The organism is Adlercreutzia equolifaciens, assembly GCF_029076695.1.
Classification (GTDB): Bacteria; Actinomycetota; Coriobacteriia; order Coriobacteriales; family Eggerthellaceae; genus Adlercreutzia; species Adlercreutzia equolifaciens_A.
In genome coordinates this window covers 575,470-1,036,842 of the sequence record NZ_JARFIK010000001.1, presented here as the reverse complement: position 1 = coordinate 1,036,842, position 461,373 = coordinate 575,470, and the positions used below count along the sequence as shown (strand labels likewise).

Genomic DNA, 461,373 nt, shown 5'->3' with positions numbered 1-461,373 from the left:
AAGCGATACCCTCTCTATCGAAAAGGGCGTCACCCTCGACGGCGGCGGCCACACGCTCACGGTTCACAATCGCGGCCTCTATCTATACGGCGGCGACGACGAGAGCAGCAGCGCCGCCTTCGTGCTGAAAAACCTCACCGTCACGAACCCCGACGCCTACGGACGCGTCGTCTCTGCCCGCGATGGCTACAAGAGCCTGCGCCTTGATAATGTCACGCTCACCGCAACGGGCGCCGGCAACACCCAGGTGCTCACCATCGGCGGCAACACGCCGCAAACTACCCAAGTGACCATCGACAACAGCACGCTGACCGCCTCGAAGGCCGGCTACGGCATCATCACGTTCAACCCCGTCGACCTTACCATCGACCATAGCACCATCAGTGGCTATGGCGCCCTGTACATGAAGGGTCCCGACAGCTCGGCTGGCTCCTCGGGATCGAAGGTCACCATTTCCAACGGCTCGGTGCTCACTAGCAAGGGCATCGCCGGCGACACGAACGTCTTCGGCACCGTGGTGTTCCAAGGCTGCGACAACATTGACGTCAACGTCACCGACTCCACCATCACCACCGAGGCCGACGACGCCGAGCCCGCCACTCCCCAGGCAGCCTTCTTGTATTCAAGCTATCCGAGCCCTGACGGGGCGCCGGCCAAGAACGACAACGTCACCCTGGGCACCGGCACCACCGTCAAGGGTGTGGGCAAGAACAGCATTCTTGCCAATGGCAATGGCCAGACCAGCACCATCAATGCCACGGACGGCACCTATCAGCTGGAAGGCAGCCTCTTCGACCCCACCGCCGATCCTGCCGACCCGGGCGACGGCACGAACCTGGTAGTCACGGGCGGTAGCTGGAACAAGGACGTCGCTCCCTATGCCCCCGAGGGCTACACCGAGCAGCGCACAGGCGGCGACAGCGATGCCCCCTTCACCGTCAGCAAGGTCACGCCGAGCACCGATCCCGATCAGCCCACTACGCCGGACAAGCCGGTAACTCCCGACCAGCCGGTTAACCCTGACCAGCCGGTCAACCCGGGCACCCAGCCCGATCAGCCCGGCACCTCCACCGATCCCAGCACGCCTGATCAGCCCGGTACCTCCACGGATCCCGACACTCCTGGGACGCCTACCGACCCCGACACCCCTGGCACAACGGACACGGGCACCCAGACCGATCCCGACGACGAGCCCACTTCCCCGGACACCCCCGCGGATACCGACGAGCCCGCCGATAACCCCTTCGTCCACAACGGTGGCACCAACATTCATGCCAGCGATGCCGACGATTCCGGTGATGCCGATGCCAACGCCGACGCTTCCACCGACACCGACCAGCCCTCGCACTCCTCGTCGACCACCCGTAGCGCCAGCGGCAGCCGCTACGCTTCCGTGCCTCAGACCGGCGACCCCCTCACCCAAACCATGGTGACCGTGGGCGGTTTGGCCCTGGCCGCGGCTCTGGTAGCCGGCGCCTCGCTTATTCACCGCAAGCGCGCGAACGATTAACCTCCTCTCTTCGCCGCTCTGCGTTTCTTTCCACGGCGCGTCGCTCGTCGACGCGCCGTTTTTGTGCATCTGCCTCGTCTTTTTCTCACCGACGTCCCCATCGCCTCCCCTGCGGCTGCCCTCCTGGCGCTTCTTGCTCCCGAAAAATGTTCTCGCCCTGGGCGACTTTATGGGATACACTGCACTCTTGTCGCCAGATGAGCTATGAGAGGGGTGGTTGATTTTGCGCGAGAATGAAGAGGTTCCCCTCGCGGAACGCGATCTCTTTCCCCCTTCTGCGCCCGAAGGCTCCATCGGGCATCTGCGCAAAAGCAAAATCAGCGCTCTTGGCATCGCCTTCATGCTCTTCTGTCTTGTTTCTGCCGGTGCTTTCGGCATCGAGGAAATCATTCCCGCCGCCGGCCCAGGCCTCACCCTTATCATTCTCATTGTGCTGCCCATCGTTTGGGCGCGTCCCATTAGCCGCCTCGTGGCCGAGGCCAACGCCATCCTTCCCCGGGAGGGCGGCATCTACGCCTGGGCCAAGGAAACCTTCGGGGAATTCTGGGGCTTCCAAGCCGGCTGGTGGACTTCCATGGACACCTACATTTCTTCGGGAGCCTACATTGCCATGGTGGGCGGCTACACCTCGCAGCTGCTCTCGCTGGATGATGCCGGCACGTTCGGCGTGAAGCTTTTGGTGGTGGCCAGCTTTACCGTCATCAATCTGGTCGGCCTTGTCGAAGTGGAGCGCATCAGCTCGTTCTTCTCGGTGCTCATCATCATTGTGTTCGGCATGGCGGCCGTCTTCGGCTTCATGAACTGGCAGACCAATCCCTTCGATCCCGTCTTCGCCATGCCCGAGGCGCCCATGCAGTGCATTGCCGCCTCCATCAGCTTGGGCATTTGGATGTACTGCGGCTACGAGTGCATCGCCGCCATGTCCGGCGAGTACGAGGACTCCTCGCACAACGTGGCCCGCGGGTTCCGCATTGCCCTGCCGCTCATCGCCCTGTCCTACATTCTGCCCACCCTGGCCTGCCTGGCCGCCTACCCGGCCGGTTCCTGGACCCAGTGGGGCATCGATGGGGGCTTCAGCGCCGACGTGCTAGGGTACGGCACCATCTTCTCCATGGTGCTGGGCCATTCCGGCGTAGTATTGTTCCTGGTCATTGCCATTATGAGCCAATGCACTATCTACAATACCTACCTGGCCTCGGGATCTCGCTCGTTCTGGGTGCTCTCCGAGGACAACCTCTTCCCCAAGTTCATTCGCAAGGTGGACAAGGGAGGCCGCAGCCCTTACGTGGGCGTGCTCACCATTGCCATTTCGTCGTTGATCTTCTCACAGTTCGACTTCGTGGCCATCATCGAGATGAACATCGTGTTCATTCTGGCCCGCTATATGTTCCTGGGGTTCATTGTCATGAAGCTGCGCAAGCTATACCCCGTGGCTGAGCGCCCGCGCGACTGCTATTTCATCAAGGGCGGCAAGGTGGGCGTGGTGGTGTACTCGGTGCTGGCCTGCGGCATTGCCACCTTCGCCCTGTGCTTGAGCCCCTTGGGAAATTTCCTGTCCACGGTGCTTTTCCTGGCCTCGGGCGTGGCGGCCTACGTGGTGTTCAAGCGGCTGTACGGCGGTCTGACCGTCGATCATCCCGCAGAGCATCCCGTTGACGAGAGCACGGGTCTGGCCCCTGGCGACGGACGGCGCATCGGATTATTCGTTGTGATTGTGGCAGGGCTTTTCGTGCTGAACCTGCTGATGAACGTGCTGTTCTTCTAGGCCACTTTCACCAGCGAGAGTACCTCGGCGTCGGTTACCTCGGCAAGCAGCGGACGCGGGTTCAGGAAGGCCAGCTCCATGAAGAAGGCCAAGCCCGCCAGGCGCGCACCAGTACGCTCCACCAGCTTCACCATGGCCACCGCGGTGCCGCCCGTGGCAATGAGATCGTCCACAATGAGCACCACATCGTCGGCGGAAAGGGCGTCCTCGTGCAGCTCAAGGGAGTTCGTGCCGTACTCCAACTCGTAGTCCTCGCTAATGGTGGCCCGGGGCAGTTTGCCCGGCTTGCGGGCAGGCACGAAGCCAGCACCCAGCTTGTAGGCTACGGCCGCGCCGAACAGAAAGCCGCGGGCCTCGGCGCCGACCACCTTGGTAATGCCCGCGTCGGCGAAAGCAGCCGCCAGATCATCCACGACGGCGGCGAAAGCCTCGGCGTCGGCCAGCACCGGCGTGATGTCCTTGAACACCACTCCTGGCTCGGGGTAATCAGGGATATCGATAATCAGTTCTTCATAGCGACGGGCCATGGGACATCCTTTCTGTATGGGATTCCATTGTCCCGCAAAGCGGTAAATTACGCCAGGGCAACAAGAAACACGCTACAATAAGCCCCATCACGCCACCCAAGGGAACAGGAGCGTTCATGGAGGAGTTCTTCAAGATCAAGCAGCGCGGCTCATCGGTGCGCACCGAGGTTATCGGCGGTCTGACCACCTTCCTGGCCATGGCCTACATTGTGGCCGTCAACCCCGCCATCTTGGCCGACGCCGGTATTCCCTTCGAGGCGGCCCTCACCGCCACCTGCTTCGGCGCGGCCGTGGCCACCATTGCCATGGGTATCTTCGCCAACCGTCCCATTGCCCTGGCCTCGGGCATGGGCATTAACGCCGTGGTGGCCTACGGCATGTGCGGCTCTTTGGGCATCGACTGGCGCGTGGCCATGGCCGTGGTCATGCTGGAGGGCGTCGTTATCTTGGGACTCGTGCTCGGCGGCTTGCGCAAGGCCGTCATGGACGCCATTCCCCTCGATCTGCGCCAGGCCATCGGCATCGGCATCGGCCTGCTCATCACCTTCATCGGCCTGAAAGGCGCCGGCCTCATCGTTGCCGACGACTCCACCTATATTGCCCTGGGCTCCCTCACCGACCCCACTGCCATTGTGGCCATTGTGGCTTTGGCCTCGGCGGTTATCCTCACCTTCATGCAGGTGCCCGGCGCGTTGCTTATTTCCATTATCGTGGCCGTGGTAGTGGGCCTGCCCCTGGGCGTTACCCCCGTGCCCACATCCTGGAGCCTGGGCCTGGACTTCTCTGCCTTCGCCGCCCCCTTCCAGGAGGTGGACGGCACCATGGCCATCGTGCAGGTTATTTTGCAACCGGCCCTGTGGCTGTTCGTGTTCAGTTTGCTCATGAGCGACTTCTTCGACACGCTGGGTACCGCCGTGGCCATTGCCAAAGAAGGTGACTTCATCGATGAAAATGGCGACGTGAAGGACATCAAGGCCATCCTCACCGTCGACTCCACCGCGGCCATTGTTGGCGGTTTCTTCGGCGCCAGCTCCATCACGTGCTTCCTCGAGTCCGCCTCGGGCGTGGCGGCCGGCGCGCGAACGGGCTTTTCGAACCTCGTCGTAGGTCTGCTGTTCATCATCTGCGCCTTCCTTTCGCCGCTGTTCGGCATGGTTACCGGCGCCGCCACCTGCGGCGCCCTGGTGGTGGTGGGCTTCCTCATCATGTCGGAAGTGGGCTCCATCAACTGGCACACCCCCGAGGTGGCCTTCCCGGCGTTCCTTATCATTGTGGGCATCCCGTTTACGTACTCCATCACCAACGGCATAGGCCTGGGCTTCATCGCCTACGTGCTGCTGATGGTGGCGCGTCGCCAGACCCGCGATATCAAGCCCCTCATGTGGGTGGCCGCCGCCGCCTTCCTGTGCATGTTCCTGTTCGTGTAGCGGGCTCATGGGAAGAATCCTCGCGTCCTTCGTAGAGCCTCTTTGTTACCGCTTGATGCCATTCGCGCAAACCGCTCCCTTGGCAACGCGTCAAAGTCTGCTATAGTGCACCTCATCGATAACCGATAGGAGAAACCTTGTTCAACCAGAAGGCATACGCTTTGAAGGCCACCGCAACGGCGGTGTCCTGCGTTGCTGCGTGGTGGTGGAACAAGCGAATATAGGTCGGATTATCGATAGCTTCCCTGCGCATGCTTAGGGCCCCTCGGTAATCCGAGGGGCCCTTTTTCGTGCCGGGGATGATGCGGCGCGAAGCAGCCAGGGCACCCAAGAAAGCACCGTGGGAATCTGCGATGCCCCTCCCTAACCCGCCGCCCGAGGGCGGCCGCACAGAAAGGACCTGTCATGACCGACACCGCCACCGCGCCCTACCGCCTGTACCTGCGCGAGGACCAGATTCCCACTCAGTGGTACAACCTGCGCGCCGATATGCCCGAGCCGCCCGAGCCCATGCGCTTGCCCAACGGCAAGGTAGCCGAGGCGGGCGACATCGCGCCGGTGTTCTGCGATGCCCTGGTGGCCCAGGAGCTTGACGACGAGACGGCCTACGTTGACATTCCCGAAGGCGTGCGCGAAATGTACAAGGTGTACCGTCCCTCGCCCCTGTGCCGTGCCTACAATTTGGAACGCGCCCTGAACACCCCGGCGAAGATCTACTACAAGTTCGAGGGCAACAACACCTCGGGCTCGCACAAGCTGAATTCGGCCCTGGCCCAGGCCTACTATGCCAAGGAGCAGGACCTGACCAACATCACCACCGAGACCGGCGCCGGCCAGTGGGGCACCGCCCTGTCCGAGGCCGCCGCGCACTACGGCCTTGACCTGGATGTGTTCATGGTGAAGTGCTCCTACAACCAAAAGCCCTTCCGCCGCAACATTATGGAGACCTTCAACGCCACCGTCACCCCCTCGCCTTCCGACACCACCGAGGTGGGGCGCAAGATGCTGGCCGATAACCCCGACTCCACGGGCTCTTTGGGCACCGCCATCTCCGAAGCGGTGGAACGCGCCCTGAACGTGCCCGACAACAAGGGTCGCTACCAGCTGGGCAGCGTGCTCAACCAGGTGTGCCTGCACCAGTCGATCATCGGCCTGGAAAGCTACGCCGCCCTGGAAGAGCTGGGCGAATACCCCGACATCGTCATCGGCTGCGCCGGCGGCGGCAGCAACCTGGCCGGCCTCATTGCCCCCTTCATGCGCGACAAGCTGCGCGGCGAGAAGCCCGACACGCAGTTCATTGCCGTGGAACCGGCCAGCTGCCCCAGCCTGACGCGCGGCCGCTACGCCTATGACTTCGCCGACACGGGCCAAACCTGCCCGCTGTGCAAGATGTACACCCTGGGCAACGGCTTCTTGCCCAGCCCCGATCACGCCGGCGGCCTACGCTACCACGGCATGAGCCCCATCATCTCGAAGCTCAAGCACGACGGCTACCTGGACGCACGCGCCGTGAAGCAGACCGACGTGTTCGCTGCGGCCGAGGAGTTCGCCCGCCTGGAAACCATTCTGCCGGCCCCCGAAAGCGCCCACGCCATCTACGTGGCCATGGAGGAGGCGAAGCGGTGCGCTGAAACCGGCGAGGAGAAAGTGATCCTGTTCGGCCTGACGGGCACCGGCTATTTCGACATGTACGCCTACGACGCCTTCAACAAGGGCGAGATGAGCGACCACATTCCCACGGAAGAGGAGCTGGAGGCCGGCTTCGCCACTATCCCTTCCATTCCCGGCGTCCAGTAAGGAGCATTGCAACAACGGGACACCAATCCCAATGTTTTCGCCCCCAATGCCTTCGCGGTAGGCGACAATAGCCCTACCGCGAAGGCACGACCCCAAGGAGGGCCCATGATCGTTTTGGTAGTGAACGCCGGCAGCTCGTCGCTGAAAAGCCAGCTTATTGAAACCGACGGCAAGGTGGCGCTGATGAAGTGCCTGGCCGAGAAAGTGGGCACGCCCGAAGCGTACATGAACGTGTCCTTCGCCCCCGATTTCCAGAAGGTCACCTACAATGTGGCGAACCTTACCGTGGCGGAATGCCTCGCGAAGCTTCTGGAAGTGCTGGTCGACGACCCCGAGTCCCCCATCAGCGGGCTCAACCAAATCGACGCCATCGGCAACCGCATTGTGGCTGGCGGCGAATACTTCACGAAGTCGGTGGTCATCGACGAGGACGCCCGCGAGAAGTTGACCATCTGCGAAGAGCTGGCCCCGCTGCACAACCCGCCGGCCGACGCCTGCATCGACATGATGCGCGAGCTCATGCCCGACGTTCCCCAAGTAGCCGTATTCGACACCGCCTTCCACGCCACCATGCCCCCGAAGGCCTACATGTACCCGCTGCCGCGCGAGTACTACGACACCTACCGCATCCGCCGCTACGGCGCCCACGGCACCAGCCACCGCTACGCTGCCCAGCAGGCTGCGAACCTCCTTGGGCGCCCTCTGCGCGACTTGGGCCTGATCACCTGCCATCTGGGCAACGGCGGCTCCATCACCGCCGTGAACCATGGCAAGTCCATTGACACCTCCATGGGCTTCACGCCGCTGGAGGGCCTCATGATGGGCACGCGATCGGGCTCCATCGACCCGGCTATTGTCACGTATCTCATGCGCCGCGAGCACAAGTCCTTCGACGAGATGGACGCCATCCTGAACAAGCAGAGCGGCATTTTGGGCGTGTCCGGCGTGTCGGCCGACATGCGCGACGTGCTGGAGGCCGCCGATGCCGGCAACGAACTGGCAGAGCTGGCCATCGATATGTACGTGTACCGCGTGCAGAAAACTATCGGCGGCTACTATGCGGCCATGACGCGCACCGATGCGGTGGTTATGACCGCCGGCATTGGCGAGAACTCCGCCGAGCTGCGCGAGCGCATCTTCTCGGGCCTGGCCCACATGGGCATGATCCTCGACCACGAGCGCAACAACGTGACCGGTCAGATTGGCGTGAACCGCATTGTCTCCATCGACGACTCCCCCATCAAGATTTGCGTCGTCACCACTGATGAGGAAATGCGCATCGCCCGCGAAACCGACAACCTGGTCAGCCAACGGTAGGGAGAAGCCATGACCCAGCCCGACGCCATCCTCATCCCCTGGGACGAAGCAGTCCCCACTGCCTCAGTGTTGGATGTGGCCGCAGTAGTTGCCCTGGAGCAGCGCATCGCGAAAGCAGGTACCCCGCTTTTGGAGCTGATGACCCGGGCGGGACACGCAGTGGCCGAAGCGGCGACTCAGCTACAGCCTTCAGGCGGCGCCGTGGTTGTCCTTGCCGGATCGGGCAACAACGGCGGCGATGGCTGGGTGGCCGCCCAGAACCTGGCAGATCGCGGCTATGCCGTGACCCTGGTAACCAAGCAAGCCGCGCCGAACCTCACAGCCGAGCCGGCGCGCTCGGCGGCTCTTCGCGCACTCGAAGAACCGAAGCGAACGGCTTTTACCATCTTGGAAGACCCCGACCAGACGGCCCTTACCGCCGCCATCGCTCAAGCAGACTTGATCATTGACGCCATCCTGGGCACCGGCTTCGCCCATAGCCAAGTGCGCGCTCCCTACGACATGTGGATTCAGGCGGCCAATGCTGCGCGTGCCAGCGAAGGCGTGCGCATTCTGGCCGTCGATTGCCCCAGCGGCTTGAACGCCCAAACGGGTACCGCGGCCGATCAATGCATCATGGCTGATGCCACTATCACCATGCTCGCCATGAAGCCCGGCCTTCTCGCTCCAGAAGCCGCCGCCAAAACCGGACAGCTTCTCCTAGCGCCCCTTGGGGTGCGCGAGGCCTAATCCAGGTACTCCCGCACATAGCCGTAGCCTTCTTCGTCCAGCTTGTCGGCCGGAACGAAGCGCAAGGCCGAGCCGTTGATGCAGTAGCGCTGGCCACCGGCATCGCTTGGCCCGTCGGGAAACACGTGGCCCAAATGACTGTCGGCCACAGCACTGCGCACCTCCACCCGCGGCATCCCGGGGATGGACCCATCCACGGTCTCGATGATGCTCGACGAGGCAAGCGGACGGGTAAACGACGGCCAACCGCAGCCCGCATCGAACTTGTCATCCGAGCGGAACAGCGGCTCACCGGACACCGCGTCCACATAAATGCCCTTCTCGAACAGCTGATCATAGGGATGGCTGTGGGGCCGATCAGTAGCGGCGTTCTGCGTCACCTCGAACACCTGCGGATCCAGAAGCTCGGCAAGCTGCTCCCTGGCCGGCGCGGCATAGCCCTCCCGCGCGATAGCAAAGTCTGCGGCGTGCTCCGCCACGAAAGCCCGGGCATCGGCCAGATTCACATGGCAGTAACCGAAGGGGTTGCGTCCCAGATAGTCCTGATGGTAGGCCTCCGCGGGAGAGAAGTTCTGCAGGGGGCCGTATTCCACGCGAGGCATTTTTCCCTCCACCCGCGCCAGCGACACCAACGCCGAAACCACCGCCGCTTCGTCGGCGGGATCGACCCAATAGATGCCCGTGCGGTACTGCGTGCCGCAGTCATTGCCCTGGCGATTAAGCGAAAAAGGATCGATAGTGCGCAGATAGGCCTCCAGAAAAAGCGGCAGAGGCAGCGCATCGGCATCATAGGTCACCCGCACCGCTTCCGCCGCGCCGGTCTCGCCGGAGCAAACCTCCTCATAGGTAGGGTCGGCCACTGTGCTGTTCGCATAGCCGACTTCGGTGGCCAAAACTCCTGGCAGCCGCTTCAGATAAGCCTCCGTGCCCCAAAAGCACCCACCAGCCAGGTAAATATCTTGCTTCTCCATGACAGGCTCCTTCCTTGTTGTGCGTCATCCTAGCAAGAACGTCCTCTTTCTTTCGGAACTGCCACCGTTCTGCGACTTTCAAACCACTTCCGCGCCGATCTGCTACGCTTGACGCAAACGCACAATCTCAGAAGGAGACGCCCATGGATGGAAAAGCTATTCACCGCTGCCTGCACGTGCTCGATTTGCAGAGGTCCCTCGATTTCTACGAGCGCGCGCTGGGCATGACCGTCATTCGCCAAATGGGACCTGAAGACGGCTCGTGGTCAAACACCTTTATCGGCAACGAGGATTCGGGGTTCCAGTTGGAACTTACCTGGAATCGCGGACGCACCGAGCCCTATGACAACGGCGGCCGCGATTCGCACCTGGCCTACACGGTGTCGGACTACGACGCCGCCCACGCCCTGCACCAGGCCATGGGCTGCATCTGCCACGAGAATGCCGCCATGGGGCTCTATTTCATCGAAGACCCCGACGGTTGCTGGATTGAGATCTTGCCCGAGAAGCCCGAGTTCGCCGCCCAACCCGGCGTCGATGTGCTGGACGCCATGCGCCGGCGCCGCAGCGTGCGCCGCTATTCCGGCGAGCCTATTCCCGATGCGCTGATGGACCGTATAGTGGAGGCCGCCTTGCTGGCCCCCTCGGGACGCAGCCGCTACCCCTGGGAGATTACCGTCGTGCGCGATCGCACGCGCCTGAACCTCTTGGCCAACTGCCGCGAGCACGGCTCCGACATGCTGGAAGGCGCCGATGCGGCTATCGTCGTGGCGGCCAATCCAGCCCTGTCCGACACCTGGATGGAAGACTGCGCCATCCTCATGGCCAACATGCACCTGGAAGCGGCCGCCAGCGGCGTGGCCAGCTGCTGGATCCAGGTACGCGGCCGCAAGGCCCTCGACGGCCGCCCCTCCCGCGATTTCGTGGCCGAGGCCCTGGGCCTTCCCGCCAATTTGGACGTCGAGGCCATCCTCTCGCTCGGCATGCCCGAGCAGCCGCTGACCCCGCGTACCCCTGCCGAGCGGCTCCGTGACAAAATCCACTACGAATGCTTCGACGACCCCTCGTTCTAACCCCCTCCCCAGAAAGGTTTTCTTATGACTGCCCCCACATCCGCCCCTGACTCTGCCTCCTCCGCCGCCCCGAACATCCTGCTCATCTATACGGGCGGCACCATCGGCATGATCGAGGACGCCCACACCGGCGCGCTCGTGCCCTTCGATCTTAGCCACCTTATGGAGAACGTGCCGAAGATCGGCCGCCTTGGCTACCACATCAGCCACGAGCAGTTCAACCCGCCCATCGATTCGTCCAACATGAACCCGGCGCACTGGAAGGCCCTGGCCACCATGATTGCCGATGCCTACGACACCTATGACGCCTTCGTGGTGCTGCATGGCACCGATACCATGGCCTACACTGCCAGCGCCCTGTCCTTCATGCTGAAGAATCTGGCGAAGCCGGTCATCATCACGGGCAGTCAACTGCCCATCGGTGAGATTCGCGAAGACGGCACCGAGAACCTGATCACTGCCCTGCAGATTGCCGCCGCCCGCGACGCGTCCGGCGCTCCCCGCGTTCAGGAAGTGGCCATTTCCTTTGGGCGGCATCTGTGGCGCGGCAACCGCTCCACCAAGGTTAGCTCCACGAACTTCGGCGCCTTCCGCTCGTTCAACTTCCCGTCCCTGGCCGACATGGATCTGCACATCACCTACCACGACAAGTTCCTGCTGCACCCCGAGCCCAGCGCCGCCTTCAAGCTGGAGGCCGCCATGGACGATGCCGTAGGCGTCATCTGGCTCTATCCCGGCATCACCGAGAACGTCCTGCGCGCGCAGCTGGAAAACGAGCAGGCCAAGGGCTTCGTGCTGCGCACCTTCGGTGCCGGCAATGCCCCAACGGAAAGCTGGTTCACCCGTGCCCTGGCCGATGCCGTGAAGGCGGGCAAACTCATCGTGAACGTCACCCAGTGCCCCGCGGGCGGCGTGGAAGAGAAGCGCTACGCCACCGGCGACGCTCTGGCCCAGGCCGGCGTGGTGTCGGGCTACGACATGACATGCGAAGCGGCCCTCACCAAGATGATGCACCTCTTCGGCCAGGGCCTTGCCGCTGCCGACGTGGCCCAGCAGATGCAGGTTGCCCTCGCCGGGGAGCTGACCCGCCCGTAAACTCTCACCTCCACCGATACGCATTGCGGTAATTGCAAAAAAGGTCACGATTCGTGACCTTTTTGCAATCTCTGGACCAAGTACATGCTGCAAAAGAGAGCCACCCTTTAGAGAAAAGCGAATGGCATTGCCCTCGTCCACAACCGTTTGCAACATGGCAGTGACGACCGTCGTTGCAACAAGCCAACGCACGCGGCCACTTCGATCGACGCCAAACTCCGACTCGGCATGGTCTATCCATGAATCTAACACACCAACACTATGCGGTTCCTTGCCTCGATTTTTCATTTGGGACATTTGGCAGCGAATATCCTGCGGTTTCTCCTTCATCATTCCTTGCCTCCACGAGATCACTCAGCCGCTCCGCATCGAAGCGGCTGATAAGCCCTTGCTTTCTTCCGTTTTCAATGGCCTGATCTAGGAGATAAGACGCAGTTCCCGTTCGCAGACACTGCTCAATGGCGACTGCAAGCCTCACGCAAGGCATGCCCTCCCACCAATCTAAGTCACGACTAGCCAGATCTTCATAGTAGAGCGCGATGTTATCGCCGTCCGACTTTCTGATTCGTCGTCTTTGAGCCACCGTCACACTGATCTTGCTTGGATTGACATCGCATACTCGATACGTTTCCAAGGCAGTCTCATGGCTCAGAGCGGCTTCTTCGCACCCAGTCCACAAAAGCGCAAGCATGAACCGATCGAAGACCGTCGGCTCGTAATACGGCACACGGTACACGCCCCTAACGGGCCTTTCCAGCCGTCCCCGCTTAACCATAGTCGAAAGCGAGGCCCTGCTCACTGAGACATCCAGCGCTTGAGCCACCGACACATAACCGTACTGGCTCATCGCTATCTCACGAAGCCTGTCTATGTCGAACACGCATTCCATCATGTCAATATGTTAACACCATGTGAATATATTGACAATGATGAAGGGACTTGGCACCTACTTCCCAAATCAGGCAACCGTCATGATGGCCTTCGGTGGGCAGCCCGCGGATATAGTTTTACGAATTGGAATGATGTGCTAGCTACGGCGAACATGCTCAAGTCTCCTTCCTGATAGATGCGGATAGAAGACGCTCGGCAGAGACGCTATACCGTACGAAACACGCTGAAACGATGAGCGTTGCAGGGCAGTCTAACATGTTCGCTTGGGGTTAGCCAGAGGGACGTGGAGCGAACTTCGCCGAGCAATCCCTCAAGCAGAAACGCTTACCTTGCGAACGCATCAGCGCGCCGAACCACACCGCGCCATCGGCTGCGTCGGGGAAGATTTGCCGGCATAGCGAAGCGGCCCCGCCTGAAGGCGGGGCCGCTTCTTCGCCTATCGAATCATGCCTTTTGCTATTCGCAGCCTTCGAACTGGGAGTTGTAGAGCTCGGCGTAGAAGCCGTTCTGGGCCAGTAGCTCCTCGTGGGTGCCCTTCTCCACAATGTCGCCGTCGCGGAGTACCAGAATGACACTGGCGCGCTTGATAGTGGACAGGCGATGGGCGATGACGAAGCTGGTGCGGTCGGCCATCAAGTCATCCATGGCATCCTGGATGAGCACTTCGGTGCGGGTGTCCACGTTCGAGGTGGCCTCGTCCAAGATGAGCGCGGGACGATCGGCCAGCACAGCTCGGGCAATGGTGATGAGCTGGCGCTGACCCTGGCTGATATTCGACGCCTCCTCGTTGATGCGGAAGTCGTAGCCGCCGGGCAGCGTGGCAATGAACTCGTCGCAACGCGCCACCCGGGCCGCGCGCTCCACTTCCTCGTCGGTGGCATCGAGACGCCCATAGCGGATGTTCTCGCGGATGGTGCCCTCGAAGAGCCACGAGTCCTGAAGCACCATGGCGAAGTCCTCGCGCAGCTCGCGACGCTCCCAATTACGCACGTCGATGCCCTCCACGCAAATGGAGCCGGCCTGGACGTCGTAGAAGCGCAGCAAAAGCTTCATGAGCGTGGTCTTGCCGGCACCCGTGGGACCGACGATGGCCACGGTGGAACCAGGCTCGACATCGCAGCAGAAGTCCTTGATAACGGGCAGATCGGCATCGTAGCCGAAGCGCACGTGGCTGAAGCTCACGCGCCCCGTGCGAGCCGCGGGCAATTCTGGTGCGGCAGGCTCGCTCTCCTCGGGCGCGGCCAGAAACTCGAAGACGCGCTCGGCGGCGGCGGCCATGGACTGCAGCGTGGTGGACACGTTGGCCAGCTGGGTAATGGGCTGGGTGAAGTTCTGCACATACTGCATGAACGCCGAAATGGTGCCGATGGTGGCAATGCCGGCCACGGTGAGAAGCGAGCCCACCATGACCACGCCCACATAGCCCATGTTGGACACCAGGCGCATGAGCGGCGGCATGAGGCCTGAGAGGAACTGGCTCTTCCAGGCACTTTCGTAAAGCTCGTCGTTCTCCTTCTCAAAACGCTCAACAGCGTCGTCCACCTGGTCGAACACCTGAATGACGTTCTGGCCCGAGAAGTCTTCCTCGACAATGCCGTTCACCACGCCCAGCTGGCTCTGCTGCTTCACGAACCACTTCTGGGAAAGGAGTACGACAATCATGACCACAATGAGTGACACTGGAACCGTAAGCAGGGTGACCAGCGCCAACGGCCACGAGAGAACGAACATCATAATGGTGACGCCGACCACCTGGGTAGCCGAGGTGACGAGCTGCGTGGCGCTTTGGTTGAGCGTTTGGGAAAGCGTGTCCACGTCGTTGGTAATACGCGAGAGCACGTCGCCCTTGGCGTGGTTATCGAAGTACGACAAGGGCACCTTGGCAATTTTGGCAGCGATGCGCCCGCGCAGCTCGAAGCAGAGCTTCTGCGTGACGCCGGTCATGAGGAAGCCCTGGGCCAACTGGGCAGCCGAGGAGGCCAGGTACAGCCCCAAAAGCACCAGGAGCACCCGCCCGATAGCGCCGAAATCGATGGCGCCCGTGCCGTTCACTTGCGCCAGGAGTCCGTCGGAGACCATGGCGATCACCTGACCGAGCACCGCCGGCCCCACCACGTTGAAGGCAATAGCGGCAATGGCGCACAGCACGGCGCCGATAAGCGCCGGCAGGTGCGGACGCAAGAATCCAAGCAGCTGGCGCAAGGTTCCCTTGAAGTCCTTCACCTTGGGGGCAGGCCCGCGCATGGGGCCGCGGCCCATAGGGCCGCCGGGCATACCGCCCGGATGACCCATGGCAGGGCGCGGTGCGTTGGTTGTTTCCGTGCGCGCCATTACGCCTCACCTCCCTTCGATGCCGCATCTTCTTCGGCAATGGTCGCCATCTCCCGTTGCGTTTCGGCCACCAGGGGCGTGCCCTCGATACCCAACTCCTCGGCGGAAAGCTGCGACAGCGCAATCTCGCGATAGGCGTCGCAGGTGCACAGAAGGTCATGGTGGGTGCCGCGCCCCACAATGCGGCCGGCCTCGAGCACCAGGATCTCGTCCGCCTCCATAATGGTAGCCACGCGCTGGGCCACTACCACGACAGCCGCATCACCGGACCCATCGCGCAAAGCGCGGCGCAGCTTGGCATCGGTGGCATAGTCCAAAGCCGAGAAAGCATCGTCGAACACGAGGATTTCCGGCTCAGCCGCCAACGCGCGGGCAATGGAGAGTCGCTGGCGCTGGCCACCGGACACGTTGGCGCCTTTCTGGGCGATGGGCGTGGCGTAACCCTCCGGCTCCTCGTCGATGAACTCGGTCGCCTGAGCCACCTCGGCGGCATGGACCATGCGCGCGTCGTCCATGGCCTCGTCGGCAAACTTGATGTTCGACTCGATGGTGCCCGAGAACAGAAAACCCTGCTGGGGCACGAAACCGATGCGGCTTCGCACGTCGGACACCTCCATGGCGCGCACATCTACGCCGTCGATGAGCACCGAGCCTTCTGTGGCATCGTAGAGTCGCGGGATAAGCTTCACCACGGTGGACTTGCCCGAACCTGTGGACCCAATGAGTCCCAGGGTTTTGCCAGCGGCGGTGGTGAAGCTGATGTCGCTGATGACCGGCCGTTTCGCATCGGGATAGGAGAACGACACGTTGCGGAACTCCACCTGGCCGCGAGGCGCGTCCGAAGCGGGCGTCGCCGGCTCGGCAGGGCTTTCAATGGAGGGTGGACAGTCCAGCACCTCCCACACGCGCTCCGCCGACACCTGGGCGCGGGGCAGCATAACGGCCACCATGCCGAGGATCATGAAGCTCATGACAATCTGCATGGCGTAGGTGATGAAGGCCATCATGGTGCCCACCTGCATGGTGCCCACAGCCACCCCCTGGGTGCCCACCCACACGATAAGCAGCGTGATGAGGTTCATCACCAGCATGATGATAGGCATCATGAAGGCCATAGCGCGGTTCACGAACAGCTGGGTGCGCATGAGGTCAGCCGAGGCGTCGTTGAAGCGATCGACCTCGAAGGCCTCGCGGCCGAAGGCGCGAATGGGCATGAGTCCGTCCAGCATGTCGCGGGAGACCAGATTCAAGCGATCCACCAACGACTGCACAATCTTGAACTTCGGCATGGTCAAGCCGAAGAGCACTCCAAGAGCGGCAAGGATGGCAATAATGGCCACGCCGATGATCCACTCCATGCCGCTGCGCGTGGCCGTTACTTGCAGAAAGGCCACCACGCCCATGATGGGAGCCATCATGATCATGCGCATCATCATGACGGTGACCATCTGTATCTGCTGCAGATCGTTGGTCGTGCGCGTGATAAGCGAGGCCTGGCTGAATTTGCCCACTTCGGCCGGCGAGAAGCTCATGACCCGCCGGAAGAGCTTCTTGCGCGTGTCGCGGGCAATGGAGGCCGCCGTGCGCGCCGCCACAAAGCCCGAGGCGATGGTGGTAACGAGCGTACCCAGGCACAGGGCGAACATAAGGGCGGCCGTGCGCAGCAAGTAGCCGTTCTGAACGTCGGCCAGATTATCGCCCGCAGCCTCCATCTGGGCGCGTTTGGCATCGACGGCCTGCTGCACGGCCAGAGCGTCGCTGGTGTCGCCGTAGGGGGCTACCTCATCGGCCGTCACCTCGATGCCGCCCTGCATAAGTCCCACGTCCACTATGTCGCTCATAAGGTTCGGCAGCGACAGCTCGAGATTGGCCTGGACGACCAGCAAGGCAGCGCACAGAAGGAAAGCGCCAACGTGCCCCTTGAAGAATCGAAAGAGTTTCATCGCGCCTCCTTGCTGCCAGCACCCGGGGCTTCCGCGTTCACGTTCGGAGGAAAGGGCGCGCCTTCCTCCATGATGTCGGCAAGATGACCCAAAATGCGAACGGCGTCCCGGGCATCCTGCGGACCCAATTGGCGAAGAATGGCGGCCGTATGGCTGACCATGGCCTGTTCATGGGCATCGGTGAAAGCGCGACCCTTGTCCGTCAGGGTGACCACCACGCTGCGGGCATCTTGCGGGGCCGGTGCCTTTTCCACATAGCCCTTTGCCTCCAGCGAGCGAACGATATTCGAGACACGGCCCTTGCTCAGCCCCGAGAGCTCGCAGAGCCGCCCCGGGGTGGCCGCTCCACCTTCGTGGCCCAAAAGCGCCAGCACAATAGGCGTGCCCCGGCTCGCATCGCGCAGATCGCTGGGAAACGGCGGCCGCGGGTCGGGATGCGCGCCTTCTTTACAAGCCGCTACCGCGTCGGGCTCGGGACGTCTCCCCTTCCCGCAGCAACGGGGGCCCGGCCCTCCCGGAGGCGGACCGGGATGAGGTCGGCGCAGCCCCGCCATGAGGCGCACCACCTGCCGGGCCAGCCCCTCGTAGTCGACGGCTTCGGCGCCCTGGCCCGTTGCCCGCGAAGCCTCTTCGATACTCTCGCTCATAGGAAACTCGTTTCTACTGGAAACTAACTTGTTCGAGCGAATAGTATCGTATAGAAACTATTCTCGCAACCCCTGTTCGCAATCGGGCAAGAATCGTCACCGTCGCGATACATGAGGTCTAGCAGCGACCCCTCGGAGGAATCCCGCAGCCTGGCCGCAAAGCAAAACGGCTCCCCGCCACTATGCGGGGAGCCGCCCTTCAGCTAAGCGCTTTTTGCAACGCTATCGGCCGTTTACCAGGTGCGCGACGCCATGGCGCGGAACTGCGCCACGGTGGGCACGTGGGAGTTCATGCCACCGTCGACGGTGACCACCTGGCCGGTGAAGTACGCACTCTCGTCGGACCCCAGGTACACGCACATGGCTGCAATATCGTCGGGACAGCCGTAGCGGGTGACCTCGATGTTCGCCAGGAAGATCTCTTTCAGTGCATCGGGCACGCGCGCCTCGTTCTCGGGCGTCACAATAAGGCCCGGGCGCACGCAGTTGCAGCGGATGTTCTCCTTGCCGTACTGCAGCGCGGTGTACTTCGTGAGCATGTCGACGCCGGCCTTGGCGCAAGCGTAGGCCGTCGTGCCCAGGTCGCCCCCACAGGAGGCCATGGAGCCGATGTTCACAATGGAGCCGCCCCCGTTCTGCTGCATGTAAGGCAGAACGGTCTTGATGCAGTAGAAGGTGCTGCGAATGTCGCTGGCGAACACGGCATCCCAGTCCTCCAGGGAAATCTCGTCGACACGACCGTCCTTCAGGGCCATGCCGGCGGCGTTGTTCACCATGATGTCCACCTTGCCCCAGGTTGCCACGGTGTCGGCAATAAGGGCGTCCACGGTCTCGGGCTTCGTAATGTCGAGAAAGTGGAACAGAGCCTCGCCGCCCGCTTCCTTGATGGCGTCGACAACCGCCTGGCCCTTCTCCTCACGGCGGCCGCAGATGACCACCTTTGCGCCCTCGGCCGCGTACATTTTCGCAATACCGATACCAATGCCGCTGGTGGAACCTGTGACGATGGCAACCTTGTCCTTCAAGCGATCCATGGGACCGTCCTTTCTCGCTGTTCCCTCGAGTCCTTCTCGAGCGTAAACGATATAACTTTACCCGAGCTAACACGCCCGTCCGAGACGCGTCCGATCAAGGGGGCCATATGCCACCTCAAGGGCCGATTGCCCCGCACCGGAAACGCGCTCGGCGCTGCTTAGTTTGATACCGCCGTGATGAGCGTGCCCGTCTCGCCGCGCAGCCCCTCGGCCGCATGGCCCAAGGAGGTAATGAGGGCCTGGCCGCCCGGATGGGCCTCGACGAACTTGATGCAGGCCTGCACCTTCGGCAGCATGCTACCGGGCGCGAACTGCCCCTCGTCGCAGTACTGGCGCGCTTCCTCGGTGGTCATGACGTCGATGGGGCGCTGGTCGGGCTTGTTGAAGTTGAGGTATACCTTCTCAACTGCCGTGAGAATGATGAGCATATCGGCGTGGACGCGCCAGGCCAAAATGGCGCTGACCAGGTCTTTGTCGATGACAGCATCCACCGCATGATAGACCCCGTCCTTCATGATCACGGGCACCCCGCCTCCGCCAGCGGCCACGGTCACGCAGCCGTCCTCCATGAGGTCTCGGATAGTCTCCAGCTCCACGATGTCCTGGGGCACGGGGCTCGGCACCATGCGGCGCCAGCCGCGTCCCGCATCCTCCCCCACCTGGCAGCCCGTGGCCTTGGCGAAGGCCTTGGCCTCCGCTTCGGTCATGAAGGCCCCGATGGGCTTCTGGTAATGCTTGAACGCCGGATCGTCGGCGTCCACCACCACATGGGTGGGTACATCGGCCACCGAGCGCATGATGTCCTGGGCCCGAAACTCGTTCATGAGCGCACAGGTAAGCTGCGCGCCGATATAGCCCTGGCTCATGGCGTTGCAATCGGCCAGGGGCATGAAGGGCACCTGGCTGTTCTTGTCCTTGCTGGCCAGCACGAAGGCCTCGTCGATAATGCCCACCTGAGGGCCGTTGCCGTGGGTGACCACCACGTTGATGCCCTCTTTTACCATGTGGGCCAAGTTCTTCGCGGTGCCATCGAGCAGCTTCAGCTGCTGCTCGGGCGTGTCGCCCAGGGCATTGCCGCCCAAAGCCACTACCACGCGCTTGCCGTCCAGTTCCTTCTGAAGCATAGGTGCCTCCTGTTCGTTGACTGCTTCGACCATAGAGCAAAACCCGACAGCGGCAGCGGCACACGGCGCGATCGCTCCTGGATGGTTACCAAAACAGGACTGACCCCCAGAAGCGCCCCGCGCCCTCGTCCCCGCATCCTTCTTCTGGGGGCGAGGGCGCTGGCTTTTCGGTTCCGTTGTATACTGGGGGCCGTCAAATGATCGAGCCCAAGGAGGCGCCCATGGAGCGTATTGCCAGCTTTTGCGTGGACCACAATGTTCTGGAGCCCGGCGTGTACGTATCGCGTAGCGACGCAGACCGCACCACCGGCTGCGTGACCACCACTTTCGATTTGCGCATGACCGCGCCGAATCGCGAACCGGTGATGGACACCGCCGCCGTGCACGCCCTGGAGCATTTGGGGGCCACCTTCCTGCGCAACGACGCCGAATGGGCCGACGACGTCATCTACTTCGGCCCCATGGGCTGCCGCACGGGCTTCTATCTGGTGGTCTTCGGCGAGCACACGCCCGAAGACGTGGCTCCGTTGGTCACGCGCCTGTTCGAGTTCGCCCGCGACTTCGAGGGCGAGATTCCCGGGGCCAAGCCCGAGGAGTGCGGCAATTACCACGACTCCGACCTGGCCCAGGCCCAGTGGTGGGCCCGTCGCTACGTGGCCGACACCCTCAGTCAACTCGACGAGGCCCACACCACCTACCCCGCCCTGTTGAGCTAGGCGCGCCATGACGGTATACGGCATCATCGGCGCCATGGACGTCGAGGTGGAGCTCTTGCGTGCCGCCCTTGTCGATCCTACGGACACCACGGTAGCAGGGCGCTTGTTCACACGCGGGCAGCTGGACGGCGTGCCCTGCGTGGTGGTCCAGTGCGGAGTGGGCATGGTCAACGCTGCCGCCTGCACCCAGGCGCTCATCGACCACTTCGCCGTGGATTGCGTTATCAACACCGGCGTGGCGGGCTCCTTGGACGCCTCCATCGACATTGGCGATGTGGTGGTGGCCACCGACGTGGTGAACTGGGCCATGGACGTGCAGAACCTGGGCTATGCCCCGGGCCAGACCCCGGGCATGGAGCAAACGGCCTTCACCGCCGACCCCGCGCTAGCTGACGCTGCCGTAGCCGCGGCCCAGGCTGAAGGCGTGCGCGCCCACCGCGGACCCATTGCCTCGGCCGACAAGTTCGTGCGCGACGAGGAAGACAAGGTCTTCATCGCCCGTACCTTCAGCGCCCGCTGCTGCGAGATGGAAGGCGCCGCCATCGCCCAGGTGTGCGCGGTAAACCGCCTCCCCTTCGCCATTGTGCGTGCCATCTCGGACAAAGCCGACGGCTCGGTGGCGGTGGACTACCCCATCTTCGAGGCCCAAGCGGCCCGCGATTGCGCTGCCCTGACGCGGCGCATGGTGGGCGCCACTTCCTAGCCTTCTCCCCTTCGATCTACCTCCTTCGCTGCGCCCCGCGTTTACACGCCCATGAGCAACGGCTCGCCCCGCGTCTTTGCCGCAAGGACGCGGGGCTTTCTTTTCTCGCTTTGACGGCGGTAGATTACGAATTCCAAACAATTTTTGCGCTGCGCACTATATAATGGCAGCAATACCGTTCGACCTGCAGGTTTTCTCCTTCAGGGCCGTAGCAAACGACCGTTATCCGGATAGGGGGACTGACCAATGAGCAGTGCCGAAACTCGGCGCCAAACGCGCAACCTTATCATCGCCGCTCTGGTAGCCGTCGCCGTACTGATTGGCTCGCTGTTCCTGTTCACGAACGCGAACACCGATCGCATTGTGGCCCAGAACAGCCAATACCTGGAAAGCTCCAGCGGCCAGACGGCTCGTCGCGTGGACGACGTCTTCACCACCTCGCTGCGCACGGTGCAGACGGCAGCCAGCATCTACGAGAACACGCTGACCAACGGCACCGTCGACCCCCAAGAGGCGGTGAACGTACTCGATCTTTCGCAGTTCGACCACACCTTCTTCATCACCCCCGACGGCATTGCCTACAACCGCGACGGCCGCACTGCCGAGGCCTTCGACCGCTACTACTACACCGCGGGCATTGCCGGGGAAAGCGGCATGTGCTTCATCGACAACGCCATCTTCGACGGCCAGAACGTGGTCGCCTTCTTCGCCCCGGTGCACTACGAGGACCAGGTGGCCGGCGTTATGGTGTCGGTGTATCGCGAGGACACGCTCACTGATCTGATGACGACGCAGTTCTACGGCGACTCCACTCCTACCTACCTGTGCCTGCCTGACGGCACCATCATCTCCCAAGCGCCCGCCACAGAGGACGAGCCCACCAACATCGACGAGGTATTCTCCTCCCACGAGCTGGACGGCATCACCTTGAGCGATCTGGACAGCGACATTGCCAGCGGCAACACGGCCAGCTTCACCTACCGCACCCCCGAGGGCGTAGGCAACACTTATATGATGAAGCTGCCCTCCTACGACTGGGTGCTGGTGCGCTCCTTCCCCGCCTCTATCACCAACGGCATGATCTCCAAGGCCAATATTTCCGGCACCATTGTCATTGCCGGCGTGCTCATTGCCGCCGCCGTGGTGGTAGGCGTGCTCATGGCTCAGGCGCGCCGCAAGAACATCGAGCTTCTGCTGGAGCGCCAGGAAGCCACGCGCATCATCGACGCCTCCACCAACCTGTTCAACAGCCTGGTTTCCGTGGACTTGGTCCACGGCACCTACGAGTACCTCAAGAACGAGGACAACCAGGAGCTGCTACCCTCTCGCGGCACCTACGATCAGCTGTGCGCCTACCTGAAGAGCGTCAGCGCTTCGGATGCCGAGGACAACCAGCTGGTGCTCCTGGATACCGAAGCCGTGAAGGCCGCTCTGGGCCCGGACACCCCCTTCATCCAGCAGGACTGGAAGGTGAACCGTGGCGACGAGGTGCGCTGGCACCAGGTGTCCACCCTGAGCCTGGCCCGCAACGCCGCCGGCGAGCCCACGGACGTGCTGGTCACGGTACAGGACATCACCGACGCGAAGGAACAGGAGATTGCCTCGCGCCAGGCCCTGGAGGACGCCTTCCAGGCCGCCGAGCACGCTTCTCAAGCCAAGAGCGACTTCCTGAACTCCATGTCCCACGACATCCGCACCCCCATGAATTCCATCATGGGCCTCACCGCCATTGCCGGCATGCACGTGAACGATCCGGAGCGCGTACGCGAGTGCCTGGGCAACATCACCTCGGCCAGCAAGCACCTGCTGGGCCTCATCAACGAGGTGCTGGACATGGCGAAGATCGAGTCGGGCACCATCGGCCTGTCCGAAGAGCCCTTCGACCTGCCCGAGTCCATCGAGAACCTCATCACCATCATGAACCCGCAGATTGCGGCGAAGGGCCAGATCCTGGACGTGCAGCTGGTGGACATCAAGCACGAGCACGTCATCGGCGATCCCACGCGCCTGCAGCAGGTGTTCGTGAACATCATGGGCAACTCCATCAAGTTCACCCCCGAAGGGGGCACCATCGGCCTGCGCATCACCGAGCTGCAAAGCCGCATTCCCGGCAGCGGCTGCTACGAGTTCGTGTTCAGCGACACCGGCTGCGGCATGAGCCCCGAGTTCCTGAAGACGGTGTTCGACCCGTTCACCCGCGCCAACGACTCCCGCACCACCAAGGTGGAGGGCACGGGCCTGGGCATGGCCATCGTGAAAAGCGTGGTCACGCTGATGAGCGGCAGCATCGACGTGGCCTCCGTGGAGGGCGAGGGCACCACCTTCACCGTGGTGGTGCACCTGAAGCTGCGCGACGGCGAGCGCGAGGATCTGTCGGATCTCGAGGGCATTCGCGTGCTGGTGGTCGATGATGACGCGGTGGCCTGCGAGGGCGCCTGCATCCTGCTGGACGACATCGGCATGCGCTCGGCCTATGAGCTGTCGGGTCAGGCGGGCATCGATGCCGTGGTCGCCGCCGACACGAGCCAGGACCCCTTCCGCGCCGTCATCCTGGACTGGCGCATGCCCGAGATGAGCGGCCTGGAGGCGGCCAAGCGCATTCGCGAGGTCACCGGCGAGAACGTGCCCATCATCATCCTGTCGGCCTACGACTGGTCCATGATCGAGCAGGAGGCCCGCGAGGTGGGCGTCGACGCCTTCATCTCGAAGCCGCTGTTCCGCAGCCGCCTGGTGCAGGTGATGAAGGAGCTGCTCACCGGCGAGGTGCACACCATCATCGACGAGAAGGCCATGCTCGAGGGGCTCACCTACGAGGGCCGTCGCGTCCTGCTTACTGAGGACAACATGATGGCCGCAGCCATTGCCGAAGAGCTGATCGGCATGACCGGCGCCGCCGTGGAGCACGCCGAGAACGGCAAGCTGGCCCTGGACATGCTGCTCGAGCGCGATCCGGGCTACTACGACATTGTGCTCATGGACATCCAGATGCCGGTCATGAACGGCTACGAAGCCGCCACGGCCATTCGCGCCGAAGCCGGCGGCCGCCCCGATCTGGGCGACATTCCCATCGTGGCCCTTTCCGCCGACGCCTTCGCCGAGGATATCCGCCACGCCCACGCCTCGGGCATGAACGACCACATGTCCAAGCCTTTGGAAATCGAGACCCTGGTGCGCATGCTCCAGAAATGGATGCACTAGCGCGTAGCCATTGACTCGCTACATAGCGACGCCCCCGCCGGCCTCTAGCTGACGGGGGCGTTTTTGTTGGAACGACGCGGAGCCTCCCCTAGCCTAAAGACGCTCCCTGGCGTCCGCGGCCGCGCAGGCAATCGCGCAGGATGAGCAGCAACTTGCGCGTATCGAGCGGCTTGGTCACATGGGCCGTCATGCCGGCCTCGCGGGCGCGGCGCTGTCCCTCTTCGAAGGCGTCGGCCGTGGCGGCAATGATGGGCAGGTCCTTCACGTCGGGACGCGGCAGGGCACGGATGGCCCGCGTAGCGCCGTCGCCGGTCATGCGCGGCATGCGCATGTCCATGATGATCACGTCGTAGTGGCCGATGGCCGTGTCCTCCACGGCCTGCACCGCCTCGTCGCCGTCGCCGGCCATTTCCACAATGAAGCCGTGGTCCAGCAGAATGGCGCCGAGGATCTCGCGCGAGAGCTCGTCGTCGTCGACTACCAACGCGCGGAAGCCCTCGAAACGCAGCAAGCGCACGTCCTCTTCCGGCGCGGCGTCGGCGGCGCGCTCGTGGAACTCCTTGTCCAGCTTCAGCGGCAGGGTGATATCGAACTCGCTTCCCTTCCGCAGTTCGCTCGTCACCTTCACGGTGCCGCCCAGCAGATCGATGAGGTTCTTCGCAATGGTCATGCCCAGGCCCGTGCCCTCTTCGGTGCGCGCCCGGCTGGCGGCATCGCGCTCGAAAGGCATGAAGATGCGCTCGACGAAGGCCGGCGACATGCCGCAGCCCGTGTCGCGCACCACCACGCGGAACATAGCTACTCCGTGAGGCGCCACATCGCCTTCGGTCAGCTCCACCTCCACGCGACCGCCGGCATCGGTGTACTTCAAAGCGTTGCCGATGGTGTTCACCAGAATTTGGTTGATGCGCAGCTGATCGCCCAGCACGCGCGCATCGCGCACGTCATCGGTGCGGACGGTGAAGTCGATATCCTTCTCCAGGGCCTGGCTCGAGAAAACCCCCTGCAAGTCCTCCATAAGCTGCACCACGTCGAGCGGCTGCTCCTTGAGCACTACCCTCCCGCTTTCGATGCGGCTCACGTCCAGAATGTCGTTGATCAGCTCAAGCAAGTGATCGCCCGAGACGATGATCTTCTCCAGACTGTTGCGCACCAGATCCTGCTGGTCAACATGGTCGAGCGCCCGATGGGAGAAGCCCAGGATGGAGTTGAGCGGCGTGCGGAAATCGTGGGAAATGTTGGTCAGGAAGGTGGTCTTGGCCTCGCTGGCATGCTCTGCCAGCGTCAGGGCCGTCTGGAGCGCTTCCTTCTGATCGAGCTGATCCTTCACTTCCTCGTTGATGTTGCGGGCCGCTAGCACCACTTCATCGGTGGTTCCCGAAAGACGCAGCAGACGCAGCTCGATGTACTGCTCTTCACCCTGGTACAAGCGCCGACAGCTGAGCGAGAAATCTGCCTGGTGCTCGTCGAGGAAGGCGCGCACCGATGCGGGACTCAGTCGCGTGCGCACGCTGTAGCGATCAGCCTCGGCAATGTAGTTGTCGCAGTAGTGCTCCAGCCACGCCCGGTAGGAGCGATCATCGCCGATGAGGCTGGCGAAGAATCGCGCCACATCGTTGCGCAGCAGATAAGGGACGATGGTATCGGCCTTGGCGTTGACCAAGTACAGGGCGAAGTACTCCGAGCTGAGGCTCTCGATGATCTCGGAGCGACGCGCGCTTTTCTCCTCCACCTCTTTGAGCAAGGTGATGTCCTCCAGAAAACCCGTGGCGAAGCGCGCCGTGGCCTCGCCGGGCGACATGCTCAAACGGATCCAACGCCCATCTTTCAGCTGCCCTTCGCACAGCATCCGCCCGTGTTCGCTGTTGAAGTTCACGATGCCGTCGTAGACCATCTGGGCCGTGGCCTCGTCGATGAAGGCATCGGCAAAATCGCGCACATCCAAATAGCCCGAGGCCATGCGGCAGCACTCTTGAGCCGGCTCGGTAAGCAGCAGCAAATGCGTGCGCGCCTCGTAGAAGAACATGCCGGCCGACACGCTTTCCAGGGCGGTGTGAGTATGGGTCATCCACGAGGTGATGTCCTGCACCTCGTAGCCGCAATAGCCCCGCACAATGGGGAAAATGGATACATGCTGGAAGGTGCGGTACTCCACCGACACCGTCTCGAACTCGACGGCCTCGTCGTCATAGGCGGCGCGGTAGTAGAACTCGAGCCACGCACGATCGCCGTCGGGCCAAATCTCGTAGACGTTCTTACCGCGCAAATCGGCGGGAGCGGCATCGGCCGTGGCGGCCATGGCGGCATTCAAGTACTCGATGGTAACGTCGGCAGGATTGCCCGCCGCATCCAAGTGAACTTGGGCAATGCCAAAGGGTTGCGTGCTGCGGTCGAAGATCTGCTCGCAGCAGTGTAAGATCTCGTTCATACCCTTTCTCCCTGGTCGAGCCGAACTGCGCATCAAACAGCGCTCAACCTAGACGCGCTGTCGAGAGTGACTTCTATTTTATCGCAACGGCTGACAGACAGACAACGCTTCGCAAACCGAATGCGATCAGCGAAAATTCTGTTGACCGCTCGGTGCCATACTCCTGGTAGCACCAACGGCAAAACCAAGGAGCACCCATGGGCGACAAAGGCAAACGCACCCTGAGCAGCGCCACTGTGTCGCTCATCGTGTTGGTGGCGGTCACGTTCTTCACCGCCCTGTACATGAAGGGCCTCAACAGCGGCATCCCGCTCTATTACGACAGCATCGGCTATTCGGCCACCATTGGCGGCACCTTCGTGGCGGTCTTCACTTTGGCAAGCACGGTCATGCGTCTGGTGGGCGGTCAGGTGACCGATCATTTTCCTCACTACAAGGTGCTGCTGGGCAGCCTAGCCGGCTTGGGGCTCGGCGTGGCCATTCCCGCGCTGTGGGACAACTTCTACGTGGTCATGGGCGCCCGCGTGCTGCAGGGCGCCAGCTTCGCCCTGGCCACCAACGTCATGACCGTGGCCGTCATGGGCTCGGCCTCGAAGAAGCATCTGGGACGGCGCGTGGGCATCAAAGGCGCCGGCACGTCACTGGGCACCATGTTGGGCGCCCTCGTGGCCACCTGGCTTTTGGATAGCGCCGGCTATCAGGGGTTCTATCTGTTCTACGCCGGCTTGATGGTAGTGGCCATCGCCGCCGTGGTTATTCTGCACCGCAGTGAGAAGGCCCGGGCGAAGCGGCTGGGAACGGCAGACGAGGCCGGCCGCAAGAGCGTGGCCGGCGCCGAGGACGAAGGCGCGCGCAAAGCGGCATCCGCCAAGCATGGCGACGCGACCAGCACCGCCGCAGCGCAAACGGCAAGTGCGGCCGCCCTCTCCCGCACCAGCAGCTCCGCAAAGCCCTCGTTCAAGCAGCGAGTGCATGCATTCATCGCCCCTTACCTGTTCCCGCAAGTGGCTCCCTACCTGGCTATTTCCTTTGCGCGACGCGTGCCCAAGGGGCTGTGCATCTCCTTCGTGCTGGTGTTCGCCAAGCACGCCGGCATTGCCATGGGCGCCGCCTTCTTCATTGCCGCCGGCGCCACGACGCTTATCTGCCGTCTGTGCGGAGGGAAGCTCTTCGACAGCAATAAAACCTGGCTTTTGTGGCCGCTGCTTTCCGTGCAGATTATCGGGTTCGCCATCTTGGCGATCGCCCCCTCCTTCGCCACCTTGCTGGTAGCCGCCGTGGGCTACGGCATCTCGGTGGGCACGTCCTCGCCTTTCGTGAAAACCCTTACTGCGAAGGCCACGCCAAAGAAGCACTGGGGCGTGGTGAACGGCGAGGTGTATTTCTTCGGGGACATGGGCAAGGCCACCGGCGCTTTCGTGGGCGGTCTCATCATCGACGCCACCGCCAAAACCCTCCTCCCCGAAATTGCCCTCGGCTTCGCACTGTTCACCAGCGCCGTGACGGGCATTGCTCTCCTTGTCGGCCATCACCTACAAGCCAAGAAAACCGCGTAGGTCACCTTCGACGGTAAGCCGAGCGGCTGCGTAGGCCGCTTGCAGCTGCCGGCCAAACGTGCCGCGGGCCGCGTTCGGTATAATTGCCCTATTGCCACCCACCCCTGGCCGCCCCGCTGAAAGGACACCCATGGCGAAGAGGGTCCTGTTCGCGCTTTTCACCATTGCCTTTGGCGCCTTCGCGGGAGCCTTTGCCTGGGGTTTCTTCTTCCTTATGAACACCGGCATAGCCCTCCTCTGGGAAGCAGCGCCCAACGCGCTGGCGGCCCAGGGGCTGCCAGCGGTTTTCTACCCCCTTGTCTTCTGCACCGTTGGCGGCGTGGTCATCGGGCTTTTCGCGAAAAAGTTCGGGCCTTACCCAGCCGACATGAACACTGTGATGGCCTCGGTGAAGCAGACGGGCCGTTATGAGTACGACCATATGGGCGCCTCGTTTTTCGGAGCCTTGCTGCCGCTGCTGTTTGGCGGCTCCATTGGACCGGAGGCGGGCATGACCGGCGTCATTGCGGGCCTGTGCACCTGGGTGGGCGATCGTCTGCGCTTCGTCGGTGCCGAAATGCGCGAGCTGGCTGAGGCCAGCTGCGCCGCAGTGATTGCCGCCATTTTCGCAACGCCGTTGTTTGGCCTGATGGTACCCGCCGTCGGTGCCGCCGACGACTCGGACGGCCCGCGCCGCATCAGCGAGGTGCGTCTGGACGTGGCCAAGCCGCTGAAGATTGCCGTGTACGTCCTGGCCGTAGCGGGCGCCCTGGGCGCCATGGCCCTGCTGGGGCACTGGTTCGGCGCCAGCGGCGGCCTGCCGCGCTTTTCCGAGATTGCCTTCGGCGCCTCCGAGCTTGCCTGGGCGCTTCCGCTCATGGCCGTCGGCACGGCGGCCGGCTGGCTCTACTTCCCCGCCGGCGCCGCCGCCCGCGCCCTGGCCACGCGCCTGGGAGACCGTCCTGTAGCGAAGGCGGTTATGGCCGGAGCGCTTCTTGGCGCCGTGGGCACGGCGCTGCCCTTCGCCCTGTTTGCTGGAGAGGCCCAAACCGAGCAGCTGGCGCTTATCTGGACCACTGTCAGCGCCGGCATGCTGCTGGCCACGGGCTTTGCCAAGGTCATCGTCACGCAGTTCTGCCTCAACCTGGGGTGGCGCGGCGGCCACTTCTTCCCGCTTATCTTCGCAGGCATTGCCCTTGGCTACGGTCTGGCCACCCTGACGGGCATTGACCCCGTCTTCGCCCTCTGCGCAGTCACAGGCGCGCTCATGGGCGCGGTGATGCGACAGCCCCTTATGACGGCCGTCCTGCTTTTCCTGGTGTTTCCCCTGGCTGGAGCCCCCGTGCTGCTGGTGGCCGCCGCCCTGGGCTCGCTTGTGCCCGTACCGCACCGCTGGCTGGGGAAGTAGCGGCCTTCGTTATCGCTGGGAAACAGGATGCCCGGCCGCCCCGGCGGCTGTCCCCGCTCCCCCTATACTGAAACGCGACACCCCCGAGCGGAAGGACGCGTCATGGACAACGAGCGCTTGAGCACCCAGCTGGTACGGGACGACCGCGTAGTGCGGGAAAACCGCACGGTGCAAGAGAACCGCGTGGTGCGCGAAGATCGGGAACTGACCGTGTGGGAGCCCGTCGAGCGCCCCCTGAAGGAGAAGGCCATCATCGCCGGCATCTTGGCCGCCATCGCCCTGGTATCCCTGATTTTCCTGGCGAATCTTGCCTCTTCCCCCGAAACCTATCAAGGCATTTACACCACCCTGGACGAGAAGAAGCTGAACGTCATGGGCCTGGCAACGACCACCACAGCCGCCTCGGCCGCCATCTCGGCGCTGCCCAACGACACCGGCACCCCCATCGCCGACAAACTGGTGGACTTCAGCTCCTACCTCATGATCATCCTTGCCGTCATTTACCTGGAGAAATTCCTGCTCACCACCTTGGGATTCCTCTCCTTCGGCATTCTCATTCCCGTGGCCTGCGTGCTGTTCGCCGTAGCAGTTTTCCAGCGGCAGGGCACGCTGGTGAAGATCAACCTGCAAAAACTGGGCACCAAGCTGACCGCCTTCGGGCTGGCTTTGTTCCTAGTGGTACCCGTAAGTGTGTGGCTGACGAACAACATCGATGCCACCTACGAGGAATCGCTGGCCGCCTCCAACGCCGCTGCCCAAGAGGCCACCGAGCAGCTGCAGGAAAATACTCAGCAGGAACCCCAGGAAGACCCAGGGCTGCTGGGAGGCATTGCCAACGCCGTGCAGGACGGCATCGACAATCTGACCCAAGGGGCCCAGCAGGCCCTGGACAGCCTGGGCAATCAGCTCAACACCATGATCGACACCATGGCGGTCATGATTGTCACCTCCTGCCTGGTGCCCTTGCTGGTGCTCATCTTGTTCCTGCAGCTGGTGAAGATCATCACCGGGCTGGACTTCGGCGGCGCCACGGCCGTCATGGGCATGGCGCGCACCAAGGGCCGCGCCGTCGCCTCCTCCCTGCGCCGCTCGGGTCAGCGGTAGGGAGAGCTCGCTCACACCGTAAGCCGGCAGCGCGGCCCCTTGCGCTCGATGCGCCAATGGAGGCCCTCGAGGGAATCCTGCAGCGACTCGTCATGGGTTACCAGCAGAAATGCCCCGGGAAACTCCTCCAGCAACGCCCCAAGCGCATCGATGGAGCCCATGTCCAGGTGATTAGTCGGCTCGTCGAGGACCAGCAAGTTCGGGTCCTCGACCAGTTGTTCGGCCAAGAGCAGCTTCTTGAGCTCTCCCGGGCTGATGTCAGCGCCATCGACCAGGCGCTCAGGGTCGGAGTTCAGGCCGCCTACAATAGCCAACACGCGCCCCCGCTCGGCGGGGGCAAGCTGTGCCAGCTTGGCCAGCGCTTCCGTGCGGACAGCGTCGCTTACCTCCTGGGGTACATAGGCTGTCTTCACGCCCTCATGACAACGCGAGAGCAACTGGCGCACCAGCAGGCTTTTACCGTTCCCGTTATCGCCGGTAAGCACCACATGATCGGTGGGACCGATCCACAACTCCGGCACGTCGAGCGCGAAGTCGCCCGCGGACAACGCTCCCGCCTCCTGGTGGATCAGCGTCTTCGCGGATGCCGCTTCGCCATAGGATCGGAACCGACCGGCGTAGCGCTTCTCTACGGTTGCGGCCTGCAGAGCCTCGTCGGCCTTCGCAACACGACCGGCCATGGACGCCGAGAGCTTCGTGGCCACGCCGTCCTTGCCGGACACAATGGCACGTCCGAGCCGCTCACGCCCATCGCTGTCGTGCTTGTCCAGCTTGCGGGCGCTGCGTTTTGCCTGGGCGCGATCGGCCTCCACGCGACGCCGCGCCGCCTCCGCCTCCAAACGCCGCTTCTCACGCTTAGCTTTCTCCCGTTCGCGCAAGGCCGTGCTACGCTCCTGCCCCGCCTGCCCCGCTGCCTGGCTATAGGTGCCAGGGCGCAGCGTGAAGCGGCCACCGGCAAACAGGAGGCACTGCGAGACCAGGGCGTCCAGCAGCGATCGATCATGGGAGATGAGCAGCCCGATGCCCGAAAAGGACGCCAACGCCTCGGTCACCTGACGTCGGGTCGTCGCATCCAGATCGTTGGTGGGCTCGTCCATGACCAGGACATCCGGCCGGCGCCACAGCGCACAGCCTATCTGGATGCGCTTCTGCTGGCCGCCGGAAAGCGTATCGTAGCGCCAGAGCCATTCGTCTTCGATGCCCAGCACGCGCCGCACCTCTTGCGCCTCGCGCCCCCAATCGGCAGCGAAATCCTCGAGCTCGTCAGGCGCTACCGAAGAGTCCTGCTGGCAGTACACCGAGAAAAGCTTCGGCGCCACCGCGCCCCCATCGGGGCGCACCAAGCCGCAGGCCAGCCGTGCGAGCGTGGTTTTGCCGCAGCCGTTGTCTCCCACAATGCCGGTCCAGCCCTGCGGGAACGTGGCCGTCACCGGCCCTACGGCGGGGTTCGATGCGCCGGGATAGGTATAGGTGATGTTGGTAAGATTCAGTTGCATGGCAGTCCTCCTTCGCAGGAGGCCGCGCGGGCACGGGCAAAGGTAGAGTTCACCGTTAACGGCAGCGGGAAAAGCGCCCTTCGCAGGCATACGAGGAAGCTTGTCCATCAGGACGAGAGCGGTACCATCGGCGAACCAGAGAACGCAGCAATGCAGCACCCAGCGCGACCAGGGATGATCGGTCAGAATGAGGGTGCCCTTCAGGGCATTGCTACATCTTCAACGCACTGCACCTTTCTCGAGGCGTCGCTTGCCAAAGGCTCCGCCGAAACATTGCAAGGGCATTGTACCTCAAATGAGGCACGGGGCAAATCTCGTGATTTCGGCTATACGGCTTCAAATTTTGCCGTGTCGTTTATAGCATCCACCCCATAGAGACGCACCTCGCCACCTTCGTCCTCGTGGGCAAAGCCGATGAAGTCCCAGCCGCACTTCTCGTAAAAGCGATCGTGGTCGGTGATGAGGTAGAGCCGCGACCGCCCCAGACGCCCCGCCTCAGCGCGCGCCGCATCCAGCAGGCGTCGCGCCAGATGGCAGCCGCGATAGGACTCCTCCACGTAGAGCGCGCAGAGGTTCGGCGCCAAATCAGGCCGATCGTGAAAGTCGTTCTCAATGATGCCGCAACCCGCTATCACCGGCGCGCCCGGCACCCCGCCGTCGCGCACCACAAACCATTGCGGCACGGTATTAGGGTTCCGCACGCTTTCCGCCATGCTCTCTGCATAGGACTCTTCCGGCACCTCCCATTTACTGGCAAACCAGGCCGCTGCCTGGGGTATCAGCTCGGGGTACTCGGCGATGCGCTCGATAGGGTCCACTTCGCCGCAAGCCTTCAAGCGCATGTGCAGGATGGGGAACGGATCGCCCATGCCGTCAGTCTCGGAGCGGCCGATCACCTGGAAACCCTCATGCTCATAGAAACCGCGTGCTTGGGCGTTCTGCTCGTTGACGTCGAGCCGCGTTGCGCCGTGTTCCTCGACGGCAACGCGAAGGAGACGCGATCCCACCCCCTGGCCGCGCGCGTCCGGATGGATGAATAGCATTTCCACTTCGTCACCCGTAATGCCGCAGAAGCCAACAGGAGACCCTTGGCCATCGCGCGCCACAAGCATGGTTTCCGCGCCGCAAAGCGCATCGGGCACGTAGGCGGCAATGCGCTGAATATCGGCCTCGGTCAGGAAATCATGGGTCGCCCGCACCGAGGCCTCCCACAGGACAAGCAGCGCCGCCGCCTCTTCGGGAAGGTCCCGCAGCGGCACATTCAAACGTTCAATTTGATATACAGATTGCATTCCAGCCCTTTCCTTCGCCGACCCTCTGTCGAAGGCGGCAACGTAGCGCTTTACTCGGCACTTGCGCTACGCCCCATTAACAACCTCTGCCACAACCAGCATCCCCGCGGCACAACTCTAAACAAGATTACGCTTGTCGAGCGCCTCCACAGGATCGACGTTGCGAATGAGCGCAGGGTTCTCGAACAACGCCGTGCAGATAAGCCGCTCTCGGTCCAGGTTGTTTTCAGCGCGCCCCAGCACGTTCTCGTAGAACGCCACAAGGAACGATTCCTCAGGGAAAATTCCCGCGTCAGCGTTGCGGTACATGGCGCGCACTAGCGCATCGCGATAGTAACGGGCGTGCTTCTCGAACGGCTCGTTGGCCACCGTGAAGCCCAGCTGGTTCAGATAAAGCTCCGAGAGCACCGCCACCGCGCACGTGTTTCCTTCAGCAAAAGGATGCACCTGCCAGATAAACGCAATGAAGTGGCAGAACTCCGCTAGCTCGTCTCCCTCGAGGGCGCGGTAGGATTTCGCTTGCTCGGCCGCGAAGGCACCGCGGAGGGCCATATCGTAAGCAAGGGGATCGGCGTACAGCACGCTGTCGCCGTTGAGAATATCCTCCTGCTTCACCATGCGCTCGGTCTTGAACCGACCCGGCTGGTAGACAGCTGGATCAAGGTCTTGAAACAAATAGCGGTGAATTTCCTGCAGCATCTCGGGCGCAAGAGCAAAAGGCGCACTTGCCAGCAACTCGGCAATGCGCTGGGCTACCAAGTCGGCCTCACGCGATGCGCCGTCGCCGTCTTTGGCGCTGGGCGAGACAGCCTGGGGGCCCGATTTCGCTCCCGCTCCTGCCCCATGATAGGCACGCACCAGCTCGCCGGTTGCAGCCAGGTCACGCTTCCCCGCCACGTACTCCCTCGCCACTTTGCGCAGATAGGGAGAAACCTCCAGGCCGTCCACCTGCTGCAACCCGATGGCCACGGCCCAATAATGGCGACGCGCGGCCTCGGATGAGTGTTCGCACGCCGGTTCGTAGTCGAATATGTCCAGCTTCTCGGCGGTCATAGGGGGTATTGTACCGCACACGTCAGCACTCGTTTACGCCAACCCAGAGCACAAACGAACACCAGCAACAAGTTAATGCCCTTGGATTGCCCCACGCACAACCGCACGCACATCTTCGCGATATTCTGGCTTAATCAGATAGTACACGTACGACTCGAGCACGACCTCGAAGGGAATGCCCCGACCCACAATCTTGTAATTCTCAATGCCCGTCTCGCGCCATAGGGCCATCACCTCGTCATCGGTAAAGAACACCGGGTCCCCAGGCTCATGGCGCATGAAGACTTTGAGCTTATCAGCATAGCAATCGTAGGGAGTGAGAGCTCCGTTTACCTGATCAGCGCTGTTATGGAGGTAATGTTCGCGCCGGCGAGGGCAGCCGTGAGAGCAATACTCGTTAACCATAACCTCCGCTTTCGACACATCTTCAATGCCCCCGATAAAAGCGCGATCCTTGTGGAAGTTGTAGTTCAGCACCACCTGGTCGTAACGCTTCGCCATTCGATTGAACTCTTCGGCAGTATCGATCTCGCGCGTAGTAGAGAGCACGCAAGGAAGCCCATAGTTCTTGCTCACATATTCGCCAACGAAGTCAGCGTATACGATGGCCTCAGCGCCATAGCGCTGCGCCAGAGCGAGCATTTCGTTAGCATAAGGATCCTCCAAGTCCTCCTCTCGAACTAGCATGTTCGTGAACGTGAGCCGTAACTTCACGCCCAAGTCGGCAAACGCACGAAAAACCGCTTCCATGTCCTCTGACGAATAGGGCTCACGGACAAAAGCGCGCCCTCCGTTCAGTACGCAGTTCGGGAAGCATCCATAGACGCTGTCAATGACGACATGATCTGCCAGAAGTACAGGATTTTGTCGGGCGATCTGAGCAATGAGCAGGTTCAGATGAAAGCTATCAGCGAAATCGGGCAGCGAGAATCGTATTTTACTTGCAGTCATATTTTACCTCGCCATCGTCGCAGAGGTTTCCGCCGCTGATGCTCGGAACCCTTTTACCGCTTCGCTCGCAGGCTGCCCTCTTGCTTCTTGCCCTAGCCCAGGGTGCCAAAGATATCGCCTCTCCGGGACAGTGCTCCGCGCACAAACCGCAGCGCGTACACTCCGAGAGCGCTTTCCCATGGGGATCGAGAGCCTCCGGGCATACGTGCGTGCACACCTGGCAATCAATGCCTTTACTTCTCAGGCACTTTTCTGTTGCCACGCGCGGCTTGCCGAGAGGAGCCTTAGCGCCCACAAGCGACATCAGAGCCCCTAGGGGGCACAGCACATGGCACCATTTCCGAAACACCACAAGCTCCAGAACCAGCACAAGAGGAAACACAAGCAGCATCCAAGTAGGGTTGTGATCGACGAAGGCAATCCAAAGTGCCACCAAAGTCCCGAATACTAAGCCAATAGGACAGACCAGGCAAAAAATCGGAAACCCGAACACAGCCGACGAGGCCACGGCCCCCGCAAGCACAAAATGGCGGGAGTCGATCTGCACACCGTCACGAGCACCTCCCACCGGTTTGAGGGGACGCGACGAGCCACGACAGGAAGCTGCAAGCCATTGCTTCTCTTCCGCGCTAAGGGGCGCCATGGCCGCAATGGGAGATGCGTCGTTCGCAAATTCAACCGACTCAGGCAATGCGGAGTCGCGAGGAGCATCTCGCGACTCGGAGTCCGCCGAGCCCCCTCGTTTTTCCTTGGGATGAAAAAAGCGGGAAAGGGGAGGTACTGGACATATCCATGAACAAAAGAGACGACCCACCAGCGCTATTACAAGCACCATGCACGCCAACATCAGCAATACCGGGGGAGCCATGAGCTTCTCTGCTGCCAGCGTCTCCAAAGCGCCCAAGGGGCAGAAAGCCGCTACGGCCCCTACCCCTGCCGCGCACAGCGACCCCAGGCCGGGTATGAGAGCGAACCCCAGTATCACTATCAGGAGCACACCCAGACAGACTATGCAGCGCGCTCGTGAAATCTTCTTCCTTGGAGTATGGCGAGGTGTCGTCATCTCAATCCCTCTTCTGAACTCGCTGCCACCGTGCGCACTTCCAATGCTCTTTCGTGACCTGTAAAAGAACCTGCTACATTTACATGACACGCGTCGACGCATCGGCCGCAGCCATTGCAGCGCTCCGCCACCACCGAAGGGCGATCGAGTTCATCGAACTCAAGTGCGTCGTAAGGGCACGCCTCCTTGCACTTCTCGCAGACATTGACATAAGCGAGACATATCGTCGCATCGAGCACAGCGATGCCCAACGCCTGATCTGCAGGGTCAAACCGAGGTGCCAGCGCCTGCGTGGGGCATACCTCCTGACAGAGGCCGCAGAAGTCGCAGAACCCTCGATGAAAATCGAGCTTCGGCGTACGAGCCCCCCGCACGCTCTCCTCCACCGAAACGGGTACGATAATAGATTGAGGACAAACAGTTCGGCAGCGGTCGCACTTCATGCACAATGCCGAAAGTCGACCCTCATCCTGACCGCCCGGAGGACGCAGGAAGTCCTCTTCGGAGGCGAAGGCGACGCCCACCCCTCCTAAGACAAAACATCCGGCCAGCGCCCCTGCGCCGATGCACCAGTCGCGGCGCGTTATATTCACGCCCATTTTGCCGCTCCTTGCTACTCGGTATCGCCCTGGCTGCCTTGCCCCCCGTCGAGCACAGCCGCGCACTCTCCAAGAAGTTCCTCGTCGATACGAACGAAGGCCTTAGTCACCAGCGCTACCCCCCGATAGAAGCGCGTTCTTCCGGACTTGACCACGGCAGCGCACAGATCCCCGATCCAATTAGCGAGATGCTCGGTGCGGAAATTCTGCTGCACCTCCACGCAGCGCCGCGCCTCGGCAACATCGTCAGCCTTCAGCGCGTCGACGCTCTTGGCCGCCATATGGGCCATGAACTCGCACTCGAAGGACAGATGATCCTCTGGCACGTGGAGCGACTCGTCGGGCAGAACGCCTTCTTTAAGCATGACGCGATATACGGCCTGACGCGCCGGCCCCATCAGCAGGCGTTCCTCGCTGGTGTAAACGCTTTCGTAGGGCACACCGCGCTCCTCGTCTTTTGTGGAGCCGGCAGCGAGAAAAATATGGGCGTAGTCAACCGCCAAATCCTCTCGCAGCCCCGAGTGCGGATGACGCAACGCTCGTTCCATCTCCTGCGCACCTTGAGCCAGCTCGGGATCCAGGTCGGCGAAGACGCGATAGTCTTGTTCAGAGAGACTCCGTATCTGATCCATGGAGAGCTCAGTGAAGTAGAGGGAGCCCAACATGCGATAGACCTGAGCACGCAGATTGTTGATCTGCTCAAATTCTTGTAGAGCGACGGACTGGTCCATCGTCTGCCTCCTTAATCTCAAACAGAGCCGCGCCGAGGTGCCACGACTTTTCCCGATGCGCCCAAAACAGCGCACGGCCGACAATCGGACGAGCGCCATGACGGAACGAAGCGGGACGCTGTCGGGAGGGGTAAGCAAGCACCCCGCTTCGCCGTCTTTCGGGAAATGCTAGAAGAACATCATCGAGCTTCCACCCACCGTCCACATGAATGCGCGGAACAGGAGAGCAGCTATGGCGGTCGCCACCACGAAAGCCCAGGCAAATCCACCGACCGATTTGACGCGCCCGAGGATTGCCAGAGCAAGGGCCGCCACTTCGCAGATAAGCGCAACCACCATCGTGACGCTGCCCAATGCAGACCCTCCGACAATCATGGCATAGGCGAACACGCAAACCAAAGCCAACACTGCGGCAACCAGTCCGCATACCGCCGCCTGAGACGCGCCGTTTTCGGCATCAGGGGCAAGAAGCGCCCACCAGAGACCAGCACCCGTCGCCAGAGCTGTGGTGAGATAGCCCACCGGCAGCATGATCGTTGCCCATGCCTCCTGCGCCTCCATAATGTAAGAATGACCGGCCATAAACGAGAGCGCCAGACCGACAATGCCTCCCAGCACGCCAAGCACCTTCGCGGCTGCCTCCAGCTGCCGGCGAGCGCATATCAGGTACACAATGAAACATGCAGCAGCAATACCCACCAACACTGCCTCAATGAAGATACCGCTTGTAGGATGAGCCAGAGCGTTGAGCATGCGATCGGGATGGGCCAGGTGCGTCACGGAGGCCAAGCCACCCACTACCACCAAAACCAACGAGATGAGACCTGCAGCAAAGGTGTCTTTCTTCGACCAATGCACCAGCTCATTGAAACCGATAAACGCAAACAGACAGCCACCAGCACCAGTAAGCCAGGTGAAAAGAACGAGGGACCATTGAATACTCACGACATCACCTACCATTCCTGTTTACTGAGATTGGTGTCATGCCAGTTATCTGCCTCGGGATACCAATCGCCGTTACGCGCAGAAAGAAGATACACCGCTGTAGGCTTATTACCCTTGTCGGCCATCTTGTGGACGGCATCTGGCTTAGCGGCAATAGCTTTCGAAGCGTCGGAGTTCGGATCATCCAGATCGCCGTAGAATCGGCAACCGGAGGCACAGATCGAGACGCAGAACGGCAGCTCTCCCACACTAGTACGCTGAGGGCATAACGTGCATTTCTCCACCACTTTCTCCGCCTTGTTCCACGAACGCACGCCGTAGGGGCAGGCCATCATGCAGTACTTGCAGCCGATGCACTTCTCCTTGTCCACGAGCACGATGTCCGTGTCGGGATCGCGGTAGGAAGCACCCGTGGGGCACACGTGCACGCAGGGGGCGTCTTCGCACTGCTGGCACTGGATCGGTAGGTAGTACTGGGACAGATTGGGATACTCGCCATAAGGTCCGCAGGTCAGCACGCGGTTCCAGCGCTCTCCCAAAGGCAGATCGTTCTCGATTTTGCACCCAATCTCGCATCCCTTGCAATTCAGGCAGTAATCCAAATCTACAACTAGGCAATAATGGCTCATCGCACGTAGCCTCCTCCCGTATTCTCGCTCGGCTGCGGCATCCAGGGCTCGAAGTCCTCGGGGTCGTACCAGACGCCTTCAGGTTTTTCAGCCTTCGTAATTTCCACGCCGATGCCGCGATAGGTCATGGAGCCAACTAAGGGGTTGTAGGGACCCTTGCGACGCGTTAGGACGTTAATGTTACTAGTCGTCCAGCTCTTACGCGCGTCTTTCCCGTCCTCCAGGAACTCGGGGTTCCAGAAGCGCTCCATGTACACACAGTTACGTGCCAGGCCGTCGGTCACCCATGCAACGCCGTAGATACCGTCGCCGATGAGATCTGGATACTCTTCGCAGCGCTGCGACTTGATATTGACCCAGTCACCCGTTTCGATGCCGCGCTCCGCAGCTGCTTCCGGATCGATCCATACTTCGGGCGCCGGATACACCTCACGCAAGAACGGGGCATTGCGCAAGGTGCCGTGATGGAAGTACGGATGACGACCCTGGGAAAGGAACAGCGGATACTTCGCTGCAATATCCGGATCGTCGCTGTCAAGCGGCTCACGATAGGTCGGTAACGGCGTGTAGTCTTCCGAGGCCGGCGGCATATCGCCCCACGGATCGTTTCCTTTGCGTCCAATCCACACGAACACATCGGCGAACAGGTTTTGTTTGCGGGGTAGCTCCTCGATGTCACGGAAGTCGAGGGGCGAGCCGTCGTTGTCCTTCTGGAAGCCGTAATACAGGCCGTCCTCATCCACCGTTTCGTTCTTGTAGTAGTTCTTCTTGTTGGAATCCCACGCCTCTTGCTCGGTGCACTCGCCCCAGAAGCCCAGTTCTGCCGTTTCCTCCCAAGAGAGCTTTCTGCCCGTTTGATTGTCGGTCCAGGAAATATCATCAAGATGTTGGTCAAGCTGCTCGATAGTGTAGTATTCGTCGTCATCGTAAATGAGATGGTAAGCACGCTCATCCTGGTACTTGTCAGCCAGCTTCTTCCACATCGTGCCGTAAATGAAGCGATAGTCGACGTGCTCGAACAGGCGCGTGCATGCGATGGCATAGCCGTGCATGTTGACATGCTCTTTCGACACGTTGTAGGACTGCTCGAGCCACTCGCAGGTGGGCACGATGATATCGGCCATCTCAAAGGTAAACGCCGTGGGATACATATAGCAGTGCATGCAGAAATCCAGATTCTTGGCACCCTCGATCCAGCCTGCAGCACCACCGGTCATGGCCAGTTTGTTGCCGGAGACCTCCATCCAAATCTTTACCGGATACGGGTCGCCTGTCGCCATCGCATCGCTCACCTCGCCGTTGAGGCACTGACCCCAATAGCCGAGGCCCTTATGCTCGACGTAGCCGATGCGTTCATGGGCCGCCTGAGCATCGTAATAAATGAAGGGTTCGGGTAAACCGTCCTCTGCCAAGGGGCGAGGATTGCCCTGGGCATCGAACTCATAGCGATGGGGATTTCCGTCCAAATCGACGTTGGGATTGAAGCGACCGCGCTGCCAGTTGCCCATCTTCGAATAGCAGCCCTTTTCCTGACCGAAGGTGTAACGGGCCTTCTCGCTATCGTACTGTGGGTTCTTAGAGCACGCCGAGCCGGGCTTCCAAGATGAACCCACCAAAATGTTGAGGATGGCGATGGCCATCGACGCTTCGGCCGAATTGTAATACTGATCGAGCGTTACACCGCCGCCCAGAGAGCGGCCCTCGCCAGCATTGCCGAACAGCTCCAGCGCCTCCAGGATTTTATCCTGCGGGGAATGGCATACTTCAGCCGCTCGTTCCGGCGTGAATTCCTCGACGAATTCACGCAAGGCCGTAAAAGCCGTTTTACAGTTAACGGTCGTTCCGTCCTTGAGCTTGACGTCATAGTATCCCTCAAGAGCCGGGTTGTAATCGGCCTCATTCTCGGGGCTCAACGGGAAAGTACGCGTTACCTTCTGGGTCTTCTCGTCGAAATACACATAGGTCTCGCCGTTGGGCGTTTCCACACCCTCCACGTCGCTGGCGCGCAGCAAGGTGAGATTATTGTCGTTGGGATTCACCAAAAACGGGCCGTTCGACCAACGCAAGACGAAATCCTTGTCGTACTTATCGTTGTCGATCAGCCATTTGATCCAAGTGTTCATCATGAACACGTCGGTACCGGCACGCACAGGAAGCCACACGTCAGCGCGAGCAGCATCGGCGGAAAAGCGCGGGTCGACCACAATGACCTTGCTTCCCAGATCGTGCATACGGATAAAATAGCGGCCAAGCTGGGTCGGGCAATGCGATGCCGGGCCAGAGCCCCAAATAACGCCGCAGGGGCACGGGTTGTTGGGGTTGCACATTTCGGTGCCCTGATAGTCGCCAATGCCGGCAGCACGGAAGGGGCCGAGCATCGATTGCTGCACAAACGTACGCGGCATACTGCACTGGGCCGCGCCCGGCTCGAAGGAATTGCCGCCGCCCCAGTAGTACATCAAGCCCAAAGCCTCGGCGAACTTCGGCACGCCGCCACCACCGCATGTGGTGAGCAGACCGTTACGTCCCGTCTTTTCTGCCATGTCGTGCATGGCGTCAGCAGCCATTTCCATAGCTTCGTCCCAGGAGATGCGCTCCCAGGTGTTATCCACTCCACGCTCTCCCACGCGTTTCATGGGATACTTAGTTCGATTCGGATGGTACAAGGCCTGAACGGCGCTCAAGCCTTTTGCGCACATGGAGCCGCGCGTAGCCAAGTCCTCATCGCAGCCGCGCAGGCGTTCAACGACGCCGTTGCGAATAGTCGCGATAACCGCGCAGCCGCGGGGGCACGAATAGCAACTGGTGCGTTGCTCGCGCACCTCATCCTCTTCGGCATAGGCCTTGTCGGTGGGCACCACATTATGCGCCGCCACGCCCACCGTAGTCGCAGCTCCCGCAAGAGCTGCAAGCTTCGTAAAGCTGCGGCGCGTCATAGTGGCTAGTGCCATGTCTCCTCCTTCTCATTACAATTCGTTATTACCGTTATGGCCGAGCCTGCTTCGTTGCCTCAGGCTCGCAGCTCCCCTCTCCTTACGTGCCTCACCTCTCTCTCCAGGCAAGTTTAAGGAGCTTTTGAAAATGGGGTAGTTGGGCTCTGCGCCCGTAAAGATTAGATAGATGCGGAGGCCTGTTGCGCCAGGAAATCCTCTCCGGTCTTCGTCAGCCGCCATGCGCCGTCACTCCACTCAATCGCCCCGGCTCCATCAAGCTTGTGCAGGTATGAGCTGGGCTGACGATTCAGCTTCGTCGCCTCATCAACACCGAGCAGACTTTTGCCCTTGAACGTGTCGTCGATTGCCCCCATACTGCGCGGTTCGCGGAGGAACTCCATAATCTGGATGAACGCCTCCTCGCGCTCGGGGAACGAGGCAAGCAGATTAGCCAAACGCACCGCCGGGCTAAAACCCTCATGGGCCTTATGCCCCACGTCGGTCGTCACCACGCGCCAGTCGTACACGAGCGTGTCCACATCTTCGGGATCGAGCCCTTCCGCAATGGCCTGCTCTTTCGCTTCATCAGTGAGAGGGTGGCCGTCCTCGTCAAGCTCAATTTCCTCCAGAGCACCTGTACGCAGCAGCATGAAAACATAGCGGCGAGGCTCCTGGCGATTGACTTTGAACTCGCTGAACGACGCGCAGAACGGCTCGATTTCCTCATAAGTTTTCTCTTCTGAACAAAACTCGAGCAAGCCGTAAAGAATGTTCCGGAAGGAACTCCGTCGATTCAAACACTCATAGGTGGCAAGAACACGCTCATCAAAACTCATGGAAGCTAACTTCTCGCGATAGTCAGCCAAATGCGGCGCCTGCTCGGGCTGCTCTTCGCGCGTCTCATCCCCTGGCGCACCGCCCTGCAACTCCAGCGATGATCTCGTTCGCTCTTCTTCGATATCAGCGTTCACCTGTCGAGCGGCTCGTTTGCCAAAGCTATCCTGCAACGCTACGTCATCATCAAGCGGGATAATGTTGCCCTCGGCGTCGTAGCGTGGCATGAAGCACGCCACTTCCTCGCTCATCGGCTCGTCCATGAGCACCCTCCTTTTCCACTCCCCTGCATCTCGAAGCGCAGTCGCCGTCGATGGCTTAAGGATCAGGGAATGAAAGGAGTTCGTCATCACCAATAATCTGGATTTGAAAGCACGACGAGATTTTCACCAAAAATTGGTGAAATCAAGAAACACCAGGTGAATTGAGCTACCTTGCCTTTAGGAAGAGCGGATCATTGACCAAGCTATAGCTTCGGAAACTTGCGATCGACAAGGGCGATAAATTCCTCGCGTGAGTGCACGTCTGTCTTGCGATAGATAGATTTCAGATGGGAATAGATAGTATTAACGGAAACGAAAAGAGTGTCGGCCATCTTCTTGGCGCTGTAGTTTTTGAGCGTTAAGCGAGCGACATCCATTTCACGATCAGAAAGCGCGGCCGTCTCCTGCAACTGCGCCAAGACGTTTTCGAAATGAGCAGCCCGGCGTGCTTCGTCAAGCTGCTCATCCGTGAGGTCCTGCAGCGACGGCGCGTCGGCAAAGTCTCCCGCTTCAACCTGCCCACCTTGCTGCCCCGAGCCGGCATCCATCTTCGTCGTGAAGACCCTCACTATAGCTCCAAGAATCAATCCAACCGCCAGAACGGCGATGAGCGCAACAACGACGACACGATCCATGGATTGCGAAAGCATCGTGAGATAGTTTGGCCCATACATAACAACGGCCTGAATAAAACGAGGCACGAGGATTACGGCCACGAGGAAGAATAAAATCGCCGATACCACATCCTGCTTTTGCCTGTGAGCGCTGCGCACAATCAAAAGCCACGTAAAGGTGTTCAGCACCGCATTGGCGCAATGAAGAGGAATAGTGCCCGCTTGTAGTACCTCAGTCGAAACCAGAACAGCGAGCAGCAGGGCAGCAACGAAGCACACCGCCACGACCGAGAAGGCGCCCATGGTAGGTCGATGCTTCCTTCGAGCTGGATAATACAGGGCTGCGATGATGATGGCTATGACGATATCACCGCAAAAGCCCACCCAGCGATAGGGTATGTCGGCATGAAGCTTTGCACTGTTGTTGAAGTAGGCTATCGCCACATTGCAGAGCACCAGCAAAACCAAGCAGGCGACGAACATACTCGATTTCCGGAGGGCAAGCACCGGAAACGCCGAGCGCGGCTCCGGTGTGCGCATTGGAGCATACACAACGCTTAAAACGGCAGACACAACGGGCAGCACCGCAGCCAAGCTGACAACCCGCAAATCAAGTGCGCCATAGACAACGAAATAAGCTGCGGTGAGCGCAAAGGAGAGCATGGCATCGACTAGAACACACTTGTTTTGCTCTGCCGCAAAACACGAGCTCCAGAACGCAAAATGCACGGGTACAAAAAAGGCGACAAGGATCATGCCCACCCCTGCCAGCACCACTCCCGGCACAGTCGAGATGTCCAAAGCCCAAGCCGCGAGAACGCCCAGAGCAGCGCCCAAGCCCGTCACCAGCACGATCCGCCGTTCTGCCTTCACGCTCAGGCGCTTCCTTCCCGACCGACAAGCGGCAATGGCAAGAGCAAGCGAAATAGCTATGACGGCGATGAAGAAAACGACGTTGAGCAGATAAACCGAGGGGTCGTTTTTGTCAGCCGAGCTGAAAGAAATGGGGTACAAAAGACGCTCCATGGCGGGAAGCCACGCCGCACTCATGCCAACCACTATCAGCGCTCTCTGACACACATGCGGCATACTGCAAACCCCACTTCCGCTTTTCCGACCACCTCGCCAACGGGGTCTCATTCTAGCGCAAATTGCCACTCTTGCTTGTAGGCAGCGTGGGCTTTTGCTCGCGAAAAAGCAGCTGAGACGTCGAGACCGCCTGCTCGGCACTCCCAACGTCCGACGTTCGACGCCCACGGCCGTCCACGCCCATGGCGTCCATCCCTGAAGATGCGACAGAGAGCGCCGAGAAGAACCCAGCGCCCCCTGCCGCTGCCCTCGTCGCTAGCGCACGTTGGCATGGATGATGTCGCGCAGGAACTGCGTGGCGCCTTTGCCGCAGGCATCGTCGTAGTAGGCAATGAAGCGCGGATCAGCCAGGTAGCCGTCGGCCAGGGCACGGTGCGCCTCGGGCGTGTAGGCGCCTTCGCCCCAGTGAACGCGAATCCACTGGGCGTGCATCTCGGCGCACATGCGGGCCTCCGGCGACGCGGGATCGCCCGTCGCCATAGCTGCTACCAGGACTTCCTTGATGCGCTGCTCCAGCTCCTCCTTGGCATTCCAGGCCAGCTTGCTCATGGAACGCATGCGCTCGTTGGCCTCGTCGATGACCTCATCGCCGTAGAGAGCCCGCGATTCTTCGCCGTATTCTTCTTCGAAGCGCTCGACCGCTTCTTGCTTCAGTTTCTCAAAGCGCTGCTCGTCGTTCATGTTTTTGAATTCCTCCAGTCCGTTTAAGGCTTGTTGGGTTACTTGGATGGTTTGGGCAAGCTCGGTGGCTTGGCGACGCAACGCCAGCAAGTGACCGCGCAGGTGAGACTCCAGGTCGAAGGTAGGCGTCGCCAGAGCTTCGGCAATGTCAGCCAAGGGAAGCCCGCAAGAGCGCAGCAGCAGGATGTGCTGCAAGCGATGCACCTCTTCGGGGCCGTAGCTGCGGTAGCCGTTGGCGGCACGCTGAGGCACCAGCAGACCGATCTCGTCGTAGTAGCGCAGCGTGCGCACCGAAAGTCCCGCCGCTTTCGCCAGCTGCGACACCGAATAGCGCGACGCAGCGGCCGACGCGGGTGCTGCGGCCGTGGGGGTCGCGGGGGCAGCAGGCGCCTTCGGCGGCACCCCAGGCGACGCACCTGGAGCAATCTTGCCTGCCACGGCCGGCTTCTGCTTTTTCACCATGGGCTCTGCCTCCTACTCACCAAGCTGCAAAGGGAACGTTCCAACTGCCCAGCAGCAGGATAAACCCTTCCGCAGCGGAAAGGTCAAGGGCGACGACGCGGATCTTGGCTCGTGTCTCTTGGCTCCAAGCCCTGGTCTTAAGCGCCCAAGGCCAAGCCAGCTCCCATGACGGAAAGCATAGACGGCCGAAGGGCCGCTGGTCAATTGAAGGGTGTTTTTCATCTGCGGCGCGAAAAGGGGCAACTTTTGGTCAATCGGGAGGCGTTTTTCATCGATTCACTGGTCAAACAGGGCGCGTTTTCCATCGACCTCTCTGACGCCTATCGTTTCCCCGGGTCACGCCGTCGAGACTTGAGGCGCCTTTCAGGGCGTCGCTGCGAAATGATGGAAACCACGGGCTATTTGACCAAAAACCGCCCGTTTTCTAAGCGCGGATGGAAAACAGGCCGAAATTGACCACGCTCTGGTCAACGGGGCAGCCTTTTCCATCACTGCTGTCGTAATTGACCGCCCATGGTCAAAGACGCGGCCTTTTCCATCACCGTTACTGCGAAAACCTCACTTGATGGCCAATCGGGAGGTGTTTTCCATCCCGATCTACTTCCCGGTGCGCTTCTTGCGCATGATGCGAGCGAAGATTACGGACACCACAAACGCTACTGCAAGAATACCCAGGTCAATGTAGAGGGTGTGGGAGAAACCAGCCGCATAGGCCTGGGCTTTCGTGGCGCCAGCGGCCATGAGGCCATCGACGTCGGCGGACATGACGCCCACGAACAGCGCCGAGCCGATGGAGCCGGCTATCTGCACCAAGGTGGAATGGATGGCAGCGCCGTGGGCGTAGATCTCCTTTGGCAGCACCTCCAAATCGGCGGCCTTCAGAGTTGGGAAGACCAGGCCAACCCCGACATAGGCCATCGCGGCGCACACCATCATAGCGACAACCAGCACAGCCGAAGAGGTGAACTCCACCCCAATGAAGCCAACCAGGAGCAGCAGGAATCCGGCGGGCACCAGCGGCCATATGCCGTGCTTGTCCTCGATGCGACCACCCACGAAGCAGCTGCCAGCGTAGCAGAGAATAGGCAGTGCCAGCAGGCATCCGGCAACAAACGCGCTGTAGCCGACGGTGCCCTCCAAGTACAACGGCAGTAGCAGGCTCATAAAGATGGACCCCATGTAGCCCAGCATCATCAGCACCTCGCCACACACGAAGCGGGGATGCTTGAAGGGAGTAAGGTTGAGCAGCGGCGTCTTGATGTGGAACTGGCGCCACGCGAACAACGCCACCACCGCCGCGCCGGCCACCATGATCAGGGCCGAGGGCAGTGGGTTGCGGGACACCTCATTCAGGCCGTAGATGACCGCGCCCAGGCCAACGAAGCTGAGGGCCACGCTCAAAACGTCGATGGTGCGGTCCTCGCGCGGGTAGATGTCGTGCAGGAAGAAGAAGCCCAGCCCCAGGAGAGCCACCGACAGAACCGCTGGGATAAGGAACAGCGACTTCAGCCCGAAGTACGTCAGCATCAGGCCCGCCAGCATCGGGGCGAAAGCCAGCCCCACGCCAATGATGCCGCTGTTGATGGCCAGCATCGTGCCCTTCTTGTTCGCGGGCGAGATAGTCAAAATAACGCTGGTCACCACGGGGAAGAACAGTCCCACGGTGAGCGCCTGCACCAAGCGAGCCACCAGCATCATGGGGAAATTCACCGCGAAGAAGCCCAACAGCGAACCGATGAGCGACGCAGCGTAGCCGAACATCATTACCTTGCGAACACCAAGGCGCTTCAGAAGCGAAGCCGCCATGGTAATGACCGTGGCGGCCACCACGGTGAAGCCGAGCACCATCCAGTTGGCCACGGAAAGGCTGACATGAAAATCGGTGGCCACCTGATCGAGCGCGATGTTCATCAGCGACTGATTGAAAGACGCGAGCAGATTGCTGGCCAGCATCATGATCATCATGATCCACATGGCTCGGCCCGTGGGGATAGCCGGGATGGCAGTGGAACGGGGGCGTGACGCAGGCGCGGCGGCGGCAGGGGCCGAAGACCTCGCAGATTGAGCGAGTTTCGCACTCGCGGCCTGCACGGTGCTTTTAGGTGTACTCAAGAGATCGCCACCTTGGAGAGAGGGACGGACTCGCAGGTCGAGCCCGAGGGTTTACCTTCCTATGGTAGGAAGAAGAACGCCCCGTTTGGCGTCCGCTTAGTGCAGGGTTTACCAGTCGTTTCTTCCTGGCTCGTTCGCCGTTATCTGACAAAAGGACGAGCGTCCCACCCAGCCAGATTCACCGCTCCCAAGCCGCCCTTCTGGTGTAACCTTTTCGGTAAGCACCACGACGCCGGCTGCACCGCCGGCTCACAAAAACGTAAGGAGTTTGCCATGGGAATGTTCGATTTCCTGCGGGGCCCCAGCATTGACGAGGGCGTTCGCGAATACCACGACACCGAGGGGGCGGTGCTGCTGGACGTGCGCACGCCCCAGGAATTCGCCCAGGGCCACGTGCCCGGCAGTGTGAACGTCCCGCTGCAAGAGCTGAACCGCGTTACCGCCGTCGTGCCCGATCCGGCCACGCCGCTGTTCGTCTACTGCCAAAGCGGCGGTCGCAGCGGACAGGCCGTCGGCGCTCTGCAGCGCGCGGGCTACACGACCGTGAAGAACATCGGGGGCATGGGCACGTATACGGGAGAGGTGGAGCGCTCATGAAGGTAGTCATTGTCGGCGGCGTGGCGGGCGGCGCCACGGCCGCGGCCCGTATCCGTCGCCTGGACGAGCAGGCCGAGATTGTGGTGTTCGAGCGCTCGGGCTACATTTCCTACGCCAACTGCGGGCTGCCCTACTACATCGGCGGCGCCATCACCGACCCGGCGGCGCTGACGCTGCAAACGCCGGAAAGCTTCTTCTCGCGCTTTCGCATTGCCATGAACGTACACCACGAGGTGACGGCTATCCATCCCGAGCGCAAAACCGTCTCGGTAACGAACCTGGAAACCGGCGAGCAGTTCGAGGAAAGCTACGACAAGCTGCTGCTGTCCCCGGGAGCGAAGCCGACGCAGCCGAAGGTGCCCGGCGTGGGACTCGACCACGTATTCACCCTGCGCACCGTCGAGGACACCTTCCGCATCAAGGAGTACATCGAGGAGCACCATCCCCGCTCGGCGGTGCTGGCCGGCGGCGGCTTCATCGGCCTGGAACTGGCGGAGAACCTGCGAGAACTGGGCATGGACGTCACCATCGTCCAGCGCCCCAAGCAGCTGATGAACCCCTTCGACCCCGACATGGCCGCGTTCATTCACCACGAGGCGCGCAAGCACGGCATCCAGCTGGCGCTGGGCCACACCGTCGAGGGCTTCGAGGAAGTGGACGGCGGCGTGGACGTGCTGCTGAAGGACGAGCCCGCGCTGCACGCGGACATGGTGGTGCTGGCCATTGGCGTGACTCCCGACACGGCGCTGGCGAAGGAAGCAGGGCTTGATCTGGGCCTCAAGGACAGCATTGTGGTGAACGAGCGGATGGAAACCTCCGCGCCGGACATTTACGCCGTGGGTGACGCCGTGCAGGTGCAGCACGCGGTGACGGGGCTTGACAGCCTCATCTCCCTGGCGGGGCCGGCCAACCGGCAGGGGCGCATTGCCGCCGACAACATCTGCGGCGGCGACAGCCGTTATCGCGGGTCGCTGGGCAGCAGCGTCATCAAGGTGTTCGACCTGACCGCGGCCACCACGGGCATCAACGAGGCCACGGCCCGTAAGGCGGGGCTTGAGGTGGACAAGGTGATCCTCTCCCCCATGAATCACGCCGGCTATTATCCTGGCGGGAAGTCGATGGCCATGAAGGTGGTGTTCGAGAAGGGCACCAACCGCCTGCTGGGCGCGCAGATTGTGGGCTACGACGGTGTGGACAAGCGCATCGACGTGCTGGCCTGCGCTATTCACAACGGCATGCTGGTCACCGATCTGCCCGAGCTGGATCTGGCCTATGCGCCGCCCTACTCGTCGGCCAAGGACCCCGTGAACATGGCCGGCTTCATGGCCGAGAACATCGAAGAGGGCGTACTTGCGCAGTGGTACCTGGAGGATCTGGACTCGCTGCCCCACGACGGCAGCGTCACGTTGCTGGACGTACGCACCCCTGCGGAATACGCCGGCGGCCACATCGACGGCTTCCGCAACATCCCCGTGGACGAGCTGCGCGACAGGCTGGACGAGCTGGAGCCGGGCAAGCCGGTCTACGTCATCTGCCAGAGCGGCCTGCGCAGCTACATTGCCTGCCGCATCCTGGCCGGTCACGGCTTCGAGCCCTACAACTTCGCCGGCGGCTATCGCTACTACGAGGCAGTGACGAGCGACCGAGAGCTGATCGAGGCTGCGACGGCCGGAGCGGGCGCAGGCGCGGGCGCCGCGCTTGACGAGGCAAGCACCCCGTGCGGAGCGAAGGCGTAGCGGCTACAATAGGCGGAAACGCAATACCTGCACTACCTGGAGGCACTTCCCCATGACCGCATCATCGACGACCGCACCGACCGCGACCGAGGCCTTTCCCGGCCTGAGCCCGCTGCGTCGGCGGATTAGCTATGCGCTCATTGTGCTGCTGGGATTCTCGCTGGGCGTGTCCGAGTTCGTGGTCATTGGCATCGAGCCGGAGCTGGCCGAGCACTACCACAGCTCGCTCGCTCAAATCGGTGACCTCATCAGCCTCTTCGCGCTTTCCTACGCCATCGCGACGCCCTCGCTGGCCATTGCGACGGCGCGGTTCCAGCGTTCCCGGCTGCTGGCCATCTACCTGCTTGTCTTCGTGGCGGCCAACTTTGCAGCCATGGTGGCGCCCTCCCTGGGCATCCTGATGGCATCGCGCGTGGTCATGGGCGCGGTGGCGGGGCCGTTGCTGGCCGTGGGTACCACATACGTGTCCGATCTGCTGGGGCCATGGAAGTCCTCCATGGGCATTTCGGTGGTGTACGCCGCGTTCTCCATCGCCTTGGTGCTGGCCACCAGCGCGGGGCGGATGGTGGTGGCTCTGTGGTCGTGGCACGTGGCCCTGGTGGCCGCCTTCGCCTTCTCCGTTATTACTGCCGTGCTGCTGATAACGGTGCTGCCGAAAGAGCGCGGGCGCAAGCGCGAGGGCGCCCTGACCTCGCCGCGCCATCAGGTGGGGCTGCTCAAGGAACGCGCCGTGGTGTTCGGCGTGCTTATTTTCATGTTCGGTGTGGGCGGCGTGTACGCCTTCTACGGGTACGTGACGCCCTATTTGGAGACCGATCTGGGGCTTAACAACGGACAATCGGGCACCGTGCTGCTGACGTTCGGGTGCATCTGCTTCTTCTCGGACCTGCTTTCGGGCTGGCTTGACGGAAAGTTCGGCATGAAATCGTTGCCGCCGGTGTTCGTGGTGCTGACCGCAGCGCTGCTGGGACTGTGGCTTTCGGGGACGAACGTAGCGCCGGCTCTGGTGGCCATGGGCTTTATCGCGCTGCTGATGTACGCGTTTTCCATCCAGGCCATCAGCATGTTCATGGACATCGCCCGCAAGCATCACCCCGGCGCCCTGGTGCTGGCCGCCTCCATCGAGCCCACTTCGTTCAACATAGGCATCGCTTTCGGCACCACCGTGGGAGGCGCGGCCGTGACGAACCTAGGGCTTGGAAGCGTGGGGCTAGTAGGAGCCGCGCTGTCAGCCGTGGCGTTGGTATGCGCCATCCTAGCGCTGCGGGCGTGGAAGCAACGACAACAAGGTTAGTTGCCGTAAAACCTGCTACCATGAACACGTCGTCGGGGTCGTTGCGGACGTAAGCCCAAGGGAGCCATCTGGCTAGCACGAGGCACCCGACCGATAACGACCGACAACGACCGATTTCCAGCGCTAATGCGTCCGGGAATCGGTCGTTCCATCTCCTACTCCCCCTCCACCAACTCTCGAGCATGGGCGATAGCGTCGTCGATGTTGGCTCGGAAGTGCTCCTCGCCCACCAGGTCCACGAAGCCGGCGCGCTGCATGGTGCGCAGCGGCTGCTCGTTCACGTGCGAGAAGATGAGGCGTACCCCGTGGACGGTGCAGTACTCGTACAGGTTCTCCAGGGCGTTCATGCCCGTAGCGTCCAGCGAGGGCACGCCGCGCATGCGGATGATCAGGTACTTCGTGAACTCCTTCACCGAGATGTCGGCAATGCGGTCGGCCATGCCGAAGAACATCGGGCCGTTGATCTCGTACACGCGCACGCTCTTCGGCAGCTCGCGCAAGTGCGTGACCTCGGAATTCTCGTCGCCGTAGTAGCGCCAGCCCTTCACCTCGGTTTCCTCGCTGACCATCTTCATGAACAACACCATGGTGATGAGCATGCCCGCCGCAATGGCAATGACCAGGTCGAACACCACGGTCAACACGAAGGTGAGTACCATGGTGGCCACCGCACCCTTCGATGCCGTCTGGCATAGGTGCACGAAGTTGCGCCAGCCGCACATGTTGTAGGCCACGTACAGCAGAATAGCGGCGATGGTGGGCATGGGAATGAGCGCCGCGTAGGGCATGAGGAACGCGAGCACCGCCACCAGCACCAGCGCATGGACCATGCCCGAGATGGGCGTGCGACCGCCGGCCTTCACGTTGGCGGCCGTACGCGCGATGGCGCCCGTGGCGGGGATGCCGCCAAACAGCACCGAGGCGATGTTGCCGACGCCCTGGGCCACCAGCTCGGTGTTGGCGCGGTGATGCGAGCTGATCATGGAGTCGGCTACCACGCAAGACAGCAGCGACTCGATGGCGGCCAGAATGGCGATGGTGGCGCCGTTGGCAATTTGGCTGCGGAAGAGCTCGAAGCTAAGCTGGGGCATATGGAAGATGGGCAGCGCGCTGTCGATGACGTAGAGGTCGCCGATGGTGAGCACATCCAGGTTGAGCAGGCTCACCAGGGCGATGCCGGCAAGCAGAGCCACCAATGAGCTGGGGATTTTGGTGGTCACGCGCGGGAACAGGAACAGAATGAGCAGGCAGACAACGCCCACAACACACGCCTGCAGGTTGAATGTGGCGAAGTTTGCGCCAAGGGCGGCAATCTTGTCCACGGTTTCTACGGTGGCGGTGCCGGCCGGGTAGGTAAGCCCGAAGAAGTCCTTCAGCTGCCCGATAGTCAACGTGACGGCTATGCCCGCCGTAAACCCGGTGGTGATAGTAAGCGGCACGAACCGAATAACGGCGCCCAGCCGGAAGAAGCCCATGAGAATGAGCAGAATGCCGGCGATGATGGTAGCCGCGATGAGCCCGTCCATGCCATCGGTAGCCACAATGCCCGCCACAATGGTGGCGAAAGCGGCCGTGGGGCCCGAGATTTGCACGCGGCTGCCGCCCAGGAAGGCAATGAGGAAGCCCGCGATGATAGCGGTATAGAGACCCTGCTCCGGCGAGACCCCCGAAGCGATGCCCAGCGCGATGGAAAGCGGGAGGGCGACGACGGCCACCACGATACCAGCGACGATGTCCTTGGGAATTTGCTCCTTAAGCTCCTGCTTGCTGGAGTGCTTGATGATACTGAAGAGGATAGGCTTAATCTTGTCGCGCTGTTGCATGGTCTCGGTTTCTGTCGGGTTGGCGGTTGGGGCGCCTTCGGGCTGCTCGTCGCACGGCGACGCCAGGCCCCGCGATGCGAGGGATGCCAGCGTACTATGTCGAGTTAGGCAAGCGAGAAGACGCGAGGTTGGAGTTTAGCGCGACCACGAGGCCACAACAAGGCAAAGCCCCACGTCATTGGGTGAGTGGCAAGAGGCGCTAAAGAACCCCTCACTATGCCGCCAAAGCTCACAACGGCCAGGGAAGCATCGCGCTGAGCCCGTTTAGCGCGTCAGCGTTTCGTAAAGCAGATATAATAGTCAATTCGAAACCAGAACAGTCCTGCCTTTGAGCAGGTGAAGCAGATGGGCGTGGTGCAAAAACAGATGGGGAAATACAAAGCAATTGATCTGTTTGCTGGCATTGGCGGAATCCGCATGGGCTTCGACAGAGCTTTTGGCGACAGCGTTGAAACCGTCTTCGTTAGCGAGCTTGATGAGCCCGCATGTAAGACATACCGCGCTAATTTTGATGACCCCTTTGATATCGCAGGAGATATCACCAAAATCGATGCATCAGAAGTTCCTGATTTCGATATCTGCTTGGCAGGCTTTCCCTGTCAAGCATTTAGCCTGGCGGGCCGACGCAAAGGATTTGACGACGACTATAGAGGCCGCGCGAGAGGCACACTTTTTTTCGATACTCTTCGAATCTGCGCTGACCGCGAAAATAAGCCCAAGGTGATCTTCTGTGAAAATGTCAAGGGGCTCCCTATCCACGACAAAGGACGCACCCTCAAAACCATCTTAGGCGCTCTTCGAGAAGACGGATATATACCCTTCTATGAGGTACTCAACTCGAAGAACTTCGGAGTTCCTCAAAATAGAGAACGTATCTACATCGTCGCCTTCCGAGAAGACATCGCCCCAGAATCGTTTTCCTTTCCAACGCACGCTGGAAAGGAAAAGGTTATCGCTGATATACTCGAAGATGCCCCTATCAGCCCAAAATACTACCTCTCCGATGTCTACTTAGAAACACTGCGGAGGCACCGGGCGCATCATGAGTCGCTTGGACACGGTTTCGGATACGAAATCAGAGAGCTCGACGGCATTGCAGGAACCATCGTATGTGGAGGCATGGGCAGAGAGAGAAACCTCATTGTCGACCACAGGGAGCATTCGATGGTGCCTGTTACGCGCATCAAAGGGGAGATAAATAAAGAGGATATTCGCAAAATGACCCCACGCGAGTGGGCTCGTCTGCAAGGATTTCCCGACAGCTTCAAGCTAACGCTATCCGACACCCAACTTTACAAGCAGTTCGGCAATTCCGTCACTGTTCCTGTTATTACGGCTATTGCAAAGAGAATCAAGGAGGTCCTGGATGCCTCTGGGAAAAGCGAATAAAGGAGAGTGGAGCGAAGTCTACGCCGCTCTCCGCCTAATAGGCGACGGGAAGATCGAGCTCGCACATAAAGGTGACGGATCAGATCCCAACCATTGGATGGAAGTGGTAGAAGTCATTCGCAAAGAGACGAAAGACAGAATCGTAACCTACGGTCTTGACGAAAACTCTACCGATGTCGTCATAGAAGTCAACGGCTCTCCCGCCGCGGTTCTTCCCGCAACAGACTTTACTAAGGCAGCAGATAGCCTAATGAAGGAAATTAGAGACGGAAAGCGAGCATTTGAGGCATCGCCCGAAGCATTAGCCTTTCTTGATCTGGCTGGAGTTCTAAGCACCAAAGCATCGAGCGGGGAGAAAAACGACATCTTCTTAACCACGCTCGATAAGCGAACAGGGTTAAGACGCAATCAAATCGGTTTCTCCATCAAGTCTCATTTCGGCTCTAATCCGACTCTCTTTAATACAGCTCCAGCGTCAGCCGTTATATATGAGCTCGTTGATTTCGACGACGAAAAGATGAGCAGCATCAACTCAATACTCGATGCTCACGGGCATGTGGCCACCTCTCAAAGATGCGAAGCAATCATTCGGTCGGGCGCCACCCCGGTTTACCATGATTATGTCGTCGCAAAACGCGCCAAGGTCAAAGCATTCAAGGAAAATCTCGAGCTACTTAATCCTCTTCTACCAAACGCAATCGAGTGGATATTAGCGGACCATTTCTTCTCTGGCTCCAAAGATGTAGAGCTCAAAGATGCGGTTCAGCGGCTCATCGAAGCAAACCCTGACAAAATCACTCGACCAGAGGTGAAATACCCTTATATGTTCAAAGCGTTTCTGTACGCCTCGTATTGCAAAATGACCGCTTCAACTTTATGGGATGGGGTAGGCGACGTTAACGGCGGCTACATAGACGTCACCGACGATGGAAAAGTGGTATGTCACTACGCCTTGGAATCCGAGGAGTTTAAGTCCTTTCTGTACGAGTCAGCCTATCTTGATTTTCCAGATACGGGTCCAAAGCACGGAGACTATGCAAAGGTCTATAAGGAAGACGGCAGATATTTCTTCAAACTGAATTTTCAGATTCGCCTTCACTAGAAAGGGAAGACATGGATCTTGACGCTCACGAGATGACCTACGAAGACCTGATGGCTTCGTCAGGATCAGGACATTTCTATGTAGATTTTTACCAACGCGAATATAAGTGGAACGACAAGCAGCCCGACCACAAGCCAGTAATATCATTGCTAAGCGACATCTGGCTTAAATTCCAGCAGGCCTACAGTCCCAACGACATCGAATTCTGTGAGAGTGACGTCGAAAAGTATCCTTGGTACTACCTTAGCTCTGTTTTAACGAATACCGTGGACGGCAAGATCTACATCGTTGATGGCCAGCAAAGACTCACGACTTTGACGGTAGCAGTCATCGCGCTGCTTGCAAACCAAAATCTTACGACGGTCGTGAAAGAGAATCTCGAGAAGCTGATAATTTCCAGCACAACCATGGCCGGCAAGCAGCAGATTCGCATGCAGCTCGAGGACAGAGGAGAGGTGCTGAGAAGCCTTCTGAATCAGCCAAGCAGGGAGGACATCGTCGCTCTTCTCGCGGAGTACGAAGACAACATCTCAGCCAAAAACATCATACAGGCCTATGAGGTTTGCCGCGATTTCTTTGATGAGCATATCGAAGACGAAATCCAATTGGCCTATTTCTGTGTCTACTTGAAGAAACGCCTCTACCTCGTCAAAATCGACATGATGAAAAGCGAAGACGTCGCAATGGCCTTTGAGGTGATCAACGACAGAGGAACAAAGCTTCAAAGCTATGAAATCCTTAAGGGAAAGCTTCTTTCTTTGATTCCCAAGGAAAGCAACAAGGTAGAAATCACCAACTGGGATAGCGCCGTCGTGCCATTGATGACTCTCTACCAGAAAGATAGATCCGATGAATTCTTCGAGAGCTTCTTCCAGGCAAGATATAGCCGGGATCCAGAAAAAGATAGAAAGCAGCTCGCCTCGCACAACTACCACCAAAACATTTTTGTGGCCCCCTATGATGAGTATATCGGACTCACTTGGACGCAAGACGGGATGACGCGGCTCCAAACTGCGCGAAACTTAATTAACCAGCAGATCCCTTACTACTCAACCGTATTTCAGAGTCTGCACAAAACAGCAAGACGCCAGAAAATGGACGAGGAGAGCAACGATCGTTTTATTTGGTTCAACGGGAAAAACGGCTTAGCACAAAATCAGACACAACTCGTCATGTCCGTGCTAAAGCTTGGCGATACCTTGCAAGCAGAGAAAACCACCCTAGTTTCTAAAAAGCTAGATAAGCTTTTCGCACTTTCGAAACTTACAGGCACATATAACTCAAGCGCCTTCTCTCCCCTTTGCAAAAGGCTGTGCATTGTTGTTCGCGAAAGCAGTGATAAATCAATATCCGAGATTGCTCAAACGTGCGACGATTTTATCCTTGAGTTCATTCGGTCTGCCAAAGAAAAAGACGGCTCCCCCGCAAAGGACTCCCCTTTCGATTATATTTCTTGGAATCAATTATCCGCCGACTCACTTGAGACCAGTTTCGTTCGGTATTTCTTCGCCAGAATCGAAAACTACATCGCTCTTGAAGCGAGCCAGACCTGCGACTCTTACGATAAACTGCTAAGCGGGGCTTCATACCATGTTGAGCATATTTTATCCCACGATGAGCATGGCGAAAACGCCAGCAAATTCGCCAGTGAAGACGAGTTCGAGTTCCAACGCGGCTTCTTTGGCGGCATTGGACTGCTTCGCAGCTCAGTCAATTGTTCATCCAACGCGGAGCTTTATCCCCAGAAGCGGCAAACTTACGCGTCGGAAAGCATTTGGCTGCAAACCCTCACGGATGACTTCTATAAATCTAATCCGAAATTCAAAGCCTTCATGGAAAGGCACGATCTTGACTTTAAGCCTTACAGCGAATTTGGCCCAGCTGAAATCCGGAAGCGAACAGAGCTGTTAGCAAAAATGACACGTTTGATTTGGGAATAGCCATTTCCTTGAGCGCGTGGCCTTGGACAGAGATAGCTCAAATACCATGCGCTTTCTATAGCACTATCGACTTTTCTTGTCAGAACAAGAGAATAACTCAGATCGAAACTCACGGAGCCATTGCCAGTGCTCTGCGTTCCGAGACGCAAGCACACCCATCTAGAGCGCGATTGGCAGCTGCGAAACAGCCGCAGCCAACACTTGGGCAAGCATCGAGGGCGTTCTGGCCAAAAAAGCGTTAACGGGCGCCTCTTGCCAGCTTCTGCATTCCCCACCGCAGACAAATTCCCTGGGTTTACCAGAGACGACGCTCTTTCTCGAACACTACGGCAGGCTCTAACATAGCCGCTTTTTCCGAGCACAACATGAATCTATGCGGATTTAAACCATATCGAAAGTCGAGATCGCGCCTCTCCTATATCTAGGTCGCGCCGATGCCAATGCACGAAAGAATTTCTATGCCGCCCGCTCTCGCATCAATGCAGCTAAAATGTCCACTAAATCAAATCGCGTCCGAGTGCTATCGAAGCGCCGGCCGTCCGAAGAGAGCCTTCTCTGTCCCATTCCTCATACTTCATTCGTAATATGCTCGATAAGTCGATCAGAATTGCTTGTCTCATCACTCGTGCGTTCCCGAAGCGCCTCAACTATATCGATCGGCTCCTCTTCGTTTTTCAGATGCCTACCAAGCCCATCAGTATCGATAAAGCTAACACCTTGGCGCTTTAGCCCACGCCACGCACCGTTTAAATAGGCTGGAATTAGAGAAACATCAAGGGCCTCGTAAATGAATAGCCAGTTCTTCTGAAAGTCGTCTTCGTCGTCCGCTAAGCTCACCGCGTGTTCAACAAGCTTGGCTTTCATCTCGTCCACCTTCTTGCGATGCGCATAAACCCATGCGCATACAAGGAGAATGCAATCGCCGGAGGCTATTAAATCATCGTAGCCCTGCGTTCCTCCAAGGTGATCGAGGTCAAAATCAAATTTCAAAGCAAAATAAATCGCATAAGCTGCAGACAAATAATCGCGCTCCCGCAACGACTTTTCATAAAGCAGATTAGAAAAAATCGCGATTCGTTTGGAGGGTACTTTTGCTACGTAAAAGACCTTCTCTTCCATAAAAGGGAGCAAGTAGGGATAGATGTAAGCCAGATGAAGGGCGACATCGCCATAGTGACGTCTCGCCCAATAGTTCATCTCACATCCCGCAAGCATCGAAAAAGCGTACGAGAGAACGGCCCCGTTATCAAACGCTCTCATAATAGAAATTGCAGCGTCCAGGAATCGTGCAAGATCGCTTTTGTCGAGTACAGCTTTGGGTGAGAGCGCCTCCTTCAGCGATCTCACCCAGTCGTCCTCTAATGTTCGGGGCAGCTCTTTAATATCTGTCTTCTTTTGGTTTGTCGAGAGTCCGAAGACAGCAAGCTCCTTCTCGAGATCGAAAACGAAAGCCCGTGCCTTCATTTCGTCATCGACGAAACATTCATAGTCGTCGATATATCGCACGAATCTATATCCTTGATCGAACAGAGCCTTATCGACGTTCGTCAGAATAAGCTCCGCCATTAAGTTCGACGCATGTGGTCCCACCAACAAGCCGTGCGTTTCCCCGTTGGTCGTGTTCGACGCAAGCAAGTCAAGATCGTGAGACCATTTGCACTCCTCACCCCTCCGATTTTTCTTCGCTCTCTCCTTCCCTAAAACTGCCCAATCAAGCGCATGCGTATAGATACTCGGAAAGCATCTGGAAACATCGCACTCAACGACATATCTGCTGCCTATGAGAAGAGCTGGAAGAGGATCTTCTTCGATCTGCCAGCTCTTATAGCTCATTTTGAACAGAGACTTGGTGTTTTTTCTCCTTCTAATATGAATACGACTTATGCGGTACGGATGAAAGGCCGTGTTGTTGACCAAAATCGTCTGGAGTTCTGCCCATTTGTTAGACAAGTGTCGAATAAGGGCTTCATAAGCAAACGGCGATGGAATTCCAAATTCCCTTTTGGCGCTCGTGTTCCTTGTATAGGAAAACGTTATCCAATTGCTAGGCTTTTTCGGACACGTCGGCTCTTGACCCATACAATGCCGAGCAAACGACTTGCTAGAAAACATTGGCGGGAGCTTGTCCGCAAACAGTCCATAGCCAAGTAAGCCCACGTATAAGTCTTCTGGAGATATTTCGTCCATAAAGTCACTATATCTTCGCGGAAAAAAAGGGAACAGGAAGTCTTGGGGAAGCACACGCTTCACGAGATCGCTAATGTTAAACATTGCCCTAGCCCCCTTTGAACGGCCAATCAGCAGCATTCCCATAATACCAGCAGCGACAATTCGAAAGACGCTCCGCGGTCCAGAGGCCACAGTGCGAGTTTCTTCGAACTACTCTTACGCCAAACAGAGACCCGGCGCAAACATCTTTCAGAGCGTCAGTCAACACAGCACGCCCTTATGCAGCAATCGCTACCGGCATGCAACGGTAGCAGACAGACCAGATCAGCCAAAACACCTGACAGAGGCCGTCCTTTTCGCCTCTACCTCGCAGCAATTCGCTCCCCTACACCCGCATCCGCCCAGCAAGAATCTCCTCGTAATCCGCCAGATTCTTCCGAAGCAGACGCGGGATCTCCAGCTGGTAGGGGCAGCGGGTCATACACATCCCGCATTCCGTGCAGTCGTTGATCTTGGCCATCTCGGCCTGCCAGTGCGGCGAGAGCCAGGTCTCGCTGGGAGCGCGGCGCACCATGAGGCTCATGCGAGCGCACTGCTTGATGTCGATGCCCGCCGAGCACGGCGCGCAGTAGCCGCAGCCGCGGCAGAAGTTCCCCGCCAGCGCTTCGCGCTCTGCGGCGTAGAACGCCTCCATCTCGGGCGTCACCGTCGGCGTGTCCTCCATGTACGAGAGCCACTGGTCCAGCTCCTCGGGGCGCTGAATCCCCCAGATGGGAAGCACGCTGGGATACTGGGTCATGAACGCCATAGCCGCGCGCGAGTTGGTGATGAGGCCGCCGGCCAGCCCCTTCATGGCAATGAAGCCGACGTTGTGCCGCGCGCAGCTTTCCACCAGGGCCACATCGCGCTCCGTCGCCAGGTACGAGAAGGGGAACTGGAGCGTCTCGTACAGGCCGCTCTCCGCAATCTCCTCGGCCACGGCGATGAGGTGGGCCGTAATGCCGATATGGCGAATCATCCCCTGGCGCTTCGCCTCCACCAGGCACTCGTGCATGCCCGTGCCGTCGTCGGGTCGGTAGCACTGGGGCACGCAGTGCAGCTGGTATAGGTCCACATAGTCGGTGCCGAGCGTTTCAAGGGAGGTCTCCAGGTCGCGCCAGAAATCATCGGGGCAGCGCGCCATGGTCTTCGTGGCAATGAATACGCTCTCGCGCACGTCGCCCAGCGCCAGCCCCACGCGATGCTCGCTGTTCGAGTAGGCCCGGGCGGTGTCGAAGAAGGTCATGCCCCCGGCATAGGCGTGTCGCAGCAGCTCAACCGCCTCCTCCTCGGAGCAGCGCTGCAAAGGGAGCGCCCCGAACGCATTCTGCGGCGTCGTAATTCCCGTTGCCCCAAGCGTAACTTCGTTCATGGTCTCCCCTTTTCTGATTGCTAGCCCACTAGCCATTAGATCAGTCCATTATACAAAGCGGGCAACGGATAAAATGACAACTCTCTGGCAAAGAGGCACCCTGATTCGAGCGGCCCACAAGCTCGCTTTCCATTTCCCGCTACACTCTTGCGTTCGCGCGACCAAGAGGATTGACTAAGCTGCTTCTTTTACTTCGATGCTGTTTTGCGCAATCGACCTAGACGGACGCAGAGCGTCAGGCGCAAGGTCAACGCTTTTGCCACACGCATAAATTGCGCCCGAAGCTTTTTCGCTGGTTTGAGCACAATAGTAGGCAATGTCCGCAATAAGCCCGAAAACGTCTTCGTCCACCACTGAAGGACTATCGCAGAGCGCAACGCACATAAAGCCAAGCCCGCGCAGCGTCGAAGCAAGTTGATCCAGCGCATCTACCGCATCAAGCTGAGTTTCAATTTCCAAGCCATTTTCTAGCATCATTTATCCTCTCAATTAGCTTCCAACGGATTGGAATGTTAACTACTGTTGCTCTACCAAGTGCACCGTTATTGTCCCAATGAAAAACAACTCTTCACGGACTCAGTTTCAGGACGAAAGATATCCGCAATGCGCTCTCGCCAAAAACCACCATGAGACACAGCGCTGAAGGATATGCGCGCTTCTAGCCAAAACCAAACATAGCTGCTTTGGACTAGACCTATACTTAAGCAACTGACCTTCCTCTCAAGTAACCACTTGCAACAACATGACGCCGGAGCACAGCATGCGAAAACAAATCGAAGCCTTAAACCAAAGGCAACTAAGTTCAAAAAAACCCGTAATAGACAAAGAAAAAATTCATTACGAGTGGGAAGACACGTCGCTACTTCCAATGCTTTGCAAAGGCATACCGCAAATATATCCACGACATGTTTCGAAGGAGAATCAGAAATCTGAAGAAGAAGCGGTGCGCCTAGCAAACGAACTCATCACCGATGTAAACCAAACCTTAAATTATTCAAAGCTTGAAAACAGTTTTGACGCTCTGATCGCCTCGAGCGATGGTTATATCGGCAGTCGCCTGGAAAGCATAAAGTACGCCGTCACCAAAGACGCAAGAGCTCGCAAAGGACTGTTGATATACGGTGAAGGTGGTATCGGAAAGACCTACTTCCTATACGAGCTTGCGCAGGAACTGTCATCAAAAAACGCTTCATACGCTATCGCCTTCAATCAGGAGGGCATCATAAAGCTTAGCGAGCTCGATTTGCCATCTATGATGATGTCGGCCTCAGGCAGCTTCACATTGATCATTGATGCCTGCAACGAGCTTGACGAGAGCGCCTTCGAACATGCGCTCAACCTCATAAGGAAAACCTTGAAAGCGGATCACGCAAACGTGGTAGTGGCCACTCGATCCGGATCACCAACCGCAAGGATGGAGGATCTGCAATCGCTATTGCCAACTTCCCTCGAATTCCAGGGAGTAAATCCAGATCTTGTGTTTTCGGCTCTAGCGGAAAGCGCTGATGAAATCATTGTTCAATTTCAGGACATGCTGTTTTCGAAGAACCCGCGCAATCTCAATGCAATGCTCGCAATGATTCGTAGCTTCCGCTCTAGCAAGGATGGCCTAAACGCCACGGCGCAAAGAACCTCTCTAGTCGAAAGCTGCATCAAGAGTTCTCTTAGCAAGCACCAGTGGACTCAGACAAAGAAGCTGTGCGAATTCCTTCTTGACACAGAAGCAATCGGCCTTTCAAAGAAAGACACAGAGAGCGTTCTGGGCAAAGAAGCGGATGCCTATCTTTCGAGCATGATGGAGCAAGGGTTTCTCGAATGCCATGACTACGGAGGGGGAGAGCTCCGCTACTACTACTCGAGCGAATCTCAAATTAGATACGTAATTGCAAGATGCCTACACAGCGATCTTGATAAGCTCAACAGCCGCGCCCTCGACGAAAATGGACTAATCGACGGCATAGCTAAATTAATTTACAGAAAGAGCTATTCCGCAAGCGATCATGAGCTAATCCAGGTGTCCATAGATAGATACCTCAACCGAGGTCCAAGATTCATCGCGAAATTGCTCGACAGGTTGGAGCAATATGGTCTCATGCCAGAGTGGGAGAAGATTTTTTCTCAAACCATTTTCCCTCTGGAATGGGACTTTAAGGACTTTGCAAACATATGCAAGATGGAACCTGGTTGGGCCTTTCTTCATTTTGGCGGAATCTTAAACACGCCTCTCAACCTGACAAATTACGCGAACGACATCTTCCTGGCAGACAGCACCTTAGTGGATCGCTTCTTCATAGAACATTGGGAGCGCTGGAGCCTGACGCTCATCATATCCAGAATTCAAAACATCTCGGACTTCGTTTCGCACACGAAACGTGTACCAGCTGCTGCCGCACACGAATGGGTATGGTTTTCGATCTGGTGCTCTTTTTCGTCAAATATGAGGCTTCGCGCATTAAGCCAGCGTCTAATGTTCTTCCTTTGCGATTCAAGCGACGACGCCTTGCGCGAAGTAATTGGGGCATGGCGAAGAGTCCAAGATGTGTTTGCAAGAAGAGCAATTGCTAAGACTATTTCCTGTCTGGACAAAGAGACGAAGAGCAGTGCTGACGTCCAGAGATTCGTCGAGAGCATTGTCGGCGACGAAAGCATCTCTGACTCAATTATTATTGCCAGCATTTGCCACGCAACGCAAGACGAGGTCACCCCTATCGACTTTAGTACCAGAAATATTTATCGCGAACTGGAAGGCTCTCAACCGACCGAAAAGGATACAGAGAGCTTTATGCATCAAGCAGATTACATTGATCTAATCCACAAGAACTTTTTCCCTTTTGATGTTTACCAGATGAAAAGGGGGTGCTTAGATTTTCACTATCATGGGAACTTCATTTTGTCCCCTCTAGAGGCAGTGGCATCCTGGAACGACTCGCTACGCAATTTGCTGAACTGTCAGACAGGAGGCGAGTGCGACGGGCAAATAATGCAAGTTGAAGATTTCCAAGAGCTTCTTCCCGTTAAATTCGAAACAGAGCATTTGGATCAGCGACGCCTGCTGGATTGCGTGGTGCTCTTAACAAAACTATGGCTTGAACGTTACGGTGGAAACCTCCAAGATTTACTTGGAGAATTTCGGCCGCTGAATCCTTACCACGAAGCTGAAGCAACTCCCAACATGAAACCCTTTTGTCTAGCTTCGCATGAGCTTCTTGGATCGTTAGCATCGAATTACTTTGTAGATGAAATTGCTCTAGGCAAGACTGGCTCCAAGAGTTGCGGCTTTCGCCAATACGAAGAGCAAGCCTACAACGAGCCTGGAACAATTCATACCTGCACTCCGTCTTCAAACTTCATTACCGAATCGGCAAAATTGAAAATTGAACGCAAAATTGTATCCCCAGAGGCCAAAGAGGACCTATGGTTCGACGACGCACTCGGAGCATTCGGAGAAATTCTGGACTTGCTTAAACCCATTAAGGCCCGTAACGCCTATTGGCAGCCTATTGCGTTTTCGGCTCGGAAGCGAATTTACGAAGGCAGTAAGCTCATGCGCTCCAATGAATTCATTGTATCTATTGCCTTCAATACTGGCAGACATCTCGACAGCTGTCGCGAGGACAGACACTTAACCATTGAGCATGAAACTTTCACAGGCAACATTAAGGACTATGGCAGAGAGGAGGGAGATCTGTGCCTGATCATAGATCCCCCAGACGAGCGCTGCACCATTTCAGAACGCAATCAGATCTTGCTCCCACCCCCGTCATTAATCAGAAAACTAAACCTAGTATTTAGCCCTAGAGATGCGTGTTTCACGGACGAAAAATCGGGAGATGTGATAATTGCCTGCGATGGAGCTCCGGGCAATTACTATCGAGAACCGGTCCACAACCTGATTTTGATTCGGAGTGATAAATACGATGAGCTACTTCAAAGCGAGAATATAGCCTTCTTTGCGTTTAGTGAAAGATACAGCGAAAAAACTGGCTACAGCAACGATTGCGATAGGCATTGGGAATTCCGCGCCGATGGAACAATGGTTGCCAGCTACCCTAACAATGGCAACATTCGGCCTCCAACAACCCCCGAACACTGCAAGGATTGCTACTTCTCCTCTGAACAAAGGAAAACGCGCCGAAACGATAGGGATCTCGAATTTGAAGAACCCGACTGGCTCAAAGAAATGTGGAGCAAGTGCAAGGGGTCGTGCAATTAGCCCCCTACGTACAAGGCACGTTTTCTGTCGCCAAACTTCAGCCATGGGAAGATCCATCCCCCACTCAAAAATCAGGGGCGGCTCGCTCGCCGCATCACTAAACATGCGGTTTGCATCGAGAACGTCAACCATAGTGCAGCTGTTCATATGGCCTTGCATATCACAAGTCAACTTTTCCCAGTCTCTAGTCATAGCGCCCAAAATATCCACCACGCGAAAGATCACCAGACGCGCATTTGTGCACTCAACATCCAAAAGGGCAACCGCCAGAACAGCCTTTTCCGACAAGCCAACTAAGAGCTTGCATCACTTTTTTCGGCTAATTTTACATCTGTGATAAAATTAGCCGAAACACCAGTAAGGAGGCATAATGGAGTACATAAATCGGGATCTAGAAGCCGAGTTCCTTGCTTATGCTAACGAATTTCCCATTGTGCTTCTCACTGGCATGCGCCAATGCGGGAAGTCCACCATGATCGCGCATCTGGCCAAAAACGACCGGCCCTCTGTCACGCTCGATGATCTGCAGGAGAGAGCCCTCGCGCAAAGCGACCCTCAGCTCTTTCTTCAACTACACGAGCCGCCGCTTATTATCGACGAGGTGCAGTACGCCCCGCAGCTCTTTCCTTACCTGAAAATATACGCAGATACCCACCCCGATGATTGCGGCGCTTTCTGGCTAACCGGCTCGCAACCATTTCCGCTCATGAAGCTTGCCGGCGAGTCGCTTGCCGGCCGCGTGGGCATCCTCCATATGCTTCCCCTATCGCAGCACGAGCTCTACGGGTCGGGTCCGCTACTCAAGTTGGACATCAAAATCAGCTCGCTCAAAGAGAAACTATCCGAGCAGACGCCTGCAACGCTACCCCAAGTTTATGGGCGAATCTTCCGCGGATGGATGCCTGCCGTAAACAACGGACGCAGCACGAATGTTGATCATTTTTATCGCAGCTATATGCAAACCTATATCGAGCGCGACGTGCGCGACCTCGACGGCTCTGCTAATGTGCTCGACTTTTCGCGCTTCATGGCCGCCGTCGCCGCCCAAACCGCCCAGCTCCTCAACGTCGAGTCTCTCGCACGCGACGTAGGCATTCCCCGAGCCAAAGCGCAGGAGTGGCTCGGTATCCTGGAGAAATCCGACATCGTATTCTTGTTGCAGCCCTATTCGAACAACGCCATGAAACGGGCCGTTAAGACGCCCAAGCTCTATTTCAACGACACGGGGCTAGCCGCTTGGCTTGGTCGGTGGAGCTCCGCGGAAACCCTCGCTGTCGGCGCCCTGGCTGGGCAGATTTTCGAGAACTACGTGATTAGCGAGATCGTAAAGACACTTACTAACAGCGGCGATGCTGCCAAGCTTTGGTTCTATCGAGATCGCGACGCCAAGGAGATCGATGCGGTCATCGAGCGCGACGGAGCTCTTCATCCCATCGAAATCAAGCGAAGCGCCAACCCGCAGCGCAAAGATATTGGCGCTTTCTCGACCCTGGAAAGATCGACTCTGGAACTAGGAACAGGACTCCTGGTCTGCCTCACCGAGAAGCTCGGCGCTCTCGATGAAAGCTGCCTGACGTTTCCAGCTTGGGGACTTTAAGGGAGGCCGATTCGCGCGCCTTCGGAGAAATTGCCAAGTTACACATTCGCTGCAGGGGCAGTTGGCAATGGATCGCCAACAAATGCTCAGCAGCCCATCATCCTCTGGTACGCGCCGGGGGTTGTGCCGAGGCGCTGCTTGAAAGCGCGGGTCAAATGAGCTTGATCGGCGAAGCCGACTTCTGCTGCCACGGCGGCGGGTTCCACGCCCTCCCGAAGCAGGCGGCACGCGCATTCCACGCGAAGCGATGCCAGGTGCCGCATGGGCGTGATGGAGAAACGACGCTTATAGGCGCGAATGAGGGTGTAAGTGGAAAGCCCCTCCTCAGCCGCAAGGGCGCTAAGGGACGAAGGAGAGGCCAGATGCCCACAGAAGTGGGCCATTGCGCGCTGAGCCGCGTCTTCGTGGAGGCCAGCCGGAAGAGGAGCGTCCCCGCCGTCCTCCGCAGCCTCTTCTTCAACCAGAAACTCGCACAAGCACAACACGGCTTCAGCTATCTGAGTTTCGGTCCCTTTCTCAATGACTCTCAGCACTTCCCGAAAGGCTTCAACAGCCGCAGGACCGCTCGCCTTCGGCCCCGCGAGCCGAGCTCCATCAAGAAGCTCAGCCGCTACCGCAATGCTGTCATAGGCGAACACGCCCCCATCGCTTTGCTCGCAGCCATGAACGTCACCAGGGTTGAATACTACCAGATCGCCGGGCGCGAGCTCAAAAGCGGCCTCATTGCAGACAAGCGAGCGCCGCCCTTCCTCCACAAGCCCAATCACGTAATGCCCGTGGGCATGCGCCGCAAACGGCTGCACCACCCCACAGTACCGCCGCCGCTCCCCTATCCCAGGCAATGGGACAACCACGCATTCAGGCGATTCACATCCTGGTCGGTCCCCCTGTTTTGAATCAAGCACAATCATTCAAGCAGCATACCCCTACTGGCACCTCAAAGATTGAATAGAATTGCGGCTTGCAATGAATCAAGTATGCAAGGCGTACTACTAAGGTTGCGCAAGCGTGGTATCATCCTCACCAGCAAAGCGCCTGAGCGGTGAGTATTTCACTTAAGTCGGGCGCTTTCGTTTTGCGATGACGCACTTCATGTCAGCGCGCTGGAGCCCTAACCCCCATTGGCTTCTTTCTTGCCAGCGCATCCCCTACTCCCACTCTATTGTTGTAGGCCTGAAAGTTCTTACCATAGATGCCCACCATTCCCATACGTGTTAGCAGGAGCGAGAGGCGTCCTGCAGTTACAGTTTCATTTTGAACTCAATGAGATAGAGAATCTCATTCTAAGTAGCGGAACAAATCGCAAGATATCGAAACCAGTACTCTGAACTGGTATTTTACTACAACGAGGTATTCCCCTGAGTACGGGCGATGCCCGCGCCTTTTGGAAAAGCCTGAAATTTACTCCGCTGGAATAGATTGGGGACAAATTTCCGCTCTGAAATACTACGTCTAACCTGCGCTTCCTGAATCTGCTAAGCTCAAAGTGAGTTCAGATTGAGTTCGACCTAGAAACCGATGCGGGGACCCGATAGACAGAGGCTCGCCCGAGATGTCGCGCTGAGCTCAGCTTCCCACTGGGCAAATTGTCCCAGTTGCTCTGATCTGCTCGTTCTCGATGAGAATTGACAGTAAGTATAATATAGTATACACTTCAAGCATACTGAAATTGCTACAAACAGATGAGTTCGAGGAATGGCTAAAGCGCCTGAAAGATACGAATGCGCGAGCGCGCATCAGCGTGCGACTCAGGCGAGTCTCGCTGACAGGGAACTTAGGCGATGCGAAGCCCGTTGGAGACAGCATCTATGAGCTTCGAGTGGATTACGGCCCTGGATACCGGGTGTACTACTCTCAGCGAGGCAAGGAAATCCTTCTCCTTCTGATCGGCGGAGATAAGTCGTCGCAGCAGAAGGATATCGCGAAAGCAAAGAAGATCAACGCGGAGTACGAGTGATGGAAACGAAGATGAAGAAAGCGACCAAATGGGATGCATCTGAATACCTCGCGAGCGAAGAGGACATGGCCGCCTATCTCAACGCTGCCTTGGAAGATGGCGACACTTCCGTAATTGCAGCTGCTCTTGGCGACATCGCTCGCGCAAAGGGCATGACTCAGCTTTCAAAAGAGACCGGGATCACTCGCGATGGTCTTTACAAGGCTCTTTCCCCTACGGGGAATCCATCATTCGATACAGTGCAGAAAGTTGTAAAAGCTTTCGGATTGAAACTGGATGTGGCTACGGTCTAGCTTCAAAATACTATTAATGAATATTTGGAATGAGGATAGATGATTGAGTTATTCGCAAACGTTATCATTCCAGCATTAGCCGCCTTGCTTTCCTTCTTCGGAGCGCTCTTTTCAAAGATTAATCAGCGGAGTCGAATAAGGAGCGATATCGCTATACATAATGAACTCTCTGATCTTGCTGAGAACGACGCTGATCTTTCTAAAACCCTAGAAAGACTAAAGGAGCAGATTAATCGAGAAACCAGCCTCCTTACAGGAGGCGAAGCGCGGTGGTCTCTCTTGCCAAAAGGTATCACTTTTCTTTTGGTAGGAGGTTTGCTGTTTTTTGCACTTGCAAAATTCATTCCAAACCTTAATCTCAGTGATTTCTTATCCCCCTTTCTAGTCTATTTATACTTTTTGATTCTGCTCCTTGGTGCATGGTGCCTGACCAATGGGCTGAAACATATCTATCGCTATATCGGCCTTAAAGCGCATCTAACGCAAGTGCTATATGCGGCAAGGTCGACCCTAAAGGATCTCGAAGAATTAAACATGAGCCTCAACCAGGCAGTCACTCATCAGAACGAGCTTACATCTTCGTTTAGATATATAGCTATCGCACTTGAAGAGCCCTCTGTTAAATCGCATAAACCTGTGATGCTCTATTTTCCTGAAATAGAGAAGAGCGTTTCCGTCTCGCTAGATGGATTAAAGAAACTTGAAAAAGATCTGTCTTCTCAAGATGATGCAGCTAAAAAATTTACTTTAGAAAAAGAATATCTACAGCAGAAAACAGAGGAGGTATTAAAAGAGATATCCTATATCGAAAAGCGTTCCCTGTTCTCGCTATTTCTTAATAGCCTTTCTAAGAAAATCTTGAATCAACAAAAGAAAGCTAACTCCTTAGAAGAAACTCTTCGAGAGAATGAAGATAGCATCTCTTGGTGTCAGGAAGCTGTTAGGGATTCCGTACGTTTACATAGAGATATTAACAATGACTCAAACTCGGAGAATCGAATTGTCATAAAAGACGCTTCTACAAAATTAGTCTTTGATACGTCTAAAGATATTTTTGATTCAGAGCACCTAGATAACTTTTTCGAAGACCTTCGAAACGGTAAGTTCGAAGTCTTCAAAACAAAAGGTAATGACGAAGTTCTTGTTGTGGGAAAAAGAAATACTGAATCTCGCTACCGCGAACATACGACCAGCACGGTTATTGGATTCCTTATTTCGGAAGATGGGCGTTTTCCCGAGTATCTTCGAATCAGCCATGCCCCTTTACGACACACATATTAGCATCCAAGCGTTCAAACCTTTCTTCATGTATAAGTCTCATACTGGCTGATACGCTTCTGCTGCAGAGGAAAGGCCACGGTATGAGCATTTATAGAGACAAATCAGACAATTGCTGGATATCTTCATGTCGATTTAAGGATGCCAATGGTACTCCCAAGATAACGACAAAGCGTGGCTTCGAGACAAAAGAAGAGGCAGGGGAATGGGAGCGGCGTCTCAAATCCGAATCGAGCCTTCGGACACTGACCATTTCTGAGTTCTTCAGAGTCTATGCGCGCGACATCAAACCGACCGTGACTGCTAGCACATGGGAGAAGATTGACGCATTCTGCCGACGATGCCACGCCATGCCTTCTGTAGAAACAATGAAGGATATCCATAGCGGACCTTAGAGGGCGCAAGACGCATCATCCCAAAGACGCGCCTCCCTCTTTTCCCGTAGTGTCGGATCAGCCGATCAGATGGAAGGAGGGATGCGCATTCGATAATCTTCGATAAAATAAATCAGCCAACAGCGAAGTGGTTCGTATTTCATTCTATTCCGATGGGAATAACCAGCTGTCATGAACGGTGGATTTCAGCCTCTCGTGATGACACCCTGATGACGCTCTTAGTTTATGGTTCGCGGTCGAGCAACGCTCTGAACTGGTCAAACGCTTCCGTGTGGGCCACTTGCCCCCTACTCAAACTCAATAGTCGCCGGCGGCTTGCTCGTCACATCGTAGAACACGCGGTTCACTCCCGGGACTTCGGCTACGATGCGGCTGCTCATACGGCCCAGCAGATCGTAGGGGAGCTTCGCCCAGTCGGCGGTCATGGCGTCCGAACTCTCCACGGCGCGCAGGATCACCGGGCGGGCGTAGGTGCGCTCGTCGCCCATGACGCCCACGGTGCGGATGTCGGGCAGCGCGGCGAAGTACTGCCACACGGAATGCTCGCTGTTGCGCTCGCCGGTCTCGACGAAGAGGCGCTCATTGTAGGCATCCAGCTCTTCGCGCACAATCAGGTCAGCGTTCTTCAGGATATCCAACTTCTCGGCCGTCACCTCGCCGATGATGCGGATGGCCAGGCCCGGGCCCGGGAAGGGCTGGCGGTGCACAATGTAGTCGGGCAGCCCCAGCGCCGTGCCCAGCGCGCGCACCTCGTCCTTGAAGAAGTGGTCCAGCGGCTCGATCAGGTCGAAATGCACGCCCTCGGGGAAGGGGATGAGGTTATGGTGGCTCTTGATGGTGCTCGCCTTGCCGCCGGTCTTGCGCGCACCGCTCTCGATGATGTCGGGGTAAATAGTGCCCTGGGCCAGGAATTTCACGGGGCGTCCGTCGTCGGCCAAGTCCTCGGCCACGGCGAAGAATTCCTTCCAGAACTGGGTGCCGATAATGCGGCGCTTCTCCTCGGGGTCGGTCACGCCGCGCAAAAGCTCCAGGTAGCGCTCCTCGGCATGCACATGGATGAAGTCCACGTCGAACTGCTTCGTGAACACCTCTTCCACCTCTTCCGGCTCGCCCTTGCGCAGAAAGCCATGGTTCACGAACACGCAGGTCAGCTGCTTGCCGATGGCCTTGGCGCACAGCGCCGCCACCACCGACGAGTCCACGCCGCCGGAAAGGCCCAGAATGACGCGATCCTCCCCCACTTCCTCGCGAATGGCTGCCACCGAGTCCTCGATAATGGAGTCCATGGTCCAGTCGGGTGTAAGCTCGCACACGTTGAACAGGAAGTTGCGCAGCATGGTCTGACCAAACTCGGTGTGGCGCACCTCGGGGTGGAACTGGGTGGCGTACAGCTTGCGCTCCGGATACTCCATGGAGGCCACGGGGCACACCTCGGTGCGCGAGCTGATGGTGAAGCCCTCGGGCACGCGGCTCACGGCATCGCGATGGCTCATCCACACGGTCTGCTCGCCGGGCGTGCCGTCGAACAGGGCCGACTCACTGGCCCGCGTAATAAGCGCCGGGCCGTACTCGCCCTTCTCGGTGTGGCCCACTTCGCCGCCCAGGGCCACGGCCATGGCCTGCTGACCGTAGCAGAAACCCAGCACCGGAATGCCCAGGGCCAGAATCTCGGGGTCGATGGAGGGGGCGTCTTCCGCGTACACGCTGGCCGGGCCGCCGGACAAAATGATGGCCGCCGGCGCCATAGCGCGCACTTCCGCGGCAGTAATGTCGCAAGGCACAATTTCCGAGTACACGTGCAAATCGCGCACGCGACGGGCGATCAGCTGCCCGTACTGCGCGCCGAAATCGACGACGATGACCTTCTGCTCCGGGGTTGCGGACTCTGCCACGGTTCCTCCTAGGATATCGCTAACGTTTTTCCGAATTCTACACCCAGCCAGCCAGGGGCTTTGTTTCCAATCGTCGAATTCTCGCTAAGCGCACGAGCCCGCTGCGAAACCGCGCCGCTCCGCACCCGCAACGCGCGAGCGGCCGCATGACGCCCTCAACCCGCAACGCCCGCCCGCACGCGCACCTACGCCAGGTACTTCTCCCGGAGCGCCTTCTGCTTGTCGGGACCGAAGTCCAGCCCGCGCTCCAAATACGCATCGAAGGAGCCGTACTCCTTCTCCACCGCCGTCATGGCCGCCTCGTAGTAGTCGGAAAACGCGTAGAACAGCGAGTCCACATCGGCGTCGATGCCCTTCAGCACGTGCAGCTTGTCTCGCACGGCGTCCAGCATGGTCTCGGCCCTATTGCGCACGAACAAGTTCGTGGCCAGATAATCGCGCTTCACGAATTCCTCGGGCACACCCAGGGCGCGCTCCACAATAACCGCCGCCAAACCGGCACGGTCCTTCCCCTCGGTGCAGTGCCACAGGTACGCGCCGCCATTGCCCTCCAACAGCACGTCCATAAACGAGCGGTAGGACTCGCGGCCCTCATCGCCCAGCAGCATCTTGGGGTACAGGCTGCGCACCATCTCGTGCGGTCGCGCCGAATCGGCCGAAAGCGCCTTCAGCTCCTGTGCCAAACCGGCCCCGTGGGTAATGCCCACCGCCTCCATGCTGAAAGCCGGGAAGTCGTAGAACACCACGCCTTCCATCCGCTCCCGCGGATCGGGCTCCTTGCCGCGCTCCACTGCGGTGCGGAAATCCACCACGCCCTCCAGACGATAATCGGCCAACAACGTGGCGATATCCTGTTCGCTGGCCTTATGCAGACACCCCGAGCGCAGCAGCAGCGCCGGTCGAATGCGACGACCGTCCGCGGCGGGCAAGCCGCCCAAATCGCGGGTGTTATGCAGCTTCTCCAGCGGTATGTGGCCGAACTCGTTGAACCCGGGAATAGGCTCGGGCAGCTCAATATGACCCGCTGTTGTTTCCGTATCGTTCTGCTTCGTGCGCTCGTCCATGGAAAGCCCCTTTCGTCGTTTCCCTCATACTAGCGAGAAACCCGCGAAGGCAAGCCCGCGGACCCAAGCCGTCACAGTTCCGTAGCGCGTTGCCGCAGCCCGCTAATGTCGCCCCATCGCGGCGCCGCGCGCCTGGTCCTCCAACGCCTCCGCGCCCGCCTCACTGGTGGCGCCCTCGTCAGCCGGCTTGCCTCGACCCACGCCCGCGCCTTCGGCAATTTCACCATCGAAGAACGTCACGTCGCTCTGATCAGGCATATGATGCTTGTTCGCATATCCCGACAGCATCAGCGTCAACGCGCCGTCGCCGGTAATGTTGCAGGCCGTGCCGAAGCTGTCCTGCAGCGCGAACACCGTCAGCACCAGGGCCGTGCCGGCTCCGTCAAAGCCCAACAACCCCGTGACCAGGCCCAACGACGCCATGACCGTACCGCCCGGCACCCCGGGCGCACCAATGGCGAACACGCCCAGCAACACGCAGAACACCAACATGGTGGGCAGACTGGGCAGCCCGCCGTACAGAATCTGCGACACCACCATGCAGAAGAACACCTCGGTCAGCACCGAGCCGCACAGATGAATGTTGGCGAACAGCGGCACGCCGAAGCTGACCATGTCGCGGCGCAGCGTCTTCGCCTGGCCGGCGCACTCCAGCGCCACGCCCAAGGTAGCCGCCGACGACATGGTGCCCACCGCCGTCAAGTAGGCCGATCCGTAATGCTTCAGCACCTCCCAGGGATTCGTGCGCGAATAGGCGCCCGCCGCCCCGTACAGCACGCCCAGCCAAATGAAGTGTCCCACCAACACAATGGCAATGACCACGATGAACACGGGAAGCTGGCTGGTAACCACCCCCTCGTAGGACAAGGTGGCGAAGGTGCACACAATAAAGAACGGCAGCAGAGGGATGACGATTTTCACCACAATGGTAAGCACCATGCGCTGGAACTCCATCAGCAGCTCGGTGAAGCGGTCGGCCTTCGCCCACACCGCCGCCAGGCCAATCATAAGCGCCAGGGCCAAAGCGCTGGTCACCGACATAATGGCGGGAATTTCCAAGGGGAAGTTGAGATCGGGAATCTCGCGCAGCGGCTCGACGCTTTCCGCCAGGGCCAGATGCGGAATGATGCCGTAGCCCGCCGCCATGGACAGCAGCGCCGCCCCTAACGTAGACACATAGGCCAGCAGCACCGCTACGCCCAAAATGCGCGATACGTTCGATCCAAGCCGCGCAATAGAGGGGGCAATGAACCCGATGATGATCAGCGGCACGCAGAACACAATAATCTGGCGCAGCACATCGCCGATGGTGGCCACCACGCTCATGACGCTTTCCGGGGCCAGCCATCCCAGCACCAAACCGGCGCCTACCGCCACCAGCAGGATGAACGGCAGGCTCGTCACCACGTGTTTTACCACCGCACCGGCGCTGGGGCGCTCTGCCGAAGACGCGACCGACGCAGCAGCCGCGGCTCCCGTCCGATCTGCGGCCCCTTCCGCCGGGACACTCGCATGGGCTCCAGGGCCCTTCGCCCCCGGCGCCTCGTTCTTTCCGTCTCGCTGCATCATCATGGACTCACTTTCCCCCGAGCCCCGATACGCCGCGGAGGCGGCGTGCGGACCTGTCCGCTTCACCACCTCCGACTGCGCATGAAACTTTCCGTGGGGCTCGATTTACTTCACGAAGCTTTCGCCCGCTGTCTCTACCGGACGGGCCGGATCCTTGACCCAGTCGTCCATGCTGCCCTGGTACAGGCGCAGCTGGTCGTAACCCTGGCCAGCCAAAAGCTCGCACGCCATCTTGGCATGAGGGCCGCACTGGCAGTACACGATGGCGGCATCATGCTGGCCAATGCCGTGATCCTGGAACATCTCCGCCAGCTCGGCGCCAGCATCGTCGGTCATCTGCGCCACATCGAGGCGAATATTGACGGCCGTGGGAATGTGACCCGTATCGAAACGCAGGGTCGGGCGGACGTCCACCAGAGGCATCTTGCCAATATGCTCCTCAACGTAGTGGGCATCAACAACTTCATAAGCACTCATAGTTCTTACCTTTCTTCTGAGACCGCACGCGCATGGTGGAAACGCCGGCCCAAAGTCCGGCGTCGTCAAACCAGCCAGCCAAGATAAGCCCGGTCGATCCGTGGCATCGTGCGCGCCTTGCGTTTTTTATCCTACCCCTCCCCTAGGTGAAGAGGACAAACAGTGCCGTAACGCATCGTTACAACTTGGTGCGAAAAGGTCATTGTTCATGCAAAGTATCGCCCACTCAAAAACCCTCCCTCTCCCCCTTGACAGCGCAGTCTCCATGCCTATACTTATGAACAGTTGCTCATATGTTGTAATGTTCATAAGGAGACGCCATGAGCCAACCGACCACTATCGAGCAAGAAGCGGCCGCCGTCGTGCGCGATGCCCAGGCCCAACTTGCCGACTGCCCCTGCGGCTGCAACCGCGATGCCACCGGTCCCCTCTTCGAGGAAATGCCCGACGAGGAGCTGCTGTTCGACGTCGCCGACCTGTTCAAGGCCTTCTCGGATACCACGCGCATCAAGATCTTGTTCGCCCTCATGGGCCGCGACCTCTCTGTCAACGAAATTGCCGAGGCCGTGGGGTGCTCCCAAAGCGCCGTCAGCCATCAGCTGCGCACCTTGAAGCAGGCCCGTCTGGTCCGCGCCGAGCGCGCCGGCAAAAACGTCATCTACGCGCTGTCCGACAACCACGTCTACACCATGCTCGCCCAGGGCATGACCCACGTCTGCGAGTAACCGTTTCGAAATTAACCCCTGCGAGCGAGGCAAACCAAGTCCACGCCCGCCAAGCTGCACCCCAAGGAAAGGACCGATCATGCGAAAGTCATTCAAGCTCGAGAACCTCGACTGCGCCCATTGCGCCTCCATGATGGAAGAGGGCATCAACAAGCTCCCGGGCGTGAACAAGGCCTCCATCTCGTTCATGACCAGCAAGCTGATGATCGACGCGGACGTCGCCAACGCCGACGAGCTGGCCCCCATCCTGGACGCCGCCCAAGAAGTCTGCACCAGCTACGAAAAAGACTGCCGCATCGTCCGCTAGTTTCCCAAGGAGAGAGGCGCTTTTGCGCCAAACCAGAACGCGCCCTCCTGCTGGACCGAGCAGCCGAGGGGCCGGGTGGTGTTCATAAAGCGAGTTCCGCAGCGAACGAAACAGCCCAGTGGGCTGTTTCGCCGAGCGAGGACTGTCTGAGCGACTGAGCACCACCCGGCCCCTCGGCGGACAAGTAAGGAAAGCATTATGAGTCCCAAGCAAAAGCGCCTCTTGACGCGCGTTATCATCGCCTTCGTGCTATTCATCGCCATCGAAGTCGTCAGCTCCGTCGGCGTTCTTCACAACCTGTTCGGCGACCCCGGCGCCATCTACGCTGAGTTCGTTCTCTTCCTCATCCCCTACCTCATAGCCGGCTACGACGTCATCGGCGGCGCCCTGCGCGGCTTGGCCCACGGCCACGCCCTTGATGAGGATTTCCTCATGACCGTCGCCACCTTCGGCGCCTTCGCCCTGGTGTTCTTCCCCGACACCGACCCGCATATGGCCGAGGGTGCAGCGGTTATGCTGTTCTTCCAGGTGGGCGAGCTGTTCCAAAGCTACGCCGTCGGCAAGTCCCGCCAGTCCATCGCCGACATGATGGACATTGCCCCGGAGTTCGCCAACGTCATGGTAGAGGGCAAGCTGGAGCAGGTGGATCCCTTCGAGCTGGCCCCCGACGACGAGCTCATCGTCATGCCCGGCGAGCGCATTCCGCTTGACGGCACCATTGTCGACGGCGACAGCCAGATCGACACCGCCGCTCTGACCGGCGAGTCGGTGCCGCGCATGGCGAAACCCGGCGACGAGGTCATTTCCGGTTGCGTGAACCTTACCGGCAAGTTGGTAGTGCGCGCCAGCAAGGCCTACGAGGACTCCACCGTAAGCCGCATTCTGGAACTGGTGGAGAACGCCGCCGAGAAGAAGGCCCGCACCGAGAACTTCATCACCCGCTTTGCCCGCGTCTACACGCCGGTGGTAGTGGGCGTGGCCGCCCTGCTGGCCATCGTTCCGCCGCTGCTGCTCGGCGGCCAGTGGTCCGACTGGATCCTGCGCGGCCTTACCTTCCTGGTGGTCTCGTGCCCCTGCGCTCTGGTCATCTCGGTGCCCCTGTCGTTCTTCGGCGGCATCGGCGGTGCCTCTCGCCTGGGCATTCTGGTGAAGGGCTCGAACTACCTGGAGACTCTGGCCTCCACCGAGACCGTGGTCTTCGACAAGACCGGCACCCTGACCGACGGTACCTTCGCCGTCACGGAAATTCGCCCGACGGCCGGTATGAGCCCCGACGACCTCATTGCCGTAGCCGCCCTGGCCGAAGCCTATTCCACCCATCCCATCGCTGCTTCCGTGCGTGCCGCCTTCGGACGCGACATCGATCACGACCGCATCGACCGCGTCGAAGAGATCAGCGGCCGCGGCGTGGAGGCCGTCATCGACGGCAAGCAGGTCTTCGTGGGCAACGACAAGCTCATGGCCGACCACGGTATTGCCTTCGACGCTCCCGACGCCGTGGGCACCGTGCTTCACGTAGCCGTGGACGGCCGCTACGCCGGCTACATCATCATTGCCGACACCATCAAGCCCACGGCCGTAGAGGCCATCACCGCGCTGCGCGATGCCGGCGTGCGCAAGACCGTTATGCTCACCGGCGACCGCACCGACGTGGCCCGCGCCGTGGCCGAGAAGCTGGGCATCGGCGAAGTGCGCGCCGAGCTGCTTCCCCAGAACAAGGTGGAAGAAGTGGAGCGTCTGCTGCACGCCACCGAGGAGCAGACCCGCGGCAAGGGCAAGCTGGCCTTTGTGGGCGACGGCATCAACGACGCCCCGGTACTTACCCGCGCCGACATTGGCATCGCCATGGGTGCCATGGGCTCCGACGCCGCCATCGAGGCCGCCGACGTGGTGCTCATGGATGACGACCCGCGCTCCATCGCCCGCGCCATTGGCGTGGCCCGCAAGACCATGGCCATTGTGTGGCAGAACATCGTGTTCGCCTTAGGGATCAAGTTCGCGGTGCTCATCCTGGCTGCCTTCGGCATTGCCAACATGTGGATGGCCGTCTTCGCCGACGTGGGCGTGGCCGTCATCGCCATCCTCAACGCCATGCGCGCCATGAACGTTAAGAAGTAGGCCGCCCTGGCGGCACGGAGCCCCGAAGCGCCCCCGCCCTTCATTTCGCACCCGTTCTCCAGTCATGCCGCGAATACCAACCTCCTAAATCAGCATTTCGGCAACCAGAAGTTCACAGACCCGTCCATAGCCCCCCGAACCAGCGTCGGGGGGCTATGCTTTTATCACGCGATGCAAACGCGCCCAAGCGCGTCCCGGGCGCACGGCCCGGCCGGCAGCGCCAACTGTTGGTTCCCAACCACTATGGAGGTTTGACATGAAAGACGAGAAGGAGACTCAGCGCCTCACCGACGAGAGCATTCACGTAATGGAGGGGTTCGATCCGTCCATTCTTGAGAATGTTACTGCCCCGGTGGTCTCGCTGTACATTCCGGTGCATCATTCCGAGCGCGAAGAGCGCCGCGACGAGTGGGACGCCGACATGTTCAAGGATCTTATGAAGGACGCCGAGCGCACGCTGGCCGAGTCCTACGACAAGGATGCCTACAAGGGCATTGAGAAGCGCGCCAAGTATCTGCTCGACCACGCCGATATGCCGCTGTGGATTCACGCCGGCGAGGGCCTGGGCTTCCTCATGAGCAACGACGCCGTGTACGTGTACAACCTGTTCTTCGCCCCCGAGCCCATGGTGGCCGCCGGCGAGACCTACTTCGTGAAGCCGCTGCTGCGCAACTTCCAGTACGGCACCGAGTACTACGTGCTGGAGCTGGGCAACGACCGCTTCAGCTGGGTGAAGGGCGACCGCACCCACGCCACGCGCCAGGAACTCCCGAAAGAAGTGCACGACTACTTCAGCCAGCTGTTCGCTGACAGCGATGAAACCGAGGCCGACGTGCGCAAGCACGAGGAAGGCGCCCTGGACTTCGTGAGCCTTGAGGGCCACGATTCCCAGTACCACGACCGCAAGAGCCGCAACGAGGTGAAGAAGGAAGACGCCCAGCAGTGGTTCCGCTACGTGAACAAGGCCGTGGACGACTACCTGGTGCGCGACGACACCACCCCCATCATCCTGTGCTGCGATCCCGAGTACGTGAACGAGTTCCGCAAGATTTCCACCCTGCGCCACCTGCTGCCCGTGGGCATCGAGAAGGATCCCGCCGGCTTGAACGGCAAGGAGCTGCTCGAGGAGTCCCTGGCCGTTATGGACGGCATCCGCGATGAGAACATCAAGGAAACCGCCGAGAAGTTCGCCGGCGACAAGGCCCACAACAAGGCCTCGGACGACTGGGACAACATCGGCATGGCCCTGGCCGAGCGTCGCGTGAAGGCCCTGTTCATGGTGAAGGGCAAGGTGCTCCCCGGCGGCTTCGACATCAACACCGGCACCGTCACCTTCGACCCCAACGCCAACCCGGTCGACAACGGCTACATCGATCCGGCCGCGCCCGACATCACCGATGCCTTCGCCAAGGCCGCCCTGCTCCAGGATGCTCACATCTACATTGTCGAGCAGGATCAGATGCCCACCGACCAGCCCATCGCCGCCCTGTACCGCTACGCCGAGTAACGAACCGCGCGCCCAAAGGCTTATACTAAAAGGGAGCTCTTCGGAGCTCCCTTTTTTCGTGTCGAGAAAGCGTGATTCCATGCCCGAAGCATCTCAGAGCACCCCAGCGAAAGCCCCCAAGACGCCCACGTGCCCCGTGCCCGACCCCGCAAGCCTTGCCATCAACCAGCCCGACGTGGCGCTCATCTTCGAGGGCGGCGGCATGCGCAACAGCTACACGGCACCCATGGTGGTAGAGCTTCTGGCCCGCAACCTCAACTTCGGGAAGGTCTACGGCATTTCCGCGGGATCCAGCCATACGGTGAACTACCTGGTGCGCGATCCCGTCCGCGCTCGGGCCTCCTTCGTGGAGCTGGTGCAGTACCCCCGCTTCGGCGGCTGGGGCAGCTTTTTGCGCGGCACTGGCTACTTCAACGGTCCTTACCTCTACGAGGAGCTCATTGAAGCGGCACCGCCCGACGATCCCATGCGCTTCGACTGGAACACCTTCCGCGCCAATCCCGCCGACCTTCACATCGAGGCCATGGACTGGGACACCGGCGAAACCGTTGCCTGGACCAAGGCCGACATGGTGAACGCCCGGGACGTGGGACTCATGGTGCGCGCTTCGTCCACCATGCCCATTTTCATGCCGCCCACTACCGTTGCGGGGCGCACCTACGTTGACGGCGGCATGGGTGACAGCTGGGGCATCCTGCTGAACGCCGCCCGCGCCGACGGCTTCGAGCGCTTCTGCATCATCCGCACGCAGCCCCGCGGCTACCGCAAGAAGCCCATGGGGCGCGGAGCCCAGGCTCTGTTCCGCGCCGCCTTCCGCAAGCATCCCCTCGTGGCCGAGCGCACTATAGCGCGCTGGCAGCCCTACAACCAGCTGTGCGACGAAATCGAGCAGCTCGAGCAATCGGGCGCCGCCTGGGTGTTCTACCCCGACACCATGGAAGTCACCAACAAGACCACCGACTACCAGGCCCTCGTCAAATCCTACGAAACCGGCCAGACCCAAGCCCAGCGCGACATCGACAGCCTGGAGAAATGGCTCGCTAACTAAAAGAACCCCCGCAAAAGCGGGGGTTCTTGCATAACCGTAAAGGTTGGAGAAGTGTTCGCTTGCGCGAATTTACTTCAGGGTCACAGCAGCGCCGGCTTCCTCCAGCTTGCCCTTGATCTCCTCGGCCTTCTCCTTGTTCACGCCCTCGGCGACCGGCTTCGGAGCGCCCTCGACGACCTCCTTGGCCTCCTTCAGGCCCAGGCCGGTGATCTCACGGACAACCTTGATGACGGCGATCTTGTTGTCGCCGAAGCCCTCGAGCACAACGTCGAAGTCGGACTTCTCCTCGGCAGCGCCGCCCTCAGCCGGAGCAGCACCAGCGGCAGCCACGGCCACGGGGGCAGCGGCGGACACGCCGAAGGTCTCCTCGATGTCCTTCACGAGCTCGGAAGCCTCGAGCAGGGACATCTCCTTCAGAGCCTCAAGAATCTCTTCACGGGTAACAGCCATGTTAGTTTCCTTTCAAAGGGGGCCGGCACCTCTTTGCGCCGACCGCAAGTTTTCTTGTTTCTAAGCGACCCGTCTCAGGCCGCGCGAGCTGTTAGGCAGCTTCCTTCTGATCGGCCACGGCCTTGACGACCTGGGCCATGCCACGGGGCACACCGTTGATGCTGGTGGCCAGACCGCGAGCGACACCGGAAATAGCACCGGCGATCTTCGCCATGAGCTCCTCGCGAGAGGGCAGGGACGCGATGGCCTCCACCTCAGTGGCGGAAACGGCAGCGCCTTCCATCAGGCCGCCCTTGATCTCCAGGTTCTCGTTTGCCTTGGCGAAGTTCTTCACCGCCTTGGCGGAAGCAGCCACATCACCGCCGGCGAACACGAAGGCGCTGGGGCCTTCCAGCAGATCGTCCAGCGTGGGCAGCTCGGCCTCGGCCAGGGCCAGGTGAACCAGCGTGTTCTTGTAAACCTTGATGACCGAGCCGGCCTCGCGGATATCGCGACGCAGCTGCTGCATCTCCTTCACGGTCAGACCACGGTAGTCGACCACCCACATGGCGGAAGCGCCGTCGAGATCCTCCTTGATAGCAGCGAGCATCTCTTTGTTCTGAGCATTGGGCATAGGGTACGTACACCTCCTTTTCAAGCACTCGGGTTCCGCCCTTCACGGGTGGGCCGCCTGCCTGAAAAGGAAACGGCCCCCGCCCATAAGACGGAGGCCGCACGAATTCACGGAAGCGAATCTTGTCGACCACCTCGGCGGGCCGCTTGCGCGATTAAACCGGCCGCGTTCCCTTCCGGGACGCCTTCGGTGCCTGCTGTCTTAAGTAGCGGAACAGTTCTGTTCGGTTGCTGCTGATTTGAGCAGCTTGTCTAGTATAGGGCGAAGAACGGCGCCGTCAAGAGGCCGAGGGCACCTCTTCAAAAAATGTCCGCGGACGGCCGGGGTGGCCCTTGGTCGCCCCTTACGCCCGCTGAGCAATCCCCATAACCTCGAAAAGTTCCTTACGGGAGTTGACCCCCACCTTTTCGTAGATATGGCGCGTGTGGGCCTTGAACGTGCCCTCGGCAATGAACAGCTCCTGCTGGATGACGCGCCCGGTCTTTCCCTCGGCCAGCAGCGCCAGCACCTCGGTTTCGCGCGGGCTCAGGCGGTAGGTCTCCGCCAGTTCCTGGACGCGCACGGCCGTCTGCTCCTCTTCTTCCGTGCGCTCCACCAGGCCGCCGGCATCCAGGATGCCCACGCCCCACTTGCTGGCCAGCTCTTTCTCCGAGAACAGCAGCACCGTGGCCGCCAGGATGAGCACGCCCACAATAGCTGTCACGACCACGTTCTCAGTAGCTGCCGGCAGCCCCAAAAGCTCCAGCCCGTCGGTGGCCGCCCCGCCCAGCACCTGGAACAGCTGCTCGGCATTCTTCACCGCCATAAACGCCACAATGGCCACGCCCATGCGCTTGGAGATGTCGTAGAGCAGAAACATGACCAGGAACGACATGAGCGAGAAGCTGATGGAAATAAGCCAGCTGGACGCCGCGCTACCCAGCAGGCTCTCGGCGGGCACCAGCAAAAAGCCGCACACCATGAGCACCACGGGCGAACGGTACAAAAGCCCGATGTTAAAGCGCTTCGAGGCGAAGTACGCCGTCAAGAACAAGACCGCCATCAGCACAAACGTAGAAACCGACGAATGCTGACCGGCCTCAGCCGTCAGCTGGTTGGCGCGCATGCCGTAGGCAAACGCGTACAAGCCGTAGAGCGCGAACAGCTTCCACGGATAGGAGAACTTCGGCACACCGCGCTTGGGACGCTCGGCTGTCGGGACCTGGCCATAGGCGTTCTGCAGGTAGAGCGCCGCCAGCACCGGCAAGAGCACCAGCGCCGCTTGGGCGGCCACGCCCGTCATCGATTGGCAGAAGAACGTGATCACCGTGCCCAGCAGCATGGCCGCGGACAGGAACAAGAAGATGCGCAGCAAGCTGAAGGTGGCCAGCACCTCGGCCGCCAGCAGCAGAAACAGCCCATAGCCCAGACCTGCCGCCAACGACCCGATTATCATCAGCGGCAACGAAAGCGCGGGCAGCCACCACGCTGCCACACAGCACAGCGACGCCACCACCATACCAGCCGCCGAGGCCGCCTTCACCCATCGGTTTTCGTTCAAGGGAATAAATCGCCGAAAGCACAGCACCAGCAAGAGGCTGATGGCAATGTAGGCCGCATCGAACGTGAGGTGCGGATCGAAGCTCCACGGCACCTCCGCCAGCACCGCCGCGTCCGTTCCCGTAAAGGTAAGCGTCGCCCAGGCGCGGGCGCACCCGTAGGCCACAATATAGAGGCGGCCGCCCGCCATCAGCGCACGGCGCTCCGCCGCGCTTTCGCGTTCCCCGAGCACTGCCTCCCCTTCCCCATTGCTTAACAAGAAGTCAATTGTTCAAGGAGTCAATTTTTGCACAAAAGGCCGGCGACCTGCAACGGTCGCCGGCCCGGAGGGAAGGCGCCAAGCCTGGGGAGGGAGCAGCTCGGCGTTCGGGATAGCCTAGAGGCCAGCCACGTAACGGCCCGTGGCAAAGCCGGTGGTGATGGCGCGGCCTACGGACAGGCCCTCGATGTCCATCGGGTAGTTGCTGTTGCCGAAGAACGGGCCAGAGGCGTTGCCCACGGCGAACAGGCCCTCGATCGGCTGCATATCGGCATCGAGGCACTGGAAGTGGTCGTCGCACCACAAGCCGTCCACCAGCGCGTCGATGTTGTTGGCGCCGCGGGGCACCGCGTAGCAGGGAGCCTCGATGGGCACCATGTACTCGTCGCGCTTGCCGAAGTCCTCGTCGCCCTTGCCGGCCCTCACCAGCTCGTTGTAGCGGTTGATGGACTCCACAATGGCCTCGACGGTGTAGTCGTGGGCCCACTGCTCCTGGTCGGCATAGGCAATCATGTTGGCGGCCAGCTCCTCCAGGGTGTCGCCCTTGATCCAAGCCTCGGGATCCACGTTGCGGTAGGCGTTGTGGATGGAGATGTCGGAGAAGTCCTTCCACTCCTCGTAGTGCTCTTCCCAATTCGTGGGCACAATGGAGAAGAACTTCACGGCAGTGGAGTCGGCAAAGTCGACCTCGGCCAGGTACTTGTTGGTGAACTCGTTCAGGTAGCCCATGCGGCAGCAGCCCTCGTCCATGAAGCGCTTGCCGTGACGGTCCAGGAACAGGTAGGGCATCTCGAAGCGCACCTTCGGGCCCTCGCCGTGCACCATCTTAGTATGGGAGGCGGGGCACATCTGAGCGCCGGCCCACAGAGCAGCCTTCAGACCCGTGCCGTTGCGGAAGTCCACGGCCTGATGCAGGCCCTTCGCGTCGGGGGTGAAGAACTCCAGCATCTCGGAGTCGCCCACATAGTCGCCGGCGGCCATGATGACGCCCTTAGCGGCCTTCAGCAGGATGTGCGAGCCGTCGGCCGTCTCGCCGATGGCACCGGCCACGCGACCGTCCTCCACGTACAGCTGCACGCAGGGAGTCTCGAAGAAGATCTCGGCGCCCTCGGCCTGCACGGCATCGCCGATGATGAGCGCGCCCTTCTGGTGGCCCTCGTCATGGAAGTAAGTGTTGGCATGGAAGAACACCTCGTGGCCGTTGCAGTTCACCGTGTAGTCGTAGGGCTGCGACTCGCTGCCGCCCTGAGCGGCCGCCTCGGCCCACCAGGCCAGGGCTTCCTGGGAGTTGCGGGCCCAGGTTTCCACCTGGCCCATGTTGGCGCGATAGTCGCTCTTGTAGTTGATAAAGGAAAGCGCGGCCTTGATACCTGCTTCGCTGGTCTTGGTCAGGTCGATGGAGGCACCCATGTTGCCCGCGGTCTGCACAATGGACAGGCTCTGCAACGCACCGACGGTGGCACCAGCCTCCAGCGCAGCGTGCATGGCGGAAAGGCCCGACTCGCCGGCGCCCACCACTACAACGTCGAACTCATGGGTCTCGGCGAAGTCGGTGATCTCCGCCGGCTTCTGCAGGAAGCTGGGGCCCATATAGGTAGAGCCGTCCTCGGCGGCGACGCTGCCGGTGTTGGCCAGCTTCGGCTGTCCGCAACCGGCCAGCGCGCCGGCAGTGGCGACGCCCATGGCGGCCAGGCCGCCGAACTTGAACAGGTCACGACGAGATACGTTCTTTGCGTTGCTCATGGCAGGTTCCCTTCCCTCTTAAGGATGTTGCGTTGGCTCGCCGCGAGTCGCTCTTTTTGCGTGTCCCGTCGGCGACGACACCCACTATGGCCTGCGGCTCAAAATCCCGCATCGACCAACGAGGAAAAAGAAGTTTAAAGCTTTAAACCACCCTATAAACCTTCCGTTTGAACTGGGAAAACGTAAGTTTGATTTTTAAACCTTCAAGCAATCAAAAAACCTGGCAATCATTCTTCGTTTAACAGCAGCAAGGCGGCAAACGAGCAGAGTACGGACAGCGCCTAGTTGCAGAGTTGGCGGAGCGCCTGACGGCAGATTTCGGGAAGGGGTTCGACAAGCGCAACCTCTGGAATACGAGATCGTTCTATCTAGCTTTTCCGAAAGTGAACGCACTGCGTACACAATTGAGCTGGACACACTACAGGGCGCTTCTCAAGGTAAAAGATCCGGAAGCGCGTATCTGGTACATGAACGAATGCGCCGATGCAAATTGGAGCACGCGTCAACTCGAACGGCAAATAGAAGAAGGCACCCCCGGGGAATGCATCCCAGAATAAACAAACGGGCGACCCCACAGGGTCGCCCGTTTAACTTGCCGAATGATCTCGCCAGCTCTAGGCAGCCTTGTTGCCCTCGGCTGCCCCTGCGGCGGCGTCAGTGGCGGCGTCGCCCTCGGCGGCTGCGGCGGCGTTCTGGGTGTCGGTGCCGTCGGCCACTTGCTCCGGCGTCTGGGCCGCACCGTTGTCCTCTACCACATCGTCTTGGGGCTCGCCCGAGGCGTTCTCGGCAGGCTTGCCATCGGCCCCCAGAATCTCATAGGCCGGGCTCACGTTGGAGCCAGCAGCCTCCACGTAGGTGAAGTTGATGGAGTCGCCCTCCTTGTAGCCCACAATGTCCAGCAGGCCGGGCAACGCAAAGTCGAAGACCGAGCCGTCCTCCCCTTCTACGGTCACGTAGAAGTGCGTGTTGCCGTCGATGACCGCCTGGTTCATGGAGCGGATAGTGCCCTTCACGGTTACCACATCGGTGGCGCCGTCCTCGCCCTCGGCCACCACGCCATTGGTAGCCAGCAGCGCCTCGTAGGCTTTCTGGGTGTCGGCCACCGTGTCGCCCACGGCCACGTTCTGGTAGCGCTGGATGTCGATCATGGCGAACTTCTTCACCAGACCGGCGCCGTCCTTCAGCGCCATGAAGTAGGTGGGCTGGTTCGACACGTTGATCAGCAGCGGGAAGGTGGCGGTGTAGCGCAAGTTCTGCACCTGGCCCTCGGCCGAGTTCATGGCCGAGTCCTCGGTGGCGCCGGACACGCTGTAGAAATGCGATTCCTGGGTGCGCTGGTTCACCAGCACAAAGCCGATAATGGAGTTGTCGGCCGTGGCCGAGGTGACGCCGGTGTAGACCCACACGTCATCGTCCTTGGCCAGGTAGTTGTAGCCCAGAGTGCCGTCGGTACCCGGCGTAGTGCGCACCACGCCCTCCTGGCCCAGGAACGAGTTGAACCAACCGTTGTTGTAAGAGCCCCACCAGTTGTACTGCTGGATAAGCAGCTCGGCCGGGAACACACGGTCCACCCACTCGGGGCAGTCCTCCACAGCCAAATCCTGTGTCTCGCCCGTAGTGGCGTCGCACAGCACCACGCGGCTGATGGTCTGGCCGCCGAAGAGACCGATGGTGAAGTCCTTCACGGGGCAGATCCACCAGGGGTGACCATCATCGTCAATCTCGAAGGATTTCTCGTCGAACATGTAGAAGGGGTACTTCAGCTGCACATGCCGATCGATGTTGCGCACCAGAGGCTCGCTCTGGGAATAGTAGATAGGACTGTCGCCCAACCGCACAATCTCAGCATCCTGAGTGGTCATGTTCACCAGCGCATAGGCCGGAATGCCGCCCTCGCGGTTCGTGAACCACTTGAACAGGTCGGCGTAGTTCAGCGGGCTCACGCGCACCGGCGTACCCTGATAGTTGATCTGCGAGTACAGGCTCGACACCTCGAACTGGCTGACGTACTCGGGAATGGAGCCCATCTCGCGGCTGCCCAGCAAAATGGCCGAGTCGCGATCGATAACGGGAATCTCGTTGTAGTTGACTTCCTTGATGTCCTGAGCAAACTCCAGGGTGTCGGTCTTCAGCACATTGGAGTACTTCTCGGCGTTGCCCGGGAAGATGGCCATGGACATAACCGCGCCGATGGCCACCAGCACCACCACGGCAATGGGAATAAACGAAAGCGCTCGGAAGGTCTTCGCCTTGCCCTCATTCTGGGTAATTTCCTTGGTGCCCGTGCGGTACTGCTTCGACTTCATCCAGAAGAACAGGAACACCGGCAGCAGGATGACGATGAACACGAAGGTCCAGAAGTCCGTCGAATGAATGTTGATAGCCGGATGGAACCACCAATAGGCGCCAGCAATAACCAGCAAGGCCACAATAATAAGCAGCACCAGGGTCTTCTTGCCCGGCAGATGGAAGTCGTTCGCCAGGAACTCGAAGCTCACCGGGCCGTCGCCGTCGCCCGAGCCGCCCTTGCCGCCGTCATGGCCGCTGCCTCCGCCGAAGCCACCAAAGCCACTGAAGGGGAAACCTCCGAAGCCGCCCACGCCGCCACGGGAGCCCGAAGCCCCGCGACCGCCCTGCGAGCCGCCGGCACCGGCGGCCGCCGCGCCCGCTCCCGCAGCCCCCGAGGAAGCCCCATCGGCCCCAGCGCCACCAGCGCCCGAACCCACGTTGTCGGTGTTCATGCCCGACTGCTGAAGCGCCTCCAGCAGGGCATCCAAACCAGATTTTGCCACGTAACTCATCCTCTCTTGATGCGCGTCCGGAGCAATCCCTCGGACGCTCCCGACGGCCGATCGGACGGCTCGGTCCCCGCCACGTCGCACCGTCGAGCGCGGGCCCCTTCGCCCGCTAAAGGTTTCGTGACACCATACCAGAACGGCTCCCTGTCCCCAGGGAGCCGTTAAAGACCCGAAAGAAAAACCGCAAGCGCAGGCGGGCAACATCACCGGCCAAGGGCGCTAAAGGTCGGCACGCCGGACAGCACTCCGCCAGCGGACGGCCGTCAGCCAAACGCCACGCCCATGGCTAGAGAATCGCACGGCCCATCTCGCCCACCACGTCTTCCAGACGCACCTGGGCCTCGGTGTGGGTGCCCATGTCGCGCAAGGTCACCTCGCCGCGAGCCAGCTCGTCGGGACCGAGCACCGCCACGCGGGCCGCTCCCAGCTTGTCGGCCAGTTTGAACTGGCTCTTCAGGCTGCGATGCTGGTGGTCCATCTCGGTGGCGAACCCGGCGTCGCGGCACTCCTGCACCAAGGCGAAGGCGCGAGCGCGCACCGAATCGTCCACGCAGGCCACGAACAGCTCGCAGTGCTGGGCCTTCGGGAACTCGTAGCCTGCCGCTTCCAAGGCCAGCACGCAGCGCTCGAAGCCCAGGGCGAAGCCCAGACCCGGCGTGGGGCGGCCGCCCACTTCCTCGGCCAGCTTGTCGTAGCGCCCACCGCCACCGATGGCATTCTGGGCGCCCATACCGTTGTCCACCTGCACCTCGAACACTGTGCGCGTGTAGTAGTCCAAGCCACGCACCAGGCGATAGTCCTCTTCGTAGGCAATGCCCGCACCGTCCAGCAGCGCCTTCACCGCGCCGTAGTGCTCCAGGCACTCGTCGCACAGGTGATCGGTGATCTTCGGCGCGTTCTCCATAACGGCAGCGCACTGGGGGTTCTTGCAGTCGAAGGCGCGCAGGGGGTTCACCTGGGCGCGTTCGTTGCAGGTGTCGCACAGCTCGTCGGCGTGCTCGTCCATGTAGGCCTTCACCAAGTCGCGGTAAGCGGGACGGCACTGCTCGCAGCCCATGGAGTTCAGCAGCAGGCGCATAGAATCGCGAGGAATGCCGATCTTCTCGTAGAAGCGCATGAGCATGATGATGGCCTCGGCATCGATGGTGGGGTCTTCGGCCCCCAGACATTCGACACCCACCTGATTGAACTGGCGCTGGCGACCCTTTTGCGGACGCTCGGCACGGAACATGGGACCGGCGTACATAAGCTTCGCCGGAGCGGCACCCTGGGGCACCAGGTCGTGCTGCACCACGGCGCGCACGGTGCCAGCCGTGCCCTCGGGACGCAGGCTCAGGCGGCTTTTCGCCTTGGGGGCCTTCCCCTCCTCCACCCAGCGGCGTAAGTTCTCGCCGGAGATGGCGGTGAACATTTCCTTGGACACCACATCGGTGGCCTCGCCGATGCCGCGGACGAACAGCTCGGTCTGCTCGATGATGGGCGTGTCGATGGGCAGGTAGCCGTAGCGCCCGAAAATATCGGCCGCCGTCTGCTTGAAGTAGTTCCAGAACAGCGCCTCGTCAGGCAGAAGATCGCGCGTTCCCTCCGGTGCATTGATGGCCATAACCCGTCCTTTATCTCGTCAAGCGCCCCGCGGCGCCACCATCGGCGCACCGTGGGGCACACCGCCTTCAGTCAAACAAAAAAACGCGCGCCTGCCGCCAAGGCAAGCGCGCGTCTATTGTAGCGCATAAAAGCAGTCGTTAATTCTTGTACGTCTGCGAAACGCTGGAGCCCTTTACATTCCAAATGTAGTTCAAGCCCGTATCGTATTTGCCCTTCTTGGCCACAACATACACGTAGTACTTCTTCTTAGGGCTGAACTTCGCCTTCCCCAGCTTCTTCACCGTGGCCGAAGATTTGGAGGACTTCACCGTGGCAACCTTCTTATAGCCGCTCTTGGCCTTGGTGGACACGTATACCTCATAGCTGGAAGCGCCGCTAATCTTGTTCCAGGTTACCGTCAGCTTGTTGCCAGAAACCTTGGTCTTTTTGGCGTTGAGCATCGGCTGGGTGAACAGATAGGCCTTCTTGGACCAGCCGGACCAGCCCCATTGATCATGCACGCGCATCTGCACGGTATACATGATGTTGTTCTTCACACCGCTTACTTCGTAGGTGTTCCTAATGTACTTGTCAGAACCCTTTTTGAACACCTTGCCGTTGCTAACGCGGCACACCTTGTACTCCACCTTGTCGGCAGCGCTCTGCTTGTTCCAGGTGAAATCCACCTTGTTGATGTAGTGCCACCACTTATCCTGCTTCACGCCCGTCGGCGTGGCAACACGCGAGGCGACGTCACCATAAAGACGCGAAGAGAACTCGTTACCCGAATAGGTGCTCTTGTACGTATAGTCAATCTTTACATTGTACTTCGTACCCGCTTTAAGACCCGGAATCGTAAAGGACGTTTGCGTCACCGGAACTGCTTGAGAATGGTTCGGCTCTTCGTAGCCTTCGCCCCATCTAACGACATAAGACGTCGTCTCGTAGCTGGAGCTGCCCTCGTAAGGATCAGCCCACTCAATAGTTGCCGAGCTAGTCGTCGCGGCCGTCTGATTAATGCCAGCGGCATAGGCCTTTGCGGGCGCCACGGCGGCCCAGGCCACGCACAGCGCCGTTGCCAACGCTGCGGCCAGCAGGACGAACCCTCCCCTCGCCAACTTCTTTGTGCTCTCCATAGCATCCTCCTCGATCAGATCGAATTATTAGTCGATCGCTACATTATAGGGGATGGAAGGAGCCCTTCGATGCACGGGGACACTTTGACGTGGTGTCATTTGTTCTTGCGTCAAGCCATGCCGTAGGCCATCACCCTCATGCCATCGCTAACCGCTATGATCGCTGTCGCACGCGTTGACAAACAGCCCAGGCCAGCACGCCACCGCGCTGTCGGGCGTCTCGACGCCCCGCCTTGCCTCAACGCAAAACGACCCCCGGCGTTTCCGCCGGGGGCCGTCCACAATGCATCTGCATCACCTTCAGGAAGTAAAGCCCGAAAACTTTCTCCTAGTGATGCTGGCAAGCTTGGGAGGGATCCATGATCGGAGCCTCGCCGGCGGCTACGGCCGCGGCGGCGTCGGCCACCACGGGGTGGACGTTGTCGAAGTAGACGGTAATGCCTGCCTGATTGAAGCCCATCAGAGGACGACCGCCCATGCCAGCGGCCACGATGGCGTCCACACCCTCGCCCGCCAGCAGGCCCACGGGGCGCAGGCATCCACCAGACTCGTGGGGCGGATTCTCCACCACGCCAGTTTCCTCGGACACCACGCCATCCTCAATGGTGACGATGGTGAAGCGATCGCAGTGGCCGAAATGGCCGGCGCGCGTGGCCTGAAGACCCGCCTCGCCCATGGTGGGAACAGCCAGTTTGATAGTAGCCATAAGCTTTCCTCTCTCGAAGCATGTATCGCTTCCATTCAACGGGAAATTGCAGGTCGCGTCAAGCGCGGCCACACAAATGGCACCGTCAGGCGGCGCCCCTCCCCTCCAATCAGCCAACATCGTGCGCGCAAAAAAGGGGATGCCCGCAGGCATCCCCTTAGTAGCTTCAGCGCTTTGGACCTACCGCGAAAGCGCTACAGGCGCTCCACAATCAGATCGCCCATGGCCACGGTACCGACAATCTTGTCGGCCGGGGTTTCGGCGTCTTTGATGTCGCCGGTGCGCCAGCCCTCGTCGAGCACCTGGGTCACGGCGCGACGAATGTCGTCGGCGGCCTCGCCCATGTCGAAGCTGTAGCGCAGCATCATTTCCACGGACAGAATCTGCGCCAGCGGATTGGCAATGCCCTGGCCCGCAATGTCCGGCGCGCTGCCGTGGCTGGGCTCGTACAGTGCCACGCCGTCTCCCATGGACGCGCTGGCCAGCATACCCAGCGAGCCTGTGATCTGGGCCGCCTCGTCGGACAGGATGTCGCCGAACATGTTCTCGGTCACCACCACGTCGAAGTCGGCCGGGCGGTTGATCAGCTGCATGGCGGTGTTGTCCACCAACAGGTCCTCCAGCTCCACGTCGGCATAGGCCTCGTCGTGCACGCGGTGCACAATCTCGCGCCACAGACGGCTCGTCTCCAGCACGTTGGCCTTGTCCACGCTGGTCACCTTGTTCTTGCGCTTGCGGGCAATCTCGAAGGCCTGACGGGCAATGCGCTCGATCTCGTACTCCGAGTACTCCAGCGTGTCGTAGGCGCGCTGGCCCTTGGTGCCGTTCGGACCGGCGCCGTCCTCGTCGTAGAAGCGCTCGCGCATACCGAAGTACAAGCCGCCGGTCAGCTCGCGCACAATCATCATGTCCACGCCGTCCACAATCTCGGGCTTCAGCGTGGAAGCGTCGGCCAGGGCGTTGAAGATCTGCACGGGACGCAAGTTCGTGTACAGGCCCAACTCCTTGCGAATACCCAGCAGGCCCTGCTCGGGACGGGGGGCGTTCGGATCAGTGGTGTCCCACTTGGGACCGCCCACGGCCGCCAGCAGCACGGCGTCGGAAGCGCGGGCCGCGTCCAGCGTGGCAGCGGGCAGCGGCTCGCCGGTCTCGTCGATGGCAATGCCGCCGATGAGCGCGTCGGTGTACTCGAAAGCGGTGTCGTACTTCGCGCCCACGGCGTTCAGCACCTTCACGCCTTCGGCAATAATTTCCGGGCCAATGCCGTCGCCGGCCAAAAGGCAAATCTTGTAGGTTGCGGTCATGCTCTTACGCCTCCTCAGCGAACTTCTTCTGCCAACGCTCCACCAGGCCGCCGGCCTCGATAATCTCGGCGATGAACGGCGGGAAGGGCTGTGCGGTGAAGGTCTGGCCCGTCGTCTCGTCGGTGATGACGCCCGCGTCGGCGTCCACGCTCACCACGTCGCCGTTGCTGATGGCGTCCACGGCCTCGGGGCACTCCATAATGGCCAGGCCGGTGTTGATGGCGTTGCGGTAGAAAATACGGGCGAAGCTCTTGGCAATGACCACGTCCACGCCCGCCGCCTTGATGGCAATGGGGGCGTGCTCGCGAGAACTGCCACAGCCGAAGTTCTCGTCGGCCACAATGATGTCGCCGGGCTGCACGTTGTTCACGAACTCCACGTCCAGATCCTCCAGGCAGTGCTTCGCCAGCTCGGCCGGATCGGAGGTGTTCAGATAGCGGGCCGGGATGATGACGTCGGTGTCGATGTCGCGCCCGTAGCGGTGCACGGTTCCTTTGAATTGCATGGGTTCCCTCCTAGTCCAGATCCTCGGGCAGGCCAATGTGGCCCAGCACGGCGGACGCAGCGGCCACGGCCGGCGAGGACAGGTACACCTCGCTGGTGGGATCGCCCATGCGGCCGACGAAGTTGCGGTTGGTGGTGGCAATGGCGCGCTCGCCCGCGGCCAGAATGCCCATGTAGCCGCCCAGGCACGGCCCGCAGGTGGGCGTGGACACGGCGCAGTGAGCGTCGATGAAGATGTCCATAAGCCCCTCGGCGATGCACTGCTGGTACACCTTCTGAGTGGCGGGGATGACAATGCAGCGCACATCCGGGTGCACGGTACGGCCCTTCAGCACCGCTGCGGCCTGGCGCATGTCAGCCAAACGGCCGTTGGTGCAGCTGCCGATGACAGCCTGGTCGATCTTCACGTCGCGGGCCTCGGACACGGGGCGCGTGTTGGAGGGCAGGTGCGGGAAGGCCACGGTCGGCACAATGTCGGCCGCGTCAATCTCGATGACCTGAGCGAATTCCGCATCGTCGTCGGAATAGTACGCGGTATAGGGACGCTCGGCGCGCTCATCCAGGTAGGCACGGGTAATGTCGTCCACCGGGATCAGGCCCGCCTTGCCGCCGGCCTCGATGGCCATGTTGGAGATGGACAGGCGCTCGTCCATGGGCATGGACTCGATAGCGCTGCCCGTGAACTCCATGGCCTTGTACAGCGCACCGTCCACGCCGATCATGCCGATGATATGCAGGATGACGTCCTTGCCCGTCACGCCCGGGGCCAGTTGCCCGTCGATGACGAACTTAATGGTCTCGGGCACCTTGAACCAGGCCTTGCCCGTGGCCATGCCCACGCCCACATCGGTGGAGCCCATGCCCGTGGACAGGGCGCCCAGGGCACCGTAGGTGCAGGTGTGGCTGTCGGCGCCGATGATCAGGTCGCCAGCGCCCACCACGCCCTGCTCGGGCAGCAGGGCGTGCTCAACGCCCATGCAACCCACCTCGTAGTAGTGGGTAATGCCCTGCTCGCGCACGAAATCGCGCACGATCTTGGCCTGCTCGGCACTCTTGATGTCCTTGTTGGGGGTATAGTGATCGGGCACCAGGGCAATTTTCTCGGGGTCGAACACCTTCCCCGTCAGCTCGCGCACCTTGGCAATGGCAATGGGGGCCGTAATGTCGTTGGCCAGCACCAAATCGAGATCACACTCGATCAGCTGCCCCGGCTCAACTTCGTCCAGCCCCGCATGGGCGGCGAGGATCTTCTCCGCCATGGTCATAGGACGGGCCATACGCTCTCCTTCTTCTCGCGGGGTAATGTCTTCTCTCAAACGGACACATTTTAGCACTGCCCCCATGGCAAACAGACGCCCTCCCAGCAAGTAGCCAGCAAAATCGCCGTTTTCGCCATCAACGGCCTCTCAGCACGAAAAACGCCGCCCCGAAGGGCGGCGTCCAGGGAGGGTATGGTCACGCCGAAGCGCAGCGGTGCTACTTCTCAGCCAGCATCTTGCCAACCATGCGGCCGAAGGTGGCACAACGGCCGGCATTGATGCCCGCAGCCAGGTTCGGGTAGGTGCCCGCATAGAAGCTGCCCTGGTCGTTGCCGACCACGTACACGCCCTCGATCACCTTGCCGTCCTTGTCGAAGGGCTGCAGGTCCTCGTTCACCTGAACACCGTCGAGGGTGCACAGGGTCAGGCCGCAGTTTTTCACCGACGCATAGAACGGCGGTGTCTTAATGGCGGATAGGCGGAACGCGTCCTTGCCGAACTCGGGATCCTCACCGTTCTCGTAGTTCTCGGTCTGACGGGCGCAGGTGGCCAGGAAGGTCTCCTTGTCCTCATCGGCAAAACCCAGCTTGTCAGCCAGCTCCTCCAGCGTGTCGGCTTTCACGATGAAGCCGGCCTCCACGAAGGACTCCATCTCGGGCTCAATCCACTCGTCCATCATGCCCGGGAAGGCGTCATGGTCGGAGCCGCCCTCGGGCTGCATGTAAATGGTCGAGCAACCCACAGTATGGAAGATGGGCACGTAGGTCTTCCAATCGCTGTCCCACACCTGATGCCAGTAGCGCTCGGCCTCGGGACGCTTGGAGGTGGCGCCGAATACATAGTCGTAGGGCGCGCTCTCATTGTGGAAGCGAGCGCCATGGGGATCCACGCGCAGGAACGGCTGGCTGGCGAAGAAGAAGTAGCCGTACTCCTCGCCGCCGATCTCATAAGGTGTGGCAATGTCCTGGTCGGCCGTCAGCAGGCAGCGATTGAAGGTAAGGGAGGTGTGCACGGCGTCCATTTGTGCGCCGGCCCACATCAGCGCCTTGATGCCGTCGCCCGTGCAGGAGGGGAAGGCGTCGAACGTCCCCAGGCAGGAGTAGCGCGTCGGCTGAAGGGCCTGGTACATGTCCTGGTTGTAGGCGTAACCGCCCGTGGCCACCACGACGCCCTTGGAGGCGTTGATGCGGATCATGCCGTCCTTGCCCTCGGCATAGACGCCCATCACTTTGCCGTCCTCTACAATCAGAGCGCGCATGGGCGTATCGAAGCGAATATCACAGCCGTCGAACGAGGTGATGTACTTGTCGAAGATCTTCGCCACATCGCCCTCACGAGAAGGATACTCGCCGTTCGTGCCGTGGCCGGTGGGCCAGTCCTTGTAGAAGGTGTCCTTCGGCATGTTCCACTCCAGCTGCACCTCCATGCCGTCTTTGGCAATGAGATCGGCGTACCAATCGATGGCCTCGCCCGAGTTGAGCGCCCACTTGCGATAGAGCGCCGAATGGATCTGACCGTCGGCGTAGCGATCCATGTCGTTCATGATCTCCATGGGGTTGATGTAGCCCTTGTCGCCCACTTCCTGCTGGAAACGGGAATTGACCGCACCCAGAGCCGAGGAGCGAACGGAGTTGCCGGCACCGCTCTTCTCGATGAGCAGCGTCTTGGCACCGTTCTCGGCCGCCGTGGCCGCGGCGAAGTAGCCCGACGTTCCGGCACCGATTACCAGCACCTCGCAGTCCACCGTCTCGACGCAGTCGCCATCAGAGATGGCCGGCGCCTCGCCGAGCCACGCGTCTTCAGCGGCAGCCGTAGTGGCGCCCTCGGCCGCAGCGTTGGCGTCAGGGGCGCTTTCTCCGGCGGGAGCCTTGGGCGAGCAACCGGCCATGGCGCCCACGGCCGCCAAAGAGCCCAGCGCCGCCGCACCCGTCAGAAACGAACGACGAGAGAAAGAAGTTTCATTCGCAGTCATGCAAACCCTCCTTGAATCCTGCCCCTGGGCGAAAGCCGGAGGCGAAGCCAGATCCTTCGCCGCCGTGGCCCCCTGGGGCACCCTCCCTTGCATTTGCAAGGCACGACCCATCTTGGCCGTTCGAAGAGGGCGAAACATCGCCTGAAAGCTGGGTTTCCCCGTTTTTCACCTACAATAGGTGAGGGTGGATGGAGGGCCGTCACCTACAATACTGCCTGGGAAAATAACCCGCGAGAGTCCATGCTCAAACATGGCGGCATGCAGCGGGCCTAGGGGAGGGACTATGACCGAGCATCTTCGGCATCACAGCGCCATGCAAGGCGCCCTTGAGAAACTCGAGGGCGCGTTCAAGCTACGCTACCTCGGCATCGGGTTTATCTGGTCCTGGGTCTATGCCTCCTACAACACCTTTGCCGTGTTCCCCGACCGCTCGGGCGTGTCCATCAACGCCGATGCCTCCTGGCTCGTCTCGGCTATCACGGCCGTCGTCGTGTTCTGGCTTGGCGGCCTGATCGGCGCACGGTTCCAGCAACCCCGCGCACCTCGCCTTGCGATGGCCGCTGCCGTGCTTCTCGCCCTCGGCACCCTCATCTCGGCAGCTCCGGGGCTTTTTGGCAGCGCTGCCGCCGCGCTGGTTATCGTCAGCGGACTCTTGACCGGCTTCGGCTCGGGCGTACTCACGCTACTCTGGGGCCAAGCCTTGGCCGAGCTGGACACGGAGTGCGCCGAACTGGCCATCCCCGCTGCCTCGGTAGTTATGCTCGGCTGCAGCCTGGTTCTTCCCTACCTGCCATCCCTCCTGGGACTCCTTGCCACGACATCGCTTCCCCTTATTTCGGGAGTCTTTCTGCTGCTCACCTATCGCGACCTGGCCATCCTTGCTCCTCTGTCGCTTGACGCGGAAATCTCTGATCATCAGGCTGCGCCCACTCCCGCCTCAACCGCGACCCCCTCGCTGCGCGATGCGCTCGATGCTCCCGCATTCCGAACGTTCGCCCGCATCGCCGTGCTCTTGTTTCTCTCCTACTTCGCTATCGGCAGCTCGGAGGCTCTGCAGACGAACGCCGATGCACCGCTCTTCGCTTTTGGCGTCGACGCGCCGTCCCTTATCGGCTCGGCCTGTGGCGTCCTGCTTTTCGTTGCTTTTCTCTTCTTTGCGGCGCGTCCTACCTTTGATGCACTGTTTCGCCTCATCGCGCCCTTGATCGTCGGCTCCCTGGTACTTTTGCCCTGGGCCGATCTGTGGGCCGTGTTCGTAGGCACTACCTTCACCGCTGTTACTAACACTATTCTCGACGTGGCCGCCATGCTTTTCATCATCACTCTGGCCCACCGTTGGCACGCCAACGCCCTGCTTGGCATCGGCATCACCCAGGGGTCGTTGCATCTGGGCGTGGTGGCGGGCAATGTCTTCGGCGACCAGGCCAGTCGCAGTATGCTCGGCGGCACGCTCGATATCTTCACCATCACCTTGATCATCATTGCCGTGTTCTCGCTTGCGTGGTTGTTCTTCCCCGCCGATCGCCCGAAACGCGGACAGCGCCTAACGGATCGGGCGGCTCAGACCGCCGTTGCATCCAGCGCTGCCTTCGCGCATCAAACGGCAGCGCTTTCGGACACGAACGCACTCGGCACGACGACGGCCGCCGATCTCGTAGCAACGCCGATGCCGCAAGAAGTCGCCAGCCTCGACTTCGCTCCCGAGGCGACCTCGAGCCTTGATGCCACCTGCGCCGCGCTCGCCCAGAGCCATGGCCTCTCGGGACGCGAGACGGAAATTCTCGGCTATCTAGCTCGCGGCCGCTCGCAGCCCTATATTCGCGAAGAGCTGGTGCTTTCGAAGAACACCGTGGCCACCCACGTGAAGCACATCTACCAGAAGCTCAACGTGCACTCCCGCCAAGAGCTCCTCGACCTCATCGAGTCCGCGCGCTAACAAAAAAACGCCGCCCCGAAGGGCGGCGTAGGCGCACATGGTTTGTCAGCCCACCGCAGAAGACGCGCCGTTCTCCCCTACTCCTGCAGGGCGGCGCACAAAGCGTCGAGCAGCGTAATGGCATAGTGCTGAGCGCTGCGCTCCGGACCTGCCTCCAGCCACATGGCACCGGGAAGCAACACCGACAGGCGCGGCCAGGGGGCATCCTGGGCCACATCGATGGCCGATTCCAGGCGCAGCCCCAACGTGCCCTCGTCCTCGTAGGACACCAGCGGCACGCCCACCTCGGCGTCTTCAGCCGAAAGCAGCACATGCACTAGCATCATGGAAGAATCGGGCGCCACCGACAGGCTATCGGCGCTGATGATCTTCGAGGCCGGATTAGTGGCCAGCGACAAATTGGACATGCGCGAGGCTACCGAGCGCGAAAACTCGTCGGTACCGAACAGGCAAACCGCATGGCTCTCCAGCACGTCGGCAGCGCGGGCAAAGCCCAAATGCCGCGTGGCGCCGTGGGTGGCCTCCTTGCCTACCCACGAATGCGCTAAGTTGCGCAAAGCCGCATAGGTGTAGGCGCCGGCAATGCCGTCAGAGGGCAGTCCCAAGTTCAGCTGGAATCGGCGAAGCGCTTCCTCGGTGAAAGCACCGAAAATGGCATCCTGACCGCCGTGGAAAAAGCCCAGCGCGCCCAGCGCCTGTTGCAGCTCCAGCACGTCATGGCCATGGAAGTAGGGCATGCGCAGGTACAGTGTGCGGTCGCCCAAATTGTAAGAGGCATCCACCAGGGCGGCCCACACTTTGTCGGTTACCTCTTCGGATACCGGCAGCGAGGACTCCAGGCAGAACGCCGCCAGGGCCCGCACCGTGGCCTCATCGAAGGTGCCGGTGACGGCCGCCTCGTCCAAATGCCCGATGCGGCACAAGCGCTGCTGCACGTCTTCGACGGCAGCTCCCGTGTCATTGCGTTTGATAGGCTCCATATTACTTCAACCTGTTCACGAACCAGTCGGCCATGGAAAGCAGCAGATCGCGCGAGGGCGACGGCTCGATAGCCTCCACCAGACGCTCCTTGGCGCCCTCGGTAAGCGACGCGGCGTAGGAGCGCGCGTACTCCAATGAGCCCGCCTTCTCCATGAGGTCCACGGCCTCGGCCAGCACCGCCGGATCCTTCTCCTTGGACGACAAGATCTCGACGAGGCGCTCGCGATCGGCCGGCTCGGCGTTCTGCAGCGCATGAACCACCACCAAGGTGCGCTTGCCCTCGGTGATGTCGTTGCGGAAGTCCTTCTTCGTGCTCTCCTCGGTGCCGATGAGGTTGAGCAGGTCGTCCTGAATCTGGAATGCCAGGCCCGTGTCCAAGCCGTAGCTGCGCAGCGCCTCCACCTGCTCGTCGGTGGCGCCGCCCGTAATGGCGCCCACGGCCAGCGGCACCGCACCGGAATAATGGGCGGTCTTGTGAATGGCCATGGTCAGGTAGTCCTCGGGCGTGATGTCATAGCGGCCGTCGCGCGCCCAGCCAATGTCGAGCGCCTGGCCCTCTACGGTGCGGCAGGTCATGGCAATAAGCTCGCCCACAACGCGCACCTTAGTGGCATCATCAAGCAGCGGGTCGCCAATAACCGTGCCATTGACCAGGGAAAGCGCCAAATCGCCCATGTTGATGGCAAGACCCAGCCCCTCGGTCAGATGCAGACACGGCTCACCGCGGCGCAACTCGGCCTCGTCGGCAATGTCGTCGTGAATGAGCGCCGCCGAATGGAAGTGCTCGATGGCCGCCGCCGCCGATAAGGCCCGGGCCGGATCGCCCCCGACGGCCTTGCAAGCTGCCACGCAAATAAGCGGGCGATGGCGTTTGCCGGCGTTCTCGCTATAGTGGAACAGCGGGTCGTACAAATAGCGGTCCATATCGGGATGGCTGCCGCGCGGGATAAACTCGTTGATCAAGACGCCCACGGGGTCGGCGAAGTTGTTCAGATACTCTTCAAAGGTGGCAGGCGCCTCGGATGCGCCCTCGAGAATTTCGTTGATAGTAGTCATAGTGCTTTCTTGCCGCGGGCTTCTGGTCTCTATGGGGTTCATCATACTACCACAGAACCCTGCTGCCCCCGAGACTGCCCAAATCATGGACAAGATTGTAAGGTTGAAGGCATTATCTCCTCCACCGTTTTTCTCTCTCTGAGGGTAGAAATTTTGACGAGAAGTCTATAAAGTAGTAGCTACGAGTTGCGTGGCGCCCACACCCTTGCAACGCACCACGGCCCGCACCTCGTTCAGCGCGTCCATCCAGAAAGGCCATCGTGACTGCTTCGGCAACCCATAGCTTTTTGCCGCAGACCCCCCTCCGGGCCCTGGCCGGCTTCGGGCTGGCTCTCACCTTGTGCCTTCCCCTGTCTCTTGGCGGGGCTCCTGCCGCCGCAGCAGCGGAAACCTCCGCAACCGCCTCTCCCGTACAGGCCGGCGTCGTGGAGGCCATAACTGCTCTCAGTCACCGCGTCGAGCGCCAAAGTCAAACCGTCATCGACGAGAAGGCCCTCGAGTACGCCCGCCGCGCCGATGCCGCCGACGAGCAGCGTCGCCTGGAGGCCCTTAACGCGCGCGGTCAGAGCGCCGCCGAAAAGCAGCAGGCCTCTGCGGCCGCAGCAGCAGCGTCCGCCAAAAAAGCCGCAAAGTCGTCCTCCAAGACTCCCACGTCCGAGACCATCGACGATGGCGCCACGCCCTTGGCCTCGGGCACCGAGGCACCGGCCGCCTCCGCCAAAACCAGCAGCAAGAAAGCAGCCAAGCGCACCAGCACGCTTTTCTTCCGCGACGTGTACGTGCCCTTCATCCAAGGCTCGCCCGACGACATCACCGCACCGGCGCTGACGGCTAGTACCTGGGGCGGCACCGGCGACGTCAACGACGACCAGAACACTTACTTCATCGGGCACAATCCCGGCGTCTTCAACGAAGTCATGAACCTTCAAATCGGCGATGAAATCACCGTATGGGATGCCGCGGGGAAAAAGCGCACCTACTACGTGTTCGACACCCTCACGCTTCCCAACGCCTCGAACTACTACACCTACGAGGCCCGCATCGCCCCCCTCGGCGAAACCATCACTCTGCAAACCTGCTGCGCCGACAACAAGAACGTTCGCTGCGTCATGGCCCGCTAGCTTTTTTCGCCGTTCTTTCATGGTAGAATGCAAAGGCTCGCTGGAAAGCGAGCCTGTTTTTTCAGCATCCGTCCTCGTGATGCACGCTTCGGGGGTGTGGCGGAATTGGCAGACGCAGCGGACTTAAAATCCGCCGACTTCGGTCTTGTGGGTTCGAGTCCCACCGCCCCTACCACGTTTGGGATTTCCATCTTTGTCCCCGTGCTTCGGAAGGCCATCCCGTCTCAACCGGCAGAGCTTCCTCGCGAGGCGTTCCCCGCGCCTCTAAGCCCGGGCAGCCTCCAGAATCATCCCGTTTAAAATGTCCGATTCGCTGACGGTATACGCGGCAGCGTCCGCCAGACGCAGCACTTCTTCCAAGATGATGAACCCGGCCACAATAACGCCGGCACGCTTGGGATCAAGGCCCACGGTACGCTCGCGCTCAGCCGTCGGCAGCGCCGCCAAGCGGTCGGTAATGGCCCGCAGCTGCTCACGCGTGACCACGGCCTTATGAACCCTCGACGAATCATAGACCGCCATTTCCTCGCGGATGCTCACCACGCTCGTGGCTGTTCCAGCCACCGCCACCAAACGCTCGATGGCAAAGCCGCGGGCAGCCAAATCGCCGAAGTACGCAGTCATCTCCTCGCGAATCCACTGACGAGCCGCCGCCATCTGATCGGCCGTGGGCGGATCGCTGTGGAAGAAGCGCTCCGTCACGCGGCGGCAGCCGATGTTGAAGGAATGGGACGCCACGGGCTCGGCGCCGGCGCGCCCGGCCACTACCTCGGTGGAGCCGCCGCCGATGTCCACCACCAGCAAGTTCTCCCCGGGGAAATCGCTTGAAGCGCCGGCGAAGGTAAGGGCCGCCTCGCGCTGTCCAGGAATCACCGTCAGCGTCACCCCGCGCTCGGCCAGAAGCGCCGTAAACTCCTCTGCGTTGGAGGCGTCGCGCGCCGCCGAGGTGGCCATGGCAATCAAACGCCGCACGGGATGCTCGACCGTATCAAACTGCGCCAGCACGGCCAGATAGTCGTCCACCGCCGCCATCACGCGCTCCATGGCCGCCGGCTGCAACCGCCCGGTGGCATCAACGCCAACGCCCAAGTCGGTGATGCGGTATTCCTTGTCCAAGTCGGTCAGCGCGCCATCGCGCACGTCGGCCACCAGCATACGGCAGGTAACCGTACCGATATCGAGAGCCGCGTAGCGGCCGTTCTCGTAGGCCATGGATGCCTCCTTCTGTGCCTTGCCACGGAAAAGGGCCCCGTCAGGGGCCCCAAAAGGTACCGATTAGGCGTCGCCTGCGTCGGCCCCGGCTTTATCTTCCACGCCGAACAGCGGATCGAGCAGCCCCGAATACCACGTGTCAGGCAACGGTATATCTTCGGACACAATATTGCTGCGGAAGGTGGAGGAGTCCTTGGGCTCCAACCCCGATACGCTCACCGCGTGCTCGCCCTCCTTCACCCAGCCGAACTCGGTGCGCGCCCGATCTTCGATGCCGGCATCCGTCTGCAGCGCCGCCACCTGCTGGCTAATGGCCTCGTTGCGCTCCACCACTGCCTGGTACTCGGCGGCCAGACGATCGCGCTCGCGCAGCTCGGTGTAGAACTGCTGGGCCGGCCCGTAGAGCATGGCCACCCCGAAGGCGACGCACAGAGCGCAGGCGCCCAGAACCGTCAGAGGCGCTCGGAAGCGCGAACGCTTCTGCGAGGCAGCGAAGGAGCCCGCACTGCGGCCCCTGCTTCCAGCACCATCCTGCTGCATGCGAGCCGAACGCTTATGGGTGCTGCCCATTTCGCCCTTGTACACGGCAGCCCGCGGACCGCCCTGCGACGCATCGGAGGGCTTGTCCTTCTCATACTGGCGGAAATAGGCCTTGCCCGCGCGCTCCTTGGTCCGGGCTCGGCGGCCTTCGCTCGCCGAAGCGCGCATGCGGCCGAAGAGGCTCTTTTTCTCGAAGCCTTCATCCTCGAAGCGATCCTGCTCCGCACGCCCACGACGGCCATCGGCCGTCATCGAGGACGAGCGATCGGCCGCGCTTCGCCGCGAAGAGGCTCCAAAGGACTCCTGTGTCAGGGCCAGCGCCGGGGATGCACCCCTGCGCATTGATGCCCATCCGCCACTGCGGCTGCCCGCGGCATCACCACGGGTACGCGGCGCACCGGCAGCGCTACCGGACCGCGACGTCCGTCCCGCCGACGACGCCGTCACCCGCGAACGCGTCGAGGACACCTCGTCGAAATCGCCCCTTCCCGCCCCAGCCTGACGCGCACGCGAGGCATCAGGGCGTACCGAAGCGCCACGCCGCTGCACGGTGGACCGACGACGCACTGCGTCGAAGGAGACGATATTCGCCTGAGGTTGCACGGAAAGGTTCCTTTCGCTGCCGTGGTGTGTTTCTAGTGCGTGTAGCGAGCCGAAAGCAAAGGCGGGGCAAACCCCGCTTTATCAAAGGTTGAGGCTTTTTACAAAGGCCTCCCACTTCTCAAAAGAATCATCGCTGATGGCGTGCTCCATCTGGCAAGCCTCCACCTCGGCCACCTCAGGGTCGATGCCCACGGCCTTGGTAAGAAACTGGAAAAGCAGGTGGTGGCGATCGAGCACCGACTGCCCGTAGGCATAGCCGGCGTCGGTCAGGGTGATATCGCCGTAATGGGGCTGCACAGCCAGCTGCTGCTCCTTCAGCGCCGAAACGGCCTTGTTCACCGATGCCTTGGAAACACCCAGCTTGTTGGCCACATCAACCGATCGAACGGGCACAGTGTTCGTGCCGCCCAGCATGACGATGGCCTCAAGGTAGTCCTCATGAGACATGGATGTTTTCACCACGGTACGCTCCTATCCAGATGGTCACTCCATAGTAGCACGTTCCCATGAAAAAACGAGGCTCGGAAACTGAATTCCGAGCCTCGTTTCATAGAGTCTTCGCCGAGCGGCAGGGGCCGTTACCGACCCTTCTCCTTCTCGCAGCAGCAACCCTTCTTGGCCGCCTCGTCCATGGATTTCACCATATCGTCAACGGCCGAGCAGCTGGGACAGCTGTGGCACGAGCCCTCGTCGCAGTCGCCCCCGCAGTCGCACAGACCGCGATGGGTCATGCGCCGGATGGCCAGGACGGCCAGAGCCAAGATGACAATCAGCAGAATGACCGTAGGTACGTTCAAGCCAAGATCTTGCATGGAAACTCCTTAGGCGTTGTTGGTCGCCGTCTCCAGCTGAGCGTTCTTCGGCTTAGCAGCGGGACGGAAGATAAGGAACAGCATGCCCGCGGCCACCACCACGGCCACGGCCGTGAAGGGGTTGAGGGCCACTTCGCCGGTAGCCAAGCCCACGAACTGGTAGATCATCAGACCCACGCACCAGGCGAAGATGCACATGTAGCCCACGGCGGCCCAGGTCCACTTGGCGCTCATCATCTGGCGACGGATGGCGCCGATGGCAGCGAAGCAGGGGGCGCACAGCAGGTTGAAGGCGCAGAAGGCCATGATGGCTGCCGTAGAGCCACCCAGCATGGCGCTGAAGGACACCCACAGGGACGGGTCGGTCTCGCCGATCTCGTCACCCAGGCTCGTGATGATGCCCACCGTGGAAACCACGTTCTCCTTAGCCACCAGGCCGGTGATGGAGGTAACGGCAGACTCCCAGTTGCCAAAGCCCAGCGGCGCGAAGATCCAGGCCAGAGCGTTGCCCAAACCGGCCATGATGGAGTACTGGATGTAGTCGTCCATCTCGGGATCAAGCAGGCCGAACTGGCCGTCGTACACGCCGAAGTTCAGCAGGAACCAAATGACCATCGAGGAGATGAAGATGATGGTACCGGCTTTCACCGCGTAGCTCTTCACGCGCTCCCACATGGACAGCAGCACGTTCTTCACCGTCGGCAGGTGGTACTGCGGCAGCTCCATAATGAAGGGAGCCACCTCGCCGGCGAAGGACTTGAACTTCTTCAGGATAATGCAGGACACAATGATGGCGAACAGGCCCAGGAAGTAGAACAGCGGAGCCACCCACCAGGTAGCCTCGTAGTCACCGCCGGCCAGCGCACCGAAGACCAGGGCGATGATGGGCAGCTTGGCGCCGCAGGGAATCATCGTGGTGGTCATGATGGTCATGCGGCGATCGCGCTCGTTCTCGATGGTCTTCGTGGCCATAACGGCAGGCACGCCGCAGCCCGAGGCAATGAGCATGGGGATGAAGGACTTGCCGGACAGGCCGAAGCGGCGGAACACGCGGTCCATAACGAAGGCGACGCGGGCCATGTAGCCGCAGCCCTCCAAGAAGCCGAGCAGGATGAACAGCACGATCAGCTGCGGAATGAAGCCGAGCACGGCGCCCACACCGGCGATGATGCCGTCAAGGATGAGCGACTGCACCCACGGAGCGGCCCCGATGGACTCGAGCCAGCCGCCCACCACCACGGGAATGCCCACATGGTAGAAGCCGTAATCGGCCGGATCGGGCTCTTCGGCTTCAAGGGCCTGGGCGAAGGCGGCAGAGTCGACAGCCTCGGTAGTGAAGGTGCCATCGTCTTCTTCCACTTCCATCTCGCCCACGACGCCGGCACTGTCGGCGGCGTACATGAAGTTCTCAATGGCCTCTTCATCCTCGGCCGTCGGCTCTTCGGCCTCCAGCGCGGCCGTGAAGCCCTCCACGTCCAGGCCGTCTTCCTCGGCGGCCTCCAGATAGGCATCGATCTGAGCCTGGTAGCCCTCGTACTCCTCCACGTCGCCCTCGTAGGCCTCGGTGTTGGTGTACAGCCAGCCGTCACCGAACAGGCCGTCGTTGGCCCAGTCGGTCACATAGGTGCCCACGGTGGACACCGAGATGAAGTACACGAAGAACATGACCACGATAAAGATCGGGATACCGAGGATACGGTTCGTCACAATGCGGTCGATCTTCTGCGTGGTGGTCATGGCCTTGGGCGACTTCTTCACGCTCTCGGCGCACACGTCGGAGATGGCGTCGTAGCGCTCGTTGGTGATAATGGACTCGACATCGTCGTCCTCGGCGTTCTCCAGCTCGTCGCGCACGGCGGCAATCTTGGACATCTGGGCAGCCGGGAGGTTCAGCTTCTCCTCCGTCATCTGCTCGCCCTCGAGCAGCTTGATGGCATACCAGCGCGCATGGCGGCCGCTGATGGCGGGACCGGCGATGTCGATCACCTTGGCCAGAGCCTCCTCGACCGGCTGGCTGAAGCCCACCTCGGTCGTGGGGGTCACGCCCTTGGCAGCCTCGGCCTGGGCGGTCTCCAGCAGCTTGTCCATGCCGCGGCCCTTCAGCGCCGAGGTCTCCACCACAGGACAGCCCAGGCGGCGGGACAGCTCGGCCACGTTGATGTTGTCGCCGTTCTTCTCCACCAAGTCCATCATGTTCAGGGCGATGACCGTCGGAATGCCCAGGTCGATGATCTGGGTCGTCAGGTACAGGTTACGTTCCAAATTGGTAGCGTCAACCAAGTTGATCACCACGTCGGGCTTGCCGCTCATCAGGTAATCGCGGGTGACGATTTCTTCGGGGGTGTAGGGGGACAGCGAGTACACGCCAGGCAGGTCCGTGATGGTCACGTCCTTGTTGCCGCGATACTTGCCTTCCTTCTTTTCAACGGTCACGCCGGGCCAGTTGCCCACATACTGGTTCGCACCGGTCAGATCGTTGAACATGGTCGTCTTGCCGCAATTGGGGTTGCCGGCAAGGGCGATGTTAATTGCCATGATCAGCCTTTCCTTTTCCATGTTCCTTCTCGGTCAAAGCCTCTCTCAAGACGCCCTCCCAAGCGTCGCTTTGCCAAAAGTTAGTTCAAACTAACTGGTCGGGAGAAAAAATGCGCCGAAGCGCAGAGCCAAACCGCAGCGGATCATCCCGCCTGGCTCGGTCATTCTCAAGCAGCGTGAACTGCTCGAACGCTCATTCCGCTAGGACACCAGCACGTGCTCGGCCTCGTCCTTGCGCAGCGAGAGCTCGAAGCCGCGCACGGTCACTTCGATGGGATCGCCCAGGGGCGCCACCTTGTGCACATGCACTTCGGTGCCCTTGGTCAGGCCCATGTCCATGATGCGACGCTTCACCGCGCCCTCTCCCACCAGGCGACGAACCGTGACGGTATCCCCTACCGGCACATCGCGCAGGGTTTTATCCTCTGCCATGGATTTTTCCTTTCTTTCCTCAGTGAACTTCCGTTCGGAGCCCACCGACCAGCGATCCTGCAGCGACGACACAACACTCAGGCCTATGCCGTCTCGCAACCCGTCTTTGGGACGCGGCGCCCACACGCACGCGCCTCCTTGACAGGCGCGAGGATCTTGGCGGTGTTAAGCGACGATGATCTTAGAGGCCACCGATCGATCGAGAGCCACCTGCGCGCCCTTGATCGCCACAATGAAGTTTCCCGCCTGCTCGGAAACGACGGACACCGACGCACCGGCAACGAACCCAAGGTTCTCCAGGTGGTGATGCACCTCGCCCTTTCCCCGCACCCGGGTAACTTGAGCAGTATCACCGCTTTTCAAAAAGGTCAGCGGCATCGGCTGGCACGACGGGCCCGCGCAGGCCTGGCTGCGGACGCCTTCCATAACCATCGCATTGCTCATAACGACTCCTAACATTGTTAGCTGCATGCAACTGAGTATTGTAAACCAAAGCTAACAGAATGAGTAGCCCCGAGTTAACTTTTTTGGCAAGGGCAGAAAATCGTTGCCGAGCGTCAACGTGCTGTCACAGAGAGCGACAGAGTGTTGCCGCGCCGACGCCAAACGCTGCATGAGCGCCACCAAGCCGGTGCCGAATGCCGCATGAACGCCACCAGGCCGACACCAAACACCGTACGAGCGCTGCTGGGTCGCGTCGAGCACCGCGCCATCGCCCTCTCCCCCGCATCCGTCGGTGGGGTCTTTGTGGGGCGTCGAAAGTGAACCGCGCGCATCATAGTATACTTTCCCCAGCTATTACCGATGAGAAAGATGAGCCATGTCGCACTCCACCGATCGCATCGCCTCGTTCGGCGAGAACCGTTACATCGACACGCGCGGGGCCGGCGAATCCCCCGTTCCCTTCACGCAGGCAGTGGTGAACGGCCTGGCCCAGGGCGGTGGACTCTACGTGCCCCAAGAGCTTCCCTCGCTGACGGTGGAGGACATCGTCGCCCTGGCGGCATTGCCCTACGCACAGCGCGCCGCCGCGGTATACAAGGCCTTCAACATCGACTTACCCGATGAGACCATCGAACAGCTTATGGAACGCGCCTACGGGACGAACTTCGACGACGAGGCCATCTGCCCCATCACGTCTCTGGACGAGAACACGCACATTCTGGAGCTGTGGCATGGCCCCACCAGCGCCTTCAAGGACATGGCTCTGCAGTGCCTGCCGCATTTCTTCGCCGCCAGCGCTGCCGCCTTGCGCGAGCGCGGCGAGGCGCTGCCCAGCTTCATGATCCTGGTGGCCACCTCGGGCGACACGGGCAAGGCGGCCCTCGAGGGCTTCAAGGGCGTCGACGGCGTTTCCATCGGCGTGCTGTTCCCCGACGGAGGCGTCAGCGACATCCAGCGCAAGCAGATGGTCACCACTACGGGCGACAACGTGCAGGTGTGGGCGGTGCGCGGCAACTTCGACGACTGTCAGACCGGCGTTAAAAAGACCTTCTCCGACGAGGCCTATGCCCAAACTCTGCGCGAGGATTACGACATCGCCCTGTCGAGCGCGAACTCCATCAATTGGGGTCGCCTTCTGCCGCAGGTGGTCTACTATATCTCCAGCTACGCCGAACTGGTGGCTCAGGGCAAAATCGAAGCGGGCCAGGAAATCGACGTGTGCGTGCCCACGGGCAATTTCGGCAACATCCTTGCCGCCTGGTACGCGAAGCAGATCGGCGTGCCCATCGACATGCTTCTGTGCGCCAGCAACGACAACCGCGTGCTGACCGACTTCATCAACACGGGCACCTACGACATTTCCGACCGCGAATTCATCCTCACGGCCTCGCCCTCTATGGATATCCTCGTATCTTCCAATCTGGAGCGCCAGCTCTTCGAGCTTACGGGCCGCAACGCCGATGCTATTCGCCAGTGGATGGCCGATCTCAACGAGAAGAAGTGCTTCCGCGTTGACGAGGAAACCTTCCGCGCGGTGCGCGAAAACTTCAGCGCCGACTCCGTGGACAACGCCACCTGCCTTGCCACCATTAAGCAGGTGCTCGACGAGCACAACTACCTGCTCGACCCGCACACCGCGGTCGCCTACACGGCAGCCCAGAACCTGCGCGGAGAAAACCCCGTGCTGGTGGCCTCTACCGCCCACTGGGCCAAGTTCGGCGACAACGTGTATCGCGCACTCCACGGTCTGGCGCCGCATGAGCCCTTGCCCGCCGACGCCGCAAGCCTTACGGGCTGTCAGCTCAACGAGCTTATCGCCACGGAAACAGATAAGCACGACATTCCCGCCGGCCTGGCGAACCTTGATACTATGGAGGTACGCTTCTCCGACGTGATCGACAACAGCGTCGAAGCCATCGAAAAGGCTGCCGCCTCGTTTTTGACGCAGCAGACCAACTAAGTACGTCCATCAATGCGCAAGCGGCCATCGAAGAGGAAACAGCCGCTCGGCAGAACGGAGGGGGACATGGGACAGCTCCAATCACTGAAAATCGGCGTGCGTCTTTCGGTGAAGAACCCGACAACAAGCGATAAATCGGTTTTTGGCCCCGGCATTGCCGCCTTGTGTCAAGGCGTGCGCGAATGCGGTTCGCTCAACGCCGCAGCCAAAAACATGCGCATGGCCTACAGCAAGGCATGGCGCGTCATCAAAGAAGCTGAGGAAACCCTGGGCATGCAGCTGCTCCTGCGCGACGGTGCCCATGGCTCTTCGCTCACCGAGGACGGCAGCAAGCTTCTTGACGCCTATCTGGCCGTAGAGGAGCGCCTCAACGAGGAGGCGCAGCGGCTCTACGAGGAGATGGTCGGATAGCTCAACGCGGGCTCCCCAGATGGCTGGGGCTCATACGCCATTACCCCGCCCTCCCTTCTTCGCACCTCCAATGACAGACGCAGCACCGGCTCCTCGTCTTCACCTGATTCCCCAGCCTCAAGGGGAAACGCCATGAACAGCTCGGGCGAAGGCGAAGGCGACGGTGCCGTCGAGCCTCTCGTCAGGTGCGCCGTTGCCAACACCACCCATTCGCCAAGATCCAACGCGCAAGAATCGCGCACTGCCGTTGAATCCTTCCTCCTGGCGCCTCCTTCAGTGCCATCGGCATCTTCGAACTCGCATAAGCACTTGTAGCAGATTCCCATGTCTTCAAAGAGATACGTCTTGCAGCGAGGGCATTGTTTCACCACGTCCCCCTTTCTGCCCTCATCGAGGGCGCCGTCCCAATCCCAAACTTTCCGCGGTAATCAAGCGACAGGGCCCCACCTCTCCTGCGCGCAGAACGCGCGGATACTCACGACACCCTGGCACCGAGATCACATCTCCCCGCTGAAACCAAGGGCCTGGCTGGGCAAAACGCTCAACGGCCCCAAAGGCTCGGGGGCATCTCAGGCGCGATTTCGGCCGCACCTTGCGATGCACTTCGAGCACCCTTCCCGCTTCGTCGACGAAGAGGATGTCGAGGTTGCGGCGCATTGTAAGCGTGTGCACATCGCGACATCGCGGAAACACCATTACCCTGCGATCAGGAAGACCTCCCGCCAAGCCGCGCAGGCGCCTCCAAGGACTGCGCGCCACACACCAGATCCCCCCAAACGGGGCCCCAGCCCCGTCCTTTACGCGCCAGACACCTGAACGACGACGCTGACTTCCTCTCCAATACCGGCGGTGCTCATCCATAGCCATTGGCAATTGCCCCCTTCCTTAATACCGGTCACCAAACCCTCCGTGCCGCTTTCCATAAGTACCCAACCATGCTCCTCAAGCTCGCTACGCAAGTGAGCCTCAACGTCCGGGGCCAATCCACGCTGAGAGAATCCCACGATGGACCAGGCGTCCTCCGCCATCACGTCATAGACGTTCTCGAGCGAAACCACCTCTTGCGCAAACCACGCCGGTGCTTCTTCTCGATCACGTCGCTTCACTCCTGATGCGGCGCCGAGCCCATCGAAGGGCTCTGTGCCCGGCGTCTCCAGCGCCTTTTCGACAAACGCACGACCGGAAAGCGCCGGTGCCGGCTCCGGCCCCCAGCCCACCGTGGCTGCTACGGGATTCCAAAGCGCTGTCACCACCACGAAGGCTGCCACCAAAAGGCAGGCCCGGCGTAAGCGTCTCGCCTCTACCACCGTGCCTCCTCAAAACAAAATTCCGGGCCGATAAGCATCCACCACCATGTCAACTTCATGATTAAGCGCCGGTAGGGAAACGCCGAACACTTTGCTGCGCAATGACAAGCCAAACAGAGTCGGCCGATAGCTCAAATACCCCCGGTAACGCGTCAGGCCCGGAAAAGCGCCCTCCGGCTCCACACGCACCGACACGTTAGGGTCATCGAGCGCTGCCTCGGTGGCCTCGCGCACGTGCGCCGCTACCACTTGAGCATTCTCACCCGGCCCCGGGGCCGTACCGTACGTGCAAACGCTTTGGCGCACAACCTGATCGAACGTCGTGCACATGCCGAAGAAGGTCAGGGCATTGACAACAATGACCGCCACGAGAATGGCAACGGGAAGCGTCACCACCAGTTCAACGGTCGCCTGACCCTTCCTGTCCGTTAACAATCGAGCGAACCGCGCGTTTCTCCCCGAATGCATCCTCATCCTCCTCTCGCCTAGCTCCACGCCCGCAAGCCACTCAGCGACCCGTTGAGCGATCGCAACAAATCGGTTGCGCGTTCCACCAGTCCCTGCGCGCCCTCAGTTACCGACGGCGGCAACGTCACCGTAATGGGGAACGACAAACCTCCCACGGGAAACTCGATGCGGGCAATTTCTATCTTGCCCGTCCCCAGCCGATCGAAGGCTTCCCGCTGAATGCGGTCTGCCAACGCTACGAAAGGATCCGTCGATGTTGCCGGAAAGGAGCACACGGTGCGCTTGACCGTCTGAAAACGCACGGCAAATTCGCTGCCATCGGCCTCAGCCACCGCGTCGCTGTTAACGAGCACCGGCTTGAGGGGCTCGTCTCGGGCCGGCTCCAAGCCGACATCCTTAATACGGTCGCTAAGGGCATCGGCGGCCCAGGTACCCAATCCCGAGGAGCCGACGAGCGGCAAGCTGTTCAGGGCGTTCTTCACGCCGTCAAGAAGCGCCCGCTGGCCCGAGCTGTATACACTCAGCATGCCAGACCAGCACTGCAGCACCAAACGTCCCGCCCCTGTCAAAATCGATCCATCGCCCTTGAAGCTGTCGAGCAGGTTCCCCACCACCGACGCCTCCTCCGAGGTGTCCTCGATTAACGTTGCCGCAGACAGGGCGGCTCGCGTGCCCAGAGTGGTTTTCGTCGAGACGAAAGTGCTCTCAAAGACGCCCGTCGAGGAACCCTGGGGTGACACTACCAGCGCGATGCACCCCGACGACCCCGGCGGTTCCGCCGTAATTCTCTGAGCAGCAGCACCTTTAAGCGCCTCGAACGCCTTGTCGAGAAGGTTTTTCGCATCAGCCTGAGCCGCTTTCTTGTGCGGCTTCGCCTCTTTGATTGCCTTCTCGTAATCCTCCGCAGCCCGCGCCACGGCATCGTAGTGGTACTCGAACCCATTGTCGATGGACGTTGAGGCGGCGGCCACCGACCCCAGCAGGCTCACCTTGAAGTGGCAGGACGGGCAGGTCTCGAATTCGTAATCGTCATCATCGAGCATCGAGGCCGACCCGTAGCCAATTGCCGGATAGGCATCGGGACAGCCCTCCCAGGCATGCATGGTCCAGCGATCCTCTTCGTCGCTGGAAACCGGATAAACCACCTCTGTGTAAAGAGAAGTCTCCTTCATCTGGTTGGTGTTGCGAGGAAACCGAGGGAAAAACGCCGAGAACCCCTCGGCGTTTTCGCGAACATAGCCCCGAGCAAGCTCGTCGCAGGCGTAGGCGTAAAACCGCTCTCGCAGTGCGGAACGGGCACCATCCTCCACGGAAGGCCCCTCGGGGGCTTCGCTCGCCCATCGTGCCCGGTAATAAGCTCGCGCTCGTTCAAGGGGAACAGCGAACGACCAGGCATCTACCGATTGATAAAGCGGATTTGACGACGCGCCCAATCCGGCCAGATGGGCCGCTCGCTCGTACATGCAATATCTTGGATTATCTCCGCAATCGCGCTCAAACGCCCGCTGCTTTGCAGCATTGGCCTCCTTCGAGCTTTCCTCCGCCTTCGCAGCTGCCTCAGCCAGATCGTCCTGCTTTTCGTCCACCGCCGTCTGCATATCCTCTTCCTTGGCGTTGGCCTTGGAAACAATAGGCTTTCCCTTGGAGGGCACCAGCACCCCCATGGCAAAATAACTGTAGGGGCGCCCCTGCCCATTGGCAGCCGCCACGGCCGCTCCCTGGGCCGCGGCCAGGAACGGAAGGGCCTTCTGGAGCTGATTCAAGCCCTGCGCTGCCCGCTCCGAGAACGTATCGCGCGCCTTGAGCACCTTGGCGCCGATCTCGATGAGCTTGGCACCTACCTCCGCCGTAGGGGGCACGCACAGCGCCACCACCCCCAGCCCATAGCAGGAGATGCCCAGAAGCGACATCGACAGCACCACGCTATCGCACAGGCGCACCGCAAGCATGAACTCGGCCACCTCGTTCTCAGCAGCCAGGGCGGCCGCGTCGGCCACCTCCTGGATTTCGGATGCCTGCGCGTTGACGCGATAAACTTGCGCCGTCGAGAACAGAAGAGAGAGCGCCAGCAGAAGCGAAATGGCCATGCCTGCCGTGGTAAACCCACGTTCATCTCGTATCAAATCGTCAATGGTCATGCAGCCACTCCCCCACTTTCTCGCCCGGGTCAGAGCCTCCAAGAGCGTCCTGGACCCAGTCCGACTTCGTTTCCGCGGTCGCCGAAACTTTTACCTCGAGGCACCCTCGCTCGTTGAGCAAGCCCAGCAGAGCGCTGGCCGTATCGAGCAAAGGGAGCGGCTTCACCTCGGTAGAGATGGAGACACTCACATGCGAGGAGCTGCCGTCGCCTTTGCAGGTAATGCGCCAGGTGCACTCGCGGCCATGCACGTGGAAACAGTCCACCGAGGGGACGGCGCTCAGGCGACGCCTGACGAAAGCCTCGCACGAGCCCTGGGCGTTCGTTTGGGCCGTGGCCAGCAGGCGACAGCCCTCCCACGCCGCCCCCTCCATCACCATGCGGTCGTACAGCACAATGGCGGGTTGCACCAACATCAGCACAAGAATGAACAAGACCGGAAGAGCTATCGCAGCCTCGACCGTCGTTTGCCCCAAGACGCAGCGCGCCTTTTCCGCCATGCGACCACCCATAGCCCCTCCTTTCCTAGTAGCTGAAAATATCAACAACCCAACCGATAAATCCGTGAATATGATGTGATGCCGCCGCAAGCGCATGGTCGACGAACATGCCTTGGGAAAGCCCCTTCCACAGAGCGCCCGCCGCAACAACCATGGCCATGAAGGCCGCCGTCACGACGGCGTACTCCACCGTGGTCTGGCCCGCATCGCTTCCTAGAGGCCATTGATGCCCTCGGTGATTGCCGTCCACAGCGCCTCGATGTTCGGCCGAAACGCCGTGATGGCTATGATGGCGATGACCACAAGAACTCCGACCAGAATTGCATACTCGGTAGTGCCCTGACCTGCTGTGTCTTCCATTTTTGCACGCATGCGCAGGGCATTTGAAGCCATGGCGCTTCTTGCCTTCTTCCTCCATGCGCCCACCGTTTCCATAGCCCGCTTCCATTGATTCATCGTGCCTTCCTCTCTGACGTTTCCGTCCTAAAAACCGCCGGCCAGCTCAAGCAAGACCGGTCCCAACACCAACAGCAGCATCGCCGGCAAGATCAGCATTCCCGTAGGCACCATCATCTTGACGGGCGCCTTGGCCACTTGCTCCTCCTTACGCACCTGGTACCCGCGTCGCGCCTCGCGCGCGGCATCCTCCAGGTTGTCCGCCAGCGTCGATCCGAAGCGCAACGAGCGAATAATGTTCTCCACAATGCGCTCCAGAAGCGGTGAGGCGTAGGAGGCAGCCACATGGCGCAACGCATCGGGGCGCGATGCCAGACCGCGAACCCATTGGCCCTGAGCTCGCGAGAAGGAGTGAGCCAGCAGTGAGTCGAAGTGGCTGACGTACAGATCGAGACCGCGATCAAACGACAGGCCGCTGCGCAATCCAAGCGCCACCACATCGAGCATCTCTGACAAATGCCGCTCCATTTCCTCGGTGCGCTTCTGCGCCCTTCGTCCTACGGCCCACGGCAGCGCCTGCCAGCCAGCCACTACGCCACCCGCCCCTGCCAACATCCCCATTTCCAAGGAAAAGGTCAGGCCTAACACTAGGCCTATGGCCCCTAGACAGAGCGCGAGCCGCACTCGCGCCTCCCACACCACCGCCGAGCTAACGCACCCTTCCAACCCCGCCGCCTCCCATGGCCGCTCGTCGACGGCACGTTTTCGCAACGAAGGAGGCGCAAGCCACTGAAACGACCCGCTCCGCGATCGGCGATCGAGCGAGAGCGCAAAGGCAATGATCTTCGACACCAGGCCATCGCCTTTGCCAGCCATCGCCGCCGGCCCCGATCCTTCTCCCCGCTGCGCCTCTTCTCGAACAGTGCGAAGCAGATGCGCCCGTCGCCGCCATGCGCTATAGCATTGCCAAAGACACCAGCCGCCCACCCCGGCACAGCCAACTGCCAAACAGACAACGAGACCGTCTAACATTCCGTGCACGTCCATCGCCCATCACCCGGCTCCCACGTCGAGCATGCGGTGCACCATCACCACGCCGCCCGTTTGCATGGCCAGCGCCACCGCAAGCAGCACCATGCCCGACAAGCTTGCGAAGAACGGATCCAAGAAACCCGGGCTCATAAACGAGAAGAGGGCAATCAGCACGAAAGGCATGACCGTGACAATGCGCGCCGAGAGCTTCGCCTGGGCGGTCTGCACTTTTAACGACCGGGCAAGCTCTATCTCGCCCTCCACCGACTCGCGGGCCGCATCTAGAACGGGCGCCAAGCTGCCACCCGCCTGATGCTGAACGTCCAGGGCAACAGCCACAAACGCAAGCTCGGGCGCGTCGCTCCGATGTTTGAACAGCGCAAGAGCCTCCGACGCTGTTCCTCCTGTTTCCAGAGTACGTGCCGCCGCCAAAAAGAGCTCGCCCAAGGGACCCTTCATCTCCGTACCGGTCTGCCGCAAGGTTTGCATCAGGGAAAGCCCCGCCTTGAAGCACACGCCAATCGAACGCAAGGCGTCGGGAACCTCGTCACGCAAAGCCGACGCCCTCTTCTCCGCCTGAGTCTTGGCCGCGCTGCACCCCATCACAATGGCGCCCCCGGCGACAGCGGCCCCGAAGACCGGGGATTGCGTCACTACCCAGCCTCCCAAAACGCAACCGATCACAGCGAATATCATCAGGGTCACCAGCGCTACTTGCGTGGTGAGATAGCCATGCAGCTGCAAAGAGGTTTGAACCCATCCCGCATAACGACGGACTCCCTTGATTTGCAGCAGCGCCTCGGCGGCCGGCCGCAGCGGGGCTATGCCGTTGCGAACATGCCAACGAAACGTCGATGGCGACGCCGCCGACGACCCCACACTTAAAAGCACCGAGGCCCGGGCGCGGCGCAAGTGGCGAGCGTACCAATCGCGACCGATCAAATAGCCGGCAACCGCTGAGAACATTACGCCGCCAAGGGCAGCGATAATTGTCGAACCCATTGCCGCACCTCCCCCTCATCGGCCACGCCGCATTCGCTCAGGCCATCGATCCACGGCGGAACGCTCGTCCATTGGCCCTGGTCATCGCCCACACGACGCTGATAATGAGTTTCCAGCACACAGCGCCGCGCTTTAGCGTCGAAGGTCATCGAGGCAATTTCTGCCACGCACCGCGCCCCTCCCGGCAAGCGCGTTGTCTGCACAATCAGGTCAAACGCATTTCCGATCTGCGCTTCAATGGCATCAAGCGGAAGGTCGACCGCAAAGCGCACCATGGTAATCAGGCGATCGATGGCCTCCGAGGGCGAATTGGCGTGCAGAGTTGTCAGCGAGCCGTCGTGACCTGTGTTCATGGCCTGCAGCATGTCAATGGCCTCATCAGAGCGACACTCTCCTACGATGATGCGATCCGGACGCATGCGCAGCGCGTTGATCACCAACTCGCGAATGGTCACCTCTCCCTCGCCTTCGGCATTGCGCCCGCGGGCTTCAAGACGAACCACGTGGGGATGCTCGTCGAATTTCAGCTCCGCCGCATCTTCGATGGTAATGATGCGCTCGCCAGGGGAGATATAGCAGGACAGCGCATTGAGCAGCGTGGTCTTGCCACTGCCCGTGCCGCCGGCCACCGCCAAGCTTTTGCGAGCCTGCACCGCCCAGATCAGGAACTGCTGCACCGTCTCATCGAAGGACCCCCTCTGACGCAGCTCGTCAAGCGTCAGAATGCGGCGGCGAAACGACCGGATGGTCAAATGGGGACCGTCGATGGCCAAAGGCGGAATAACCGCATGCACGCGATGCCCCTGCGGCAAGCGCGCACTGGCCAGCGGCGACGACTCATCGATGCGACGCCCCAAAGGACCGAGAATCCGGTCAATGAGGGCACGAACCTGCTCGTCGCTCTCAAACACAACGGGTACCGCTTGCAGGCAGCCGCCGCGCTCGATGAAGACGCTCCTTGACCCGTTCACCATGATCTCGGTAATGGACTCATCGGCGATGAGCCCCTCAAGAGGACCAAAGCCGAATACCGTGTCGATGAGGTTCTCCACGAGGGCACGGAATGTCTCATCGTCCTGGCTGCTCCAGGGCTCTCTTGTCCGAAGTCGGCGGCAGGCGGATCGCAGCTCGTTGCGCGCCCGCTCGGGACTCTCTCCCACAATCACCGCGAGGCGATCAAGGGGGACAAGCTCTGCGACCGCTTGCCGCAGGGCCTCGAGGCCCGCTTCTTCGCGACGCGCCTCCTCCAGGCGCCTTCCCCCTTCGACCGCTTCGACCCGTTCCAAAAACGTCATGACGACCTTCCTCTATTGCCCGTGGACGGAGACCATGGGCATCGGCTGTAAGGAAGGAGCCGGCTTGGCTCCGCGCGATTTCCTGGCTCCCCGACGGCGACTACCCCGAGACGACCTTCCGGCGCGCCCCCAGCCCGATCTCCCCCGTTGCCCGTGCCCTTCCAGAGCGCGGGTGACGGGGAGCGACAGCTCATCGATCAGACAATCTACGCTGGAGCAAAGCGCGTCGGCTTCTTCCACGTACTCCTCCAGCTGCCCCGCGCTCAACATCTCCTCCACCTCCCCTCCGCCCTCGCAAAGCTCAATTACTCGAGCGCCATTCAGGGCCTCCGAGACGTCGGCCGGAGTAAACAGCGCTTGTTTGCCGCAGCGGTTCAGCGCAATCAGGAAGGAGCTGGTAGCGATCCCACAGCGGAGGCAGAGGTCAAGAGCCCTTCGACAGGCACGTATCGAAGAGGCGCGCTGGTCCACCAAAAGCAAGGTCGTCATACTTGCTTCCAGCAGATATGCATGGACTTCTCCCCATGAACCAGCGGTATTGGCCACAATCAAGTCGAAACGCTCAGCAAGAGCGCCCATAAGCTCGTTGATGCGCGGGATCAAAGCCTCCGCCTGCTCCAAGCGCGAGGGCGCTGTCACCAAAACTGACGATTGGCCATCTAGCGTGTCGAGCACCCCAGGATTGTCCAAAAGCGCCTCAACCGCCACAAGGGAAAACGAAGGCACCAGATAGGCAAGATCGCCAAATTGGAAATCGGCGTCCACCAACGCCGTCCGCAGTCCCCGACGGCGAGCCGATGCGGCGACCAGCGCCGCTACCGTACTTTTGCCCGTGCCGCCACTGCCGCTGAGGATTGAAAGCACGTAGCCTTTTCGCCCATCCTGTGCTGGCAGAGCGGCATCCCCATCAAGAGCAAGCGGCGTTTTTTCCTGGGCACTCCCAGGCTCCCAAGGCGCTTCCTCCTGACGCGGAGCCAGAGCCAACATCTCCTTCCCTTGGATTGGCACTACCTCAGGGAGCGTCTCTTCACAGATCTGTCCCTCCTCGACCGAAGGCATGTCGACGGCACCGGGTTCCGGCAAGGACACCGTAGATGCCTGCTCTTCATCGGGCGCTTCCTCTTCGGAAGAAGAGCGCTCTTCGCTCTCGCCGTTCTCGGCCACGGGCAAAGGACGCGACACTGCGGGACACGAGGCGGCTGCTTCGACGGAAAACGTCTCACAGCGCCACACAAGCTCCTCAAGAGAAAGGACTCGATCGATGCCAGCCAGTTGCGCGTGGGCACAACTGGTATCGGTGGGGGAACTTTCCACAAGACACACAAGGCGATCCGGTGTATCGGATTTCAAGGCAGCCGCCAGATTGATGCCCTCCACCTCACTGCTGGAGAGCACCCAGACTTCTTGGTACAACGGATTGTCCTGCAGTTCTTGTCGCACCAGCTGCGCGTCAGAGCATAACGTCAACCACGAGAAGGAGCGCAGGTCATCTAAGGAGAGCGCGAAGGAGGCGATGAGCTGAAGATCCTCCGGGGAAGCGCAGAGCATAATACGGGGTTCAAGGGTCATGAGGGGTTCTCCTGTTCTGAAGCAGCGGAATTTAAAGCCGGACGCTGGGTAACGCTTGTGGGCTCGAAGCCTTTGTCATCCTTGGACGATTCAGAGGATTCGGCTCCGGCGTCGGACGAAGAGGGCGGAGCGGAGGCAGCCGGCAGCACAAAGTAAAGGGAGAGATTCTGAGCAGCCGCCACTACCTCTTGCACCCGTTCGGGGGCCACGGCAAGTGTGATCCAGGCAGCACTGGACGAGGAGGTGTCGTCACTGCTAGCACTGGTGGCAAGTACCAGTGCCCCTTGCACCAACTGACTAGTGGAAGAGGCGCCCGTAGCGTACACATCCACGGTCATGCCCGGCTCCACCGACCCGCCTACCGCCTGCACCGCTTGGGCCGGCACGCTAATGGCGGCTTTGCCCGCAGGCACGCTGAGGGCTTCGTTGCTGGATTCCGTGCGCCGCGCGCACAGCACTTCGCCTTTGTAGACGCTCGAGCCCAGTCGCTGGCCCACGATGCGCTGCGGATCCGTAATGGCGCCTTCGGGAAGAAGATCGGCCACCCAAAGCTTGGTGGTCACAGCGCTTTCGTCCACTACCTCTCCGGGAGCAAGATCGCGCTTGGCTACGCATACTTCTATTTGCTCCCCGCCGTAGCGCGCCAACGCCTCGGCTCGCGCTTCTTCTACTTGGCCCTGCACCCCGAAAAGATAGAGCGCCACGCAGAGCGCGCAACAGAGCGCGCAGGCGCCACCGATAACCAGTGATTTGTTTGCCTTCATTGCATCCCACCTTTCAAAGCCAGGTGACAAGGTGCACGCCGACCATCGGAAAGGCTTCTCTTCAGCACCGCACTTGAGTCGCATTTTCGTCGCAGAAAAGCGACCGATAGACCATCGGAGAGAAGGGTGAAAGCTGCCCAGGCAAAAGAAAAGGCCATCGCTGAAACCAGCGATGGCCTTTGAGATTCATGGTGGTCGAGGAGGGATTTGAACCCCCGACCTTGTGCTTGTAAGGCACCTGCGCTCCCGCTGCGCCACTCGACCAAGAAGACGCGATTACTCGCGCGAGGTGGTATTGTGCCACAAAACCCCAGGAAGAGCAAGGGGGCCCACAACTTCACCCCGAGTCGTGCTCGAAGGTGCGAATAGCCTTCAAAAACGGCTCGCCATAACGCGAGAGCTTCATAAGGCCCACGCCGGATACTTCGAGAAACTCCTCGTCGGTAGCGGGACGACGTGCGCACATGTCGCGCAAAGTGGCATCGGAGAACACCACATAGGGAGGCTTCCCTTGCTTGTCGGCCAATTCTTTACGCAAGGCACGCAGCACTTGGAAAAGACCCTCATCGCCTGCAGCCGAAGCGCCCTCGGACGTTCCCGATCCAAAGACACGGGACGGCGCCCTTTGACCTTGCCGGGCTTCCCGACTTGAAGCCGTACGTTCTATCTGCTTCATTGACAGGACGAAGTCATCCTGGGCGGCCTCGCGACAGCGGGGACCCAGGCCGACAGTTGGGAACTTTCCCTCGGTGATGACCAGGTACTCTTGGGATGCCAAGAGCTCGATGACCTCGCGCAGCAGCCCCGGTGACACCGCAGCCCCCGCGCCAACGGCGCCACCTTCCCCCAGCTCGCCAAAGCAGCGTGAGCGCGTAAGACCAAAGCTTTCCACGCGGTCGCTGGCAACACCACGCAGCACGTCAACGACAACGCCCTTGCCGAAGCGGCCTCGCAAGTTGTGCACGCAGCGCATGATAGCCCGAGCCTCGCGGGTGACGTCCACCGCTTTGAAATCGCCCCGGCAATTTGCGCAATTGCCGCAATCGGCCGGAGAGCTTTCGCCGAAATAGCGCAAGATGTAGGAGCGCAGACAATCGGTGGTGTAGCCATAGCCCACCATGGCCTCGAGCATGCGACGGCGAGCGGCGCGCACGCGCTCGGCCTCTTCGGGAGTGAGCTCCTCATTGGTAGATTCCTGCTCGATGAAGAAGCGGCCCGTGGCAATGTCGCCGTCACTCCAGAACAGCAGGCATTGAGCCGGCTCGCCATCGCGTCCGGCGCGCCCGGCTTCCTGATAATAAGCCTCTAATGAGGCCGGCATGTTGTGATGGAGCACGTAGCGCACGTTGGACTTGTCGATGCCCATGCCGAAAGCGTTCGTGGCCACCATAACTAGTGCGTCATCGTCGATAAAGGCCTTCTGGTTGGCCGTGCGCTCAGTGGTGGACAGACCAGCATGATAGCGGGTAGCCCGCACGCCGGCGGCCAAAAGCGCTTCGTGGACCTTTTCCACGTCCTTGCGCGTCGAACAGTACACAATGCCGGCATCTTGGGGATGGGCCAAAGCATGGGCGGCAATGCGCGCCAGCTTGCGCTTGGGAGCCAAGCGTTCGACGCCGTAGCTGAGGTTGGGGCGATCGAACCCGGTGACCAGCTGAAACGGATCCTGCAAATCCAAGAGGCGCACAATATCGCGACGGACGTTCTCGGTGGCGGTAGCCGTCAGCGCCACCACCACCGGCCGTTTGGGCAACGCCGCGATGAACTGGCCGATAGCCAGATAGGAAGGGCGGAAGTCTTGGCCCCATTGGGACACGCAATGGGCTTCGTCCACGGCCACAATGGGCGGCGCCGCCTGTTGCGCGAACGCCACGAACCGCGGGTCGGCCAAACGCTCGGGAGCCACATACATAAGATCGTAGGCCCCTTGCAGGGCACGGCTCATAACCGTAGCTTGCTGTCCGGGCGTCAACGACGAATTGAGGTAGGCACCGCGCACACCCGCGTCAAGCAGCGAGCGCACCTGGTCGCCCATAAGAGACACCAGGGGGCTCACCACTAGCGTCAGCCCCGGAACCGCTACACCGGGCACCTGATAGCACAGCGACTTTCCCGCGCCCGTGGGCATCACGCCCAGCACGTCACGCCCCTGAAGCACCGCCTCGATCAGTATTTCCTGACCAGGCCGAAAGGAGTCGAACCCAAAGTGCCTTGAAAGCGCCTCGCGCGCTTGATCCATGGTAGCCAGCACCCGTTCCTCCTCTCTTCGCGCCTGGTTGCATCCTCTGGCGAAGGGCAGTCTATCACGATCGCCGAGGAAGGAGGGGCGGCGTTGGCGCCCTGCGATTCAGATGCAAGCCCGATGCGACTCGACCGCGAAGCGACAACGGCTCAAGGGCGAATCACAGCGCCTTAAGGACGAATCGCAGCGTCTTTAGGCGGCCATGCGCCGCTTGCGACGGAACATGCGAGAACGAGTGCGGAAACGGGGTTCGGGCAGCGCGCCTCCCCCAGAGGCGCTTGCAGACACCGCCGCGGGCCTCGACGCCGACAGGGGCTCGGCCGGCACAGACTGCGCGGAAGCGAACACCTCCGCCGACGAAGCCGCAGCCACCCTCGGCTGTGCAGGCGCGGCCTCACGACCGTCCGCATAGGTGGCTGCCACCACCGTGGCCACGATAACGGCAGCGCCCATCAGACCAGTCATCGTAAGCGTCTCGCCCAAGAACCAGTTGGCGAACAGCGCCGTGAACACCGGCTCACCCGTGAGCAGCAGCGACACCGTCGTGGACGACAACCGCTCGAGAGCCAAGCTCTGCAGGTAAAACGCCAGGCACGTAGAAAGCAGAGCCAGAAACGCGATGATGCCCCAGGCCGTCGGCTGCACCGCCGCCACGCTCAGCGACGGCTCCAGCACCAGGGCGCAGACCAGGCACAACCCGAACGACACCACAATTTGCGTACCGGCCACACTGGCCGCGTCTAGCTGGGCCAGGGCCTGCTTCCCGAACACCAGCGCCCCTGCCAGCGCCACTGAAGAGCCCAGAGCCAAAAGTTCCCCCGCGCCTACCTGAAGGCTTCCGCCCTGGCTGCACAGCAGGTACAAGCCACCGGCCACGCCCACTTGGAACGGAATCAGGCTCCGCGGGTAGCGCGTGCGCTCGGCCACTGTGGAGAGCAGGGGCGCAAACACCACCGGCAACGCCACAAGAAAGCCGACATTGGTGGCCGTGGTCAAATCGAGGGCCACATTACAAAACAAGTAAGAGAGCGCCATGCACAGCGCCTGGGGCAGCCATAGACTCACGCGCGCACGGCGCAGCTGCTTCACGATGCGACGGCCAAAGAAAGCAAAGAACACAACGGAGGCCAGGCCAAAGCGCAGGGTCATGCACCAAAGAGGGGTGACGGACTCGTACGCGAACTTCGTCACGGCACTGCCCGAACCGAAAATGATCACTTCGATAAGCACGAAGGCCACAAACGGCCACCGAGCCTGCTTCCAACGCTCCATTGCTCACTCCTCTCGCCCTTCGCAGCCAACCAGTGGCACCCTGCTCACAGCGCACGTAGCTAAGCCCCTTTAAGGGACGTGTTTTCTCTGATAAAGGAACGAGGGATATACTAAAGCGTCATCGATTTAAAGTAAAATGAGACTTCTTGTAAAACTTTTAAAGATATTCTTTCATTTATGCACTCGCACGACTGAAGGAGGCCTTCAGTGGCCAATCAAAGATACGACGCTTTTCTGGCTGTTGCGCGCGCGGGAAGCTTCAAGGCCGCGGCCGAGGAATTGGGCTATACCCAGGCAGGTATCAGCTATTTGATCAACGCCCTGGAGAAGGAGCTGGGACTCACTCTTTTCGACCGCGAATACGGCGGCGTCCACCTGACCGCCGATGGCCGGGAAGTACTCTCGCTTGTGCAGGCGATCAACGCCGACGAGCACGCTTTGGCCACGCGTGTCCACGAGTTGGCCAATCGGGAATGGGGCCTCGTGCGCGTGGGATCGTTCACCAGTGCGGCCATCGAGTGGTTTCCCGGCATTGCCTCGGCTTTTCTAGAGCAGTACCCCAACATCGACCTCAAGCTTCTGTGCATTGACGATGAAGCGGAGCTTACGGCAGCCACACGCAGCGGGCGGGCTGACTGCGCGTTCTCCGTGGCCCCGGAGCAACAGGCCCTTGACGCCATTCAGCTGCACACGGACCCCTTGCTGGTGGTGCTGCCTCCCGACCACCCTTTGGCCCACGCCAAGGTGTTCCCCACTGAGGCGCTGGCCCGCGAGCCCTATATCCAGCTGCAGGGCAATGCCCGTCCTTCTGAAATGGAGGCGCTTTTTGAGGCCAACGGCGTGGAGCCCAACGTGCGCTTCACCGTGGACAGCGATTATGCCGTCATGGCTATGGTCAGTGCCGGCCTGGGCTTTTCGGTGCTTCCCAGCCTCATCCTGCGCCGTCCACTGTTTCCTTTGGCCGTACTTCCCGCCGAACAGGAGTGCGCCCGCACCATTTCTCTGGCGGTGCGCTCCTGGGATACCGCCTCGGCTGCCACGCGCGCTTTCGTCGAAGTTACCGAGCGCTGGGTAGCCGAGCACTACGCGCCGGCTAGAACTCCCGCTGCTCGTACAGCCTCGCGGCAATGAACGCGCTTGCCCCATAGAGCACGGCCGCCACAAGCAGCGCACCGCCCACCAGCAGCGCGCCGTGCCACACGTCGCCCGTCACCCAGGCGCCCCATTCGGCCAGCACCCCGCTCGACAGCGGCGTGTCGAGGGCCGCGATGCCGAGCACCATGGCGAGCACTACCACAAGGGGTACGAACCGCGTGGCCTTCGTCATGCCGAACCGCGCCATGAGCGGCAACGCCACTGCGGCGCCCACAAGGAAAACCGTCAAGGTAAGCACCACGCTGCACACCAGAGCCTCGGGCGGGTTCTGCGCGCTGGAGAGCCCCGCCAGCAAACCCCCCTCGTTACCCACAGCATCGGCCACGGCGGTCACCAGCAGCCCCACGAGCAAGCCGCCGACGGCGGCAGCCACGGCCACCACAGCCGTGCTGCCATAGCGCCCAAACACCACTTGGCGACGGGTCAGCGGCAGCGTGAGGCGAAAGCGCTCCCATCCGTTCTGCTCGTCGAGCGCTCCTACTGAAAACAAGTACATGAACGGCGCCATGGCCCCTACGGCCGCAGCTGCCCCAACCGCCGTGTCCATGGCCCACGCCATGACAATGCCCGCCGCTGCCAAAATGCCGGCCATCTGCACCAGGGCGCTCTTCATGGCGCAGAAATCGGAAACCATCATTGTCTTCATCGGTGCTCCCCTCTCAGGCGCAGGGCCATATAGTCCTCAATAGTGGCACGCTCCACGGCGATGTGCGGGAAGGTGCGCGCGAAGGCGAAGCGGTCGGGCACCAGCAGATCGGCATGGTAGCCGTGCTGGGTGAAGAAGGTCTCGCCAGCGCCGAAGTAGCCACTCTCCAGCACCGTTTCCAGTTCGGCGGCCCGGCAGCGGGCCACGCCGGCCGTATCGGCAATGGCATCCTTTGGCAGATCGAACACGAGCGTGCCCTCATCGATGCACACCACCTCGTCGGCGATTTTTTCCAAGTCCGAGGTGATGTGGGTGCTCATGAGGATGCCATGGCGGCCGTCCTCCATGAACGCGCGCAGCAGGTCGAGCACCTCCTCGCGAGCCATGGGATCAAGCCCCGCCGTGGCCTCGTCGAGCACGAGCAATTCCGGATCGTGAGCCAGAGCGAAGGCCAAGGTCAGCTTCATGCCCATGCCGCGCGAAAGTTCGCTTACCTTCTTCTTGGGGGCCAAGTCGAACCGCTGGCACAGTTCCTCGTACACGTCCGCATTCCAGCCGGAATAGGCGGCGCGCCCGATGGTGCCGACGGCCTTTACCGTACATGTTCCCGGGAAGGCGCAGGTATCGAGCACCACGCCAATGCGCGCCTTGAGCCTGTCGAGGGCCGACGAGTTCGCGGTCACGCGCTCCCCGAACAGTTCCACCGCGCCGCCGTCAGGCTCAACGATGCCGAGCAGCGCCTTCAGCGTTGTGGTCTTGCCGGCGCCGTTAGCGCCCACAAACCCCACGACGGCCCCGGGCTCCACAGCCAAGTTCAGCGCGTGTAAAGAGAAGTCGTCGTAGCACTTCTCTAAGTTATCTATCTTTACCAGGTATTCCATGGCGTTATTCCTCCAGCAGCACGTCCAGCATCTGGCGCAACTCGGCGCCTTCCACCCCCGCATCCCGCGCCGCTTCCACGGCCCGACCGAGCAGGTCCTCCACCTGGCGCAAGCGCTCCTCGCGCAGAAGCTCCAGGTTGCCGCCGGCCACGAAGGTGCCCTTGCCCTGCACCGTCTCGATAAATCCGGCCGCTTCCAGCTCCTGGTAAGCGCGCTTGGTGGTAATGACGCTGATGCGCAGGTCGTTGGCGAGCGCCCGAATGGAGGGCAGAGCTTCCCCTGCCGTAAGCTCGCCGGTCATGATGGCGGCTTTTACCTGAGAGGCAATCTGCTCGTAGATGGGACTGCTGCTTCCGTTTGCTATGACAATGTCCAAAAGATCCTCTTTCGCGGGAGCCACCTCTGAGGCCCCCTCTTCCGAACCGCGCCAGCTTCGCGCTGTCCTTTCGCCAACCAAGGGCGTCCCCTTCGGATGGCTTTAGTGTATATACCCTATATATACAGTATATACACACCTATACACACTCGTCAACTAGCGCTTTGAAGAACTTTTGAACTTCTTGAATTGGTACGATTTCGGACTATACTATCAGTCCGAAATCGTACCAATCCTTGAGGAAGCCTATGTCGCACATCGAATCCGCCCCTACCCCTATCCAGGCAGTTCACGCCTTCACCGACCTGTATCACGCTGAAAACGAGCTCTATCATGCCGCCGCCCGACGCACGGGCATTGCGGACAGCGTGCTGCTCGTGCTCTACGATCTCACGGAAGAGGACGGCCTCACGCAGAAGCAGCTGTGCCTGGGCAACGGCCTGTCCAAGCAGACCGTGAACTCGGCCGTCAAGCGCATGGCCGAAGAAGGGTATCTGCGCATTGAGAATTGCGGACGCACCTCGCGCCTGTGGCTCACCGACTACGGCCGCGCCTTCGCCGCCGAGCATGTGGAGCCCATTCGCCAAGCCGAGCAGGAGGCCATGGCGGTCATGACCGCCGAGGAGCGCGCCGAGCTTATCCGCCTCTACCGCACCTACGTGGACGCCTTCGGAGCCGCTATCAAACAGCTCTAAGGTTTCCGCCCGAGCATCTTCGGGCTCCTGGACGGCCTGAAGCTGCTCCTGTCCAGGGGCGCTGGCCGAAGCACCCCTTTCTTCCTTATTGTCGCTTAAACAGAGGTTGTTATGTCTGTCGATATGTCGAAGCACTTTTCCACGAGTGCGCTTATCAAATTTACGCTGCCCACCATGGCCATGATGATCTTCACGTCGTGCTACACCATCGTGGACGGCTTCTTCGTGTCCAATTACGCCGGCAAAACGGCCCTGGCCGCCGTGAACCTTATCTTCCCCGCCGTGATGATCTTGGCCTCCGTGGGCATGATGATCGGTACGGGCGGCAGCGCCCTGGTGGCCAAAACCTTAGGCGAAGGAAACCGCCCCCGGGCGCGGCGTTACTTCACGCTGCTCGTCATCTTCGCCTTCGTTATCGGCTCGGTGCTTGCCATTGGCGGCTGGTTCTTCATGGAGCCGGCGGCCACCATGCTGGGCGCCACGGGGCAAATGCACGCCGACGCGTCGCTTTACGGCCGCATGATGATGATCTCGCTGCCCTTCTTCATCTTGCAGTACGCCTTCCAGAGCTTCTTTGTGACAGCGGGCAAACCCAAGCTGGGCTTCCTTGTGATTGTCATTGCCGGCGTTACCAATATTGTGCTGGACTTCCTGTTCGTGGGCGCCTTCGGCTGGGGACTGCCCGGCGCGGCCCTGGCCACCAACATCGGCGAGTTTCTGGGCGGCCTTATTCCCGTGCTGTACTTCATGCGCAAACGCGATACGCCCCTGTACTTCGCCCGACCGCACCTGCGCTGGCGTGTCATCGGGAAGGCTTGCCTGAACGGTTCGTCGGAGATGGTCACCAACATTGCCATGAGCCTGGTATCGGTGCTCTACAACTGGCAGCTTCTGCGCTACATCGGCGAGGACGGCGTGGCGGCCTATGGCGTGATCATGTACACGGCCATGGTGTTCTCGTCCATTTTCATGGGCTACGCCATTGGGTCCTCTCCCCTGCTCAGCTTCCAGTTCGGAGCGCGCAATCGCACCGAGATGCGCTCGCTTTTGTGGAAGAGCCTGGGACTTATCGCCGCAGCCAGCGTGTTCATGTTTCTAGCCGGGCAGGAACTGGCCGGGCCTCTCTCGGCCATCTTCGTGAGCTACGATCCTGCGCTTTTGGAGCTGACCACTCGGGCCTATCGCCTGTATGCCCTGTGCTTCCTGCTGATGGGCTTCGCCATCTACGCCTCGGCGTTCTTCACCGCGCTCAACAACGGCGTGGTGTCGGCCATCATCTCGTTTCTACGCACCCTGGTGTTTCAGGTGGCCGCCGTCATCATTTTGCCGAAACTCTTTGGCATCGACGGTATCTGGCTGTCGGTCACCGTCGGCGACGCCCTGGCCGTAGCCGTAGCGGCGGCGTTCATGATTGCCCTGTCCGGCCGCTACGGCTATCGGAAGTACCCCAAGGGGATGGAACGGAGCTCAGCCAAGTAAGAGTCCAGAGGAGACGCCGGGTGTTCCGACCGAGCGAGTTCCGCAGCGACGAGAACAGCCCAGTGGGCTGTTCTCCAAAGCGAGGACTGTCTGAGCGAATCGGAATACCCGGCGGCTCCGACCCCGGGGGGCTCCCAACTAGACGCTGTCGGCCCGCAGCGCTTCCACGACGTTGTCGGCCTTGCAGCGGTGCATGCCGTAGGCCACCGAGATGGCCATGGCAGCCGCGGTCATGACAAGCGCCAACCCCACGTAGGTCCAAGGCAGCTGGAAGGGCAGCCCGCTCATGGATTGGGTCACCGCCGAGTACAGCAGCCACGATACCGCGAGCGACACCAAAAGCCCGGGCACCAGGCCCGCCACGCCGAAATTAGCGCACTCGTCCATGATCATGCGGCGGAACTGACGGTTCGAAAGCCCTACCGACTTCATGACAGCGAACTCGCGACGTCGCAGGATAAGGCTGTTCGTCACCGTGTTGAACACGTTCGCCATGGCGATGAGTGCCAGGATGACGGTGAACAACAGGCAGAACACATTCACCACCATGGCCAGCTTCTGCGAAGAGTCCATCTGCTCCACGAAATCGTTGTAGGAGTAGAAGGCCATCTCGTAGGGGCCGTTGTGGAAGAACTCGCCGCCGCGGGCGGCCAGCTCCTCGGCCAGGGCCGCGTGGTCGCCGTCCGCCGAGTCGAAGTAGCCCGTGAAGATGGGAGCCTCACCGCCGAAGCTTTGGGTGTCCGCCAGGGACGCGGGCACAATGAGCATGACCCCCGACCCGGGACCGCCCAGAAGCGCGGGCACCTCGTCGGTGACGGCCGCCACTTCCACGGACACCGTGGCCAACTCCACATCGTCGAGGGTGAGCTGCTCGTCTGTCACGGTTCCTTCGTCGTCATCGATCAGGTAGGGCTGGAATTCGTAATGCGCACCCGTGCCATCCTTCGCGTAGTAGGCAATCCCCACGTCCGCTGGGCGGTCCTTGTAGGACGCGGCCGCCAGCACCTCCACGGTGCCGGGCTCGCGCAGAATGTCGAGCAGCTGGTACACGTCGCCGTTGTTGCCGTAGCCCTGGGCCAAGGCGATGGCGCGGGGGCGTTCCCTGTCACGGAAGTCGGCCGGATTCAGGCCGAGGCCTTGGGCGTAAGCGTCAAAGGCATCATTGTCCAGGTAGAGAATGGTTCCTACCGTGCCAAAGCGCCCGTCGGCCATCTCGCCGCCGTCGATGCCGCCCTCGACACGGAAGGCCTCGCCCACCATAGATTCGGGGAGGGCCATAGCCGCATCGCTACGCAGCAGCCAGCCGATTCCCTGGGCGCCCTTGCTTTCAGCCAGATAATCGTAGGTCTTCGCGAACTCGGCCGCCTCGGCGGCAAAGCGCTCGTTCAGATCCGCCAGCACCGATGCGGCCGAATGAGACGACCGACCGTCTGATCTGTCTCCTTTTTCACTAACCGAGTCCGCCAATGCGCCCGCGCCTCCATCTTCCGAATCAGACGACTGGCCGTCTCCCTCTGAATGAGACAAGTCAGACGGTTGGCTGTCTCGGTCGGTTGAGAACTCGGCGGTCACCGATACCTCGGCGGGCGCTTCGCCGCCGGATGCTACGCCCACGAGCGAGCCGAGGAACACGTTGAGGGACCCGGCCGTCATGAGCAGCACGATGGCCAGGGCCAGCGACACTGAGGCTGCCCGCCCCTTGGCCGTGCCGCGCTTGCGGTTGATGCGCGCGAGTTTTCCGCCCACGCCGAACAGGCGGTCCACCACACCGCCGGTCTTCCACAGCGTGCCGGTGCGCGCTGCCTTCGCCGCGGCTTTGGCTCCCTTCTTGGATACCCGCTGGGCTCCGGCGTTGCGTAGGGCGTCGATGACATTCACGCGGCTGGCGCGCTTGGCGGGAATCCACACGGACACAAGCACCGTGACCAGGGTGAGCGCCGCCGCTGCCACCAAGGCCGTTCCGTTGGGCGCCACGTAGAATTCCACCGCCGCATTCCCCGCCAAGTTGGAAATGGCCGGCCCCAACAGCGCGAAGGTGATCGCGCAACCGGCCAGGCCCACCACAAGCCCCAGGGGGATACCGATAAGCGCCACCACACAGCCCTCGAGCACCACGGCCCGACGAAGTTGCCGACGCGACGCGCCCACCGAGGACAAGAGTCCGAACTGGCTGATACGCTCGGCTACCGAGATGTTGAATGCGTTGAAGATAAGCGACACGCAGGCCCCGGCGATGACCATGGCCAGCACCGTCACGATACCGAAGAAGGTGCTCCAGATGGAGGAATCGCTGGTCACGCCCATGTAGCGCAGCATAGCTGAATGCAGCACGATGTGATCGTTCGGAAAGAGCTCCTCGGCGCAGGCCTGCACCTGATTGGCGTTCTCCATACCCGCCATTGTGAGGAACACCTCGCCGAAACCGTCAGTCTCCGGCTCGTCCACGGTCACACCGGCGGTGCCCACGCCGGTAGACAACGTGTAGCCCAGACGGTTGTAAAAGCCGACCACCGTATAGGTGCGCTCGCGCTTGTTCACCAGCTGCTCGTTGAAAATGCCACCGTCCTGGGTCGCCTCCAGGTAGCCAATGGTCGAATTGAGCCGCGTGCCGTCGACGATCTCAACGGTAGTGGGATCCACGTTGTAGGCCGAACCGTAGGCGGCCTCCATAGAGCCGTTGGATTCCGAACCCTTCTCCCCGGGCGCGAGCACCGCCTCGCGGTCGCCCACCGAAAGCGTGAGGGTGTCGCCCAACGACACGCCACCGTAGTCCTTCCACGTGGCGAACAGCATGATCTCGCCCGAGTTCTCGGGCATACGGCCCTCGCTCGGGCGGATGGCGGCAATGTCCTCCACATTGTCCGACATCGACAGAATGGGCATGTAGATGCCAAGCTTCTCCTGTTGGACTTCGGTAAGCTCGGCAAAACCCGCATCTTCGAGCGTGGCCACGCCGGTGACGCGCGGATCGTCCTTGGCCCGGGCGATGTCGCCCTCGGACGCGGCCATATCGTCCACTTCCGCATAGGCCATCCACGTGCCCGCGTTGGCCGCCTCGGAGCGATACAAGTAGTCGGTAAAAGAGAAGTACGTAGTGAGCACCGCCGTCAGCAGCGCTGCAGCCAAAGCTACGCCAGCGATGGTGACCGCCGTGCGCACGCGATTCGCTTTAAGCGAGTGCAGCGTGAAGTTCGTCATAGCGTTCATCGGCGGATCCTCTCGTCGCGCACGATGCGGCCGTCCTCCACGGCGATGATACGGTCAGCGGCCAGGGCGATTTCCTCATCGTGGGTGATGACGATCATGGTCTGGCCGAACTCGCGGTTGGAATCGCGCAGAAGCTGCATGATCTCGGCGGAGTTGCGGGTGTCCAGGTTGCCCGTGGGCTCGTCGGCCAGCACCACCGCCGGCGCGTTCATAAGCGCGCGTCCAATAGCCACGCGCTGCTGCTGACCGCCGGAAAGCTGGCTGGGCAGGCGTCCCTCACGGCCGCGCAAGCCCAGCTTGTCGAGCAGACCGGCAAGCCTGTCGTGGTTCACCGCGCGCCCATCCAGGGCCACGGGCAGCGTCATGTTCTCCACCACGTTGAGCACCGGTACCAGGTTGTAGAACTGGTACACGAGCCCCACCTCACGGCGGCGGAATACCGCCAGCTCCTCATCGGAGCGCGCGTACACGTCGGACCCGTTCACCAACACATGGCCGGCCGTGGGGCGGTCCACCCCGCCGATGAGGTGCAGCAGCGTCGACTTCCCCGAGCCCGAGGAGCCCACAATGGCCACGAACTCGCCCTCCTGCACGCTGAAGGAAACGTCGTCGAGCGCGCGAGTGGCCGCCTCGCCCTCTCCGTAGATTTTCGTCAAATGGCTGACGGTCAGAATATCCATGCCCCAAGCCTTTCTCCCAATACGTCCAATCTACGGATCAAGTATGCGGATGCGAAATGTCCCGCCTCTAACGCGCTCATTACGATAGCGTAATGCAGAGAGCGGCGAGACGAAAACCCGGGAGGGAGACGACTCCTTTTACACCACCAGCTTGGGGAAGGCTATCTCGAAGCGCGCGCCTCCTTCGGCGTTATTGGCAGCGCGCAGCGTGCCGCCCTGGGCGGACACCAGGGCCTGGGCCAGCGACAGCCCGATGCCGAAGCCAGCCGGCTGGCGCACGTCTTCATCCACAGAGGGCGCCCCCTCGCTCTGGCCGCCGCGATAGAAGCGGTCGAAGATATGCGGCAGATCGTCCGACGCAATGCCGGGGCCGGTGTCGGCCACCACAATAGTGGTGGCCAGAGCATCCTCGCGAGCCGTTACCGTAACCGTGCCGCCGGCAGGCGTGTGCTCCATGCAGTTCTTCACGATGTTCTCGAGGGCCTCGGCGGTCCAGGGCGCATCACCTTGGAAGGTAGCCCTCTCGTCGAGATCGAGCACGAGCGCCACGTCTCGCAGGTCCATGGCTGTTTCCAGCGGGGCCACGGCACGGTGCGCCACGGTAGCGGCACTGACACAGCGGCGCTCCACATGCATGGCGCCGGCATCTACCTTCGCAATTTTCAGCAAGGTGGTGACCAGCCAGGACACGCGCTCGATCATAGTCTCCAGGCGACGCACGGCACGCTTGCGCTCCAACGGATCGTCAGCGCGCTCCACCACGGGCAGCATGAGTGTGACGGCCGTGAGCGGGGTGCGAATCTGGTGCGACACATCGGCGAGGGAGTCAGCGAGGGCGTTGCGCTCGGCCGCCAACGACTCGCTCGTACGCGCCAGGCGCGCGGTCATCTTCCCCAACTCGTTAGCCAGCACGGCTACGTCCCCTTCGCGGCAATTCGAGAAATCGACGCGGCGCCCCGAGTGCAGCACCTCGTCCACTTCGTCGGCCAAGCGTCGCACCTGGCGATGACGATACAGGGAGATTCCCAGAAAAAATACCAGGGCCAGAGCGCCGGTGCCCAGGACCCAGACTTTCGCTTCCGCGGGAGCGGCCCCTGCAACAAGCGCCACCAGAACCTCCAGCACTGCGCACTGGCGCACAAGCGTCGATGCCGAACCCATGTCAGCCTCCCACCTTCGACAAGCATGAACGCTCCCGCTTGAACGGAGAGCGCTGAATCCCCCTCCTGGGGAACCGGCGAAAACGCACCATGGGGCTACTCGCCCACCTTATAGCCCAGGCCGCGCACCGTCTGGATCAGGCGCGGATCCGAAGAGTCGTCCTCCACCTTCTCGCGCAACCGCTTCACGTACACATTGAGCGCGTTATCGGACACGTACTCGCCCGCCGTATCCCAGATGGCGTCGCGCAGCATCTCGCGAGTGACAAGCTTGCCCTTGTGCTGCAGGAAGTAGAGCAGCAGACGATACTCCAGCGCCGAAAGAAAGACCTCGGCACCTGCCTTCGTGACTGCAGCCGAAGCCACGTCGAGGCGCACGTCGCCGGCCGTCAGCAAGTTGTCGGCAGGGCTGACGCGCCGCAGGGCCCCGCGGATGCGCGACACCAGCTCGCGGGCGCGGAAGGGTTTGGCAATGTAGTCGACCGCCCCCATGTCGAGGCCGGCCACGGTGGAATACTCGTCGTCGGAAGCCGTCAAAAAAATGACCGGCATATCGGGCGCCGTTTCGCGGGCTGCCGCGCAGACGGCAAATCCGTTGCCCTGAGCTAGCGTCACGTCGAGCAGTGCAATGTCGAAGGCCTCTCGTGCCAGAAGCTGGCAGGCACCGTCCTGAGTTGCCACCGAACGCACCTCGAAGCCCTCATCGGCCAGCAGCGCCGAAAGCGCCGCCACAATGGCATGGTCGTCCTCCACTACCAACACGCGCATGATCTCTCCTTTCGCCCTCCCCATCATACTGAATAACAGTGCAGGCAAAAAGAAGCCGATGCGGAGAAATCGCATCGGCTTACGGAACCGTAATTGATTGCGCAAGGACCTTAGGCCTCGATGGGCGCAACGTGCTGGGCCACTACCTCAACGATGCGACGGGCCACGTCGCGCTTGGGCATGAGGGGCAGCAGCACCTCGTCGTTAGCCGTGACGAACCACACTTCATCGTCGTCGGTGCCGAAGGCCACGCCGTCGCCCACCTGGTTGGCCACGATCATGTCGGCGTGCTTCTTCTCCAGCTTCGCGTGGGCGTTCATGAGCACGTCATTGGTTTCGGCGGCGAAGCCCACCACGTACTGGTCCGGTCGCTTGCCCGCAGCCAGGGTGGCCAGAATATCGGGGTTTTCCGTCAGGGGCACGTTGGCTAGGGCCGCGTCATCGCGTCCCTTCTTCAGCTTGCGGTCCGCAGGGTTTGCCGGGCGCAAGTCGGCCACGGCAGCAGCGAAAACAGCGGCATCAGCCTGGGAGAACTCCTTCTCGCAGGCGGCCAGCATGTCGCGGGCGGTTTTCACGGGCACTACCTCCACGCCCGCCGGGGCTCCGAGGGCCACCGGCCCCGACACCAGCACCACGCGCGCGCCTTGGGCAGCCGCGGCCTCGGCGATGGCGTAGCCCATCTTGCCCGAGGAGTAGTTGGAAATGTAGCGCACCGAATCGATGGGCTCCACGGTGGGACCAGCCGTGATAAGCACGGTCTTGCCAGCCAGAGCACCTGCCGTGCTGGGAGCATTGCCCTTGGGATAGCCCACGGGCGCTTGAGCAGCGGCAACGGCAGCGGCGTTCGGCACCACGGCAGGAGAGGCGCCAGCAGATCCAGCAGCGTCAGCGGCCGCAGCCTGCTCCTCCTGGGCCTGGGACAGCTGAGCCATGACCTGGGCGAACGGCAGCTCGCCGTGCTGCTCGCAGGCAAGACGCAGGGCGTCGACGCCCAAAGTGTCCGCCAGCACGGCCAAGGTGTGGCGCACCACTACCGCCGGATCAGCAAGGCGACCGCGCCCCACATCGCCGCAAGCCAAATACCCGGAATCGCCCTCGATAAAACGCACGCCGCGTCCGCGCAGAACGGCCATGTTCTGCTGCGTCGGCGCCGCCTCGTACATGTGCACGTTAGCGGCCGGCGCAATGACCAGCGGCGCGGTACAGGCCAGGGCCGTGGTGCTCAACAGGTCGTCGGCAATACCGCAGGCCACCTTCGCCATCACGTTGGCGGTGCAGGGTGCGATGAGGAAGGTGTCGCACTCTTCGGCCAACGAGATATGGTGAATGGGGTCGGATGGGTCGTCGAACAGCCCCACCGCCACCTTCTCGTGGGAAAGCGCGCGGAACGTCACCGGATCCACGAAATGAGTGGCGTGCTCGGTCATGACCACCTTCACGCGCACGCCTGCCTTCTGCAGCCCGCGCAAAATTTCGCAGGCCTTGTACGCGGCAATGCAACCGGTAATGCCCAGCAGCACGCAGGGACGTTCTTGCGACATAGTTCCTCCTAGCGTTCGTCTTCCGCCCATTATACGCAACTCCGGCACCGTAGCTCGCGACGACCGCGGCGGCGCCTCAGGCAGACAAGCACGAGGGAGGGGCAACCGAATCGTTCCCCATTTTCCCCGCCCCGACGATCTTTCGCTTTAACCAACTAAAGTTAGGGGTATGCTGAAGGCGCTTACTGAAAGGAGCCGCCGTGTACAAGATTCATTGCCTGAACAACATCTCCCCCGTGGGTCTGGCCTGCCTGACCGACCAGTACGAGCTCACCGACAACATCGAGGAGGCGGACGCCATCCTCGTACGCTCGGCCGACATGCACGAGATGGACATCCCCGCCAACCTGAAGGCCGTCGCCCGCGCCGGCGCCGGCGTCAACAATATTCCGCTGGACAAGTTCGCCGAAGCCGGCATTGCCGTGTTCAACACGCCCGGCGCCAACGCCAACGCGGTGAAGGAGCTGGTGCTGGCCGGCCTTTTGCTGGCAAGCCGCGACATCATCGGCGGTGTGGCCTGGGTGCGCGACAACGCCGACGACGAGAACGTAGGCAAGTCGGCCGAAAAGGCGAAGAAACAGTTCGCTGGCGGCGAGATTATGGGCAAGACCCTGGGCGTCATCGGCCTGGGTGCCATCGGCCGCCAAGTGGCCCAAGCCGCCGAGGCTCTGGGCATGAAGGTCATCGGCTATGACCCGGCCTTGGACGGCATCACCGTTCACGAGCAGATCTCCCCCACCGTGGAGTTCACTGACGACCTGGCGCCCCTCTACGCCGCCAGCGACTTCATCACCATCCACGTGCCGGCGCTGCCCACCACGAAGATGATGATCAACGAGGACGCCATCGCTCAGATGAAGGACGGCGTAGTGTTTCTGAACTTCTCCCGCGACACCCTGGTGGACGACGCCGCTATGGCCGCTGCCCTGGATTCCGGCAAGGTGACCGCCTATGTGACCGACTTCGCCAACCCGGCCGTGGTGAAGATGGAGCGCGCCATTGTCATCCCGCACCTGGGTGCCTCGACGGCCGAAGCCGAGGACAACTGCGCGAAGATGGCCGTGGCCGAGGTGATGGACTTCCTGGAGAACGGCAAGAAGACCCACTGCGTGAATATGTAGCACCTGGTGCTGCCGCAAGCGACACGGTGCTTCCTGGGCGACCCTCGGGTCGCCCTTTTTGTGCCCTTTCTGCGCCCTTTTGCGGCGACGCCAGCAATGCACCCCTTTGCGACAACGTCTGCGTCCTCGTAGGAAAGCCAATCCGCTGGGGTTGCCGTCTGGGCTGCCGCCCTGCTCGTTCGCCGTCTAGGCCGCGGGTCCGTTGGCGTGGTGCACGAAGTCAGTGACCTGGGCCACAAACCGCCGCTGGACCTCGTCGGTGGCATCGGGGGCCGCTTCGGCCTCGCCGATATAGTACAGCGTGGCGGTAAGGACCATACCCACCAAAGCGACGGCCTCGAACCTGGGGTCAATCTGGGGACGCACCGTGCCCTCGCGCTGGCCGCGCTCAAGTTGGGTGCGTAAAATGGCCAGCAGGCGCTCTTGGTGCGCATGAATGGCCTCGGTCCACGGGCGCCCCGTACGCCAGAGTTCGGATACGAAGAAGCGTCCGAACGCCGCGTTCTGGAAAATGAAGGCGGCGAAAGACTCGATCATGCCCACCAAGGCCGTCGTAGCCGTAGGAGCCTCGTCGGCAAGCGCCTGAAATGAGGCGCACACCTCGTCGATGCCCTCGACGAGAATGCACTCGGCAATATCGGCCTTGCTGGTGAAATGATAGTAGGCCACGCCCTTGGAAACACCGGCCGCTTCGACAATCTGATCGACCGTAGCCGCAGTATAGCCGCGCTCGGCGATGACGGCCAAGGCAGCCTCCAGCAGCGCGCGACGAGTAGCATCGGCCTTGCTGGTTTTCTTTCTCTGCGCCACAGGGGTGCCCTTCCTTCACGCGGTACGAGGTTGCGACCTGATTATAGCGTGCCTCACCGCGTCGCCGATCTCTGAGAAAATACTCACCAATTTGCCCATATCCTGACCTATTAACTCAGTGTAAATAACCAAAAATGGCCTGTTAGTACCCTCTTTTTTACTATTTTGCCGCCAAAGGGTTTTTCTTTTGAGAACTCTTGCTACAATCGCGCCTATCTACCCTCGATTTAGGCGAAAGGCTCATATCGTGGCAGCGAAGATCATCAAGTTTCCCACCGACCCCCGCCGGGGGACGAACGGGACTCCCCACGACGAGGAGGATGCCCGTTCGTATCTGAACGTCATCGTCGAGCTCGTGGATACGGAGCCATCGCTGTTTCGCAACGCCTCGGTCCGCGCCGACGATTCCCTGGCTGATCTCCACCGTGTCATCACCGAGCTTTTTGGCTGGAACGACGCCCATAACTACTTCTTCAGCCAAGGGTGCTGCCGCTACGAGGACCCGGCCCTCTATCTGAGCCAGGATCAGCTGAGCGCGCGCAGCCGCAAGATCTACCGCGCCGACGACGTGCCCGTCGGCAGCGTCCTGGAACGCGCCGACACGCCGCTGTTCTACGCCTACAACCTGGTCAACTCCTGGGAGCTGAAAATTCACTTGGACGATCGAGCGCTCTTCGATTCCGTTGCCCAAGAAGGGTGAACGGTCAGGGGCACCGAATGACCCGCCCGTCGAAAGGCGCAGAGCCCTGCCATAGAGGGCGTGGCCTGATGTACCACGAAGGCGCGCAGCCGCAGGCCCAGGCGATAGGCCTTTGACTTGATGGCCTCTCCATGGGCGGTGAGCACCGCCTTCATAGCCGTCGGATCCTCCACATAAACATGGCACCAGTAGGCCTGGTTGTGCTCGGACTGGGCCATTTCGGCCGGCGCGCGTACTGCATCGAAGCCGGCCCCCTCGATGCGCTCAAGCACCGCCCAGGCATCGTCGGCGTCTTCAAAGGCAAGGCACACGGCCTTCTTCAAGGTGTCCAAGCGCTGCACGTCCTCTGCCGCCCGAGGCCGGGCCGCTGCAGGGGCGGCCGCCGACGCTGCAGGCTGCTCCCCCCAGTATTCGGGAAAGGCATGGCGCTGGCGCATGTCCCATTTCGCCGGCAGAATGCGCAGCTCGTCGAAGCCCATGCCCTCTTGGCGCAGGGCGAAGGCCAGGAGCTGCTGGCGGGCATCGAACTCGGTGCGCACCACGGGGTCGTCAAGGTAGACGCCGAAGATGATGCGGTCCTTGTGCTTGTCGGGCCCCGTGCGCAGCCGCTCGTCCTTGGCCACGTACATGCCGTTGGTGTGGGCCAGCACCAGATCGGCCGCCGCAGGGTTATCGCGCCACGTGCGCTTCACGGCAACACGGTAGCGCTCCTTGATTTGCTGGATGCGCATCATCTTCGCCGCTTCTGGGCCCAGGGAGCCCAGAAACTGCTTCGAAAGCGCTGAAAGACGTTCCATAGCCTCCTCCTAGGTCAGATCGCCGGATTCGTTCAGCGAGATTGGATCCTCTTCGATGGGCACCGGCACGTGGGCCAGGGCCGCAAAGAAATCCTTGGTGCGGGCGGCTATTTCGCGCATGCTGTATTTGAGCTGATCGTCGTAGGCGCCCTTGTCGGTAGCCACCCCCCAGGCCTCCATGCCCAACTGATCGGCTGCGAAGAGGGCACGGTAAAGATGGTAGGCCTGAGTAGCCACGATGATACGCTGGGCGCCGAAGAGATGCCGCGCCCGGTACAGGGACTCGTAGGTAGTATTCCCTGCATGGTCCACGTAGACGTCCTCGCTCGGAACGCCCAATGAGACGCAGTAGGCTTTCATGGCATCGGATTCGTTGTAGTGGGAGGTGCGGTTGTCGCCGCTGCAAATGATGGCCTTCGCCGCCCCAGCCTTGTACAAGTCGACGGCCACTTCCAGGCGATCCGCCAGAATGTCGCTAGGGGTGCCATCGGGGTATACGCTGGCCCCCAGCACCACCACGGCATCGGCCGGATTGCCGGCCAACTCGTCAGCCGCCGTGGCCACCGTGCGCACCTGGCCCCGCGTGGTAGCCACCGTGGCAAGGTTGGCCAGCGCCACCACGGCCACCGCGGCCAGCACCATCAGAAGCAAGGTGATCAGGATGCGCTTCACCGCCCGATGCTTTTTCGCCGGCGCCGCCATACCACCTCCTTGCTCCTGGAAACCGAGCGTTCACTATAGCAAAAACAACCCTGGAAGCTGGCCCCCGAAACCAGCTTCCAAATGAAGTTCACGGGGCGTCCTTCTCTCCCCCCACGCCGCGGCCGCCACGACATTGGCAAAATGCACTTCATCGCCATTCAGAGAAGAAAACCCCTTGCGAACTTGGTATACTAGCCAGAAACGCTGATGACGCCCTGTCATTGCTGCTCCGCCTGGTCTTTGCCGAAGGAACATGCCATGTATCATAGCCTCGTTCGCCTTCTTCTCGTCGGCCTCTCCGATGAAGCGAGCCGTACCCTTAGTGACGTCGCCCCGCTGGAGGCTTTCACTCATGAGGTCGTTATCGACCCCCAGCCCACGGACGACGCCGTTGCCCAGGCGCAGCTGATCATCGCCGATGGCAGCGGGGGCGACGCCCGGGGCTTGGCGGAGCATTTGGCCCGCGCGAAGAGCCCCGAAGCCGACTTGATCCTCATTGCCGGCCACGACCAAGTGCCCGAGTTAGAGGAGGTGCTCGAGCGCCTGGCTGATCTTTGGATGGCCCCGCTGACCCCCGCCGAGCTGCTCTTCCACTTCCACCGCTGGCAAAAAGAGCGCAAGCATCAGGCCGATGCCTGGGAAACCCACCAGTACCTGGAGGCCACCATCAACTCCATTCCGTCGCTGGTGTGGTACAAATCCGACGACGGCATCCACCACAAGGTCAACGACGCCTTCTGCGCCACGGTCAACAAAACCAAGGAGCAAGTCCAGGGCCGCGGCCACGCCTATATCTGGGACGTCGAGGCCGATGACCCGGCCTGCATCGAGTCGGAGCGCCAGGTCATGGAAAGCCGCTCCACCATCGTCTCCGAGGAAACCGTCCAGACCAACGACGGCACGCGCCTGCTCACCACCTACAAATCGCCGCTGTACAACATCGACGGCACGGTCATGGGCACTGTGGGCGTGGGCATCGACGTCACCCAAGAGCGTGCCTACGAGAACGAAATTGTCGAGAAGAACCGCACCCTGGAGGCCATCTTCACCTCCATGGAGGGCGGTGTCATCACCCACTCCATCGACGGCCGGCGCGTGCTGGGCGTCAACAAGGCAGCCCTGGACATCCTGGGCTATCAGTCAGAGGATGAACTTCTGAGCAGCGGCTTCGACATGATCGCCGCCTCAGTGATCCCCGAAGACGCCGTCACCCTGCGCGAGAGCATTGCCACCCTCAAGCATGTGGGCGACTCCGTGAGCACCGAGTACCGCGTGCGCCACAACAACGGCGACATTGTTCACGTCATGGGCAACGTCAAGCTGGTGGAAAACGACGGCGAGCTTATGTACCAGCGCTTCTTGCTGGACTACACCGACAAGAAGCTCGAGGAAGTGCAGAAAGAGCGCCACCAGCGCGACCTCATCCAGGCGCTTTCCGAAGACTACCTCCTGGTCTGCTCGTTCAACCTGGATACGGGCACCGGGGTGCCCCTGCGCGTGTCCCACGAGAAGGAGCGCCATCTTGACGAGCTCTTCGCTGGCGACTTGGCCATGGCCGACTGCCTAGCCGCCTATATCGACCAAGGCGTGCACGAAGAGGACGCCGCCATGCTGCGCGGAGCACTTTCCGCCGACAACCTGCGGGAAGAATTGGCCGACACCAAGCGCATGAGCGTGAACTACCGCATCCGGCGCGGCGAGACCGTGGAGTACTGCCAGGCCACCATCGTGCGCACCGGCGACTGGCAGGACAGCCACGACGTGGTCCTGGGCTTCCGCAGCGTCGATCAGCAAACGCGCGACGAGATGAAGAAGAAGGCGCTGCTGGAAGACGCCCTCACCCAGGCCAACAAGGCCAGCGCCGCCAAGAGCGCCTTCCTGTCGAACATGTCCCACGACATTCGCACACCCATGAACGCCATCGTGGGCTTCACCACCTTGGCCGGCAGCCGCATCGACCAGCCGGAGAAGGTGCGCGAGTACCTGGATAAAATCCAGTCGTCGAGCACCCACTTGTTGAACCTCATCAATGACATTCTGGACATGAGCCACATCGAGAGCGGCAAGGTGTCCCTGGACGAGCAGCCCTGCAACCTGCCGGCGCTCTTGGAGGACCTGTACAGCATCATCCAAGCGGAAACCAGTGCGCGCCAGCTGTACTTCTCCATCGACACCGAGAACCTGCGCCATCCCGACGTACGCTGCGACAAGCTGCGCATCAACCAGATTCTGCTGAACCTGCTGGGCAACGCGCTGAAGTTCACCAACCCGGGCGGCTTCATCAAGGTCAAGCTGGACGAGCTGGACGGAGCCCCAGCCAACCACGGCCGCTACCGCTTCACCGTCTCGGACACCGGCATCGGCATGAGCCCCGAGTTCGTAGAGCGCATCTTCGATCCCTTCGAGCGCGAGCGCACCTCCACCATCAGCGGCGTCGAGGGCACGGGCCTGGGCATGGCCATCACCAAGAATCTTGTGGACATGATGCACGGGGCCATTTCCGTCGAAAGCGAGAAGGGCAAGGGCACCACCTTCACCATCGAACTGACGCTCTGCCTGGCCAATCCCAGCCAAGACGCTGCCAAGGCAGCTGCGGCAGCGCACCTGGCGCCCAACCATCGCATGCGCGGCAGCCATATTTTGCTGGTAGACGACAACGATTTGAACCGCGAAATTGCCGTCACGCTTTTGGAAGACGAGGGCTTCACCGTCGAGTGCGCCGTCAACGGGCAGCAGGCCGTGGATATGGTCAGCGCCGCTAGCCCCGACCACTTCCAACTGGTGCTCATGGACGTCCAGATGCCCATTATGAACGGCTACGAGGCCACGCGCGCTATTCGCAAGCTGGACAATTCGCAGCTGGCCTCCATTCCCATCTTGGCCATGACGGCCGACGCCTTCGAAGAGGACCGCCAGAAAGCCCTGCGCTGCGGCATGGACGGTCACCTGACCAAGCCCATCGAGATGGAGAAGCTCTTCGAGGCTCTGAACCTGGTACTGGCCTAAGCCTCTGCCGCACTTCCCGGCCGACAAACGCAACGAGGCCCCCGCGCACGCAATGCGCGGGGGCCTCGCTCTAAGCGCACGACGGCTGGGAGGGTAGCCGCCGGCACACGCGTTGGCGAAAACGAGCCTAGGCGTCCAGTTCGCCGGAAGCCAGCTCCTGGCCCAACACGTAGGGCAACGTGATGCAGCAGGCGCCGTAGTTCATACCCTCCATAGCGAAGGTGTAGGTGGCGCTGTAGAAGTTGCCGATCATGCAGCCGGCGTTGTACAGACCCTCGATAGGCTGGTCGTTAGCGTCAAGCACGCGCAGGTGCTCGTCGTTGCGCAGACCGCCCAGCGACGTAAGGAAGCCAGGCGTGAAGGCGGCGCCATAGAAGGGGCCGTCACCCTCACCGATGGGAATGAGCTTGTCGGCCGTCTTGTAGAAGTCGGTGTCCTCGCCCTTGGCGCACATCTCGTTGTAGCGCTCGATGGTCTCGATGGTCTCGGCCGGCAGGCCCAGCTGCGCGATAACCTCTTCGCGCGTATCGGCCTTCACAATGTTGAATCCGTCAGTGTCGTTGTCCCAACGATCGATAACTTCCTGGGTGGTGAAGTACTCGCCATGGGCGTAGTTGATGGCGCCCCAAGGACCGCCCGCCTCGGCACGGTTCTGGCCCCAAATGCAGTACCCGGTCTTCTCGGGCAGGTGCATGATGGTGGCGCAGGCGAAACCGCCGAGCACATCCTCGTTCATGAAGCGCTGGCCCTGGTTGTCCACCATAAGGCCGGTGTGGCTCGTGTAGGGCTGGTCGCCGGGCAGGTTGGGACGACCCAACATGATGTTGTTGGGCTCCTTCTGCCAGGCGCCGCCGACCCACAGCTCCATCTTGTGGCCGTCGCCGGGCATGAGACCGCCCATCCAAATACCCTGGTCGTAGTTGACCTCCGTCGTGAAATCGCACAGCTCCACGGCCTGCGGGCAGTACTTCTCCATCATGTCCTTGTCATGAGAGAAGTCGCCCGTGGCCATGATGACCGCCTTCGTGCCCACGTACTTGGTGTAACCGTTGGCCCCATCGGTGGCCAGCACGGCATCGACGCGACCTTCCGTGCCGTTGGGCACGCCGCCGCGCACCAGCTGCTCGGCCTTCACGCCCCAGCGCACGTCCACCCCAAGATCCTCGGCGAGGTAGCGTCCCAGCTCCGCGGCAATGTAGCCCTCGCCGTTGCCGATGGCACCATGCAGCTCTTCATCATCTACGTAGAAGGCATGGGCCGCGGTCGGGGTGTACATGGGATCGCCCTCTTTGTACACCGGGCCCGACTCGATGGTGGTCTTGATGCCGGCATTCGCCGCAATGTCGATGATCCAATTGATGGCTTCTTCGGAGTGATTGTAGAACTTGTACCACAGCGCCGGCTTGAAGTTGCCGCCGTTGGCTGCGTACTGCATGCGATAGAACCACGTGGGATCCATGCGCTCGATGCCCATGTCCTTCATGACCTTCGAGTACACGCCGTTATTGGAGCCGCCGCGCGACACCGGGCCTGTCGAAGCGCTAATGAGGATGACTTTCAGTCCATTCTCGGCGCAGGAAGCTGCCGATACCATGCCGGCCATGCCGCCGCCCACCACAATGACGTCGGCCTCCTCGGTTCCCGTAACCTGGTCATCGGCAATAGCCTCGGGCGCCACCTCGAAGGCCCACTGCTGATCGGCGCTGTTGTAGCCCGTGCTGGGCGTCGAAGTGTCGGCCAGCGCAGCGTCATCCTTTTCCGCCGGCGCCGCTGCGGGCTGAGAGCATCCTGCCAAGGCACCGGCAGCCACCAAGCCAGCTGTGCCCAACGCGGCGCCCTTGAGAAATCCTCGACGATCCATATTCGTTTCCATTGTTTTCCCTTCCTTCGATTACCTCCCTGGCGCCTTCACGCCAGAACCCTTGCGTCGCTGGACCCTTTCAAAGGGCTGCACGTCCACGGGGCCTCGCGAGGCGCCCGCCTCGCTCTCCCTGCCATCCGCAAAACCCAAGCGACGCCATTTATCCTAGGGGAATCGGCACTCAAAGAACCTCATCCAAACTGGATGGTTTCTCATCCAGAAGACGAATAGGCCGATCAAACCCATAATTTGTAGGTCCATTAAGAAAAAGGCCACCTCTTAAACTGGCTATAATAGGCAGCGCCTCCTGCAGAGAGGCGAGGACGAGAAGAGGCCTTGATTCTTCTTGTCGAAAGCGGACGATCGACGATAAGGGAGGGAATCGGTGCGTCTGCGCGAGCAATACAACATGAAGCAACTGTCAATTGTAGCCGTGGCCTACGGTCTGTTCCTGGCGTGCACCAGCATCGTACTGTGGGGCGGCTATGCCGTCCTCATCGATGCGGGGGCCGACGCATTCCAGCTGCGCACCGCTGAATACTTCATGCGGAACGCTGCCTTCCCCGTTGCGCTTTTCGGGGCCGCCCTGATAGCCTACAGCCGACCAAAACAGGGGCCCTGGCGCTCCCCTCTTGCCGCCCTGGCCCTGTTCGAGGCAGGGGCGCTCTTCATTGTGGCGCAGCGTCTGTTCGGGCTTGACGCCAGCATAGCTTATGGAGCCTGCGCTCTTCTGCTGGGCTGCGGATCGGGTCTGGGCTTTTGCTGCCTGCAGGATATTATCGCTTCGCTGAAGGTCTACGAGGCGGGCTTAGCCGTATTCGCAGCCGCGGGTATTTCCTGTGCGGTCTACATTGCCATGGAGCTGCTTCCGCGCACTGCTATGATGATCTTCGGCTTTGCCGTGCTCATTCCCGCCACTGCGGTGGCCATGGCGGCGGCCCAGCGCACCGTTCCCTGCGTTCACCCCGCCTTCGACACCATCCCAAGCCAGCAAATCGACCGCTGCCGCCAAGCGGCTGCAGAGTCGTGGCCATCGCTGCTGTGCATTGCGTTCACCTCGTTTGCCGTGGGCATTATCCGCGTCGATGCCATCGACAATACGGGCCTCGTGCAAGATTACGCCGATGGCAGCATGGTGGGACTTCTCGCCGCCGCCATTGTGCTTCTGGCAACCTGGAAGACTATATACGAGCGCATCAAGCTCTCGCGTCTGTACCAGGTGGTATTTCCGCTTACAGCCACCATTTTCTTGCTGCTTCCTTTGTTTGACGGCCAGTTCCGCCATCTGCTGGTTTTGGTGGCCTTCGTGGTGTTCTCGATAGTGTCTTCGCTGATGGTAGTGTCGTGCGCCCGTGTGGCGCGCAACCAGTGCCTGCAGCCAGTTTTGGTATACGGCATGTTCGCCGGCACCGTTTATGCCGCCCAGGAGGTGGGCTCACTGCTCGGGTTCATGCTGAACACGACGGGCACCACAGGCTTTGCCAGCCTTTCCGTGGTGGCGCTTATTGCCATCTACGCCATGTCGCTGGCCATGAACACCCGGCGCGGAGGACGCGGCGCAGCGGAAAGCAGCACGGCAACGGCCACCACCAGCAAGGCTGCTGGGACCGAAAGTGCTATCCCTCCGGCAGAAGCGCTCGATATCCGCCTGAGCCAACAGTGCGATGCGCTGGTGGCGCAGTACGGTCTTTCGGCGCGAGAAACGGACGTGCTGCGGCTGCTTGCCCGCGGACGCGACGTTCCCTATATTGCCGAAGAGCTGGTCATCTCGAAAAACACTGTGCGAACGCACATGCGCAACATCTTCCAGAAAACGGGCGTGCATTCCCGCCAGGAAGTCATCGACCTGCTGGAAACCGTCGAGCAGTAAAGCGAGGCCCCGCGCACGTCCCTGCGCGGGGCCTCGTACTCGGCGCATGGCAGCCAGGTTCCAGGAACGGCTGCTTTGGTTCCCTTCGAGCTGCCGAAAGCAGCCTGTTTGGTTCCCTGCTTTTGCGAAACCCCTGGTCAGGAACTTCTGCTTGCAGGGCGCAGGGAACCAAAGGGGTTGATTTGGGAACCTAGCAGCCTGCGCCCTCTCGATGGACGCCGAAGGCTGCAAGCCAAGCGCGTATCGCCCCCTCTACAGCCAAGAAACGCAACGAGGGCCCCGCGCACGTGATGCGCGGGGCCCTCACTCTAGACGCACGGCGGCCGCAAGCGCGAGGCTTACACGGCTACGATGTTCACCAGGCGACCGGGGACGTAGACCTCCTTCTTCACCTGCTTGCCGGCCAGGGCATCGGCCACGGCCGCGCGGGCGGCTTCCAGGATCTCGGGCTCCGGGGCGTCGGCGGCCACCATGATGCGGGTCTTCACCTTGCCGCAAATTTGCACGGCCAGCTCCACCTCGTCGGCCTTGGCCTTCTCGGGGTCGAACTCGGGCCAGGGCTCGCTGCAGACAAAGCCTTCGCGGCCCAGGGCCGTGCGCCACAGCTCGTCGGACAGGTGCGGCGTAATGGGCGCCATCAGCTTCACCAGCACTTCAGCCACTTCCTGAGACAGGGCGGCATAGTCGGCGTTGGCGGCACGGGTCTCCGCATCCGTGGCGCGGAGGAACTCGCCGGCCGCATTGGACAGCTCCATGATGGCGGCGATGGCGGTGTTGAAGTTGTTGCGCTCGATGTCGGCCGATACCTTCCCCACCACACGATGGCGCTCGCGGGCAAGCTTGTCCGCGGCGGCCTGGGCGGCTTTCTCGTCCACCGACCCGGCGAAGAGCGTATCCTCATCGGCCTTGCCCATCAGATCATGCACCTGACGCCACAGGCGGTTCAGGAACTTGTACATGCCCGGCAGGCCATCCTCGTTCCACAGCTTCTCCTTCTCGGGAGGGCCCAGGAACAGGATGTAGGCGCGCACGGCATCGGCACCGTACTCGGCGATCATCTCCTCGGGAGAGACCACGTTGCCCTTGGACTTGCTCATGACGTCGCCGTGGGCGTCGAGCACCATGCCCTGGCACAGCAGGTTGGTGAAGGGCTCGTCGAAATCGAGCAGGCCGCAGTCGCGCAGTACCTTCGTGAAGAAGCGGCTGTACAGCAAGTGCAGAATGGCGTGCTCGATGCCGCCGATGTACTGGTCGACGGGCATCCAGGCGTTGGCCTTCGCGGGATCGAAGGGACCGTGCACGTTGTGCGGGTCGGTATAGCGCATGTAATACCAGCTGGAGCACGTGAACGTGTCCATAGTGTCGGTCTCGCGCTTGGCCGGCTCTCCGCACACGGGGCAGGTGGTGTTCACAAAGCCCGCATGGGTGGCCAAGGTCTCGCCGGCGGCCAGATCGATGTCCTCGGGAAGACGCACCGGCAGGTCCTCCTCGGGCACCGAAACCACGCCGCAGTGCTCGCAATGGATGGCGGGGATGGGGTTGCCCCAGTAGCGCTGGCGGCTGATGAGCCAGTCGCGCAGGCGGAACTCCACCGTGCGCTTGCCGCGGCCCATCTCCTGCAGAGCCGTCACCACGGCCTCTTCGCCCTCGGAGTGCTTGCCGCCGGTCATGCCGGTGAAGCAACCCGACTGCACGAGCTTGCCTTCGGCGTTGTAGGCCTCTTCCCAATCGACGGAGGTAACCACGCGGCTCTGCTCATCCTTGAGCTGCGGATACAGCGGATCGTCCTCGCCCAGGATGATGGGAATGATGGGCAGGTTGTACTTGCGGGCAAACTCGAAGTCGCGCTGATCGCCGCAGGGCACGGCCATAACGGCGCCGGTGCCGTAGTCGGCCACAATGTAGTCGCCCACCCACACGGGCACTTTCTCGCCGTTGATGGGGTTCACCACGTAGCGGCCCGTGAAGGCGCCGTGCTTCTCGCGGTCGCCCTGGGCGCGCTCGACGGCCGTAACCTTCTTGGCTGCCTCTACCAGCTCCATGACCGGCTGCTCGTATTCAGTGCCGGCCACCAATTGCGGCACCAGCTTGCTTTCGGGCGCCAGCAGGAAGAAGCTGCAGCCGAAAAGCGTGTCGGCGCGGGTGGTGAACACCGTGATGATGTCATCTTCCGTGGGATCGGCCGGCGCGTTGCCATCCGTATCGCACAGGATGAAGTCCACGTTGGCGCCCTCAGAGCGGCCGATCCAGTTGGCCTGCTGCTGCTTCACGCGCTCGGGCCAGCCCTCCAGCTGGTCCAAATCGTCCAGCAGCTCCTGGGCGTAATCGGTGATCTTGTAGTACCACTGGGTCAGATCGCGCTTCTCCACCTCGGAATCGCAGCGCCAGCAGCGGCCCTCGATGACCTGCTCGTTGGCCAGCACGGTACCGCAGCTGGGGCACCAGTTCACCGGGCTGTTGCGACGCTCTACCAGGCCGCGCTCCCAGAACTTCAGGAAGATCCACTGGCCCCAGCGGTAGTACTCGGGGTCGCAGGCCACCACCTTGCGGTCCCAGTCGTAGGAAAAGCCCATGCGCGAGAAGCTGTTCTTCTGCGTCTCGATGTTCTGGTACGTCCAGATGGCCGGATGGCTGTGATGCTTGATGGCGGCATTCTCCGCGGGCAGACCGAAGGCGTCCCAGCCCATGGGGTGCAGCACGTCGAAGCCGCGCATGGTGGAGTAGCGCGCCACCACGTCGCCGTAGGTATAGTTGCTGGCATGGCCCATGTGCATGTCGCCCGAAGGGTAGGGGAACATCTCCAGCACGTATTTCTTCGGCTTATCGGAATTCTCGGGCACCGTGTACAGGCCGGCCTCGTCCCAGGCCAGCTGCAGACGCGGTTCGATCTCGTGGGGGTTGTAGGCTTTCATGGCACTCCCTTGGAACAACGGGTTGCTAATGGATAATGCCCCATTATAACCGCGAATTCCACCCCGTGAAGAGGGGGCTTTCCCACGCGTCGCCCCCCGCGCTGCCAACGGGGCACAGGGCGCCCGGCCCCGCGAACAGCAACAACTCGCGGCGGGAGCGCTTTAGCGGCGACGGCGCAGCGACGCGCCGCAGTTCCAGCAGGTATCGCGGTCGACGTCGTTGGTGGCGGCGCACACCGCGCAGGTTTTCTGCGGCACGGGAGCCTCCTCGGATACGGTGGCTCCGAAGGGGTCGCCCTCTTGGACGGAAACGCGCGAGGCGCCGCCCGACGTCTCAAGAGCGCCCACTTTGCCCTGGGCTGCCGCGCGAAGGGCCGCAAAGCCCGACACATGGGCCACGTCGACGCGGTCTTCCGGCCTGGTCATAGCAACCCCCTTGTCTCGTTCATCAACATCAGCGTGGCACGAAACCGATCGTCGCCCTCGCGCCCGCACTCGAAGGTGCCATTGTAGCGCACCGCCAAGGTTTCCAGGATTTGCAGACCCCATCCGTGACGCCGGGCCAGCCCCGCAGCTTCCGAAGCAGCCGGAGGCGTTACCGCCGCAGGCGCCGTGCTGTTCACGACATCGATCATCACCACACCGGCCACAAGGCCGCCCTTGACCGAGAGGCAGCGCTCTTCCTCAGGCACGGCCGCGCAGGCGTTGATGGCGTTGTCGAGCAAGTTCGAGAAGGCGGCGCAGAGATCCACGTCGAGAATGCGCAGCTGTTCGGGAACGACTAGGGTGCACGAGGCGTGGACGCCCAGTTCTTTGCAGCGGCGCATCTTCATCATCACCAAGGCGTTTACCACACGGTTTTCGCAGTAGGATTCGCCAGCGCTGCCCGAGAGGCCCACGGCACGGTGCATGAGCTCCAGCGCGGCGGGCATATCGGCACGACGCAGCGATTCGACGCTCTGCATAAGCGCCTCCACAATGGCGCGGCGCACTCGGCGGGCCTCCTCAAGCTCCTCCACGAGTCTTTGGTACTGCTGTTCTTGCAGCACGGTTTGCTCCTGCAGCATGCGCACACGCTCGTCAAGGAGTTGATGGCCGTCTTCTCGAGCGATGCCTCGCAGGAGAACCACGTCAACGGCGATGCAGAGGAGCACCGCCACCGCCAAAACTACCCCCTGCTCGCGGCCGTGAGGGTGCACCATAGCGTAGGCCCCCAGCAGGCTCAGCACCATCAGCTGGCTCAAGGGAAAGGCAAGCGCGGCTCGACGAATACGTTGACGCGCCGATCTCCCCGCTTGTCGCACCCCGGTCGCTGGGTCCGATCCCTCGAAGGATCCCGGCCCCGAGGCAGCGCCATTCCCTTCGGGCCCGACAGAAACGGTGGAGGCAGCGGGGGCCTCTTCCGACGATGCGAGGCGAAGGGCGATCCTGTCCGATCGCTCGTCGTCGACGCTGCGGACAATGATCTCATCGACGAGCGCTTCCAGATGCCGGCACGCCCGCTCGGTATCGCCCTGTTGCGCCAGCAGGATGGCAACGCTGGATTGGTTGCGCAAGTCGTGGCGCAGGCGACCCACCAGGCGCACCTCACGCTCGACAAGGCGATACTGCTGCAAATAGTGATCGAGCTCATGCTGCAGCAGCTCCGCCCGCTCTCGCTGCTGCTCCGCACGGTTGAAGTGATAGAGGCGCACAAAAAGCAGCACATCCACCGCAGCAGAGAAGAGGGTGGCCGCCATCACTCCGGCAAGAAACCACAGAGGCGCGTCGCGATCCATCATGACAATGGCCACGCACAGAGTCAGCAAGAGCAGCTGAACCACGATGAAGCCTCCGAAGGTAAGAGCGCCCCGATCGGTATGCAGATGGCTCATCCGTCGATAGGCAAGGTCGAAGAGCACCATGGCGACGAGCACCACCGCAATGCGCACGGCCTGGGTAAGGAGAGCCAGATCCCAGTCGCTGAGACTTCCCCCGGTCTCAAAGGTCAACGAGGCCTTCAGCAGACGCCAGAGGACAATGGCGATGCCGTCCGCGATGAGCAAGATGGCCAACAGGCTGGCCACCACCAAGCTGCGCCGCAGCAGCCCGTCGCGGGCAAACAGCATCATGGGCGTCCCCATAGCCACCGAGCCCACCACGATGCGCAAGGGCGTCATGAGAATGAACGCAGAACTAGCCGCCGGCAGAATCAGCGCCAGCGTCACCAGCCAGAAGGCCTCTTTCCGCCGAATGTCCAGATAAAAGGTGGCCGCGTAGATGATCAGACACGGAGAGACCAGGAACAGGGCGTAGTTCAGGAGGTCGAACGCTATCTCCATGGCCGTTTCCCAAGGAAAACCTGGCGTTACAGGCGAGCGCGCAGATGCTCGGCGAACGCCTCGCGCGACTCTCGACGGCGCTTTTGAGACACCGGCAGGGTGGCACCAGAGCGCATGTCGACGGCGTCCGAGCGCATTTCCGCAATACAGTCCATATTGACCACGAAGCTTTTATGGCACTGCACGAACGTGCCCGGCAGCTTGTGGGTAATGCTGCTCAAAGACTCATAGGCCTCGATAACGCGATCATGCAGGAAGACGCGCACTTTGCGCCGATCAGACTCGATATATTCCACGTCCGCAGGGTCAACGCTCATGATGCGACCGCCAACCTTAAGGGCAAAAGGGCGCACCACCCGCTCGTTGAGGTTGTCCACCGCCCGACAGAGCGCCTCTTCCAGGTCGGCCTCGTTGACCGGCTTGGGCAGAAACGAGATGTGGCGCGTGCGGTACACGCGGGTGCAAAGATCGATATAGCCGGTCACATAGATAACCTGCACGCCTTCGTGCTCCTCGAGCAACTGGGAGACGGCATCGATCCCGGCAAGATTTTCCCGAGCTGCCGTAAAGCCCGCGGAGGCACGTTCCTCATCTCCCTGGACGGCTTCCGAGGGGAAGACGATGTCCATAAAGACGATGTCGGGCACCTCGTTGTCCAAAGACGCCTCGAAGGCGCCTAAACTCTCGAACACCGACGCTTCCAGATGAGCCGGCACGACGCATCGTCCCACCAGCTCGGCCAACGCAGCCGCCTGGACGGCGTCGTCGTCAACGATAGCTACTTTATAGTGTTTCACGCGCTTCCGCCCTCCCTAATTGCGGTTCGCCGTCTTTGCTCCTCCCCTTGAACCACGGCTTTTATTCCCTGGTCAGCATGGGATTTGGCGCATCTGATGCACGATTGTATACATTAGGCGATCAACGGCACAAAAGTAAAATGCCAAATGTAATAAATGATGCTATTTCCGTATCCAGCAAGAGCATTTTCGCCATGATCGCCGAAAACGGCTCGGAGGCGACCCTGCCGATTCAAAGGAGGTTGCCCACGACCGAAAAAAGGTCGGGTACCATAGATGGCATTAAACCGCACCCTGCGCTCGAATCGGAGGAACCGTGAACTTCCACAACGCATCTTTCAAGGCCGCCTATGGCACCTCGGCTCAGTTGCCCGCATCGACCCTCCCCGAAGTGTCCTTTGCCGGCCGCTCGAACGTGGGAAAATCGTCGCTTCTCAACAAGCTGATGTACCGCAAGGGCCTGGCGAAGGTGTCCTCCACGCCGGGCAAAACCGCCACCATCAACTTCTACGACGTGGACGGGGTCGATTTCGTCGACCTCCCCGGCTACGGCTACGCCAAAGTGTCCAAAGCTGAAAAGGACCGCTGGTCCGAGCTCATCGAAGGCTATTTCAACCAGGAGCGCATCTTCGCTCTGGTGGTGTCCCTCATCGACATTCGCCATGACCCGTCGGCGCTGGACAAGCATATGGTGGAGTTCCTGAAGGCCTCGGGGCTTCCCTTCGCCATTGCGCTGACCAAGGCCGACAAGCTGTCCAAGCAACAGCAGGCCAAGCAGCGGGCGTCCATCCGCAAGGCCCTCGATCTGCCCAAGGGCACGCCCATGGTGGTCACCTCGTCGGAAGACGGCGCGGGCATCGACGAGCTGCGCACCCTGATCAGCCGCTACGTGGACGAGGCCTAAGCGACACCGCGATTCCGAAGCACGTCGCCGCGCGGCGTGTCGCTTGCACTATGCGGCAGCACAGCCGCCAATTTGCCTTTAGTTCTCGAAGTTCTCGGCGAAGCGGGCGTTCATGGCCTGCTCCTGCACCACATCGGCTGCCTGGGGCTCCTCGATCTCGCGGAAGAAGAAGCGCGCGTAATGGCAGGCCACGTAGGTAACCATGACAGCAGCGAAGATGGTCTCCAGGGCAATGAGCGCCTCGAGCATGGGCACCGCCGCAATGGCAATGCCGGCGCCGTCGAGGAATGCCACCGCACGGCCCAACGAGAACGCCGAAATAACAAAGGGGAAGGTCATAGCCGCGAAGCTGGGATAGAAGTTAAGCGCCGCCAGCTTGGGCAACTGGGTGAGCACCATGATCAGCAGAATTTGCGCCGCAATAAGCAGCACCCCCACGAACGCTGGATTCGGATCGGGGTTCGACGCCAGATAGCCCGCCAGCGACAGGCTCATGGGCGCGGCATAAATGCAGAACAGGGGCCGGGCGCCCTCGGGGATCTCGTGCTTAGCGTAACGGATGGTTACCAGCACCAGCAACACCATATAGCAGGCAAACCCGAACCAGAACAGCAGATTGCCGAGCCACTCCATAGAGAAGGTGGGTGCCGTCACCGAGGCCACGATAATGCCCACGTAGCAAATGAAGTACGTGGGAAACACCTCGTGCAGCTTGAAGCGGAAGATGTAGCGCGCGGTAAACCAAATCATGAGGATGATATGCCCCGCCACGGCGGCGCACCACAGGGCGAAGGCCACCGCCATGGCAAAGGGGGCCAAGTACCCCGACAGCTGCATGACGGACATGAACAAGGTGGCCGACACGCTGGCCAAAATGGAGTTGTGCAGGTCATCGCGAATCATAGCGGGAAACATGATGATCTTCGCCACCAGCATGACCACCAACAGCAGCGAGAGGATGCCGCACATACCGCGAGCCAATTCCGAGTAGGGCTGCAGCAAGTTTCCCAAAGCCGCCAAGCCCAACGCAAGGCCCGCCGTGGGAATAGGGACTTTTTTGATGAGCGACGACAGCGACATAGGGGCACCTTTCTCCCAAGGATGCTTCCAGTATGCGCCTCGTCGCGATGGCGAAAGATGAGTCTTTCGCACTGCAAACAGATCGTCAGAGTTCGGTAACCGCCAAGTACGAAAAAGCCCCGAGAGCCGATGCTCTCGGGGCTTGCGTGCATCTGGTGCGCCGAGCGGCGCTGCCGCGCTTAGCGCGTGTTGGAGGCGTAGGGAGCCTTGTCCTTCAGCAGCACGTCGTGGGCGCCGCCCTCGACGATGGAGGTGGCGGACACCAGCGTGAGCTTCGCCTTGTCCTGGAACTCGGGGATGGTAAGGGCACCGCAGTTGCACATGGTGCTCTTCAGCTTCAGCAGGGTGATGGCCATGTTGTCCTTCAGGCTGCCGGCGTAGGGCACGTAGGAGTCGACGCCCTCTTCGAAGGACAGCGACTTCTTGCCGCCCAGGTCATAGCGGCCCCAGTTGCGGGCACGGGCCGAGCCCTCGCCCCAGTACTCCTTCATGTAGGTGCCGTTCACCATGACCTTGGCCGAGGGGCTCTCGTCGAAGCGGGCGAAGTAGCGGCCCAGCATGACGAAGTCGGCGCCCATGGCCAGGGCCAGCGAGATGTGGTGGTCGTAGACGATGCCGCCGTCAGAGCAGATGGGAATGTAGACGCCGGTCTCGCGGAAGTACTCGTCGCGGGCCTTCGCCACCTCGATGGTAGCCGTGGCCTGGCCGCGGCCGATGCCCTTGGTCTCACGGGTGATGCAGATGGAACCGCCGCCAATGCCGATCTTCACGAAGTCGGCGCCGGCGTCGGCCAGGAAGCGGAAGCCCTCGGCGTCCACCACGTTGCCCGCACCGATCTTCACGTCGTCGCCGTAGTGCTCGCGCACCCACTCGATGGTCATCTTCTGCCAGTCGGAATAGCCCTCGGAGCTGTCGATGCACAGCACGTCGGCGCCGGCCTCCACCAGGGCCGGCACGCGCTCGGCGTAGTCGCGGGAGTTGATGCCGGCGCCCACCATGTAGCGCTTGTGGGAGTCGAGCATCTCGTCGGGGTTGGACTTGTGGGAGTCGTAGTCCTTGCGGAACACCAGGGCCACCAGGCAATCGTCTGCATCAACGATGGGCAGGGAGTTCAGCTTGTGATCCCAAATGATGTCGTTGGCTTCCTTCAGCGTGGTACCGTCGGGGGCCACCACCAGCTTCTCGCGCGGGGTCATGAAGTCGGCCACCTTCTCGGTGAGCTCCATGCGGGACAGACGGTAATCGCGCTCGGTGACAATGCCCAGCAACTTGCCGTGGGCGGTGCCATCGGCCGTGACGGGCATGGTGGAGTGACCGTACTGGTCCTTCAAGTCCACCACCTGGGCCAGGGTCATATCGGGGGAAAGGTTGGCGTCAGAAGTAACGAAGCCGGCCTTGTAGTCCTTCACGCGGGCCACCATGGCGGCCTCGTCTTCGATGGACTGGTTGCCGTAGATGAACGACAGACCGCCCTCGGTGGCCAGGGCCACGGCCATCTTGTCGTCGGAAACGGCGGCCATGATGGCGGACACCATAGGCACCGACAACGTGAGCGGGCACTCTTCCTGCCCCTTCTTGTACTTCACGAGCGGCGTCTTCAGGCTGACGCGCGCCGGAATGCAATCGGCCGGCGTGTGGCCCGGAACTAGCAGGTACTCGTTGAATGTGCGGGACGGTTCATCGAAATAGTAGGCCACAGCTGCGCTCCTTCTTTTCCTCGGACTGAAAAGTCGATAATTGCATCATTATAAGGGCGATTATCGGGAATAACCAGAGCGGCCAGGTATTTTCGGCAGCGGTCGGAAGAGAGCCCCTAAAAGCGGGACGGCCCGCACCGTGGCCCTTCCCTAGCGCTCCATGAGGTTTTCCATCGAGCAGTGCAAGGCGAAGGCAAGCCGGTAGAGCGTTTCTGCAGAGGCGCGATTAATGTTCTTCTGCCGCTGCTCGTACATTTGGATAGAGCGCAGCGTGACCCCGGAAGCCTTCGCCAACTGCTTTTGGGAAAGACCGCAGAGCTTTCTTTGGCGTCGCAAGCGCGTGGGCAGCGAGGCATTCTCTAAGCGGCGAGTAAGCACTTCGACGAACTTCTGCTCGGGGGCCTCGTGAAGTGGATAGAACATGGCCACCAGCTCGTCGTAGGGCACCGTGTCGAACACCTGACGGTAGGGACGCCCGGTTTCCATTTGGTAGTAGGCCAAAATCCAACCGAGCCAGTAGTCTTCCCGAGGCACCACCTGCGCTTGGGCAGGCACGGGTTTCTCGATGGCGAGGTACGGAGCGAGCAAACGCAGCAGGTCGAGAGCCGACTTGCCCGATACATATACCGGATTGTGCCGCTCGAACTGCTCGGCTACGCCCGATGCCAGAAAGGCTTGGGTCAAATCCTCGCCGGGCACCTTCCACTCGTTCACGCCGATATCGAACAGTGCCCCCAGCGTTTCGCGGGCATCATCGAGATACTCGAAGTCGAAGTTGATGACCTCGTACGCCATCCGTCCCATTACGCCCTCCTCATAAGATCAACAACATAGGTGCCCTGAAATCCTTGTTCGGCAGACTGCGCAACCACGGCATGATAGCGCTCGCGCGCCTGGGTATCACGCGCCATGCGCAAAGGATTCCACCACTCGCCTTCGACCGTCGCGCAGCCAACGAAAGACAGGGCCTCGAAGGCGCGGGGCGTTTTGAGAACCACCTGGTATCCCAAACCACCCAAGAACAAGGCGCGCTCCAAATCCTCAAGGCTGATTTGGTTCGACAGAAAGTCGCGCGCAAATGAAAAGTACGAATCGTCGGCGCGGTAGCCATGCACCAAGTCGGCGTCAGCTAAGCTGACCCCATAGTGCTGGAGAATGAAGTCGCGCGCCACCGCGCTGGCAGCCGGCCCCACTTCAAAGGTGCGATGAGCAAGAAGAACCGCGAGCCAGTTAAGCGCCGAGTACTCCGGCGCTGCCAAATCGAGCAGGCTCAGGCCGCTGAGATCGAGCGCGTATTCGTTCACGCAGCCATCCTCCAACGCGGGGCAAGCCCATTCGCTGGCCAGCTGCTGCGATTCGGTGCAGTAGAAGCCCTGGCCGTAGTCGTTAAAGGGCGATCCCGCACCAAACTGAGGCCGGGAAACAACCTGCGAAGACCCATGGAAAAGCGTAAGCGTCTCATGCCCGAAAAACGCTGCTGCCTCGTACATGCTGCCCCTCCCTTCCTAAACTATCACTTTAGTGATAGTTTAGGAGACTCGCAGGGCATGCGCAACCCACTCATTCGTCGTACGCAAAAAGGAAGGAGCCCCGAGAGGCTCCTTCCGATCGCACATGACTATATCGAGATTGCTTGCTTTCAGCAAAGCGGCTAGAACGCCTCCGCCAGTTTTGCTGCTTGGGCGCAACCGTCGGTCTTTTCGATGGCTCCGGCTTCCAACACGCCGGGGATGCACACCTCGCCGACCACATCCCACTTCATTAGCGCGGCAATTCGCTCAGTTGGAATGCGAATGCCGTCCATTACGGCAGGATCCTCTTCCTCGCAGCAGGTGATGAGGCCGAGTTTCTTGCCGGCGAAATCCTTGCCGCCGATACAAAACGAGTACATCTTGTCGATGGTGTTCTTGATTTGTCCCGGGAAGGAGTACCAGTACACCGGCGCGGCGAACACGATGCCATCGGCTTCAAGAAGGGCCGGAGCAATGGTGTTGAAGTCATCGTCATAGGTGCAGGCCTTGCCGCTCTTGAAGCAGGTTTCGCAGGCATGGCAGCCGCCTACGTTGGAGAACGCCGCGTCGAAGCGCATTACCTTGTGGCCGAGCTTCTCGGCAGCCTCGGTGAAGGCGTCCACCATGGCAAAACTATTTCCGTTCTTGCGCGGACTGCCGGTGATGACGACGATGTTCTTTCCCATAGGTTGTTCCTCTCTCGTGGCGCGCTGCGCGGTTTCTCGTCCTGCCCCTATTGAAAGCCGCGGACGGACAACGCGCAAGTACGCACTTATAAGAAAGGTACTAACCGGTGTTTCAGGTACTTTTCTTTGGAAAGCTTAAAGAGGTCTTCTCCCCGGCTGGCGGTTTTCCTGGCCCCATACGCACAGCTGGTCGAGCACCTCCATGAGCGAGGCGCCGCGCTCGGTGAGACGGTATTCCACCTTGGGGGGAATCTGCGGATACTCGCGCCGTTCGATCAGGCCGTCGGCCTCCAGTTCCTTCAGGTTCTGCGAGAGCGTTTTGTCCGAGATACGGCCCAAGTAGCGGCGCATCTCGTTGAAGCGCACGGGCTGGAACTCCATGAGGCAGTACAGGATGACCATCTTGTGCTTACCGGAAATGAGCGACATGGTGTAGCTGTAGCCGGTGCCCTCGAACTGCGACTCGTCGATGGTCTGCCCGTCCGCGTTGACGGTTTTGGATTCTACGCTTTCCATAATGCCAGTGCCTTACTCTAAAGCCAGTACTTATCTTTTCGTTGGCTATCTATGATACTGCACCTGAAACAACTTACCTGCGAGAACAGGAGACCAACGTGCATTTCGCGAGCGGTATCGTGCGGCCACCCTTCGAGGCCGGCTGCGAATTTCTGCAGATCACCTCGGGTTGCTCCCACAACAAGTGCAAGTTCTGTACCTTTTACAAAGACGCCAAGTTCGCCATCTCGGACATGAACGAGGTGGCAGCCGACCTGGACGAGCTGGCGCACTCGCCCTGGCGCCATTACAACCGCGTCTGGCTGCAGGGGGCCGATTCGTTTGTGGCCCCCTACGATCGTCTCATGGAAGTGGCCGAACTCATTTACGAGAAGCTGCCCTGGGTGACGAGCATCGGCGCCTTCGCGCGGGTAACCAACTTCCGCAATAAGACGGTGTCCCAACTAGAGCGCCTGCGCGATGCCGGGTACAGCCGCCTGACCGTGGGCGTGGAAACCGGTGACGATTTCCTGCTGAGGCGCATGAACAAGGGCTATGACTCCGCTTTCGCTCTTGAGCAGATGAGCAAGGTGGATGCGGCAGGGCTCACCTGGGTGGGCCAGTTCATCAACGGCCTGGGCGGTGCGGACTACGGAGACGCTAATGCCTTGGAGTCGGCCCGTCTGTACAACCAGCTGCGCCCCATGCTCATCTACACGGCGTCGCTCACGCTGTTCCAAGACACGCCGCTGTACCAAGATGTGCAGGCCGGCACGTTCAGCGAGGCCAGCGAAACCGAGCGTTTGGAAGAGCTGCAGACGCTCATTAGCGCGCTCGACTGCCCCACCGAAATTCGCTGCGAGCACGTTTCCATGCCCGTGAAGCTGGCCGGGCGCCTTCCCCACGACAAGGAGCGCCTCGTTGCCGAGCTGGAAGCCGCCAAGGCTTCGGCAGCCGACGGCACCCTCGCCTGCTACCGGCGCTCCATTGTAAGCCTGTAAAGAAAGGAGCCCCGAGAGGCTCCTTCTTGTCGCATCTGGCGTTGCCAGGCTTGCTTGGCTTTCGTGCGGCTGTACTTGGCGGGGCCGTGGGCTCCGTAGCCGCAGGCGTAGCCGTTGTAGCGGGGCTTGCCCGCCAGCGTTGCCTCTTCGGCCGACTGGCGCCACACCACGTCGCGTGAGGCGTGGCCCGCCCGGGCTGCCTTCGCACTCACCGGCACCGACCGCTTGCGCTTCTTCGACATTTCCTCTCACCTCCTCCAAGGCTCGACGACAATGCCGCCATTCTAGCACGGCGCCGCAACGCCTCCGGCGAGGCCGATCGATTGTCGTCTACCGCTGCACGGCGGCATCCATGGCGTCGGCGAAGATGGGGGTGGCTGTCAAGTTCGATAACGAATACTCTTTCTCTTAATGTAGCGTACATTTGTATGGTACAATGCTAGTAAGAGCCAGTGCAGGGGCAGCTTTATTGCTGTCACAGCCCATCGGTCGAAATTAGCAGACGCGCATCGGGCGACTTAACCTGCAAGATCCTCCCAGCCATTCTTAAGATGGCTTGACATATAACTATTTTGTTATATTATGAGGAGGACAGTATGGGTCACTACGAAATGGTCTTCTACGAAAAGGAAAACGGACGCATCCCTGTGCGTGATTTTCTCGATTCGCTCCCTGCGCATCAACGAGCAAAATGCCTCCGCGATCTTGAGGTGCTGAGCGAGAAGGGCGCCGAGCTACGGCCGCCGGCCTCGAAGCACCTGAGAAACGGGATCTTCGAGCTGAGAATCCCCGCCTCGGGAGAACAGGCTCGGGTGTTCTACTTCTTCTACCAGGACGGCTTGATCGTGCTTACGAACGGTTTCCTGAAAAAGACGCAGAAGACACCTTCGCGAGAGCTAAACCGGGCGATTCGCTACAAGAACGATTGGGAAAGAAGGCGCAATCATGCTTAGCTTCAAAGAGTATCTGAACGAGCAGATGAAAGACCCCGCGTTCGCCGAGGAATGGGAGCGCCTCGAGCCGGAGTACGCCGTCATTAAGGCCATTCTCGACGCCCAAGACGAGCTTGGCATTACCCAAAGCGAGCTCGCCGAACGCTGCGGAATGAAGCAGAGCGCTCTCAGTCGTCTGCAAACCGGCAAATCAAGCCCCACCCTAAAGACTCTGCAGCAACTTGCCGACGGCATGGGAAAGAAGCTAGTCGTTCAGTTCGTGTAGCGCTCCCCGTCTAGCGTCTTGCGACAACAAAAGAAAGGAGCCCCCGAGAGGCTCCTTCTTGTCGCATCTGGCGTTGCCAGGCTTGTTTTCCTTGCCACGGAGGCCCTACCGCGCGACGGCGGCGTCCATGGCGTCGGCGAAGATGGGGGTGGCTAAGCCGAAGCCGCCGGAGACTTCCAGCAGCTGGCCCGTGGTGCAGGCGCTTTCGTCGCTGGCGAAGTAGACGACCGCCGCAGCGATGTGCTCCGGGTCGGCCATGCGGCCCAGCGGAATGTGGCGCAGGAAGAACTTCTTGAAGTCGTCGGTGAGGTTGTCGTTCACCGCATCGGTGGCGGTCATGCCGGGCGCCACCACGTTCACGCGAATACCGGCGCGGGCCAGCTGCACGGCCATGGATTTGCTCATGTGGTTGATGGCCGCCTTCGCCGTGCCGTAGGCGATTTGGCTGATATCGGGCACGCTGCCAGCGATGGAGCTGATGTTCACGATGGAGCCGCCGCCCGTCTCGCGCATGGCGGGGATGACCGCCTGGCAGCCGAGGAACACGCTGCCGATGTTCACGTCGATGTTCTTGATGAAGTCCTCGTAGCCCGTGGTCGTGATGTCCTTGTCGGTGGCGGGCTTCGTCCCGCCGAAGTTGTTCACCAGCACATCCACGCGACCCTCGTTCTTCACCACCGTGTCGATCATGGCCTTGAAGCTGTCGGGCACCGAGGCGTCGTTGTAGACGCACTTCACCTTCAAGCCCTGGGCTGTAAGCTCCGCCGCCTCGGCCTCGGCGCGCTCCATGTTGCGGGCGCCGATGTACACCGTGGCGCCCTCGTTGGCGCACGCCTTCACAATGGCCGCGCCAATACCGCGCGTTGCCGCCGTGACCACTACAACTTTATCTTGCAAACGCATAGGAAGCTCCTTCGCATCGTTGGTTGACTCTGCCATCCTAGCGCGTCGCGCCGACCTCGGACCATTCGCCGCCGCACCCGTCACGCCCCCGTTCCCGAAACAGCAAAGGGAGCCCCAAAGGGGCTCCCCACTGTCAAGGGCTTTTGCCGGCGATGAGACAAGTCAGACGGTTGGCTGTCTCACCTGGCTGTCTCACCCTCCTCACCCCAGGCTGCGGACAATGTGCCTCCCTACACGTTGTCGGGCAGCATGATGGGAGCGAAGTACGGGTAGTCCACTCCGCGGTTGATGAGATTCTCAACGCCCTCGATGGCCTTCACGAACTGCTCGCAGGTGAGCGTCACGCGCACCTCGCCGGACTGTAGGTTGCCCAGGGCGCGGTCACCGCGGCAACCCAAGGACAGGCCGGGCTTGCCGGTCTTGATGGTGCGCATCCAGGTGTCGACGCACTGGGACTCGCCGCGGAAGGGGAACTCCAGGTACTGGAAGTCGGCCTCGATCAGGCCGGCCAGCAGATGGAAGGCCCCAGAAGCCTGAATCTGCACCGAGATGCAGTCGGGCTCGGCGATGTCGTTGTCGTCGAGCGGCGAGGCCACCATGCCGGCATAGGGCTTCTCGGGCAGCGTGTCCAGATAGCTTTCCATATGGGCACGGGAGGCGTCCTGGTTGCCGTGCCAGGGGTAGGGCGGGTTGGCCAGCAGCACGCCGTCGTGCCACTCCTCATCGCGCTCGCAGCAGCCGCAGTTGGCGCCGCAGTAGGTGGTGAGGAATTTCTCCGGCTTGATGCCGATAGTCATATGGAAGTGGGCGGCGATGCCGATGATCTGGCAGCCAGTGGAGGGGTTGGTGGCCATCTTCAGGTCGCCGTACTCCTCGAAGCCCTCGGGCGAGTCGATCATCTTGATGGCCACCGGGTTGGTGAGGGGGCGCAGCGCCATTACCAGACGGTTGTTCAGATCCTGCCATTCCTGCTTAGTGAGCTTCATGGGAATTCTCCTCTCTTAAAGGGCGCCCTGCCCCAAACAGGGCACCCGCACATTCCTTCGCATTGCCGCGCTTTACGCAGCGGTGAAGCCGCCGTCCACCGGCAGGGCCACGCCCGTGGTCCACGCCGCCTCGTCAGAGGCCAGGTACAGGATGGCGTAGGCGGTCTCGATGGGTTTGCCCAGACGACCCATGGGGTGCATGGCGCCGTAGACCGGCTCGCCCTCCTCCACGCTGCCGAACTTGTTGATGAGGTCGTTGCGCACCAGGTCGGTGAGGGTGGTGCCGGGGCACACGCAGTTGCAGCGGATGCCCTTCTTGGCGTAGGAAATGCCGAAGTTCTTGGTCATCTGCACCACGCCGCCCTTGGCCGCATGGTAGGGGGCGTTGCCGTCGCACACCGAGGACAGGCCGGCCGTGGAAGCGATGTTCACGATGGAGCCGCCCTTGCCGAGCATGTAGGGCACGGCGAACTTCGAGGTGATGAACGAGCCGTTCAGGTCGGTGTCGATAACCTCGCGCCACTCCTCGATGCTCGTCTCGTGAGCGATGACGCCCGAGTCCACTACGCCGGCGCTGTTGACCAGGATGTCGATGCCACCCATCTCCTCGTTGATGGTGGCGAAGGTGGCCTCGATGGCCTCGGCGTCGCGCACGTCCACCTCGTGGAAGTACACCTCGCCACCAGCCTCGGTGATCACCTTGGCAGCCTCGCGGCCGGCCTCGCCGTCGAAGTCGACGATGGCGATCTTCGCTCCCTCTTCTACAAACAGCTGAGCCGTGGCCAGACCGAGACCCTTGGCACCACCGGTGATAATGGCGCGCTTGCCTTCCAGACGATTCATGATCTCCTCCTAATCTTCCCGGAACCCTTGTAAGGGACGGTGCCTCCGTCCGGGCGCGAAGGCCTCCCTTGTCAACGAACTTGAAGAAACGCGAGAGCCTAAGCCTGCGGGTGCTCGCTCTCCCACTCCTCGAAAATGCCCAGCAGATCGGCGCCCTTGCCCGTGGCATAGCCGTCATCGACGGCCACCACAATGCCGTTCACGCCCGAGGCCTCATCGGAGATGAGCCAGAAAGCCGCGTTAGCCACCTCTTCGGGGGTGATCCAGCGGTGGCGATTGTGGTTCAGGGCCACAGCCTCCCGCGCCGGCGGCACGTCGTAGACGCTAGCCGCCATGGGCGTGATGGTGGCACCGGGAGACACGGCGTTCACGCGGATGCCCTGAGCACCCAGATGGAAAGCGGCGCCCTGGGTGATGGCCTTCATGGCACCCTTCGAGCCGATGTAGCCGATGGGATCCCATGTGCCCACCTCGGCGTTAATGGAGGTGGTGTTGACAATGGCGCCCTGGATGCCCAAGCGATCCATGACGCGGGCCACCAGCTGAATGAGGTTCAACGAACCAAACACATTCACCTCGAAGGCGTCTTTGACCGTCTCGTGGTCAAAGCCCAGGATGCCGTCGCGGTCGCCCAAGATGCCCGCGTTGTTGTACAGGCCGTTGATGCGTCCGTACTTCGCCTCCACATCAGTCACCATGGCGGCGCAGGCGTCGTAGTCGGCCACGTTCAGCACATAGGCGTCGACGGCATAGCCCTTCCCGGTCATCTCGGCCTCGGTGGCGGCCAGCGCCTCGCCGTTCCAGTCGACGGCGGCAATCTGCCAGCCCGCGCGGCCGAAGCGGTCCACGGCCGCTTTGCCAATACCCATAGCAGCCCCGGTGATAATGACTACCTTCTTGTCTTCCATAAAGCGATCCTTTCTCGATCGATTTCGCGCCCTTCCGCTATCGCGGCTTGGCGCGGGAGCCCGAAACCCAGAGCCCTACTGGTGAATGAAGCGGGCGCACAGGAAGCTGATCACGCCCACGGCCACGCAGATGCCCAGGCAGATGAGGGCCGTGCCCGTGCTGTCGATGAGCGCAGCGAACACCGGCGCCACCACAATGCCGCCGATATTGGAGAGCATGGTGAGCTCGCCCGTGCACTGGCCGGCAATTTGCGGCTGGGTAATTTCGTTGGGAATGGCCCAGAAGGGACCGAGGATCATGGACACCGAGCCGTAGGCCAGCATGAGCAGCACTGCCACGATGATGGCGCTCGCATTGCCGATGATCGGAATGAGAACGAGCGTCACGGCGGTAATGCCCGTGGCAATCATGAGCGTCTGGTAGCGCGAGCCCTTGAAAACGTTGTCGGACAGGATGCCGCCGAGGGGCGCCGCCACAATGGTGATGAAGAAGGTGGAGCTGATGACCATCGTGACCAGGTCGGAGGTAATGCCCAAGTCGTTCATGAGCAGGAACATAAGGAACGTGCCAAAGCCATACACGAGGAAGGCGTTGCCGAAGCCCACCACCGCACAGGCCCAGTACTTGCCGTTGCGACGCACCTCGGCCATGGTGCCGGGCAGCTGGGAGGTGTCGCGCGCCGGCGCATCGGCGGCCGCCTCCTCGGGCAGCAGCTCGGCGATGGACATCGCCCCGGGGTACACCGTGCCAATCTCGCGCACCGTCAGCAGATACAGCACGAAGATCACCACGCCCGAGACCGCCGTGAGGCCGCCCATGGCGGTGTACCACGGGAGCCCCCAGCCCAAAAGTGCCTGGGCGCCCAGCGTGGCCAGGGTGAAGCCGATGCCCAGCACGCCCAGCAGGATGCCTCCGGCAATACCGCGCTGGCGCACTGGGAACCACATGGCCGTGCTGTTGACAGCCGCGGCCCCAATGAAGCCGCCGGAGATGCCCTGAATGAAGCGAAGAACCAGATCCGACACGTAGTTGCCGCCTGCAACGGCAAAGACAGCCGAGGCCGCCACGTCGATGGCCAGGGCGATGAGAATGGTCTTCTTCGTGCCCACCTTGGCGATGAGCTTGCCACCCGGCCCTGCCAGCAGCGCAAAGCTGATCATGGTAGCCGTGGTGTAGAACGAGAGCATGGTGGCATTGAGCCCCATGGCCTCCTGGATGGCGGTGCCAAAGGCCGCCGCCGTTTGAATGGTCATGAAGAAGTAGCCGTAGGTCAGCATGTTCATGACCAGGATCCACCAGCGATAGGCCGGTGCCTTGGAAAGCTTGGCAGCTTTCATACGTACCCCTTTCTATTCAGGGGCGCCGCCCTTTCGGCGCCCCTCACTCCCCTTGCATCGACGGCTAGATGCGCACGCCGATCTCGCGGCCCTGGCTGAGGGCGTCCACCATGAGGCTCGTGTCCTCACCGTTGCAGGCGCCGATGGAGTACACCTCGGGAGCCAGATTCTTCAGCGCCTCGTAGAGGCTCAAATCCTCATGGGGCGACTGGAACACCATGATGGTGTCGGCCGGCTGGAACTTCTCCACGCCGTTCTCCTCGTAGCGCAGGCCCTTCTTCGTGATCTCCTTGAAGGTGACGCCCGTGGTGATGGGCACGCCCACCTCGTTCAGGTAGTGCAGCGAGCGATCGACGTAGCGCGGGGGCATACGGTCGGCCACCTTGTCCACCTCGTCGAACACCATGACGTTCTTGCCGCGCTTCTGCAGGAAGATGGCGCCCTGAATGCCCTCGATCTGGGCTCCCAGAACCACGCAGTTCTTGCCCACGCCCGGCAGCGCCACCTCGGACAACTTGTTCAGGGCATTGGCGCCGAAAATCTTCAGCGGGGTCTTCGCCATCTTGGTCAGCTGAGGCACCGTGGACACGTTCTTGCCCTCGATGCCGGGCACCGCCGGCGTGCCATAGGCACCGCCCGTGGCCACGATGACGACATCGGGCGCCATCTTGCGCACGTAGTCCGGGGTAACCTCGGTCTTGGTCTTAATGGTGAGACCAGGGGTCTTTTCCGCCTGGGTCTCGAGCCAGGTGATGAGCGCGGGCACGTCTTCGCAGGTGGTACCCTTCACCATGGTGGCAAGCTTCAGCTCCAGCGCCAGCATGGACTCCTTCTCGGCCAGGGTCACTTCATGGCCGCGCTCGGCCGCCACGCGCGCTGCCTCCAGGCCAGCGGCACCGCCGCCCACCACCAGCACGCGCTTCTTCTTCTCGGCCGGCTTCGCCTCCAGCTCGCGCTCGCGACCGAAAGCCGGGTTCACGCGGCAGCGCTTGATCACGCCCGGATGCTCGGCGTCGCAGGTGGCGCAATGGTTGCAGCGGCGCACGTCCTCGGGATGACCGGCGGCCAGCTTGTTGGCCATGTCCGGGTCGGCCCACAGGCCGCGGGCGAACAGCGCCAGGTCCATGTCGCCGGCGCCGATGGCCGCCTCGGCCTTCTCGGGCGTCAGCGAGCCGATGCCGAAGACGGGCACCTGCACGCCGGCCGCCTTCACGTTGGCCGCCAGCGGCACGAGCAGGCCACTGCCCTCCAGACGCGGCAGGTAGGGCTGCATGTCCGGGTCGGCCTTCGGGTACATCCAGTAGTCGTCGGCGTACTGGAAGGGGCAATCGCCGTAGCCGTAGCCCGTCACGGAGATGTAGTCGGCGCCGGCGCGCTCGTAGAGCTTCGCGAACTCGGCGCTCTCCTCCATGGTGGTGGCCAGCGGATGACCGAATTCCTGGCCGTTCATGCGCACGCCCACGATGAAGTCCTCGCCGCAGCGCTCTTTGATGCCGGCGATGAGCTCGCAGGCCAGACGCGTGCGGTTCTCCAAGGTCTGGCAGCCGTACTCGTCGTTGCGCTTGTTCCAAATGCGGGAGGTGAAGCTCATGATGAAGTAGCCGTTGGCCGCGTGAACTTCCACGCCGTCAAGACCTGCCTTCTTCGCGCGCTCGGCCGCGTCGATGTAGCGCGCCTTGAAGGCCTCGATCTCCTCGAGAGAGACGCCGCGCACGGGGAAGCAGTAGGGCACCGGGCTCGGCAACTCGGTCTCGGGGATGTCCGAGGGGCCCCAAGAGCCGCCCTCGGTCTTCAGCGCCGAGCCATTCTGGAAGATCTGCGCGATGATCTCGCAACCATGGGCGTGAATGGCGTCGGCCAGCTTGGCCATGCCGGGAATGAACTTGTCGTCGTACAAGCCGCCGAACGGGTAATCGCTTACCGTGAAGCCGGAAGTACCGTCCTTGCAGATGAGCATTGCCGGATCGTCGGAAATGCAGGCGCCCAGAATAACAGCGCCGGCACCGCCCTTGGCAATGGCCTCAAAGGTGTCGATGACGCGATCGTTGCAGAACTGATCCGGTCCCCAGAACAGCGTGGAAGAGGGCCCCTTCGCAATGCGATTCTTCCACGTGTGGGTTCCAATCTGGATAGGCGCAAGCAGCTTCTCGTAACCGCTCATGTCTCTCCCCTTTCCTACCTCTCTTTGAACTTTTTATTGAACTGTTTTTTAAACTTAGTTCAATTTTCGAGACGCAGGATACTCCCCTTTTTGAACGGTTGTCAAGACTTTTCTTTTCTTTAGTTTGAACTTTGGTATAATTTTCTTGAACACAAGCGAATGGCACACCTCAGAGAGAAAGAGACCGACCATGGCCGTGAAAGCACCGCGCCGGGTAAAATCCCAGAACACCCGCAAGAAAATCTTCGATGCCGCCGCCCGTCTTCTGAAGAAGCACGGCGAGGATTACCTTACTATCGCGAATATCTGCGACGAGGCCGGCATCTCGAAGGGCACCTTCTTCTATCACTTCAATTCGAAGGAAGACCTCATGCTGTATTACCTGCAAGAGGGCTTCGACAACTTCGTAGCTGAGCACAATGGCGACGCCGTTGAGCGCGCTGGCGATGATGTCTACTTGCTGGTGCTCTATCTGTACCAAGAGTATCTGGACTACTGCCAGTCCATGGGCATCGAGTTTGTTTCCAACTATTACCAGTCGAAGAACAAGGCGCTCGACGCACGCAGTGTCATGGGAACCCCCGACACCATGAACTTCCTGCTGAAGGCCTGTGCCGAAGGGCTGCTAGCAGCCCAGAAGGCGGGCTTCGTCCGCGAAGACTGGAGCGCCAACGACATCTCCTACGACTGTTGCTCGGTTATCAAAGGCTGCGTCTTCGAATGGTGCATCACCGACGGCGCCATCGACCTGAACGCCCACGCCGAGCACATGCTGCACGCCTACTTCACCAACGTCGTTACCGACCGCTACCGCGAAACCTTCCCCTTCACCGAACCGCCCATGGCCTAACGCGAAGCGAAAATGAGACGGCCAACCGTCTGACTTGTCTCATTTGATGCAACTGGATGAGACGGCCAACCGTCTCATCCTAAGGAGAGCCCCTAGCCTATCAGCGAGATGAGCATGCCTCCGGCGCACAGTGCCAGCGTAGCGGCCATGAGCGCATCGATGGGGCGCTGATGGGCTTCGTAGAACGACTGGAGTTTCACGCCTCCGTAGATCCACACAAGATTGCACAGCGCTCCGGCCACGGGAAGCACTAGGGATGCGCCCAGCAGCGCCGGCACGTTTTCGGCATAGGGAATGACGTAGGCCACCAGCGCCGTGCAGGACATGACGAGCACCTTCGCATTCGTCACCTGCAGAACTACCCCAGCGCCGATGGTGGGGCGCACGTTCGCAAAGCCACCGTGGCCATCGCTGGGACGCACCATGGACCAGGCAAGCCACAGCACATAGGCAGCTCCGACCACCGTGAGCACCGGCAGCAGGCTGTCAATGGCGTTCGCGGCTCCGTAGAGCACCGCCAAGGCCGCCGCTATCACCAGGAAGAGCCCCAAGGTCAGGCCCACCCATTGCCGCAGCGCCGGCCGCAAGCCCAGACGCAATGCCGTGGCCATGGAGCACAGATTGGCCGGCCCGGGCGTGATGGCCTGGACAAAGGTGTACGCCAAAAAGGCGGGCATGGCGGCAAGCAGCGCGGAGGTCATGGCATCCTCTTCTCGTAGGGAATCACGGGTCGTTCGCATTGGCGACCCTTCTCGACCCCTATCATGGCCGAAACGAATCCATTTGTATAACGAATAGTTTTGATAATATTGTTTCGATAATTCGAACATTGGAGCCCTATGGACATTAAATGCCTGCGTACCTTCCAAGCCGTCGTCCAGTGCGGCACCTATGCCCGAGCCGCCGAGCATCTGGGCTATACGCAGTCCACCGTCACCGTGCACATCAAGCAGCTCGAACGAGACCTGGGCATTCCCCTTTTCGAGCGCGTCGGGCGGCGCATGGTGCTCACTCAGAAGGGCGCGGAGGCCCTGACCCAGGCCGCAGACATCATTGCCGCCGTCGACCGCTTGGGGTCTTTGGCAGCCGCCGAGGGCGAGCTTTCCGGAGAGCTGCGCGTCGATGTGGCCGAGAGCCTTCTGTGCTACGCCATGAACGAGGTGATCTCGGAGTTTCGCGAGCGGGCGCCCGGCGTGCGCCTGCGCCTGCGCGACGGCTCGCTGGCTCAAATATCGCGCACCCTTCCCCACGCGGAATGCGACCTTTCGCTGCTCTACGCCGTGGACTGGCAGCCCGACGACATGGTTGTAGAGACCATCGCCCACGTAAGCACCGTGGCCGTCGTCGCGACAACGGTGGCTCCTCCCGATCTCCAGACCTCCGGCCATTCGGTCACAATGCCCTTCATTATCGACGAGCCCGACAGCGTGTTTCGCATTGGATTCGAGCGATCCCTGGCTGAACGCGGCATCGACCTGGCCGACACCATGGAGCTGTGGACCACCCACGCCATCCGCCGCCTGGTCACCTTGGGGATGGGCTTCACCATTGCCCCGCGCTTCGCCGTGGCTGATGATCTGGCCGCGGGCCAACTCCAAACCGTCCCTTCCCCCTCCGATGATCTCGCCTTCCCCGTGCTGCTGGCCTATCGCAAGACCACCTGGCTCACCCCCGCCGCCCAGCTGTTCATCGAGGTGGTGAAGAAGCACCTGCCCGCAGCGCTCAGCCGCTAAACGGGGACGGCCAGCGGTGAGACAGCCAACCGTCTCACCCCGCAGTTGGCTGCCCCGCAGCTTCTGAGTCCCCTGCACGCAAAACGGCCGCCCCGAAGGGCGGCCGTTGTTCGGAATGCTTGGTTTCCGTTGCCGATTAGAACTTGCGGAACTTGTCGGCCGGGGTGAAGCAGATGGGGCACTTCTCGAAGTCGTCGCCCTTGTGGATGTAGCCGCAGATGGGGCACAGGTAGTAGGCGTCGTTGTCCGGACAGTCGATGTTGTTGTAGGCGTCCATGTACAGCTCGGCATGCACGGCCTCGGCCAGTTTGGCGCGGGTGAACACGAACTCGGCCTTCTTGTCGCCCTCCTCCTGGGCCACCTTGATGAAGCTGGGGTACATGTCGGAGGTCTCGTAGATCTCGCCCAGGGCACCGGCGATGAGGTTCAGATCCGTGGCAATGCCCTCGGCATCGGGAGCGGCGGGACGCTCGTAGTCGGGCTCGACGGACTGGATGACGCCGGCCTCAAGGCCGATGTGGATCTGCTCGGCGGCGCTGGTGGCCTCGAACAGGCGGGCAATCTGATCGTAGCCCTGAGCCTTGGCGGCCAGAGCGCAAGCAGCATACTTAGCGGACGCGCCAGTCTCGCCCATAACGGCAGCCTTCAGATTGTCGAGCGTGGTGCCCACCTCGGTGATGGACTCGGGGACCACGTTGAAGTTGGTGGAGTTTTCAGCGGTAGGAATAACATCGCGAAGATTCATGGATTGCTCCTTTGCCTCGTCTTTGCCTTCGCAGGCGGTATATAACCTTGGTCATTATAGCTTGGCTCACAGAGGCGCACTGAGAAAAGTTCATTCTCCGCAGAGACGAAACAAATCCTCGGGAACCCTTGAACCGCTCTCTATTATGGAGCGGACGCAATGTATTCGCTGCGGGCGCGGAGCCGAACGTTGCGAAGCCGTTGCTCGTCCTCCCCTCTTCGCAGCCTTCCACCCTTAGCCCCGATCAACTCCCGTTTTGCATCAAGTGCCCATCGCGGCCTGATCGCAGTCCGCTTCCTCCTCCGAACCATCACGCCGCCGCAGCCCACGCTCCCCTTTCACCGTCTTTTGCGTCATACTGGGGCCAAGCAAACATCGTCGAAAGAAGGTGCTATGGAACGCGAAGTAGCGTGGAAGAAGTACGACGAAGACGCCCTGGCCTCCCTTGAGGCCCTGGCGGCCGACTACATTGATTTCATCTCGCTGAACAAAACCGAGCGCGAATGCGCCACGGCGGCCATCGCCGCCGCCGAGGCCGCGGGCTATGAGCCCTTGGCCGACGCCATGGCGGCCGGCGCCCCCGTGGGGCCGGGCAGCAAACTGTGGGCCTGCGCCCAGGGCAAGGCCGTCATCCTGGTACACGTGGGCAGTGAGCCCCTGGCCGCAGGCCTCAACATTCTGGGCGCCCATATCGATTCGCCGCGCCTGGACATCAAGCAGAACCCCCTGTACGAGACGAACGATTTCGCCCTGCTGGACACCCATTACTACGGCGGCATCAAGAACTACCAGTGGGCGGCACTGCCCCTGGCGCTCCACGGCGTAGTGGCCACTACCGACGGCACCGTCATTGAGGTGAACATTGGCGACGATCCGGCCGACCCGGTATTCTGCGTGACCGACCTGCTGCCCCACCTGGGCGCCCAGCAGATGGAGAAGACTGGCGCGAAAGTGGTGGAGGGCGAGGACCTGGACATCCTGGTAGGCAACCGTCCGCTTGTGCTGGCCGAGGACGCCTCGGGCGAAGCAGACAAGGACGCGGGCAAAGAAGCCGCCAAGGACCCGGTAAAGCGCATGGTCCTCTCGGTGCTGGCCGACAAGTACGGCATTGCGGAGGAGGACTTCCTGTCCGCCGAGCTGGAAGTGGTTCCCGCCGGACGCGCTCGCGACCTGGGACTCGATCGCTCCATGGTCATCGGCTACGGCCAGGACGACCGCGTCTGCGCCTACACCTCGCTGGTGGCCCAGCTGGCTCTGGGCGACGACGTGCCCACCCGTGCCGCCGTCTGCGTTCTGGTGGACAAGGAGGAGATCGGCTCCGTGGGCGCCACGGGCATGGGCTCGCTCTTCTTCGAGAATACCATTGCCGAGATCATGGAGCTGGCCGGCGAGGGTGGCACCCTGCCCTTGCGCCGCGCCCTGGCCCGCTCGCGCATGCTGTCCTCGGACGTGTCCGCCGGCTTCGATCCCGCCTATGCCAGCGTCTTCGAGGCGAAAAACTCTGCTTTCCTCGGGCGCGGCCTGGTGTTCAACAAGTACACGGGCGCCCGCGGCAAAAGCGGCTCCAACGACGCTTCGGCCGAGTACGTGGCCCAGGTGCGCCGCATCATGGACGACGCCGGCGTCAGCTTCCAAACCGCCGAGCTGGGACGCGTCGATGCGGGCGGCGGCGGCACCATCGCCTACATCCCGGCGAAATACGGCATGGACGTCATCGACTCCGGCGTGCCGGTGCTCTCCATGCACTCGCCCTGGGAGGTGACCAGTAAGGCCGACATCTACGAGGCCCGCAAAGGCTACGAGGCGTTCCTGCGCGCCTAGCTTCCCACTCTCCTGCAACAGCATCGGGCGCCCTCAGCTCTCGAAACCCAAGGAAGGCCCCTGATCATCAGGGGCCTTCCTTGTAAAGCGCAGTTTATTGCGTCGCTTGCTACTTGCTGGCAGCGTCGGAATCCTCGGTATCGCTCCAGGGGCTTGCGTACACCGCATAGCTGGCGTAATCGGGAGCATCGATGGCGTAGATATCGTAATCGGCCGCCTTGCCCGGCTCGGTGTCGACTATCTTGAAGTAGCCGCCCTCAATGTTGCCGTCCTTGTCCAAAAGCACCACATCCACGCGGGACTGGGTAGCCTCGTCCAGGGCCTTGGAAGCCGTCACCGTGCCCGTGAACTCCTTGGCGCCGAATTCGCTGTCCTGAGCACCGTTGTCCTGCACGGTATACACATTGGCCAGCGTCTCATCGGTAGCCTCCCAGGAGCCCTCGGGGGTAGTCACGGAGAAGTCGACCGTAGCCGGCTTGACCGCTTCCTCATCCGTAGTGCCGTTCTGGGCCGTCAGACCTGCAACATAGGAATAGTAGTAGGTAGAGTTCGGCAGGACGCTCGGAGTCTCGATTTTCTCGTCGAACAGCACGTTGCCGGCATCATCTTTACCTACAACCTCGATAACCGGATCAACGGCCTCGACGGTCTTATTGGGGTTCTGGACCTCGACGGCAAAATCGACCATGCCATTGTCTGACACGAACCAGCCCGAGTCGACAATCTGCAGATCGGCCGGATCGGCCGCTTCTTGCTTGGCCGTGGCCTCGTCGGCCTTCGCACTGGCCTGATCGAGCTGCTCTTGGGTTTGGCCGTTGGTAGCTTGTGACTGATCGGCCGTTTGACCTTGATTGGCTGCGGGGGCGGCGCAGCCCGCAAGGCTGAGCACGAGCATACCGCACGCAGCCATCATCCCCCAGGTAGGAAGTTTCATAGTGAGCTCCATTCCTCAACGTTCGTCATTACGAGGTCCGACGGCGCCGAAGTTCGAAGCGGCGCGGCGTGCGAGGTGCGAACTCCGCTGTGCACGGGCGGCGATCACCTTCTGACCTACTGGCTCAATGATGACCGCCGCGCAGGAGGAAAAGAGAGCCGAAAGGGCCTTCGTAAAATCGGCGCCACAGCTTTGTTTCCGTTGAAAACACCGCGTCAACAAGGTGAAATGGAGAGCAGGAAACTCATGAAATACGGAAAGGACCCCAGAAAGACGAAAACCCGCAGGGAGGGGGAATCCTGCGGGTTTCGTTTTGTGGCGATAGCGAGACGAGGAGAAGCTTCGCCACCCAGTAAAACAAGAAGAGAGGAGGATGTCGTCGGTCTGAAGATCCTTCTTGAAGGGGGTTCGTTGAAGGTCTTCGTCCCTTGCGACGAAAGTTATATTAAGTTAACTCTTAGGCTCTGGCAAGAAGGTTAACCATGGTTTACATTTTCTCCATAAGTCACGGAAAAGTGCTGGATTCTTTACACGCGGGTAACCAACGGCTCCAAGCTATTCTCCCCCGCCGAAAATCTTCCTATACTGCAATCAGCGAAACGGAAAAGAAATCCTTTTCCTCTTTCCTTTCCTTCTTCTCTCTTTTTGAGAATCGGGTTCCCCACATTCCCCGATTCTCGCGAGAATCGGATCTCCCCAATCCGTTCTCGAACCCCAGGGAGGCGGCTTGAAGCCGCCTCCCTGTTTCTTTTTATGGACTTCGCCGGCCGCCCCGCTTCGACAGCGTTCTTAGCTGGCGGTGGCGCCTTCCCCGCGATCCTGCAGCACCTCAAGGGCCTTCGCATAGCCTCCCGCGCCATAGCTCAGGCATTTCGACACGCGGGCAATGGTGGTGGCCGAAGCCCCCGTTTCTGCCTCGATGGCCGCATAGGACTTCCCCGCCGCCAACATACGCGCTACCAGCAGGCGCTGGGACGTTTCGCGAATCTCGCGCACCGTGAACAGATCTTCCAAAAGCGCAAAGATAGTGTCCGGGTCGTCGAGGGTGGCAAGCACCGTCAGCAAGTCGTCCACGTCGGAGGTGCGAATATCAGCCATGGAGCAGTTCCTCTCTTACGGGCCGGGGTCGGCACCCACGTCCCGCTCTGTTCGTCGATGGCATCATTGTACTCCATCCAAGTAAAGCAGTGGAGCGCGGTTCAGGCGAAGCGATCAAAGCGACTGGAACGCTACCGCCCCGCTGCGGACAGGGAGCGCATAGCTCGGGCGTAGATGGCGGCCAGCACCAATCCTGCCACGGCCACCACGAGAGCCGCCCCCATGGCCCAGGCAAAGCCCGTGGCCGAAGCCGCTCCTGCCGCCGCACCGCCCGCCGCGGCCCGCGCGGCCGCCGAGCTCATCACGCCCACGTAGGCCGCCGGCCCCAAGCAGGCAGCCAGCTGCACCGCCATGCTCATAAGCGACACGCCATGGGAGTCAAGCTCGTCGGGAAGACGGCGCAGCCCCGCCGTTTGCGCCGGCGACAGCACCATGCCCGTGCCCAGATAGCCGAAGAAGAGCCCCACCGTCACCATGACAACGCTTTGCTGGAGAGCGCCGCCCAGAGCCGCCAGCAGTCCCACGACCGCCACCAGCAGCCCAGCAGGCAGAAGCGGCCACTCCCCCTTGCGATCAAGGACGCGTCCCGACACCAGCGACGCCGTAGCATTGGCCAGCACCGGCGCCACCATGAGCAAACCTGCCAGCGAGGCGGTCAGACCCGCCGCTTCCTCGAAGTACAGCGGCGCCAGCACGCTGAGCGAGAAGTAGGTCATCATGGTGATCACCACTAGCAGAGCCGCCGGCCAAAACGAGCGCTGGCCGAAGGGGGCCATGCTCACCAAGGGAGACGCGAGACGCTGCTGCCGCCACGCAAAAAGCGCCAGCACGCCCACCGCGGCGGCCAAAGCCGCCATGCCAGCCACGGGCTGCAGCGTCAGCTCCGACAAGCCCCAGGAAAGCAGAGTGACGCCCAACGCCGTCAGCAGCACCGAGACGCCGTCGAGGGCCTTGCGCTGGCCTGGGCGACGGTCGCGCACCACCACAAAGCCCACCAAAAGAAGTAGCGCCGCTGCCGCAAGAGGCACGACGAATACGCTGCGCCATCCCCAGTCGCTGACGAGAAAGCCCGTCACGATGGGCGCCGTGGCCGGTCCCAGCGTGATCATGCAGCTGCCTACGGCCAGATAGGTGCCCATATTCTGATGGGGCACCTTGTCGACAATGACGTTCATCATAAGGGGAATGAAAACACCGGTGCCCGCAGCCTGGACCAGGCGGGCTATCATGAGTACGACAAAGTTGGGAGCCACGAGGCCGCCCAACGACCCCGCCATGCTCAGCGCCGAAGCCGTCAGAAACAGCGCGCGCATGGAAAAGCGGCGGTAGAGATAGGCCATGCACGTCACCACCACCGTGACGGCAATCATATAGCCGGTGACCAGCCATTGGGCCGTAACCGCATCGACGCTGAACGCATCCATAATGGCCACCAGCGCCATGTTCACCAGATTCTCGTTGAAGCCCGCCAGAAAGCCGCAGGCATAGAAGACGCCCAGCAGCGCCGTCAGCGATGAGCCGCGCGAGGCCGGCAAAGCATCCGATTGCATGAGAACCCTTTCCCGTAAAACCGTCAGTTTCCAGGGACCTCGTGCACAAAAAAACGGCCCCGGGCAGCGTAGATATTACTGCGCCCCAGGGCCGTAACCGCGTTCTGCAATGCACTAGTCTAGCGCAAACTTCCCGTCCTTTTCCCGTTTGTTGCCCGATGACGGTCGGCGGTTTCTAGGCTGTCACCTCAGCTTGCGGGCTCGCTTGCCCAGCGCCGCCTTGCTGCGGCGCCTCCGAAGCCCCGTCTTGGGAGCCCTTGTCCTCCGAAGCGCTATTCCCGTCGGGACGTTCGCCACGGGGACCGCCGCCGCGACCGCCTATAGCTCCCATGCCGCCCGTCGGCGTGGTGGACACCGTAAAGTCCGTTGTGGCACCATCCACCGTCAACGCCCCCGTGGCGCCCTCGGTCAACGCCGGCGCCGACACCACCACGCACTGGAAGGCCTTCGGCACGGTATAGGACGCCAGCTCCTGGCCGGCCTCGTCGGTCAGAACCAGCGCGCTGTTTGCCGAGCCGGCAGCTTCCACCAAAGCGAAAGGCTGCGTACTGCCCTCCGAGAAAGTCTCGGCCATACCCGTCGAGCCCGCCAGCAGCACGGTGCCGCCCGTGATGGTGGCGCCGTATTCGTAGTCCAGGGCGCTGTCGCCACCGCCAGCCGAGCCATTGGCCAGCACGGTGCCGCCCGTCACCTCCACATAGCCGTTGGAATCCAGGCCATCGCCGCCCGCATCGATAGAGACCGAGCCGCCGTTGATCTGAATGAGGCATTGCTCGCTGGCATTATCGGCCACCGGGCCGCCGGCGCCGCCCGGCATGCCGCCGGGGCCGCCCTGGCCGTCCCCCTCGGGGCGTTGCCCAGGCTCCATACCTTCGGGCATTTCGGGACGCTCGCCCTGCTGGCCTGCGGGAGACTCGGGCGCCTGGCCCTCGGGCTGCTGGCCGGGGTCAACGCCTTCGGGCAGCTCGGGCGGCGTCTGACCATCGCCGGGCTCTGCGCCCTCTGGCAGTTCGGGGGGCGTCTGGCCGTCTTGCCCGTCGGGCAGAGCAGGGGGCGTCTGGCCGTCCCCCTCGGGGCGCTGCGCATCGCCGTCAGCACCCGACGCATCGCCACTCTCGGTTGCGCCGTCAGCCGAGCCAGCCCCTTCGCTGCCGCCCGAAGCGGCGGGTGCATCTTGGGCGTCGCCCGCTGTCTCTGCTGTCTCGTTGTCGTTGGAGGCACGCTCGGCCTTGGCGGCGTTGATGCCGTCGTCGGAGGCCACGATGTCCACTACACCGTCGTTGATGATCACTTCTTGGGCCTCAATGCCTTCGTCGCAGCCCGTCACAGTCAGCGTGCCGCCGTCCTGGGTGAACTTCGTTTCGGCGTTCATGCCCTTGCCGCCTGCCTCGACGGTATAGACGCCGTCGATCAGAGCCGCTTCGATATCCGAGCGCAGGGCGTGATCGGCAGCCTTCACCTGCGCCTCACCTCCCGCAAGCCGCAGATAGGTCGCCGCCTGGAAGCCCTCGTCGCCCGCCTCGATGGCAAAGGTGCCACCGTCAATGCTGACGAAGCCCCGGGTGGGATCCTCATCGTTGCTAGACTTCACGCCGTCGCCACCGGCTGTCAGGGCGAAGGAGCCGTCGGCTACCTTCACGCAGTCCTTGCCGCGCAGGGCGTCCTCCTTCGCCGTCACCGTTACGGCACCACCGGTGATGACCAGGTCGTCCTTGGAATTCACCCCATGACGGTAATTGCCCTCTACGGTTAACGCACCAGCGCCGTTGATGGTCAGGTCGTCCTTGGAGTAAAGTGCCGCGTTAGGCTCGTCCTCCCCTTCCTCCAGCGTATAGGAAGCGCCGTCGGCCAGAGTGTTCTGCGTATCCACCGCCAGCGTGACAAACACCTTGTCCGCCTGCTGGACGTTCAGGGCCGGCCCTGCCTCGTTGCGAATCGAAACCCCGTCGAGCACCAGCTGCACCTTGTCTTCCTTGGCGGCATCCACCACTACAGAACCCGCGGACAACTCGCCGGTAAGCACATAGGTGCCCGCCGCCGAAATAGTGACCGTCGCGCCTTCAACGGAGGCGCCGTCGCCCTCCACCGAGGCCGACTGCCCCGCCAAGACAATCTTCGTTGCCGACGCTTCGTCATAGCTGGCGTCCTTATCGCGGTCGGAATAGGAGAAATCCATACCCGCAATATCAATGAGGGAAGCCCAATCCACCTCTTCCTCGCTGCTGGCCGCACCTTCTGTCGACGAGCCCGCCGTATCGGCATCATCGGCGTCGGACGCGGCAACCGTGCAGCCGGACAGCGCCAAAGTAGCCGCCAGGGCCGAGGCCACCGCCCCGCGGGCCCAAAGCGCCCGGCGCGTCGGTCCTGTCATTCGTTTCATGCTTCTTCGCACCATAGATCTCTCCCTCTCGTTCTTTCCTTGAATTTGTTGGCGAGTGGCCGAGCCGCAAGCGCTAGAGCGTCTCGCGCCCCGCCGGGGTCATACCCAGGGAAATCTTCAAGTTCCCGTTCAGACAGCGCAGCTCGTCGATCATGGCCTTCTCCAGCCCCGGCTGGCGCAGCCGCAGCTGATAGGTGAGCTGGAAGAGGCTGCCCATGTTCGTGGTGGTAACCTCGGTCAGCTCCGCCTCGGCCGCATAGCGATCGAGTACCTCGTCGAACACGCCGTCGTACTCCAGATCCTCGGGGATGGTAATGCGCAGCGTCTTGCCCGGCTCCCGCGGCTTGCCGAAGGGCGTCAGCACGAACAGCAAGTTCACCACGCCCACCACCACGGTGAACACGCAGGCCAGCACCAGAAAGCCCATGCCCGTGGCCAGGCCGATGGCCATGGCCAGAAACACGCTGCCGATGTCCTTCGCCGAACCGGGGATGGAACGGAAACGCACCAGGTTGAACACGCCCATAACCGCAATGCCCGCGCCCAAGTTGCCGTTCACCAAGGTGATGACCATCTGCACAATGAGGGGCAGCAGCGCCAGCGTGACCACGAAGTTCTTCGAGTAATTGTGGCGGAACATGTAGATGGCGGCGCAGGCGGCGCCCAGCACCACCGAGAACAGGCAGCAGACCAGGAAGCCGCCCGTAGAGACCGCCCCTACCAGCGACTCGGACGTCCCAAAAACCGACGTAAACGTAGCATCAAGCATAATGAATCCTCTCTTTTTTCAGTGCTGGTGCCAAAAACAGTTGGTTTGATGCACCCCGCCGCACTGGCCGCTGTTTCTTGCTGAGCTGATAAGCATTGCCATATTTGGTGAAGGAGGCGGGGTAGATGGCGTGGGCCGACAGCGCTGTCACCAACCAGCGCGGATACGGTCCGGCGCTTTTGATCTCGAGGATGGACTCCTGGGGCGCGATAATGGGGCACCATCCCGCCTGGGGTCGGAAGCAATCCCAATACTCCAGTCGATCGTCGAAGGTAAGCCGCAGCTCGGGATCGAACAGCGCGTCCGCCAGGCCGTCGACCTCGCCCTCAAACTCGCCATCGGGCAGCAACGCCCCCCGCACAGCCCAGGCCTCGCGGTCGCAGGCAATGCCCATGGAGGGAACGAGCGGCGCAGCGCGGCCCATGGCCGCCTCCAGCTCGCGGGCAATCTGGCGCGTCTGGGCATTGAGCGCCTCGACGGCCTGCCCTGGATCGGCCAGAGGCCAGCGCGTGCTGGCCACTTCGTAGGCCGTGCCGCTAACGAAGGCCAACGCCGCCGGCAACGAAAGGGCCAAGCGCCGCTTGTACACAATGCCCTTGAACTTCTTCTTAATGCCGAAGAACACCGTCACCGCCAAGGGATCAGCCAAGCCGGCCATCGAGCAGCCAGCTTGCGCCCGGGCTTCCACCTCAGCTTCGGAGAGCGGCGGCTCCCCGAGTGCGCGCACCATCGGGCCAACCATGAACGCAGCCATGAGCGCCAGCCCGGCTGCTTCGCCATAGGCGCGCAGGCGCAGCTTCTCCTTGTACAGAGGCTTCTCCACCGACCGTGCAATCATCGCCCGATCGGGTGTGTCCAAATACAGACTGGTGATGCGCGTGCGCCCGTAGGCATCCACGGCCATGCACGCCGCAGCCGCCGCCTCGACGGCCCGACGCTGCGCGGGGTCGATGCGATACTTCTTCTCGACGCGCTTGAAGACGCTGTGATAGCCGCCCATGCTCTTTCCTTCCTCTCAAAGCGAAGGCAATCCTACGGGGATATCCTGAAAAGTGCCTGAAGCAGCGGATTTTTTCAGGGAGCTTTCAGCCGCGCCGCTACAATGGAACTCGCAGCAAACATCCGCCTTTCGGGACCCAAGGGGGCCGCCATGCGCGTTCTGGTAGTAGAAGACGACGTCCGCCTCGCCGAGGCGCTCGGCCGCATTCTGGAAGACAACGGCTATGGGGTCGATTTGGTCCACGACGGCCAGGCGGGCATCGATTACGGCTCATCGGGTATTTACGACGTCATCATCTTGGACGTCATGTTGCCCAAGGCCGACGGCTTCACCGTGGCGCAAAGTCTGCGGCGCGCCCATGTGAGCACGCCCATCTTGCTGCTCACGGCCCGCGACGGCACCCAGGATAAGATCACGGGGCTCGACGCCGGGGCCGACGACTACATGACCAAGCCCTTCTCCCCGGCCGAGCTGATGGCGCACCTGCGCGCCCTCACCCGCCGCCAGGGCGACGTGATGTTCGAGACGCTGAAGGCCGGCGACCTCTCCCTGGACCTGGAAAGCTTCGACCTTACCTGCGGCGATTCCACCATTCGTCTCAGCCAGAAGGAATACGCCATCGCGCGCATTCTCATGGCCTCCCCGGGCGCCGTCATCTCTAAGGACGCGCTCATCGGCCGCGCCTGGGGGCCCGATTCCAGCGCCGGCGACAATAACGTGGAGGCCTATATCTCGTTTCTGCGTAAGAAGCTGACGCATCTGGGATCGTCCTCCATCATCGAGACCATCCGCTCCGTCGGCTATCGCTTCGTCGAGGGCGCCGACGAGAGCGCTGACCGCTAAGCCGCGCCGCGCTGAGCCGTGCCCATGCGCTCCCCTCTCGACATTCTCATCGACCACCTGCCGGCGCCAGACCGCACCGGGGGCACGCTACCCTTGCTGCGACGGCTGCGCATCAAATTCATTGCGGTGAACATGGCCCTGGCCACGCTTGTTTTGGCCGGTTCGTTCGCCGCCATCTGCTACATGGACTATCGCAGCGACACCGACGACGTGTACCGCACCCTGGCCCAGGCGGCCAACCGCGCCATCGAGCGGCCCCAGCTGGTGCCCGAGAAAAATCCGCTGCTCCCCTTCGAGGAAGCGCCCGCCAACGACACGCCGGGCGTTCCCCACATTCCCACGGATCCCGCCGATCCGGGCGAGCAGCCAGAGGGCACCGCCACACCCCAGGACGGAGCCGCACCGGACGCGAACGCAACCACCGAGAGCGACGAGGGGTTCGCGCCGCCCCAAATTGGCGGCGATCCGCGCACGGGCGGCGAGACGCCCCTGCCCATGGCGGTGTACTACTGCGAAAACGGCACGGCGGTTGCCCTTCCCGAATACTCCAGCGCCTCGGTGCCCGAGGCCGTACTGGTCGATGCCCTGACGCAGGCCACTACCTCCGCGGCTTCACGAGGCCTCCTCGACAGCGACGGCCTGTTCTTCGCGAAGCAGACCGTCGGCCCCGCCACTGTGGTGGCCTTTGCCGACAGCGCCGCTGCGGAATCGTGGAGGTCGCTGGCCCTGGTGCTGGCCGGCGTCGGCGTGGGTGCCCTGGCCATCCTCTTCCTGCTCAATCTTGTCTTCTCCCGCTGGGCCCTCAGGCCGGTGCAGCAGGCCTGGACCCAACAGCAGCAGTTCGTTGCCGATGCGTCCCATGAATTGAAAACGCCCCTGACCGTCATCCTGGCCAACAATGCCATTCTGCGCAAGCGCAAGGGCGAGACCATCGCCAGTCAGGCCCAGTGGATCGAGAGCACCCAAATGGAAGCCGAGCGCATGCAGGGCCTGGTCACCGACATGTTGGACCTGGCGCGCTCGTCAGCCGCAGCCGCTGCCGTGCCGCGCACCCCCGTGAACTTCAGCCGCCTGGTAGACGGCGAGGCCCTCACCTTTGAATCGGTGGCCTTTGAACGAGGATTGATCTGGGAGAGCACCGTGCAATCGGGACTAACCGTTGCCGGCGACGAGCGTCGGTTGCAGCGCCTGGTGGCGGTGCTGCTGGACAACGCGTGCAAGTACACGAACCCCGGGGGCTGCGTCGAGGTGACCCTGCGCGCCGAGGAGCGCACAGCCTGCCTGCGCGTGCGCAATACCGGCGACGTTATTGCCGAAGAAGACCTGGCCCACCTGTTCGACCGCTTCTACCGCGTAGACAAGGCCCGCACCCATGGCGCGCTGGCGGCGGAAACCGGCACATCGCTGACCAGCGCTGAGGCTGCCGACAATGCGACGGCAGCCTCAGCGAGTGGCGCCACGGCCACGACGTCTCATTCCGAGAGCACCGACGGCGCTCCCAACGGCTACGGCCTGGGGCTGGCCATCGCCCAGGATATCGCTCGCGGCCACCGAGGGTCTCTCACGGCGGCCAGCTCTGCCGCCGAAGGCACCGTTTTCACCCTGCGCTTGCCCCTTGCCTCTCAATAGCCTGGGTTTGCCCGCACACAAAAAAGCGACCGCCAGGTGGCGGCCGCTCGGGGGAGGGCTTCTTGGGCGATCACGCGCCCGGCGCTTGTCTCAGCGCCGATCTTCGCTTTACGCCTGAGCCAGGGCACGGCCAAGCAACATGCCATGGGTGGCGCATCGGCCGGCATTGGTGCCGGCGCCGAAGTTGGGATAGCTCGAGGCATAGTAGCCGCCCATGTCGTTGCCGATGGCGTAAAGTCCCGGAATGGGGTCGCCATTCGGGCCAAGCACCTGGAAATCGCCGGTCACCTGCACCCCATGGAGGGTGCAGAGCAGCAAACCGCCCAGCTTCGCCCCGTAGAAAGGCGCCGTTCTCATTGCGGAAAGGCGGAAGGGCTCTTTGCCGAAGTCCTCGTCTTCGCCCTTGTCGTACAGCTCGTTGGCACGTGCCACCGTTGCAGCAAAAGTGGTCGCATCAATACCCAGCCCCGCAGCCAGCTCCTCGAGCGTGTCGGCCTTCACCAGCAATCCTTGTTCTACCAGTGCTTCCATTTCCTCAGCCGTGGCTTCGATGCCCATGGCCTGCTGGTCTCCGCCCTCGTGCAGGTCAATGGTGGAGCATCCGATGGTATGGAAGCGCAGTACGTCGTCCCTCCAATTCGCATCCCACACCATAAAGTAGGCGTGATCGCCGAAGCGGCGAGCCGCATGGCTCACGTAATCGTAGGGTGTCGACTCGTTGATAAAGCGCTCGCCCTTCGAATTGACTTTGAGGAACGGCTGGCTTCCCAGCGTGAAGTAATACCCGCCGCTGTCGGGTCCTGCAATGGCCGTATCGGGAGAAACCAAACCACGATCGAAAATCATCGCGGTGCTGGTTGGATCCAGCTGAGCCCCTTCCCACAGCATCGCCTTGATGCCGTCGCCGGTAGCGGGCTGTGTGGCGTGGCAGCACCAGCCCGACGTGGTGGCTATAACCTCTGGCTGAAGCGCGGCCATCATAGCCTCGTTGTTGCAGTATCCACCCGTGGCAACTACGACGCCCCTGGAGGCATTGATACGAATCATGCCGTCCGCCGTGGAGGCGTAGGCGCCAACCACCGCCCCCTGCTCGGAGATAAGACGCTCGAGCTTGGTCAGGTAGCGGATATCGCCGCCGTTATCCCGAATGCGCGCGTCAAGCCGCTCCATCACCTTGCCGACCACGGCCGTCTGGATTCCTCCTACCAGCTCGCTTCCATCGTTGGTGCCGTGGCCGGTCGGCCACATGTGATAGCGCGTCGGCTCAGCGGGCATGCTCCACTCCAAGTCAATCTGCGCCCCATCAATGCTCTCGACGATATCGCCGTACCAGTCGATGGCCTCATGGGAGTAGTCGAGCCATTTGCGATGAAGCGCCGGATTCACCTGGCCGTCGGCATAGCGAATCAAATCATTGAGATATTCTGCCTTGTCGATCTTCACGTTGTGCGCCACCTGGTACCGCGACCCCACAGCACCGAAGCCAGAATCGCGAATGCCGTGACCGATCTCGTCTTTCTCGATCAGGATCACCTTCGCGCCGGCTTCGGCGCCATGGCAAGCGGCGAAATACCCCGAGCAGCCAGCACCTACCACCAGCATGTCGCAGTCGAGGGTTTCCACACACTCGTCGTCGCTGATGGCGGGCGCCTCCCCCAACCAGGCGGGAGCCGACGACTCGTCGTTTGCCCCGGTCTTCGAAAGCTCGTCGCGCGCCGGCTCCTGAGGCGCGCATCCCGCAGCGGTGGCAGTCAGAGCCGCCCCGAAAAGAGCCGCTCCTCCAAGAAACGTTCGGCGATTCATGTCCATGATTTCCTCCTCCAAAATAATTCAGGGCAGTGCCGCGGAGGCAGTGCGCTTCCGCCTCTCCAGCATGCCGAACCCCGCCTGGAGCGTCTATCGTGCCACGGGGGTAGATGGAGGAATCCCCTCAAAGGCTGGATGGCCGTTTTGCCATCCCCTATTCTCAGGTATATGGCCTTTTTACGGGCATTTCCTTAAAGCGAGTTGTCGGTCTTCCTCTATAATTCTGTCATCGTGACGACGCGCTTTTCGACATACCTTGCCACATTGCGAGCCGACGATTTCGGTCTTGGCTTTCTGTGGGCATGGATCTACTGCACCTGGTTCACCGTCGGTGTTCTCCCGCTGCAGTTTTTCGCAACCGCCGCCGGCGAGGGAATGATGCTGGGCAATATCTCCTGGCTCGTCTCGCTGCTGACCTGCTCGGTGCTCTTGTTCCTCATGCCTCGCCTGCTCCATAGGCCGCTCCTTTCTGGCAACGTTTTCATGGCAGCTGCCAGTGCGACTGTCTGCCTGGGCACCGTGCTGATGCACTTCTCCTATGGGCAGGATGTCCCGTGGCTCTTCTTTTTGGCCTCCGTGCTCACCGGCGTTGGATCAGCCGGGATGTGGGGGCTTTGGGGACAGCGCTACGAGAAGAAAACTCGCTCCCTGGGCATGGTGGCTCCTCTTTCCGCCCTGGTGGTTTGCCTTTTCATACTGTTCTGCTGGCTTATCCCCGAAGAGGCGTCGTTTGTCCTGTGCGCCGCGCTGCCCCTGGTCTCCGCAGCCCTGTACCTTGCCTCAGCCCGACAGGATGCCTCGATCCTGGACCCTGGCCCCTCCCCGACACCATACTCGGCGCCCCAAGCCGCCGAACCGGAGTCGCTCAGCACCCTCGATCGGCGAAAAGCCCTGACAGTCCTAGTGAAGCTCTGCATATTCGTCGGGGGTGCCTGCGCCCTATGCTCATTCGGGCGCATCGCCCCGTTGTCCGCGGACGGAGAGCATGTGGCCGTGCCCAGCATTCTGGCGGGCATGGGCATTATTCTGCTCATCAGCTGGCGCAACGAGAAGATGAACCACACGTTCGACTTCGTAAGACCGGCCCGCTGGCTGCTCCTTCTCGAAGTGGTCACCTTCGCGCTCCTTCTTTCCGATCTTCCCTTCGGCACGGAACTGGCCGCTCGGCTGAGCTTCGCCATCTCAACCTGCTTCGACTTCCTCTTGTTCATGTGCCTGACACGCGTTATCCAGCGAGGGGCTTTCTCGAGTACGGTGGCCTTTTGCATCAGCGAGGGTTCCGTGCAGGTGGGATGGCTACTCGGCGACGCCGGCGCGGCTGCTTTCGTCAGCTTCTTCGGCTACGCAACCGAGCTCCTCCGGCCCCTGTACGCCCTGGCTATCTGTCTACTGTTCGCCGTCATGCTTTTCATCATTGATCAGCAAGGGAGCCTTCGCAAACTTATCGGCGATCGCAGCAACCGGGAGTCGGTCGAATCAACGAGCCGCGCCTTCCACCTCAGCCCCCGCGAAACCGAAATTGCCGTGCTCCTCTCCCAAGGCCGCTCCGTTCCCTACATCAGCGACGAGCTGTTTCTCGCGAAAAGCACCGTCGAGACCCATGTGAAGCACATCTACAAGAAAACGGGCGTGCACTCTCGCCAGGAGCTCATCGATCTTTTGCGCAGCTAAACCGTCCTGAGCCCAGATCGGAGCCCTCGGCGACACCCACCCAGCCTGCACCCTCGGAACAGCTCGGTCCCAAAACCTCCCGAACGCGCAAAAAGCCCCCGGCACCTTGAAGAGGATAGCGGCACCGGGGGCGGCAGATCGGAGCACCGTGACCACCGAAGCGGCCGGGAGATGGCGCTCGTCCTGCTTGGGGAAAGGGCGTCAGCGCTCGAAAATGTCTCCGTTGAAGTCGAGGCGGAACGTATCGAGAATCTGATGGGGGTTGTCCGTCAAGCTGACAGGGCGCCCGGCCATGGCATAGCGATGCTTCTCGCCATTCACCAGCCAGGCCGTCGGCACCTCATCGAGCAGCGTAATGGCGTCGGTCGGGCAAATGTCCTGGCAGCTTCCGCACTTCACGCAGTCGCCGGGCGTATGGGTCACGCCCAAGGTCCCGTCGGCCTCGTCGAACTTAGCGATGGCGCCCGTCGGGCAGAAGGTGGCGCACATGCGGCACGACTCGCATTTCGCGCCGTCGATGACCACCGCGCCCCACAGCCGGCACGCCAGCTTGGCAGCTTTCGGTTCGCCCAACTGAGCCAGAGCGTCAAGCAGGCGCTCGCGGCGGTCGGGCAGAAAATGCGGCAGGGTGCCGTCCTTCATGACATGCATGGATTGGGACACCTTGCGGCTATGGCCGGAGTTCCAGTAGAAGCGCAAGCCGGGCCCCGCCGTCACATCGGCCGCCTCGGCCTCGGGCGAGGAAAGGGAGATGGGGGCGGAAGCATCGACCTCGTTCGCCTGCGCAACCGCGTCGTTCTCAGCCGGCGCAGCGCCGTCCGCCCTGCTTTCAACCAGAGCGCCTTCCGAAGGTGGTGCGCCCTCTTCGACCGCGGCACAAAGAGGCTCGCACGCGCGCTCCTCGGCGAAGTAGCCATCGCGAGCGCTCAGGGCGTCAGCTACTGCCACGCCTTCGCGCAGCACCGACGCCGACGGAACATCGGTCACCGTCACCGCCATGGCGGTCCCCCAGGCATCCAACACCAGACGGGTCGTCTCAGCCACCAACTCGGCCGTAGCACGGCCGTGGCGCTGAGCACAGCGATCGCACGCGCCGCACAACACAGTGACCTGCGCCACGCCCTCGGCGGCCAGTCCCGCCAAAAGCGACTCGTCCACGCGCCCCGCGCACACTACTTCGGCGCAGGAGCCCTCGACCAGCAGCCCCTCCAGAGCCGCTACTGCCTGGCTGCAGGCAATCACTACGGCAGCATCCGAAGCCGCTGTCACGCAAGCTGCCTTCAGCTGCGCATCACTGGGATTCAGCGACTCCAGCGCGCAAGTAGGACACACCGTCGCGCAGGTGCCGCAGCCCACGCACTGGACCGCGTCGATGACCAGCTCGCCCTCCACCAGGGAAATGCAGCCCGACGTGCAAGCCGCGGCGCACTTCAGGCAGTCCACGTTGCGGTTGCGCACCTTAGCGCACCGCTCGCGATGAACGCGAATGGCCGCGCTGTCCACGGCCGTAAAGGCGGTGCCCACATGACGATGAGCCGCCGCGTCAATCCTCTCAACCATGATCGCTCCTCTTCTGTCGTCCGAAAACCTCTCCCAAAGTCTTCGAACGGCATCGATCAGTTATTGCTACTCAAGCCCTGGACGAAGCTCATCGTCCATCACGGGATCGGGAATCTCCACCACGGTCTTCCCCGCCTTCTTCCCTACAAACACCGGCATAGTAATAGCCTTCGTGGGGCACACATCCACACAATTGCGGCAGCGGGTGCAGTCGGCCATGGTGCGCAGCCCGAATTCAGGATGGCGAATGTTGATGTCGGCCTCGCATACCTCGGCGCACTTGCTGCAGGACGTGGCCTTCGCCGTCTCCAGGCACTTCTCGTCGTTGATGACCGGCACGAAGGTGCGCGAGAAGCGCGACACCAGGTTCATCAGCGCCGACAGCGGGCAGAAGTTGCTGCACCACTTGCGCAGCACCACCAACTCCACGATAAGCAGCGCCGGAATAAGAATCAGCCCGATAGTGGCGTCGCCAGCCGAGAACGCACGCCACACCAAAAGCACGGTGGCGAAGGTCAGACCCACGGGGCACACCAGGCAGAATACCGGGAAGCCGAAGATGGCCGTGGACAGAAGCGCGCCGCCCAGCACCGCATGGCGGGAATCCACCTTGCCGTGGGGCTTCGGCTGGCACTTGCCGCAGGCACCGCAGGCATGACCCTCCTTGGCGCCCTTCAGAAGCTCGATCTCCTGCTTCGAAATGGCCTTGATCTCGGAATTCTTCTTCTCGGCCAGCTCGCGGCGCTTCTTAGGCGAGCGGAAGAAGTCGCGGATGCGGTCGATGAGCATGGTGGGGCACAGCCACGAGCAGAACGCACGGCCGAAGATGAGCACGAGGGCCGCAATGAGCAGCAGCGACACCACGGCCCGGGGCAGCATGGTCTTCGTGGCAATCATAGTGCCCAGGGCACCCAGCGGGCACAAAAGCGAGAACGTATCCCAGCCAAAGCCCGAAAGGGTACCGGTGCTCACGCCGGCAATGAGGCCCGCGGTCAGGCCGACGAACACCACCGCGCCCACGGCGGTGCGCAGCTTGCGCGTCTTCAGCTTGGCGTCGTTGCCCTTCGCCGCGCTCTTCTTCGCCGGTGCCTCGGCCGTCGAGGCGGTCAGCGTCTCGTTGTTCTTCTGAGCAGTCATAACGCCTCCCTTAGGCCTCGATGGGGCGCACGACAATGGCGCGCTCGCTGGACTTGATAGAACCGGACGAGAGCGACAGGCACACGGCCTGGCAGGCGCCGCAACCGTTGCAACGGTCCTCCACCACGTAGGGGATGGGGTTCGCGCCGCCTTCGTCCTTCAGCTCGATGGCGCCGTACTTGCAGGCGTCGTAGCAATCGCGGCAGCCGGTCAGACGGTAGGCCAGGCAGGTACGGGGGTCGATCTCGGCCAGGCCGATGATGACGTTGCCCGTCTCGCCGGTCTCGGCGTTGCCCACCTGGGCATCGGCCGGAAGCTCCAGGGCGGCCGTGGGGCACACCTGCACGCACAGGGGCACGCCGCCGTTCTCCTCGTAGCAGAAATCGCAGTAATTGCCCGTATTGAAGTCGAGCATAGGGGCACGCATACCCAAAAGGCCGTCCTCGATCTTCGCCGGCACAATGGCCTGACGCGGACAGGCCTCGTAGCAGCGCTCGCAGCGAATGCAGGCGCTGACCAGATGGGCCTCGTCCTGGCCTCCCGGCGGGTGGTTCAGCGGGTTGTGACCGGCATAGCGCAGGCCGCCCAGGCCCAGCAGCGCCACCGTGGAGCCGACGCCGATGAACAGGCCGCGACGCGTAATGCCCCCCTTGGGCGCGCGCTTGGCCTCGGCAGCGTCCACGGTCTCCATCGTGGGCTCGGCCTTCTTCTCTTCCTTCATCAAAGCCTCCTCTTCAAAAAAGCAATTTCGAAATTTGAGCCTCTCGAACCCTTTTCTGCAAAACGGTTCGAGAGAATCAAACGCACGAGTGCGCCCAAGGAAGTCAGCGAGAAGTTCTGAGGCGTTTCGAATTGCCCCGCCTTTGGGCCAAGTGACCTTCGGTCACGCCGTGCCCAAAACAAGGGGCAAGGCGAAATGACTCAGAGCTTCGCAGCGTCGGCTCGTCCGCTCGTCCCGTCAGGGCGAGCGGAACGAAAAGAACAACAGAGCGGGTTTGCGTTGCCTGCGGGGCTTCTTACAGATGACCCGCTCTGTTCTCAGTTCTTCTCAAAGAGGACGCCGACCGACCAGAGACGGCGTCCTCTTGCGTTACCTACGGGCTACAGGGCCCACTGGAACTGGATGAGGGCGTTCACCGCTACTTCGTAGAGCAGCACGCGCCACACCAGGGTGCCGATAATGGCGCACACCAGAGCCACAATGGCCAGCACCATGGTCCTGTCGGCGGCAATCTTGCCGGACATGGCCAGGAAGGACAGCACGGCGGGAACCACGCAGCCCACCACGATGGCGCCCAGCCAGAAGGCCACGGCATGCTCGCCCACCATAATGGCGGCGGTTACCTGCTCGGCCTGGCGCATGGCCACGTCGGGCAGCGTCGGGTCGAAGTAGTACTCCATCTCGGTGAAGTGCTCGCCCATGCCGGAAATGGTCACGGCGTAGATGAGCGTCACGGCCAGGGTGGCCAGGCTGCCGATGAAGGCAACCGTGGCGGACAGCTTCACCGCGTCCTCGGCCTTCGTGGCAGCGGCGATGACCATGGCGGCCAGACCGCCCAGCATCACCGTGGCCACCACGTAGTACAGGGGCAGCAGCATGGTGTCCCACACGGGAATGGCGCTCATCAGGTACGAGTCACCGGTGAGGAACGGCAGCAGCAGCGACACGATCACGGCCAGCACGGCGCACCACTTGGGGGCCACGCCCTCCTCGGAGCGGCGCATCATCAGGAAGTACAGGATGACCGCGATGGCGAACACGATCACGGCAATCAGCTCGATGGTGATGCCGGACGTGATGTGGCCGAAGCCGTTCAGCATGCGCAGGGGGTGCTGGAGGTGGAAGAACACCGCCAGGCCGCCCACGGCCAGGGCCACGATGGCGCTGATGCACGAGGCCAGCTGCATCGACTTGCCCTTGCCGGCCAGCGTCAGAATGCCCTGCATCAGGAAGATGCCGCCAGCCAGGCAATTAAAGAAGGTGAAGAGAATCAAGGGCCATTGGATTTCCATCGGTAGTTACTCCCTCCACTTTCGGCCCTCGCGCAACAGGTACATCAGCTTGGGAGCGTTGCCCTTGTCGGTGAGGTGGTGAATATCGTTCTCGGTGAAGGCCTCCACGTAATCCTTCAGCTTCACGCGAGTCTTGGTCATGTCGTCGTAGCCGCAGCCGGGGCTATCGGGATGGGCCGGGCCCTCGAAGTTCTCGACGCCGTTGTCCAGGTCGCCGAAGAAGCGGGCGCGGGCGCCGCACTGGGCCACGCACTGGGGCAGCTCGCCCTGGCTGGTGCGCTGCTCGCACAGGGTGCACTTCTCCACGACGCGCTCGGTCTGATTCAGATAGCGAACGCCGTAGGGGCAGGCCATGGCGCAGAACTGGCAGCCGATGCACTTATCCTTGTCGATCTGGATGGTGCCGTCCTCGGCCACATGCGAGGCCTCGGTGGGGCATACGCGCACGCACTCGGGGTTCTCGCAGTGCTGGCACTGAACGGGGAGGAAGTACATCTCCACGTCCGGATAGGTGCCGGAGCCGCCCTCGATGGGGTGGGGACCGACGCGCAGGGTCTTGATCCAGAAGTTGCCCACGTCGACGCCGTTGATGGCCTTGCAGGCCACGGTGCAGGCGAGGCAGCCCGTGCAGCGGTTCAGGTCCGTGATGATTGCAAGATTGGACATTGCTTACTCCTCCTTCCTTTATTCCTTGACCAGGCTGATGGTCTGCAGGCCCTTGGCATCGGCGCTGGCGTAGGTGAGCTCCACCTTGGAGTCCTCCAGGCGCGGATCGTTGGCCAGCCATTCCTTCAGACGCGGGTCGTTGGCGTTGGTGATGGCCTCGTTGCCCCACGGATCGCACGGCACGGGGTTGCCGAACGGCGAGTTCTCCTCAGTGGCCTTGTAGACCACCACGGGGTTGCCGCGCAGCTGGGAAGCACCGCAGATCCAGCACTGGGCGTACTTGTCCATGGTGCAGTTGATGCCGACCAGCTCGAAGCCATGGGCGGAGTGGTCCATCTCGGGGTACCACCAGGCATGGTTGGCGTTGGTGGTGCCTTCCTTGATGCCGTAGTACAAGTCCACGACCTCGCGGATGGCGCCCCAAGGCGTGCGCACCCATACCCAGTCGCCCTGCTCCAGACCCAGTTTGGCAGCGTCCTTCGGGTTCATCTCGAAGCGCGGGGACGGCCACAGCTCGCGACACCAGGGCAGCTGACGGTGCTCGGAGTGGAAGTAGACAGGCTGGCGGGCGCCGGAAGTGCAGATGAAGGTGGCCTCCGGATTGTCCTTCACGGCCTGCTTGTAGGCTTCCAGGTTGTCGGTGTCACCGTTGTCGGTGGCGGTGCCGTTGCCCACGCCGGCGATGCCGTGATAGGGCTTGTTCAGGTAGTTGTCGCTGTTGTAGCTGTAGCTGTCCACCTGGGCGGCGTCGTAGAGCTCGGGAGCCTGGACGCGCGAGTTCTTCGGCTCGAACCAGTGCGGGAACTTGTCGATGTCCGGAATGTCGCCGGCATAGGCGGCACGATCGGGCGAGCACACCTCGGCAAAGGTCTTGGTCTCGTCGCCAATGTAGGACTCGCAGATGGTCGACCAGATCTCGACCTTGCCCGTGGGGGTACCGAAGGCGCACTTCTCGTCCACGGCGGCGTACAGGTTGTAGCCGGCCTGCTGGCGACGGTAGCCCATCTCCCAACGACGATAGGTGCCCCAGCGCTCGGGATGCCACTTGCGGCAGTCGAACCAGCCCTCTTCCTGGAACTTCGCAGCGAACTGCGGGAAGTCGGGACCGTCCGGGAACTCCTCGGTCTTCCACCAGTCGGTGGCGTCCTTAAGCACGCGGTACTCCTGCTCCTCGTAGCCCACGGAGCCGCCGTTCTGGACGAAGTCGTGGTAGTCGAGGTTCAGCCACTCGTCGTAGTCCTTGTCGCGGTCGTTGAACGGCACGCCCATGGACTTGTGCAGGCACACCACCCAAGTGGGGTCGTAGGTGCAGTCGCCGATCGGCTCGACGCAGCGCTGGCCGGCACCGAAGATGCCGCCGGCGCCCTGAGACACGCGGCCGGTGTTGACCTCCAGCCAGTGCAGGCAGGGGAACACGTAGTCGGCGCAGCCGTTGTTGGGGCAGGACCACAGGTTGATGTCGACCCAGAAGTCCAGCTGGGTCAGAGCGTCCCAGGCCTCCAGCAGGTTCGACTGGTTCATAAAGTCGCCGGACATGCACACGCCACCGTGCAGCTTGTAGGGAGAGTCGATCTCGCGGATGGCGTCCCAGATGGAGGAAGCGTCGGTCCAGGAGTTCCAGAAACGCAGCAGCGGGAAGCGCTCGGCGGAAATCTGGTCCTCATTGGCCTCGAACGGAGTCTTCAAGCCGGGGAAGGAGCGGGAGTTCTTGTAGTCGCCGCCCTTGCGCATGGCGATGATGCGGGCTTCCTCATCGGTGGGGATGTGGTTGCCGTAGCGCTCCATGAGCGGAGAGTTCTCGTCCTGCAGATACTTCACGAAGTTCTGGATGAGCGGAATCTGCTGCTCCACGGTCAGGTCGCGCGGGGTGTTGCCCAACTCCATGGTGCCGATGCCCTCGCGGATGCCCCAGTCGACGGGCTCGTGGTCGGTCACCAGCATGTTGGCGCGGCCGCAGCAGCCGTCAACCTGGGCCTTCGAGGAGCCGCGGTTGCCGGCGGGCTCGTCGGAGTTGCCGGTCAGGCAGGCAATCAGCTGCAGGGCGCGGGTGTTCTGCACCGCGTGGCCGGTCTGGTCGGGAGCCAGCTGGTAGTGGATGCCGCCGTTGCCGTGCAGCGGGTTCAGGCGGGTGGTGTAGATACGGATGCCCTCTTCGATCTTCTCGGCGGGCACCTCGGTCACCTGGGACACGTAGTCGAGCGTATACTCCTCCAGGTTGTGCTCCCACTCCTGCCACACAGACTTGGCCTCGATCATCTTGCCGTTGGCCAGCTTCACCTGCACGCCGTCGGGCCAGAGCTCCGGATCCTTCGGCAGGCCCTTCGGGTTCGACTTCTTGCCCTTCTCGTTGCCCTTGCCGGTCCAGTAGGCGTCATAGGCCGGATCGGCCGGGTCGGCGAACTTGGAGGGGTCGGGCAGCCAGGCGTCGGCGATGATGGGCTTGTAGGGGTGCTCGATCCAGGTACCGGTGGTCGGGATCTTGTGCTTCTCGCCCTCCCACTGGCACTCCTCGGCATCCCAGTACGTCGGCTTCTCGTTGGCAGCGTCCCAGCAGATGAAGCGACGATAGCTGTACTCGGCCGGAGCCGGCTCCCAGTACTGGGACACCCACTCGCGATCCAGGTCGGCCTCGGTGAGCAGACGGCTGTTCATATGAATGCCGCCGTTCATCTCCAGGAAGTAGCCCTTGTAGGTCTTACCGTCGGCCTCGGGGTTGTACAGGAAGGGGCCGTTGGACCAACGCTTCACGAAGTTCTTGTCGTAGGCGTCGTTGTCCACAATCCACTTCAGCCAGCCCAGCGACAGGCACAGGTCGGTGCCGACGCGGATGGGCAGCCACAGATCGGCCTCCTTGCCCAGGGGGCTCATACGGGGGTCGACCAGGATGTGCTTGAACGCGCGCTGCGAGCAGTCGACCACGGTACGGTTGGTGGAGTCGTAGTTAGAGTACTCGGAAGCGGTACCCCACTGCACGTACACGATGGGGCCCTGCTCCACCTCCATCCACGGCGAGCCCTTCTCGTCGGTCAGAACGCCGCCGAAGTGACGGGGGCCCTTGCAGATCTCGTAGGCCGAGTGGAAGTTGTGGGTGCCGAACACGGACTTCAGGGTGCCGTAGGGCGGCTGGGCCCACACACGGGACGTACCACCCATGGAGAAGATGGCCTTGCCCTCGTACTTGTCGATGATCTCGTTGTACTTGGCGCCCACCTCGTCCATGGCGTCGGCGAAGCTGACGCGGACCCAACCGGGATCGTCCTCGCCCTTGGGATTGGTGCGCTTCATGGTGTAGCGCAGGCGGTCCGGATGATACAGAGCCAGCATGGACGACTGCGACTTGGCGCAGCAGTGACCGCGGCTATGTGCGTTGGACTCGTCACCCTCAACCTTGATGACCTTGTTGTCCTGCACGGTGACCCACACACCGCATTCGCACTTACCGCATGCGCGGCAGCAGGAACGGATGCGCTTGACCTCACCAGCTGATTCGTCGACGCCCTCGGCCAAAGCCGCCGAAGGAGCAGCAGCAAAGCTCAGCGTGCTCGCGGCGCCCGTGACAGCAGCGGCCTTCAGGAAGCTGCGACGAGTCAGTGAAAGTTTAGCCATGGGTCCCTCCTCTCTCTCAATAGATTGCTTTTCAACAAAACACCGGAAGCATCCGATCGCTCGCTCCTCGACCGAGGGTTGGAGGGAATGGCCGGAGCCTTGCGGTCGGGCGCCTCCGATGTTTTGTTGCCGAACGGTGAGAAATGTTACGGTCCCGAAAGAAAGCGGAATCATAAGAGGAGGGGGATTCAGGGTCGGCGCAATCATCCGCAAGGTCATCTTGACGGGATGATTTCCCTGATAGAGCCGTTTCTATACTGGTAGGCGAAGAGGATAGGAGGCGCTGCGGCGGCCCGAGAGAAACCGCTGCAGCCCAAACGAAAGGAGACCCCGATGGCTAAGCCCCATCCCTCCCTGGCCCTGCTGCTCGACTTGGACGAGCGTCAGGTGACCCACGATCTGCGCCTGGAGATCGATCGCTGCTATTCGTATCTGGGCACCCCGGTGGTGCGCACCCATGAGGGCGACGGCGATCCCGAGAACACCATGCGCATGACCGTGCGCGTTGGCGCCCGCGAGTATCTGGACAGTACTGTGGAGGGCGCCGACGAGCTGTGGAACGACTACGTCGAGCACTGGCTGCTCAATCAGGTCCACGCCGTTGAGAACCAAATGAAGATCTTCAACCGCCGCCAGCGCGAAGAGGGCACCCCCGAGCTGATCTTCACCTGGCTGGAAGTAGAGCTGCAGGGCGGTCGCCTGCGCGTGCGCCTGCGCCTCGACTCCTCCTGCGGCATTGATCCGGCGGACAGCGTCTGGGTGAGCCGCGTGCGCGCCGCCCTGAACGAGGGGCGCCTGGGCGAGGGCGTGGTTATGGTGACGCTGCCCTCCGCCGCCTCCTACGAAGACCAGTACACGGCGGGCATGGCCGCCCTGGCCGCACGCAAGCTGGCCGAAGAGGAAGCCGCCCGCGCTGCCGAAGAGGCCCGCGTCGCCGAAGCCGCGGCTGCCGAAGAGGCTGCCGCTGCCTCGTTCATGGCCTCGCCGGCCCTGGTGGCCGAGGCCCAGCAGGCCGCCGCTGCCGAAGAAGAGGCCAGCGATCTGGTCATTCAGGCCCGCATTCGCCAGGACATGGAAGCGGTCGAGCGCGGCGAGTCGGAAAAGACCGCCGAGGAGATCATCGCCGAGCGCATTGCCGAAGAGGCGCATCTGGGCGAGGACATCCAGAAGAAGTACGCTCTGCCCGACCCTGATTTCTCGCTGACCTTCGACCAGTGGACCGTCACCTACGCCGACGGCTCTACCCGCGATTTCGATGCCCGCACCGGCCAGCTGGCCGAGAACTAGGAGGCGGCTATGACCGACGTAATGAACGAGATCGCCGCTTTCGACGGCCGCATGGCTAAGGTAGTGGGCCCCGTGCGCTCGGGCAAGACCGAGGCCCTGGTACGCCGTGCCGCCGCTTGCGTGGCCGCCGGCACCGCCCCCGAGGACATCCTGCTGGCCGTCTCCACCGCCGAGGCTGCTCAGCGGGCCCGTCTGCGCGCGGTGCGCGCCTTGGAGGCAGCCGGCGTGGCCGAGCCCCAGGCCACCGCAGCGCGCCTGGCCATTGCCACGGCCCAGAACGCCTGCCTGGCCGTCCTGGCCACGCCCGAGGCGCAGGCCGCTACGGGGCGCACGGCCCGTGTGCTGGCGCCCTTCGAGTACAACTTCTTCCTGGAGGACATGAAGACCCTGGGTCAGCCGGTGCGCCGCCTGCGCTCGGTGCTGAACCGCTTCCAGCAGCAGTGGAGCGCCCTGGCTCCCGAGGCCGATTGGGTGGTGCCCGGCGATGAGGAGCAGGCGCTCAACCTGGCCCACCAGCTGCTGGACGCCTCCGGCGCCCTTCTCGAGGCCGAAGTGGCCTTCGTGTGCGGGCAGTACCTGCAAAGCGAGGCCGGCGCCCAGGCCCGCCAACGCTTTGCCGTGGTGCTGGCCGACGACTTCCAGAATTTGTCCGTCGCCCAGCAAACGTGCCTCTGCCTGCTTGCCCGCGACCAGATCATCGTTGCCGGCAACCCCAACGAGACCCTGGCCGTGGCCACGCGCTTCCCCGCCCCCGAGGGATTCACCACCTTCGACACGCTGCGCCGCGACGTGACGGTGTTCACCCTGGAAGAGGCCTTCGGCAATCCGAATATCACCGCTTTCTGCGATGCGCTGTGCGCGGCCGAGGGCATGGACGACGCCGTGACCGCCGATGAGCGCACGGGCGCCATCCGCGACATTGCCACGGTGAAGTGGAACACCCCCGATGAGGAGTTCAACGGCCTTACCCGCTATCTGTTCGCCCAGGCCCAGGACGATGCCGACGCCGTGCGCGACACCACCTGCCTGGTTGCGCCCAACAAGCAATGGGCCCAGGCCTTTGCCCAGATGTTGGAGCGTCGCGGCTTTTCCGTATCCTGCCTGGGCTTCGAGCGCCTGGGCGGCGATCCGCGCTCCTTCGACCGCGCCCGCGCCATGATGGCCTACACCGCGCTGAACCTGGTGGCCTGCCCCGAAGACGTAGCCGCCTGGCGCGCCTGGGTAGGCTTCGGCAACTACCTGACCATGTCCGACGGCTGGCGCGCGCTGCTGGACTGGTGCGAAGAGCACAGCGCCACGCCCCTGGAGGCCCTGGCCGAGGCCAGCCGCGCCCTGGCTGCGGGCGAGGACGAGCCCTTTGCCCGCGGTGCCAAGCTGGCCGAGCGCTATAACGAGGGCCGTCAGCTTATCGAGCAGAACGCCGGGCGCAAGGGCCACAGCCTGCTGAAGGCCGTGGGCGCCGAGGGCCTGCGCGAGTACGCCGCCCTGACCCAGCAGCTGGTGGGCGATGAGGACGCTGCGGCCCTGTTCGCCCTGGTGCGCGCCGGGCAGTTTGATCCCACCCACAGCGACAGCGCCCGCGCCGTGCACATCAGCTCTTACGAGCAGATGTGCGGCTGCTCCTACGAGGCCGTGTACGCCGTGGGCTGCGTGGATGGCCTGATGCCGGCCCGCGACGCCTTCGAGGTAGTGTCCACCGACGAGGACCGCGCCCGGGTGATGGGCGCTGGCCGCCGCGCCTTCATGAGCGCCGCCGGCAAAGGCGCCTCCACGCTCATGTTTTCCACCTTTAGCAAGGCCGATCTGGAGCTGGCCGAGCGCACCAAGATGCAGGTGCAGCGCGTGCGCATGGAAGACAGCCGCCGCATGGCCACCCTGCGCCGCACCTGCTTCATCGAGGAAGCCGGCGCTTGCGCCCCCATCACCCTGGGCGGCCAAGCCGTCCTCGCCGATCTGGGCATCGATTAGCCGCACCCTTTTACGGTCGCACCGGCATCCAAGTCGTCTGCAGGTACTTTATGAGAAGAGCCCCGGTACGCCGGGGCTCTTCTTGCGCTTACAGCCAGGTTGCCCGCAGGAGAACCCGCATACAGAGCGACCCTGCTCCAAGAGGGGGAAGGGAGCAGGGTCTAAGGGAAGGAGGGGAAGAAAAGGGTTGGTAAGGTGAGGGTGCCCACGGGACGCGCGGGCACCGGACCGCCGCTTTAGGCGGCTGCGGGCTCTTCGGCAACGGAGTCGAGCAGCTCGCGCAGCACGGCCTCGTCTTCCTGGATGGTGCCCAGCGTCAGCTGGCCGAGGCCCTGGTAGAACAGGGTGCGCGCATGGAGGCGCATGTCGGTCACCAGCATGGGAACCCAGTTGATCAGGTGGTTCTCCAAGAAGTCATAGGAGGTGCGCACGTAGGCAATGGCCTCGTCCTCGGCGTTGTCGGCCAAAGCCTCGGCGCAGCGCAAGGCCATGCGCTGCATGAACTCCAGCTCAAGGGCAATGTGGTCCTCGGCTTCGTTCCAGTCGCCGCGCTTCAGCTCGTTCTCGCGCAGGGTGGCCAGCACCTCGGCGCGCGCCTCCTGCATCAGCAAACGGCGCTCGGAGGTGTACACGCTCTCGTAGGGATAGGCGGCCGAATAGCCGTTCACGCCATGGCCGATGAACGTGCTCACATAGTCGATGGCCAACTCGGTCACGGAGTCGTCCCAGGCGCGCTTCAGGTAATCGAACAGCTGATGATAGCCCTCGTCCACCGTTGCATTACCCGTGGCCTGGGGAAAGCGCATGCCCTGCAGCTCGCGCAGCGTGGCCATGTCCACCTCTTCGCGGAACAGGCGGGCCAGCATACCGTAGCCCTGGGCGCGCTTGTTCATCAACTCGACGAGGTCTACCTCTTCAACAGCCTCGGGGGCCGCCGTCATCGTCTCGGTCATGGTCTATGCCTCCTTCTGCGCCTGCAGCTCGGCGAGCATCTTGGCGCCCAGATCAGTCAGATTCCATGCGGTGCCGCCCCAAGCGGCGCAATCGGTGTCCTCCAGCACGTCGATGAAGTGCTGACCGAAGCGACGCGGCGACTGGCAGATGGGAAACTCCTTCACCATCTCCTCGACGTCCTTCACCGAGCGGCCGCCGTCGGCCAGGGCGCTCATGATGGCCTCGTACACCTCGGCGTAGCGGAACTCCTCAGCCTCCAGCACCACGCGGCGGAACTGCGTTCCCGCCCGGTATTCCTCGCGCAGGGCCAGAGCCTCTTCCGTGGCGTGCCAGATGGGGTCCACCGTCTCCTTGATCTCCAGATAGGTGATGCCCTCTTCGGCCACCTCCTGCTCTTCAGTGGTGACGGGCATTTCCAAGGTCAGGGCGCCGGCGCGCTCCAACATGCGGCAGAACGTCATGGGGGCGTACACCGAGCGGTTGTCGCGCTGCCACTCGTCCACCTTCTCGGAGATGACGCTCGAGGCGCAACCGCCCTCGCAGAGCCCCACAATGTTCAGGAGCACGGGGCGACGGTTCGGGTTGCGCGTGATGAGCGCGCGCAGCGCCTCGGTGGCACTGCCCTGGCGCTCCGGCGAGTACACCGGCTCGTGATGCACCGTCTCGGGCATGTTGCGCAGGGTGGGGAAATCGACGGTATCGTAGGGGTTGTCGTCGTCCATCCACTCCTGGTCGATCTCCAGATCGTCAACGGCCAGGGGGTCGAATTCATCATCGAAGGCAAGCACCTCGAGCGTGCTTTCCCTCGGAGAACCCGTTGCAGGAAGTGCCATAAGGTTCCTCTCTTTCCAGTAGCGCGCTGGGCCTGGACTCCTCTCCTGGGAGCCTGCTTCTTGGCGAAGATCCGTCTCCTCGGCTCTTCGCCTCCGACGCGGGTCGGCAGGCGTCAGCGCTTCCTATCCTCTTCGCCATCCATTTTAGAAACGGCCGTGGGGGCGCGGTCATACCTTGAGGTCTGTCTTGGGTTTCCAAACATCATCCTGGGATGATGATTTCGCCCTTTTCCCAGGATGATTACGGGCTGGAACAGGGGTTTTGATCTTGACGTTTCGCGCACGTGCGCCATAATGGCCTTGCGTTGCAAATCTGCGGGGCGACCACGAAAAGGGAGCACTTATGACCAACGCAGCATTCGGCAAGAAAGTTCTTGCCATCGCGGTTCTGGCCTGCCTTTGTGCGGCCCTGATCGCTGTCCCGGCCTACGGTTTCTACTATGTGCACGACGACAGCGTGTCGGATTCGTCTGACGGTTTGGGTACCTACGAGATCTTCACGGTGGTCGACGAGACCGCCGTCGGAGGCGACGTTCACTCCGACCTGATGTTCGTTCCGGCGGGCAGCACGGCCGATGTTGTCCTCACCGAGGGCATCATCTCCAGCGAGGATCAGAATGGTCTGGACGCCATTCACAACTACGATGTCCAGAGCATTGCTGATTACCTGGCCGCCAACGGCTACAACGCTGAGATCAGCGTGTACGCCACGGGCGAGGCCCAGACCTACAAGGACGCGGAAGGCGCCTACGCCGCCACGTCCCAGAACGTGGGCGACGCCTACACCGCTTCTTCAAGGGGTGACGGCAGCACCACACTCGATCGCTACGACAACGTGGTGATCAAGGTGACCAAGTAAGGTTGCCGCCGCAAGAGCCCGCCGTCGACCAGCGGCGGGCTCTTTTGCATCAGGGGAGTACATACCTTGACCCGAGTTTAAGAGGGCTTCTATAATTCTTAACTCGCTGTCAAGAGCGATGGAGAGGGAAACACAAGGGGGGATCATGGGGCTGCACGTTCCGCGCATCACCATCAACTTCGACTTCAAGGAGAGCAGCTCGTTCGGCGAGCTGAGCCTTATATCGCTGGGCTACGGCCTTCACCAGGCCTGGATCTACAGCTCCATGTTCGACAAGGGCGGCATTTTCGGGTCGAATGTTTTGCAGGCCGGTCCCTTCAACGACCACCTTTCCCTGGCCTACTTCGTATCCATCCTGGTCTACGGCGTGCTACTGCTGGTGGCCAGCGCCCTGGACACTAAACTCATTCGCTTCTTCCATTCGGCGGCGGCCCTGGGCGGCGCGGCGGCTTTGGGCGCCCTGGGCACCCTCATGTTGCTGCTACCCGAAGACTCGTTCTTCACGCTAGGCATGATTCAGGCCCTCTCGGGCATACTCACCGGCGCGGGGTCATCGGTGCTGCTTATTGCCTGGGGCATCATGTTCGCCCGCCAGGACTCGGCGTCCATCGTCATCAACGGCGCCCTGTCCATTGCCATTGGCTTCGGCGTGTACGGCCTGTTCCTGCACCAAATTCCCTTCCCGCTGGGCGGCGTGGCCAGCGCCCTTCTGCCCGTCTGCGAGCTGGCGCTCTTACTGGTGCTGCGCACCCACGTGAGCCTGGACTTCGACAACCGTCGACTGGCCTTCCAGCCCCTGCCCATCAACCATGCCCGATTCGTGCTGCGCTTCGGGCTGCCGGTGTTTTTTCTCGGCGTGGCCCTGGGTATCCTGCGCCAAACCTCCATCGAGACCATCCTGCCCGGCACGGGCTTCGAGGATCAGGCCATCCTGTTCCTGACCGCTTGCTGCGCCATGGTGCTCATCATGGTCACCTTCCTGGCCCTGGGCGGCGACGAGCGCTGGCACACCTTCTTCCGCCCGCTCATTCCCTTCATTGCCGTCACCGCCGTGTTCATCCCCTTCGCCGCCAGCGACGACGGCATCTGGGGCACGTCCATTGTGTTGGTGGGCTACATGACTTTCGAGGCGCTCATGTGGATCTTCTTCGCCGAACTGGCCCAGCGCTTCCGCCTCTCCCCCATTTTCGTGTGCGGTCTGGGCCGCGGCGTGATGGCCCTGGCGGCCCTGGGTGGCTCCACCTTGCCGCTGTTCGGCAACGCGCTGCCCTTCTCCGCCTCCTTCGGCGAGGCCGGCGTAGTGTTCGTGGTCATTATTGCCATGATGCTGGCCTACACCCTACTGCCCGACGAACGCGAGATGGCCTCCATTGTCACCGTCGACCCGCGCAAAGCCGCCGCCGTGCACAACATTTCGCGCACTCCGCTTATTGTGGTGAACGAAGGCGAGACGCTTGTTGCAGGCCAAAGCCCCGTTGCCGCAAAGGACGCGGAAGAGGAGGGCGCTCCGACGCAACCGCTCAGCACGGCTGGCACCGAGCCCGCCACGGCTTCCACGGCGGCGGCGAGCCTTTCCATGGCCGAGGAGGTCGAGCCCTTCGAGGAGCCCTCCACGGCGCCAATCGCCAGCCGACCCCGCATGGACTTCTCGCGCTCCATCTTCGCCGAAGAGCCCAGCGAGGAGGCGCCGTTACCAGAGGAAAGCCAGATCGAGCGCGATCACTTCCGCGAGCGCTGCGAGGCTGTAGCCAACACCTATCTGCTGTCGCGCCGCGAAAACGAAGTGATGTACTATCTGGCCCGCGGCTACAAGTCCTCATTCATCCAGCAGCAGCTCTACATTTCCGAAGGCACCGCGAAGACCCACATCCGCCACATCTACCGCAAGCTGGACATCCACAGCCAGCAAGAGCTCATCCACCTCATCGACGAAGTGGAACTGTAGGACGCCCAACCAAGGCAGTGAGACGGCCAACTGTCTCATGCAGGAAACGTCAGGGCGATGGCGAAGCGACCGTTTTGCACCTCGGCGGCGCAGGTGGCCCCCATGGCCTCGGCCAGGGAGGCTACAACGGCAAGGCCGAGGCCAGCGCCGGCGCTGGTGCGCGTGGGATCGGCGCGATAGAAGCGATCGAAAAGCCGCCCCACGTCGATCTCGGCCTCGTCGGCCACCGCGTTAGCGAACGTAATCGTGCGGCCACGCTGGATGATAGCGGGCGCCTCCGTCCCGTGGCGCAGCGCATTGCCGACAAGATTCTCGCAGATGCGCGCCAGGGCATCGGGATCGGCCTCCACGGTGAACGCTTCGTTCTCAAAGCGCACCTGGGGCTCCCAACCACGCGCCTCGAAGGCGGGATACTGCCCCATCAGCACGTCGACCAATACTGGCAGCACGGCTACAGGGCGCACATCCAGCTCCCGCTCGGCATCCACCGCCTGCACATAGGCAAACAGCGAGTTCAGCAAACCTTCCATGTCCCCTAGACGCGCCTCAGCTGCTTGCAGGTAGTGAGCACGACGGGCGGCATCGGGCTCATCGGCGGCCAGAGACACATAGCCTTTCGCCCCCATAAGCGGCGTGCGAATGTCATGGGACAGGCTTGCCAAATCGCTTTGGAACTGGCGCTGCTCGGCAGCTGCTTGCCGCTGCCGAGCAGCAGCGGCATCGAGAGCACCGTTCACCGCCCGGGCCATGGCCGTAAAGCCCGGCCCGGGCATCTCCGTCGCCAGCCGCTCATTAGAGGTGGCATTGTGATGGCGCAGCCACCGCGCCATGCGGCACAGCTCGCGTCCATAGAGCCAGAGCACGACGAATGCGCACACCGCCAGGCCACCTAGGCAGATTGCCAACGCCATGAAGCCTTCCTTTCTCGAGCGGCAAGGGTCAGGCCCCGCCCTCCTACAAGCAATTGAATCGCACCTGGCGGATCGGCTTCTACACGTCCCGCTTGCGAAGCCATGCGAAAGAGATCGCGGCACTTGCGGCGATCCAGAACACCGACGCCACCACTACGCGCACCGCAGGAAGGATACTCGATCCAGGGCCGACCAGCGCGCCCTCCATAAGATCGGGCATGCCCAGACCCAGTGCGCCCTGGCAGCTGGCTAAGAGCCACGGCTCAACCGCACCGAGCCAAGGAGCGATACCTCCCGCCAGAATGAGAAGCACCTGGCCGAGCATGGCTCCCAGCATGCCTGTACCCACCACAATGGCAAACGCGACGCCCGCGCCGCCGCTGCGCGTCATCCACACCACAACGGCCGTCAAGCAGCCATAGGCCCAGGCAATCAGCCACCCCAAGCCCAGATAGCCCGCCACCTCGCCCACGCTGTTGGACGCCGCATAGGTGAAGCCGGCCACCGCGAAGAACGCCGTGCAGGCAGCGGCTGCCAGCAGCACGAAGTACAGCGCCGCCATGCCGGTCAACAGCAGCTTCTCGCCGTAATAGCACAGCCGGCCGCGCCGATCCATCACCAGATTGCGGGCAAAGCCCGTCGCAAAGTCACTGGCGAACAGCAGCGCCACCAGCAAGCAGGTGAGCAGCGACGCGAAACCACCGGAAAGCATGGCATCGCCCAGCATGTCCGTCGGAGAGGCGAACGTGCGCATATCGCGAGAGGCGTCTTCGAAATCCGCCACAGTCAAATCCGCCGCCGACTTGCCCGTCGCTTCCAAGGTTTGGGCAACCGCGACGCCGGCGTCATCGTCGTCAAAACCCGTTTCCGCCTCACTAGCGTTCACCGAGGCAGCCCCTTCCTCGCTCTCTTCCCCGGCAGCACCGACGACGTTCTCTACGGGATACGCCGCCGAGCCTTCGCCCCCAGAAGAATCGCCCAGGCCCTCGTCCTCAACATAGTCGATAGCCATCTCGAAACTCTGGGAAGAGGCGTACAGAAACTCAGGGCTCGACACCATGGCAACGGCGAAGACCGTCAATGCCGAGACACCCAGCACGCAGGCCGTCATGACCCAGAGCATCTTGCCGTGCACCAGACGGTACAAGTCGCTTTTCAGGAGGTTAAACATGGCGGCCTCCTTCCATCAGCGCCACGAAGTAGTCCTCGATATCACGCGTTTCCTGGGAAAACTCCAGAACCACGGCGCCGTTGTCGCGCAAGGTGCGCGCGATGTTTTCCGCATCGTAAACGCCGCCGACCACGAGCGAGCCATCGGGGTACGCCGTAAAGCGCGCCGCAGGAAAGGCCTCCTCCAGCAGGGCCAGATCGCGGGCGGCATCGGCCGTGCGCACCCGCAAGCTGGTGGCGCACTCGGCTGCCACCTCTTCGGCCGTCATCTGACGCACCATATGCCCGTTCGCAATGACACCGTAGCGCGTGGCGAAACGATCGAGCTGGTCAAGCACGTGGGAGCTGACCACCACCGTTACGCCCAGGGTCTCGTTCAGCCGCACGATCAGGTTGCGCAGGGCGCGAGTACCTTCCGGATCAAGCCCGTTGAACGGCTCGTCGAGCAGCAGGACGTCCGGATTGCCCAGCAGCGCCAACGCAAGCCCCAGCCGCTGCTTCATGCCCAGGGAAAACCCCTTCGCCTTTTTGCGCCCTGTGCCGTCCAGCCCCACCAAACGCAGCACTTCTGCGCAACGTTCCTTGGCATCGACCAGGCCAAATGCCAGAGCCTTCGCCATCACGTTCTCGTAAGCCGTAAGCCCTGGCAGGAGTCCCGGCTGCTCGATAAGCACGCCAATGCGGCGCGCGCCGCCTTCGGAGGCGCCGCCGAACAGCACCACCTCACCAGCCGTGGGCGTCACTTCTCCGCAGATCATCTTCATGACCGTGGTCTTGCCCGCGCCGTTCTTCCCCACAAAGCCGTAGATGTCGCCCGGCGACACCGTCATAGCGAAATCGCTTACCACCCGTCGCCCGCCGTAGGTCTTCGCCAGGCCGCGGGCCTCAATGACCGCCATCTCGTCTCCTTTCCCTTGCCTAGGTATACCTCATTTCCTACGGTCCTCAGTGTGCGCGGGGAAAATAAAGAAACTCGTACGCAAGCCTTAAGAAAGTTTGAAGATAGCTGACAGGGGCAGCGTGGCTCGTTATGCTTTCTCCATGGCCGAGCCCCTGAACATACTGATCATCGAGGACGATCCTTCCATCAATGAGATCGTTGCCGCTCATCTGGAGCGTACCGGCCATCGCTGTATTCAGGCCTACTCGGGAAGCGAAGGGCTCCTGCAGTTCGACGCCGAAGCCCCCGATCTGGTTATCACCGACTTGATGCTACCCGGCGCCTGCGGCGAAGACGTGGTGCGGAAGGTGCGCGAGCAAGCCCCTCATCTGCCCCTCATCGTCATCTCGGCACGCATCACGCCGGCCGACAAAGTAGCGCTGCTGAAGCTGGGCGCCGACGACTACCTGACGAAACCCTTCGACCTGGAAGAACTGTCCGCCCGCATCGAGGTACAGCTCCGCCACCGCCACGCTACGCGAGACGACCGACCGTCTGACTTGTCTCATTTCGATCCGGACCGAGACAGCCAACCGTCTGACTTGCCTCATTCCCCGGGCGCGCCGCTCTTGCGGTACCGGGAATGGACACTCGACTCCGAGTCCTACGAGTTCACTGCTGCGGGCACGGCGCTGGCGCTCACCCGTACTGAATTCGGCATCCTCGCGTTGCTGATGGGTCGTCCCACTAAGGTGTTCACCAAACAAGAGCTGTTCGAACTGGTATGGGGCGAACCTTATGCCGTGGACGACTCCACTATCAACGTGCACGTCTCGAACCTGCGCCGCAAGCTGAAACCCACCGGCACCGACGACTACCTGCAAACCGTCTGGGGCCTGGGCTACAAGCTGGCGTAGCACCGCTTCTTCCTTTGGCAACAAGACGGCCGACCGTCTCACCCTCAACAAGCGTTCTTAATGACCTTTTACCTCATGTTTGTTATTGACTATCGAACGTTGCTGTCAATGAGAAGGGCAAAACCCCTGGTAAGCTGTGAGGGTCTGGCATCTTCCCCGTTTTTTACCTGGTCTTTCACCGAGGGCTGTGGGAGAATGAATCGACTTACCCAAAGCTCCCCCATGGGAGGTAGATACCGTGTTTGATTTTTTCCGCAAGAAGAACCAGAGCAGCAACGACCGCGAAGAAGCAGCCTCGGGCTCGGCGCCGGCCCCCGGCGAAGGCACCAAAACCACTCGCGACGTCCTGCAGGAGTTCACCAGCGCCCCGTTGCCCGACGCCGTCGACGGTCTGCTGTTCCGTATGTCCATGGCCGATCCGGCCGACCCGGCCTCCTCGTCGGGCTTCGAGCAGTACGCCGCCCGCTTGCTATCCGACGCCGACGCGTCGCGGCTGCGGGCGATTGCCGTGGAGCATCCCATCGAGCTGCGCCGCCTGAACACCACGGGGCTCTTCTGGTCGGTCTTCGACGACTCCACCATCAGCGCCGCCGATCGCGGCACCGTCCTGCGCATCGAGTCCATTCTGGACCGCCTGGCCATGGTGTCCAAGGCGCTCGAGGACGGCGAGGGCGTGGCCTACGTGAGCCAGTTTTCCGAAGGCCAGTGCAGCGAGCTCGATTGGGCCGCCCTGCGCTCCATTGCCGCCGACGCGCCGGAGTACCTGAGCGCCGCCGAGCGCGACAACAAGCTGGACACTCAGTACGGCACCACGGGCACCCGTGGCGGCAACTGGGATTTGTCCACGCGTTTCGCCACGGCCTGCGAAGCCATGGTGCTCCCCTTCCGCCTGGAGTACCGCTTCGTCTGCGACAGTTCCTCGGGCACCATCGTCGCCGACGTGTCCGTCCCCACGGCCGACGTGTTCCCGAAGTCACGCTTCGACGCCGCCACGGGCCAGTGGGTCGATTGCTCCGCTCAGCGCGGCGCCGCGGCCGCGTCCTACGCCCTGCGCCTGGCCGCGCTTATTGCCAGCGCCGCTTTTGGCAGCAGCGTGGGCGTCACCCGCGTTATCGTCAACGGCAAAGAGGGCAGCATTGCCGGCCTCACCTGCCTGTCCCTGGAATTCTCGCGCATCCCCTTCACCATGGGCACCATGGCGAAGATGCGCAGCGGCGAGTTCAGCGCCCCGGAAACCGAGTACGACCCACAGGCGCTGCTGGCCATGCTGTTCCTGCAGAACAGCGTCTTGGAGTTCGGAGAAGACGGCACGCTGCAGCCCGTCGAGGCGCTCCCCGTGGAACTCCACGTCAACCGCACGCCCGTGGCCGAGGATTCTCGTCCCCTACCGGAGGACCTGCGCAACCTTCTCCATGCCGATATCGTGTCCGACCTGGACGTCATGAGCGAGCAGGATCCGCAGCTGGCCGCTCGCTACCGCGCCATCATGGACGAGAAGGACGATTCTCTGCTGTTGGCCGTAGCGCAGCTTGAGGACATCGTAGCCGAGACGGACAAGCCCCTCGATCCGCCCGAGGATGCCGAAGGCGACCCGCTCAAGCTGTTGTACTGCGAAAACGTGTTCGCCCGCTATCTGGTCAGCGTGGTGGAGCCCGACCCTGCCGTGCGCTATCGCCGCGCCTCGGACATCGGTCAGGCCGCCCGCTCGTCGCTCTCGCGCATCTACCGCGACATGGGGGATCTGGACGCCGCCGAGGCCCAGGCCCGCGTGTGCATCGGGCTCGCCCCCACAAGCGCCCCGGCCTACAACGATCTTATTACCTGCTACGCCGAGGGCGACCATTACGACCGCATCATCGACATCGCCAAAGAGGCCCTGCGCGTGGCGGTCACCGGCAACGACATTGCCTACGTGTACTACCGTCTGGCCTTCGCCTACTGGCAGACGGGCCGTCTGCTGGAGGCCCTTGCCTGCTATCTGCGCGTTCCCGAGTCGAGCCCCATGGGCGATGCGGGCTTGCGCGAGCGTAACGACCTCATTGCGGAAATGGGCAACAACGTGCCCGGCAGCGACTGGGATTCCACGGCCACCCTGCGCACCGCCGGGGTGCCCCTCGCTCCCCTCGATGATGTCATGGAGGTGGTCGGCCGCGCCCTCATCGGCCTCTGCGACGCCGACATGCCCCTGGCCGCGGCACCCCTGGCCAGTCTGGTGGCCTCCACCCAGCGCAACGACATCCTCCACGCCGTGGCCGCCAGCCTCCGCCAAGGCGTATAAGGTTCGCAATCTCAATTCACGCACCAAAAGAGAAGAGCCCGAAGGCTCTTCTCTTTTTTATCCTCTTATCTAATTAATAAGAACTCAGGGATGCGCCCAAGGAAGTCAGCGAGGTTTCGACAGGTGCCTGCAATTGCCCCGCCTTGGGGCCAAGCGGCCTTCGCGCCGCGCCGCGCCCCAAACAAGGGGCAAGGGCAGGTGCCTGTCGGAACCGCAGCGTCAGGCGTAGTTAGAAGGGGAACCCTTCTAACTACGCGTAAAAGAGGATCTCGTTATACGTGGGCACGGGCCATGCCTCGCGCTCGACGATGATCTCCATGGCGTCCACGGCGGTGCGCAAGGCGTCCATGACCGGCACAATCTCGTGAGCGTTCATATTGGCGCGCTCCTGCTGGTCCTCGATCTCCAGGGAAGCGCGATGCAGGCCGTGCAGCTTCTCCAGCTGCACGTTGATCTCAGCCGCGCCCGCCACCAGCTTGCGCAGCTTGTCCTCCATAAACGAGGTGTCTCCGTCAGGCAGCACGCCGCGAATGGCGGTAATGCCATTCGCCAGCTTCGCCGCATAACGATTGATGGCCGGCAGGTAATCGCGACGCACCAGGCGCTTCATGGCGCGGATCTCGATGTTCATGATCTTGTTGTACTTCTCGAGCTTCACCTCGTAGCGGCTGCGCACCTCGGTTTCCGTGAGCACGCCGAATTCGCCGAACAGGTCGATGGACTTCTGGTCCACGAAGCACGGCAGGGCGTCGGCGGTGGTGCGGTGGTTGGCCAGGCCGCGACGGGCCGCCTCAGCCTCCCACTCCTCGGAGTAGCCGTCGCCATTGAAGATGATGCGCTGATGGTCGCGCAGGGTGTGCTTGATGTAATCGATGGCCGCTGCTTCGAACTCGTCGCCCGTCTTGCCGTCCATCTGGTCGGCGAACTCCTTGAGCGACTTGGCCATGGCCGTGTTGAGCACCATGTTCACATCGGACAGATTCTGGGCCGAGCCCGGCATACGGAACTCGAACTTGTTGCCCGTGAAGGCGAAGGGGCTCGTGCGGTTGCGGTCGGTGTTGTCCTTGATGAAGTTGGGCAGCACGTCGACGCCCAGGTCCATGGACACGCGCTCGGCCGAGCGATAGTCATGGTTGTCAATGAGCGCTTCCACAATGTTGCCCAGCTCATCGCCGAGGAACATGGATACGATGGCCGGCGGCGCCTCGTGGGCGCCCAGGCGGTGATCGTTGCCCGCCGAGGCCGTGGTCATGCGCAACAGCTCCTGATACTCGTCCACAGCCTGGATAACGCAGGTGAGGAACACCAGGAAGCGCAAGTTCTCCATGGGGTTCTCGCCGGGATCGAGCAGGTTCTTCCCTCCGGCGGAAATGGACCAGTTGTTGTGCTTGCCCGAGCCGTTGATGGACTCAAAGGGCTTCTCATGCTGCAGGCACACCAGGCCGTAATGGCTGGCCAGCAGCTTCATCTTCTCCATGGTGAGCAGGTTCTCGTCCACGCCGCGGTTAGTCTCGGCGAAGATGGGCGCCAGCTCGTGCTGGGCCGGCGCTACCTCGTTGTGCTTCGTGCGCGCCGAGATGCCCAGGGCCCACAGCTCGTCGTCAAGCTCCTTCATGAACTCGTTCACGCTGGGACGGATGGCGCCGAAGTAGTGCTCTTCCAGCTCCTGGCCCTTCACCGGCGGATAGCCGAACAGGGTGCGACCGGTGAGCATGATGTCGAGGCGCTTCTCGTAGTCCTTCTCGGAAATGAGGAAGTACTCCTGCTCGGCGCCAAGGGTGGTGGTCACGCGTTCGGTGGCGTCGTCACCGAACAGCGCCAACACGCGACGCCCCTGGGTCTCGATAGCCTTCATAGAACGCAGCAGCGGCGTTTTCTTGTCCAAAGCCTCGCCGGTGTAGGAGCAGAACGCCGTGGGAATGCACAGCACCTCGTCCTTGATGAAGGCGTAGCTGGTGGGGTCCCAGGCGGTGTAGCCGCGGGCCTCGAAAGTGGCGCGCAGGCCGCCCGAGGGGAAGCTGGAGGCATCGGGCTCGCCCTGGATGAGCTCTTTGCCCGAGAACGTCATGATGGTCAGGCCGTCGTCGGTGGGATCGATGAAGCTGTCGTGCTTCTCGGAGGTGATGCCTGTCAGCGGCTGGAACCAATGCGTGTAGTGGGTGGCGCCCTTCTCGATGGCCCACTCCTTCATGGCGTGTGCCACCACGTTGGCCACGTCCTCGTTGAGGGGCTCGCCTTGCTTGATGGTTTTCATCAGCTGCTTGTACGTGGTTTTCGGCAGGCGCTCGCGCATAACGTGCTCGTTGAACACCATGGATCCGTAGATATCGGTGACTTTAGACATCTGTGTCCGCTCCTCGCTCATGGGATGATGGGGCTAAAGATACCACGCCCCTTCTCCATCAGGCGCGGCGCGGGCCCGTTAATCAAATTAATGGCGCATTGTTTCGAGGAGTTTGCGATGGCGAAGAACCCGCACAAAGAAAACGGCCGGCTCCCAGGGAAGCCGGCCGTCGTACTTGCCGTGATAAGCGGAGCGCTCGTTGATGCGCCCGCCGATGCACTAGTCGATGTGCTTGCCGTAGCGCTCCTCGGTAATCTCATCCAAGGTGCGGCCCTGGGTGTTGGGGCACCACACGACGCCCACCACCAAGGACACCAGCAGAAAGCCGCACATGATAATGCCAGCCGTCACGAAACCGGCGGGCGTCTCCACGCCCAGACCCGCCACAGCCACCAGCGACCAGATGCCCAACACACCGCGCACCAGGAAGAACATGATGCCCTGGACGCCACCACGGTAGAGCGTCGGGAACAGCTCGGTGGACCACAGCGCATAGAAGCACTGGGCCGAGAAGCCGGCGGAAATACCCCACAGAGCCACGAACACCCAAAGGAGCCAGCCCCAGGCATCGGCGGTGCCGGCCTGCAGCTGCATGCCGAAGAACACCATGACCACCCAGGCTGCCAGGGCCATCAACGCCGTAGCGGCGAATAGGATACGATGCGGAATCTTGTCGCCGAACTTCGAGAAGATGGCCAGCGAGCCTACCGCCGTGAGCACCCACATGACCGCCTGCAGCAGCGAAATGGTGGTATCGTCCAAGTGGCCGGCCGCCGCGTACATGTAGGGCATGAACTGGCCCATGGTGCCGGCAACGATGTTCCAGGTCAGATACACGGCCACCAGAAACACGATGGACTTGATGTTCACGGAGTTCGTCAGGGCGCGGCCCATCATGGCAATGAAGGTGTCCTTCTTGCCGCCGGCCTGCTGCTTCTCCGTCCAGTCCTTCGATTCCTCAAGCTTGCGCTGCAAATTCCACGCCACCAGCGCCACTACGAACAGGATGAGGAACAAAAGGCGCATGCCGAACAGGCCATCGAAGGGACCGTAGGTGCCCGCTGGCAACAGCGCGCCGTCGGGACCGAAAGTCGGGAAGATGAATGAGAACAGCAGTGCGATCAAGAAGATGACCGCCGGGCCACAGGACCAGGCGAACTGGCTGATGCCGATGTTGGACGCACGGCTGGTGGACGAGGACATCTCGGAAATGTAGCTCCACGACGACGGCACGCCGGCGCCCACGGACAGACCCGAGATGACAATGCCCAGGCACAGCACGATAAGGTTCGGCGCCACCATAATAAGGAAGACGCCCAGGGCGTACACCAGCAAGTTATAGGTGTAAATGAACTTGCGCCCGAAGCGATCGGCCAAGAAGCCGCCGATGAGCGCGCCCACAGCAGCGCCGAAGGCATTGGCGCCCACGGCACCCAGGATGGATACCCATACGTTGTCGAAGTTGAAGGCGATGGCCCAGGCAGCCAGCGCCACGGACGAGGCCACAATGCAGCCCGAGTCCAGGAAGTTGGTCAGAGAAACGGCAATGGTGCCTTTCTTCTCTTGGGACAGTGCCATAACGTCTCCTAATCCAGGTAGCTTTCGTTGATGGAAATGTTGAAGTCCTTCGCAATCTGGCGCAGGCCCTCATCGGTGATGGTGTTCATGAACGCATCGGAGCCGCCGTTCATCATGCGGGCCTTGCCGTAGATGTCGGCCGCCTTCTCGATGGTGTGCAGCAGTCCGAAGGTGGAGTCGAAGGTAGCCCCCGACACGAACAGTCCGTGCTGGGCCCACACCACCGCGTCGTGATCCTTCATCAATTCGCTGGTGGCCTTCGCAATGTCGGCGCCACCGGGCACCATCCACGGCACCACGCCCACACCCTGGGGAAACACCACCACGCACTCCGTCATGGCCTTCCACAGCACGCGGGTGAACGTGCGCGAATCGAGGGGCAGCACGAAGGTCATGGCGATCACGTTCGTGGGATGCGCGTGATAGATGACGCGGCACTCCCCGTCCGTGGCCGCCATGCGCACGGCGTGGTTCATCACGTGGGTCGGGAACTCCGACGTGGGTCGGCCGCCGTCGATAAGGCCCCACACAATGCGGTAGGCGTCCCCGGCCTCGTTCAGCTGGACAATGCCGATGTTCTTCTTCGGGTTGCCGGCCACGTTGCGCATGTAGTTGCCGGTGCCCGTGGTGAGGAAGTACGCGCCGCCCAAGCTGGGCACCTCGACGCCCATGGGCGTCCACTCGCGCGGCTCCTTGTCGAAGAACTTGCGGGCGGTTTCCACGTCCTCGTCGGTCAGACGGTACGTGAGGTTGCCGCCGTTGCGCTCGTGCCAGCCCTGGTCCCAGCCGTCGTTGCACAGCCGCACGAACCCGCGCACGAACCCCAGCTGCTCCATGGCCACGCCGGACACCGCGCCGCGGGCCGTATCGAAGCCCTGCGTAAGCGCTTCCTGGGCCTGATCTAAGAATGTCATGTGAACTCCTTGAAAGTCCTCGGGGGGCGAAGCCGCTGGGAATTCCGATTCGCTCAAACAGTCCTCGCTTTGTGAAACAGCCCACTGGGCTGTTTCAGTCGCGTGTCGGCGCCTGAGCGAAGCGAGGAAGTACCCTTGGGGTAAACTGCGCTCGGTCGGAACACCCAGCGTCTTCGCCGGACTCAAACATAGTCGAGAGAAATGAACTAGCTGCGCTCGGGGAGGATTTTTGCCTCGTAGGTGGACACTTCGACGAAGAGGCCTCCGTCGACGGGCACGTTCTGGCGGCGGCAGTACTCGTCCCATACGGCACCGAAGGGCATGGACTTCGCCTGCTCGCCGAGGATCATCTTCTCGGTGAACTGGTAGGTGTCCTGCAGCTCCTTCAGGCGAGCGGACGGCTGCAGCAGCGCGTAGAGCAGGCTCTTCTCCATGGCGCGCGTGCCCGTGGCCCAGGCGCCCACGCGGTTGATGGAGGCGTCGAAGAAGTCCAGCCCGATGATGACCTTGTCCCAGGCGCCGGGGATGGCGGCAATCTCCGTGGCCACTTCCTTGATGGGATCGTCGAACAGCACGACGTGGTCGGAATCCCAGCGCACGGGGCGGGTGACGTGCAGCGGCACCTTGTCGAAGAACACCAGCAGGCTCGACAGCTTGTCGGCCACGTTCTCGGTCGGATGGAAGTGACCCAGGTCAAGCAGATCATACACGCCCGGATGGGTGGCGGCGTAGGCCAGGTAGAACTCGTTGGAGCCCACGGTCATGGACTCCAGACCGATGCCGAACACCTTCGACTCGCAGCAGTCGATGACGCGGTCGTACTTCTCGGCGTAAATCTGATCGAGGGAGTCGCGCAGGCGCTCGCGCAGGCCGTAGCGGTCGGCGGGCACGTCCTTCAGGCCGTCGGGAATCCAGATGTTGCACAGCGTCTCGTCATCGAGCGCCTCGGCAATTTGCTGGGAAATCTTGCGGCAGGCCTTGCAGTGGCGAATCCAGAAGTCGCGCGTCTCTTTGTCCGGCGAGGACAGCGACAGCTCGTTGTTCATGGCCGGATGGCCGAAGATGGTGGGATTGAAGTCGATGCCGTAGCCGCGCTCCTTGGCCCAGCGCACCCAGGGCTCGAAGTGCTTGTACTCCAGCGCGTCGCGGTCGACCCAGGGGTTCTCGTCGGTGAACACCGCGTAGGACGCGTGCAGGTTGATGCGCTTGGCGCCGGGCACCAGGGCCATGGCGGCGTCGAAGTCGGCGGTCAGCTCTTCGAAGTTGCGAGCACGACCGGGATAGTTGCCCGTGGCCTGGATGCCGCCGGACAGACCGCCCTCCTGGTCGAAACCGAGGACGTCATCGCCCTGCCAGCAGTGCACGGAGATGGGCTTCTTCGCCAGCTTCTCCATGACCGCTTCGGTGTCGATGCCGATGGCAGCGTACTCTTCCTTGGCAAGATCGTACATAGTGGTCATTCGTGGTCCTTTCCTTAAGGCTCAATTTTTCGGACGTCGAAAGATTCGGCTATGGCAGCGCGCACGGCGCGAAGATTGGGGAACACTCCGTCGGCGAGCATCTGCACGGCCAGGTTGCCAAGGGCCGTGCCCTCTACCGGACCGGCATACACCGGCAGACCGCACAGCTGGGCCGTGCGTCGATTGAGATGATCGTCGCGGCAGCCGCCGCCCACGATGTTGATGGATTTGTAAGGATGGCCGGCCAGGGTGCTCAGCCCTTCGACGGCATCGCGGTAGCACAGGGCGAGGCTCTCATAGACGCAGATCATGAGCTCGCCCAAGGTCTTCGGCACCGGCTGCCCCGTCTCTTCGCACACCGCGCAGATTTCCTCGATCATGGAGTCGGGCGAGAGGAAGCGATCGTCGTTCACGTTCACGATGGAGGCTTTGAGCCCCTTCTCCTCGGCCTCGTCGGCCGCCTTGATGAGGTCCTCGAAGCCCACCTCGCGGCCGAGCCCCTCGATACCGGTGTATTGGTGCAGGCGCCCCTTGCGGATAGCCTTCTCGTCCACCACGTACTTGATGCCGTTCAGCTCGCGACGGATGGACTGGATCATCCACAGGCCCATGATGTTTTTCAGGAAGCGATAGCGGAAGTGGTAGCCGCCCTCGTTGGTAAAGTTCTCGGCGTAGGCCGCGGCCGTAGTGAGGGGGCTGCGGTTCTCCACGCCCAAAAGGCTCCAGGTGCCGGAGCTCAAGAACACGGCGGGCAAATCGCAGGCCGGCACGGCCAGATAGGCGCTGCCCGTGTCGTGGGTGGCCGGCAGCACCACAGAAGTTTCGTAGCCGATGGCCTGGGCAATGTCCGGCTTCACGGGTCCTAGGCAGGCGCCGGCCATGGTGACGTTGCGGAACAGACGGCGCGGAATGCCGAAGGCCGCCAGCACTGTTTCATCCCAAGCCCCGGTCTCGGCATTGAGCATGCCGGTGGTGGAGGCGTTGGTGTACTCGATGGCCTTCTCGCCCGTGAGCAGGAACCCCAGGTAATCGGGGATCATGAGAAAGGTTTCCGCCGCTTCCAGCTGCTCGGGGTTTTGACGCTGCAGGGCCAGGAACTGATAAAGCGTGTTGAAGGGCTGCCGTTGAATGCCGGTGCGCTGGTACAGCTCCTCCGGCGCCATGATGGCGTCGGCCACCTCGAACATGCCCTGGGTGCGCTCATCGCGGTAGGCCACGGGGTTGCCCACCAAGTTGTCCTCGGCATCCAGCAGAACGAAATCGACGCCCCAGGTGTCGATGCCCACGGACTTCGGCGCGAAGCCCTGCTCTTTGCAACGGGCCAGGCCATGCACAAGTTCGCCGAAGAGCAGATCAATGTCCCAGCAATCGTGGCCGTGCAAGCGCACCTGACGATTGTCGAAGCGATGCACCTCTTCCAGGCAGATACGCCCATCCTGGACGAACCCCACCACTACGCGTCCCGAAGAAGCCCCGATGTCCACCGCGGCGTAGCAATCGCGTCGCACACCAGACACAGGTTCAGGGGCCGTCTCGCATGCGGACTGCGCCATAAGCATCTTCCTTATCTTTGAGCGTCTTTCTTAGGTTTTACCTGGGAAAGACTATGATCAATGGAAATATGCGGCTCACTATAACAGGGACCGTCCCGTTTCAACCCCACAGAACAAAACAGGTGACTGTCTGTAACAAATCAACAACGATGACGAAGAACCTTGTCGAAGCGACGTCCCTCCCGCCCCTTGCTGCACAAAAAAGAGACGCCCGTCCTTAGACAGGCGTCTCTTATAAGCTTAAGCGTTGCGACACCGCAAGACGAGACCGTGAGCCTCTTGCATTGCGCTGCGGGCGGAGCCTCTTTTGCAGCTGAGACCGGGGTCGCTTTGACCTGACGCCCCTCTCCTACTCCTTGGGAACCGTCAGGGAAATGGCCCGCGTCGGACAGTGCTCCCGACAGTCGAGGCACAACGTGCAATCCTCCAGATCATGGGGCTCGGCGGTGGCAGCGCTGATATCCTCGGGGCACACCGTGGCACAGACGTTGCAGCCCTCGTTATGAAGGCACACGTCCTTGCGCACGCGCGGGTCGGGCAGGAAGGTCAGGCGCGAGCGCGCCTTCGCCATAAGCCCGAAGAAGAATCCGAGCGGGCAGATGGCCGAGCACCAGCGGCGCAGCACGAACACTTCCAGCACCAGCATGGCGGGAAACACCAGAAGCTCCCAGCCCGGCTGCCAGGTAACCAGCAGACGGCTGGCAGCGAATAGCGTGCCGAACACCAGACCGATGGGGCAGATGAGGCAGAACACCGGGAAGTGCACGATGAAGGACACCACCAGAAGCACTACCAGCACCACGCCTTGAGAGGCCAGGTTGTTGCGCGTGCGCGCCGTGTTGGGGTTGGCAGGGTCGGTGGCGCACCCGGCGCAGGTGCCCGTCTGGCCCGTCAGCCCGCGAGGCGTGCGGCCGCCGAACAGGTTGCGCAAAAGGCTCGTCGGACACACCCAGGAGCAGAACACGCGGCCCAGCAGGAACACCACCGCCAGGAGCACCAGCACGCCGGGCAGCAGCTCCCAGGGCACGGCCCCTCCGGCCACGGTCAGCTCGGCAAACCCCACGGGACACAGAGCGCACAGCGTGCCCACGGGCACGTGGGCCAAGGTGCAGCCGAAGACTACCGCCAGAACGGCCAGGGCCACCCCTATGCGCAGGTAGCGCATCTTATTCATGGCCGGCCTCCTTTCGATAGGCGGCCTCGTACTCGGCCGAGGTGAGCGCGCCGGGCAGCGCCGCCGCCTCGCTCTCGCGGCTTACCACGTAAATGCCCTTGGCCACGGTGGAGGGGTCGTAGGCGCGCAGTGACGGCGCCGGACATTCCAGCTCGCACAGGCCGCAGCCGTTGCACAGGTCTTCGTCCACATGAGGACGGCCGCGCTCGTCCAAAGTCACGGCGTTCTCGACAGGACAGACGTCGGCGCACACGGTGCATCCGCCCCAATCCCAGGCCACGCAGGCGTCGCTGATCAGCTTCGCCACGCCGATGTTCTCGGCCGTGGGAGCCTCGTAGCTCAGCGCGCCGGTGGGACATACGTCCACGCACAGCATGCAGAAGTCGCAGTAGCCCTCCTTGAAGATCAGTTCGGGCGTGCCCACCGTGGGAAAATCCCAGGAAAGCGGGCGCGGCTGCACTAAGTTGTAGGGACACACCTGCACGCAGCGCTGGCAGCGGTCGCAGTGAGCCAGCAGGTGCGCTTCGCTGACAGCACCGGGCGGCCGCAGGTACACCGATTGGGCGTTCTGCTGCGCCAGGGCACCGCCCCCTCCTAAGGCCGCCACCGCCGCAGCGGCTCCGCCCGCCAGGCAGAACTGGCGCCGGGTCACCTCGCCGCTCATAGCATCTCTTCCAGAAGGGCGGCGTCTCCTTCCACAAAGCGCGCAGTGAACTGGGCCAGCGCCACATAGAAGCCGTCTTCGCCATCGGGCCGCGCGGCCAGGGCCAGCTCGCCGCAGAAGCGATCGAGCCAGTTCAGCAAATGCGTCTGGGCGAAGACCAGGGACTGGCGCACCGTTTCGGTGGCCGCCTCGTCGCCGGCCTCGTCCTCGGCACGGAGAAACAGGCTGGCGCGCGCGGCCAACGTGGCCATGAAGGCCAGCTCGACGGCCAGGTGATCTTCAGGCTCGGTGAAGGCGGGGTCCTTGGCCAGCGCCTGCTCGCGATAGGCGCGCGCCACGCTGGTGTAGGCCTCCTGCATCATGATGCCCCGGTCGGAGGTGTACACCGACTCGTAGGGGAAGGCGTGGCGGGCCGTCAGCGGCCCCATGCCGAAGAACACGCGATCGAAGGTAACGGCCAGCTGCTCGAGGGCCTGCTCGTCGGCGTCGGCCAAGGCGCGGCGCATGGCGGTCAAGGCCGCGCTCAGGACGACATCATCGCTTTCGAAGGCGAAGTCCTCGACAAATTCGCGGGCGAAGGCAGCGTCCACTTCGGTGCGGTAGCTTCGAGACAGCACCTGGTAGACATGGGCGCGGCTTTCCATCACGTCAATGAGGGCCGTGCGGGTTTCGCGATCCATAACGTTGTCGCTCACAGGGACCTCCTTTGCAATTGAGCGGGACAGAGCCCGCAGCGGGTACGGAAACGGGGGCGCCCCGGGGCCAATGGCCTGCGGGGCGCCGAGAAGGCCGCCGTTCCAAAGGGAAGGGGGAGAAAGGGCAGCCTTGAAGAGCGCCACGGAGAAAGGCGCGATCTTCTAGTAAATGAGCGACTCCACCGACGTGGCCACGGCGTACATGATGACGCGCAAGACCACGCTGCCAATGACCAGGCAGACGAAGGCGGCCCACAGGTAGCCCGCCGTCTGCTTGACGGCTACAGCGCTACCGCCCGTGCTGGCTTTCGGGCTGCGCTTGGCAGCCAAGCCCACCAGCACCGCGGGCACCACAATGCCCAGCAGCGCGACGCCCACCCAGAACTCCACGGCCAAGCTGCCGCTGAACAGGCGAGCCAGCGAGCGGCTCTCATGGGCGAAGGGCGCCAGCGCCAGGGCGCCCACGTAGGCAACCATGGTAACGATGGAGCACACCACGCCGATGATGGCCACGCGCAGGGCCAGCGGTGCGTCCTCGGCATCGCCCTTGGCGTACACCAGAGCGGCACCCAGCACCATGCCCATGCCCAGGCCGGTACCCAGATACATGAGCGGCAGCGTGAAGCTGTCCCAGGCGGGACGGGCCGGCATCATGAACGAGATGCCCGCCGTCAGCGGCAACACCAGGCCGGCAATAAGGGCCAGGATGCCCACCACCTTGGACGCGCCGGGGTAGTCCTTGCGCGAGAGCACGGCGTAGACCAGCGCCACCAGGGCGGCAAAGGCCACCGCGAACAACTCGTGGGAGAACGCCGAGTTCAGGTTGCCAAGAATATGGAAGGCGCGGTCGATGTGCCCAAGGTGGAACGTCGAGGCAACGCCGCCGGCAGCCAGAAGGACCAGAGCGCTGACGGCCAGCACGAAGCGCACCTTCTTGAACGCGCCCTTCAGCTCGCCAATGCCGATGAACACCAGCAGGCCGGAGCCCATTCCCAATAGAACGCTGAAGATCAGCAGGGGCCACTGTACGTCCATGTTAGTTACTTCCCTTCCACTCGCACTTGTCCAAGCCGAAGGTCACCGAGGGCGCGTTGCCCACGTCGGTCAGCTTATGGGTCTGCTTGGACGCGATCATCTTGCTCACATCGCTCTCGGGGTCGTCCAAGTCACCGAACAGGCGCGCCTGGCCGGGGCAGTGGCGCACACAGGCCGGCTTCTTGCCGTCGTCGACCAGGTGGGCGCACAGGGTGCACTTCTCGATAACGCCCTTGTCGCGGTCGTTGTCGTAGGCACGCACGCCGTAGGGGCAGGCCATAACGCAGTACTGGCAGCCGATGCACTTGGAATGGTCCACCAGCACAATGCCGTCCTCGCGCTTGTAGCTGGCACCCGTGGGGCACACCGTCACGCACTGGGGGTTGTCGCAGTGCTGACAGGCTACGGGCAGGTAGTACATCTCCAGGTCGGGGTAGGTGCCCGAGGGGCCGATGGTCAGCACCTTGCTGTAGAAGGTGCCCAGGCCCACGTTGTTCTCTTGCTTGCAGACAACGGCGCAGGAATGGCATCCGATGCAGCTGTCCAGGTCAATCGCCATAGTGTAGCGGGTCATGGCTTAGGCCTCCTTCCACGTCTCGACGGTGGTCACGCCGTTCTCCTGACCGTCCTGGGCCAGCTGCTCGCGGGTAAGCGGCAGGAACACGCGCAGATCTTCACTGGTCATGCAAATATTGTCCGGGGCGCCCTCTTCGGCCTTGTACACCTTGCACAGGCCGCCGAAGTTGTCGGTGCCCACGGCCGGATCGTAGGGGCCGTTGTTCTCGAACAGGATGTTGCAGTTGGCGTCCAGGGCGCCGTGCAGATCGTCGGTAGCGGCGCGCTCGGGGAACCACCAGTCGTGCTCCACGTGGATGGTGTTCGGGTTGATGGCCTCGGTAAGGTTGGCGCGCTGGCGGATGCGATCCACGTAAGTTTCGATCCAGCACCAGTCATCCTGCTCGATGCCCAGTTCAGCGGCCGTGGCGGGGTTGATGTCCATGGTGGGGAACATGTGCACCTCGCGCATCCACGGCGAGTTGCGGTACTCGGTGTGGAAGAAGGCGTGGCTGCGGCCGCCCGTAATGAGCGTGTAGGGGTACTCGGCCAGCAAGTCCTCGCGAGAGCGGGCCGTCACCGGCGGCTCGATGTACATGGGCAGCGGGCCGTTGCCGTACAGCAGCAAGTCCTCGCTCCACAGCTCCATCTTGCCGTTGTCCGACTGCGGATGGGGCGGGATGACCGTGCCGTCGGGCGTGGTGGTGCCGGGGAAGCGGTACACCGTGCCCATCTTGTTGCCGCGGTACATGGTGTTGAAGCCGGGGCGAAAGTCGCTCGTCTTGCGCATGAAGCCGGTCTCGTACTTCGGCGCGCCGCCCTTCACGTCGGTCATCTGCACGCCGGTGACGGAAATGCGCTCGCGGAACTCCTCGAAGCTGGCGCAGGACAGCTGTGGCGGCAGGGTCTCGGGACCCTTCACCATGTAGTCGAAGAACTCGTACTTGTCCTTCCAGTACATATCGACGCCCATGTACTCGGCGAACTCGAAGCAGATGTCCATATCGTCCTTCGCCTCACCGAGCGGCTCGTGGAAGGGCTGGCGGATGAGGTAGGTATGGCTGGTGGGATAGCCGTGGCCGGAGTGGGCCCACTCCACACGGTCCACCTCGTTGGGATGAGCCGCCGGCAGGATGATGTCGGCCAACTCGCCCGAGGGGGTCATGAAGATGTCGACGTTCACGAAGAAGTCCAGGTTCTTGAAGCCCTCGATGATCTCCTTGCCTCCCTCGATGGATAGGATGGGCTCGGAGGTTTGCTGCCAGTAGCCATGGATCTGGAACGGATCGCCCTGGGCCATGGCCTTGGTGGTCACAGCGCCGAAGCCGCCCTGCTGGCCGTAGATGACCTGGCCGCCGGAGTTCTGGGTAACCTCGCGCAGCTCGCCGGTGACGTCGTCGGCCTGAAGAATCTGCTGGTAGCCGGTGTTCTGGCACACAGACAGTTGCTTGATGTTCATGGCCGTCTGCTTGCGGCGCTCGCCCATGCGGCCCTCGCGGTTCGGCACTACGTCGAACATGAAGGAGTCGTAACCGGTGGCAGGCTCGCGGCCGATGTTCTGGCCGCCCACGGTGTCGAAGTTGCCGGCCAGGGCCATCATGATGGTGAACGCCTGGGAAATGCCCGAGGTGTTGATGGAGAACTCCACCTTCTGGCCGCGGGTGAAGCACGCATGGGGGCTCGCGGCAATATAGGTGTCGATGGCCTCGCGGATCTTGTCCTCCGGCAGCTCGCAGAACTCGGCGGCGCGCTCCACGGTCCAGGGGGTCACATGCTCAAGCAGGATGTCCCAGGAGGTGCGGTAGGTCTTGCCCTCGATTTCGCGGCCCTTGCCGTCGGGGGTGGTCAGGGCCGGCTTGGCGTCGGCCACAATGTTGCCTTTCTCGTCCAGCCATTGGAAAGCCTTGGGGCCGCCCACGCCGGCGGTGTTCTGCCAGTCGCCCGACCAGTAAATCAGCTGGTCGTGCGCCTCGTCCCATGCCGGGTACAGCTCCTCGTTGCCGCCTTCGCGCATAAGGGACTGACGCAGCTGGTAGCCCGTCCCCTCCTCGTCGATGAAGAACGGCGCGTTGGTGTACTGACGGGCGAAGTCGGTGGCGCACTTCTCGGAGTGCATGATCTCGTTGATGAAGGCCAGCACCAATGCCATGTCGGAACCGGGGCGGATGGGCAGCCACAGGTCGGCCTTCGAGGCCGTGCAGGTGAAGCGCGGGTCCACGCAGATGACCTTCGCGCCGCGCTCCTGAGCGCGCTTGACGGTCAGCCAGTCGTAGTAGCCGCGGCTGCGCTCCTGGCGGCACCAGATGACAATGCAGTCGGTGTTGTTGCCGTCCCAGCCGGTGTACTGGGTCTCGTCGCCGTAGAGGCGCTGGCTGGTGAAGTAGCTACCCACCCAGCACAGGTTGCCCACGCCGAAGGTGGCAGTGGAGCCCAGCTCGAGCCACAGCTTGTTGATAGCCTGGAACTGCAGCATATCTCGGCCGGTGCCGTACTGGTGGGCGATGGTGTGCCAGCCGTACTTCTCGCCAATCTCGGTGAAGCGGTCGGCGGCCTCCTGATAGGCTTCTTCCCAGGTGATGCGCTTCCACTGCCCCGAGCCCTTCTCGCCCACGCGCTTCTGCGGGTAGCGCACGCGGGTGGGGTTGTACAGCTCCTGGGGGATGGCGAAGGCGCGGCCGCACAGCGTTCCCTCGCTGAACAGGTCGGGGTTGCCCTCGATCTTCGTCAGGCGCCCGTTTTCCACGGTGCCGAACAGGGCGCAGCGCCCGTAGCACTGGCGGCAGGCGCTGGGAATCACCTTGACGTCGTCGCTTGCCTTTGCCCCGTCGGCTGCCTCGTCAGCCACGGCTGCTTCGGCCGCACCGAGCACCAGAGCCGAAGCCGAGGCCACGGCCGAGGCTTTGACAAAGTCGCGGCGTGTCAACTTCAGTGACATAGTCTCCTCCTCTTATTCAATTGCCCTCTCCTCTTCATATTTGCATAGTGGGTAAATAATTAGCTATGCAAATATTGATGAGGCAATAGTAGCATCGGAAAATATTTATGCAAGGAGTTGACAGCGTGAAAAAGCCCCGAATACGGGGCTTAATCTTGGATTATTGGAAAAACTTATCGAAGAAATTGCGTGTGAAAGACGGGCTACGAAGCCTCGCTCTCGCCCGTGGAGCGCTCGGCGTTGGCCTCAAGCTGGTCGAGCACTTTGAGGAAGACGGCAAGATCCTCATCGGAAATATTGGCGGCCATTTCCGCGTTGCGGCGAGTGACGCTTGGCTCGAGATCGGTCAGGAGCTTCAGGGCCGCAGGAGTGATTTCCACAATGTTGGCGCGACGGTCGCGCGGGTTTTGCGTGCGCTGCACCAGACCGCGCTGCATCAGGCGATCAAGCGAACGGGTAACTGTGGCCTGCTCTTTCTGCAGGCGTTCGGCCAGTTGGCGCTGGGTCATGGCCCCGTGCTCGGCCAGCTGACTCAAGGCGTTCCATTGCCCCGGCGTGAGCCCCGCTTCGGCCACACAGGCTTCCAGGCTGCGATACAGCGCCCGCTGCGTGGAGTAGACGCGGTAGCCGATGTATTCTCGCTGTCGCCGCGCTGTTCCCATGGGACGCTCCTTTCGCAAAGGGGACCAAGCCTTGCTGTTCGCCCTTGAGAATAACGTTTCTTGGCGCGTTGCGGGAGAGAAGTTGGCAAACGTCGGCAGAACTCCGTTTTTGGCAAGGCTCTCGCTCATCGTTGCCGATTCGCTCCAAGCAGCCGCGCTCTTGCTCGCACTATGGCCATAAGGCGCCTTGCCAGCTCCCAAAACACAGGAGCGCCGCTCTTTTCGCCCCATGCAAACAAAGAGGCCCGCCCCTTGCGGGACGAGCCTCTTGTGCAATGCGATGCAAATACGGCGCTTGCGCGCTCTTCCAAACTAGCGCTTGGAGAACTGCGGGCGCTTGCGGGCCTTCTTCAGACCGTACTTCTTGCGCTCCACCATACGGGCGTCGCGGGTGAGGTAGCCGGCCTTCTTCAGCTCGGCGCGGTAGTCGCCAGCCTCCAACAGCGCGCGGGCAATGCCCATGCGCAGAGCGCCAGCCTGACCGGACACGCCACCGCCGTCGATGCGGGCCTTCACGTCGAAGTGATCAACGGTGTCAGTCACCTTGAAGGGCGTCATCGCGTAGTTGAACAGAGCCTCGCGACCGAAGTACTCCTGGCCGTCGCGACCGTTGATGGTCACCTTGCCAGTGCCGGGAACGAGACGGACGCGCGCCACCGCGTTCTTGCGGCGGCCGGTGCCGTAGTACAAAGCCTCATCTGCCATGATTAACCCTCCAGTTCGATCTTACGGGGCTGCTGCGCAGCATGGGGATGCTCCGCACCAACGTACACCTTCAGCTTCTTGCCCATCGCACGGCCCAGCGTGTTCTTCGGCAGCATGCCCTTGACGGCATGCTCGATGACGCGCTCGGGATGCTTGGTCATAGCCTCGGTGAAGGTCTCCTGCTTGAGACCACCCGGGAAACCGCTGTGACGATAGTAAATCTTGGTGGCAGCCTTGGTACCGGTGACCTTGATCTTGTCAGCATTGATGATGATGACAAAGTCGCCCGTGTCCACATGGGGGGTGTACTGCGGCTTGTGCTTGCCCTTCAGAATCTGAGCAGCCTTGGTGGCCACACGACCGAGGACCTGGTCCTCAGCGTCGATGATGACCCACTCGCGCTCAACCTCACCGGGCTTTGCATGATACGTCTTCACTGTTTTCCTCCAATAGATTGCAGGTTCTGTCGGGCGGGTGAAGCCTCCTCCCCCGCGTTGGCGTGGCAGCCGCGATAGCCGGGGCGGAACCGTCCGCCAGAGGTGTTTGTTTTCAAAAGTGCAAGCTTCTTGGATGCCGGTTTCCTACGCCGACGCGCGGTGCCGCGGGCCTGGACTCCCTTGGCGATTGCGCTTCCTTAAAGGCATGCGTTTACGGGGCTTTTGAAAGCGAACTTTTGCATTCTCACCCGTTCGTCCGCGAATGTCAACGGGCACGGTCGGCAAACGGCACATTTTGCAGAAAGATTCCGCGAACGACGGGAGCAAGGAGGGTGCAAGAGCGCATCAAGCCGCGCTACGCTCCGTCACAATTTGAGCGGCCTTTTCCGGGTCGGCGTCAGCGGAGTCCAAGGGGAGCTCGAACAGGGCGCCCCCATGGCCATCACGATAGGAGAACGAGCCGTCCGGGTTTTCTTGCAAAACGCTTGCCGGCTCGTCAACGCCCTCGTACACCGCCAGGTACACGGACCGATCCGCAAACACGCTCAGATCGTTCACAGCCGCTACCAGATAATAAGCGCCATCGATCAGCACGCTCGTGCAGCTCGCGCCGTCCGCCGCATAGTCGCTCAGGACAGACCCTTCGAAGCCCTGCACCAGCGCGTGGCACGTCACAAGCTCCAGATCAGTGTCTTCAGCCGACAGAGTTTCGCGGTTCGAAAGCACCTTTGCGCCATCGGGCCAGTAATATTCATCGGCCCTAATCGTCTCCCCAGCCGTATATCGTTTGTCGCGCATGGCAGCAAGCATCTCGTTCGTCAGAGGCGTGCCATCAGCGCGGCGCAGCCCCACTACGGCATAGGTGGCACTCCGATCATAGTCGTCGATCCAGTCGGATAGATTTTCGCCGGTCACCAGGCCCTCTAGCGTGACATCGTAATCTCCCACGCGTTGCGTCTCGCCCACCGGCACCGCATCGCTCCCCGCAAATGCCGTTTCCAGGGAGGCATCTTGCAACTCGCGAGCCACCTCTTCAGGCGCTAGAAAGCCGCCGATTGCAAACGCTGAGACAGCAAAGGCGAAGGTAGCCGCCACCGCCGCAGCCATCCCCACGAAACGCCTCGTCATCCTTCGTCGAGGAGCCGCCTTGGATGCCTTGCAAGCGGCGCCCACAAGCCCTGCGTATCGAGCCGACGCCGAGGCTGCTTCCTGGGGAGCACCCTCGACCGCCAGGGCGGCCGCCAATGCCCGTGCTTCAAAGTCTTCAGAAATCGGCAGAGCGTCCATGGCCCGTCGATAGCTATTCCAGTCCATTACCGATCCTCCTTAAGTATCCGCGCTAGCCGCTGCCGGCCCCGCGCCAAACGAGTGCCCACCGTTGCCGCCGGTATGCCGAGCAAAGCGCCTATCTCACGCGCGGTATAGCCTTCGTAGTAATGCAAATGAAGGACCGAGGCGTATGCTTCGGGAAGCGAGCGCAATGCTGCAAGCACCTCGTTACGTTCCGCCTCATAAGCAGGATCATCGGCACCATTGATCAGCTCCGCCGCCTCGTCAAAAGGCACGTTGCGACGAGCCGCACGACGGCGTAAATCGGTAGCGCGATTGATCACTGCACGCACGAGCCACGCCTTGGCGTGCTCCTCGTCGCGAAAAACAAGGCGATTGGCAACCACCTTGCAAAACACATCTTGCACCGCGTCTTCGGCGTCGGCCGTTGAGTCAAGCCGCGTAGCAGCCAGTCTCACGAGCATGCGCCCATGCTCGTTCAGCAGACGCTCAAGAGAGATGTCTCGATCTGACACACGGCTCCTTCCCTGCTGCAGGCACCTTGCACGTTTCGTGGCCCTTCACCTACAACACGATCGAGATGCCGAGATTTTTTCACCCCTCGAACAACATTTCCAAAGGTCGCGTGCTCCGCCATAATGCGAGCACGCGTACGCTTCGCCATAATTCGGGCGGCTACGCGCTCCGCCATTGAATGCCCAATCTCTTACGAGACGCAAAAGAGGGGTTGCGCTCCGACGGGCTTGGGGGACAATAGAAGGCGAACCTGATAGTCAACATCGTATATTAGTTAGGCTCCCTCATGGATACTCTTTCGCCCTTTGTCTTCGTCACGCTGGTTACCTTGATTTCCGGTGCGGGAGGCACGGGCGTTGGCGGCCTGATTGGCGCGCTGTTCAAGAGCGAAACGAACCGTACCATCAGCTTGCTTTTGGCCTTTGCCGGCGGCGTCATGACGGCCATGGTGTGCTTCGACCTTTTGGCCGAGGCTGTGGATGCGGCGAAGACCATGACCGACCTGGGCGTTCTTATTGTCATTGGAGCCGTGGCGCTGGGTGTGGCTGTGGTGTACGTGCTCAACTACCTTATCGACCGCAAGACCCGCGCCGAGGTGTCGCACACCGCCGATGCGGCCCACCCCGAAACCCACGACGACATCGACGAGCTTATCCATGCCGACCACCTGAACATGCACAAGCGCCACAACGACTCGAAGCTCTCGCTGTTCGTGGCCGGCATTGTCATGGCCTGCGCCATTGCCCTGCACAACATTCCCGAAGGCATGACCATCGGCGCCAGCTTCGCCGTGTCCGACAACCTTATGTGGGGCACGGGCATGATCATGGCCGTACTTATCGGCCTGCATAACATTCCCGAGGGCATGGCCGTGGCCGTGCCGCTCATTTCCGGCGGTACGGGGCGCGTGAAGGCCACGCTGCTGACGGCCGCCTGCGGACTTCCCACCGTGCTCGGCGCCTGGCTGGGCTTCTGGCTGGGCGACATCGGCCCCTTGGGTCTGACGATGTCCCTGGGCTTTGCCTCCGGCGCCATGCTTTACGTGGTGTTCGGCGAAATCCTGCCCGAGGCCTACCTCATTTACCGCAGCAAACTGCCCGCCTTCGCCGTCATGGTCGGCCTGGCCCTGGGCATGTTCATGATCTTCATCTAAGCGCACGTAAGGCCTTCGACTCTTTCAGCCGAAGGCCTTACTCATTGATTGCGCGAGAGCTCTTTAGCCGCCGCCTACGCCCAGGGATCTTCCTGGAACAGGGGCTCGCGTTCGGCGGGACGATCGGAGTACGGATCATAGCCGTCGTCGTCCTCGTTCTCGGCACGGAGGAAAGGGTCGTCGAGCTTCCCCTCCCCGCGCTTTGCTTGCGCCGCCTTCGCTGCCTTTACCTGGCTGGAAAGCGGCTTGGTCACAATGCGCGCATGGGGGTCGCGCGCGGGATCGATGGCCATGGCGGCCTCCTTTCGCCCCCTACTCTTTGCCCGCCTGGGTGATGTCGTAGGGCGTGGTCTGGTACACGTAATAGTTCAACCAGTTAGTGTACAGCAGCTGGGCGTGGGAGAACCAGCTAGAGCGCGGCGTTTGGGCCGGATCGTCGTTCGGGAAGTAGTGCGCCGGCACGGCAATGTCCATGCCCTTGGCAATATCGCGGTCGTACTCGGCCTTCAGCGTATCGCGGTCGTACTCCGGGTGGCCGAACACGAAGAAGTTCTGCGAGTCGGTGGACTTCGCAATGTACACGCCCGCCTCGTCGGACACCGCAATGAGCTCCAAGTCGGGGTGTGCCTCGATGTCGGCCGCCTCCACCTCGGTGAAGCGCGAGTGCGGCGCCCAGAAACAGTCGTCGTAGCCGCGCACCAAAGGCGAGGTGGTCTTCACCAGCTGATGGTCAAACACGCCGAACACCTTATGATCCAGCGTGTGCTTCGGCACGCCGTAATGGTAGTAGATGCCCGCCTGAGCGCCCCAGCAAATGTGCAGCGTGGAATGCACGTGGGTCTTCGACCACTCCATGATCTCGCAGAGCTCCGGCCAGTAGTCCACGTCCTCGAACTCCAGCTTCTCCACGGGCGCCCCGGTGATGATAAGCCCGTCGAAATGCTGATGGCGCACCTCGTCGAAGGTGGTGTAGAAGGACTCCAGGTGCTCGGCGGCCGTGTTCTTCGATTGATGACTGGCCGTTTGTAGCAGCTCGATTTCCACCTGGATAGGCGTGTTCGACAGCTTGCGGAGAATCTGCGTCTCGGTGGTGATCTTCGTGGGCATGAGGTTCAGCAACAGCACGCGCAAAGGACGAATGTCCTGATGCATGGCGCGGTATTCCGTCATGACGAAGATGTTCTCGCTCTCCAGGGCCGCCGTGGCCGGCAGCGAATCGGGAATGCGGATGGGCATGGGCGCCCCCTATTCCACGCAGGCCAGGGCCTGGTCGATATCGGCGATGAGGTCGGCGGCATCCTCGATACCGCAGGATAGGCGGATGAGATCGGCGCCGATACCGGCGGCCGCCAGCTCCTCGTCGTTCATCTGGCGATGGGTGGCGTTAGCCGGGTGCAGCACGCAGGTGCGAGCGTCGGCCACGTGGGTGGCAATCTGAGCCAGCTTCAGGTTCGCCATGAACGTCTCGGCCGCCGCACGACCGCCGGCCACCCCGAAGCTGATGACGCCGCAGGAGCCGTCAGGCAGGTACTTCGCCGCCAGCGCGGCCTCGGCATCGCCCTCCAGGGAGGGGTGGCGCACCCAGGTCACCTTCGGATGAGCCGCCAGGTGCTCGGCCACGGTGCGTCCGTTTTCCGCGTGACGGGCCATGCGCAGGTGCAGGCTCTCCAGGCCCAGGTTGATGAGGAAGGCGTTCTGCGGCGACTGGATGGAGCCCAAATCGCGCATGAGCTGGGCCGTGGCCTTCGTAATGTAGGCGCCCTCCAGCCCGAAGCGCTCGGTGTACACCACGCCGTGGTAGCTCTCGTCGGGCTCGCAGAGGCCCGGGAACTTGTCGGGGTGCGCCGTCCAGTCGAAGCGGCCCGAGTCCACAATGACGCCGCCCACGGAAGCCCCGTGGCCGTCCATGTACTTGGTGGTGGAGTGGGTCACAATGTCGGCGCCCCATTCGATGGGACGGCACAGCACCGGCGTCGGGAAGGTGTTGTCTACAATCAGCGGCACACCATGGGCGTGGGCCGCGGCGGCGAAGCGCTCGATGTCGAGCACCGTCAGCGCCGGGTTGGCAATGGTCTCGCCGAACACGCACTTGGTGTTCGGGCGGAAGGCAGCCTCCAGCTCCTCATCGGAGCAGTGTGGGTCCACGAAGGTGCACTCGATGCCCATGCGGCCCATGGTGTGGGCCAGCAGGTTGTAGGTGCCGCCGTAAATGGACGAGGATGCCACCACATGATCACCTGCGCCGGCAATGTTGAACACCGCGAAGAAGTTCGCCGCCTGGCCCGACGACGTGAGCATGGCCGCCGTGCCACCCTCAAGCTCGGCAATCTTAGCTGCCACCGCGTCATTCGTGGGATTGGCCAGGCGCGTGTAGAAGTAGCCGGACTCCTCCAGGTCGAACAGGCGACCCATGTGCTCAGAGGTGTCGTACTTCCACGTGGTGTTCTGGTAGATGGGCACCTGACGAGGCTCGCCGTCACCGGGGCGCCAGCCGCCCTGCACGCAGGTAGTTCCAAGGGACTCGGTCATGCATGACTCCTTCTTCGGGAAACGAAAGCAGTTTGTTCCCCATTATAGGAAGCCGCGCCCCGCGCGGAACCGCCTCATCGGCCACGAACCATAGGAAGTTCCGCCCCGCCTCCATCGAAAATCCCGAGGGCGGCGGGGCGGAACCCGCAAATCATTCTTCAGCTGTGAGCCATCTCACTCGGGATAGGAGCATCTCGCGCTTTTCCCAGAGCCTCTTACTCCCCACGCCCAAGAGGGCGCAAGGGGCGTGCCTACTTCCCGCGCACCGCGTCGGCAGGATGGATGGTCATGGATTGGAAGCGGTCGGCCATGTAGGTATCGTTGAACTCGTGGTCGTAGAACTGTTGGATGGGGGTGTCCACCGGATCACCCGACAGGCGCTCGTACCAGCAATCGAGCGACTGCAGCGTCATGACGGCGTCCACCAAAATGAAGCAGGCCGCCACCGTGGTAAGCACGTAGCGCCAGTTCCACGGGATGAAATTCACCAAGCGCAGCATGAAGGGCAACAGCAGCTTGATCCACACCACGCCCAGCAGACCCCAGCAGGCCATGAACGGCAGGCAAGTACGGCCGCCGAACAGCGAGCCGGGCATGTTGGAGTAATCCCAGGCCACCGCGCCGAAAGCGTACTGCATGAACAGACTGGTCAGCGCCTCGAAGGCGCCGCCGATAACCGCCGCCACCAGGAAGATGATCACAAAGTTGCTCTTATGAAAGCGGTTGAGGAAGATGGTCATGAGCACCGCACCGCAGCCGTAAATGGGCGAGAAGGGCCCGAACAACAGCCCCGCACGATCTTGCCACTGCCCCGGCACCACGAACAGGAAGTGCACGATTTCCTCCATGAACAGGCCCAAGACGCTGGCCACCACGAAGATCCAGAACAGGTTGAAAAAGTTCAGAGTGATGTAGCCCCTGCCCGAGGGGTCGCGGCCGAGCGTACCCTCTTCGCCTTCCTTATGCTCCTCGGCCTCGCGCTCCTGGCGATGACGCCGACGCTCTTCCAAAAGGGACGGATCCAAGTAGCTTTGCAGGGCGATAGTAACCACTAGAACCACCAGGTAGAACACCAAGTCAATGCTCATGCCCTCAAGCATGATGGAGCACAGGCCGCCTAAGATGATCAGCACATACAGCCCGTAGGATATAAGCGCCGCCCAACGCCGCTTGTTCTGGAACATGCGCACGCCGAAGACGATGAACGTGATGGCCAGCGCCACCAGCACGGCCAAGTGCACGAAGGTGACCACAATGGTGGAGGTGCCCTCGCCGTGCATGCCTCCCGAGGCGAACATGGTTACCGCCTGGTAGATGGATTTCGCAATGCCCGGCAGCGCGGCGCCGGAGCCCACGATGAGCAGGACGCCGAAAATGCGCAGAACTACCGGCAGCCGCTTCTTGTCCACGGGGCTGGTAAACTCGGCGGCGATGGTGGCGGTGGTCTCATCGAAGGCTTGCTTCTTGTCGGCAATGCCGCGCTTGACGTCGGCGACAATCTCACTGGGATGTTCCACGGCGTGCACGGCGGCCACCGTCTCGTCGGCCGTGTGCTCCAGCTTGGCCTCCACAGCCTCGGCAATTTGCTCCGGATGGCGCACCTCGTCAACGGCTTCGTGCAGCTTTTCCTTGTCGCGCGCTACGTCGGCCTTCAGCTCGGCAGCGTCGTTGTGCAACTGGTCGTGCCACTCCTGGCGCGTTTCGGCAATGTCGGCCCGCTCGAATTCCACGGCGTCCTTCAGACCCTCTTCCACCTTCTCGGCCGCTTCTTTCGCCAGGTGCTCGGCCTTCTCAAGAGGGCTTTCGGCAGCCGCGTGCCCCGTTGCCTCGGGCGTCGGCTCGGTGGATTTCGGCGTATGTTTTTCACGGTGAGTCATGGCTTCTCCTCCCGCAGATTCCTATTCATTCAGCAGTATAGAAACCTCGCAGGGAAAAGATGACCACCGCACCCAACGTACGCCAACCCGCAACGCCCCCGTTGCGCAGCGGTTGAAGAGCGGCTACCTGAGGCCGTTGATAGCGAATTTGGGTTTTGCCGTCGGACTCGTCGACGGAAACGCGGTCGGCCACCTCGTCGAGACGTCGGTATTGCCCCTACAGCCCGCAGGCTGCGACACACCCCGCTAGCGCCCCGGCAGCATGCTAGACATCGGCCAGCTGGAGGGCGATGATCTCGCGAGGGTTCCAGTCGAAGTAGGCGATATCCATATCGGACAGGCGCAAGTGGTCGATGGCCTGGGGATCCGTGAACGAGTTGCGGTAAAGCAGGTAGCCGTAGCGGATGGTTTCCGCAGCGCCAGGCTCTACCACATCCCAACCGCCCAGCTCTTCCCAAAGACTGTTGGGGCTGTCATCCATCGCCATTCCGTGCATAGCCGCGATAACGCTATCACTCCCCCACATGCCCCAATTGAGCCAATCGCGCCGACCGACAAGCTGGTTATGGCGCAGAACAGGACGCGGAGGGCACTGAGCCTCGTCGGTGAGATTTTCCGCTCGTAGTTCCACAACGACAATGCGCACGTCTTCCTCGTCGTAGCGCTCTTCCATGATGCTCGCGTCGGGATAATGTGGGAACCACGCCGTAAAGGCCTCTTCGGTAAGGAGATGGCAGCCCGTCACCTGCACCGAGAACGCCGGTTCTTCGTAGTCCCAATAATCTTCCGCCATCACAGCGCGGCGATAGTCCTCCGTCTCTCGCTCCCACTGCTCAAGCAAATAGGGGCTTGCGTCAAGCTCGTAGCGTTCGCCCCTCGTAAGGCTATCGAGAACAGCGACCTCTCCGTAGGGCACGTCGACTACCTGGTCAGCTTCCCCGTAAAGACCGAATGAGATGGTCATGCCCGTGGGCGTCTCCTTCTTTTGCGGGGCGCGGGGATCGCCGGGAACGAAGTGCGCCGCCATCCAGAGAAGGGAAAGCGCCAGCACGGCGATGACCCCCACGCCTATGCATCGGCGAAGTGTTTGGCGATGACCTGCGTTCAGCGGCGCCGGAGATGTTTGCTCGCAGCTCATGGGGTCCTCCTCTCGGCGCGGTGCGTTTTCTTGAGGCCAAACCTAGCATGGATTCCCGCCAAAGCGCAATGGTGACGTTTTTCACCCTGGTGCTTTTCCCCTGATGAGGTAAAGTTTTTCTCGGAACACGAAGAAGGAGCGCCGATGATTTCTCTTTCCGCCGCCGTCATGCTGCTTGCCGCTCTGGCCGGCTTTTGCCTTGCCGCCCGCGCCGTGGCCCAAGCTTGCTTTCCTCCGCAAGCCGATAGCGCTGCCACGCGGCTGGCGGTGTACTGGTCAGTCGTCTGCCTTGCGCTGTGCATAGGGGTGCCAGCCATCGACGGCTTTCGCGCAAGCGTCGCAGGGGCGGTAGGGGAAATCGTGCTGCTGCTGGGAGCCGCTGGGGTGGCCTGGGGACTCGGGCGCTGGTGGCGCGATGCGGCCATGGAACGGGAGGCCAGCCGACTGCGCGCCCTCCCAGTGGAAACGGCCGCAGCCGGTACATCGCAAGTTGGCAGTACGCAGCACACTGACAGCACATTGCCAACTGGCAGCGCACTGCAAGCCGACGATGCATCACAGGCCAGCGCCACATCGCAAACCGACGACACGTCACAGTCCAATGACCCACCTCGGCCCTTCGACGTTGCCGCCCTCTGCGCCACAGCGGCACGCCGCTACGACCTCACCCGCCGCGAAGAAGACGTGCTTCGCCTGCTCGTCAAGGGGAACACCGCCGCGCAGATAACCGAGGCGCTCGTCGTGTCGCCCAACACGACGAAGACTCACCTGCGCAACCTCTATCGCAAACTCGGAATCAACCGCCGAGCCGACCTAGCCACCCGTCTCGGCCTCCCCCAGCAGTAGCGCAGATAGGGGAGGCCGATCGTAACGCAGGGAAATGGCGGACTCGTCGAGCGCAGCTCCGGCGACTACATGCCGCCAACGCAAAACTCCCCGATAACGGTTTTTCCGTCCTTGTCATAAACCATAAGGAGTTCGCCAGAAGCCTCTATGGCTGCCCGAATAGCTTGCTGCACATCTTTTTCCGCACACTCGGCGTTCCTCTTGGCGCCCGAAGCCCTCGACGCACCGCCTTCTTCACCGGCAATCAGCTGAGAAGCATATTCGACAATATCCTCGTTCGTCCCAGAGCCATATCGCGCCTCCTCGGCAATAGCGCCGACTTCTTCCTCACTGATCGCGTAGTCTTTTTCCTCCAGCGTGGATATAAAGCTCTCTCGGAAAAGACGATCCTGCTCTTCGGTCATTCTCACTGCCTCTTCCGGAGTAGAAGCTGAAGCTCCTTCGGCTTTTTCGAGCTCATCGCGATATACATAGCCCTCCTTGCCATTTGTCGCGACAACAAGAACCAAATCTGGCAACTCAGCGCTGAGTCCTGCTTCTACGCATGTCCCATAGGTAAGGCCGTTTTCGTTCATTTGGTACTCAGTCGTCTCTTCGGAAACTCCCGCTTCAAAGCTTGGCACCGCCTCAGCGAAAGGCGACACTGCGAGTACCAGCGCAAAACAAGCGGCTACCATCGATCCCATAGCTACTAGTGTTTTGCTTGCGGTTACTTTGGTTCCAGCTTCTGCCTTCATGACGTCTCCTCTCGCTATTTGGTGGTCGCATAACTTGCCATTTTCGATCTCTACAGCTAATCAATGAGAGCTCTCTTGCTTAATACACGTTTTTCGGTGCCTGCATATTTCGCACAGTGCGAAATATGCGAAGAGACTGTCAGGTAGCATTTATTTTTTAAAAAATTTGTTTTCCTAAAATATGCATCGATCCTTTTTCGTTTTATGACTTAGGAGGCTAAAGAGCTTTCTAGATCATTACAGGGAAGGTTGCAGGTTTTTGAAAAGCAGTCAATTCATAGAGGAAACAATGAGCGAATACCAAGACTTGGTATTCCGAGTATCCTGCAGCATCCTCAACTCGGCTTCATTGGCCGAGGACGTCACCCAAGAAACTTTCGTGCGTCTTCTCAAAACCGAGACCAGCTTCGAAAATGACGGGCATTTGAAGGGATGGCTTATCACCGTTGCACGCAATCTCTCCATTGACCACCTTCGACGCAACAAGTCATCACCTATCGACTACGTCGACATCACCGCCTCCAATATGCTCTTACATCTTATGGCCGAATCGGCACAGCCAGATGAGCGCAACCAAGAAATAGACACTGATCATTTTTTATGGCGCCATGTTGCGCAACTTGAATGCGCAGAACGAGAAGTGATCTATCTAAGATATGCGGAAGAGCTGACCGTAAAGGAAATAGCGGCGATAGTTGAAAGGCCTTATCCCACCGTTTGCTCCCTTCTATTTCGAGCGAGAAAAAAACTAAGGAAGGCCATTAACGCGGAACAAGAGAAACGAAAGGAGGGAAGAAACCGTGGCGACCCAAAAAAAGGCTCACTTCGAGAGATATCGACAGCAAACAAGGATGCTGAGATTAACTCCCGCTGCTCAAAGAAGAATTATGCAAACAATTAAATCGATAGAGCAGTCAGCAGGCGCTGAGGAGCCCGCCGCATCGGCATTCGCCACCTGGCCCGAACCGGACGCCAGGCAGCAAGCAAAATATCGTCGTCCAATTTCGAACTCAATAAAGGCTGCGGCGTGCATTGCAGCAGCTATTGGCATCATCTTCTTCGCTTTTCTGCCTCTCCCCTATCAACTTGCACCAGAAACAAAAGCCGTCGCCAACGCACCTGTTCTACCCCACCAGCGCATCCAGCTAAAAGTCGAATACCAAAACAGATATATTGTCGATGGAAAAGAGTTTACGAGCATTCCCGTCAAGCTCAATCTTCCAGTAGAGCCTGCCCAAAATCTCACTCTAGTCTTTCGCAATACCGGCAGCGTACTTTTTACGGCGAACGAACCCGTTACTGAGCATGACGCTCAAGCCGATACCACTATTCCCTTAGACACTCAAGGGTCGGTCTCCCTTTTTGCAACCGTCTGCACCGACCTTACTTCGACAGAAGAAGACCTATCCGCAGTTCCCGATGGGTGGACCTGGAACCCCACTGCAGCGATGCAAATCATTGAGAAATTAAGGTGGTGCGAGATAGCTGTCGTATCTCAAGGAAAGACGATTGGGGTCTATACCGTTGATTTCAAGGACTATCCCACGGTTCAAGAAGTGATTGATCAGCTCGACACCGTTTTCGGATTTCCGTACGTATGTTTTCCTCTAACCAGACAGGAGTAGCCATGCTTATAACACCCCTCTCCACGCATCAGCCGAACATGAGCCGGATCCATCCAGGCCAACGCAATGATCATTCGAGAGACTGGGCTACAAATTGTTGCAGCCAGCGGATGGACAGCAAATAAAAAGGCAACTACTTCCCTGACGGCCAGTGTCACCTCCAGTACCCTCAATCTGGGCTATCGCTCCCGCGGCAAAGTCGCTATCAAGGGTGTAGCAGAACAGCTTTCCTGCGATCCCATCAAGCTTCGCGCCCTCAAGAGCCAGTTACGCTACAACGAGAACGGCTTCACGCTCGGCACCTACGACGATGCGCTCGATCAAAATTACCCGGACCTCATCGGCATCATTGCCGATTCAGGAGTAGAAGGTTTCGCGTTCTATAGCCAATTCATTGCCGAAATCGAATCCGAGCGCATTCCCGTATACTCCGAAGATGGAATAACTGAAATCGGATTCTTCACTTTTGGGAACAAGTAGCAGGGAAACTTAAATAGTCCTACCCCCAGCAGGCGATGAAGATGGCGATGCCCATGAACACGGCGGATAGGCCCAGCACTGCGATGACGTCGTTCAGCCTTTCCATAGCTCCTCCTCGTGGATTAAGCTCCCTCGATGCCGTTCGTCTCTCTATGGGTTAGACGTTTCAGCGACTCAATTTGTTGCGCGCTTCGAGGAAACTCCACAAGCGGGAGCCGTGCAGCGGCCCTACTGAGCGTAGACGTCCGTGCTTATGGGAATCTGCTGGTTGTGGCTACACCACTCGTTCCATGGGTCCTCCGCCGTCGGAGGCGAGACGGCGTAGGCTACATCGTAGGAGTACCAAACCTCATGGCGCAGCACCGTGCCGCCCTCTTTCTCTATGGCCTCATCGACGCGCTTCTCCATTACCGCAAGGCTGTCCGGCTTTCCCAGCTCGTCTCCTGGATCAACAGCGGCCGAGATATCGTGGTCGCCGGAATAGGCGATAACCGTATCGAGGCTCTTGGGCAAATCGCTGGGGTCGACGTAGAGCTTGAACGTCTTCTCCTCGTCGCCCATGCGGTAAATGATGCTGGTGTAATTCGGATTCTCCCAAGGCTCGTTCCAAAGCGCCCCGGAAAACCTTTGCTGCGACACCCAGATAAGCCCAACAACAATCAGCACGAGCGCCGCCCCGCAAAGAGCTCCTTTAAGCGCAATGATGGCGCGGTCCGACCGCTGCGCCTGCGCATCTCCGCTCTGGCTCGCGCTGCGCTCCTGGCGCTGCCGCTCATTCTCGTCCATGGGCATGGGGGCTCCTTTGCTCGTTTTCCGCCCTCCACGCTACCATAACCGACTCGACGTACAAGCAACGGTTGTTAACATGTAACGCTGACCTGGTAAATCTTCGCTGATTGCTGCATCGCCACCGCGCAAGCCCCCGTGTCAGCACCTCACTCGGAGTCCTCGTCCCAATCGTCGCCGAAATCGAGGTCGAACCATTCTTCGGCCCATTCGTTGACCTCCGGGCGCTCCTTGGCCTCTTTCTTGCGCTGCTCGAGGGTCCCCATGGTGTGAAGATTCGTCACGGTGAGACGCATGAACTCTCTGCCATAGTGCGCCGTACCCTGGTCGAATTTCTGCAGGCGAAAGGACTGATCGCCATAGTGCAAGTAGAGAACTCCATCGAGCTGGCCCAGGAAGGACCAGACACTCGAAAGACTTGCCCAACCGACGGAAGCGCCTTCTTCATCCTGCAGCTCGTACAAGTTAGGATCAGCAGTAGCGACGAAGCGTCCATTGACGGGGTTGTGGCTAGGGGCGCCAAAATCGGCCAACTGCCACAGGCCGCTGTCCTCTTCCGTCAATCCGAACGAGGCATACACCGGATTTCCGGGATCGGCGATAGAGCCGTAGGTGCCCTCGAGATCAAAACCGTTTTCTACGCCGTCCATAAACCTACTCACCTGAAGGAACACCGCCCCCACCGCTACCGCCACAAGAGCTACAGCGCATACGGCTATGAGCACTCGTTTGGTGCGACGATAGACGGTATCCATGTGATCGTTCTGGGCGGCCCGCGCCTCCAGCAAGCTGGCACGCAGCGCGAGCTCCTGGGGATCGGGGGTCGGATCAGCGTCGGGACTCTTGCCCAGCAGCTCGTTGGGAGTTACCTCCAGCGCCTCGGCCAAGGCTCGCAGGGTATCGGCGTCGGGAACCGAGGTGCCGCGCTCCCACTTCGAGACGGTCTGGCGCACCACGTGCACTTGCTCGGCCAGCTCGCCCTGGCTCATGCCGCGCTCCTGGCGCAGCCGCTTGATCTCGTCTTTTAGCATGGGAGGCTCCTTCGTTCGCGGCTCGCGGATCCTGGAACGTGGCCTTCCCGCCCGTCCGCCGCCTTTCTGCAAAGGCAACCGCTTTCCGTCCCCCACGCTACCACAACCAGCCCGACGCACAAGCAACGGTTGTTAACACGCAGCGCTGATCTGGGAAATCTTCGCCGCCTACAGCGTTACCACTACCGTGCAGGCTCCCAGTGCCACCGCTCCTGCCGTCAGAAGAATCGCGCCCAGCAATGATGCCATCATGATCATCAGCCCCTTTCGCAATCGCTTGCTTTCCGTTTTGCTGACCCCATCATGACAGCCCCGCCTTACGCCCCCTGCACGCGCACCTTACGGATTTGTTGTTTGAGAGCGCACGCAGCCTCAAGCGCCCCCCTAAAGGGCTTCGACGTAATTCAGAATGCGTCGTGCCGTACGGCGACTCACTTTAGACGCGTCCCCCTTGTGGAGGAAAGCGTAGACGTTCCCTTTATTGAGACCAAGCTCCTTACACAAGCGATAGACCGTCACGTTCTTTTCCTCCATAAGAACACGCAGCTTCTCCCCCATGAGGGCAACAACGCGACGATCGTTTACAACCGCTTCGCGTTTTGCCCGATAGGCGAGCCATACTTTGCGATAGCGCTCGGGTGCGGCCTCGGATTGCACATACGGCTCTATTCCGCCCGCGCCCTCAATCTCGCGGGCGGCACGCGCGTATTCGGCCTCGAGCCGCGTGTTCCGAGCCAGCTCAGCCAAGTAGCCTTCCTTCCCCTGAGCCGCCGCGAAAGCCATAACCACCTCGGAAGCCGCTGGGGCATCGTCCAAAACCGCCTGCAACAGCTTGCGCAAATTGTCAGTCGACAGCCCCGATAACTCCCGGCAATAGGCCCGCAGAAAGCCCTTAAATGTCAGATTCACTTCCCCGTCCTTCCGCGAAAGCGCTGATACGCACCGACCATCTCCCTATAACGGCGCTCGGAAAGCGCCGAGGCCTGTGCCTCATCGGGATCATGTACAAGGCGATCGAGAAGCTTCCAATCTATTCGCCCAGAAGCTGCAGCGTTGTTTGTCCACAGAAGACTCCTATCAGTATTATTCAAGTTGAATAATACTATATAACAACTTTTTCAACTTCTTTCCCAATTGTGCAACTTTGTGATGTGTCGTTTCGTTTTATGGTGTAGAGGGAAAGGAGCGACCACTTGCAAGACGAGTTCGAAGATATCGTTCGACGCGAAAGCGCCACGGTGTATCGGCTGGCGTTCAGCCGGCTGCGCAACGCTGCCGACGCCGAGGACGTGTGCCAAGCGGTATTTCTGAGGCTCCTCAATGCCGACCCCGTTTTCACCGACGCTGACCACCGACACGCGTGGCTCCTGCGCACCACTATCAACTGCTGTGCTGACGTCCGCCGCTCGGCATGGCGGCGGCGCGTCCACGTCGGCGAAAGCTCCCGGTCGGCGGCCAGACAAGCGCTCAATTGCCAATCCCTCCGACAGCATCGCGAGCAAATGCAGCGAGACGAGCTTTCCGCCCGCATCGACGCCGCCATGGAGGCGCTCAGCGAAAAGCAGCGAACCGCCGTTCACCTGCACTACTTCGAAGGGCTGTCCGGTGACGAGATTGCCAACCTCACCGGAGACCGCCCCTCAACGGTGCGGTCGCATCTGCGCCGCGCCCGCAAAACTCTCGAACGATTGCTAGGAGACGCCCTATGACTTTCGACGACAAATTCACCCGCGCCTACCAACACGCCGTGGAAACAGCACCCACACCCGAAGGACTCGCCGACCGCACGATAAGAGCAGCGACCTTGAAAGACAGTCGTGTGGAGACGGGCCGCGGCCCGTCTCCACACCCCCTGCGCAGGGGGCGCACGACACATCGACTTGCCCTAGGCGGCGCCTGCGCAGCAGCCCTCGCCCTGGTGCTCGCAGTCCCTTTGGTGCTTTCGGCATTTGACGGACTGAAGGCTCTAGCGCCCCAAAACGCCAACGGCGATGCTCCAGGCGAGAACGCCGCCGTCGAAGTTTCCCCAGCCGACAGCAACACCGCAGCCCCCAAAGCCCCTCCCCTTCTACCTGGCCTTACCCTGCGAGCCTATGCGGCCGACGGAAGCCCGATCGCCCCTCCCCCCTGGTTGCCGAGCGGCAATCCTTCATGGAGCAAGCCTTACGCAGAAAGCCACAGCGAAACAGTTGCCCGCTTCTACCCCGGCGGATCAAGCGGATCGGGGGCAGACACCATGTGGCCCGAGCCAGACGGCTCGATCACTACCGCCCTCTTTGGAAGTGAGACGTTCACCGTCGAGGGATCGAATATCGAACGCGTTCAAATTCATATTTCCCGAGGAGAACTTTTCCTCCAATCGATCGACCAGAATGTCGTCGGCGACGATCGAGTAGGGGAAGAAGGGCTCGACCCGCGACTGAGAGGCTCACTCGAGCACTACGAGGACTGCGACGCCCTCGGCTCATACTATTGGGCCGACCAGGACGCGGACGGATCATGGTACACGCGAGAAAACGTGTTTCGCATGAAGCGCATGGGCAGCGTTATCGACCTGCGTAAAAGCGAAGACGACCGCGTAGGTACTCGCGATATCCAGTTTGGCCTTTTGCAACTTGCCAACACCCCGCAAGCAGACAATCCTCATGAGATGACAGAGAACAACTTCGCCGAAACCCTCGAATGGCCTCGTCAAGGCATTGAGGGCACGGTTCTCACCGTTACGGCCACCTTCGACGACGACACCTGCCGGACACAAGTAATCGAAATCAAACAGGTTGACTGTGTATACGACGAGCGCGTCTCGTCAAACGAGCCCGTCCGCCTTTACGAGGGCGAGGAGCTAACCGAGAGCGAATGGGTCGATAGGGTCACCTATGGCGCTCTTGTCAGCGAAACGGACGACTCCTTCCCTTACGCCGATCAGCTGGCCAACGAGTACGCCGACGATGTAATGCCGCCAATGCCGACCGATTCACAGCCCTACGTGGTTGTTGAGTAAGTAAAAGTGGCTTCGGGGCATTCAAGCGTTTTCGACCTCAACGCTGTCGAGCTAGTCCCCGTAGGGGATGACGCCGGTGAAGGGGTAGGTGCCGTCGGTGGCTATGAGGAGGTAGTTGTCGGCGCCGCCGAATTCCTCGTCGGAGGCATCGATGACGTACACGTTGGCGAAATGCTCCCGCAAGCGCTCCACCTGCGAGAACAGGCGATACATGGCATCGCCAGTGTATTCTGCCACGCAGTTGGCCATGAGCAGGCCACCTGGTGACAGGCAGGCTTTGGCTGTGGTGGCGCCCTCGTCGCTGGCGAAAAACGGCACGGCCTCGCGACCGACGAAGGCATCGATGATGATGGCGTCGTAAGGAACAGCCCCTGAAGAGGCATCTTGGGAGAGAGGCTCTTCGAACGGGGGCACCTCCACGGGGGCTGCCTCAACATCGGCAGCCAGCCCCTGAACGCGGCAGGCTCCTCGTCGCAGGAAGGCCTCGCCGTCCTCGGTGAAAATGCTCAGATCGCCAGCGCGGCCTTCTTCATCCAGCTGCGCTTCTAGGCGATCGAGGAAGAACTCCTGTCGCGCAAGGTCAACCATAGCGGGATCGATCTCCACCACGTCCAGCTGCACGCCGGGATGCGCTACCAGCAACCGCTTAGGGTAGGCAAACCCCGCTCCGCCGATCATCAGCACGCGCCGCAGCGTTAGCGTCGGCTGCGCCTCAAACATGTGGTCGAAGGAGCGCAGGTAGGCGAAGGGGCACTGGGCCCAGCGTTCATCCAGGTAGGTGGCCGACTGCAGCACGCCGCCCACATTCAGCATGCGCACCAGCGAGCCGTCCTCGGCCGGCATGGCGTACACCGTCGCCTCCCCGAACATGGTCGGAAACGTCTGACGACCTCTGCCGCGCATCTTTTCCCAGAGCCCTGATGACACTGTCAGCCTCCATCATCCGTAAGCGCCTTCGCCTGCGAGATAGTCTTCCTTTGCTTCACCGCACTCAACGGCACCGGACAAGGCGCTGCTTACCTGCTTGCCCGAGCCAGAAACTCGTCCACATCCAGCTGGGTGAAATCCTCGAAGTAGATATCGGCGCGCTCGCGCAGCGCCTCCCGGGTGCCGGAGATGTCGTTGTCGTAGATGGCCGCCGTGCGATAGCCCGCGCCGCGCAGAGTGTCCAGGGCATAGGCCGCATCCTCAAATCCCCAGGTGTGGGCGCGGTCGGTGCCCAGAAAGCTGCGGGCGTGGTCGTACACCGTCGGCTCGCGCTTGCTGGTATTCAAATCGTCCACCGACACGATGGCCTGCAAGTACGGCGTGAAGCCGCAGCGATCGAGACAGGCGCGCAGCATATCGGGCGAGGTGCTGCTGGCCACCGCCAGGGGCACGCCGCGCCCATGCAGTGCACGCACAAATGCCAGCGCCCCAGGCCGTGCCTCCACCTCGTTGGCGTAAAAGGCACGCATGCGGTCGAAGATCATGGCCATGACGGCCTCGGTGCTCTCCCCCAGCCCGCATTGCTCGTGCATATACGCGCTGGCCTCTTCCAGCGACATGGTGGTGATGGCGTCGGCATCTTGGGGCGTCAGGGCAATGCCGGCCTCGGCGCACAGCTGCCGATCCACCTCGTGCCACGCCTCCATGGAATCCACCAGCGTGCCATCGCAATCGAAGATGACGCCGATCTGCTCCTCCATAACCGCCTTCGCTCCTTCCACCAAAGAGGGCGGCCTGCGCCGCCCTCGAACACTCCACTGGCAAGATTACCTTACTTGCTACTCCTCCACGCGAATGACGCTGGGCTCGGCGAGCACCACGCCATCCAGGCTGAGCGCCTCTTCCAACGCCTCGCGAATGTCGCGCTCGCGGCAACGGTGGGTGACCACCACCTGATCCACGCGCTCGGCGCCGGAACGACCGCGCTGGACGATGGACTTCACCGAGATGTTGTGGCGCGCGAACACACCGGCCATAGTCTCCAGCACGCCGGGACGATCAGTCACCGAGAAGCGCAGGTAGTAGCGCATGACCAGGTCGTCCATGGGCAGGATGGGCAGCTCGTCGGTGCAAGTGCAGCCCACGATGGGCGCCACGCCCTGCTGAATATGACGGGCCACCTCCAGCACATCGCCCATAACCGCGCTGGCCGCAGCGCCCGCGCCGGCGCCTTCGCCGAAGAACATGGTCTCGCCCACGAAATCGCCCACCACGTAGATGGCGTTGAACACGCCGTTCACCGTGGCCAGCTGGTGCGTTTCGGGAATCATGGTGGGATGCACGCGCACGTCGATGCCGTCTTCCTTGCGATGGGCAATGGCCAAAAGCTTGATGACGTAGCCCATGTCGCGGGCCGCCTCGATGTCCACGGGGCTGATGTTGGTAATGCCGTCGGTGAACACGTCGTCCAAGGTCACACGCGAGTTGAACGCAATGGAGGACAGGATAGCAATCTTCGCCGCCGCATCGAAACCGTCCACGTCGGCCGACGGATTGGCCTCGGCAAAGCCCTTCTCCTGGGCCTCGCGCAGGGCGTCGTCGTAGGACAGGCCGTTGTCGGCCATGCGCGTGAGCATATAGTTCGTGGTGCCGTTCACAATACCCATGACCGTCTGAATCTCGTTGGCAATAAGCGAATGCTTCAGCGGATCGATAATGGGAATGCCGCCGCCCACGGACGCCTCGAAGGCCAGCTCCTTGCCAGCCGCCTCGGCCGCCCCCATGACCTCCTTGCCGTAGGTGGCCATAAGCGCCTTGTTGGCCGTAACCACGTTCTTGCCCGCAGCCAAAGCACCCAGCACCACATCGCGGGCCGCGGTGGTGCCGCCGATGAGCTCCACCACAATATCGATGTCCGGGTTGTTGATGATGTCGTTGAAGTCGGTAGTGAAGATATCGGCCACACCATGGGCCTCAGCCTGGGCAATTTCGCGGGAGCACACTTGGGCCAACTCGATATCAATACCGAAGTGGCGCTTGAAGGCCTCCTGGTGCTTCTGAATGATGTCGATGCAGCCACCGCCCACGGTGCCGGTGCCCACCAAGCCAATCTTCACTGCCATGCTACGTCCTCTCAGGATCGTCAAACGTCTCTCGATTGGACGATTATAAGGGCAGTTTGCACGAACAGGCACCAGGTCAAGGGAAAAGACGCGCCCAAGCGGGGAAGGGCAGTTCGGCAAAATTGCCGCCCCAACTCTTGGCGCCATAGCGGGCGGGACCCGCACCCTCTCGCGAGCAGCATCCGCTCAAGCAAGCGGGAGCTGGCCCCGCGTTCGGGGCCCAGCCAGGTGAAGGTTCCAATATGGGGCGGTTTGGTTCCCCGACGCTCTCGGCGACGACATTCCGACCTGGGGTTTTGCGGCGCAGGGGAACCAAAGCCCCGCATTCTGGCACCGCGAAGGGTACCAAACCACCCGTTCCTGGAACCTAGTTTAGGAACGGAGCGCAGGACCCTTAGGGACGGGACGCAGGATCTTCAGGAACGGAGCGCAGGACCTTCAGGAACGGAGCGCGGTGCCGCTTCTTGCCCCGCTGGAGCAGCGGGCGGGGGCGGCATCCCCGGAGGGCACGCGTCCATCCTTGGCGCCGTAGCGGGCGGGGGCGGTATCCCCGGAGGGCACCGTCTGAACACCAAAAAGAAAAGGCGGCCGTAGGCCGCCAGGTAAAAGCATGAGGGAGCGCAGCGCACGAGCGAAGCGAGCAGCGGAGCGGCGCGTGCCCGGAGCGGGATGCCGCCCCCGCCCGCGGACGACCCGGAAAACCAGAGCGACCCGCGAGCAAGCCGAAGGCGAGCAAGCGGGAGCCGTCATCCCGCAAGCGGCGTCCGCCCAAGCAAGCGGGAACCAGCCCTACGCGAAGATCTCCTTCTCCACCACCAGCTCGTTCTTGATGTGCCCCACCAGCTTCTGCAAGGCATCGATGCAGTTGGGGCGGATGTCGGCGCCGATGAGCACGTACATGAGGGAATCGCCCACCTCGCAGCGGCCCTCGTTCAACCAGGTGCGAACGTAGTAGACGCCCGGCCAGGTAAGGGCCTCAGCCTCGGCGGCGGCCAGGCCTTCGGCGTCGTAGGAGAACTCCACGGCCACCACTTCGCCCAAACCTTCCACGCCTTCGCGCACCTGGGCCTTCGGCGTGATGCGCACCACGCCGTTATGGGTGAGGAACATGCCGCACTGGGCCGCGGCCGGATCGGCCTTGGCCTCGCGGAGCCACTGATCGACGGAGGGTTCTTGCTTTGCCATGGGGCAACCTTTCTCGCAAACGCCAATGATCGCTTCAAAGTCCAGGCTTCAGCTAGACTATATTGGCTGCCGAGAATAATACCAGAGTTCCCGCTGGGCGCCCGCTTGTTTTTCCTCACGGCGATTTAACGGGTCAGACACACAAATATGACCTCGATGCTGGTACTATAGGCGCCATCTTTGACACACCGCCGAGGCCTGGCCGCAGGCACGGCCCCGCAACACCGAACAACCTGGGCGCCCCAAGTGCATTGCCGCTGAGCGCCCCTTCATCAGAAAGGATGCTCCATGTCGCTTCCCGCTTCCGACCTGACCAAGCAGCCCGACAACCGCACCACCATGGAACTGGGCGCCGTGCTGCCCGAGACTGCCGAAGTGCGCGACGACCACCTGTTCATCGGCGGCGTCGACATGGTGGAGCTGGCCCGCGAGCAGGGCACGGCTCTGTACGTGTTCGACGAGGCCGACCTGCGCCATCGCATGGAAACCTACCGCGAGGCCTTCCGCAGCCGTTACGAGAACTCCGACATCATCTATGCCTCCAAGGCCTTCCTCAACAAGGAAGTGGTGCGCATCGCCAACGCCGAGGGGCTCTGCCTCGATGTGTCCGGCGGCGGCGAGCTGGCCTGCGCCCAGGCGGTGGACTTCCCCATGGAGCGCATCTTCGTGCACGGCAACAACAAGACGCCCCAGGAGCTGGAAGAGGCGATTGCTGCCGGCGTGGGCCGCATTGTGCTGGACAGCCGCATCGAGCTGGCGCGCGTGAACGAGATTGCCGGACGCTTGGGCAAGGTGCAGGACGTGTACATGCGCATCACCCCCGGCGTGGAGGCCGACACCCACGAGTACATCCGCACCGGCTGCGAGGACTCGAAGTTCGGCTTCACCATGCGCGAGGACTTCGCCTTCAAGTGCGTGGCCGACGTGCTGGCCGCCGAGAATGTGCGCCTGGTGGGCCTGCACTGCCACATCGGCTCGCAGATTTTCGCCCTGCACTCCTTCCGCGAGGCCGCGGCTGTGATGGTGGAGTTCATGGCCCGCATCCGCGACACCTACAACCACGAGATTACCGAGCTGGATCTGGGCGGCGGCTTAGGCATTGCCTACCTGGCCGAGCACCAGCCCTCCACCATCGACGACTTCGCCGAAGTTACCTGCTCGGCGGTGCGCGATCTGTGCGCCCTGCACAACCTGCCGCTGCCGCGCCTTCTGGTGGAGCCCGGTCGCAGCCTGGTGGCCAACGCCGGCGTCACCTTGTACACCGTGGGCATTCTGAAGACGCTGCCTGGCATTCGCAAGTATGTGGCCGTGGACGGCGGCATGTCCGACAACATCCGCACGGCCCTGTACCACGCCGACTACGAGCCCACCATTGCCAACAAGGCCGGTCAGCCGCGCACGGAAATTGTCACCCTGTGCGGCAAGCACTGCGAGAGCGGCGACGCCGTGGTTATCGACATGCCGCTGCAGACCCCCGAGCTGGGCGATATCGTGTGCGTCTTCGGCACCGGCGCCTACAACATGACCATGGCCAGCAACTACAACGGCCAGCCGCGCCCCGCCGTGGTGTTCGTGAAAGATGGCGAAGCCCGCGTGGTCACCCGTCGCGAAACCTACGCCGACCTGTACCAGCGCGATATCTAGGGACTAAGAAGCGCGATGGAAGGTCACTATTGACTTTCAGTTCCTTGCCAAAACAGGCCCAAGGTGGCTCCCGCGACCTTCGCGCGCGTACACAAGCCCCATCATAGGCTTCAAGGCCCGTTGATCCAACGACCAACGGGCCTTCGTTTTTTGCGTCGACTTTTCCCGCACGACCAAGGAGCCTTATCTTATGAATCCCATCTTCAAACGCAGCAGTGTTCGTCAATTCACCGAAGAGCCCGTCAACATCGAAGCCATCGAGAAGCTCATGCGCGCCGCCATGGCCGCCCCCTCGGCGGGCAACCAACAGCCCTGGGAGTTCTTCATTGTCCGCGACGAGACCACCCGCATGGCCCTGGCCACGTGCAGCCCCTACGCTGTCCCCGTCAAGCACGCCCCCTGCGTCGTAGTGGTCTGCACCCGCGTCTCCGACCTGCGCTTTCCCCAGGATGCCCCTTTGGATATGAGCGCAGCCACCGAGAACATCCTCTTGGAAGCCACCGATCTCGGCCTGGGCGCCTGCTGGCTGGGCATCGCCCCGGAGCGCGACCGCATGGCGGCGGTTCAAGTGGCCTTGGGCATGCCTAAAACCCTTGAGCCCTTCGCCCTGGTAGCCGTAGGCCACCCGGCTTCCGAGCCCGAGCCCAAAGGCCCCAGCCGCTACGACGAGACCCGCGTTCACTGGGTGTAGGAAGTACACGAGAGCCCGCAAACCCCACGGGCTCCTCTCCCATCGCGAAGGCCGCCAGAACCTGAACGTTCCGGCGGCCTTCGTCGCAACCTCACCAAGTCGGGTGCTTTAAGCCTTCGCCGCTCGGTTCTCTTGGCGTCGCGCCTCGTTGCGCTCCACCGACACCTCGTGGAACGCCCGCGCCAAACCGCTTAGGGCCCGCAGCATAACAGCACGGTCGGCGCCGTCCATTTTCAGCATGCCGTCACGCACCAGCGCCACTTCGCGGCCGCCCTCGAACAACTGGGCAGCATCGGTTACACCGGCGGCCCGAATAGCCGCAAACAGGGCATCCACCATGCGTTCTCGCTGCCCTCCGTCCATGGAGGCGAGCCACAGCTTCAGCGCCTCGGCCCGGCGCCGCGTGACTTCGGGCAGCTGCGGCACGGTGACAAAGCCGCGATTATCGTCAGCCACTTCCCAACGAAACACGGTGTGTTGTTCGAACCCCTTCCCCGAAGCGCGCACCACGTTCACAGGCATAGACGATTCCATAAGAATGCCCACCATGGAATCCTCGGGGATCGTCTTCGCCCAGCGACCCTCTAGCGGCGCATAGTCGGCCACCGAGAACGTGCCGGCCATAAAGCCCGGTCCGTCGTGGCTGAAGACGCGCGCTATGCGCGCCTGCACCTCGGGCGCTGCCGTCAGCGCCGCGTACTCGGCCAAGTTGCCGCCTTTGGAATGGCCACCGACATACAGACGCTCAGGCACGGCCGGGTCGGCCGCCACGTCGGCCAAATAGCGCGCCGCTAGATCCTGTGCAGGCACCGGCACCTGATAGGCCATGTCGAAGTCCTCGCGCCAGCCGGCCAGCGTGGTATCGGTGCCGCGAAAACCCACATAGGCGAACTGGTCGCCATACACGTAGGTAGTGGCGGCGAACTGCATCGGCGGTTGCTCGTCGAAGAGCGCCGCATGATCACGAATGGTCATCGTACGAAAACGCGGACTGGCCGCCATGAGAAACAGCTGCTGGCGCATTTGTGTCGCATGCATACCCGCGAACAGGTCACCGAAGAGCTCCGTGCGCATCAAGTCGGCGAAGTGGACAGGCTCCGACTCCGAGGCAGCCGCGGCCGCCTCGGCCGCCCGCGCAACGCGACCGCCCTGGACAGGCCAGTGCCACCCGCGACGCACGCGCTCCGCAAGCCCCTTGAGTCCGCGAGGCTTCGCCCGTGCCGCCTCAGCTCGCGCCCGCGCCTCTTCGCGGGGGCTGGTCACCCCCGGCATAATACCCTCGCCGCGCGTCATGCAGAACTGCGCCAGCAGGGCCGAGTCCACTTCGTTCAGCGGCTCGTCCTCGAAGGTGCTCAGTTGGGTTTCCAAGTAGTCCAGAATATCTCTCATGGCACCTCCGTCCTTGCGCGCCCGCTCTCTGCCCCTATTATCTCCGAGCGGCCCTTAGCCCTCCCAACCGCCCGCTTTCTAGATACAAAGCCGTTGACGGGAGCACATACCATAATCAACCTGCTTAGGTTCGGGTACAATGCCTGTGCACTATTGTTCAAAACGCCGTACAGGAGCACCTATGGCAAGCAGCGATCTTATCCCCACCCCCGGGCAATCTACCGCCACCGCCCCCCGCGAGCACTTTGCCTCACGCCTGGGCTTCATCCTTATCAGCGCCGGCTGCGCCATCGGCCTGGGAAACGTCTGGCGCTTCCCCTATATTGCCGGCGAATACGGCGGTGCGGCCTTCATCCTGCTGTACCTGGTGTTCCTGGTTATCCTGGGGCTGCCTGTCATGGTCATGGAGTTCGCCGTGGGCCGCGCCTCCCAGCGCTCGGCCGCCCTGGCCTTCGACATTTTGCAGCCCTCCCGTCGCTGGCATTGGTTCAGCTGGTGGGCCTACGTGGGCTGCATGCTGCTCATGATGTTCTACACCACCGTCTGCGGCTGGATGCTGGCCTACACGGCCAAGATGGCCACAGGCTCTTTCTCAGGCCTTGATCCTGAAGGCGTGGCCGGCGTCTTCGGCACCATGCTGGGCAATCCCACCGAGATGATCGGCTGGATGCTGGCGGTTATCGTCATCGGCTTCTTCGTGTGCAGCATGGGCCTGCAGAAGGGCGTCGAGCGCGTGACGAAGGTCATGATGATCTGCCTCTTGGGCGTCATGGCCCTGTTGGTCATTCGCTCGGTGACGCTGCCCGGCGCCGCGGCCGGCCTGGAGTTCTACCTGGTGCCCGACTTCGGCAAGATGTTCGCCGGCGGCCTGCCCGGTTTCGGCGACGCGGTCTATGCGGCCATGGGCCAGGCGTTCTTCACCCTGTCCTTGGGCATTTCCGCCATGGAGGTGTTCGGCAGCCGCATTGGCAAGAAGAACTCCCTGACCAGCGAGGCCCTGCGTATTTGCGGCCTGGACACCCTGGTGGCCATCCTGGCCGGCTTCATCATCTTCCCCGCCTGCTTCGCCTTCGCCGTGGCCCCCGACCAGGGCCCGTCGCTGGTGTTCGTCACCCTGCCCAACGTGTTCGAGCAAATGCCGTTGGGGCAGCTGTGGGGCACCTTGTTCTTCGTGTTCATGAGTTTTGCCGCCCTGTCCACCATTATTGCGGTGTTCGAGAACCTCATCACCTTCACCATGGAGAAGTGGAACGTCTCGCGCCGCACGGCCATCATTCGCACCGGCGCCCTGGTCACCGTGCTGAGCCTTCCCTGCGCCCTGGGCTTCAACGTTCTAGCAGGCATCGCCATCCCCGGCATCGGCGACATCCAAAGCATCGAGGACTTCATTGTGTCCAACAACCTGCTGCCGCTGGGCAGCCTGCTGTACGTGGTGTTCTGCGTGTCGCGCAAGGGCTGGGGCTGGAACAACTTCCTGGCCGAGGCCGACACGGGCACGGGCGTGAAGTTCCCCCGCTGGGCTCGCGGCTGGCTCACCTTCGGCCTGCCGGCGCTGATCATCATCATCTTCATCATGGGCTATGTCCCGAAGATCCTGCTGTGGACGGGCTTGGCCTAATTTCACCTCGACGGATGCGATCGGTTCCGTTATACTGCTAAAACGCGCCCGGGTGGTGGAACGGCAGACACGTCGGTCTCAAAAACCGATGCCGCAAGGTGTGCGGGTTCAAATCCCGCCCCGGGCACCATGAAACGTACAACGGCTCCCGAAAGGGAGCCGTTTTCTTTTGCGGAAAAGCCGTAGGCCTCAATCAGAGCGCGGCACCTTCGAAAGCGCCCTCACCGCAGGTCAGCGGCTCAACGGCAGGCGCGCCCGCCCCTCGTATCGGCCGTCTAGGCGCGGTCGTCGTGGGTCTCGTGGAAGAAGACGTGCATGTCCTCGTAGACATCGTTCTTGTTGCGGAACCCGCCGATAATGGTACCCACCTTCTGGAATCCCACCTTCTCGTACAGCGAGATGGCCGCCTGGTTGCTGGCCACCACGGCGTTGAACTGCAGGCCCTTGAAGCCCAGTCGCCCCGCCTGGCGCAGCGAATCCTCCACCAGCAGCTGACCGACACCGCTTCCGCGCGCATCCCGCGCCACCGCATAGCTGGCGTTGGCAATGTGCCCGCAGCGCCCCACGTTGTTGGGATGCAGGATGTACAGCCCCATAACCTTGCCCCCCACCGTCGCCACGGTGGTGCGCGACTGGCCGGCGAAAAACTCGCGGGCTTCCTCCGGCGTCAGCAGCTCCGTCTGGGGAAAGGCGTTGCCCGCCTCGACGACGTCGTTCCAAATGCTCGTGATGACCGGCAAATCCTCCTCGCGATAAGGGCGAGTCACTTTCAGGGCAAGTCTGTCGATGGCGCTCATGCGGTCCTCTCTCTTTTTAACCTCTTCGATTTTCCGAACAACTGCGCGAACTGTCAACAACTATTCGCAGGGAGATCCGGCCCCTGGCGCAAATGAGCACGCCAAGCCCATCGTTACAAGGCCTGCGCCAAAGACGCTAGGAGAAAAAAGAGGCCGCTCGATGGCGGCCTCTTCCCTCAACACTATGTTCGACAGCTTAGATGTCGGCCAGAGTGAAGTCCTTCTCGCCGTTGAAGACGGCCAGGGCGTCGGCCACCGACCAGTCAGCCAAGGTGATGGCGGAAATGGCCTTGGTGAGGCGCACGGCCTCGTCCAGGGAGCGCTGATGGATGTTACGGCCCGTGGCGTTGCCGTCGGCACCGCCCACGTGAATCTGGTCGTACAGCTGGGACAGGAACGTCTCGGCGTCCACCGTGGAACCGCCGGCGCACACCAGGCCGCAACGACCAGCGGCGGTGGAGGCCACCTTCAGGGCCTCGGCAGCAGAACGGCCGTCCTCGGGCTTCGGCGGGTTTACCTTCACGAAGTCGGCACCCAGGCACAGGGCCACGCCGGCGGCGCCGGCAATGAGGTCCGGGTCCTTCTCGGCGGTAACGGCCTTGCCGCGGGGGTAGATCCACAGCACGACGATCATGCCGTTGGCATGGGCCTGGGCGATGAGCTCGCCGGCCTCGGCCATCATGGTGGCCTCGAATTCGGAGCCCAGGTAGATGGTGTAGCCAAGGCCCACAATGTTCACGCCGGCTTCCTTCATGGCCAGGATGGCGTCGAAGTCATACAGCTGAGGAGAATAGGGGTCCTCCTGCTTGGTGCCGACGATGTTGGTCTTGGAGTTCATCTTCACCAGGTAGTTGATCTCCGGATAGTCGGCCGCATACTGGGCCACCAGACCGCGCTGGCCAGCCAGCACGCCGCACACACCCTCGGAGCCGATCTTGAACAGATGCTCGGGGTCCAGGTCGGCGATGTCGATGCCCTCGCCGTAGAAGTCCTTGTTCAGGTGCTCGATCTTCTGATCGCAGGCGAACAGCATGAGGCGGCCCGTCTCGCGCGTGGCCTTCATATAGTTGGAGATGTACTCGTCACGCATATCGGGCATGACGTCGGCGGGAACGCGCACCTGATCACGGGTGATCTTCGGCATGGGTATCCTCCTTGATTCGCAAATAAACAACGTTCCCTATTGTAGCGAATCGGCCTGGGTGCGCCCACCGTTTCACAAAGAAAGCGGTGAAGGCTGCTCGTCGGTGGAGCTCTCCTCTTCCTGGGCGTCATCGGAAGGCAGCCGATCCTCATTCGGCAGCGCGTCGCCCACTTCCGTCTCTTCCGTCGGGGCATCGGCGTCGTCGGGCTGGACCGTGCCCTCATCGTCGGGCTGGGCCGCATCAGCGGCCTGCTGGGCAGCGTCGATGGCCGCCTGCACCGCCTTCACGTAGGCCTCGATGATAGAGAGCGACGACCAGGTGGCGCCGGACACGGTATCGATACCCTCTACGGGCGCGCCGGCATCGAGCTTCTCCTGGATCTGCGTCTTCACGCCCTTGGTGAACAGGCCCGATCCCTTGATGGCCTTGTTCAGGTACGAGGCGTTCTCATGGGAGTCGTAGACATAGGCCGGATCGATCTTTCCCTCTTCGTCGCCGTAGACCTCGCCCACGCGCGCTACTTTGCCGTTCACCACTTCGATCTCGGTCACGATATAGTAGGGAGCGTAGGCCGTGGGGGCATCCTCGTCGCGGCAGAGCGCGTAGCCCTCGTAGATGCCGTCGGGGATGGCCGGCGTGTCATCGCCTTCCGGCAGCGTGGGCACCACCGGGGTGGGAACCGTCGGGGTATCGGGCTCCGTCGGCTTCACCACCGTGGGGGCCGAGGGCTTCTCCGTGGTCGAGCCGGCCTTTTCCGCCGACTTTCCCAACGCCTCGTAGTACGCCGTCAGAATGGCGTCCGAGGAATAGGTGGCCCCGGAAACGGCATCGACGGCCGTGGGGTTCTTGCCCTGGGCGATGGCCGTCTCGATCTGATCGCGCACGCCTTCGTAGACCTTCCCGCCGCGGGTGCGGCCCTCGATGGCCCAGTCCAGGTACACCTGGTTCTCGGCGGCGTCCCACGAGAGCTTCTTCTGGCCCGAATCGCCCGTGGAGCACCCGGCGATCTTCTCCACCGCCACCACGGCGCCATCGCGCACGGTGATGCCCACCTGCACGTAGTAGGGCTTCCAGTCATCGGGGTTGCCCTCGCCGCAGGCCGCGTAGCCAATCCAGGCACCGTCGGCCAGGGCGTCGATCTTCGCCGCCGCCGCGGGCGCCTTGGTCTTTTTGGCCGGCTGGGATGCCGCGTCCCCGGCCGTTTGCGGGGTCTCCTGGGCGGCAACGGCGCTCTTCCCGCCGCTGGCCTTGTTCACCGCATCGGCGTAGGCGTTGTACACCGACACCGAGGAGTAAGTGGCGCCCGACACCGCATCTACCGACGTGGTGGTGGAGCCCGCTGCCAAGGCAGCCTCGATCTGGGCCTTAACGCCGCCGGAGCCCTGAACGGCGGCGTCAAGGTAGCGCTGGTTCTCGGCGGCGTCCCAATGGAGCGCCGCCTCCCCGGCATTGCCCGTCGACGTCCCGGAAATATCGCTGATGGCGGCCACCTTCCCGTCCAGCACCTGGATGGTCACAGCCACATAGTAGGGCTTCCAGCCATCGGGATTGCCCTGGCCGCACGGGGCATAGCCCGTCCACGTGCCGTCGGTCAGCTCCGCATCGCCCTCGACGGCGGCCAAAGGCTCCACGTCGGCCGGCTGGGCGTTCTCAGCCTCGATGGCGGCGGCGTCCACAGTTTGCAGCTCGGCCGCCTGGGCCGTCGGCACATCGTAGAGGCTCGCGTCGAACTCCAGGGGCTCGTAGCCCGAAACGGCGAAGGCCGTCACACCCACGAACATCAGCAGAGGCAGGAGCAGCCACAGCGGCGTCGTCTTCAGTACCTGGGCAATCTTCATGGTGGTCTTCCTTCCGCCTGTGTGATGAACGGCCTAGAACGGCCAGGGGATATTTGCCATTACGTCGCCAAAGGCCGGCAGGTAGCGCGTCACACCCACCGCCCAGCACAGCGCCAGCAGCACGGCGGCCTTCAGCAGGGTCACCGCCACGCCCGAGCCGTGCAGCAGGTGCCACGTCTGGCGCGTCTTGCGCACGGGCTTGCCCTTGGCCAGCACCTCGCGCAAAGCGCTCTTCCGAGCCACAGCCTGGGCCACTGGGGGAACGGCGGCCGGCGCGGCCGCGGCCGCTAACGCTACCTGGGCTTTTTTAGCAGCAGCATCGTTGGCCTTGGCCAAGGCCGCCTCCAATTCCGCCTTGCCCGCCGGTTTGGCCACGGCCACCAGATTCACGTTGGCCAGGGGGCACGCATCGGCGCAGCGCCCGCAGGCAATGCACTCGCCGTGGGCCAGCGTGTCGGAATCGGGCCACAGGTCAACGGGACACACGTCGTGGCATTGCCCGCACTTATGGGCGCAATGACTGCGCGTGCGCGTGAACGACGATATGCCGAGCACCGGCATCAGAGCGAACACGGCACCCATGGGGCACAGCACGCGGCAGAAGAAGCGCTCGGAGAGCATCATGCCCACCAGGCACAGCCCCAGCAGCACGAAAGCGCCCTTGCGAATGCCGTCGAGCGACCCCGACGTAAACCCGGCGAAGGCCACCCAGGGGCTGTATCCGGACACATCGGCCCACACGCCCACCACGCAGGCAACGCCAATGGCGGCCGCAATACCGTACTTCACCAGCGAGAGCACCTTCATGGCCTTCTCGGGAATGCGCGCCCCGCGCAGCGGCGTCTTGGCCAGCAGGCCCTGGACCACGGTGTGCACCCAGTCGCCCAGAGCACCGAAGGCGCAGGCATAGCCGCAGAAGAAGCGGCCGAATACCACCGTGAAGGCCAGCAACGCCACCAGCACGATCACAAACGACGTGGGCTCAAGGGCCTGCAACGCCCCGATCTGGGAGAACAGGTACTTCACGCCATTGAAGGCGGCGGCGAACAAGCCTGGCGCCAGCACAAAGAACATAACCTGGATGCCAATGCGCAGCACTCGGTGGAGCCGCGCTGTCCACACCCGCTTCTGGGCCGCGGAGAACCCCTTCGCCTTCACCTTCGATGCCGAAGACGCGGCCGTCGAAGCTTCCCCACGTCCCTGTTGCGCCGTGCGGGCCTGCGGCTCGCGGGACGAGGCGCCGCCGGGCACGAAGTCGTCGCCGTCGAGCGTCAACTCTCCCGCGCTCATGCCGCCCCCTCCCCCATGGCCTGACGCAGCGCCTCGGCTGTGCCGTTCAAGATACCGGCCGAGGTGTAGGTGGCGCCGGACACTACGTCCAAGTTCGTCGTCTGCTCCTTCTCAATTTGGTCGAGCAGAACAATGGCCATGTCGAGCCACGCATCGTCCTCGTGGCTAGCATCGAGAATATCCACCGAGGTGATATAGCCGTCCTCGATGGTGGCCTGCATTTCCACCAGACCGCCGAAGCCCTCGGCGGCTCCCGAGAAGACGCCGTCCACCGCATAGGGACCGCGATGGGCCGCGCGCTCGGCGGCAATCATCTGCTCCTCGACGGCGGCGTCATGGGCTTGGGCCTCCGTGGCCCACGTGCTGAAAGCGAACAGCAAGGCAACGACGGCCACCAGGTTGATGACCTTCATGCTGCTGTAGCCGTGTCGTCGGATATCCGTGGCCATGACGCTGTCGCTTTCTCCTCAATCTACTTTCAGAAAAATTAACCTTAGTGAACTCTTCGGAAAGGAGATGTTAGCACTAGTTAACATGATTCAGAACTCATCATTTTGCGGTTCGTGTAAAAAACTCGTTTAACGAGGTGAGGGGACGGCTCCTAAGAACCGCCCCCTGAGGCAAAAACCGCTCGAATCTCAAAAGACCGAACTACTTCACAACCACCTTGACGGTCTTCGTCGTGGTGGCGGCCACGCACTTCTTCGTCACCTTGGGCGTCTTTACCTGGATCTGCACCGAGTACGTGCCCTTCTTCGTGCCCTTGGGCACCTTCACGGTAACCTTCTTGGTGCCGCTCTTCTTCACCGTGAACTTCTTGGCCGTCTTGTTGGTGCTGACGTTCTTGACCGACGTCACCTTGCCCGCCGTGGTGGTGGCGGTCAGCGTGAACGTCTGGGCGGCCTTCTTCAGCGTCGACGCCTTCAGCGACTTGGAAGAGGCGCTCAGCTTCGTGGTGGGAGAGCCCACCGTCACCTTAACCGTCGCCGTCGCCGTTCCCTTCGCGTAGGACGTGCCCGACGCCGTGCCGGCCTTGGCCGTCGCCGTCACCTTGATGGTGTAGGCGCCCATGGGCGTGCCCTTCTTCAGGGTCACCTTGCCCGTGGTTTTGTTGATGGAGGCGTACTTGGTGCCGGAGCAGGTGTAGGTCACCCCGGTCTTGGCACCCGTGGCCTTCACGGTAAAGGTCTGGGCCTTCTTGAGAGCGCCCTTGGACAGCAGCGACGCCGCATAGCTCTTGGTGGCGCTGCTCATCTTCAGCGTCTGGGCTACAGGAGCGGCCGTGGCGCTGTTCAGCTTGGCCACCTCGGAGCGGCCCACGAAGGTGCGCGCATCGAGGCTCAAGGCCTTGTAAGCGGCGCTCGCCTTGGCAACAGCGGCCTTGTCGGCCACGTTCAGCGCCTTGATGGCGTTCGTCACCTCGCCGGCAGCCACCAGGTCGTCCAGGCTGTAGGCAATGCCGCAGATGCCGTTCTCGGCCAGCTTGCCAACGCCGTAGCCCACGACCACGTAGTTGATGCCCGAATCCTTTTTGATCGTGGCGGTCTTCGTGGCGCTATTCCAGCTGATGGCGTCGCCCGTCACTTCATCATCGCTCAACTCGCCGCAGATGCCGTGATCAGCAGTATGCTCCGTCTTGAAGCCAGCCACCGGCTCCTCGGAGCTGCTGCCCAAGCGCCACAGCTCCTCGCTGTTGAGCTTGGCGGTCTTGCTGTAGCCCTTCAAAGAGCTGACCGGCAGCGCATCGGAAAGCTTGCAGGTAAGTACGTAATCGCCGTTGGCGTTCTTGGTCACCGTGGTGGTGTCCCACACGGTGCTGGCCGAGGCCTTGCCCTTGTCGAGCGTCACCGTCAGATCGTCGGCCACCGAGGTGAAGAGCTTGCCCCACGGGGCGGCCTTTTGGTAATCCTGGGGATTGTCGTGGTTGGCAGCCGGGTACACGTAGCCGTCCAGGGCGTACAGAGCCTCCTTGAGGGAGTCACTCGACTTGGTGGCGGCGCTGACCGTATCCAAGTCGACCTTCGTGCCGCCGGTCGTTGCCTCCTGCCAGGCCATCAAATGACGCTGCAGCATCACGGCGTAGGCAGCACCCGTGTACACGTCGCGGTTCTTCGCGCCAATACCCGTCGCATCGGCGTTCAGATCGGTAGCGGGCACATCATAGGAAGCACCCTTGCCGTTCGCACCGTCCAGGGCAATGTACTGGTCGAACACGAAGTAGTCGCCAATGCGGTAGGTTACCTTGGCCATGTTGTACTCGGCAGCGGCCTTCTCGCTCAGCGTGAAGGACTGGGTGTCATGCTTCCAGTTGACCACGTCGGTGACGACCGAGTCGCTGGTAGCCAGCGAAGCCGTGGAGCCCGCGCCCGGACGCGCCATGACCGTCAGAGAACGGCCACCGTGACCGCCCTGGCCGCCCTGGGAGCTGCCGGAACCGGCCGCCTGGAGGGACGTGGCTACGTCGTAGCCCACCACGACTTCCTTGTCGTCGTAGTCGCCGTCGGTGGGATCGAGCACCTTCTGGATTTCAGTCTTGAGGGTGCCATCGTCCTGCACGGTGCAGAGCGTAATGCCCGTTACCGTGGCACCGCCATAGGGAGCGGTACCGGTCAGCCCCACGTTGACCGTGGCACCGCCGGCAGCGTTCTGCACGGCCTTCACGGACACGCCCTTGGGCAGGTAGCCCGTGATGTTCGTGGACTTCGGCGTGATGGTGCCCCACTTACCGCCGAACGTGGTGCCCTGGGAGGTCAGATCCACCGCCGTCAGCACCTTGTTCTTCACCGTGAAGGTGATGAGGGCGTCATAGTGGCCATAGTGCGCGCCGTCGCCCTTGATGGTGGTCTTCCACTGATAAACGCCGTTGGTCACCTTCGCCGGGTCAGTCACCCAGGCACCGTCGGCCCACATAACGGTCTTCCCCGCCGCGTCGTTGGCGGTGGAGGCCAGAAGCTTGTCCGTCGTTTGGCTGTTGCCGTTGTCGGCCACGGTCACGGCCAGAGCCGTGGCGGGCACCATGGACACGGCCAAAGCGCCAGCGATCATAAGGGCGGCCGCCTTCTGCGACCACGCCTTCATTCCCAAACTGCTCTCTCTCATGGATCTCCTTTCGTTGACCCCACTTGCGCCACCTCGCCTACGGCACGGAGATCGACTCTAAAGAGACAGAGGGTCCGCGACCCGTATTGTTAGAGGAAGCTAACACTAATCCACGAGGTCAAGTTACCATAAGAAAACTTTTTTGCAAGCAGAGAATTTGTTAAAGGAGGAAAACTTTTCTTTGATGGAGCTAACTCAAGCAGTTCCAAAGGATTACAGCCACCATCAGGACAAACGCTGCAGTCAGCAAAAACACGTCTCGAGCCCCGCCCCTCAATTGCACGAGCGACGTATGCCTGACAGGGGCAAAAAAGGCGCGGCTCGCCACCGCGAACGCCACGTTGTCACAGCGCCGCAGAGCACCCACAAAGAGCGGCGTGATAACGGGTATCCATTGCTGCACTCGCGCTACGAAGCTACCCGCATCGAACGAGGCGCCGCGACTGGTTTGAGCCGCCCGAATACGCACGGCCTCCTCGCCCAGCAGCGGCACGAAGCGCAGTACCATGGTCAGAGAAAAAGCGGCCTCGTCTACTTTGAGGCCGAAGCAGGCCCCGGGCGACAGGAACCAGCGCAGGGCGGCCGTCAAAAGCACCGGGGGCGTGGTGATCATGAGCGTCGCCGCGCCCAGAAAAGCGTCGAGCAGCTTCAAGGCAACCAGAATTCCGCTCTCCAGAGCAGCCGCCAAAGGTCGCCAGCCTGCACCATCGGACGCCGCCATCCCAAACGTGCAAACGGCGTTGATCAGGAAGATGCCCAGCACCAACGGCATCACAGGCCCTAGAAGCCGCAGAGCCTCGCGCGCGCCTTGGCCGCTGCCCCACCACAGCAACAGCGCCCCCACCGTAACCAGAAACAGGGCCCCGGGCGTATCGGCAAGCACCACCGCCACCAAATACAGGAGCACGCAGCCCAACTTGGCCCGCGGGTCGCATCGATGAAGCCAGCTGGTCTGGCTTCGGTACACGCCCAATGCCATTAGGCCAGCTCCCGACAATCGTCGTCGATGAGTCCCGCGCGGCACGGGGCAAGAGCAGAACGGGAACGGGTCGCCTGCCCGCTCTCGTTGTCAAAACTCGTGGACAGCTGGCCCTGAACCGCCAGCGCCTCCACTACCCGCTGGGCCACCAAACCCGTGGCCGCGCCGGTCACGCACGCTGCCGCCAGGAGGAACGGAGCCGAGAGCAGCACGGCCCATGTGCCCAGAAACCATGCCGCCACCAGCAGCTGCCCCCCGTTGTGCGCCACCGCCGCCACCAGCGACACCGCTACCACGGTCACGCCCAGGCGCTTGAGGCCCACCATGGCACCCAAAGCCAACGCCGTGCCCGCGGCACTGTAGGCCATCATCAGCGGGCTGCCGAACAGAAAGCCCGTGGCCAGCACTTTGAATACCGCCACTTTGGCCGCCGTCTTTCCATCCACCAAGAACAGAGCGATGATCACGGCAATATTGGACAGTCCCAGCTTCATGCCGGGCAACGCTCCCGGCAGCGGGATCATCGTCTCCAAAAAACCCAGCACCAACGCGACGGCCGCCAACAGGGCGGTGCGCGTCAGGCGGCGTGCGCGCTCAATCTCCGGAGGAAGGGGCGCCATCTCAGCTCCCGACCGTGTCGAACGTTGCGGCATCCTGCGCATCCGAGCCCTCGGCAGGCACAATCTCGATCCAGAGCTCATGGGGCAGGCAGACAATCTGCTGGCCGGCTCGGCTGATCCAGCCCTGCTCCACGCAGTCGTGGTTGGGACAATCGGCCTCCACCACCCGCACTTGACCGTCCTTCACCTCGATCTCGTTCGTGCCCTTCTCGGTGGTCACCGAGAAGGTGCCCGTTTGATCCAAGGGGAGCTCGCGCACCGAGCCGTCGCTGGCGTGCACCACCGCGGTATCCGCCGCGGTTTGGGCACCGAACACCATCACCGCTACCACCGAGGCGGCCACCACGGCCACCACCGCAATAACAATGATCAAGCTCAGGCGGCTATTCGCCGCCGCGCTTTTCGCCGAAGCCATCACGCCTCCTCGATCAGCTCGAAGGGCGCCTGGCTCGAAAGAGTCACCGTCCCGGCGTCATCCACCACCAGCCCCTCGAAGCGCTCGTCGCCATTGACCAGAGTCAGGGCCTCATCGCGTCCCATCAGGAACAGCAGCGTGGCATAGGCGTCCCCGTCGGTGGACGAGTCGGTCAGCAGCGACGAGCTGACCACGTCGGTTTCCACCGGATAGCCGGTGCGGGGGTCCAGAATGTGGTAGTACAGCGTCCCGTCTTGCACGAATTGACGCTCGTACAAGCCGCTCGTCACCACGGAACCGTCTACGCAGGGCACCGCCGCAATGACGTCCTGGGCCGCTCCGTTCGGATCTTGAATGCCCACCTTCCAGGGACTCCCGTCAGGTTTCGCGCCCAATACAGCCACGTTGCCGCCCAAGTTGAGGCAGGCGCTCTCAACCCCCTGCTCGGCTAAGAGCCGCTTCAAATCGTCGGCAATATAGCCCTTCGCGATGCCACCCAGGTCAATCTTTGCCGCAGGGTCGGCCAACTGCACCGTGGACCCCGTCACCGTCACGCCCCGATAGTCGATATGTTTGATGGCCTCGGCGATAGCCTCATCATCGGGACGCACGCCCTCCTTGAAGTCCCACAGCGTTGATACCGAGCCGATGGTGATGTCGAACAGCCCCTCGGAAGCTGCGCAATAGCCCAGCGCCTGGGTAATGATATCCGCCGTCTCGGATGCCACTTCGACGGGCTGCCCGGCCGCCTCGTTGATGCGCCACACATCCGAACCTTCTACCGTGCGGGAGAAGGTGTTCTCGAAATAGCGGCACCGCTCGACGGCCGCGTCCAGAGCCTCCTGGGGACCGTAAACCGTCAAGGTAATAACGGTGTCGAAGAGAAACTCCGTCGCCGTCAGGGGATCGGCGGACGCTGCGCTTGCACCGTCTCCCGTTTGCGCAAGCGAGGCCGCGGAGGCTTCCTCGTCGGCGCTGGCCGGCGCGCTGGCACAGCCGCTCAACAAGCCCCCCGTCGCCGCAAGACCCGCCCCGGCAAGCCCCCAGCAAACAAATTGACGTCGCGATATGGCGCCCACAAGCTCCTCTTCCGTTTCAACCTGGAAGCGCGTTGGCCAAAACGCAAGCGCACAATCGCGCCTCCATGAGTTCGCTCAATCTAACTTAATGTTAAGTATAGCTAACTCAACAGGAGGCCACAAGAAACCCATGGGGCAACCTTGCCCAAAGATACCGACGAGCGGCTAGTTCTTCTTGGTAATACGGCTGTAGACGATAAGAGCCACAATGGCCACCACGGCGGTGACAGCGAAGATGATGACCGATTTGACGACATCGCCGCTGACCAAACCCGCAGCCGCATAGGTAGACAGCACAATGCCGGGAATGCGCGCCACGTTCGAGATAATGACGAAATTGCGGAACGACATATGCGTGAGCGGCGTCAAATAGGTGAACACGTCCTTGGGCAGCCCTGGGATGAGGAACAGCACGAAGACAATGACGTTGAACTTTTCGGAGGTTTCCCACTGTCGGAACTTCCCCATGTACTTCTCCGGCACCATGGCCTGGACAAAGGGGGCTCCCAGCTTGTGCACCAGCAGGAAGATGAAAGAGCTGGAGATAATGCAGCCGAGCCAAATGATAAGGGCACCCACCCAGGGGCCGTAGATCATGCCGGCGGCTACCTGCACCACCTCACCGGGAATGAAGGCCACCACAATTTGCAGGAACTGAATGGCCAGCAAGATGAGGAAGCCCCACGGGCCCGCATTGCGCACCTCGGTGGTAACGCGCTCGATACCGCCGGGCTCGAAAATTTCGTGGATCATGGGCCAGACAGCTATGACAATGACCACCATGATGGCGAAAAACGCAATGAGACCGACGAACTTGAAGATGTCGGCGGCGGGCATGGGGTGCCCGGCCACGGTTTTCTCTTCATGGGCCTTGGCTTCCAGCTTCTGGAGACGCTGGGAATGGTGCTTGTTATCCGTTTTGCTCATGGTTCCAGCATAGCAGAGGGCCGGCACAGAGCCGGCCCTCTTCAGACATTCTTAACGGAGATGACGATTTCGTAAGCTGCACCGAAGCTGATCAGGCATTTTACAATGCTGAAACCGCCGTCGGCGCCGCATCTATTAATCGTCCTCGTGGCGCGCCTTGTCGTACTCTTCCTTGAAGGCGGCGAACATGCCGCTGGCGCGCTTAATTTGGCGGCCCGTGGCGAAGGCGCCGGCGTTCACGGCCTTGCCTGCCGCCGCCGTGGCCTGCTGCGCCTTGGGCTTGACCTTCTCAACCACTTCTTGGGCCTGGGAGGCTACGACAGCGGTTGCCTCGCCGGCCTTCGCGGCCAGGCCGCCCTCGGCAGCCAGATCGGCCACCTCATCGGACACCAGAATGGCGCCGATGACGGGCTCTTCCTCCGAAGTCTCACCATTCACGGCCAGCGTAGTGCCAATACCGCGTTTGAATCCGCGGATAAGCGAAGCCGGAATTTCCTTCACGCCCAGCAGGGCATTGGCCGTGGCGCCCTGGGTAACCCGCAGAGTTTCCACCTCGCCGGTGGTGGCGTCGAACAGCACGTCGCCCACGAGGCCGTAGGACTCGCCGTCCTCGCCGATGACGGGCAGCCCCACCCACAGCACACAGTCGTCCCAGCTCACACCCAGGGCCTTGCAGGCTCCCTTGTCGGTGGCGTCGGGGCTGCGTCGCACCACAATGCGACCGTCCACCATGTCGTAGCCGTTGACGGCCACGAACACGTCCTTGCGGTGGAACATGAGGGCCGCATCGGGGCGCTTGACAATAAACCCGACGCAACGGCGCTCTTTGGGATGGAACACGCACGAGCGCACCTTCCCCAGCTTCTTCGTTGCCTCGGGTTTCTTGTCGGAGCTCTTGTCGGCAAGCACGCGCTTGCCGACAAGCTCTGAAGTTGAGATTAGCTTCTTGGACATGACCTATTTGTCGTCCTTTTTCTCCTCGGTCTTCTTGTCGTGCTGGGCCTCATGGGCGGCCTTCTCGGCGGCCTCCTTGGCCTGACCAGCCACTTCACCGGCCTTTTCGGCCGCGTCCTGAGCCTTGTCGGCAGCAGCGCCCACGGCTTCCTTAGCCTTGTCGGCCGCAGCGTCCACGGCGTCGCCCAAGGAGTCGGAATCGTCGCCGGCGTTCTTAGCTACCTGGTCGGCAATGCGCTGACGGGCGGCCTCGATCTTATCGCGCAGCTCGTCGCCCTTCTCGTTGATGGTGGGGGCGGCGTTCGTGGCGGCCTCCTGCACGGCCGCGGCCATGTCGGCACCCTTGGCGGCAGCCTCGGACGCAATTTCCTGGCCCTTGGCGGCCACGTTGTTCACCACGGCAGCACCCTTGGCGGCCGCTTCCTGGTACACGTGCTGGGCGTTAGCGGCGGCATCGCTGCCCCACTGCTGAGCATCGCCCATGAACTGATTGGCCTTATCGGCAACCATGGCGCGGGTTTCCACGCCCGTTCGCGGCGCAGCCAGCAGGGCTGCAACGGCACCGACAACACCACCGATGATGAAAACTCCGAATTTGTTGGCCATAACTGCCTCCTTTATCGACGGAATATCAAGTGGGCTCATTATAGGTTGAGGATACGCTGCTCAAGACCCTTGCAGCTATCTCCTCACCTTACGGTAAACAAGCTGTAATTCATCATCGATGAGCAAAACTCGCATAAAAAACTTGAGTGTCTGGGGCGCATCCTAGAACCGCGGGCCGCGGGCGTAAGCCTCGTTCACCAGGGTGTCGAGCACCTTGGGCAGCGAGAGCCCGGCCGCTCCGCAAGCGGCGGGGAACAGCGAGCGCTCCGTCATGCCCGGGCACACGTCCAGCTCGAAGCAGCGGGCGCTGCCGCCGTCCCACATGAGGTCGACACGACCCAGGTCACGGGCACCGTAGGCGCGGTACACTTCCAGCGCGGCGCGCTCGATCTCCTGGCGGATGGCATGGGCCGTGCCCTCGTCGGGCGAGAGCGACTCGGGGCGCAAGGGGCAGAAGAACTCGACGGCATCCTCGTGCATGCGCGCCTCGGCGTCGAAGAAGCCCTCGCGGGCCACAATCTCCACCGGCGGTAGGGCGTAGGCGTCCCAACCCGTGCCCAGAATGGCCACGGACACTTCCACGCCGTCGACCCACTGCTCGATGTTGACCGCTTCGTCGTAGGAAAGGGCATCAAGCACGGCCTCGCCCAGCTCTTCCTGGGAATCCACCTTGTGCACGCCCAGGGCACTGCCGCCGTGAGCCGGCTTCACGCACACCGGATAGCCGCCGATGACGCGATCGGCCACCATGTCGAGGGCCGTGGCCGCGCCCATGTCCTTGAAAGCGTCCTTCGTAATGTAGACGCCCTGGGGCCAGGAGGCGATGCCCTCCTCCCCCGTGATGTCGCGGTACTTCTCCAACGACGAGTGCAGCGCGTCCTTGTTCCAGGCGCGATGGCACACGCTGGCCGGCGAGCCCACGAAGGGCAGGCCCAGGAACTCCAGCAAGCTTTGGATGGTGCCGTCCTCGCCATGCTTGCCATGAAGGGCGTTGTACACCACGTCGGGACGCTCGCTGCGCAACGTGGGGACCAAGTCGCCATTGGTGTCCAGCGGCACCACCTTGTGGCCCGCTTCCTCCAAAGCAGCGCACACCACTTTGCCCGAAGCCAGCGAAACCTCACGCTCGAAGGACTTGCCTCCCATGAGCACAGCTACTTTCATACCTTCTCCTTAGTGTTGTTGAAACTCTCCGCCCGTCGGCGCTTCTGCGCAGCCTCCGCCCGTCAGCGCTAGTAAGCAACCTGCGCCCATCGGGGCCAGTACGCGACCTGCGCCCATCGGGGCCGCTAGACAGCCGAGGGCTAGGTTCCCAAATCGCCTGCTTTGGTTCCCTCTTTTACCTTGGCGCAAAAAACTGACCTGGGATTTTGCCTGCAGAGGGAACCGAAGCGGTCCTTCTTGGCAGCGCAGAAGGTACCAAATGAGCCGATCTTGGAACCAAAGTCCTCCTGCAACCAAAGCCCTCCTGCAATCCGGGTCCTCTTGCGACCAAAGTCCGCCGCGCCTTCACTCAGCTGAGGAAATGCCGAACGGACTGCCGAACTCTTCGCTTGTCGAGACGGCTCTATTCGCCGGTGGCTTCCTCGGCGGGGGCGGCGGCTTCCTGGGCGTCCAGGGTCTTCTCGGCTGCGATGTCGATCTGCTCGGCGTCGCCTTCGCGGGCCTGCATCACCGCTTCCTCGTTCTGCTCGGAATCGGCGATAATCTCCGACCAGGGCGTTGCGGTTTTCTCTTCGGCCATGACGGCCTCCTTTCCATAGCCCGGCAGTGCGCCGGCATTGATGAACACGCGGTAAAGCTCCAGGCGATCCTCGATAACCCCGGCCAAACGGCGAATGGCCTCGGTGATGGACTCCGGCGTCTCGAAGCTGAAGTTCACGCGCATGGAGTTGCGGCCGGTAACGCCATCGGGGAAGAAGGAATTGCCTGGTACATAGGTTACGCCCGCTTCGAGCGCCTCGGCAAGCATCGAATCGGTATCCATATAGTCGGGCAGCGTGATCCACAGGAACATGCCGCCCTCGGGATGGGTCCAGGTGGCCTCGGGCGGGAAGAACTCCTCCAGAGCAGCCAGCATGGTGTCGCGGCGCTCCTTGTACACCTGAATGAACTTCTGCAGGGTACGGGCCCAGGGGGCGTCCTGGAAGTAGTGCTGCACCACCAGCTGGTCGAAGGAGCTGCCGCACAAGTCAGCGCCCTGCTTCACCAAGTTGATGCGGGCCAGCACGCTTTCGGGGGCGGCCACCCAGCCGGTGCGCAAGCCCGGGCCGAGCATCTTCGAGATGGTGCCCAGATACACCACGTTCTCGTCCATGGCCTTGAGCGGCACCTGGTGGCCGCCGTCGTAGCGCAAGCGGCCGTAGGGATCGTCCTCCACCACCATGAGATCGTACTCGTGGGCCAGCTCCAGCAGGCGCTTGCGGCGCTCGGCCGTCATGGTGACGCCGCCGGGGTTCTGGAAGTTCGGAATAACGTAGCAGAACTTCAGGCGCGGATTGCCCTTGCCGATGCGCTTCAGCTCCTCCTCGAGCAGATCCATGCGCATGCCCTGCTCGTCGAAGGGGATGGGGCGCACATCGGGCTCGTAGGCCGAGAAGGCCTGGAGCGCGCCCAGGTAGGTGGGGCCTTCGGTGATGATGATATCGCCGGGATCGATGAAGGTCTTGGCGATGAGATCGAGGGCCTCTTGGGCGCCCGTCGTAACGAGGATCTGGTCGGCCTTTACGCGAATGCCCAGATCGCGCATCATATCAGCCAATACCTGCCGCAAACCGGGGGCGCCGTTGGTGGGGCCGTACTGCAGCGAGACGGCGCGGGCCTCGGGGCTTTCCACCGCGGCCAAGGCGGCGCGGCGCACATCCTCCTCGGGCAGCAGCGACACCGCCGGCATGCCGCCGGAAAGGGAGATAACGTCGGCGCGCGTGGCGGCCGAGAACAAATCGCGCACCGCCGAGGAGCGCATCTTCTTCACGCGACCGGCAATGCGATCGCCCGTTTGGTCGAACGTGATGTGGGCAGACGTCATGGCTCCTGCACCATCCCTTCATCCAAAAGCGCTCGGGCGCGCTTGAGCGCCTCCAAAGCGATGAGATCATCGGTCAAGTTTACTTCAATGCGCGCCAGCCCCGCCCCCTCGTCGAGCCATTCCGTCGTTCCTACAAACGTGAGCGGTCGGCCCGTTGCCGACCTGTTGCCCGCGTCTTGGGACAACGCTCCCTGGAAGTCGACGATAAGGTGCTCGAGCACATGGGGCAACGAGGTGGTTTCAAGAATGGCGTCGAAGGGAAGCCCCTGGGCGTTCAGACAGGCATGACGCGCCAGGGTCGGTCGCGCTGCCCGCAGGTAGTTGGCCTGGTCCGGGGAAAGGTGGACCGCTGCTCCGCCCTCCACGCGCACGAGCAGCACCAGCCGATCGCGGCGCACCAGCACGCGCTCGACGGCAAGCGGGCTCACAAGGACGCGTCCTCGGCCGCGTCGTCTTTATCCGCTGATTCTTCGCCGCTCGACGCTTCGCTGGAGCCGTCGGACGTACTCTCGTCGGCACCGTCGCCCTTGTCGGCGGCTGCCTCGTCAAAGGCGCCATCGCCGTTGTCGCCCTGCTCCTCATCGGCCTCGGACGCCGACTTGTCGGCGTCCGCGTCGCTCTGGGATGGGGAGGTCTCGTCGTTGGCCGCAGAATTCTCCTGTGACGCGACGGCCTTCCCCGACGAGGGCGTGCGCGAGAGCAGCGTCAGCCCCTTCCCCGCGCTCTCGGCCGGAGCCAGCGACGAGCCTTGCAGCTGAGCGATAAGCGCCTGGGGCAACCAAGCGATATCGCGCCCCAGCGTGTCGCCGCCGCTGAAAGCACCGTCTTCAATGGCCAGCTGGCCGCGATCGAGGGAGAAGCGGTACCAGCCCGTTCCCGCCAAGTTCGAGAACGAGAAGGCAATGGTCTTGTCGCCCGTATTCAGCGTATAAGGATAGGACACGTCATCGGTAAGGCAGATGCGATCGGCCGTGATCTCGATAGGCGTGTCGGTGCCCGCCAAGTACCAGGTGCCCTGGATGTCGGCGGCATCGTCGTGGGCGAACCAGCGCACATAGGAAAAGCCGCCCACTAGTAGCCCAACCACCAGCACCATCGCAAGGAGCACAACGGTCAACGCCACCGGCCACCGGCGCCGTGGCGCTGACGAGGCAGCCGCCTTGCCCGCAGGGCGACGCGCCGGAGCGCTCGCCTTCGCCGGGGCGGCCGTCTTCTCCGGGGCGCCAGCCTTTGCCGATGCCCCCGACGACGCTGGCGACTCCTCTGCCACGGCAGCGTTGTCTGCCGTGGGTGCCTCGGACGCACCACCCTGCACCGCGGCAGCCGAGCGGCGCCGCGGTGTCGAGGCCGCAGCAGCCCTAGCCCTGGCCTGGGAGTCCTCGGATGGCACGCGGGCCGCCTGAGCGGCCCGACGGGGATTATTGCGCCCAGATGCGGGCGACGGGGAAGCCATGGCGCCTCTAGAGCTCTTCCGGTCCGATCACCGTGACGCCGCCCATGTAGGGCACGAGCACCTTCGGCACCGTGATGGTACCGTCGGGGTTCTGGTAGTTCTCGATGACGGCGGCCATGGTGCGGCCCACGGCCAAGCCGGAGCCGTTCAGGGTGTACACGAAACGGCTGCCCTTGAAGTTGGCCGGATCGCGGTACTTGATGCCGGCGCGGCGAGCCTGGAAGTCGGTACAGCAGCTGCAGGAGGAGATCTCCTTATAGGCGCCGTAGCTGGGCAGCCATACCTCCAGGTCATAGGTTTTGGCCGAAGAGAAGCCGATGTCGCCGGTGCACAGGCTGATGACGCGGTAGGGCAGCTCCAGCTGCTGCAGGATGTTCTCGGCGTCCTCCACCATGGACTCCAGCTCGTCGAAGCCGGTTTCCGGCGTGGCGAACTTCACCATCTCCACCTTGGAGAACTGATGCACACGAATAATGCCGCGGGTGTCGCGACCGGCGCTGCCGGCCTCCTCGCGGAAGCAGGGGGTAAAGGCGCAGTAGTGCAGCGGCAGCTTGTCGGCGTCGAGTACCTCGCCCGCGTGGAGGTTCGTAAGCTGAACCTCGGCCGTGGGGATGAGGTAGAGCCCCTCGGTGGTGTGGAACAGGTCCTCCTCGAACTTCGGCAACTGGCCCGTGCCCGTAAGCGTGGCGGCGTTGGCCATGGCGGGCACCCACCACTCTTTGTAGCCGCGGGAAGTGTGCTGATCGAGCATAAAGGAGATGAGGGCGCGCTCAAGACGGGCGCCCATACCGCCCAGCACGTAGAAGCGGCTCTCGGCCAGCTTCACGCCGCGCTCGAAATCGATGATGCCCAGGGCCGGCCCCAGATCCCAGTGAGCCTGGGCCTCGAAGCCCTCGGCGGCGAAATCGCGCGGGGTGCCCCAGCGGCGCACCTCGGGGTTGTCGTCCTCGTCCTCGCCCACGGGGGTGGAGGCATCCACCAGATTGGGAATGGACAGCATGAGGGCGTCCACGGCCGCCTCGGCCTCGGCGCGCGCGTCGGCAGCCGCCGAGAGCTTTTCGTTGATGGCGCGCACTTCCTCCTTGATGGCGTTGGCCTCATCGGCCTTGCCCTGGCCCATGAGCCTGCCAATTTCCTTGGAGAGCTTGTTGCGCTCGGCCTGCAGGGCCTCTTCCTCGACGATGACCTGGCGCCGCTGCTCATCAAGCTTGGTGAACAGCTCGGGGTCGAACGAGGCATGACGATTCTTCATGGTCTCGGCCACCTCATCGAGGTTCTCGCGAACAAACTTGATGTCTAGCATAGGACGCTCCTATCTTGGTGCCGACAAGGCGCTTTGCTCAAGCACTTCGCCGCGCAGCGGTGATTTAACCGCCCTAGTATAGCGCACCAACCGCAGATGGAGATTGCGTTTGCGGTGAAGATGCATAGTATACTGGTGCCCATCACACCGCAAAGCGCAGCGGCGCGGCCCCGGGCGGCGCCTGACCCTAGAACGGAAGCACCATGAACATCGAAGAGCTCTATCACTTTTTGTTCGAGACCATGCCGGGCATCGGCATCCTCGTGGGCGCCGGCTTGCTGGTCAGCATCATCGTGTGCATCATTCTGGAGCGCAAGACGCGCAAGCAGTACAAGAACCACGAGAAGACCGAGGACGATTGGTCCTTGTTCGACGATGACGAGGACGACGAGTCCTAGGCCTCCGGCTCCGCCTCTCCCACGAAATCCCACTCTTCCTCAGCCCAGCGGGCGCGATCGGGTATGCCCATAACCGCGGCCACGATGCCCAGCACCCCGGGCACCAAAGCTCCCAGAAGCGCTGCCGGCGAAGGCAGCCAGGAACCGCCGAAGTTGCCCAGATGAGCCGCCGCGCACACGCCGAACAGCAGCACCACGGCTGCCGCCACCGCCCCGGCCACATCGAAGTTCTTCGTGCCGCGCATGCAGCAAAGGCTGTACACCGCGGCCGCCCCCACCCAGGACAAGCCCAAAGCCCAGGTGCTGGCCTGGGAAAGCAGGGCCACACAGCCGGCCTGCGGGTTCGTGCTGAAGCTCAGGTGCAGCAGCGCGTCCCAGTTCATAACGTCCATCGAACCGCAACCGGCCATAATCACGGCGAAGGCGAAGGCGAAGGCGGCGCACAGCGATGAGGCCACCACGGGCAGGAACACGCCCGCCGCCACCGGCGCCATGGCGGCGAAACCGAAGGAACCGAACAGCGGCTGCAGGAGCACCACCACCGAAGGCGTCTTGCCCCGCCGCCCCATGAGGTACCACCAGCCCCCCAACAGCAGCGCTGTCACCAGGGCCAAGAGCCACGCCTGGGAAGCCGCCAGCCCCACGATAAGGGCGGCGTAGCCGAAGAGCAGGCCCCACGCGGGACGGAAGGCCGCCAACGCGGCCCCCGCTGCGAGGATAACCCAGAACGCCAGAGGCGCATCGGCAATCAGGCCGCCCGCCGAGCCGCCGAATCCCTGCAAGTTCATAAGGCCCAGGGCCGTTAGCAGGGCCACGGCCGCAGCAGAGGCCACACGACCGATAATCGAAGCGCCACGGGGCCCCAGCCGGTCGGCCAAGGGCATGCCGGGTTGCCGCGGCGCCGCCGGCTCCGGCTCCTCCTCGGGCTCCCCCACCCCGTTCACTATGTCAGCCAGGGCCTTCTTGCCCTTGCGCGTGCTGCCCAACAGCGGCAGCAACGCTTCCGAGAAGGCCGCCACCGATTCGTAGCGCTCCTCCTTGTCGGGGTCGAGCGCCATGAACATGATGTCGTCGGCCTCGGCGTCCAGCTCGTCCCAGCACAGGGACGGCAGCACCAGCTCGCCGTCCTCGATGGCCTCCTCGGCCGCATCGAGGTCGGGCGCGAAAAACGGATTCGACCCCGTAAGCATCTCGTAGGTCAAACTGGCCAGGCCCCACTCGTCGGTGCGCACGTCCAGGGGCTCTTGGCGCATCTGCTCCAGGGGCATATAACCAATGGTGCCGCCGCCCGTGGTGCCCGAGCCGCTGGCGTCCATCAGGGCGGCCAGGCCGAAGTCGGTCACCTTGACCACGCCCTTGGAATTCACAATGACGTTTTCCGGCTTGATATCCAAGTGCAGCATGGACTCGCTATGGGCCGCTTCCAGAGCATGGGCCACCGAGGAGAACACCGAGGCCACCATGTCCAGAGTGATGCCATCGTCGATTTCGTCGATGATCTGGGCCAGCGTTTTGCCCTCGATGTACTCCATGATCACATAGGCCGTCGACCCTTCCATGGCGAAGTCGTAGACCGTGACGATGTTGGCGTCGTTCAGGTGGGCGACGGAGCGCGCCTCCTGCAGGCCGGGAATGTGCTCGAATACATCATCGGGGTCAAGCTCGTCGGCCGGGTCGATGGTGCGCGAGGCGCGAATGCCCTGCAAATGATCGACGCGAACGGAGCGGGCGTCGGGCGCCGGGTCTTCCCAGGGCGCCTCCTCGACAATGACCGATGCTTCACGGGGCAGCCCCTCCGAGGCGGGACGACTGGCACGCTGGGCCCGCGGCGGCTCTTGGAAATTTTCGGTATGGGCGCCCCACGGTGCCAGATACTCCTCCCAGCCGGCCTCGTCCTCCCACGGCGGTATCTCCCCCGAGGCCGCCGTCGAACGCGAACGGGAGGCGCGGCGAGCGTCGCGCACTTGTAGGAACAGGGGATCAGCGGGGAAGCCATCGGCGGCCGTGCCGGGAGCGCCGGCCGACCCTTCGGCCCCCTCCGCCGGCGCTGTCCCAGAAACAGCCGAACCAGCCGACGCCCCTTCCGTGTCGTCAAGGGCAGCGGCCATGCGGGCCTCCAGAGCCACCAGGCGGGCCCGGGCCACCTCGTCTTCCGAGAGCGTGATGCACTTGATGGCCACGTCGCGCTTGAGATGCGTATCGAAGGCGTGCTGCACGGTGCCATAGCCGCCGGCGCCGGCTTGGCCGATAACGCGATAACGATCGAGGATAAGCTGGGATGATGCCATAGGGCGATAATCTCCTGGGTAGGTTTGGGGTGCGTTCAGAGATATTCGCTATTGTACGGCACCTCCTTGACGCCCCGCCAGTCCTGCCCGCTTTTTTTCGGCCGTTCTGCGGCAAAAGTCCGCAGAGCATCGCCCCAGGGCGCCCGCGCTCCGCCCCTTCGCGCCGGCGCCCTCCCGCAGTCAGCGCGTAGCAACGACAACGCCACGATAACGGCTTTCGAACCTTTGACCCGCGGGAAACCCTCACGTCCACGGGCGCGCTATGATCGATCTTCGGGAAGCACCGTCCCCCCAAGGCGCCTCCCTCCATCCGCACCCTCTCAGAAGGAAGGCTCTCATGCTTACCATCGGTTGTCATCTTTCAAAGCGCCGTGGCTATCTGGAAATGGCCAAGGAGGCCGTGTCCATCAACGCCAACACGTTCCAGTACTTCACCCGCAGCCCCCGTGGCGGTGCCCAAGCGAAATTGGATCCGAAGGACGTGGAGGCCTACAAGGCCTATGCCGCCGAGCACGGCATTCACGACGTCCTGGGCTACGCGCCCTACGACACCGACCCTGCCACGGACAAAATGAACGAACGAGACTTCGCCCTTATGGTGTACGCCGAGGACCTGGCGCGCCTGGCCGAGGTTGACGGCGGTTTGTACCTGGTACGTCCGGGCAGCCGTCTGAACATCAGCGTGGAAGAGGGCATCAAGGACGTGGCCGACGCCTTGAACAAGGTCATGACCCCCAGCCAGAAGGTCACCGTGCTGCTGGACACCATGGCCGGCGAGGGCACGCAGGTGGGCTGTAACTTCCAGCAGCTGGCCGCCATCATCAAGCAGGTAGAGCTGGCCGACCACGTGGGCGTCTGCTTCGATGCCGCGGCTGTGTGGGCCGAAGGCTACGACCTGGTGAACGACCTGGACGGCGTGCTGGAGGAGTTCGACCGCACCATTGGCCTTGATAAGTTGCGCGCCGTGCATTTGAACGACGCCACCCACGATCGCGGCAGCCATGTGGATCGCCATGCCCGCATCGGCGAAGGCAAAATCGGCTTCGACGCCCTGGCGGCCCTGATCAACCATCCGAAACTGGCCGGCGTGCCCTTCTACCTGGAAGAGCCCGAAAGCACCCTGGTAATCTACGAGCGCGACATCGCACGCTTCCAAGAAGCCTACCAGGGAAAATAATTCCGCGAACAACGAAGCACAAGAAAAAGGGGTCGGCCCTCAGGCCGACCCCTTTTGCGTAAGCGAAACGTTAGCGCGCGTGGCGACCGCGTCCCGGCGCCACAGCACCAGCCGGATTGACGGGCACCCCCGTGGCCGGAGCCGCTGCCCGCGGCACAGCCGTGCCGCGCATGGGACGCACCCCAGCAGCCGCCGGACGACCCGTGGGAACCGCGCTGCCATAGGGATGCGCACCTCGGGGAACGGCCGCCCCGGCTCGCTGAGCCGCCGCTGCCTCCTGGGCGCGACGGGCGGCACGGGCCTCGAGCTCGGCCGCTGCGCGGGCGGCGAAGGCGCGCTCGGCCTCGCGACGCGCCTTGCGCGACATCTTCTTGTCGGGGATGACAATGGGCTGCTGCCCCATCATAGAGCCCTGCACCCAGGCCTCGACATCGCCCTGGGCCGGCACGCCGGGAGCCGGCTGGGCCGCAGGGGCCGCTCCGCGAGGAGCGGGGCCGGCTGCTGAGGCCGGACGCCCAGCTGGGGCCGCGCCCGCCTGGGCACCCGCAGGATAGCCGCCGCGATCTACCGGCACAGCCGCACGGGGAGCCTCGGCTCCCGCCGGCGCCGCCGCTCGACCGCGACCTCCGCCGTAGCTGCGCGCCGCATTGTTGCGGCGGCCAATGACCATCTGCATTTCCGCTACCTTGCGGCGCTCGGCCTCCAAACCGTCGGCCATGCCGCGCATCCGTCGATCAAGGGTGGTAATCCAAAAGCACAGAGCCAGCACCGCCACGGCCAGCACGCCGAGGCCAACGGCCACCAAGCCAAAGGGCGAAGAGAGAAATTCAAACACGGGGCGACCACTCCTGAAGAGAAATTCGATAGTTACAAGGGATGATACACGGCGCCTGGGCCCTTGTCGATACAAAAACCTCGATCGGGCTCTGGCTACCAGGCAGCCGCCGGTTCCGGTTCGTCGGGGCGCTCCGCCGAGCCTTCCTGGGAAACCTGGGCCATCAGCTCGGTGAGCTCGGCCATGGTTTCCTCGTTGCGCGCCGTCTCGGCCGCCAGATCGGCCTCCACCGCCGTCGTGTCAGCAGCTGGTGCCTCCACAGCCTCGCAGCGCGCGCAACCCGGGCAGCGCAGGGTCACCTGCGTTCCCACGCCCAGCTCGCTGGTATAGACCATTTGGGCGTCGGGACCGAAAAAGCCGATCATGCGGTCGTGGACGTTCTTCACCGCAATGCCAAGGCCCGTGGAGGACTCGACCTGGGTGATGTGCGCCGCCGTTTCTTCGCTCATACCTACGCCGTTGTCGCCCACCACGATGATGACGTCATCGCCGTCGACCGAGGCGTTCACGGTAATGACCAGCTGACGCTCGGGCGCCATAGCGTGCTTGATGGCGTTCTCCACCAGCGGCTGCACCAGAAACGGCGGCACCATCATATCTTGAATGTCGGGGCTGACCGCCACTTCCAGGGCCAGCCGCTCGTCGCCAAAGCGCGCCAGCTCGAACCCGAAGTAGCGCTGCACCTGGTCCAGCTCGCGGGCCAGGGAAATGCGCTCCGTGGAATCCTCCAGAGTACGGCGGTAGAACACGGCGAACTCGCGCAGCAGCGTGCGCGCCTTCATGGGATCGGTGCGGATGAACGAGGCAATGGTGTTGATGGTGTTGAACAAGAAATGCGGGTTGATCTGCGTCTGCAGCATCTTCAACTCCATGGAGGTGGCCAGCTTGCGCTGGGTTTCCATCTCCACGGCTGCCATCTGCGTGGCCAGAAGCTGAGCGAAGCCCTGGGCAATGGAGCGCTGGGTCTCGGTAATCTTGGCCGAGGTGCGGTAGTAGAACTTGAGCGTGCCCTCGACACGATCGCCCACCCAGAGCGGCACCACAATGGCGGCCTTGATGCGACTGCTCTCGGGGGGAACGGGCAGGCCGATTTCCTGCGGCGTCATGAGCACCAGCGTCTCGCCTCCCCGAATGGCCTCGTGGGTGGCCTGGGTGCGAATGGGGATGCCGGCGGGATTATGGGCCTCCTGGTAGCCGGCATAGCCGAGCACCACTTCCCGGTTGGTCAGCGCCACGGCAATGGCGGACGTATTGGGCAGCAGCAGCTCGCATACTTCCTGGGACGCCTTCTCGGTCAGCCCCTCGCCCATGGCGTCGATCATAGAGCTGGCCATCTGCAGCATGGCATCGGACTGCAGGGCGCGCACCGAATCGGGGTCCATCATCAGGCGGATGACCACCACGACGGCGATGGTGAACACCGCGCCCGCCGCCCCGAGCACAATGGCCGGCGAATCGGGCAGCATGAAGGCCCAGATAAGCGTGATGGCGGCCAAGGTGGCAATGGTAACGGCCAGCATCTCCTGATTGAACTTGGGGATGCCGATGCCTCGCGTCCACGTGCTTTCGGTTTCGCGCGCTCCCATGGGCATCCCTCCTGGTCATCGTTGATACGGCGTCAAGTATAGCTAAATTCCGTCTGAAGCGCACGTCCGACCAGCCCGTTCCGCCTTACCGACCCGGCGCAGAATCCAGGCGCAGACAAGCGTCGCTCAAAAGCGCCCCTCCAGCGCGTAAGAGGCTAGCCCCACAGGCCCAGCTGATTGACAACCAGCAAGACGGCCGCCAAGACCAAGAAACCGCTGAACAAAAAGCGCAGCGTCCGTTCGGGCACCCGCGGAATAAGGCGCGCGCCCAGGGTGGCTCCGGGGATGGATCCGCAGGCTACGGCAATGCCGGCCACCCAGTTGATGTTGCCGAGCACCGCCTGGGTGACAACCCCGGGCACAGCTAGGATCATCACGGCAATGAGCGAGGTGCCCGAGGTCAGCTTCATAGGCACGCGAATGACGGACATCATGAGCGGCACCATGATGAAGCCGCCGCCAACGCCCACATAACCTGAGGCCAAACCGGCGGCCAGGCCAATGGCAAATCCAATGCCCAGCTCGCGCCAACCCAGCGTCGGCGCCGCAGCGTGGGCCGCGGCAATGTCGGCAGCGCGGGCCTCAGCCTGGGCAGTCTCGATCTCGGCCCGGGCTTCAGCAGCCTCCACCGCCGCCTCGACCCCGTCAACGCCCTTCGCCGCAAGGCGCTTCACAGGCTTCGGCGCGGCCAACGCCTTGCGGAACATGGTGACCGACGAATAGGCGATGATCAGCGCGGCCGCGCCCATCACGCACCAGTCGGGCGAGACGTTCGCCAGGCCCACGCCCACCGGCGACATGCAGGCGCCGCCTAAACCCGCCGCAATGCCCAGCTTGGGCAAGCAGGTTTTGTTCCGTATATGGGAAATGGCCCCCGAAATGGAGGTGGGAATGATGGTGAACAGCGACGTGGCCGTGCACATGAGCGAGTCCATGGCGTAGCCGAGCTTGAAAGCCGGCACCAGCAGCATACCGCCGCCAATGCCCAAAAGCCCCGCCAGTACGCCCACGACCAAGCCCACGGCCAGGGACACGACGAACATGAGAACGATGGATTCCACGGTGAGCGCCTACTCCTCGATGTTCAGGCGGATCTCCGTGGTCATGCCGGCGTCGATGGAGGGACGGGGCACCGCCGCGTAGGCCGCCGCATCTTGGGCCGAGGGGGCCGACTCCGCCGGCATAGCCACCGGCGCCGGTGCCGGAGCCGGGGCAGCCTCCGCCTGAGGCGCCTCTTGCACGCGCAGCATGCTCGAACGCACCAGGGCCGATGAGAGCAGCTGATCGGACTCGAGGCGACTCATGGCCTCGGGCCATACGTACTGGAACTCGAAGTACTTGGCGCAATGAGATTCCGCATAGGCCGAGGCCTCGCCGGTCGCGGCACGCGCGGCGCGACGGTAGGCCTTCTTGTCGGGACGGCCGAAGCTGCGCAGCCATGCCGTCAAGCGAATGCGATTGCGCAGACCCGGCTCCAGGAACGGGCCCGGATAGGGCTCGAGCGAGGCGGGCTTCACCTGCTGCAAATCAATGAGGGCGCGGCTGTACTCCAGCTTGCGGTACTCGTAGAGCCAGCGGAAGATATCCTGGCGGAAGCGATCGCCCTCGCTGGTGGAGGACGGCGGCAAATGGCGCAGCACCCACTGGTTGTCGAACCAGATATCCGAGCCGTACATGCGCAAATTGAGCATGTAGTCCAAATCCTCGCCGCGGGCAATCCACGGATCGAAGGCCAGACGACGGTAGGCCTCCTTGTGAATGGCCAGGCAGCCGCCGCACACGTGATTCGAGCGCGAAAGCCGCGGACCGCGCATGGCGCCGGTGATCCACTCGTTGAACGCCCGGCCCTGCTGCCAGAAGCGGTTGTACCACTTGTCTTCCCACTTCGACAGATAGGAGCCCTTGTCGTTCAAGTAGTAGCCCGTCTTGGCCAGAATGGGAATGCCAGAGCGCGTCAACTTGCCCAGGCCGTACATGGCCTTGCGCAAGAACTGCGGGTCGTCGATCACCTCGTCGTCGTCGAGGAACACTACCGCATCGAAGCCCAACGTGTTGGCAATGAGCAGACCCAGGTTGCGAATGGCACCGTAGCCCTGCAGGCCGATCTCCTTGGACAGGCGTTCGATGTTGAGCTGCGCCATGCGTTGCTCCACCAGGGCCAATTCCGGCGCCCCAATGACCAAGGTGGTGATATCGGGGTACTGGTCGGCCACGGCCTGCACCTTTTCGGCCGCCTGGGCCTCCAAAGACACATCGGCTGAGACCAAAATGATGACCAGCCCCAGGCCCTCCACCTTCTGCAGCGATTCCAGGCAGCGTCCCAATTCGCCCGGCTGGTTGGGAGCCGTAGTGTGATCATAGGCCGTTACCACGTCGGCGCCGCCGCGATGGCGACGGGGATAGATAAACGTGGGGATAATGACGACGGGGTTCATGCATGTCCTTTCGAGGATCTGATCTCGAACATTCCTATTGTAGCGGTTGACGGGAGCCTGCACGGAATTTGCAGGCAGCCCGTCACGAAGCTCCTAGCGATGACGCTTGCGCGCAGCGGCCCCCTTCCGTCCGCGCTTGCTGGGAGGCACCGACTCTTTGCTCATGCGGCGCGCCTGCTCGCGCCGCTCTTTCACGGCGGCCATCTCCTGCTTCAAGGCAAGATAGGAGGCCAGCCGCTCCGGGGAAAGCTCCCCCGCTTCTACGGCGGCGCGCACGGCGCATCCGGGCTCTTTCTCGTGCTGGCAATCGCGGAACCGGCACTGCTCAGCCAGGGCGGCAATGTCGGGAAAGGCGGCCTCGATGCCATTGTCGGCATCCCAAAGGCCCAGGCCGCGCACGCCGGGCATGTCCACAATACGCCCGGCACCGGGCACCGTGACAATCTCACGGCTGACCGTGGTGTGGCGCCCCTTGCCATCGGTTTCGCGCACCGAGCCCACCTCGAGCATGGCCGAGCCTACCAGCATGTTGATCAGGCTGGACTTCCCCACCCCCGAGCGCCCGATGAGCACCGTGGTGGTGCCGGGCTCCAGCAGGGCGCGCACCGCCTCCACCGAGGAGGGGTCCTGCTCCGACACCACCAGCACCGCGGTGTCGGGCCCGGCCAGCGCCTGCACGCGCTCCACCAAGCGTGCTGTGGCCTCTTCGTCTTCGGCCAAATCGGCCTTGGTAAGCACCACCGTTACCTGGGCGCCCGTCTCAAAGGCAAGCACCAACTCGCGCTCAAGGCGCCGCAGGTTCACCTCGGAGAGCGGCTGCGCCACAATGACCCGCTCGAAGTTGGCCGCCAGCACCTGGGGCAGCGCGCGCTCCGTCGGGTCCTTGCGCACGAACTCGCGCGTGCGCGGAGCAATGGACTCGATGACGCCCTTATCATGGGAATCCGGCACCGATACCTCCACGCGATCGCCGATGACAGCACGCCGGTCCTCACCCTTCACCAGGGCTGTGGCATGCTCGCACCGCAGCGTGGTGCCGTCGTCGAAGCGAACAAGGGGGTAGCCGCGGTCCAGCTTGATGACCTCGCCAGCGCGCCATTCTTCCGTCATTACCGTTGGCCCTCCCTCATGCGATGGAACACAATGATCATGAGACCGCCTACCACCACCAGGATGCCCCCGGGGATAAACGCGTTCGGGTCGAGAACCTGCTCGGTGATGGAGCCCTTTTCCACGACGCTGACCGTGTCGGCGTGAAGATCGGTCAGGCCCTCATGCTCCGGGCACGCCAAGTGGAAGGTGCCGCGCGTCTGCAGGGTGGTCCCCTTGCGGCCGTAGGAGCCGTAGGTGTCCACCAGCTCAGTAAACTCCTCGGTGATGAACACGGGAATCTCGGCGTAGTTCTCCTCGTTGGACTGCAACACAATCCAGCAATAGCCCGGATCGAACTCGGCCTTCAAGCGGTCGCCCACGACTTCGCCCACCACCTGCACCGTCTGATCGTTCAGGTAGGCGTCGGCTTCCTGCAGCGCCGAGATGGAGGTGTCGTAGATAAACGAGCTATCTGGTTTTTGCTGGGGGTTCACCAGGTTGTTCGGATTGCGCTCGGTGCCAAAGACCGGATCGGTCACGAACGCCGGCGCCTGGGTTCCCGCCACGGCATCACCAGACGCTTCCGACTCTGCGCCCTCGGCACCTTCGACAGGAAGCTCGAGCTCTTCGCCCTCCTGCGGCGCCACGCGGTTTGGCGTTTCGCCCTCGGCGCTCGACGCGGGCTCATCTTGCTTTTCGGCGTTGTCATCCTGGGCGGGCGTCACGACACCTGTGTCGTCGGTGGGCACGTCGGGGTTGTCCAAGTTCGCGCCCCAAGCGCCAGGCAGGCCAGCACCCAGCGTGAGCGCCCCCACCAGCACCACAGCCAACAGGCCCCATCGCCGCGTCATGCGTCCCCGGCTCATGAGCGCCTCTTGTCCGACTGAGGTGCGCGACGCGGCAGAAGCGAGGCGCCCACCTCCACGATAAGCGCCAGCAGCGTGACGAACTCCAGACGGCCGGCCCACATCTGCAGGATATAGAACAGCTCCAAGGTGGGGGCCATGCCCGGCGTGGCAAGACCGGTGATAATGCCGCCGTTGGAGGTCATGGCCACGGATTCGAAGATGGCCTCGGTGGCCTCGAACCCATGGGCGATGCCCACCAGCGTGCCGATAACGTAGGTGACCACGAAGAGGATGAACACCGTCATGGCCTCTTTCACCACTTCAGGCGTAAGCGTGCGGCGTCCCAGGTGGTTGTAGGCCACCACCACGCGGGCAGAGTCCGGGGCCAGGGCCTCCTTCACCGTGGATACCATGGATTTGAAGATGATGCCCATGCGCGAGAACTTGATACCACCGGCCGTAGACCCGGCACCGCCACCCACGGCCATAATGAAGGCCAAGGTCAAAAACGCCCCCGTAGTGAAGGCCGTGGCCGTGGTGAGCTGGTTGACCGTGACCACCTGGAAGCCCGTGGTGGTGAAGGCGGAAATGACCATGAACAGGCCGCGCCGCAACAGGGCCAGCATGTCGGAGAACAAGGTGCTCGAGGCCATGGACGCGGTGAACACCAAGGTCATAACTGCAATCCAGAAGACCATGGTCTTCGTCTCAAAGTCTTTGAAGAAGGCCGAGGGACGCCCCTTCCACACTTCGGCATGGACCACGAAGCTGATGGAGCCCAAGATCATGAGCACCATGAGAATGAACTCCAGCGGGAAGGAATGGTAGTACATGATGGACAGCTGCATGGGGGTGAAGCCGCCGGTGACGAAGCCCGAGATGGAAACCCACAGGGCGTTGAGGAACGCACGGGCCGGCTCCATGCCCATGACCAGGCAAATGCCCGTGATGACAATGGTGGCCAGCGCCACTACGATGACGGTGATGCGAGCAATGAACTGAGTCGTTTGCACCACGTTGGGCACCACGTGCTCGCTGCGGCCCTCGGAGGTGAACAGCGAGGCGCCGCCGCCCTTGCCGAACAGGCCGAAGGACAGGGCCACCACAATCAAGCCCAAGCCGCCCAGGAAATGCATGGCGAAGCGGAACATGTTGTCGGCATAGGACAGATGGTCGAGGTCGACCACCAGACTGGCGCCGGTGGTCGTCAGACCGGACACGCCGTCGAAGAGGGCGTCCAGATACGTGACGTAGTGCCCCGAGAAGTACAGGGGGATGGAGGCGAACAGGGCCAGCACCACCCAGGCGAAGCCCGTAACCGCCAGGGCCTGGCGGCGACTGAGGCGCCCGGGCTCGATGCGCAGAAAGCGCAGGCTGCAGCCGGCCACCATGGTAATGCCAATAGCCAGCAAGTAGCGGGCTGCCGGCTCCCATTCCTGAAAGATGAGCGCCGTAACCAAGGGTACCACCATGAGCACCGCGAAGAACAGGATGAGGGTTCCCAGGTAATGACCGACAACACGCAGGTCATAGAGCGTAAATCGCTGCCACATACTACGCGCCGCCTACCCGAACACAATACGCACGAGGGCCATAATGATCCACAGGGCAATGAGGAAGCTGACAATGGCCAGCAGCATGAGTGCAATGGAAGCCGCGGGCGAAACGGGCCGCAGATCAGGGTGCAAGCGCGCCATGGCTACCGCCCCCCACCGCATATGTGAGCAAAAAAGTCATGGGGGTATTCTAGTACATCCCCCGTGCCAGGTCACCAACGGTTACCCTCTTGGTATGCTGAAGGTCGTTCATCGTCGGAAAGGACCCCTATGATCGACGCCGCATCCTTCACCGCCCACCTGCGCTCCCTCGTCGGAGACAATGCCGTGCTAACCGAAGAGCCGCTGGCCGCCCATACCACCTTCCGCATTGGCGGCCCCGCCCAATGGCTCGTACGGCCGCGCACTGAAGACGAGGTGGCCGCCGTCGTGGATGCTTGCCGCGAAGCCGGCGTACCGCTGCGCATTTTAGGCGCGGGCTCCAATGTGCTGGCTCCCGACGAGGGACTGCCCGGCGTCACCTTGAAGCTGGCCGACAACTTCGCTGCCGTGGAGGTACTGCCGGGCGGCCTGATGCGCGCCCAGGCCGGAGCCACCAACGAAGCCGTGGCCGCTGCTGCGCGCGATGCGGGCCTGGCGGGCTACGAGTTCGCCTGCGGCATTCCCGGCACCATCGGCGGTGCGGCCATCATGAACGCCGGCGCCTACGAGGGACAGTTTTCCGATGTGGCCGTGGAGGTGCGCTGCCTGACGGTCGAAGGCGAGTCCGTCACCCTGACAGCCCCCGAAGCGGCTTGGGGCTACCGCACCAGTCGCATGATGCACGAGGGCATGGTGGTGCTGTCCGCCACGCTGCAGCTGCGCCCCGACGCTTCCGAGGCCATTGCCGCGCGCATGGCCGACCTCACCCAGCGCCGCGAAGAGAAGCAGCCGCTGGAGATGCCCAGCGCCGGCTCCACCTTCAAGCGCCCCGAGGGCTACTTCGCCGGCAAGCTTATCCAGGACGCCGGGCTCCAGGGATTCTCCGTAGGAGACGCCCAGGTATCTACCAAGCATGCTGGTTTCGTGGTGAACACTGGCAACGCCACCGCCGCCGACGTGCTCGGCCTCATCGCCGAGGTGCAGGCCCGCGTACTCGCCGACAGCGGCGTAGCGCTGGAGCCCGAAGTACGGCTGTGGTCGTAGGACACGAGCACACGCCAACAAAACCAACCTTAAACAGGGGGTAACCGCAATGGCCCGATCACTCAAAGTACTCAGTTTTCTTTTTGCCGCAGCCCTTTGCATTACCCTTGGGGATGTGCGGAGGCCGATCCGCCAAGCTATTCGCCCTTGGACACGGATCACCTTTACGGCGCCCAGCTCCCCGAAGGAGAGTCGGCAGAAGTACCCGCCGACAACATTAAGGGCGCCACCATTCCCTACCTCGAAAGCTTAGCAAACCTCCTAGTAACCGGCGACGCGAGCTTCGACGAAGACGCACTGCATCAGGCGCAAACCTTAGCGCCCGACCCAGCCCAGCAAGAAAAACTGAGCAAACAGCTGAGGGCATGGCGCGACACCCTAGCGCCCGAAGTTGTCTACGATCGGGCTGAGGCCCTCGTTCACCCCGACGTTCAAGTCCTGAGTGATGACGGACGATTGTATGTAGGAGCAAATGTCGAGTACAAGCTGCACATCAAGGACGGCCACGACGAAGGAGGCGCTGAACATCACGTGTTCGTCTACGAGAAAGAGGGCGACACATGGAAGCTCGTCGAAGATCGTCCATGCGAGCCGCTCTCCCTCCTTCCCGAAGGCGATAGCGAAGTCATCGGCAACGAGAGCACCGCCTCAGCGCCGAACTAACGCGCAACCTGAACAGCCAAAACCAAAAGCGCCCTTCCCTTCCATCGAAATTGCCGCCTCCCGAGGGAAGCTATGCGTTCTCGATAGCCTCAAGCGGTCCACGGGCAGTCCACCAAATCACGGGCGGCCCCGCTCGTGGCATAAAGCGCGAGCAGGGCCGAACCGGAAGGGAGGGCGGAGGATCGATCGACGTACGCGACGGGGCTTAGGCCATGTACTCCTTGGCGTTGCGCACGGCGATACGGCCGGAGTTTACGTTGTTGGCGTTGCAGGAGCCACCGATGTTGATGGTGTAGATGTTGCGGTACAACTCCACACCGTCGACGCCGCAGGAATAGAGGCCGGGGATGGGCTCATCCTCTTCCGTCAGCACTTCCATGTTGCGGCTTGTGTGAATACCGCCAATGGCCACAGCTACGCCCTGAGTCAACCGACCCAGGTAGAAGGGCGGGTTGGTGAAGGGCTTCATGAACTCGGCTGCCTTGCCGAAGTCGGCATCATGGCCGGCTTTGCACAGTTCGTTGTAGCGATTAAGGTTCGTAAGCAGCGTTTGCTCGTCCAGACCGAAGACCTGCGCGGCCTTACTCGCCAGCTCCTCGAAGGTATCCGCCACGACGATATCCGTATCCTCGTGTTCGGCTACGTACTCGTCCAAATGAGCCACACCTTCCTCGAAATCGAGGTAAGGGCATTGCACGCGCACGTTTTCCTCGAAGATGCCACGATCGAAAATGCAGCAGGTGAACTCCTGGTTGAAGCTAGGCGTCATGGTCGCATGGTAATTGGCGGCACCACAATCCTCGAACACATAGCGCTCGCCGTTTTGGTTGACCCACATAACCGTAGGCGTGTACAACGTGGCGATGATGGAATTGAGCCACATGAAAAGCTCGTCGTGGGACGTAATACCGCGGAACGAGAAGTTCTCGAGGGCGCAGAAATTCTGGCTGCGATCGCCTGCGCCCACGGAAAGCGCCATGCGGAAACCATCACCGTCGTGGTTCGGCGCACCAAAGGAGAACAGGTCGTCGGGGTTGTAGCCACGGCTCACCAGATAATCGGGATTGCCGCCGAAGCCTCCCGTGGCCAGAATGACCGCCTTGGCCTCGATCTTCAGGGCCTCGCCGGCCTCGTTTTCGGCATAAGCGCCCTTAACCACGCCATCCTCGAACACCAGGTCGGTGCCTTTCGTGTTCATACGGAACTGCACGCCCGCAGCCTCCGCGGCATCGTGCATCTGATTGATGTAGCCCGTCTTAGCGAAGCCGCCCTCGAACCAATGGAAGGTGGGATACTCGCCGCCCTCCATATAGCCATCGACCTGGCCCGACAAGGCAACGCCATGATCCACCAGCCAATCGACGTTCTGGCCGGAATTCTGGATGAGATCCATCCAGCGCAGAGCATCGTTGCGACCATGGGTGTAATCGAGCTCTGAGCGGATAACAGCGGCAGGCTCGATTTCGATGTTCTGCTCCTTCTGCAAACTCGACCCGACGCCCAGCAGTCCCTCAACGCCCATGCCGTTACCGCCCAGCTCGCCAGTGGCCTCAATAACAAGCGTGCTCAGACCTTGGTCGCCGGCCTCGACCGCTGCGGCGAGACCCGACATGCCGCCGCCCACAATCAACAGGTCGACCGACACGGTTTCCGCAATAGTATCGGGAACGGAAGGACCCGCAGCCTCCCCCGTCTTTGCCAGATCGGACGCGTCGGACGTCATCTTCGTTTGGGGCGCACACGCGGTCAGGCCTAGCGCCGCAGCAGCAATGCCCGAGACAGCGGCACCCTTCAAAAAGGCTCGGCGATTCATAGCAGTTTTCATAAACTTCCTCCTCCGGTTACGAGCGATGTTGTTTTGCAACGCACCGAAGAATATGGGGGCCGGCTTTCTCGTACATCATCGAAAGCCACTGATTTCCCCGTTCAAAGCCACTTATCATAGACTTTCGATGATGCCATAGAGCCGAAACAAACCGCGAGAATCCCGCGGTTTCGTCGCCACGACGGTATAATGGCCGTCAAAGATATGGGCGAAGGGGTCACTCGTGAACAAATCCGTAGCGCACTTTGTTGCACCAGTCATAGGTTCGGTGTGCCTGTGGTCCCCTGAAATCGTTTTGCTCGAAGCAAAAACACCCGTGGCTCCCCTTCGGTTCCTTGACGCCTCCGCTGCCTACCCCTTCTTCCTTATCGCTGCCACGCTCGCTGTGCTCTTGTTCATTGGAGTGCGGCCGCAAGCTTTGCGCGTAAGCCGCTCCTTAACCGTAGCCACTGCCATCCTGTACGCAGTCGGCGCCGCTGCGTCCTGCTGGTGCCTTTTTGCTCCAGCGACCCAAACCGCACTTGCTGCAAGTGGCGCGGCCGATCTCATCTATTTCGGGGGCCTTATCGGTGCCGGCCTGGGATTTGGCGTGCTGATGATTGCCTGGGGCTCCTTTTATGTCGATATCCCCCTCCGCAATACCTGGATCATCATTCTTGCCGTGGCCTTCGCTCAGCCTCTGATCATGGCGCTGCTTTCGCTTGCGCCCCTCTTGTGGGTCGTTCTGCCATGCATGCCTCTGATCAGCCTTGGTTGTCTACGCACCTCCTTGGGCCACCTCTCGGCTTTCGGCCATGAAGGGCCCCGCCTTGAGCCTCGCTCAATTTCCATCCGCCCTGCCTATGTGATCGGCATTGCCTCTATCTCATTCTGTTTCGGCGTGCTCAAGTTTCTCGGCCTTACCACAGGCGTGGTGCTCTCCACACCAGAGGGCCTCATCGTTGATCTTTTCACCGCTGCCGCCCTTATCATCCTTTTTCGCTGCGGCGAGCGCGGTTACTCCCTCGCCTGGCGCGTCATCGGCTTCATTATGCTTATCGGCCTGGCGCTTCTGCTCGTGCTGCAGCAAAACCTGCTGTCATCGGCTTTTACCGTGGTAGCCATCGGCTACGGCATCTTCGAGTACGCCCTCTGGATTGCCACCGTCGATCTGGCAAAATACGCCCAGTCTGCTCCTTTGCGGTTTCTCGGCCTTACCTTCGCCTTCACCATTGGCGGTCAGGGAGCCGGAGCCCTAGCCACCCTGGCGGTTCCCCCGTCGTTTGCCACCACACCGCTCATCCTGGTGGCCCTGGCCATCACCGCTGCGGCCATCATCTGGCTCTTGCCCGCCGAAGCGGTGCAGACTCTCTTTGCTCCCGCCCCGCCATTGCATCGTGGCAGCAGTGCGACCGACGCGACCGGCCTCCCCGCTCAAGCAGCCTCAAAGGACGCGGAAGCTCCGAACGACAGTGCGCGCGAGCAAGTACCCAGCGAGCGCGAAGTACGCATGGCCCTTCTCAGGGAGTCGTGCGGGCTCACCAACCGTGAGGCAGAAATCGCCCTTCTCTTGGCCGGTGGCCGCAGCGCCCGATTCATCCAAGGAGAGCTCGTCATCAGCGAGGGCACCACCTGGACCCACATTCGTCATATCTACCAGAAGCTCGGCGTGTCATCTCGCCAGGAATTCCTTACTGCCATCGAAGAAGTGCTGACCTAGTCGAGGAAAGCGCTGAGCACCACGTATTCGCCTACGAAAGACAGGGCAACGTATAGAAGCTGGCCGGGAATCCTCAATGCGATCCACTTTCTTTGCTTTCCGAGCAAGAAAAAAGGATGCTGGAACCAGAAATCGCCATCCATCAGGGACGCTCTTTATTATTTGGCAAAAAATGGGCGAGTTTTCTCTAAATGCAACGTGGCCCGCAGGGGCTTCCTGCGGGCCACGTTTCGCTTTATGTTCTTTTCGCCGTCGGGCTCTAAGCGCTACTTCGTGGAGAAGTAGTCGACGCCGCCCTCGAAGAGGGGCTGGTAGGTGTTGCCGAAGGCGTTCTTGTAAAGGCCGTTGCCGCTGCGCTCGGTGTGGCCCATCTTGCCTAGGACGCGACCGTCGGGGCTGGTGATGCCCTCGATGGCCAGCACGGAGCCGTTGGGGTTCACCGACAAATCTAGGGAAGGCTGACCCTGGGCATCCACGTACTGAGTGGCCACCTGGCCGTTCGCCACCATGGTGTCCAGCAGCGGCTGCGGTGCCACGAAGCGACCCTCGCCGTGGCTGATGGCCACGGTGTGGATGTCGCCCACGGCCATCTTGCTCATCCAGGGGCTCATGGTGCTGGCCACGCGGGTGCGCACCAAGGTGGACTGGTGGCGGCCAATGTGGTTGAAGGTAAGGGTGGCGCAATCGGCGTCCATGGGGCGAATATCGCCGAAGGGCACGAGGCCCAGCTTCACTAGAGCCTGGAAGCCATTGCAGATGCCCAGCATGAGGCCGTCGCGGGCCTGCAGCAAGTCGCGCACGGCCTCGGTGACCTCGGGGGCGCGGAAGAACGCGGTGATGAACTTCGCCGAGCCGTCGGGCTCGTCGCCGCCGGAGAAGCCGCCGGGGATCATGACCATCTGCGACTCGCGGATAAGGCGGGCCAGCTCATGAGTGCTTTCCGCTACGGCTTCGGGGCTGAGGTTGTTCACCACGTACACCGTCGGCACGGCACCGGCACGCTTGAAGGCCGCGGCGGAGTCGTACTCGCAGTTGTTGCCCGGGAACACGGGGATGACCACACGGGGCTTGCCGGCATCGGCGCCCAGCAGGGCCGGACCATGATAGGCCGGCGCCGGGGCACCCAGGTAATCGAGCGCGGGTACCTGCTCGGCCGCTGCGCGCTCTTCGGCGCTAGTGCGATAGGGGAAGACGCCCTCCATGGCATGCTCCCACACCTCCTGCAGGCTGCGCAGATCCACTTGGTCATCGGCGGTCGTCCACACATACTCCGCCGTGACGGTGCCCACCGAGGCCACCGTCACCCCCGCGGGTGCCTGGGGCAGCGCGCTTTCCGCCGGCACCTCCAGAAGGAAGCTGCCGTAGGCGGGAGTGAACAGGCCGTCGACATCGTAGGTTTCATCGAAGTCGATGCCCAGGCCGTTGCCGACGCCCATCTTGAACAGCGCCTCGGCCGCGCAGCCGTAGCCCGGCGTGGCCGCCGCGCACACAGAGCCCGCACCAATCAGCGACTCGACCAGATCCATGGCGGCACACAGCGCCTGGGGCTCGGGGGTGATGCCGTCGGCCTGCAGCGCGGGGACGATGGCAATAACGCGATTGCCCGCCTCCTTCAGCTCCGGCGAGGTGATGCGGTCCATCTTGCCCACGGCCGTGGCGAAGCTGACCAACGTGGGCGGCACATCCAGCTCCTCGAAGGAGCCGGACATGGAGTCCTTGCCGCCGATGGCGCCCACACCCAGATCCACCTGGGCCATAAGCGCGCCGAGCACCGCCGCCATGGGCTTGGCCCAACGCTCCGGGTCTTGACGCAGCTTCTCGAAGTACTCCTGGAAGGTGAGATACATATCCGCACGGTGGAAGCCCGTGGCCACCAGCTTCGCCACCGACTCCACCACGGCCAGATAGGCCCCGGTGAACTGGTTGGCGCTGCTGAGGTAGGGGTTGAAGCCCCAGGCCATGCCCGACACCGTGGTGGTCTCGCCGAACACGGGCAGCTTCGCCACCATGGCCTGGGCCGGGGTCAGCTGGCGCGCGCCGCCGAAGGGCATGAGCACCGTGGCAGCGCCGATGGTGGAGTCGAAGCGCTCCACGAGGCCCTTGTTCGAAGCCACGTTGATGTCGCCCACCAGCGTTTCCATACGATCGGCGAAGGTAGCGCCCTCCCAGCTCGGCGCCCACGCGCCCTGCTGGGGCACGGACACGGCGGCATGCTTGGGCGCACCGTTGGAGGCCAGGAAGTCGCGGCTGACGTCCACGATGGTGTTCCCGCGCCAGTTCATACGCACGCGGGGCTCCTCGGTGACCACGGCCACCGGCGTGGCCTCCAGGTTCTCCTCATGAGCCAGCGCGATGAAGGCATCCACGTCTTCCGGCGCCAGGGCCACGGCCATGCGCTCCTGGGATTCGGAAATGGCCAGCTCGGTGCCATCGAGGCCGTCGTACTTCTTCGGCACGGCATCAAGGTTGATTTGCAGACCATCGGCCAGCTCGCCGATGGCCACGGACACACCGCCGGCACCGAAGTCGTTGCAGCGTTTGATCATGCGGCAGGCGTCGCCGCGACGGAACAGGCGCTGGATCTTGCGCTCCACGGGCGCGTTGCCCTTCTGCACCTCGGCGCCGCAGCTTTCCAGCGATTCCACGGAGTGCGCCTTGGAAGAGCCCGTAGCGCCGCCGATACCGTCGCGACCGGTGCGACCGCCTAGCAGCACCACCACATCGCCCGGCGCCGGCGTCTCGCGACGCACGTGGTCGGCCGGCGTAGCGCCCACCACAGCGCCGATCTCCATGCGCTTGGCGGCGTAGCCGGGATGGTACAGCTCGTCCACGCGGCCCGTGGCCAGGCCGATCTGGTTGCCGTAGGAGGAATAGCCGGCCGCCGCCGTGGTGACCAGCTTGCGCTGGGGCAGCTTGCCGGGGATGGTCTCGCTCACCGGCACCGTGGGGTCGGCCGCGCCCGTCACACGCATGGCCTGGTACACGTAGGAGCGGCCGGACAAGGGGTCGCGAATGGCGCCGCCCACGCAGGTGGCCGCGCCGCCGAAGGGCTCGATCTCCGTGGGGTGGTTGTGGGTCTCGTTCTTGAACAGGTAGAGCCAGTCCTGCTCCTCCCCGTCCACGTCTACCTTTACCTTCACGGTGCAGGCGTTGATCTCCTCGGACTCGTCGAGGCCCGTGAGAATGCCCTCTTTTTTCAGCCACTTCGCGCCGATGGTGCCCATGTCCATGAGGCACACCGGCTTCTCGTCGCGACCCAGCTCGTGGCGCATGGCCAGGTACTGGTCGAAGGCGGCCTGCACGTTGGCATCGGCAATGGCCACGTCGTTCAGCACGGTGCCGAAAGTGGTGTGGCGGCAATGATCGGACCAGTAGGTATCGATCATCTTGATCTCGGTGATGGTGGGGTTGCGCCCCTCATCGGCGAAGTAGGCGCGGCAGAATTGGATGTCGGCCAAGTCCATGGCCAGACCGCGCTCGGCAATGAAGGCCTCCAGGGCCGCATCGTCCATGGCCGTGAAGCCCTCGATGACCTCCACGTCGGCCGGACGCTCGAACTCCATGGCCAGGGTGTCGCGTGTATCCAGCGAGGCCTCGCGGGCCTCGACGGGGTTGATGACGTAAGCCTTCACCGCGTCGACGTCGTCGGCGGAAAGGTCGCCCTCCAGGTAGTACACCACGGCCGAGCGCACATCGGGGCGCTCGCCCTGGCTGATAAGCTGGATGCACTCGCTGGCCGAATCGGCGCGCTGATCGAACTGGCCGGGCAAAAACTCCACGGCGAACACTGCGGCGCCGTTGGCCTCAGGAAGCTCGAAGGTGGCCGTGTCGGACTGCGGCTCGGAGAACACCGTGGGCACGCAGGCGGCGAACAGCTCGTCGCTGGCGCCTTCCACGTCGTAGCGGTTCACCATGCGCACGCCGGTGAGACCGGTGATGCCCACAATGTCGCGCAGCTCGGCGCCCAGGGCGCGCGCCTCGCCGTCGAATCCGGGCTTCTTCTCAACATAGACGCGGGATACCATGCTTGTACCTCTCTCTTTTGAGCGGGCGAGCAGAAGCGCCCTGCGAACCAACGGCGGCCAGGCCGCCTCACAAAAGAAGCCTGCGAGCATTCCCCTACTCGCAGGCTCTTGCACTTCCCTACTTGGATTCGTCGGCCTGAGCGGCCTTCTCGGCAGCCTTGGCCTCCTTGGCGGCCTTCTTCTCGGCCTGCATCTTCTCGCGGTTGGACAGGCGGAAACCGCTGCCGAAGAGCCCGCGACGCTGCGGCTTGACCGGCGGCTCGTCGGAGGCGTCGGTCTCCGGAGCCTCCTGGGACGACGCGCCCTTCTTCGGGGCGGCATGGCGGTTCTGGTTCTTGCCCGAGCCCTTCGGCTTCACCGACTGTTTAGCCTGCTGCACGCGGCGCGCCTGCTTCTCGGCCTTGGCGTTCTTCTCTTCCTCGGCCAGCATGCGCTCCTGGTAGGCCACGCGCTCCTTCTTGATGACCACGAAGTCCAGAATGAAGGCCGCGATGATGAACACATAGGCCAGCACCAGGATGACCACGCCCGCCGTGGGAGGCATCCAGGACTGGCCCACGAAGGACAGGGTGGTGCAGCCGATGGCCGCAACAAGCAGCACCCACCACAGGATGCGCATGCGCTTGTAGCGCGGCGTGTCGGGCTTGTAGTACTTGCGCTCGATTTCGCGCTGCTTCTGCGAAGCCTCGCGACGGGCCGCCTTCTCGGCCGCCTTCTTCTGCTCGGGCGTTTTCTTCGCGGACTTCACCGTGACCGACGAGGCCGCTTTCGACTTCGGCTTGGCAGAAGCGGCGCTCTTGCGGGTGACACCGCGGCGGTCTTCGGACTGATAGCGCTCGTTCATGGGGTTACGCTGTGACATTGAGAGAATCTCCTAGAAAGTGCTGGGGTCGAATTTCTTGCCCGTGATCAGCTCATAGGCCTGGATGTACTTGGCGGTGGTGGCGTCGATGACTTCCTGGGGCAGGCGCGGGGGGTTGCCCTGCTTGTCCCAGTTGGCCGTCAGCCAGTCGCGCACGAACTGCTTGTCGAAGCTAGGCTGGTCGGCGCCCTCCTCGTAGGCATCGCCGGGCCAGAAGCGCGAGGAATCCGGCGTGAGCACCTCGTCGGCCAGGATGATCTTGCCGTCGATGACGCCGAACTCGAACTTCGTATCGGCAATGATGACGCCGCGCTCGGCCGCGTGATCGCGAGCCGTGGTGTACACCTTCAGGGCCAGATCCCGCAGCGCCGAGGCATCCTCCTCGCCGATGATCTCCACCAGGCGCTCGTAGGAGATGTTCTCGTCGTGGTCGCCAATTTCCGCCTTGGTGGAGGGGGTGAAGATGGGCTCGGGCAGCTTCGAGGAATTCACCAGGCCCTCGGGAAGCTGGATGCCGCAGACGGTGCCCTCGCGCTGGTACTCCTTCAGGCCGCTGCCGGCCAAATAGCCGCGCACAATGCACTCGGCCGGGAACATGTCGGCCTTGCGCACCAACATGAAGCGGCCGCGCAGCTGGTCGGCATAGGGCTGGAACTGCTCGGGCAAATCGGCCACATCGGTGGAAATAAGATGATTGTCCACCACGCCGTCCAGAAGCTCGAACCAGAACTTCGACAGCTGCGTGAGCACCTGGCCCTTGCAGGGAATTTCATCTTCCAGCACGTAATCGAAGGCCGAAATGCGGTCGGTTGCCACCAGCAGCAGCGAATCTCCCAGATCGTACAGATCGCGAACCTTGCCCTGCGCATCGGGGGCGATGTCGATTCCCGTCATGGACACCCTTTCCACTTGTGAGCTTCAGGCTCGAAACACCATGGTCGAGCCCCATTTTTGCGTACCGTCCATTATGCCACAAAGGAACGGACGCCGAAGGCGGCACCGCCCTGCGGGCGAGGATTCAGCACGGGGAACCCATCGAGCGGCGACGCGATCCCGCTAGCCCTGCCAACAGCACGAGCCCCGCCAGCAAAAGACGGGACTCGCCAAGGATGAAAGTGATGACGGCAGCGGCTCACGGCCGCCGCGCCAAAAGCCTAGCGGCTCTTCTTGGTGCTGGTGCGCTTCTTGCCGGAGCGGCCTGCGCGCTTCTGGGCATCTTCGTCGTACAGAGGGATGTGGATGGTGAAGCAGGCGCCCTTGTCTTTCTCGCCTTCCACCTGCACCCAACCGCCGTGACGATCGACAATTTCCTTCACCACGGCCAGACCCACGCCCAAGCCGCCGCTCTCGCGATTGCGGCCGGCGTCGGCGCGCCAGAAGCGCGAGAACACCATGCGGGCCTCTTCCTTCGAAAGGCCGATGCCCGTGTCCTTGACCGCGATGGAGGCCATAATGTCGCCCTTGCGCACGCTGACGTTGATGTGGCCGCCCTCGGGGGTGTAGCGCACGGCGTTGGAGATGAGGTTGGCTGTGGCCTGGCGAATCATGTCGGCGTCGCCCACCACCATGACGTCGGGCTGGGCGTCGTACTCCAGGGTAAGGCCCGAGTCGGAGACGAACATCTCATGGGTAGCGATGATGCCGGCGATAAGATCGCCCACGTTCACCACTTCTTCCTTCATGGGCTCGGCGCGGTTTTCCAAACGCGAAAGCTTGAGCAAGGCGTTAACCAGGCGCGACAGGCGCTGGATTTCGGAATTCACCGTGACCAGGCGCTCTTCGTCGGCCTCGTAGACCCCATCGACCATGGCCTCTACCGTAGCCTGGATGGCCATAAGCGGCGTGCGCAGCTCGTGGGCCACGTCAGTGGTAAGCCGCCGCTCCAGATCGCGGTCCTTCTCTACCGATTCGGCCATGGCGTCGAAGGTTTCACCCAGGCGGGCCACCTCGTCCTCGCCCGTTAGGTTAGTGCGCGCCGACAGATCGCCCTCGCCGATGGCGCGGGCCGCGCCCATGATGCGGTTGATGGGCGCCACCAAGTTGCGCGCGAAGAGGAAGCCGATGCAGGAGGCCAGCACAATGGCCACGCCTGCGGCAATGAACATAGCCTGATAGGAGTTGTCCCGGAATTCCTGATCGGGCTGGCGCATAAGCGCCTCGGAGCCGTACACCCACAGGCGCACCTTGCCCACCACTTTGCCGTCGACCTTGATGTCGGCGATGGCCACCTGATCGCGCTCGGCAGGCTCGAAGGACTTGAGCGTGCCCGCCTGCTCCTCATCGATGACAATGGAGGAGTCGAAGGGGGTGCCCCCCTTCATATCGGTGACTTTCACGCCGATGCCGCTGGTCATCTCCGTGGCTTGAGCTGCGGGCTTCGTGGTTTCCGGGGCCCATAAGTCGCCCGTCTCCTCGTAGATGGCGGCGATGCGATTGGCCGTGGTCTGGCAAAGGGTTTCCATGTTGTCGGCCGTGTAAGTGCGGAAGTGCTGCTCCCATACGAAGGACACCACACCGATAGCTACCAACGCCGTCATGGCGGCAATAAGAGCAAAAGCCAGGGTAACGCGGGTGGTATAGGAGAAGCTGGACCAGCGAATAAGGCGCTTGCGCTTCGTTTTGCGCGTCGACGATGCCGGCGACGGCGCGCCGAGCGTCGACTCATCGGCGGTTTCCAAGATGCGGGGCTTCGCTTCGACGTCAGTCATGGGGCTCCTTCAAAGACGCGCGGGGCACCGAAGGTGCTCCCATAAAAAGGGGCGGCCTTACGCCGCCCCGCAGAAACAAGGGATTGGGGCTGCGCTTACTGCCCCGACTTGGTGGGATCCTCGAAACGATAGCCCACGCCATGCACCGTGTGGAGCCACTTGGGGTTGCGCGGATTGTCGCCAATCTTGGCGCGGAGGTTCTTCACGTGCGAGTCGATGGTGCGCTCGTAGCCCTCGAAGTCATAGCCGAGCACCTTTTCCACCAGCTCCATACGAGAGTACACGCGGCCCGGGTAGCGGGAAAGCGTGGTGAGCAGCTTGAACTCGCTGGCCGTAAGATCGATTTCCTCGCCGGAGACCAGCACCTTGTGGCCGGACACGTCGATGGTAAGCTCGCCGAATTCCAGCACTTCGCGCTGGGGCTCGGAGTCGGCGTGCACGCGGCGCAGCAAGGCGCGGGCGCGGGCCACCAGCTCGCGGGGGCTGAAGGGCTTTACCAGGTAGTCGTCGGCGCCCAGCTCCAGGCCGATGATGCGGTCTTCGACCTCGCCCTTGGCCGTGAGCATGATGATGGGCACATCCGACGTGTCGCGAATGACGCGGCAGACGCGCTCGCCCGGGACGCGGGGCAGCATAAGGTCGAGAATGACCAAGTCGAAATGGTGCTTCTGGAACTCTTCCAGGGCGTCCTGGCCGTCACCGACAGCCGTGACCCAGTAATTCTCGCGCTCAAGATAGGCCGTTACGGCGTCACGAATGGCCTTCTCGTCCTCCACCAGCAGAATGCGGCGTGTCTCATTGCTCATAAAAGGCTCCTCTGGTTCGTTTGCATTGCCTTGGGGCGCCCAAGCAGAAATTGATACTGACCTGCGGTTATTTCCCGTTGTCGGTATATATCAGCCCGGCGGTCGTGTTTGCGTTTATTGTAGCGTTTAGGCCGCAGCGGTCGCCGAGGCGTATGCGAAATGACACAATACACCCATGCCACAGAAAAGAACTCCGCGCGCCCGTTCCGGGTCGTCCCAGCGCCCTGCTCGTCGATCCGCCGGCGCCTCATCCCATAGCTCGCTACCTACCGCTCGCCCCTCTGCCGCCCGTCCCTCCGCGAAATCGCGGCGCGTCGGCACGTCGGCGTCGTCGATCGATGCCGCCACCTTGCGCCACGCTGGCGCTTCCCCCAAGCGCCGTACCGCCCCGTCCGAGGGCAAGGCCCTGTCGCTTCCCGGCGGTCACGAGGTGCTTCTCACCCGCCGCCACTTCCTGTACGGCGCCGCGGGACTGGCCACGCTGGCCGCCCTGGGCGGAGCCACCGCCTACGCCAACAGCCACGCCAAGGGGTCCGACGACCTGAACGTGCTCACCGTGCCCGAAGACGCCGTCTACGACTCCCAGAACCTCGAGCAGGTGGAGGACGTCGACTCCGTGGCCACCGTGGTGACCACGGCCAAGCTGCCCTACGGCACCCTGCTGTGGTCGAGCGACGACGAGACCGCCGTCTGCCTGCTGCCCACCGAAACGGCCAAGCCCCTGGCCCAAGTGGGCATTCTCTCCCTGGACTCCGGCACCTGTACCACGGTGCTCGAGCACGCCGTGGGCGAGGACGAGGGCTTCGAGATCTACGACGTACGCGGCAACGCCTCGGGCATCATCTGGACCGAGGCCGACATCATGGACGGCCTGTGGCGCGTCTACGCCGCTAAAGTGAAGGGCGACGGCCTGGGCAAGAAGCGTCTTTTGGACGAGGGCGATGTCAACTGGGAAATGCCCACCTTGGCCGTGGCCGGCAAGTACGGCTTCTGGCAGCGGCTTCCGCAGCTGAACGGCGAGGCTCGCGTGGAGAACTCCCTGCTCAAGCGTGCCAAGTTCGGCTCCAGCGAGGCCGAGGTGGTCTACGAGTCCCAGGGCCGTATGGCCTGCGCCCCCAGCTCCTGCGGAGACGCCGTCGTCATCACGCCCCGCGCCCGCACCAGCGGCACCTACTATCAGCTGACGAAGATCGACGGGGCCTCCGGCACCGTCACCGACGCCTGCGTGCTGCCCACCTCCATGAAGCCCATGGAGTGCAGCTACGGCCCCACAGGCTTCAACTTCGCCTTCGAGGCCATTTACAACTACGGTGACGGCATTGCCAACTTGGGCACCTACATGCCCCTGACGCCGGTGGAGGCCCAGGTGTCCGCTCCGGCCCCCGAGCCGGAAGACACCGCGGAGGCCGATGGCGAGGCCACCATTGCAGCCAGCGCCACCCAGGCCCACTCCATCTCCGTCGATCAGGCCAACGCCGCAACCCAAGCTTACAGCGACACGCCCTGGTTCCGCTACGCGCGCACCCCTATATCGGCCCCCTGCTGGTGCGGGAACTGGCTCATGATCAAGGGCAGCACCAATATGTGCCTGGTGAACATCGACGAGAAGAAGTTCGCCGCCCTGCCCCTCGAGGAAGGCGCCGATTCCTACAAGGACTTCCTGGCCTCATCGGGCATGGGAAAGCGCGCCGTCACCTACAGCAGCGTCAACCACACGCCCATCAACGGGGAAACCGAGAAGTGCTGCAAGGTGCGCGTCTGGGAGACGAAGTAACAGCGTCCAGCGGACTGGGCCCTTGCGGGGCGCCAGGGATCGGACATTGCGAAAGCGCACGCAAGCTCTGTCTGGACTGCCGGCGCCCTTAGAGCCCCAGGTACTTCGCCTTCGCCGTCAAAATGCGCGTCACCGACTGGTCGATGCGCTCTTCGGTAAGTTGCTCGGCGGCCACGGCATCGAGCACCCCTTGATAGGCTTCGGAGAAGTTCTCGGGCATGAGCGGCATATCGCAGCCGGCTTGCAGGGCGCCCACGGCGGCCTCGGCCGCGTTGTAGTGATCGGCGATGGCCCCCATGCTCAGCGAGTCGGTCATGACGATGCCTTGGTAGCCCAGCTTGTCGCGCAGCAGCTCCTGCACCACCTTCGCCGACAGCGGCGCGGGCGTGTCGTCGCCGATGACATTCGGCAGGCTCAGATGGCCCACCATAATAAGCGGCACGCCGGCCTCAATGGCCGCCTGGAAGGGCACGAGATCGACTTCTTCCAGCTCATCAACGGTTTTTTCGATAGTAATCGACCCGTCATGGCTGTCGCCGGCGGCAGCCCCGATGCCCGGGAAGTGCTTCGCGCAGCACAGCAGACCTGCGCTCTCGAATCCTTCCACTTCGGCCCGCACCATATCGGCAGCTACCGCCGGGTCGCTGGAGAAGGAGCGCAGCCCCATGGTGTCGCTGCGCGAGGGGTCCACCACATCGGCCACGGGAGCAAAATCAAGGTTGAAGCCGAGCGGCTTCAAGTAGCCCGCCAGGGTCTCGGCGGCCTGCTTGGCCGCCGCTGCGTCCCCGCCGCTGCCCAATGCCGAGGCATCCCCGACGTCTTCCACGCCGAACGCCTCGTTATCGGCAATGCGCACCACGCTGCCGCCCTCTTCGTCTACGCCCAAGAAGGGAGCAACGTTGCCGTCCTCTTCGTAGAGCTGCTTCACGTTGGCAAGCATGTCGGTGGTTTGCGTGGGCTCGAGCAGATTCTGCGCGAAGTACACGATGCCGCCCACGGGCCAGCGGGTCACGCCCTCGTGGGTCATCTCCCCCGCTTGTGTGACCTGGGAAATGTCCTCCACCAGCGCTTCCGGCGCCACCATGAACAGCTGGGCCACTTTCTGCTCGAGCGTCATGGCCTTCAGCCGATCGGCCACCACTTGGGTGTAATCTTCAGCCGCGGCGCCGTCTGCAGCCGTATCGTCCGCTGCGGCATCGCCGGGAGCCGCTGCATTGTCGAAGGTGGTACCGCCGCCCGATTCCGTCGAAGCGCTTTCATCGGCGCAACCGCCCAGCACAAGCGTACCGCCGGTCAGAGCAGAGAGCCACAGGAAGCGACGACGAGTGAGCAGCTTGGAAAAGGAGCTCATGATGCCCCCTTAGGCCAGGGCGTTCAAGAAGACAAGCAGGGCAAGCAACAACAGGGCTGCCGCCTGGACAAGATCGAGCGCCCGGCGCGTAGCCGCTTGGCGCTGCTGGAGAAGAGGAGCTGCAGCCCCCAGAAGATTTCTCATAATGCGTCCTTTGCCTCGTGCGATTGGGGATATTTGCAAAGTGTCAGCCCAGCATACGGCACCTTTTCTTTTTTTGCAACGATCCCAGCAGAAAACTCGTGCCCAGAGGGAGCGGAGCTCGGCCCTGGGTTCATGTAACAATCGCGCTTCTCGTTGATCATTCCCTTTCGCAAGAAGCGCGCCATGGAATAATATTTGGATCGAACCTGCCCCCGCGGGCGCCGTCGCGAAACGGCTGCCGCAAGCCAGGGGCAAAACCATTATCGCAAACCGACGTCACCCCAGAAGGAACGGGCATTTACATGGAATTTCTCATTACTTTCCTGGAAGGCATTATCACCTTCGTATCGCCCTGCCTTCTGCCCATGATCCCCATCTACGTCACCTACTTCGCCGCGGGTGAGGAAGTGCGAACCCCTGTGGTGCTGCGCAACGCTTTGGGCTTTGTGCTCGGCTTTACCCTGGTGTTCATTGCCATGGGAGCTCTGGCCTCCAGCGTGGGGGCCTTTTTCATCGAGTACCAGACGGCGGTTAACGTAGTGTGCGGCCTGGTAGTCATCGCCTTCGGTCTGTACTTCCTGGGCTTCATCAAGATCAACCTGTTCCACGGGCGGCAGAACCCTCTGGCCGGACGTCAGCTGGGATTTTTCTCGTCCATTCTGTTCGGTGTTGTTTTTTCCATTGGATGGACCCCCTGTGTCGGCGCCTTTTTGGGGTCGGCGCTTATGTTGGCCTCGCAACAAGCCTCGGTGGTCAAAGGGATTTTGCTGCTGTTGTGCTACTCTGCTGGCCTGGGCATTCCTTTTGTGGCGGCGGCCGTGCTCATCGACAAGCTGAAGGGCGCGTTCAACGTCATCAAAAGCCATTACGATATCATCAACAAGGTATGCGGCTGGTTCCTGGTGCTCGTGGGCGTGCTCATGGCCACCGGACTGCTTGGCGGGTTCCTCCGTCTGTTAAGCTAGCCGCCTGAAAGAAAGGTTGTACCTATGACCGACAACGACAAGAGCACCGGCGCCCCGTCGGAAGGCGACGAGCTGAAAGAGGCCCTGGCGGAAGGCGAAGCCGAAGAAGAGGCCAAACTGAGCGAAGGCTCCGACAAAACTCCGCAGGAGCGCGGCGAGCAGGTGGGCGAAGCCCTGGAGGCGGCCCGCGCCGAGGAAGCCGCCAACGACGCTACCCCGGCAGGCCAGACCAGCGACCGCAAAACGCACCTGCGGGTCATCATCGCCGTGGTGGCCTTCGCGGTGCTGCTGGTGGGAGCCGGCATTGCCTACAGCGCCCTGGCGCCCCAGGCCGAGCCCGGCGTCGAAGTGACGGGAACCAACGCCGCCCAAAGCACCGAGGTGGAAGCGACCAACGACTCCACCGACGCGGGCAGCGAGGGCGAGGGGGCCAATGCCACCACGCCGGCCCCCGACTTCTCCATGACCGACGCCGAGGGCCATACCCTGAAGCTGAGCGACTTCCGCGGCAAGCCCGTGCTGCTGAACTTCTGGGCCAGCTGGTGCGGTCCCTGCGCCAGTGAGATGCCCGACCTCCAGGCAAGCTGGGAGGTCAACCGCGAGGACGTGCAGTTCGTCATTGTCGATATGGTTGGCATGAGTGGCGAGACTGAGGAGACCGCCAAGGCCTTCCTCAGCGAGAACGGCTACACCTTCCCCGTCTATTTTGACAAGAACAGCAGCGCTGCTGCCGCTTTCGGTGTGAGCGGCGTTCCGCAGACCTACCTCATCGACGCCGAAGGCAACATCCTCGGCGGCTACATGGGCGCCATGAGCCCTTCGGTGCTCTCCGAGGGCATTTCCATGCTCACCGCACAGAACTAACCCGCCTCGTCAACCAGGGCCTCATCGCCCCGAGACAACCAATGCGCCCCGTCCGCGAAACAGCGAACGGGGCGCATTTTGCAGGTATCGAAAAGGACGCTCCTGGAGCATCTTGCGAAAGCGGAAACCTAGAACTCCAGATCCTCCAAGCGATCGAACACGATGTCCTTGCGGGTGAGGAAGTCCCAGGGGTCGAAGATCTCGTCGAGCTTCTCGGCCGAGAGGAGCGCCATGGCCTCCTCGTCGGCCTCCAGACGCTGACGATAGGTGGGGCCGTCCACGGCGTTCTGGATGTCCTCCCACACCTTCATGGCGTTGCGCTGCACGATGACGTAGGCGTCCTCACGGGAAATACCGGCATCTACCAGGGCCAGCAGCACCTTGCTGGAGAAGATGAGACCCTTGGTGCGCCACAGGTTGTGCTCCATCTTGGCGGGGTAGGTTTGCAGGCCGTCGAGCATCCACTGCATCTTGGCGAACATGTAGTCAAGCGCCGTGAAGCTGTCGGCCAGCACCACGCGCTCGGCGCCGGAGTGGCTGATGTCGCGCTCGAACCACAGGGCCACGTTATCGAAGGCCACCTGGGCGTTCGCCTTCACCACGCGGGCCAGGCCGCAGACGCGCTCGGCGGTAATAGGGTTGCGCTTGTGGGGCATGGCCGACGAGCCCTTCTGCCCCTTGGTGAACGGCTCCTCGGCCTCAATGACGTCGGATTGCTGCAGCAGGCGCACCTGCATAGCAATGGACTCCAGCGTAGAGGCGGTAACAGCCAAAGCAGCCATTACCTGGGCATGGCGGTCGCGGGCCAGCACCTGGGTGGACAGCGGGTCGGGAGTGAGGCCCATCTTCTCGCAAACGTACTGCTCGACGTAGGGATCGATGGAGGAATAGGTGCCCACAGCGCCCGAGATGGCGCCGGTGGCGGCCACAGCGCGGGCCTCCTCCATGCGGGTAAGCGCGCGCTTCAAGGCCCAGGCCCAGCTGCCGAACTTCATGCCGAAGGTCATGGGCTCGGCATGAATGCCGTGGGTACGGCCGACGCACAGCACGTTTTGGAACTCGAAGGCGCGGCGCTTGCAGGTTTCGCCCAAGCGCTTGATATCCTCGATGATGATATCGCAAGCTTGGGTGACCTGATAGGACAGGGCCGTATCGCCCAGGTCAGAAGAGGTCATGCCGTAGTGCACCCAACGGCTGGGCTTGTCGGCGCCCTCGGGAATGTCAGCGTCGATGTAGTTGGCCATGCAGGTGGTGAACGCGATGACGTCGTGATTCGTTACCTTCTCGATCTCGTCGATTTCCTCCACGGTGAAATCGGCATGATCGCGAATCCACTGGGCCTCCTCACGCGTGATGCCCGCCTGACCCAGCTCGGCCTGAGCCTCGCAGGCCAGCACCTCGATTTCCTTCCAGATGGCGAACTTGTTCTCGAGCTCCCAGATGTGGCCCATCTCCGGGCGGGTATAGCGACCAATCACGGACGTTCCTTTCCTCGCGCCCCGCGCTCCGCAACCGCCCTAGCGCGCATCGATGCTCGCCCTACGGCAGGCGCAGCCGCGAAAGCTGCCTGCTGCAGCCGCCGCACTTCCCCGAGCGCCGACGGCCGCTGCTTTTCCTTATTGCGTAGATTACCAAAAACGCCGAATTCTGCGTTGCGAAACCCCCAAGGGTCAGGTAAGATACAGCATTACGCGGAGGAGTGACCGAGAGGCCGAAGGTGCTCGCCTGCTAAGTGAGTATGCCCCACAAGGGCATCTAGGGTTCGAATCCCTACTCCTCCGCCACTTAAAATGCAACGCCCTCAGCCGAGGGCGTTTTTCATTGCTGGAACCCTCCGGGGGCCAGCTTCCTAAATTGGCCACTTTGGTTCCCTTTAGGCTGGCAAATTTAGGCGCTTTGGTTCCTCCTTTCCGTAAAACCCCTGATCAGAATTTTGCCTGCCGCAACACATGGGAACCAAATCCGCCGATTTTGGAACTAAATGGTTGGAAGGTGGAGGCGGTTAGCCAGGCGCGAGTCTCTGACAACCGGCAGCAAGCCCGAGCAACCAAATATGCAACGCCCTCAGCCGAGGGCGTTTTTCATTGTTGTGGCCCTCCAGGGGTTCGAACCCGCGAGGGGGGTCTATCGACTCCAAGGCCAACGACGCTTGGTGTGGGCTTCCAGGCGCTTCTGACGGTAGTGCGGGTTGTGCTTGAGGAAGCGATAGTTGCAGAAACGCGTGATGGCCAGGCCCACCAGCGTCACCGCCAGGAAGCTGGCGGTCAGATCCAGCACCGCCGAGGCGTGGTCGAAGAAGGCGTACACCGAGGCCAGAGCGAAAAACACGCTGAGACCACCGCACAGCCACGTGAACACCAGGATGAGCACTTCTTTGGCCCGGGCCGGAGAATGACGGTACGTGACCACCAGGTAGATAATGGCCGCCACCAGCGCCAGAAGCAGGGCAAGCGGCACCACGCGCGAAAGACGAGCGAGCAGTCCCATGGCGTCCTCCTTCTTTTAGTCCTCGGTGTCTCCCGTATTGCTGTTGCTATTCTAGCGGCTTTTCTCCGCCGCGCCGCGGGGCACGCGGGGAAGAAAGCGGCTTGTTACGCTTGCCCCCAGCTGCCAGGGAACTGCTGCGCCTGCCCGCCACGAGGCTGCGCCTGCACGGTTTGCCCGCGGCGCCGCCTGCACTACGGAATGCCACAGCGTTCGGACGATTGCGCGCCCGCACGGCTTCGCTCCCGCGGCGGAATACCCTAGCGCCCCGGCACCATGGCTGCGCGCAGCCCCGACAGATTCGTGGGGCGCGCCCACCACCCCTGCTTGCTGGCCTCCACGGCCAAGGCGCTGGCCTGGTCAAACGAGTCGACCAGCGCGAAGGTGGTGGATCCGCTGCCGCACAGCAGCACGTTGCCCTCCCCCACGCACTCGCCAAGCCATTGGCGGACGACGGCCAGCTCGGGCAGAAGCGCCTCGGCTGCCGGTCCCAAGTTGTTGGCCAGCACCAGCGACGCCGCATCCTCTGCCCGTTCCATAACCGACAAGGCACGTGCGTCTACTTCCTGGGGGTCTTCGTCGAAGCGGCGATAGCAGGCAGCCGTGGACACCCCTGCCTGGGGGCGCACCAGCACCACGGCCTGACGCGAAGGCGCCAAGGTGCGCACCTCGCGCTCGCCGACGCCCTCGAACAGGCGGCAGCCACCCTGCAGGAAGAAGGCCACATCGGCGCCAAGCCCCTGGGCAACTTCCAGAATGCGCGGGTCATCGACCGCAAGACCCCACTTCGACGCCAGCCCCACCAGCACCGCCGCGGCGTTGGACGAGCCGCCGCCCAAACCGCCCTGGGCCGGGATATGCTTCTCGATGCGCAGCGACACCTTCTCGGGAGCATCGCGACCCACCGTGCGCGCCAGGCGATCGGCCGCCTTGAAGGCCAGGTTGTCGGCCGTCGGCACGGTCAGGTCCTGGCCCGTGCGGTCGGACAGGTCGATTTCCACCAGCAGGTTGTCCGCCGGGCCGCCCACGGCCCGGGCATCCAGCAGCGCCGCTGCGCGCGGCACGCGGGCGCGAGCTGCGGCCGTCGCCTGCTCCGCCGGAACGTCCTGAGCCCGAGCGTCCTCTTCCGCTTGGGCCAAAGCCGCCTGAGCCTCGGCCAACTCCGCGGCCGTGCGCGCCAACTCGTCCTCGGAAAGCTCTTCCGCATGCAGGTACACCGTGTCGTGCAAGGCCAGTCCGTGCATGACCGTCTGCACGTCGTGGTAGCCGTCGTCGCGGCGCGGTCCCACCGCCAACACGAGGTTTACCTTCGCCGGGGATACCAACTTGGTGGAACCGGCCCCCAAAAACGTGCCCGCCGACCACTGGGCGTCCTTGGCCGCCGCCAGCAGGTTGACCTCCATCTCGCGATTGCGCTGCACGTTCTCGGTCATTGGCTTTCCTTTCGCTTCGCTCGCCGTGCGCGGAAGAACTCCTGCAGCAGGGCGACGCACTCCTCTTCGCAGACGCCGGCTTCGACATCGAACTGATGGTTGAGACGCTCATCGCGGTGCACCTGGTAGAGCGTGCCCGTGGCCCCGGCCTTCTGATCCGGGGCGCCGAACACGCAGCGGCTCACCCGCGCCTGGTGCATGAGGCCGGCACACATGATACAGGGCTCCAGCGTGACGTACACCGTACAGTCCGTGAGGCGCCAGGCATCCAGTACGCGAGAGGCCTCTTTCATAGCCAGAAACTCCGCGTGGCCCGCGGGGTCGCGATCGGTCTCACGACGGTTATGGGCCCGCGCAATAACCTGGGGTTCGGCCGTGGCGCGGCGCGTGGCGCGATCGATGGGCTCGTACACCACCACCGCACCGATGGGCACCTCGCCCATGGCGGCCGCGGCCCGGGCCTCTTCCAGGGCCAGCGCCATGTACTGTTCGTCGAGAAGCCGCTGCTCAGCGGCAGTACGCGTTTCGTTCATGAGGAGGATTATAACGAAACGAAGAGCACGGCCGGGGAGGGTCGGCCGTGCTCTTCGAAATCTCCGTTGGGGCGGCGCCCTCGCCAGGGCGCTCCCAAGGGATGGCAGGGGAATGAATGGGGGTCTTAGGCGTTCAGGATCTCGTCGGCTACGTAGGCGCCGGAGCCCAGGGCCAGACCCACCGAGGAGCCCTCGTTGGTGTAGTAGGGCACGCTGTAGACCGAGCCCTGGTCCACGCCGGCCACGTACAGGCCGGGGATGGCCTTGTTGTCCTTGTCCACGGCGCGCAGGTGGCTGTCCACCTTCACGCCGCCGTTGGTGGACCAGCAGCTGGGCACGTACTCGAAGGCGTAGAACGGCGGGGTCTTCACAGCCTTCAGGAAATGGGCCTCCTTGCCGTACTCCTCGTCGACGCCCTTCTCGCAGTAGCCGTTGTAGGCCTCAACGGTCTTCTCCAGCGCCGGCAAGTCGAAGGCCTCGGCAATCTCGGCAATGCTGTCGGCCTTCACGGCCCAACCCTGCTCGATGGCCTCCTGCAGATGCGCCTCACCGTTCTCGGGGGTCACGTTGTAGTAGCCCGCCTCCGGGCCGGCAATCCAGGCCTCGGGCTCGCCCAGATAGGCGTAGATGCCCTCGTTCTGCACCGCCTGGTAATAGTCGTCGTCCATGATGACGTAGGCCTTGCCGGCACGCAGCAGCGCCTCGCCGCCTACTGCCAGCGGGAACTGGGCAATCTTGCCTTCGCTGATGAAGCGCTCGCCCACCGGATCGGTGTAGAGGCCGCCGAACAGCCAGTAGCCCAGGTGCTCGTTGGTGTTGTGCCAATCCTCGGTGAAGGGGTTCGTGGTGGCCTTCGACACGGCACCGCACTCGTTGCCGAGCACGGCGAAGTTGCGGTCCCAAGCGCCGCCGGCATCCAGCACCATATTGATGCCCGTGCCGTCGGAGATGGTGCTGCCCAGGGGGAACACCGTGGTGTTCAGCTTCTCGATCTGCATCTCCTCGTTGCCGCCGAAGCCACCGGTGCACACCACTACGGCCGGGGCCATCACGTCGATACCAGCGTCGGTCTGCACGCCCACCGCCTTGCCGTCCTCCATGATAACTTTCTCGCCGCGGGTGTTGTAGAGGAACTCGCCACCGTTGGCCTCGATATCGGCCACGATGGGAGCCGTGCGCCCTTCGCCATCCTCCATGAAATAATGGCGGCCGCGGAAGCCCACGCCGTAGGTGTCGGGAATAAGCTCCATCTCGATACCCAGATCAAGCATGGCATCGATGGCTCCGCCCGTGTGAGCCAGGCAATTGCGCAAAAGCGCGCTGTTCACGCTGCCGCGCGAGAAATCGTTCATGTAGGTGAAAATCTGATCGAGCGGCACCGTGGCATTCTCCTGGGCCTGCAGCTTAGTCTCGCAGGCCGTGGGGCCACCGCACATGGAGAAGTTCGAGATAGCCGCCGAAGGACCCGCCTCGATGACCACGACCTTCTTGCCGCCACGAGCCAGATTCATGGCCGCCATGAGACCGGCCGCGCCCGCGCCGACGATGGCCACATCGCATTGCTTGGTCTCCGAGCCCTCCTTGCGCTTGATGCCCTCCGCGGGGGCCTCGCCTGTATCACCGAGCGGCTCGGCGGCGCCAGCATTCGAGGGCTGGGGGGCGCAGCCTGCCAAGCCCGCTCCAGCGGCCAGCGCACCGAAAGCCGTCAGCCCGAGAAATGCGCGGCGATTCATTGATGTTTCCATAGTTGATCCTCCTTGGTTTCCCTCCCGAAGCGGATGAATTGGTGCGGCAACCCCTGAGGTCGCGCCATTCCGCTCCTGGCGTTTTCAGCAAGACGCACTTTACGGAGCAAGGGCAGTTTGAACATCACCGCAACGAGAGGTGATGGCCTGGAACTGGGAAGACTTTGGTAAAATCACCGCGGTGAGGTGATGGCCGCCGAGCCGTTTTTGCCTAAGGTGGAAGGCAAAAGGGAGGGGGAACGCCATGACGCACAACGCCCACAGGGAACAAGACTCCGGCGCCGATCGCAAAGCCCGCGAAAAGCAGGACCCGTGCGAGAAACAGGGTCCGGACGAAAACCAGGCGCGTCGCACCAGCCCAAGTCGCACGGGGATGGTTCTGGCGCGGCTGGACGCCAACCTACCATTGCGCCTTCTAGGCTTCGGCCTCATTTATGCCTGGAGCACCTGCCTGTGGGAGATTCCGTTCATGGGAGACGGATCGCCGAGCACGCTCCAGGGCGGCGACGGCTGGCTCCTTTCGGCCGCGCTGACGCCTCTTACCTGTCTGGCCATCGCTCTCGCTGGTCGCACCCGCACTTTGGTCGACCGACGTTGGATAACCGTAGCTGCGCCGCTGCTGTGCTCGGTGGGCACCGTTGCGGTCTTGGGCGCCGAATCGACCGTTGGCACCACCAGGTTGCTGTGCGTGATCGCGGCTGGCATCGGCACAGGCTGCGGGCCCGCTTTGCTCGTCCTGCTGTGGACCGCGCTTTTCTCCAAGCTGGACATGGGCATTATCGAAACCGTCGTACCCGCGTCATTCGTGGCGACGCTGCTCTGCACCCTGGTTATTCCCGCCCTTGCGCCCGCTGTTAGCATGCCGCTTCTGGTGGCGCTTCCCCTTCTTTCGGGGCTTCTCTTCGCTTTGTCGCGCCACAGCTTTCAGGAGGGGCACATTGCGCCAGCCGAAAAGGAGTCGGCCGAGGCAGTCGGGCCAGTAAGCCTGCACGCCTTCGCCCGTATGCTCATCCTGGTGGTGATCGTCTACATTCTCGCCTGCCTGTCGGCGGCCGTCGTTGCCGTTCCGCTCTCCCCCACGGACGAGGCCTTTACCACCATGGCCGGCATGCTCTTCGCCATCGCCCTCTCAATATCCATCGTGCTTTTCGCACGCCGGGTCAATATCACCGCGCTCTACCGCTGGATCACCGTTCCCTTCGTAGTAGCCATGGTTGCCGCGCCGCTGCCTTTTGTCGAAGCAGCGGCTCTTTCGCGCGTGCTCATGAACGTGGTGTTCACGGGCATCGAGATCATCATCGTGCTCTACGTGGTGAAGTTGGCCCAGGTCACGCAGCGCCCTGCTGCTTTTTTCATTGGATGGGGCGAATGGGCCGGCTACTTCGGCGTGCTTCTGGGCTATGTGCTACTTGAGCCCTTTGCAGTGCAGCTAGCCACGAGTGACGAAAGCCTTTTTGCCTGCTTGGTAATTCTAGGGGCCTTCTGTCTAGCCTCGCTGCTGGTCCCCCAGGACGAGCGAGCCTTAACGGCGACGCGCGCCCAGACCGCAGTGGCGGAAACCGCGGGCCGCAACGCGCTACTTGACGACAGCGTTGCAGACGGTCGGGCCGCGATAGCGAACTCAGAAAGCGCCCCCGCACCCGTGGCATTCTCCTACGGCGCGGAGATGGACGCCATCCTGGCCCACCGCACCGCCGTGGCTCAGCGCTTTGGGCTATCAGCGCGCGAGACTGAGATTTTCCTGCTGCTGGCCCAAGGGCGCAGCCGGCCTTACATTCGCGATTCGCTGTATCTGTCGAAGAATACCGTGGCCACCCACATTCGCCATATTTACGAGAAGCTGAGCGTGCACTCCCAGCAGGAATTGATCGACCTAGTTGAGGAATAGCCCACCCGTTCGTTGTGGTATCCTGTTTTTCCTACGGAGGCATGGCCGAGTGGTTGAAGGCGGCAGTCTTGAAAACTGTTGTGCCGAGAGGTACCGTGGGTTCGAATCCTACTGCCTCCGCCAGAAACGACAAAGCCCCGGGGCATCCCCCGGGGCTTTTCTTTGGAGCTTCGAGCTGCCCATCCCGCCACGCTATACATCGCACGTCGGCGCACGCTTAAGTTCCCAAATGGCATCCTTTGGTACCCTGCTGCTTGCAAGAAGCCTTTCACCACCAGGGGAAACGCTAACCTAACGATACCAACGAGCCCCATTCTGGCAAAATCCAGGTACCAAACCCTCTCTTTCTGGAAGCAAAGACCAAACCTCTCAGCTCAGAGCCGCCCGCGTTCCCTATAGCTGCTGCGCCTTGCGCACGCAGGCGTCGACGGCGTTCATGACGCTGGCGCGGAAACCGCCCTCCTCCAGGGCCTTCACGCCCTGGATGGTGGTACCGCCGGGCGAGCATACCATGTCCTTGAGGTCGCCCGGGTGGCGACCCGCCTCCAACACCAGCTGAGCGCTGCCCGCCACGGCCGCAGCGGCGAACTCGTAGGCCTGAGCGCGCGGCATACCGGCGGCCACGGCGCCATCGGCCAGCGACTCGATGAACATGAACACGAAGGCCGGTGACGACCCGCTGACCGCACTGGCCGCGTCCATCAGGCGCTCGGGGATGACCACGGCGCGGCCGAAGCTGCTCATCAGACCGATGCAGGTCTCTTCGTCGGCCTCCGTAGTGCCCTCGCCTAGGCACACAGCGGTGCAGCCGGCATTCACAAGGGCTGGCGTATTGGGCATGCAACGAATGAGGCGCATCGTGGCCGCATCGCGGCCGAACAGGTCGGCGATGCGCTCCAGAGTAAGACCCGCGGCAATGCTGATGACCAGCTTGTCGCCAATAACGTCACGAACTTCCTCGATAACCTCAGGGAAGAACTGGGGCTTCACCGCCAAAACCACCACATCGGCCTGCTCGACCACGGTGCGGTTATCGGCCGTAACGACAATGCCGAACTCTTCGGCCTTGGCGCGGCGGGTGGCCCCGGTTTTCGCCGAGCCGATAATGTTGGCCGCAGTGATGGCCTCTTCGCCCGCGCCGAGCACCGTGCCCTCGCGCAAAAGACCGCCGATAATGGCCGTGGCCATATTCCCCAGCCCGATAAACCCAATGTTCATGGAAGCTCCTTCAGTGATAGCGCGTCGGCAGCAAAGTCAGCGAAAACCAGCCGAAGCCCGACGCCCATGCGGCTCGCAGCAAAAAGCTGCCCGTTTTGGTCTTTCGCCATTGTAGCGCAGGGAATATTCTCCTGCGGTTCGTTTACGACCGAAGGGGTTCTTTCAGCTGTGGCGCATACTGTTATCGGGATTTTAGATCGAACCTCGCCTGAAGGTTAATGCAACGAGGAACCGGCCTCACATGAAAAAGCGGAAGCCCGAAGGCTTCCGCTTTTCAGGGAGGGCAAAGAGGGACTATTCGTTTTCCGCAATGTACTTGCCGGTAAGATAGCCCAGAGTCAGGCACATACCATAGCTATGGCCCTCAATCATGAAGTTGTAGTTTCCAGCGAAGAGGTCTCCCGCCATCGAACCTACGTTGTACAAGCCCGGAATGGGGTTGTCGTCCTCATCGCATACTTGCATCTCCAAATTGGTGCGCAAGCCTCCAAGCACGGTAAAGAACGTGGGACGCACGGATTTGTTGCCGTAGAACGGCCCTTCCTCAAGAGCTAGCAAATAGCTGGGCGATTTATAGAACTCTGTGTCTTCGCCGTTCTTGCAATAGCCGTTGTACCGATCGACGGTCGCCAGGGTTTCCTCCGGAAGCTCGAGCTGAGCCACCAAATCCTCGACGGTGTCCGCTTTCCACATAGACCCGTTCTCCACCGCTTCTTCCCAGATGGCACGAACCTGCTCTGGGGTATAGGGCTCATCGTCCAAGCGTGCCGAGAAGGGATAGAACGGCTGCGCGAAATCAGCCCACGCATCGGGCCAAAGAGAGTACATTTCCATTTGCGGCTGATGAATCTGAACCATGGCAATCTGCGCCGCATTGCAGTCCTCGTTAATGAAGCGCTGTCCGCGGTTGTTCACAATCAGCCCGCGATGAGAGCCGTAGGGCTGATTCGAGGACATATCCATATACTGGATGTCCATGATCATGGCGCAGTTCGGGTACGTCTTCTGCCACGCCGCACCGACCCACAAACCCATCTTCTGGCCGCGCCCCTCATAGAGGCCGCCGAACTGCTGCCAATCATAGAGCTGGTAGTCGGAATCGCCCGCCATAACGGGAATAACCCACTTGCAGTACTTCTCCATCATCTCGCCGTCGGCAGAGAAGTCACCCGTTGCCAGCACGATTGCCTTTGTTCCCTCGAACTTTACGTACTCATCGTTTTCGTTCTTGGCAACCACCGCGGTAACGCGCCCCGTGTTCTCGTCTTCACGGATCAGCTGCTCAGCGAAATGCTTCCAGTAAATTTCTCCGTTGTCGTAACCCTGGATGTCCTCGGCAAGGGCATCGACGGCAAGTTGCTGACCCGACCCTGCAGCCGTAATCTCATCATTCACAAAGGAATGGGAGCCTACCTCCATGGCGTTGATGCCATCAACTGGATCGGTATTTCCCCGCTCGAGAATGGTCTGGATGTTGTGCTTTGCCAGCAGGTCGATCATCCAGTTCATGGTTTCCTCAGAATGGTTCCACCAGCGCATCCATTTATTCAGGTCGACGTTGTATCCCGAGCGCCACATTTCCTGCTTAAAGAAAGAGCCGGGATCGCGGCGCTCAATGCCAGCCGCCTCCATCACCTTGCTGTAAGCGGCGTGATTGGATCCGCCGCGCGAAACAGCCGTCTCGCTATCAGTCACTACGATAGTGCTGAGGCCCGCCTCGAGGGCCGAAAGAGCCGTGCACAGACCCGAGAAGCCTGCGCCTACCACAATGAGATCGGCTGAGTGGGTTTCGACAATGTCCGACTCGGGAATAGGGTCGGGGGCCGTTTCAAACGAATAGCCCGACGTTCCTTCCGAGGAGCCTGTTGCAGAAAGCTCCTTCTCCCCTTGTTTGCTGGGCGCGCATCCCGTAGCGCCCAGAGCTAGGCCCGTTGCCCCCAACGCAGCAGCGCCCGTAAGAAAATTGCGACGTGAAATGGATTTCATGGTTCCCTCCTATGGATCCTCCAGAATTGCCTGCAGCCCCATCCTGCGCCGATTCGCACCGCAGAACCAGCCACCTCAGAGGAGGGTCTTTCGCCAAATTGCCAAAACCCCCCTGCCAGGGGGGTCACTTGATCAGGCTTTCCCTTCTTTTCTGTACTACCATGAAACAGCGGCCTAACGTTTAAGCCGCTTTGGGAGGGAGAAGTCATGCGCGTCGCAAGTATTAGGGAGAAGGCTACGCAAGGCCTGCGAGAAAAAACTCCCGGCCTCGGCATTAGCCTCCAGGCCGTCAAAACGCGGCCGTCTCGCGTCGTGGCCTTTGGATTATTCTGGGCGTGGATTTGGCTGCTCTTTCAAGACTCCGAGCGACTCGCCCTCAGCGAATCAGCCTCGCTCCTTTTCACATTGCTTTACTACCTGCCACTTCTTTTTTACGCGTTGGGTTTTGCGGCTATTGGTCTCCTCTATCAAGTGAAGCATATCGTGCCGCAAGGGCCACGTTACGAACGAACACTCGCGACATTCGTTACCGCAGGAACCTTGCTCATTGTTGGCGGCTTTTGGCTTTACCCTCGATCGCCCTTGCTCGGAAGCATCTGCTGCATTTTCGGCTGCCTTCTTGCTGGCTCGAGCGCTGCCTTTCTTCATACGGAATGGGCGCGTCTCTTTGTATCCCTCGGAGCACGCGCCACTATCATTAGCTGCGTTTTCGCTACGCTCATTGCAGGGGCGTTTGTCATCGCAACCGAGTTGCTGCCCCTAACCGCCCTGTGGCTTCTTTTGGCGATACTGCCGGGCTTGAGCGCCTGTGCGCTCTTCCATGATCCGGCCTACCAATCTTCGCCGCGACACTCCGATGTCGCGACCACTGTATATGTTCCTTGGAAGCTCCTTGCTACTGCCTTCGTTCAGGGACTTTCCTTGGGACTCATAGCGGTGCTTTCGTCTTCCTTTGCCGACATTCCCGCTTTTGCCGCGACCATTGGCTATATGGTCGGTGCTCTTCTTATTCTGGGAGTTGTCCTGCTTTTTCGCGTCGACTACAACGCTTTCATCTATCGCATCGGCTTTCCCATCATGGCGGCAGCATGGCTCACCATCCTAGCCGTGCACTCTTTCGGTGCCTTCGGCGTCGGCGTTCATGCTATTGGCTATCGCTTTGTCGATCTGGCAATATGGTCGGTCACCATCTACATCATCAAAGACAAGCAACTGCCCACCAACTGGGTCTGCGCCGTCAACACCAGCGCACTGATGGCAGGGCAGTTTCTCGGTGTTGGCCTAGCGCTTTTGCCCACAACGCGACCCCTTCAGCCGCTGCAAGAAGAACTTTGCAACGGCTACGCTGCCGTAATGGTGCTCGTGCTTTTCATGGTAGCATTGCTGGTATTCAGTTCGAAAAACCTCAAGACCGGCTGGGGGCTCGTCAGGCCCTCCGACGAAACGGTCCCCGACGACCTTGTCGAAGCTTGTCGAACCTTGGGGGCCTACCGAAAACTCACCAGCCGCGAGACCGACATCCTTGTCTACCTTGCCCGTGGACGCAATCGGGCCTATATTTGCAACGATCTCGTCCTGGCTCAAGATACGGTTAAAACCTACATTCGCACGGTCTATCGCAAGCTCGAAGTGCACTCCCAGCAAGAAGTTATCAGCCTTGTCGAAAAACAGATGATGCAGCATGAGGAAAAAAGCGAGTAGCTGCAGCCCGAAACGAGGAGACGACGTCATGGAAGACATTAAAGCCAGCAATGGCACCATAGTCACGGAAGAGATGCTCGACGAGGTATGCGCAGCTCTTGATTCCGACAAATGGCCTGAAGGATGGTGCAACGTCGACGAGGCTCTCTTCGCAGCCCATCCTCAACCCGCCATTGATTCCGCACACCTGAGCGGTTCGTGACGAGGATGTCGCGCGCCTTTTATACTCGTTGCACCCCCTACGAAGGAGCTTCGATGATTCAACTTGCAGAAAACGTACGCGCGCTTCGCCTGGCCCGTCGGCAAACCCAAGAGGAAGTGGCACAGGCCCTTGGCATCACGCCGCAATCGGTCAGCAAGTGGGAGCGCGGCGAAGGGCTGCCCGACATCACCCTCCTTCCCGCCCTGGCTGCCCACTTCAGCGTCTCCACCGACGAGATTCTCGGGTGCGCACCCCCTTCGCGCACGCGCGACTATGCCACTATCAATGAAACCTGGCGTCTCCAGAACGACGCCGGACTCAACGCCGAAAACGTCGAGCTGATGCATAGCGCCCTGGAGCAATTCCCCAACGATGCCCTTCTTCTGGTTCAGCTGTCCACCTCGCTCGAGAAGGCCGGGAGCACCGCCGAAGAGCGCGCGAACAACTTGCGCGAATCGCTTGAGGTGCAGGAACGCATTCTGCGCCTGCCCGTTGACAGCGAAGTGCGCAGCGCCACCCTGTTCAACATCTGCTTTACCTACTGGAAGCTCGGACGTAAAACGCTCGCCCTCGACTGTGCTCGCCAACTGCCCAACCTCTACAAAGCGCGAGAAAATGCCCTCGTTACTTTCCTGGAAGGCGAAGAGCGTCGCGCCGTGGCCCTCGAGGCGCTCGAGGCCGTCATCTGGGTAGCCAGCCGGCATCTCAACGCCCTGGCCGATCTCGAGGAAGATGAGCGCTATCGCGAAAAGGCGCGCGCTGTTGAGGAGATTCTCAAGGACGCTGTTCGCCAGGGATCAGTCGAGAGCCAAAGCTAGAACCGGAGACGGAGCTCGAGCCGGAGACGGAACTGGAGACGGAAACGAAGCCAGCGCTAAAGCCGAAGCCAACGCTAGAGCCGGAGACGGAACTGAAGATGGGACCGGAGCCAAAGTCGAAGCCGGAACCGAAGACGAAGCCAGAACCGGAAACGGGGCCGAAGCCAGAGCCAAAGCCGAAGCCAGAACTGGAGACGGGGCCGACGTCGAAGCCGGGGCTTCGATTGGGACTAAGGCTCGGACTAGAGTTGTGATTGAAGCCACGCTGAAAACGGAGCCGTGGTCAAGGACGTAGCCAAAACCGTAGTCAAGACCAAATCGGAAACGGGGCTTCGATTGAGACCAGGATCGGAGCTGAAGCGCGTTCCCCCTGAAGGTGGTCACTAATCGCTCGAGGTTGATGCTTTTGCCGCGCTCGATAGGGTGCTCTGATGGAAAACTGCCTCGATTTGACCACCTGCGGGTCAAAAAACGGGCGAAGTTCGGGCAAAAACCCCGCCTCGACGGAATTGCGACCTTAAAATCTCCAATTCGGGCAAAAGCATCAACCTGGAGGAGTTTTTGACCAGCGCAGCAGGGGCGATTTCAACCTGGGACGGGTTTCGACCAGCGCAGCAGGCGCGAGCTCAACCTGGGGCGGATTTCGACCAGCACAGCGGCAGCGAGATCAGCGCAGAGGAGGTTTTGACAAGCAGCAGACTCGACGGGATCAACCTGGAGCGGATTTCGACCAGTGACAGTGCTGGGGTGATCCAGCTGGCGCAGACTTCGCCCGCGCGCCACCGCCGAGGCAGCGGGTGCTCGTCGACCGCACGACTCCGCCATTGCTGCCAGCGCCCGTCGACCGCGCGCCGCCTCCGATGCTGCGGGCGCCCCCATTGCCGCCGGCGCTGGGGCACCCCGCCAGCGCCCGTCGGCCGTGCCCTCCCCTAGCGGCGCTCGATGGGCACGTAGGGCTTGGTGCCGCGGACGGTGTTCTTATAGGCGGGGCGGATGATGCGCTTGCCGGCACCGATCTCCTCGAAGCGATGCGCCGCCCAGCCGGCCATGCGAGCGCAGGCGAACAGCGGGGTGAACAGGTCTTCCGGGATGCCCATCATGGAGTAGATGAAGCCGGAGTACATGTCCACGTTGGCGCACAGCTCCTTGGTAGAGCCCTTCTCGCGGGCGAACACTTCGGGGGTGAGGCGCTCGATGGCCTTGAGCAGATTCAGCTCGGCCTCGTATTCGGTGCCGGCGGCCAACTGCTCCGCAAAGCGCTTGCCGATAACGGCGCGCGGGTCGGACAGCGTGTACACCGCGTGGCCCATGCCATAGACCAGTCCTGTGCCGTCGTAGGCTTGCTTGTTGACGATTTTCGCCAGGTAGGAGGCCACTTCGTCGTCATTGTCCCAATGCTGGACGTTCTCCTTGATTTCGGCCTGCATGGCGCGCACCTGGTGGTTGGCGCCGCCGTGGCGATGGCCCTTGAGCGACCCCAGGGCCGCCGCATAGGTGGAATACGGGTCGGTATCGGACGAGGACAGCACGCGCGTGGTGAAAGTGGAGTTGTTGCCGCCGCCGTGCTCGGCATGCAGGCACAGCATGATGTCGAGCATGCGTGCCTCCTCCGGCGTGAACTGACGGTCGGGACGCAGCATGGACAGGATAGTCTCCGCCGTGGACTGCCCCGGCACGAAGCGGTGCATGATCATGGAGCCATGGTTGAAGGTGGCCTGCTTGGCGTAATAGGCCAGCACCATGATGCGCGGCAGGCGGCTGATGAGCGACAGCGCCGTGTGAATCTCGTGGCCCGGCGAGCGATCCTCGGCGCACTCGTCGGCCGCATACAGACGCAGAATGGAGCGCTGCATCATGTTCATGAGGTCGGGCGAGGTGTCGTTCATAAGCACGCTGGCGGTGAAGCCGTCAGGCAGCTCGCGCTGGGAATCGACGACCTCCACAAACTTGGCCAGGCGCTCTTGGGTGGGCAGCTCGCCCATAATAAGCAGGTAGGCCACCTCTTCGAAGCCGAAGCGGCGCTCGGGATTCAAATCGCCCAGCAGGTCGTAGATGTCGTAGCCGCGCAGGCGCAGCGAGCCCTCGGCAGGCATCTTCTCGCCGTCGGACACCACATAGCCGTGCACATTGGATACATTGGTCATGCCAGCCAGCACGCCCGTGCCGTCGGCGTTGCGCAGACCGCGCTTGACATCGTAGGTGCGATAGAACTCAGGGTCGATGGAGTTCACCTGATAGAAGTTATCGTAGAGGCGAACGCGGGCCGCCTCCTCATCGCTAATTTCGAGGGGCTCGACCTCGTTCAGGTCGGCGGGGTTCTTGACGCGAATGACGGCCTCGTCGATTTCCATGGCCATAGCTGTTCCCTCCCTCGGAGCGCTTCTGAAGTAATTGGTCTATTCTAACGTCCATGCCCTCTACGCGGGTGCTTTGTCACCTTCCGTTTGCCGCTTATGCGGTGAGCGGCGCGCTTTCAAAAATTTCTCTAAATTGTCGTTGACAAGCCAAAAAGGTAATGGTTAAATAGTCGTTGCTGTTTTGAAGTGCGCCGTTACCTCAGCTGGATAGAGGGACTGACTACGAATCAGTACGTCGGGGGTTCGAATCCCTCACGGCGCACCATTTTGAGCCTAACGAAAGCCCAGGTCAACTGTTGAAAGTTGCCTGGGTTTTCTTCTTTCCCAGGTACTTGCGAGTTGGCGAACGTCCGTGCGTTTTTACCTCTAAACACACCGTTTTACCCCTAGTTTGGCACGATTTTGGCACAAAGACGAACAGGTACAGTCGCCCCACGCAGGCCAGGTGCCTCGTCGCGGCATCCCCTGAATGCAAACAGGGCCGGAAGCAACAGCTTCCGGCCCCGATCCTAGACTCAGCTCAGCAGCGACCTTCCGCCACCCTCGCAGAGCCGCCACGCGGCAGCCTAGGTCGCTTCCCTAGCGCACCTCGGGTGGCGGGGGCACCTGACCGGGCTCGGCTGCCTTCATCTGCGGAGTCACCTTGCTGCCCTGGAACAGCTCGCCGATCATGCCCGTGGCGCTGGCAATGCCCGTCAGCTCGGTGGGCATGAAGATCTTCGTGGCGTTGCCGTCGGCAATGGCCTTCAGGCTCTCCACGTAGCGCACGGCAATGTAGGAGTCGGTGTCCTCGGCATGCAACTGCTCGAGCACGTTGGCCACGGCCTGGGCCTCGCCCTCGGAGGCCAGCACGCGCTGCTGCTTCTCGGCGTCGGCCACCTCGCGGATGGCCTGGGCCTTGCCTTCGGCCTCCAGGATGGAGGACTGCTTCACGCCCTCGGCCTTCTCGATGGCCGCCTGGCGCTCGCCCTCGGCCTCCAGGATGACGGCGCGCTTTTCACGCTCGGCCTTCATTTGGCGATGCATGGCCTGGGTCACGTCCGCCGGCGGCTCGATGCGCTGCAGCTCGACGCGGACAATCTCCACGCCCCACTGGATAGTGGCGTCGTAGAGAATGTCGCGCAGCTGGGTGTTGATGGTTTCGCGGCTGGTCAGGGACTCGTCCAACGTCAGCTCGCCGATCACGTTACGCAGGTTGGTCTGGGCCAGCTTGGTGGCGGCCAGATAGAAGTTCGTCACGTTGTAGATGAGCTTCACGGCGTCGGTGGCGCGGTAGTACACCACGGCGTCCACGGTAACGGCCACGTTGTCCTTGGTGATAACTTCCATCGGGGGCACGTCCACCACGTTCTCGCGCATGTCAACCTTGGTCATGCGGTCCACGAAGGGAATGATCCAGCGGAAGCCGGACTGGGCGGTGCGCTTGTACTTACCGAAGCGCTCTACGACACCCTGCTGGTAGGGACGCACAATGCGAATACCCAGGACAAACAGGACGATGACCACAATAGCCACCACAATTACGAGCAGATACATTGAACTACGTTCCTTTCTCTAGCGAGCCGACGCCCTGCGCGCCGCGCCCGGTAACTCCTCTTACGCTCTCTTCGCGTTTTCGGCGGCCTCTTTCCGAGACCGGCGCTGCGCCTCGGCCATGCCGGGCACCTCCGTCGATGCCCCCTTCGAGTCCTTCGGACCCTTCGGGCCCTTCACCAGCCCGCGGGCGCGCAGCCAGCGGCCTGCCCCCACGCGTCGATCTTGGTCCTGGCGCGCCACATCCTGCGGCTTTGCGGCCTGGGGAGCCGTGGCGGTGCGGCCATCCTGGGGACGGGCCGCCTCCTCGGCCTCCTCGGCCTGGGCCTCCTCCTGCACCTCCTCGGCCTTCTCGCGCCGCGCCTTCTGGCGATCGTCGTGCTTGAGAATGCGATGCATCAAGTAGCGCTCCATCACCGTCATCGAGCGGCCCGGCTGCTTTTGCACTTGGGCCAGGGCCTCCATGCCCTCGGGCAGCACCACCGCGGGCCCCTCGGGCGCCCCGGCGCGCAGCAGGCCCTCTTGCTCGAGGGCATCGGCCACCGCCCGCACCAGCGCAGGGTCGGCCTCGACGATCTTCCCCGCCAGCACGCTGTCGTCGCGACGGGCGTCGCGCTGCACCTGTTCTTCGGGGGACAGTCCCTCGTAGCCGTTGCCGTGGCGTCCTAGGGCCTCCCGGTTGCAGCGATCGAGATCGGCGGGATTGATGCGGTACAGCCAATCGCGCTGCTCGGCGGCCTGCCATTGCACATGGCCGGCCCGATCAAGCGCTACCACATCGCGGTAGGTCACCACGATGCGATCGACGCGAAACTCGTAAAGCGTCGCGTCGTAGCGTAGCGCCCGGCCATCGGCCAGGGCTCCCAGTAGAATCACGTTGCTCCTCCCTCTTGGTGGCGGCGACGCCCGACGGCGCCTCCTCTTGCGTTACAGGCGAAACGATTTGAAAAAGTACTTCACGGCGCCCAGGCGCTCGCGCGCGCCCTTCCACAGCCCCTCGTAGTAGTACGAGCAGCGAGCCGCTTCCTCGGGCGTGGCGGCCCGATTGCCGTAGAACACCTCCACGTAGGCGCGCGTCACATCGGCGAACGTCGCTCCTCCGGCGTGCTTGTCGAACACGCGGAACGACGCCTCGTTATGGGCGGCGTACTCGGTGGGCGTCATGCCGGCGGGGACGGGATGACCCAGACGTCCAAAGCGGTCCACCAGGAACAGGTAGATGGAACGCACCTGCTCCGTCGGTCCCTGGCTTTGGAATTTCGCCAGGCGCCGCGCCCGCCACCAGCGCCGTCCCACAAAGAAGGCGGCAATCAGGAAAATAAGGGACAAGGCTGCCGGAATGGCCGCCAGCGCCGTTTGCGGGCGCGCAGCCAAGTCGAAGGTTTCCTGCAGGGCCGTCAGGTCGATGCCCGTGACACCGCCCTCGCTCTCCTCGTCGGGCGCCTCCTCTTCCAAGGGGCGCGCCGGCTGCTCGATACCCGCCTCGTCCAGCTGCAGATCGTCGGTGGTGCGCCACAACTCGTTGGTCTGATCGCTGGTCATGTCTAAGTTCGGCGTCAGATACTCCTCCGCGGTACCGCGGGCCTGCACCGTCTCCAGAGCCCGCGTCTCCTGGGTCAGCTTGAGCGGCACGGCCGAGGGATCAAGCGGCGCAATGATGCACACCCATGCGAGCGCGCCCACAGCGCCGGCCACGGCCACCATAGCCGCGGCAAAGCCGAAGCCCGCCGTGAACGACACCTTGCGCGCGCTGGCCGCTCCTCGCGCGGCACTTTGGTAGTTCTTGAAGATAAGCAGCACCAGCGCCCCCGCCATGGCCGCAAACGACCAGCCCAAAGCGTCCACTTCCCAAAGAAGCTGCACCACGCCGCACACCACGATGGTCAGCACCAGCAGAGCCACCGCACCGCCGCGCGTGCGCGCCAGCGCATAGGCCGCAACGGTCGACACCTCGATGACCGCCGCCACAATCAGCCAGTTGCCGGCCGTATCCTCCGCCACGCCCGTCTGGCTGACGGCCATAGCACCGAACAGCGACACCGCGGCCAGGAGCACCACGAGCAAGGTGCCGGGCAACAGGGTGCGCTTCGAGGAACCGACCCAGAACAGCAGCGCGCTTACCACCGCTGCCCCCAGGACGGGCAGGGCCGTGCCCACCACCGGATCGCCGGCGTCGAACCCCATCAGCAGCTCGGAGGCAAGCGCTCCGGCTACCAGAGTCACCAGGAGATACTCCCAGCCGATCATCTTGAGATACGCAGAGAATTTCACAGCCTATCTCCTTACCTGTTCCGCGTCGGAAATGAGATAGCACCCAATTTGGGCCGCCGAAAGGCGCCGCAAGGGCGCCAGGAACTCGTCGCGGTCGCGCCCCTCAAGCGTCTTGGGCACCACCAGGAACAGCAGTGGATTGCGGTCGCGCAGCTTCGCCTCGGTGAGCAGGGTGACCATTTCGTCGTTCAAATGGGCCGTGCACACCGCCACATTGCCCGCCCCGTGCACCGAGCGAATCTCGCGATTGAGGATGTCCAAGGCGCCGCGTCCCTGCTCATCCACCACAATGCGGGGAATATCGTGAATGAGCGCCGTGGACTCCTGCACACTGGGAATGTTCGTCGACACGGCCTCGCCGTGCTTGTTCTGGTACATGAGCAGCGCGTCAAGCCCCGATTCTCGGGCACAGCTGCCCACGGACAGCGCCGATTCCACCACGCCGTCGAACACCTGCATGAGCGACTCCGCATCGTAGCCGGGCGCCGTGTGGTCGAGCACAATGTTCAAGCTGGGATTGCCGAAGCTCTCGAACAGGCGCGTCGAGTAATGGCCGTCGGCGTTGCGCGCCGAAAGCTTCCAGTGAATGGTTTTAATAGGGTCGCCCCAGGTGTAATCGCGCACACCGGCATAGTCCATATCATCGGTGACAATGGACTGGTAGGCCTTGTGGCTCTCCTGCACCGAAATGTTAGACAAGTCAAGCTTCGACAGGTCGAATATGCGGGGCAGCACCTTCACCTCGTGGCGACGGGGGTTGACAATGGTGCGGCGGAACAGGCCGAAGGCATCGCCAATAGTCACCCGGCTCACCCCGGCGCTGTAGGTGCCGATGTGCTCGAAGGTGGCGCGGAAGCGGAAATCGCGCGTCTCGCGGGGCATGAGCGTCAGCGTCTGGTTCATCTCGACGTCCATGGCGCCGAACAAATCGCTGATATAGAACGACGGCTCGACGCGCACCATGGGCAGCAGTGACCGATTCTGGAAGGTGACTACGAACTCCACCTCGGCGCCGCGCTCGCAGCTGTCGGCCATGGACGCCTCGGAGAACGTCAGACGGCGCGAGACGATGGCCAAATACACGAGCGACAGCACCAGACAGGTCAGCACCATGATGGGCGGCACATAGGTAATCGGACTTGCCACAAACACGGCTGGGGCAGCGGCAAGGACCAGCACCGCCGCCACCAGCGCGGTTTTCCCCAGTATTTCGCGCAGGCGCGGACGACCGGCGGCGGGGGCCTTCGATCGGGTACGACGATTCCGAGACGCCATGGCTTTCTACTCCCAACTGCGCTGACGCAGCGCGATCATCCAGACGAACAGGGGAAGCACGACCACCGACACCACGGTGCCGACGGGCAGCTCGAAGTTGGGGATGGTCACAAAGCTGGCCACATCCCAGCAGGCAATGAGAATAAAGGCGCCCACCAGCACGTTGCCCCACAGCTGCTTGCGGAACTCGGCACCGAAGGCGGCGCGCACCACGAAGGGCACCACCAGCGAGATCATGGCCACCTGGCCGGCGTTTACCTGAGCCGTGAGGATCATCACCGATCCACAGGCCAGGGCCACCAGGCGCAGCCGATTGGGGTTCACGCCCAAAAGCCGCGCCTCTTCGTCGCTGAAGGAAACCAAATTCAGGCGGAAGCGGAACAGCAGCACCGGCACCAAGGACACCACCAGACCCACGGCCAGGCTGATCCAGGTATAGATGCTGTCGACGCTCACACCGGTCTGCAGGGTGTAGTAAGCCAGCCAATCGGCATCGGTGAAGATGTTCGTCTGCACATAGGTGATGATGACGCCCGTCAGCTGCGAGAGCACCGTGCCGATGAGCAGCATGTTCACCACATTGAAGCTGCCCTTGGGGCTGATCCACTTGCCACCCAGCATGACCAGGCCCAGCATGAGCAGACCGCCCACATAGGCGAACAGATAGTACAGTCCGCTGGCCGCCACCGCACCGGCCCCTACCACCAGCACCAGCACCAGCGAGGCCACGTTGACGCCGTTGGCCACACCGAGCATCGAGGGAGCGGCGATGGGGTTGCGGAAAGCGTTCTGATAGAGCGCCCCCGACAAGGCCAGCATCACGCCGCAGACCGCGTACTTCAGCACGTCGAGCGCCGTGTCGTTGATGTCGTAATAGTGCGGGCAGGCCGCCAGCACGGCCGCCTGCACTTGAGCCGCCCCCACCGGGTCGGTGATCTGCGCCCACAGGATCTGCCACCAGCCGGCGTAGGAGGACAGCACCTCGATCGGCGAGTAAATGACCCCATAGTAGCCGCTGCTCACGCACAAGGAGAAGGCCACGAGCACCGCCAAGGCCGCCCCGCACACCAGGTACTTGCGGCGCATGGCCCGTGCCTCGCGCTGAAAGGCCGCAGCCAAAGGCTCGGCCTCGTCCGACGCCGAGGAAGTGCTCGCCTCGTCATCGACCGCTCGAGTGCCCTCCTTTTCGGGAGCCTCCATTTCAGCCACGGCCATATCGTGGCGCAACCGCGCCTTCAGGCCCTCCGCGCCCTTCTTCGCCCCCCGCGAACGCGCCGCTCCTTCGCTGCCGGCCGCCCCGGCAGCCGACACCTCCTGGCCCGGCGCCAGCACCACCTCGGCCTGGCCCGGCACGGTCGGCTCATCAAGCTGAATGCGCACAGCCTCATCGGCGCGCATGGCGCGACCATCGATGAACACGTACTCGTCGGAGCCTCGCTTCTTTCTAGAACCACTCAGCACGCTTGTCCCCTCTCGACTTCAACGCCACTACCAAGAAGAACACGCAGCCGATAATGCTGGTAAAGGTACCCGTGGCCCCCGAGTTGAACCAGGGAATACCCAGGTAGGCAATACCGTGCACCACAACAACTAGGGCAGCTCCCAAAAGTGCGCAGGCCGGCAGTAGATAACGGAACTCGGGCCCGATGATGCGGCGCGCCACATGGGGAATCATGAAGCCCACGAACCCGATAGGACCCGTGAAGCTGATAACCAGCGCCGTCATAACCGTACAGGTGCCCACCATGATGTTGCGCGTCCGCGATGTGGAAATACCCATGGAGCGCGCCTCGTCGTCGCTGAACGCCAGCAAGCTCAGCTTGCCACTGAGGGCGAATACAATTACAAAGCACACCAGCAGCGGCACCGCGAATACCAGCACGGTGAAAGCCGAGTACGTGCCGGAGAACGTCACACTGGATGCCTCTTCCACCAGCTGCGCCAGCGTCTCGTTGCCGGCCACGTAAATGAGGTAGTACTGAATGACGCTCATGACCACGCCAATGGTGGCCGTCAGCACCTGGCCGGCAATGACCAGCGAGACGTTGCTCACGTGGCCGCGACCGGCAATGTAGGCAATCACCATGATGATGAGCACAATGAGCACGCAGCCCGCCAGCGAGCTGAGGAACATGCCCAAGGTGTCGATGAGCCACTGTCCCGTGGACATGCTCTCCACGCCGGCAATGTAGCTTACCTCGCTGTAGTTGTAGCCCTGGCCGTAGAACAGCAGGGCGTAGATGATCAGCCCCAGCGAGCCGCCGCTGGTCACGCCCAGCGTCGAAGGCGAGGCGAGGGCGTTCTTCAGGGCGCCCTGGTACACGCCGCCGGACAGCCCCATAGCCGCTCCGGCCAAAACGGCGGCGATGATCTCCCACATATAGGCCGTGAAAATGGTCTCCTGGCCTGTGAAGAAGCTCACAAGGCCCACGGCATGGGACTGCACCTCGGCAATGAACTCCGCCAAGGTGGCACCCCCCGGATGGGCCGAGGGACTCAGGATGTTCGTCGGCAGCAGACAGGCCAGCACCAGCACCACCAGCACCACGACGCCCAAAATGAGCACCGCCCGCAAACGCGGGTCGAAGCCGAAGCGCTCGTCCTGCTGATCCGCATAGGGATTCACCTCGTCGGACTTGCGAAACCTCAGACGCCGGTACCCATAGTCGGGGCCAAACGCGTCCTTATCCTCGTGCGGGGCGGCAAACAGCGACGGCGTGTCCTTAGACGCATCGGCCGGGGCGCTGAACAGCGCGTCCGATGATGACTCGCGGTCCTCAGGGCGCGACAGGTCCCACGCTGACCGCTTGCTCGTTTGCTTCTGCGCCTCCTGCTGGCCCGGCACCGCCGAGGAGCCGTCAACGAAATTGATCTTTCCCATGGCCTATTTCTCCGCGCCCTGCTCGATGGCGGACAGCTGCCCGTCGGACAGATCGCACCGGTAGAACTGGGAGTAGAACTCCTTCACCTTCGCCTTCCAGTTCACCTCACCGCTGCCCTCGTTCACCTCGTCATTGACCCAGGCGGCCATGAGGAAGGATTCCGGCGCCGTGCCCTTGATCCACGACGAGAACAGCCCCGTCGGGCAGACGGCCACGGCGCTCTCGGGCACGCCGTCGTCGCCGAAGACGTTGCCGTCGGGATTAGCGGCGCTGTCCACGCCGATGGTGGAAAGAATCATGTTGCCGCCGGCCAGCACGCCGAAGAAGACGCCACCCGTGTCCAGGGTGGACAGCCCAAAGGGATGGTAGATGCCCTTGGCGTTCTTGCTGTTCTTGACGAAGAAGCTGGCGGCTTTCTGGGAGCCTACGATAACGCGGGGGAACGAATCCGAGCCGAAGTTGCCCGAGGCCTCGCTGTTGCCGCTGCTGCTGCGGCTGGCGGTGAACAGCACGCCCTCGTAGCCGCTAACCGAGGGGAACACCGTGTCCTTCTCCAGGCCGCTCCACAGCGACTTGGACAGCTTCATGACGTTGGTGTTGAACTGCCAGGCGATGATCTTCCCGGACGTGGCGCCCTTGATGGCGGCCGTGTTGATCAAGCCGCCGGCCTGCACGTAGAACGACGTGGCCGAGGTTTCGGTGCCCATGGTGGCCAGCAGCGCTCCGTTGCTCACCGGCTTCCAGTCGCCAAAGGTCTTGTTGTACAGGGCGTTGGCATTGTAGTCGTCCATGACCAGCGTGTACTTGCCGTCGCCCGTGCCATCGTAGGCGTTGTTGCCCTTTTCGAACACGCTCGAGCCCGCCACAGCCGACGACGACCCGTTGGCCTTCGCGCACACATCGTCGACGGTGGCGTCCATGAAGGCGATATAGGCCTCGGCCATGGCCACCGAATCGGTCTCCACCGCATCGCTCTCGGCTAGGATGGCCCCGATAGTCTGGGCGTTGCGCTTGATGTTGGAGGTATTCGTGTTGGGATAGATCTGCTGGACGGCCACGTTGGCTGCGTTGAGCTTCTCGCGGTCGGCCTTGCTCATCTCGCTGCCGCTGTACACGAGCACCGTATCGGCGCCGGACTTGATGATGGCGTCCACCTTGATGGAATTCTTCTCGGTGCCGTCGCCGCTCCATCCCGTCGCCACGCTGATGCCGCCATCAACCACCGAGGGGAAATCGGACTTCAGCAACGTGGCATCGGCGGCGGCCAGGGCCCCCTTGCCGCCGATCATCTCCACCAGCACCGCGGCATCGCCATAGGCGGCGATGGCCGAGGCCGGCAGCGGATCCTCCGTGGGGTCGGTGGTATCGAAATTGACGTTGCCGTCGGTAACGGGGAGCGTCTGGGGAGGCGCCGGGGTGGGCTCGGCCTCGCCCGCACCCTCCGCGGTCTTGTCGCCCTGAGCATCGCCGTTATCGGCATCGGCCTCCGGGGCCTTCTCCTCGCCGCCGTTGCCCGCGCCTCCTTGGGTTTGGTTTGTGGTCGTCTCCACGGCATCGGGAGCAATGGCGTCGCCGGCCACTTCGGAGGAAGCCTCGTTACCGCCCTCGGCCTGCATCGGCTCGTCTTCGGGCTCCTCCTCCGGCTCTTCCTCTTCTTCCTTTTCCTCGGGAAGCGGCTGCTCGGGAGCATCCGGATCGTCGCTGCGCACAAAATGGACGCCGGACGAGGCCTCGATGCCCTCGAAATCAGGCTCAGGGCTCCACAGCGACTGCTTGGCCACATAGCCCTGGGTGTTCGGATCCGAGCTGTACACCATGAGGTTTTGACGCTCGATGGTCACCACGCCCTCTTCGGACACCTCGCTGCTGGGAATCTTGTCGCTCGTCGCCTCAGCGGTCTCATCGCTCAGGTAGATCTTGTTCGGGTTGTCGAAATCGATGTTCTCAGAGGCCTGATCGTAGATGATCTCCTTCAGGGCATCGGTGTCCTTGCAGCCTGTCAGGGGAACGCCCAGGGCACTGGCGCAGGCCACCGCCAACGCCAGCCGCAGCACTCGGTTGCCTCTGCTTGTCTTTCTCATTACTTGGTGCTCTCCTCTTAACCGTTATTCGCCGCCGTCGTGGCATAGGGAAGCCCTTCGGGCATAGGGGCAATGTCTACCTGGGAATCTTCGTACAGCTTGCTCAGGTACTCCTGGCAATCCTCTTGCCACAGCGCCTCGGCCGCTTTCTTCGTCAGGGTCTCCTGGAGCTCCTCGGGCAGCGCCGCCAGCGACGCCGCATCCTCCTGATCAGCCGACAAGTCGTAGGCGGAGTCGACCCAGACAAAGCCGTAGCTGGCATCGTCGATGAACGCCCCGGACACCTCGCCGACCGCCGTGGCGTCGATGGCGTTTTGCGCCGCCACGCTCACGGGCAGCTCGCCCAAGTCGTAGCCAAGATCGCCGCCGCGCGCCCTCAGCTCCTCGCTTTCGCCATAGGCGTCCACCACAGCGGCAAAGTGCTCGGGGGTCAGCCCCTCTTCCTTCAGATCGTTCAGGAGCGTTTGCGCAAGCACTAAATCGTCGTAGGAGGGCTCGTCGGACTCGGCGCTTGCTGCCAGATGAAAGTAGTACACGTGCTTGAACGTCGCGCCCGAAGGATAGGCCTGGGCTACGTAGGCCGCCACTTCCTCTTCGGTAGGCTGCGGCAGGGGAACTTCCTGCTCGAGCAGCTCCTCCAAAAGCGCCTCGTGGGCATAGAGGGCGCGCATGTCATCGGCCGTGCGCCCGTACAGCTGGAGCGTTTCCTCGAAGATGGCGTCGTCGCCAAAGGCCAGCGAGTCCTTCATGGCGTCCAGCTGGGCCTCGATCTCCTCATCATCGACGGAGATCCCGGCTTCCACCGCCCGCTGCTCCGCCACGGCGTCGATAACCAGCTGGCGGATGGTCTTCTCGCGCAGAAGCTCAGGGGTCAAATGGCGCTCGGCCAGATAGGCTTCCCAAGCGGCGTCGTCGCCCTCGGTGCCCGACTGGGCGCGATAGGCGCCAATGTAGGCGGTCACCTCGTCCTCGGCCACCTGGCCTCCCCCGTCGTAAACGGCGGCCACCCCCTCGCCGAGCGTCGACGCACCCGCACCAGCCGCGCTGCAGCCGGCACCGAAAGCCAACAGCAATGCCGCCAGAGCAAAGCCTCCGACCCCTCTCAACCCGCTGCGCCGTAAAGCGTGCGCCATCATCTCCCTTTCTCATGCGGACGCGCAGCACGGCATCGGCTGCGCGCTCCGATCGTTCGTCCGATGGGCCGAAGCCCCTCTTTCCTCTAACCCTTGACCACCGTTGCCGCTTTGCCGGCATTGGCCTTGGTGAAGTACTTCTTGTACGTCGTCAGCTTCTTCTTCGCCGAAGCCGTGGTCAGGGAAATCTTCTTGACGGAGGACCCCTTCAGCGCGCCCTTGACGCCGGCCTTGGTGAGCTTGGTACTCTTCACTTTCAGCGTCGTCAGCTTCTTGCAGCTGGAGAAGGCGCTGGCGCCGATCTTCTTGACCGCCGCGGGAATGGTCAGCGACGAGAGAGCCGAGCAGCCAGAGAAGGCCTTGCTGCCGATGGTGGTCAGCTTGGCGCCCAGGGCCACCGCCTTGAGCTTCGCGCAGCCCTGGAAGGCACTGGCGCCGATGGTCTTCACCTTGGCGCCGCCCGTCACCTTCGTCATGACCTTGCAGCCGTAGAAGGCGCTGGCGCCCACGGAGGTGCAGGAGGCGGGAAGGGCGAAGGTCTTCAACTTGGCGCAGCCGTAGAAGGCCTTGGACGGAATGCTCGTCAGCTTCGAGCCCAGCGTCACCGTCGTCAGTTTCGCGCAGCCCTGGAAGGCGCTGGCGCCCAAGGACGTCAGGTTGGTGCCCAGGGCAATCTTCGTCAGGCCGGTGCAGCTTTGGAAGGCGCTGGCGCCCACCGAAGTCAGAGCCGAGCCGAGAGAAACCGTCGTGAGGGCAGCGCAGTTTTGGAACGCGCTGGCGCCCACGGTTTTGAGGGCGCTGCCGCCGCTGATGGATGTCAGCTTCGTGCACCCCTGGAAGGCGCTGGCGCCGATGCTCTGAATGTTGCCGCTCAGCTTGACCGTCTTGAGGGCTGTCTGACCCTTGAAGGCGCTGGCGCCGATGGCCGTCACCTTGACGGTCTTGCCCGGGGCCACCTCAACGGTAGCGGGCACCGTCACCGACGAGGCGGCCGCCTGGGTGAAACCATCCACCTGGGCCGTCGTCGCGGACGTAAGCTTGTAGCGCAGCGCGCCCACCGCAGCGGTATCGCCCACCTCGAGGGCCGTGGTTTGCGGCTGGCCCTGGCTGAGCTTGGCGAAACGCGAGGCCACCGTGCCCTTGGCGCTTGTCAAAGCGCCCAGCAGGCGAATCTCGTTCATGGCATCCACGTTCAGCGTGGCCAGATAGGCCTCGGCCTGCTTCGTCTCAAGGCTGGAGGAGCTGGCCAGGGTAATGCCGTGGTTCAGGGCAGCGCACTGGGCCGCCGTGAACACGCTGACCGGCGTGGCGCTGGACGCCACATTCACCGAGGCGTTCGTGGCCAGTCCCTCTTCCATCATCAGAGCAGCCAACTCGCAGCTGGCCTCCACCGCCGTGGCGCCGGTCATGACGCGGCGCGGCTCGGCCCCACAAGCCTGAGCAATCTGGCTGGCCGCGGCATCGCTTACCTGCTGCGACGAACCGGCAATGACCACCTGCTTGAAATCGGCCAGATTCTTCAGCGTCGCCGCGCTCAGGCCGCCGCTGGCGTTGGCGAAGAACACCGGCGCCTTCAGGGCATAGGCGTACTGCGCCACGGCCGCCGTATTCAGGCAGCTGGAGCGAGAAACCACCACAGCCGTATCGCCCCAGGCAAAGCGCTGGGTGGTGCCGGCCTTCTTGAGCTTCTCGTACACCGTGCAGGCCAGCGATTCCTCATAACTGACGCCCGAGGAAGCCGTCCCGTCCAGGCTGCTGCTCACCGTGCCGTTGCCCAGCACCAGCTTGGCGCGGCTGACGGCCTTCGCGCCAATGGCGCTGGCGCTGCCGACGGACACCAGGTACTTCGAGCCCGTATTGCCGATGGCCTGGTAGAAGCCGTCGTTGCCATCTGTACCGTCAGAGTAGATGGCCAAGCCGCCGCCCATGCCGGCCGCCGCCGTGGCCACCAGGCACGCCTGCCAGGAGGAAGCCGGGGCCAGCGTCACGAACGAGGCCTTTTTGACCAAGCGCGACGCCGTGTACAAAGCCGAGGCGCTGCCGGCCAGGGCGGTCTTGCCCGTATAGTCGACCACATCGGCATCGTAGCGACGCACGTAGAACGTCAGGTTGCGCGATTTCGTGGCAGCGTTGCTGCCGGTGCCCACGGCGTAGACCGCGTAGGTTCCCGCGGCGTTCACCTTGTCGGGGCCGGAAAGCTCGGTATAGGTCACGGCCTGCCCGCGATCAGCGGGGTTCTGGCGCAGATACTTCAGCGTATAGGAGCCGGGATCCACCACCGAGCCGTCAGCGGCATGCACCTGAATGGCGCTCAAATCGGTCGTGCCATCGGCGCGCAGGCGATGAAACGCGGCATTCTCCTTGCGGTCCGCCGTTACCTGGTTGCTGTAGGAGTTGTACAGATCGGTGGCGGCCGAGGTCAAATAGGCATAGCCCATATCGCTCTTGCTTACCGGATAGGCGTGCACCACGTTCGTCAGCGTGCTCGTGGCCGAGGTCAGCATCATATCCGCCAGACCCCACACCATATCCGAGCTGCTCACGCCCATCTGGCTCAAGCTAGGCACCTTGCCCGCCGCGCCGTTTTGGTAATAGTCCTCGTCGGCGAGGGTGCCGGCGGAAAGCTCCGTCACGCTGACGCCCTTGGAAATCAGGGCTACCGCCTTGGCACGAGCGCCCGTTGCATCCGCGTCAGAGGCGGCCTTCGAGTCGTAGAAGTACACGGCAAAGTAGGCATCGCGGGCCTTGGTCACGTAGCCCCCGTTGGTGGGGTACAGCGGCGTGTAGGACACGATGGAGAAGTCGGATCCCATGCCCGAGTACACTTCGTAGATTTCGCTGCTGTAATATTCCTGGTAGGAATTCGGGTTGCCCGCCTCATAGGTCACGGTCTTGAGCTTCGGGCAGTTGTAGAAGCAGAACTGACCAATGCGGAAGGTGCCGTTCTTGCTGTACCACTTGCTGCGATACGCCGTGCCCACCAAGGCCGGCACGCGAATCTCCTCCAAAGCCGTGTTCGAGGCGAAGGCGTTCTGCTGGAAGAACTCCGGAGCACAGCCCGCCGCGAAGTCCACCACCTTGAGCGAGGCGTTGTTGGCCACGCCGGCCTGCTCGATGTAGCGCAAGCCCTTGCCGAAGTGGATCTCGGTGGCGCTGGTGTTGCGCAGCGCCTGGGCCTCGATGAACATGACGCTGTCGGGGATGGTCACCTTGGCCAGCGTCTTGCAGCCGTTGAACGCGTTCTCGGCCAGGGCCACTACCGGCATGCCGGCGATGGTGGACGGCACCGCCAAATCGGCGCTGCCTGCCGTACCCCGATAGTCATAGCCCGTGATGACGGCTTTTCCGTCCTCAACACGGTAGCTCAAAAGCCAATTGCCGCAATCTACCGTACTGTCGGCAGCGGCAACGCCGTCATTGGCGGTTGCCGTATCGGCAAAGGCCGTGAAAGGCACTGCGGGGACCACAAGACAGGCGGTCAGCACTGCGGCAAGGGTCTTTTTTGCGAGGTGCTGAGAGGGATTGTTGAGCATGTAACTTTCCTTTGATCAGAGAAACGAATCATGCTCGGGCGATGCTGCCACCGCCCGAGCACAATCAACTACGGCCTCTTTCGAAGGCCATACTGCCGTAAGGCAGTTTTACTTCACCGTCACCTTGATGGTCTTGGTGAGGGTCAGGGCTGCGTACTTCTTGGCAACCTTAGGAGCCTTCACCGAAACCGTTACGGTGTAGGTGCCTTTGGCCAGAGCCTTCGGCACCGTCAGCTTGATCTTGCTGTTGCTTACCTTGGCAGCCTTGAAGCCCGGCACCGCCTTGCCCTTGGCGTTAACGGCCTTGGACACGGATGCCGAGGTGATCTTGCCGGAGGTGGTGGTGGCCTTGATGTTCAGCGTCTGGGCCTTCTTCTTCAGCGTGGAAGCCTTGTAGGACTTGGCCGTGGTGCCCAGCTTCAGGGTCTGGGAGCCAACCACTACCTTGACGTTCACCGACTTGGTGGCCTTGGCGTACTTGGTGCCGGAAGCCGTGCCGGCCTTGGCCGTAGCGGTCACCTTCACGGTGTAGGAGCCCACAGGCAGGCCCTTCTTCACCGTGATCTTGCCCGTCGAGGCGTTGATGGTGATGTACTTCTTGGCCGTGGCACTGGACGTGGAGCGGGCGTAGGTAACGCCGGTCTTGGCGCCCGTGGCCTTCACGGTGAAGGTCTGGTTCTTGGCCAGCTTGCCGGCCGAGGTGAGCTGCGACTTGGCGAAGCTCTTCGTCACCGCGCTCATCTTCAGCGTCTGGCTCTTCACCTGAGCCGCGGCCTTGGCCTCAGCCCAGCTCTTGTAGGTGTCGCTGGGAGCCAGCACGGAGAAGTTCACCGGCTCGCCGGTGATGAGGCCCTTGCCAGCGGCCAGAGCCTTCAGGCGGGCATCGGCGCCCTTCTTGGCCACGTAGTAGTTGTAGCCCTCCAGGAACTTAGCCTCAGTGTTGGCCGCCTTGTAGGTGCTGTCCACCTTGGACAGGTCGGCGCTCGCGGGCAGCGAGGTGTTGGCCAGGGTCCACTGCATGGTCTGCTTCAGAGATGCGCTCTTGATGTGGTAGATGTTGTCGTACCAGTAGGTCTCGAGCTCCATGTTCGGGAACAGCTCGGAGTACACGAAGTCAAGCACGTTCAAGCCGTAGATGGACTTGTCAACGGAGAAGTTCTTGGCATTGGCCTGGGTAGGAGCCACGCACTGGTACTCCATGGCCTGGGCCTTCTTCTTGTTTGCGTCCGTCGTGCACTTGTCGGTGAAGAACTGCTTGGCCGTCTCGGAGGTGTAGGCGGTGTAGCCGTTGGTGCCGCCAACACCGGTCATGACCACCACGTCGGCGTTCTGGATGACGTAGTCCACCGGCACCTGGTAGGTAACCGTGGCACCCGAAGCCGTCGTCGTGCTGGACGCTGCGGTACCAGCGTAGTCCTTGCCACCGGTCAGCGCGTTGGTGCACAGCGTCGCCACACCGGCAAAGCCGGCGTTGCTGCTGGCGTTGAAGGCATCGACGCCGTCCATGGCGGCGATGGTCACCATGTCGCTGCCCGCGTCGGGCTCGGCGCACACATAGGCCACGGTCTTCATCTTGGTCTTACCAGCGGCAATCTGGGACAGCACGTAGTACACGGAGCCCTTCTGCAGCTGCTCGAAGGCCAGGGCGCAGTCGCGGGCGCTCATGGAGCGCTCCGTGGAGGCCTTGTAGCGCGTGGTGCGGGGCAGGGCGTTCATGGTCTTCCAAGTGGCGTTGGCCGCCGTTACCTTCGTGCCGTCAGCCATGCCGTCGTAACTAGCGGTCTCCTTCTCCACCTTCTCCACGGCCTGGGCCGTCGAGTAGAGCAGGTTCGACACCAGCAGCGGGTTGTTGTAGGCGTTGCTGTTCATAACCGCATTATTGGTGCCGCTCTCCTGGCCGCCGTCGAAGTAGATGGCCGCCTCAATGGGGTTGTACTTGCTGTCGTTGGGAGCAGCGTACTTAGCAGCCGCGTCCGTCAGCACTGCCTGCTGCTCTACCAAGTGGTCCTTATAGCCGTCCTTGGAGGTGTCCCAGCCGGCCTCGTCCCACAGGTAGGTCTTCTTGTTGCGGTCCTCGCCCTCGGTGGTGGACACGGGGTCTCCGCTGAACGTCTGACCCTTCTTGGCACCGTCGGTGTACACGTAGATGTACTCGCCGTCGAAGTACTTGCCCTCGCGGATGTCCTTGGCCAACGTGCCAAGAGAAGATGCCGAAGTAGTGGACAGCGCGTCGGTCCACATGATCTCGGGGCGGTACTTCAGACCGGCCGCCGTGCCGGAGGCGGTGTCAAAGTTGGTGCCGTTGTTCTCAGTGCTCAGGTCGGCCGGAGCCAGGCCCTGATCGGCAGCGTACAGGTTGTAGAACCAGTCCCAGTTATAGGCATTGGGCACCTCGTTGGCCGTGGAGGCCCACACGCCCATGAGGCTGGCAGAACCGCTGATAGCCGAGTTCAGATCGTTCACATTGCTGCCGCACAGGTTGGCGCTGTTGGAAATGCCCAGCCAGTCCGGACCGGCCGTTACCCAGTTGGTAGCCGTCTGGGTGGTGATAACCTTGTAGTCCTTACCGCCCACCGTCACCACATTGGTCATCGGCTTCGTGGGAACCGTCCACTTCGTGTCCGAAGCCACCGGCACGTCGGCAAAAGCGGCGGCCGGGGACAAGGTAGCAATCAGCGCTGCCGTCAGGAACAGCTTGCCACCCATGGCCAGATGTTTTTTCCTCATAGTTCTCCTTTCGGTTGCAGCCGCACGCACCACACGTGCGGAGCTGCTTCCCACCCCTTGTGAGAAGCTCTCGTCTATGGCGTTAGCAGCCTTGCCACCAACATGACACGCCGTTCGAGCACCATCGCAAACTCCCGTCACCCCAACAGGAGACGCCAATGCTTTCGCAACGTTGTCGAAAGAGTTAGGCCCCCTTGAGTTCATCCTCTTCGGTATAGGGAACGGCAATTCCCGCAAGGATCGACCCGAGCACTGCCTCGGGCGTCCTTCCTTGGATCTTCGCCTCATGAGAGAGCATGATGCGATGGCCCAGGGTAGGCACCACCAGTGCCTTGACATCGTCGGGCGTCACGTAAGAGCGTCCGCGGGCCACGGCCCAGGCGCGGGCCAGGGACAGAAGCGCCAAGCCTCCGCGGGGCGACGAGCCCACTTGCACTTCGGGGCTGTTGCGCGTGGCCGTCACGATTTCCACGATGTAGCGCACCACCGCCGGGCTGGCGTAGACACGGGAGGCCGTGTCGCGCACCGCCAGGATATCGGCGCCCTGCACTACCGCGCTCAGGCTCTTCTTGGCCGAATCGCCCAGCTCCAAGACGCGCATCTCCTGCTCGAAAGCGGGATAGCCCATGGACAGCTTGATAAGGAAGCGGTCCACCTGCGCCTCGGGCAGCGGATAGGTGCCGAACTGCTCGATGGGATTCTGCGTGGCCAGCACCATGAAGGGTTCTTCCAGCTGATAGGTGTTGGAATCCACCGTCACCTGGCGCTCCTCCATGGCCTCCAGCAGCGCCGACTGGGTCTTGGCGCTGGCGCGATTGATCTCATCAGCCAGAATCAAGTTGGACATGACGCCGCCGGGGCGGAACTCGAAGTCCTGCGTCTTCTGGTTGTAGATGCTGAAGCCAGAGACGTCGGAAGGCATGATGTCGGGAGTGAACTGAATGCGCTTGAACCCGCAGTCGATCGACTTAGCCAGAGCACTCACCAGGGTGGTCTTGCCGGTGCCCGGCAAATCTTCGATCAGGGCATGGCCTTTGGCCACTAAGGCGAGCACCACCAATTCGACGGTGTCGTGCTTTCCCTGCACCACGGACTCTACATTGGCAATTACCGATTCGATAACCTGCTGAGCTGCTTGCACTTCGCTCTGCTCCACTGCCTGAGTCACTCAGTCTCTCCTTTTAAAATACCGGTGCGCACATGCGCATGATCTCGTTCTTCGTGTTCACAAACTCGACGATCTTCACGTTCACGCCGTAGGCCTGCTTCATGTTCTTCTCAGTGATGATGTCTACCGCCTGGCCGAACTTCATCGGCTCCCCCTTCTGCAGCAGCACCACCGACGAGTCGCACATGAAAGCGTGGTCGGGGCTGTGCGTGGTCATCACCACGGCGTAGCCCTTCTCCGCCAAGCTGCGCACCTTGTCGATAACGCGCACCACGTTGCCGTAGTCCAAGGCCGCCGTCGGCTCGTCGAGCACCAGGATCTTCGGCTCTTGGGCCAAGGCGCGGGCAATCATCACCAGCTGCAGCTCGCCACCGGAAATGTCGGTGTACACCTTGTCGCGCAGGTGGTAGATGCCCATGTCCTGCATGGCGTTCTCCACAATGGCGTAATCGTTGGCCGTGGGCTGGCCCATATGCCCTACCTTGTTGATACGACCCAGCAGCACTACGTCTTTCACCTGATAGGGAAAGGGCGGTACGTGGCTCTGGGAGACATAGGCCATGGTGTCGGCCAAACGCTTCGGCGACCACTTCGCGATGTTCTCGCCATCGACCATGACCTTGCCGCTTTGGAGGGGCAGAAGGCCCAGGAGCGACTTGAACACCGTCGATTTGCCACAGCCGTTGGGACCGAGCACGCAGCACACCTCGCCGCTTTCTACGGAGAAGGTAACGTAGCGCTGGACCGCCTTTCCCTTCTCGTATCCGCAGTGGGCATCGCGCACTTCGAGTTTCAACGGACTTCCTCCCTCTCGTAACAACTTGGTGTCCGTATATTATTCTGAAAGTAGTATATACTCAAGTAGAGATAGTATGAATTTATCTATTTCCCCTGCTCATAATTATTCCACTTCAGGGTAGTAGCAATTGAGCCGTGAAGCACACAGCTCCTTGTAGCCCTCGGGCAGTTCCATGCATCGGCGGAATTCCTCGTGGGACGAGCACGCCGAAGCTATATCGATATGACGCCGCACAAGGCGTATATCGCGCAAGATGGCTTCCCGCTCGTCGCAGCGACCGACGATCTTTCCCGCATTGATGCCCAAGCGCTCGAAGTGCCAGAGGGCGCAGAGGCCGCAGGCCGCCTCGGCAAAAAGCCGGTCCCACTGAGGAGTCGGTTGAGCCGCATTGGGGGTGCGCTGCTCTTCCCAGCGCTCAGCGAAGCGCAAGTCGCGGCAGAGCGAGTAGTGCCCCGCACGATGGCAGCCCAAACAATGGGAATCGCTGAACACGCAGCCGTTGCGCATCAGGAAGGCCTCGTACTCAAGCCCGGGCGTCGCGTCGATGACGGCCTCGATGTCGGCCAGGGAAAGCTCCCGCGGGAAGATAATGCGCTCCATGCCCAGGTTTTGATAGAAGCGCGCAATGTCTTGGTTGAAGATGCCGCACATGGTGCTGGCCACCGCCTTGAGCCCGCACGTGCGAGCGGCGCGCACCAGCTCGGGCCCTGAAAGAATAACGCCGTCTACGCCTGCTTCCGCCAGAAAGGGGAAGTACGCGTGGGCGATGTAGTCTTGCTGAGCCGACGAGTAGATGCCCGCGTTGAAGGGCACGTAGAGCTGGGCCCCACCCTCTTTTACGGCCGGGATCAAGGAGAGCACCTCCTCGAACGGCAAGGCATTCGCTTCGCTCCCGAAACCCGACAGCCGGTTCAGGTCAGCCGTCTCTCCGAAACGCGCCGTCCATGGCTCATCGTAAAACCCCATGTAGAACTCGCCGACGCCGGCGTCCAAGAAGTCTTCGAGAGCCGTAGGGTCGTTGAAGGGCACCAAGATATTCATCGCGCTTCCTCCACTGACAGCAGCCAGCCGAAATGGCGGGGCGCTCGTATCACGCGGTAGGGCACGCGGCTCTGCACGGGAGCAGCCTCGTTCATCATGAACACGGTCTTTCCGTGCTTGGTGTAGAACACCTCGCCAACACCGCGCCCGTCGGCATCTGCGCCAGCAGGCGTTGCGCTCTCCACCCGATAGGTAGTGACAGCGCTTTCGCACTGCTGAGCACAGGGCGATCCGGCCCGCGCGGGCAAGCCCTGAGCGGTGACCGGGGCATAGGGGCAGAACGCGCCCGTCGTGACAAAAAGATAGGGATCATGCAGGGCCGGAGTCACCTCGACAGGCGCCTCGGTGAGGTCGACCTCGCTGCCGCAGGGGTCGAGCTCAATGCCGTCTAACATCGGATACATCGTTTGAAGCTCATCGAGCCAGCGCCCCAGAAAGGCCGGCCGATAGGTGCGCGGGAACCCCTCCTCATAGCGCAGATCGCGCAGATCTTTCGAGAAGAGGCGTCCGATGTTGAGCGTTGCACCGCCACGCTCGGCCGCCCAACCAAGCATCCCGTAGTCGTTGACCGTCACCTCGTCAAAGCAGGAAAATTTCTCCAAAAGGCGGTCGATGCGGCGTTTGACCGCAGGCAACTCCCCTTGGGAAACCGACGGCACCGTGAGCGTGCACGGCACCCCGAAGGCCTCCGAAAAGGCCTGAACAGCTTGGACGATGGACGACTCGGTGTTCCTCAGGAAGGCATTCCCGCAAAAAGACGAGCCCAGGTACAAACGGGCGCAGTCGGGCCACCCGGCCTCAGCCGCTATACGGCGCACCAACGCCTCCACCCCGTCGGGCGAAGAGGCGGAGGCGCCCAAAGCCAAGCTCGCCAAAGGCCCTTGAGCCGTGAGATCCATCTCGCAGAGATTTACGCAGCGCGTGATCAACGATTCCCCTCTCGAGGAAGGGCCGCCTGAGCGGCCCTTCCAGCCATGCAAGTGCTACTCGTCCTTTTCGGAAGCGGCTGAATCGCCCACTTCCTTTACGGGCGCCTCGGCCTTCTTCTCGGGCTTCGCGGGCTTGTCGTCTTTCGGATGGCCGCCATAGTTGTGACCGCCACCGTAGCCGCCACCACCATAGTTGCCACCGCCGTAGCCGCCAGGACCGCCCTGGGGCTTGCCGCCGTAGTTGTGGCCGCCCTGGGGGCCGCCGTAGCCGCCACCACCGTAGTTGTGGCCGCCGCCGTAGTTGCCGCCGCCATAGCCGCCGGGGCCCTCCTGCGGGCCGCGCGGGCCGCGGGGTCCAGGGCCGCCCTGGGGACCGCCGTAGCCGCCGCCGTAGCCGCCGGGGCCCTCCTGCGGGCCGCGCGGGCCGCGGGGACCCGGGCCGCCCTGCGGACCGCCGTAGCCGCCGGGGCCGCCCTGGGGACCACGGGGGCCACCATCGCGTTTGCCGGGGCCGAAGGGACCGCCTTCCGGCTTCCCGCCATACCCGCCGGGGCCACCCTGAGGACCACGCGGACCGGGGCCGCCGTAGCCGCCGGGGCCGCCCTGGGGCTTGCCGCCATAGCCGCCGGGACCACCTTGCGGGCCGCGGGGGCCAGGGCCGCCGTAGCCGCCGGGACCCTCCTGTGGGCCGCGCGGTCCGCGGGGACCCGGGCCTCCCTGGGGACCGCCGTAGCCGCCGGGGCCACCAGGGCCGGGGCGCCCACCGTAGCCGTCCTGCGGGCCGCGGGGGCCGGGACCGCCCTGGGGACCGCGCTCAAGGGCACGGCGTGCCCACCCGCACGGATGGTCGCGGCCGCACGGCGCCACATCTCCCCGCGGGCCTTCCGGACCGCCGGGGAAACCCATACCGCAGTCCATCGGCGGCATCATGACCGGCACCACCATCACGGTGGGCGCCATCATGGGCATCGGAGGCATGGCGCAACCCATATAGGGAGCTCCGTACTGTCCCATGCGTGGGTCCATGTAGTACATGCTCACTCCTTTCTTCAGTCTTTTCTATTCTCTATTGAGAATATATTCACCTATGATAATATGAGTCGCGAACAGCACATTTCGTGAAATTCTGGAACCCCACAGATGGTTAACGTGTCTTAACCCCCGTCTGGACTGGCGCCAGCCCCTCCCAGGAAAGGCCTTCATGCGTTTCACCTACGAGGCATTGCTTTGCATCGACGATGAGGGCGTTTACCACGCTCATCTCCCCGACATTGAAAGCTGCTGGGCCAGCGCCGACAGCTACGGCGAGGTCATCGACGCCCTTGCCGCCATCCTCGAGGAATACCTGGAGGCCACCTTGGCAGCGGGCGACGAGGCACCTCCGGCTCAGTACGATCATCGCGTCTACGAGGGCTTCTTTCCCGTGCTGCTTTGCGTCCACGCCCGCGAGTGCACTTCCTCGGACGTGGTAAGTGCTGCCGAGGCCGCCCGCATGCTGGGCGTTTCTCGGCCCCGGGTCACCGTGCTGGTGCAGAAAGGCATGCTGCACGGCTACCGCGAAGGCCGCAACTTGCTCGTTTCGCTGCAGAGCATCTACGATCGGTTGCGCTATTATCCGCGCCCGACGGCGAGCGTCCCCTCCTATGAAGGACCAGACGATGTCGACGTTCTTAACGCCGAGCCATTGTTTGACCTGATACATCCATCCTACGAAAGCGAGGACTATTAGCCCATGAGAGACCATCGCAATCACATCACGGCGGACTACCGTACCGCCTCCGCCGACTTGATCGCCCAGTGCTCCTTTACCCGAGAGTCCGAGGAAGTACCACTGGAGGAGGCCGCCGGCCGTGTGCTCGCCGAGACCTTGAGCGCTCGACACAGCCTGCCGAACAAGCCCACCTCCAACATGGACGCCATCGCAGTGCGCTTCGCCGACTTCGCCGACGGCATGCCCGATGTTTCCTCCTGGAAGCGCGGCGAGCAATTCCAGTTCTGCAACACCGGCGTAGCCATGCCCGACGGCTTCGACACGGCCATTGCCATCGAGAACGTAGAAGTGGGCGAGGACGGCGAAACCCTGGAGGCCCTCAATTTCATGCCCGATCACGAAGGCGCCTCCGTCTCCCCCGTCGGCTCGATGCTGCAGGAAGGCACCGTGCTCGTCGAGGAGGGCACCCTGCTCAATCCGATCCATGCCGCGCTGCTGGCCCAGGGCGGCTACACGAAGGTGCCCGTCGTGCGCAAGCCGCGCGTGGCCTTCATTCCCACCGGCAACGAACTGGTCGATCCGTGCGAGAATCCCCCTGCGGGCAAGAACATCGACAGCAACTCGCTGAACGTTTGCGGCAAGCTGCGGGAGTGGGGCGCCGAGCCTGTGCGCTTCCCCATTGTGCCCGACAACTGGGACGCGTTGAAGGAAGCTCTGGACAAAGCCGCCGACGAGGCCGACATCGTTATCATCAACGCCGGCTCCTCGAAGGGCTCCGACGACTTCACCTGCGAGATTTTGGAAAAGTACGGCACCGTGCTCAACCACGAGACCAACATGGCACCGGGCAAGCACGCTTCGTGCTCACTGCTGGAGGGCACGCCCGTCGTCGGCATCTCCGGCCCTCCCATGGCCGCCGACCTGAACGTAGAGATGTTCGCAAAGCCCCTGGTGGATGCTTTCCTCTATGGTGCCGTTCAGGAGCCTCCAGTTATCTACGCCTGCCTGGCCGAGGACATGGCCTCGGAGCCGCGCCGCGTCAACCTGACCAAGCGCGTAAAGCTGGTACGAGACGACGACGGCTATTTGTGGGCCGAGATTTTGCCGCTCAACGCTCCGGTTCTGAAAGAGTGCGCCGAGGCCGACGGCATCCTCATCGTGCCGGCCGACTCCTACGGCTGGCAGCGCGACCAGCAGGTGCCCATTCAGCTGCGCTGGCCCTACCAAGTGCGCTACTAGACCACACCCCTGCCTCTGTGCCCCTTTTTTGAGCCCCTCTTCATTTGAGGGGCTCTTCTTTGTTGAATTGGCGTACAATGCATATGTTTGCCCTCGTCCGCGCGGGCAACGGCTTATTCATCGGATGAAAGGAACGTACTTGAAGGTTCGAAAATCGAAACCTCACAGTATGTAAGCTTCCGACTCCTTCCTTCGTGGCGGCAGTCGGAAGAAACGACTGCTGTGCATTGACCTGGCCGTGCGCCGGTGCGCTCCAGCGCCCCTTGCGGGTGCGCCTTGAGACGCCCTCCGCCTCGGTTCCGCCAATGCCCCTGCACGGAGGACTTTGTATGCTCTATCTTTCCCAAATGATCGGCGAACCCGTCGTCGACGCCCAAGGCGAGCGCCTGGGCACCATTTCTGACCTGGCCATTTCCACGGGCGAGGTGTTCCCGCGCATTACCAGCCTGGCCTTCCAGGGCCCGGGCAAAGTGCCGTTCATGATCTCGTGGCGCAAGTACGTGGACACCTTCGACGATGACGGCATCGTGCTGTCCGTCGATGCGCCCGACATCCGCTTCAGCTACCTGCAGCCCGATGAGGTGCTCCTGGCCCGCGATCTCATGGATCGCCAGATTGTGGACACCCAGGGCATGAAGGTGGTGCGCGTCAACGACCTGAAGCTGTCCCAGTCGGGCACTCAGCTGCGTCTGCTGGGCGCCGAGGTGGGCGTGCGCGGCATTCTGCGCGGCCTGCATCCCCTGGTCGAAAAGGCCGTGGTGAAAACGGCGAAGTTGTTCGGCAAGAAGATGGACGAGCAGCTGATTGCCTGGAACTACATGGATCTGCTCGACCGCGACCTGTCCGAGGTGCAGCTGTCCGTTACCCACCGCCGCCTGGACGAGCTCCATCCCGCCGATGTGGCCGACATTCTGGAGCAGCTGGACCCCCAGCAGCGCGCCAGCGTGTTCGAGCACCTGGACGAGGAGCGCGCCATCGAATCGTTCTCCGAGATGGAGGACGAGTACCAGGCCGAGTTCATCGACGACTTGGAAGACGCTCGCGCCGCCCAGCTCATCGGCAACCTGGATCCCGACGACGCCGCCGACATTGTGCGCGATTTGCCCTACGAGAAGGCCGAGACTCTGCTGCGCCTCATGGGCGTGGAGGACGCCACGGAAATTCGCCGCCTTCTGGGCTACAAGGACGGCACCGCCGGTGGCATGATGACCACCCAGTTCGTGGCCGTGCCGAAAACCGCCACCGTGGCCGACACCATCGAGGTGCTGCGCGCGCTGCCCGAGGACCATCCCACGGTGCACTACGTGTATGTCACCGACGAGTACGGCAAACTGCTGGGCGTGAACTCGCTGCGCACCTTGGTGCTGTACAACGCCGACCGCCTCATGGGCGACATCATGTTCGACGACATCATCACCTGTCTGCCCTCGGAAGAGGAAGAGGACGTGGCGGCCGACATCTTCAAGTACGACATCCCCGCCATGCCCGTGGTGGACGAGCACGGCACGCTGCTGGGCATCGTCACCACCGACGACGCCTGGGACGCCATCGAGGACGACGTGTCCAGCGACAAGACGAAGATGAGCGTCCTGTCCATTGCCGGCATTACCGTGGCGGCGCTGCTGGGCCTGTTCCTGTACTCGCTTATTCTGCTGCAACTGGCCGGATCGCTGCATCTTGGCGGCCTTCACTACTAGGAGGCGCCCATGAATGCGAAGAAAAGCCCGCAGCTGGGCGCCGAGCAGCACCAGCGCCATGAGGCCGCCCTGGAAATTGCCGACACGGGCCTCCCCGTGGAGGACCAGGTAGGCCCTGCAGCGGCGAAGAAGCCCTCGAAGCTGTGGCTCGTGCTGGCGGCCATGGGGCCGGGCATCATCACCGCCATGGCGGGCAACGACGCCGGCGGTATTTCCACCTACTCCACGGCCGGCGCGAACTTCGGGTTCGCCACCTTGTGGGTCATCCCCGTCATGTGCATCCTGCTGGCCGTCGTGGAGACCACGGCCGGACGCATGGGCGCCGTCACAGGCAAGGGCTTCGCCGCCCTTATCCGCGAGCGCTTCGGCATCCGCCTGACGGCCTTCGCCATGCTGGCCCTGCTCATCGGCAACGTGGCCACCACCTTCTCGGAGTTCGCGGGCATTGCCTCGGGCATGGAGATGTTCGGCGTGTCGAAGTACCTCTCGGTGCCCATTGCCGCTTTGGCCGTGTGGCTTCTGGTGGTGGGCGGCTCCTACAAGCGCGTGCAGAACGTGTTTCTGGCCCTGTCGCTGGTGTTCATCACCTACGTTATTGCCGCCTTCCTGGCCCAGCCGAACTGGGGCGAGGCGCTCCACGACACCGTCGTGCCCACCTTCGTGGGCGACACTAACTTTATCTCCCTGGTCATTGCCATGATCGGCACTACCATTGCGCCCTGGATGATGTTCTTTTCCCAAAGCAACGTGGTGGAGAAGGGCCTGACGCCCAAGGACCTGTTGTTCCAGAAGGCCGACGCCATCTCGGGCACCATCGCCGCGTGCCTGGTGGCCTGGTTCATCATCGTCACCACCGGTGCGGTGCTCTTCCCTGCCGGCATCACCATCGATTCGGCGGCCGACGCGGCCACGGCCCTGGCCCCCTTCGCCGGTCCCTACGCCGAGGCGCTGTTCGCCGTGGGACTCATTGCAGCCTCGTTCCTGGCCGCCTGCGTGCTGCCCCTGACCACTGCCTTCGTTATCTGCGAGGCCTTCGGGTGGGAGGCGGGCGTCTCGCTGAAGTGGAAAGAGGCCCCCACCTTCAAGAGCATCTTCACCTTCGTCATTGTGTTCTCGGCGGTGGTGGTGCTCATTCCCGAGGTGAACCTGTTGGGCATGATGCTGACGGCCCAGTTCGTCAACGGCATCATTCTGCCCATCCTGCTGGCCCTCATGGCCCTTATCTCGGCGGACAAGCGCGTCATGGGCGAGTACCGCTCGGGGCGCGTGGCCAAGGTGCTTCTGTGGGCCACGGTCTCGGTGGTGGCCCTGCTGACCGTAGCGCTTCTGGTCATGCAGGCGCTGGGGCTCGGCACCGGCGTCGTGTAGCGCCTTATTCTCAATAAAGACGTGACCTATCTGGTCATATATGGATTATCGTCAGGCTTTCTTACGGCGCGGCAACGTAACTGAATCGGCGCGCTCATCGTTTGGTACAAGCCTTGTATTTGAAAATGCCGCGGCCTATTCTGCAAGTGTCGGAAGCATAAAAAGACCGCTTCCGGCACACCTGCGGATGACCACGCGCCGGCCCTGCGCCCGGCGTTGGGTCCACGTGGCAACAGCGGCAGATCCGCAAGGTGTCGAACCGTAAGGAGGCTGCAGTGCAACTCAAAGCATCAACAGATTATGGACTGCGCGCCGTTCTGTACCTGGCCGCGCAGGGGCAAACCTGCTCGTCGAAAGATATCGCCCAGGATATGTCCATCCCCCGTGACTACCTGATCCAGCTCGCGCAGCTTTTGCGCAACGCCGGCATCATCGAGGCACGCCCTGGCAAGCATGGCGGCTATCGCCTCGCTAAGGATCCTTCGGAGATTACTCTTCTGCAAGTAGTCAACGCCCTCGACGACGACGCCAAGGATACCACGCGCGCTCGGCGCAAGGATCGCGCCAACGCCACCATGGTCCAAGGCATCAAGAAGGCCTACGACCTGGTGCTCGACGGCTACGATTCCTACTTCGACAGCATCACGCTGGCCATGTTGCTCGACTGCTCGAAGGACGAGAAGATGGGCAAGGAATACCTGGCCGGACGCCTGATCGCTGAAAGCCAGCGGCTGCTGGCCGAAGCGGCCTCGGCTGCCTAGGCGCACCGCGCGTCCATAACCACCCACAAAAAAAGGCCCCGTTTCCGGGGCCTTTTTGCGTCTTGCTGCCAACGGGAAGGCTAGGCCTTCTTCGCTCGATTGGCCTCCATTTTCGTGAGAACCAGCACCGCAATGACAATGAGCACCACGCCCAGGATGAGCGAGATCCACGGCGTCTTGAAAATGCCGGCCACAATGTAGCCGATGAAGCAGATGACCATGACCAGAGTGGCGTAAGGAATCTGCGTGGCCACATGGCGCAGGTGGTTGCACTTGGCACCGGCCGAGGACAGGATGGTGGTATCGGAGATGGGCGAGATGTGATCGCCGTACACCGCACCGGCCAGAGCCGAGCCGACGGCCACCAGGAACAGCGGATCAGAGGCATCGAACACGCCGATGATGATGGGCAGGATGAGGGCGATGGTGCCCCAGCTGGTGCCCATGGCGAAGCCGATGAACGCGGCCACCAGGAAGATGATGGCCGGTAGCAGCTCCAGGCCCACGCCCAAGCCGTTCAGGAAGCCGGACACGAACTCTCCCGTGCCCAGCAGGTAGCGGCAGCAGCCGCCCAGCGACCAGGCCAGCACCAGAATCATGATGGCGCCGATCATGGAGCGCACACCCTCGGACATGGCCTCCACGAAACCGCCCAAGTTCATGAGCTTGCGCGGCAGGTACATGGCGCCGGCCACGCACAGGGCCACGCAGGCGCCGATGCACAGGCCCATGACCGGGTTCTCGCCTACGGCCGTGGCAAAGTCCACGCCGCTGAAGAAGCCGCCCATGTACATCATGCCCAGGATGGAGAACACGATGAGCACCAGAATGGGCACGATAAGATCCCAGATGGTGCCGCGCTCGGAAATGTTGAGCCCCTTGTACTCCTCGATGGCCCCGGCGGCGGCATCGTCGATGTCGCCCTCCTCGGTAACCTGGGTGGGAATATTGGGCGCGCCCTCCAGATCAACCTGCGCCTTGTCGGCAATGCCCACCAGCGACACTGCCTCCAGCTTCGAGCCCTCGGGCGGGATACGGCCGTCGGCTGCATCCTGGGCAGCGGCCATGGGACCGAAGTCCTTCTGGATGGCCAGCATGAAGAACACGAAGAAGATGGTGAGCAGAGCGTAGAAGTTATAGGGGATGGACTGCACGAACGTGTTGAAGCCATCCTCGCCCATGTAGCCGCCCACGGCCACGGCCCAGGAGGATACGGGGGCGATGATGCACACCGGCGCGGCCGTGGAGTCGATGATCCAGGCCAGTTTCTCGTGGCTGACGCGGAACTTGTCCGTGACGGGACGCATGACGGCGCCCACGGTCAGGCAGTTGAAGTAGTCGTCCACGAAGATGATGATGCCCAGTACCGCCGTGAGCAGCGACGCCGCGCGGGCGTTCTTCACGTGGGTGGTGACCCACTCGGCATAGGCACGGGAGCCGCCGGCCGTGGCTATGACCACCGTCAGCGCGCCTAGTAGGGCAAGGAACAAAAGCAATGCTCCGTTCCCGGCAATTTGTTCCGCCATCATCTGGGGAACCATGGTGAATGAGGCGATAAGCTGCTCGCCGCCGGCACCGTTGAGCGTGAACTGATAAATGATCATACCCGTGAACACGCCCACGGTCAGCGAGGAGTACACCTCCTTCGTAATGAGAGCCAGGACCAGTGCCAGAATGGGCGGCACAATGGACCAGACTCCGCTGCTGATGAGCTCGAACCCTTCCATGTCTCTCCTTCCGTCCGCACTTCGTTCCCCGAAGCCGAACGCTAGGCTACAGATGGGCATAAGTATACCCCGCCAGGTCATGTTTAACGGCGCGAACGCGGGAGTATTTCCCCTGCAACGAAGAACGCCGGGGCAAAGACGGCGTCACCGATTCTCTTTAATGTCCCCTGGAGGTTTCGTCTTCATAAAAAACGCCGGACCCGCAGGCCCGGCGTTTGCGTGCTATGTTCCGCAGAGGAGGGACGCGGTCGGGCGCGGCAGCTCAGCCGCAGACCCAGGCGCACCGTCCGCCGTCGGGAAACCGCGGCCTACACGTCGGCAGCGGCTCCCGCGTTGGCGCTCTCGAGCATCTCCTGCTCCACCTCGCGCTCGAACTCGCGATCGGTGGCGCCTTCAGCCGAAGGCGGCTTGATTTGGAAGGGCACCGACGGCGTGAACAGGCTCACTACCGGCACGATAATCAACGAGGCGATCATGCACAGGGCTCCGCAGTTGATGGGGCTGGCAATGAGCGGCGTGACGCCCGCCAGGGTCATGCCCAAGTTCACGCAGGTAAGACCGGTGCCGAACACAAACGAGCACCACACCGAGGCCTTCGAGATACGTCCCGAGTACAGACCCCACAGGAAGGGACCCAGGAACGAACCGGCCAGGGCGCCCCACGAGTAGCCCATGAGCTGCGCAATGAACACAATGCTGGAGTGGTACTGCAAGAGCGCGATGATGGCCGACACGGCAATGAATACCACCACCAGGCCGCGCATCCAGACAATCTGCTTCTTCTCGTCCATCTTCTTCACCAGGTTGCCCTTGATAAGATCCAGGGTCAGCGTGGAGGACGACGTGAGCACCAGCGAGCTCAACGTGGACATAGAGGCCGAAAGCACCAGCACCACCACCAGGCCGATCAGGATATCGGGCAAGGTGGACAGCATGGTGGGAATAATGGAGTCGTACACCGGCGTCCCGTTGGCGGCATACTCGATCTGGCCCTCGTACAGACGCCCGAAGCCGCCCAGGAAGTAGGAGCCGCCCGCCACTACAAAGGCAAAGATAGTGGAGATGATGGCGCCCTGCTTAATGGCCGGACCGCTCTTGATGGCGTAGAACTTCTGCACCATCTGCGGCAGGCCCCAGGTGCCCAGCGACGTGAGGATAACCACGCCGATCAAGTTGAACAAGTCAGGCCCGAAGAAGCTGACGAAGGGGCCCTGCATGGCACTGCCCTCGGCGGGAATCTGCGACAGCGAGATAATGGCCTCGGAGAAGCCGCCGTTGTTCAGCAGCACCACCACGATGACGGCGGAAATGCCCAAGAGCATGACGATGCCTTGGAGGAAATCGTTCATAACCGTGGCCATGTAGCCGCCGAGCACCACGTATATGCAGGTGACCACCGCCATGCCAATAACGCACCAGTCATAGGGCAGCGCGAATGCCATACCGAACAGGCGCGACAAGCCGTTGTACACGCTGGCGGTGTAGGGCAGCAGGAACACAAAGATGAGAGCCGCCGCAGCCACGCGCAACGCCTTGGAGTTGTAGCGCGAGCCGAAGAACTCGGGCATGGTGGAGGCCTTCAGACGATGGGTGATCTCGCGCGTGCGGGGACCCAGCACCCACCACGCCAGCAAGCTGCCGAGGATGGCGTTGCCAATGCCGGCCCAGGTGGCCGAGATGCCGTACTTGAAGCCGAACTGGCCGGCGTAGCCCACGAACACCACGGCAGAGAAGTAGCTGGTGCCATAGGCGAAGGCGCTCATCCACGGACCGACGTTACGACCGCCCAGAATGAAGCCGTCAACCGTGCTCGCATGGCGTCGGCAGTAGATGCCCACCGCCACCGCCACGGCCACGAAGGCAATGACGAGCAGAATTTTCACGATCATGATGCTTTCTTTCCTCTCTTAACGCTTCCTTGCCGACGGCTCTTCCGCCGGTCGACGCAGCATCCGTCGCTGCTTTCGACGGAGCCGCCTTCTTCGCGCGCCCCTTCCCCGGGGAACGCGCCGCTGTTTCCAGCTCAATACCGAAGCGCACACGACCTTTTGCCTGAGGCTACAAAAAAATAGCCACGGGCAAAAACCCGTGTGCTATTGGTATCGAAAGACAAATTGTAGGGTGGTGGCGCGCTGGGACTGCTGAGCCAGGTGCTGGCTAGCCACGGCACGAGCGGCCTCGGCGATACACTGGGCAGCCTTGTGCGCGCTCATCAGGGCACGCTCCGCCGCACCGCCACAGCACTGCTCGGCCCAACGGGCGCTCATGACAGCGCAGGCTGCCTCGTCGCAATGCGTGCTATGTCCCAGTACGTTAACCATGGCCGACACTTTAGCACAATAAAGGAAGCACGCAAGTCATAATTCGGAAGCTAATCGAGCAAAGCGGCGGCAAAGGCTTGCGGGCGTTCCAAGTGAATGTTGTGGCCCGCTTCGGGCACCACCGTAGCAGGCAGCCCCGCAGCGCGGACGCGCTCGGCAACGGCGGCGTACTTGGCGTCGAGGGAACCGGCCAGGTAACGCACGGAAACGCCTCGCTCCCGCAGTCCACGCAAAGCAGCCAGGGTCTCCCCCTCAAGCGCCTGGTGCTGGGCACCCCAGGCTTCGAAACTTTGCGCCAGCACCTCGACCTCATGGGCTGTGCGTTGAGCGCGCACCGCCGCGCGGACGGGCGCGGGAAGTGCCTGCTGGCTGGCGAACAGCGGCAGCCTCTCCCACCAATCCATGAACGCCTCCACGCCCTCGGCGCGCAGACGGGCGGCCCATCCCTCGTTGCGCTGCGCCATGGCCGCACGGACATCTTCGTCCGCCGGGCCCAAGCCGGCGCTTTCCAGCACCAGGGCCGCCAGGGGCAGATCGGGGTGCCTCACCAGAGCTTCTGCCGCCAGGCGGCCTCCCATGGAATAGCCCACCACGACGGGAGCGCCCTCCACCCCGGCCACCTGGCGCACCACCTGGGCAACGCGGTCGCAAGCTGCGGCCAGAGGCGCGGCGCCTTCGTGGCCCGCGCACACCGGGGAGGCCGCGTCACGACCCTCCTCCCCCAACCAGGCGAACAAGTCAGGCACGAAGGTGCGGTGTCCGGCGGCCTGCAGCGCCGCCGCCACCTCGTCCCACGAGGCGGGCGTTTGGGCGAAGCCGTGGAGCAGGACGAAAGCGGTCACGAGTTACCCCTGATAGGGAGCGTAGCGGTCACGCACGCCGCGCAGGGGCAGCTGCACCTCCACCAAGCTGATGCCCGGAGTGCCCAGGAAGTTCTGGTAGGCGCTGCGGAAGGCCCCCACGGTGTGCACCGTGGCCGAAGGAATACCGAAAGCCGCAGCCGCCTCGGTGAAGCGCACGTCCTGGGGAGCCAGGAAGAGACGCTCGAAGTACGGGTCCTCGGAGGCCTGGGGCAGCATGTCGAAGATGGCGCCCCCGTTGTTGTTCAGCAGTACGATGACCAAGGACGGCGCCTCCCCCTCGGGGTGAGCCAGCATCATCTCGCGCTGGAGCGCGAGGCCGTTCAGGTCGTGCAGCAAGGTAAAATCGCCGGTCAAAAAGGTGGTCTGCCCGAAGTGCTGGGCCGCGCCCACGGCCGTGGACACTACGCCGTCGATGCCGTTCTGGCCGCGGTTGGCCAGCACAGCGCGGGTTTTTCCATCCTTCAAGTAGAAGGTGTCCAGAGCTCGAATACTCATGGAGTTCGCCGAGAACAGGCAGGACTCGTCGGGCATGAGCTCCAACAGCGAGCGCACGTAGGCACCCTCCACGGCCTCGGCGTCCAGCGAGGTGACGCCGTCCCACTCCACAGCCAGAATGCGTAGACGGGCCTCGTCGTTCAGGGTCATCCAGCGCTCAGCGAACGCTTTCTGGGCCTTGCGCCCCTCGCCATGCCAGCCGCTGCGCACAAAGCCCAGGGGCGTGGTGCCCACGAACACATCGGTAGTGGCGTTGAAATCGCGGGTCTCGGCCACGTCCACCGCAATGGACAGCGGACGGGCGCGCTCAAGCAGCGTGGTAGCGCGCTTGGAGATGGGATAGCGGCCGAAGCGAATGACCACCTCGGGCACGGGACAGTCGGGACGGCCGCACAGATTGTCGTAGTTGTCGATGACCAGGGGGTCGTCGATGCTGCGCAGGCCGGACAGCGGGTCAGCCAGCACGGGAATGGACCAGCGGCGCGCCCAGGTGACAATCTCCTCGGCCTCGGCCATGGTTTCGCAGGAGCCCTCTCCGGCCAGCAGCACGGCGGGGCGTTTCCACAGCAGCTCCTCCAACGCGGTGACACTGGAAGCGAGCAGCTCGCCCGAAGCCGCCATTAGCGGGGCGATGGACAGAGGCGCACCGTGGCGCCCCTCGGTGGGCACGCGACGCCCCAGGCCGAAGCAGTCGATGCCGCCGCGCAGGGCCGCCTGATTGTCCGCGCCGGGAAAATCGGGCTTGAGCGGCGCGTCGAAGGGGAAGTTCAAGTGCACGGGACCCGCCAAATGCTGGCAGGCGCGGGAGGCCACCTGGGCCTCCGGGTTGTAGTTCACGGGCATGTCGGCGCCCCCCGCAGGGCAGGACGCTTTCTCGAGCGTAGCCGTGGGACCCAAGGCAGCCAGACAGGCCTCGCGAGCCGCCTGGCGCGCGAAGGCGATATCGCGATCGCGGCCGCGGGGCGTGGGCATGGCACGGAAGGCGCGCACATGGTCGCCGTAGGCCTTCAACTGATCGGTGGTTTGCGGCGCACCGAGCCCCTGCAACTGGGGCGGGCGATCACCGGACAAAACAATGAGTGGCACGCGGGAGGTTTCCGCCTCGATAACGGCCGGGTAGTAGTTGGCCAGCGCCGTGCCCGAGGTGCACACCAGCGCCACGGGACGCCCCGAAGCCTTGGCCAGCCCCAGGGCCAGGAAGGAGGCTCCGCGCTCGTCCACATCCACATATAAGCACAGGTCATTGGGGCGTCGTTGGGACAGCTCGAAGGCGGTCATGGCCAGAGCCGTGGAGCGGGAGCCGGGGCTCACCACCACCTCGCGCACGCCCCAGCGGGTCAGTTCATCGAAGAAGGCGGCCACGAACAGCGCCGTGTCCTGCTGATGGGAAGTCGTGATCATCAGGCGTCCTTTCAAAAAGTCTGCCATCTATCATACCGCGAACCGTCTGATGACGCTGGCGGCCACCGCGCCCGACACAGAAACCGCCGAGGAGGCGCCCCTCTGGGCGCTTCTTGGCGTCGCCGCAGCGCCATCCGCCCAGCCGCTGCATGCGGCCGCCGGAAAACGACCCGGCAAAGCGCCTAGGCCCCGAAAGCGGAAAGAATAGTGCGCAGCTTGAGGTCGATCTCGTCGTACTCGGCCTGGGCGTCGCTTTCGCCCACAATGCCGCAGCCGCCGTAGACCCAGCCCACTTCGCCGTCGAACACCCCGGTGCGCAAGGCCACCGAGAATTCGCCATCGCCGTTGCCGTCCACAAAACCGCAGGCCCCCGCATAGAAGCCGCGGTTGTAGGGCTCGATGACGCGCAGGAGCATCTTGGCCTCGCCGACGGGCGTGCCGGCCACGGCCGGCGTGGGATGCAGGTCCTCCATGAGATCGGCCAGCGTGACGCCCTGGAGCGCCCGAGCGCGGGCCGGGGTAAACAGATGCTGTACGTGGGCCAGTCGCATGATCTGGGGCATCGTCGGCACATCCACGTCATAGCACACCCGGTCGAGCACGTTGCGAATAAGCTGCACCACGTAGTCGTGCTCGGCGCGGTTTTTCTCGTCGGTCATCAGGGCGGCTGCCAACGCCTCGGTCTGATCTTCGGTAGCGCCCACCGGGCAGGTGCCGGCCAGGCACATGGACGCCACTTCGTCGCCGCGCTTGCGCACCAGCAGCTCCGGCGTGCAGCCGCAGAAGAACACGTCGGCATAGCGGTACAGAAGCACGGTGCCCCGCGCATCGCCGTCAATGAGGTTCACCAGCAGGTCCTTCGAAGAGAAGGGATGCTCGGCCACCACGCGCTTGCGGCGCGAGAGCACCACTTTCGACACGCGCCCCTCCTCGATGGCCGCCAAGGCCTCGCCCATGGCCTGCTGCCACGCCTCGCGGGAGTCGGGCTCAAGGGTATAGGGAATGGTCACCGCCGTACGCGCCGGGGCTGCCGCCACCAGGCGCTCGAATCGCGCCACGCGACCGGGGTACACCGGACCCAAGGAGTTCACCTGCAGAAAGCTCCCGCGCTCGTTCTCGATGAGCACAATCTCCGGCAGCATGAAGCGCAGCTGGGGAAAGGACGCCATGAGATCGTCGCAGGGAGCGGGATTCGTGGCGTCGAAACGGTTGAACGAGAAGAACACCGGCGGCTGGCTCTCGGCCGCCGTGGCTGCGGCGCGCGCCGAGCCCACTGCCTCTTCTGCACCTGCGCCGGCGGCTGCCGGACTCCCCGCGCCGCCGATTCCGCTGCCCACGCACTCCACCTCGCGCAGGGAGGGCAGCGCAATGCAGCGGCCCAGCCCCAGATAGCGCGTGGGATGCTGCTTGTCGTAATAGACGAACTGGTCGGTAAACCCCTTCTGCAGCGCGCAGAAGGCATCGACCACATCGGCCTCGATAGGCACGTTGCAGGTGTAAATTCGCGTCATAGCTGAGACCTCGAAGATCCTAAGCGGCTGCTGGCGACAATTCGCAGCCATACTCGTAAATGGCATCGCTGGGCAGATCTATCTCGTCATTCCAGTAGACGCAAGTTCGGCTCTGATCGATCTTTACCTGCTCGAACAGCCCTGTAAGCTCTTTAAGGGGCGCATAAGACGGGATATCCCGCACATCCTCTGCAACATCGTAGAGAACAACGCGACCGTCGTCAAAGCACACCCTCAACTGCAGGTTCGAAAGAGGCTGTATGTTCTTAATTCGACGTATCATCTTTACTCCAGAGGAGGAAGCTTCTCGATAACTTGGGCGTCCCACATTGCTTGTAGCTGCTTCGAATAGATTGCGAGCCACTCACGCACAAGCGCTTGCGCCTTAGGCGGCAGATCGCCCTCCATCATCTCGAAAGTCTGGATGTTGAACTCGCCCACGTATTCGCCGTACAGGGCATGAATATGGCTCGGCTCATGCTCCTTCGGCTTAAAAAACATCTTGATCACGATGCCGTAGAACCGAGAAATCTCAGGCATGCACGCCACCTTTCGAGACGGATTTTTTCAAAGTATACCATGGGGAATTGCTTTGACGCCGTCCTCGCCAATCCGTACGCTATTGTCGGCGTGGCTGCTGGCGGCCTTACCCACCTTCTCATAGAAGCCGCCTTCGCACAGCACCACTCTTTCGCGGCAGCCCGCTCTTCGCCTACAAAAAAGTCCGTGCCATGTTCATTGGCACGGACCCTCCGTCAGGCTAAGCGTTGCTCTAAGGAGCTTTTAGTGTGTTCAGTATTCCTAAATCTTGTACATCATCTGGAAGACGTCTTCACGCTGGATGATGACCTGCATGCCCAGCTCTTCGCCGGCCGCCGTCAGACGTTCCTGCACCGTGTTGAAGTCGGCCACGGCCGGATCGAGCGTGACCATCATGGTCATGGAGAACATACGGCCCTCGCCCAGAATGGTCTGGGAGATGTCGTCGATGTTGGCACCGCACTCGGCCAGCACCGTGGCGATGGTGGCCACTACACCGGAACGGTCTTTGCCCAGAACAGAGATAACGCACTTCATAGGAGTTCCTTCTTTCTTAGGAGGGTTGCGGCGCGGCCGGGAGCCAGCGCCTCGGACGGCGGATAAGGCGCGGTGCGCCAAAGAGCTACCCGCGGAAAATAAGGGCCAGCGCTTCGGCGCGGGCGTCGGGGTCGGTCTCGAAGCAGCCGCGCACGGCGCGCGTCGTGGTTTTCGAACCCGGCTTCTTCACGCCGCGCATGGACATGCACATATGCTCGGCCTCCAGCACCACAATGACGCCGGCGGGATGCAGCGCCTCGGCCAGGGTGTCGGCAATTTGCCCGGTCAGGCGCTCCTGCACCTGGGGGCGCTTCGCAAAGCCGTCCACCAAACGGGCCAGCTTCGAAATGCCGCAAATGCGACCGTCCTCGCCGGGAATATAGGCCACATGGGCCTTGCCGAAAAACGGCGCCAGATGATGCTCGCACATGCTGTAGAAGGGGATATCGCCCACCAGGACAATCTCGCTGTGCCCCTCGTCGAAGGTGACGTCGAAGTGCCGCGAGGGATCCTCTTCCAAACCGCCCAGCACTTCCTCGTACATGCGGGCCACGCGCGCCGGCGTTTCCAGCAGGCCCTCACGGGTGGGGTCTTCACCCACCCCTTCCAGAATCAGGCGCACGCCCTCTTCGATTTTCGCTTTATCCACCGGTATCGGCTCCTGTATGCTTCTGCTCATAATACGGTTCCCGTCATGTTATCACGACGGTGCGAGCATTTTAGACCAGGACGGCCTCCTCGTCGCCCAGGGGAGGCATCTCCTCTTCAGCCTTGCGAGCAGCTATCTCGCTGGCCGCTGTCTCCAAGGTTGTGCCAAGGCCCTTGAGGGCGATGACGACACGCGCAATGGCATAGCAACCGAACACCACGGTGTAAATTCCCATAGAAACGAGAGCCTGGGTTCCGCCAGCCAAAGCAGAAGGCAGAAGCATAGCCATAAGATGCAAGTAAGTAAGCGCGTAGAACAGATAGGCCAAACGCTGAATCCGCTTCCACAGCGATGCCTTCATGCGTCTCTTCACTATCTCGAGAGAAGTTACCCCCAGCACTAAGAGCAGTACGAACAGAAGGGATGCCACCACGAAGGAAACGACCACATTCGAAGCTACCGACCCCAGACCAAACATACGCGGCAAATAGCCGGCGAAATAGTGGGCCATGTGGCCGAAAACCAGAATACACGCCACAACCGAGAGCGGTCCGCGCACCGGCTGCAACCAGCGACGCAGAGAGCTGCCGTAGGGCAGCACGCCGATATACATGACGAGCACGAAAAGAGCAACGGGCACGAAGCAGCGCTGCATCGCGAACAGCAGCACTATGGAGGCATCGTGCGGCAGCGCAAGCCCTGGTGCAGCGAAATAGAGCACCACCGTTGCTATGGCCAGCCCATAGAAGGCCGCAGGAGCCTTTCGCAAGGGGTTTCGAAGTGCGAAACTCGCCACAACCACTACGACAAACGAAATAAGAAACTCCACGATCCTCAGCTCCTTTGCTCTTTTATTCCCGCCGGTTGCCCGCGCGGGCAACGAAGCGCCTCCCCCTCGAGAAACTATCTCGAAGAGCCTTTGTCCGCGGACCCCCGGGCCATCGGAAGGCGCAAGCCAACGCCGGCCAGAAACTCTTCGCCAGCCACCATCGGGGCCGCTCCCTCACGAATCGCATCAAGCCATCGCGCGGGGCTCAGCAGAGCCTCTGAACCCTCCCGCCCGGCCCTCAGGCGCCGCACTTTCATGCCTGCCGCCTCTGCCTCGGCCGCATCCATACGGGCCGCCAGGCTGAGCAAAACGCGAGGAAAGGACGCCGCGTCGACAGGCGACAAGGACGCCTCCTCCTGCTCACGGCCGGCATTGCACCCCGCAACCACCAAAACGCGCGGATGTAACGATAAGGCCGCCGACAGAGGCCCAAGGCGCATCTTCGCCGCCGCCGGATGGAAAGGTCGATCCTCCGCCCAGGATACCGCTATCGCCGCAAGCGCCTTCGCATCTTCAACGCCCGATGCATCGCTGAGCATCGAAGCAACCGCGCCCCTATCGAGCGACTGAGAAACCGCGTCGATGAGGGCAAAGCCTTTTCGCCGGCGAATGGCGTCAAGGAAAGCCCGCTCCTCGGCCACGGACGAAAGCAACGGAGTAAGCGCTCCCGGCATGTTGAGCCCCGTGTCACCGCCGGACAAAACATCCGCCAAGTCGAGCCCAGCTTCACAGGCCCCGTCTTCTAGCGCGACCCACGACGCGGCACCGCAATCGCTGCGGTGCCAGGCGCACCAACTGCGCCAGGCGGCCACATCCCGTGGGTTGACCAGCAACAGCAGACGGGAAAGCGCATGCAGCCGATCGGCATCGGCCCCCCGCCGTGGGTCGCCCCGTAACGGACCGGCCGAAAACCGGACATCGGCATCGAGTCGGCGCCGAAAGAGCGCCCGCTCCATGACGCGCGCACGCTGGACATCGGGAACGGCCACAAAAATATCGGCCGGCCGCAAGTCGCCCTCGTTGCGAAGCAGCCATTGCAGCCAACAGGCCAATCCCTCCGCCTCCTGATCGGGCGTGGTCCAGCGGACCACCGAGCAGTTGGCCTGCGCCGTCCTTTCCTCATCGGCCCCTCGGCTCAGGCGACCATCCGAAGTGGGAAACAGCTGCTCGAGCAAACGCCGCGCCGTTGCGTCAAAACGGTGGGGTTCCACCATAATGACAAGGGGGTAATACCCGGAGGATCCCCCTGCAGCCCCAGGAATATCGGCAGGAAGCAAGCCGTGGCGGGCTCTCGCACTGCGGAGCAATGCGCCGTACGCCGACGCAAGCTCCTCGCTCGTACCGGCACACCGCCGCGCCTTCTCGGGGGCCGCAAGCTCCGTGGCCAGTAAGCGCGCATCGGCCTCGGTCACTCCTCTCATGCGCACGTCGCGCAGAAGCAGGCGCCGTTCCACCTCGAGCAGAACGCGCGAGCGCGATGCCCCCGCAGGCTGCCCGACCCCGGCCCTCGCCACCAGCTGCCGAAGCATTTCCCAGGGCGTGAGCACTTCCGGCGCGCCTTCGAGGGCGTCAGTCGAATGTTCGGCCACGATGCGGCGCATCAGGCGCGCCTCGTCGTTCGTCGGAACGACGATGGCAAGGTGCTCACCTGGCTGCCTCGGAGCCAAGGCCAGGGTCTCCGTCAGCTCGTCCCACTGCGCATGCCACACCCGTGGCCGTGCCCCGCCGCTCACGATGGGTCTTCCCGTATCGCGCCGTCAAGGGCCAGGAAGCGAAGATATCGGCTCGGCACGGCTCGGCCCATGCGCCGGCCATCTTCCAAGTAGATGCGCTCGATGCGCACCTCGGCCGCCAGCCCGTCGTCAAGAGGGACCGCTTCGAAGGCGGTTACCACTCCTTCGCCGCGCATCGCGCTGAGCAGGGCCTGCATGCGCTCCAGACCATGGCGGTTCAGAGTGGCCTGCTGGTCGGCCGTCACCGCCGTTCTGTCGAAATAGTCCTTGGGCGGTATCAATCCGTCAACGCAGGAGGCCGCCATCACAAAGGAGGCATCCAAGGCCCAGGCCTGCTCATAAGGACACACGCGCACTCCCCCATCGTCCTCGTACTGCGGCAGCGCCGCATGACGGTAGGCGCGCGCCGTGAGCAGGCAGGCATCGTCAAGAGGCCCCACTGGACCACACTCTGCCTTGAGGGCCTCCTCCACGAAAGAGACGGCGGAAGAGCGATCACTTTCGGAAATGCCAGCCTCGGCCACGACAGCGTCTGCCGCCGCCTCAAGAAGCGATTGGCCTCTCAGATTCTCCGCACGGTGCTTGAACGATGCCGCCACCTGCAAACGCTCTCGAGCCTCGCTCAAAGCGGCGGCAGCTGAACGGGACATCAGCGCAGTCTCTTCGCTCAGCAGGTTTGCCAAGGAAGAGCCGTGCTCGTGCGTGGCCGCCCGTAACTCGTCGAAGAGAGCGCTTCGCGTCAGATGGTCGCCGAACCCGCACCAGGTGCGCAGCGCCAGAGGGTCGGTAGCACAAGCGCACAGCTGAATGAGCGCGAACGCGCGGGCCGCGAGGCATCGATCGAGCACCCGCACATCGCCCCCGAGTCGACTGCCATCAATACGGACCGAAACCGGCACACCCGCTTGCGAAAGAGCGCGCGCAAGAGAGAGCCTTCTCTTCTTCGAAGGAGCCGCCACGCACAGATCGCGCAAACGGGTTCCATGCTCCACACGCTCCTTGACCAGCCTCACCACCTCATCGCCCTCTGCTTCGGGAGTCTGGCAACGCTGCAGGAAAAGACCGCTGCGCCGCTCCCCCTCGGCCAAGCCCGTTTTCACCGTCGGATACGATGGGGCCTCCTCGATGGCGCCCAGAGAGGCGATGACCGCTTCACAACAGCGACTGGCGCCCAAGTTGACACAGTCGGCCCGAGGATATCGCTCCGCCAGCGCTTCCAAGCCGTCGGGGAAAGGATAGGGCTCGAACACCGCCGCGCGCAGGCCATCATCACCCGTCGCGGTAAGGGATACACCAGCCAGCGCCTCGGCAAGAACCTGGGATGCCCGAGAGAGGGACGAGTAGTCGTCCACCAGAATATGAGCTGGCCTCGGCTCGGCGACCGTCCCCTTCCCCTTGGCAAGCGCTACCAGGGCAGACGCCGCTAGCTCCTCTTCCAGATAGCAGCCGTAGCTTGCCAGGCACTGAAGCAGAAACGCCTCGAAGTTGCGCTCTTCGTCGTTGATCAGCCACATAGGGTCGCCGCCCTTCAGGTTTGCCCATCCAGCCAAGATGAACTTGAGCATCTCCTTCAGGCGCCGGGGCCGCAACCCTGTCACCTTGAGGTCCTCCATAAGGAAAAGCCGCTCGAAGGGAAGCATAACGCGCGGCTTCTGTCGCGCCTCGCCGCTCTCATCAGTTCGCAGCACCTCAAGGGCGATCTCGCGCGTCGTGGTCACCGCTATAGCAGCAGCCCCACCGACTTCCAAGCGCCGGCGCAAGCTGACGGCCGCATCGGGTGACGCGGCAACCATGAGCACGTCCTCGGGGCGGGCGCCGTCGGCAAGCAACTGGGCGGCCCGCTGCACCAAAAATGCCGTCTTGCCCGTGCCCGCGCATCCGCGCACCACGGTTACTTCCAGGTTCCTATCCTCCAACCAATCCATCCCGGCTCCCTTCTCTGCACTCCTCCGTCACCGCGGGAAAAGCTCAATCCTCCTCGATCAATTCACCCAGCAGCTCCGCCTCGTTGGCCAAATATCCCTCGGTAAGCTGCGCCAGCCCCTGGTAAAGCCCCGTGCGGGCAAATTTCCGGGCATCCTCCAACATCATCGGGACCCAATTGCTCAGATGATCCTCAAGAAAATGGCGCTGCACCGCCAGGAGGCGCACTCCCTCGACGTCGTCGGCCGCCTCGAAAGACGCTGCCGTTCGAGCCGCCATCTCGCCCATGAATTCGAGCTCCACGCCAAGATGATCGTCGCACTCGGCAAAGTCGGAAAGCTTCTCGAGCCCTTCGCTGCGGTAGATGGCGCGCACCTCGTCACGCGCCTCCTGCATAAGCAGGCGACGCTCCGACGTGTAAACGCTCTCATTGGGATAAGCCGCCGAATAGGCGTCAATGCCCGATCCAAGGAACGTGCGCGCGTAATCGATGGCAAGTTCTTCGACCGTGTTCTCCCACCGGCCGCTGAGATAGGTGGCAATGGCCCGGTATCCCGCATCCACCTTGGGATTGCCCGTGGATACGGGGTAGCGCATCGCGCTGAGCACATCCAGATAGGACTCATCCAGTTCCTTTTGGAAGAGCCGCGCGAGCATCCGATAGGTCAGAGCCCGCGAACGGCAGAGGGCAGCAAGCTCTCCTCGCTCCTGCGCGGTCAAGATATCCATAGTGTGCGACATAGGGCACCCTCCTTAGCGTTGCACGGATACGACAGCAGCGGACAACTCATCGAGAACGCAGGAGCCCGCCGGGGTGATGCGCCAGGGACTGGCCCATTCGAGGGCACCGACGCGTTCGAGTCTTTCAACGAAGTACAAACCGAGATAGCGCGGATTCTGCACCAGAGGATCGCTGTCCACCGCTTGGGAAATAGCAGCGATGGTGGCCCCGTCTTGCTGGGCGCACAAACGGAGCACGCGTTCGTAAATGGGCAGATACGTGCTGTCATCATGCAGCAGGGCCCAGATCTCGGCACTTGGCTCGTAATTGGCCACAGCCTGCAGTCCCGCAGGAGTTGCGACCCAATAAACCGGAGGAGCCTGGGTCACCTCAAGGTACTCCAGACCGTCCTCGTCGACGATGGCACGGGGAGCTGCCGCATCCTCTTTATAAGGACTCCCGTCCTCGTTGACACGCTGCAACGCGCCCGAGCGTTCAAGGAGTGCGCAAAGGTTTGCCGGCGAGAACACCGAGTACGTATGCTCCTGGAGAAGATCGATGTGGTCGTTGACGTCACCGGCTCGCCGCGGCTGCTCGCACAGGGCGATGACGCGGCGCAGCGTGGCCGCGCGCAAACCCATAGACGACATCAGATCGGCGATACGCTCCGCGGCCGGGCGGTCATCGACACACTCGTCTTCCGCAGTCGTAGGGGTATCGAGATTGCTCGCTGCCTCGGGGCTGTACTCTGGATCGACCGCCTCACCGTCCCCATACTGCTCCGGCTCCGCGATATCCTCCTCATCGGACGCGAAGGGATCGTAGTCTTCGAATTCCCAGGAACGATCGTCTTCCCACACAGACTCGTTTTGTCCGCTCATGACACTCTCCTCCTCGTTGAAGTCTTCTCAACTCAGCGTTTCTCACTTACGACGGCCCGACAGCTTTCCTGCACCGCTCGACGCATCAAGTCGGGATCCTGCGGATCGCGCAGCGGAATTGCCACCTCCAATACGTTGCCCCGCCCGCTCAGCAGATCATCGGTGGCCACCTCGCCGACAACCTTGATCGCCCCCTGGCGGCATACCTGCTCGCAACAGCGGCACTGAACGCAATCGGCGGGATAGTGCACAAGGCCCACGGTCCCATCGGCTTCGGTGATGCGCCACAAAGCGCCCGTCGGGCAGAACACCGAACACAAGCGGCAGCCCCGACACCGACTTCGGTCAATGGACGCGGTGCCCCAGAGCCGACTTTCAACCCGCTCGGCTACAGGCTCTCCCAGATCGGCGAGGGCATCGATGATGCTCTCATGACGTTCGGGCAGAAAATGAGGGAGGGTGCCGTCTCCCGTGACGTGGGCTCGCCGTGGCGTTGGCTTCGTAACGAAGACACCCCTCTCGCAGACTGCCGCTGAGGAGGGAGTGGGAGGAAAGAGCGGCAGCCTGCGAGAGGATTCTCGGGTTACGAATGACCAGGCGAAGGCGCGATCCCAAGCCTTAAGAAGATTCTGCGCAGAAGTGCATGCCGTCTCGGCCGCCACCCGGCCCGGACGGTAGCTGCACTGCTCACATGTGCCGCACACCAGCTCAACCTCCCCGATGCCCTCTGCGGCTAACGAAACCAGCAAGGACTCGTTAAGGCGCCCGAGACAGACAACGGGAACCCCTTCGCACGTCCCCTCTTCGCCATCTGCCTCGAGAGCGCTATGGCACACAATGCGCAGGACGCCCTGGCGACTTGCGCGCACGCAGTGGTCCAGCAGCTGCGCATCGGAGGGAACGCGAACCCCGATAGCGGCCGTGGGGCAAACGGAGGCACACGTGCCGCACCCCACGCAGCGTTGCTGGTCGACAACAAGCTCGCCATCGACGATCGAAAGACAGCCCGAGGTGCAGACCGTCGCGCAGCGAAGGCACGACACGTTGCCGTTGCGCACCTGAATGCACCGGTTCTGGTGCACCGAAAGCGCCATGCTGTCGAGCTCGTCGAGCACGCCGAAGTAATTGCGCTTCGCCACAGATCCCACCTGTCCTTCCTCGTCAGGGCAAATATGCGGGGCTCCGCCGCCCGTGCCGTACCGGCAGCGGAGCCCTCGAGCCTACACGGTCAGCTTGTACCTATCCCAGTCGTCGCTGGGCATCTGGTAGTCGATATCGCTCTGCCACTCGCGCCCGCGCAAGAGGTAGCGATGCGAAGGGCCGGCGCCCGCGTCGGGAAGGGCGTGCACATCGCTCTCGTCCCAGGGCTGCACGTAATCGCGCAGCTTGATGCGCGCATCGCGAACCTCCTGGTAAGTGCTTCCCTCCTCGTAGGAGAAGGTCTTCGCATCGGCAGGTCCCTCGAAATCGCCAAGGTCGCCGTCCAGGTCGCCGAACCAGCGGGCGCGACCGCCGCACTGCTGGACGCAGGAGGGCAAGAGTCCCGCCGCCGTTCGCTCGGCGCAAAGGTTGCACTTCTCCGCCACGCCCTTGTCGTCGTTCATGAAGCGCACGCCGTAGGGGCACGCGTTCACGCAGGACTGGCAGCCGATGCACTGATCTGCGTCGATTTGCACGGTGCCATCGTCCATCTTCATGGACGCGCCCGTAGGGCACACTGCCACGCAGTCGGCGTTCTCGCAATGCTGGCACTGCATGGGCAGGAAGTAGGTCTCGCAGCCCATGCCGCCCTTCGCCTGGCGGTTGCTCACCAGCGTGGGGCCCACGCGAAGCACCTTGAGGCGAAACTGTCCGATGTTTACCTCGTTGCGCGTCTTGCAAGCCGCCGAGCATGCAAGGCACTCCACGCAGCGATTGAGGTCGGTGAGAATTGCGTATCGTGTCATGGGTTACGCCTCCTTACGGATATCGTAGTCGGGCAGCCATTCCTTCAGACGCTCGTCGGTAGCGCTGGCAATAATGGGCGTGCCGTCCTCCGGAGCCACAGGAACCACGCTGTCGGAACCCGTGCGCTCAAGACAGTTCTCCGGCGTTGCCTTGTACACCTTCGCCAGGTAACCGCGCATAACCTGCGATCCGATAATATGGTCCTGATTGTCGGGGTCGTTAAGCAAATTGCAATCCGAGAGCGTAGACCCGCGCGTAGGACCGGGCAGCTCTGGATACCACCAGTTGTGCTCGAGGTTTATCGTGCCCTTCTTAATGCCGTAATACAGATCAGCCGTTTGCCGAATGGCGCCCTCGGGTGTCTCGATCCAGCACCAGTCACCCTGCTCGATGCCGAGTTCGGCGGCATCCTCCGGATTGATCTCCATGCGAGGGACCGGCCACTGCTCGCGGCACCACGGCAGCTGGCGATGCTCGGAGTGGAAGTACACCGGAATACGGCGACCCGTCGTCACGACGAAGGGATACTCCGCATAGCGCTCAGGGTCGGCAACCGGCGTATGGGCCGATTCCCGGTAATGGGGCATGATGTCGCTCTCGTAGGTGCAGCTGCCATGTCCCTCGTTGTTGATATCGAGGGACTCCAGCGACACAGGCCAGAACTCCATACGGCTCGTGGCCGTCAAGAAGCCGAAGCCCATGCTGGGATAGATGTCGTTCATAATGCCCGCGGCGCGCTGGCGCATCTTGCCCGTCTCCCAACGGTGATAGGTGCCCCAGTTGTCCGGCGTGACCTTCTTGGCATCCCACCAACCATGCTCCTGGAACTTCTGCGCGTACTCGTCCCAGCTTTCAGCCAAGTGCTCGGTATAGCCCTGGGCGTCCATGGTGGAATTGCCGATCTTAATAGCAAAATCGAGCTTCTCGTCAGCATCAGGCCAGGTGGACCAACCTTCGGCGTCGAACCACGGTACACCGATGGCCTTGGCGTACGCCGTGTAGAAGTCCGGGTCGAACATCGTGTCCACCGGCGGCTCGATAGCCCTGATGGTGGCGCCGATACCACCCGAAGCGCCCTGGGATACGCGTCCGTGGTTGACCTCGAGCCAATGCTGCGCCGGCATGAGCACGTCGGCCATGTCGGTTACCGGATGGTGCCACAAGTTGTTGGCGGCCCAGAAGTCCATGGATTTAAGAGCGCGCCAGGCCAAATCGGAATTCGACATGTTCATGAACGTGGAGCCGGAATCGTGACCGCCGCGAATGCGGTAGGGGCCGTACTCGCCCAAGGCCGAGCGCCAATTGCACGTGGCATCGGTCCACTGGTTGTACCAAGACAGCATCGGGAATTTCTCGTTGGAGATTTGGGCGGACTGCATGTCGTACATCGTGGTCCCCGAGGGATAGGGGTAGGCGGACATAAACTCGAGCACCGGCGCCTCGGGAGCCGCCTGAAACACGCCGACGGCGGGGGCACGAGTCGGGCCTCGGTTGCCTGCCGGGGAATCCTCGTTGCCCGTCAGGTAGCTCAAGTAGGTGAGGGTGCGGATCGTCTGCACGCAGTTGCCCACCTGATCGGTCGCAAGCTGGAAATGGATACCGCCGTTGCCGAACTTCAAGGTACCGTCGTCGTTGTACTGGTCTTGGCTGCGCGGCGTGGCCCACACCAGACAGGCCTCCTCGATGAGGTCGGCATCCACCCCTGTAATCTCTGCCGCCCACTCGGGGGTGCATTCCTCGAGGGACTCGAGCATATAGGTCCATACCGGACGCGCCGTATGGGTCGTGCCATCGAGCAGGGTCACCTCATAGGTACCCTCCAGCGCAGGATTCACACTGACGAATTGAGAGGGCGGCGGCATGTAAGCGCCGTACTCTTCGAGGTACTCGCACTCATCCAGCGTGTAGCCAGCGAACTCCTCGCCTTCCCACTGAGTGGTTTCGGAGTCCAGGTAGCTCAGGGCGTCGTTGCCCGTCTTGCCGGCCGCGGCCTTGTTGAGATCCCATACCATGAATCGCTGATGACGACCGCCCTCGATGATGTCGGACTCCTTCAGCAGCTTCGTCTTCATATCCACACCGCCGGCGCCATCGACCACCCAACCGCCGCTCGGCTCCATGTCGTCCACCACCAGCATGGGCGCATTCGACCAGCGCTGAACAAACAGATGGTCGTACAGGTCGTTGTCGATAACAATCTTCTGCCAAGCCAGGGCCAACGCATGATCGGTGCCGGGGCGAATCTGCAGCCAATAGTCGGCCTCTTTACCCAGACGCCCCTCGCGGGGGTCGACGAGAATGTGCACGTCGGCGTTGTTGGAGGCATCGACGCCCGTACGGCAGGCGTCGTCGTAGTTGGAAGCCTCAACGCCCGTGCCCCACTGCAAGTACACACGAGGACCGTCGTTGACGGCCATCCAATAGCTTCCCAGCTGATCGATCAGCTGGCCTGTGAAATGACGCGGTCCCTTGCAGATCTGGGATGCCAGCGAGCCATTGGGGGTACCCAGCAGAATCTTCATGCCGGCATAGCCGCCCATAGACCAGATGCGGCTCGTGCCACAGAGGGTCATCAAGGCCTGCGGGCCGTACTTCTCGGTGATCTCCCCGAAGCCCTTGGCGCACATCTCGATGGCCTCGTCCCAGCTAATGCGCTCCCAACCGGGCTCCTCTCCCTTGGGGTTGGTGCGCTTCATGGGATGGTACAGACGATCGGGATGATAGGCGGCCTGCAGCGACGACTGCGATTTGCAGCAGCAGTTACCGCGGCTCTGGGGCGCACTCTGGTCGCCCTCGATGGCAATGGCGCGCCCGTCCTTGACGACCACCCACACACCGCACTCCATCTTTCCGCAGGCTCGACAGCACGAGCGAATGAATTCGCACCCCTCGTCGTACTCCCCGACTACGTCCGGCGCTGCCGCAGACTGGCCGGTGTTTCCCAGCTCATGGGGCGCACAGCCGCCCAAGACACCAGCGCCCGCTGCCGCCGCAACGGCCGCGCCGGAAGCCAGGGTGGTCTTCACGAAGCTGCGCCGCGAGAGATTGAGCTTACTCATAGAGCCTCTCCTTCCTTCTCTCCCTATTTCGAGGCCGCCACAGCGGCCCGACGGTTCCGGCCCTTTGGCCCGGATACCTAGCAGTATGGAAAGGGGAAGGTCATTTGAGAAATTGAAAGAGCGAATGCGCTGCGCCCGTATTCCCGCTCATCATGAAGGGCTCGTCATAGTTTGTCAGAATAACCTCATTGAAAAAGGGAATGCACGGTCTGGCAAGCGATATGACCCCCGCTCAGTGGTAGAATACGCCCTAACAGCCAGACGTGGCAGCAGGGGGAAGGGGCAAGTCATGGAACTGGAATACCTTCGTGAGTTTGTTCACCTTGCAGACACGCTCAACTTCACCGCCACGGCCCGGCACTTCCATTTGGCGCAGCCGACGCTGAGCAAGCACATCTCCATTCTGGAGGCCGATTTCCATACCCAGCTCCTCAAGCGCGGGCACACGAAAACTACCCTCACTGAAGAGGGTCTTTACTTTCGGGGCGTAGCGGCGGCCATCGTAGAGCAGTACGAAGAAGCGAAGCGCACCATTAAGATGCTCAAATCCCGCAGGCCGCTGCGCTTGAGCCTTGACATCCAACCGAACGAGGCGCTCGTCACCATGGTTTCCCTGGCAACGGGGGAACTAGAGGCCCAGGGCAACGCGAGCCTGGTATTTAACTTCGATGCTGCGATACGGGGAACCGAGGCACTTCTGCGCAATGAAGCGGACATCGTCATCGACATTCTCGCGCAAGAAGAACCCCTCCCCTCCGAGCTGACCTCGCGCCTTCTGGCCGAGCAGCCGTTCGTGGCCATCGTCTCTTGCGACAACCCCCTCGCCGGTCGCACAGCGGTCGATATCGAAGAGCTCGAAGGACTCACGTTCGTGAAAATGCTCTCGAGTGTCAACAACGTCTTCGTTCCCGGCTGGCAGGCTATTCGAGAAGCCTGCGTTGCCCGCGGCTTTGATCCCCCAACAAAAATCCTGTCGGTGCAAAACTTCACCGACGGCATCTTCGCCGTTGAGCAAGACACCGTCCTCGTGCTGCCGGCCGCACGCAAAGAGCTGCGCTACCTGGCGAAGAATCCGAGCTACGCCCTCCTTCCCGTGAGGGGAGATGGCGCCTTCTTCCGCGAATGCGCCATCTACCGCACCGAGGACGAAGAGCGCGTAGCGCCCGTCATAGACGTGTTCCTCGAGCTGCTCGACAGCTTCTTCCAGAAGTAGGATTGCGGGCTTCTTGTCCGCATTACCCCTTGTCAACGGATTGACGCGCCGTAACGCGATTCAGCGTAAAGACGAGTACATTGATCAGCACTTTGAAATGATAGGCCCCCTTCAAAAGGAACCGACCATGAAGAACCTCGTCTCTGAATTCAAGGAATTCATCAACCGCGGCAACGTTATCGATATGGCCGTCGGCATTATCATCGGCGCCGCCTTTACGGCCATCGTCACGTCGCTCACCGACAACATCATCAACCCGTTCATCAAGTTGATCACCGGCGGCAACGGCACCGATGTGGCCGGCCTTACCATCCCCGTGCCCGGCACGGAGAACGGCATCGATTTCGGCGCCTTCATCAGCGCCATCATCAACTTCCTTATTGTGGCCTGGGTGGTCTTCCTCATGGTGAAGGCCTTCAACAAGATGAAGGACGGCGGCAAGAAGCACATCAAGCGCGGCAAGAACGGCGAGGAGCTTATCGAGCAGGCCCCCACCTGCCCCTTCTGCCTGGAAGAGATCAACGTGGGCGCCACCCGCTGCCCCCACTGCACCGCCGAGCTGCCCTCCCCCGCCGAGGTAACCTACAAACCTGCGGAATAGCCCATCCCTGAAGCGCGGCGAATGGGATACACTGCTTCGTACTATCTCTGTCTTTTCCCGCGAAGGAGTCCCATGCGATTTGTGTCGTGGAACGTGAACGGCATCCGCGCCGTTTTGAAAAAGAACTTCCTTGAGGTGTTCGACGCCTTCGGCGCTGACGTGTTCGCCATCCAGGAAACCAAATGCCAAGAGGGTCAGGTAGAGCTGGATCTTCCCGGCTACCACCAGTATTGGAGTTATGCCCAGAAGAAGGGCTATTCGGGCACGGCCGTGTTTTGCCGCGAGGAGCCCCTGCGCGTGCTGCACGGCTTGGGCAACGAGTACCTGGACGCCGAGGGGCGCATTGTGGCCTGCGAGTTCGAGCAGTTCTGGTTCGTGAACGTGTACACGCCGAATTCCCAGATGGAGCTGGCGCGCATCGACCACCGCATGGAGTGGGACGACGCCTTCCGCGACTTCTGCAAGGGCCTTGAGGCCGGCGCGCTGCCCTCGGGCGAGACCTGCGACCCCAAGCCCGTGGTTATGTGCGGCGATTTCAACGTGGCCCACGAGGATATCGATCTGAAGAACCCGGGGCCCAACCGCGGCGCCTCGGGCTTTTCCGACGAAGAGCGCGGCAAGCTGAACGAACTGCTGGACGCCGGCTTTACCGACACCTTCCGCCTGCTGCACCCCACCGAAGAGGGGCGCTACACCTGGTGGAGCTACCGCTACCGCGCCCGCGCCACCAATGCGGGATGGCGCATCGACTACTTCCTGGTCAGCGACGCGCTGGCCGACGCCGTGCGCGCTGCCAGCATCTACGATGACGTGGAGGGCTCCGACCATTGCCCCGTGGGAATCGACCTGGACCTGGACGCCTAGCATGACGAAAATCACCGTTATTGCTGTGGGCAAGCTGAAGGAGAAGTTCTGGACAGCGGCCTGCGACGAGTACCTGAAGCGGCTGCGCCCCTACGCGAAAGTGGCGGTGGCGGAAATTGCCGACGTGGACCCCGCCCGGGCCGGTGGCATCGAGGCAGCCCGTGAGCGCGAGGGCGAGGCCATTCTGAACGCGGTGCCTGAAGGATCGCGCGTCATCCTCATGGCCATCGAGGGAAAGCAGCGCTCGAGCGTCGACTTCTCCCGTCATTTGGACGAACTGGCCTTGCGCGGTACCAGCGACCTGACCTTCGTCATTGGCGGTTCCGACGGCGTCAGCGACGCGGTGCGCGCCCGGGCCGACGAGACCTTCTCCTTCGGCCCCATCACGCTGCCCCACAACCTGGCCCGTGTGGTGCTGCTGGAGCAAATCTACCGCGCCTACAAAATCTCGCGCGGCGAGCCCTATCACAAGTAGCGCGACTCGCATCAAAACGCACGGGGCGAGCACGCCGCGACTCCCGAAGCGCCAGGCGAAATCGGAGACCGTCGCGCCATCGCCCCCCGCTCGCTCCGTCTGCTTCCGACCCCGCTCACTCTCGCATCCCATACGAAAAGAGGCTTCCCCGTGGGGAAGCCTCTTTGTTTGAGCCTAGGATGTTGTGAGGGCCTACTGCCAGTCGGAGCCGATCAGGATGAGGAAGTCACCCTCGTACTGGTACTCGCCGTTCTTGTTCTGCACCGCGCGGCCACAGCCCAGAGCGTCGATAAGCTCCTCGGCGTAAACGCGCTGGTCGGGCGTATCGAACACCACCACCGTCTCGTCGTAGTTGAAGCTGTTGGCGTTGCTAGCGTCGGCCGTATAGCCCAGGGGCTTGATGCGCTCCAGCGCCTCGGCGCCCACGCCGTCGGTGCCGTTGCCGTTCTTCACCGTCACCTTGCCAGTGCGCGTTTCGGAGAAGGTGCTCTTGCCGGACGAGCCGCTCTTCACGCTTTCCGCGTCCGAAGCCGCCCCGGCGCCGTCGCCCACACTGGCCAGCACCGTACCGTTCAGCTCGTCTACCTCGTCCTCTTCCGTGGGAGGCAGACCCTGCTTCATGCGGTTCATCATAGTGTTCCAGCCCTCGACGTCCAGGCGCTCGTACCAGGTGTCGTTGCGGTACTCGCTTTCCGTGGGCTCCATGGCGGAGTAGATGTCGGTGGAGGGGTCAAGACCCTGCATGGAATTGGCCAGGGCCAGGATGTCGGCAATCTTCAGGTCGGTGGTCACGTACTTCGAAAGCGCCTCCACCGTGGAAGCCATGGTGGCCACGTCGGCCGAAAGGATCTTCTTGGCAATGGCGCCCAGAACCATGCGCTGGTTGGCGGCACGGTAGCGGTCGCCGTCGCCGTACTCGTCGTAGGCGTGACGCGAGCGACAGAGAATGAGCGCCTCGTCGCCGGAGAGGGTCTGCTTGCCCGCGGACACATGGCCGCCGGCCTCGCTGTCGTTGATCTCCATGGGCACGTCCACCTCAACGCCGCCCAGAGCGTCCACGATGTCCTTGAAGCCATCGAAGTTGATTTCCGCGTAATGGGAGATCGGCACGCCGGCCATCTGGGACACCGTCTTGATGGCAGCCGCCGGGCCGCCGATGGCGTAAGAGGCGTTGAGCTTCTGCAGGCCATAGCCCTCGATCTCAATCTCCGTGTCACGGTGGAGCGACACCATGGTGACCTTCTTGTTCTGAGGGTCAATACGAGCAAGAATCATCGAGTCGGAGCGGAAGTTGTCGCCGGCGTACTGCTCGGTTTGCGAGCGCTCCTTCGAGCCGTCGGTACCCATGAGCAGCATATAGAACGTGCCCCCCTCGTAGGCCGCGGGCTCCTCCAGCGCCTCCTTGATCTCGGGCGTGATCTCGTCGTTCATGTTGGTCTCAAGCTGGTTGATGTAGGCGAAGGCCGTAGCAGCCCCGCCCAGCACCACCACCAGTACGGCGGCCAGTACGCCGAGCAGCACGCGCTTGCGCTTCTTGCGACGGCGATCCTGAGCGTAATCGCCCGCCGTGGCGCCACGAGAATAGGGATTCACGTCGCCCATAGCCGGAAGCGACGGAATGGGGCCCGAATTATAGCTCTCGGGAGCCGGCAGCGGCTTCGAGTGGCGGGGTGCCCGCGACCCCTCGCCCAAAGCGGCGCGGGGATTGTTGGAGCCAGCCGGCAGCGAATTCTGCCCGCGGTTATCGGGCAGGGGCTGAGAATGGCGCGGATTGTTGGAGCCAGCCGAGGAGGCACTTTGACCCAACGGCTGAGAAGCGTGCTTGCCCTTCTGGGCACGCGGATTGTTCTTACCTGATGCTTCGGACATCCTGTGCGGTCTCGCTTTCGTGTTTAATCTGCTATGGCGTCCGGCCACAGACCTCTTCATCATCGAAGTAACATTTTGGTGAAAAAGAGAGAACGATGCAAGAAAGAGCCCCCGTTTCGCAGGGAAACGCCACAGGCCCATGGCATTTGTTCCATAAGTTCGCCACGAAGCCACCATTGTTGAGCGCTGGCGTTCGCATAAGCGAACGCCGCGGGCGAACGACTTGCAGGCGCTACCCCAGACGCTCGACCATGTGGCGGTTGGCCGCCAGCTCCACCGTGTCGTCGAGGGGCACAAGGGCCGGAGCCGTAGCACCCGTCCGCTGAGCCTGGCGCTCAAGGGCGCGGGCCAGCAGCCAGTCGGCCACTTCGGGATTCTTCGACAGGAGCGGCCCATGGGAATAGGTGCCCACCACGTTGCGGTAGCGGGCGCCCTCCACCTTGTCATCGTCGTTGTTGCCGTGGCCGCACGAGGACACGACGCGGCCGAAGCCCTCTACACCCGCACCAAGGTAGGTACGCCCCGCATGGTTCTCGTAGCCCACCACCGGATGACTGGCCAAGGGCGATTCCAGCACCATATTGTCGATGAGGCGGTCAGCCGAGGTGCCGGGACGCCGCGTTTCCATATCGATGATGGCCAGGCCCGGAACCAGCTCATCGCCCCAAAGCCATTGCTTGCCCAGAATTTGGTAGCCGCCGCAAATGGCCAGCAGCGGGCCGTCGGCTTCTACGTAGGCGCGCAGATCGTCCCCCATAGCCGCCAGCTGCTCGCTGGCCAGCTTCTGCTCGCGATCGGGGCCACCGCCCATGAACACCAGGTCCACCTCGTCCAGGTTCACCGATTCGCCGTAGGAAACGCGCCGCACTTCCACGGGAACGCCGCGCCAGGCAAGGCGCTGCTGCAACACGCGCACATTGCCGCCGTCGCCGTAGAGATTCAGCAGGTCGGGCATGAGATGGGCAATGACCACTGGGGCAGTGCCCGCAGAGGGAGCGTCGGTCTCAGTAGCCGCGCGGGATGCCACCGCTTTGGATGCAGCGGCCATCGCGCCGCTTGCGCCGCCGGCCGCCTCCATGGCGTTGAGCGCCTGGTGCACGGGCGGGAGCGCCGTGTAGTTGGCGATGGCGTAGATGCCGGCATCGGCCGCCAGGCGCCCTTCGGCCGTCAAACGCGCCGCCATGGCGAACGCGTCGTTAATATCGCCCAGCGCCGCATCGATACCGGCGTACTTAAGGCGCACCTGCAGGTCATTGGCCCGCGAGCCGCCGGCAATGACCGTCAGGTTCTCCTGATCGGCCAATTCCTCGAAGTCGATATCCCAAATCCAGGAAATGTCATGGCCGTCGGCCACTTGATCGTTAATAAAGAAGGCCACCACCTTGGGCGTCGTGTCGGCCTCGACAATCTTGAGGTTCTGATTGAAGCCCGTGGGGTTCTTCGCCAAGTTCAGCAGCACGGGGCGGCCGTCGATGGTGTAGCGCTGAAGGCGCCCGTTGCGCGGATTGAAGGCGTCGACGGCCTTCTGCAACGCCGCCGTGGGGACGCCCGCTTCCTGGCACAGGGCATAGGAAGCCAGCAAGTTGTAGGCAGCATAGGGCGTGGCCTGCGGCGTGTGGATGGCTTCCGTGCCGCGGGGGCCCGTTACCTCCATGGCCACGCCAGCAGCCGTCAGGCGAATGTCACTGCCTGCAAAGGTAAGCTCCGGCCGCGCAAAGTCGCAGGACTCGCAGTAGTAATCGCCCAGCTGGCCGTACTGGCGGAAGCGGTAGGCGATCATGCCGTCGCACTTCTGGCACATCTGGGCGTCGGCTACGGTGTTCTGGGCCAGGTTCATGGATTCCGTGAGCCCGAAGGCTACCGAGCGGTTGCTCACGGCCTCGGCAATGCGCGCGCACAGCGGGTCATCGCCGTTGTAGACCAGCACGGTTTCCGGCGAGCCCTCCAGTGCCTGGATGATGGCACCCTGAATGCGATCGATCTCGCCGCAGCGATCCAGCTGGTCGCGGAACAGATTCAGCAGCACCACATAGGTGGAGCGCAAACGCGGCAGCACGTGGGCCAGCCACAGCTCGTCGCACTCGAAGACCCCCCACTGAGCCGCCGGCTGCTGCAGCAGCGCCGAGGAAATGCCCGCGGCCAGGTTCGCGCCGGTACGGTTGCAGATGATCGTGCGCCCCGCCGCCTCGAAGGCGTCGGCCAACAGGTTGTTCGTAGAAGTTTTCCCGTTGGTGCCCACGGTGATAACCGAGCCCACGGTGCATTTGTCCCGCAGCTCATCAAGCAGCGACGGGTCAATTTTCAGGGCGATTTTTCCCGGCAAGTTCGCCGCCGGGCGATGGGCCACATGCTTCAAGCCCCAGGTGGACACCGCGCTGGCCGCCTTCGCCAGAGAAAAACGTACACTCATGAACGCACCTCGTTGGTTGAGCTGGCGGCCGAAGCCGCCCCACAAATTAGGCTCCTAGTATACCGTTGGCCCCGAATGCCCGCACGGGGCCAACGGAATCCGCACGTTTCACCGCACAGCCCGGCGCCGACCGCCACAGTGTGCCGCCCGCCGCCCCACGGCCCGGCGCAAGGCGCCGCTGCACCGCCTTGCTTGAAGTTAACTCCAAGCTGTTATGATGAGCCGGAGGAGAAGCAAAGTAGGAGAGGAGCACCCGTGAGATACCGTGAGCTGGGCCGCACCGGCCTTCAGGTGAGCGAGATTGGCTTCGGCGCCGAGTGGATTGGCAGCATGGACCTAACCGAAGTGCACGCTGTGGCCGACCGGGGACGGGCGGCCGGTGTGAATCTGGTGGACTGCTGGATGGCCGATCCCGCGGTGCGCAGCCGTTTGGGCGAGGTGCTGGCGCCCACTCGCGATCAGTGGATCATCCAAGGGCACATCGGCTCCACCTGGCAGGACGGCCAGTACGTGCGCACCCGCGCTATGGACCAGGTACGCCCCGCCTTCGACGATTTGCTGGAGCGGTTGCAAACCGATCATGTGGAGCTGGGTATGATCCACTACGTGGACCGCGTAGACGAGTTTCGCGAGATCATGGCAGGTCCCTTTATTGAGTACGTGCGGGAACTTTTAGCTGAGGGGCGCATCCAGCACATCGGGCTTTCTACGCACAACCCCGAGGTAGCGCAGCTAGCAGCTGAAAGCGGCGAGATCGAAATGATCATGTTCAGCCTGAACCCGGCCTACGATCTTATGCCCGCCAGCGATGATCTGGAAACCCTGTTCGGCGACTTTGCCGAAGCCGGCGCGCGCATCGATCCGACGCGCGAGAAGCTGTACGCCACCTGCGCGGCCCGCGGCGTGGGCTTGACGGTCATGAAGCCCTACGCCGGCGGCCGTCTGCTGGACGCCGAGAAGTCGCCCTTCGGCGCGGCCCTGACCGCACCGCAATGCCTGCATTACTGCCTGACGCGCCCGGCCGTGGCCAGCGTCCTGGCCGGCATCGAGAGCGTCACCCAGCTGGAAGACGCCCTGCGCTACCTGGACGCCACCCCCGAGGCGTTGGACTACGCCAGCATTCTGGCAGCCGCACCGGCCCACGCCTACTTCGGCCAGTGCATCTACTGCGGCCACTGCCAGCCCTGCACTGTGGGCATCAACATTGCCACGGTGAACAAGTACGCCGACCTGGCTCTGGCCCATGACGAGATCCCGCCCTCGGTGCGCGAGCACTACGAGGCCCTGGACGTGAAAGCCGGCGACTGCACCGGCTGCGAGGCCTGCGAGCCCAACTGCCCCTTCGGCGTCCCCATCGCCAAGCGCATGGAGGAGACCGCGGCGCTGTTCGGCTGCTAGCCTCGCCAGCCGCTGACCTACGCCTTACGAGGGCGGAGATCAGCGAACATCCCGTGAATTCCCATGTTTGTCTCGCTTTTTCTTCTTGCGCGGCAGACGCGGTTTCGCTATACTTTGCAGTCGCTTCGCAAGAAGCCTTTTGCCAACGTGGCTCAGCTGGTAGAGCAACGCACTCGTAATGCGTAGGTCAGCGGTTCGAATCCGCTCGTTGGCTCCAGAACTTAAAACGCCCCGCCAAGCGGGGCGTTTTTGCGTTCGGGCGCCTTCCGGCACGGGCTGCGACAAGCTCAAGACTCTCCCCTCATCGGCCTCCATCGCCGAACAGCGCCTGGATGTCCTCTTTCGATTTCGTTCCCAGCTTGCTATGAATATGGCGAACGTGGGTCTTCACGGTGTTCTCGGACAAAAACAGCTCCTGCTCGATTTGCCGGCGCGTCTTTCCCTCGGCCACAAGGCTCATGATCTCGGTCTCGCGGGGCGTGAGACCGTGCTCGGCTGCCAGCGTATCGCGTCGCTCGACAAAGCGCTCGCGCGCCGTCGGCACATGAACGCCTCCCTCAAGGCTCACTCCTGCTGCGCCCCAGTCGCCATTCACGGACTTTTCACTGGTCCACACCAACACGCAGGCAGCAATGAGCACAAGGCCGCAAACGGCAAAGCCAATCAGAAAGGGCTCGCTTTCCGCCAGCCCCGAGGCGCGAAAACCACGTCGCAGCATAATGCCGACGAAGATGGCCGCCTCGCTGCAGGCACGAGCCACGGCAAAGACGCGCAAGGTCGGCACCTCGAAGCGATAGCAAATGCGAGAGAGCACCAGCAGTACGAACAACGTGAACCACACATAGGATAACTTCAGAAGAAAAGCCTCTACCAAGGCAGCGGCCGGCTCTACCAGAGGAACGAGCACCACGGCCACCACGGCAAGGGCGGCAGCTGTTTTCGCAAGGATACGCACGTCGGCGCGGTCCCGGGCGAACCGGAAGAGCGCAAGGAGCACCAAACCCGCCAGGGCCGTACTGGCCACGCGCAGCATCGATCCGATGCCCTCTGCTTGAGGAAGCCCGGACCCCGAAGCCCCCGACAAAAACCCCGCCACCGTCATGATGGCGATAAGCTTCCAGGGCAGAGCATAGCGCTCACCGGATCGCGGAGCAGGCTCCGCTGGCAAAAGACGGAAGCTCAGGAAGGCGCAAGCGTAGGAGAAAAGCGGCAGCAAGCCAGTGATGATAACGGCGTAAGGCTGCTTCATGGTTCCCACCAAAAACGAGACGGCACCGGCCGCAATGCAGGAGAGCGCGCCGTAGACCACCGCGCGCGCCATGCCCATCTGACTGTACGCCTGGGCCCACAGGCAGAAAAGCACCGAACCGCCCGCCGCCACCGGCACGCTCACGGCTAAGACAACCTCCGAAGGCAGCCCCGCGGGAATGAGGACGAGCCCCACGAGCAAAGTTCCCGCCGCAGTAAGGGCCACCAACACCGTACAAAGCTTGGGGCGCACCGCCAGGTTTCCCACGCGTGTTGCCAAGATTGCCAGCAGTAAGAAGGTGGCGATATCGCCCAAACGCATACCGGTGTCAAAGGCGTTGCGCAGATCCAGGCTGTAGCCAGCCCCGGGGAAAACCAGGGTCAGATGCGTGCAGCAAAGCCACGCGATAAAAAGCCCCATCCCTAAAAAGCGCAAAGGCATAAGCAGGGAGGCGTCAGTCGGCTCTTCGTGCCGCTCCCCTTCATCCCCGTGCGCCTCGAGCACCTCTCGTGCCTCCATGAAGCCCCCTCCCCTCGGTTCTCGCCATTGTACCAGCCGTTTTGCCCGGGGGTGAGGACAGGGGTGAGTTTTTAATCACCCCGAGGGTTCCCCCTGTTCACCCGCGACAACGTGCTGACGGCCCGTCATTATGACCGTAGCGCCAACGGGGCGCGCCGGCCGCAACGGCAAGGCTTCAGAGCCACATCGCCAAGCCGGCAATCAGTACATCTTCTGGAGGGAGAACATGATGTCGTTGAACAAAGGACTTTCTCGTCGCAGCTTTCTGACGCTGGGTGGCGTCGCCGCTCTGGGAAGCGCCGCAGCACTTGCCGGGTGCGCACCGCAACAGAGCTCGGGGGCGCTTGCCGACACGGGCTCGGGCGCCGAAGAGGCCGCCGAGCTGAAAACCGCTGACGAGACGCGCGAGTGCGATATCGTCATCGTGGGCGCCGGCGGCGCCGGCATGTGGGCGGCCGTGGAGGCCGTGCGCGCCGGCAAATCCGTCATTGTCATCGAGAAGGGCGCCGACGTGGGAACGTCCAACGGCTCCATCGCGGGCGGCCCGTTCATGGTAGGGTCGAAGCTGCAGCAAAACGCCAACATCGACTTCACCGTGGAAGAAGCCTTCAACCACATTATGGAGTACGCGCACTGGGCAACCAATGCCGCGGCCATCAAGCGCGCCGTGGAACTTTCCGGCAGCACCGTCGATCAGTTCACGGACGACTTCGGCGTGGCCACCGGCCTTCGTCCCGACAACTACGGCGCTGGCCATGATTCGGTACGCTGCAACTTCCAGTCCGATCCGACCGATTCCAAAACGCAGGCCAAGGGCGTTGATCGCATGGGCCCGCTGCAGGAGTTCATCGAGCAGAACGGCGGTGCCTTCATCTTCGAAACCGCCGGCAAGCGCCTCATCATGGAAGACGGCACCTGTGTTGGCGTCCAGTGCGAGGGCGAAAACGTCATCGACGTGAAGGCCAAGGCCGTCATCGTCTGCACGGGCGGCTTTTTGGGCAACCCGGACATGATGACCGAGCGCTTCGGCACCTTCGTCAATCCGCTGGGCAACCTTCTGTCCGTGGGCGAGGGTATCGACATGGTCCAGCAGGTGGGCGGCCAGGTTTCTACCCAGTGGGGCATTGCCGGCAACGAGTTCTCCGGCTCCAACCAAAACGCCAACGGCCTGTGGGGCAAGGGCAATGCCGCCTTCTCCATTGGCATCTACGGCACCCTCCTGGTGAACAACGAGGGACGCCGCTTCAGCAACGAGGGCAAATTCGCAAATCTCCCCTTGGCCCTGGGCGGAGCCATCTCTTTGGTGGGCGGCCAGTACTATGCCGTCGTCGACCAGGCCTACGTGGACGGCCTGAACGCCGGCACTGACCCGTGGACGCTGTGCGGCTCCGATGCCGAGAACTGGCGCACGGGCATGATGACCCTGAAGGACAAGCCCCTGGAGGACGTGCAGGCCAATATCGACGCCGGCGTCGAAGAGGGCTGGATCTTCAAGGCCGACACCATTGAGGCCCTGGCGGAGGCCATTGGGGCGCCGGCCCTGACGGCGACGCTCGAGGAGTACAACGGCTACTGCGCCAACGGCGTTGACGAGCAGTTCTACAAGCCGGCCTGCTTCCTGCAGCCGGTAGCCGAAGGACCCTTCTACGCCATGCAGTACGAGCCGAGCGCCTGGGTGACCATCGGCGGCATCCGCACCAACGATCGGATGCAGGCCATCGACAACAAGGGCCTGGCCATTCCCGGCTTGTACGTTGCCGGCGCTGACAACGGCACCCTCATGAGCGCCCCCTACTGCGACTACGAGGGCTACTCCCTCATGTGCGCCTACTCGGGCGGCCGCATGGCTGGCATGAACGCCGCCGAGGACGTCGCGTAACGCGTCACTCGGCACCTTCCCTCCCTGAAAGCTGCAGGAACCCCGCTCCCTCCCCCGGCGGTCCTGCAGCTTTCCTTTTATCCAGGGGCCCCTAGACCCCCTTCGCCTCCACGGCTCCCGCGGGACAGACGTGATAGCAATTGCCGCATTCGTCGCAGCGCTCGCCAAGAATGCGGTAAGGATCTCCGGGCACAATAGCCTTATGGGTGCAGACCTCGGCGCACTGGCCGCACGCGATGCAGGCATAGGAAATGGTCAGGCCCGGGTCCACGAAGGTGGCGCCTCCCCATGCGAAGCGCTCACGCTGAATCTTGTGGTCCATGTGCACGCAATTGAAGTCGTAGACGAACAGCTCGCCCCAGGCGCTATGAAGCACGAACACCCGTGTTTCCGGGTATTTCTCGATATCATAGACCGCCACGTTGAAGAGCGAGCTGGCAGCCGCCTTCGCTTTCAGCTCCGCCTCGGTCAGCTCGCGCACGGCTCCAGATACGCGCATGGTGTAGCCCGGCTGAAAGTGAGGCAGATTGTCTTCGTCCCATGTACAGGCCCCTCCGGTTTTTTCGCCGGAAACAGCCAGTTGACCGCCCTCCACCAGCTGGCGATAGAAGGGCTTGGATGCCATGGTGCGCAAGTACAGCCCCTCCTCGTCCCAGGCGAAAAAGTGCGCGATGCGCGAGTCGATGCCGCCGCGGCCATCCAACGTGGCAAACGCACAGCAGCCAATTTCCTCGAACTTCTCGAATACCTCTTGGACGTTCAGCATTGCTTCCTCTTTTCTTGTAGCAGCAGCACGAGCTCCAGGCTCGCAGTTTCCGCGACACGTTCTCGGCGCCTTAGGCGCCGACGACCAAGCTCCTAGGCTTTGCCGTCAATGCGACGAGCCAGTGCCTCGGCGTAGCAGCCCATGAGGTCAAGGCCGCCGAAGAGCTCGGTGCAATCCTCGGACACGTTCGACACGCTGTTGGCGTCGATGAGATAGGTGCGCCCGTCGGCGCCCTCGATAACGTCGAAGCTGCCAAACTGAATGTCGAGCGCCGCGGCCGCGGCCCTTACCGCCTCGCGCACGGGCTCGGGACAATCGGGGTACAACTCGTAGGTCGATCCCTCGTGATAGGAGGACAGACCGTTCGGCGCGATGCTGCGCTTGACCACCAGGGCCAAAGCGCCATCGACCAACTCCATGCGCGTCATAAAGCCAGCCCGCGCCGGGATGAACTCTTCGACGATGAACCGCAAATCGGGCGCTTCCTCCAGAAAGGCCACCGCCTGACTGGCATCGTGAAGCACCGCGGTATGGGTGGTGCGGCCCCCGCAATCGGGCTTGATCACACAGGGGTAGCGCCAACGTTCCTCCGCACCGCGCAGCTCCTCAGGCCGACCGAGGCCCAACACCGGAGGCACAGTCAAGCCAGCGGCCTCCAGGGCCTGAGCTGCCGCGGCTTTGGAAACCTCGAACCCATGGGCGCGACGAGGGTTGATGAGTTCCACCGACTCAGGCAGCGCACCGTGTACCAGGGCGTTCATAGAAGCTGCCGCGTGCTCATGGCCGCGGAACACCGCGCTGGCAAATACGCAGCTGACCAGCACCTCGCATTCGGCTGCCGCATCCAGGCAGTTGTCGGCCTCCATGTTGATCATGGCCACCGGCCGGCCCAGCGCCGCCTCCAGCTCGCGGTGCAGCTTCCAGTCCGACCACTCGTCGGACTCGTACAAAATACCGACGCGCTTCGCCATTACATGCTCCATTCCAGCAAGCGCCCTAGGAAGCGCTGCAGCTCGGGGGTTTGCGGGTTGTCGAAGATACGGGCGCTCGGCCCGTACTCCATGAGGCGCCCCTCGCACAGAAAGGCCACGTCATCGCAAGCATGGCGGGCAAAGCCCATCTCATGGGTCACAATGACGAAGCGCGTGCCCGCTTCTTTCAGATCGCGAATGACATCGAGCACTTCCGTGGTGTACTCAGGGTCCAGGGCGCTGGTAGGCTCATCGAGCAGCAGCAGCTCCGGCCGCGCCGCCAGGGCTCGCGCGATGGCCACGCGCTGCTTCTGGCCGCCGGACAGCTGAGCCGGGCGCTTCTCCGCTTCGCCCTTCAACCCCAAACGCGCCAGCAACGCTTGCGCGCGGTCGGCCGCTTCGGCCGCCTCGACGCCGTGGACCGCTCGTAACGGCAGCGCTACGTTTTCCAACGCCGTCAGGTGATGGAACAAGCCGCCGTCTTGGAACACGAATCCCAGTTGGGCTCGATAGGCACGCAAACCCGTCTCATCGGTCGGCACCGCCTTGCCGCCCACGGCCAGGGTACCCGACGAGGGAGGCAGCAAGCCGCCCAGGATGCGCAGCAACGTCGACTTTCCGCCGCCCGAAGGCCCGATAATGGCCAAGGCGGTTACCTCTTCTTCAAGCGTCACGTCGCGCAGCACCTCGACGCCGTCAAAGGAGCGCGTGATATGGGAGAGCCGCACGGCCAAAGGCTTAGTGCTCATAGTCGAGCCTCTTTTCGAACTGGCGGCTGACAAACATCAGGGGCAGCGTAAGCACCAGGTACAACGCTCCCAGCAGCAGGAAGCCGCCGAAGAAGTTGTAGTTCGTGGCGGTAATCTCGCGCATGGTTTGCGTGAGCTCGATAACGGCGATCACCGACAGCAGCGACGAGTCCTTGATGATGGAGGCGACCTGACCGGTCAGCGCCGGGAGCGTACGGGCCACCATCTGGGGCGCCACCACGTAGCGCAACGTCTGCGCGCGGGTAAAGCCGACGGCCCGGGCCGCCTCAAGCTGCCCGCGGTCGATGGACATAAGGCCACCGCGCACAATCTCGGCCAGATAGGCACCCGAGAAGAGCGACAGGATGACAATGCCCGCCACCACGCGGTTGTCGATGCCCCAAGCCGTGCCGATGATGTAGTAGAAGAAATACACCTGCACGATAAGCGGCGTACCGCGAATGATCTTCACGTACAAATCGCACAGGTAGCGCACCGGCAGCACGCGGGAGCCCTGGCCCAGAGCCACGGGCACGCCAATGAGCATGCTCAGCACCAAACTGGCTGCCGAAATGCCCACGGTCATGCAGAAGCCGTCCCAAATGCGCACGCGGTACTGGGCCACGAAATCGAAGTTGAGCGAGATGCCGGCCATGGCCAGCGAAGCCCACACCACGGCCACCACGGCACAGCACACCAGCAGGTAGTTCAGCGCCGCCTTAGCTGCGCCAACCCGCCCATCGCCTGGAACCGTGAAAAGAGAGCCCACCATAGCCATCCCCTTAGCCTATTCGAAGTCGAAGAACCACTTGAATCCGTACTCGTCGAAGGCCTTCTTCTCTTCTGCCAGGTACTTCTCGGTCAAACGATCGAACTCGCCATCGGTCTTGGACTGGGCAATGAAGGCGTTCAGCTGGTCGAGCAGTTCGGTATCGCCCTTCTTCACCGCGATACCCCACGCCTCAGGGTCTTGGAAGGGAATGAACACGGCCTCGGTGGTGTCGGGGTTGGCCGCATGGTTGCGATAGATGGTCAGCTGGTCGTACAGGAAGCCGTCGGCCTTGCCCTGCACCACCTCGGTGACGCAGGCGCTTTCATCGGCCAGCCGCACAATCTCGGCGTTGGGAAGGTTTTTCGTGGCGTACACATCGCCCGTAGAGCCCGTTTTCACGGCCACTTTCTTCCCCGGCTGGTTCAAGTCGTCGATGGACTGAACGCCCGATTCGGCGTTGGCCAGAATGGCCAGCTGCGCCATAGCGTAGGGATCGCTGAAGTCCACCGACTGCTTGCGCTCATCGGTAATGGTCATGGAGCTGATGACCAGATCGGCCTGGCCCGATTGCAGCGACGGGATAAGGCCGTCCCACGCCGTGTTCTCAATACGCACGTCGTACCCGTAAGCGGCGCCGAAGTCGCGAATGAAATCCACCGCCAAGCCCTCGGGGTTGCCTGCATCGTCCTTAGTTTCGAACGGCGGGTACGCAAGCTCCATGGCCACGCGCAGCGTTTTGCCGCCCTCGGCGTTGGCGGCCGAATCCGTCACGCCTTCGCCGCCTCCCGCGCAACCGCTCAACATAACGACGAGCGCCAGACCCAACGCAGCAATCAAAACTGTCAGTCGGAAGACGCCCGTCGCGCGCGGCGCCGACAGGTCTGCGACGCCCTCCTTCGCGGCAGCGCACCGCACAACCCCTGCGCTACGCTTCCCGCTTTTCCAATGCTTCATGTGCCACTCGCTTTCTCGAAATTTGCCGCGCACTCGCGGGCAGGTCAGCTGCAAAGTGCGGCAACCGCCCATTCATCATGGTTACCTTATACCCCAAAACTGCGTCAAGGAGCCATTATGCACCATTCACCTTCGGCCAACAAAACAACGCCAATGCCCAAACCACCTTGCAAAACAATGCGCCGAAAGAAACAATGGGAAGGACACCATCCGCCTCTCACAAGCGAGCTACCATGACCGATTCCCCTCACCCCCACGACACAAATGCCGAACCGCTGCACTTTCACGAGCCCACCGCCATCGAGGTGCGCGGGGCGCGGGTGCACAACCTGAAGAACATCTCGCTGGACGTGCCGCTGCGCCAGCTAGTGGGCATTGCCGGCGTGTCGGGCTCGGGAAAAAGCTCGCTGGCCCTGGGCGTGCTGTACGCGGAAGGATCGCGCCGCTACCTGGAGGCCCTTTCCACCTACACCCGCCGGCGCATCTCCCAGGCCGGCCGCGCTACGGTGGACGAGGTGCTGCACGTGCCGGCGGCCCTGGCCCTGCGCCAGCGCCCGGGCATTCCCGGCGTGCACTCCACCTTCGGAACCTCCACGGAGTTGCTCAACTACCTGCGGCTTATGTTCTCGCGCCTGGCCAGCCACGTGTGCCCGAACGGCCACCCCAACGCTCCTACCCTCAACGGCGCCCGCGAGCTGCCCATCACCTGCTCCACTTGCGGGGTGGAGTTCTACGAACCCAGCGCCGAAGACCTGGCCTTCAACAGCGGGGGCGCCTGCCCCGAGTGCGGCGGCACCGGCGTGGTTCGCACCATCGATGAGAGCACGCTCATTGCCGATCCGACGCTGACGCTGGAAGAAGGCGCGGTGGCGCCCTGGCGCAATCTCATGTGGTCGCTCATGCCCGAAGTGGCGAAGGAGATGGGCGTGCGCATCGACGTGCCCTACGAGGACCTGACCCCCGAGGAAAAGGAAATTGTGCTGCACGGTCCCATGGAGAAGAAGCACATCCTGTACGTGCCGAAGAACAAGAGCCACGCCACGGAGCTGGACTTCACCTACTACAGCGCCGTAAACACCGTGAAGAATGCCCTGGCGAAGGTAAAGGACGAGAAGGGCATGGCCCGCGTGGCGAAGTTCCTCACCGAGGACGTGTGCCCGGCTTGCCATGGCACGCGCCTGTCCGAGAAGGCGCGCTCATCCACCATCAACGGGCAGAACTTGGCCCAGGTGACCGCGCTTTCGCTGGACGAGCTGCGCGACTGGATTCCCACGGTAGCTCCGTGGCTGCCCGCCGACATGCGGCCCATGTGCGCCCAGATTACCGCCGAGATGACCGAGCCCATCCAGCGCCTGGAGCAGCTGGGGCTGGGGTATCTGACCCTCGACCGCGCCAGCGAGACCCTTTCCAACGGCGAGCGCCAACGCGTGCAGCTCACCCGCGCCGTGCGCAGCCGCACCACGGGCGTGCTCTACGTACTGGACGAGCCCTCCATCGGGCTGCATCCGGCGAACATCGAGGGTCTGCTGGGCGTCATGGACGACCTGCTGTCCGACGGCAACTCCGTGGTCATGGTGGACCACGACGTGGCCGTGCTGCGCCACGCGAACCACCTGATTGAGATTGGGCCGGGATCGGGCGCCGATGGCGGCCGCGTCATCGCCCAAGGGTCGGTGGCCCAGGTGGAGGCCAATCCCGCTTCGCGCATCGGACCGTTCCTGGCCGGCACCGCGAAGGTGCGCGTACGCACCCCCGTGGCGGCCGACCACCTGTTCGACGAGGGGGCTCTTCGCTTGGAAACGGGCGCCATCCACACGGTGCAGCCGCTGGAGGTGCGCATTCCGAAAGGCCGCCTGACCGTGGTGACGGGCGTGTCCGGCTCGGGCAAAACCACGCTGGTGCTGGAAAGCCTGGTCCTTGGTCTGAAAGCCGCTCTTGCCGGCCGTGCGCTGCCCGGCCACGTGCGCGATATTGATGCCCCGGGCATCAGCCGGGTCGACCTGGTAGACGCCACCCCCATCGGCGTGAACGTGCGCTCCACCGTGGGCACCTATTCCGGTGTGCTGGACGAGCTACGTCGGGAATTCGCAAGGCTGCCCGAGGCGAAGGCGGCGGGGCTCAAGGCCGGCGCCTTCTCCTACAACACCGGCAGCCTGCGCTGCCCCACCTGCGACGGCACGGGGCAAATTTCCCTTGATGTGCAGTTCCTGCCCGACGTGGACATTCCCTGCCCTGACTGCCACGGCAGCCGCTACGGCAAGGACGCCTACGCCATTCAGATGGCCGTAGAGGGAGATGTTCAGCTTACCCCGGGTGAAGAGCTTCAGCGCGACAGCGAGGCGTCGGAGAGCTCTCACGACCATGGCGGCGATTTCGCACCGGTGCATACATTGTCGCTGCCAGAGATGCTCTCGCTGACCGTGGACCAGGCCCTGGCGGCGCTTCCCCACCTGAAAAAGGTGCACAGCAAGCTGCAAATCCTCAGTGGCCTGGGGCTGGGCTACCTTACGCTAGGCGAGGCCACGCCGGCGCTGTCCGGCGGCGAAGCCCAGCGCCTGAAGCTGGCCAGTGAGATGCGCCGCGACCAGGAAGACACCCTCTTCGTATTCGACGAGCCCACCATCGGGCTGCACCCGCTGGACGTGGAGACCCTCATCGAGGTGCTGCAGAAGCTCATCGAGCACGGCGCCACCGTGGTGGTCATCGAGCACGACCTGGACATGATCGCCAACGCCGACTACCTCATCGACATGGGCCCGGGCGGCGGCGAACAGGGCGGCACCGTGGTCTGCGAGGGCACCCCCGCCCAGGTGGCCGCCTGCCCCGAAAGCATCACGGGCAAGTATCTGGCCCAGGAGTTGGCCGACTAACTTTTTACCCCTCCGCGCGGAGCTTTGCGATTTGCTGGCGGGCGGCGGCCATGCTGGCTTCGTTGTCGTTGCCCACCACGTCCAAGTTCTCGGCGGCCACGAAGCGGGTCTCGGGGATGCCGAACATCTTCGCGATGCCGCAGAAGTACTCGTAGCCGAAGTTCATGCCTTCCACGCGGCCGCCACAGGTGGTGATGTAGGTAAGGCGTCCGGCCTTGCAAAGGCCCTCGCAGGCCCCTTGCTCGGTGTAGTGGAAGGTGATGCCCATGGCGCACACGTGCTCCACGTAGATCTTCAGCGCGGCCGGGAACGACAAGTCCCAATAAGGTGCACCAATGACAATCTCGTCGGCCTCAGCGAAATCCTTCGCCAGGTCGAACAGGGGGTCGTCGAAGCGGTTGTTGGCCTCCAGCTGGGCACGGAACGCCACCGGCCCCGCGTAGTAGGGCTCCAGCTTCAACTCGGCCAAGTTCACTTCTTTAACGTCCTCCCTGCCCTCAAGGTACTCGCGACAGAGCTTGAGCGTATGAGACTCTTCTCCGCGTAGGCACGCGTTTACAAACAAAACCGTCATGGCTCCCCTTTCTCTCGGTCGTTTCTATTCTACGCTTTCGCGCTATACTGGGCGCGGCAGTTGGCGCGTGGGGCCGCGACTTGGCGGCCGGCGCCTTTGCCGGAGGAAAGGATTCCCATGGAAAACTTCGAATTCGTCTCACCCACGCATTTCGTCTTCGGCCGCGGCGTGGAGAACGAGGTGGGCGCGAAGCTGGCCGCCGCCGGCGCTCAGCGCGTGCTGGTGCACTTCGGCGGACGCAGCGCCCGCGAATCGGGACTGCTCGACCGCGTGTGTGCCTCGCTGGATGCCGCGGGCATCGAGCACTTGGAGCTGGGGGGCGTGCGTCCGAACCCCGAAATCACCCTGGTGCGCGAAGGGGTGAAGCTGTGCAAGGAGGGCGGTGTCGACTGGATTTTGGCCGTGGGCGGCGGCTCGGTCATCGACTCGGCTAAGGCCATCGCCAACGGCGCCTGCATCGACTGCGACGTATGGGAGCTCTTCGAGACCAAGGCCCTCGACCACGACGTGCTGCCCATTGCCGTGGTGCTCACCATTCCCGCCGCAGGTTCCGAGGCGTCCAAGAACACGGTGGTGTCCAATGACGAGCTGGGTCGCAAAACGGGCTACGCCAACAACGCCCAGCGCCCGAAGTTCGCCTTCATGGACCCGGAGCTCACCTTCACCCTGCCGCCCTTCCAGACGGCGGCGGGTCTGACCGATATGTACTGCCATCTGCTGGAGCGCTTCTTCGACGACGTGGGTGCCGTGCCTGTCACCGACAACTTGAACTTGTCGCTTATGAACACCATCCGCGCCGAAGCGCCGCGCGTACTGGCCGACCCCGATAACTACGACGCCCGCGCCAACATCATGTGGGCGGGCATGCTGTGCCACCAGGGTCTGGCCGGCGTGGGCCGTCACGAGGACTGGGCCACCCACGGCCTGGAGCACGAGCTTTCGGCCCTGGACCCCGCCATCACCCACGGCGCGGGCCTGGCCGTCATGTTCCCCGCCTGGATGGAGTACGTGTATACCGAGAATCCGGCGCGTTTCGCCTTCTACGGCCAGGCGGTGTTTGGCCTCACCCCCACGGGCGACGTGAATGCCGACGCGCTCTCGGCCATCGATGAGACGCGCGCGTTCTTCGCGAGCCTCGGCATGCCTACCACCCTGGCCGAGCTGGGCGTGGAAGAGGAGGACATTCCGAAGATGCTGCCGACGCTGGCCCAGAACAAGGGCGTGCCCTTCGGCAGCTTCAAGAAGCTGACCCTGGAAGACGCCGCGGAAATCTACAAGCTGGCGCTGTAGCGGCCGTAATCTCCCCGCCGCCGCTGCAGCCGCCATCTCCGCACTGGCTCTGCGGCCACGGCACCGCTTCGACAAAAAGCATCGCCCCTGCCTCGTTACGAGGCGGGGGCGATTTGCTTACGGGAGCCTTTTCGGCGGTCGGGCACGACGGGGCTGCTCCACAATGGAAGCATTACCAAAGGAGGCTCCCATGGAAATTGTCACGAAACGCGTCTACGAACCCTACGAGCAAAGCGATGGCTACCGCGTGCTGGTGGACCGTCTGTGGCCGCGCGGCCTTACCAAGGCCCGCGTGCATTACGACGAGTGGGCGAAGTTCCTGGCCCCCTCCACCGCCGTGCGCAAAGCCTTCGGTCACAACCCGGCAAACTGGGACACCTTCGTCGCCCAGTACACCGCCGAGCTGAACGCCAACCCCGAGGCAGCCGCCTTCGCCGAGAAGCTGACCGAGCCTACGCTAGCCCACTACCCGCGCGTCACCTTGCTCTACGGAGCCAAAGACGAGAAAGAGAACCAAGCCGTCATCCTCGCCCAATGGCTCCGCGATCATATGCCGAAGAAGTAGCTGGTGGCAACGTCAAAAGCCGAAGACCAAACAGCAGCGCGGGAAGGCGGCGAAGTGGGGCTGGCAGAGCAAGTGGGCGGCGGAGAGAGGCGGTAGGTTCCCAAAACTGGCGGTTTGGTTCCTCTGCCGCTCAGATGCCGCTACGCTCACCTGGCCTTTTGTCAAAGCGGGGAACCAAACGACCCCTTTCTGGCACCTCAAAAGATACCGAAGGGGCCGTTTCTGGAACCTAATCCCTCCCCGCATTCGGAATAAGACAAGTCAGACGGTTGGCTGTCTCCCTGTTGGCCGTCTCCCCAGAGCAGGTGGGCGACGGTCAGGACCCCCACCGTCCCCATGCGGGCAGGCGCTCGGTTTAGTCGAACTGGCGGAGGGCTTTGCTCAGGCGGGCGAGGCCTTCGCGCAGGGTGGCCTCGGGGGCGCAGTAGCCCAGGCGTGCGCCGCCGGGCAGGTTGAAGCGGCTGCCCGGCACCAGCAGCACGCCCTCTTCCTTCAGCAGCTTGATGCAGAATTCCTCGTCATCCATGGGAATGTCCCACTGGATGTAGGCCACCGACACGCCCTTGGGCGCCTGCCAGCGCACGCGGGGCTCGCCGTCGATCCACTCCTGCACGATGGCGCGATTGCGCTCGATGATGGCGCGATTGCGCTTGAGGATAGCGTCGCGGTTGGCCAGCACATAGGTGGCCAGGGCGTCGTTGAACTCGCCGCAGCAAATCATGGTGTAGTCACGGTACACGCGGAACTTGTCGGCCAGCTCCTTGCTGGACACCGACCAGCCAATGCGAGCGCCGGGCACCGAGTAGGTCTTCGACACGGAATTGGTCACGACCGCCTTCTCGTACAGGTCGATCATGGACCAGAAGTTCTCCGTGTTCTCCAGCGGCAGGTACACCTCGTCGGAGAGCACATAGGCGCCTACTTCGCGGGCAATCTCGGCAATTTGCTCGAGGGTTTCCTTGGAAAGCACCGTGCCCAGCGGGTTCGAAGCGTTGTTGATGCAGATGAGCTTCGTGTCGGGGCGCACCAGCGCACGCAGCTCCTCGATGCTCGGCTGCCATCCGTTCTCCTCGCGCAGATGCCAGTACTCCACTTCGGCACCCAGCGTAGCCGGAATCTCGTAGAGCGGGTCGTAGGTGGGGTACTCGGCAATCACATGGTCGCCCGGCTCCACCAACTGCATGAGCGCCATCAGGTTCGCGCCCGTGGTGCCGTTGGTCTGCAGAATGCAGTCGGGGTCGATGTCGCTGCGGTAGAGCTTCGCCACCTCGGCCTTGAACTCCGGCGAACCCTCGATCCAACCGTAGTTCATCTTCTCGCCGTTCAAGCGCTCGTAAAAGGAAGCGCCCGCCTGTCCGTCCAGCTCCAGAATCTCGCCCATAGTCAGCGAGGCAATAGTCGACTGGGCAATGTCATAGGTAGCCGACTTCTCCCACACGTTGAGCCAATCCTCAACGCCAATAGTCTTAATGTCCATTCATCCGCTCCTTAGATGCCGATAACGCCCATGCCCAGCAGCACCAGGGACAGCACGCCCAGGGCGCTGATAACCCCCATGCACACCTTTTCGCCCGTGGTCACAGCATGACCGTAGTCCTTGCGCGCCTTCATGTAGATGAAGAAGCCGGGGATGTAGCCCACGCAGGTGAGCAGCAGGAACGACCAGCCGTTGAACAGCACGCCGATGACCTGGAATGCCACGGCCACAAAACCGATAGCCGCCTGCACGCCGTTCTTGTTCTGCAGGCCCCACTTGGCCTGATAGGCAGCGGCGAAAGCCCAGGTGATCACAATGGCCACGGTGCACATGGAGAACGCGAAATCATAGGCGTCGGCCGAGAACAGCAGGATGATAAGGAACACCTGGATGCAGGCGCCCACAATGATGAGCGAGAACTGCGGCGCGCCCTTCGCGTTCAGCTTGCCCCAGGAAGCGGGCAGCAGCTTGTAGTCGGCCATCTCGGACGTGGTCTCGGCGGGCAGAATGGTGAAGGACAGCCAGGAGCCCAAAATGGAGATGATGATGGCGATGGAGATGAACGGGCCGCCCCAACCGGGAGCCATGGACTCGAACACGTAGAGCAGAGCCGGATAATCGAGCGCCGCAATCTCGGTGTAGGGCATATAGCCGAAGGGCAGCACGGAAGCGCCCACGTAGATGGCCATCAGGCAGATGAAGCCGATGAGCGTGGCCTTGCCGACGTCGGACTTGCGGGCGGCACGGGCCGACACCACGGAAGCGCCCTCAATGCCCACGAAGCACCACATCATGATGATCATGCAGTTGAAGATCTGCGTGCCCACATCGCCGATGCCCACGGCGTCCGGACCGTACTCGCCAGCGGCCACGGCGTTGTTGTACACGTTGCCCCAGAAGTCAGCGGTCAGAATGCCGGCATTGAACAGGAAGATACCGAACACAAGCGTGACGGCAATGGCGGCCACTTTGCACACCATGACGATGGCGTTCAGGAACGCCGCGCTCTCCACGCCGCGGATAACCAGCAGCGTGATGCCCCACATCACCAGCGAGGCGATGATAATGCAGGGAATGGTGTTGCCCGGCAGAAACGCAGGGAAGAAGTAGCCGATGGTGGACATCATCATGGTAGCGAAGGCCACGTTGCCAAGCCACGCCGACAGCCAGTAGCCCCAGCCGGAGATGAAGCCTGCCAGCGGACCCCAGCCGGCGTCGGCGTAGGAGAAGATGCCGTGCAGGTCGCTGCGCTTCTCCGTCAGGTTGTTCAACGAAAACGCGAGGGCCAAGAAGCCGATGCCCACAATGAGCCAGCCGATGAGCACCGCGCCGGGCGATGCCACATTGGCCAGCTGACCGGTAATGGCGAAGACACCCGTGCCGATGCACGAGCTGACCACCATGCCGATAAGGCCGATGAGCCCAATGCCCTTCTTTCCGGTTTCCTTCTCTTCCATGAGATTCCCTTCTCTTGTCTATGAACACGAACGCCCCGTGCGTTCGCTATCCCCAAGGAGGCCGCCCATGGCAGATGCGGCCCCGTGCATGCGGGCCTGCTCTCCCAAACCGCCCGCGAGGCGCGCTTTTCGCTCGGGCATCCCGACCCGGCTCACGCGAGAAGCGCGTTACCCCTGCGCAAGCCACTATGCTCTGGCTCTTTCTAAACGGAAAGCGGTACAATGGGTGTACCGAGAGAAGACAATGAGGGGTATCATCAGCGTTTAGATTGATACACCTCCGATAAACCCCAGGTCATAGCCGAGGTTGCTCCCATGGAATTTGTTACGTACTACTTTACGCTACTGGTCATGCTGGCTTCGGTGCTAGCGGCCGCCACGTGCTTTTCCGCCTACTTGGCCTCGCGCTCCCGGGGCATGGCTCTCGCCTTCGGCGGGTTTCTGTGCTACTTCGTAGACGTCGCCTTCATGCTGCAGGACAGCATTGCCGCCGTGGTGCTGGGCACGGCCGCCGACCCGGGGTACCTCGTTATGCGCAGCCTGGCCACCATTGTCATCGGCGATGCGTTCCTTACCTTCTTCTGGCTGCTTGCCTGCAACTTCACCGGCGAGCGCAGCCGCGTGGTGCAGGCCGTGCCGCCGGTGGTGTTCCTGGTGGTCAGCGTGGGGCTGCTCATGGGCGCTACTACCCCCGAGGGACGGTTCTGGTTCTACTCCCTGCGCATGATCTACGTGCTGTGGATTCTCGGGTTCTCTCTGTTCCGCTACTTCGCCACCCATGACCCCCTCGAGCGCACACGCATGGCTCGGGCCAAGGTGGTGTTCTGGGTAGTGGCAGCCCTTGCCCTCCTTGTTATAGCCGAAGACGCCCTCATGTTCTTGGTACTGCAGACAGACGAGTGGGCACTGGGCCCCCTGGTTATCTCCGCCGAGCGCAATTACGCCGAGAACCTGCTTATGCTAGCCGCTTCCCTGCTGGCCATCGGCTATGCCGCGCGCTCGCTTTCCCTGCGCTTCACCGCACCCCCGGCCGATGAGGACGACGCGCGAGCCGCGCACATTGGCGACAACCTCATTATCTACGGCAATCGCCATGGCCTGACGGAGCGCGAACGGGAAGTGCTCCGCCTTATCCTGCAGGGGAAGGACAACCAGAACATCGCCTCAACCCTGTCCATCGCCCTTTCCACCGTGAAGGTGTACGTTCACCGACTGCTTCAGAAAACCGGCTGCGAGAACCGCCAGGCCCTGGTGCAGGACTTCTGGAGGAGCATCTGAGGCACGCCTAGGGAATATAGTCGTAGGGCATACGGCGCGCGAAAAGGTAAAACACCGTAAGCACCGGGATGAGCAGCCAGGGAACCGCCTCGAAGGTAAGCAGCAGCGTGGCCGAGCGGACAACGTAGAACGCCACGCGGTACCCCGTGGTGCGCGGGTGCGTCTCGAAGGTCATGCGCACGAAGGAACCGCCCGGCGTGGAGCCGTCATGGCGCCAGGGAATGATCACCTCGATGATCAGGAACAACCCCAGCCACAGAGCCGACGTGCACAACTCGTTCGTCTGTGAGGAATCAAGTCCCGGCAGTTGGGGCAACTCGCCAGTGACCAGTTGATAGCCTCCTGCTATAACCAGCCAGAGCGCCAGGGTGCCCATGCCGATGAGGGTGAAGTCGAGCCACAGCGCCACGCACCGACGCACGAAGCCGGGATGATCGGTCAGGGGCACCTCGGCCATCTTGCCCGGAGCCACCTTCGCCCCCAGCAGCAGCGCGCAAAGCCAGCCCAGCGCACCGCCCAGCGTATTGGTGATAACGTCGTCGACATCGCAGCAGCGATAGGCGTAGTCATAGAGCCCGAACAAGCCTGTGTACTGGGCAAACTCGATGCACATAGAGGTGGCGCAAGCCAGCAGCACCGTGGGCACGAAGCGCATGCGCAGCAGGCGCCCGGCAATGAAGCCCAGCGGCATGAAGAACACCACGTTGAACACCAGCTGGAACACCGCCCGCAGGCCCTCTTTTTGAATGTCGTAGATGAAGTTCAGCGGGTTGAAGTTGGCGGGAATGCCGTAGGTAATGCCCGGGCCACTGGTGCCTTCGGGCAGCGGGTACAGCGTGAAGCACCCCAGGCCCATAACGTACAGCACCGTCAGATAGGTAGCCACCATCGAGGTGAACCGCAGGCGCCCGTCGCGGTGGTACAGGTAGGCCAAGATGGGCAGGGTAAGCACGAAGGACGCCAGAGGCCACAGCATCAGCGCCATTTTGAAGTTGCCCGTATAGTTCACCAGGAAATGCTTGATAGCGCCCATGCTCTTGCCCCTTTCTCTCGCGAGTTTCGCCGATCCCCGTCGTGCGCTTTCGGCAGCATAACGGGAACGGCCGACCATTGCAGCAAAAATGACAGCAACGTAAGCGAAGTGCTCGAAGGCCGTAAGGTTGCGCGAGGTGCAAGAGCGTCAGGAGGGGGAAGGGGGCGCGGACGTATGGCCCCTTTTCCTTTGAGGGAAGTGCAGGAATACCGAGCTCTCCCCCTTCGCTTCGACGCACCCGGTAGGCAACAGACACAACTTCTCAACAGCTGAAACGCCTGTTTGCCCGCAGTCTTGTTCGGTGCTATGCTTGATCATTCTCCGAACAATACAAACTTACCGAAGAGGAGAGCCTTATGAACGTTACCGTGTATTGCGGGTCGAACCCCGGCGACGACCCTCGCTTTGAAGAGACCGCCCGATCCCTTGGGCGCTGGATTGCCCAAGCAGGCCACAGCCTGGTGTACGGCGGCAGCTCGGTGGGCCTCATGGGGGCCGTGTCCCGCGCCACCCTGGACGCCGGGGGCGCCGCCATCGGCGTAGAGCCCCGCTTTTTCATTGAGGCCGGCGTGGCCCAGCATGACCTGACCGAGCTTATCGTGGTGGAAACCATGGGCGAGCGCAAGGCGAAGATGATCGAGCTGGGCGACGTTTTCGTGGCTCTGCCCGGCGGCGTGGGCACCCTTGAGGAAATCAGCGAGATCATCACCCGTGTGCGCCTGGATTTGGGTCCCGCCGAGTGCTACTTGCTCAACATCGACGGCTTCTACGATCCGCTGATTGCCCTGTTGCAGTCCATGATCGACCACGGGTTCTTCGATCAGTGCGACCTTGACCGCGTGCACTTCCCTGCCTCCGTCGAAGAGCTGGCAGGGCTCGTCGAAGGCCGCGGCGCTCGCGTCATTTCCTTTGACACGGCGCGATTGCGGGCTGTCGGATAGGGGCTGAAGGTCTCCCGCAGGCGGGGACTCCGGGTATGCCGACCGAAGCTCCCCCAAAGTCGGAGCGCCGGGTGGTGCTCAGTCGCTCAAACAGTCCTCGCTCGGCGAAACAGCCCACTGGGCTGTTTCGTTCGCTGCGGAACTCGCTTGGTGAGCACCACCCGACACTCCTCTGGACTCAACTCTAGCTGGCTATTCAATCACCCGTAGTTGATATTGGGCTTTGCCGGCGTCTTTGGCGGTGTAGAGGGTTTCGTCGGCGGCTTCGTAGAGCTTCTCGAAGGTGATGGGCGGGTTGAGGCAGCAGACGGCGCCGATGGAGATGGAGGGCGACGCCTGGCGCGGCTCTTCTTCGCTGAGCTGTTCAGGGGCGCTGCCGTCGGTGGCGCGCGTGGTGGCGAAGGGGCCGCGCGACAGGTGCTCGAGAATGCGGTCGATGGCCGGCCCCGGACCCAAGCCCGCGGCGAAGATGGCGAACTCGTCGCCGCCCATGCGGGCCACTACGTCTTCCTTACGCATAACCTGACCCAAGAACGCGCCCAGCTCCTTCAGCACGCGATCGCCCTCGGGGTGTCCGTAGGTGTCGTTCACGGCCTTGAAATCATCCACATCCACGGTGATGAGGGTGCACGGACGGGACTCCGTATTGAGCATGGACTCGATGCGGTCGAGGGCCGCCGATCGGTTGTACAGCCCGGTCAAACTGTCGCGCTCGGCCTTTTTGCGAAACTGGCTCTCGCGCATGGCCATATCGTGGGTGTCCAGCAGGCGCCCCACGTGGCGCAGCGGGCTGCCGTCGTCGTTGTAGAGCACTACCGACTGGTAGCGGTACCACACCGGTTCGCCGTCGGCGCCGGGCGTGGAGGTTTCGAAATCCACCAGGCTGTTCTCCTGGATTTGCTGCATCAGATGCGAGAGATCGTGGGAGTGAATGTCCAGATGGCACTCCTGCTGGCAACGGCGATGAACCACGAAATCGGGCTGCTGGGGCTCACGGCCGAAGCGCCCGACGAAATCACCGTAGACGTGGCTTTCGCCCGTGCCGCACTCGATATCGAACAGTACGTCATTGGACAGCGCCGTGATAATTTCCAACCGCTCGTTGGCGCGCTCGAGAGCCTGGCGCGCAAGCACCTGGTCGGTAATGTCGATGACCGTGACGTAGAACCACCGCACGCCGTCCTCGTCCTCCACCAAACGGCCGCTATCGTCGAACCAGCGAATCTCACCATCGGCTCGGCGAATGCGGTACACCACGCGATCGGTGTCGCCTGTAGAAATTTGCTCGCGAATCGTGGCGTCCACGAAAGCCCAGTCGTCGGGAAGGACCATGCCCTCGAAGGTGTTGCCCGTCAGCTGGCAGAATTCCTCGTAGCTTTCGCAACCGAACATTTCGACCAGGCCGGCGCTCACGTAATCAAGCTCACCCGTGCCCTCGGCGTGATAGCGGAACAGGCCGCCGGGAACGCGGTCCAGGAATTCGCGCGAGACCTCCGCGGCAACGGAGTCGTCGTCCACTACGCCGTCGGCAGCTCCATCGGCTCGATGAAAAGTAACCATGGGCTCGTCCTTCCCCGCAGAACGTCACGGCTCCAACCCAGCCGCGACGCTTTCAAAAGCATTCGCCCATGATACCACGTCATTAACGGACGTTTTTGCTTCTCATCGGGGAAAACGAGAGGTCGATGGCCTCGAGGGGATCGACCTCTTCGCGACTGTCGCCAACGACGCCTTTGCGGGAACAAGCGCTTACTTGCCAATACGCTTCAGAAACACCTCGTAATCCACCTCGTTCTGATCGGCATAGGCGCACGCAAAGGCCGCCATAGCGCGGTCGAACTTGTCGGATTTTCCCAGATAGCCGGCGATAGCACCTCGGTCGCCCGTGCGGGCATGGGCGCGCGCCAGCGTCCAGGCGCACAGCTGGCTGTAAATTTCCAGCTCGTCGGCGCTGGCCTTCTCCAAATTCACCGACATCTTCCAATTCCACAGCTGACGCACGTAATAGTCGCGCCGCACGCCATCCTCGTCGGGCGCGCTGGTCCAGCCCAGCAGCACGCCGCTGGTGGCTTGCATAAGACGCTGCCCTTGCACCACGCGCTCGCCGTGGGAGGCGTAGCGGCTCTTCCCGCACCAGCGCTCGAGCACCGAGGCGTTCGCCTCTTTGATTTGCAACACCAGCGGATCGGCCACCTCGGTACCGGCCAGGGCCGCCACCCAACAGCGAGTGCCCACACTGCCCACGCCCACCACTTTTTGAGCGATGCCCAGCACCTGGTAGTTGGCCAGCAGGGGCTGGTACGTGGGCGTCACGGTGCTGCGATAGCCGTCCATGAGATGCCTGAGCGACTGCAGCACCCGTTCGGCGTTGTCGGGCGAGAGGAAGAAGGACAGCGGCACGATGTCGGGCGGATCGTAGGTCATGCGCGCCCGACCGTCCTTCATGGTGACCAGCTTGTCGAAGGCCCGTTCGTTGGTTTTGGCGAAGGCCCGCTCCAGGTCAGAGGCCACCTGGCGTCGATCAGCTTTGCTGACACTGTCGACCAGACTATGGAGCACCTCGGCCACGTCGATGTACGCGCGCCACACATCGAGGGCACCCTGGCGCGCAAAATACCGCATGGCCCGTCGGTAGCTCTCGGCGGCCAGCTGCGCCGCCTCGCGACACCACTCCTCGCCGAAGCCGCGATAGCGCCCGCAAATAGCCACGCTGGCCACCAGGCGTCGCACGTCCCAGTCCCAAGGAGCCGGGGCGGTCTCGTCGAAGTCGTTGAGGTCGAACACCAGGTGGCTTTCGGGCGAGCGATAGCCGCCGAAGTTCGCAATATGGGCATCGCCGCAGGCTTGCACTACTTGGCCCGTGCTAGGCGCACTGGCCAGATCGGCCGCCATCACCGCCGCAGCCCCGCGGTAGAAGGCGAAGGGATTGGCGGCCATGCGCTGATGGCGCTCCGGCACCAGGTAAGGCAAGCGGTTCTCGTCTTGGGCGAACAGCAAGTCTAAGGCTTCCGTGCGCTCCCGCTGCACGTTCCATGTGCCCAGCTTGGAGCGGGGCACGCGCTGGCGCACCTGCTTCCCGCGCTCGCGCGCCTCGTACCACCCCGGGCCGCGCGGGGGCTCTTTCCGTTTTGCCGCCGCTCGTTTCGAGGGGCCGTTCTTGGCCGCCGCGGATCGGTTGCCGACGCCTTGGGAAGCCAGGGTTTTATGCAGCTTGTTCAGCTTCTTGCTCATGACGGCTCCTTGCCTCTGCCGACGGACGGGCGCTTGATGTTCTGAGTGAAGTTGCAAACGCGCCCAGCCTGCGGCTCATCGCCTTTTATCCATCATAGATATTTCGCCCGCTCTGGGCTGCATTCGAAAGAAAACCGTCGCCGAGGCAGCATCCGTGGGCGAACTTCTCAAAATTCTTGCAAGGATTCCCGTTGCTGGATCGTTTTTCTGGTAGATTCTGCCTTAGTGAGAGAGGAAGCTTCATGAAGAAAATGATCGTTGCGGGCCTGCTGGCTCTGACGCTGGCCGTGGCCCCGGGCGTAGCTTTTGGCGCTGCCACCACGCCCCTGCTGCCGACGGCGGATGCGCCGGCTTGCGCCGGGTGCGCCACCGGACTCCATCGCGTTGCCTGCCCCGCCACCATCGCGCAATCGCTGTTCGCCACCATCGACCACTGCGCCAGCCGCGTGCACGGCTGTCTGGGGATGAACGGCACCGCAAACACCGACGACCGCGCCTCCGATGAATGGACTTGCCCGCGCTCCGGCCATCACGGCAACGGGCACGGTTGCGGCAACGGCACAGGCCACGGCTGTCGTCGCTAGCGCATCTTCCGCGTTTCACGGCATCGGCTTCCGCCATCCATGCGCCCCGCCCCTGACATAGAACGCACCATGGAGCGCCACGCCGACACGGTGTGGCGCGTCTGTCTGCTGTACTTTCCCTGCGAGGCCGACTGCCAAGACGCCTTCCAGGAAACCTTCCTGCGCTACGCCCTGGCCGACACCACCACCTTCGCCGACGACGATCACCGCAAGGCTTGGCTCATTCGCGTAGCGCGCACCCGTTGCCTTGATATGCTGAAGGCAGCCCATCGCACACGCACAGCCGGCGGCGACGAGGCGCTGGGCGCGGCGGAGTCCCAGCAGGCCGTCGGACAGCGCGCTGCGCAGCCGGCCGCCCCGCCCGACGAGCAGCCCGGCTCCTTCACCAGCGAGGTCATGGACGCGCTGCAGGACCTTGATGATCCGCCGCGTACCCCGCTCTACCTGGCTCTCTGCGAGGAATATACCGCCCCGGAAATTGCCCAGCTTCTTGATGCCCCCGTGAACACGGTGTACTCGTGGATTGCCCGGGGCAAGAAACACTTGAGGGAGGTGCTCTCATGACGCACCCGACCAACGACCATTTCGAGCGCGACGTGCGCGAGACGCTTCTGCAAGTGAAAGCCCCCGCTTCGGCCAAGGCACACACCTTGGCCGCCATTGAAGCGGCGCGGGAGGCTGAAGTTGCCGAAGAGACAGCACGCCCGACGACCTCAGGCCCCGCTGTAGCGGCCTCTGCGATTCCCGATTCCGCTGCAACAATCCCCGTGGTCTCTGCCCTCGCAGGCTCCTCGGCCCCCGCTGTCCCCACCGCCCGTTCGCCGCGGCGTCGCCGGCGCTGGGCGCCTCTCGCTGCAGCCGCCTGCCTCTTGCTGGTGGGCGTCCTGGGCGCCACCGGTTGGCACCTGTGGCAAAAGCCGGCCGCTTTCGTTGGCGTAGACGTAAACCCCTCCCTCGAGCTGACCATCAACGCCTTCGACCGCGTGGTGGAGGCCACCGCCATCAACGATGACGGCGCCGCGGTACTGGACGCGCTTTCCCTGGAGGGCCAATCCTACGAAGAGGCCTTCGCCATGCTTATGGACAGCGAGGCCCTGGCCCCCTATCTGGCCGAAGATGCGTTCGTGGACGTGAACATTACCACACAGGACAACGCCTTGGCCTCCGAGCTGCAAGCCCAAAGCGACGCCGTACTTGCCAGCCATCCCTACCAGGGCGCCTGCCATCACGCCGACGAGACCACCCGCGAAGCGGCCGCCGCTGCGGGCATGGGCGTGGGCCGCTATCGCGCCGCCTGCGAGTTGGCCAAGCTCGATGATTCCGTATCCGTGGACGACTGCGCTGCCATGACCATGCGCGAACTGCATGACGCCATCGACCATCTCTGCGAAGACGAGACCCACAACCACGGCTCCGGCTCGGGAAACGGCGCTGGCCATGGCGCGGGAGCGAGCAGCGGCAGCGGTCAGGGTGCTGGGACTGGCAATGGCGCGGGCCACGGGAAACGCCACAGCCAACACCATCAGGAATAAAAGCAGAAAAGCTGGCGCCCCAGAAATAACGCCAGCCCCCAAAGCAAAGCGGAACCGCTAGGGAGGGGAAGGCGGTCCCGCTTGCTCAGGAAAAATTCAACGTTGGTTGCGGAGCCAACCGAGGGCCGGCAACCACGGGTCCTACAGGCTTGCTACGTAGTCGCCCGTAAAACGACCCTGCGTAATGGCGAAGGCTACCGAGGAGCCAGCAACCGGGGTGCTGTATTGGGCACCGAAGCGGCTGCCCGCCGTGTTGCCTACGGCAAAAAGGCCGGAAATGGGGCGATAGTCCTCACCGAGCACTTGACCATGCTCGTCGATAAGCACGCCGGCGCCATTCACCAGCATAATGCCCAGTTCCTTTTCCCCAGCATAGCCGTAGAACGGCGGCGTCTTGATGGGGAACATCAGCGAGGATTCCTTACCGAAGTCATCGTCGACACCCGCCTCGCACAACTCGTTGTAGCGCTCAATGGAGGCTACAAAGTTTTCCAGCGCCTCCCCTTCATAACCCAAATAGGTGCCGAGGGTCTCGTAGCTGTCGGCGGCAAAGATGTTGGCCCCGGCGAGGGTTGCCTTGTCCACGGCCTCTCCGCCCTCGGTGGAGCTGCCCGCATCCCCGCCTTCGCCCAGCGAGCCAGCGGCACCGTTGGCCACGGCCGCCGCCATGCTAGCGCGCAGCGCCTCAAAGCCGGTGTTGGGCCAGTCCATGCCCATGTGCCAAGCGCCCTGGGCCTTCAACAGCGTTTCGACGTCGTCGTCGAAAATAGCGCAGAATGTGCCCTGAGGCTGGGTTGCACCCTGCATAGCCGCAAGCTCCACGCAGCCAAATCCCTCGTTGCAGTAACGCTTGCCGTCGGCATTCAGCCACAGAGGAGAAGAGGAGCCCAGCGGATCGGTCGGGGCGTCGCAAGGGTAGTAATAATCGCCTCCCATGGTGGCCTGATAGGGGTCGAGGCGGGCGCCAGCCCAATAGCACACCTGCACGCCGGCGCCGGTTTGGCCCATGCCCACAATGGCACCATCCTCGGGAATCAAGCTCGTCACCTGGGTCAGCAGATCGTTGCACATCTCTGCGTTGGCCGAGAAATCGCCGAGGCAGACAATGACGCCCTTGGAGGCGCTCACCTTGACATAGCTACCATCTGCGCGCTGGCCAATGGCGCCCACAACCGCGCCGGACTCATCCTGGACGAGCTGCTGAACCGTGGTTTCCCACAAAGCCGTACCGCCGTTAGCCACGGCCGTTTGCACCATGCCGGCAATAAGCTTGTCCTGATATTCAGCGGTACCGACGCAGCCCGGCCACGTCTGAATGCGATTCTTCTCCACCGTGTACGAGGGATCCGTGGGGAAGAACTGGACGGTGAGCGTTGCCTTCTCGTCCTCGGTCAAGCCGTCGATATACCAGTCAAAGGCACTTCCCAGCTCGCGGCAATAGCGACGCACCAAGGCGGCATTGGAACGGTTCCCGCTGCGCAGCTGCCAGTTGTTGAAGAACTCAAGCTCGTCGACGGCGGGCACGCCACGGCTCTTAAGGAACTCGGAGTTGATGTGGCCGAAGTTGCCTTGGCCCACAAAAGTACGAGCGCCTTCCGCCTGCTGCTCCATGCACACCACGGTCGCTCCCGCCTCGGCAGCAGCTCGTGCCGCAGAGGCTCCGGCGTAGGAGAGTCCCAGCACCGCCACATCGCACTCGAGCACCTCGGCGATGGCATCATCGGCTATCGGCTCGGGCGCCGTGCGCCAGCCGGCAGCCGACCCCGTCCCCGCAAGTGCTTCGGCCGAATCTGCGGGAGCGGCGGCCTGCGGAGCACATCCCGCGACAAGACCGGTAGCTGCCAAAGCGGCGGCCCCCAGGCCAGCGCCCTTGAAGAAGGTACGGCGCGTCAGTCCCTGTTGATTCATAGTCATTGCAAGTCCTCCTTTAGAGTTCCCTTCCCATGGCTGCTTCGAAAAAGCAAGCCGACATGCAGCCTCGCGACATTTCTGCGGGCCGACTGAAAGACTACGGAGAATCCCCAGATCAAACCATCCCCGCACTGAAGTAATTCCCCTACCCGTTTCGGTGATATCGCAGCCATTCCCCCTGATTGACGCAAAATCCCCTTACAATAGGGCGCACACGTCGCGCGCCGATCGGCCCCTCAAAGGCCAAGCGCAATCAAAGGAGGACCCGTGGCCGAAACCGAACCGAAGCCGTCTTTCCGCCTTGCCGAACAAGCAAAGGCCGCTGTGCCCTTCCTCAGTTTCGGTCTCTTCGTAACGACGCTTCCCTTCCTCCCTCCTCAACTGTCCTACGTCTCGGGATTGCTGGTCGAGCGCGCTGCTGGCGATGCTTCCGCTCTTGCCGCCTTCTTAGGCGTGCTCCTCGGCACGCTCCTTGGCCTCGTGTCGCTACGGAAGGAGTCGCCTCGCCTTGAGCTCTCCCGCGCCCCTCTGCTTATGGTTGCGGCGGCCTACCTGGCGTCCATCGGGATACTCGCCCTGAGCGCCGGCCTCCCTTCATGGACGGGCCTGCTGCTTCGCTCGATAGCCAGTTTCATTGCCACAGCAGCTGCCCTGCGGCTCGTGCTTGTCTGGCTCCACCTTTTCATGGGCCTCACGCTGCTGGAAGCCGCCTCTTACCTGTGTCTCTCCGCGCTGCTTGGCGCTGCCGTTAATTTTCTGGCCGTCGCCCATCTCGTTCCCTATACCACCCTGATAGCTCTCTTGTTGGCTGCGGGTGGAGCTGCCGGACCCTTGGCGCACCTGCAAGGCGAAGGCCGTGAGGGCCAAGCAAGGGCGGCCGCGCTGGCCGGCGAGCCCGACCAGTACTCTTTCGAGCCGTTGGCCCATTCCATGCTGCCCACGGTTATCGCCATGCTCTTCGGGCTGTTCCTGGAAATTCTTGCCATGAGTGCCCGCGTGGCAGCTTACGCTGATCGCACCATGCCCTTGGCCTATCAATACTACGAAGCCCTTGCTCCCCTTGCTGCCGGGCTGATTCTCCTTTGCTTTCTTCGAACGCGTCACAAACTCGACATTGCGGAGATCGCCTACTTCTACATCCCCTTCTGCTCGGTGCTTTTCTTTGTGCTGTCGGCCTTTATCGCCGAGAGCCCGCTCTTCGACTTCGGCTTTCTGGGATCGAACACGCTGCTGGTGGTTATCGGATTGCTGGCCCTTGACGCTCTTGCCGGCGTCGCTCGCGCTGGAGAGCTGCCGCCGACGCTGATAGGGGCCATTGCTTTTGCCGGATGCTCGCTTGCCTCCTGCCTTGGATTCGAGCTGCCCCGCGTCGTGGGCACGACGCCTTTGGGCCCCCTCCTTCTTATTTTGGCAACGGCCTACTTCGTCGTCATCATATCCATCGCGCTCGTGCATCAACGCCGGCTCATCCGGTCACTTGAAGCCGAGTCGGGGTCGACCAGTAACGACGGACAGCCGCCGCAACGCGGCCAGCGCCTCGACGAGATAGCCCACGTCTATCATCTCACCCAGCGCGAACGCGAGATTCTCGAATACCTTGCCTCAGGGCACAACTCTCCTTTTATCGCCGAGCATCTTTTCATTTCCGAATACACCGTGCGAACCCACATGCGCAACACCTATCGCAAGATTGGGGTTGGGACGAAGGAGGAGCTTATTACGTTTTTGGAGTCCTATCGCTCCTCGAATTAGCCGCTCTTGGGACACAAGGCGTCGTCCGGGTTCGAGCCTTCGCCGCGAAGCGGTTGACGCTTCCTCTTCCTCCCCTTACACTGGTCGAACTTGGAAAACAAACGGGCCCGGTGCCCAAGGACAGGTGTTTTGATGGCCGGAGTGCTTTACCTCTAACATAGTTGCCTTGCCGCAATGCGCCCGTTGCCCCTAAGGGCAACCGCTTTTTGCATGCCCGCAACCGGACGTGGCGGCTCAATTTCTTTGCAACCTAAAAGCGGTGGCGCAACGGCCGCCGCAACCGCACTCTCATCCCTGACAACATTCTGCGCCCCTCGGCGCTTGTTCTTCCAAGGAGCACCTATGACTCAAAGCACCCACCCGCGCTCTTCCGCGCCCGAAGCCGCGTCCGGCCGCGACTGCGATATCGACACCCCCGGCCTGAGCGCCGCGGGGCTTCCGCTGGCGAAAAACTGGCTCGCCATTATCTCCTTCATCTGGGCTGGCCAGGCGGCCTCGATGATCACCAGCTTCGCCGCCGGCTATGCCATCGTGTGGTACGTGACCGAAAGCACCGGCAGCGCCCTGGCCCTGGCCGCCATGAACCTGTGCGCCATGCTGCCCATGGGGCTGCTCTCGCCCTTCGGGGGCATTGTGGCCGACAAGCACAACCGCAAGCTCATCATGATTGTGGCCGACGGCGCCGTGGGACTCATCTCCCTCGCCGCCGGTCTGCTTATTCTGGCGGGCGACGTCTCGTTCCCTCTGCTGTTGGCCCTGTGCATCGCCCGATCGGTGGGCCAGGCCTTCCACAGCCCGGCCATGATGGCTGCCATGCCCATGCTGGTGCCCGACAAGCATCTGCTGCGTATCAACACCCTCGACCAGCTGCTGTCCTCCATTGCCTCCATTGGGGCGCCGGCCTTCGGCATCTTCCTGTACACCACCTTGGGGTTCGCCGCCGTCATGTTCCTTGATTTCCTCGGCGCCTGCGTGGCGGTGCTGGGCCTGCTGCTGGCCAAGGTGCCTACGGTGGTGGATCCAGCGGCAGCCCAGCAGCACGTGGGGGCCAACCTGCGCGATGGCTGGCGCGCCGTGGCGAAAACCCGGGGCCTGCTTCTGCTCATCGGCGGCGTCACCCTGGGCATGTTCATCTTCGGACCTCTTTCGGCCCTGTGCCCGCTTATGACTTACGACTATTTCCAGGGCGACGGCTACATGGCGGCCCTGGGCGAAGCGGCCTTCGGCATCGGCATGCTGGTGGGCTCTTCGATCCTGATGGTGTGGGGCGGCGGTAAGCGCCTGGCCGGGCTCATTGCCGTTGCGGCCGCCATCGTTGGCGCCGCCACCGCCGCCTGCGGACTGCTGCCGTCCAGCGCCTTCCCCGCCTTCGTGGCGCTGATGGGCGTCATGGCCGTGGCCTGCGCCTGGTTCAACGGTCCTTTGCTCACGCTCATGCAGCGCCACGTGCCCGACGAGAAGATGGGCCGCGCCATGGGGCTGTTCTTCGCTTTGACGGGGCTTTCTGCGCCCTTGGGCGTGGCCGTGGGCGGCGCGCTGGCCGAGACCGTCGGCATTGCGCCGTTCTTCCTTATCGACGGCTTGGCCTGCCTTGCCTTGGGCCTGGTGCTCTACCTGCCGCGCTCGGTGCGCGCGCTGGACAAGGCGGCCTAGCTGCCCAGGCTCATTTGCAGGACGTAGACGCGCTGGCGCAGCTCGTTGGCAATGGGCAGGGTAATTTCGCCGTGCTCCTGCAAGTGGCGAATTTGATCGAGCTCGATGGTCAGGGCGTCGGCGTCCACCTCGTCGGCGTAGCGTGCCGCTTCCGCGAACTGCTTGCCGAACAGCGGCTCCATGCCCGTGGGCAGGCTCTCGTGGTGGTCGAGCGTGAGGTCCGGACGGTCCTCCTGCTTGACCTCCTGACCGTAGTTGATGCGATTCCACAGCGAATTGAGCGCGGCGCGGTGCTCCTGGCGGAGAATCTCCGCCGCATGGCGTCGCTCGTCGTCCTGGGCTATCACGTCTTGCAGGTAATCCAGGGCCGCGTGCTCCAGTTCGATGGCGAACAGGCAGGTGTCGTAGTAGATGCGCTCGGCCTGGTCGTCGCTGACCTCGGGCGACTTCGTGCGCTGCCATAGCAGGGCCATGCGCCCGCGCAGGCTGTTGAAGCGCGACCCCACCTTCACGTCGGAGCCGTCATAGCCCACCGATTGGCGCACCCCGCGCAGCATGGCGTAGTAGGGCGCCAGCTCGGCCGTTTGGTAGGCCCCTTGCTGGTGAATGGCCGCGGCCTTCTTCTCCTGCACCTGGCGCACCTGCTCCCCCAGCTGGTCGAACAGGTGGCTGCAGCCGTCGTCCAAAGCGCCGCGCTCGTGCATGAGCCGCACGCGGTAATGGGCGATAGTCAGGCGCAGGGCGGGGTCGAACTGCGGGTTCTTCTCGCTGGCCAGCATGGCCTGCAGCTCGGCCAGGGTGCCCTCGAGCACCTTGATGGTGGCTCGGCGCAGTTCCACTTCGCTGGTGTCGTCATGCTCGCGCGGCGCCAGCAAAGGCAGCAGCCCGTCGGCCAGCAGCAGGGTGCACAGGATGACGCTGGCCGTGAGGAAGACGATCAGGTCACGCTCCGGGAAGGGGGTGGTGCCATCGGACAGGGTCGTGGGCAAGGTGAAGATGATGGACAGCGTGACCGCGCCCTTCGGGCCGCCAATGGTAAGGACCAGCGCGTTGCGCAGCAAACTGCCGATGCGCTCGCGCCAGTGGGGACGCTTGGTGCGCAGGTGCGGCGTGGGCGAGGGCGTGTTCGGCGAGCAGGTTTCCAGAGCTGATGCCGTGCGCTTGCGCACCTTATGACCGCGCTGGCGCCGCAGGGCGAAGCGGTGCACCACTTCCATAACCAGCACCCACCCGAACCGGCAGACCACAATAAGCGCCGTGGTCAGCGCCACAATGCCCAGCAGGAAGGGCAGCGAGAAGTTGTCGGCAATGGCGGGGGTGAAGGCCTGGGGCAACTGCATACCCAGCAGGACGAACACCACGGAATTGATGAGGAAGACGAGGATGCGCCAAAACCCGTTGGACACCAGCTCGCGCTGGGCCGACGCCGTAGACGTCAGGCGCTCCTGGCGATCAGCCATAACCAAACCGGCTGCCACCACGGCCAAGATGCCGCTCACGCCCAGCCACTCGGCGAACAGGAACACGAAGAAGGGCGAGAAGACCTCGTAGAGCACGTGCACCGTAGTGCTCTCGTAGCCCCGACGGCGAAGCAGGCGCATGGAGTACAGGCCCACCGCTCCCAGGGCCGCGCCGATGCCAATACCGCCGAAGAACAGCAACAGGAATTCCTGTCCGGCATCAACCAGGGAAAACGCCCCCGTAACCGCCGCGGCGCTGGCAAACTGGAAGGCCACCACGCCGGAAGCGTCGTTGATGAGCGATTCCCCGGACAGAAGGGTGCTCTGGCGCTTTTTCAGGCTCACGCTGGCGGACAGCGAGCCCACGGCTGCCGCGTCCGTAGGGGCCAGGGCTGCCGCGCAGGCAAAGGCCGCAGCCAGTGGGATGGAGGGGACGAACCAATTCAGCACGAAGCCCACCACCAGCACGGTAAGCAGCACAAGGCCCACGGCCAACGATAGGATGGACCCCTTGTTCTCCCACAGCTGGCGCGGGTGGGTGTGGCGCGCCTCGTCGAAGAGCAGCGGCGCGATGAACATAACCAGGAAAAGCTCGGAGGAAATGTGCACGTTGTGCACCGCCGGCACCAGCAGAGCCGCCGCGCAGCCCACGGCAATTTGCACCAGCGGCAACGACAGGCGGCGCACCACCTGGCACAGGATGGACGACCCGATGACACAAGCCAGTACGATAAGCGCAAACTCCAGAGCCTTCACCGCGCGCCGCACCTCCTTCTGCCTGGCCTTCTTCCCGACGAACGTATGCATTTCATTATGAAACCGCTCAGGCTTTGAACCGTCGAAGGAGGCGGCTTGTCAACGCGACGTAAGCCCATCGTCACGCTATAATTCTTCCGAAGTCATTTCCGCGGTCCGAACCCCAAGGAGGTCCTCAATGGACGAGAACGTACGACCTGAATCCATGGAGCGCATCACCACGCCCGAGCTGGCCCAGGCTTTCATTGACGAGCAGGTGGCGGCCATTCAGCAGCAGGTGGGCGACAAGAAGGTGCTGCTGGCCCTGTCCGGCGGCGTGGACTCCTCGGTGGTGGCGGCGCTGCTGATCAAGGCCATCGGCAAGAACCTGGTGTGCGTGCACGTGAACCACGGCCTCATGCGCAAGGGAGAGTCCGAGCAGGTCATCGACGTGTTCCAGAACCAGATGGACGCGAACCTGGTGTACGTGGACGCTACGGACCGCTTCCTGGACTTGCTGGCCGATGTGGACGAGCCGGAAACCAAGCGCAAGATTATCGGCGGCGAGTTCATCCGCGTGTTCGAGGAAGAGGCCCGCAAGGTGGGCGACGAGGTGGACTTCCTGGCCCAGGGCACCATCTACCCCGATATTCTTGAGTCCCAGGACGGCGTGAAGGCGCACCACAACGTGGGCGGCCTGCCGGACGACCTGCAGTTCGAGCTGGTGGAGCCCGTGAAGCTGCTGTACAAGGACGAGGTGCGCGTGGTCGGCCGCGAGCTGGGCCTGCCCGAGAACATGGTGGAGCGCCAGCCCTTCCCCGGCCCCGGCCTGGGCGTGCGCTGCCTGGGCGCCATCACCCGCGACCGTCTGGAAGCGCTGCGCGAGGCCGACGCCATCGTGCGCGAGGAAATGGAAGCCGCGAACGTGGGCGCCTGGCAGTACTTCGCCGTGGTGCCCGACATGCGCGCCACCGGCGTCCGCGACGGCGTGCGTGCCTACGAGTGGCCGGCGATTATCCGCGCCATCAACACAGTAGACGTCATGACCGCCGAGGTGCCGGAGCTTGATTGGGCCTTGCTGAAGAAGATGACCGAGCGGATTACCCACGAGGTCCCGGGCATTTGCCGCGTGTGCTACGACCTGACCCCGAAGCCCGTGGGAACCGTGGAGTGGGAATAGGTTTTATTGCGTTAACGCACCAACATGGTTGAGTTTAACAAATAGTGCGTGAACCCGAAAAGAGAGAGGTGCTGGGAATGCCATCGAATATCCTTGAATCCTATGAGCCGCTTAAGTGTAGAGTATGCGGCGCTGATTTGCTGGCGGCAAATCGAGAGCGCTCTGGCATCATCGTATTTGAGAAAGATCTAAAGTCAAAGGATGTCGACAAATTTGTTCAATGCTATGCGGTTTGTAAAGGAGATTGCGACGAAACTGCAAAATTACATTTTGTATCCAAGGAAAATGTAACATATTGGGAAGATTTAGACGATTTGCAAATTCCCTATTATTTTCTTAAAGAGGTAATCGCTGTTATAAATGGGCTTCATAGCGGGAAAACAATATACGACAACAACTGCTTGGAGGAGCTAAAAAGCATTCTGGTAAGAATCTCGCAAAACACCCTGAGAGACCAGACTAAAGAAGAATTAAACAGACTTAAAAGCCTGGTCGCACTTCCAGATTGGCTATAGCCCTAGTGGCAACCTCAGCAATGAGGTAACCACCGTCCGCCTTGACTCATTCTAGGCTGCATGCGAGCCGCCTTGCATGCAGCCACTTAAGCCACTTGCATACCCCCAATCTCCACCAGCGCCGCGCTGATGTCTTCGCAGACGATTAGCGTGAGCGCTCTTGGCGGACATACGAGCTGCCGCTGTCGAGCGTGTCGGCCAGCCTATCCATGTAGGAGTAGACGAGATAGGTCTCCGCACTTGTCCTTTGAAGCTCCTGCAATGCTCGATACGCAATCCCGTTGTCCTTCTCGCAGAGCAACTCGAATGCCCCGATACGCCCTTTTTGTCAGTCACCGCTCGTCTCCCATTTCTTAATCCCATAAGCCACCGATCGGCAAAGTTTGCCTTCGTCCTCGTCCATTATAGGTTGCACGCCGAAGCTGCGCCCTTCTCCTCATGATCGGCAGATCCCCCTGATCTCGCCTGCCTATCATCAATGATTTACCCGTTCGGAAGCTCGGAGTCAATTAGAGCCGATAATCTGGGATAGCACGGGGGTCATCCGTAAAACCATTGGTCTGCGCACTGGCGTAACAATCACGCATGATCCGACGATCGCATATGCAAAGAAACACCAATTCAAGCGTGAGGCAAAAGACTTTTGTCAGTGCCGATTGGCTGGCAAGGGCTGTTTGCAAAAGACATTTGGTTGTAATCTTTTGCGCCATGGCACATCTTGAGTCGAGAAAGGACACGCAGTGGAGCTCAAGAAACACTTGAAGGAGCATCGGCAGCGCCTCGGTCTTTCGCAGGAGGACCTTGCCGAGCGCATCTTCGCGACGCGTCAGACCATTTCCAACTGGGAGATGGACAAGACGTACCCGGACGTGCAGAGCCTCTTGCTCCTGAGCGACCTCTTCGGCGTGTCCATAGACGAGTTCGCGAAGGGAGATGTAGCCGCAATGGAGTCGGAGATCAAGAGGGAATGGAAAAGGATGTCTCGGCTTATCGCGGCAGCATGGGGCCTCATCGCCTTGGGCATCCTGTGCGCGGTCGCGGGGTTCGTCGCGCACACGGGGCCGTCGTCGGTTCTCCCCGGATGGAGCGAGGGCGAGGTACTCGGATGCGTCGCGTTCCTCTTTCTCTGGCTGATAGGCCTGGGGCTTGCTCACCAGGTGGAGCGGATGAAGAAGGCCAGCGACCTTGTCACGTACAAGGACATCCTCGCTTTCTCGAAAGGCGAGCAGCCCGTGCGCGACAACGATGTGCTCGGCCGTCGCCAGCCGCTGGCATCCAACGCGTTGAAGTTCATCGCGGCGGCGCTTGTGGGCCTGGCTATCGCCTTTGTCGTCGCAAGATTTCTGTAGGAACAGTCGCAGTGGAAGGAAGGTACGTCATGGACAGTTTGATAGCGATCATCATCTTCGCAGTCTTCATCGCGGGAGGGAGCTGCTCCCTCGCCGGGACATGGTGGGCGAAAAAGGCGAGAGGCAAGGAGCAGGACTCTGGTACGCCGAATACGCAGGCGTAGGCAGCGGCTGCCTCCAAGGCTCGGGCCGCATCGCCCATAGTTGATCCTTCGACTTACCTGGTATGCGGAGCTCAAGGAATAGATAAGTATCGACGAGGGCGGCGTGAAGCCCTCAGACACTTCGCGCGAAATCTACCTATCGTGAACAAGCAGGGCTGCATGGCGAGATAAGTTTTGCAACCCTGCTTGTCTTTACTTTGTCCAGCGATGCCCAGGTTCTTGAGTGGGAGGAAGGCGATCACCAGGATCGATATGGACAACTCTCGGATCCCTAACCGCTCCCCCTCGGGGACCAACTTCGTGGTATGTTCCACTCGGGCAGTTATCCGTACCCGGCTTGATTAACGGTTTCTTGTAGTTCATAATTAAACAACTCCTTCTCTAGGAGAAACATTTAGCTAGGTCACAACACCTAGCTCCCTGGGCTGCCGTTGTCATTGCCGTGACAACGGCAGCTCGCTTTAGCGAAGCCCCAGGGCTAGCTTTCGCTATCTCGCCAAACAGACTGTAACTCATACGGTCATCTTTTGCAACCCTTATTTGAACTATCTATTTCCCAAATTGCTCTTATAGTCTATAATACGATTACAGCAGAGGAGGATCTATGAAAAAATCCAATGTGGTCAACCTTATTCAATACCACGTAGAACACAACAATCGTGCTTTTATGGATGAGGCCTTCGAGATTGCCCGAGATTTCGACCAAAACGGTGATAGCAACCTTGCCGGCTACATCATGTCTCTTCTCTCGTCTTCAGGCGCGTTTACGACCCAAGCCTATGAAGCTGATTTCGATTATTTAGTCAAAACTTCCACTTCGAACCGCCCACTTCCCCTCCCAGATTCTATCTTTGAAGACGTGCGGGGCATTATTAATGCCGCAAGCCGCGATGTCGGAATAAACAAATTTTTATTCAAAGGAAGACCGGGGTCGGGAAAGACTGAGACCGCCAAACAAATCGCTCGGCTTATGAATCGGGAATTGCTTAGCGTTGATTTCAATGCGGTTATTGACAGCAAACTTGGTCAAACGAGCAAAAATATTTCCAGCCTCTTCAAAGAAATTGCCCGGTTATCGAACCAGAACAACTATGTCCTGCTTTTCGATGAAATCGATGCGCTAATTCTTGACCGAGTCAATAGCTCGGATCTTCGCGAAATGGGAAGAGCGACATCAACTTTTTTGCGGGAGCTTGATGATATGGGATCTAGAGTCGTTCTCATTGCGACAACCAACTTATACGATTATTTCGATAAAGCTGTTTTGAGACGATTCGATTTCGTTGTTGATTTTGACAGGTATGCCCACAAGGATCTCTGCGACGTCGCAGAGACCATTCTCGAGCAAATGCTTAGTAAGTTCGAGGTCAGAGGAAGAAACGCAAGGCTCTTTAGAAAGATTCTTTCACGTAGCGACAGCCTTCCCTATCCAGCAGAGCTTGAGAACATTATCAAGACTTCGGTTGCGTTTAGCAGTCCTTCCATCGAGGGCGATTATCTCAGAAGACTTTACGTCGCACTTGTGAAAAATCCCACCGATAATATCCAAGAGCTCAAAACCCAAGGATTTACATTAAAGGAAATCGAGATATTAACCGATACCTCTAAGAGCTCTGTAGCCAGAAAGCTGGAGGACGCCAATGTCAAGTAACGAACTGCTAGAGCTCAAAGGTTCGCTTTCTCAAAGAAAAGGGAATCCTGCTGGACCACCCGTACTTCCAAAAGGAGGATATGTTTCGCTTAAGCATGTTAATGAGCTAATCGAGCAATTGGCAGCTGTACAGGCTTTCTGGCGAGATAATGAGCTGGAGCTTAATCCTCTAGTAAGCGTGTACTACACTCGGATTATTGCGAAAAGCAATCGGCTGAGCAGAGTTCTCGCTCGAGACAAGGAGGATCCAAGCATCAATATTGTCGGCGCACGGTTTTACGACTATCCTTATAAACCAAAGCATCTCATTACGTATCTCGTAGACGATGGCGTTCTTACGTCCAGCATTGGCTTACTAAAGGTTGTTAGCGAAATAATTCAGAATCAATTTGATGGGCTCATTGACGCTGACAAATTGAAACTCGCAATGGCACCAGCAAGCTCGTATGACTTTAAAAGCATCAACAAAACAACGTTCGGCAACGCCGTTCGTGATGCCTTTTATGTCGATAAGTTTGGTGTCGATCGAGAATTTGAGAAGAAAAAGTCGCACGATACAATGATCGTCTCGCTGTTCGAAAACACCATCAGCGCATCAGAACAACTTAGCTTATTTGATATCAAACCTCTTGGAGCATCTGAACTCGAAGGCTCTTACAGGCTAACTAAGTCTGACTACGAGAAGCTACAAAGGAAGGCTCCTTTTCTTATTTCAATGTCGACTGATCTCAGTACGTATGAGCCCGATCTGCCAGCCGGCAAATCAAAAAATCCTCTTCCGCTCTATATCCCCGACCCAGAAGGCGAACACCAAGTTGGTGTTATTGATACAGGTTTTTTCGAGGAAGCGTATTTTGCAGATTGGGTTGAGACCGACTATAGACTTGACGCTGGATTCGGTCAGCTAAAAGAAAAAGATAAGGAGCACGGCACGGCCGTCTCCTCACTAATTGTTGACGGTCCTGCCCTGAATCCAGAGCTCGAGGACAACTGCGGACGCTTTCGTGTCAAGCATTTTATTGTTGCCAAGAGCGGCGAGTTCGATTCTTTCCAGATTCTGCGTAATATTGAGCAAATCGTGAACGAAAACCCCAGAATCACAGTTTGGAATCTTTCGCTAGGTTCCAAGCTCGCAATTGACGTTAATGCCATATCCCCCGAAGCCGCAATTCTTGATCGCATCCAAGCCGAAAATAATGTTATTTTCATCGTAGCCGGCACGAACGATACAGACAATGCGGAGGATAGACGAATCGGGGCGCCCGCTGACTCGGTGAACTCAATTGTTGTTAATAGCGTTGATATTAACAACAATTTAATGAATACTTCGCGGCGAGGGCCTGTCCTCCAGTTTCATTCCAAGCCCGATGTTTGCGCTGTCGGCGGAACTGAAGACAAACCAATTACTGTCGCGGGTGTTTTCGATACAGTGTTAGGGTATGGAACATCATATGCGGCCCCTTGGATAACTCGCAAAATCGCATTTCTTGTATACAAAATGGGCCTGCCTCGAGAAATAGCCAAGGCACTTGTCATTGATTCGGCTATAGGATGGAGAAGGATCGAGGAGTCAAATTTCAGGGGTTTTGGCACGGTTCCCAAAAACATTGAAGACGTTCTCAACTCTAATGCAGATGAGATCAAATTCTTCTTAAGCGCAAGACTGCAAAGCTACGAAACCTCAACGATGCAATTGCCCATACCCATGGAAAAGAACAACTTTCCGTTTGCGGCACGAGCGACTCTTTGCTATTTCCCAAATTGCTCCAGAAAAGAAGGCGTGGATTACACGCGTACAGAGGTAAGTCTTCGTCTCGGGAGAGTATTTGAAAGAGTTACGAAAAAGGCTGATGGGACCGAAGAGCGCAAGTTCGCGATTAAACCTATCAACAATGACAAACAGGACACGCTCGATGCTGCTATCAGCGAAGATATAGCCCGCGATAATTATCGCAAATGGGACAATGTGAAACATATAGGGGAAATTATCAAACCTGGTGCTCGGGCGAAAAAGTCTTATGGTTTTGGCCGTTGGGGGCTTGCATTCACGCTTAAAGACCGAGCGAGCGTACGGTCCGAAAGAACAAGTGAGGACACGCCTGTTGGCGTAGTTGTCACCTTAAAAGACTTGCACGGAAACAATCGCATTGACGAGTTCGTGTTTAACTGCCAGGCGGCAGGATGGATTGTCAATCGCATCGACATGGAAGCAAGGCTTGATCTTCGACAAGAGATGGATGCAGAAATCGATTTTGATGACTGATTAACGGCAAACAAGAGCAAGACGTCTGCGAGCTTGAGTAGCGCACGAAATCATCATTAAACGACAAACATACTAGCTCCCTCGCCGTCCAATCGTCTCCGACTCGCAGTCAACAGCCAGGCAGTCTCCTCTTTTGGGGAGTTCTGCACGGTCAGCCTGCTGGTTTGGATCATGCCCCCAATGTTGGCGTTAGAGCTGGGCTAAATCAACTACATGAGGCTGCAATAGAAATCTTGAACCAAGGCGATGAGCTCAGGGGAGGTGCCGCATGCACACCTTGCAGCATCACAGCCAAATGCTAGCCGAACACTATCGTAAACCCTTCAGCCCCTTTAGCCAGCCTCTCTTCTGACCGCCTCAGTAATTCCCCTGTCTCAACTGCAATCTGGTCCAGCACATATTTGTTCTGCTGATCCGGCTTATCCAAAAGCACCCACTTCGCCTGCTTGAAGGAATATACCGCAAATGCCACCCACTGCGGGTAGTTGATCGCCAGTGGGTTCTTAGTGAAGTAGACGTTCCCAGCATTTACAGCGGTCGCACCGGCGTGGGCAATGAACAACATCGTGCCCAGCTTGGGATGTTTCGCATGCTTAATGGAAAATGGGATGCTATCCTTGGCTGAATGTCCCTCGCTGATCCTCTTCGCAGCCCATCCAAGCCGCACAATTACCTCGGCAACCATAACGGGAACAGCCTGAGACACAAAGTGCACGAAGTCGTATCCTTCGAAGTACATTCCCTGCACAATCTCAGCAATCGTCTGGCTGTCAGGGCCGAACTTTCCAACCTGCAAAGTATTGAACAGCCCCATCAAAGGCGCAGGCAGGCCCATCGAGGTGCTCGCGTCACTCATAAAGTGAAGCACCTGTTTGCATACAGCGCTGAAGATATCCTTCTCCGTTCGGTCGGCATATCCAGCCACAGCCTGCGAAACGAGCTTGCCAGCCTTATCGATCGTTGTCATCTTGCCGGTCACGATATCGTGCACCCCTACAAACAGCCCCAGAAACGGATCATGGCCAAGCGATAGCAACCGATGGTAGTAGGCGCTAAGCCCCTCCACGTACTCAGCGGTGTTTCTGTTGTCCTGAGCGTCGTAGGGTACCTTCGACCGCATCTGGTTTGCCAGACGCTCCATTTCTTCTCCAGGGAAAGCCTGATCGAACTGCTCGCGAATGAAATTACCGAGCGGGGCCTCCTTTATCCCATCCTTGGTTTTCTCGGGAACGCCCACCGCGAGAATGTCGAGGGCGGCAGATACTACTGCGGCCGAAGCGGCAATGCCAATGTCAAGCTTGTCCAGGCGATGGATGCACTTATAGGACTCGTTGAGCTCGTGGATGACCTGAGTGCATCCCTCCAGCTCGTCAGAACCCAAAAGCTCGTCCAACCTGGCGTCCCCCTCTATAACCTGATCGGACCCCCTTACCATCTGGCTCCATGAGGACACCCGTACAAGCTGGGGCTCGTCTTCCACGTCCACTCCGTCTCCGACGTCCTCCACCTTGACGCCCCGAAGCGCAAGGAAGTCGTCGGCCTTATCGAGGGCGCTGCCCAGATCATCATCAGTGTCGTCACACAGCGCAGCGAGTCGAATCTTCTGCGCCGCGAGGACATTAGTCACATCCTGAACCTGCTCGTCGACCCTATTCCGCATTGGCCAGCTTGCCTTCCAACTCCACAATGCGCGCCATGAGCTTCTCGCTCTGCTTTGCGAGCTTCCTGGCCTTGCGCCTATCCCCACGCCTCCCTTGCTCCAATATCAAGATCTCTGCCTCGTGATCAATAATCACCTTCTGCAGACTGGCAATTTCTTCCTGGTATTTCTTCGCATCAACCTTACGCGTGACAAGGCTTCCAAGTGCAGTACCCACAAGAACCAGCAAACCGCCAAAGAGCCCCTTAGCAAGCTTCGGCCTCGACGTAATCGCGCCTATCAGCTTCTGAAGGAAATTCACTGCTATTCTCCAGCCTTCCATGCGAACGGGAAGCAATCCGGCTGCGGAAGCTCGTTCAGCAAAAGGAGCTGACTAACTATTTCCAACGTCTGCATTGAGACTGCCACTAGACGCGGTGTCAGCCTGCTGGTATATGCCGGGTCATTGCCATAATCGGTAGGATCGTTCACGATTCCCGAGGTATTGTCCTTCTTAACTTGATACCTGTCAATCATCCATTCAAGCGGGCTGCGACCATTAACTTTGTAGTCGTTTGCCGTCTCGGGAATATCACGATACGTCAAGCACTCGTTGTAGACGAGCACCGTATATTCGTCCACATTTTTCCCAGTTTCAGGGTCTTTTCGCTTTCCCCACTTCATTTTTCCACACGGCCGAGATTCCCCTCATCTCCTTTGACAACCAGAGGATACGGCACCGCTGTCTCATAATTCAGATGCAGATCAGCAAGCTCTCTACCGGCAAAGGAGAATACCTTGAAGTCCTTGGCGAACGGAATGCGAGGCAGTTCTCTTTGCGGAAGGCCATTGCAGTGCCAGCGCAACTTATTCGCGAGAAACTGCAAACCACTGAGGTTTGATCGCATTCAGCTTGAGCTGGTGCAAATTTTGCACCAGATTCCCCTTGGGTTTCGCCATCGGCGCAGTTGTCAAGAAATGCTTTACTGCTGCAGCCTTCTGTAGCCCGCTTTATTTGAAGTAGTTGTCGATATGCTGGTTGCCGCAGATCCCGGTCCTCCTTACTCCCAGCAAGAGACCCCCTGAAGGGTCGACCCCATGCATCCGCCCTCGGCGCCCTTCCTGCAATCGCACCATCCCCGGCATGCGCTCGGCCACGAGAACAAGCGGCGCCTCCAGGTCATCGGGGCCGACGTCGCCGGGATCGTCGTACTCGAGCAGCTCCACCACCTCGTACTCGAACCCTTCGGCGTCGTGCTCGTTCCACAGCGCCTGAAGCTGCTTACAGCGATGCAGGCCGCCGTCGAGCCGCGCTCGCACGCCGTTCATGGCCCGGTCGGTATCGACAGCCGCACCCAGGAACACGTCGCCCGTCGCCGTGCACGTAACCGCGAACACGCCCATGTTGGGGCGACGGCTCTTCCAGGCCGCCGCAATCTCCTTGCGCTTCGCCGCATCCATAGCCCTCGCTCCTCCTCTTCGTCCAATCAACGCACGACATCGTAGCACGACCATTGGGCCCCCGGCGGTATAGGGTGCGAGGGGCGAGGATGCGGCACTGCACGAGACAGCAAATGAGACGACTCGCAATGAGACGGCCAACCGTCTGAGTCGCCTCGCCCCGCGAAACAACTCAGACGGTTGGCTGTCTCAGAAAGAGTCCCTCGGCGACTCAATGCACGCGAAAACGAGCTGTCGCGCTAGGGGCGCCAACTCCTCCACGAGGATATCTTCGCCGCTCTTGAACCACCGTGCATAGAGCGAGATCAGCCCACTCGCTATGAATTCCGCAATATAGGGCGCCTCTTCGGCGGAGGCGCGCCCGGCAAGAGCCTGGAGAATAAGAGGCGTCAATGCCTCCTTCGCACGAGCCATAAAAGACGGGCTTCCGTTTTCGCCAAAAAGAAGACCTATCAGAGCACCGTGGTCACGATAGGTTTGCGAGACGAGGTTGATGATGTCGAAGCTGCCACTTGAAGCGATAGCCCTTTCCGCGGTTTTTTCCATCGCATCTACCAACTCGTCCTCAACCGACTGCTTAAGGTTTTGAACGCTGGTGAAATACTCATAAAACGTTGATCGGTTCACGCCGGCCTCGCCGATGACCTCTGAGGCAGTAACCGCCTTTCCAGGATGCGTTCTATATAAATTTATGTAGGCGTCTATGAGTCGCTGCCGGGTGGCAGCTCGCCTCATTGGATCTTTCTTGGCCATGTTCGCCCTCTTATTCCGACAATCCCCGAAACATTGTTGGTTGATGAATTCACCTATATCTTCCAACATAGTATCGTCCGATATAATGTCGGTCAATATTCGAACAGGAGGCGAACTGCCATGAAAAACTGGGTGGCCAAGTACAACCTCGAGGTGCTGACGTTCGTCCTGGGAACGTTTATCGTCTGCGCCGTGGCGCTTTATCCGACTCTGAGCATCATCCAACGGTTCATGATCGCCTTCATGTGGTTGTTCGTACTGCACGAGTGGGAAGAGGGCAAGTATCCGGGCGGTTTCGTCGACCTCATGGCGAAGAATCTTCTTAAGATGGACGTGAGCCAAGAGACGGCGAACCTTTCGCGCATCCCCACCATGATTCTTATCATGAGCTTCACCGTGGTTCCGTTCTTCTTCGACACGGTTTGGCTGCTCGTGCTGCTGCCCGTTTACCTGAGCATCTTTGAGGGCATCGTCCATGTGGCGGGAATCAAGCTCTTCAAGTTGAAGCGGCCGTACACTCCCGGGCTGGTGACGGCCCTTGCAGAGTTCGCGGTGGGTATCGGATGCCTTGCCTACCTCATTACCAGCTGCCCGATAGCCCTGTGGGAATACCTCGTGGCTGTCGTGCTCTATTTTGCATGCTTCGCATTCATGCAGAGCCGCCTGACCAAGCTCGTCGGCATCAAGTACCGCGAATTTCCCAAGATGATGCGCACAAGGATCAAAGAGATGCACGGTCGATAATTCTGCGAGCACGCCGACACCCCACTCGCAGATACCCGCTTGGAAACCGATGGGCCGTGTGCCGCGACACTTGGTGGCGTTGGGTGATAATGGCGTCAGTTGCTCTTGGCGGTGAAACGGGAGGTGGCGCGATGGGTGCGGTCACGGAAGAAGTCGATAACCTGCGTGAGCGCGTGGACCGTCGGGACGAGGCCGCGCTGGATACCTTTGCGCGCACCGATGCGGCGGCCACCCAGGAGAACGCCGCGAAGATCCAATTCCTCAGCGATCTGGAAAAGAACCCGCAGCTGCTTCTCACAACGGCGGGCTCCTCCTTTGATGGGTTCCGCGTGATAGAGTACCTGGACACTATCAGCACTGACGGTATGGTGGGGTCCGGCATTCCTTCCGCCGTCGATGCGGTGGCGGCCGACCTCACGGGGCAGCGCTCTATGGAACTTGCCCAAAAGATGGAGCGAGCCAAGCGCATCGCGTGGGAAGAGCTGCTCTGGCGCGCCCATCAACGGGGGGCCGACGGGGTTCTGGGCGTACGGTACGACGTGTACATGCCCTATGCCGGCCTGTTCGGCGCGTCGGTCACGGCCACTGCTGTCAAGCTCGACCGCTAGGTGCCCCGCCCGGCCTCGTTTTCATCACACAGGCAACAAGCGCGGCAGCGGGAGGCGGTCACCATCGCCATGAACCTATAATGCCTCGTCGAAGGATAATATCCTGGCATTTCCTCATGAGCGAAGGTGGCATATCGATGACTTCTCACAACACAACCCAGGCAACCGTCCGTGGCGAACTAAGCCCCGAGGCAACGCAGCTGTTCGCGGAAAACCCGATTCTCCGCCAAATGAGCCATCATCGCAGCATTCGCTCTTACACCGACGAGCCCGTCACCGAAACCGAGCTGCAAACCATTATCGCCGCCGTGGAGGAAGGGCCCAATTGGTGCAACTTCCAGCACGTTTCCATCGTGTCGGTCGACAACCCAGCGCAGCGTCAGCGCGCCTACGAGCTTTGCGGCAACCAAAAGCATGTGCTGGAAGCGCCCGTCTTCCTCATGTTCTGCGCGGACTTCTACCGCACGTGGCTTGCCTGCAGCTGCAGCGAGGAAGCCTTCGATGAGGTGACACGCGTAGCCGACAACATCATCGTGGGAGCCACCGAGGTGGGCATCACCCTGGGGTCGGCCACGGTAGCGGCCGAGGCGCTGGGGCTCGGCACCTGCTGCGTGGGAGCCGCCCGCGAGCAGGAGCCCGCCATGCGGGAGCTTTTGGGGCTGCCGCGCTACGTCTTCCCCGTCTGCGGCTTCTGCATCGGCCACGCTGCGGAGATTCCGGACCTGAAGCCCCGCCTCCCCGAACGCGCCGTGTTCTTCCGCGACCGCTATGACACCGAGCTGAAGCCCACGCTTAAGGACTACGACGAGGCTTACCACCACTACTTGGCTACGCGCGCGTCGAATCAGAAGGACGGCACGTGGACGCAGGAAGTAGCCGACTACTACACTATCCCCTACACGCGCTACGAGGACATCCCCGCCATGCTGCGCCACCAGGGCTTCGGTTTCGAAAAATAACGCCACCGGGAAGCGACCGCCGCCCTGCATTCTCACTTGAAGATCATAGTGGGCGCCTATAACCGTGCTTGGGCGCCCGGTCCCTTCCCGAGGGACGGGGCAAGCTTTCGACGCAAGGCCAGGAGTTGCAAATTGCCCGAAGGGCATCGGCCAACGCTTAAACTGCATGGCACTACCAACTACGAACTACGGGACAACCTCAACGGAAGACTCCAACGAAATCAAGATTCCGTAAGGAAACAGGCCTTGCGTCCGGAAAGGGCGTCTACAGGTCCACGGCGAACAGCTGCGTCTGGTTCGCCAGATCAATCTCCAATTGAAGCGCTGCAATGCGGTCGGAAAGCTCCCGATAGTCCTGCTCCGCCTGGGCCACATCGTAATTGGCGTAGAGGTATTCCACCGGCCCCGGCGCGCCGCCGTAGTAGCGGTCGCGCAGCCGCGTCTTTTGCTGCTGCTCGCTGAGGGTGCGCACGACGCTCTGCGCCCCGCTCAACTGCGCCAACGCAATAAGCGCCTCATCGATGGACAGGCCGCTTTCTGGCAACACCGTTTCCAGGTTGAACCGATGAAGGGCATGGCGAATGGCGCGCATCTTGTCATCAATCTCGGAGACGGCCGCCCGCGTGGCCGCGTAGTCGTACACGGGAGGATCGGGCTCTTCGCCCTCGGCCACAATATAGGTTGATCGCTCGCTTTCGATGCGCAGAAGGCGATCCTTCTCATCTTGAAGTCGCTTGAGGTATTTATTGGCGCTTGCCGAGGTGAATTCCATGACGGCCTCCTGTTATGGGCTGACAACATATGACCATACGCCTCGCAGACCGTCGGTTCAACAAACGTAATGGCTTCATTTTGTGCGCGAGGCGAGGAGGGTCTCGGCCGCTTCCGCTCGCCGTGACCGCTTTCGTGCTACATTTTCATCCGTCGAAATAGGTGCCCATTTGGAAAGCGATCGCTATGAAAATCATTATCTCGCCGGCGAAGAAGATGACGGACAACACCGTCCTGCCGTGGGAACAGCTGCCGGCGTTCATCGACCGCAGCGAAGTGCTGCTGGCGCGCCTGCGCGAGCTTTCCTTCGACGAGTGCAAGACCCTTTGGGGCTGCAGCCAGAAGCTGGCCGAGACCAACTTCGAGCGCCTGCAAACCATGGATCTGCGCGGTGACCTGGCGCCGGCGCTGCTCTCCTACGTTGGTATCCAGTACCAGTACATGGGTGCTGCCGTGCTTGACGACGGCTCCTACGACTACCTGCAGGAGCACCTGCGCATCCTTTCCGGCTTCTACGGCGTGCTGCGTCCCTTCGACGGCGTTACCCCCTATCGCCTGGAAATGCAGGCGAAGCTCGCGGTGGACGGTGCGGCCAACCTCTACGAGTTCTGGGGATCGTCCTTGTACGATGCGGTGATGGACGGCGATCGCACTGTGGTGGACCTTGCCTCCGTGGAGTATTCCAAATGCGTCAGCGCGTTTCTGCGCGAGAGCGACCGCCTCCTCAAGATAGTGTTCGGCGAGCTCATCAACGGCAAGGTGGTGCAAAAGGGCACCCTGGCCAAAATGGCCCGCGGCGAAATGGTGCGATTCATGGCCGCTCACCACGTGGAAGACGTCGAGGCGCTCAAGGAGTTTGCTGAGCTGGGCTATCGCTTCGCCCCGCAGCTTTCCAGCGAAAACGAGTACGTCTTCTTGGCGGAATAAATTCAGGGAGGAGCGCCATGATCGAGCTGACGAAAGACAACTTCGACCACGAAGTGACCGAGGCCGCAGGGCGGGTGCTGGTGGACTTCTGGAGCCCGGGATGCGGCCCGTGTCGCGTCATGGAGCCCGTACTGGCAAACGTCGCCTCGCGCCACCCAGACGTGAAGTTCGCGAAAATGAACGCCGCTGAGAATCCTGACGTGGCCTGGGCTTTCAACGTCGTAGCCGTGCCCACGCTCGTGCTGTTCGAAAACGGCTGCCCCCTAGCCGACCTCACCGGCGCCGTCCCCGCCCAGCGCATCGACGAGCTGCTACGCGCTGCTGCTGAAGACGGCGAAAACGCAGAAAAGCGCTAATCGGAGGCGGCCGTCTCACCGCTCCCCTATCCGCTCCCTATCGCTGCGTCATGCCGACGCACTCGATGATGATGTCGACCATGCGCTCCTTGGTTTCCCTGCAGCCACCTTCGAGCCAAGCGGCAACAAGCGAGGTGATCCCCGAGACCACAAACCGGAGCTTGTAGTCTGCGTACATCACAAGCGCGCCATCTTCCAAAAACACCCCCTGAGCCAAGAGATCCTTGAAGTCTAGAAAGATCGAATCGGGAGAGAAGAGCTCTGCATTCGAAAGCATTACCCGGAAAACCGTACTGTTTTCTTGCAAAAACCCAAGATAGGCAAGCAAGTAGTCACGGCCGAGGAAGTCACGACTACCGGCAAGATGCTTGAAGCTCGAAAAGAACTCTTCGAGCGCGTTCTGCTTCACCTCACCTAACAATTCGGCCGTGTTGGCGTAGTGGGCATAGAACGTAGATCGGTTGACGCCGGCCTCCCCGCAGATCTCCGTTACGGAAATCTGGTCGAACTCCTTAGTATCGAGGAGCCGCAAGAGCGCCGCGTCCATCCGCTTGGCGGTATTCAGGTACTTTGCCTCTGCCTTGCCCATCTTTTTCGCTTTCGATCCGTGAAACCAACACATGTCGAATTATATGTTGGCCTGCCTGCTCCCACAGTTTTCTACAATGAAAACCACACTTGTTGGAATAAATGCAGGAGGTAAACGTACTATGAGCGAGCCCATCAAGAAGGTTGTCGATTCCTATCGAAACGTCGAGCCTGTCGTAACTGCAGAAGACCGAATTCGCGCTCTGGACGCATCGGCCAAGGGCAAGGCCGGAAGGCTCGCCCTGGCGCTGGGCATCGCAGGCGCCCTGGTACTCGGCGTCGGCATGAGCCTGAGCATGGTGCCGTCGGGCTTCTTTGCACTCGGCATTGTCATCGGGATTGCCGGAATCGCGCTGGCTGCCGCCGCCTATCCACTCTACCTGAAGCAACTTTCTCGCGAGCGCGATTCGGTGCGCGCCGAGATTCTGGAACTCGCCGGCCAACTTCCCGCATAGCACCGCAGCCCTCTCGCATGAAGCAGATTTTTCTCGCGCTGCTCAAGCCGCATGGGCTCATTGTCGCCCTCGCGCCCGCTATCATGGTCGCTCTTATGGTCGGGGTTTTCGCCTTCGGGAACGAGGGACACCCCCTGGCCTCTGCGGCCTATGTGCTGTCGTTCTACCTGCTCGTAGTTGTATGCGTATGGATAGCGACCGAACAGCCCGCCCAACGCCTGCGCCAGGCCGTCAGATCGCACAAAACCCTCGGTCGGCTGATGGACGATGCAAACCTTCGGCGGCGCGCTTCTCTCCAAGCGGGAGTCGTCGCCGACCTGCTGTGGGGCGGTGCAAATTTTGCCCTGTCGCTGACGGGGGCGGCGGCTTGGTTCATTACGCTCGGCTGCTACTATTTCCTCTTCGCCACGCTTCGTGCCCTGCTGCTTAGGAGGCTGCGCGCCCAACACACCAGCGCGCTAGACGAAAGCGGCACGGCCGCCCTGCAAGACTGTCGGGCAGCGCGATTTTGCGGCATCATCATCCTGGCGTCCACTGTCATCCTTACCGGTATCGCGACACTCGTAGCAAACGGAGACAGCGTAATCCGCTACGACGAGATTTCCGCCATCGTTCTTGCAACGTTCACGTTTTACGTGCTCATCAGCGCCATCGTCGGGCGGATAAAGGCACGCCGTTCGAATTCTATGCTGTTTATCGCTCACACCCGTGCGAACTTGGCAATCGCCCTCGTTTCCCTCTTCACTCTCGAAGTCGCGCTTCTTTCAACTTTCAGCACCGCCCAAGATGCGGAGCTGGTCTCCTTTATGCCCATGGTGACCGGCGCAGCCATCGCAATTGCTCTCTGCACCCTGGGCGTCGCCACCATCATCCAGGCAAACAACGCACTGCGACAGCATAGCCACGATCACCTATACTTCGATCAAGGCAATATACGAACGGAAAGGCAAAACATGTCGCTGAGCAGAGCAAAAGAGCACCTGGCGCAGTTCGGGCGCGCGGACGACATCATGGAGTTCGACACGTCGAGCGCCACGGTGGAACTAGCCGCGCAGGCCGTGGGGTGCGAGCCAGCGCGCATTGCGAAGACGCTCTCGTTCGCCGTGGGCGACCGCGTGGCGCTTGTGGTATGCGCCGGCGATGCGCGCGTGGCGAACCCCAAGTTCAAGGAACAGTTCCACGCAAAGCCCAAGATGCTGAAAGCGGAAGAGGCCGAGGAGCGCATCGGCCATGCGGTTGGCGGCGTGTGCCCCTTCGGCGTGAATGATGATTGCGACGTATACCTGGACGAAACGCTCCGTCGTTTCGCCACCGTGTTCCCCGCCTGCGGCAACTCCAACAGCGCCATCGAGCTGGCCCCCGACGATCTGGAGCAGCTGACCCCGGGCAGCACCTGGGTCGATGTCTGCAAGTTGCCCGAGGAGTAGCGCGAGAGCCGTGCTTGGATACATCACTGCATCCAAGCACGTTGCAATCTTTCTTTGCCACCCTCCAACGAAGCGATGATCGCTCAGGCCTCCGCCTTTCCCGAGCGCTTAAGCGAGATCACACAGGCCACCCCGACCACGATGAACCCAATGCCGCCGATAATGCCCGTGGGGGCCGGCCCGATGAACGGGTTGGAGATCACGGCGAACAGAGTGGGGGCGTTGCCGCAGCCGTTGAGCGCGCCGTGGGCGAACACCGCGGGCAAGCAGCTTTTCGCCCGCAGCGTGAGCCAGCTAAAGAAGCTGCCCATGACCATGGTGAAGCAGCACATGGCAGCGATGCCGAGCACGGGCCACCCGGGGTACGCCAGCCCATAGTTGTGGCCCAGCACCGTGATGGGCGCGTGCCAAAGGCCCCAGATGATCCCGCTCGCCACAATCGTGAACGTCGCGGAACGCTTCTCCAACATATGCGGCAGGAGGTACCCGCGCCAACCCCACTCTTCGCCGAAACAGGTGAATACGTTAAGGGCAGGAGCGATAAGTATCAACGCCAACTGGGCATAGGCCATGGCGGCAATCTCGGAGTCGGGCAAAGCCGGCTGTCCCGCTGCCGCCAGCTGCGCTTCCACCGTCTCCTTAAAGAACGGCATCGAGGGATCGAAGCTGCCAGGGGTCACTAGGAAGTAAAGGGCGCCTCCCAGGGCCACCAGGATCATGGGGCCGAACCAACCGATGAGGTAGTACTTCCCCGTACCCTTGAACCGCTTTGGCTTGATCCACGCATTGCGGAAACCCTCGCCCGTCAGCAGACGCGTCACCACAACGCCAATGGCCGGAAAGAACATACCCGCCCCTACGGCGAGCATGACTTCGAGCGAGCCCAGCGGATTGTCGCCTGCCATCAGCGCCGGAAGCGCCTGCGGGTACACCGCTGCAAACCAGAACCCCCACGTGAGCACAAACGTAACAACGCAGTAGACCGCCACGCGATGGCTCGCGAGCTTCTTATTAATTGCCGCCATGGCCCTCACCCGCCTTCACTTCGCATGCCTCGTGACAGGTGCCGGGCACGCATTGGCCGGGCGCTATCTCGACCGGCTCGGCATGATAGTGCTCCACGCACCAATCCTTCTGATGGCAACAGGGACAGGTGAGTTTGCGCGTTCTCGGGGTATGGTTCGACCAGAAGTAAGCACCCAGCTTCGGACGGAAATCCGCTCCGCATACCGGGCAAAGGTAGGTGGAGTGGGCGCTGTAGTACCGCACCTCCCAGGCGCCAATCAGCACCACCGCCACCAGCGCCACCGGAAAGGGCCACCAAACGCCCGTCACAATGCCCAGCACCAGCGTGCCGATCCAGGCTGCATCCATGAACACGCCGATGATGATCATGATGATCCACCAGCGGGTTCTCGCTTTCTCGTCATTCATTCGCTTTACCATGGCAGGTTCGGTGGTAGCCATCAGCTTGCCGAAGTGCTCGAGATCCGTGCGCGCCGTGTTCAGAACCTGCAGCCGCCGCGTGCTTTCGTCGATCTCGCGCTGGAGGCTTTCCGCCTGCTCGTCCAGCAGCAACTTCAGCACGGCATCGCGGTTCGGGCTTTCCAGCACGCCCTTGATTTGCGCGAGCCGAAGTCCCAACGCCTTCAGCATGAGAATGAAGCGCAGCCGCTCCGCATCCGCTGCCGAGTAAAGGCGGCGGCCGCCCTCCGAATAGCCCGAAGGCGCCAGCAGCCCTTTGCCGTCGTAATACTGCACCGTGCGCACCGTCGTGCCGCACGCCTCGGCCAGCTCTCCCGTTTGGTATAGGTTGTTTTCAGCCATGGTTCACCTCCTTGCAGGCTGTTCTACAACACGACGCCGCGTCACAAGCAAGCATTTTCGCGGATGAATTTGGGAGTATTCTACGTTACGCCGCGGAATGGGCGAATACTCGGAATGCAATGGCCAACCGTCCCATCCGCAGTGGAGTCTGACTCACGGCCTACAACAGTCCGGCAGGAATCACAAGAGTATCCGCGTCCAAGGCGCTTACCTGCTCGGAGGCGCAGATGATCGCCCCCTGGCCACGAGGAATGGACGAACGCTCAAGAACGGAAAAACTTCTTGCCATGGCAAGGTTCGGAGAAGCGGTTTTCTTGATTTCGACGGGATGCAATGCTCCATCTGCCTCAATGACAAGATCGATCTCTTTCGCATCGTGGTCGCGATAGTAGTACAGAGGCGGCTCTAGCCCAGCGTTCAGATAGCTTTTCCAAATCTCCGATACGACGAAGTTTTCCATAAAGGCCCCGCCCATAGCACCAGCCCCCATGGTGGCCGCGCTGGTCCATTTGGTGAGACAGGCCACAAGTCCGCAATCATGGAAGTAAAGCTTGGGGGCCTTCACCATGCGCTTGAGCTGGTTGTTGGAGTAGGGATGGAGATAGAAGATGATGCCGGACTTCTCCAGAACCGAGAGCCATGCCTTTGCTTTCTCGGCGCGAATGCCCACATCTTGGGCAATTGATGCCGTGTTGAGCATCTGCGAGCAGCGAGCCGCCGCCGCTCTCATGAAATCAGCGAATTGAAGCGCATCCACACTACCAAGCAGCCTGCGAACGTCCCGCTCGATGTAGGTTTGCAGATAGCTACCATAAAACACCGAGAGGTTCGTATAGCGCCCGGCATCGACGGCCGGCATGGCGCCGCGATGCATTTGCTCGAAAAGAGCGGAAATAGGCTTGGCCCCAATGGATTTCTCCCTCTCCTTCCAATAGGCGAGATCGAACGTGAACGGCGACGCGGGCTTACGCTCGTTTTCCCCTTGGGTCATGGAGGAGAGGGGGATGAGCGCCACGCGCCCCGCAAGCGATTCGCCAGCGAGCTCCATGAGGCGGAACTGCTGAGAGCCCGTAAGCCAGAATGATCCAGCGGGAGCGCCGTTATCCACCATCATCTTTATATAGGGAAACAAGTTGGGGGCGTACTGCACTTCGTCTATAAGCACCGGGGGGACATGAACCTGGAAGAACATGGCAGGATCGGTCGTGGCAAGCTGCCGCTCGGTAAGGTCGTCCAAGCTGACCTGCTCAATTTCACGTCCTTCACACATAAGGAGATGTTTGAGCAGGGTTGATTTGCCTACCTGGCGGGGGCCAGTGACGAGAAGAACTGAATACTCAGAGCCAACTTGCTCCACGAGAGGCTCTATAGCGCGCGGAATATAGTCCATGACCTTGCCTTTCGGGTAAAATACATTTTGCTTGTATTTTACCCGAATCAGATCTTCAGCACCAGAGCAGAAGCCCGAACGCTTCTGCGCGCACAGGGATGTGCAGAAGCCGTCGAGCCCAACGAACAGCGCTTAGAACTGGAACCCTTCGACTGCCAGCTCGAGTACACGCCGCAAAGCTAAAGCCCCTCGACGAATTGCTCGATGAGGGCGTTTACCTCTGCGGGACGGTCGGCGTTCGAGTTGTGGCCGGCGCCCTCGATCCAGTGCACGGGGTTGCCCGTCCGCTTCTCCCATTCACGGTTGTAGCGCTTCGCTGAGCCGGCGCAGTCCGACACCCAATAGACAATCCCGTTAGGTCGCCCTTCACGCAGCATGACCAACCCCTACGCACGTCCTCCAGCTATCTGCGCCATTTTAGACTGCTTTGAGGCAGATAGTCCGATTATGAGGCAATTACTTTGGCGATCGCCGCACAACTAGTTTTAGTGCAGACTGCTGACGATGCTGCCGACCACGAACCCGAGAATCAAAGCGGCGGCACCGCCCGCCAGCACCTTCATCGCGTTGGCAGCCCACGGATGCTTTCTCGAGAAAGCATCAGGGTCAAGATGCGCGATTTCCTCGGCGTCCTTGCCGTCCATGAAAGCGCTGATCTCGCGAAACGTCACCAGATCATGGTCCTTCTTCAGCCTCTCGACATGCCACGCGCACACCAGGGCCAGCGCGCTGCACAGAGCGAAAAGCAGCATGCCCAACACGAAGCCCCAGGTAAGCCACGGCACCGATGCCACCGGCTCGTCCCAGATGAGGTCCCAACCTGCAAGACAGGCCACTCCAGCCAAAAGCAGCCCGACCATCCCGATGGAAAGGCGCTCCATCCTCACTGCGTCCTTAACAATGGTCTCTCTCATGGTTTCCACGTCTCCTTTCACAAGCGAATCGATGGAGACGCCGAACAAGTTGCTCAGCAGCAGAAGCGATTGCACGTCCGGGTAGGTCTTGCCCGTCTCCCAGCTGGACATAGTCTGGCGGCTGACGAAGATGCGCTGGGCCACGTCCTCCTGGGTGAGCCCCAAACGCTCACGGTTCGCTTTCAGCTGCTGCGGCAGTTCCACCGGCGCCTCCTTTCCGAGACGAGGATTCCACGAGTGCCTCAAGCGTACCACCCGATGTTCTTGACATCGACGGGAAAGCGACAGTTTTACGCGTCAAGAGTTCTTGACAGGGAGGGTTGATCTGGGGCTTCTCACAGCGAGGCGACAACCAATGAGACAGCCAACCGTCTCATTCTGAGGATCCCCGGGATCCCCCGAAACCTTTCAAGCATGTTCGCTTGATGTAAGCCCAATCGATGGTGGCAGGCTTTCCCGAGGAGCATCATGGTCTCAAGAACCCCCGAGGGAAAGGAAGCGAAATGAGTAAGGGGAAGGCCCTGGGCATCGCAGCGGTGCTTGTCGTCATCATTTTGGGAGCCGGATTTTTCTATCTCGGTTTCAGCACCAATCTTTTATCCAGCGGCACGTACTACACCAAGGTCGACAACGCGCACGTGGCAGAAAACGATTCAACGGGAGACGTCATCCACCTCCAGTCGAGCGAGCCTTTCGTCTACCAGCTTCCCGCCGCAAACCAAGACGGCCACAAGATTGAGGCCTCGTTCGGCGCAGCGCACGAACTGCGCCAAGACGCATACCTCGAACTCAAGCTCGAGCCGCTTCGCGGTGTGGTGTATTGGGAAGAAGTCTCGCCTGAGGATTTGCCCTCGAAGGCGGCTGATATATTGGACTAAAGAAGAGACCACGAACCGCAAGACGGCGACCGCAGGTGCAAAGCTTCTTCGCGTTCACTCCCATGCCAACTTTGAGTTACATTTTCACCGTGAAAATGACGCGCCTAGTTGGTGGCGTACTCCAGCGTGTCACTGGATAATCTCATCGGAGGTATGAAAGATATGATCTCTCAGAACATTCAGGCGCTGCGGGCCCGAGACTCGCTCACCCAGGAGGTGCTGGCCGAGCGCCTGGGCGTGTCGCGCCAAACGGTGGCGAAGTGGGAGTCGGGCGAGGCGGTGCCCGACCTCGTGAACGCCCAAGCGCTGGCGCGGCTGTTCAAGGTGCGGCTCGACGACCTGGTGAACCATTCCGAGGAGCGCGCCGGCTACCCCATCCCCCCGGCTGGGCTGCACATCTTCGGCATCGCGAAGATAGGCGAGCGCGGGCAGATCGTCATCCCGAAGAAGGCCCGAGAGGTGTTCGGGCTGGAAGCGGGAGCCGAGCTGCTGATCCTGGGCGACGAGTCCCAGGGCATCGCCCTTCAGCGGCTCGAGGACGCCGAGGCCAGGCTCGAGATGTTCGGGCGAGCGGTCAATGCCTCCATCACAAACAACGCCGATGAAAGGAACTGACATGCAAACCGAGTTCGTCACCATGGATCTCGAAAACAACCCAGCCTGGAACGCCGAGTTGAACGGTTTCAAGCCGGTCATAACCGAGTACGCCGAGAAGGGCTTCGCCTACAGCGGCTTCGTACCAACAAAGTTCGGGCCCACAGGCAAGACCCTCATCATCACCCTTGTGTTTCAGAAAGGCTAGGCGCCAATCATGACAAAGTGCCACAAATGCGGGCAAGAGCTTGAATCGGGGCACCTCTTCAGCACGAAAGACGGGGCTCTGAGCTTCGCCGACGAGGTGCCGAGCGCCTTCGAGAACGCCCGCCACGCTCCAGGCTTCGTGGAGCTGACCGCACCCAAGATCGGCGGCCGCACGGCGCTGGCCGCCGACATCTGCCGAGAGTGCCGGCGAATTGTTATCGACTACTAAGCTCGGCAACACTGTGCGCGGCGTGAGACAATGCATCCGAGGTCAATAAGCCATATGCTGCGAGGAGGCCGAGGTGCTTTATCCCGTGTAGGCTTCATCCTTGCTGGAGGTAAAGTCATGATCGCGGAGGTAGGCCTCATCGCTCGCATCCTCGGGGATATCGATGCGCTCCAGCTTGAAGATCACCGGGCGCGTGCCGTCGTTGCAACAGGCGATCATCACGCGATCGTCATTCGTCCACTTATGCATGAATGCGCCGCCCTGAAGGCCCGCGTAGATGTAGCGACTTATGCAGTCCCACGCCTCACCGCAAGGAAAATCCAATTCGCCCAGCTCGCCCGCGCGCAGGCCACAGCCGCGCCCGAGACGATAGAAGTCGTCGCGTTCCGCCTCGCGCCAGAACTCGAACACGTCACCAGGCTTGAAGCAGGGACAGCTTCCGCTATTCGGATCGGCCAGATACTTCTCCTGCAATTCTTTATTGAGGGTCGTTTCTAGAACAGTAACTCTCACTCTGTGCTTCACGATGCTCCTTCCGTCGCAGATGCCCTTGCCGCTTGTTGCTCAAGACGGGGCATGATAGAAGCTGGCCCAAGCGTCAAAGCGCCTCCCGCTCAATGAAAGACAAGGACACGGCTAGAAGACCATAATAAAACGGCCCTTGAGAAGTTTTACCACTTGTTGCCGCACGGTACCGACAGGAGTCAGACGGTTGGCTATCTCATTCCCCCGTCCTGCATGGCATGAGATAATTGGCGCTAATCCGATTGAAGGGGTGACCGCCAGATAGCGGGCTATTTCGATTACGTAGTGCCGCCGCTCGAGGGCTTCTGGTGGCAGGACGGCGCGACGGGCGAAATCGACTACTCGCGCAAGGAAGACTTGAGCTTCATCTCCTGCATCCGCCTTCCCGACTTCGTCACGAGGGAAGACTTCGAATGGGCCATTGCTGAGGCTACGGCGAAGAAGAGAACATCGTTGAGCGCGCCGGAGAAACTCTCATCAATTACCTGATAAAAAAAATTACCTCGAGCGCAATACGGCTCCAACGTCAACGAGCAGATTTCGTGTCTGGTCGTGGGAGGCGTCACACTTTCCGGCAATCCTTGAGATGGCCGAGGTGTATGCCAACGTGGCCGACACCAAGGACTATGGCGGCAGCAACTGTGATCGGCGCCTGTTGCCAGATGCCCAGAAGGACGAACGCCGCCACTGGGAGCGTCGCCAAGGGCACAGGGATGAAGCCCAAAGGCCGATACATGTCCCGTACTTCCCCATCGCTTCTAAAGTAGCGCACCCAGGCAGCCTCGTAGAGCAGCATCAGGACAAACGCCGACGCGAGCCACAAGAGCCAGGGCATGGCGTAGCCCTCCGGGCAGACGAAAATCAGGGCCGAAGCCGTAACGGCGACCTGGCCGACACGCTCGAGGATGCAGAGTGCAGGGCTTTCGCGCTCTGCGATTTCGCTGTACCCGAGGGGCCGCCTTCTCCCCCAGATTATGTTAGGCACGAACAGCATGGCGAGCATGACCAAGCCGACTGCCGAGAAACCGAACTGCATCTTCACCCTCCAACGCTGATCTTAAGCTGCTTCGAATAGTCAACACGACGGAACCAGACAGCTACCCATCCGACTTGCCCCATCTTAGCAAAGCAACAGAGGCGCGACTTCTCTCCCGCTCAGTCGCGCCAGACGGTGGCGAAGCGGGAGTCGGGCGAAGGGGTATCCGAGTTTCTTCTTGACTATCGGCACGAATCGACGCGACGCGACCACGTCGCCCCGTTTTCGCCCTTTCATCAATCATCCAGCAGCGGATTGTGCTTCATGCGGAAGGCACGGTCGAGGGCGGCGAGCAGGCCCGCAACGGCCAATGCCGTGTTTGCCCAGCTCGGCAGTGCGAAGGTGGGCACCGCAAGCCCAACCCAGTTCCCAAGGCTGTTCAGCGTGACGGGCAGTTGCGTCACCAATGCAACCACAAGTACGACCCACGCGAGAACCGCAATGAGCCGGCTTAACGCCGGATGCTGCCGGGCAAAACGCAGACGGAGGTGCTCGGCGCTGCCGGGCGCCGGAGCGAGCTGTGCTTCCCCGCCACCGCTCCGTCCGCTGCCGACCACTCGCGCGTACTTCACCCCGTAAAGCGCCATGGCCGCCTCGATCCTGCCTCCCTCCGGAAGCTCAAAGGCGGCAGGCGATTTCTGGGAATCCACGAGCACGCCGTTGCGATAAAGGGCAATCCGCTCGCGGATGTCGAAGTAGTCGATCTCGACCGTGTAGGAGCTCTCCCCAACCTGCGCCTCATAGAGCCCGCGCCAAAAGACGTCGGTCCATTTCGCTTCGCGGAGTATACCCTGCCGGCTTTCCAAAACTTCTCCTTTCTAATACAACTGTATTAATACAATTGTATTAGAATGATCGAGAGAAAGGAAGCCCATGCCGCGAAACATCGACAGAGAAGAGCGCAAACGGCTCATCGCTCAAACCGCTTGGAGCCTCGTAGCCACCCAAGGACTCAAGGGAGCTACCGTGCGCAACATTGCAGAAGCCGCGCATTTGTCTGTCGGCTCCGTCCAGCACGTCTTCAAGAGCTCGAAGGACATTTATCTTTTCGCCATGGACCAGGCGGTGGCAAACGCCGCCGCCCGTATCGACGCGACTCCTTCCCCCGCCCACGACCCTCTCGCCGCAGTGCAGCACGTTCTCTACGAGCTGCTTCCCCTCGACAAGACTCGGGAGGCGGAGGCGAGAACGTGGCTGGCCTTCACTGCCGAAGCGCTGGTGGAACCCTCGCTGACAGAGGCAAGCAGCGCTATGCAGCACCTCCTTGGACAGGTTGCACGTTCCTGCATCGAGACTCTGGACGAGGCAGAACTGCTGCGCGCCGATGCCAACAAAGATCTCGAAGCGGTAAACCTGCAGGCGTTCGTCGACGGCCTCACCCTGCAGATGCTCGCCTCCCCGAAATCCCTGCCGGCCTCAAAGGCAAAAGAGGCTCTGCACTCGTACCTCCAAGGGATTTGCGTTTAACGGAACCGTCGCGATCAAGCAAGACCGAGGCCAAAGGGCGTCGCTTTGCCCTTACTGTCCGCCTTCACTCCCCCTGGCTTTGAACCGCTTCAAGGCATCGCTGTACTTTGCCACCTCATTGCGGTAGACGAACGAGAACACGACGGTGAAAAGAACCAGCAGCAGGAGGTATATCACCGCGAACGTGATCCACGCCTCCGGAACGGCGCGCGGCACCCAGCCGCCGAGCCATGCGCACGCGCCGAGCACGACGATGCCGCAGACGCCGAAACCTAAGATGCGCACGGGGTATCCCGGCCGCTTCATGACGCGGTCGGTGAACCAGAGGCTCTGCAAGAGCGCCATGAACACGCAGGCAGCTAGGATCGACGCCGACACGACGATGCCCTCAACCGGCCCGGCGAACACGAAGCCGACAATAAGCCACAGGGCCATCGCGATAGTAAAGTAGACGCACGCATGAACGAGCGCGTTCTTGACCATATCTTTCATGGGTTCTCCCTTCATCAGGGCTCACAGCCCGAGCTTCTTCTTGACCGTTGGTGCGAACTGACGCGATGCGACCACGTACTCCCCGTTGTCCATGAGAAGCTGCAGCCGGGCATTCGGAAACGGGCGCAAGCCAGTGACGCGGTAGAGATTCACGAGCATGGTCCGCGACACACGCACGAACCCGGTATGGCGAACCCTCTGCTCGATGTCGGAGAGCCTCAACGCGCTTTCGATGACCGCCTCCGAGGTATAGAGGAACGCGCTCCCGTCGACCGATTCGCAGTACAGTACCTCGGCAGCGGGGATGCGCACCAGCTCTTTCCCTCTTCGCCCGACAAGCTCTGTCCCTATGCTGTTCAGCGCCGCCAATATTGCTTCGACCTCACGGTCTACCTCGGCGTATTCAACGAGCACGCTCGGCTCCTCAAGGCTTTTGTTCAGCTGAACCGACAGCTTCATGATCGCCTCCTGTTCATCCGCCGCTCATTATGACGATGAGGGAGACGTCCTTACATCAGAAAAGACTCGACTTGCAAAAGAGGCGATTCGAAATGCATGAGACAAGTTAGACGGCTGGCTGTTTCACTTCCCCTTCACCATGGACAGGGCTATGCGACCTCGGTCGCGGTCGATGGAGTCTACCCAAACGGTGACGGTGTCGCCGACGGAGACCACCTCGGTGGGGTGCTTCACGAAGCGGTTGGCCAGCTTGGAGATGTGCACGAGTCCATCCTGCTTCACGCCGATGTCAACGAAGGCGCCGAAATCCACCACGTTGCGCACGGTGCCCGTCAGCTCCATGCCCGGCTCCAGGTCGTCTAGGGATAGCACGGCGCGGCTGAACACCGGGGCTGGGGCGTCGTCGCGCGGGTCGCGCCCGGGCTTCTCCAATTCCGCCACGATGTCGGTCAACGTCGGCAGGCCCACGCCCAGCTGCTGTGCCAGCACATCCAGGTTGCCCAGACGCTGGCGCAGGTCGGGCACGCCGCCCGCCGCCACTTCCGCAGAGGTCACACCTCCGCGCTTGAGCACCTCGCGGGCCACGGCGTAACTTTCCGGGTGCACTCCCGTGGCGTCCAGCGGCTCACGCCCCTCGCGGATGCGCAGAAAGCCCGCGCAGTTCTGGAAGGCCTTGGGTCCCAGCTTCGGCACCTTCTTCAGCTGCGCCCGCGAGGTGAAAGGGCCGTTCTCCTCGCGATAAGCCACAATATTGCGGGCCACCGTGGGCGTGATGCCGGCCACGTAGCCCAAAAGGCTGGCGCTGGCGGTGTTCAGGTCGGCGCCCACCTGGTTCACCACGCGCTCCACCACGCCGGCCAGAGTGCGGGCCAGCTCCTTCTGGTCCAGGTCGTGCTGGTATTGGCCCACGCCGATGGACTGGGGCGGAATCTTTACGAGCTCGGCCAGAGGGTCTTGCAGGCGGCGCCCCAGGCTGAGGGCGCCGCGCGTGGTCACATCTAGGTCGGGATGCTCCTGCGAGGCCAGTTCAGAGGCGGAATACACCGAAGCACCGGCCTCGTTCACGATGGTGTACTCCATCGGGCACGCGTACTCGGCGATAAAGTCGGCCACTACCTCTTCGGTCTCGCGACTGGCCGTACCATTGCCGACAACGATGACGTTCACGTCGTAGCGGTCGGCCCACTGGCCCAGGGCGCGTTTCGCCTCGGCCACCTGGTTGCGCGGCGGCGTGGGGTAGATGGTGCCGTGGTCCAGCAGCGCGCCATACTCGTCGATGACCGCCACCTTGCAACCGGTGCGATAGCCCGGATCCAGCGCAATGATGCGCGCGCCCTTTACGGGACGTTGGCGCAGCAGGGCCTCAGCGTTCTTGGCGAACACGGCGATGGCGTCCTTCTGGGCCCGCTCTGTGGCCGCCGCCCGGGCCTCACGTTCCAGCGACGGCGCCATCAGGCGCTTCCAACTATCGGCGATGGTGCGCTGCAGCCATTCCAGCCAGGAGCTGCGGCCGCGCACGAAGCGCCGTTCCAGCCGCTGGGTGGCCTCGTCGCTGTCCACCGCCACGGTCACACGCAGCTTCCCTTCCTTCTCGCCGCGGTTCAGAGCCAACACGCGGTGGCTGGGAATGCGAGCCAGCGACTCGCCGAAGTCCACATAGGCGGCGAAGTCCCGAGCGGCCTCCTCGGTGGCAGCCCGCGAGGTCAGCTGCCCGGTACGCCGCACGAAGCCGCGCAGCTCGTCGAGGGCGTCGGGGTTGTCGGCCACGGTTTCGGCCACAATGTCGCAGGCGCCCTGCAGCGCAGACGCGGCATCAGGATACGCCGTGCCTGGCTTCGCGAAACGGGCGGCCTCCTGCAGCGGATCGACCGCCGCACGCCCCTGGCCCATGAGCGCGTTGGCCAGCGGAGAGAGCCCCGCGTCCCGCGCCTTCGACGCCCGTGTGACACGGCTTTTCTTGAAAGGCTTGTAGAAGTCCTCGACGCGCTGCAGGCTGGGCGCCTCGGCAATCTGGCGCGCCAGCGCGGTTGTGAGCGCCCCCTGCTCCTCGATGGCCGCCCGCACCTCGGCCTTGCGCGCCTCCAGCCGCTCCAGGTAGTCGAGCCGCTCGGCCAAGGCACGCAGCGTCACATCGTCCAGCCCGCCCGTGGCCTCCTTGCGATAGCGGGCAATAAAGGGAATAGTGCACCCATCCGCCAGCAGCGACACCACTGCCTGCACCTGACCAGGCCGAATCCCCAGCTCTTCAGCAACTACCTTTGAAACGTCCATTGCGTCTGCCTTCTTCAAATTCGCACGTTCGGGAAAATCTCGTCCCGCGATTATAGCGAAGCATGCAGGGAAATGGAGGGTGCGGCCATTGTTCGTTATTGTTTAATGAATCACAATCTGCTATCTTATTTGCATCATTCTAAGGAGCGCTTCATGAGCACTGCGGCAAACATCATAGGCAACATTGTCCCCGTCAGCGACTTCTCCCACGGGAAGGCCTCAAGCATTTTCCGCGGTCTGACCGACCGCATCCCCGTGACGGTCGTCAAGAACAACCGCCCCGTAGCCGTCATCACCACCCCCGAGGAATTCGCCTATCTTTCCGAAGCCGAAGAGAGCATCGTTTTGCTCGAGCTTGCCTTGGAGCGCCTGGCCGTCAATTCGGACAAGGAAGCCGTGCCCTTCGATGAGATACTCGCGGGCTTCAACATCAGCCAGGCAGACATTGATGCCGTTCCCGACGCGGAAATCGAGTTCGAGTAATGACTTGGCGCATTGAGGCACTGCCTGAGGTGAGCGACGACTTTGCTCACCTCGACGGCAGCGTACGCACACGCGTAGCCAAAGCCATCTTGAAGATTGCCCAAAATCCTTTGCCCGACTACGAGGGCGGCTACGGCAAGCCCTTGGGAAACAAGCGCACGTTCGATTTGGTCGGCCTGCTTAAATGCAAGCTGCGCAAAGACGGCATTCGCATCGTTTACCAAGTAATACGCGAGGGCGAAACCATGCGCATTGTCGTCATTGCCGCTCGAGCGGATGACGAAGTCTACCGCCTCGCTGCCCAGCGACGCGAGAAATACGGGTATTAGCCGATCTTCGCCACCTGATAGAGGAGCCACTCCCGCCACCCCCCCATCTTATCGATGGTGCGATGACCGCCTGACTCCGCCACGGTTGGCTGTCTCATCGGGTTGGCTGTCTCAGTTGGCCGTCTCGTCCGCTGGCGAAGTTTGGAGAGGAGCCGCTCTAGGAAGGGCGGCTCCTTGCATTGTATAATGCCCCTTAACTCACACGCGGGGAGGATGAACTTGACAGAGCCGGCTCAGAAGAAGCACTTTGCCACCTGGACGATTGCCGTCCTCCTTATTTGCATTGCCATGGTGGCGGGCATTTTCGCCATTGCCCAGAAAACCTCGCAGGAAATGTCGGACTCGGCTATCCAGAGCCTGAACGAGAACCTCGAGCTGATGAAGAACACCATCGACGGCATCATCAACAGCGAGGTGGACTTCCAGGAGCTCATCGGCGAGGAAATCTCGCGCTCGGACGATCCGGACGCCTACATCCAGAACCTCCACGCCAGCGACGCCATCGCCAAAATCTCCATCGTCATGGCAGGTCAGACGGAGGGCATCTCTAGCAACGGCGAGCCGTTCTCGCCCGACAGCCTCGACTTCTCGGCCGGAGGCACCATCCAGGGCAACCCGGTCTCGCAATCCTTCGTCAACGACACCGGCACCTGGGCCTACACCATTGCCAGCCCGCTCACGCGCGACGGCGCGGACATCGGCACGCTGTACGTGGAGTACGTCTACGACACCATTGCCGCTGCCCTGCCGAAGAACTTCTACAACAACCAGGCCGTGTTCTACCTGATGGACTCCGCCAACGAGCGCTTCGTGCTGAAGCCCGACGGCCTGGGCGACCGCGAGGCGGGCCACCTCAACCTGGAGGACTTCTACCGCGCGAACAACATTACCAGCGAGGCCATCATCACCATGGTGCGCCAGGGCATCGAAGAGGGCCACAACGTGCTGTTCGCCCATGAGGTCCAGGGGCGCGAGTCGCTCTGCTTCCTCTGGCCCGTCAACGGCGGCACCGACTTCATGATCGGTTACGTGCCCATGGATGCCATCCAGAAGGAGGCCCACACGGTCAACGACGCCATCGTCGCCGTCACGGCCATCACCTTCCTGGCCATTGCCCTGTGCGTGGCGCTCTACGCCCACAACCGCCGCAAACAGCAGCAGGTGCAGCGGGAGCGCGAGGCGGAACGAGCGCGCCACCAGGAGGAACTGGCCCGCGCCCTGCACGATGCCGAGGTGGCCAACGAGTCGAAGTCGGCCTTCCTGGCCAATATGTCCCACGACATTCGCACCCCCATGAACGCCGTCATCGGCTTCACCACGCTGCTGATGAAGGAAGCGGACAATCCCGAGAAGGTACGGGAATGCGCCAGTCGCATCATCGCCTCGGGCAACCACCTGCTCGACCTCATCAACGACGTGCTGGACATCTCGAAAATCGAAAGCGGCAAGGCCACCATCACCCTGGCCGAATTCGACCTGGCCGATTCGCTGCACGCCATCGAGGCCATCGTGACACCTCTGGCCGAGGCGAAGCACCAGACCCTGCACACCGAAGTGTCCGGCATCGACCGCGAGCGCTTCATCGGCGACGAAACCCACCTGAACCAGGTGCTTATCAACCTGCTGTCCAACGCCGTGAAGTACACGCCCGACGGAGGCACCATCCACCTGCGCTTCCTGGGCGGCAAGGTGCACGCCAGTCAGTACCAGCCCCTCACCATCGAGGTGGAGGACACCGGCTACGGCATGACGCCCGAGTTCCTCGAGCACGTCTTCGACTCGTTCACCCGCGCCGAGGACAGCACCACCAACAAGATCCAAGGCACGGGCCTGGGGCTCTCCATCACCAAGAGCCTGGTGGAGCTCATGGGCGGCAGCATCGAGGTAACCAGCGAGGTAGGCGTCGGCTCACTCTTCCGCGTGCGCCTGGAGCTTCAGGTGGCCGAAGAGGACGCCGACGGCGCGACCGAATCGCCCGACCAGCGTCGCGCGGCCGAGGCGGACAGCGCCACCTACGCCGACGCCTTGCAGGGCAAGCACTTCCTGGCCGCCGAGGACAACGCCTTCAACGCCCTGCTGCTGGAGGAGCTGCTGGAAATCGAAGGCGCCACCGTGGAAATTGCCGACAACGGCCAAATTGCCGTCGAGCGTATGCAGCAGGCAGCCCCCGGCGAGTTCGACGCCATTCTCATGGACGTGCAAATGCCCGTCATGAACGGTCACGAGGCCACCCGCGCCATTCGCCAACTGCCCCGCGAAGATGCGGAAAGCCTGCTCATCATCGCCATGACCGCCGACGCCTTCGTGGAGGACGAGCGCGCCGCCCTGGCCGCCGGCATGAACTACCACATCGCCAAGCCCATCAACATCGACGAGCTGAAGCGCGTCGTGTTCGAGTTCGACCATCAAGCGTAAAAACGAAGGGGATTCAACCTATGAGAACACCGCAGAAGACGACCGCCCTGAAGCCGCGGCGCGCCCGGCGGGCAGCAGCACTCGTCACCTCGGGCATCCTGGCGCTCACCCTGTGCGCTGGCTGCAGCAACACCGCCGACGAGCCGGTCAACCTGGCCGTCCAGTCAGGCGATGAGACCACGTCGGTCTCGTTCTTCTCCCCCATGGAGAAGGTAAGCGCCGATTCCGAGAACACGGCCCGCACCGCCAGCGACCTGACCATGGCCATGGCCGAGGACCAGCTGGGGCTGACCGTATCCTATCAAACGTACACGGCCGAGAACTACCAGGACAAAACCTACGACGACGTGTGCCTGGAGCGCGCCCGCAACAACCGCGACGATATGTACCTGCTGAACACCGACACCATTGTGGCCCTGGGCAAAGAAGGCAAGCTGGCCGACCTGTCGCAGCTCGCCTGCGCGAAGAACCTGCGCGAGGTGGTGAAGACCGCCAACACCGTGGACGGCAAGCTGGTGGCCATTCCCCAAGAGGTGGTGGCCTACGGCCTGTTCATCAACGAGGACATCTTCAAGGAATGCGGGCTTTCGCTGCCCAGCACCCCCGAGGAATTCCTCGAGTGCTGCCGTGTGCTGAAGCAGCACGGCTACGATACCCCCGTGGGGGCCAACCGCTGGTGGCTCGAGACCTTCGTGTTCGCCCAGGCCTACGCCGACCTGTACAACGGCGGCGACATTGAGGCCGAGGTGGCCGCGCTGAACTCCGGGGAGAAGAAGTACAGCGACTACATGCGCGGCGGCTTCGAGTTCCTGCAGCAACTGATTGACAACGGCTATATCGACGCCGAGAACGCTCTGGTCAGCGAGGCCTTCGAAGGCAAGGGCGAGGGAGCTGATTTCATGGCCGGCGAATGCCCCATCGTCATGGCCTACTGGGGCGCGGCTAACACCGACACCGCCTACGGCAATCCCAGCTTCAACCTGGAGGTCATCGGCTTCCCCAGCTCCCACGGCCAGATGCCCGTGCTGTCCATGACCGGCTTCGCCGTGGGCGAGGAATCAGCCAACAAGGGAGAGGCTCTCAAGGTCATGGACGTCATCCTCTCTGACGAGGCACTGCAGCTGTACACCGAGACCAACCGCGTCATCTCCCCGTCGAAGAACATCAAGGTGGACTGCATCGACGCCCTGAAGCCGCTGAACCAGAAGGTGGAGGACGAAATCTACGTGCTGGCCTCCAACGCCAGCATGAACGTCGAGCAGTGGGGCAACGTCTGCCTCATCGTGCGCGACCTGCTGGCCGGCGCCTCCGTGGACGAATGCATGGCCGCCCTCGACGCCCTGCAAGAGGAAGCCATCGCCACCGCCCAGTAGGCACTGCTCGTGAGACAAGTCAGACGGTTGGCTGTCTCACTGCTGCTCGGCGCGCTTCGGTGCGGATTCGTTACGCACGGGGGCATTTTGCCGTGCTATAGTGACCGCGAAGCTTCAAATACCACACAATTGAACTAAGGAGCTTTCATGGTTACCACCGAAGTGGCTTTCTCGCGCTCCACCTGGGAGCACTCCCGTTTGTTCAAAGAGGGTCTTTACGAGCTGGGCCGTCGCATGCCCATGGAGCTGGTGCGTCTCTACGTCTACGAGGGCGCCCGCAGCCCGCGGGTGCACACTGCCTGCTACCAGCGCATCGACGAGCTTCGCCAGCTGCGCACCCAGGCTATCCTGGCCGAAATGGACGCCATCGAGGCTCAGGCCGAGTCGTGGCTTGCCGAACACCCCGCCGAAGCCGCGCGCATTGCCGCCGCGGAGGGCCGCACGGTGGCCACTCCGGCCATGCTCCTGGGCACCGCCGTGGTGAACGGCACCAGCAACGTACTCAGCTTCACCGCCGACACCTATGCCATCGCCCCCAACCTGCGCATCTACGAGCTGTTCTCCTGGTACAACGCCGGCGAGTCCTACGCCTAAGACGCCTTAGGCGTTCTGCTGCCGAGCATCGTACTGCTCGGAGAACTCCTTGAGCGCCTCCAGCAGTTCCGTACGGGAATGCACGTTCAGCTTCGCATAGATGTTGCGCACGTGCGAGCGCGCTGTGTGATAGGAAATAGTCAGCTCGGACGCCACCGACGTGGCGTTGTGCCCCACCATGAGCAGCTCGAATACCTCGTATTCGCGCGCGGAAAGGCCAGCCTCGTCGGCTAGCAGCCGATTGTAATCCACCGCCACGGGCTCGGGCTCGTGCGCGCGCTGCATTTTCTGCGCCCCCTTGCCCGACGTGGTGAGATAGGGAAAACTGCTGCTCGAAAATCCCATCGTGGAGAAAACCGCTGTGGCGCAGGCAATGCCAACGGAAATATAACCGCGCGAGTGGCCGAGGAACGCATAGGCCGCCTCCCCGAAGAGCCACCCGGCCACCAACCCGAACGAGGCCGAGGCAAAGGCGATGCCCACCACCTTGCACACATACACCTCGTTGCGATTGCCCACAAAGGCCACCAGCAGCCAGAGCACCATAATAAGCACCATACAGTCGGCATGGAAGGCAATGCTCAGATAGGGATCGAGCGAGAGCGGTGCCAGAGCCACGCAGACGGTCAGCACCAGCACGGCAATGCCATAGGCAATCTTCAACAGCCGAAACACTCCCACGGGATGCCGCTTGATGCCCACGCAGTAAAACAGAGCGAACGAAAGCACCAGAATGCCCGCGAAACTGATGTCGGAAGCTGAATGGAACTCGTGGGACGGCTCCATGGCCGCCTTGGCTGACAGGGCAAAGAAAAACACGCCGAAGGCGAGGCACATCTCACGATAGCCCTTCGCGAACTTCTCCGGTCCCTCGGGCATCAGGGCCAGGCGCTCTCCCAAAGTTGGCGCCGCCCGTACGAGCAGCATGGCGGCGAACAAGGGCAGCAGGCAGAACAGCGCCCCCTCGACCATACGGCCTCCCACGCTTTTGCACAGACCGATGACGCCGCACAGCGTCGCCATAATGACGCAGCTGAAAAAGAACCCCACCGCCGCCGACGCAGGACGCAGGCACGCGAAAGCCACGGCGCAGCATTCCACCAAGATGGCGCTGCTCACGCCCAGCACCACCATAAGGCATCTCACCAGCGTCAGGTGCAGCGTCGGCTCCAGCGGAACAATGCCATAAAAGGCCAGCATAAGAAACAAGCAGCTGCCCCACGCCAGCCCGCCGGCACCGAGCCACAAGGCGCGGCGCGAGAGCAGGGCGTCCAAGGACCTCAGCAGCGCAAACGCCAAGAGCGCCACGGTAAACGAGCCCAGCACCAATCCGACCGAAACGTCGTCGACTTCGCCGTTCATGAATGCCGGATTGCCCTTCACCAGGCTCATCCAAATCCAGGAAAGCAGCGCGCCGAACGCCACCACGGCATAAAGTTTGTCGCTGAGCAGGTCCTCGAAACGCTCAGCGAAAGCAAGGTAAACGCGCTTTTGGCTTGGCGACTCGTCGACCATAGTAGTGCCCCTCCCCTTTCGAGCGCAGCAATCCAAGGGCTTGGGCCCTTGCGACTGTTGCTGTTTCCGGTAGTGGCGCACCCCTCGCCTCTCCGTATTGTAGAACAAGTTTCGCGCCGCACCGCAAAGCGCTTCCCCTTTGAAACCTCAGCACAACGAAGACCCCCGGGAGCACCAGGGGTCTTCTTCAACGTCGCGCTATGCAGGTTGGAAGGAGGGGGGAAGAACCTACATAAGGACGGCGATATTAAGACCGGCGGCCACCACGGCGAAGCGGAGCATCACGCCGCCGACAAGCAGGCAGAGACCCGTGATCACGCCAGCGTCCAGCACGCGGGCGCCGTACTGCGCTCCATGCCAGCGCGCGAGGGAGACAATCTCCAGCACAGCCGGCACCACCAAGCCGACAAGCACAATGCCCAACCAGAAGGGAAGCGCGAAACCGCCCGCCAGCAGGAAATCCACCGAGAGGGCCGCCACCGAGTGGGACGATCCCATGATGAACATCATGGAGAACAGCACCAGCAGCTCGGCCACAACGATGGGCAGGTCCACCACGCCCAGTGCGTGAGCAGAGGCAACCACATTCTCATCCACCTCTTGCGCGACCACGGCACTCTGCTCGGCCGTGCGCGGCACTGCCGCGCTGCGCGTGGGAGCCGCAGGCACCGCCATGTCATCATCGAGCACGGCAACCCCGGCCCCCGTAGCGGCCAGCTTCGTCTTGGCCGGAGCCGCCGGCCGCACGCGGCGCATGACGCCCACGGCCACGAAGACGGCACCGATGCCCGTCGACAATGCCGAGAACAGGAACAGCACGGGCAGCAGCGGCTGATTCCAGAAGGGCACCGCCTGCACCAGGGCCAAAAGCAGGCCCGTGTAGACCGCCGTGCCCACGGCGAACACGCCAGCGGCAATGGAGAGACCGCGCAGCAGTTTCTCCGAGCCCTTCTTCGTCACCGTCAAAATCCAGTGCACGCCGCTCAGCACAATGAAGCAGCTGATGATGATAACGCCCACCGACATCATGGACGTCTGCGGCTGCAGGAACGCCATAAGGAAGCGCGTCGGCACGCCCAGGTCAAACAGCAGCAGCACGCAGCCAATGGCCACCAGCGGCGCGCCCAGAAGCACGCCGGGCTTCACCAGGGGCCGATAGCGCTCTCCAAGGAAGCCGGCTACCGCGCCGACCAGGTACGCTCCCGCGCCCGTGCCGGCCAAAAACAGGTACCACGCAATCAGCGGGCCCCATACACTATGCAATCCCATATTGCCTACCTCCTCTACTTCCTCACGCTACGGCTTTTCGCCATGTAGTACACGGACGGATTCGTACCCTGCTCGGGAAGCAGCTGATAGGCATCGTAATCGGCCACCAACTGCGCCACTTCGCTGCTGGGATCGTCCAAGTCTCCGAAGTGACGGGCGTAGGCCGGGCAGGTGCGCACGCACGCGGGTTCCTCGCCATTGGCGCGGGCATCTTTGCAGAAGTTGCACTTTTCCACGACCCCCACCTGATGCCCCTGGTACATGACCTCCTCGTAGGGATTGAAGCCGTACTCGGGGAAGCCGGGCTCGATCTTCTCCACGAAGTTGCGGGCGTCGTAGGGGCAGGCCGCCTCGCAGTAACGGCAGCCGATGCACTTGTCGTAATCGACGTCCACCACACCGTCCTCGCCTTTATAGGTAGCGCCCGTGGGGCACACCTGGGCGCAGGGCGCGTTCTCGCAGTGCATGCACAGCACCGGCTCATAGACGATGCGCACGTTCGGGTACGTGCCCGTCTCGCTTTCCAGAACCTTCGACCACCACACTCCCGGAGGAGTGCCATGCTGGGCTTTGCAGGCCATGGCACAGGCGTGGCAGCCCGTGCAGCGGGCCAGATCTATGACCATTCCGTATCTCATTGCCGTACCTCCTATGCCTTCTCGACCTTGACCATAACCGTAAAGTCGGCGTTGCCCGTCACCTGATCGTGCTCTTTCGACTCGTGGCTGATGAGTCGATTGAAGTGCGTGCCCAGGTGAGCGTAGGGGCCGACGTTGACCGAATCGGAGGGTCCGCCGCCGCTGATGCCCATGCAGTCGGGTCGAATGGCCTCGGACACATAGGCGGTGCCCTCTACCACGTTGCCGAACTGGGATTCCACCCGCACATGATCGCCGGTTTTAATGCCCTTCTTCTCGGCCACGGAGGTGTGGATCTTGACGCCGATAAGCGAGGGGGCGAACTTCTCCATGTACTCGCCCTTCCAGGGGTCCTCCATGGGCATGCACATGGCCGAGAAGGCGTTGCCGTAGTGGCAGCCGTACAGGTCGTACTGGGCATCAGCTTCGCCCAGGGGCCCGATGCCGTGCCACTCGGGAAGACCGATCAGGTCGTAGTAGGCCGCCTCATGCGGGGACAGGCCGTACTTCTCGCGGTCCGCTTTGTACTGCTCGCGCGCCCACACCCACCATTCGTCGTAGACCGGGAAGCGCGTCTCGGGATGCTTCAGGTAGGGGTACCAGGACTTGCGGCTGGGCACCGGGTTGCCCTTGAAGCCGTTCTCGCGGAACCAGTCGATGTTGAACTCGGGGCCGAACTTCGTCTGGAAGTGACGGTCGAGCATCTCCCATACCTCGTACTTCTTGTCCAGATCAAGGGCATATTCGGGATCGATGGACAGACGCGCGTTCACGGCCGTGTTCCATTCGGGTAGATAGCCCATGCGATCGGCAATCTCGGTCATGATGTCGAGCATCTGGCGCGTGTCGTGCAGGGTTTCCACCACCGGCTGCTGCAGCGCCTCGAAACCGGAGATGTAGTCCTTGTTGAACTCCCACCAGCTGCCGGACAGCGCGCGGGTGCCGGGAACCAGAATGGCGTAGCGCTCCAAGTAGCTCATCTCGGGCAGCAGCACGTCGCTCATCTCGGTCATCTCGTCGAACACCAGCGGCATCGTCCAGATGAAGTCCACGGTTTTCATGCCGGCCTCCACGTGCTTGCCCGTACCGCGGCTGCGCAGCGGATTGCGCAAGTGATGGAACAGCACCTTCTTCTTGAGCTTGTCGCCGTACAGCGCCACTTCCTCGGGGTGCTTCTCGGGCTCGGCCAAGATGTCCATGTCCAGCGTCTCGGGGCCGAAGAAGTAGATGTCCTTGGACTTCGCCGGCGGGTAGTTGAACTCGTAGGTAGTGAACTCGCGGCTCTCCTGCACCACGCCGTCCACGCCGGGCACCGGGTCGGCCGTCACGCCCTCGCTGCCACGGCTCGAGCCCACCACGTTGGCCGCTCCGGTCAGCGTGTAGAGAAGGCCAATGGCGCGACCGGCCAGAATACCGTGATAATGGGCCTGGGCGCCCTTCTGGAAGTCCACGGCCACCGGGCGATAGGGCACCTCGTAGGGGCCGTCGGGATCATCGTAGAACGTCATGGTCGTGCCGATGCAGGCGGCGTCGCCGAACTCCTTGGCAATGCGGCGGATGGTCTCGGCCGGCACATCGCAGATCTCCTCGGCCCATTCGGGCGTGTAATCCTGGATGAAGTCGAGGAACAGCTGAAAGCCGGGCTGGCACTCCACGCCATCCACCGTGTAGCTGCCCTCCAGGGCAAAGTCCTTGATGGTGGGGTCGTCCCAGCATTTCGCCTTGTTGTCCACAGCGTCCCACACCAGCGGCTTGCCGAACTCCTCGCCCAAGCGGGTCGGGTCGACTACCTTCTCCTCCTTGGAGCGCACATACATGCCGTCGGGGCCAATGAGGTAAGGGCCGTTCGTGTTGGTCTTCTGGAAGTCGCGGTCATAGACGCCGTTCTCCACCACCATGGCATTGATCATGCCCAAAACGAAAGCGTGGTCGGTGCTCGGCTTGATAGGAATCCACTCGTCGGCCATGCGGGCCACGTCGGCTTGCACCGGATCGAGCACGACCACCTTCATGCCGTTGTCCTTGGCGTTCAAGAAGCCGCGCATAGGAGCCGGATATCCCTTGCCCGAACCGAAGAAGTTCGTGCCCATGACAATGATGTACTGGCAGTACTCATAGTCCGTGGACTCCACGAAGCCACCCAGATGGCGCAGGGTCACGCGGTGGGCCGTGTCGCCGCACACGCCGTCCTGCCAGCCAATGCCCGAGTTAAGCTGGGTGCGCAGGTTCTTGTTGAAGGTCTTGTAGAAGTCGGACATGATGTTCTTGGCGTGGGAATCGCCGAAGTTCGACATGTAGAAGTCGAAGGACTCCGGCTCCGTCTCCAGCACCGGCTTCAGGTGCGCTACCACCTCATCGATGGCCTCATCCCACGAGATCTCAACCCACTGCGGGTCGACGCCCAGGCCCTTTTCGGGATTGGTGCGCTTCATGGGGCTCTTGACGCGATAGGGGTTGTACAGCGTCATCAGGCCGGACTGGGACTTGCCGCAAACGCGGCCCTGGCCATTCGGCTCGCCGGGGATGCCGTCGACTTTCACCGCCACGCCGTTGACCACATGTACCTGGATGGGGCAATGCACGCGGCAGCAGCGACACACGCTGCGGACCCAGCGATCCTCGACGGGCGCCTCGGCCGCCACGCCCTCTTCAAGCGAAGACAGCGGGCCGTCGAACAGGCTGTCGCCAATGGCCGCCACGGCGGTCAGCGCCGCCGCGCCCTTGAGAAAGCCGCGGCGGGACACGCCCGTTGTTGTTGTGCTTTCCATTTCCATTCTCTCCTCCTTTTATCCTCTCCTCTGGTTATCGGTTATCACGCATATTGCGTCGGACACGTTCGTTTCTCACCTCGCTCTCTGGCTCAGGCCGCCTGGGGCAGCAGCTGAGCTACCTCGTGGTACTCGGCCACCCCTTGCGCCTCGTCGAGCACAAAGCTCTTCGTAATCAGGGCCACGCCCCGATACAGATCAAGCCGTGCCTGCTCGGTCATGACATCGCAAAACCGCGGGATCCACGGAGCAACGTGCTCGTCCAAGAAGCTTTGCTGCTGGGCAATGAAAGCCAGGGCCTGCTCGCGGTCGCCCGCAGCCCACGCCTCGCTCTCCTTTGCACACAAGTGACGCATGAAATCGAGCTCGAGACCGATGTAATCGGGCTGGTCGTGAATGTCCTTGGGCAAGACGGCATCGGCAGCCGCGTAGGCGTTCAGCACAGCGGCAATGCGATGGGTCTCCAGCTCATGCATCTGGTTGGAGTACACCGACTCGTAGGGCGGCGGCGGCCCGTAGCCGGGCTTCACCCCGCGAAGCAATCGCGTGCGCTCAACCGCCACCTCGGTGGTCAGCTCCTCCACGTCCTTGCCCTCGCAATCCTGCATGTACTGGTCGATAAGGGCCACGCCCACGCGCATGTCGTCAGCCAAATCCTCCTGCGCGGTCACACTGGCGATAAAGGCCGCCAAGTCGTCGCCCAACAGGCCGCTAGCGAACTGGTCGTCGGGGCGGCGGCAGTACAGGGCACCCAAAAACCCGTACACGCGGCTGCGCGACCGGGCAATGGCCGCCCACTGGGCCGGGGCCAAAGCTTCATCGCTTCGACCCACCTGTTCCTTGCTGTCTTTCATGCTCTCTCCTTCCGTTTCTTCATCGGAAACGCGTTGTATGGGGGCGCACTTCGCCCAGCGCCATGGATGGCGCGTGAAATAAATCCAAGTTGAGGAATGGGACGCGGCGACAGCAGCGTCCTAGGCGCAAATGGACCGGGGCCGCTCTTCGAACCAGTCCGCATCTCGCGGATCGTGATAGACGCGCAGCGAGTCGGGCCACGCCGAGCAAATCAGGGTCAGGTCGCTCTCGCGCGCCAGCCGAACAGCGCGGTCGGTGGTGACCGACTTCGAAACCACCAGGGGAATGCCCGCACGCACCGCCTTCTTGAGCATATCGATCGGCAATCGTCCGCTGCTGAAGACCGTGCAGCGCTTCAGATCGATGCCGTGTAGCAGGCCATAACCGACCGCTTTGTCGAACGCGTTATGGCGGCCCAAATCTTCGCAACGGCAGAGCACTTCGGCCCCTTGGGCCAAATAGCAGCTGTGCACGCCACAGGTGGTGCGATGCATGGGGCTGTCTGAAGAGAAAACGCGCGCCAGGGAGAAGATGTCCTCCGCTTTCCAGGGAATGGGCGTCACCTTGCGCGAATCCGACTCCTGCTCTGGGGTCTCCACGAAAACCCGCGTGCCCGTTACCGCCGTCGGCACAACCTCCATCGCCTTTGCCGTCAACGGGACCGCTTGGCGCAGGCTCACGCGCACCGTTGATAAGGACTCGTCGAAGCGGAGCGACTCGATATCTCCGACGGCAGCAATAATGCCTTCACTGTAGAGGCGCCCCACAACCAGCTCGCGCAAACTGGTAGCCGTGCACACCAACTGCAGGGCGCGGCGTCCGTTGACCACCACATCGAGCGTGTGCTCAACGGGAACCTCCTCGGCCATCGCCACTGTCAAGCAGCTATCTGCGCGCAGCGAGCGCACCGGCTGCTTGGTCACTACCTGCGGAGACACCACTGTGTTTTCTTTCCCCATGACAACTCCTCCTTCATGAGAACGCCCCGCCGACCCCTTGCTCCTCGCGGGGCCCGAGAGCGGAACTGCGTTGCTCTGAAGCGAAGATACTGCGAACGAAAACCCACGAACAATCGCGCAAACAGGCTGAAAATTCCCTCACTCAAACTCGTTCATTTTGTGCGAAACGCCCTGCATAAAGGCAGTTTTTGTTATCACCCATTCTCATTTTGGCGTACGGACCATGAGGCAGCCAACTGAGACAGCCAACCGTCTGACTTGTCTCATCAGGCCCACCAGTTGGCTGGCTCTTCCCAGGGAATGGCCTCCTGCGAGCATGGCCTATTTCCATCGTTTATCGTCAAAGCGTCTACAGGTTCGTGGCAAAGAAATCCCGTTGCCGCCGTGGCGGCTCCCCCTCCCCTACCATGACCCATGACCTCATCGGAGGCCGGCGACCCACGCGTCTCCGCCTCGATGAGAAGCGCTACCCCGTTGAAAGGAACAATCATGGCTATTCTTTCCAACCCGTTTGTAATGGAAGTCCCGCGCAAGCTGACGGACGAAGAGCTCATCAACGCTATTCGCCAAGACATTGTTGGCGAGCTGGAGGCCATCCACGAGTACGACGCCCATATTCAGGCCACGGACAACGAGGATGCCAAGAAGGTACTCGCCGATATTCGCGACGAAGAGCGCGAGCATATGGGCGAGCTCATGGAGCTGCTGGAGCGCCTGGCGCCCGACGAGAAGGCCCTGAACGACGAGGGTCGCGAGGAAGTGCGCGAGATGCTGGACAAGAAGCCGGCCAAGAAGAGCAAGAAGTAGCACTCCTCGAAGGCGTCCTCGGCGCTATACCCCCAGGTAATCTGCAAGCCCCGTCAGCGAGTCGAACTCGAGGGCGGGGTTTTCCTGTGCCAGGGCTTCGGCGGGAAACATGCCCCACAAAGCCGCCACCGACGTGCAACCGGCAGCATTGCCCGCCTGAATATCGAAGGGGCTATCACCAATATAGAAGCAGACCGTTGGATCAAGCCCCATGAGCGAGGCGGCCCGCAGGATGGGGCCCGGCGCCGGCTTGTGCTCCGGCCAGTCATCGGGAGCAATCAGCACGTCAAAGAACTCCGCAATGCCGCTCATCTCCAGGCCGCGCTGGGCCATGGCATGGCGCTTGGACGTCACCACGCCCATGGGAATGTCCGCCGCTCGAAAACGCTCCAAAGCAGCGCGCGTGTCGGGAAATGCGGCTATGCGCTCGTCGTGAACGACGTCGTTGTGAGCGCGATAACGAACGAGCAGCTCATCGGCCTTCTTCTCATCTCCCTGGGCAAAGTGCAGCATTTGGTCGCGCAAGGGCGTGCCCACTCCAGCCATCAGCTCCGCATCGGACAGCCCCAGGCCCTCCACCTCGTTCAGCATATAACGCATGGAGCACAGGATGATCTCGTAGGTGTCGATCAGCGTGCCATCAGCATCGAACAGCAGGCCTTGCACGTTGCTGCGCATAACAACCTTCCCTCAGGTATCGCAAATCGTCTTCTGTCGGTCTTCCGAACATTATACTTTGGCAAAGACGCAAAAGAAGCGAAGAGAAAGAGAGCCCCATGGACGCCTCTCAACGCGACACCGTAGCCCACGCAATGGGTCAGCGCGCCCTCTCGCTGCTCTTCGCCTTCCTTCTGGCGCTTCCTCTGACCGTCAGCGCTGGGTGCGCGGGATTTCAGCACGTCACCGACACCTCGGAGGCAAACGCCCCCGCTGCGACCACCTCTCACCTTACCTTCCGTAATGCCCACGCCCTGGAGGAGCATTTCAAGAAGCACGGCGCCGAGATGGGATGCGCCACGGCCGACGAGTACCTGGCCAGCGCCAACGCCGTCATCGCCAACCCGAAGGCGCTCCACAAGCTGCAGGCCGAAGACGGCGACGATCTCTACTTCCTGGAGCGTACCGGCGAGTTCGTCGTGGTGTCTCCCAAGGGGTTCATCCGCACCTACTTCATAACGGACCGCGACTACTACGATCGTCAGTAGCCCGTTATCGCAAGCCCCCCGTCTTTCAGGCCGAGCAGCGGCCGGGCTCCATTTGACAGTTCTCCAACCTGGACCCGACGCGCTCAGCGGCACTGCCGGCACGCGCTACCATGGCCCCATGGTCTACATCACCGGCGACATACACGGCGACTTCCGCGACCTCATTGCGTTCAGCGAACGCCAAGGTCTTACCAGCGACGACATTGTCATCATTCTGGGCGACGTGGGCGCGAACTTCTACCTGCACGGCCGCGATCGCCAAACGAAGAAGAAGGCGGCCCGCATTCCCGCCACGCTGTTCTGCCTCCACGGCAATCACGAGGCGCGTCCCCAGTCCCTACCCGAGCTGTACCACGAAAAGTCCTGGCACGGCGGCACGGTGTTCGTAGAGGACGCCTGGCCGAACCTCCTGTTCGCGAAGGACGGCGAGGTCTACGATTTCGACGGCTTTTCCACCATTGCCATCGGGGGTGCCTACAGTATCGACGCGGAATGGCGCGTGCGCGAGGGGTTGCCGGGGTTTCCCGACGAGCAGCCCGATGAAGAGGTGAAGGACCGCGTGGAGGCTGTCTTGGCAGCACGCGGATGGCAGATCGACGTGGTGCTGTCCCACACCTGCCCCGCCAAATACACCCCGGTGGAGGCCTACTTCGAGGGCATCGACCAAAGCAAGGTGGACAAAAGCACCGAGAACTGGCTGGACAGCCTAGAGGACCGGCTCGACTACCAGCGCTGGTACTGCGGCCACTGGCACCTCAACAAGCACATCGACCGTATGGATTTCCTCTTCGACGACGTAGAAGAATTCGCCGCCGGCCTGGTGCCGTTCGATGTTTAAAATCCGCGCCAATCCACCGCAAGATTCCCCCTTCCTCCTCTTGACTTCCGTACTTTCTGATAAGATTAACGGAAGTGAAACTAGTTTCACTTCCGTTAATCTAGGAACAAGGAAGCGCGCTTAACCCGATGAATAAATGGCCTGCCGTAAAAACGGAATCTGTTTCCTGGGAGCGAACCGAAGAGGACCTTTTCCTCATCCCCAAGTCGCGACGGCGGAAAATTACCGCCACCTACGAAGCCGCCATCCCTGCCACCCTGCAAAACCAGCAACTCATCCTCTCTCCTGAGCTGGCCGAGCGCCTTGCCGACGCCCGCGCAAGACTTGCGCGATTCGATGAGAAGCAGGCGACTCTGCCCTACAATTTGCCCAGCCTCTTCCTGCGCAGCGAGTCGGCGGCCAGCTCGCAAATCGAGAATCTCACCTCCAGCGCACGGAATATCGCCCTCGCCGAGCTTTCCCCATCGGCTCCGAAAAACGCGCAGATCATCGCCGGCAACATCGACGCGATGCGATGCGCCCTCGGACTCACCGGCCCACTCAGCATCCCCCGCATTCAAGACATCCACCGCCAGTTACTCAAACATGCCGACGAGCCTTTCGCTGGCACGCTGCGCTCCGAGCAAGTGTGGGTCGGCGGCACGCCCTACAGCCCTCATGGGGCCTTGTTCGTACCCCCTCATGCCGACCGAGTGATCGATTGCCTGAACGATCTCTGCGCTTTCACGCAGCGCGACGACCTTGACCCCATCGCCAAGGCGGCCATCACCCACGCTCAGTTCGA

Annotated in this window: 394 protein-coding genes, 7 tRNA genes and 2 pseudogenes (2 of these 403 cut by a window edge); 137 read left to right on the top strand and 266 right to left on the bottom strand. The window is 61.9% G+C overall.

Features of this window, described 5'->3' with window-relative positions:
• Both PZH32_RS04105 and PZH32_RS04100 read left to right on the top strand, forming a co-directional pair.
• Positions 1-1,510: the 3' portion of a pectate lyase-like adhesive domain-containing protein gene (locus PZH32_RS04105; RefSeq protein ID WP_275206381.1), read on the top strand. It extends 257 nt beyond the left edge of the window; the window shows 1,510 of its 1,767 coding nt (coding positions 258-1,767); the start codon falls outside the window, past its left edge; it ends in the stop codon at positions 1,508-1,510.
• 223 nt (positions 1,511-1,733) lie between these two features.
• On the top strand, positions 1,734-3,275 hold the full coding sequence (locus PZH32_RS04100; RefSeq protein WP_275206380.1) for an APC family permease: 1,542 nt from the start codon (positions 1,734-1,736) through the stop codon (positions 3,273-3,275).
• Here PZH32_RS04100 and PZH32_RS04095 read toward each other — a convergent pair.
• Positions 3,272-3,802: an adenine phosphoribosyltransferase gene (locus PZH32_RS04095; RefSeq protein WP_275206379.1), complete on the bottom strand. Its 531-nt coding sequence runs from the start codon at positions 3,800-3,802 to the stop codon at positions 3,272-3,274. The genes PZH32_RS04100 and PZH32_RS04095 overlap by 4 nt on opposite strands.
• 116 nt (positions 3,803-3,918) lie before the next feature.
• Here PZH32_RS04095 and PZH32_RS04090 point away from each other — a divergent pair, with 116 nt between their 5' ends.
• The 4 genes from PZH32_RS04090 (at position 3,919) to PZH32_RS04075 (ending at position 9,072) form a co-directional block, all read left to right on the top strand.
• A complete protein-coding gene (locus PZH32_RS04090) occupies positions 3,919-5,229 on the top strand; it encodes an NCS2 family permease (protein WP_275206378.1) in 1,311 nt (436 codons plus the stop codon).
• 405 nt (positions 5,230-5,634) lie between these two features.
• Positions 5,635-7,026, top strand: coding sequence for a TrpB-like pyridoxal phosphate-dependent enzyme (locus PZH32_RS04085; protein WP_275206376.1), 1,392 nt, complete (start codon positions 5,635-5,637; stop codon positions 7,024-7,026).
• A gap of 105 nt (positions 7,027-7,131) precedes the next feature.
• Positions 7,132-8,343, top strand: a complete 1,212-nt coding sequence (locus PZH32_RS04080; protein ID WP_275206374.1) for an acetate/propionate family kinase — start codon at positions 7,132-7,134, stop codon at positions 8,341-8,343.
• A gap of 9 nt (positions 8,344-8,352) precedes the next feature.
• Positions 8,353-9,072, top strand: a complete 720-nt coding sequence (locus PZH32_RS04075) for an NAD(P)H-hydrate epimerase (protein ID WP_275206373.1) — start codon at positions 8,353-8,355, stop codon at positions 9,070-9,072.
• On the opposite strand, the gene msrB is transcribed toward PZH32_RS04075, so the two are convergent.
• Positions 9,069-10,043, bottom strand: coding sequence for a peptide-methionine (R)-S-oxide reductase MsrB (gene msrB / locus PZH32_RS04070; RefSeq protein WP_275206372.1), 975 nt, complete (start codon positions 10,041-10,043; stop codon positions 9,069-9,071). The two genes, PZH32_RS04075 and msrB, sit on opposite strands and share 4 nt — an antisense overlap.
• A 143-nt stretch (positions 10,044-10,186) precedes the next feature.
• Here msrB and PZH32_RS04065 point away from each other — a divergent pair, with 143 nt between their 5' ends.
• Together PZH32_RS04065 and PZH32_RS04060 are read left to right on the top strand one after the other, a co-directional pair.
• The gene (locus PZH32_RS04065) at positions 10,187-11,116 is read left to right on the top strand and encodes a nitroreductase family protein (RefSeq protein WP_275206370.1); all 930 of its coding nucleotides are present in this window, start codon (positions 10,187-10,189) and stop codon (positions 11,114-11,116) included.
• Positions 11,117-11,140: 24 nt separating this feature from the next.
• Complete coding sequence (locus tag PZH32_RS04060) at positions 11,141-12,211, top strand: asparaginase (RefSeq protein ID WP_275206368.1); 1,071 nt, start codon at positions 11,141-11,143, stop codon at positions 12,209-12,211.
• A 259-nt stretch (positions 12,212-12,470) separates the two neighbouring features.
• Here the strand turns inward: PZH32_RS04060 and PZH32_RS04055 are convergent, their stop codons facing one another.
• The 6 genes from PZH32_RS04055 to arcC form a co-directional block, all read right to left on the bottom strand.
• The gene (locus PZH32_RS04055) at positions 12,471-13,091 is read right to left on the bottom strand and encodes a type IV toxin-antitoxin system AbiEi family antitoxin domain-containing protein (protein WP_275206367.1); all 621 of its coding nucleotides are present in this window, start codon (positions 13,089-13,091) and stop codon (positions 12,471-12,473) included.
• A 467-nt stretch (positions 13,092-13,558) separates the two neighbouring features.
• Positions 13,559-15,433, bottom strand: a complete 1,875-nt coding sequence (locus PZH32_RS04050; protein ID WP_275206365.1) for an ABC transporter ATP-binding protein — start codon at positions 15,431-15,433, stop codon at positions 13,559-13,561.
• Complete coding sequence (locus tag PZH32_RS04045) at positions 15,433-17,376, bottom strand: ABC transporter ATP-binding protein (RefSeq protein ID WP_275206364.1); 1,944 nt, start codon at positions 17,374-17,376, stop codon at positions 15,433-15,435. The genes PZH32_RS04050 and PZH32_RS04045 overlap by 1 nt, the downstream gene beginning before the upstream one ends.
• Positions 17,373-18,023: a MarR family winged helix-turn-helix transcriptional regulator gene (locus tag PZH32_RS04040; RefSeq protein ID WP_275206363.1), complete on the bottom strand. Its 651-nt coding sequence runs from the start codon at positions 18,021-18,023 to the stop codon at positions 17,373-17,375. The genes PZH32_RS04045 and PZH32_RS04040 overlap by 4 nt, the downstream gene beginning before the upstream one ends.
• Before the next feature lie 233 nt (positions 18,024-18,256).
• Complete coding sequence (locus PZH32_RS04035; RefSeq protein ID WP_275206362.1) at positions 18,257-19,057, bottom strand: SDR family NAD(P)-dependent oxidoreductase; 801 nt, start codon at positions 19,055-19,057, stop codon at positions 18,257-18,259.
• A gap of 158 nt (positions 19,058-19,215) precedes the next feature.
• Positions 19,216-20,181: a carbamate kinase gene (gene arcC, locus PZH32_RS04030; RefSeq protein WP_275206361.1), complete on the bottom strand. Its 966-nt coding sequence runs from the start codon at positions 20,179-20,181 to the stop codon at positions 19,216-19,218.
• Between the two features lie 221 nt (positions 20,182-20,402).
• Here arcC and PZH32_RS04025 point away from each other — a divergent pair, with 221 nt between their 5' ends.
• The 3 genes from PZH32_RS04025 (at position 20,403) to PZH32_RS04015 (ending at position 24,798) form a co-directional block, all read left to right on the top strand.
• Positions 20,403-20,897, top strand: coding sequence for an S-ribosylhomocysteine lyase (locus PZH32_RS04025; RefSeq protein WP_275206360.1), 495 nt, complete (start codon positions 20,403-20,405; stop codon positions 20,895-20,897).
• A gap of 7 nt (positions 20,898-20,904) precedes the next feature.
• On the top strand, positions 20,905-21,600 hold the full coding sequence (locus PZH32_RS04020) for a 5'-methylthioadenosine/adenosylhomocysteine nucleosidase (protein WP_275206359.1): 696 nt from the start codon (positions 20,905-20,907) through the stop codon (positions 21,598-21,600).
• Positions 21,601-21,846: 246 nt separating this feature from the next.
• A complete protein-coding gene (locus PZH32_RS04015) occupies positions 21,847-24,798 on the top strand; it encodes a hybrid sensor histidine kinase/response regulator (protein ID WP_275206358.1) in 2,952 nt (983 codons plus the stop codon).
• A gap of 88 nt (positions 24,799-24,886) precedes the next feature.
• Here the strand turns inward: PZH32_RS04015 and PZH32_RS04010 are convergent, their stop codons facing one another.
• The gene (locus tag PZH32_RS04010) at positions 24,887-27,226 is read right to left on the bottom strand and encodes an ATP-binding response regulator (protein ID WP_275206357.1); all 2,340 of its coding nucleotides are present in this window, start codon (positions 27,224-27,226) and stop codon (positions 24,887-24,889) included.
• Between the two features lie 197 nt (positions 27,227-27,423).
• Here PZH32_RS04010 and PZH32_RS04005 point away from each other — a divergent pair, with 197 nt between their 5' ends.
• The 3 genes from PZH32_RS04005 to PZH32_RS03995 all read left to right on the top strand — a co-directional run bounded on the left by PZH32_RS04005 (position 27,424) and on the right by PZH32_RS03995 (position 31,273).
• Positions 27,424-28,782, top strand: coding sequence for an MFS transporter (locus PZH32_RS04005; RefSeq protein ID WP_275206355.1), 1,359 nt, complete (start codon positions 27,424-27,426; stop codon positions 28,780-28,782).
• A 130-nt stretch (positions 28,783-28,912) separates the two neighbouring features.
• Positions 28,913-30,169 carry a chloride channel protein gene (locus PZH32_RS04000; protein WP_275206354.1) on the top strand — a complete coding sequence of 419 codons (1,257 nt, stop codon included), beginning with the start codon at positions 28,913-28,915 and terminating at the stop codon, positions 30,167-30,169.
• A gap of 102 nt (positions 30,170-30,271) precedes the next feature.
• A complete protein-coding gene (locus PZH32_RS03995; protein WP_275206352.1) occupies positions 30,272-31,273 on the top strand; it encodes a hypothetical protein in 1,002 nt (333 codons plus the stop codon).
• Between the two features lie 11 nt (positions 31,274-31,284).
• Here PZH32_RS03995 and PZH32_RS03990 read toward each other — a convergent pair whose 3' ends face one another.
• The 13 genes from PZH32_RS03990 to PZH32_RS03935 form a co-directional block, all read right to left on the bottom strand.
• Entirely contained in the window at positions 31,285-32,769 is a 1,485-nt protein-coding gene (locus PZH32_RS03990) for an ATP-binding cassette domain-containing protein (protein WP_275206351.1), read from the bottom strand.
• A gap of 326 nt (positions 32,770-33,095) precedes the next feature.
• Positions 33,096-34,061, bottom strand: coding sequence for a GNAT family N-acetyltransferase (locus PZH32_RS03985; RefSeq protein WP_275206350.1), 966 nt, complete (start codon positions 34,059-34,061; stop codon positions 33,096-33,098).
• A 117-nt stretch (positions 34,062-34,178) separates the two neighbouring features.
• Entirely contained in the window at positions 34,179-35,135 is a 957-nt protein-coding gene (locus PZH32_RS03980; protein WP_275206349.1) for a Fic family protein, read from the bottom strand.
• Between the two features lie 51 nt (positions 35,136-35,186).
• Complete coding sequence (locus PZH32_RS03975; RefSeq protein ID WP_275206347.1) at positions 35,187-36,065, bottom strand: hypothetical protein; 879 nt, start codon at positions 36,063-36,065, stop codon at positions 35,187-35,189.
• Entirely contained in the window at positions 36,052-36,933 is an 882-nt protein-coding gene (locus PZH32_RS14230; RefSeq protein ID WP_428994012.1) for a 4Fe-4S binding protein, read from the bottom strand. Before PZH32_RS14230 ends, PZH32_RS03975 begins: the two co-directional genes overlap by 14 nt.
• A gap of 191 nt (positions 36,934-37,124) precedes the next feature.
• Positions 37,125-37,727, bottom strand: a complete 603-nt coding sequence (locus tag PZH32_RS03970; RefSeq protein ID WP_275206346.1) for a 4Fe-4S dicluster domain-containing protein — start codon at positions 37,725-37,727, stop codon at positions 37,125-37,127.
• A gap of 14 nt (positions 37,728-37,741) precedes the next feature.
• On the bottom strand, positions 37,742-38,458 hold the full coding sequence (locus PZH32_RS03965; protein WP_275206345.1) for a TorD/DmsD family molecular chaperone: 717 nt from the start codon (positions 38,456-38,458) through the stop codon (positions 37,742-37,744).
• A gap of 168 nt (positions 38,459-38,626) precedes the next feature.
• Entirely contained in the window at positions 38,627-39,403 is a 777-nt protein-coding gene (locus PZH32_RS03960) for a DmsC/YnfH family molybdoenzyme membrane anchor subunit (protein WP_275206344.1), read from the bottom strand.
• Positions 39,404-39,411: 8 nt separating this feature from the next.
• On the bottom strand, positions 39,412-40,032 hold the full coding sequence (locus PZH32_RS03955; RefSeq protein WP_275206342.1) for a 4Fe-4S dicluster domain-containing protein: 621 nt from the start codon (positions 40,030-40,032) through the stop codon (positions 39,412-39,414).
• Entirely contained in the window at positions 40,029-42,983 is a 2,955-nt protein-coding gene (locus tag PZH32_RS03950) for a molybdopterin-containing oxidoreductase family protein (RefSeq protein ID WP_275206341.1), read from the bottom strand. Before PZH32_RS03950 ends, PZH32_RS03955 begins: the two co-directional genes overlap by 4 nt.
• A 161-nt stretch (positions 42,984-43,144) precedes the next feature.
• The gene (locus tag PZH32_RS03945) at positions 43,145-44,062 is read right to left on the bottom strand and encodes a hypothetical protein (RefSeq protein ID WP_275206340.1); all 918 of its coding nucleotides are present in this window, start codon (positions 44,060-44,062) and stop codon (positions 43,145-43,147) included.
• 203 nt (positions 44,063-44,265) lie between these two features.
• A complete protein-coding gene (locus PZH32_RS03940) occupies positions 44,266-45,690 on the bottom strand; it encodes a helix-turn-helix transcriptional regulator (RefSeq protein WP_275206337.1) in 1,425 nt (474 codons plus the stop codon).
• A gap of 330 nt (positions 45,691-46,020) precedes the next feature.
• On the bottom strand, positions 46,021-46,908 hold the full coding sequence (locus PZH32_RS03935; RefSeq protein ID WP_275206336.1) for a MerR family transcriptional regulator: 888 nt from the start codon (positions 46,906-46,908) through the stop codon (positions 46,021-46,023).
• Between the two features lie 165 nt (positions 46,909-47,073).
• Between PZH32_RS03935 and PZH32_RS03930 the strand changes: the two genes are divergently transcribed.
• Positions 47,074-47,364 carry a hypothetical protein gene (locus tag PZH32_RS03930; protein WP_275206335.1) on the top strand — a complete coding sequence of 97 codons (291 nt, stop codon included), beginning with the start codon at positions 47,074-47,076 and terminating at the stop codon, positions 47,362-47,364.
• A 141-nt stretch (positions 47,365-47,505) separates the two neighbouring features.
• On the opposite strand, the gene PZH32_RS03925 is transcribed toward PZH32_RS03930, so the two are convergent.
• Positions 47,506-49,020, bottom strand: coding sequence for an MFS transporter (locus PZH32_RS03925; protein WP_275206334.1), 1,515 nt, complete (start codon positions 49,018-49,020; stop codon positions 47,506-47,508).
• A 273-nt stretch (positions 49,021-49,293) separates the two neighbouring features.
• Here PZH32_RS03925 and PZH32_RS03920 point away from each other — a divergent pair, with 273 nt between their 5' ends.
• Genes PZH32_RS03920 through PZH32_RS03910 form a run of 3 tightly spaced genes read left to right on the top strand, consistent with a single transcriptional unit; the run spans position 49,294 to position 52,647 of the window.
• Complete coding sequence (locus PZH32_RS03920; protein WP_275206333.1) at positions 49,294-49,617, top strand: rhodanese-like domain-containing protein; 324 nt, start codon at positions 49,294-49,296, stop codon at positions 49,615-49,617.
• Complete coding sequence (locus PZH32_RS03915; protein WP_275206332.1) at positions 49,614-51,353, top strand: FAD-dependent oxidoreductase; 1,740 nt, start codon at positions 49,614-49,616, stop codon at positions 51,351-51,353. The genes PZH32_RS03920 and PZH32_RS03915 overlap by 4 nt, the downstream gene beginning before the upstream one ends.
• Before the next feature lie 52 nt (positions 51,354-51,405).
• A complete protein-coding gene (locus tag PZH32_RS03910; RefSeq protein WP_275206330.1) occupies positions 51,406-52,647 on the top strand; it encodes an MFS transporter in 1,242 nt (413 codons plus the stop codon).
• A 155-nt stretch (positions 52,648-52,802) separates the two neighbouring features.
• On the opposite strand, the gene PZH32_RS03905 is transcribed toward PZH32_RS03910, so the two are convergent.
• Positions 52,803-54,470: a SulP family inorganic anion transporter gene (locus PZH32_RS03905; RefSeq protein ID WP_275206329.1), complete on the bottom strand. Its 1,668-nt coding sequence runs from the start codon at positions 54,468-54,470 to the stop codon at positions 52,803-52,805.
• A gap of 345 nt (positions 54,471-54,815) precedes the next feature.
• Between PZH32_RS03905 and dcm the strand changes: the two genes are divergently transcribed.
• From dcm to PZH32_RS03890, 3 genes are read left to right on the top strand one after another with little or no spacing between them, the layout of a single operon-like run.
• On the top strand, positions 54,816-55,859 hold the full coding sequence (dcm, locus tag PZH32_RS03900) for a DNA (cytosine-5-)-methyltransferase (protein ID WP_275206328.1): 1,044 nt from the start codon (positions 54,816-54,818) through the stop codon (positions 55,857-55,859).
• Positions 55,837-56,961, top strand: a complete 1,125-nt coding sequence (locus tag PZH32_RS03895; protein ID WP_275206327.1) for an HpaII family restriction endonuclease — start codon at positions 55,837-55,839, stop codon at positions 56,959-56,961. The genes dcm and PZH32_RS03895 overlap by 23 nt, the downstream gene beginning before the upstream one ends.
• 11 nt (positions 56,962-56,972) lie before the next feature.
• Positions 56,973-58,901 (top strand): DUF262 domain-containing protein, encoded by a 1,929-nt coding sequence (locus PZH32_RS03890; RefSeq protein ID WP_275206326.1) that lies wholly within the window; start codon positions 56,973-56,975, stop codon positions 58,899-58,901.
• Between the two features lie 567 nt (positions 58,902-59,468).
• Here the strand turns inward: PZH32_RS03890 and PZH32_RS03885 are convergent.
• The 3 genes from PZH32_RS03885 to PZH32_RS03875 form a co-directional block, all read right to left on the bottom strand.
• A complete protein-coding gene (locus tag PZH32_RS03885; protein ID WP_275206325.1) occupies positions 59,469-61,172 on the bottom strand; it encodes an RNA-directed DNA polymerase in 1,704 nt (567 codons plus the stop codon).
• Between the two features lie 283 nt (positions 61,173-61,455).
• On the bottom strand, positions 61,456-62,481 hold the full coding sequence (locus PZH32_RS03880; RefSeq protein WP_275206324.1) for an aldo/keto reductase: 1,026 nt from the start codon (positions 62,479-62,481) through the stop codon (positions 61,456-61,458).
• A gap of 174 nt (positions 62,482-62,655) precedes the next feature.
• The gene (locus tag PZH32_RS03875; protein ID WP_275206322.1) at positions 62,656-62,955 is read right to left on the bottom strand and encodes a hypothetical protein; all 300 of its coding nucleotides are present in this window, start codon (positions 62,953-62,955) and stop codon (positions 62,656-62,658) included.
• Positions 62,956-63,223: 268 nt separating this feature from the next.
• Between PZH32_RS03875 and PZH32_RS03870 the strand changes: the two genes are divergently transcribed.
• Positions 63,224-66,694 (top strand): ATP-binding protein, encoded by a 3,471-nt coding sequence (locus PZH32_RS03870; RefSeq protein ID WP_275206320.1) that lies wholly within the window; start codon positions 63,224-63,226, stop codon positions 66,692-66,694.
• A 370-nt stretch (positions 66,695-67,064) separates the two neighbouring features.
• A complete protein-coding gene (locus tag PZH32_RS03865; RefSeq protein ID WP_275206319.1) occupies positions 67,065-68,291 on the top strand; it encodes an ATP-binding protein in 1,227 nt (408 codons plus the stop codon).
• An 86-nt stretch (positions 68,292-68,377) separates the two neighbouring features.
• Here PZH32_RS03865 and PZH32_RS14225 read toward each other — a convergent pair whose 3' ends face one another.
• Positions 68,378-69,202, bottom strand: coding sequence for an AraC family transcriptional regulator (locus PZH32_RS14225; RefSeq protein ID WP_428994011.1), 825 nt, complete (start codon positions 69,200-69,202; stop codon positions 68,378-68,380).
• Positions 69,203-69,960: 758 nt separating this feature from the next.
• Here PZH32_RS14225 and PZH32_RS03855 point away from each other — a divergent pair.
• From PZH32_RS03855 to PZH32_RS14220, 4 genes are all read left to right on the top strand, one after another.
• A complete protein-coding gene (locus PZH32_RS03855; protein WP_275206317.1) occupies positions 69,961-70,248 on the top strand; it encodes a type II toxin-antitoxin system RelE/ParE family toxin in 288 nt (95 codons plus the stop codon).
• 11 nt (positions 70,249-70,259) lie between these two features.
• Positions 70,260-70,541 carry an addiction module antidote protein gene (locus PZH32_RS03850; RefSeq protein WP_275206316.1) on the top strand — a complete coding sequence of 94 codons (282 nt, stop codon included), beginning with the start codon at positions 70,260-70,262 and terminating at the stop codon, positions 70,539-70,541.
• Between the two features lie 39 nt (positions 70,542-70,580).
• Positions 70,581-71,822: a hypothetical protein gene (locus tag PZH32_RS03845; RefSeq protein ID WP_275206315.1), complete on the top strand. Its 1,242-nt coding sequence runs from the start codon at positions 70,581-70,583 to the stop codon at positions 71,820-71,822.
• 80 nt (positions 71,823-71,902) lie between these two features.
• Positions 71,903-72,214 carry an Arm DNA-binding domain-containing protein gene (locus PZH32_RS14220; RefSeq protein WP_428994010.1) on the top strand — a complete coding sequence of 104 codons (312 nt, stop codon included), beginning with the start codon at positions 71,903-71,905 and terminating at the stop codon, positions 72,212-72,214.
• 287 nt (positions 72,215-72,501) lie between these two features.
• On the opposite strand, the gene guaA (PZH32_RS03840) is transcribed toward PZH32_RS14220, so the two are convergent.
• The 4 genes from guaA (PZH32_RS03840) to PZH32_RS03825 form a co-directional block, all read right to left on the bottom strand.
• The gene (gene guaA / locus PZH32_RS03840; RefSeq protein ID WP_275206314.1) at positions 72,502-74,106 is read right to left on the bottom strand and encodes a glutamine-hydrolyzing GMP synthase; all 1,605 of its coding nucleotides are present in this window, start codon (positions 74,104-74,106) and stop codon (positions 72,502-72,504) included.
• Positions 74,107-74,291: 185 nt separating this feature from the next.
• Entirely contained in the window at positions 74,292-75,170 is an 879-nt protein-coding gene (locus PZH32_RS03835) for a tyrosine-protein phosphatase (protein WP_275206313.1), read from the bottom strand.
• Between the two features lie 102 nt (positions 75,171-75,272).
• Complete coding sequence (locus tag PZH32_RS03830) at positions 75,273-76,742, bottom strand: dicarboxylate/amino acid:cation symporter (RefSeq protein WP_275206312.1); 1,470 nt, start codon at positions 76,740-76,742, stop codon at positions 75,273-75,275.
• Between the two features lie 102 nt (positions 76,743-76,844).
• A complete protein-coding gene (locus tag PZH32_RS03825) occupies positions 76,845-77,216 on the bottom strand; it encodes a sulfurtransferase (protein ID WP_275206311.1) in 372 nt (123 codons plus the stop codon).
• Between the two features lie 320 nt (positions 77,217-77,536).
• Here PZH32_RS03825 and PZH32_RS03820 point away from each other — a divergent pair, with 320 nt between their 5' ends.
• The 5 genes from PZH32_RS03820 to PZH32_RS03800 all read left to right on the top strand — a co-directional run bounded on the left by PZH32_RS03820 (position 77,537) and on the right by PZH32_RS03800 (position 82,921).
• Positions 77,537-77,941 carry an ArsR/SmtB family transcription factor gene (locus PZH32_RS03820; protein ID WP_428994009.1) on the top strand — a complete coding sequence of 135 codons (405 nt, stop codon included), beginning with the start codon at positions 77,537-77,539 and terminating at the stop codon, positions 77,939-77,941.
• A gap of 79 nt (positions 77,942-78,020) precedes the next feature.
• Positions 78,021-78,248, top strand: coding sequence for a heavy-metal-associated domain-containing protein (locus tag PZH32_RS03815; protein WP_275206310.1), 228 nt, complete (start codon positions 78,021-78,023; stop codon positions 78,246-78,248).
• A gap of 198 nt (positions 78,249-78,446) precedes the next feature.
• Complete coding sequence (locus tag PZH32_RS03810; RefSeq protein WP_275206309.1) at positions 78,447-80,366, top strand: heavy metal translocating P-type ATPase; 1,920 nt, start codon at positions 78,447-78,449, stop codon at positions 80,364-80,366.
• Between the two features lie 256 nt (positions 80,367-80,622).
• Positions 80,623-81,873, top strand: a complete 1,251-nt coding sequence (locus tag PZH32_RS03805; RefSeq protein WP_275206308.1) for a hypothetical protein — start codon at positions 80,623-80,625, stop codon at positions 81,871-81,873.
• A 79-nt stretch (positions 81,874-81,952) separates the two neighbouring features.
• The gene (locus PZH32_RS03800) at positions 81,953-82,921 is read left to right on the top strand and encodes a patatin-like phospholipase family protein (protein WP_275206307.1); all 969 of its coding nucleotides are present in this window, start codon (positions 81,953-81,955) and stop codon (positions 82,919-82,921) included.
• Between the two features lie 69 nt (positions 82,922-82,990).
• Here the strand turns inward: PZH32_RS03800 and rplL are convergent, their stop codons facing one another.
• The 4 genes from rplL to PZH32_RS03780 form a co-directional block, all read right to left on the bottom strand.
• Positions 82,991-83,371, bottom strand: coding sequence for a 50S ribosomal protein L7/L12 (gene rplL, locus PZH32_RS03795; RefSeq protein ID WP_275206306.1), 381 nt, complete (start codon positions 83,369-83,371; stop codon positions 82,991-82,993).
• A 91-nt stretch (positions 83,372-83,462) separates the two neighbouring features.
• The gene (gene rplJ / locus PZH32_RS03790) at positions 83,463-83,984 is read right to left on the bottom strand and encodes a 50S ribosomal protein L10 (RefSeq protein WP_275206305.1); all 522 of its coding nucleotides are present in this window, start codon (positions 83,982-83,984) and stop codon (positions 83,463-83,465) included.
• Positions 83,985-84,327: 343 nt separating this feature from the next.
• On the bottom strand, positions 84,328-85,755 hold the full coding sequence (locus tag PZH32_RS03785; RefSeq protein ID WP_275206304.1) for a helix-turn-helix domain-containing protein: 1,428 nt from the start codon (positions 85,753-85,755) through the stop codon (positions 84,328-84,330).
• 144 nt (positions 85,756-85,899) lie between these two features.
• The gene (locus PZH32_RS03780; RefSeq protein ID WP_275206303.1) at positions 85,900-87,525 is read right to left on the bottom strand and encodes an FAD-binding protein; all 1,626 of its coding nucleotides are present in this window, start codon (positions 87,523-87,525) and stop codon (positions 85,900-85,902) included.
• A gap of 257 nt (positions 87,526-87,782) precedes the next feature.
• On the opposite strand from PZH32_RS03780, the pseudogene PZH32_RS14215 reads away from it, so the two are divergent.
• Positions 87,783-88,082 (top strand): annotated as a pseudogene (locus PZH32_RS14215) (DUF1016 N-terminal domain-containing protein); the annotation flags it as partial.
• A gap of 57 nt (positions 88,083-88,139) precedes the next feature.
• On the opposite strand, the gene PZH32_RS03775 reads toward PZH32_RS14215, so the two are convergent.
• The 8 genes from PZH32_RS03775 to PZH32_RS03740 all read right to left on the bottom strand — a co-directional run bounded on the left by PZH32_RS03775 (position 88,140) and on the right by PZH32_RS03740 (position 98,788).
• Positions 88,140-90,317 (bottom strand): Tat pathway signal sequence, encoded by a 2,178-nt coding sequence (locus PZH32_RS03775; protein ID WP_275206302.1) that lies wholly within the window; start codon positions 90,315-90,317, stop codon positions 88,140-88,142.
• Positions 90,318-90,609: 292 nt separating this feature from the next.
• Positions 90,610-91,926 (bottom strand): histidine--tRNA ligase, encoded by a 1,317-nt coding sequence (hisS, locus tag PZH32_RS03770; protein ID WP_275206301.1) that lies wholly within the window; start codon positions 91,924-91,926, stop codon positions 90,610-90,612.
• A 139-nt stretch (positions 91,927-92,065) separates the two neighbouring features.
• Positions 92,066-93,043, bottom strand: a complete 978-nt coding sequence (locus tag PZH32_RS03765) for a fibronectin type III domain-containing protein (RefSeq protein ID WP_275206300.1) — start codon at positions 93,041-93,043, stop codon at positions 92,066-92,068.
• 328 nt (positions 93,044-93,371) lie between these two features.
• Positions 93,372-93,749, bottom strand: a complete 378-nt coding sequence (locus PZH32_RS03760; RefSeq protein ID WP_275206299.1) for a NifB/NifX family molybdenum-iron cluster-binding protein — start codon at positions 93,747-93,749, stop codon at positions 93,372-93,374.
• Between the two features lie 194 nt (positions 93,750-93,943).
• On the bottom strand, positions 93,944-95,053 hold the full coding sequence (gene leuB, locus PZH32_RS03755) for a 3-isopropylmalate dehydrogenase (protein WP_275206298.1): 1,110 nt from the start codon (positions 95,051-95,053) through the stop codon (positions 93,944-93,946).
• A 4-nt stretch (positions 95,054-95,057) separates the two neighbouring features.
• Positions 95,058-95,558, bottom strand: a complete 501-nt coding sequence (leuD, locus tag PZH32_RS03750; RefSeq protein ID WP_275206297.1) for a 3-isopropylmalate dehydratase small subunit — start codon at positions 95,556-95,558, stop codon at positions 95,058-95,060.
• A 10-nt stretch (positions 95,559-95,568) separates the two neighbouring features.
• Positions 95,569-96,834, bottom strand: a complete 1,266-nt coding sequence (gene leuC, locus PZH32_RS03745) for a 3-isopropylmalate dehydratase large subunit (protein WP_275206296.1) — start codon at positions 96,832-96,834, stop codon at positions 95,569-95,571.
• A gap of 199 nt (positions 96,835-97,033) precedes the next feature.
• Positions 97,034-98,788: an FAD-dependent oxidoreductase gene (locus PZH32_RS03740; protein ID WP_275206295.1), complete on the bottom strand. Its 1,755-nt coding sequence runs from the start codon at positions 98,786-98,788 to the stop codon at positions 97,034-97,036.
• Positions 98,789-99,071: 283 nt separating this feature from the next.
• Here PZH32_RS03740 and PZH32_RS03735 point away from each other — a divergent pair, with 283 nt between their 5' ends.
• Positions 99,072-100,724 (top strand): helix-turn-helix transcriptional regulator, encoded by a 1,653-nt coding sequence (locus PZH32_RS03735; protein WP_275206294.1) that lies wholly within the window; start codon positions 99,072-99,074, stop codon positions 100,722-100,724.
• 77 nt (positions 100,725-100,801) lie between these two features.
• On the opposite strand, the gene PZH32_RS03730 is transcribed toward PZH32_RS03735, so the two are convergent.
• The gene (locus PZH32_RS03730) at positions 100,802-101,704 is read right to left on the bottom strand and encodes a peptidoglycan-binding domain-containing protein (protein ID WP_275206293.1); all 903 of its coding nucleotides are present in this window, start codon (positions 101,702-101,704) and stop codon (positions 100,802-100,804) included.
• A 1-nt stretch (position 101,705) separates the two neighbouring features.
• Complete coding sequence (locus tag PZH32_RS03725; protein WP_275206292.1) at positions 101,706-102,761, bottom strand: polyprenyl synthetase family protein; 1,056 nt, start codon at positions 102,759-102,761, stop codon at positions 101,706-101,708.
• A gap of 260 nt (positions 102,762-103,021) precedes the next feature.
• On the opposite strand from PZH32_RS03725, the gene PZH32_RS03720 reads away from it, so the two are divergent.
• Together PZH32_RS03720 and PZH32_RS03715 are read left to right on the top strand one after the other, a co-directional pair.
• Positions 103,022-103,882 (top strand): sortase domain-containing protein, encoded by an 861-nt coding sequence (locus PZH32_RS03720; RefSeq protein WP_275206291.1) that lies wholly within the window; start codon positions 103,022-103,024, stop codon positions 103,880-103,882.
• Between the two features lie 90 nt (positions 103,883-103,972).
• Positions 103,973-104,057: transfer RNA gene (locus PZH32_RS03715), tRNA-Leu, on the top strand.
• Positions 104,058-104,146: 89 nt separating this feature from the next.
• Here PZH32_RS03715 and PZH32_RS03710 read toward each other — a convergent pair.
• The 7 genes from PZH32_RS03710 to PZH32_RS03680 all read right to left on the bottom strand — a co-directional run bounded on the left by PZH32_RS03710 (position 104,147) and on the right by PZH32_RS03680 (position 110,460).
• Positions 104,147-105,094: a Ppx/GppA phosphatase family protein gene (locus PZH32_RS03710; RefSeq protein ID WP_275206290.1), complete on the bottom strand. Its 948-nt coding sequence runs from the start codon at positions 105,092-105,094 to the stop codon at positions 104,147-104,149.
• Between the two features lie 63 nt (positions 105,095-105,157).
• The gene (locus tag PZH32_RS03705) at positions 105,158-106,237 is read right to left on the bottom strand and encodes a septum formation initiator family protein (RefSeq protein WP_275206289.1); all 1,080 of its coding nucleotides are present in this window, start codon (positions 106,235-106,237) and stop codon (positions 105,158-105,160) included.
• An 81-nt stretch (positions 106,238-106,318) separates the two neighbouring features.
• Entirely contained in the window at positions 106,319-106,699 is a 381-nt protein-coding gene (locus tag PZH32_RS03700) for a metal-dependent transcriptional regulator (RefSeq protein WP_275206288.1), read from the bottom strand.
• A 116-nt stretch (positions 106,700-106,815) separates the two neighbouring features.
• The gene (locus PZH32_RS03695; RefSeq protein ID WP_275206287.1) at positions 106,816-107,049 is read right to left on the bottom strand and encodes a hypothetical protein; all 234 of its coding nucleotides are present in this window, start codon (positions 107,047-107,049) and stop codon (positions 106,816-106,818) included.
• 9 nt (positions 107,050-107,058) lie between these two features.
• Positions 107,059-109,584 (bottom strand): FeoB small GTPase domain-containing protein, encoded by a 2,526-nt coding sequence (locus tag PZH32_RS03690; protein ID WP_275206286.1) that lies wholly within the window; start codon positions 109,582-109,584, stop codon positions 107,059-107,061.
• A 201-nt stretch (positions 109,585-109,785) separates the two neighbouring features.
• A complete protein-coding gene (locus PZH32_RS03685; protein WP_275206285.1) occupies positions 109,786-110,016 on the bottom strand; it encodes a FeoA family protein in 231 nt (76 codons plus the stop codon).
• Positions 110,017-110,181: 165 nt separating this feature from the next.
• Positions 110,182-110,460: a FeoA family protein gene (locus tag PZH32_RS03680; protein WP_275206284.1), complete on the bottom strand. Its 279-nt coding sequence runs from the start codon at positions 110,458-110,460 to the stop codon at positions 110,182-110,184.
• Positions 110,461-110,836: 376 nt separating this feature from the next.
• On the opposite strand from PZH32_RS03680, the gene thrC reads away from it, so the two are divergent.
• Positions 110,837-112,420, top strand: coding sequence for a threonine synthase (gene thrC, locus PZH32_RS03675; RefSeq protein WP_275206283.1), 1,584 nt, complete (start codon positions 110,837-110,839; stop codon positions 112,418-112,420).
• Positions 112,421-112,486: 66 nt separating this feature from the next.
• Positions 112,487-112,831 (top strand): winged helix-turn-helix domain-containing protein, encoded by a 345-nt coding sequence (locus PZH32_RS03670; protein ID WP_275206282.1) that lies wholly within the window; start codon positions 112,487-112,489, stop codon positions 112,829-112,831.
• A gap of 387 nt (positions 112,832-113,218) precedes the next feature.
• Here the strand turns inward: PZH32_RS03670 and PZH32_RS03665 are convergent, their stop codons facing one another.
• The 15 genes from PZH32_RS03665 to PZH32_RS03595 form a co-directional block, all read right to left on the bottom strand.
• Positions 113,219-113,692 (bottom strand): DUF192 domain-containing protein, encoded by a 474-nt coding sequence (locus PZH32_RS03665; RefSeq protein WP_275206900.1) that lies wholly within the window; start codon positions 113,690-113,692, stop codon positions 113,219-113,221.
• The gene (locus tag PZH32_RS03660; protein ID WP_275206281.1) at positions 113,629-114,138 is read right to left on the bottom strand and encodes a hypothetical protein; all 510 of its coding nucleotides are present in this window, start codon (positions 114,136-114,138) and stop codon (positions 113,629-113,631) included. The genes PZH32_RS03665 and PZH32_RS03660 overlap by 64 nt, the downstream gene beginning before the upstream one ends.
• Positions 114,139-114,147: 9 nt before the next feature.
• Positions 114,148-114,606, bottom strand: a complete 459-nt coding sequence (locus tag PZH32_RS03655) for a hypothetical protein (RefSeq protein WP_275206280.1) — start codon at positions 114,604-114,606, stop codon at positions 114,148-114,150.
• Positions 114,607-114,623: 17 nt separating this feature from the next.
• Positions 114,624-116,744, bottom strand: a complete 2,121-nt coding sequence (locus PZH32_RS03650) for a molybdenum cofactor biosynthesis enzyme (RefSeq protein ID WP_275206279.1) — start codon at positions 116,742-116,744, stop codon at positions 114,624-114,626.
• The gene (locus PZH32_RS03645; RefSeq protein WP_275206278.1) at positions 116,734-117,255 is read right to left on the bottom strand and encodes a TadE/TadG family type IV pilus assembly protein; all 522 of its coding nucleotides are present in this window, start codon (positions 117,253-117,255) and stop codon (positions 116,734-116,736) included. Before PZH32_RS03645 ends, PZH32_RS03650 begins: the two co-directional genes overlap by 11 nt.
• 13 nt (positions 117,256-117,268) lie before the next feature.
• Positions 117,269-117,493 carry a hypothetical protein gene (locus tag PZH32_RS03640; RefSeq protein WP_275206277.1) on the bottom strand — a complete coding sequence of 75 codons (225 nt, stop codon included), beginning with the start codon at positions 117,491-117,493 and terminating at the stop codon, positions 117,269-117,271.
• Positions 117,457-117,699 (bottom strand): hypothetical protein, encoded by a 243-nt coding sequence (locus PZH32_RS03635; RefSeq protein WP_275206276.1) that lies wholly within the window; start codon positions 117,697-117,699, stop codon positions 117,457-117,459. Before PZH32_RS03635 ends, PZH32_RS03640 begins: the two co-directional genes overlap by 37 nt.
• Positions 117,700-117,726: 27 nt before the next feature.
• Complete coding sequence (locus tag PZH32_RS03630) at positions 117,727-118,515, bottom strand: type II secretion system F family protein (RefSeq protein WP_275206275.1); 789 nt, start codon at positions 118,513-118,515, stop codon at positions 117,727-117,729.
• Between the two features lie 177 nt (positions 118,516-118,692).
• Positions 118,693-119,673 (bottom strand): type II secretion system F family protein, encoded by a 981-nt coding sequence (locus tag PZH32_RS03625; protein WP_275206274.1) that lies wholly within the window; start codon positions 119,671-119,673, stop codon positions 118,693-118,695.
• Positions 119,637-120,968 carry a CpaF family protein gene (locus PZH32_RS03620; RefSeq protein ID WP_275206273.1) on the bottom strand — a complete coding sequence of 444 codons (1,332 nt, stop codon included), beginning with the start codon at positions 120,966-120,968 and terminating at the stop codon, positions 119,637-119,639. The genes PZH32_RS03625 and PZH32_RS03620 overlap by 37 nt, the downstream gene beginning before the upstream one ends.
• A 12-nt stretch (positions 120,969-120,980) precedes the next feature.
• Entirely contained in the window at positions 120,981-122,537 is a 1,557-nt protein-coding gene (locus PZH32_RS03615) for an AAA family ATPase (RefSeq protein ID WP_275206272.1), read from the bottom strand.
• The gene (gene cpaB / locus PZH32_RS03610; protein ID WP_275206271.1) at positions 122,534-123,301 is read right to left on the bottom strand and encodes a Flp pilus assembly protein CpaB; all 768 of its coding nucleotides are present in this window, start codon (positions 123,299-123,301) and stop codon (positions 122,534-122,536) included. The genes PZH32_RS03615 and cpaB overlap by 4 nt, the downstream gene beginning before the upstream one ends.
• Before the next feature lie 189 nt (positions 123,302-123,490).
• Positions 123,491-123,565, bottom strand: a tRNA-Val gene (locus PZH32_RS03605).
• A 73-nt stretch (positions 123,566-123,638) separates the two neighbouring features.
• Positions 123,639-125,552: a DNA helicase RecQ gene (recQ, locus tag PZH32_RS03600; protein ID WP_275206270.1), complete on the bottom strand. Its 1,914-nt coding sequence runs from the start codon at positions 125,550-125,552 to the stop codon at positions 123,639-123,641.
• Positions 125,553-125,735: 183 nt separating this feature from the next.
• A complete protein-coding gene (locus PZH32_RS03595) occupies positions 125,736-126,815 on the bottom strand; it encodes a DMT family transporter (RefSeq protein ID WP_275206269.1) in 1,080 nt (359 codons plus the stop codon).
• Positions 126,816-127,022: 207 nt separating this feature from the next.
• Here PZH32_RS03595 and PZH32_RS03590 point away from each other — a divergent pair, with 207 nt between their 5' ends.
• Positions 127,023-127,946, top strand: a complete 924-nt coding sequence (locus tag PZH32_RS03590; protein ID WP_275206268.1) for a LysR family transcriptional regulator — start codon at positions 127,023-127,025, stop codon at positions 127,944-127,946.
• Here PZH32_RS03590 and PZH32_RS03585 read toward each other — a convergent pair.
• From PZH32_RS03585 to PZH32_RS03575, 3 genes are read right to left on the bottom strand one after another with little or no spacing between them, the layout of a single operon-like run.
• Positions 127,909-128,616, bottom strand: a complete 708-nt coding sequence (locus PZH32_RS03585; protein ID WP_275206267.1) for an ABC-2 transporter permease — start codon at positions 128,614-128,616, stop codon at positions 127,909-127,911. The two genes, PZH32_RS03590 and PZH32_RS03585, sit on opposite strands and share 38 nt — an antisense overlap.
• Positions 128,613-129,497: an ABC transporter ATP-binding protein gene (locus PZH32_RS03580; protein WP_275206266.1), complete on the bottom strand. Its 885-nt coding sequence runs from the start codon at positions 129,495-129,497 to the stop codon at positions 128,613-128,615. The genes PZH32_RS03585 and PZH32_RS03580 overlap by 4 nt, the downstream gene beginning before the upstream one ends.
• Before the next feature lie 4 nt (positions 129,498-129,501).
• The gene (locus tag PZH32_RS03575; protein WP_275206265.1) at positions 129,502-129,897 is read right to left on the bottom strand and encodes a GntR family transcriptional regulator; all 396 of its coding nucleotides are present in this window, start codon (positions 129,895-129,897) and stop codon (positions 129,502-129,504) included.
• A 224-nt stretch (positions 129,898-130,121) separates the two neighbouring features.
• Here PZH32_RS03575 and PZH32_RS03570 point away from each other — a divergent pair, with 224 nt between their 5' ends.
• Together PZH32_RS03570 and PZH32_RS03565 are read left to right on the top strand one after the other, a co-directional pair.
• On the top strand, positions 130,122-130,568 hold the full coding sequence (locus PZH32_RS03570) for a MarR family winged helix-turn-helix transcriptional regulator (RefSeq protein ID WP_275206264.1): 447 nt from the start codon (positions 130,122-130,124) through the stop codon (positions 130,566-130,568).
• A gap of 111 nt (positions 130,569-130,679) precedes the next feature.
• The gene (locus tag PZH32_RS03565) at positions 130,680-132,047 is read left to right on the top strand and encodes an MATE family efflux transporter (RefSeq protein WP_275206263.1); all 1,368 of its coding nucleotides are present in this window, start codon (positions 130,680-130,682) and stop codon (positions 132,045-132,047) included.
• A gap of 138 nt (positions 132,048-132,185) precedes the next feature.
• On the opposite strand, the gene PZH32_RS03560 is transcribed toward PZH32_RS03565, so the two are convergent.
• The 5 genes from PZH32_RS03560 to PZH32_RS03540 form a co-directional block, all read right to left on the bottom strand.
• Entirely contained in the window at positions 132,186-135,254 is a 3,069-nt protein-coding gene (locus PZH32_RS03560; RefSeq protein ID WP_275206262.1) for an ABC transporter permease, read from the bottom strand.
• Complete coding sequence (locus PZH32_RS03555) at positions 135,251-135,934, bottom strand: ABC transporter ATP-binding protein (RefSeq protein WP_275206261.1); 684 nt, start codon at positions 135,932-135,934, stop codon at positions 135,251-135,253. Before PZH32_RS03555 ends, PZH32_RS03560 begins: the two co-directional genes overlap by 4 nt.
• Before the next feature lie 138 nt (positions 135,935-136,072).
• Complete coding sequence (locus PZH32_RS03550) at positions 136,073-137,095, bottom strand: sensor histidine kinase (RefSeq protein ID WP_275206260.1); 1,023 nt, start codon at positions 137,093-137,095, stop codon at positions 136,073-136,075.
• Between the two features lie 95 nt (positions 137,096-137,190).
• A complete protein-coding gene (locus PZH32_RS03545; protein ID WP_275206259.1) occupies positions 137,191-137,862 on the bottom strand; it encodes a response regulator transcription factor in 672 nt (223 codons plus the stop codon).
• Between the two features lie 110 nt (positions 137,863-137,972).
• The gene (locus PZH32_RS03540; protein ID WP_275206258.1) at positions 137,973-139,403 is read right to left on the bottom strand and encodes a bifunctional phosphopantothenoylcysteine decarboxylase/phosphopantothenate synthase; all 1,431 of its coding nucleotides are present in this window, start codon (positions 139,401-139,403) and stop codon (positions 137,973-137,975) included.
• A gap of 200 nt (positions 139,404-139,603) precedes the next feature.
• On the opposite strand from PZH32_RS03540, the gene PZH32_RS03535 reads away from it, so the two are divergent.
• A complete protein-coding gene (locus PZH32_RS03535) occupies positions 139,604-140,524 on the top strand; it encodes a 3-phosphoglycerate dehydrogenase (protein ID WP_275206257.1) in 921 nt (306 codons plus the stop codon).
• 186 nt (positions 140,525-140,710) lie between these two features.
• On the opposite strand, the gene PZH32_RS03530 is transcribed toward PZH32_RS03535, so the two are convergent.
• Positions 140,711-141,334 (bottom strand): TetR/AcrR family transcriptional regulator, encoded by a 624-nt coding sequence (locus PZH32_RS03530; RefSeq protein WP_275206256.1) that lies wholly within the window; start codon positions 141,332-141,334, stop codon positions 140,711-140,713.
• 247 nt (positions 141,335-141,581) lie between these two features.
• On the opposite strand from PZH32_RS03530, the gene PZH32_RS03525 reads away from it, so the two are divergent.
• Positions 141,582-142,034, top strand: a complete 453-nt coding sequence (locus PZH32_RS03525) for an IS1096 element passenger TnpR family protein (RefSeq protein ID WP_275206255.1) — start codon at positions 141,582-141,584, stop codon at positions 142,032-142,034.
• Here PZH32_RS03525 and PZH32_RS03520 read toward each other — a convergent pair.
• Positions 141,986-142,831, bottom strand: a complete 846-nt coding sequence (locus tag PZH32_RS03520) for a hypothetical protein (RefSeq protein ID WP_275206254.1) — start codon at positions 142,829-142,831, stop codon at positions 141,986-141,988. The genes PZH32_RS03525 and PZH32_RS03520 overlap by 49 nt on opposite strands.
• Before the next feature lie 9 nt (positions 142,832-142,840).
• On the bottom strand, positions 142,841-143,533 hold the full coding sequence (locus PZH32_RS03515; protein ID WP_275206253.1) for a SanA/YdcF family protein: 693 nt from the start codon (positions 143,531-143,533) through the stop codon (positions 142,841-142,843).
• A gap of 258 nt (positions 143,534-143,791) precedes the next feature.
• Here PZH32_RS03515 and PZH32_RS03510 point away from each other — a divergent pair, with 258 nt between their 5' ends.
• Positions 143,792-146,539: a PAS domain-containing hybrid sensor histidine kinase/response regulator gene (locus tag PZH32_RS03510; RefSeq protein WP_275206252.1), complete on the top strand. Its 2,748-nt coding sequence runs from the start codon at positions 143,792-143,794 to the stop codon at positions 146,537-146,539.
• Positions 146,540-146,666: 127 nt separating this feature from the next.
• On the opposite strand, the gene PZH32_RS03505 is transcribed toward PZH32_RS03510, so the two are convergent.
• Positions 146,667-148,412, bottom strand: coding sequence for an FAD-binding protein (locus PZH32_RS03505; RefSeq protein ID WP_275206251.1), 1,746 nt, complete (start codon positions 148,410-148,412; stop codon positions 146,667-146,669).
• A gap of 397 nt (positions 148,413-148,809) precedes the next feature.
• On the opposite strand from PZH32_RS03505, the gene PZH32_RS03500 reads away from it, so the two are divergent.
• Positions 148,810-150,270 carry a response regulator transcription factor gene (locus tag PZH32_RS03500; protein ID WP_275206250.1) on the top strand — a complete coding sequence of 487 codons (1,461 nt, stop codon included), beginning with the start codon at positions 148,810-148,812 and terminating at the stop codon, positions 150,268-150,270.
• A 338-nt stretch (positions 150,271-150,608) separates the two neighbouring features.
• Here the strand turns inward: PZH32_RS03500 and leuS are convergent, their stop codons facing one another.
• The 4 genes from leuS to PZH32_RS03480 form a co-directional block, all read right to left on the bottom strand.
• On the bottom strand, positions 150,609-153,182 hold the full coding sequence (gene leuS, locus PZH32_RS03495; protein WP_275206249.1) for a leucine--tRNA ligase: 2,574 nt from the start codon (positions 153,180-153,182) through the stop codon (positions 150,609-150,611).
• Between the two features lie 162 nt (positions 153,183-153,344).
• Positions 153,345-153,608 (bottom strand): hypothetical protein, encoded by a 264-nt coding sequence (locus PZH32_RS03490; protein ID WP_275206248.1) that lies wholly within the window; start codon positions 153,606-153,608, stop codon positions 153,345-153,347.
• Entirely contained in the window at positions 153,605-155,503 is a 1,899-nt protein-coding gene (locus PZH32_RS03485; protein WP_275206247.1) for a GHKL domain-containing protein, read from the bottom strand. Before PZH32_RS03485 ends, PZH32_RS03490 begins: the two co-directional genes overlap by 4 nt.
• Before the next feature lie 26 nt (positions 155,504-155,529).
• The gene (locus PZH32_RS03480) at positions 155,530-156,300 is read right to left on the bottom strand and encodes a LytR/AlgR family response regulator transcription factor (RefSeq protein ID WP_275206246.1); all 771 of its coding nucleotides are present in this window, start codon (positions 156,298-156,300) and stop codon (positions 155,530-155,532) included.
• A gap of 316 nt (positions 156,301-156,616) precedes the next feature.
• On the opposite strand from PZH32_RS03480, the gene yihA reads away from it, so the two are divergent.
• Positions 156,617-157,204 (top strand): ribosome biogenesis GTP-binding protein YihA/YsxC, encoded by a 588-nt coding sequence (gene yihA / locus PZH32_RS03475; protein WP_275206245.1) that lies wholly within the window; start codon positions 156,617-156,619, stop codon positions 157,202-157,204.
• 78 nt (positions 157,205-157,282) lie between these two features.
• Here the strand turns inward: yihA and PZH32_RS03470 are convergent, their stop codons facing one another.
• The 6 genes from PZH32_RS03470 to PZH32_RS03445 form a co-directional block, all read right to left on the bottom strand.
• The gene (locus PZH32_RS03470) at positions 157,283-158,284 is read right to left on the bottom strand and encodes a TDT family transporter (RefSeq protein WP_275206244.1); all 1,002 of its coding nucleotides are present in this window, start codon (positions 158,282-158,284) and stop codon (positions 157,283-157,285) included.
• A gap of 179 nt (positions 158,285-158,463) precedes the next feature.
• Positions 158,464-159,981 (bottom strand): IMP dehydrogenase, encoded by a 1,518-nt coding sequence (locus PZH32_RS03465; protein ID WP_275206243.1) that lies wholly within the window; start codon positions 159,979-159,981, stop codon positions 158,464-158,466.
• A gap of 150 nt (positions 159,982-160,131) precedes the next feature.
• The gene (locus PZH32_RS03460; protein WP_275206242.1) at positions 160,132-160,785 is read right to left on the bottom strand and encodes a helix-turn-helix domain-containing protein; all 654 of its coding nucleotides are present in this window, start codon (positions 160,783-160,785) and stop codon (positions 160,132-160,134) included.
• Positions 160,785-161,471, bottom strand: coding sequence for a DUF3990 domain-containing protein (locus PZH32_RS03455; protein WP_275206241.1), 687 nt, complete (start codon positions 161,469-161,471; stop codon positions 160,785-160,787). The genes PZH32_RS03460 and PZH32_RS03455 overlap by 1 nt, the downstream gene beginning before the upstream one ends.
• 161 nt (positions 161,472-161,632) lie before the next feature.
• On the bottom strand, positions 161,633-162,178 hold the full coding sequence (locus PZH32_RS03450; protein ID WP_275206240.1) for a flavodoxin family protein: 546 nt from the start codon (positions 162,176-162,178) through the stop codon (positions 161,633-161,635).
• A gap of 135 nt (positions 162,179-162,313) precedes the next feature.
• The gene (locus PZH32_RS03445; RefSeq protein WP_275206239.1) at positions 162,314-162,694 is read right to left on the bottom strand and encodes a winged helix-turn-helix transcriptional regulator; all 381 of its coding nucleotides are present in this window, start codon (positions 162,692-162,694) and stop codon (positions 162,314-162,316) included.
• A 98-nt stretch (positions 162,695-162,792) separates the two neighbouring features.
• Here PZH32_RS03445 and PZH32_RS03440 point away from each other — a divergent pair, with 98 nt between their 5' ends.
• Entirely contained in the window at positions 162,793-163,674 is an 882-nt protein-coding gene (locus tag PZH32_RS03440) for a radical SAM protein (RefSeq protein ID WP_275206238.1), read from the top strand.
• Here the strand turns inward: PZH32_RS03440 and PZH32_RS03435 are convergent.
• A complete protein-coding gene (locus PZH32_RS03435; RefSeq protein WP_275206237.1) occupies positions 163,647-163,916 on the bottom strand; it encodes a hypothetical protein in 270 nt (89 codons plus the stop codon). The two genes, PZH32_RS03440 and PZH32_RS03435, sit on opposite strands and share 28 nt — an antisense overlap.
• Positions 163,917-164,270: 354 nt before the next feature.
• Between PZH32_RS03435 and PZH32_RS03430 the strand changes: the two genes are divergently transcribed.
• Both PZH32_RS03430 and PZH32_RS03425 read left to right on the top strand, forming a co-directional pair.
• Positions 164,271-164,627 (top strand): type II toxin-antitoxin system RelE/ParE family toxin, encoded by a 357-nt coding sequence (locus tag PZH32_RS03430; protein ID WP_275206236.1) that lies wholly within the window; start codon positions 164,271-164,273, stop codon positions 164,625-164,627.
• The gene (locus PZH32_RS03425) at positions 164,620-164,892 is read left to right on the top strand and encodes a helix-turn-helix domain-containing protein (protein ID WP_275206235.1); all 273 of its coding nucleotides are present in this window, start codon (positions 164,620-164,622) and stop codon (positions 164,890-164,892) included. Before PZH32_RS03430 ends, PZH32_RS03425 begins: the two co-directional genes overlap by 8 nt.
• Before the next feature lie 105 nt (positions 164,893-164,997).
• Here PZH32_RS03425 and hdhA read toward each other — a convergent pair whose 3' ends face one another.
• From hdhA to PZH32_RS03395, 6 genes are all read right to left on the bottom strand, one after another.
• Complete coding sequence (hdhA, locus tag PZH32_RS03420; RefSeq protein ID WP_275206234.1) at positions 164,998-165,795, bottom strand: 7alpha-hydroxysteroid dehydrogenase; 798 nt, start codon at positions 165,793-165,795, stop codon at positions 164,998-165,000.
• A gap of 230 nt (positions 165,796-166,025) precedes the next feature.
• Positions 166,026-166,781 carry a DUF169 domain-containing protein gene (locus PZH32_RS03415; RefSeq protein WP_275206233.1) on the bottom strand — a complete coding sequence of 252 codons (756 nt, stop codon included), beginning with the start codon at positions 166,779-166,781 and terminating at the stop codon, positions 166,026-166,028.
• A 72-nt stretch (positions 166,782-166,853) separates the two neighbouring features.
• Positions 166,854-167,624 carry an SDR family NAD(P)-dependent oxidoreductase gene (locus PZH32_RS03410; RefSeq protein WP_275206232.1) on the bottom strand — a complete coding sequence of 257 codons (771 nt, stop codon included), beginning with the start codon at positions 167,622-167,624 and terminating at the stop codon, positions 166,854-166,856.
• A 98-nt stretch (positions 167,625-167,722) separates the two neighbouring features.
• On the bottom strand, positions 167,723-168,532 hold the full coding sequence (locus PZH32_RS03405; RefSeq protein ID WP_275206231.1) for an SDR family NAD(P)-dependent oxidoreductase: 810 nt from the start codon (positions 168,530-168,532) through the stop codon (positions 167,723-167,725).
• A 75-nt stretch (positions 168,533-168,607) separates the two neighbouring features.
• A complete protein-coding gene (locus PZH32_RS03400; RefSeq protein ID WP_275206230.1) occupies positions 168,608-169,870 on the bottom strand; it encodes an MFS transporter in 1,263 nt (420 codons plus the stop codon).
• 64 nt (positions 169,871-169,934) lie between these two features.
• Positions 169,935-172,031, bottom strand: coding sequence for an FAD-dependent oxidoreductase (locus tag PZH32_RS03395; RefSeq protein WP_275206229.1), 2,097 nt, complete (start codon positions 172,029-172,031; stop codon positions 169,935-169,937).
• 190 nt (positions 172,032-172,221) lie between these two features.
• Here PZH32_RS03395 and PZH32_RS03390 point away from each other — a divergent pair, with 190 nt between their 5' ends.
• Positions 172,222-172,881, top strand: coding sequence for a TetR/AcrR family transcriptional regulator (locus tag PZH32_RS03390; RefSeq protein WP_275206228.1), 660 nt, complete (start codon positions 172,222-172,224; stop codon positions 172,879-172,881).
• 92 nt (positions 172,882-172,973) lie between these two features.
• Here PZH32_RS03390 and PZH32_RS03385 read toward each other — a convergent pair whose 3' ends face one another.
• Positions 172,974-173,582 (bottom strand): LysE family transporter, encoded by a 609-nt coding sequence (locus PZH32_RS03385; RefSeq protein ID WP_275206227.1) that lies wholly within the window; start codon positions 173,580-173,582, stop codon positions 172,974-172,976.
• Positions 173,583-173,720: 138 nt separating this feature from the next.
• Here PZH32_RS03385 and PZH32_RS03380 point away from each other — a divergent pair, with 138 nt between their 5' ends.
• The gene (locus PZH32_RS03380; RefSeq protein ID WP_275206226.1) at positions 173,721-174,614 is read left to right on the top strand and encodes a LysR family transcriptional regulator; all 894 of its coding nucleotides are present in this window, start codon (positions 173,721-173,723) and stop codon (positions 174,612-174,614) included.
• A 136-nt stretch (positions 174,615-174,750) separates the two neighbouring features.
• Here the strand turns inward: PZH32_RS03380 and ngr are convergent, their stop codons facing one another.
• Positions 174,751-175,359, bottom strand: a complete 609-nt coding sequence (gene ngr, locus PZH32_RS03375; RefSeq protein WP_275206225.1) for a nigerythrin — start codon at positions 175,357-175,359, stop codon at positions 174,751-174,753.
• Positions 175,360-175,752: 393 nt separating this feature from the next.
• Here ngr and PZH32_RS03370 point away from each other — a divergent pair, with 393 nt between their 5' ends.
• Positions 175,753-177,180: an aminopeptidase gene (locus tag PZH32_RS03370; protein ID WP_275206224.1), complete on the top strand. Its 1,428-nt coding sequence runs from the start codon at positions 175,753-175,755 to the stop codon at positions 177,178-177,180.
• A gap of 109 nt (positions 177,181-177,289) precedes the next feature.
• Here PZH32_RS03370 and PZH32_RS03365 read toward each other — a convergent pair whose 3' ends face one another.
• The 6 genes from PZH32_RS03365 to PZH32_RS03340 all read right to left on the bottom strand — a co-directional run bounded on the left by PZH32_RS03365 (position 177,290) and on the right by PZH32_RS03340 (position 184,911).
• Complete coding sequence (locus PZH32_RS03365; protein ID WP_275206223.1) at positions 177,290-178,114, bottom strand: hypothetical protein; 825 nt, start codon at positions 178,112-178,114, stop codon at positions 177,290-177,292.
• 789 nt (positions 178,115-178,903) lie between these two features.
• Positions 178,904-179,212: a YerC/YecD family TrpR-related protein gene (locus PZH32_RS03360; RefSeq protein WP_275206222.1), complete on the bottom strand. Its 309-nt coding sequence runs from the start codon at positions 179,210-179,212 to the stop codon at positions 178,904-178,906.
• Positions 179,213-179,343: 131 nt separating this feature from the next.
• Positions 179,344-180,762 (bottom strand): MFS transporter, encoded by a 1,419-nt coding sequence (locus tag PZH32_RS03355; RefSeq protein ID WP_275206221.1) that lies wholly within the window; start codon positions 180,760-180,762, stop codon positions 179,344-179,346.
• A gap of 175 nt (positions 180,763-180,937) precedes the next feature.
• Positions 180,938-183,133 (bottom strand): carbohydrate-binding domain-containing protein, encoded by a 2,196-nt coding sequence (locus PZH32_RS03350; protein ID WP_275206220.1) that lies wholly within the window; start codon positions 183,131-183,133, stop codon positions 180,938-180,940.
• An 82-nt stretch (positions 183,134-183,215) separates the two neighbouring features.
• Entirely contained in the window at positions 183,216-183,911 is a 696-nt protein-coding gene (locus PZH32_RS03345; RefSeq protein WP_275206219.1) for a DUF4956 domain-containing protein, read from the bottom strand.
• Positions 183,904-184,911: a polyphosphate polymerase domain-containing protein gene (locus PZH32_RS03340; RefSeq protein ID WP_275206218.1), complete on the bottom strand. Its 1,008-nt coding sequence runs from the start codon at positions 184,909-184,911 to the stop codon at positions 183,904-183,906. Before PZH32_RS03340 ends, PZH32_RS03345 begins: the two co-directional genes overlap by 8 nt.
• Positions 184,912-185,061: 150 nt before the next feature.
• On the opposite strand from PZH32_RS03340, the gene PZH32_RS03335 reads away from it, so the two are divergent.
• Both PZH32_RS03335 and PZH32_RS03330 read left to right on the top strand, forming a co-directional pair.
• Positions 185,062-185,754, top strand: coding sequence for a response regulator transcription factor (locus tag PZH32_RS03335; protein ID WP_275206217.1), 693 nt, complete (start codon positions 185,062-185,064; stop codon positions 185,752-185,754).
• A gap of 24 nt (positions 185,755-185,778) precedes the next feature.
• On the top strand, positions 185,779-187,383 hold the full coding sequence (locus tag PZH32_RS03330) for a sensor histidine kinase (RefSeq protein WP_275206216.1): 1,605 nt from the start codon (positions 185,779-185,781) through the stop codon (positions 187,381-187,383).
• 108 nt (positions 187,384-187,491) lie between these two features.
• On the opposite strand, the gene PZH32_RS03325 is transcribed toward PZH32_RS03330, so the two are convergent.
• Entirely contained in the window at positions 187,492-189,192 is a 1,701-nt protein-coding gene (locus PZH32_RS03325; protein WP_275206215.1) for an FAD-dependent oxidoreductase, read from the bottom strand.
• A 228-nt stretch (positions 189,193-189,420) separates the two neighbouring features.
• On the opposite strand from PZH32_RS03325, the gene PZH32_RS03320 reads away from it, so the two are divergent.
• On the top strand, positions 189,421-190,860 hold the full coding sequence (locus PZH32_RS03320) for a response regulator transcription factor (RefSeq protein WP_275206214.1): 1,440 nt from the start codon (positions 189,421-189,423) through the stop codon (positions 190,858-190,860).
• A 201-nt stretch (positions 190,861-191,061) separates the two neighbouring features.
• Here the strand turns inward: PZH32_RS03320 and PZH32_RS03315 are convergent, their stop codons facing one another.
• The 6 genes from PZH32_RS03315 to PZH32_RS03290 all read right to left on the bottom strand — a co-directional run bounded on the left by PZH32_RS03315 (position 191,062) and on the right by PZH32_RS03290 (position 199,842).
• Positions 191,062-192,420 carry a 4Fe-4S binding protein gene (locus PZH32_RS03315; protein WP_275206213.1) on the bottom strand — a complete coding sequence of 453 codons (1,359 nt, stop codon included), beginning with the start codon at positions 192,418-192,420 and terminating at the stop codon, positions 191,062-191,064.
• Positions 192,421-192,486: 66 nt separating this feature from the next.
• Entirely contained in the window at positions 192,487-193,557 is a 1,071-nt protein-coding gene (locus PZH32_RS03310; RefSeq protein WP_275206212.1) for a 4Fe-4S binding protein, read from the bottom strand.
• Between the two features lie 10 nt (positions 193,558-193,567).
• Entirely contained in the window at positions 193,568-194,278 is a 711-nt protein-coding gene (locus PZH32_RS03305) for a 4Fe-4S dicluster domain-containing protein (RefSeq protein ID WP_275206211.1), read from the bottom strand.
• Between the two features lie 380 nt (positions 194,279-194,658).
• Complete coding sequence (locus PZH32_RS03300; RefSeq protein WP_275206210.1) at positions 194,659-195,570, bottom strand: dimethyl sulfoxide reductase anchor subunit family protein; 912 nt, start codon at positions 195,568-195,570, stop codon at positions 194,659-194,661.
• 6 nt (positions 195,571-195,576) lie between these two features.
• Positions 195,577-196,236 (bottom strand): 4Fe-4S dicluster domain-containing protein, encoded by a 660-nt coding sequence (locus PZH32_RS03295; RefSeq protein ID WP_275206209.1) that lies wholly within the window; start codon positions 196,234-196,236, stop codon positions 195,577-195,579.
• 18 nt (positions 196,237-196,254) lie between these two features.
• On the bottom strand, positions 196,255-199,842 hold the full coding sequence (locus PZH32_RS03290; protein WP_275206208.1) for a molybdopterin dinucleotide binding domain-containing protein: 3,588 nt from the start codon (positions 199,840-199,842) through the stop codon (positions 196,255-196,257).
• A 333-nt stretch (positions 199,843-200,175) separates the two neighbouring features.
• Here PZH32_RS03290 and PZH32_RS03285 point away from each other — a divergent pair, with 333 nt between their 5' ends.
• Both PZH32_RS03285 and PZH32_RS03280 read left to right on the top strand, forming a co-directional pair.
• Positions 200,176-201,129 (top strand): hypothetical protein, encoded by a 954-nt coding sequence (locus PZH32_RS03285; protein ID WP_275206207.1) that lies wholly within the window; start codon positions 200,176-200,178, stop codon positions 201,127-201,129.
• 9 nt (positions 201,130-201,138) lie between these two features.
• Positions 201,139-203,097 (top strand): UvrD-helicase domain-containing protein, encoded by a 1,959-nt coding sequence (locus PZH32_RS03280; RefSeq protein ID WP_275206206.1) that lies wholly within the window; start codon positions 201,139-201,141, stop codon positions 203,095-203,097.
• 236 nt (positions 203,098-203,333) lie between these two features.
• Here the strand turns inward: PZH32_RS03280 and PZH32_RS03275 are convergent, their stop codons facing one another.
• A complete protein-coding gene (locus tag PZH32_RS03275) occupies positions 203,334-204,050 on the bottom strand; it encodes a TorD/DmsD family molecular chaperone (protein WP_275206205.1) in 717 nt (238 codons plus the stop codon).
• 3 nt (positions 204,051-204,053) lie between these two features.
• Positions 204,054-204,884 (bottom strand): hypothetical protein, encoded by an 831-nt coding sequence (locus PZH32_RS03270; protein ID WP_275206204.1) that lies wholly within the window; start codon positions 204,882-204,884, stop codon positions 204,054-204,056.
• Positions 204,885-205,227: 343 nt separating this feature from the next.
• Between PZH32_RS03270 and PZH32_RS03265 the strand changes: the two genes are divergently transcribed.
• Both PZH32_RS03265 and PZH32_RS03260 read left to right on the top strand, forming a co-directional pair.
• Positions 205,228-205,743: a hypothetical protein gene (locus tag PZH32_RS03265; RefSeq protein ID WP_275206203.1), complete on the top strand. Its 516-nt coding sequence runs from the start codon at positions 205,228-205,230 to the stop codon at positions 205,741-205,743.
• A gap of 145 nt (positions 205,744-205,888) precedes the next feature.
• Positions 205,889-207,688, top strand: coding sequence for a response regulator transcription factor (locus PZH32_RS03260; protein WP_275206202.1), 1,800 nt, complete (start codon positions 205,889-205,891; stop codon positions 207,686-207,688).
• A gap of 35 nt (positions 207,689-207,723) precedes the next feature.
• Here the strand turns inward: PZH32_RS03260 and PZH32_RS03255 are convergent, their stop codons facing one another.
• The 3 genes from PZH32_RS03255 to PZH32_RS03245 form a co-directional block, all read right to left on the bottom strand.
• The gene (locus PZH32_RS03255; protein WP_275206201.1) at positions 207,724-208,599 is read right to left on the bottom strand and encodes a sensor histidine kinase; all 876 of its coding nucleotides are present in this window, start codon (positions 208,597-208,599) and stop codon (positions 207,724-207,726) included.
• Positions 208,600-208,678: 79 nt separating this feature from the next.
• A complete protein-coding gene (locus PZH32_RS03250; RefSeq protein WP_275206200.1) occupies positions 208,679-209,770 on the bottom strand; it encodes a hypothetical protein in 1,092 nt (363 codons plus the stop codon).
• A complete protein-coding gene (locus PZH32_RS03245) occupies positions 209,763-210,668 on the bottom strand; it encodes an ATP-binding cassette domain-containing protein (RefSeq protein WP_275206199.1) in 906 nt (301 codons plus the stop codon). The genes PZH32_RS03250 and PZH32_RS03245 overlap by 8 nt, the downstream gene beginning before the upstream one ends.
• A gap of 121 nt (positions 210,669-210,789) precedes the next feature.
• Here PZH32_RS03245 and PZH32_RS03240 point away from each other — a divergent pair, with 121 nt between their 5' ends.
• Both PZH32_RS03240 and PZH32_RS03235 read left to right on the top strand, forming a co-directional pair.
• A complete protein-coding gene (locus PZH32_RS03240) occupies positions 210,790-211,566 on the top strand; it encodes a response regulator transcription factor (protein ID WP_343074488.1) in 777 nt (258 codons plus the stop codon).
• 238 nt (positions 211,567-211,804) lie between these two features.
• Positions 211,805-213,844 carry a tetratricopeptide repeat protein gene (locus tag PZH32_RS03235; RefSeq protein WP_275206198.1) on the top strand — a complete coding sequence of 680 codons (2,040 nt, stop codon included), beginning with the start codon at positions 211,805-211,807 and terminating at the stop codon, positions 213,842-213,844.
• Between the two features lie 250 nt (positions 213,845-214,094).
• Here the strand turns inward: PZH32_RS03235 and PZH32_RS03230 are convergent, their stop codons facing one another.
• The 16 genes from PZH32_RS03230 to PZH32_RS03155 all read right to left on the bottom strand — a co-directional run bounded on the left by PZH32_RS03230 (position 214,095) and on the right by PZH32_RS03155 (position 232,360).
• The gene (locus PZH32_RS03230; RefSeq protein ID WP_275206197.1) at positions 214,095-216,188 is read right to left on the bottom strand and encodes a glutamine synthetase III; all 2,094 of its coding nucleotides are present in this window, start codon (positions 216,186-216,188) and stop codon (positions 214,095-214,097) included.
• A 219-nt stretch (positions 216,189-216,407) separates the two neighbouring features.
• Positions 216,408-217,766 (bottom strand): MFS transporter, encoded by a 1,359-nt coding sequence (locus PZH32_RS03225; RefSeq protein ID WP_275206196.1) that lies wholly within the window; start codon positions 217,764-217,766, stop codon positions 216,408-216,410.
• Positions 217,767-217,774: 8 nt separating this feature from the next.
• Positions 217,775-218,680, bottom strand: a complete 906-nt coding sequence (rhaD, locus tag PZH32_RS03220; RefSeq protein WP_275206195.1) for a rhamnulose-1-phosphate aldolase — start codon at positions 218,678-218,680, stop codon at positions 217,775-217,777.
• A 206-nt stretch (positions 218,681-218,886) separates the two neighbouring features.
• On the bottom strand, positions 218,887-220,140 hold the full coding sequence (locus PZH32_RS03215; protein ID WP_275206194.1) for an L-rhamnose isomerase: 1,254 nt from the start codon (positions 220,138-220,140) through the stop codon (positions 218,887-218,889).
• Between the two features lie 14 nt (positions 220,141-220,154).
• Entirely contained in the window at positions 220,155-221,693 is a 1,539-nt protein-coding gene (locus PZH32_RS03210; RefSeq protein ID WP_275206193.1) for a rhamnulokinase, read from the bottom strand.
• A gap of 349 nt (positions 221,694-222,042) precedes the next feature.
• A complete protein-coding gene (locus tag PZH32_RS03205) occupies positions 222,043-222,867 on the bottom strand; it encodes a 4Fe-4S binding protein (RefSeq protein WP_275206192.1) in 825 nt (274 codons plus the stop codon).
• Complete coding sequence (locus tag PZH32_RS03200) at positions 222,860-223,531, bottom strand: 4Fe-4S dicluster domain-containing protein (RefSeq protein ID WP_275206191.1); 672 nt, start codon at positions 223,529-223,531, stop codon at positions 222,860-222,862. The genes PZH32_RS03205 and PZH32_RS03200 overlap by 8 nt, the downstream gene beginning before the upstream one ends.
• Positions 223,528-224,226, bottom strand: a complete 699-nt coding sequence (locus tag PZH32_RS03195) for a TorD/DmsD family molecular chaperone (RefSeq protein ID WP_275206190.1) — start codon at positions 224,224-224,226, stop codon at positions 223,528-223,530. Before PZH32_RS03195 ends, PZH32_RS03200 begins: the two co-directional genes overlap by 4 nt.
• Before the next feature lie 162 nt (positions 224,227-224,388).
• Positions 224,389-225,261: a dimethyl sulfoxide reductase anchor subunit family protein gene (locus PZH32_RS03190; RefSeq protein ID WP_275206189.1), complete on the bottom strand. Its 873-nt coding sequence runs from the start codon at positions 225,259-225,261 to the stop codon at positions 224,389-224,391.
• Position 225,262: 1 nt separating this feature from the next.
• Positions 225,263-225,835: a 4Fe-4S dicluster domain-containing protein gene (locus tag PZH32_RS03185; protein ID WP_275206188.1), complete on the bottom strand. Its 573-nt coding sequence runs from the start codon at positions 225,833-225,835 to the stop codon at positions 225,263-225,265.
• Between the two features lie 3 nt (positions 225,836-225,838).
• Positions 225,839-228,751 (bottom strand): molybdopterin-containing oxidoreductase family protein, encoded by a 2,913-nt coding sequence (locus tag PZH32_RS03180; protein ID WP_275206187.1) that lies wholly within the window; start codon positions 228,749-228,751, stop codon positions 225,839-225,841.
• Between the two features lie 203 nt (positions 228,752-228,954).
• Complete coding sequence (locus PZH32_RS03175) at positions 228,955-229,413, bottom strand: MarR family winged helix-turn-helix transcriptional regulator (protein ID WP_275206186.1); 459 nt, start codon at positions 229,411-229,413, stop codon at positions 228,955-228,957.
• A 312-nt stretch (positions 229,414-229,725) separates the two neighbouring features.
• A complete protein-coding gene (rpsI, locus tag PZH32_RS03170; RefSeq protein ID WP_275206185.1) occupies positions 229,726-230,118 on the bottom strand; it encodes a 30S ribosomal protein S9 in 393 nt (130 codons plus the stop codon).
• Positions 230,119-230,120: 2 nt separating this feature from the next.
• Positions 230,121-230,555, bottom strand: a complete 435-nt coding sequence (rplM, locus tag PZH32_RS03165) for a 50S ribosomal protein L13 (protein WP_295996104.1) — start codon at positions 230,553-230,555, stop codon at positions 230,121-230,123.
• Between the two features lie 345 nt (positions 230,556-230,900).
• Entirely contained in the window at positions 230,901-231,869 is a 969-nt protein-coding gene (locus PZH32_RS03160) for a hypothetical protein (RefSeq protein WP_275206184.1), read from the bottom strand.
• Complete coding sequence (locus tag PZH32_RS03155; protein ID WP_275206183.1) at positions 231,869-232,360, bottom strand: RNA polymerase sigma factor; 492 nt, start codon at positions 232,358-232,360, stop codon at positions 231,869-231,871. Before PZH32_RS03155 ends, PZH32_RS03160 begins: the two co-directional genes overlap by 1 nt.
• 287 nt (positions 232,361-232,647) lie before the next feature.
• On the opposite strand from PZH32_RS03155, the gene PZH32_RS03150 reads away from it, so the two are divergent.
• On the top strand, positions 232,648-233,514 hold the full coding sequence (locus PZH32_RS03150) for a ZIP family metal transporter (protein WP_275206182.1): 867 nt from the start codon (positions 232,648-232,650) through the stop codon (positions 233,512-233,514).
• A 74-nt stretch (positions 233,515-233,588) separates the two neighbouring features.
• Here PZH32_RS03150 and PZH32_RS03145 read toward each other — a convergent pair whose 3' ends face one another.
• The 5 genes from PZH32_RS03145 to PZH32_RS03125 all read right to left on the bottom strand — a co-directional run bounded on the left by PZH32_RS03145 (position 233,589) and on the right by PZH32_RS03125 (position 239,058).
• Positions 233,589-233,807 carry a hypothetical protein gene (locus tag PZH32_RS03145; protein ID WP_275206181.1) on the bottom strand — a complete coding sequence of 73 codons (219 nt, stop codon included), beginning with the start codon at positions 233,805-233,807 and terminating at the stop codon, positions 233,589-233,591.
• A 19-nt stretch (positions 233,808-233,826) separates the two neighbouring features.
• Positions 233,827-234,750, bottom strand: a complete 924-nt coding sequence (gene metA, locus PZH32_RS03140; RefSeq protein WP_275206180.1) for a homoserine O-acetyltransferase MetA — start codon at positions 234,748-234,750, stop codon at positions 233,827-233,829.
• Positions 234,751-234,759: 9 nt separating this feature from the next.
• A complete protein-coding gene (locus PZH32_RS03135; protein WP_275206179.1) occupies positions 234,760-236,043 on the bottom strand; it encodes an O-acetylhomoserine aminocarboxypropyltransferase/cysteine synthase family protein in 1,284 nt (427 codons plus the stop codon).
• 251 nt (positions 236,044-236,294) lie between these two features.
• Positions 236,295-237,920: a putative ABC transporter permease gene (locus PZH32_RS03130; protein WP_275206178.1), complete on the bottom strand. Its 1,626-nt coding sequence runs from the start codon at positions 237,918-237,920 to the stop codon at positions 236,295-236,297.
• 265 nt (positions 237,921-238,185) lie between these two features.
• Positions 238,186-239,058 carry a hypothetical protein gene (locus PZH32_RS03125; RefSeq protein WP_275206177.1) on the bottom strand — a complete coding sequence of 291 codons (873 nt, stop codon included), beginning with the start codon at positions 239,056-239,058 and terminating at the stop codon, positions 238,186-238,188.
• A gap of 144 nt (positions 239,059-239,202) precedes the next feature.
• On the opposite strand from PZH32_RS03125, the gene PZH32_RS03120 reads away from it, so the two are divergent.
• The gene (locus tag PZH32_RS03120; RefSeq protein ID WP_275206176.1) at positions 239,203-239,904 is read left to right on the top strand and encodes a helix-turn-helix transcriptional regulator; all 702 of its coding nucleotides are present in this window, start codon (positions 239,203-239,205) and stop codon (positions 239,902-239,904) included.
• Positions 239,905-239,969: 65 nt separating this feature from the next.
• Here PZH32_RS03120 and PZH32_RS03115 read toward each other — a convergent pair whose 3' ends face one another.
• Positions 239,970-240,641, bottom strand: coding sequence for a hypothetical protein (locus PZH32_RS03115; protein ID WP_275206175.1), 672 nt, complete (start codon positions 240,639-240,641; stop codon positions 239,970-239,972).
• A gap of 289 nt (positions 240,642-240,930) precedes the next feature.
• Here PZH32_RS03115 and PZH32_RS03110 point away from each other — a divergent pair, with 289 nt between their 5' ends.
• The 3 genes from PZH32_RS03110 to PZH32_RS03100 all read left to right on the top strand — a co-directional run bounded on the left by PZH32_RS03110 (position 240,931) and on the right by PZH32_RS03100 (position 242,746).
• Positions 240,931-241,542 carry an RNA polymerase sigma factor gene (locus PZH32_RS03110; protein WP_275206174.1) on the top strand — a complete coding sequence of 204 codons (612 nt, stop codon included), beginning with the start codon at positions 240,931-240,933 and terminating at the stop codon, positions 241,540-241,542.
• Positions 241,529-242,266 (top strand): hypothetical protein, encoded by a 738-nt coding sequence (locus PZH32_RS03105; RefSeq protein ID WP_275206173.1) that lies wholly within the window; start codon positions 241,529-241,531, stop codon positions 242,264-242,266. The genes PZH32_RS03110 and PZH32_RS03105 overlap by 14 nt, the downstream gene beginning before the upstream one ends.
• 66 nt (positions 242,267-242,332) lie before the next feature.
• Positions 242,333-242,746: a hypothetical protein gene (locus PZH32_RS03100; protein ID WP_275206172.1), complete on the top strand. Its 414-nt coding sequence runs from the start codon at positions 242,333-242,335 to the stop codon at positions 242,744-242,746.
• Positions 242,747-242,974: 228 nt separating this feature from the next.
• On the opposite strand, the gene PZH32_RS03095 is transcribed toward PZH32_RS03100, so the two are convergent.
• The 4 genes from PZH32_RS03095 to PZH32_RS14210 form a co-directional block, all read right to left on the bottom strand.
• Positions 242,975-243,538: a hypothetical protein gene (locus tag PZH32_RS03095; RefSeq protein WP_275206171.1), complete on the bottom strand. Its 564-nt coding sequence runs from the start codon at positions 243,536-243,538 to the stop codon at positions 242,975-242,977.
• A gap of 143 nt (positions 243,539-243,681) precedes the next feature.
• Positions 243,682-244,563, bottom strand: coding sequence for a helix-turn-helix domain-containing protein (locus tag PZH32_RS03090; RefSeq protein ID WP_275206170.1), 882 nt, complete (start codon positions 244,561-244,563; stop codon positions 243,682-243,684).
• A 384-nt stretch (positions 244,564-244,947) separates the two neighbouring features.
• A complete protein-coding gene (locus PZH32_RS03085) occupies positions 244,948-245,472 on the bottom strand; it encodes a helix-turn-helix domain-containing protein (RefSeq protein ID WP_275206169.1) in 525 nt (174 codons plus the stop codon).
• Positions 245,469-245,654, bottom strand: a complete 186-nt coding sequence (locus tag PZH32_RS14210) for a DUF6036 family nucleotidyltransferase (RefSeq protein ID WP_428994008.1) — start codon at positions 245,652-245,654, stop codon at positions 245,469-245,471. Before PZH32_RS14210 ends, PZH32_RS03085 begins: the two co-directional genes overlap by 4 nt.
• A gap of 102 nt (positions 245,655-245,756) precedes the next feature.
• On the opposite strand from PZH32_RS14210, the gene PZH32_RS03080 reads away from it, so the two are divergent.
• Both PZH32_RS03080 and PZH32_RS03075 read left to right on the top strand, forming a co-directional pair.
• Complete coding sequence (locus tag PZH32_RS03080) at positions 245,757-246,272, top strand: RNA polymerase sigma factor (protein ID WP_275206168.1); 516 nt, start codon at positions 245,757-245,759, stop codon at positions 246,270-246,272.
• Complete coding sequence (locus PZH32_RS03075; protein WP_275206167.1) at positions 246,269-247,564, top strand: hypothetical protein; 1,296 nt, start codon at positions 246,269-246,271, stop codon at positions 247,562-247,564. The genes PZH32_RS03080 and PZH32_RS03075 overlap by 4 nt, the downstream gene beginning before the upstream one ends.
• A 51-nt stretch (positions 247,565-247,615) precedes the next feature.
• On the opposite strand, the gene PZH32_RS03070 is transcribed toward PZH32_RS03075, so the two are convergent.
• The 4 genes from PZH32_RS03070 to PZH32_RS03055 all read right to left on the bottom strand — a co-directional run bounded on the left by PZH32_RS03070 (position 247,616) and on the right by PZH32_RS03055 (position 251,799).
• On the bottom strand, positions 247,616-248,434 hold the full coding sequence (locus tag PZH32_RS03070; RefSeq protein ID WP_275206166.1) for a spermidine synthase: 819 nt from the start codon (positions 248,432-248,434) through the stop codon (positions 247,616-247,618).
• Positions 248,435-248,580: 146 nt separating this feature from the next.
• Positions 248,581-249,252 (bottom strand): HAD family hydrolase, encoded by a 672-nt coding sequence (locus PZH32_RS03065; protein WP_275206165.1) that lies wholly within the window; start codon positions 249,250-249,252, stop codon positions 248,581-248,583.
• Positions 249,253-249,330: 78 nt separating this feature from the next.
• Positions 249,331-250,614 carry a homoserine dehydrogenase gene (locus PZH32_RS03060; protein ID WP_275206164.1) on the bottom strand — a complete coding sequence of 428 codons (1,284 nt, stop codon included), beginning with the start codon at positions 250,612-250,614 and terminating at the stop codon, positions 249,331-249,333.
• Positions 250,615-251,403: 789 nt separating this feature from the next.
• Positions 251,404-251,799: a molybdenum cofactor biosynthesis protein MoaE gene (locus PZH32_RS03055; protein ID WP_275206163.1), complete on the bottom strand. Its 396-nt coding sequence runs from the start codon at positions 251,797-251,799 to the stop codon at positions 251,404-251,406.
• A gap of 288 nt (positions 251,800-252,087) precedes the next feature.
• Between PZH32_RS03055 and lysA the strand changes: the two genes are divergently transcribed.
• Positions 252,088-253,443, top strand: coding sequence for a diaminopimelate decarboxylase (gene lysA / locus PZH32_RS03050; protein WP_275206162.1), 1,356 nt, complete (start codon positions 252,088-252,090; stop codon positions 253,441-253,443).
• Positions 253,444-253,633: 190 nt separating this feature from the next.
• Positions 253,634-254,134, top strand: a complete 501-nt coding sequence (locus tag PZH32_RS03045; RefSeq protein WP_275206161.1) for a nitroreductase family protein — start codon at positions 253,634-253,636, stop codon at positions 254,132-254,134.
• A gap of 108 nt (positions 254,135-254,242) precedes the next feature.
• On the opposite strand, the gene PZH32_RS03040 is transcribed toward PZH32_RS03045, so the two are convergent.
• Positions 254,243-255,523 (bottom strand): Mbeg1-like protein, encoded by a 1,281-nt coding sequence (locus PZH32_RS03040; RefSeq protein WP_275206160.1) that lies wholly within the window; start codon positions 255,521-255,523, stop codon positions 254,243-254,245.
• Between the two features lie 181 nt (positions 255,524-255,704).
• Here PZH32_RS03040 and PZH32_RS03035 point away from each other — a divergent pair, with 181 nt between their 5' ends.
• Positions 255,705-257,141 (top strand): sodium-dependent transporter, encoded by a 1,437-nt coding sequence (locus PZH32_RS03035; protein ID WP_275206159.1) that lies wholly within the window; start codon positions 255,705-255,707, stop codon positions 257,139-257,141.
• A gap of 46 nt (positions 257,142-257,187) precedes the next feature.
• Positions 257,188-257,271 (top strand) — tRNA-Leu (locus tag PZH32_RS03030).
• Positions 257,272-257,416: 145 nt separating this feature from the next.
• Here the strand turns inward: PZH32_RS03030 and PZH32_RS03025 are convergent.
• The 17 genes from PZH32_RS03025 to PZH32_RS02945 all read right to left on the bottom strand — a co-directional run bounded on the left by PZH32_RS03025 (position 257,417) and on the right by PZH32_RS02945 (position 275,041).
• Positions 257,417-257,938: a GNAT family N-acetyltransferase gene (locus tag PZH32_RS03025; RefSeq protein ID WP_275206158.1), complete on the bottom strand. Its 522-nt coding sequence runs from the start codon at positions 257,936-257,938 to the stop codon at positions 257,417-257,419.
• 196 nt (positions 257,939-258,134) lie between these two features.
• On the bottom strand, positions 258,135-259,082 hold the full coding sequence (locus PZH32_RS03020) for an aldolase (RefSeq protein WP_275206157.1): 948 nt from the start codon (positions 259,080-259,082) through the stop codon (positions 258,135-258,137).
• A gap of 72 nt (positions 259,083-259,154) precedes the next feature.
• On the bottom strand, positions 259,155-260,921 hold the full coding sequence (locus tag PZH32_RS03015; RefSeq protein ID WP_275206156.1) for an FMN-binding protein: 1,767 nt from the start codon (positions 260,919-260,921) through the stop codon (positions 259,155-259,157).
• A gap of 33 nt (positions 260,922-260,954) precedes the next feature.
• Positions 260,955-262,211: a 4Fe-4S binding protein gene (locus PZH32_RS03010; RefSeq protein WP_275206154.1), complete on the bottom strand. Its 1,257-nt coding sequence runs from the start codon at positions 262,209-262,211 to the stop codon at positions 260,955-260,957.
• Positions 262,208-262,660, bottom strand: a complete 453-nt coding sequence (locus tag PZH32_RS03005) for an FMN-binding protein (RefSeq protein ID WP_275206153.1) — start codon at positions 262,658-262,660, stop codon at positions 262,208-262,210. The genes PZH32_RS03010 and PZH32_RS03005 overlap by 4 nt, the downstream gene beginning before the upstream one ends.
• Before the next feature lie 202 nt (positions 262,661-262,862).
• Positions 262,863-265,310 (bottom strand): hypothetical protein, encoded by a 2,448-nt coding sequence (locus PZH32_RS03000; RefSeq protein WP_275206152.1) that lies wholly within the window; start codon positions 265,308-265,310, stop codon positions 262,863-262,865.
• 190 nt (positions 265,311-265,500) lie between these two features.
• A complete protein-coding gene (locus tag PZH32_RS02995; protein ID WP_275206151.1) occupies positions 265,501-266,289 on the bottom strand; it encodes an energy-coupling factor transporter transmembrane component T family protein in 789 nt (262 codons plus the stop codon).
• On the bottom strand, positions 266,289-266,909 hold the full coding sequence (locus tag PZH32_RS02990; RefSeq protein ID WP_275206150.1) for a Gx transporter family protein: 621 nt from the start codon (positions 266,907-266,909) through the stop codon (positions 266,289-266,291). The genes PZH32_RS02995 and PZH32_RS02990 overlap by 1 nt, the downstream gene beginning before the upstream one ends.
• Before the next feature lies 1 nt (position 266,910).
• Positions 266,911-267,324, bottom strand: a complete 414-nt coding sequence (locus PZH32_RS02985) for a NusG domain II-containing protein (protein WP_275206149.1) — start codon at positions 267,322-267,324, stop codon at positions 266,911-266,913.
• Positions 267,324-268,328: an FAD:protein FMN transferase gene (locus PZH32_RS02980; protein ID WP_275206148.1), complete on the bottom strand. Its 1,005-nt coding sequence runs from the start codon at positions 268,326-268,328 to the stop codon at positions 267,324-267,326. The genes PZH32_RS02985 and PZH32_RS02980 overlap by 1 nt, the downstream gene beginning before the upstream one ends.
• Positions 268,329-268,568: 240 nt before the next feature.
• Positions 268,569-269,330 carry a TVP38/TMEM64 family protein gene (locus PZH32_RS02975; protein WP_275206147.1) on the bottom strand — a complete coding sequence of 254 codons (762 nt, stop codon included), beginning with the start codon at positions 269,328-269,330 and terminating at the stop codon, positions 268,569-268,571.
• A 135-nt stretch (positions 269,331-269,465) separates the two neighbouring features.
• The gene (locus PZH32_RS02970) at positions 269,466-270,284 is read right to left on the bottom strand and encodes a PRC-barrel domain-containing protein (RefSeq protein ID WP_275206146.1); all 819 of its coding nucleotides are present in this window, start codon (positions 270,282-270,284) and stop codon (positions 269,466-269,468) included.
• Between the two features lie 3 nt (positions 270,285-270,287).
• Positions 270,288-270,890, bottom strand: a complete 603-nt coding sequence (locus tag PZH32_RS02965; RefSeq protein ID WP_275206145.1) for a YtxH domain-containing protein — start codon at positions 270,888-270,890, stop codon at positions 270,288-270,290.
• 162 nt (positions 270,891-271,052) lie between these two features.
• The gene (locus tag PZH32_RS02960) at positions 271,053-272,054 is read right to left on the bottom strand and encodes a D-alanine--D-alanine ligase family protein (protein ID WP_275206144.1); all 1,002 of its coding nucleotides are present in this window, start codon (positions 272,052-272,054) and stop codon (positions 271,053-271,055) included.
• A gap of 403 nt (positions 272,055-272,457) precedes the next feature.
• A complete protein-coding gene (locus tag PZH32_RS02955; RefSeq protein WP_275206143.1) occupies positions 272,458-273,918 on the bottom strand; it encodes a PLP-dependent aminotransferase family protein in 1,461 nt (486 codons plus the stop codon).
• On the bottom strand, positions 273,915-274,346 hold the full coding sequence (locus tag PZH32_RS02950; RefSeq protein WP_275206142.1) for a hypothetical protein: 432 nt from the start codon (positions 274,344-274,346) through the stop codon (positions 273,915-273,917). The genes PZH32_RS02955 and PZH32_RS02950 overlap by 4 nt, the downstream gene beginning before the upstream one ends.
• The gene (locus PZH32_RS02945) at positions 274,343-275,041 is read right to left on the bottom strand and encodes a hypothetical protein (RefSeq protein WP_275206141.1); all 699 of its coding nucleotides are present in this window, start codon (positions 275,039-275,041) and stop codon (positions 274,343-274,345) included. The genes PZH32_RS02950 and PZH32_RS02945 overlap by 4 nt, the downstream gene beginning before the upstream one ends.
• Positions 275,042-275,078: 37 nt before the next feature.
• Between PZH32_RS02945 and PZH32_RS02940 the strand changes: the two genes are divergently transcribed.
• On the top strand, positions 275,079-275,321 hold the full coding sequence (locus tag PZH32_RS02940; RefSeq protein WP_275206140.1) for a hypothetical protein: 243 nt from the start codon (positions 275,079-275,081) through the stop codon (positions 275,319-275,321).
• Positions 275,322-275,378: 57 nt separating this feature from the next.
• Here the strand turns inward: PZH32_RS02940 and serS are convergent, their stop codons facing one another.
• Positions 275,379-276,674, bottom strand: a complete 1,296-nt coding sequence (gene serS, locus PZH32_RS02935) for a serine--tRNA ligase (protein WP_275206139.1) — start codon at positions 276,672-276,674, stop codon at positions 275,379-275,381.
• A gap of 203 nt (positions 276,675-276,877) precedes the next feature.
• Here serS and PZH32_RS02930 point away from each other — a divergent pair, with 203 nt between their 5' ends.
• Complete coding sequence (locus tag PZH32_RS02930) at positions 276,878-277,072, top strand: DUF6724 family protein (protein WP_275206138.1); 195 nt, start codon at positions 276,878-276,880, stop codon at positions 277,070-277,072.
• On the opposite strand, the gene PZH32_RS02925 is transcribed toward PZH32_RS02930, so the two are convergent.
• Positions 277,069-279,360, bottom strand: a complete 2,292-nt coding sequence (locus PZH32_RS02925; RefSeq protein ID WP_275206137.1) for a serine/threonine-protein kinase — start codon at positions 279,358-279,360, stop codon at positions 277,069-277,071. The genes PZH32_RS02930 and PZH32_RS02925 overlap by 4 nt on opposite strands.
• 337 nt (positions 279,361-279,697) lie before the next feature.
• Between PZH32_RS02925 and PZH32_RS02920 the strand changes: the two genes are divergently transcribed.
• Complete coding sequence (locus PZH32_RS02920; protein WP_275206136.1) at positions 279,698-280,537, top strand: deoxyribonuclease IV; 840 nt, start codon at positions 279,698-279,700, stop codon at positions 280,535-280,537.
• A gap of 70 nt (positions 280,538-280,607) precedes the next feature.
• On the opposite strand, the gene PZH32_RS02915 is transcribed toward PZH32_RS02920, so the two are convergent.
• The 8 genes from PZH32_RS02915 to PZH32_RS02880 form a co-directional block, all read right to left on the bottom strand.
• Positions 280,608-281,372 carry a hypothetical protein gene (locus PZH32_RS02915; RefSeq protein ID WP_275206135.1) on the bottom strand — a complete coding sequence of 255 codons (765 nt, stop codon included), beginning with the start codon at positions 281,370-281,372 and terminating at the stop codon, positions 280,608-280,610.
• A gap of 95 nt (positions 281,373-281,467) precedes the next feature.
• A complete protein-coding gene (locus tag PZH32_RS02910; protein WP_275206134.1) occupies positions 281,468-282,958 on the bottom strand; it encodes a histidine kinase in 1,491 nt (496 codons plus the stop codon).
• A 155-nt stretch (positions 282,959-283,113) separates the two neighbouring features.
• Positions 283,114-284,019, bottom strand: a complete 906-nt coding sequence (locus PZH32_RS02905) for a sulfite exporter TauE/SafE family protein (protein WP_275206133.1) — start codon at positions 284,017-284,019, stop codon at positions 283,114-283,116.
• Positions 284,020-284,028: 9 nt separating this feature from the next.
• Positions 284,029-285,393 carry a glycosyltransferase family 2 protein gene (locus tag PZH32_RS02900; protein ID WP_275206132.1) on the bottom strand — a complete coding sequence of 455 codons (1,365 nt, stop codon included), beginning with the start codon at positions 285,391-285,393 and terminating at the stop codon, positions 284,029-284,031.
• 93 nt (positions 285,394-285,486) lie between these two features.
• A complete protein-coding gene (rsgA, locus tag PZH32_RS02895) occupies positions 285,487-286,503 on the bottom strand; it encodes a ribosome small subunit-dependent GTPase A (protein WP_275206131.1) in 1,017 nt (338 codons plus the stop codon).
• Positions 286,503-287,351, bottom strand: a complete 849-nt coding sequence (locus tag PZH32_RS02890) for a hypothetical protein (RefSeq protein WP_275206130.1) — start codon at positions 287,349-287,351, stop codon at positions 286,503-286,505. Before PZH32_RS02890 ends, rsgA begins: the two co-directional genes overlap by 1 nt.
• A complete protein-coding gene (locus PZH32_RS02885; protein WP_275206129.1) occupies positions 287,348-288,886 on the bottom strand; it encodes a TrkH family potassium uptake protein in 1,539 nt (512 codons plus the stop codon). Before PZH32_RS02885 ends, PZH32_RS02890 begins: the two co-directional genes overlap by 4 nt.
• Before the next feature lie 12 nt (positions 288,887-288,898).
• Positions 288,899-289,030 (bottom strand): hypothetical protein, encoded by a 132-nt coding sequence (locus PZH32_RS02880; protein ID WP_275206128.1) that lies wholly within the window; start codon positions 289,028-289,030, stop codon positions 288,899-288,901.
• 129 nt (positions 289,031-289,159) lie between these two features.
• On the opposite strand from PZH32_RS02880, the gene murB reads away from it, so the two are divergent.
• On the top strand, positions 289,160-290,074 hold the full coding sequence (gene murB / locus PZH32_RS02875; protein ID WP_275206127.1) for a UDP-N-acetylmuramate dehydrogenase: 915 nt from the start codon (positions 289,160-289,162) through the stop codon (positions 290,072-290,074).
• Positions 290,075-290,221: 147 nt separating this feature from the next.
• Entirely contained in the window at positions 290,222-290,737 is a 516-nt protein-coding gene (locus PZH32_RS02870) for a hypothetical protein (RefSeq protein WP_275206126.1), read from the top strand.
• Between the two features lie 205 nt (positions 290,738-290,942).
• Here PZH32_RS02870 and PZH32_RS02865 read toward each other — a convergent pair whose 3' ends face one another.
• A complete protein-coding gene (locus tag PZH32_RS02865) occupies positions 290,943-292,562 on the bottom strand; it encodes an FAD-dependent oxidoreductase (protein WP_275206125.1) in 1,620 nt (539 codons plus the stop codon).
• A gap of 316 nt (positions 292,563-292,878) precedes the next feature.
• On the opposite strand from PZH32_RS02865, the gene PZH32_RS02860 reads away from it, so the two are divergent.
• A complete protein-coding gene (locus PZH32_RS02860; protein ID WP_275206124.1) occupies positions 292,879-294,261 on the top strand; it encodes a response regulator transcription factor in 1,383 nt (460 codons plus the stop codon).
• A gap of 266 nt (positions 294,262-294,527) precedes the next feature.
• Here PZH32_RS02860 and PZH32_RS02855 read toward each other — a convergent pair whose 3' ends face one another.
• The 5 genes from PZH32_RS02855 to PZH32_RS02835 all read right to left on the bottom strand — a co-directional run bounded on the left by PZH32_RS02855 (position 294,528) and on the right by PZH32_RS02835 (position 302,662).
• Entirely contained in the window at positions 294,528-298,286 is a 3,759-nt protein-coding gene (locus PZH32_RS02855; RefSeq protein WP_275206123.1) for a phosphoribosylformylglycinamidine synthase, read from the bottom strand.
• 118 nt (positions 298,287-298,404) lie between these two features.
• Positions 298,405-299,148 carry a hypothetical protein gene (locus tag PZH32_RS02850; protein WP_275206122.1) on the bottom strand — a complete coding sequence of 248 codons (744 nt, stop codon included), beginning with the start codon at positions 299,146-299,148 and terminating at the stop codon, positions 298,405-298,407.
• A 12-nt stretch (positions 299,149-299,160) separates the two neighbouring features.
• Positions 299,161-300,042, bottom strand: coding sequence for a phosphoribosylaminoimidazolesuccinocarboxamide synthase (locus PZH32_RS02845; RefSeq protein ID WP_275206121.1), 882 nt, complete (start codon positions 300,040-300,042; stop codon positions 299,161-299,163).
• A gap of 260 nt (positions 300,043-300,302) precedes the next feature.
• The gene (locus PZH32_RS02840) at positions 300,303-301,856 is read right to left on the bottom strand and encodes a sensor histidine kinase (RefSeq protein ID WP_275206120.1); all 1,554 of its coding nucleotides are present in this window, start codon (positions 301,854-301,856) and stop codon (positions 300,303-300,305) included.
• A 95-nt stretch (positions 301,857-301,951) separates the two neighbouring features.
• A complete protein-coding gene (locus PZH32_RS02835) occupies positions 301,952-302,662 on the bottom strand; it encodes a response regulator transcription factor (RefSeq protein ID WP_275206119.1) in 711 nt (236 codons plus the stop codon).
• A 175-nt stretch (positions 302,663-302,837) separates the two neighbouring features.
• Between PZH32_RS02835 and PZH32_RS02830 the strand changes: the two genes are divergently transcribed.
• Positions 302,838-304,436: a Tat pathway signal protein gene (locus PZH32_RS02830; protein ID WP_275206118.1), complete on the top strand. Its 1,599-nt coding sequence runs from the start codon at positions 302,838-302,840 to the stop codon at positions 304,434-304,436.
• A gap of 88 nt (positions 304,437-304,524) precedes the next feature.
• Here the strand turns inward: PZH32_RS02830 and PZH32_RS02825 are convergent, their stop codons facing one another.
• Together PZH32_RS02825 and PZH32_RS02820 are read right to left on the bottom strand one after the other, a co-directional pair.
• Positions 304,525-305,787 (bottom strand): glycoside hydrolase family 3 protein, encoded by a 1,263-nt coding sequence (locus tag PZH32_RS02825; RefSeq protein WP_275206117.1) that lies wholly within the window; start codon positions 305,785-305,787, stop codon positions 304,525-304,527.
• Positions 305,788-305,796: 9 nt separating this feature from the next.
• Positions 305,797-305,931 (bottom strand): hypothetical protein, encoded by a 135-nt coding sequence (locus PZH32_RS02820; protein ID WP_275206116.1) that lies wholly within the window; start codon positions 305,929-305,931, stop codon positions 305,797-305,799.
• A 302-nt stretch (positions 305,932-306,233) separates the two neighbouring features.
• On the opposite strand from PZH32_RS02820, the gene PZH32_RS02815 reads away from it, so the two are divergent.
• On the top strand, positions 306,234-306,896 hold the full coding sequence (locus tag PZH32_RS02815) for a cytochrome c biogenesis CcdA family protein (RefSeq protein WP_275206115.1): 663 nt from the start codon (positions 306,234-306,236) through the stop codon (positions 306,894-306,896).
• Positions 306,897-306,920: 24 nt separating this feature from the next.
• Positions 306,921-307,760 (top strand): TlpA family protein disulfide reductase, encoded by an 840-nt coding sequence (locus PZH32_RS02810; RefSeq protein WP_275206114.1) that lies wholly within the window; start codon positions 306,921-306,923, stop codon positions 307,758-307,760.
• 128 nt (positions 307,761-307,888) lie between these two features.
• On the opposite strand, the gene purB is transcribed toward PZH32_RS02810, so the two are convergent.
• Entirely contained in the window at positions 307,889-309,238 is a 1,350-nt protein-coding gene (gene purB, locus PZH32_RS02805) for an adenylosuccinate lyase (protein ID WP_275206113.1), read from the bottom strand.
• 215 nt (positions 309,239-309,453) lie between these two features.
• On the opposite strand from purB, the gene PZH32_RS02800 reads away from it, so the two are divergent.
• Positions 309,454-309,544 (top strand) — tRNA-Ser (locus PZH32_RS02800).
• 340 nt (positions 309,545-309,884) lie between these two features.
• Here PZH32_RS02800 and PZH32_RS02795 read toward each other — a convergent pair.
• From PZH32_RS02795 to PZH32_RS02780, 4 genes are all read right to left on the bottom strand, one after another.
• Positions 309,885-310,247 (bottom strand): guanylate cyclase, encoded by a 363-nt coding sequence (locus PZH32_RS02795; protein WP_275206112.1) that lies wholly within the window; start codon positions 310,245-310,247, stop codon positions 309,885-309,887.
• 257 nt (positions 310,248-310,504) lie between these two features.
• Positions 310,505-311,677, bottom strand: a complete 1,173-nt coding sequence (locus tag PZH32_RS02790) for a 4-(cytidine 5'-diphospho)-2-C-methyl-D-erythritol kinase (RefSeq protein ID WP_275206111.1) — start codon at positions 311,675-311,677, stop codon at positions 310,505-310,507.
• A complete protein-coding gene (gene tadA, locus PZH32_RS02785) occupies positions 311,674-312,210 on the bottom strand; it encodes a tRNA adenosine(34) deaminase TadA (RefSeq protein WP_275206110.1) in 537 nt (178 codons plus the stop codon). The genes PZH32_RS02790 and tadA overlap by 4 nt, the downstream gene beginning before the upstream one ends.
• A 125-nt stretch (positions 312,211-312,335) precedes the next feature.
• Positions 312,336-313,955, bottom strand: a complete 1,620-nt coding sequence (locus PZH32_RS02780) for an FAD-dependent oxidoreductase (protein WP_275206109.1) — start codon at positions 313,953-313,955, stop codon at positions 312,336-312,338.
• Between the two features lie 244 nt (positions 313,956-314,199).
• On the opposite strand from PZH32_RS02780, the gene PZH32_RS02775 reads away from it, so the two are divergent.
• Together PZH32_RS02775 and PZH32_RS02770 are read left to right on the top strand one after the other, a co-directional pair.
• Positions 314,200-315,843, top strand: a complete 1,644-nt coding sequence (locus PZH32_RS02775) for a LuxR C-terminal-related transcriptional regulator (RefSeq protein ID WP_275206108.1) — start codon at positions 314,200-314,202, stop codon at positions 315,841-315,843.
• 35 nt (positions 315,844-315,878) lie between these two features.
• Positions 315,879-315,966 (top strand) — tRNA-Ser (locus tag PZH32_RS02770).
• Between the two features lie 270 nt (positions 315,967-316,236).
• Here PZH32_RS02770 and proC read toward each other — a convergent pair.
• Both proC and PZH32_RS02760 read right to left on the bottom strand, forming a co-directional pair.
• Positions 316,237-317,061: a pyrroline-5-carboxylate reductase gene (gene proC / locus PZH32_RS02765; protein ID WP_275206107.1), complete on the bottom strand. Its 825-nt coding sequence runs from the start codon at positions 317,059-317,061 to the stop codon at positions 316,237-316,239.
• Between the two features lie 294 nt (positions 317,062-317,355).
• Positions 317,356-319,047 carry an FAD-dependent oxidoreductase gene (locus PZH32_RS02760; RefSeq protein WP_275206106.1) on the bottom strand — a complete coding sequence of 564 codons (1,692 nt, stop codon included), beginning with the start codon at positions 319,045-319,047 and terminating at the stop codon, positions 317,356-317,358.
• Positions 319,048-319,254: 207 nt separating this feature from the next.
• Here PZH32_RS02760 and PZH32_RS02755 point away from each other — a divergent pair, with 207 nt between their 5' ends.
• The 3 genes from PZH32_RS02755 to PZH32_RS02745 are packed head-to-tail and all read left to right on the top strand — an operon-like array spanning position 319,255 to position 321,768.
• The gene (locus PZH32_RS02755; protein ID WP_275206105.1) at positions 319,255-320,748 is read left to right on the top strand and encodes a response regulator transcription factor; all 1,494 of its coding nucleotides are present in this window, start codon (positions 319,255-319,257) and stop codon (positions 320,746-320,748) included.
• 28 nt (positions 320,749-320,776) lie between these two features.
• Positions 320,777-320,950, top strand: coding sequence for a hypothetical protein (locus tag PZH32_RS02750; protein WP_275206104.1), 174 nt, complete (start codon positions 320,777-320,779; stop codon positions 320,948-320,950).
• Between the two features lie 53 nt (positions 320,951-321,003).
• The gene (locus PZH32_RS02745; protein WP_275206103.1) at positions 321,004-321,768 is read left to right on the top strand and encodes a helix-turn-helix domain-containing protein; all 765 of its coding nucleotides are present in this window, start codon (positions 321,004-321,006) and stop codon (positions 321,766-321,768) included.
• A 929-nt stretch (positions 321,769-322,697) separates the two neighbouring features.
• Here PZH32_RS02745 and PZH32_RS02740 read toward each other — a convergent pair.
• On the bottom strand, positions 322,698-324,125 hold the full coding sequence (locus PZH32_RS02740; RefSeq protein ID WP_275206102.1) for a citrate/2-methylcitrate synthase: 1,428 nt from the start codon (positions 324,123-324,125) through the stop codon (positions 322,698-322,700).
• Positions 324,126-324,313: 188 nt separating this feature from the next.
• Between PZH32_RS02740 and PZH32_RS02735 the strand changes: the two genes are divergently transcribed.
• Positions 324,314-324,390, top strand: a tRNA-Arg gene (locus tag PZH32_RS02735).
• 314 nt (positions 324,391-324,704) lie between these two features.
• Here the strand turns inward: PZH32_RS02735 and PZH32_RS02730 are convergent.
• The 15 genes from PZH32_RS02730 to PZH32_RS02660 form a co-directional block, all read right to left on the bottom strand.
• The gene (locus PZH32_RS02730; RefSeq protein ID WP_275206101.1) at positions 324,705-325,661 is read right to left on the bottom strand and encodes an SPFH domain-containing protein; all 957 of its coding nucleotides are present in this window, start codon (positions 325,659-325,661) and stop codon (positions 324,705-324,707) included.
• Between the two features lie 60 nt (positions 325,662-325,721).
• The gene (locus tag PZH32_RS02725) at positions 325,722-326,534 is read right to left on the bottom strand and encodes a hypothetical protein (protein ID WP_275206100.1); all 813 of its coding nucleotides are present in this window, start codon (positions 326,532-326,534) and stop codon (positions 325,722-325,724) included.
• A 51-nt stretch (positions 326,535-326,585) separates the two neighbouring features.
• The gene (locus PZH32_RS02720) at positions 326,586-327,929 is read right to left on the bottom strand and encodes a DUF4129 domain-containing protein (RefSeq protein ID WP_275206099.1); all 1,344 of its coding nucleotides are present in this window, start codon (positions 327,927-327,929) and stop codon (positions 326,586-326,588) included.
• A gap of 3 nt (positions 327,930-327,932) precedes the next feature.
• Complete coding sequence (locus PZH32_RS02715; RefSeq protein ID WP_275206098.1) at positions 327,933-329,204, bottom strand: DUF58 domain-containing protein; 1,272 nt, start codon at positions 329,202-329,204, stop codon at positions 327,933-327,935.
• 6 nt (positions 329,205-329,210) lie between these two features.
• Positions 329,211-330,665: an iron chelate uptake ABC transporter family permease subunit gene (locus PZH32_RS02710; protein ID WP_275206097.1), complete on the bottom strand. Its 1,455-nt coding sequence runs from the start codon at positions 330,663-330,665 to the stop codon at positions 329,211-329,213.
• Positions 330,649-332,085, bottom strand: a complete 1,437-nt coding sequence (locus PZH32_RS02705) for a FecCD family ABC transporter permease (protein WP_275206096.1) — start codon at positions 332,083-332,085, stop codon at positions 330,649-330,651. Before PZH32_RS02705 ends, PZH32_RS02710 begins: the two co-directional genes overlap by 17 nt.
• Positions 332,086-332,088: 3 nt before the next feature.
• A complete protein-coding gene (locus tag PZH32_RS02700; RefSeq protein ID WP_275206095.1) occupies positions 332,089-334,167 on the bottom strand; it encodes a hypothetical protein in 2,079 nt (692 codons plus the stop codon).
• A 17-nt stretch (positions 334,168-334,184) separates the two neighbouring features.
• A complete protein-coding gene (locus PZH32_RS02695) occupies positions 334,185-335,273 on the bottom strand; it encodes a peptidylprolyl isomerase (RefSeq protein WP_275206094.1) in 1,089 nt (362 codons plus the stop codon).
• A 113-nt stretch (positions 335,274-335,386) separates the two neighbouring features.
• Positions 335,387-338,833 (bottom strand): leucine-rich repeat domain-containing protein, encoded by a 3,447-nt coding sequence (locus PZH32_RS02690; protein WP_275206093.1) that lies wholly within the window; start codon positions 338,831-338,833, stop codon positions 335,387-335,389.
• A 108-nt stretch (positions 338,834-338,941) separates the two neighbouring features.
• Positions 338,942-341,560 (bottom strand): cadherin repeat domain-containing protein, encoded by a 2,619-nt coding sequence (locus tag PZH32_RS02685; RefSeq protein ID WP_275206092.1) that lies wholly within the window; start codon positions 341,558-341,560, stop codon positions 338,942-338,944.
• A gap of 184 nt (positions 341,561-341,744) precedes the next feature.
• Positions 341,745-342,728, bottom strand: coding sequence for an AAA family ATPase (locus tag PZH32_RS02680; protein ID WP_275206091.1), 984 nt, complete (start codon positions 342,726-342,728; stop codon positions 341,745-341,747).
• A 13-nt stretch (positions 342,729-342,741) separates the two neighbouring features.
• Positions 342,742-343,524: an ABC transporter ATP-binding protein gene (locus tag PZH32_RS02675; protein WP_275206090.1), complete on the bottom strand. Its 783-nt coding sequence runs from the start codon at positions 343,522-343,524 to the stop codon at positions 342,742-342,744.
• Positions 343,525-343,629: 105 nt separating this feature from the next.
• Entirely contained in the window at positions 343,630-344,568 is a 939-nt protein-coding gene (locus PZH32_RS02670) for a U32 family peptidase (protein ID WP_275206089.1), read from the bottom strand.
• Complete coding sequence (locus PZH32_RS02665) at positions 344,565-345,497, bottom strand: hypothetical protein (protein WP_275206088.1); 933 nt, start codon at positions 345,495-345,497, stop codon at positions 344,565-344,567. Before PZH32_RS02665 ends, PZH32_RS02670 begins: the two co-directional genes overlap by 4 nt.
• A 54-nt stretch (positions 345,498-345,551) precedes the next feature.
• Positions 345,552-346,532 carry a hypothetical protein gene (locus PZH32_RS02660; RefSeq protein WP_275206087.1) on the bottom strand — a complete coding sequence of 327 codons (981 nt, stop codon included), beginning with the start codon at positions 346,530-346,532 and terminating at the stop codon, positions 345,552-345,554.
• 166 nt (positions 346,533-346,698) lie between these two features.
• Here PZH32_RS02660 and PZH32_RS02655 point away from each other — a divergent pair, with 166 nt between their 5' ends.
• The 5 genes from PZH32_RS02655 (at position 346,699) to PZH32_RS02635 (ending at position 352,273) form a co-directional block, all read left to right on the top strand.
• Entirely contained in the window at positions 346,699-347,226 is a 528-nt protein-coding gene (locus tag PZH32_RS02655) for a type II toxin-antitoxin system HicB family antitoxin (RefSeq protein ID WP_275206086.1), read from the top strand.
• Between the two features lie 3 nt (positions 347,227-347,229).
• The gene (locus PZH32_RS02650; protein WP_275206085.1) at positions 347,230-348,447 is read left to right on the top strand and encodes a molybdopterin molybdotransferase MoeA; all 1,218 of its coding nucleotides are present in this window, start codon (positions 347,230-347,232) and stop codon (positions 348,445-348,447) included.
• A gap of 329 nt (positions 348,448-348,776) precedes the next feature.
• The gene (locus PZH32_RS02645) at positions 348,777-350,144 is read left to right on the top strand and encodes a magnesium transporter (RefSeq protein WP_275206084.1); all 1,368 of its coding nucleotides are present in this window, start codon (positions 348,777-348,779) and stop codon (positions 350,142-350,144) included.
• 9 nt (positions 350,145-350,153) lie between these two features.
• The gene (locus PZH32_RS02640) at positions 350,154-351,512 is read left to right on the top strand and encodes an NRAMP family divalent metal transporter (protein WP_275206083.1); all 1,359 of its coding nucleotides are present in this window, start codon (positions 350,154-350,156) and stop codon (positions 351,510-351,512) included.
• A gap of 275 nt (positions 351,513-351,787) precedes the next feature.
• A complete protein-coding gene (locus PZH32_RS02635) occupies positions 351,788-352,273 on the top strand; it encodes an Rrf2 family transcriptional regulator (protein ID WP_275206082.1) in 486 nt (161 codons plus the stop codon).
• Between the two features lie 80 nt (positions 352,274-352,353).
• Here the strand turns inward: PZH32_RS02635 and PZH32_RS02630 are convergent, their stop codons facing one another.
• The 18 genes from PZH32_RS02630 to PZH32_RS02545 form a co-directional block, all read right to left on the bottom strand.
• Complete coding sequence (locus tag PZH32_RS02630) at positions 352,354-354,000, bottom strand: Na+/H+ antiporter NhaC family protein (RefSeq protein WP_275206081.1); 1,647 nt, start codon at positions 353,998-354,000, stop codon at positions 352,354-352,356.
• A gap of 308 nt (positions 354,001-354,308) precedes the next feature.
• Positions 354,309-355,889, bottom strand: a complete 1,581-nt coding sequence (locus PZH32_RS02625; RefSeq protein WP_275206080.1) for a sodium:solute symporter family protein — start codon at positions 355,887-355,889, stop codon at positions 354,309-354,311.
• Positions 355,890-356,093: 204 nt separating this feature from the next.
• Entirely contained in the window at positions 356,094-356,321 is a 228-nt protein-coding gene (locus PZH32_RS02620) for a hypothetical protein (RefSeq protein ID WP_275206079.1), read from the bottom strand.
• 50 nt (positions 356,322-356,371) lie between these two features.
• Positions 356,372-357,163, bottom strand: a complete 792-nt coding sequence (locus tag PZH32_RS02615) for an alpha/beta fold hydrolase (RefSeq protein ID WP_275206078.1) — start codon at positions 357,161-357,163, stop codon at positions 356,372-356,374.
• Between the two features lie 3 nt (positions 357,164-357,166).
• The gene (menD, locus tag PZH32_RS02610; RefSeq protein ID WP_275206077.1) at positions 357,167-359,080 is read right to left on the bottom strand and encodes a 2-succinyl-5-enolpyruvyl-6-hydroxy-3-cyclohexene-1-carboxylate synthase; all 1,914 of its coding nucleotides are present in this window, start codon (positions 359,078-359,080) and stop codon (positions 357,167-357,169) included.
• A gap of 182 nt (positions 359,081-359,262) precedes the next feature.
• The gene (locus PZH32_RS02605) at positions 359,263-360,591 is read right to left on the bottom strand and encodes an isochorismate synthase (protein WP_275206076.1); all 1,329 of its coding nucleotides are present in this window, start codon (positions 360,589-360,591) and stop codon (positions 359,263-359,265) included.
• Positions 360,592-360,610: 19 nt separating this feature from the next.
• On the bottom strand, positions 360,611-360,874 hold the full coding sequence (locus PZH32_RS02600) for a DUF2442 domain-containing protein (protein WP_275206075.1): 264 nt from the start codon (positions 360,872-360,874) through the stop codon (positions 360,611-360,613).
• 2 nt (positions 360,875-360,876) lie between these two features.
• Positions 360,877-361,131 carry a DUF4160 domain-containing protein gene (locus PZH32_RS02595; protein WP_275206074.1) on the bottom strand — a complete coding sequence of 85 codons (255 nt, stop codon included), beginning with the start codon at positions 361,129-361,131 and terminating at the stop codon, positions 360,877-360,879.
• A gap of 261 nt (positions 361,132-361,392) precedes the next feature.
• Entirely contained in the window at positions 361,393-361,668 is a 276-nt protein-coding gene (locus PZH32_RS02590; RefSeq protein ID WP_275206073.1) for an ACT domain-containing protein, read from the bottom strand.
• An 85-nt stretch (positions 361,669-361,753) separates the two neighbouring features.
• Positions 361,754-362,317, bottom strand: coding sequence for a GTP cyclohydrolase I FolE (gene folE / locus PZH32_RS02585; RefSeq protein ID WP_275206072.1), 564 nt, complete (start codon positions 362,315-362,317; stop codon positions 361,754-361,756).
• 70 nt (positions 362,318-362,387) lie between these two features.
• The gene (locus PZH32_RS02580) at positions 362,388-363,146 is read right to left on the bottom strand and encodes a ferric reductase-like transmembrane domain-containing protein (RefSeq protein WP_275206071.1); all 759 of its coding nucleotides are present in this window, start codon (positions 363,144-363,146) and stop codon (positions 362,388-362,390) included.
• A 74-nt stretch (positions 363,147-363,220) separates the two neighbouring features.
• Positions 363,221-364,879: a hypothetical protein gene (locus PZH32_RS02575; RefSeq protein ID WP_275206070.1), complete on the bottom strand. Its 1,659-nt coding sequence runs from the start codon at positions 364,877-364,879 to the stop codon at positions 363,221-363,223.
• Positions 364,876-366,804 (bottom strand): UvrD-helicase domain-containing protein, encoded by a 1,929-nt coding sequence (locus PZH32_RS02570; RefSeq protein ID WP_275206069.1) that lies wholly within the window; start codon positions 366,802-366,804, stop codon positions 364,876-364,878. The genes PZH32_RS02575 and PZH32_RS02570 overlap by 4 nt, the downstream gene beginning before the upstream one ends.
• A gap of 43 nt (positions 366,805-366,847) precedes the next feature.
• Positions 366,848-367,543 carry a TorD/DmsD family molecular chaperone gene (locus tag PZH32_RS02565; protein WP_275206068.1) on the bottom strand — a complete coding sequence of 232 codons (696 nt, stop codon included), beginning with the start codon at positions 367,541-367,543 and terminating at the stop codon, positions 366,848-366,850.
• A gap of 12 nt (positions 367,544-367,555) precedes the next feature.
• A complete protein-coding gene (locus tag PZH32_RS02560; protein WP_275206067.1) occupies positions 367,556-368,404 on the bottom strand; it encodes a hypothetical protein in 849 nt (282 codons plus the stop codon).
• Positions 368,405-368,436: 32 nt separating this feature from the next.
• Positions 368,437-369,552, bottom strand: a complete 1,116-nt coding sequence (locus tag PZH32_RS02555) for a 4Fe-4S binding protein (RefSeq protein WP_275206066.1) — start codon at positions 369,550-369,552, stop codon at positions 368,437-368,439.
• A gap of 72 nt (positions 369,553-369,624) precedes the next feature.
• Complete coding sequence (locus PZH32_RS02550) at positions 369,625-370,350, bottom strand: 4Fe-4S dicluster domain-containing protein (protein WP_275206065.1); 726 nt, start codon at positions 370,348-370,350, stop codon at positions 369,625-369,627.
• Between the two features lie 3 nt (positions 370,351-370,353).
• On the bottom strand, positions 370,354-373,410 hold the full coding sequence (locus tag PZH32_RS02545) for a molybdopterin-containing oxidoreductase family protein (RefSeq protein ID WP_275206064.1): 3,057 nt from the start codon (positions 373,408-373,410) through the stop codon (positions 370,354-370,356).
• Between the two features lie 289 nt (positions 373,411-373,699).
• Between PZH32_RS02545 and PZH32_RS02540 the strand changes: the two genes are divergently transcribed.
• The 4 genes from PZH32_RS02540 to rlmH all read left to right on the top strand — a co-directional run bounded on the left by PZH32_RS02540 (position 373,700) and on the right by rlmH (position 376,563).
• Positions 373,700-374,623, top strand: a complete 924-nt coding sequence (locus tag PZH32_RS02540; protein WP_275206063.1) for a LysR family transcriptional regulator — start codon at positions 373,700-373,702, stop codon at positions 374,621-374,623.
• A gap of 127 nt (positions 374,624-374,750) precedes the next feature.
• A complete protein-coding gene (gene mscL / locus PZH32_RS02535) occupies positions 374,751-375,224 on the top strand; it encodes a large conductance mechanosensitive channel protein MscL (protein WP_275206062.1) in 474 nt (157 codons plus the stop codon).
• Between the two features lie 72 nt (positions 375,225-375,296).
• A complete protein-coding gene (locus PZH32_RS02530; RefSeq protein ID WP_275206061.1) occupies positions 375,297-376,088 on the top strand; it encodes an exodeoxyribonuclease III in 792 nt (263 codons plus the stop codon).
• 1 nt (position 376,089) lies between these two features.
• A complete protein-coding gene (gene rlmH, locus PZH32_RS02525) occupies positions 376,090-376,563 on the top strand; it encodes a 23S rRNA (pseudouridine(1915)-N(3))-methyltransferase RlmH (protein ID WP_275206060.1) in 474 nt (157 codons plus the stop codon).
• 192 nt (positions 376,564-376,755) lie between these two features.
• On the opposite strand, the gene PZH32_RS02520 is transcribed toward rlmH, so the two are convergent.
• On the bottom strand, positions 376,756-378,432 hold the full coding sequence (locus tag PZH32_RS02520; RefSeq protein WP_275206059.1) for an LCP family protein: 1,677 nt from the start codon (positions 378,430-378,432) through the stop codon (positions 376,756-376,758).
• Between the two features lie 232 nt (positions 378,433-378,664).
• The gene (locus PZH32_RS02515) at positions 378,665-380,842 is read right to left on the bottom strand and encodes a MurT ligase domain-containing protein (protein WP_275206058.1); all 2,178 of its coding nucleotides are present in this window, start codon (positions 380,840-380,842) and stop codon (positions 378,665-378,667) included.
• Between the two features lie 255 nt (positions 380,843-381,097).
• On the opposite strand from PZH32_RS02515, the gene PZH32_RS02510 reads away from it, so the two are divergent.
• The gene (locus tag PZH32_RS02510) at positions 381,098-382,240 is read left to right on the top strand and encodes an aldo/keto reductase (RefSeq protein ID WP_275206057.1); all 1,143 of its coding nucleotides are present in this window, start codon (positions 381,098-381,100) and stop codon (positions 382,238-382,240) included.
• A 141-nt stretch (positions 382,241-382,381) separates the two neighbouring features.
• Positions 382,382-382,457 (top strand) — tRNA-Thr (locus tag PZH32_RS02505).
• Positions 382,458-382,541: 84 nt separating this feature from the next.
• Here the strand turns inward: PZH32_RS02505 and PZH32_RS02500 are convergent.
• Positions 382,542-384,008: a helix-turn-helix transcriptional regulator gene (locus tag PZH32_RS02500; protein WP_275206056.1), complete on the bottom strand. Its 1,467-nt coding sequence runs from the start codon at positions 384,006-384,008 to the stop codon at positions 382,542-382,544.
• 229 nt (positions 384,009-384,237) lie between these two features.
• Here PZH32_RS02500 and PZH32_RS02495 point away from each other — a divergent pair, with 229 nt between their 5' ends.
• Entirely contained in the window at positions 384,238-385,887 is a 1,650-nt protein-coding gene (locus PZH32_RS02495) for an FAD-dependent oxidoreductase (RefSeq protein ID WP_275206055.1), read from the top strand.
• Between the two features lie 91 nt (positions 385,888-385,978).
• Here the strand turns inward: PZH32_RS02495 and PZH32_RS02490 are convergent, their stop codons facing one another.
• The 5 genes from PZH32_RS02490 to PZH32_RS02470 form a co-directional block, all read right to left on the bottom strand.
• Complete coding sequence (locus PZH32_RS02490; protein ID WP_275206054.1) at positions 385,979-386,653, bottom strand: 4Fe-4S binding protein; 675 nt, start codon at positions 386,651-386,653, stop codon at positions 385,979-385,981.
• A gap of 92 nt (positions 386,654-386,745) precedes the next feature.
• Positions 386,746-387,624 carry an ATP-grasp domain-containing protein gene (locus tag PZH32_RS02485; protein ID WP_275206053.1) on the bottom strand — a complete coding sequence of 293 codons (879 nt, stop codon included), beginning with the start codon at positions 387,622-387,624 and terminating at the stop codon, positions 386,746-386,748.
• Positions 387,624-388,373 (bottom strand): amino acid ABC transporter ATP-binding protein, encoded by a 750-nt coding sequence (locus tag PZH32_RS02480; RefSeq protein ID WP_275206052.1) that lies wholly within the window; start codon positions 388,371-388,373, stop codon positions 387,624-387,626. The genes PZH32_RS02485 and PZH32_RS02480 overlap by 1 nt, the downstream gene beginning before the upstream one ends.
• The gene (locus PZH32_RS02475; RefSeq protein ID WP_275206051.1) at positions 388,363-389,145 is read right to left on the bottom strand and encodes an amino acid ABC transporter permease; all 783 of its coding nucleotides are present in this window, start codon (positions 389,143-389,145) and stop codon (positions 388,363-388,365) included. Before PZH32_RS02475 ends, PZH32_RS02480 begins: the two co-directional genes overlap by 11 nt.
• A gap of 15 nt (positions 389,146-389,160) precedes the next feature.
• Positions 389,161-389,916, bottom strand: coding sequence for a transporter substrate-binding domain-containing protein (locus PZH32_RS02470; protein WP_275206050.1), 756 nt, complete (start codon positions 389,914-389,916; stop codon positions 389,161-389,163).
• 416 nt (positions 389,917-390,332) lie between these two features.
• On the opposite strand from PZH32_RS02470, the gene PZH32_RS02465 reads away from it, so the two are divergent.
• A complete protein-coding gene (locus tag PZH32_RS02465; RefSeq protein WP_275206049.1) occupies positions 390,333-392,969 on the top strand; it encodes an excinuclease ABC subunit UvrA in 2,637 nt (878 codons plus the stop codon).
• A 4-nt stretch (positions 392,970-392,973) separates the two neighbouring features.
• Here PZH32_RS02465 and PZH32_RS02460 read toward each other — a convergent pair whose 3' ends face one another.
• A complete protein-coding gene (locus tag PZH32_RS02460; RefSeq protein WP_275206048.1) occupies positions 392,974-393,543 on the bottom strand; it encodes an NAD(P)H-dependent oxidoreductase in 570 nt (189 codons plus the stop codon).
• A 117-nt stretch (positions 393,544-393,660) separates the two neighbouring features.
• Between PZH32_RS02460 and PZH32_RS02455 the strand changes: the two genes are divergently transcribed.
• Both PZH32_RS02455 and PZH32_RS02450 read left to right on the top strand, forming a co-directional pair.
• Entirely contained in the window at positions 393,661-394,833 is a 1,173-nt protein-coding gene (locus PZH32_RS02455) for an iron-containing alcohol dehydrogenase (protein ID WP_275206047.1), read from the top strand.
• A 190-nt stretch (positions 394,834-395,023) separates the two neighbouring features.
• Positions 395,024-395,398: a DUF488 domain-containing protein gene (locus PZH32_RS02450; protein ID WP_275206046.1), complete on the top strand. Its 375-nt coding sequence runs from the start codon at positions 395,024-395,026 to the stop codon at positions 395,396-395,398.
• Positions 395,399-395,753: 355 nt separating this feature from the next.
• Here PZH32_RS02450 and PZH32_RS02445 read toward each other — a convergent pair whose 3' ends face one another.
• Together PZH32_RS02445 and PZH32_RS02440 are read right to left on the bottom strand one after the other, a co-directional pair.
• The gene (locus PZH32_RS02445; RefSeq protein ID WP_275206045.1) at positions 395,754-396,875 is read right to left on the bottom strand and encodes an aminotransferase; all 1,122 of its coding nucleotides are present in this window, start codon (positions 396,873-396,875) and stop codon (positions 395,754-395,756) included.
• A gap of 11 nt (positions 396,876-396,886) precedes the next feature.
• The gene (locus PZH32_RS02440; protein WP_275206044.1) at positions 396,887-398,332 is read right to left on the bottom strand and encodes a basic amino acid/polyamine antiporter; all 1,446 of its coding nucleotides are present in this window, start codon (positions 398,330-398,332) and stop codon (positions 396,887-396,889) included.
• Positions 398,333-398,647: 315 nt separating this feature from the next.
• Between PZH32_RS02440 and PZH32_RS02435 the strand changes: the two genes are divergently transcribed.
• Positions 398,648-399,610: a helix-turn-helix transcriptional regulator gene (locus PZH32_RS02435; protein WP_275206043.1), complete on the top strand. Its 963-nt coding sequence runs from the start codon at positions 398,648-398,650 to the stop codon at positions 399,608-399,610.
• A gap of 7 nt (positions 399,611-399,617) precedes the next feature.
• Here the strand turns inward: PZH32_RS02435 and PZH32_RS02430 are convergent, their stop codons facing one another.
• Positions 399,618-400,643, bottom strand: coding sequence for a VanZ family protein (locus PZH32_RS02430; RefSeq protein WP_275206042.1), 1,026 nt, complete (start codon positions 400,641-400,643; stop codon positions 399,618-399,620).
• A 356-nt stretch (positions 400,644-400,999) separates the two neighbouring features.
• Here PZH32_RS02430 and PZH32_RS02425 point away from each other — a divergent pair, with 356 nt between their 5' ends.
• Positions 401,000-401,584, top strand: a complete 585-nt coding sequence (locus tag PZH32_RS02425; protein ID WP_275206041.1) for a TIGR00730 family Rossman fold protein — start codon at positions 401,000-401,002, stop codon at positions 401,582-401,584.
• Between the two features lie 192 nt (positions 401,585-401,776).
• Here PZH32_RS02425 and PZH32_RS02420 read toward each other — a convergent pair whose 3' ends face one another.
• The gene (locus tag PZH32_RS02420; RefSeq protein WP_275206040.1) at positions 401,777-403,144 is read right to left on the bottom strand and encodes a sensor domain-containing diguanylate cyclase; all 1,368 of its coding nucleotides are present in this window, start codon (positions 403,142-403,144) and stop codon (positions 401,777-401,779) included.
• 189 nt (positions 403,145-403,333) lie between these two features.
• Positions 403,334-404,815 carry a DUF2252 domain-containing protein gene (locus PZH32_RS02415; protein ID WP_275206039.1) on the bottom strand — a complete coding sequence of 494 codons (1,482 nt, stop codon included), beginning with the start codon at positions 404,813-404,815 and terminating at the stop codon, positions 403,334-403,336.
• Positions 404,816-405,057: 242 nt separating this feature from the next.
• On the opposite strand from PZH32_RS02415, the gene PZH32_RS02410 reads away from it, so the two are divergent.
• From PZH32_RS02410 to PZH32_RS02400, 3 genes are all read left to right on the top strand, one after another.
• A complete protein-coding gene (locus PZH32_RS02410; protein WP_275206038.1) occupies positions 405,058-405,399 on the top strand; it encodes a hypothetical protein in 342 nt (113 codons plus the stop codon).
• A gap of 69 nt (positions 405,400-405,468) precedes the next feature.
• Positions 405,469-405,963, top strand: coding sequence for an RNA polymerase sigma factor (locus PZH32_RS02405; RefSeq protein ID WP_275206037.1), 495 nt, complete (start codon positions 405,469-405,471; stop codon positions 405,961-405,963).
• Entirely contained in the window at positions 405,960-406,931 is a 972-nt protein-coding gene (locus PZH32_RS02400) for an anti-sigma-I factor RsgI family protein (protein ID WP_275206036.1), read from the top strand. The genes PZH32_RS02405 and PZH32_RS02400 overlap by 4 nt, the downstream gene beginning before the upstream one ends.
• Before the next feature lie 141 nt (positions 406,932-407,072).
• On the opposite strand, the gene PZH32_RS02395 is transcribed toward PZH32_RS02400, so the two are convergent.
• Positions 407,073-408,845 (bottom strand): FAD-binding protein, encoded by a 1,773-nt coding sequence (locus tag PZH32_RS02395; RefSeq protein ID WP_275206035.1) that lies wholly within the window; start codon positions 408,843-408,845, stop codon positions 407,073-407,075.
• Between the two features lie 264 nt (positions 408,846-409,109).
• Between PZH32_RS02395 and PZH32_RS02390 the strand changes: the two genes are divergently transcribed.
• Together PZH32_RS02390 and PZH32_RS02385 are read left to right on the top strand one after the other, a co-directional pair.
• On the top strand, positions 409,110-410,594 hold the full coding sequence (locus PZH32_RS02390; RefSeq protein ID WP_275206034.1) for a helix-turn-helix transcriptional regulator: 1,485 nt from the start codon (positions 409,110-409,112) through the stop codon (positions 410,592-410,594).
• Positions 410,595-410,936: 342 nt separating this feature from the next.
• Entirely contained in the window at positions 410,937-412,247 is a 1,311-nt protein-coding gene (locus PZH32_RS02385) for an MFS transporter (protein ID WP_275206033.1), read from the top strand.
• On the opposite strand, the gene PZH32_RS02380 is transcribed toward PZH32_RS02385, so the two are convergent.
• Positions 412,244-414,514, bottom strand: coding sequence for a cation:proton antiporter (locus tag PZH32_RS02380; RefSeq protein ID WP_275206032.1), 2,271 nt, complete (start codon positions 414,512-414,514; stop codon positions 412,244-412,246). The genes PZH32_RS02385 and PZH32_RS02380 overlap by 4 nt on opposite strands.
• A 127-nt stretch (positions 414,515-414,641) precedes the next feature.
• Here PZH32_RS02380 and guaA (PZH32_RS02375) point away from each other — a divergent pair, with 127 nt between their 5' ends.
• The 3 genes from guaA (PZH32_RS02375) to PZH32_RS02365 all read left to right on the top strand — a co-directional run bounded on the left by guaA (PZH32_RS02375) (position 414,642) and on the right by PZH32_RS02365 (position 417,486).
• A complete protein-coding gene (gene guaA, locus PZH32_RS02375; RefSeq protein WP_275206031.1) occupies positions 414,642-415,622 on the top strand; it encodes a glutamine-hydrolyzing GMP synthase in 981 nt (326 codons plus the stop codon).
• Between the two features lie 77 nt (positions 415,623-415,699).
• The gene (locus PZH32_RS02370; RefSeq protein WP_275206030.1) at positions 415,700-416,137 is read left to right on the top strand and encodes a hypothetical protein; all 438 of its coding nucleotides are present in this window, start codon (positions 415,700-415,702) and stop codon (positions 416,135-416,137) included.
• 740 nt (positions 416,138-416,877) lie between these two features.
• Positions 416,878-417,486, top strand: a complete 609-nt coding sequence (locus tag PZH32_RS02365; protein WP_275206029.1) for a helix-turn-helix transcriptional regulator — start codon at positions 416,878-416,880, stop codon at positions 417,484-417,486.
• Between the two features lie 356 nt (positions 417,487-417,842).
• Here PZH32_RS02365 and PZH32_RS02360 read toward each other — a convergent pair whose 3' ends face one another.
• A complete protein-coding gene (locus tag PZH32_RS02360; RefSeq protein WP_275206028.1) occupies positions 417,843-418,013 on the bottom strand; it encodes a YjzC family protein in 171 nt (56 codons plus the stop codon).
• Between the two features lie 241 nt (positions 418,014-418,254).
• Here PZH32_RS02360 and PZH32_RS02355 point away from each other — a divergent pair, with 241 nt between their 5' ends.
• Entirely contained in the window at positions 418,255-419,301 is a 1,047-nt protein-coding gene (locus tag PZH32_RS02355) for an AAA family ATPase (RefSeq protein ID WP_275206027.1), read from the top strand.
• Entirely contained in the window at positions 419,291-421,564 is a 2,274-nt protein-coding gene (locus PZH32_RS02350) for a S8 family peptidase (RefSeq protein WP_275206026.1), read from the top strand. Before PZH32_RS02355 ends, PZH32_RS02350 begins: the two co-directional genes overlap by 11 nt.
• Before the next feature lie 298 nt (positions 421,565-421,862).
• Here the strand turns inward: PZH32_RS02350 and PZH32_RS02345 are convergent, their stop codons facing one another.
• The 5 genes and pseudogenes from PZH32_RS02345 to PZH32_RS02325 all read right to left on the bottom strand — a co-directional run bounded on the left by PZH32_RS02345 (position 421,863) and on the right by PZH32_RS02325 (position 425,417).
• Positions 421,863-423,224: a hypothetical protein gene (locus tag PZH32_RS02345; protein ID WP_275206025.1), complete on the bottom strand. Its 1,362-nt coding sequence runs from the start codon at positions 423,222-423,224 to the stop codon at positions 421,863-421,865.
• Entirely contained in the window at positions 423,214-423,525 is a 312-nt protein-coding gene (locus PZH32_RS02340; RefSeq protein ID WP_275206024.1) for a hypothetical protein, read from the bottom strand. Before PZH32_RS02340 ends, PZH32_RS02345 begins: the two co-directional genes overlap by 11 nt.
• A gap of 2 nt (positions 423,526-423,527) precedes the next feature.
• Positions 423,528-424,111 (bottom strand): annotated as a pseudogene (locus PZH32_RS14205) (type ISP restriction/modification enzyme).
• A 103-nt stretch (positions 424,112-424,214) separates the two neighbouring features.
• Entirely contained in the window at positions 424,215-424,664 is a 450-nt protein-coding gene (locus PZH32_RS02330; protein WP_275206023.1) for a GIY-YIG nuclease family protein, read from the bottom strand.
• A gap of 189 nt (positions 424,665-424,853) precedes the next feature.
• Entirely contained in the window at positions 424,854-425,417 is a 564-nt protein-coding gene (locus PZH32_RS02325; RefSeq protein ID WP_275206022.1) for a TetR/AcrR family transcriptional regulator, read from the bottom strand.
• A gap of 120 nt (positions 425,418-425,537) precedes the next feature.
• Here PZH32_RS02325 and PZH32_RS02320 point away from each other — a divergent pair, with 120 nt between their 5' ends.
• From PZH32_RS02320 to PZH32_RS02310, 3 genes are all read left to right on the top strand, one after another.
• Positions 425,538-426,161: an HXXEE domain-containing protein gene (locus PZH32_RS02320; RefSeq protein WP_275206021.1), complete on the top strand. Its 624-nt coding sequence runs from the start codon at positions 425,538-425,540 to the stop codon at positions 426,159-426,161.
• Positions 426,162-426,292: 131 nt separating this feature from the next.
• Entirely contained in the window at positions 426,293-426,769 is a 477-nt protein-coding gene (locus PZH32_RS02315; protein ID WP_275206020.1) for a YbjQ family protein, read from the top strand.
• A 137-nt stretch (positions 426,770-426,906) separates the two neighbouring features.
• Entirely contained in the window at positions 426,907-427,728 is an 822-nt protein-coding gene (locus tag PZH32_RS02310; RefSeq protein WP_275206019.1) for a nitroreductase family protein, read from the top strand.
• 265 nt (positions 427,729-427,993) lie between these two features.
• Here the strand turns inward: PZH32_RS02310 and PZH32_RS02305 are convergent, their stop codons facing one another.
• Positions 427,994-428,500 (bottom strand): hypothetical protein, encoded by a 507-nt coding sequence (locus PZH32_RS02305; RefSeq protein ID WP_275206018.1) that lies wholly within the window; start codon positions 428,498-428,500, stop codon positions 427,994-427,996.
• A 185-nt stretch (positions 428,501-428,685) separates the two neighbouring features.
• Between PZH32_RS02305 and yaaA the strand changes: the two genes are divergently transcribed.
• On the top strand, positions 428,686-429,426 hold the full coding sequence (gene yaaA, locus PZH32_RS02300; protein WP_275206017.1) for a peroxide stress protein YaaA: 741 nt from the start codon (positions 428,686-428,688) through the stop codon (positions 429,424-429,426).
• A 17-nt stretch (positions 429,427-429,443) separates the two neighbouring features.
• Positions 429,444-429,782, top strand: a complete 339-nt coding sequence (locus tag PZH32_RS02295; RefSeq protein WP_275206016.1) for a thioredoxin family protein — start codon at positions 429,444-429,446, stop codon at positions 429,780-429,782.
• Positions 429,783-429,819: 37 nt separating this feature from the next.
• Here the strand turns inward: PZH32_RS02295 and PZH32_RS02290 are convergent, their stop codons facing one another.
• Positions 429,820-430,371, bottom strand: coding sequence for a TetR/AcrR family transcriptional regulator (locus PZH32_RS02290; RefSeq protein WP_275206015.1), 552 nt, complete (start codon positions 430,369-430,371; stop codon positions 429,820-429,822).
• Positions 430,372-430,492: 121 nt separating this feature from the next.
• On the opposite strand from PZH32_RS02290, the gene PZH32_RS02285 reads away from it, so the two are divergent.
• On the top strand, positions 430,493-430,825 hold the full coding sequence (locus tag PZH32_RS02285) for a hypothetical protein (RefSeq protein WP_275206014.1): 333 nt from the start codon (positions 430,493-430,495) through the stop codon (positions 430,823-430,825).
• A gap of 17 nt (positions 430,826-430,842) precedes the next feature.
• Positions 430,843-432,252, top strand: coding sequence for a YbaK/EbsC family protein (locus tag PZH32_RS02280; protein ID WP_275206013.1), 1,410 nt, complete (start codon positions 430,843-430,845; stop codon positions 432,250-432,252).
• Between the two features lie 83 nt (positions 432,253-432,335).
• On the opposite strand, the gene PZH32_RS02275 is transcribed toward PZH32_RS02280, so the two are convergent.
• The 5 genes from PZH32_RS02275 to PZH32_RS02255 form a co-directional block, all read right to left on the bottom strand.
• Positions 432,336-433,277 (bottom strand): CPBP family intramembrane glutamic endopeptidase, encoded by a 942-nt coding sequence (locus PZH32_RS02275; protein WP_275206012.1) that lies wholly within the window; start codon positions 433,275-433,277, stop codon positions 432,336-432,338.
• Positions 433,264-434,079 (bottom strand): MerR family transcriptional regulator, encoded by an 816-nt coding sequence (locus PZH32_RS02270; protein WP_275206011.1) that lies wholly within the window; start codon positions 434,077-434,079, stop codon positions 433,264-433,266. Before PZH32_RS02270 ends, PZH32_RS02275 begins: the two co-directional genes overlap by 14 nt.
• Positions 434,080-434,239: 160 nt before the next feature.
• Positions 434,240-435,469, bottom strand: a complete 1,230-nt coding sequence (locus tag PZH32_RS02265; protein ID WP_275206010.1) for an ATP-binding protein — start codon at positions 435,467-435,469, stop codon at positions 434,240-434,242.
• A 179-nt stretch (positions 435,470-435,648) separates the two neighbouring features.
• Positions 435,649-435,846, bottom strand: coding sequence for an alpha/beta fold hydrolase (locus tag PZH32_RS02260; RefSeq protein ID WP_275206009.1), 198 nt, complete (start codon positions 435,844-435,846; stop codon positions 435,649-435,651).
• Positions 435,847-435,954: 108 nt separating this feature from the next.
• A complete protein-coding gene (locus tag PZH32_RS02255; RefSeq protein ID WP_275206008.1) occupies positions 435,955-436,587 on the bottom strand; it encodes a helix-turn-helix domain-containing protein in 633 nt (210 codons plus the stop codon).
• Positions 436,588-436,886: 299 nt separating this feature from the next.
• On the opposite strand from PZH32_RS02255, the gene PZH32_RS02250 reads away from it, so the two are divergent.
• The 4 genes from PZH32_RS02250 (at position 436,887) to PZH32_RS02235 (ending at position 438,291) form a co-directional block, all read left to right on the top strand.
• Positions 436,887-437,261: a YxeA family protein gene (locus PZH32_RS02250; RefSeq protein ID WP_275206007.1), complete on the top strand. Its 375-nt coding sequence runs from the start codon at positions 436,887-436,889 to the stop codon at positions 437,259-437,261.
• Between the two features lie 162 nt (positions 437,262-437,423).
• On the top strand, positions 437,424-437,876 hold the full coding sequence (locus PZH32_RS02245) for a helix-turn-helix domain-containing protein (RefSeq protein ID WP_275206006.1): 453 nt from the start codon (positions 437,424-437,426) through the stop codon (positions 437,874-437,876).
• A 1-nt stretch (position 437,877) separates the two neighbouring features.
• Positions 437,878-438,063: a hypothetical protein gene (locus PZH32_RS02240; protein ID WP_275206005.1), complete on the top strand. Its 186-nt coding sequence runs from the start codon at positions 437,878-437,880 to the stop codon at positions 438,061-438,063.
• A 9-nt stretch (positions 438,064-438,072) separates the two neighbouring features.
• Positions 438,073-438,291, top strand: a complete 219-nt coding sequence (locus PZH32_RS02235; protein WP_275206004.1) for a PF20097 family protein — start codon at positions 438,073-438,075, stop codon at positions 438,289-438,291.
• Between the two features lie 78 nt (positions 438,292-438,369).
• Here PZH32_RS02235 and PZH32_RS02230 read toward each other — a convergent pair whose 3' ends face one another.
• A complete protein-coding gene (locus tag PZH32_RS02230) occupies positions 438,370-438,816 on the bottom strand; it encodes a TIGR04076 family protein (protein WP_275206003.1) in 447 nt (148 codons plus the stop codon).
• A gap of 285 nt (positions 438,817-439,101) precedes the next feature.
• On the opposite strand from PZH32_RS02230, the gene PZH32_RS02225 reads away from it, so the two are divergent.
• On the top strand, positions 439,102-439,305 hold the full coding sequence (locus PZH32_RS02225; protein WP_275206002.1) for a hypothetical protein: 204 nt from the start codon (positions 439,102-439,104) through the stop codon (positions 439,303-439,305).
• A 73-nt stretch (positions 439,306-439,378) separates the two neighbouring features.
• On the opposite strand, the gene PZH32_RS02220 is transcribed toward PZH32_RS02225, so the two are convergent.
• Together PZH32_RS02220 and PZH32_RS02215 are read right to left on the bottom strand one after the other, a co-directional pair.
• Positions 439,379-439,852, bottom strand: a complete 474-nt coding sequence (locus PZH32_RS02220) for a hypothetical protein (protein ID WP_275206001.1) — start codon at positions 439,850-439,852, stop codon at positions 439,379-439,381.
• Positions 439,853-440,088: 236 nt separating this feature from the next.
• The gene (locus tag PZH32_RS02215; protein ID WP_275206000.1) at positions 440,089-440,658 is read right to left on the bottom strand and encodes a hypothetical protein; all 570 of its coding nucleotides are present in this window, start codon (positions 440,656-440,658) and stop codon (positions 440,089-440,091) included.
• Between the two features lie 67 nt (positions 440,659-440,725).
• Here PZH32_RS02215 and PZH32_RS02210 point away from each other — a divergent pair, with 67 nt between their 5' ends.
• Positions 440,726-441,319: a TetR/AcrR family transcriptional regulator gene (locus tag PZH32_RS02210; RefSeq protein WP_275205999.1), complete on the top strand. Its 594-nt coding sequence runs from the start codon at positions 440,726-440,728 to the stop codon at positions 441,317-441,319.
• 51 nt (positions 441,320-441,370) lie between these two features.
• Here PZH32_RS02210 and PZH32_RS02205 read toward each other — a convergent pair whose 3' ends face one another.
• From PZH32_RS02205 to PZH32_RS02195, 3 genes are all read right to left on the bottom strand, one after another.
• Positions 441,371-441,811, bottom strand: a complete 441-nt coding sequence (locus PZH32_RS02205) for a hypothetical protein (RefSeq protein WP_275205998.1) — start codon at positions 441,809-441,811, stop codon at positions 441,371-441,373.
• Between the two features lie 21 nt (positions 441,812-441,832).
• Complete coding sequence (locus PZH32_RS02200) at positions 441,833-442,270, bottom strand: LytTR family DNA-binding domain-containing protein (protein WP_275205997.1); 438 nt, start codon at positions 442,268-442,270, stop codon at positions 441,833-441,835.
• A gap of 123 nt (positions 442,271-442,393) precedes the next feature.
• Entirely contained in the window at positions 442,394-444,541 is a 2,148-nt protein-coding gene (locus PZH32_RS02195; protein ID WP_275205996.1) for a Tex family protein, read from the bottom strand.
• 153 nt (positions 444,542-444,694) lie between these two features.
• On the opposite strand from PZH32_RS02195, the gene PZH32_RS02190 reads away from it, so the two are divergent.
• The 5 genes from PZH32_RS02190 (at position 444,695) to PZH32_RS02170 (ending at position 449,735) form a co-directional block, all read left to right on the top strand.
• Complete coding sequence (locus PZH32_RS02190) at positions 444,695-445,024, top strand: type II toxin-antitoxin system prevent-host-death family antitoxin (protein WP_275205995.1); 330 nt, start codon at positions 444,695-444,697, stop codon at positions 445,022-445,024.
• On the top strand, positions 445,024-445,353 hold the full coding sequence (locus PZH32_RS02185; RefSeq protein ID WP_275205994.1) for a type II toxin-antitoxin system RelE family toxin: 330 nt from the start codon (positions 445,024-445,026) through the stop codon (positions 445,351-445,353). Before PZH32_RS02190 ends, PZH32_RS02185 begins: the two co-directional genes overlap by 1 nt.
• A 219-nt stretch (positions 445,354-445,572) precedes the next feature.
• Positions 445,573-447,768 carry a hybrid sensor histidine kinase/response regulator gene (locus tag PZH32_RS02180; protein ID WP_275205993.1) on the top strand — a complete coding sequence of 732 codons (2,196 nt, stop codon included), beginning with the start codon at positions 445,573-445,575 and terminating at the stop codon, positions 447,766-447,768.
• Between the two features lie 20 nt (positions 447,769-447,788).
• Positions 447,789-449,141, top strand: coding sequence for an ABC transporter substrate-binding protein (locus tag PZH32_RS02175; RefSeq protein ID WP_275205992.1), 1,353 nt, complete (start codon positions 447,789-447,791; stop codon positions 449,139-449,141).
• 147 nt (positions 449,142-449,288) lie between these two features.
• The gene (locus PZH32_RS02170) at positions 449,289-449,735 is read left to right on the top strand and encodes a hypothetical protein (RefSeq protein WP_275205991.1); all 447 of its coding nucleotides are present in this window, start codon (positions 449,289-449,291) and stop codon (positions 449,733-449,735) included.
• 6 nt (positions 449,736-449,741) lie between these two features.
• On the opposite strand, the gene PZH32_RS02165 is transcribed toward PZH32_RS02170, so the two are convergent.
• The 6 genes from PZH32_RS02165 to fdhD form a co-directional block, all read right to left on the bottom strand.
• Entirely contained in the window at positions 449,742-451,250 is a 1,509-nt protein-coding gene (locus PZH32_RS02165) for a response regulator transcription factor (protein ID WP_275205990.1), read from the bottom strand.
• A gap of 228 nt (positions 451,251-451,478) precedes the next feature.
• The gene (locus tag PZH32_RS02160) at positions 451,479-452,519 is read right to left on the bottom strand and encodes a DmsC/YnfH family molybdoenzyme membrane anchor subunit (protein WP_275205989.1); all 1,041 of its coding nucleotides are present in this window, start codon (positions 452,517-452,519) and stop codon (positions 451,479-451,481) included.
• 14 nt (positions 452,520-452,533) lie between these two features.
• Complete coding sequence (locus PZH32_RS02155) at positions 452,534-453,157, bottom strand: 4Fe-4S dicluster domain-containing protein (RefSeq protein ID WP_275205988.1); 624 nt, start codon at positions 453,155-453,157, stop codon at positions 452,534-452,536.
• 11 nt (positions 453,158-453,168) lie between these two features.
• Complete coding sequence (locus PZH32_RS02150) at positions 453,169-455,931, bottom strand: molybdopterin-dependent oxidoreductase (protein ID WP_275205987.1); 2,763 nt, start codon at positions 455,929-455,931, stop codon at positions 453,169-453,171.
• An 86-nt stretch (positions 455,932-456,017) separates the two neighbouring features.
• Positions 456,018-456,779: a TorD/DmsD family molecular chaperone gene (locus PZH32_RS02145; protein ID WP_275205986.1), complete on the bottom strand. Its 762-nt coding sequence runs from the start codon at positions 456,777-456,779 to the stop codon at positions 456,018-456,020.
• Positions 456,780-456,899: 120 nt separating this feature from the next.
• On the bottom strand, positions 456,900-457,739 hold the full coding sequence (gene fdhD, locus PZH32_RS02140) for a formate dehydrogenase accessory sulfurtransferase FdhD (RefSeq protein ID WP_275205985.1): 840 nt from the start codon (positions 457,737-457,739) through the stop codon (positions 456,900-456,902).
• Positions 457,740-458,228: 489 nt separating this feature from the next.
• On the opposite strand from fdhD, the gene PZH32_RS02135 reads away from it, so the two are divergent.
• On the top strand, positions 458,229-458,546 hold the full coding sequence (locus PZH32_RS02135; RefSeq protein WP_275205984.1) for a ubiquinone biosynthesis protein COQ7: 318 nt from the start codon (positions 458,229-458,231) through the stop codon (positions 458,544-458,546).
• A 24-nt stretch (positions 458,547-458,570) separates the two neighbouring features.
• On the opposite strand, the gene PZH32_RS02130 is transcribed toward PZH32_RS02135, so the two are convergent.
• Positions 458,571-459,224, bottom strand: a complete 654-nt coding sequence (locus PZH32_RS02130) for an HAD family hydrolase (RefSeq protein WP_275205983.1) — start codon at positions 459,222-459,224, stop codon at positions 458,571-458,573.
• 98 nt (positions 459,225-459,322) lie between these two features.
• Here PZH32_RS02130 and PZH32_RS02125 point away from each other — a divergent pair, with 98 nt between their 5' ends.
• From PZH32_RS02125 to PZH32_RS02115, 3 genes are all read left to right on the top strand, one after another.
• Positions 459,323-459,751: a hypothetical protein gene (locus tag PZH32_RS02125; protein WP_275205982.1), complete on the top strand. Its 429-nt coding sequence runs from the start codon at positions 459,323-459,325 to the stop codon at positions 459,749-459,751.
• Positions 459,752-459,803: 52 nt separating this feature from the next.
• Positions 459,804-460,589 (top strand): metallophosphoesterase family protein, encoded by a 786-nt coding sequence (locus PZH32_RS02120; protein WP_275205981.1) that lies wholly within the window; start codon positions 459,804-459,806, stop codon positions 460,587-460,589.
• Positions 460,590-460,717: 128 nt separating this feature from the next.
• Positions 460,718-461,373 carry the 5' portion of a Fic family protein gene (locus PZH32_RS02115; protein ID WP_275205980.1) on the top strand. The gene runs 547 nt beyond the window's last position, so the window shows 656 of its 1,203 coding nt (coding positions 1-656); the start codon lies at positions 460,718-460,720; its stop codon lies off the right edge, out of view.

Bases quoted from the DNA above. Each gene is read 5' to 3' on its own strand.
- PZH32_RS02730 (WP_275206101.1), bottom strand. From the start codon at position 325,661: ATGTATCTGCTCGTAATTGTGGTGGCTATTGTGGTCATCGTCCTGTTT.
- PZH32_RS03300 (WP_275206210.1), bottom strand. From the start codon at position 195,570: ATGGAAATCCAATGGCCCTTGATTCTCTTCACCTTCTTTAATTGCCTG.
- PZH32_RS03570 (WP_275206264.1), top strand. From the start codon at position 130,122: ATGTCGCACATCGAATCCGCCCCTACCCCTATCCAGGCAGTTCACGCC.
- hisS (WP_275206301.1), bottom strand. From the start codon at position 91,926: ATGGCCATCAATGCACCGGAGGGAACGCGCGATCTTCTGCCTGACGAG.
- PZH32_RS03615 (WP_275206272.1), bottom strand. From the start codon at position 122,537: ATGACCCTTGAACCCCGTATTATGCTCTGCGCTTCCCCGGAGGATCTT.
- PZH32_RS02315 (WP_275206020.1), top strand. From the start codon at position 426,293: ATGGGTGCGGTCACGGAAGAAGTCGATAACCTGCGTGAGCGCGTGGAC.
- PZH32_RS03395 (WP_275206229.1), bottom strand. From the start codon at position 172,031: ATGAGCGGTTACGAGAAGCTGCTTGCGCCTATCCAGATTGGAACCCAC.
- PZH32_RS03765 (WP_275206300.1), bottom strand. From the start codon at position 93,043: ATGGAGAGCACAAAGAAGTTGGCGAGGGGAGGGTTCGTCCTGCTGGCC.
- PZH32_RS02825 (WP_275206117.1), bottom strand. From the start codon at position 305,787: ATGAGCTCCTTTTCCAAGCTGCTCACTCGTCGTCGCTTCCTGTGGCTC.
- PZH32_RS14225 (WP_428994011.1), bottom strand. From the start codon at position 69,202: ATGATTGTGCTTGATTCAAAACAGGGGGACCGACCAGGATGTGAATCG.
- PZH32_RS02460 (WP_275206048.1), bottom strand. From the start codon at position 393,543: ATGACGGTTTTGTTTGTAAACGCGTGCCTACGCGGAGAAGAGTCTCAT.
- PZH32_RS02210 (WP_275205999.1), top strand. From the start codon at position 440,726: ATGCCGCGAAACATCGACAGAGAAGAGCGCAAACGGCTCATCGCTCAA.
- PZH32_RS02350 (WP_275206026.1), top strand. From the start codon at position 419,291: ATGTCAAGTAACGAACTGCTAGAGCTCAAAGGTTCGCTTTCTCAAAGA.
- tadA (WP_275206110.1), bottom strand. From the start codon at position 312,210: ATGAACGAAACGCGTACTGCCGCTGAGCAGCGGCTTCTCGACGAACAG.
- leuC (WP_275206296.1), bottom strand. From the start codon at position 96,834: ATGGCCCGTCCTATGACCATGGCGGAGAAGATCCTCGCCGCCCATGCG.
- PZH32_RS03585 (WP_275206267.1), bottom strand. From the start codon at position 128,616: ATGAAGACAATGATGGTTTCCGATTTCTGCGCCATGAAGAGCGCCCTG.
- rplJ (WP_275206305.1), bottom strand. From the start codon at position 83,984: ATGCCCAATGCTCAGAACAAAGAGATGCTCGCTGCTATCAAGGAGGAT.
- PZH32_RS02360 (WP_275206028.1), bottom strand. From the start codon at position 418,013: ATGAACTACAAGAAACCGTTAATCAAGCCGGGTACGGATAACTGCCCG.
- PZH32_RS03015 (WP_275206156.1), bottom strand. From the start codon at position 260,921: ATGAAGATTGCCCAGGTACTGAAGACGACGCCGCTGTGGCTGCTCCTG.
- PZH32_RS03735 (WP_275206294.1), top strand. From the start codon at position 99,072: ATGACCGAGCATCTTCGGCATCACAGCGCCATGCAAGGCGCCCTTGAG.
- PZH32_RS03160 (WP_275206184.1), bottom strand. From the start codon at position 231,869: ATGGACTGGAATAGCTATCGACGGGCCATGGACGCTCTGCCGATTTCT.
- PZH32_RS03305 (WP_275206211.1), bottom strand. From the start codon at position 194,278: ATGAAGGAAGAGAAGAAGGCCGAGCCCACGATGGAGACCGTGGACGCT.
- PZH32_RS03650 (WP_275206279.1), bottom strand. From the start codon at position 116,744: ATGACCATTGACGATTTGATACGAGATGAACGTGGGTTTACCACGGCA.
- PZH32_RS03185 (WP_275206188.1), bottom strand. From the start codon at position 225,835: ATGACCCGCTACACTATGGCGATTGACCTGGACAGCTGCATCGGATGC.
- PZH32_RS03250 (WP_275206200.1), bottom strand. From the start codon at position 209,770: ATGTTTAACCTCCTGAAAAGCGACTTGTACCGTCTGGTGCACGGCAAG.
- PZH32_RS02995 (WP_275206151.1), bottom strand. From the start codon at position 266,289: ATGGCATTGGGCGTGTACCGAAGCCAGACCAGCTGGCTTCATCGATGC.
- PZH32_RS03330 (WP_275206216.1), top strand. From the start codon at position 185,779: ATGCGCTCCCCTCTCGACATTCTCATCGACCACCTGCCGGCGCCAGAC.
- PZH32_RS03120 (WP_275206176.1), top strand. From the start codon at position 239,203: ATGATTTCTCTTTCCGCCGCCGTCATGCTGCTTGCCGCTCTGGCCGGC.
- PZH32_RS03040 (WP_275206160.1), bottom strand. From the start codon at position 255,523: ATGAGAGATATTCTGGACTACTTGGAAACCCAACTGAGCACCTTCGAG.
- PZH32_RS02990 (WP_275206150.1), bottom strand. From the start codon at position 266,909: ATGGCGCCCCTTCCTCCGGAGATTGAGCGCGCACGCCGCCTGACGCGC.
- PZH32_RS02145 (WP_275205986.1), bottom strand. From the start codon at position 456,779: ATGAAAGACAGCAAGGAACAGGTGGGTCGAAGCGATGAAGCTTTGGCC.
- PZH32_RS02320 (WP_275206021.1), top strand. From the start codon at position 425,538: ATGAAAAACTGGGTGGCCAAGTACAACCTCGAGGTGCTGACGTTCGTC.
- PZH32_RS03335 (WP_275206217.1), top strand. From the start codon at position 185,062: ATGCGCGTTCTGGTAGTAGAAGACGACGTCCGCCTCGCCGAGGCGCTC.
- PZH32_RS02840 (WP_275206120.1), bottom strand. From the start codon at position 301,856: ATGACTGACGTCGAAGCGAAGCCCCGCATCTTGGAAACCGCCGATGAG.
- PZH32_RS02155 (WP_275205988.1), bottom strand. From the start codon at position 453,157: ATGAGATACGGAATGGTCATAGATCTGGCCCGCTGCACGGGCTGCCAC.
- PZH32_RS03820 (WP_428994009.1), top strand. From the start codon at position 77,537: ATGAGCCAACCGACCACTATCGAGCAAGAAGCGGCCGCCGTCGTGCGC.
- arcC (WP_275206361.1), bottom strand. From the start codon at position 20,181: ATGCTTCAGAAGGAACTGGACGGCAAGCGCGTGGTAGTGGCTTTGGGC.
- PZH32_RS04095 (WP_275206379.1), bottom strand. From the start codon at position 3,802: ATGGCCCGTCGCTATGAAGAACTGATTATCGATATCCCTGATTACCCC.
- PZH32_RS02355 (WP_275206027.1), top strand. From the start codon at position 418,255: ATGAAAAAATCCAATGTGGTCAACCTTATTCAATACCACGTAGAACAC.
- PZH32_RS03865 (WP_275206319.1), top strand. From the start codon at position 67,065: ATGGAGTACATAAATCGGGATCTAGAAGCCGAGTTCCTTGCTTATGCT.
- PZH32_RS02985 (WP_275206149.1), bottom strand. From the start codon at position 267,324: ATGGCTTCGGCGAAAAGCGCGGCGGCGAATAGCCGCCTGAGCTTGATC.
- PZH32_RS02865 (WP_275206125.1), bottom strand. From the start codon at position 292,562: ATGAAAACTGCTATGAATCGCCGAGCCTTTTTGAAGGGTGCCGCTGTC.
- PZH32_RS02650 (WP_275206085.1), top strand. From the start codon at position 347,230: ATGAGAGACCATCGCAATCACATCACGGCGGACTACCGTACCGCCTCC.
- PZH32_RS03425 (WP_275206235.1), top strand. From the start codon at position 164,620: ATGCTTAGCTTCAAAGAGTATCTGAACGAGCAGATGAAAGACCCCGCG.
- PZH32_RS02440 (WP_275206044.1), bottom strand. From the start codon at position 398,332: ATGGAAGAGAAGGAAACCGGAAAGAAGGGCATTGGGCTCATCGGCCTT.
- rhaD (WP_275206195.1), bottom strand. From the start codon at position 218,680: ATGACATTCTTAGATCAGGCCCAGGAAGCGCTTACGCAGGGCTTCGAT.
- PZH32_RS02820 (WP_275206116.1), bottom strand. From the start codon at position 305,931: ATGAGAAATCTTCTGGGGGCTGCAGCTCCTCTTCTCCAGCAGCGCCAA.
- PZH32_RS02900 (WP_275206132.1), bottom strand. From the start codon at position 285,393: ATGAACCCCGTCGTCATTATCCCCACGTTTATCTATCCCCGTCGCCAT.
- PZH32_RS03975 (WP_275206347.1), bottom strand. From the start codon at position 36,065: ATGACTGCAAGTAAAATACGATTCTCGCTGCCCGATTTCGCTGATAGC.
- PZH32_RS02850 (WP_275206122.1), bottom strand. From the start codon at position 299,148: ATGTCACAGCGTAACCCCATGAACGAGCGCTATCAGTCCGAAGACCGC.
- PZH32_RS03645 (WP_275206278.1), bottom strand. From the start codon at position 117,255: ATGGGTGGTCGCATGGCGGAAAAGGCGCGCTGCGTCTTGGGGCAAACG.
- PZH32_RS03870 (WP_275206320.1), top strand. From the start codon at position 63,224: ATGACGCCGGAGCACAGCATGCGAAAACAAATCGAAGCCTTAAACCAA.
- cpaB (WP_275206271.1), bottom strand. From the start codon at position 123,301: ATGAAGGCAAACAAATCACTGGTTATCGGTGGCGCCTGCGCGCTCTGT.
- PZH32_RS03340 (WP_275206218.1), bottom strand. From the start codon at position 184,911: ATGGGCGGCTATCACAGCGTCTTCAAGCGCGTCGAGAAGAAGTATCGC.
- PZH32_RS02920 (WP_275206136.1), top strand. From the start codon at position 279,698: ATGCTTACCATCGGTTGTCATCTTTCAAAGCGCCGTGGCTATCTGGAA.
- PZH32_RS03990 (WP_275206351.1), bottom strand. From the start codon at position 32,769: ATGCAACTGAATCTTACCAACATCACCTATACCTATCCCGGCGCATCG.
- PZH32_RS03445 (WP_275206239.1), bottom strand. From the start codon at position 162,694: ATGGAAAGCGTAGAATCCAAAACCGTCAACGCGGACGGGCAGACCATC.
- PZH32_RS04010 (WP_275206357.1), bottom strand. From the start codon at position 27,226: ATGAACGAGATCTTACACTGCTGCGAGCAGATCTTCGACCGCAGCACG.
- PZH32_RS03680 (WP_275206284.1), bottom strand. From the start codon at position 110,460: ATGAGCAATGCGATGGTTATGGAAGGCGTCCGCAGCCAGGCCTGCGCG.
- PZH32_RS03450 (WP_275206240.1), bottom strand. From the start codon at position 162,178: ATGGGAAAGAACATCGTCGTCATCACCGGCAGTCCGCGCAAGAACGGA.
- murB (WP_275206127.1), top strand. From the start codon at position 289,160: ATGATCGACGCCGCATCCTTCACCGCCCACCTGCGCTCCCTCGTCGGA.
- PZH32_RS03345 (WP_275206219.1), bottom strand. From the start codon at position 183,911: ATGCTTGATGCTACGTTTACGTCGGTTTTTGGGACGTCCGAGTCGCTG.
- PZH32_RS02265 (WP_275206010.1), bottom strand. From the start codon at position 435,469: ATGGACTATATTCCGCGCGCTATAGAGCCTCTCGTGGAGCAAGTTGGC.
- PZH32_RS04015 (WP_275206358.1), top strand. From the start codon at position 21,847: ATGAGCAGTGCCGAAACTCGGCGCCAAACGCGCAACCTTATCATCGCC.
- PZH32_RS03970 (WP_275206346.1), bottom strand. From the start codon at position 37,727: ATGGGCGTGAATATAACGCGCCGCGACTGGTGCATCGGCGCAGGGGCG.
- PZH32_RS03690 (WP_275206286.1), bottom strand. From the start codon at position 109,584: ATGGCAATTAACATCGCCCTTGCCGGCAACCCCAATTGCGGCAAGACG.
- PZH32_RS03360 (WP_275206222.1), bottom strand. From the start codon at position 179,212: ATGGCTGATATTCGCACCTCCGACGTGGACGACTTGCTGACGGTGCTT.
- PZH32_RS03135 (WP_275206179.1), bottom strand. From the start codon at position 236,043: ATGACCGAGTCCCTTGGAACTACCTGCGTGCAGGGCGGCTGGCGCCCC.
- PZH32_RS03800 (WP_275206307.1), top strand. From the start codon at position 81,953: ATGCCCGAAGCATCTCAGAGCACCCCAGCGAAAGCCCCCAAGACGCCC.
- PZH32_RS03825 (WP_275206311.1), bottom strand. From the start codon at position 77,216: ATGAGTGCTTATGAAGTTGTTGATGCCCACTACGTTGAGGAGCATATT.
- PZH32_RS03405 (WP_275206231.1), bottom strand. From the start codon at position 168,532: ATGGAAGACAAGAAGGTAGTCATTATCACCGGGGCTGCTATGGGTATT.
- PZH32_RS04000 (WP_275206354.1), top strand. From the start codon at position 28,913: ATGGCGAAGAGGGTCCTGTTCGCGCTTTTCACCATTGCCTTTGGCGCC.
- PZH32_RS02220 (WP_275206001.1), bottom strand. From the start codon at position 439,852: ATGCAGTTCGGTTTCTCGGCAGTCGGCTTGGTCATGCTCGCCATGCTG.
- PZH32_RS02410 (WP_275206038.1), top strand. From the start codon at position 405,058: ATGAAGAAAATGATCGTTGCGGGCCTGCTGGCTCTGACGCTGGCCGTG.
- PZH32_RS03965 (WP_275206345.1), bottom strand. From the start codon at position 38,458: ATGGACCAGTCCGTCGCTCTACAAGAATTTGAGCAGATCAACAATCTG.
- PZH32_RS02795 (WP_275206112.1), bottom strand. From the start codon at position 310,247: ATGGGACTGCTCGCTCGTCTTTCGCGCGTGGTGCCGCTTGCCCTGCTT.
- PZH32_RS02435 (WP_275206043.1), top strand. From the start codon at position 398,648: ATGGAATTTGTTACGTACTACTTTACGCTACTGGTCATGCTGGCTTCG.
- PZH32_RS03435 (WP_275206237.1), bottom strand. From the start codon at position 163,916: ATGTCGAAGAAGCGCAAGCGGTCGGTGCCGGTGAGTGCGAAGGCAGCC.
- PZH32_RS02310 (WP_275206019.1), top strand. From the start codon at position 426,907: ATGACTTCTCACAACACAACCCAGGCAACCGTCCGTGGCGAACTAAGC.
- PZH32_RS02620 (WP_275206079.1), bottom strand. From the start codon at position 356,321: ATGGTTAACGTACTGGGACATAGCACGCATTGCGACGAGGCAGCCTGC.
- PZH32_RS02415 (WP_275206039.1), bottom strand. From the start codon at position 404,815: ATGAGCAAGAAGCTGAACAAGCTGCATAAAACCCTGGCTTCCCAAGGC.
- PZH32_RS02250 (WP_275206007.1), top strand. From the start codon at position 436,887: ATGAGTAAGGGGAAGGCCCTGGGCATCGCAGCGGTGCTTGTCGTCATC.
- PZH32_RS02835 (WP_275206119.1), bottom strand. From the start codon at position 302,662: ATGAGCAATGAGACACGCCGCATTCTGCTGGTGGAGGACGAGAAGGCC.
- PZH32_RS03400 (WP_275206230.1), bottom strand. From the start codon at position 169,870: ATGAAAGCTGCCAAGCTTTCCAAGGCACCGGCCTATCGCTGGTGGATC.
- PZH32_RS02345 (WP_275206025.1), bottom strand. From the start codon at position 423,224: ATGCGGAATAGGGTCGACGAGCAGGTTCAGGATGTGACTAATGTCCTC.
- PZH32_RS03565 (WP_275206263.1), top strand. From the start codon at position 130,680: ATGTCTGTCGATATGTCGAAGCACTTTTCCACGAGTGCGCTTATCAAA.
- PZH32_RS03955 (WP_275206342.1), bottom strand. From the start codon at position 40,032: ATGAGCCATTATTGCCTAGTTGTAGATTTGGATTACTGCCTGAATTGC.
- leuB (WP_275206298.1), bottom strand. From the start codon at position 95,053: ATGACCGCAACCTACAAGATTTGCCTTTTGGCCGGCGACGGCATTGGC.
- PZH32_RS03655 (WP_275206280.1), bottom strand. From the start codon at position 114,606: ATGCATTCGGGGAGAAACGCGCGGTTCGCTCGATTGTTAACGGACAGG.
- PZH32_RS02750 (WP_275206104.1), top strand. From the start codon at position 320,777: ATGGAAGACATTAAAGCCAGCAATGGCACCATAGTCACGGAAGAGATG.
- PZH32_RS03470 (WP_275206244.1), bottom strand. From the start codon at position 158,284: ATGTCGCTGTCGTCGCTCATCAAAAAAGTCCCTATTCCCACGGCGGGC.
- PZH32_RS02565 (WP_275206068.1), bottom strand. From the start codon at position 367,543: ATGTCGCACACTATGGATATCTTGACCGCGCAGGAGCGAGGAGAGCTT.
- PZH32_RS02625 (WP_275206080.1), bottom strand. From the start codon at position 355,889: ATGATCGTGAAAATTCTGCTCGTCATTGCCTTCGTGGCCGTGGCGGTG.
- PZH32_RS03665 (WP_275206900.1), bottom strand. From the start codon at position 113,692: ATGGATGAGCACCGCCGGTATTGGAGAGGAAGTCAGCGTCGTCGTTCA.
- PZH32_RS02640 (WP_275206083.1), top strand. From the start codon at position 350,154: ATGAATGCGAAGAAAAGCCCGCAGCTGGGCGCCGAGCAGCACCAGCGC.
- PZH32_RS02475 (WP_275206051.1), bottom strand. From the start codon at position 389,145: ATGGTGGGCTCTCTTTTCACGGTTCCAGGCGATGGGCGGGTTGGCGCA.
- PZH32_RS03985 (WP_275206350.1), bottom strand. From the start codon at position 34,061: ATGCAATCTGTATATCAAATTGAACGTTTGAATGTGCCGCTGCGGGAC.
- PZH32_RS03895 (WP_275206327.1), top strand. From the start codon at position 55,837: ATGCCTCTGGGAAAAGCGAATAAAGGAGAGTGGAGCGAAGTCTACGCC.
- PZH32_RS04045 (WP_275206364.1), bottom strand. From the start codon at position 17,376: ATGAAACTCTTTCGATTCTTCAAGGGGCACGTTGGCGCTTTCCTTCTG.
- PZH32_RS02810 (WP_275206114.1), top strand. From the start codon at position 306,921: ATGACCGACAACGACAAGAGCACCGGCGCCCCGTCGGAAGGCGACGAG.
- PZH32_RS03225 (WP_275206196.1), bottom strand. From the start codon at position 217,766: ATGGCACTGTCCCAAGAGAAGAAAGGCACCATTGCCGTTTCTCTGACC.
- PZH32_RS02170 (WP_275205991.1), top strand. From the start codon at position 449,289: ATGGTTACCACCGAAGTGGCTTTCTCGCGCTCCACCTGGGAGCACTCC.
- PZH32_RS04035 (WP_275206362.1), bottom strand. From the start codon at position 19,057: ATGGATCGCTTGAAGGACAAGGTTGCCATCGTCACAGGTTCCACCAGC.
- PZH32_RS03430 (WP_275206236.1), top strand. From the start codon at position 164,271: ATGGGTCACTACGAAATGGTCTTCTACGAAAAGGAAAACGGACGCATC.
- PZH32_RS03100 (WP_275206172.1), top strand. From the start codon at position 242,333: ATGATCATTCGAGAGACTGGGCTACAAATTGTTGCAGCCAGCGGATGG.
- PZH32_RS04060 (WP_275206368.1), top strand. From the start codon at position 11,141: ATGACTGCCCCCACATCCGCCCCTGACTCTGCCTCCTCCGCCGCCCCG.
- PZH32_RS02955 (WP_275206143.1), bottom strand. From the start codon at position 273,918: ATGACGTCTGCCCACATCACGTTCGACCAAACGGGCGATCGCATTGCC.
- PZH32_RS14220 (WP_428994010.1), top strand. From the start codon at position 71,903: ATGAGCATTTATAGAGACAAATCAGACAATTGCTGGATATCTTCATGT.
- PZH32_RS02205 (WP_275205998.1), bottom strand. From the start codon at position 441,811: ATGAAAGATATGGTCAAGAACGCGCTCGTTCATGCGTGCGTCTACTTT.
- PZH32_RS03950 (WP_275206341.1), bottom strand. From the start codon at position 42,983: ATGGCACTAGCCACTATGACGCGCCGCAGCTTTACGAAGCTTGCAGCT.
- PZH32_RS02925 (WP_275206137.1), bottom strand. From the start codon at position 279,360: ATGGCATCATCCCAGCTTATCCTCGATCGTTATCGCGTTATCGGCCAA.
- PZH32_RS02530 (WP_275206061.1), top strand. From the start codon at position 375,297: ATGCGATTTGTGTCGTGGAACGTGAACGGCATCCGCGCCGTTTTGAAA.
- PZH32_RS03095 (WP_275206171.1), bottom strand. From the start codon at position 243,538: ATGCCCATGGACGAGAATGAGCGGCAGCGCCAGGAGCGCAGCGCGAGC.
- PZH32_RS03115 (WP_275206175.1), bottom strand. From the start codon at position 240,641: ATGAAGGCAGAAGCTGGAACCAAAGTAACCGCAAGCAAAACACTAGTA.
- PZH32_RS02385 (WP_275206033.1), top strand. From the start codon at position 410,937: ATGACTCAAAGCACCCACCCGCGCTCTTCCGCGCCCGAAGCCGCGTCC.
- rpsI (WP_275206185.1), bottom strand. From the start codon at position 230,118: ATGGCAGATGAGGCTTTGTACTACGGCACCGGCCGCCGCAAGAACGCG.
- PZH32_RS02930 (WP_275206138.1), top strand. From the start codon at position 276,878: ATGAACATCGAAGAGCTCTATCACTTTTTGTTCGAGACCATGCCGGGC.
- ngr (WP_275206225.1), bottom strand. From the start codon at position 175,359: ATGAATCTTCGCGATGTTATTCCTACCGCTGAAAACTCCACCAACTTC.
- PZH32_RS02685 (WP_275206092.1), bottom strand. From the start codon at position 341,560: ATGAGGAAAAAACATCTGGCCATGGGTGGCAAGCTGTTCCTGACGGCA.
- PZH32_RS03725 (WP_275206292.1), bottom strand. From the start codon at position 102,761: ATGACTACTATCAACGAAATTCTCGAGGGCGCATCCGAGGCGCCTGCC.
- PZH32_RS03070 (WP_275206166.1), bottom strand. From the start codon at position 248,434: ATGTTCGGGGAGGCGACGGTGTACGCCATGCCGGCCGAGGACGGCTCG.
- PZH32_RS02755 (WP_275206105.1), top strand. From the start codon at position 319,255: ATGCGCGTCGCAAGTATTAGGGAGAAGGCTACGCAAGGCCTGCGAGAA.
- PZH32_RS03780 (WP_275206303.1), bottom strand. From the start codon at position 87,525: ATGAGCAACGCAAAGAACGTATCTCGTCGTGACCTGTTCAAGTTCGGC.
- PZH32_RS02135 (WP_275205984.1), top strand. From the start codon at position 458,229: ATGGCTATTCTTTCCAACCCGTTTGTAATGGAAGTCCCGCGCAAGCTG.
- PZH32_RS03845 (WP_275206315.1), top strand. From the start codon at position 70,581: ATGATTGAGTTATTCGCAAACGTTATCATTCCAGCATTAGCCGCCTTG.
- PZH32_RS03215 (WP_275206194.1), bottom strand. From the start codon at position 220,140: ATGACCACTATGTACGATCTTGCCAAGGAAGAGTACGCTGCCATCGGC.
- PZH32_RS02420 (WP_275206040.1), bottom strand. From the start codon at position 403,144: ATGGTTACTTTTCATCGAGCCGATGGAGCTGCCGACGGCGTAGTGGAC.
- PZH32_RS03025 (WP_275206158.1), bottom strand. From the start codon at position 257,938: ATGAGCGCCATCGACAGACTTGCCCTGAAAGTGACTCGCCCTTATCGC.
- dcm (WP_275206328.1), top strand. From the start codon at position 54,816: ATGGGCGTGGTGCAAAAACAGATGGGGAAATACAAAGCAATTGATCTG.
- PZH32_RS02400 (WP_275206036.1), top strand. From the start codon at position 405,960: ATGACGCACCCGACCAACGACCATTTCGAGCGCGACGTGCGCGAGACG.
- PZH32_RS03920 (WP_275206333.1), top strand. From the start codon at position 49,294: ATGGGAATGTTCGATTTCCTGCGGGGCCCCAGCATTGACGAGGGCGTT.
- PZH32_RS03285 (WP_275206207.1), top strand. From the start codon at position 200,176: ATGGCTAAGCCCCATCCCTCCCTGGCCCTGCTGCTCGACTTGGACGAG.
- PZH32_RS02760 (WP_275206106.1), bottom strand. From the start codon at position 319,047: ATGAAATCCATTTCACGTCGCAATTTTCTTACGGGCGCTGCTGCGTTG.
- guaA (WP_275206031.1), top strand. From the start codon at position 414,642: ATGGACGAGAACGTACGACCTGAATCCATGGAGCGCATCACCACGCCC.
- PZH32_RS03230 (WP_275206197.1), bottom strand. From the start codon at position 216,188: ATGTCTAAAGTCACCGATATCTACGGATCCATGGTGTTCAACGAGCAC.
- PZH32_RS03260 (WP_275206202.1), top strand. From the start codon at position 205,889: ATGGGGCTGCACGTTCCGCGCATCACCATCAACTTCGACTTCAAGGAG.
- PZH32_RS03630 (WP_275206275.1), bottom strand. From the start codon at position 118,515: ATGGCTGGCAAAGGCGATGGCCTGGTGTCGAAGATCATTGCCTTTGCG.
- PZH32_RS02235 (WP_275206004.1), top strand. From the start codon at position 438,073: ATGACAAAGTGCCACAAATGCGGGCAAGAGCTTGAATCGGGGCACCTC.
- PZH32_RS03545 (WP_275206259.1), bottom strand. From the start codon at position 137,862: ATGCGCGTGTTGGTAGTGGAGGACGACCATGCCATTGTGGCGGCGCTT.
- PZH32_RS02910 (WP_275206134.1), bottom strand. From the start codon at position 282,958: ATGGGAGCGCGCGAAACCGAAAGCACGTGGACGCGAGGCATCGGCATC.
- PZH32_RS02190 (WP_275205995.1), top strand. From the start codon at position 444,695: ATGAGCACTGCGGCAAACATCATAGGCAACATTGTCCCCGTCAGCGAC.
- PZH32_RS03695 (WP_275206287.1), bottom strand. From the start codon at position 107,049: ATGCAAGATCTTGGCTTGAACGTACCTACGGTCATTCTGCTGATTGTC.
- PZH32_RS02370 (WP_275206030.1), top strand. From the start codon at position 415,700: ATGCCATCGAATATCCTTGAATCCTATGAGCCGCTTAAGTGTAGAGTA.
- PZH32_RS03130 (WP_275206178.1), bottom strand. From the start codon at position 237,920: ATGACTCACCGTGAAAAACATACGCCGAAATCCACCGAGCCGACGCCC.
- PZH32_RS03295 (WP_275206209.1), bottom strand. From the start codon at position 196,236: ATGTCCAATCTTGCAATCATCACGGACCTGAACCGCTGCACGGGCTGC.
- PZH32_RS04020 (WP_275206359.1), top strand. From the start codon at position 20,905: ATGACGGTATACGGCATCATCGGCGCCATGGACGTCGAGGTGGAGCTC.
- PZH32_RS03110 (WP_275206174.1), top strand. From the start codon at position 240,931: ATGAGCGAATACCAAGACTTGGTATTCCGAGTATCCTGCAGCATCCTC.
- PZH32_RS02280 (WP_275206013.1), top strand. From the start codon at position 430,843: ATGAAGCAGATTTTTCTCGCGCTGCTCAAGCCGCATGGGCTCATTGTC.
- PZH32_RS02485 (WP_275206053.1), bottom strand. From the start codon at position 387,624: ATGGCGAAGCGCGTCGGTATTTTGTACGAGTCCGACGAGTGGTCGGAC.
- PZH32_RS03490 (WP_275206248.1), bottom strand. From the start codon at position 153,608: ATGACCAGGCCGGAAGACCGCGTCGACGTGGCCCATGTGTCGGGCTTT.
- PZH32_RS03485 (WP_275206247.1), bottom strand. From the start codon at position 155,503: ATGGAGATAGCGTTCGACCTCCTGAACTACGCCCTGTTCCTGGTCTCT.
- PZH32_RS02740 (WP_275206102.1), bottom strand. From the start codon at position 324,125: ATGGCCATGGAAATCGACGAGGCCGTCATTCGCGTCAAGAACCCCGCC.
- PZH32_RS03875 (WP_275206322.1), bottom strand. From the start codon at position 62,955: ATGCTAGAAAATGGCTTGGAAATTGAAACTCAGCTTGATGCGGTAGAT.
- PZH32_RS02455 (WP_275206047.1), top strand. From the start codon at position 393,661: ATGGAAAACTTCGAATTCGTCTCACCCACGCATTTCGTCTTCGGCCGC.
- PZH32_RS02490 (WP_275206054.1), bottom strand. From the start codon at position 386,653: ATGCTGAACGTCCAAGAGGTATTCGAGAAGTTCGAGGAAATTGGCTGC.
- PZH32_RS04040 (WP_275206363.1), bottom strand. From the start codon at position 18,023: ATGAGCGAGAGTATCGAAGAGGCTTCGCGGGCAACGGGCCAGGGCGCC.
- PZH32_RS04085 (WP_275206376.1), top strand. From the start codon at position 5,635: ATGACCGACACCGCCACCGCGCCCTACCGCCTGTACCTGCGCGAGGAC.
- PZH32_RS03355 (WP_275206221.1), bottom strand. From the start codon at position 180,762: ATGCAATCGGATGCTTTGCCGGCCTCGCGCGGCTCATCGCTGACGGCG.
- PZH32_RS03010 (WP_275206154.1), bottom strand. From the start codon at position 262,211: ATGAGCGCGGGAGAGTTGACGCTCGACGGCGACGACTTCGTGCCCGGC.
- PZH32_RS03180 (WP_275206187.1), bottom strand. From the start codon at position 228,751: ATGTCACTGAAGTTGACACGCCGCGACTTTGTCAAAGCCTCGGCCGTG.
- PZH32_RS03810 (WP_275206309.1), top strand. From the start codon at position 78,447: ATGAGTCCCAAGCAAAAGCGCCTCTTGACGCGCGTTATCATCGCCTTC.
- PZH32_RS03500 (WP_275206250.1), top strand. From the start codon at position 148,810: ATGAAGCAACTGTCAATTGTAGCCGTGGCCTACGGTCTGTTCCTGGCG.
- PZH32_RS03210 (WP_275206193.1), bottom strand. From the start codon at position 221,693: ATGGCGCAGTCCGCATGCGAGACGGCCCCTGAACCTGTGTCTGGTGTG.
- PZH32_RS04075 (WP_275206373.1), top strand. From the start codon at position 8,353: ATGACCCAGCCCGACGCCATCCTCATCCCCTGGGACGAAGCAGTCCCC.
- PZH32_RS02270 (WP_275206011.1), bottom strand. From the start codon at position 434,079: ATGGCTGAAAACAACCTATACCAAACGGGAGAGCTGGCCGAGGCGTGC.
- PZH32_RS02295 (WP_275206016.1), top strand. From the start codon at position 429,444: ATGATCGAGCTGACGAAAGACAACTTCGACCACGAAGTGACCGAGGCC.
- PZH32_RS02670 (WP_275206089.1), bottom strand. From the start codon at position 344,568: ATGAATATCTTGGTGCCCTTCAACGACCCTACGGCTCTCGAAGACTTC.
- PZH32_RS03020 (WP_275206157.1), bottom strand. From the start codon at position 259,082: ATGCCGAAGATCACCCGTGATCAGGTGCGCGTTCCCGCCGACGTCATG.
- PZH32_RS02790 (WP_275206111.1), bottom strand. From the start codon at position 311,677: ATGACCGAGAACGTGCAGCGCAATCGCGAGATGGAGGTCAACCTGCTG.
- PZH32_RS03740 (WP_275206295.1), bottom strand. From the start codon at position 98,788: ATGACTGCGAATGAAACTTCTTTCTCTCGTCGTTCGTTTCTGACGGGT.
- PZH32_RS02970 (WP_275206146.1), bottom strand. From the start codon at position 270,284: ATGTCCAAGAAGCTAATCTCAACTTCAGAGCTTGTCGGCAAGCGCGTG.
- PZH32_RS02590 (WP_275206073.1), bottom strand. From the start codon at position 361,668: ATGAAGTGCGTTATCTCTGTTCTGGGCAAAGACCGTTCCGGTGTAGTG.
- PZH32_RS02500 (WP_275206056.1), bottom strand. From the start codon at position 384,008: ATGGAGGCACGAGAGGTGCTCGAGGCGCACGGGGATGAAGGGGAGCGG.
- PZH32_RS03635 (WP_275206276.1), bottom strand. From the start codon at position 117,699: ATGAATCAATGGAAGCGGGCTATGGAAACGGTGGGCGCATGGAGGAAG.
- PZH32_RS02330 (WP_275206023.1), bottom strand. From the start codon at position 424,664: ATGGATGCGGCGAAGCGCAAGGAGATTGCGGCGGCCTGGAAGAGCCGT.
- PZH32_RS02380 (WP_275206032.1), bottom strand. From the start codon at position 414,514: ATGCATACGTTCGTCGGGAAGAAGGCCAGGCAGAAGGAGGTGCGGCGC.
- PZH32_RS03145 (WP_275206181.1), bottom strand. From the start codon at position 233,807: ATGGCCATCGATCCCGCGCGCGACCCCCATGCGCGCATTGTGACCAAG.
- PZH32_RS03915 (WP_275206332.1), top strand. From the start codon at position 49,614: ATGAAGGTAGTCATTGTCGGCGGCGTGGCGGGCGGCGCCACGGCCGCG.
- PZH32_RS02600 (WP_275206075.1), bottom strand. From the start codon at position 360,874: ATGATACGTCGAATTAAGAACATACAGCCTCTTTCGAACCTGCAGTTG.
- PZH32_RS03000 (WP_275206152.1), bottom strand. From the start codon at position 265,310: ATGAGAGAGAGCAGTTTGGGAATGAAGGCGTGGTCGCAGAAGGCGGCC.
- PZH32_RS02975 (WP_275206147.1), bottom strand. From the start codon at position 269,330: ATGAGCAAAACGGATAACAAGCACCATTCCCAGCGTCTCCAGAAGCTG.
- PZH32_RS02130 (WP_275205983.1), bottom strand. From the start codon at position 459,224: ATGCGCAGCAACGTGCAAGGCCTGCTGTTCGATGCTGATGGCACGCTG.
- PZH32_RS03520 (WP_275206254.1), bottom strand. From the start codon at position 142,831: ATGGAACGTCTTTCAGCGCTTTCGAAGCAGTTTCTGGGCTCCCTGGGC.
- PZH32_RS03200 (WP_275206191.1), bottom strand. From the start codon at position 223,531: ATGAGCGGCGAGGTGACCCGGCGCCAGTTCTGCCTGGCGGGCGGAGCC.
- PZH32_RS03815 (WP_275206310.1), top strand. From the start codon at position 78,021: ATGCGAAAGTCATTCAAGCTCGAGAACCTCGACTGCGCCCATTGCGCC.
- PZH32_RS02595 (WP_275206074.1), bottom strand. From the start codon at position 361,131: ATGCCTGAGATTTCTCGGTTCTACGGCATCGTGATCAAGATGTTTTTT.
- PZH32_RS02495 (WP_275206055.1), top strand. From the start codon at position 384,238: ATGTCGTTGAACAAAGGACTTTCTCGTCGCAGCTTTCTGACGCTGGGT.
- PZH32_RS03060 (WP_275206164.1), bottom strand. From the start codon at position 250,614: ATGGCAGTGAAGATTGGCTTGGTGGGCACCGGCACCGTGGGCGGTGGC.
- PZH32_RS03075 (WP_275206167.1), top strand. From the start codon at position 246,269: ATGACTTTCGACGACAAATTCACCCGCGCCTACCAACACGCCGTGGAA.
- PZH32_RS02545 (WP_275206064.1), bottom strand. From the start codon at position 373,410: ATGAGTAAGCTCAATCTCTCGCGGCGCAGCTTCGTGAAGACCACCCTG.
- PZH32_RS03290 (WP_275206208.1), bottom strand. From the start codon at position 199,842: ATGGCTAAACTTTCACTGACTCGTCGCAGCTTCCTGAAGGCCGCTGCT.
- PZH32_RS02285 (WP_275206014.1), top strand. From the start codon at position 430,493: ATGAGCGAGCCCATCAAGAAGGTTGTCGATTCCTATCGAAACGTCGAG.
- fdhD (WP_275205985.1), bottom strand. From the start codon at position 457,739: ATGGGGAAAGAAAACACAGTGGTGTCTCCGCAGGTAGTGACCAAGCAG.
- PZH32_RS03150 (WP_275206182.1), top strand. From the start codon at position 232,648: ATGGATACTCTTTCGCCCTTTGTCTTCGTCACGCTGGTTACCTTGATT.
- PZH32_RS02445 (WP_275206045.1), bottom strand. From the start codon at position 396,875: ATGGACATTAAGACTATTGGCGTTGAGGATTGGCTCAACGTGTGGGAG.
- PZH32_RS02200 (WP_275205997.1), bottom strand. From the start codon at position 442,270: ATGAAGCTGTCGGTTCAGCTGAACAAAAGCCTTGAGGAGCCGAGCGTG.
- metA (WP_275206180.1), bottom strand. From the start codon at position 234,750: ATGCCCATCCGCATTCCCGATTCGCTGCCGGCCACGGCGGCCCTGGAG.
- PZH32_RS03280 (WP_275206206.1), top strand. From the start codon at position 201,139: ATGACCGACGTAATGAACGAGATCGCCGCTTTCGACGGCCGCATGGCT.
- PZH32_RS02655 (WP_275206086.1), top strand. From the start codon at position 346,699: ATGCGTTTCACCTACGAGGCATTGCTTTGCATCGACGATGAGGGCGTT.
- PZH32_RS02690 (WP_275206093.1), bottom strand. From the start codon at position 338,833: ATGCTCAACAATCCCTCTCAGCACCTCGCAAAAAAGACCCTTGCCGCA.
- PZH32_RS03910 (WP_275206330.1), top strand. From the start codon at position 51,406: ATGACCGCATCATCGACGACCGCACCGACCGCGACCGAGGCCTTTCCC.
- PZH32_RS02645 (WP_275206084.1), top strand. From the start codon at position 348,777: ATGCTCTATCTTTCCCAAATGATCGGCGAACCCGTCGTCGACGCCCAA.
- PZH32_RS03390 (WP_275206228.1), top strand. From the start codon at position 172,222: ATGGCCGTGAAAGCACCGCGCCGGGTAAAATCCCAGAACACCCGCAAG.
- mscL (WP_275206062.1), top strand. From the start codon at position 374,751: ATGAAGAACCTCGTCTCTGAATTCAAGGAATTCATCAACCGCGGCAAC.
- serS (WP_275206139.1), bottom strand. From the start codon at position 276,674: ATGCTAGACATCAAGTTTGTTCGCGAGAACCTCGATGAGGTGGCCGAG.
- PZH32_RS03090 (WP_275206170.1), bottom strand. From the start codon at position 244,563: ATGCTAAAAGACGAGATCAAGCGGCTGCGCCAGGAGCGCGGCATGAGC.
- PZH32_RS03685 (WP_275206285.1), bottom strand. From the start codon at position 110,016: ATGGCAGAGGATAAAACCCTGCGCGATGTGCCGGTAGGGGATACCGTC.
- PZH32_RS02890 (WP_275206130.1), bottom strand. From the start codon at position 287,351: ATGAGCCGGGGACGCATGACGCGGCGATGGGGCCTGTTGGCTGTGGTG.
- PZH32_RS03255 (WP_275206201.1), bottom strand. From the start codon at position 208,599: ATGGCGTTGGCAATCTGCCTAGGTGGCCTGGCGGTGTGCGCATTCGTC.
- PZH32_RS03275 (WP_275206205.1), bottom strand. From the start codon at position 204,050: ATGACCGAGACGATGACGGCGGCCCCCGAGGCTGTTGAAGAGGTAGAC.
- PZH32_RS03350 (WP_275206220.1), bottom strand. From the start codon at position 183,133: ATGACAGGACCGACGCGCCGGGCGCTTTGGGCCCGCGGGGCGGTGGCC.
- PZH32_RS03410 (WP_275206232.1), bottom strand. From the start codon at position 167,624: ATGAATCGTCTGGAAGGCAAGCGCGCCATTATCACCGGTGGTGCCAAG.
- PZH32_RS03995 (WP_275206352.1), top strand. From the start codon at position 30,272: ATGGACAACGAGCGCTTGAGCACCCAGCTGGTACGGGACGACCGCGTA.
- PZH32_RS02395 (WP_275206035.1), bottom strand. From the start codon at position 408,845: ATGACTATGAATCAACAGGGACTGACGCGCCGTACCTTCTTCAAGGGC.
- PZH32_RS03035 (WP_275206159.1), top strand. From the start codon at position 255,705: ATGGCAAGCAGCGATCTTATCCCCACCCCCGGGCAATCTACCGCCACC.
- PZH32_RS02830 (WP_275206118.1), top strand. From the start codon at position 302,838: ATGCCACAGAAAAGAACTCCGCGCGCCCGTTCCGGGTCGTCCCAGCGC.
- PZH32_RS02430 (WP_275206042.1), bottom strand. From the start codon at position 400,643: ATGGGCGCTATCAAGCATTTCCTGGTGAACTATACGGGCAACTTCAAA.
- PZH32_RS03890 (WP_275206326.1), top strand. From the start codon at position 56,973: ATGGATCTTGACGCTCACGAGATGACCTACGAAGACCTGATGGCTTCG.
- PZH32_RS03505 (WP_275206251.1), bottom strand. From the start codon at position 148,412: ATGGAAACGAATATGGATCGTCGAGGATTTCTCAAGGGCGCCGCGTTG.
- PZH32_RS02880 (WP_275206128.1), bottom strand. From the start codon at position 289,030: ATGGCGCGCTTGCACCCTGATCTGCGGCCCGTTTCGCCCGCGGCTTCC.
- PZH32_RS03670 (WP_275206282.1), top strand. From the start codon at position 112,487: ATGGGACAGCTCCAATCACTGAAAATCGGCGTGCGTCTTTCGGTGAAG.
- PZH32_RS02290 (WP_275206015.1), bottom strand. From the start codon at position 430,371: ATGGGCAAGGCAGAGGCAAAGTACCTGAATACCGCCAAGCGGATGGAC.
- hdhA (WP_275206234.1), bottom strand. From the start codon at position 165,795: ATGCGTTTGCAAGATAAAGTTGTAGTGGTCACGGCGGCAACGCGCGGT.
- rsgA (WP_275206131.1), bottom strand. From the start codon at position 286,503: ATGACGGAAGAATGGCGCGCTGGCGAGGTCATCAAGCTGGACCGCGGC.
- PZH32_RS02405 (WP_275206037.1), top strand. From the start codon at position 405,469: ATGGAGCGCCACGCCGACACGGTGTGGCGCGTCTGTCTGCTGTACTTT.
- msrB (WP_275206372.1), bottom strand. From the start codon at position 10,043: ATGGAGAAGCAAGATATTTACCTGGCTGGTGGGTGCTTTTGGGGCACG.
- PZH32_RS02960 (WP_275206144.1), bottom strand. From the start codon at position 272,054: ATGAAAGTAGCTGTGCTCATGGGAGGCAAGTCCTTCGAGCGTGAGGTT.
- PZH32_RS02855 (WP_275206123.1), bottom strand. From the start codon at position 298,286: ATGGTATCCCGCGTCTATGTTGAGAAGAAGCCCGGATTCGACGGCGAG.
- PZH32_RS03175 (WP_275206186.1), bottom strand. From the start codon at position 229,413: ATGGGAACAGCGCGGCGACAGCGAGAATACATCGGCTACCGCGTCTAC.
- PZH32_RS02705 (WP_275206096.1), bottom strand. From the start codon at position 332,085: ATGGGAAAGATCAATTTCGTTGACGGCTCCTCGGCGGTGCCGGGCCAG.
- PZH32_RS03550 (WP_275206260.1), bottom strand. From the start codon at position 137,095: ATGGGTTCGGCATCGACGCTTGTGCGCCAGTGCGCAGTGCTGGAGGTT.
- PZH32_RS03205 (WP_275206192.1), bottom strand. From the start codon at position 222,867: ATGAATAAGATGCGCTACCTGCGCATAGGGGTGGCCCTGGCCGTTCTG.
- PZH32_RS02125 (WP_275205982.1), top strand. From the start codon at position 459,323: ATGGACGCCTCTCAACGCGACACCGTAGCCCACGCAATGGGTCAGCGC.
- PZH32_RS03595 (WP_275206269.1), bottom strand. From the start codon at position 126,815: ATGGAGCGTTGGAAGCAGGCTCGGTGGCCGTTTGTGGCCTTCGTGCTT.
- PZH32_RS14230 (WP_428994012.1), bottom strand. From the start codon at position 36,933: ATGGCTCCCCCGGTATTGCTGATGTTGGCGTGCATGGTGCTTGTAATA.
- PZH32_RS02150 (WP_275205987.1), bottom strand. From the start codon at position 455,931: ATGGAAATGGAAAGCACAACAACAACGGGCGTGTCCCGCCGCGGCTTT.
- PZH32_RS03905 (WP_275206329.1), bottom strand. From the start codon at position 54,470: ATGCAACAGCGCGACAAGATTAAGCCTATCCTCTTCAGTATCATCAAG.
- PZH32_RS03880 (WP_275206324.1), bottom strand. From the start codon at position 62,481: ATGAACGAAGTTACGCTTGGGGCAACGGGAATTACGACGCCGCAGAAT.
- PZH32_RS03805 (WP_275206308.1), top strand. From the start codon at position 80,623: ATGAAAGACGAGAAGGAGACTCAGCGCCTCACCGACGAGAGCATTCAC.
- PZH32_RS02305 (WP_275206018.1), bottom strand. From the start codon at position 428,500: ATGGAATTCACCTCGGCAAGCGCCAATAAATACCTCAAGCGACTTCAA.
- PZH32_RS02605 (WP_275206076.1), bottom strand. From the start codon at position 360,591: ATGACGCGAATTTACACCTGCAACGTGCCTATCGAGGCCGATGTGGTC.
- PZH32_RS03560 (WP_275206262.1), bottom strand. From the start codon at position 135,254: ATGAACGCTATGACGAACTTCACGCTGCACTCGCTTAAAGCGAATCGC.
- PZH32_RS03385 (WP_275206227.1), bottom strand. From the start codon at position 173,582: ATGACCTCCGCGCTGCTTGCCGCCATGCCCGCCTTTTTGGCGTACACC.
- PZH32_RS03625 (WP_275206274.1), bottom strand. From the start codon at position 119,673: ATGGGTTCGACAATTATCGCTGCCCTTGGCGGCGTAATGTTCTCAGCG.
- PZH32_RS02845 (WP_275206121.1), bottom strand. From the start codon at position 300,042: ATGACGGGAATCGACATCGCCCCCGATGCGCAGGGCAAGGTTCGCGAT.
- PZH32_RS03370 (WP_275206224.1), top strand. From the start codon at position 175,753: ATGGAACGCGAAGTAGCGTGGAAGAAGTACGACGAAGACGCCCTGGCC.
- PZH32_RS02260 (WP_275206009.1), bottom strand. From the start codon at position 435,846: ATGCTGCGTGAAGGGCGACCTAACGGGATTGTCTATTGGGTGTCGGAC.
- PZH32_RS03310 (WP_275206212.1), bottom strand. From the start codon at position 193,557: ATGACTGCTCAGAAGAACAACGAGACGCTGACCGCCTCGACGGCCGAG.
- PZH32_RS02815 (WP_275206115.1), top strand. From the start codon at position 306,234: ATGGAATTTCTCATTACTTTCCTGGAAGGCATTATCACCTTCGTATCG.
- PZH32_RS02885 (WP_275206129.1), bottom strand. From the start codon at position 288,886: ATGTGGCAGCGATTTACGCTCTATGACCTGCGTGTTGTCGGTCATTAC.
- PZH32_RS02570 (WP_275206069.1), bottom strand. From the start codon at position 366,804: ATGGATTGGTTGGAGGATAGGAACCTGGAAGTAACCGTGGTGCGCGGA.
- PZH32_RS03830 (WP_275206312.1), bottom strand. From the start codon at position 76,742: ATGATGATGCAGCGAGACGGAAAGAACGAGGCGCCGGGGGCGAAGGGC.
- PZH32_RS02195 (WP_275205996.1), bottom strand. From the start codon at position 444,541: ATGGACGTTTCAAAGGTAGTTGCTGAAGAGCTGGGGATTCGGCCTGGT.
- PZH32_RS03930 (WP_275206335.1), top strand. From the start codon at position 47,074: ATGACGGAAAGCATAGACGGCCGAAGGGCCGCTGGTCAATTGAAGGGT.
- leuS (WP_275206249.1), bottom strand. From the start codon at position 153,182: ATGAAAGCCTACAACCCCCACGAGATCGAACCGCGTCTGCAGCTGGCC.
- PZH32_RS04005 (WP_275206355.1), top strand. From the start codon at position 27,424: ATGGGCGACAAAGGCAAACGCACCCTGAGCAGCGCCACTGTGTCGCTC.
- rlmH (WP_275206060.1), top strand. From the start codon at position 376,090: ATGACGAAAATCACCGTTATTGCTGTGGGCAAGCTGAAGGAGAAGTTC.
- PZH32_RS03380 (WP_275206226.1), top strand. From the start codon at position 173,721: ATGGACATTAAATGCCTGCGTACCTTCCAAGCCGTCGTCCAGTGCGGC.
- PZH32_RS03580 (WP_275206266.1), bottom strand. From the start codon at position 129,497: ATGGAATACCTGGTAAAGATAGATAACTTAGAGAAGTGCTACGACGAC.
- PZH32_RS03125 (WP_275206177.1), bottom strand. From the start codon at position 239,058: ATGAGCTGCGAGCAAACATCTCCGGCGCCGCTGAACGCAGGTCATCGC.
- PZH32_RS03265 (WP_275206203.1), top strand. From the start codon at position 205,228: ATGACCAACGCAGCATTCGGCAAGAAAGTTCTTGCCATCGCGGTTCTG.
- PZH32_RS03510 (WP_275206252.1), top strand. From the start codon at position 143,792: ATGTATCATAGCCTCGTTCGCCTTCTTCTCGTCGGCCTCTCCGATGAA.
- PZH32_RS03730 (WP_275206293.1), bottom strand. From the start codon at position 101,704: ATGGAGCCTATCAAACGCAATGACACGGGAGCTGCCGTCGAAGACGTG.
- PZH32_RS02325 (WP_275206022.1), bottom strand. From the start codon at position 425,417: ATGGCCAAGAAAGATCCAATGAGGCGAGCTGCCACCCGGCAGCGACTC.
- PZH32_RS02480 (WP_275206052.1), bottom strand. From the start codon at position 388,373: ATGAGCACTAAGCCTTTGGCCGTGCGGCTCTCCCATATCACGCGCTCC.
- PZH32_RS03365 (WP_275206223.1), bottom strand. From the start codon at position 178,114: ATGAAACTTCCTACCTGGGGGATGATGGCTGCGTGCGGTATGCTCGTG.
- PZH32_RS02745 (WP_275206103.1), top strand. From the start codon at position 321,004: ATGATTCAACTTGCAGAAAACGTACGCGCGCTTCGCCTGGCCCGTCGG.
- PZH32_RS03945 (WP_275206340.1), bottom strand. From the start codon at position 44,062: ATGGACGAGCCGATGAGCGAGGAAGTGGCGTGCTTCATGCCACGCTAC.
- PZH32_RS03005 (WP_275206153.1), bottom strand. From the start codon at position 262,660: ATGGCCACGGATATCCGACGACACGGCTACAGCAGCATGAAGGTCATC.
- PZH32_RS02660 (WP_275206087.1), bottom strand. From the start codon at position 346,532: ATGTACTACATGGACCCACGCATGGGACAGTACGGAGCTCCCTATATG.
- PZH32_RS02965 (WP_275206145.1), bottom strand. From the start codon at position 270,890: ATGGCCAACAAATTCGGAGTTTTCATCATCGGTGGTGTTGTCGGTGCC.
- PZH32_RS02515 (WP_275206058.1), bottom strand. From the start codon at position 380,842: ATGAGTGTACGTTTTTCTCTGGCGAAGGCGGCCAGCGCGGTGTCCACC.
- PZH32_RS02275 (WP_275206012.1), bottom strand. From the start codon at position 433,277: ATGGCGGCAATTAATAAGAAGCTCGCGAGCCATCGCGTGGCGGTCTAC.
- PZH32_RS02185 (WP_275205994.1), top strand. From the start codon at position 445,024: ATGACTTGGCGCATTGAGGCACTGCCTGAGGTGAGCGACGACTTTGCT.
- PZH32_RS03325 (WP_275206215.1), bottom strand. From the start codon at position 189,192: ATGGACATGAATCGCCGAACGTTTCTTGGAGGAGCGGCTCTTTTCGGG.
- PZH32_RS03935 (WP_275206336.1), bottom strand. From the start codon at position 46,908: ATGGTGAAAAAGCAGAAGCCGGCCGTGGCAGGCAAGATTGCTCCAGGT.
- PZH32_RS03455 (WP_275206241.1), bottom strand. From the start codon at position 161,471: ATGTACGAGGCAGCAGCGTTTTTCGGGCATGAGACGCTTACGCTTTTC.
- PZH32_RS03850 (WP_275206316.1), top strand. From the start codon at position 70,260: ATGAAGAAAGCGACCAAATGGGATGCATCTGAATACCTCGCGAGCGAA.
- PZH32_RS03540 (WP_275206258.1), bottom strand. From the start codon at position 139,403: ATGTCGCAAGAACGTCCCTGCGTGCTGCTGGGCATTACCGGTTGCATT.
- thrC (WP_275206283.1), top strand. From the start codon at position 110,837: ATGTCGCACTCCACCGATCGCATCGCCTCGTTCGGCGAGAACCGTTAC.
- PZH32_RS02780 (WP_275206109.1), bottom strand. From the start codon at position 313,955: ATGGAAACATCAATGAATCGCCGCGCATTTCTCGGGCTGACGGCTTTC.
- PZH32_RS03190 (WP_275206189.1), bottom strand. From the start codon at position 225,261: ATGGACGTACAGTGGCCCCTGCTGATCTTCAGCGTTCTATTGGGAATG.
- menD (WP_275206077.1), bottom strand. From the start codon at position 359,080: ATGATCACGACTTCCCATCAGCAGGACACGGCGCTGTTCGTGGCCGCC.
- PZH32_RS02240 (WP_275206005.1), top strand. From the start codon at position 437,878: ATGCAAACCGAGTTCGTCACCATGGATCTCGAAAACAACCCAGCCTGG.
- PZH32_RS03045 (WP_275206161.1), top strand. From the start codon at position 253,634: ATGAATCCCATCTTCAAACGCAGCAGTGTTCGTCAATTCACCGAAGAG.
- PZH32_RS02465 (WP_275206049.1), top strand. From the start codon at position 390,333: ATGACCGATTCCCCTCACCCCCACGACACAAATGCCGAACCGCTGCAC.
- PZH32_RS02775 (WP_275206108.1), top strand. From the start codon at position 314,200: ATGACGCACAACGCCCACAGGGAACAAGACTCCGGCGCCGATCGCAAA.
- PZH32_RS04050 (WP_275206365.1), bottom strand. From the start codon at position 15,433: ATGGCGCGCACGGAAACAACCAACGCACCGCGCCCTGCCATGGGTCAT.
- PZH32_RS02160 (WP_275205989.1), bottom strand. From the start codon at position 452,519: ATGGGATTGCATAGTGTATGGGGCCCGCTGATTGCGTGGTACCTGTTT.
- PZH32_RS02700 (WP_275206095.1), bottom strand. From the start codon at position 334,167: ATGAGAAAGACAAGCAGAGGCAACCGAGTGCTGCGGCTGGCGTTGGCG.
- PZH32_RS02425 (WP_275206041.1), top strand. From the start codon at position 401,000: ATGAACGTTACCGTGTATTGCGGGTCGAACCCCGGCGACGACCCTCGC.
- PZH32_RS03835 (WP_275206313.1), bottom strand. From the start codon at position 75,170: ATGGACGAGCGCACGAAGCAGAACGATACGGAAACAACAGCGGGTCAT.
- yaaA (WP_275206017.1), top strand. From the start codon at position 428,686: ATGAAAATCATTATCTCGCCGGCGAAGAAGATGACGGACAACACCGTC.
- PZH32_RS03270 (WP_275206204.1), bottom strand. From the start codon at position 204,884: ATGGCACTTCCTGCAACGGGTTCTCCGAGGGAAAGCACGCTCGAGGTG.
- PZH32_RS02715 (WP_275206098.1), bottom strand. From the start codon at position 329,204: ATGGCGTCTCGGAATCGTCGTACCCGATCGAAGGCCCCCGCCGCCGGT.
- lysA (WP_275206162.1), top strand. From the start codon at position 252,088: ATGTCGCTTCCCGCTTCCGACCTGACCAAGCAGCCCGACAACCGCACC.
- PZH32_RS02165 (WP_275205990.1), bottom strand. From the start codon at position 451,250: ATGGTCGACGAGTCGCCAAGCCAAAAGCGCGTTTACCTTGCTTTCGCT.
- PZH32_RS03710 (WP_275206290.1), bottom strand. From the start codon at position 105,094: ATGGCCTACGAGAACGGCCGCTACGCGGCTCTCGATATCGGTACGGTT.
- PZH32_RS02245 (WP_275206006.1), top strand. From the start codon at position 437,424: ATGATCTCTCAGAACATTCAGGCGCTGCGGGCCCGAGACTCGCTCACC.
- PZH32_RS02560 (WP_275206067.1), bottom strand. From the start codon at position 368,404: ATGAGCGGACAAAACGAGTCTGTGTGGGAAGACGATCGTTCCTGGGAA.
- PZH32_RS02630 (WP_275206081.1), bottom strand. From the start codon at position 354,000: ATGGAAGGGTTCGAGCTCATCAGCAGCGGAGTCTGGTCCATTGTGCCG.
- PZH32_RS03515 (WP_275206253.1), bottom strand. From the start codon at position 143,533: ATGGCGGCGCCGGCGAAAAAGCATCGGGCGGTGAAGCGCATCCTGATC.
- PZH32_RS04090 (WP_275206378.1), top strand. From the start codon at position 3,919: ATGGAGGAGTTCTTCAAGATCAAGCAGCGCGGCTCATCGGTGCGCACC.
- PZH32_RS02520 (WP_275206059.1), bottom strand. From the start codon at position 378,432: ATGTCCGAAGCATCAGGTAAGAACAATCCGCGTGCCCAGAAGGGCAAG.
- PZH32_RS04025 (WP_275206360.1), top strand. From the start codon at position 20,403: ATGGAGCGTATTGCCAGCTTTTGCGTGGACCACAATGTTCTGGAGCCC.
- PZH32_RS03055 (WP_275206163.1), bottom strand. From the start codon at position 251,799: ATGGCAAAGCAAGAACCCTCCGTCGATCAGTGGCTCCGCGAGGCCAAG.
- PZH32_RS02540 (WP_275206063.1), top strand. From the start codon at position 373,700: ATGGAACTGGAATACCTTCGTGAGTTTGTTCACCTTGCAGACACGCTC.
- PZH32_RS02450 (WP_275206046.1), top strand. From the start codon at position 395,024: ATGGAAATTGTCACGAAACGCGTCTACGAACCCTACGAGCAAAGCGAT.
- PZH32_RS03620 (WP_275206273.1), bottom strand. From the start codon at position 120,968: ATGACGTTTTTGGAACGGGTCGAAGCGGTCGAAGGGGGAAGGCGCCTG.
- PZH32_RS03065 (WP_275206165.1), bottom strand. From the start codon at position 249,252: ATGGAGGAGCAGATCGGCGTCATCTTCGATTGCGATGGCACGCTGGTG.
- PZH32_RS03245 (WP_275206199.1), bottom strand. From the start codon at position 210,668: ATGGCGGTCATTGAGGCCCGCGGCCTGGCGAAGACCTACGGCGGGCGA.
- PZH32_RS03885 (WP_275206325.1), bottom strand. From the start codon at position 61,172: ATGTTTAACATTAGCGATCTCGTGAAGCGTGTGCTTCCCCAAGACTTC.
- PZH32_RS04080 (WP_275206374.1), top strand. From the start codon at position 7,132: ATGATCGTTTTGGTAGTGAACGCCGGCAGCTCGTCGCTGAAAAGCCAG.
- PZH32_RS03415 (WP_275206233.1), bottom strand. From the start codon at position 166,781: ATGAAGCTCACTAAGCAGGAATGGCAGGATCTGAACAACCGTCTGGTA.
- PZH32_RS03760 (WP_275206299.1), bottom strand. From the start codon at position 93,749: ATGGCTACTATCAAACTGGCTGTTCCCACCATGGGCGAGGCGGGTCTT.
- PZH32_RS03555 (WP_275206261.1), bottom strand. From the start codon at position 135,934: ATGGATATTCTGACCGTCAGCCATTTGACGAAAATCTACGGAGAGGGC.
- rplL (WP_275206306.1), bottom strand. From the start codon at position 83,371: ATGGCTGTTACCCGTGAAGAGATTCTTGAGGCTCTGAAGGAGATGTCC.
- proC (WP_275206107.1), bottom strand. From the start codon at position 317,061: ATGAACATTGGGTTTATCGGGCTGGGGAATATGGCCACGGCCATTATC.
- PZH32_RS02175 (WP_275205992.1), top strand. From the start codon at position 447,789: ATGAGAACACCGCAGAAGACGACCGCCCTGAAGCCGCGGCGCGCCCGG.
- PZH32_RS04065 (WP_275206370.1), top strand. From the start codon at position 10,187: ATGGATGGAAAAGCTATTCACCGCTGCCTGCACGTGCTCGATTTGCAG.
- leuD (WP_275206297.1), bottom strand. From the start codon at position 95,558: ATGCAATTCAAAGGAACCGTGCACCGCTACGGGCGCGACATCGACACC.
- PZH32_RS02550 (WP_275206065.1), bottom strand. From the start codon at position 370,350: ATGACACGATACGCAATTCTCACCGACCTCAATCGCTGCGTGGAGTGC.
- PZH32_RS03315 (WP_275206213.1), bottom strand. From the start codon at position 192,420: ATGGTTGAGAGGATTGACGCGGCGGCTCATCGTCATGTGGGCACCGCC.
- PZH32_RS03105 (WP_275206173.1), top strand. From the start codon at position 241,529: ATGCAAACAATTAAATCGATAGAGCAGTCAGCAGGCGCTGAGGAGCCC.
- PZH32_RS03460 (WP_275206242.1), bottom strand. From the start codon at position 160,785: ATGGGACGGATGGCGTACGAGGTCATCAACTTCGACTTCGAGTATCTC.